General features: G+C 43.3%; 376 protein-coding genes, 5 tRNA genes, 1 pseudogene and 1 riboswitch (2 of these 383 running past the window's edge). Of the genes and pseudogenes, 193 read left to right on the top strand and 189 right to left on the bottom strand.

Annotated elements, in window-relative coordinates:
* The 4 genes from PQ469_RS27250 to PQ469_RS27235 all read right to left on the bottom strand — a co-directional run.
* Positions 1-954, bottom strand: partial view of a TonB-dependent receptor gene (locus tag PQ469_RS27250; RefSeq protein WP_274210496.1) — the start only. The gene continues 2,403 nt to the left of window position 1, outside the view; only the first 954 of its 3,357 coding nucleotides appear in the window; its start codon is at positions 952-954; its stop codon lies off the left edge, out of view.
* A gap of 233 nt (positions 955-1,187) precedes the next feature.
* Positions 1,188-2,333: a FecR family protein gene (locus tag PQ469_RS27245; protein ID WP_274210495.1), complete on the bottom strand. Its 1,146-nt coding sequence runs from the start codon at positions 2,331-2,333 to the stop codon at positions 1,188-1,190.
* A gap of 243 nt (positions 2,334-2,576) precedes the next feature.
* Positions 2,577-3,146, bottom strand: coding sequence for an RNA polymerase sigma factor (locus tag PQ469_RS27240; RefSeq protein WP_090639833.1), 570 nt, complete (start codon positions 3,144-3,146; stop codon positions 2,577-2,579).
* A gap of 485 nt (positions 3,147-3,631) precedes the next feature.
* Positions 3,632-6,364, bottom strand: coding sequence for a DUF8487 domain-containing protein (locus PQ469_RS27235; RefSeq protein ID WP_274210494.1), 2,733 nt, complete (start codon positions 6,362-6,364; stop codon positions 3,632-3,634).
* Between the two features lie 361 nt (positions 6,365-6,725).
* Between PQ469_RS27235 and PQ469_RS27230 the strand changes: the two genes are divergently transcribed.
* From PQ469_RS27230 to PQ469_RS27210, 5 genes are all read left to right on the top strand, one after another.
* Positions 6,726-7,616: an AraC family transcriptional regulator gene (locus PQ469_RS27230; protein WP_274210493.1), complete on the top strand. Its 891-nt coding sequence runs from the start codon at positions 6,726-6,728 to the stop codon at positions 7,614-7,616.
* Positions 7,617-7,852: 236 nt separating this feature from the next.
* Positions 7,853-8,434: a Crp/Fnr family transcriptional regulator gene (locus PQ469_RS27225; protein WP_274210492.1), complete on the top strand. Its 582-nt coding sequence runs from the start codon at positions 7,853-7,855 to the stop codon at positions 8,432-8,434.
* A gap of 117 nt (positions 8,435-8,551) precedes the next feature.
* The gene (locus PQ469_RS27220) at positions 8,552-9,430 is read left to right on the top strand and encodes an NmrA/HSCARG family protein (protein WP_274210491.1); all 879 of its coding nucleotides are present in this window, start codon (positions 8,552-8,554) and stop codon (positions 9,428-9,430) included.
* A gap of 120 nt (positions 9,431-9,550) precedes the next feature.
* Positions 9,551-10,006, top strand: coding sequence for a pirin family protein (locus tag PQ469_RS27215; RefSeq protein WP_274210490.1), 456 nt, complete (start codon positions 9,551-9,553; stop codon positions 10,004-10,006).
* Entirely contained in the window at positions 9,978-10,424 is a 447-nt protein-coding gene (locus PQ469_RS27210; RefSeq protein WP_274210489.1) for a pirin-like C-terminal cupin domain-containing protein, read from the top strand. The genes PQ469_RS27215 and PQ469_RS27210 overlap by 29 nt, the downstream gene beginning before the upstream one ends.
* 105 nt (positions 10,425-10,529) lie before the next feature.
* On the opposite strand, the gene PQ469_RS27205 is transcribed toward PQ469_RS27210, so the two are convergent.
* From PQ469_RS27205 to PQ469_RS27165, 9 genes are all read right to left on the bottom strand, one after another.
* Complete coding sequence (locus tag PQ469_RS27205; protein ID WP_274210488.1) at positions 10,530-11,684, bottom strand: carboxymuconolactone decarboxylase family protein; 1,155 nt, start codon at positions 11,682-11,684, stop codon at positions 10,530-10,532.
* A gap of 1 nt (position 11,685) precedes the next feature.
* Positions 11,686-12,333: a flavodoxin gene (locus PQ469_RS27200; protein WP_255369749.1), complete on the bottom strand. Its 648-nt coding sequence runs from the start codon at positions 12,331-12,333 to the stop codon at positions 11,686-11,688.
* Positions 12,334-12,347: 14 nt separating this feature from the next.
* Positions 12,348-13,490, bottom strand: a complete 1,143-nt coding sequence (locus PQ469_RS27195) for an aldo/keto reductase (RefSeq protein WP_274210487.1) — start codon at positions 13,488-13,490, stop codon at positions 12,348-12,350.
* Positions 13,491-13,507: 17 nt separating this feature from the next.
* Positions 13,508-14,020 (bottom strand): nuclear transport factor 2 family protein, encoded by a 513-nt coding sequence (locus PQ469_RS27190; RefSeq protein ID WP_274210486.1) that lies wholly within the window; start codon positions 14,018-14,020, stop codon positions 13,508-13,510.
* Positions 14,021-14,057: 37 nt separating this feature from the next.
* On the bottom strand, positions 14,058-14,516 hold the full coding sequence (locus PQ469_RS27185) for a cupin domain-containing protein (protein ID WP_274210485.1): 459 nt from the start codon (positions 14,514-14,516) through the stop codon (positions 14,058-14,060).
* A gap of 10 nt (positions 14,517-14,526) precedes the next feature.
* Positions 14,527-15,510, bottom strand: coding sequence for an aldo/keto reductase (locus tag PQ469_RS27180; protein ID WP_274210484.1), 984 nt, complete (start codon positions 15,508-15,510; stop codon positions 14,527-14,529).
* Between the two features lie 10 nt (positions 15,511-15,520).
* Positions 15,521-15,916: a (R)-mandelonitrile lyase gene (locus PQ469_RS27175; protein WP_274210483.1), complete on the bottom strand. Its 396-nt coding sequence runs from the start codon at positions 15,914-15,916 to the stop codon at positions 15,521-15,523.
* A gap of 11 nt (positions 15,917-15,927) precedes the next feature.
* The gene (locus PQ469_RS27170; RefSeq protein WP_274210482.1) at positions 15,928-16,779 is read right to left on the bottom strand and encodes an aldo/keto reductase; all 852 of its coding nucleotides are present in this window, start codon (positions 16,777-16,779) and stop codon (positions 15,928-15,930) included.
* A 107-nt stretch (positions 16,780-16,886) separates the two neighbouring features.
* Positions 16,887-18,500, bottom strand: coding sequence for a carboxylesterase/lipase family protein (locus PQ469_RS27165; RefSeq protein WP_274210481.1), 1,614 nt, complete (start codon positions 18,498-18,500; stop codon positions 16,887-16,889).
* A gap of 218 nt (positions 18,501-18,718) precedes the next feature.
* Here PQ469_RS27165 and PQ469_RS27160 point away from each other — a divergent pair, with 218 nt between their 5' ends.
* The 4 genes from PQ469_RS27160 to PQ469_RS27145 all read left to right on the top strand — a co-directional run bounded on the left by PQ469_RS27160 (position 18,719) and on the right by PQ469_RS27145 (position 23,227).
* Positions 18,719-19,615, top strand: a complete 897-nt coding sequence (locus PQ469_RS27160) for a helix-turn-helix domain-containing protein (protein WP_274210480.1) — start codon at positions 18,719-18,721, stop codon at positions 19,613-19,615.
* A 313-nt stretch (positions 19,616-19,928) separates the two neighbouring features.
* Complete coding sequence (locus tag PQ469_RS27155; RefSeq protein ID WP_274210479.1) at positions 19,929-20,402, top strand: (2Fe-2S)-binding protein; 474 nt, start codon at positions 19,929-19,931, stop codon at positions 20,400-20,402.
* A complete protein-coding gene (locus tag PQ469_RS27150) occupies positions 20,399-21,040 on the top strand; it encodes a hypothetical protein (RefSeq protein WP_274210478.1) in 642 nt (213 codons plus the stop codon). Before PQ469_RS27155 ends, PQ469_RS27150 begins: the two co-directional genes overlap by 4 nt.
* Positions 21,041-21,070: 30 nt before the next feature.
* Complete coding sequence (locus tag PQ469_RS27145; protein ID WP_274210477.1) at positions 21,071-23,227, top strand: molybdopterin cofactor-binding domain-containing protein; 2,157 nt, start codon at positions 21,071-21,073, stop codon at positions 23,225-23,227.
* A gap of 518 nt (positions 23,228-23,745) precedes the next feature.
* Here the strand turns inward: PQ469_RS27145 and PQ469_RS27140 are convergent.
* The gene (locus tag PQ469_RS27140) at positions 23,746-24,384 is read right to left on the bottom strand and encodes an RNA polymerase sigma factor (protein ID WP_274210476.1); all 639 of its coding nucleotides are present in this window, start codon (positions 24,382-24,384) and stop codon (positions 23,746-23,748) included.
* 206 nt (positions 24,385-24,590) lie between these two features.
* Between PQ469_RS27140 and PQ469_RS27135 the strand changes: the two genes are divergently transcribed.
* The 7 genes from PQ469_RS27135 (at position 24,591) to PQ469_RS27105 (ending at position 43,235) form a co-directional block, all read left to right on the top strand.
* The gene (locus tag PQ469_RS27135; RefSeq protein WP_274210475.1) at positions 24,591-25,754 is read left to right on the top strand and encodes a FecR family protein; all 1,164 of its coding nucleotides are present in this window, start codon (positions 24,591-24,593) and stop codon (positions 25,752-25,754) included.
* Positions 25,755-26,116: 362 nt separating this feature from the next.
* Complete coding sequence (locus PQ469_RS27130; protein WP_274210474.1) at positions 26,117-29,530, top strand: SusC/RagA family TonB-linked outer membrane protein; 3,414 nt, start codon at positions 26,117-26,119, stop codon at positions 29,528-29,530.
* 23 nt (positions 29,531-29,553) lie between these two features.
* Positions 29,554-31,206, top strand: coding sequence for a RagB/SusD family nutrient uptake outer membrane protein (locus tag PQ469_RS27125; protein WP_274210473.1), 1,653 nt, complete (start codon positions 29,554-29,556; stop codon positions 31,204-31,206).
* Positions 31,207-31,512: 306 nt separating this feature from the next.
* Positions 31,513-32,976: an alpha-L-fucosidase gene (locus tag PQ469_RS27120; RefSeq protein WP_274210472.1), complete on the top strand. Its 1,464-nt coding sequence runs from the start codon at positions 31,513-31,515 to the stop codon at positions 32,974-32,976.
* A 1,881-nt stretch (positions 32,977-34,857) separates the two neighbouring features.
* Positions 34,858-38,016 (top strand): SusC/RagA family TonB-linked outer membrane protein, encoded by a 3,159-nt coding sequence (locus PQ469_RS27115; RefSeq protein ID WP_274210471.1) that lies wholly within the window; start codon positions 34,858-34,860, stop codon positions 38,014-38,016.
* A 21-nt stretch (positions 38,017-38,037) separates the two neighbouring features.
* Entirely contained in the window at positions 38,038-39,597 is a 1,560-nt protein-coding gene (locus PQ469_RS27110; RefSeq protein ID WP_274210470.1) for a RagB/SusD family nutrient uptake outer membrane protein, read from the top strand.
* 74 nt (positions 39,598-39,671) lie between these two features.
* Positions 39,672-43,235: a VCBS repeat-containing protein gene (locus PQ469_RS27105; RefSeq protein ID WP_274210469.1), complete on the top strand. Its 3,564-nt coding sequence runs from the start codon at positions 39,672-39,674 to the stop codon at positions 43,233-43,235.
* 152 nt (positions 43,236-43,387) lie between these two features.
* Here PQ469_RS27105 and PQ469_RS27100 read toward each other — a convergent pair whose 3' ends face one another.
* From PQ469_RS27100 to PQ469_RS27075, 6 genes are all read right to left on the bottom strand, one after another.
* Positions 43,388-45,613, bottom strand: a complete 2,226-nt coding sequence (locus PQ469_RS27100; RefSeq protein ID WP_274210468.1) for a CRTAC1 family protein — start codon at positions 45,611-45,613, stop codon at positions 43,388-43,390.
* A 289-nt stretch (positions 45,614-45,902) separates the two neighbouring features.
* Positions 45,903-47,108 carry an endo-1,4-beta-xylanase gene (locus PQ469_RS27095; RefSeq protein ID WP_274210467.1) on the bottom strand — a complete coding sequence of 402 codons (1,206 nt, stop codon included), beginning with the start codon at positions 47,106-47,108 and terminating at the stop codon, positions 45,903-45,905.
* Positions 47,109-47,185: 77 nt separating this feature from the next.
* Positions 47,186-48,040 carry a sialate O-acetylesterase gene (locus PQ469_RS27090; RefSeq protein WP_274210466.1) on the bottom strand — a complete coding sequence of 285 codons (855 nt, stop codon included), beginning with the start codon at positions 48,038-48,040 and terminating at the stop codon, positions 47,186-47,188.
* Positions 48,041-48,054: 14 nt separating this feature from the next.
* Positions 48,055-50,028, bottom strand: a complete 1,974-nt coding sequence (locus tag PQ469_RS27085; RefSeq protein ID WP_274210465.1) for an alpha/beta hydrolase-fold protein — start codon at positions 50,026-50,028, stop codon at positions 48,055-48,057.
* 30 nt (positions 50,029-50,058) lie between these two features.
* On the bottom strand, positions 50,059-51,333 hold the full coding sequence (locus tag PQ469_RS27080) for a family 8 glycosyl hydrolase (RefSeq protein ID WP_274210464.1): 1,275 nt from the start codon (positions 51,331-51,333) through the stop codon (positions 50,059-50,061).
* 69 nt (positions 51,334-51,402) lie between these two features.
* Positions 51,403-53,352, bottom strand: coding sequence for a family 43 glycosylhydrolase (locus tag PQ469_RS27075; protein ID WP_274210463.1), 1,950 nt, complete (start codon positions 53,350-53,352; stop codon positions 51,403-51,405).
* A 782-nt stretch (positions 53,353-54,134) separates the two neighbouring features.
* On the opposite strand from PQ469_RS27075, the gene PQ469_RS27070 reads away from it, so the two are divergent.
* Positions 54,135-58,106 carry a hybrid sensor histidine kinase/response regulator transcription factor gene (locus PQ469_RS27070; protein ID WP_274210462.1) on the top strand — a complete coding sequence of 1,324 codons (3,972 nt, stop codon included), beginning with the start codon at positions 54,135-54,137 and terminating at the stop codon, positions 58,104-58,106.
* 207 nt (positions 58,107-58,313) lie between these two features.
* On the opposite strand, the gene PQ469_RS27065 is transcribed toward PQ469_RS27070, so the two are convergent.
* The 6 genes from PQ469_RS27065 to PQ469_RS27040 all read right to left on the bottom strand — a co-directional run bounded on the left by PQ469_RS27065 (position 58,314) and on the right by PQ469_RS27040 (position 65,946).
* Entirely contained in the window at positions 58,314-59,657 is a 1,344-nt protein-coding gene (locus PQ469_RS27065; RefSeq protein WP_274210461.1) for a family 43 glycosylhydrolase, read from the bottom strand.
* Positions 59,658-59,813: 156 nt separating this feature from the next.
* Positions 59,814-61,376 carry a glycoside hydrolase family 43 protein gene (locus PQ469_RS27060; protein WP_274210460.1) on the bottom strand — a complete coding sequence of 521 codons (1,563 nt, stop codon included), beginning with the start codon at positions 61,374-61,376 and terminating at the stop codon, positions 59,814-59,816.
* Positions 61,377-61,475: 99 nt separating this feature from the next.
* Positions 61,476-62,603: an alpha/beta hydrolase-fold protein gene (locus PQ469_RS27055; protein ID WP_274210459.1), complete on the bottom strand. Its 1,128-nt coding sequence runs from the start codon at positions 62,601-62,603 to the stop codon at positions 61,476-61,478.
* 55 nt (positions 62,604-62,658) lie between these two features.
* Positions 62,659-64,107, bottom strand: a complete 1,449-nt coding sequence (locus tag PQ469_RS27050; protein ID WP_274210458.1) for a family 43 glycosylhydrolase — start codon at positions 64,105-64,107, stop codon at positions 62,659-62,661.
* Between the two features lie 51 nt (positions 64,108-64,158).
* Entirely contained in the window at positions 64,159-64,890 is a 732-nt protein-coding gene (locus tag PQ469_RS27045; RefSeq protein ID WP_274210457.1) for a hypothetical protein, read from the bottom strand.
* 735 nt (positions 64,891-65,625) lie between these two features.
* Positions 65,626-65,946, bottom strand: a complete 321-nt coding sequence (locus PQ469_RS27040) for a hypothetical protein (protein WP_274210456.1) — start codon at positions 65,944-65,946, stop codon at positions 65,626-65,628.
* A 189-nt stretch (positions 65,947-66,135) separates the two neighbouring features.
* Here PQ469_RS27040 and PQ469_RS27035 point away from each other — a divergent pair, with 189 nt between their 5' ends.
* From PQ469_RS27035 to PQ469_RS27015, 5 genes are all read left to right on the top strand, one after another.
* Entirely contained in the window at positions 66,136-66,447 is a 312-nt protein-coding gene (locus PQ469_RS27035) for an ArsR/SmtB family transcription factor (RefSeq protein WP_274210455.1), read from the top strand.
* The gene (locus tag PQ469_RS27030) at positions 66,447-66,911 is read left to right on the top strand and encodes an SRPBCC family protein (RefSeq protein ID WP_274210454.1); all 465 of its coding nucleotides are present in this window, start codon (positions 66,447-66,449) and stop codon (positions 66,909-66,911) included. Before PQ469_RS27035 ends, PQ469_RS27030 begins: the two co-directional genes overlap by 1 nt.
* Positions 66,901-67,299, top strand: a complete 399-nt coding sequence (locus PQ469_RS27025; protein WP_274210453.1) for an LIC_13387 family protein — start codon at positions 66,901-66,903, stop codon at positions 67,297-67,299. The genes PQ469_RS27030 and PQ469_RS27025 overlap by 11 nt, the downstream gene beginning before the upstream one ends.
* Complete coding sequence (locus PQ469_RS27020) at positions 67,281-68,147, top strand: SRPBCC domain-containing protein (protein WP_274210452.1); 867 nt, start codon at positions 67,281-67,283, stop codon at positions 68,145-68,147. Before PQ469_RS27025 ends, PQ469_RS27020 begins: the two co-directional genes overlap by 19 nt.
* A 352-nt stretch (positions 68,148-68,499) precedes the next feature.
* A complete protein-coding gene (locus tag PQ469_RS27015; RefSeq protein ID WP_274210451.1) occupies positions 68,500-68,868 on the top strand; it encodes a VOC family protein in 369 nt (122 codons plus the stop codon).
* Between the two features lie 220 nt (positions 68,869-69,088).
* On the opposite strand, the gene PQ469_RS27010 is transcribed toward PQ469_RS27015, so the two are convergent.
* From PQ469_RS27010 to PQ469_RS27000, 3 genes are all read right to left on the bottom strand, one after another.
* A complete protein-coding gene (locus tag PQ469_RS27010) occupies positions 69,089-70,249 on the bottom strand; it encodes an ISAon1 family transposase (RefSeq protein WP_274210450.1) in 1,161 nt (386 codons plus the stop codon).
* Positions 70,242-70,529 carry an ISAon1 family transposase N-terminal region protein gene (locus PQ469_RS27005; RefSeq protein ID WP_274210449.1) on the bottom strand — a complete coding sequence of 96 codons (288 nt, stop codon included), beginning with the start codon at positions 70,527-70,529 and terminating at the stop codon, positions 70,242-70,244. Before PQ469_RS27005 ends, PQ469_RS27010 begins: the two co-directional genes overlap by 8 nt.
* A gap of 223 nt (positions 70,530-70,752) precedes the next feature.
* Positions 70,753-70,824, bottom strand: a tRNA-Glu gene (locus tag PQ469_RS27000).
* 174 nt (positions 70,825-70,998) lie between these two features.
* On the opposite strand from PQ469_RS27000, the gene PQ469_RS26995 reads away from it, so the two are divergent.
* The 7 genes from PQ469_RS26995 to PQ469_RS26965 all read left to right on the top strand — a co-directional run bounded on the left by PQ469_RS26995 (position 70,999) and on the right by PQ469_RS26965 (position 79,371).
* The gene (locus PQ469_RS26995; RefSeq protein ID WP_274210448.1) at positions 70,999-71,301 is read left to right on the top strand and encodes a DUF427 domain-containing protein; all 303 of its coding nucleotides are present in this window, start codon (positions 70,999-71,001) and stop codon (positions 71,299-71,301) included.
* A gap of 2 nt (positions 71,302-71,303) precedes the next feature.
* Positions 71,304-72,689 carry a mercuric reductase gene (locus tag PQ469_RS26990; RefSeq protein ID WP_274210447.1) on the top strand — a complete coding sequence of 462 codons (1,386 nt, stop codon included), beginning with the start codon at positions 71,304-71,306 and terminating at the stop codon, positions 72,687-72,689.
* Between the two features lie 9 nt (positions 72,690-72,698).
* Positions 72,699-73,661 carry an ABC transporter ATP-binding protein gene (locus PQ469_RS26985; RefSeq protein WP_274210446.1) on the top strand — a complete coding sequence of 321 codons (963 nt, stop codon included), beginning with the start codon at positions 72,699-72,701 and terminating at the stop codon, positions 73,659-73,661.
* Positions 73,654-75,225 carry an ABC transporter permease/substrate-binding protein gene (locus tag PQ469_RS26980; RefSeq protein ID WP_274210445.1) on the top strand — a complete coding sequence of 524 codons (1,572 nt, stop codon included), beginning with the start codon at positions 73,654-73,656 and terminating at the stop codon, positions 75,223-75,225. Before PQ469_RS26985 ends, PQ469_RS26980 begins: the two co-directional genes overlap by 8 nt.
* Before the next feature lie 4 nt (positions 75,226-75,229).
* Positions 75,230-76,381, top strand: coding sequence for an ergothioneine biosynthesis protein EgtB (gene egtB / locus PQ469_RS26975; protein ID WP_274210444.1), 1,152 nt, complete (start codon positions 75,230-75,232; stop codon positions 76,379-76,381).
* Between the two features lie 19 nt (positions 76,382-76,400).
* The gene (locus tag PQ469_RS26970) at positions 76,401-77,393 is read left to right on the top strand and encodes an L-histidine N(alpha)-methyltransferase (protein ID WP_274210443.1); all 993 of its coding nucleotides are present in this window, start codon (positions 76,401-76,403) and stop codon (positions 77,391-77,393) included.
* Positions 77,394-77,931: 538 nt separating this feature from the next.
* Complete coding sequence (locus tag PQ469_RS26965; protein ID WP_274210442.1) at positions 77,932-79,371, top strand: family 43 glycosylhydrolase; 1,440 nt, start codon at positions 77,932-77,934, stop codon at positions 79,369-79,371.
* A 112-nt stretch (positions 79,372-79,483) separates the two neighbouring features.
* On the opposite strand, the gene PQ469_RS26960 is transcribed toward PQ469_RS26965, so the two are convergent.
* Positions 79,484-80,305 carry a phytanoyl-CoA dioxygenase family protein gene (locus PQ469_RS26960; RefSeq protein ID WP_274210441.1) on the bottom strand — a complete coding sequence of 274 codons (822 nt, stop codon included), beginning with the start codon at positions 80,303-80,305 and terminating at the stop codon, positions 79,484-79,486.
* 125 nt (positions 80,306-80,430) lie between these two features.
* On the opposite strand from PQ469_RS26960, the gene PQ469_RS26955 reads away from it, so the two are divergent.
* Entirely contained in the window at positions 80,431-81,327 is an 897-nt protein-coding gene (locus tag PQ469_RS26955) for an AraC family transcriptional regulator (RefSeq protein ID WP_274210440.1), read from the top strand.
* Between the two features lie 5 nt (positions 81,328-81,332).
* Here PQ469_RS26955 and PQ469_RS26950 read toward each other — a convergent pair whose 3' ends face one another.
* Genes PQ469_RS26950 through PQ469_RS26935 form a run of 4 tightly spaced genes read right to left on the bottom strand, consistent with a single transcriptional unit; the run spans position 81,333 to position 83,919 of the window.
* Positions 81,333-81,989: a response regulator transcription factor gene (locus PQ469_RS26950; protein ID WP_090640188.1), complete on the bottom strand. Its 657-nt coding sequence runs from the start codon at positions 81,987-81,989 to the stop codon at positions 81,333-81,335.
* Positions 81,990-82,032: 43 nt separating this feature from the next.
* A complete protein-coding gene (locus tag PQ469_RS26945; RefSeq protein WP_090640192.1) occupies positions 82,033-82,815 on the bottom strand; it encodes a sensor histidine kinase in 783 nt (260 codons plus the stop codon).
* A complete protein-coding gene (locus PQ469_RS26940) occupies positions 82,791-83,417 on the bottom strand; it encodes a hypothetical protein (RefSeq protein ID WP_274210439.1) in 627 nt (208 codons plus the stop codon). Before PQ469_RS26940 ends, PQ469_RS26945 begins: the two co-directional genes overlap by 25 nt.
* 10 nt (positions 83,418-83,427) lie before the next feature.
* Positions 83,428-83,919 (bottom strand): hypothetical protein, encoded by a 492-nt coding sequence (locus PQ469_RS26935; RefSeq protein ID WP_274210438.1) that lies wholly within the window; start codon positions 83,917-83,919, stop codon positions 83,428-83,430.
* 391 nt (positions 83,920-84,310) lie between these two features.
* On the opposite strand from PQ469_RS26935, the gene PQ469_RS26930 reads away from it, so the two are divergent.
* Together PQ469_RS26930 and PQ469_RS26925 are read left to right on the top strand one after the other, a co-directional pair.
* Positions 84,311-85,249 carry a hypothetical protein gene (locus tag PQ469_RS26930; RefSeq protein WP_274210437.1) on the top strand — a complete coding sequence of 313 codons (939 nt, stop codon included), beginning with the start codon at positions 84,311-84,313 and terminating at the stop codon, positions 85,247-85,249.
* A gap of 315 nt (positions 85,250-85,564) precedes the next feature.
* Positions 85,565-87,394, top strand: a complete 1,830-nt coding sequence (locus PQ469_RS26925) for a transthyretin-like family protein (protein WP_274210436.1) — start codon at positions 85,565-85,567, stop codon at positions 87,392-87,394.
* 50 nt (positions 87,395-87,444) lie between these two features.
* Here PQ469_RS26925 and PQ469_RS26920 read toward each other — a convergent pair whose 3' ends face one another.
* Entirely contained in the window at positions 87,445-88,002 is a 558-nt protein-coding gene (locus PQ469_RS26920) for a hypothetical protein (protein ID WP_274210435.1), read from the bottom strand.
* A 197-nt stretch (positions 88,003-88,199) separates the two neighbouring features.
* Here PQ469_RS26920 and PQ469_RS26915 point away from each other — a divergent pair, with 197 nt between their 5' ends.
* Positions 88,200-88,946: a DUF6794 domain-containing protein gene (locus PQ469_RS26915; protein WP_274210434.1), complete on the top strand. Its 747-nt coding sequence runs from the start codon at positions 88,200-88,202 to the stop codon at positions 88,944-88,946.
* Positions 88,947-89,004: 58 nt separating this feature from the next.
* Here the strand turns inward: PQ469_RS26915 and metF are convergent, their stop codons facing one another.
* The 7 genes from metF to tsaE all read right to left on the bottom strand — a co-directional run bounded on the left by metF (position 89,005) and on the right by tsaE (position 98,529).
* Positions 89,005-89,961, bottom strand: a complete 957-nt coding sequence (metF, locus tag PQ469_RS26910) for a methylenetetrahydrofolate reductase [NAD(P)H] (protein WP_274210433.1) — start codon at positions 89,959-89,961, stop codon at positions 89,005-89,007.
* A 131-nt stretch (positions 89,962-90,092) separates the two neighbouring features.
* Positions 90,093-93,782: a methionine synthase gene (gene metH / locus PQ469_RS26905; protein ID WP_274210432.1), complete on the bottom strand. Its 3,690-nt coding sequence runs from the start codon at positions 93,780-93,782 to the stop codon at positions 90,093-90,095.
* 150 nt (positions 93,783-93,932) lie between these two features.
* Positions 93,933-94,043: riboswitch (SAM riboswitch) on the bottom strand.
* A 134-nt stretch (positions 94,044-94,177) separates the two neighbouring features.
* Positions 94,178-94,909: a Bax inhibitor-1/YccA family protein gene (locus PQ469_RS26900; RefSeq protein ID WP_274210431.1), complete on the bottom strand. Its 732-nt coding sequence runs from the start codon at positions 94,907-94,909 to the stop codon at positions 94,178-94,180.
* Positions 94,910-95,064: 155 nt separating this feature from the next.
* Positions 95,065-96,057 carry a YihY/virulence factor BrkB family protein gene (locus tag PQ469_RS26895; RefSeq protein ID WP_274210430.1) on the bottom strand — a complete coding sequence of 331 codons (993 nt, stop codon included), beginning with the start codon at positions 96,055-96,057 and terminating at the stop codon, positions 95,065-95,067.
* 93 nt (positions 96,058-96,150) lie between these two features.
* On the bottom strand, positions 96,151-96,828 hold the full coding sequence (locus PQ469_RS26890) for a M15 family metallopeptidase (protein ID WP_274210429.1): 678 nt from the start codon (positions 96,826-96,828) through the stop codon (positions 96,151-96,153).
* A 4-nt stretch (positions 96,829-96,832) separates the two neighbouring features.
* Positions 96,833-98,059 carry an alanine dehydrogenase gene (locus PQ469_RS26885; protein WP_090640234.1) on the bottom strand — a complete coding sequence of 409 codons (1,227 nt, stop codon included), beginning with the start codon at positions 98,057-98,059 and terminating at the stop codon, positions 96,833-96,835.
* Positions 98,060-98,112: 53 nt separating this feature from the next.
* Complete coding sequence (gene tsaE, locus PQ469_RS26880; RefSeq protein ID WP_274210428.1) at positions 98,113-98,529, bottom strand: tRNA (adenosine(37)-N6)-threonylcarbamoyltransferase complex ATPase subunit type 1 TsaE; 417 nt, start codon at positions 98,527-98,529, stop codon at positions 98,113-98,115.
* Between the two features lie 286 nt (positions 98,530-98,815).
* On the opposite strand from tsaE, the gene PQ469_RS26875 reads away from it, so the two are divergent.
* The gene (locus tag PQ469_RS26875) at positions 98,816-99,601 is read left to right on the top strand and encodes a DUF1835 domain-containing protein (RefSeq protein ID WP_274210427.1); all 786 of its coding nucleotides are present in this window, start codon (positions 98,816-98,818) and stop codon (positions 99,599-99,601) included.
* A 162-nt stretch (positions 99,602-99,763) separates the two neighbouring features.
* On the opposite strand, the gene PQ469_RS26870 is transcribed toward PQ469_RS26875, so the two are convergent.
* The gene (locus PQ469_RS26870; protein WP_274210426.1) at positions 99,764-101,317 is read right to left on the bottom strand and encodes a glycoside hydrolase family 10-like protein; all 1,554 of its coding nucleotides are present in this window, start codon (positions 101,315-101,317) and stop codon (positions 99,764-99,766) included.
* A gap of 345 nt (positions 101,318-101,662) precedes the next feature.
* Here PQ469_RS26870 and PQ469_RS26865 point away from each other — a divergent pair, with 345 nt between their 5' ends.
* The 6 genes from PQ469_RS26865 to feoB all read left to right on the top strand — a co-directional run bounded on the left by PQ469_RS26865 (position 101,663) and on the right by feoB (position 107,683).
* Entirely contained in the window at positions 101,663-102,577 is a 915-nt protein-coding gene (locus PQ469_RS26865) for a DUF8428 domain-containing protein (protein ID WP_090640247.1), read from the top strand.
* A gap of 344 nt (positions 102,578-102,921) precedes the next feature.
* Positions 102,922-104,034, top strand: a complete 1,113-nt coding sequence (locus PQ469_RS26860) for a hypothetical protein (RefSeq protein WP_090640251.1) — start codon at positions 102,922-102,924, stop codon at positions 104,032-104,034.
* Positions 104,035-104,246: 212 nt separating this feature from the next.
* Entirely contained in the window at positions 104,247-104,627 is a 381-nt protein-coding gene (gene gcvH / locus PQ469_RS26855) for a glycine cleavage system protein GcvH (RefSeq protein ID WP_274210425.1), read from the top strand.
* Entirely contained in the window at positions 104,627-105,022 is a 396-nt protein-coding gene (locus tag PQ469_RS26850; RefSeq protein ID WP_274210424.1) for a VanZ family protein, read from the top strand. Before gcvH ends, PQ469_RS26850 begins: the two co-directional genes overlap by 1 nt.
* A 318-nt stretch (positions 105,023-105,340) precedes the next feature.
* On the top strand, positions 105,341-105,556 hold the full coding sequence (locus PQ469_RS26845) for a FeoA family protein (protein WP_090640265.1): 216 nt from the start codon (positions 105,341-105,343) through the stop codon (positions 105,554-105,556).
* A 12-nt stretch (positions 105,557-105,568) separates the two neighbouring features.
* Positions 105,569-107,683, top strand: coding sequence for a ferrous iron transport protein B (gene feoB / locus PQ469_RS26840; RefSeq protein WP_274210423.1), 2,115 nt, complete (start codon positions 105,569-105,571; stop codon positions 107,681-107,683).
* Between the two features lie 221 nt (positions 107,684-107,904).
* On the opposite strand, the gene PQ469_RS26835 is transcribed toward feoB, so the two are convergent.
* From PQ469_RS26835 to PQ469_RS26795, 9 genes are all read right to left on the bottom strand, one after another.
* Positions 107,905-108,717, bottom strand: a complete 813-nt coding sequence (locus PQ469_RS26835) for a hypothetical protein (RefSeq protein WP_274210422.1) — start codon at positions 108,715-108,717, stop codon at positions 107,905-107,907.
* A 209-nt stretch (positions 108,718-108,926) separates the two neighbouring features.
* Positions 108,927-110,177 (bottom strand): DUF4998 domain-containing protein, encoded by a 1,251-nt coding sequence (locus PQ469_RS26830; RefSeq protein ID WP_090640275.1) that lies wholly within the window; start codon positions 110,175-110,177, stop codon positions 108,927-108,929.
* A gap of 38 nt (positions 110,178-110,215) precedes the next feature.
* Positions 110,216-111,421 (bottom strand): DUF5000 domain-containing lipoprotein, encoded by a 1,206-nt coding sequence (locus tag PQ469_RS26825; protein WP_090640280.1) that lies wholly within the window; start codon positions 111,419-111,421, stop codon positions 110,216-110,218.
* A gap of 39 nt (positions 111,422-111,460) precedes the next feature.
* Positions 111,461-113,437 carry a RagB/SusD family nutrient uptake outer membrane protein gene (locus PQ469_RS26820; RefSeq protein WP_274210421.1) on the bottom strand — a complete coding sequence of 659 codons (1,977 nt, stop codon included), beginning with the start codon at positions 113,435-113,437 and terminating at the stop codon, positions 111,461-111,463.
* A gap of 19 nt (positions 113,438-113,456) precedes the next feature.
* Positions 113,457-116,948: a TonB-dependent receptor gene (locus PQ469_RS26815; RefSeq protein WP_090640288.1), complete on the bottom strand. Its 3,492-nt coding sequence runs from the start codon at positions 116,946-116,948 to the stop codon at positions 113,457-113,459.
* Between the two features lie 228 nt (positions 116,949-117,176).
* Complete coding sequence (locus tag PQ469_RS26810) at positions 117,177-118,319, bottom strand: FecR family protein (RefSeq protein ID WP_274210420.1); 1,143 nt, start codon at positions 118,317-118,319, stop codon at positions 117,177-117,179.
* Positions 118,320-118,354: 35 nt separating this feature from the next.
* Positions 118,355-118,888: a sigma-70 family RNA polymerase sigma factor gene (locus PQ469_RS26805; protein ID WP_090640295.1), complete on the bottom strand. Its 534-nt coding sequence runs from the start codon at positions 118,886-118,888 to the stop codon at positions 118,355-118,357.
* A gap of 567 nt (positions 118,889-119,455) precedes the next feature.
* Positions 119,456-120,142 (bottom strand): DUF4397 domain-containing protein, encoded by a 687-nt coding sequence (locus PQ469_RS26800; protein ID WP_274210419.1) that lies wholly within the window; start codon positions 120,140-120,142, stop codon positions 119,456-119,458.
* Between the two features lie 82 nt (positions 120,143-120,224).
* Positions 120,225-120,668 carry a DUF2141 domain-containing protein gene (locus PQ469_RS26795; protein ID WP_274210418.1) on the bottom strand — a complete coding sequence of 148 codons (444 nt, stop codon included), beginning with the start codon at positions 120,666-120,668 and terminating at the stop codon, positions 120,225-120,227.
* A gap of 387 nt (positions 120,669-121,055) precedes the next feature.
* Here PQ469_RS26795 and PQ469_RS26790 point away from each other — a divergent pair, with 387 nt between their 5' ends.
* The 3 genes from PQ469_RS26790 (at position 121,056) to PQ469_RS26780 (ending at position 123,383) form a co-directional block, all read left to right on the top strand.
* A complete protein-coding gene (locus tag PQ469_RS26790; RefSeq protein WP_274210417.1) occupies positions 121,056-122,093 on the top strand; it encodes a sensor histidine kinase in 1,038 nt (345 codons plus the stop codon).
* On the top strand, positions 122,074-122,838 hold the full coding sequence (locus tag PQ469_RS26785) for a LytR/AlgR family response regulator transcription factor (protein ID WP_274210416.1): 765 nt from the start codon (positions 122,074-122,076) through the stop codon (positions 122,836-122,838). The genes PQ469_RS26790 and PQ469_RS26785 overlap by 20 nt, the downstream gene beginning before the upstream one ends.
* Before the next feature lie 335 nt (positions 122,839-123,173).
* Entirely contained in the window at positions 123,174-123,383 is a 210-nt protein-coding gene (locus PQ469_RS26780; protein ID WP_274210415.1) for a hypothetical protein, read from the top strand.
* A gap of 57 nt (positions 123,384-123,440) precedes the next feature.
* Here the strand turns inward: PQ469_RS26780 and PQ469_RS26775 are convergent, their stop codons facing one another.
* Positions 123,441-124,424: an ISAon1 family transposase gene (locus PQ469_RS26775; RefSeq protein ID WP_274210414.1), complete on the bottom strand. Its 984-nt coding sequence runs from the start codon at positions 124,422-124,424 to the stop codon at positions 123,441-123,443.
* Complete coding sequence (locus PQ469_RS26770; protein WP_274210413.1) at positions 124,417-124,704, bottom strand: ISAon1 family transposase N-terminal region protein; 288 nt, start codon at positions 124,702-124,704, stop codon at positions 124,417-124,419. The genes PQ469_RS26775 and PQ469_RS26770 overlap by 8 nt, the downstream gene beginning before the upstream one ends.
* Positions 124,705-125,209: 505 nt before the next feature.
* Here PQ469_RS26770 and PQ469_RS26765 point away from each other — a divergent pair.
* The gene (locus PQ469_RS26765; RefSeq protein ID WP_274210412.1) at positions 125,210-125,704 is read left to right on the top strand and encodes a thioredoxin family protein; all 495 of its coding nucleotides are present in this window, start codon (positions 125,210-125,212) and stop codon (positions 125,702-125,704) included.
* 187 nt (positions 125,705-125,891) lie between these two features.
* Complete coding sequence (locus PQ469_RS26760) at positions 125,892-126,083, top strand: hypothetical protein (RefSeq protein WP_090640317.1); 192 nt, start codon at positions 125,892-125,894, stop codon at positions 126,081-126,083.
* 57 nt (positions 126,084-126,140) lie between these two features.
* On the opposite strand, the gene PQ469_RS26755 is transcribed toward PQ469_RS26760, so the two are convergent.
* The 8 genes from PQ469_RS26755 to PQ469_RS26720 all read right to left on the bottom strand — a co-directional run bounded on the left by PQ469_RS26755 (position 126,141) and on the right by PQ469_RS26720 (position 131,754).
* Complete coding sequence (locus PQ469_RS26755; protein ID WP_274210411.1) at positions 126,141-126,803, bottom strand: energy transducer TonB family protein; 663 nt, start codon at positions 126,801-126,803, stop codon at positions 126,141-126,143.
* Positions 126,804-127,212: 409 nt separating this feature from the next.
* Positions 127,213-127,899: a peptidoglycan DD-metalloendopeptidase family protein gene (locus PQ469_RS26750; RefSeq protein WP_274210410.1), complete on the bottom strand. Its 687-nt coding sequence runs from the start codon at positions 127,897-127,899 to the stop codon at positions 127,213-127,215.
* Positions 127,900-127,908: 9 nt separating this feature from the next.
* Entirely contained in the window at positions 127,909-128,280 is a 372-nt protein-coding gene (rbfA, locus tag PQ469_RS26745) for a 30S ribosome-binding factor RbfA (protein ID WP_177183692.1), read from the bottom strand.
* Positions 128,281-128,424: 144 nt separating this feature from the next.
* Entirely contained in the window at positions 128,425-128,799 is a 375-nt protein-coding gene (locus PQ469_RS26740; protein ID WP_255369753.1) for a hypothetical protein, read from the bottom strand.
* Positions 128,800-128,808: 9 nt separating this feature from the next.
* Entirely contained in the window at positions 128,809-130,035 is a 1,227-nt protein-coding gene (locus PQ469_RS26735; RefSeq protein WP_274210409.1) for an ABC transporter permease, read from the bottom strand.
* Positions 130,036-130,101: 66 nt separating this feature from the next.
* Positions 130,102-130,740 (bottom strand): MBL fold metallo-hydrolase, encoded by a 639-nt coding sequence (locus PQ469_RS26730; RefSeq protein ID WP_274210408.1) that lies wholly within the window; start codon positions 130,738-130,740, stop codon positions 130,102-130,104.
* Between the two features lie 165 nt (positions 130,741-130,905).
* A tRNA-Met gene (locus PQ469_RS26725) sits at positions 130,906-130,978 on the bottom strand.
* A gap of 158 nt (positions 130,979-131,136) precedes the next feature.
* Entirely contained in the window at positions 131,137-131,754 is a 618-nt protein-coding gene (locus PQ469_RS26720) for a C40 family peptidase (RefSeq protein ID WP_274210407.1), read from the bottom strand.
* A 134-nt stretch (positions 131,755-131,888) separates the two neighbouring features.
* Here PQ469_RS26720 and PQ469_RS26715 point away from each other — a divergent pair, with 134 nt between their 5' ends.
* The 4 genes from PQ469_RS26715 (at position 131,889) to PQ469_RS26700 (ending at position 138,130) form a co-directional block, all read left to right on the top strand.
* Positions 131,889-132,482, top strand: coding sequence for a DUF6436 domain-containing protein (locus PQ469_RS26715; protein ID WP_274210406.1), 594 nt, complete (start codon positions 131,889-131,891; stop codon positions 132,480-132,482).
* An 85-nt stretch (positions 132,483-132,567) separates the two neighbouring features.
* Positions 132,568-134,046: a PAS domain S-box protein gene (locus PQ469_RS26710; RefSeq protein WP_274210405.1), complete on the top strand. Its 1,479-nt coding sequence runs from the start codon at positions 132,568-132,570 to the stop codon at positions 134,044-134,046.
* Between the two features lie 382 nt (positions 134,047-134,428).
* Positions 134,429-135,253 (top strand): M57 family metalloprotease, encoded by an 825-nt coding sequence (locus tag PQ469_RS26705; protein ID WP_090640354.1) that lies wholly within the window; start codon positions 134,429-134,431, stop codon positions 135,251-135,253.
* An 84-nt stretch (positions 135,254-135,337) separates the two neighbouring features.
* Positions 135,338-138,130, top strand: coding sequence for a S8 family serine peptidase (locus PQ469_RS26700; protein WP_274210404.1), 2,793 nt, complete (start codon positions 135,338-135,340; stop codon positions 138,128-138,130).
* A gap of 62 nt (positions 138,131-138,192) precedes the next feature.
* Here the strand turns inward: PQ469_RS26700 and PQ469_RS26695 are convergent, their stop codons facing one another.
* Positions 138,193-139,437 carry a hypothetical protein gene (locus tag PQ469_RS26695; RefSeq protein ID WP_274210403.1) on the bottom strand — a complete coding sequence of 415 codons (1,245 nt, stop codon included), beginning with the start codon at positions 139,435-139,437 and terminating at the stop codon, positions 138,193-138,195.
* A gap of 606 nt (positions 139,438-140,043) precedes the next feature.
* On the opposite strand from PQ469_RS26695, the gene PQ469_RS26690 reads away from it, so the two are divergent.
* From PQ469_RS26690 to PQ469_RS26650, 9 genes are all read left to right on the top strand, one after another.
* On the top strand, positions 140,044-141,468 hold the full coding sequence (locus PQ469_RS26690) for an inorganic phosphate transporter (RefSeq protein ID WP_274210402.1): 1,425 nt from the start codon (positions 140,044-140,046) through the stop codon (positions 141,466-141,468).
* A 10-nt stretch (positions 141,469-141,478) separates the two neighbouring features.
* On the top strand, positions 141,479-142,300 hold the full coding sequence (locus tag PQ469_RS26685) for a universal stress protein (protein ID WP_274210401.1): 822 nt from the start codon (positions 141,479-141,481) through the stop codon (positions 142,298-142,300).
* 293 nt (positions 142,301-142,593) lie between these two features.
* Positions 142,594-143,712, top strand: coding sequence for a metallophosphoesterase family protein (locus tag PQ469_RS26680; RefSeq protein ID WP_274210400.1), 1,119 nt, complete (start codon positions 142,594-142,596; stop codon positions 143,710-143,712).
* A gap of 93 nt (positions 143,713-143,805) precedes the next feature.
* On the top strand, positions 143,806-146,529 hold the full coding sequence (locus tag PQ469_RS26675; RefSeq protein WP_274210399.1) for a DEAD/DEAH box helicase family protein: 2,724 nt from the start codon (positions 143,806-143,808) through the stop codon (positions 146,527-146,529).
* 299 nt (positions 146,530-146,828) lie between these two features.
* Positions 146,829-149,243 (top strand): Kelch repeat-containing protein, encoded by a 2,415-nt coding sequence (locus PQ469_RS26670; protein ID WP_274210398.1) that lies wholly within the window; start codon positions 146,829-146,831, stop codon positions 149,241-149,243.
* Positions 149,244-149,485: 242 nt separating this feature from the next.
* Positions 149,486-151,663, top strand: coding sequence for a hypothetical protein (locus PQ469_RS26665; protein ID WP_274210397.1), 2,178 nt, complete (start codon positions 149,486-149,488; stop codon positions 151,661-151,663).
* A gap of 574 nt (positions 151,664-152,237) precedes the next feature.
* Positions 152,238-154,520, top strand: coding sequence for a GH92 family glycosyl hydrolase (locus PQ469_RS26660; RefSeq protein WP_274210396.1), 2,283 nt, complete (start codon positions 152,238-152,240; stop codon positions 154,518-154,520).
* Positions 154,521-155,116: 596 nt separating this feature from the next.
* A complete protein-coding gene (locus PQ469_RS26655) occupies positions 155,117-158,392 on the top strand; it encodes a SusC/RagA family TonB-linked outer membrane protein (RefSeq protein WP_090640394.1) in 3,276 nt (1,091 codons plus the stop codon).
* 5 nt (positions 158,393-158,397) lie between these two features.
* On the top strand, positions 158,398-159,798 hold the full coding sequence (locus PQ469_RS26650) for a SusD/RagB family nutrient-binding outer membrane lipoprotein (protein WP_274210395.1): 1,401 nt from the start codon (positions 158,398-158,400) through the stop codon (positions 159,796-159,798).
* Between the two features lie 71 nt (positions 159,799-159,869).
* On the opposite strand, the gene trpC is transcribed toward PQ469_RS26650, so the two are convergent.
* The 10 genes from trpC to PQ469_RS26600 form a co-directional block, all read right to left on the bottom strand.
* Entirely contained in the window at positions 159,870-160,652 is a 783-nt protein-coding gene (trpC, locus tag PQ469_RS26645) for an indole-3-glycerol phosphate synthase TrpC (RefSeq protein ID WP_274210394.1), read from the bottom strand.
* Between the two features lie 224 nt (positions 160,653-160,876).
* A complete protein-coding gene (locus tag PQ469_RS26640) occupies positions 160,877-161,491 on the bottom strand; it encodes an anthranilate synthase component II (protein WP_090640406.1) in 615 nt (204 codons plus the stop codon).
* Between the two features lie 74 nt (positions 161,492-161,565).
* Positions 161,566-162,975: an anthranilate synthase component I family protein gene (locus PQ469_RS26635; protein ID WP_274210393.1), complete on the bottom strand. Its 1,410-nt coding sequence runs from the start codon at positions 162,973-162,975 to the stop codon at positions 161,566-161,568.
* Positions 162,976-163,208: 233 nt separating this feature from the next.
* Positions 163,209-163,637: a cytochrome B gene (locus PQ469_RS26630; RefSeq protein WP_090640414.1), complete on the bottom strand. Its 429-nt coding sequence runs from the start codon at positions 163,635-163,637 to the stop codon at positions 163,209-163,211.
* Positions 163,638-163,707: 70 nt separating this feature from the next.
* Positions 163,708-164,496: a DoxX-related protein gene (locus tag PQ469_RS26625; protein ID WP_274210392.1), complete on the bottom strand. Its 789-nt coding sequence runs from the start codon at positions 164,494-164,496 to the stop codon at positions 163,708-163,710.
* A 233-nt stretch (positions 164,497-164,729) separates the two neighbouring features.
* Positions 164,730-165,353, bottom strand: coding sequence for a thiamine phosphate synthase (locus tag PQ469_RS26620; RefSeq protein ID WP_274210391.1), 624 nt, complete (start codon positions 165,351-165,353; stop codon positions 164,730-164,732).
* Positions 165,354-165,503: 150 nt separating this feature from the next.
* On the bottom strand, positions 165,504-167,222 hold the full coding sequence (gene pafA / locus PQ469_RS26615) for an alkaline phosphatase PafA (RefSeq protein ID WP_274210390.1): 1,719 nt from the start codon (positions 167,220-167,222) through the stop codon (positions 165,504-165,506).
* Between the two features lie 499 nt (positions 167,223-167,721).
* Positions 167,722-168,813 carry an acyl-CoA dehydrogenase family protein gene (locus tag PQ469_RS26610; protein WP_274210389.1) on the bottom strand — a complete coding sequence of 364 codons (1,092 nt, stop codon included), beginning with the start codon at positions 168,811-168,813 and terminating at the stop codon, positions 167,722-167,724.
* 120 nt (positions 168,814-168,933) lie between these two features.
* A complete protein-coding gene (pnuC, locus tag PQ469_RS26605) occupies positions 168,934-169,572 on the bottom strand; it encodes a nicotinamide riboside transporter PnuC (protein ID WP_274210388.1) in 639 nt (212 codons plus the stop codon).
* Positions 169,573-169,692: 120 nt separating this feature from the next.
* Positions 169,693-172,149 carry a TonB-dependent receptor gene (locus PQ469_RS26600; RefSeq protein WP_274210387.1) on the bottom strand — a complete coding sequence of 819 codons (2,457 nt, stop codon included), beginning with the start codon at positions 172,147-172,149 and terminating at the stop codon, positions 169,693-169,695.
* Positions 172,150-172,648: 499 nt separating this feature from the next.
* On the opposite strand from PQ469_RS26600, the gene aspS reads away from it, so the two are divergent.
* The 8 genes from aspS (at position 172,649) to PQ469_RS26560 (ending at position 179,195) form a co-directional block, all read left to right on the top strand.
* A complete protein-coding gene (gene aspS, locus PQ469_RS26595) occupies positions 172,649-174,394 on the top strand; it encodes an aspartate--tRNA ligase (RefSeq protein ID WP_274210386.1) in 1,746 nt (581 codons plus the stop codon).
* 64 nt (positions 174,395-174,458) lie between these two features.
* Positions 174,459-174,935: an FKBP-type peptidyl-prolyl cis-trans isomerase gene (locus PQ469_RS26590; RefSeq protein ID WP_274210385.1), complete on the top strand. Its 477-nt coding sequence runs from the start codon at positions 174,459-174,461 to the stop codon at positions 174,933-174,935.
* Positions 174,936-175,113: 178 nt separating this feature from the next.
* Positions 175,114-175,593 carry an FKBP-type peptidyl-prolyl cis-trans isomerase gene (locus tag PQ469_RS26585; protein ID WP_274210384.1) on the top strand — a complete coding sequence of 160 codons (480 nt, stop codon included), beginning with the start codon at positions 175,114-175,116 and terminating at the stop codon, positions 175,591-175,593.
* A gap of 99 nt (positions 175,594-175,692) precedes the next feature.
* Entirely contained in the window at positions 175,693-176,154 is a 462-nt protein-coding gene (locus PQ469_RS26580) for an FKBP-type peptidyl-prolyl cis-trans isomerase (RefSeq protein WP_274210383.1), read from the top strand.
* Between the two features lie 124 nt (positions 176,155-176,278).
* The gene (locus tag PQ469_RS26575; protein ID WP_274210382.1) at positions 176,279-177,574 is read left to right on the top strand and encodes an amidohydrolase; all 1,296 of its coding nucleotides are present in this window, start codon (positions 176,279-176,281) and stop codon (positions 177,572-177,574) included.
* 103 nt (positions 177,575-177,677) lie between these two features.
* On the top strand, positions 177,678-178,184 hold the full coding sequence (locus PQ469_RS26570; protein ID WP_274210381.1) for a nuclear transport factor 2 family protein: 507 nt from the start codon (positions 177,678-177,680) through the stop codon (positions 178,182-178,184).
* A 24-nt stretch (positions 178,185-178,208) separates the two neighbouring features.
* On the top strand, positions 178,209-178,874 hold the full coding sequence (locus PQ469_RS26565) for a hypothetical protein (RefSeq protein WP_090640467.1): 666 nt from the start codon (positions 178,209-178,211) through the stop codon (positions 178,872-178,874).
* A gap of 6 nt (positions 178,875-178,880) precedes the next feature.
* On the top strand, positions 178,881-179,195 hold the full coding sequence (locus PQ469_RS26560; protein ID WP_090640472.1) for a low molecular weight protein tyrosine phosphatase family protein: 315 nt from the start codon (positions 178,881-178,883) through the stop codon (positions 179,193-179,195).
* Between the two features lie 44 nt (positions 179,196-179,239).
* Here PQ469_RS26560 and PQ469_RS26555 read toward each other — a convergent pair whose 3' ends face one another.
* Both PQ469_RS26555 and PQ469_RS26550 read right to left on the bottom strand, forming a co-directional pair.
* Entirely contained in the window at positions 179,240-180,580 is a 1,341-nt protein-coding gene (locus PQ469_RS26555) for a carboxypeptidase-like regulatory domain-containing protein (RefSeq protein WP_274210380.1), read from the bottom strand.
* Positions 180,570-181,142: an RNA polymerase sigma factor gene (locus PQ469_RS26550; protein WP_274210379.1), complete on the bottom strand. Its 573-nt coding sequence runs from the start codon at positions 181,140-181,142 to the stop codon at positions 180,570-180,572. The genes PQ469_RS26555 and PQ469_RS26550 overlap by 11 nt, the downstream gene beginning before the upstream one ends.
* A gap of 80 nt (positions 181,143-181,222) precedes the next feature.
* On the opposite strand from PQ469_RS26550, the gene PQ469_RS26545 reads away from it, so the two are divergent.
* Positions 181,223-183,187, top strand: a complete 1,965-nt coding sequence (locus PQ469_RS26545; RefSeq protein WP_274210378.1) for a vWA domain-containing protein — start codon at positions 181,223-181,225, stop codon at positions 183,185-183,187.
* A gap of 95 nt (positions 183,188-183,282) precedes the next feature.
* Here the strand turns inward: PQ469_RS26545 and PQ469_RS26540 are convergent, their stop codons facing one another.
* Entirely contained in the window at positions 183,283-184,113 is an 831-nt protein-coding gene (locus tag PQ469_RS26540) for a mechanosensitive ion channel family protein (protein ID WP_274210377.1), read from the bottom strand.
* 459 nt (positions 184,114-184,572) lie between these two features.
* On the opposite strand from PQ469_RS26540, the gene PQ469_RS26535 reads away from it, so the two are divergent.
* Complete coding sequence (locus tag PQ469_RS26535) at positions 184,573-186,474, top strand: beta-N-acetylhexosaminidase (protein ID WP_274210376.1); 1,902 nt, start codon at positions 184,573-184,575, stop codon at positions 186,472-186,474.
* Between the two features lie 94 nt (positions 186,475-186,568).
* On the opposite strand, the gene PQ469_RS26530 is transcribed toward PQ469_RS26535, so the two are convergent.
* On the bottom strand, positions 186,569-187,894 hold the full coding sequence (locus PQ469_RS26530) for a 3-deoxy-D-manno-octulosonic acid transferase (protein ID WP_274210375.1): 1,326 nt from the start codon (positions 187,892-187,894) through the stop codon (positions 186,569-186,571).
* Between the two features lie 146 nt (positions 187,895-188,040).
* Here PQ469_RS26530 and PQ469_RS26525 point away from each other — a divergent pair, with 146 nt between their 5' ends.
* The 8 genes from PQ469_RS26525 (at position 188,041) to PQ469_RS26490 (ending at position 200,217) form a co-directional block, all read left to right on the top strand.
* Positions 188,041-189,354 (top strand): UDP-glucose dehydrogenase family protein, encoded by a 1,314-nt coding sequence (locus PQ469_RS26525; protein WP_274210374.1) that lies wholly within the window; start codon positions 188,041-188,043, stop codon positions 189,352-189,354.
* Positions 189,354-190,337, top strand: coding sequence for a UDP-glucuronic acid decarboxylase family protein (locus PQ469_RS26520; RefSeq protein WP_090640500.1), 984 nt, complete (start codon positions 189,354-189,356; stop codon positions 190,335-190,337). The genes PQ469_RS26525 and PQ469_RS26520 overlap by 1 nt, the downstream gene beginning before the upstream one ends.
* Before the next feature lie 136 nt (positions 190,338-190,473).
* Positions 190,474-191,496, top strand: coding sequence for a UDP-glucose 4-epimerase GalE (gene galE / locus PQ469_RS26515; protein ID WP_274210373.1), 1,023 nt, complete (start codon positions 190,474-190,476; stop codon positions 191,494-191,496).
* A 15-nt stretch (positions 191,497-191,511) separates the two neighbouring features.
* Positions 191,512-192,564, top strand: a complete 1,053-nt coding sequence (gene rfbB, locus PQ469_RS26510; protein WP_274210372.1) for a dTDP-glucose 4,6-dehydratase — start codon at positions 191,512-191,514, stop codon at positions 192,562-192,564.
* 2 nt (positions 192,565-192,566) lie between these two features.
* Complete coding sequence (locus PQ469_RS26505) at positions 192,567-193,307, top strand: tyrosine-protein phosphatase (protein WP_274210371.1); 741 nt, start codon at positions 192,567-192,569, stop codon at positions 193,305-193,307.
* 300 nt (positions 193,308-193,607) lie between these two features.
* Positions 193,608-195,992: a beta-glucosidase gene (locus PQ469_RS26500; RefSeq protein WP_274210370.1), complete on the top strand. Its 2,385-nt coding sequence runs from the start codon at positions 193,608-193,610 to the stop codon at positions 195,990-195,992.
* Between the two features lie 204 nt (positions 195,993-196,196).
* Positions 196,197-198,533, top strand: a complete 2,337-nt coding sequence (locus tag PQ469_RS26495; protein WP_274210369.1) for a glycoside hydrolase family 3 protein — start codon at positions 196,197-196,199, stop codon at positions 198,531-198,533.
* A gap of 139 nt (positions 198,534-198,672) precedes the next feature.
* Complete coding sequence (locus PQ469_RS26490) at positions 198,673-200,217, top strand: carboxylesterase/lipase family protein (RefSeq protein WP_274210368.1); 1,545 nt, start codon at positions 198,673-198,675, stop codon at positions 200,215-200,217.
* Positions 200,218-200,308: 91 nt separating this feature from the next.
* Here PQ469_RS26490 and prfH read toward each other — a convergent pair whose 3' ends face one another.
* From prfH to pdxA, 5 genes are all read right to left on the bottom strand, one after another.
* The gene (prfH, locus tag PQ469_RS26485) at positions 200,309-200,923 is read right to left on the bottom strand and encodes a peptide chain release factor H (protein WP_274210367.1); all 615 of its coding nucleotides are present in this window, start codon (positions 200,921-200,923) and stop codon (positions 200,309-200,311) included.
* A gap of 4 nt (positions 200,924-200,927) precedes the next feature.
* The gene (locus PQ469_RS26480) at positions 200,928-202,328 is read right to left on the bottom strand and encodes an RtcB family protein (RefSeq protein WP_274210365.1); all 1,401 of its coding nucleotides are present in this window, start codon (positions 202,326-202,328) and stop codon (positions 200,928-200,930) included.
* A gap of 11 nt (positions 202,329-202,339) precedes the next feature.
* A complete protein-coding gene (locus PQ469_RS26475) occupies positions 202,340-203,065 on the bottom strand; it encodes a hypothetical protein (protein ID WP_274210364.1) in 726 nt (241 codons plus the stop codon).
* Between the two features lie 460 nt (positions 203,066-203,525).
* Positions 203,526-204,710 carry a DUF5009 domain-containing protein gene (locus PQ469_RS26470; protein ID WP_090640536.1) on the bottom strand — a complete coding sequence of 395 codons (1,185 nt, stop codon included), beginning with the start codon at positions 204,708-204,710 and terminating at the stop codon, positions 203,526-203,528.
* 83 nt (positions 204,711-204,793) lie between these two features.
* Positions 204,794-205,849 (bottom strand): 4-hydroxythreonine-4-phosphate dehydrogenase PdxA, encoded by a 1,056-nt coding sequence (gene pdxA / locus PQ469_RS26465; protein WP_274210363.1) that lies wholly within the window; start codon positions 205,847-205,849, stop codon positions 204,794-204,796.
* 619 nt (positions 205,850-206,468) lie between these two features.
* Here pdxA and rsmA point away from each other — a divergent pair.
* Together rsmA and PQ469_RS26455 are read left to right on the top strand one after the other, a co-directional pair.
* Positions 206,469-207,248 carry a 16S rRNA (adenine(1518)-N(6)/adenine(1519)-N(6))-dimethyltransferase RsmA gene (gene rsmA, locus PQ469_RS26460; RefSeq protein WP_274210362.1) on the top strand — a complete coding sequence of 260 codons (780 nt, stop codon included), beginning with the start codon at positions 206,469-206,471 and terminating at the stop codon, positions 207,246-207,248.
* 160 nt (positions 207,249-207,408) lie between these two features.
* On the top strand, positions 207,409-209,016 hold the full coding sequence (locus PQ469_RS26455; RefSeq protein WP_274210361.1) for a hypothetical protein: 1,608 nt from the start codon (positions 207,409-207,411) through the stop codon (positions 209,014-209,016).
* A 153-nt stretch (positions 209,017-209,169) separates the two neighbouring features.
* Here the strand turns inward: PQ469_RS26455 and PQ469_RS26450 are convergent, their stop codons facing one another.
* The 13 genes from PQ469_RS26450 to PQ469_RS26390 all read right to left on the bottom strand — a co-directional run bounded on the left by PQ469_RS26450 (position 209,170) and on the right by PQ469_RS26390 (position 217,281).
* The gene (locus PQ469_RS26450; protein ID WP_274210360.1) at positions 209,170-209,697 is read right to left on the bottom strand and encodes a DUF2911 domain-containing protein; all 528 of its coding nucleotides are present in this window, start codon (positions 209,695-209,697) and stop codon (positions 209,170-209,172) included.
* Between the two features lie 291 nt (positions 209,698-209,988).
* Positions 209,989-210,372: a hypothetical protein gene (locus tag PQ469_RS26445; RefSeq protein WP_274210359.1), complete on the bottom strand. Its 384-nt coding sequence runs from the start codon at positions 210,370-210,372 to the stop codon at positions 209,989-209,991.
* A gap of 97 nt (positions 210,373-210,469) precedes the next feature.
* Positions 210,470-210,934, bottom strand: a complete 465-nt coding sequence (locus tag PQ469_RS26440; protein WP_274210358.1) for a M15 family metallopeptidase — start codon at positions 210,932-210,934, stop codon at positions 210,470-210,472.
* Between the two features lie 31 nt (positions 210,935-210,965).
* On the bottom strand, positions 210,966-211,757 hold the full coding sequence (locus tag PQ469_RS26435; RefSeq protein ID WP_274210357.1) for a bestrophin-like domain: 792 nt from the start codon (positions 211,755-211,757) through the stop codon (positions 210,966-210,968).
* Positions 211,758-211,787: 30 nt separating this feature from the next.
* A complete protein-coding gene (locus PQ469_RS26430) occupies positions 211,788-212,357 on the bottom strand; it encodes a glycoside hydrolase family 108 protein (RefSeq protein WP_274210356.1) in 570 nt (189 codons plus the stop codon).
* Between the two features lie 155 nt (positions 212,358-212,512).
* Positions 212,513-212,974, bottom strand: a complete 462-nt coding sequence (locus PQ469_RS26425; RefSeq protein WP_274210355.1) for a DUF2589 domain-containing protein — start codon at positions 212,972-212,974, stop codon at positions 212,513-212,515.
* Between the two features lie 37 nt (positions 212,975-213,011).
* Positions 213,012-213,218: a hypothetical protein gene (locus PQ469_RS26420; protein WP_274210354.1), complete on the bottom strand. Its 207-nt coding sequence runs from the start codon at positions 213,216-213,218 to the stop codon at positions 213,012-213,014.
* Between the two features lie 17 nt (positions 213,219-213,235).
* The gene (locus PQ469_RS26415) at positions 213,236-213,823 is read right to left on the bottom strand and encodes a DUF2589 domain-containing protein (protein ID WP_274210353.1); all 588 of its coding nucleotides are present in this window, start codon (positions 213,821-213,823) and stop codon (positions 213,236-213,238) included.
* A 93-nt stretch (positions 213,824-213,916) separates the two neighbouring features.
* Entirely contained in the window at positions 213,917-214,597 is a 681-nt protein-coding gene (locus PQ469_RS26410; protein ID WP_274210352.1) for a DUF2589 domain-containing protein, read from the bottom strand.
* A gap of 125 nt (positions 214,598-214,722) precedes the next feature.
* Positions 214,723-215,388, bottom strand: coding sequence for a response regulator transcription factor (locus PQ469_RS26405; protein ID WP_274210351.1), 666 nt, complete (start codon positions 215,386-215,388; stop codon positions 214,723-214,725).
* A gap of 2 nt (positions 215,389-215,390) precedes the next feature.
* A complete protein-coding gene (locus PQ469_RS26400; RefSeq protein WP_274210350.1) occupies positions 215,391-216,176 on the bottom strand; it encodes a sensor histidine kinase in 786 nt (261 codons plus the stop codon).
* On the bottom strand, positions 216,166-216,708 hold the full coding sequence (locus tag PQ469_RS26395; protein WP_143065349.1) for a hypothetical protein: 543 nt from the start codon (positions 216,706-216,708) through the stop codon (positions 216,166-216,168). Before PQ469_RS26395 ends, PQ469_RS26400 begins: the two co-directional genes overlap by 11 nt.
* Positions 216,709-216,825: 117 nt before the next feature.
* The gene (locus PQ469_RS26390) at positions 216,826-217,281 is read right to left on the bottom strand and encodes a hypothetical protein (protein WP_274210349.1); all 456 of its coding nucleotides are present in this window, start codon (positions 217,279-217,281) and stop codon (positions 216,826-216,828) included.
* 614 nt (positions 217,282-217,895) lie between these two features.
* Here PQ469_RS26390 and PQ469_RS26385 point away from each other — a divergent pair.
* From PQ469_RS26385 to PQ469_RS26355, 7 genes are all read left to right on the top strand, one after another.
* Complete coding sequence (locus PQ469_RS26385; RefSeq protein ID WP_274210348.1) at positions 217,896-218,645, top strand: carboxypeptidase-like regulatory domain-containing protein; 750 nt, start codon at positions 217,896-217,898, stop codon at positions 218,643-218,645.
* Between the two features lie 179 nt (positions 218,646-218,824).
* Entirely contained in the window at positions 218,825-219,724 is a 900-nt protein-coding gene (locus tag PQ469_RS26380; RefSeq protein WP_218152367.1) for a helix-turn-helix domain-containing protein, read from the top strand.
* Between the two features lie 82 nt (positions 219,725-219,806).
* On the top strand, positions 219,807-220,640 hold the full coding sequence (locus tag PQ469_RS26375; protein WP_274210347.1) for an SDR family NAD(P)-dependent oxidoreductase: 834 nt from the start codon (positions 219,807-219,809) through the stop codon (positions 220,638-220,640).
* A gap of 29 nt (positions 220,641-220,669) precedes the next feature.
* Complete coding sequence (locus PQ469_RS26370) at positions 220,670-221,401, top strand: SDR family oxidoreductase (RefSeq protein ID WP_274210346.1); 732 nt, start codon at positions 220,670-220,672, stop codon at positions 221,399-221,401.
* A 69-nt stretch (positions 221,402-221,470) separates the two neighbouring features.
* Positions 221,471-222,310, top strand: coding sequence for an SDR family oxidoreductase (locus PQ469_RS26365; RefSeq protein ID WP_274210345.1), 840 nt, complete (start codon positions 221,471-221,473; stop codon positions 222,308-222,310).
* Positions 222,277-222,555: an Atu4866 domain-containing protein gene (locus PQ469_RS26360; protein ID WP_274210344.1), complete on the top strand. Its 279-nt coding sequence runs from the start codon at positions 222,277-222,279 to the stop codon at positions 222,553-222,555. The genes PQ469_RS26365 and PQ469_RS26360 overlap by 34 nt, the downstream gene beginning before the upstream one ends.
* 96 nt (positions 222,556-222,651) lie before the next feature.
* The gene (locus PQ469_RS26355) at positions 222,652-224,277 is read left to right on the top strand and encodes an NADP-dependent glyceraldehyde-3-phosphate dehydrogenase (RefSeq protein WP_274210343.1); all 1,626 of its coding nucleotides are present in this window, start codon (positions 222,652-222,654) and stop codon (positions 224,275-224,277) included.
* A gap of 86 nt (positions 224,278-224,363) precedes the next feature.
* Here the strand turns inward: PQ469_RS26355 and PQ469_RS26350 are convergent, their stop codons facing one another.
* A complete protein-coding gene (locus tag PQ469_RS26350) occupies positions 224,364-225,017 on the bottom strand; it encodes a DUF2306 domain-containing protein (protein WP_274210342.1) in 654 nt (217 codons plus the stop codon).
* Positions 225,014-226,939, bottom strand: coding sequence for a WG repeat-containing protein (locus PQ469_RS26345; protein WP_274210341.1), 1,926 nt, complete (start codon positions 226,937-226,939; stop codon positions 225,014-225,016). Before PQ469_RS26345 ends, PQ469_RS26350 begins: the two co-directional genes overlap by 4 nt.
* A gap of 186 nt (positions 226,940-227,125) precedes the next feature.
* Between PQ469_RS26345 and PQ469_RS26340 the strand changes: the two genes are divergently transcribed.
* Complete coding sequence (locus PQ469_RS26340; protein ID WP_090470236.1) at positions 227,126-227,671, top strand: peroxiredoxin; 546 nt, start codon at positions 227,126-227,128, stop codon at positions 227,669-227,671.
* Between the two features lie 267 nt (positions 227,672-227,938).
* On the top strand, positions 227,939-228,523 hold the full coding sequence (locus PQ469_RS26335; protein ID WP_274210340.1) for a carboxymuconolactone decarboxylase family protein: 585 nt from the start codon (positions 227,939-227,941) through the stop codon (positions 228,521-228,523).
* 265 nt (positions 228,524-228,788) lie between these two features.
* On the opposite strand, the gene PQ469_RS26330 is transcribed toward PQ469_RS26335, so the two are convergent.
* Genes PQ469_RS26330 through PQ469_RS26315 form a run of 4 tightly spaced genes read right to left on the bottom strand, consistent with a single transcriptional unit; the run spans position 228,789 to position 233,430 of the window.
* Positions 228,789-230,339, bottom strand: coding sequence for a DHA2 family efflux MFS transporter permease subunit (locus tag PQ469_RS26330; protein WP_274210339.1), 1,551 nt, complete (start codon positions 230,337-230,339; stop codon positions 228,789-228,791).
* Position 230,340: 1 nt separating this feature from the next.
* Complete coding sequence (locus tag PQ469_RS26325; protein WP_274210338.1) at positions 230,341-231,405, bottom strand: HlyD family secretion protein; 1,065 nt, start codon at positions 231,403-231,405, stop codon at positions 230,341-230,343.
* Between the two features lie 20 nt (positions 231,406-231,425).
* The gene (locus PQ469_RS26320; protein WP_274210337.1) at positions 231,426-232,799 is read right to left on the bottom strand and encodes a TolC family protein; all 1,374 of its coding nucleotides are present in this window, start codon (positions 232,797-232,799) and stop codon (positions 231,426-231,428) included.
* Positions 232,783-233,430, bottom strand: coding sequence for a TetR/AcrR family transcriptional regulator (locus tag PQ469_RS26315; protein ID WP_090640624.1), 648 nt, complete (start codon positions 233,428-233,430; stop codon positions 232,783-232,785). Before PQ469_RS26315 ends, PQ469_RS26320 begins: the two co-directional genes overlap by 17 nt.
* A gap of 282 nt (positions 233,431-233,712) precedes the next feature.
* Here PQ469_RS26315 and PQ469_RS26310 point away from each other — a divergent pair, with 282 nt between their 5' ends.
* Complete coding sequence (locus tag PQ469_RS26310) at positions 233,713-233,883, top strand: hypothetical protein (protein ID WP_274210336.1); 171 nt, start codon at positions 233,713-233,715, stop codon at positions 233,881-233,883.
* Positions 233,884-233,892: 9 nt separating this feature from the next.
* On the opposite strand, the gene PQ469_RS26305 is transcribed toward PQ469_RS26310, so the two are convergent.
* On the bottom strand, positions 233,893-234,690 hold the full coding sequence (locus tag PQ469_RS26305; protein ID WP_274210335.1) for an NIPSNAP family protein: 798 nt from the start codon (positions 234,688-234,690) through the stop codon (positions 233,893-233,895).
* Between the two features lie 182 nt (positions 234,691-234,872).
* On the opposite strand from PQ469_RS26305, the gene dinB reads away from it, so the two are divergent.
* Entirely contained in the window at positions 234,873-235,994 is a 1,122-nt protein-coding gene (dinB, locus tag PQ469_RS26300; protein ID WP_274210334.1) for a DNA polymerase IV, read from the top strand.
* 46 nt (positions 235,995-236,040) lie between these two features.
* On the opposite strand, the gene PQ469_RS26295 is transcribed toward dinB, so the two are convergent.
* From PQ469_RS26295 to PQ469_RS26285, 3 genes are all read right to left on the bottom strand, one after another.
* Positions 236,041-236,931: a hypothetical protein gene (locus PQ469_RS26295; protein WP_274210333.1), complete on the bottom strand. Its 891-nt coding sequence runs from the start codon at positions 236,929-236,931 to the stop codon at positions 236,041-236,043.
* Between the two features lie 52 nt (positions 236,932-236,983).
* The gene (locus PQ469_RS26290; protein WP_274210332.1) at positions 236,984-238,213 is read right to left on the bottom strand and encodes a family 16 glycosylhydrolase; all 1,230 of its coding nucleotides are present in this window, start codon (positions 238,211-238,213) and stop codon (positions 236,984-236,986) included.
* Positions 238,214-238,504: 291 nt separating this feature from the next.
* Positions 238,505-240,379, bottom strand: a complete 1,875-nt coding sequence (locus PQ469_RS26285) for a glycoside hydrolase family 30 beta sandwich domain-containing protein (RefSeq protein ID WP_274210331.1) — start codon at positions 240,377-240,379, stop codon at positions 238,505-238,507.
* A gap of 557 nt (positions 240,380-240,936) precedes the next feature.
* Here PQ469_RS26285 and PQ469_RS26280 point away from each other — a divergent pair.
* Entirely contained in the window at positions 240,937-241,455 is a 519-nt protein-coding gene (locus PQ469_RS26280) for a GtrA family protein (protein WP_274210330.1), read from the top strand.
* An 8-nt stretch (positions 241,456-241,463) separates the two neighbouring features.
* Here PQ469_RS26280 and PQ469_RS26275 read toward each other — a convergent pair whose 3' ends face one another.
* The 3 genes from PQ469_RS26275 to PQ469_RS26265 are packed head-to-tail and all read right to left on the bottom strand — an operon-like array spanning position 241,464 to position 243,828.
* Positions 241,464-242,138: a carotenoid biosynthesis protein gene (locus PQ469_RS26275; RefSeq protein WP_274210329.1), complete on the bottom strand. Its 675-nt coding sequence runs from the start codon at positions 242,136-242,138 to the stop codon at positions 241,464-241,466.
* Positions 242,117-243,205, bottom strand: a complete 1,089-nt coding sequence (locus PQ469_RS26270; RefSeq protein ID WP_274210328.1) for a glycosyltransferase family 2 protein — start codon at positions 243,203-243,205, stop codon at positions 242,117-242,119. Before PQ469_RS26270 ends, PQ469_RS26275 begins: the two co-directional genes overlap by 22 nt.
* A gap of 2 nt (positions 243,206-243,207) precedes the next feature.
* A complete protein-coding gene (locus PQ469_RS26265) occupies positions 243,208-243,828 on the bottom strand; it encodes a 1-acyl-sn-glycerol-3-phosphate acyltransferase (RefSeq protein WP_274210327.1) in 621 nt (206 codons plus the stop codon).
* Between the two features lie 332 nt (positions 243,829-244,160).
* On the opposite strand from PQ469_RS26265, the gene PQ469_RS26260 reads away from it, so the two are divergent.
* Positions 244,161-244,706, top strand: a complete 546-nt coding sequence (locus PQ469_RS26260) for a YciE/YciF ferroxidase family protein (protein WP_274210326.1) — start codon at positions 244,161-244,163, stop codon at positions 244,704-244,706.
* 78 nt (positions 244,707-244,784) lie between these two features.
* On the opposite strand, the gene PQ469_RS26255 is transcribed toward PQ469_RS26260, so the two are convergent.
* Positions 244,785-245,828, bottom strand: a complete 1,044-nt coding sequence (locus PQ469_RS26255; protein WP_274210325.1) for a hypothetical protein — start codon at positions 245,826-245,828, stop codon at positions 244,785-244,787.
* A 616-nt stretch (positions 245,829-246,444) separates the two neighbouring features.
* Here PQ469_RS26255 and PQ469_RS26250 point away from each other — a divergent pair.
* From PQ469_RS26250 to PQ469_RS26190, 13 genes are all read left to right on the top strand, one after another.
* A complete protein-coding gene (locus tag PQ469_RS26250; RefSeq protein WP_274210324.1) occupies positions 246,445-247,500 on the top strand; it encodes an AAA family ATPase in 1,056 nt (351 codons plus the stop codon).
* A gap of 248 nt (positions 247,501-247,748) precedes the next feature.
* Positions 247,749-249,236 (top strand): IS1182 family transposase, encoded by a 1,488-nt coding sequence (locus PQ469_RS26245; RefSeq protein ID WP_274208593.1) that lies wholly within the window; start codon positions 247,749-247,751, stop codon positions 249,234-249,236.
* 513 nt (positions 249,237-249,749) lie between these two features.
* Positions 249,750-250,625 (top strand): DUF58 domain-containing protein, encoded by an 876-nt coding sequence (locus PQ469_RS26240; protein ID WP_090641767.1) that lies wholly within the window; start codon positions 249,750-249,752, stop codon positions 250,623-250,625.
* Complete coding sequence (locus PQ469_RS26235) at positions 250,622-251,578, top strand: hypothetical protein (protein ID WP_274210323.1); 957 nt, start codon at positions 250,622-250,624, stop codon at positions 251,576-251,578. Before PQ469_RS26240 ends, PQ469_RS26235 begins: the two co-directional genes overlap by 4 nt.
* Entirely contained in the window at positions 251,575-252,576 is a 1,002-nt protein-coding gene (locus PQ469_RS26230) for a vWA domain-containing protein (protein ID WP_274210322.1), read from the top strand. Before PQ469_RS26235 ends, PQ469_RS26230 begins: the two co-directional genes overlap by 4 nt.
* Positions 252,577-252,579: 3 nt before the next feature.
* Positions 252,580-253,626, top strand: coding sequence for a vWA domain-containing protein (locus tag PQ469_RS26225; RefSeq protein WP_274210321.1), 1,047 nt, complete (start codon positions 252,580-252,582; stop codon positions 253,624-253,626).
* On the top strand, positions 253,623-254,396 hold the full coding sequence (locus tag PQ469_RS26220) for a tetratricopeptide repeat protein (RefSeq protein ID WP_274210320.1): 774 nt from the start codon (positions 253,623-253,625) through the stop codon (positions 254,394-254,396). Before PQ469_RS26225 ends, PQ469_RS26220 begins: the two co-directional genes overlap by 4 nt.
* Positions 254,397-254,414: 18 nt before the next feature.
* Positions 254,415-256,253 carry a BatD family protein gene (locus tag PQ469_RS26215; RefSeq protein WP_274210319.1) on the top strand — a complete coding sequence of 613 codons (1,839 nt, stop codon included), beginning with the start codon at positions 254,415-254,417 and terminating at the stop codon, positions 256,251-256,253.
* Position 256,254: 1 nt separating this feature from the next.
* Positions 256,255-257,016 carry a tetratricopeptide repeat protein gene (locus PQ469_RS26210; RefSeq protein WP_274210318.1) on the top strand — a complete coding sequence of 254 codons (762 nt, stop codon included), beginning with the start codon at positions 256,255-256,257 and terminating at the stop codon, positions 257,014-257,016.
* Positions 257,017-257,369: 353 nt separating this feature from the next.
* Positions 257,370-258,008, top strand: a complete 639-nt coding sequence (locus PQ469_RS26205; protein ID WP_274210317.1) for an O-methyltransferase — start codon at positions 257,370-257,372, stop codon at positions 258,006-258,008.
* Positions 258,009-258,011: 3 nt separating this feature from the next.
* Complete coding sequence (locus PQ469_RS26200) at positions 258,012-258,548, top strand: glycoside hydrolase family 73 protein (RefSeq protein WP_274210316.1); 537 nt, start codon at positions 258,012-258,014, stop codon at positions 258,546-258,548.
* Between the two features lie 49 nt (positions 258,549-258,597).
* On the top strand, positions 258,598-259,458 hold the full coding sequence (locus PQ469_RS26195) for a glucosaminidase domain-containing protein (RefSeq protein ID WP_274210315.1): 861 nt from the start codon (positions 258,598-258,600) through the stop codon (positions 259,456-259,458).
* A 156-nt stretch (positions 259,459-259,614) separates the two neighbouring features.
* Positions 259,615-260,388, top strand: coding sequence for a peptidase associated/transthyretin-like domain-containing protein (locus tag PQ469_RS26190; protein WP_274210314.1), 774 nt, complete (start codon positions 259,615-259,617; stop codon positions 260,386-260,388).
* 5 nt (positions 260,389-260,393) lie between these two features.
* Here the strand turns inward: PQ469_RS26190 and PQ469_RS26185 are convergent, their stop codons facing one another.
* Entirely contained in the window at positions 260,394-261,446 is a 1,053-nt protein-coding gene (locus PQ469_RS26185) for a hypothetical protein (RefSeq protein WP_274210313.1), read from the bottom strand.
* A 131-nt stretch (positions 261,447-261,577) separates the two neighbouring features.
* Here PQ469_RS26185 and PQ469_RS26180 point away from each other — a divergent pair, with 131 nt between their 5' ends.
* From PQ469_RS26180 to PQ469_RS26155, 6 genes are all read left to right on the top strand, one after another.
* Complete coding sequence (locus tag PQ469_RS26180; protein ID WP_274210312.1) at positions 261,578-263,098, top strand: M20/M25/M40 family metallo-hydrolase; 1,521 nt, start codon at positions 261,578-261,580, stop codon at positions 263,096-263,098.
* Between the two features lie 140 nt (positions 263,099-263,238).
* Entirely contained in the window at positions 263,239-263,844 is a 606-nt protein-coding gene (locus PQ469_RS26175; protein WP_274210311.1) for a hypothetical protein, read from the top strand.
* Positions 263,841-264,143: a winged helix-turn-helix domain-containing protein gene (locus PQ469_RS26170; RefSeq protein WP_090641804.1), complete on the top strand. Its 303-nt coding sequence runs from the start codon at positions 263,841-263,843 to the stop codon at positions 264,141-264,143. Before PQ469_RS26175 ends, PQ469_RS26170 begins: the two co-directional genes overlap by 4 nt.
* A gap of 50 nt (positions 264,144-264,193) precedes the next feature.
* Positions 264,194-266,692 (top strand): XrtN system VIT domain-containing protein, encoded by a 2,499-nt coding sequence (locus PQ469_RS26165; RefSeq protein WP_274210310.1) that lies wholly within the window; start codon positions 264,194-264,196, stop codon positions 266,690-266,692.
* Positions 266,673-268,022 (top strand): exosortase N, encoded by a 1,350-nt coding sequence (gene xrtN, locus PQ469_RS26160; protein WP_274210309.1) that lies wholly within the window; start codon positions 266,673-266,675, stop codon positions 268,020-268,022. The genes PQ469_RS26165 and xrtN overlap by 20 nt, the downstream gene beginning before the upstream one ends.
* A gap of 262 nt (positions 268,023-268,284) precedes the next feature.
* A complete protein-coding gene (locus PQ469_RS26155; protein ID WP_090641807.1) occupies positions 268,285-268,536 on the top strand; it encodes a hypothetical protein in 252 nt (83 codons plus the stop codon).
* Positions 268,537-268,553: 17 nt separating this feature from the next.
* Here the strand turns inward: PQ469_RS26155 and PQ469_RS26150 are convergent, their stop codons facing one another.
* The 9 genes from PQ469_RS26150 to PQ469_RS26110 form a co-directional block, all read right to left on the bottom strand.
* Entirely contained in the window at positions 268,554-269,972 is a 1,419-nt protein-coding gene (locus PQ469_RS26150; protein WP_274210308.1) for a tetratricopeptide repeat protein, read from the bottom strand.
* 150 nt (positions 269,973-270,122) lie between these two features.
* Positions 270,123-270,314, bottom strand: a complete 192-nt coding sequence (locus PQ469_RS26145; protein ID WP_274210307.1) for a hypothetical protein — start codon at positions 270,312-270,314, stop codon at positions 270,123-270,125.
* A 334-nt stretch (positions 270,315-270,648) separates the two neighbouring features.
* Positions 270,649-270,876, bottom strand: coding sequence for a hypothetical protein (locus PQ469_RS26140; RefSeq protein WP_274210306.1), 228 nt, complete (start codon positions 270,874-270,876; stop codon positions 270,649-270,651).
* A 22-nt stretch (positions 270,877-270,898) separates the two neighbouring features.
* On the bottom strand, positions 270,899-274,531 hold the full coding sequence (locus PQ469_RS26135) for an ABC transporter permease/M1 family aminopeptidase (protein ID WP_274210305.1): 3,633 nt from the start codon (positions 274,529-274,531) through the stop codon (positions 270,899-270,901).
* Between the two features lie 21 nt (positions 274,532-274,552).
* Positions 274,553-275,440 (bottom strand): ABC transporter ATP-binding protein, encoded by an 888-nt coding sequence (locus tag PQ469_RS26130; protein WP_274210304.1) that lies wholly within the window; start codon positions 275,438-275,440, stop codon positions 274,553-274,555.
* Positions 275,441-275,446: 6 nt separating this feature from the next.
* Positions 275,447-276,199 carry a head GIN domain-containing protein gene (locus PQ469_RS26125; protein ID WP_274210303.1) on the bottom strand — a complete coding sequence of 251 codons (753 nt, stop codon included), beginning with the start codon at positions 276,197-276,199 and terminating at the stop codon, positions 275,447-275,449.
* Positions 276,196-276,588, bottom strand: coding sequence for a GntR family transcriptional regulator (locus PQ469_RS26120; RefSeq protein WP_274210302.1), 393 nt, complete (start codon positions 276,586-276,588; stop codon positions 276,196-276,198). Before PQ469_RS26120 ends, PQ469_RS26125 begins: the two co-directional genes overlap by 4 nt.
* 6 nt (positions 276,589-276,594) lie before the next feature.
* A complete protein-coding gene (locus tag PQ469_RS26115) occupies positions 276,595-277,383 on the bottom strand; it encodes a hypothetical protein (protein WP_090641829.1) in 789 nt (262 codons plus the stop codon).
* Complete coding sequence (locus PQ469_RS26110; RefSeq protein WP_274210301.1) at positions 277,367-278,221, bottom strand: ABC transporter ATP-binding protein; 855 nt, start codon at positions 278,219-278,221, stop codon at positions 277,367-277,369. Before PQ469_RS26110 ends, PQ469_RS26115 begins: the two co-directional genes overlap by 17 nt.
* A gap of 181 nt (positions 278,222-278,402) precedes the next feature.
* Here PQ469_RS26110 and PQ469_RS26105 point away from each other — a divergent pair, with 181 nt between their 5' ends.
* A complete protein-coding gene (locus PQ469_RS26105; protein WP_274210300.1) occupies positions 278,403-280,553 on the top strand; it encodes a glycoside hydrolase family 31 protein in 2,151 nt (716 codons plus the stop codon).
* 94 nt (positions 280,554-280,647) lie between these two features.
* Here PQ469_RS26105 and PQ469_RS26100 read toward each other — a convergent pair whose 3' ends face one another.
* Positions 280,648-281,547, bottom strand: coding sequence for a metallophosphoesterase family protein (locus PQ469_RS26100; protein WP_274210299.1), 900 nt, complete (start codon positions 281,545-281,547; stop codon positions 280,648-280,650).
* Positions 281,548-281,664: 117 nt separating this feature from the next.
* Positions 281,665-281,841 carry a hypothetical protein gene (locus tag PQ469_RS26095; protein WP_274210298.1) on the bottom strand — a complete coding sequence of 59 codons (177 nt, stop codon included), beginning with the start codon at positions 281,839-281,841 and terminating at the stop codon, positions 281,665-281,667.
* Between the two features lie 463 nt (positions 281,842-282,304).
* On the opposite strand from PQ469_RS26095, the gene PQ469_RS26090 reads away from it, so the two are divergent.
* Positions 282,305-283,336, top strand: a complete 1,032-nt coding sequence (locus PQ469_RS26090) for a HAMP domain-containing protein (RefSeq protein WP_274210297.1) — start codon at positions 282,305-282,307, stop codon at positions 283,334-283,336.
* Positions 283,337-283,392: 56 nt separating this feature from the next.
* Here the strand turns inward: PQ469_RS26090 and PQ469_RS26085 are convergent, their stop codons facing one another.
* The 3 genes from PQ469_RS26085 to PQ469_RS26075 form a co-directional block, all read right to left on the bottom strand.
* Complete coding sequence (locus PQ469_RS26085; RefSeq protein WP_274210296.1) at positions 283,393-283,632, bottom strand: Txe/YoeB family addiction module toxin; 240 nt, start codon at positions 283,630-283,632, stop codon at positions 283,393-283,395.
* 12 nt (positions 283,633-283,644) lie between these two features.
* Positions 283,645-283,845 carry a DUF2683 family protein gene (locus PQ469_RS26080; protein ID WP_090641841.1) on the bottom strand — a complete coding sequence of 67 codons (201 nt, stop codon included), beginning with the start codon at positions 283,843-283,845 and terminating at the stop codon, positions 283,645-283,647.
* An 85-nt stretch (positions 283,846-283,930) separates the two neighbouring features.
* Positions 283,931-284,875 carry an SDR family NAD(P)-dependent oxidoreductase gene (locus PQ469_RS26075; protein WP_274210295.1) on the bottom strand — a complete coding sequence of 315 codons (945 nt, stop codon included), beginning with the start codon at positions 284,873-284,875 and terminating at the stop codon, positions 283,931-283,933.
* Positions 284,876-284,969: 94 nt separating this feature from the next.
* Between PQ469_RS26075 and PQ469_RS26070 the strand changes: the two genes are divergently transcribed.
* Entirely contained in the window at positions 284,970-285,110 is a 141-nt protein-coding gene (locus PQ469_RS26070; protein ID WP_274210294.1) for a hypothetical protein, read from the top strand.
* Between the two features lie 52 nt (positions 285,111-285,162).
* On the opposite strand, the gene PQ469_RS26065 is transcribed toward PQ469_RS26070, so the two are convergent.
* The gene (locus PQ469_RS26065) at positions 285,163-285,663 is read right to left on the bottom strand and encodes a VOC family protein (RefSeq protein ID WP_274210293.1); all 501 of its coding nucleotides are present in this window, start codon (positions 285,661-285,663) and stop codon (positions 285,163-285,165) included.
* Positions 285,664-285,937: 274 nt separating this feature from the next.
* On the opposite strand from PQ469_RS26065, the gene PQ469_RS26060 reads away from it, so the two are divergent.
* The gene (locus tag PQ469_RS26060) at positions 285,938-286,981 is read left to right on the top strand and encodes a Kelch repeat-containing protein (RefSeq protein ID WP_274210292.1); all 1,044 of its coding nucleotides are present in this window, start codon (positions 285,938-285,940) and stop codon (positions 286,979-286,981) included.
* Positions 286,982-287,486: 505 nt separating this feature from the next.
* Here PQ469_RS26060 and PQ469_RS26055 read toward each other — a convergent pair.
* The 5 genes and pseudogenes from PQ469_RS26055 to PQ469_RS26035 all read right to left on the bottom strand — a co-directional run bounded on the left by PQ469_RS26055 (position 287,487) and on the right by PQ469_RS26035 (position 290,414).
* Positions 287,487-288,005: a hypothetical protein gene (locus PQ469_RS26055; protein ID WP_274210291.1), complete on the bottom strand. Its 519-nt coding sequence runs from the start codon at positions 288,003-288,005 to the stop codon at positions 287,487-287,489.
* 3 nt (positions 288,006-288,008) lie between these two features.
* Complete coding sequence (locus PQ469_RS26050; protein WP_274210290.1) at positions 288,009-288,959, bottom strand: hypothetical protein; 951 nt, start codon at positions 288,957-288,959, stop codon at positions 288,009-288,011.
* Between the two features lie 379 nt (positions 288,960-289,338).
* A pseudogene (locus PQ469_RS26045) lies at positions 289,339-289,500 on the bottom strand (site-specific integrase); the annotation flags it as partial.
* Between the two features lie 257 nt (positions 289,501-289,757).
* Positions 289,758-289,847: transfer RNA gene (locus PQ469_RS26040), tRNA-Ser, on the bottom strand.
* A gap of 183 nt (positions 289,848-290,030) precedes the next feature.
* Positions 290,031-290,414 (bottom strand): hypothetical protein, encoded by a 384-nt coding sequence (locus PQ469_RS26035; RefSeq protein WP_274210289.1) that lies wholly within the window; start codon positions 290,412-290,414, stop codon positions 290,031-290,033.
* 42 nt (positions 290,415-290,456) lie between these two features.
* Between PQ469_RS26035 and PQ469_RS26030 the strand changes: the two genes are divergently transcribed.
* From PQ469_RS26030 to PQ469_RS26015, 4 genes are all read left to right on the top strand, one after another.
* Positions 290,457-290,858, top strand: coding sequence for a DUF5655 domain-containing protein (locus PQ469_RS26030; protein WP_274210288.1), 402 nt, complete (start codon positions 290,457-290,459; stop codon positions 290,856-290,858).
* Between the two features lie 551 nt (positions 290,859-291,409).
* A complete protein-coding gene (locus PQ469_RS26025; RefSeq protein WP_274210287.1) occupies positions 291,410-292,315 on the top strand; it encodes a VOC family protein in 906 nt (301 codons plus the stop codon).
* 266 nt (positions 292,316-292,581) lie between these two features.
* Entirely contained in the window at positions 292,582-293,358 is a 777-nt protein-coding gene (locus PQ469_RS26020; RefSeq protein ID WP_274210286.1) for an XAC2610-related protein, read from the top strand.
* A gap of 284 nt (positions 293,359-293,642) precedes the next feature.
* Complete coding sequence (locus PQ469_RS26015) at positions 293,643-293,978, top strand: hypothetical protein (RefSeq protein WP_274210285.1); 336 nt, start codon at positions 293,643-293,645, stop codon at positions 293,976-293,978.
* A gap of 338 nt (positions 293,979-294,316) precedes the next feature.
* Here PQ469_RS26015 and PQ469_RS26010 read toward each other — a convergent pair whose 3' ends face one another.
* Both PQ469_RS26010 and PQ469_RS26005 read right to left on the bottom strand, forming a co-directional pair.
* Positions 294,317-295,549: an RNA polymerase sigma factor gene (locus PQ469_RS26010; protein ID WP_274210284.1), complete on the bottom strand. Its 1,233-nt coding sequence runs from the start codon at positions 295,547-295,549 to the stop codon at positions 294,317-294,319.
* 42 nt (positions 295,550-295,591) lie between these two features.
* A complete protein-coding gene (locus PQ469_RS26005; protein WP_274210283.1) occupies positions 295,592-295,945 on the bottom strand; it encodes a YciI family protein in 354 nt (117 codons plus the stop codon).
* 290 nt (positions 295,946-296,235) lie between these two features.
* Between PQ469_RS26005 and PQ469_RS26000 the strand changes: the two genes are divergently transcribed.
* The gene (locus PQ469_RS26000; protein WP_274210282.1) at positions 296,236-296,901 is read left to right on the top strand and encodes a Type 1 glutamine amidotransferase-like domain-containing protein; all 666 of its coding nucleotides are present in this window, start codon (positions 296,236-296,238) and stop codon (positions 296,899-296,901) included.
* 218 nt (positions 296,902-297,119) lie between these two features.
* Here PQ469_RS26000 and PQ469_RS25995 read toward each other — a convergent pair whose 3' ends face one another.
* Both PQ469_RS25995 and PQ469_RS25990 read right to left on the bottom strand, forming a co-directional pair.
* Positions 297,120-297,734, bottom strand: coding sequence for a YdeI/OmpD-associated family protein (locus PQ469_RS25995; RefSeq protein ID WP_274210280.1), 615 nt, complete (start codon positions 297,732-297,734; stop codon positions 297,120-297,122).
* A gap of 84 nt (positions 297,735-297,818) precedes the next feature.
* The gene (locus tag PQ469_RS25990) at positions 297,819-298,718 is read right to left on the bottom strand and encodes a helix-turn-helix domain-containing protein (protein ID WP_274210279.1); all 900 of its coding nucleotides are present in this window, start codon (positions 298,716-298,718) and stop codon (positions 297,819-297,821) included.
* A gap of 383 nt (positions 298,719-299,101) precedes the next feature.
* Between PQ469_RS25990 and PQ469_RS25985 the strand changes: the two genes are divergently transcribed.
* Positions 299,102-299,503 carry a hypothetical protein gene (locus tag PQ469_RS25985; RefSeq protein ID WP_274210278.1) on the top strand — a complete coding sequence of 134 codons (402 nt, stop codon included), beginning with the start codon at positions 299,102-299,104 and terminating at the stop codon, positions 299,501-299,503.
* Positions 299,504-299,794: 291 nt separating this feature from the next.
* Here PQ469_RS25985 and PQ469_RS25980 read toward each other — a convergent pair whose 3' ends face one another.
* Positions 299,795-301,285: a ligand-binding sensor domain-containing protein gene (locus tag PQ469_RS25980; protein ID WP_274210277.1), complete on the bottom strand. Its 1,491-nt coding sequence runs from the start codon at positions 301,283-301,285 to the stop codon at positions 299,795-299,797.
* 403 nt (positions 301,286-301,688) lie between these two features.
* On the opposite strand from PQ469_RS25980, the gene PQ469_RS25975 reads away from it, so the two are divergent.
* The 4 genes from PQ469_RS25975 (at position 301,689) to PQ469_RS25960 (ending at position 306,321) form a co-directional block, all read left to right on the top strand.
* A complete protein-coding gene (locus PQ469_RS25975; RefSeq protein WP_274210276.1) occupies positions 301,689-303,437 on the top strand; it encodes a response regulator in 1,749 nt (582 codons plus the stop codon).
* Between the two features lie 650 nt (positions 303,438-304,087).
* Complete coding sequence (locus PQ469_RS25970; RefSeq protein WP_274210275.1) at positions 304,088-304,666, top strand: hypothetical protein; 579 nt, start codon at positions 304,088-304,090, stop codon at positions 304,664-304,666.
* A 21-nt stretch (positions 304,667-304,687) separates the two neighbouring features.
* The gene (locus tag PQ469_RS25965; protein ID WP_274210274.1) at positions 304,688-305,656 is read left to right on the top strand and encodes a thiamine-phosphate kinase; all 969 of its coding nucleotides are present in this window, start codon (positions 304,688-304,690) and stop codon (positions 305,654-305,656) included.
* Entirely contained in the window at positions 305,653-306,321 is a 669-nt protein-coding gene (locus tag PQ469_RS25960; protein ID WP_274210273.1) for an HIT domain-containing protein, read from the top strand. Before PQ469_RS25965 ends, PQ469_RS25960 begins: the two co-directional genes overlap by 4 nt.
* A gap of 13 nt (positions 306,322-306,334) precedes the next feature.
* Here PQ469_RS25960 and PQ469_RS25955 read toward each other — a convergent pair whose 3' ends face one another.
* The 4 genes from PQ469_RS25955 to PQ469_RS25940 all read right to left on the bottom strand — a co-directional run bounded on the left by PQ469_RS25955 (position 306,335) and on the right by PQ469_RS25940 (position 310,561).
* A complete protein-coding gene (locus PQ469_RS25955) occupies positions 306,335-307,213 on the bottom strand; it encodes an ImmA/IrrE family metallo-endopeptidase (protein WP_274210272.1) in 879 nt (292 codons plus the stop codon).
* Positions 307,214-307,242: 29 nt separating this feature from the next.
* A complete protein-coding gene (locus tag PQ469_RS25950; protein WP_274210271.1) occupies positions 307,243-309,639 on the bottom strand; it encodes an HD domain-containing protein in 2,397 nt (798 codons plus the stop codon).
* A 588-nt stretch (positions 309,640-310,227) separates the two neighbouring features.
* Positions 310,228-310,392: a hypothetical protein gene (locus PQ469_RS25945; protein WP_274210270.1), complete on the bottom strand. Its 165-nt coding sequence runs from the start codon at positions 310,390-310,392 to the stop codon at positions 310,228-310,230.
* 40 nt (positions 310,393-310,432) lie between these two features.
* Complete coding sequence (locus PQ469_RS25940) at positions 310,433-310,561, bottom strand: DUF6934 family protein (protein ID WP_274210269.1); 129 nt, start codon at positions 310,559-310,561, stop codon at positions 310,433-310,435.
* 179 nt (positions 310,562-310,740) lie between these two features.
* On the opposite strand from PQ469_RS25940, the gene PQ469_RS25935 reads away from it, so the two are divergent.
* The gene (locus PQ469_RS25935) at positions 310,741-310,956 is read left to right on the top strand and encodes a hypothetical protein (protein WP_274210268.1); all 216 of its coding nucleotides are present in this window, start codon (positions 310,741-310,743) and stop codon (positions 310,954-310,956) included.
* 2,098 nt (positions 310,957-313,054) lie between these two features.
* Complete coding sequence (locus PQ469_RS25930) at positions 313,055-314,008, top strand: ligand-gated ion channel (protein WP_274210267.1); 954 nt, start codon at positions 313,055-313,057, stop codon at positions 314,006-314,008.
* 99 nt (positions 314,009-314,107) lie between these two features.
* On the opposite strand, the gene PQ469_RS25925 is transcribed toward PQ469_RS25930, so the two are convergent.
* Positions 314,108-315,805 (bottom strand): GH39 family glycosyl hydrolase, encoded by a 1,698-nt coding sequence (locus PQ469_RS25925; RefSeq protein ID WP_274210266.1) that lies wholly within the window; start codon positions 315,803-315,805, stop codon positions 314,108-314,110.
* Positions 315,806-315,895: 90 nt separating this feature from the next.
* A complete protein-coding gene (locus tag PQ469_RS25920; protein ID WP_274210265.1) occupies positions 315,896-316,576 on the bottom strand; it encodes a GNAT family N-acetyltransferase in 681 nt (226 codons plus the stop codon).
* Positions 316,577-316,641: 65 nt separating this feature from the next.
* Between PQ469_RS25920 and PQ469_RS25915 the strand changes: the two genes are divergently transcribed.
* The 12 genes from PQ469_RS25915 to PQ469_RS25860 all read left to right on the top strand — a co-directional run bounded on the left by PQ469_RS25915 (position 316,642) and on the right by PQ469_RS25860 (position 338,326).
* The gene (locus tag PQ469_RS25915; protein WP_274210264.1) at positions 316,642-317,271 is read left to right on the top strand and encodes a hypothetical protein; all 630 of its coding nucleotides are present in this window, start codon (positions 316,642-316,644) and stop codon (positions 317,269-317,271) included.
* A 210-nt stretch (positions 317,272-317,481) separates the two neighbouring features.
* Complete coding sequence (locus tag PQ469_RS25910) at positions 317,482-317,766, top strand: hypothetical protein (RefSeq protein ID WP_090641923.1); 285 nt, start codon at positions 317,482-317,484, stop codon at positions 317,764-317,766.
* 278 nt (positions 317,767-318,044) lie between these two features.
* Entirely contained in the window at positions 318,045-318,563 is a 519-nt protein-coding gene (locus tag PQ469_RS25905; protein WP_177183721.1) for an RNA polymerase sigma-70 factor, read from the top strand.
* Positions 318,564-318,759: 196 nt separating this feature from the next.
* Positions 318,760-319,854 carry a S41 family peptidase gene (locus PQ469_RS25900; protein ID WP_274210263.1) on the top strand — a complete coding sequence of 365 codons (1,095 nt, stop codon included), beginning with the start codon at positions 318,760-318,762 and terminating at the stop codon, positions 319,852-319,854.
* Positions 319,855-319,898: 44 nt separating this feature from the next.
* Positions 319,899-321,011 (top strand): helix-turn-helix domain-containing protein, encoded by a 1,113-nt coding sequence (locus PQ469_RS25895; RefSeq protein WP_274210262.1) that lies wholly within the window; start codon positions 319,899-319,901, stop codon positions 321,009-321,011.
* A gap of 225 nt (positions 321,012-321,236) precedes the next feature.
* Entirely contained in the window at positions 321,237-322,319 is a 1,083-nt protein-coding gene (locus PQ469_RS25890) for a FecR family protein (RefSeq protein ID WP_274210261.1), read from the top strand.
* A gap of 189 nt (positions 322,320-322,508) precedes the next feature.
* On the top strand, positions 322,509-325,880 hold the full coding sequence (locus tag PQ469_RS25885) for a TonB-dependent receptor (protein ID WP_274210260.1): 3,372 nt from the start codon (positions 322,509-322,511) through the stop codon (positions 325,878-325,880).
* A 4-nt stretch (positions 325,881-325,884) separates the two neighbouring features.
* On the top strand, positions 325,885-327,360 hold the full coding sequence (locus PQ469_RS25880) for a RagB/SusD family nutrient uptake outer membrane protein (RefSeq protein ID WP_274210259.1): 1,476 nt from the start codon (positions 325,885-325,887) through the stop codon (positions 327,358-327,360).
* 113 nt (positions 327,361-327,473) lie between these two features.
* The gene (locus tag PQ469_RS25875) at positions 327,474-329,672 is read left to right on the top strand and encodes an alpha-N-acetylglucosaminidase (RefSeq protein WP_274210258.1); all 2,199 of its coding nucleotides are present in this window, start codon (positions 327,474-327,476) and stop codon (positions 329,670-329,672) included.
* 609 nt (positions 329,673-330,281) lie between these two features.
* A complete protein-coding gene (locus PQ469_RS25870; protein ID WP_274210257.1) occupies positions 330,282-333,233 on the top strand; it encodes a beta-galactosidase in 2,952 nt (983 codons plus the stop codon).
* Positions 333,234-333,423: 190 nt separating this feature from the next.
* Positions 333,424-334,551: an acyltransferase family protein gene (locus PQ469_RS25865; RefSeq protein ID WP_274210256.1), complete on the top strand. Its 1,128-nt coding sequence runs from the start codon at positions 333,424-333,426 to the stop codon at positions 334,549-334,551.
* Between the two features lie 439 nt (positions 334,552-334,990).
* A complete protein-coding gene (locus tag PQ469_RS25860) occupies positions 334,991-338,326 on the top strand; it encodes a GH92 family glycosyl hydrolase (protein WP_274210255.1) in 3,336 nt (1,111 codons plus the stop codon).
* On the opposite strand, the gene PQ469_RS25855 is transcribed toward PQ469_RS25860, so the two are convergent.
* Positions 338,323-339,327: a LacI family DNA-binding transcriptional regulator gene (locus tag PQ469_RS25855; protein ID WP_274210254.1), complete on the bottom strand. Its 1,005-nt coding sequence runs from the start codon at positions 339,325-339,327 to the stop codon at positions 338,323-338,325. The genes PQ469_RS25860 and PQ469_RS25855 overlap by 4 nt on opposite strands.
* A 201-nt stretch (positions 339,328-339,528) precedes the next feature.
* Between PQ469_RS25855 and PQ469_RS25850 the strand changes: the two genes are divergently transcribed.
* The 3 genes from PQ469_RS25850 (at position 339,529) to PQ469_RS25840 (ending at position 343,068) form a co-directional block, all read left to right on the top strand.
* Positions 339,529-341,058, top strand: coding sequence for a glycoside hydrolase family 28 protein (locus PQ469_RS25850; RefSeq protein WP_274210253.1), 1,530 nt, complete (start codon positions 339,529-339,531; stop codon positions 341,056-341,058).
* Between the two features lie 274 nt (positions 341,059-341,332).
* A complete protein-coding gene (locus PQ469_RS25845) occupies positions 341,333-342,202 on the top strand; it encodes an inositol oxygenase family protein (protein ID WP_090643896.1) in 870 nt (289 codons plus the stop codon).
* A 269-nt stretch (positions 342,203-342,471) separates the two neighbouring features.
* Complete coding sequence (locus PQ469_RS25840) at positions 342,472-343,068, top strand: RNA polymerase sigma factor (RefSeq protein ID WP_274210252.1); 597 nt, start codon at positions 342,472-342,474, stop codon at positions 343,066-343,068.
* Between the two features lie 393 nt (positions 343,069-343,461).
* On the opposite strand, the gene PQ469_RS25835 is transcribed toward PQ469_RS25840, so the two are convergent.
* Positions 343,462-344,751, bottom strand: a complete 1,290-nt coding sequence (locus PQ469_RS25835) for a serine hydrolase domain-containing protein (protein WP_274210251.1) — start codon at positions 344,749-344,751, stop codon at positions 343,462-343,464.
* Positions 344,752-345,008: 257 nt separating this feature from the next.
* Here PQ469_RS25835 and PQ469_RS25830 point away from each other — a divergent pair, with 257 nt between their 5' ends.
* From PQ469_RS25830 to PQ469_RS25800, 7 genes are all read left to right on the top strand, one after another.
* Positions 345,009-346,010 (top strand): FecR family protein, encoded by a 1,002-nt coding sequence (locus PQ469_RS25830; RefSeq protein ID WP_274210250.1) that lies wholly within the window; start codon positions 345,009-345,011, stop codon positions 346,008-346,010.
* 208 nt (positions 346,011-346,218) lie between these two features.
* Positions 346,219-349,533: a SusC/RagA family TonB-linked outer membrane protein gene (locus tag PQ469_RS25825; protein WP_274210249.1), complete on the top strand. Its 3,315-nt coding sequence runs from the start codon at positions 346,219-346,221 to the stop codon at positions 349,531-349,533.
* A gap of 20 nt (positions 349,534-349,553) precedes the next feature.
* Positions 349,554-351,146, top strand: coding sequence for a RagB/SusD family nutrient uptake outer membrane protein (locus PQ469_RS25820; protein WP_090641971.1), 1,593 nt, complete (start codon positions 349,554-349,556; stop codon positions 351,144-351,146).
* Positions 351,147-351,231: 85 nt separating this feature from the next.
* Positions 351,232-353,451, top strand: coding sequence for an alpha-N-acetylglucosaminidase (locus PQ469_RS25815; RefSeq protein WP_274210248.1), 2,220 nt, complete (start codon positions 351,232-351,234; stop codon positions 353,449-353,451).
* An 18-nt stretch (positions 353,452-353,469) separates the two neighbouring features.
* Positions 353,470-354,669, top strand: coding sequence for an acyltransferase family protein (locus PQ469_RS25810; RefSeq protein WP_274210247.1), 1,200 nt, complete (start codon positions 353,470-353,472; stop codon positions 354,667-354,669).
* Between the two features lie 52 nt (positions 354,670-354,721).
* Entirely contained in the window at positions 354,722-357,007 is a 2,286-nt protein-coding gene (locus tag PQ469_RS25805) for a GH92 family glycosyl hydrolase (protein WP_274210246.1), read from the top strand.
* A gap of 1,136 nt (positions 357,008-358,143) precedes the next feature.
* Positions 358,144-360,798: a glycoside hydrolase family 78 protein gene (locus tag PQ469_RS25800; protein WP_274210245.1), complete on the top strand. Its 2,655-nt coding sequence runs from the start codon at positions 358,144-358,146 to the stop codon at positions 360,796-360,798.
* A gap of 66 nt (positions 360,799-360,864) precedes the next feature.
* On the opposite strand, the gene PQ469_RS25795 is transcribed toward PQ469_RS25800, so the two are convergent.
* The 5 genes from PQ469_RS25795 to PQ469_RS25775 all read right to left on the bottom strand — a co-directional run bounded on the left by PQ469_RS25795 (position 360,865) and on the right by PQ469_RS25775 (position 365,434).
* Positions 360,865-362,412: an FAD-dependent monooxygenase gene (locus PQ469_RS25795; RefSeq protein WP_274210244.1), complete on the bottom strand. Its 1,548-nt coding sequence runs from the start codon at positions 362,410-362,412 to the stop codon at positions 360,865-360,867.
* Positions 362,413-362,453: 41 nt separating this feature from the next.
* Complete coding sequence (locus tag PQ469_RS25790) at positions 362,454-363,272, bottom strand: AraC family transcriptional regulator (protein WP_090641990.1); 819 nt, start codon at positions 363,270-363,272, stop codon at positions 362,454-362,456.
* A gap of 142 nt (positions 363,273-363,414) precedes the next feature.
* Positions 363,415-364,149, bottom strand: coding sequence for a pirin family protein (locus tag PQ469_RS25785; RefSeq protein ID WP_274210243.1), 735 nt, complete (start codon positions 364,147-364,149; stop codon positions 363,415-363,417).
* Positions 364,150-364,323: 174 nt separating this feature from the next.
* Positions 364,324-364,824, bottom strand: coding sequence for an isochorismatase family protein (locus PQ469_RS25780; protein WP_274210242.1), 501 nt, complete (start codon positions 364,822-364,824; stop codon positions 364,324-364,326).
* Positions 364,825-364,966: 142 nt separating this feature from the next.
* The gene (locus tag PQ469_RS25775; protein WP_274210241.1) at positions 364,967-365,434 is read right to left on the bottom strand and encodes a Crp/Fnr family transcriptional regulator; all 468 of its coding nucleotides are present in this window, start codon (positions 365,432-365,434) and stop codon (positions 364,967-364,969) included.
* Positions 365,435-365,735: 301 nt separating this feature from the next.
* On the opposite strand from PQ469_RS25775, the gene PQ469_RS25770 reads away from it, so the two are divergent.
* Entirely contained in the window at positions 365,736-365,942 is a 207-nt protein-coding gene (locus PQ469_RS25770; protein ID WP_274210240.1) for a hypothetical protein, read from the top strand.
* A gap of 40 nt (positions 365,943-365,982) precedes the next feature.
* Here the strand turns inward: PQ469_RS25770 and PQ469_RS25765 are convergent, their stop codons facing one another.
* The 3 genes from PQ469_RS25765 to PQ469_RS25755 all read right to left on the bottom strand — a co-directional run bounded on the left by PQ469_RS25765 (position 365,983) and on the right by PQ469_RS25755 (position 373,426).
* Positions 365,983-367,071, bottom strand: coding sequence for a glycoside hydrolase family 43 protein (locus tag PQ469_RS25765; protein WP_274210239.1), 1,089 nt, complete (start codon positions 367,069-367,071; stop codon positions 365,983-365,985).
* Between the two features lie 109 nt (positions 367,072-367,180).
* Positions 367,181-369,004 (bottom strand): glycoside hydrolase family 35 protein, encoded by a 1,824-nt coding sequence (locus PQ469_RS25760; RefSeq protein WP_274210238.1) that lies wholly within the window; start codon positions 369,002-369,004, stop codon positions 367,181-367,183.
* Between the two features lie 315 nt (positions 369,005-369,319).
* Entirely contained in the window at positions 369,320-373,426 is a 4,107-nt protein-coding gene (locus PQ469_RS25755) for a hybrid sensor histidine kinase/response regulator transcription factor (RefSeq protein WP_274210237.1), read from the bottom strand.
* Positions 373,427-374,297: 871 nt separating this feature from the next.
* Here PQ469_RS25755 and PQ469_RS25750 point away from each other — a divergent pair.
* Positions 374,298-375,767 (top strand): RICIN domain-containing protein, encoded by a 1,470-nt coding sequence (locus tag PQ469_RS25750; RefSeq protein WP_274210236.1) that lies wholly within the window; start codon positions 374,298-374,300, stop codon positions 375,765-375,767.
* 356 nt (positions 375,768-376,123) lie between these two features.
* Here the strand turns inward: PQ469_RS25750 and PQ469_RS25745 are convergent, their stop codons facing one another.
* The 5 genes from PQ469_RS25745 to PQ469_RS25725 all read right to left on the bottom strand — a co-directional run bounded on the left by PQ469_RS25745 (position 376,124) and on the right by PQ469_RS25725 (position 382,731).
* Positions 376,124-376,357 carry a hypothetical protein gene (locus PQ469_RS25745; RefSeq protein ID WP_274209700.1) on the bottom strand — a complete coding sequence of 78 codons (234 nt, stop codon included), beginning with the start codon at positions 376,355-376,357 and terminating at the stop codon, positions 376,124-376,126.
* The gene (locus PQ469_RS25740) at positions 376,321-377,235 is read right to left on the bottom strand and encodes an IS3 family transposase (protein WP_274209701.1); all 915 of its coding nucleotides are present in this window, start codon (positions 377,233-377,235) and stop codon (positions 376,321-376,323) included. The genes PQ469_RS25745 and PQ469_RS25740 overlap by 37 nt, the downstream gene beginning before the upstream one ends.
* A 2-nt stretch (positions 377,236-377,237) precedes the next feature.
* Positions 377,238-377,792 carry a hypothetical protein gene (locus PQ469_RS25735; RefSeq protein WP_274209702.1) on the bottom strand — a complete coding sequence of 185 codons (555 nt, stop codon included), beginning with the start codon at positions 377,790-377,792 and terminating at the stop codon, positions 377,238-377,240.
* A gap of 230 nt (positions 377,793-378,022) precedes the next feature.
* Positions 378,023-379,576, bottom strand: a complete 1,554-nt coding sequence (locus PQ469_RS25730; protein WP_274210235.1) for a RagB/SusD family nutrient uptake outer membrane protein — start codon at positions 379,574-379,576, stop codon at positions 378,023-378,025.
* 11 nt (positions 379,577-379,587) lie between these two features.
* Entirely contained in the window at positions 379,588-382,731 is a 3,144-nt protein-coding gene (locus tag PQ469_RS25725) for a SusC/RagA family TonB-linked outer membrane protein (RefSeq protein WP_274210234.1), read from the bottom strand.
* A gap of 524 nt (positions 382,732-383,255) precedes the next feature.
* On the opposite strand from PQ469_RS25725, the gene PQ469_RS25720 reads away from it, so the two are divergent.
* Positions 383,256-383,492, top strand: a complete 237-nt coding sequence (locus tag PQ469_RS25720) for a hypothetical protein (RefSeq protein WP_274210233.1) — start codon at positions 383,256-383,258, stop codon at positions 383,490-383,492.
* Positions 383,493-383,740: 248 nt separating this feature from the next.
* Here the strand turns inward: PQ469_RS25720 and PQ469_RS25715 are convergent, their stop codons facing one another.
* The 3 genes from PQ469_RS25715 to PQ469_RS25705 all read right to left on the bottom strand — a co-directional run bounded on the left by PQ469_RS25715 (position 383,741) and on the right by PQ469_RS25705 (position 385,862).
* Positions 383,741-384,616, bottom strand: coding sequence for an RNA polymerase sigma factor (locus PQ469_RS25715; RefSeq protein WP_274210232.1), 876 nt, complete (start codon positions 384,614-384,616; stop codon positions 383,741-383,743).
* A 48-nt stretch (positions 384,617-384,664) separates the two neighbouring features.
* Positions 384,665-385,438, bottom strand: coding sequence for an SDR family NAD(P)-dependent oxidoreductase (locus PQ469_RS25710; RefSeq protein ID WP_274210231.1), 774 nt, complete (start codon positions 385,436-385,438; stop codon positions 384,665-384,667).
* Between the two features lie 350 nt (positions 385,439-385,788).
* Positions 385,789-385,862 (bottom strand) — tRNA-Met (locus PQ469_RS25705).
* 162 nt (positions 385,863-386,024) lie between these two features.
* Here PQ469_RS25705 and PQ469_RS25700 point away from each other — a divergent pair.
* The 3 genes from PQ469_RS25700 to PQ469_RS25690 all read left to right on the top strand — a co-directional run bounded on the left by PQ469_RS25700 (position 386,025) and on the right by PQ469_RS25690 (position 389,266).
* On the top strand, positions 386,025-386,405 hold the full coding sequence (locus tag PQ469_RS25700; RefSeq protein ID WP_090642033.1) for an START-like domain-containing protein: 381 nt from the start codon (positions 386,025-386,027) through the stop codon (positions 386,403-386,405).
* Between the two features lie 109 nt (positions 386,406-386,514).
* Positions 386,515-387,933 (top strand): LptF/LptG family permease, encoded by a 1,419-nt coding sequence (locus PQ469_RS25695; protein WP_090642036.1) that lies wholly within the window; start codon positions 386,515-386,517, stop codon positions 387,931-387,933.
* A gap of 127 nt (positions 387,934-388,060) precedes the next feature.
* A complete protein-coding gene (locus PQ469_RS25690; RefSeq protein WP_177183726.1) occupies positions 388,061-389,266 on the top strand; it encodes a bifunctional 3,4-dihydroxy-2-butanone-4-phosphate synthase/GTP cyclohydrolase II in 1,206 nt (401 codons plus the stop codon).
* Positions 389,267-389,498: 232 nt separating this feature from the next.
* On the opposite strand, the gene PQ469_RS25685 is transcribed toward PQ469_RS25690, so the two are convergent.
* Positions 389,499-393,884, bottom strand: a complete 4,386-nt coding sequence (locus PQ469_RS25685; protein WP_274210230.1) for a translocation/assembly module TamB domain-containing protein — start codon at positions 393,882-393,884, stop codon at positions 389,499-389,501.
* Positions 393,885-394,143: 259 nt separating this feature from the next.
* Here PQ469_RS25685 and tsaD point away from each other — a divergent pair, with 259 nt between their 5' ends.
* The 3 genes from tsaD to PQ469_RS25670 all read left to right on the top strand — a co-directional run bounded on the left by tsaD (position 394,144) and on the right by PQ469_RS25670 (position 395,864).
* Positions 394,144-395,145 carry a tRNA (adenosine(37)-N6)-threonylcarbamoyltransferase complex transferase subunit TsaD gene (gene tsaD / locus PQ469_RS25680; protein ID WP_090642046.1) on the top strand — a complete coding sequence of 334 codons (1,002 nt, stop codon included), beginning with the start codon at positions 394,144-394,146 and terminating at the stop codon, positions 395,143-395,145.
* A gap of 94 nt (positions 395,146-395,239) precedes the next feature.
* Positions 395,240-395,410, top strand: coding sequence for a hypothetical protein (locus PQ469_RS25675; RefSeq protein ID WP_274210229.1), 171 nt, complete (start codon positions 395,240-395,242; stop codon positions 395,408-395,410).
* Between the two features lie 70 nt (positions 395,411-395,480).
* Positions 395,481-395,864 carry a contact-dependent growth inhibition system immunity protein gene (locus tag PQ469_RS25670; protein WP_274210228.1) on the top strand — a complete coding sequence of 128 codons (384 nt, stop codon included), beginning with the start codon at positions 395,481-395,483 and terminating at the stop codon, positions 395,862-395,864.
* Between the two features lie 14 nt (positions 395,865-395,878).
* On the opposite strand, the gene PQ469_RS25665 is transcribed toward PQ469_RS25670, so the two are convergent.
* From PQ469_RS25665 to PQ469_RS25655, 3 genes are all read right to left on the bottom strand, one after another.
* The gene (locus PQ469_RS25665) at positions 395,879-396,466 is read right to left on the bottom strand and encodes a glycoside hydrolase family 19 protein (protein WP_274210227.1); all 588 of its coding nucleotides are present in this window, start codon (positions 396,464-396,466) and stop codon (positions 395,879-395,881) included.
* A gap of 226 nt (positions 396,467-396,692) precedes the next feature.
* On the bottom strand, positions 396,693-399,629 hold the full coding sequence (uvrA, locus tag PQ469_RS25660; RefSeq protein WP_274210226.1) for an excinuclease ABC subunit UvrA: 2,937 nt from the start codon (positions 399,627-399,629) through the stop codon (positions 396,693-396,695).
* A gap of 617 nt (positions 399,630-400,246) precedes the next feature.
* Positions 400,247-400,498, bottom strand: a complete 252-nt coding sequence (locus PQ469_RS25655; RefSeq protein WP_274210225.1) for a hypothetical protein — start codon at positions 400,496-400,498, stop codon at positions 400,247-400,249.
* Positions 400,499-400,609: 111 nt separating this feature from the next.
* Here PQ469_RS25655 and PQ469_RS25650 point away from each other — a divergent pair, with 111 nt between their 5' ends.
* From PQ469_RS25650 to PQ469_RS25630, 5 genes are all read left to right on the top strand, one after another.
* A complete protein-coding gene (locus tag PQ469_RS25650) occupies positions 400,610-401,470 on the top strand; it encodes a DMT family transporter (RefSeq protein ID WP_274210224.1) in 861 nt (286 codons plus the stop codon).
* Between the two features lie 30 nt (positions 401,471-401,500).
* A complete protein-coding gene (locus tag PQ469_RS25645) occupies positions 401,501-401,986 on the top strand; it encodes a hypothetical protein (RefSeq protein ID WP_274210223.1) in 486 nt (161 codons plus the stop codon).
* 105 nt (positions 401,987-402,091) lie between these two features.
* On the top strand, positions 402,092-404,035 hold the full coding sequence (dnaG, locus tag PQ469_RS25640; RefSeq protein ID WP_274210222.1) for a DNA primase: 1,944 nt from the start codon (positions 402,092-402,094) through the stop codon (positions 404,033-404,035).
* Complete coding sequence (locus tag PQ469_RS25635) at positions 404,035-404,406, top strand: YraN family protein (RefSeq protein ID WP_090641244.1); 372 nt, start codon at positions 404,035-404,037, stop codon at positions 404,404-404,406. Before dnaG ends, PQ469_RS25635 begins: the two co-directional genes overlap by 1 nt.
* 5 nt (positions 404,407-404,411) lie before the next feature.
* The gene (locus PQ469_RS25630) at positions 404,412-405,491 is read left to right on the top strand and encodes a glutaminyl-peptide cyclotransferase (protein WP_274210221.1); all 1,080 of its coding nucleotides are present in this window, start codon (positions 404,412-404,414) and stop codon (positions 405,489-405,491) included.
* A gap of 145 nt (positions 405,492-405,636) precedes the next feature.
* Here PQ469_RS25630 and pgi read toward each other — a convergent pair whose 3' ends face one another.
* Positions 405,637-407,283, bottom strand: coding sequence for a glucose-6-phosphate isomerase (gene pgi / locus PQ469_RS25625; RefSeq protein ID WP_274210220.1), 1,647 nt, complete (start codon positions 407,281-407,283; stop codon positions 405,637-405,639).
* A 253-nt stretch (positions 407,284-407,536) separates the two neighbouring features.
* On the opposite strand from pgi, the gene PQ469_RS25620 reads away from it, so the two are divergent.
* From PQ469_RS25620 to PQ469_RS25585, 8 genes are all read left to right on the top strand, one after another.
* Positions 407,537-407,974 carry a hypothetical protein gene (locus PQ469_RS25620; RefSeq protein WP_143065358.1) on the top strand — a complete coding sequence of 146 codons (438 nt, stop codon included), beginning with the start codon at positions 407,537-407,539 and terminating at the stop codon, positions 407,972-407,974.
* Positions 407,975-408,073: 99 nt separating this feature from the next.
* Positions 408,074-409,166 (top strand): peptide chain release factor 2 gene (prfB, locus tag PQ469_RS25615; protein WP_274210219.1). Its coding sequence is split into 2 segments (ribosomal slippage): positions 408,074-408,133 and positions 408,135-409,166, totalling 1,092 coding nucleotides; the frame shifts between segments, so codons are not numbered across the junction.
* Positions 409,167-409,177: 11 nt separating this feature from the next.
* Positions 409,178-409,456 carry a hypothetical protein gene (locus tag PQ469_RS25610; RefSeq protein ID WP_274210218.1) on the top strand — a complete coding sequence of 93 codons (279 nt, stop codon included), beginning with the start codon at positions 409,178-409,180 and terminating at the stop codon, positions 409,454-409,456.
* Positions 409,457-409,858: 402 nt separating this feature from the next.
* Positions 409,859-411,550, top strand: coding sequence for a sensor histidine kinase (locus PQ469_RS25605; protein WP_274210217.1), 1,692 nt, complete (start codon positions 409,859-409,861; stop codon positions 411,548-411,550).
* A 10-nt stretch (positions 411,551-411,560) separates the two neighbouring features.
* Positions 411,561-412,316, top strand: a complete 756-nt coding sequence (locus PQ469_RS25600; RefSeq protein WP_274210216.1) for a LytR/AlgR family response regulator transcription factor — start codon at positions 411,561-411,563, stop codon at positions 412,314-412,316.
* Positions 412,317-412,351: 35 nt separating this feature from the next.
* On the top strand, positions 412,352-413,263 hold the full coding sequence (locus PQ469_RS25595; protein WP_274210215.1) for an alpha/beta hydrolase: 912 nt from the start codon (positions 412,352-412,354) through the stop codon (positions 413,261-413,263).
* Entirely contained in the window at positions 413,215-413,712 is a 498-nt protein-coding gene (locus PQ469_RS25590; RefSeq protein WP_274213862.1) for a hypothetical protein, read from the top strand. Before PQ469_RS25595 ends, PQ469_RS25590 begins: the two co-directional genes overlap by 49 nt.
* A 90-nt stretch (positions 413,713-413,802) precedes the next feature.
* The gene (locus PQ469_RS25585; protein ID WP_274210214.1) at positions 413,803-415,347 is read left to right on the top strand and encodes a glycoside hydrolase family 10-like protein; all 1,545 of its coding nucleotides are present in this window, start codon (positions 413,803-413,805) and stop codon (positions 415,345-415,347) included.
* 362 nt (positions 415,348-415,709) lie between these two features.
* Here the strand turns inward: PQ469_RS25585 and PQ469_RS25580 are convergent, their stop codons facing one another.
* Entirely contained in the window at positions 415,710-416,567 is an 858-nt protein-coding gene (locus PQ469_RS25580; RefSeq protein ID WP_274210213.1) for a transglutaminase-like domain-containing protein, read from the bottom strand.
* A 43-nt stretch (positions 416,568-416,610) separates the two neighbouring features.
* Between PQ469_RS25580 and PQ469_RS25575 the strand changes: the two genes are divergently transcribed.
* Positions 416,611-417,225 carry a hypothetical protein gene (locus tag PQ469_RS25575; RefSeq protein WP_274210212.1) on the top strand — a complete coding sequence of 205 codons (615 nt, stop codon included), beginning with the start codon at positions 416,611-416,613 and terminating at the stop codon, positions 417,223-417,225.
* Between the two features lie 49 nt (positions 417,226-417,274).
* On the opposite strand, the gene bshC is transcribed toward PQ469_RS25575, so the two are convergent.
* The 7 genes from bshC to PQ469_RS25540 all read right to left on the bottom strand — a co-directional run bounded on the left by bshC (position 417,275) and on the right by PQ469_RS25540 (position 423,313).
* Complete coding sequence (gene bshC / locus PQ469_RS25570) at positions 417,275-418,948, bottom strand: bacillithiol biosynthesis cysteine-adding enzyme BshC (RefSeq protein WP_274210211.1); 1,674 nt, start codon at positions 418,946-418,948, stop codon at positions 417,275-417,277.
* Between the two features lie 141 nt (positions 418,949-419,089).
* Positions 419,090-420,427 carry a 30S ribosomal protein S12 methylthiotransferase RimO gene (gene rimO, locus PQ469_RS25565; protein WP_274210210.1) on the bottom strand — a complete coding sequence of 446 codons (1,338 nt, stop codon included), beginning with the start codon at positions 420,425-420,427 and terminating at the stop codon, positions 419,090-419,092.
* Positions 420,428-420,549: 122 nt separating this feature from the next.
* Positions 420,550-421,515: a signal recognition particle-docking protein FtsY gene (ftsY, locus tag PQ469_RS25560; protein ID WP_274210209.1), complete on the bottom strand. Its 966-nt coding sequence runs from the start codon at positions 421,513-421,515 to the stop codon at positions 420,550-420,552.
* Between the two features lie 188 nt (positions 421,516-421,703).
* The gene (locus PQ469_RS25555; protein WP_090641302.1) at positions 421,704-421,862 is read right to left on the bottom strand and encodes a DUF4295 domain-containing protein; all 159 of its coding nucleotides are present in this window, start codon (positions 421,860-421,862) and stop codon (positions 421,704-421,706) included.
* 94 nt (positions 421,863-421,956) lie between these two features.
* Entirely contained in the window at positions 421,957-422,139 is a 183-nt protein-coding gene (rpmG, locus tag PQ469_RS25550) for a 50S ribosomal protein L33 (protein WP_067063463.1), read from the bottom strand.
* A 106-nt stretch (positions 422,140-422,245) separates the two neighbouring features.
* The gene (gene rpmB / locus PQ469_RS25545; RefSeq protein WP_090641306.1) at positions 422,246-422,479 is read right to left on the bottom strand and encodes a 50S ribosomal protein L28; all 234 of its coding nucleotides are present in this window, start codon (positions 422,477-422,479) and stop codon (positions 422,246-422,248) included.
* A gap of 123 nt (positions 422,480-422,602) precedes the next feature.
* On the bottom strand, positions 422,603-423,313 hold the full coding sequence (locus PQ469_RS25540; RefSeq protein WP_274210208.1) for a hypothetical protein: 711 nt from the start codon (positions 423,311-423,313) through the stop codon (positions 422,603-422,605).
* A gap of 236 nt (positions 423,314-423,549) precedes the next feature.
* Between PQ469_RS25540 and acs the strand changes: the two genes are divergently transcribed.
* The 3 genes from acs (at position 423,550) to PQ469_RS25525 (ending at position 426,486) form a co-directional block, all read left to right on the top strand.
* Complete coding sequence (gene acs, locus PQ469_RS25535) at positions 423,550-425,451, top strand: acetate--CoA ligase (protein WP_274210207.1); 1,902 nt, start codon at positions 423,550-423,552, stop codon at positions 425,449-425,451.
* A gap of 186 nt (positions 425,452-425,637) precedes the next feature.
* The gene (locus PQ469_RS25530) at positions 425,638-426,147 is read left to right on the top strand and encodes a hypothetical protein (protein ID WP_274210206.1); all 510 of its coding nucleotides are present in this window, start codon (positions 425,638-425,640) and stop codon (positions 426,145-426,147) included.
* Between the two features lie 153 nt (positions 426,148-426,300).
* Entirely contained in the window at positions 426,301-426,486 is a 186-nt protein-coding gene (locus tag PQ469_RS25525; RefSeq protein ID WP_274210205.1) for a CsbD family protein, read from the top strand.
* A gap of 30 nt (positions 426,487-426,516) precedes the next feature.
* Here the strand turns inward: PQ469_RS25525 and PQ469_RS25520 are convergent, their stop codons facing one another.
* Positions 426,517-427,017 (bottom strand): Uma2 family endonuclease, encoded by a 501-nt coding sequence (locus PQ469_RS25520; RefSeq protein ID WP_274210204.1) that lies wholly within the window; start codon positions 427,015-427,017, stop codon positions 426,517-426,519.
* A gap of 70 nt (positions 427,018-427,087) precedes the next feature.
* On the opposite strand from PQ469_RS25520, the gene surE reads away from it, so the two are divergent.
* The 3 genes from surE to lpxB are packed head-to-tail and all read left to right on the top strand — an operon-like array spanning position 427,088 to position 429,262.
* Positions 427,088-427,861, top strand: coding sequence for a 5'/3'-nucleotidase SurE (gene surE / locus PQ469_RS25515; protein ID WP_090641345.1), 774 nt, complete (start codon positions 427,088-427,090; stop codon positions 427,859-427,861).
* Between the two features lie 22 nt (positions 427,862-427,883).
* Positions 427,884-428,153, top strand: coding sequence for a hypothetical protein (locus tag PQ469_RS25510; RefSeq protein ID WP_274210203.1), 270 nt, complete (start codon positions 427,884-427,886; stop codon positions 428,151-428,153).
* Positions 428,150-429,262, top strand: coding sequence for a lipid-A-disaccharide synthase (gene lpxB, locus PQ469_RS25505; RefSeq protein WP_274210202.1), 1,113 nt, complete (start codon positions 428,150-428,152; stop codon positions 429,260-429,262). The genes PQ469_RS25510 and lpxB overlap by 4 nt, the downstream gene beginning before the upstream one ends.
* 79 nt (positions 429,263-429,341) lie before the next feature.
* Here the strand turns inward: lpxB and PQ469_RS25500 are convergent, their stop codons facing one another.
* The 4 genes from PQ469_RS25500 to PQ469_RS25485 form a co-directional block, all read right to left on the bottom strand.
* Positions 429,342-429,506: a hypothetical protein gene (locus PQ469_RS25500; protein ID WP_274210201.1), complete on the bottom strand. Its 165-nt coding sequence runs from the start codon at positions 429,504-429,506 to the stop codon at positions 429,342-429,344.
* 43 nt (positions 429,507-429,549) lie between these two features.
* The gene (locus PQ469_RS25495; protein WP_274210200.1) at positions 429,550-429,678 is read right to left on the bottom strand and encodes a hypothetical protein; all 129 of its coding nucleotides are present in this window, start codon (positions 429,676-429,678) and stop codon (positions 429,550-429,552) included.
* Positions 429,679-429,714: 36 nt separating this feature from the next.
* Entirely contained in the window at positions 429,715-429,888 is a 174-nt protein-coding gene (locus PQ469_RS25490; protein ID WP_177183707.1) for a hypothetical protein, read from the bottom strand.
* A 205-nt stretch (positions 429,889-430,093) separates the two neighbouring features.
* A complete protein-coding gene (locus PQ469_RS25485) occupies positions 430,094-431,290 on the bottom strand; it encodes an MFS transporter (protein ID WP_274210199.1) in 1,197 nt (398 codons plus the stop codon).
* A 714-nt stretch (positions 431,291-432,004) separates the two neighbouring features.
* Between PQ469_RS25485 and PQ469_RS25480 the strand changes: the two genes are divergently transcribed.
* Positions 432,005-432,538: a GNAT family N-acetyltransferase gene (locus PQ469_RS25480; protein ID WP_274210198.1), complete on the top strand. Its 534-nt coding sequence runs from the start codon at positions 432,005-432,007 to the stop codon at positions 432,536-432,538.
* A 57-nt stretch (positions 432,539-432,595) separates the two neighbouring features.
* A tRNA-Ala gene (locus tag PQ469_RS25475) sits at positions 432,596-432,669 on the top strand.
* Between the two features lie 188 nt (positions 432,670-432,857).
* Here PQ469_RS25475 and PQ469_RS25470 read toward each other — a convergent pair.
* Positions 432,858-433,727, bottom strand: a complete 870-nt coding sequence (locus PQ469_RS25470; RefSeq protein ID WP_274210197.1) for a hypothetical protein — start codon at positions 433,725-433,727, stop codon at positions 432,858-432,860.
* 252 nt (positions 433,728-433,979) lie between these two features.
* Here PQ469_RS25470 and PQ469_RS25465 point away from each other — a divergent pair, with 252 nt between their 5' ends.
* A complete protein-coding gene (locus PQ469_RS25465; RefSeq protein WP_274210196.1) occupies positions 433,980-435,647 on the top strand; it encodes a hypothetical protein in 1,668 nt (555 codons plus the stop codon).
* Between the two features lie 483 nt (positions 435,648-436,130).
* A complete protein-coding gene (locus PQ469_RS25460; protein WP_274210195.1) occupies positions 436,131-436,286 on the top strand; it encodes a hypothetical protein in 156 nt (51 codons plus the stop codon).
* Positions 436,287-436,376: 90 nt separating this feature from the next.
* On the opposite strand, the gene PQ469_RS25455 is transcribed toward PQ469_RS25460, so the two are convergent.
* From PQ469_RS25455 to PQ469_RS25440, 4 genes are all read right to left on the bottom strand, one after another.
* Positions 436,377-437,060: a hypothetical protein gene (locus tag PQ469_RS25455; protein ID WP_274210194.1), complete on the bottom strand. Its 684-nt coding sequence runs from the start codon at positions 437,058-437,060 to the stop codon at positions 436,377-436,379.
* Positions 437,047-439,959, bottom strand: a complete 2,913-nt coding sequence (locus PQ469_RS25450) for an Eco57I restriction-modification methylase domain-containing protein (RefSeq protein ID WP_274210193.1) — start codon at positions 439,957-439,959, stop codon at positions 437,047-437,049. Before PQ469_RS25450 ends, PQ469_RS25455 begins: the two co-directional genes overlap by 14 nt.
* An 82-nt stretch (positions 439,960-440,041) precedes the next feature.
* On the bottom strand, positions 440,042-440,851 hold the full coding sequence (locus tag PQ469_RS25445) for an XRE family transcriptional regulator (protein ID WP_274210192.1): 810 nt from the start codon (positions 440,849-440,851) through the stop codon (positions 440,042-440,044).
* A gap of 306 nt (positions 440,852-441,157) precedes the next feature.
* Positions 441,158-441,520, bottom strand: coding sequence for a winged helix-turn-helix transcriptional regulator (locus tag PQ469_RS25440; RefSeq protein WP_274210191.1), 363 nt, complete (start codon positions 441,518-441,520; stop codon positions 441,158-441,160).
* A gap of 84 nt (positions 441,521-441,604) precedes the next feature.
* On the opposite strand from PQ469_RS25440, the gene PQ469_RS25435 reads away from it, so the two are divergent.
* The 4 genes from PQ469_RS25435 (at position 441,605) to PQ469_RS25420 (ending at position 444,755) form a co-directional block, all read left to right on the top strand.
* Positions 441,605-442,462 (top strand): SDR family oxidoreductase, encoded by an 858-nt coding sequence (locus PQ469_RS25435; protein WP_274210190.1) that lies wholly within the window; start codon positions 441,605-441,607, stop codon positions 442,460-442,462.
* 341 nt (positions 442,463-442,803) lie between these two features.
* The gene (locus tag PQ469_RS25430; RefSeq protein ID WP_274210189.1) at positions 442,804-443,853 is read left to right on the top strand and encodes a cytochrome-c peroxidase; all 1,050 of its coding nucleotides are present in this window, start codon (positions 442,804-442,806) and stop codon (positions 443,851-443,853) included.
* 255 nt (positions 443,854-444,108) lie between these two features.
* Positions 444,109-444,504 carry a (R)-mandelonitrile lyase gene (locus PQ469_RS25425; RefSeq protein WP_274210188.1) on the top strand — a complete coding sequence of 132 codons (396 nt, stop codon included), beginning with the start codon at positions 444,109-444,111 and terminating at the stop codon, positions 444,502-444,504.
* A 20-nt stretch (positions 444,505-444,524) separates the two neighbouring features.
* Positions 444,525-444,755: a tautomerase family protein gene (locus tag PQ469_RS25420; RefSeq protein WP_274210187.1), complete on the top strand. Its 231-nt coding sequence runs from the start codon at positions 444,525-444,527 to the stop codon at positions 444,753-444,755.
* Between the two features lie 128 nt (positions 444,756-444,883).
* Here the strand turns inward: PQ469_RS25420 and PQ469_RS25415 are convergent, their stop codons facing one another.
* The 4 genes from PQ469_RS25415 to PQ469_RS25400 form a co-directional block, all read right to left on the bottom strand.
* A complete protein-coding gene (locus PQ469_RS25415; protein ID WP_274210186.1) occupies positions 444,884-446,764 on the bottom strand; it encodes a glycoside hydrolase family 127 protein in 1,881 nt (626 codons plus the stop codon).
* 153 nt (positions 446,765-446,917) lie between these two features.
* A complete protein-coding gene (locus tag PQ469_RS25410; RefSeq protein ID WP_274210185.1) occupies positions 446,918-447,358 on the bottom strand; it encodes a hypothetical protein in 441 nt (146 codons plus the stop codon).
* 155 nt (positions 447,359-447,513) lie between these two features.
* Positions 447,514-449,664 (bottom strand): xanthine dehydrogenase family protein molybdopterin-binding subunit, encoded by a 2,151-nt coding sequence (locus PQ469_RS25405; RefSeq protein WP_274210184.1) that lies wholly within the window; start codon positions 449,662-449,664, stop codon positions 447,514-447,516.
* Positions 449,661-450,131, bottom strand: coding sequence for a (2Fe-2S)-binding protein (locus PQ469_RS25400; protein ID WP_274210183.1), 471 nt, complete (start codon positions 450,129-450,131; stop codon positions 449,661-449,663). The genes PQ469_RS25405 and PQ469_RS25400 overlap by 4 nt, the downstream gene beginning before the upstream one ends.
* A 728-nt stretch (positions 450,132-450,859) precedes the next feature.
* Between PQ469_RS25400 and PQ469_RS25395 the strand changes: the two genes are divergently transcribed.
* The 3 genes from PQ469_RS25395 (at position 450,860) to PQ469_RS25385 (ending at position 454,915) form a co-directional block, all read left to right on the top strand.
* The gene (locus PQ469_RS25395) at positions 450,860-452,047 is read left to right on the top strand and encodes an NAD(P)-dependent alcohol dehydrogenase (protein WP_274210182.1); all 1,188 of its coding nucleotides are present in this window, start codon (positions 450,860-450,862) and stop codon (positions 452,045-452,047) included.
* Between the two features lie 135 nt (positions 452,048-452,182).
* Positions 452,183-453,415: an NAD(P)-dependent alcohol dehydrogenase gene (locus PQ469_RS25390; protein ID WP_274210181.1), complete on the top strand. Its 1,233-nt coding sequence runs from the start codon at positions 452,183-452,185 to the stop codon at positions 453,413-453,415.
* Positions 453,416-453,589: 174 nt separating this feature from the next.
* Positions 453,590-454,915 carry an MFS transporter gene (locus PQ469_RS25385; protein ID WP_274210180.1) on the top strand — a complete coding sequence of 442 codons (1,326 nt, stop codon included), beginning with the start codon at positions 453,590-453,592 and terminating at the stop codon, positions 454,913-454,915.
* Between the two features lie 60 nt (positions 454,916-454,975).
* Here PQ469_RS25385 and PQ469_RS25380 read toward each other — a convergent pair whose 3' ends face one another.
* The 3 genes from PQ469_RS25380 to PQ469_RS25370 form a co-directional block, all read right to left on the bottom strand.
* Positions 454,976-455,845 (bottom strand): helix-turn-helix domain-containing protein, encoded by an 870-nt coding sequence (locus tag PQ469_RS25380; RefSeq protein WP_274210179.1) that lies wholly within the window; start codon positions 455,843-455,845, stop codon positions 454,976-454,978.
* Positions 455,846-455,933: 88 nt separating this feature from the next.
* A complete protein-coding gene (locus PQ469_RS25375) occupies positions 455,934-456,644 on the bottom strand; it encodes a RibD family protein (RefSeq protein ID WP_274210178.1) in 711 nt (236 codons plus the stop codon).
* A 54-nt stretch (positions 456,645-456,698) separates the two neighbouring features.
* Positions 456,699-457,331, bottom strand: coding sequence for a hypothetical protein (locus PQ469_RS25370; RefSeq protein WP_274210177.1), 633 nt, complete (start codon positions 457,329-457,331; stop codon positions 456,699-456,701).
* Between the two features lie 480 nt (positions 457,332-457,811).
* Here PQ469_RS25370 and PQ469_RS25365 point away from each other — a divergent pair, with 480 nt between their 5' ends.
* From PQ469_RS25365 to PQ469_RS25345, 5 genes are all read left to right on the top strand, one after another.
* Positions 457,812-458,405 carry a nucleotidyltransferase family protein gene (locus tag PQ469_RS25365; RefSeq protein ID WP_274210176.1) on the top strand — a complete coding sequence of 198 codons (594 nt, stop codon included), beginning with the start codon at positions 457,812-457,814 and terminating at the stop codon, positions 458,403-458,405.
* A 355-nt stretch (positions 458,406-458,760) separates the two neighbouring features.
* Positions 458,761-459,642 carry a helix-turn-helix domain-containing protein gene (locus tag PQ469_RS25360; RefSeq protein WP_274210175.1) on the top strand — a complete coding sequence of 294 codons (882 nt, stop codon included), beginning with the start codon at positions 458,761-458,763 and terminating at the stop codon, positions 459,640-459,642.
* Between the two features lie 130 nt (positions 459,643-459,772).
* Complete coding sequence (locus PQ469_RS25355) at positions 459,773-460,141, top strand: cyclophilin-like fold protein (RefSeq protein WP_274210174.1); 369 nt, start codon at positions 459,773-459,775, stop codon at positions 460,139-460,141.
* Positions 460,142-460,301: 160 nt separating this feature from the next.
* Positions 460,302-461,180 carry a helix-turn-helix domain-containing protein gene (locus PQ469_RS25350; protein WP_274210173.1) on the top strand — a complete coding sequence of 293 codons (879 nt, stop codon included), beginning with the start codon at positions 460,302-460,304 and terminating at the stop codon, positions 461,178-461,180.
* Positions 461,181-461,293: 113 nt separating this feature from the next.
* Positions 461,294-461,373, top strand: the 5' portion of a protein-coding gene (locus PQ469_RS25345; protein ID WP_274210172.1) for an NAD(P)-dependent alcohol dehydrogenase. The gene runs 979 nt beyond the window's last position; the window shows 80 of its 1,059 coding nt (coding positions 1-80); it begins with the start codon at positions 461,294-461,296; the stop codon falls past the right edge of the window.

Raw genomic sequence — 461,373 nt, 5'->3', positions numbered from 1 at the left:
TGACGCATCTTTCAAAACTTCAATATTAGCAATGTCGTCGGGATTCAGGTTGTTAAAATCACCGCCTATAAAACCGTCGATAACGTAAAGCGGATTGTTGTCCCCAAGTATAGAATTGGAACCCCGCACCCTGATCTTAACATCGCCACCGGGCGCACCAGAGTTGTTAACCACCTGCACCCCGGCAACCCTGCCTTGTAAGGCCTGGTCGATACGGGTAACCGGTTGATCTTTAAAATCTTTTGACGATAGGCTGGATAAAGAACCTGTTACATCAGACTTCCTCTGGGTGCCATAGCCAACAACGACTACCTCGTTAAGCTTGCCCAGAATTTCATGCAGGGTAATGCTCACAAATGGTTCTTTAGCCTTTGCAACGAATGTATAAGATTGATATCCGATAAATGCAATCTCTATTTTATCCCCTTCATTCGCCGTTATTGCAAATTCGCCATTTGCATTGGCTCCTGTGTGGGTATTAGCATTTTTATTGGTAACTGTAGCGCCACTCAACGGCCTGCCTAATGAATCTACAACCTTTCCCGAAACATCTATTTTTATTAAAATATCCGTTTTGGGTTGATTATCCTGTAAAATCTCTTTCCTGGTTAATACAATATTGTTTTTAACAAATTTATAGGTTAAAGGCAGGTTCTTTAAGCTCGCCTTCACGGCATCTTCTACCGTTGCCTCCTTTAACTGAACAGTTATTGGTGTATTGGGCAAATCCTTACTGTCATAAAAAAAAGTATAGCCACTTTGTTGTTCAATATCATGTAAAACCTTTTTGACTGAAGTGTTTTTTTCATTCAGGGTAATTTTCTGTCCGAATCCTTTTGCACTTACCTGTGCAAGGGCTATGATGAGGATGAACATTGTTAGTTTCATAATCAATAGCAATTTATGTGGCAGCCATAGGGACGGCACACCACGTTTTAAAGTATTTAATTTCATACTTTTGTAATGTTTGGGTTAATACGTGAAAAATAGACTCTAACTGGTTTTTATCTTTCCGCTATCCGGCGGATAGAAAGGGTTAACTCAAACTTGCCGGACGGTGGACCAACACTTTCCGGCTTATTTTTTTAACCCCTTGATTGATCATTCTTGTAAAATTTCTTTCATGTTTATGGGATAAATTGGTTTATTAATTGGTTTATCAGGTAGTAGCTTCTTACAGGCGGCCTTTATGGGGTAACAATAATTTTCTTACCCTCCAGCCTGAAGTTGATTCTGGTGAATTTTAAAATGTCAAGCGCCTCCGAAACGCTGATGTTCCGATGGATTTTCCCGGTAAAGGTTCGCGTTGGAATTTTTCCTTCATATTCAATTTTTACTTCGTATGCCCTCGCCAGCTGCCTCATAACTTCTCTCAGGTCGGTCTGATCATAACTAAATAATCCATTTTTCCAGGCAATGGCTTGTTCTACGTCTGCACCACTGTTTATTTTAATGGTATTTGATTCAAACCCGATTTGGGCTTGCTGTCCTGGTGTAAGCATAGCAGCCTGATCGGCCTTACTTATTTTGATACTTCCCTCCAATAGTGTGGTTTTCATTTGCGCTTCATCATCGTATGCATTGATATTGAAGTGCGTGCCTAACACCTGGACGGTTTGGCCATGGGTAATCACAGAAAACGGCTTAGCTTTATTATGGGCGACTTCAAAATACACTTCGCCTGTAATTTTTACTTCCCTATTCTTGCCGGTGAATGCAACCGGATAAGTTATGGAAGAAGCGGAATTTAGCCATACCCTGGTGCCATCAGATAACTGGAGCGAATATTGGCCCCCACCGGTGGTCATTGTGTTGTAAACGGGGGAATTGTCGCCCGGGCTATTTTGTTGGTTTGCGGAGTAAGTAATAATTCCGTTAGTGGCCTGGCTAATTACCATGTTTTTTTGTTGGGCCAGCTGACCATTATGCTTCGCGTCAAGTACTATCTGCCGGCCCCCGGAAAGGGTAAGTGTTGCTTTATAACCTATTGGCGCAATGTCATTGTGCTGAATATGTGCCATTTGCTGAGGGGGCGGCTTATGCAACAGTATATAGCTCCCAAAAGATAGTGCTAAAATGATGGATGCAGCTACAGCAATTCGTGGCCAGATATTTATTTTTTTAACCGGTTTTGCTTCTGAATCTATATAATCATCAATGTTCAATTTCATCGATGATTTTAACCGGTCTTTTTGCTTTTCATCCAATAAAGCAATTACATCCACATCGGACATAAAAAAGTTGTAATAGGCGTGCAGGAAGTCCTCTTCTTCTTTGGTGGCAATGCCGTCAAGATAGTTAGTAAGAATTACTAAAAACAGCTCTTTTGTCATTGGTTTATTGATATTGGTATACAGATGAGACATTAAGTGAGAAAAATCCCACACGGAAAAAAAATATTTTTTATCGCAGGGGCGATTTATTCTTGCCGGGCTGGTTATAAGGCTTTTGTAATACTGAAGCAGGGCGTCAATTATTTGCATATGATGCTAAAAATTCGATAAAAGAACTTTTTTAGTGTCATACACGAATAACTCACGTCGCCGTATCAGGTCATCAAAAAAAAGTTTTAGTAATTAACGATGCGAAATAATCAGAATGGCAATAGATGCCAGGGAACTTCTGAGCAGGGTTAAAGCTCTTGTCAGTTGATTTTGTACAGTCTTTCTGGAAATATTGAGTTGCTGGGCAATTTCAAGCGTAGATAAATCTTCGTGAAAGCGCATTTCATATATTAATTTCTGCGCCGGTGCCATAGATTTAATCAGCGATTCGTAGGATTTGACCAATTCTTTTTGTAATATCAGTGCATCAGCTTCGGAACAACATGCCCTTGCCTCCAGGATTAAATCGGAAATGCAAATAAACCGGCTCTCTTTTTTCAGCAACCTGAATATATTATTACGAACACAGCTAAACAAATAAGCTTCAAGATTTTCTATAAGATTCGTTTCCCGATGAGTCCATAGATAGATAAACACTTCCTGGGTAATGTCTTTTGCAACATCAGCATCGTTTAGCTTTCTAAATGCCTGAGAATATACACTATTCCAATGCCTGTCATACAGTTCAGTAAAGGCCGTTCTGTCGCTTTTTCTAACTAAAAAGAGCAATTCTTTATCAGTATATCCATCATATCCGGACATTTGGCTTCTTTAAATTAGGGTTTTAATTGGTTTTTTAAATTAATAGTAAAGCTATGCAATTGTAACGTGAATGTTATACTATTTTGCACATAGTAACTTTTAGTATAATAAATAAGAGGTTAACCTATCTGGTTTCTTCGACAGCAATTTATATTTTGGCCTTTTGTCGACATTTGTAACGCTTACACAAAATAATGTTTATCGCTGTTTTATGCTCTCATTGTAAAGATGTAAGCCCGTGCATAATTCAGGAGAAAGCAGGGGTTGGGCAAAATATATAGGTTATTAACCAAAAACGTTCACAACCGTCAGCTTGAGCAGATTTAAGATCGTCCATTTACAACAACATGAAAAGTAAAAGATCAATAAAATCACCCTGCTCTGGATTTAGTTGGTGGCGTTCCGCGATGGGATACTGAACGCCTGGGGTTGTACAACGGGCATGCAAGTTATGTGGGAGTAACCGCATTAATAGGCTTGGAGCACTATTTAAAGAATTTTATTAGATCCGTACTGCTAAGGTTTTCTTTTGGCGCAAAATTTTTACTACCAGCATATTTCATCAAACTATACCTAAGTTGTCGCGCTACCGGCCTCGCAGTTAAATTATGATGTATATCCATAGAGCATATGATAAGTTTACCACCGTTTACTTTGAATTCCAATAGATCGGCCATATTCCTGTTCTTAAAAAAATTATCTATTACGCGCACAATCGGATGGGTTTGAAAGGGAAGTATATCAGTAATCATCGTTTTTGAACTGGTTACCAAATCCCACCACTGCCAGTCACTATAATAAGCTGTAGGGAAATCGGCAAGGGCGGGGTGGGTTGGGCTAATCAACAGGCCCATACTTCCAGGCTGATCCGGAAAATGGACGGGGCTCCAAAAGACCGGCGCAAAGCGGCCATTAACACCTTTTATTGCTGCAGTATCTGGGTTCAGGACAACATTTGCCCCTGCTTTTAACCAACTTAAAGCACTGTCTGCTGACGTTGTGAAGATGACGTTTTTTGGCGGTTTCGGTAACACAGCAGGATAAACCCATATCTTCCAGTGATTGCTGATAGGGGAATGAGCGAGGCTTAAGGTGATATCCAGCGGCATCGCCTTGGATATCGAATTAAGATTGACGCTGAATGTACCGATCTGCTGTCCGTTACCAACCGGGATTGATTTTTTATTCAATTTTCCATTAAACAGGGCTTTTCTGTCTTCACCGGTTATGCACCAGGTAAGTTGATCTGTTAAAGTTTTATCAGAAAAATTCGCCAGCTCAACCGAAGCTGAAAATGCCTCGTCATTGGTGTAAGTGGCTTTGTCGAACCTAAGCAACGGAACCACAGGCCCGCAAAACCGGCGGAACTCTCGTGGTGTTATAATGCCTTTACTATCCCAGAAAGCATTTAGCAAACCTACAAGCGCAGTTCCCTGCCCTGGAAAATCATGAAGGTCGAGTAACTGAAAACCACCCACGCCCGAGGTTTTTAAGGCTCGCTCAATTTCTTCTTTATAAAGGTTTGCTGCTAAGTTGCCACTGGCCTTTAGATAAGGACCCGCCAGATCAAGCATTCCTTTATTGCGGAGATCATGCCGGATAGCTTTAAAATTCATAGGTTCCAGCACCCCTTTATATTTATGAATCTCATTCAGATCAGGATAAACAGAATATTGGCCAACTTCATGAATTACGAGTGGTACCGGGATATTTTTGATCGCGGTGCTATAATCGGTTTTAAAGTCGGGGATGTTCGTATTGAAAATTCCCTGCCCCCGTACCCAGCCTTTATCCGTATATTGAGTAATAAAATAATCGTCTGCCGGCTCCGGGTATTTACCGTGTCCTTTTTGAAAGCTAAAAGTAGTAGTGGTATAAAGACGCCTGCTATCCTTAGCTTTCAGTTCCCTTACTAAACCCTGAAGCCAGTTAAAATCGCCTTCAAGTTCATTGCCCATGCTCCAGAAACAAAACGAGGGGTGATTTCCATAGTTCTGTATGATCCGGGAGGCTTCGTCCTTAAGGTACAATAACGTTCCGGGATCTTTGCCAACCGTGAGGCTCCATAAGGGTAGTTCAACATGCAGGTAAAATCCAAGAGAATCGGCCACTTTAAAGGCTGCTTCCGGCGGACACCAGGAATGAAACCGGATGTGATTTAATCCGTATTGCTTTGCGGTTTTAAATAGCTTCAACCATCCGGTTTCGTTCATCGGCGGGTGGCCTTCCAGCGGAAATATGTTACACTCCAATGTTCCCCTCAGAAACAGCTGCCTGCCGTTAATGCGGAACTGCCCTTTCGCAGAAGATAGATCACGGAAGCCAAATCGTTCGGTTCTGCTGTCGATAACCTTGCCGGATCTGTCGGTCACATCGATTTTTAGACCATAAAGCCGGGGATTAAATTCATCCCAGCCCCGGGCATTCTTAACTTTGATGATGAGCTTTGAATGCCATAAACTATCAACGGCAACGGTGATATTCTGTGTATCCTCAACAACGTGCGGCCCTTTTAATAATCTTGCTCTGACGTAATACTTTTTATCTCTCGCCCCGGGTACAAAATTGATATTTGCTTCAACAGAGCCGGATTTTAGGTTGGGGAATAACTGCACATTATCGATGGCTAAAGGATGCTGGTCGACGATTTCCATTTTTCCGATTACGCCGTTCCATATGATTTGTGTGCCATCGGTATATGCATGAGCAAAGTTATTAACGCTGATATCATGTTGTTTCCTGTTATCCACACGTAAAGTAATCTGATGGACACCGGCCTTGAGCGTACCTAAATCGAAAACCTGCGGTGCTATCAGGCTTTCCTGGGTGCCTGCCTGATGTCCATCAATCCAGCAATCGGTTTTCCAGATCACACGTTCCAGCGTCAGACGTGCCGACTGCATGTTTTGGGGGATCGAAACTGTACGTTGGTACCACACTGCGCCGGTATACTCATGTTTCCTTGACAAATGCATCATCACCAGCTTGTTAAGTTTCAGCGTATCTGTCTGAACCGGTTTTCCGGCTCCGGCATCATCCAATGTTCCTGGTAGAACGATTTTTCCCGGCAATTTCTCAATATACCATTTTTCAGGTATCCCTTTATCAAGGGAATCCAGTTTAAAGGCCCATGTGCCAGAAACTGAAATCCGCGTGTGTTGTGCAAATGCTACCACACCACAACATAGTACAGCAAATAAGACTAATGTTTTTTTCATCGAAAATCGGCCTGGTTATTATTTATAGGCTCCTGTTAAAGTAGTCACCGAACGCCCCTCTAATGTAAGCTTATTTGTGGTGATGGTTGATTTTTGCAGGTTCTTGGTTGTGCTTGTTGTATAAACATAAATGTTTCTTCGGTTATTAAATTGGTTTGTAATTTTCGGAAATAAAACAGCTTATTAATATGGACGCAATTAGGATTTATATGGACTATATTATTATCAAACTGAAATTAATTCCAAATCAAATTTCTAATTTTTACGTTTACCGATAAGTACATCTGCCTGCGAATCGACACGTTGCACCTGCGTCAAAAAATAGTAGAAGGCAATTGTATTTTGAAATGGATTATTTGAAATGAATTATAAGAAAGACGGGTTCGACGGGCAAAAAGCCATTGGTATTCCCAGGTCGATTTTAAACAGGTTCTGCCTCTCCAATGATATTATTAAAGGCTCTTATATCACCGATATCGGCTATTATCCCAAAGCGAAATTTCATTTTCGAAAAAGAACCCAGGGGGCAGAACAAAATATTCTTATTTATTGTGTGGAGGGAACGGGAATAGCAACAATCAAATCTGTCAGGCATACTATTGTTCCGGGTGACTTTATTATCATTCCACACAGCATTGCTCATTCGTATGAAACGAACGAAAAAACACCCTGGACAATTTATTGGTGCCATTTTAAAGGCGAGCAGGCAGATGCTTTAGTAAAATGGCTTTATTCAAAAGGGCAAAGCTACAAATACAGTGTTGAATTTGTACAGGAGCGTATCACGCTATTTGAACAGCTTTACACCTATCTTGAACAGGGTTACAGCATGGAGAATCTGACTTACATTAATTTGTTGTTGCTGCAATTTTTAAGTTCATTTATTTACAGTGATAAATACAATACGAAGCTATCCGAAAAAAATACCGATATCCTTGAAAAATCTATATTTTTCATGCGGAACAATCTTGAAAAGTCACTGACGCTTTCAGAACTGGCAGCATCGGTTAACTTGTCTAATAGCCATTATTCAGCTATTTTCAGAAAAAAAACGGGGTTCCCGCCTATTGAATACTTTAATCATCTGAAAATTCAGAAAGCCTGTCAGTATTTACAGTTTACCAAACTGAGGATAAATGAAATTGCGTTTAAAGTTGGGATAGATGATCCATTTTATTTTTCGAGACTTTTTACCAAAACAATGGGATATGCTCCTAAAGAATATCGTGAAACAAGATATTCAACTAAATAATTCGATATTCCGGGGAGGCTATATGTAATTACGCGCCCTAAGTTTAAAAAAATGCGCAAGACAATTTGTTAAATATATTTTTAGATATAATTGCAATTATACAACTACACTTGCTGGCTTTGGTATTTAATCAAACTAACCGTGCGCTTCATGAGGTTAATGTATCCTTATACGTGCAAACTAACACATAACATTCTTTATATCTTTGCCTTGGGTTAGTTTAATAATCAAAATCAATGCACAGCAAGCTTTTAGACTACATCAGGCGATACGCTACATTGCCACTTACAAGTGATGAAGAAGCGTTAATTATAGCTGCTTTCCACCCCAAAAAGCTCAGAAAAAAGCAATACTTTTTGGAAGAAGGCAATGTGTGTAAATACGTTGGTTTTATTGTAAAAGGTGCTATGCGACAATATAGCGTAGATGACAAAGGGGTGGAGCATATTGTACAGTTATACATTGAAAATTATTGGGCAAGCGACCGTGAAAGTGCTATGATGCTTACACCATCAAGATATAATATCGATGCCTGGGAAGATACTGAACTACTCATTGCTACAGTAGCAGACATGTTGGATCTGATAGAAAAAGTACCTTCATTTGGACAAATGACAAGGTTAATGGACCAAAGAAGTTTCATTGTTTCTCAGCGAAGATTGAATTCTACCATTAGTAATACAGCAGAAAAACGCTATGAAGAATTTGCCGCTAATCACCCTCAATTTATTCAACGATTCCCCCAGCACCTCATTGCCTCTTTTTTGGGCATAACAAAAGAAACTTTAAGCAGAATCAGAAAACAAGCAAGTAAATAACTTCTGTTTTAATTTTTGATTTTACAAAAGCGTTGATATTTATCAACGCTTTTTTTTATCATTTCTCATCGTTTCGGGGTGTGCTGTTACTGCAATTTTACATCATAAAACAAACAGATGAAAAAGCAAACAATAGTAGTAATTGGAGCAACAGGTGCACAAGGTAAGGGTATTGTAAATGCCCTTGTAAATGAAGGCACATTTAATGTAAAAGCAATAACCCGTAACCCGGAAACATATACAGGCAAGGCAAATGAAGCAGTTTATGCAGATTTAAAAGACTTGCAATCCTTAAAAGACGCTTTTACAAATGCGTATGGCGTATTTGTGGTAACCAACTTTTGGGAAGGTGCCGACGAAATTACCCAGGGTAAAAATGCCATTGAAGCAGCAAAAGCAACGGGTGTGCAACATTTTATTTGGTCAACGCTTCCGGATGTGGAGCTCATTAGTGAGGCAGGATTTGAAGTGCCGCATTTTACTTTAAAGGCAAAGGTGGATGAATTGGTAAAAAGTGCAGGATTCAAATATGCAACATTTGTTCAGCCGCCGTTTTATTTTCAAAATCTTGTAGGGATGTTGGGGCCACAACCCAAACAAGATGGCACAACCGGCTGGACACTACCGATTGACCCTACAAAAAAAGCGATTCACATGTCGGATATTAATGACCTGGGAAAAGTAGTAGCCGGTGCATTTTTGCAGCCCGAAAAAGTTGGAAACGGTAATTATCTTGCCCTGGCAACCGGGTTGTACAGTTTTAATGATATCATAGAAGCCTATAAAGCCAATGGCAAAGCGTATAGCTTTTCACAAGTGCCGGCTGAAATATTTTCAACTTTTTTTAAAGGAGCAAAGGAGTTAGCAGAGATGTTTGGGTATTTTGAAAAACACACGTACATGGGACCAGATTCAGCATCACGAATTGAATTGGCAAAAGAAACTGCCACCCACAAATTTGTGCCGCTCCAGGAATGGTTAAGCCAAAACAGTTAAGCAAATGAAACTATCATGAGCTCCACTCAAAAATAAAATGAGTATAGCTCATGATAGCTTTATCTCCATTTAAAACGGCGAAGCCTTCTTGAGTGCCAATAAAAAACAAATTATATTCTGATGAAAAAGAAAACGAGTTTCTCAACAAAAGGGAATAATGCTACAGTAGGTCCGCTATCAATCCAACGAATGTTGCCTAATCAATACGCTAACAAGGTGGGTCCCTTTGTATTTCTCGATTATGTTCGCCCGGTTGTTAAAGAAACCATAACCCAGAATGGTATGGGAGCCCACCCACACCGGGGCATTGCAACATTAACTTACATTCTTCAGGGCGAAGTAGAGCATTTTGACAGTGCCGGAAATGAGGCGATAATTCGTTCGGGAGGCGCACAGTGGATGAAAGCAGGTAATGGAATAATTCACGATGAAAATTTAAATTACGACTCCCAAACAGAGAGCAAATTTATCCAGGGTTTTCAATTTTGGATAAATTTACCTGCAAAAAATAAAGCCGAAAAGCCTGCTCATATCGCTTTACAAGCCAATGAAGTCCCCCAAAAAAGCATTACCTGATCATGATGGCTGGATAAAAGTAATTGTTGGCAACTATCAGGAATTGAGTTCGAAGATTCCTAATTATTCCAGGCAGTTTTTGTATCATATTCAATTAAAAGCAGGAGCACAGTTTTCACTAACAATGGAAAGTGAAACAGAAGTTGCAGCCTTTTTACCCATGCAAAATGCGATGCTAAACGATACTGAGTTTCAGGCAGGTGAATTTATTGAGTTCGACAAAGCGGCCGGCGAAATTGAAATAAAAAACAATTCTTTAACAACCATCGATGTCCTGTTATTTGGCGGTGAAGAATATACAGAAGCTGTGGTAGCAGAAGGTCCGTTTGTAATGAATTCGCAATCAGAAATAACAACTGCTTACCGGGATTTTCATGCAGGAAAGTATGGGGAAATAAAAGTAGCAGCACAAAAGTAAATTAGCCCGGGATGAATATCATCATCTTATACAAACCATTAGACGTAGGAGGCTAAATAACTTTGTCAAAACTCCCGAAATATCCTATCGCACAGTTTGTTAAGACTACTTGTTCAGCTTATTATATTCCTCATCTGTAACTTTTTCCAACCAAACTACTGCCCCCTTGCCGCTATCTGGACTCAAGGCGATGTGTGACAAGGACCTATCCGGAGAGGCGCCGTGCCAATGAGCGACATTAGCGGGGCATTTAATAATATCCCCTTTATGTATTAAACGAATGGGCTGGCTCTTTTCCTGGTAATAACCAACACCATCTGTAATCAGCAGTATTTGCCCCGAAGGATGAAGATGCCAGTTTGACCTCGCTTTGGGAGCAAAGGTAACGTTACCCACCGAAGTGCTGGTAGAGGTGCCTACGCTGGTGAGCATGTTTACCCAAACATCCCCGGTGAAATTATTACCCGAGACTTTGTCCCCCTTTGAAAATGTGGGCTCAGAAACTATCGCCTGCTCTGAAGCGGGCGTAACGGCGCTTCCTGTGGAACCATACATGCCGTTTAAAATTTCCGATGCAGAACTACCTGCATTCCGGTCAATGTCTGCTGATAATTTAGCGGCAATTCCCCTTAACTGCCTTTCTGTTAAACCCGTGTTCTGTCCTACACTTAAATGGCTGCGAAGCTGTCCTTCGACGCTACCAATGACAGCTAAAATAGAAATGGTAGCGATCTCGCGACTTTGATAATTGAGATTATCTCTGCCAAAAATATCAGCGAACAGGTGTTCCTTTAAAAAGGTATCGATAACCGGAACAAAATCTTGGGTGGAATTGGCGGACCTGCCCGTCAGCTTCGCCTGGACACCTTTTCCGAATTTATACTTTGGATCGCCGTAATCTATTTTTGACGGTTCCCTGCCCTCTATATCAATTTTTCCTTTTAGTTTCCTTTCATTGACCACGGTTTGGAAGGTATTGATCGCATTTAAACTTCTTGGGAAACCTGCATAAGCATATAACTGCACCAAAATCTCTTTGATCTCATTGATTGTCAGGCCTGCCTCCAAACCTTTTCCTAAAGCGCTCCTCAAATTAACCTGGTCTCCTTTAGCGGCATATGCTGAGATAGGGATAATCGCCTCTTGTTTTAACGATAAAGGTTGCCCGCCTGGATCTTTTTGCTGGCCATAAGCAATTGAACTTGCGCTTACGGCCAATGCCAGGCATACATAAACGGTTAGTTTAAAAGTGCTGCTCATATTACTTAATGATGTTTAGCTTTTTTAACCATGTTTGAATTTCTGCCTGGGCTTGTTTCTCTTTTGCACCTTGCATCACGAATAATATACCATCCCGCTCTATTCCTCCCTTAATGGTAAAACCATCCAGCACAGTGCTGTTGGGACAAAGGCCTTTAACGGTTTCAAACGTACTGCCGATACCATAACCGGCATTGGTATTGAAAGGCACGACGGTTTTGCCGCTCAAATCATATTGTTTTAAAAAGCTTTTCATCGGCGGCGGCAGTTGCATGCCCCAGGTTGGGAAGCCAACAAACACCAGGTCATAGGTGGCTATGCTATCTATCCTGGTTTTAAGCGGAGGTAAAAACCCCGATTCGTTTTCCCGAACCACCTGGGCAACGATGGCCTGGTAGTTTTCGGGATAAGGATTAACCAATTCCAAAGCAACAAGTTTTCCGCCGGCTTGCCGCTGAATGATTTGAGCAATGGCCCTGGTATTATTGGTGCGCGACAAATACACGATGAGTATTTTTTTATAACCATCGGTAACGCTGACAGGTGCTTTACCGGTTGGGTTACCAGTAGCTTTTTGAGCCTTTGAACATCCCGCAATGCTACCGAAAGCAATGGTTGCCATTATACAAATGAGCTTCACTTTTTCCATAGGCATAAGTTTTTTTACTGTTTTACCGGTGCTTCAACATTTGAGAGGTTCAAAACAAATTGCGGCAAGCGTAAACCCTTAATAGCAATGGCTGATGCCTCCTGGTTGAACTGTTTTAACTCATCTGCCGTAAATTTCACATCATTTGCGCCAATGTTTTCCAGCATATGCGCCATCTGGGTGGTTCCAGGAATAGGCACTATCCAGGGCTGCTGTTCCAAAAGCCATGCCAGCGATACCTGGCCGGGGGTAGCCTGCTTGCGTACGGCCCAATTTTGCAGCAGTTTAACAAGTGCCATATTGCTGGGCAAGTTCTCACGGGAAAACCTGGTTTCCATTCCCCGAATGTCGCCAGGTGCAAAACCAGTATTTTCATCGATAGCACCGGTCAAAAAACCCACTCCAAGCGGGCTCCAGCAAACAAAGCCGATGCCCAATTCCTGGCAAAGCGGAATAATTAATTCTTCCGGTCCGCGCCATAACAGCGAATATTCGTTTTGAATGGCCGTAACCGGATGTATGGCATGTGCCCGGCGTACGGTTTGTGGCCCAGGTTCGGAAAGGCCGTAATGCAGCACTTTGCCCTGGGTAATCAAATCTTTAATTGCACCAACAACATCTTCGATCGGGATAGCCGGATCTACACGGTGTTGGTATAATAAATCGATGCGATCAGTGCGCAACCGTTTTAGCATTCCTTCAACCACTTCCTTGACATGTTCGGGCCGGCTGTTCAAACCCGGCAGTCGCTGGCCGGTTTTTTGGTCGATGTTCCAGCCAAACTTTGTTTCGATCACAATTTTATTTCTGAACGATGCTGTAGCCTCGCCGAGTATCCGTTCACATTCAAAAGGTCCGTAGGCTTCTGCTGTATCAAATAAAGTGACACCGCTGTCAAACGCTTTCCGGATAATTTTGATCATCTCGGGCCGGGAAGGAATTGTAGTTTGATAGGTCCGGCTCATATTTTGCACCCCCAAACCAATATTCGAAACTTCCAGCTTGCCGCCAAGCTTGCGACGCCCCCCGATAGCGACGTTTGTCAAATCGTTTTGATTGGTATCTGCTTGCGTCAATATCCGGGCACTTGCCTTTGAAGCCAGCAAAGTACCTCCGGCTATTGTTAGGCCGGTTTTTAGGAGATCACGACGGTTCATATATATTGCAGGTTAAGTTAGTGTTGTGGCTGTGCCGGTTGCGCTATGTTAGTTTTCATTTTAACCGGCCTTATCAACGTTGAAAAAGTAAGCGAGCCCATTTTCCATTTTCCGTTTTCTTTAATGTACACCTCGGTTACCATAAACGCATGCACAACCTCGTTACCACCCACTACTGCCAGCAAATCGATATCGTTTAACAGGATGGCTGTATTACCAAAAATATTTACTGATGCCCCGTAAACTTCGGCTTGTTTATACCAGATGAAGCCGCCCTTAATGGTATTCAGTTCCTGGGTTTTACCCCAGCTTCCGCCCATGTGCACAAATACACAATTTTCGGCAAACAGTCCGGTTAATGCATCTACATTTTTATCGGCCATCCACGTCCATTTCGTTTTCGAAAGGTCAAGTAGTTCTTGTTCATCTTTGGTTGTGGTTGTTGATGCCGCACCGGGCAATTTGGCCTGAGCGTGAGAGAGCTGCACACCGGTAATACACAGGAATAGTGCGATAATGGTTGCTTTCATGATTTTGGTTTTAATATTTGATGTGTTTATAAAAAAATTAATGTGCGCTGTTGTACTCGGCTTCGGTTACCCTTTGCAGCCAAACGGTTTTATTTTTGGCGCTGTTTGTACTTACCGCGATATAGGTAAACGAACTATTGGGTGCTGCGCCGTGCCAGTGCGCCACACCCGGAGCGCATTTAATAACATCGCCTTTATGAACAACCTGTATTGACTTGCCTTTTTCCTGGTAATAACCTGTTCCTTCGGTTATCATCAGGATTTGGCCGGCGGGATGGATGTGCCAATCGAGTTTTGCACCCGGCGCAAAAGTTGCATTAGCTACATTAATATCAATAATACTATCGGCCTTGTTAAGTTCGGTAAGCCAAACTGTTCCGGTATGATTATTAACTGTCGCAATTTCGCCCTTTGGAAATATGGGTGATGTTTGCGCTGCTACCCGCGTTATAAGCCCGGCAAATAATGCACAGGTAATGAGCAGTACTTTTTTCATATTAATTATTTTAACGGTTAACCATTTTCTGTCCCTGTGCGGAATAACGATGGCCGTGCACTTCGATTTGCGACAGGCTATTGCTAATCTCAAGGAGATCGTTGGCAGATAGCTGAATATCAGCAGCGCCCAAATTCTCTTCCAAACGGTGTATTTTTGTGGTACCCGGGATGGGAACTATCCAGGGCTTTTGCGAAAGTAACCAAGCCAACGCAATTTGGGCTGACGTTGCGGTTTTATCTTCGGCAATATGGCCAAGCACGTCAACTAACGCCTGGTTCGCCTTTCGGTTTTCTTCCGAAAAACGAGGAACCGTGTTCCTGTAATCGCTTTTATCAAATGTGGTGCTCCCGTTAATTGCACCGGTTAAAAAACCTTTACCCAGCGGGCTAAAAGGCACAAAACCAATACCCAATTCTTCAAGCACAGGTAATATATCCTGCTCAGGTTCGCGCCACCAAAGGGAATATTCACTTTGCAGTGCAGCAACAGGTTGTACTGCATGCGCTTTGCGGATAGAACCAGCGCCGGCTTCCGATAGACCAAAGTGTTTAACCTTACCTTCGGCAATCAAATCTTTAACTGTTCCGGCAACATCTTCTATCGGCACATTTGGGTCAACCCGATGTTGATAAAACAGGTCGATATGGTCTGTTTTCAGGCGTTTTAGCGCGGCTTCTGCAACCTCACGGATACGCTCCGGCCGGCTGTCTAAACCAAGGGGCGGTTTGCCGTCTTTAAAGCCGAATTTGGTGGCAATAACCACCTGGCCGCGAAAAGGCTCCAGGGCCTCACCCAACAGTTCTTCATTAGTAAAAGGTCCGTATGCCTCCGCTGTATCAAAAAAAGTAACACCGCGCTCAAACGCGGCGCGTATTAATTTAATTGCTTCTTGTTTTTCTGTTGCAGGGCCGTAGCCAAAACTCAGTCCCATGCAACCCAATCCAAGGGCTGAAACTTCCAACCCACTATTTCCCAATTGTCGCTTTTTCATGTTCAGTTGTTTAACCATTGTAGTCCTCGTCAATAACCTGCTCCAGCCAATCTACCGGTGAACCATTCTCTTTTTCCTGTACAGCAATATGACTCATCGCCGTGGTGGCAGTCGCGCCGTGCCAATGCTTCTCGTTCGGCTCAAAGTAAACCACATCGCCCGGAAAGATATTTTCTTTGACGCCGCCCTCGCGCTGCGCCCAGCCAGCTCCTGTGGTAACAATAAGTGTTTGGCCGAACGGATGCGTATGCCAGGCAGTACGTGCTCCCGGCTCAAATGTTACCAGCGCCATTGCTACACGGGCAGGTGCAGGTGGTTCGTTCAATGGATCAATTCGTACAGTACCGGTAAAATATTCGGCGGGCCCTTTTGCCGAAGGTTTGGAGCCAATACGTTGAATTTTCATAGGTTTAAATTTTAGTTATTCAATTTTCGCTCGCCCAGCCATTTTACCATTTTAGGATCGCGGTGATCGAAGAAGCTGCTGGCGTTGGTATCCAATGTTTTAATTTTATCCATTTCATCGGTTGTAAGCTCAAAGTCAAGGCTGTTTAAGTTTTCGGCCATGCGCTCTTTGCGCACTGATTTAGGAATGGCAACAACGCCCCTTTGGGTAAGCCAGCGCAGTACTACCTGGGCAATTGATTTATTGTATTTGTTGCCAATGGCCTGCAGTAGCTCATTTTTAAACATATCATTCTTGCCTTCGGCAAAAGGGCCCCATGATTCTATCTGCACGTTGTTATCGATCATGAATTGCTGCGCATCAATTTGCTGGTGAAACGGGTGCGTTTCTACCTGGTTAACAGCCGGCACAATTTCGTTGTTGATAATCAGGTCAATCAACCTGTCGGACTGAAAGTTGCTTACGCCTATGGCCCGTATCTTGCCTTCTTTGTACAAATCTTCCATGGCGCGCCATTCGCCATATACATCGCCGTAGGGCTGGTGAATCAAATAAAGGTCAAGGTAATCCAGCTGCAGCTTTTTTAACGATGCTTCAAAAGCCTTTTTAGCGCCTTCATAACCGTTTGATTGTATCCACAGTTTGGTAGTAATAAACAACTCTTCCCTGGCCACGCCGCTGCGCTTAATGGCTTTGCCCACGGCTTCTTCATTCATATAGGATTGCGCGGTATCAATTAACCGGTAGCCGGTTTCAATGGCATCCACCACACTTCTTTCACATTCTGCCAGGTCGGTCACCTGGAAAACGCCAAATCCTAATATTGGCATTTCAACGCCGTTATTTAATTTTACTTTTTGCATTGTCATATACATTATAATACAAAGGTCGTTCCTTTTATTCGCCGGAATGGGATACAGATTACGGTATCATCTACCATTTTTACAGGTTTGGTAAAACGGATAGCAGGTTAATGAAGATTTCCCGATGTAACGGCTTTTTCAATCACGTCCAATCTCGCTTTCTTGGGATCGGATTTTCCTTCGGCAGATCCATCTGCCTGTATCTCTAACAGTTCATTCTTTTGAGGGTCATATGCCGGCCATTTGGCCAGGCTACCTCCATTTGGATCGCCCGTTTTGGCAAAGTTTGCCCAATAGGTGTTCATCATTTTGGCCACCTCCATATCTTTAGCCGCTATTACGGCCCCGTTCCTGCTTGTTAAATTATTGAATACATACCCAATTTCAGATGCATGCGCGGCCCCGTATTTCATCCACTGCTGTGCTGAAGGTGATATGTAAGAAAACAAATAGATGTAAGCAGGGGCGCCTTTGGCGGCAAAAGCCCTTGCGGTAAAACGGGCGGGCTCGGCCCATACTTTATCAGTATTTACCAAGGTAAGCATTTTTGCTAAATCGGTGTTGCCGTCGGGATCGTATGCCGCTTTTGCATCATCCTTCATACTGCCAAACAAACTCAAGAGTTCATCTTTTGAAGCAGCGTTTACAAAACCTGCGGGTACTTCTGCACTGTTGGATCCTATCATCAACGGCACTTTTGCTCCCCGGCCTGCGTTGTATGCGCTTTGCGCGGTTTCAACAACTAACCTGCCATCCAGTATAGGCCCCGGATAGATAGGTGCTCCGCCTTGTCCGTCAGTTTCCTGGCCGCCATCTACAACATCCTCTATACTAAGCCGACGTAGGCTGGCTAATGCTGTAGCATCTGTACCAGCAATGCCATGCTTTTTTGCAAAGTTTATACCTATTGTTTCGGCCGAAACAGGATAGTATTTGTCAGCATTTTCTTTATCAATCGGCCGCCCGGTAAGCACGCCATCGCGACCGCCGCCTGATTCTACTATCGTCTTTTGAAATAAGCCTTTTGCAGATGGAATGGTTAGCAATGACTGTACAGAAACGCCCCCGGCAGATTCGCCGAAAATAGTAACGTTCTTAGCATCGCCGCCAAATGCCGCAATGTTTTGCTGCACCCATCTCAAAGCTGCTATTTGATCCATAAACGCATAGTTTCCTTTAGGTTCGTTAGGATGTTCGGCACTAAGTGCCGGGAAGGCGAAAAAGCCGAGGCGCCCAACGCGGTAGTTAAAGGTGATTAATATTACTCCTTGTTTTGCAAACTGTACGCCTGAATAATCTGGCTGAGCGCCGCTGCCAAATACAAATGCTCCGCCATAAATCCAAACCATTACAGGTAGTTTAGCGCCTTGCTTAGCGTTTGCAGGCTTCCATATGTTTAAATACAGGCAGTCTTCAGAAGATGTTGTTGAAATTTTACTGCCGTTACGGGGCCAGCCCATTTGCGCCGGGTCTGCCCCAAACTTAGTGGCATCACGTTCACCCTTCCACGCAGATAATGGCTGTGGAGGGCGCCAGCGGAATTCGCCTACGGGCGCGGCCGCATAGGGAATCCCCTTGAAAATAGAAACCCCACCTTCGGTTACACCGCGTAAAACGCCCGAAGCTGTGCGAACCGTTGGCGCCGCTGCTGTACCTGCTGTTTGTTGAGCGCGCGCCGAAAGGGCAATAAGAAGCGTAAGCGCTAACAGGATTTTTTTCATAATTTATTTGGTTTAATTGATGTGTTCCAGTGTACAGTTGTTAAGCACCGAGGCGCTAAAACACAGTTACCGCGTATTGATCGCTATACAAAAGTGTAACCTTTTATTTATGGGGATAGGATACAGATTACGGATGTTTCTACCATTATTACTGATTTGCACGCTGGTATGATTAATGCACTGATTAATAATGTAAATTCGAATTAAAAGAATTGATTATGGACAGCATGCGGCGTTTTAATACGATTAGCGAATACAATGCATTTAATAACAATGAAACCAGGCACCCATTGGTTAGCGTGGTCGACCTGTCAAAGGCTGCCCCGCGGCAAGGCTCACAAATGTATTTTGGCTTTTACATCGTATTTTTAAAAGATGTTAAATGCGGCGACCTGGTTTATGGTCGTAATACCTATGATTACCAGGAGGGTACATTAGTTTTTATGGCGCCGGGACAAGTGGCTGGGGTAAACAGCAATGGCGAGTACTACCAGCCCAAAGGCCATGTACTGGCTTTTGATGCAGATTTAATTCATGGTACATCGTTGGGAAAACATATTCAGGACTATAACTTTTTCAGCTACCAATCAAACGAAGCGCTGCATTTATCTGAAAAGGAACGAAGTATCGTACTGGATTGCTTCTCAAAAATAAACTACGAACTGGAACGGGGTATTGATAAACACAGCAAGAGGTTAATTGTATCTAATATTGAATTGTTTTTGGATTACAGCGTTCGCTTTTACGACAGGCAGTTCATCACCCGCGACCACGTGTATAAGGGTACCATTGAAAAGTTCGAAAAGCTATTAAATAGTTATTTTTCTTCAGAAAAACCTCAAACAGTTGGCCTGCCCTCGGTTGCCTATTGTGCAGAAGAATTAAATTTATCACCAAATTATTTTGGCGATCTTGTGAAGAAAGAAACCGGCAAAACCGCGCAGGAGTATATCCAATTTAAACTTATTGACCTTGCCAAAGAAAAGATTTTCGATGGCGAAAAAACCGTGAACCAGGTTGCTTATGAGTTAGGTTTTAAATACCCGCAGCACTTTACACGATTGTTTAAAAAACAGGTGGGCCAAACACCCCATGAATACCGTTCATTGAATTGAATACTTATTAAAGTTATATATAATAGTGTTAAGTCAATAGCATTAAGTCGTAAGTCTAAAGTTGAATTTTTCCTTTTTCGACTTAGAACTTAAGACTTTGGACTAAAGACAATCCGTCAATTTATCGTTGACACGACATTAATGTGCTTCCGGAAAGCGCCAAAGGCATCACCAGCATGAAATTGGTGATTTAGTTGATTACCTAAAGGTAATGGCGTTCCGGGGGTGAGATACCGGGACGCTTTTTTGATATTTTTGCAATATCTAAAAATAGCAGTCGAAGCTTTAATATTTAATACCAATTATAAATGCTATGATCAACATTAATGTAAACGGAACATCCCATCAGATTGACGCAGACCCTAATATGCCGCTGTTGTGGGTAATACGGGATATTATTGGCCTCACTGGTACAAAATTTGGCTGCGGCGTGGCACAATGTGGTGCCTGCGTTGTTCACCTGAATGGCGAAGCAGTTCGGTCATGTGTAACCAAGGTAAGCCGGGCCGAAGGTCAAAACGTGGTAACCATTGAAGGTCTTTCTAAAAATAATGATCACCCCGCCCAGCTTGCCTGGAATCAGGAGCAGGTGCCGCAATGTGGTTACTGCCATTCGGGGCAAATCATGTCGGCAGCGGTGTTGCTGCGCGAAAATAACAACCCGAGCGATGCCGATATTGATGCGGCCATGGCCGGTAATATTTGCCGATGCGGCACCTATCAGCGTATCCGCAAAGCTATTCATACAGCTGCAGAATTGCAGAGAAAGGAGAGCGCCAGCAAATGAAGAAACAATTAAAAAATAAGCCTCGTTATACAAGCGTCGCAAAAGCCTTTGCTGTAGTTGGCGTATTGTTATCTGCCATAGTTATCATGGCTTTCGGGCTAAACTCCGAACCCCCAAAAAAAGCCGTTGCTCCTATCGTCATCAGGAAAGATAGTGCGGCATCGGTTAAGGCGTTTAAGCAGGTTTATAGCGTTTTGATGAGCGCTCGATGTATGAACTGTCACCCCTCGGGCAATATTCCTTTACAGGGCGACGACAGTCACCTGCATACCATGTCGCCCCAAAGGGGAGTTGATGGCAAAGGTGTTTATGCCATGAAATGCGCCAACTGCCACCAGGCAACAAACACTCTGGGATTGCATACTCCGCCCGGCAACCCCAACTGGCATTTGCCCCCGGCAGATATGAAGATGATATTCCAGGGCAGGAGCCCGCGGCAATTGGCCAAACAGATTGTTGATCCAAAACAAAATGGCCATAAGGATATGCAGAAGCTGATTGCACATGCTGATGACGGTTTAGTTTTAAGTGGCTGGAACCCCGGCGAAGGCCGTACCCTGCCGCCCATGAGCCACGCGGCATTTAAAAAAGCATGGATAACCTGGCTTACCACCGGGGCATATGCACCAAAGAAGTAATTGACAGCCTAACCACTTAACCAGAATGCCATGAGTGTGAGTAACATATCAAGAAGAAACTTTTTAAGGGCGGCAGGCCTTACCGGAACAGCTTTGCTTGTTGGCCTGTATTTTCCGTCGGGCGCCGAAGAAGCTAAGGTTGCTGCCGCAGATTCGGCGGTGGCTTCGGATATAGAGATGAATGCCTGGATACATATCGACACGAATGGCAAGGTTACCATTTTCAGCCACCGGGCCGAGATGGGCCAGGGTGCTTACCAATCCGTTCCGCAGATTGTTGCAGAAGAGCTGGAAGTAAATTTAAATGATGTAAACATACGCTTTGCACAGGGCGATCGTCAAAAATACGGCAACCAGGTAACGGGTGGCAGTTCTACCATTCGTGGTTCGTACAAGAATTTATTGAAATTAGGTGCATCAGCACGCGAGATGCTGATAACGGCAGCAGCCGCTAAATGGAATGTACCGGCAACGGAATGTCATGCCGAAGCCGGGCACGTGATCCACCGCCCAACAGGAAAGAAATTTCATTATGGCGAACTGGTTGAGGCAGCATCTAAGCTGGAAGCCCCTAAAGATGTTGTACTGAAAAAACGTTCCGATTACAAACAGATAGGCAAACCGCTGCACAGGCAGGACACTCCATTAAAAACCAACGGCACAGCCGTTTTCGGGTTAGATTTTAAACTTCCGGGCATGCTATATGCCGTGGTAGAGCGCAACCCACGCTTACGCGGAACACTCCAGTCATTTGATGCCAGTGCGGCATTAAAAGTTCCGGGGGTTAAAAAAGTATTTAAAATACAAACAGGCGTTTTTCAAACTTTCAGGGATGGCGTTGCGGTGGTGGCCGATAGCACCTGGGCCGCCATACAGGGCCGCAAAGCTTTAACCATTGAATGGGACGACAGCGGGTTTGAGCATATGAACACCCCCGATATTTATAAAAAACAAAAGGAGCTCATCAATAATGAGGAAGGATTATCCGCAAGAAAACAGGGCGACCCGGATGCGATATTAAGTACAGCGACCCAAAAGCTGGACCTGGTTTATGAAACGCCATACCAATCGCACAGCGCCATGGAACCACTGAATTGTGTTGCTTTTTACCAGCCGGATAAGCTGGAAATATGGGGGCCGATACAGGCACCCGAATGGGTGCAGGATTACATGTGCGCACAGTTTAAGCTGCCGAAAGAAAAAGTGATTGTTAATATGAGCTTTTTAGGCGGCGGTTTCGGGCGAAAGGCATTCATGGATTATCCTCATGAGGCTTGCCTGATCTCGAAAGAAACGGGGGCACCTGTGCAGGTAGTTTGGACCAGGGAAGACGACATGACACAAGGCCCATACAGGGCCGGAGTATCGTACCGCTGCCAGGGTGCCATAACCAACGGGCAACTAAGCGCTTTAAAGTTCCGGATGGCAGGGCAAAACACAGCGCACTGGCAGGGGGGGGCCAAAGATAAAGCTAACCGTAGCACTACCGAAGGTTTCCTGGCCCCATATTATAAAAGCATAAAAGACATTAGCTTTGCCGATGTGCCGTTTGAAACACCCATTCCAAATATCTGGTGGCGATCAGTATACGCATCAACCAATGGCTTTGCTTATGAAAGTTTTTTGAACGAAATGGCTCACCTTGCAGGTAAAGACCCGCTTGATTTTAGACGAGCCTATTTAAACGAAGAGCGGGAACAAAAACTGATTGACAAAATGGAACAGGTTTCGGACTGGAAGGCGAAAAATAAAGGCGACGGATTTGGGGTTGCCATTACTGAATGCTTTGGAACCACCGTTGGCCAAATTGTTAAGGTATCGAAAAAGAAAGGTGAAAAAGTGAAAATTGACAAGGTATGGGCTGTTGTAGACTGCGGCTGGTATGTAAATCCCGATATTGTTCATGCTCAGGTAGAAGGTGCTATTGTTATGGCGCTTGGCGCTGCTACTACTCATGAAATCACCTTCAAAGATGGATTGGTAGAACAACGAAACTTTTATAACTATTTAATGCCAAGAATTAATGACATGCCTTTGGTAGAGGTACACATTATGGAAAATGATGCCAATGCCGGCGGTGTTGGCGAGCCGGGACTACCGCCTTTTGCACCAGCATTAACAGAAGCTATTTTTGATTTGACAGGCAAGCGCATCCGCAAATTACCGTTTAATATGGCTGAAGTTTAAGTTAAAAAAGAATTAAGCGACATGGTTAAAGCTTTTGACAGGGCCATGCAGGCCGGTAAACAACCTGCCCTGGCAACAATGGTGTACGTAATCGATTTTCTTTATCGCAGAGCCGGTGACCGTATGCTTGTAAGTCGATGATGGTCAGTTAACCGGCGGCATAAGCGACGGTTAACGGGTAGGGGATATCCTGCGTAACGGCCAACTGGTAATGATGCCTCAAAGCCCATGTTCGTTACTTTTGACATGACATTCAAGAATTATTTTTGATTCGTCTTTTCTTGTACCGTTCGCCTTCTCCAATACTGGAGCCGGTGCTCTCGGAAGAAAAGAACAATGACTCTGACGGCAGATCGCATCTTTATCCCAACAAAAAAGCCGCCCTACTTTCGTAAAGCGGCTTAGTAGCCCCAAATGAGAAATTCTTTGAACACTTATTTGAGTTTTTGGAGGCTGTTGAACCAATTTTGAAAACTGAAAATAATGGTTCAACGACTACTGATGTTTCTACCAGTTGATCAGTGTAGTAGATGCAATAAGTTGTCAGGGTCGGGGATTATGCTGGACACGGAGTAGAAGAACAATAAGAAGACAAGAGCGATGTCTTGATTTTTAAGTAGGTATTCTCGCACGAGCTTCATTGATTGGGTCATGTGGCTGTTGACGGTTGGTACGGAGATACCCAATTCCAGGCCGGTTTCTTCGTAGGTTTTGCCTTCGATCTTGCAGCGGGTGAAAACCTCGCGACGCTGTGGCGATAACTGGTCAATGGCTTTTTGCAGAAGTTCGCGGCTTTCTTTGGTTTCCAGCAGGATGTCTGAATGCAGGTAATAATCTGTGGCGTTCAGCAGTAATCTGGCAACCAGTCTCTTGTTTTTGGCGATCCGGCGGAAATGATCATAAACCAGATGCTGTGCAATAGTAAACAGGTAGGCTTCAAAAGATTGTTGGGGATCGATATCTTCCCTATTTTGCCATAATTTAAGAAACAGGTCTTGAACGAGCTCATCAGCTATGGCTTCGTCTTTAACCAGGGAAAAGATGCGGCGATAGATTGGGCGGAAACAGGTACTGTATAGTTTGTTAAAGGCGCGTTCGTCATTGTTGTGGAGTCGTGCCAACAAGTACTGTAGTTCCGTATCCTCAAATAATTTCACGCTGCCAATAGTCTAAAGAATTTACTAATGTAACAATAATCGATTATTTCTCAACTACTAATGGTTTCAGTACAATAAAAATATTTTATTTTTCATGAATTTTTATCTTTGATTATCAGCTTCTTATGATATAGTTGAAAATTATTGGCCTTTTGATTCATTGGTTTTTTTTCCATTGACGTATTACCACAACAAACGCTTGAATTATGGATGGAAGTCAACGGGGTTTATGGGAACGCTTTATTCGAAACGAATGCACGACAGCAGAAATCGAAGCTTTATTGGCACAATTTAACAATGCCGCCAATGAAAACGATTTGCTTATGCTGATCGAAGCAGAACTGCATAAAGAGACAACCCAGATTGATCCTGCCTTACCTGACCTGGAACAGAAGGAGAAAGAAATATATGCAGCCTTATTGCCACATATCCGGATGGAACGCAAACCATCTTTATGGCCGCGCATTGCTGCCGCAGCTTCCATTGTAGTATTATTAGGATTTGGCGGTTATTTTGCGTTGCACAAGAAGCATACATCAGCGCAATTAGTACAAAATCGTATACAAATTATTGCCCCGGGACAAAATCGGGCAACGCTAACGCTGGCCAATGGCCAAAAGATCGTTTTGGCTAAAGGTTTGAAAGGGCAATTGGCAGTACAGGGCGGGACAGTTATTCAGGCCAGCGACAATGATATTACTTACAACATCACTGATAAAGAAGAGACAGTTAGTTATAATATCTTATCCACAGCGAAGGGCGAACAGTCTCCCTATCCATTGATTTTGGCGGACGGTACCAAGGTATGGCTGGACGCCGCTTCTTCAATCACATTTCCAACGGTTTTTACCGGCAAGCAGCGTAAAGTCCGACTCACTGGACAAGGTTATTTTGAAGTAAGTCATAATCCGGCTATGCCATTTATTGTGGAAACGTCCAAATCTGAGGTGCAGGTATTGGGTACACATTTTAATGTATCGGCATATGACGATGATCAGGAAACTAAAACAACGCTGTTGGAAGGTTCAGTGAGAATAAAAGGCAAAACTGCAACCGGCATACTAAAACCTGGAGAACAAGCTGTATTAACGGACAATGACCGACTGTCAATAATTAAAGACGTAGATACTGAAACGGCGGTTGCATGGAAGAATGGATTGTTTGTCTTTAAAAATGCGAGTATCGAGCAGGTTATGATGAATGCTTCACGCTGGTACGATATAAATATTAAATACGAAGGAAACGTTCCTAAAAGAAAGCTTAACGGAAGGATGTCACGCGCAGCGGATATCTCAGAGTTGTTGGGAATATTACAATTTGGAGGCATTAAATACCGGATAGAAGGAAAAAATATCATTGTTGCTAATTAGATAAAGACTGGCTCATGGGAAAGCCAATCTGTTGAATATCTGATATTGTGACGGATTTAATAAACAACCTATTATTCACTTAAAAACTAATTATGGAGAAAGAACTACGAAGAACCACCTAAAAACTGATACCCTTAATGATTATGTATAGCCTAATAGTGCAATATCCTTATTACACGGTTGGCCTGTATAAATAAAAACCGGGAAGTGCTGTAACACTTTCCCGGCTAATATCTGGGTATCCAACCATCAGAAGTAACCAAATTAAATCTAACGTTTAACCCAAACTAACCAAAATTATGAAAATTAATTTAAAGTGCGCGGAAGCGTCATGGCGCACTATGCACCAAATTTTTCTAATTATGAAGCTAACGATTGTCATATTGATTATAGCATTTGCACAAGTAAGTGCAAAAAGCTTTGGTCAGCTAATTACACTTCATGAAAAGAATGTGTCTGTAGACAAGGTTTTATCATTAATAGAAACCCAGACAGGATATCATTTTGTATACTACGATAATCTTGATGTTCTTAAATCAAAAACTTTAAATATTAATGTAGAAAAGCAGACCATTGCCGATGTTCTCGACCAGTGCCTCAATGGTATGCCGGTAAGTTATAAAATATTCAAAAAGACCATCGCTTTAAAGGAGACTGAGCCATTACAAACTGCAAAGTCGGTTATTGCTGTTCAAAAGATCAGTGGAACTGTTATCGACGACAAAGGTGCGCCATTACCCGGAGCATCTGTAATATTAAAGGATACTAAAAAAGGTACTGTGACCAATGCAGAGGGACAATTTTCAATTGATGCCAAACCTGGCGACGTGCTCGTTATTTCTTTCATAGGCTTTCAAACCAGGGAGGTTGTAATTGGTTCACAATCGAATATTGAAGTCAGAATGACCGCTTTTGCCAACTCATTAAATGAATTGGTGGTTGTAGGATACGGCACGCAAAAAAAGGTTAATTTAACCGGGGCAGTTGCCAGCGTGGGTGCCGATAAACTGGAAAGCAGGCCGATTGTAAACCTTGGAGATGGTTTAAACGGCTTAATCCCTAATTTGAATGTTAACCTTAACAACGGACAGCCTGGCACCGGGGCCAGTTATAGCGTAAGAGGGTATACAACCATAAGCGGTAGCCCAAATCCGCTAATATTGGTTGATGGGGTACAGCGCGACCCCAACCTGATAGACCCTAATGATGTGGCGAGTGTATCGGTATTGAAAGACGCCGCTTCAGCGGCTATTTACGGGGGGCGGGCGGCTTTTGGTGTGATCCTGATTACCACCAAAACCGGCAAAAAAGGCGCTACACAAATTACGTACTCGGGCTCCTACACTTCATCTCGGCCAACCAAAATGCCTGATTATATCAATTCCAAGGATTACCTGAATATGTTTAACGCCGCCCAAAGATCGGGCGCGAAAAGTGGCGGTTATACATCCAACGATCCTTTTACCGCCCAGGATTCCACTAATATCATGGCTTATTTTAACGATCCTGCCCATAACCCTTCGGCATACGTGGATCCCGGCAACCCGCAGCGCTACCGTTATGTAGGCAATACCAACTGGATCAAGGTATTATATCCCGGCTGGGCACCTCAGCAACAGCACTATTTGTCGGTATCCGGTGGCGAGGGGAAAACAACCTACTCGGCCAATATGGGTTATTTTACCCAGAACGGATTGGAAAAAGTAGCCAACCAGGTATATAAAAGGTATACGCCAAGCTTAAAGATTGTATCGGATGTTACCAAGTGGCTTACATTTAATTTCAATATGTCTATGACGCATACTGATAATAATCAAAGCGCCTATACTAACCAGTCCAATCAGGGCGGTGCATGGATCCCGAACGACCTGCGCCCTTTAATGCCCGTGTATAACCCTGATGGCAACTTTTCAGGCCAGGGTAATTATACAAATCCTGTAGCGGTTATAAAGCAGAATGGCCGGGATATCAACTCCGAAAACGATTTCTGGACAACTGGCCGTATTATATTAAACCCGGTTAAGCACCTTACCATTACGTCAGATTATACCTGGAACAGCTATACCGCGTTTGACAGGGAACAGGTTATCCCCTTTAACGAATACGGTGTCGACGGCGCTTTTTTAAATATATTCCCACATACCAATCCATCCAGGGTATCTGAATACCGGCATAATGATAATTACAATGCCTTTAACGCTTATGCCACGTATGAAAACACTTTTGGAACTAAAAACTATTTTAAAGCGCTTGCAGGATATAACCAGGAGTATTTTCATTATGTACTAAGCAATGCCACTGCCCACAACCTGATAGACCCTACGCTGCCGGCAATTGGCACTAATAATGATCCAAAACCTAAGGTAGGCGGAGCCGAAACACAATCCGCCTTAATCGGCACTTTTTTCAGGTTGAACTATATATATGATAAAAGGTACCTGTTGGAGGTAAATGGCAGGTACGATGGCACATCACGTTTCCCGGCTAATCACCGCTATGCCTTCTCTCCATCAGTATCGGCTGGCTGGAACATAGCCGAAGAAAGCTTTATGGCGGGGCTTAAAAGTACCCTTGATGAATTAAAGATCAGGGTTTCTTATGGCCAGTTACCCAATCAGCAGGCATCAAACGGTGTATCTTCATCGGCGCAGTATCCTTATATAGCTACGCAAAGCACAGGTACGGTTAACTATTTATTCAATAACCTGCCGGGTGTTACTGTTGGTGCGCCGGGCCTTATCAGCACTACCCTTACCTGGGAAAAAGTGCAGACAAAAAATATAGGTTTAGATTATGCTTTGTTAAACAGCCGGCTAAGCGGCAGTTTTGACTACTTTATTACCGATACTAAAAACATGCTGGTTGCCGGGCAACAATTGCCGGCAGTTTTAGGTACGGGTGCGCCTTTAAGAAATGCCGCCGACCTGGGGACAAAAGGCTGGGAGTTGAGTGTGAGCTGGAAAGACCGCATGTTTGATAAGCAGCTGTTTTACAGCGTTAGCCTTGGCCTGTCTGATTCCAGGAGCACCATAACCAGGTACGACCTTAACCCAACATTAAGCATAGGCGATTATTATCCGGGCCAGAAACTTGGCAGTATCTGGGGCTTTGTAAGCGATGGCTTTTACAAAACCGATGCCGATGCAGCAAAAGTTGATAACAGCGCACTCGCCGGGTACACCTGGCTTGCCGGGGATATTAAATATGCCGACCTGAATAACGATGGAAAGATTAGCTACGGCAGCAATACGGTAACAAACCCGGGCGATCAAAAAATTATAGGTAATACTACCCCACGCTACCGGTTTGGGGTTAATTTAAACCTGGCATACAAAAGTTTTGATTTCGCTGCTTTTTTCCAGGGGATCTTAAAAGGCGATTTTGTACCTAACGACTACGTTTTTTACGGATTTAAAGGTAACGAGTGGAATATCCCCTATGGGTACGCAACAGACTACTGGACGCCACAAAACCCAAATGCCTATTTTTCGCGTCCGAGGTTTAATGGTTCAGGAAACCAGCAAACCCAAACCATGTATTTGCAAAATGCTGCTTACTGTCGCGTAAAACAAATAACCCTGGGTTATTCGCTTCCGGCACAGCTTATTAATAAACTAAGCCTGCATAAGGTGAGGGTATATGTTACCGGCGCCAACCTTTTTACCATAACATCCATGTTTAAAGGTTACGACCCTGAAATTGTGAGTAATGGCGGCAATTTTGGCACATATCCCATCAATAAATCGGTATCGTTTGGCCTGCAGGCCACTTTATAAACTAATTTAAATCGTTAAATAAGATGAAAAATAAGCATATTATATTCATGACATTTTTTGCTGCGCTAATATTGGCATCATGCAAAAAAGATAGTTTTCTTAACCGCTATCCGTTGAGCGACATCAGTCCGCAAAACTTCTTTAAAAATGAAACCGATTTGCAGATCTATTGCAATCAGTATTACTCAACGTTACCTGTTCAAAACTTTGTGAATGCCGATGACGATTCTGATGATAAGGCAAATGCCTCTATCAACTCCTACCTTGCAGGCACATCAACAGTGCCTACAACAGGCGGCGGATGGAATTTTGGCTTTATCCGTACCTGTAATTTTTTCCTGGCCAACTATTCAAAAGCGACTATAAGCGATGATATCAAAAACATTTATGTAGGCGAAACGCTATTTTTCAGGGCCAATGATTTTTGGGGCAAAGTAAAAACATTTGGCGATGTACCTTACGTTAATAAATATATTGTTGACACATCTAAAAGTGTTTTATACGGAACGCGTATGCCGCATAAGCAGGTGATGGATTCGGTACTCAAGGATATTAACTTCGCTGTCGCCCACTTGCCCGTAGATGCCCCCGATGGCCGCCTTAATAAGTATATGGCGCTTGCGCTAAAGGCAAGGATATGTTTGTGGGAAGGAACTTACCGTAAATATTTTGGCGTAGGCGACGAAACGATTTACCTGCAGCAGGCTACCGATGCAGCAGAACAGATCATGGCTTCGGGGCAGTTTGATATTTACAGTACGGGGAACCCCCAAAGCGATTATTACAACCTGTTTATACAGGATGAACTACAAGGTAACCCTGAAGCCATTATGCCTATGCGTTATCTGACAACAGTATTAACCAATAATTTCGACAGGCAGCTTGGCGAGGCCGGTGACGGGTATTCCAAGGATTTTGCCCGGTCGTTTTTATGTACCGATGGCAAACCAACCTCGCTTAGTTCGCTTTATAAGGGTGATAATACGCCCGATGATGAAGCAACCAACCGCGACCCCCGTTATAAACAACAAATTGCGACAAGAGGGTTCGACTTTTTAAACGGGGATATTATCACGTTACCCCGTATCGGTACGTCAGTTACTTCTACCGGTTATCAGCCAATAAAGGGGCGTTCGTCAAGCCTTGCCGCCTGGAATGCAGGACAATCTACATTTGATGTATTTATTTTCAGGTATGCCGAAACGTTGCTGATAGAAGCAGAGGCTAAGGCAGAACTGGGCCTTTGTACGCAAACAGTATTGGATAATACCATTAACAAATTGCGCGACAGGGTAGGCATGCCCCACATGATCATTGCCAGCCTTGTTAAAGATCCAAAATCAGACTTTCCAGCATTACCGGTACTCATTGACGAGATCAGGAGAGAAAGAAGGATTGAACTGGGATCAGAAGGATTTCGCTTTGATGATATGCACCGCTGGCATGCCGGTACGCTCATCAATAACTCCGAAACAGCTCTGGGTATGAAACTTACGCCTGCACTCAGGGCCCAGTATCCCGCGGACCAGGTAAGCAATATTGTTGTTGACGGTAATAATTATATTAAAGTTTACCCGGGTATTACCCGTACGTGGAACGATAAATTATACTTAAATCCTTTACCTATACAGGAGTTAACCCTGAACCCTAACCTGAAGCAAAACTCTGGATGGTAGTAACAGAGCTTAACTTATTAAAGAAACATCAGTTTTTAACCACAACCTTATTTGCTTCGGGTAAGGTTGTGGTTATGAAATAATTTAATTGGAGTTTTTTATTGGTCAATAATAAACAAAGCCCGATTGGATATACAGAATTTGTTGAGGCGAATGATATCAGGATCAAAGTTTATTTTGAAAGGCATTACGAATTTTTGCAAAAGGCAGTGTCCTGATATAAGGAAGATAGCAAAGCTGGCTTTAAACGGGCGATACAATTACATTATTAACATTATTTATTCAAATGGATTTTTAACTAATAACATGAATTTTAAACAATTAGTCACTCAAATAAAAAAGCAGCTCAGCTTAATTGCTATAGTCTGGGTTTTAATGCCATTAGCGGTTAATGCGCAAACGGCACCAACTCCCGTTGGCCCGGTACCCAACGCCAGGCAAATTGAATGGTACCATCGCGAAATTATAGCTTTCTTTCATTTCGGGATGAATACGTTTGCCAACGTTAATGAAGGCGATGGCACAGCAAGCCCCCAACTGTTCAATCCTACAGCATTGGATTGTAACCAGTGGACAAGTGTGCTTAAAAGCGCCGGGATTACAACAGCGATTTTGGTTGCCAAACATGCCGATGGTTTTTGTAACTGGCCAACCGCGCATACCAATTATTCGGTAAAAAACAGTCCCTGGAAAAATGGTAAAGGCGATGTTGTAAGAGAATTTACAGATGCGTGTAAAGCCTCGGGAATAAAAGCAGCAATTTACCTGGGACCGCATGACAGGCATGATTCCAGGTATGGTACACCTGATTACAGCGATTATTATGCGGGCCAGCTATCGGAATTACTAAGAAATTACGGGGCCATTTGGGAAATATGGTGGGATGGTGCCGGTGCCGACCAGATTACCACGTCGTTTTATGATCGCTGGGCAGATACCGTGCGCAAATTACAGCCTAACTGTGTTGTTTTCGGAACAAAGAACTCCTACCGCTATGCCGATTGCCGCTGGATGGGCAATGAATCGGGACTATCCGGCGATCCGTGCTGGTCAACCATTAACCCGGTTTCTATCCGCGAGGAAGCCGCCCACATTACCCAATTAAACCACGGCGAAGTTGATGGCAGCGCTTATGTGCCGGCCGAAGTAGATGTATCCATCCGCCCAAGCTGGTTTTATCACCAGGAAGAAGATGCCCATGTTAAAAGTGTAGCCACGCTATGGGACCTCTACTTCAATTCGGTAGGCCACAATAGTGTGCTGTTGTTAAACTTTCCGCCCGATAAACGGGGCCTGGTTTCTTCTATCGATTCGGTAAGGGCCGATAGCCTGAACTACCTGATCAGGAGCACATTTAAAAAAAACCTGGCAGCCGGTGCTGTTATAAAATCGCAACATCCTCGCGGCGGCATATACAAGCCGGCTAATATGGTTGACAATAACGAAAGCACGTACTATGCAACCAATGATAAGGCCGTTACAGATACTATAACCTTTAACCTGGGCAAAAAGAAAACGTTTGACGTGTTGATGCTTCAGGAGGTTATCGAATTGGGCCATCGCACAACCGGCTGGTCTGTAGATTATTCATCTAATGGAAAAGATTGGATTCCTATTCCCGAAGCAACCAGCAAGCAGTCTATAGGCTATAAATGGTTAATCAAATTTAAACCGGTAACTGCATCGAGAGTTAGGCTGCGTGTTACTTCCGGTAAAGCTTGTTTAGCCATTCATACTTTTGGTATTTATAAGCAGCCGTCGTTACTATGACGGTTTGATCAGAGCGAACATTCAATAGTCATTCGTCCGCTCAGCTGAATTTTATTGTTGGACAAGTAATAGTTCTGTCCATTATATGCGAAAAATCCGATTTTTTCAAAGGGTTCCTCTGCAATCCATGCACAGGCGGAAAGTGCTATTCTCATGGCTTTTAGTGTTGGGTTGGCTATATTTAACCTTGAACTAATATCACTAAAATGAAAAAAAAGACCAGCCAAAAGAATTGCAAAAAAAGGAATATCAAAATTTGATAACAACGAAGCTGAATTAATAGATCTGATTGCCCAACTTATAGTAGAAATAATAATAGACGATGATGAAAATGATAAAGATTTAGTCCCGGAAATTTAAAGAGTATTTGAAACAAATTCCAAAAAGGGATTAGAATACTTGAAAAACAATCCAAATAGCTGATTAACAGAGTGTTGTTTGGTCGCTGAAAAAGCCGGACAGAAAAAACATCTTAGCTAAAAAAACAGGTAAGGGGCTGCATCATAAATCAAAATGACCGTCTGAGAATCGCCTGTACGAAAATTGCCTCCATCAGGTACCCGAATAAATCACACAAAAAAGAGGCTGATCATGATTTATGATACAGCCTCTTAAACTTATTGTAGTAGCCCGTAGGGGAATCGAACACGATTCACTATCAGTTAATTATGACACTTTGGTGAGTAACTCGGTAATGGGCCAAAAAACGCTTTAAAACTCGCCAGAACAGTGAAAAAAGATGCATAAAATGGACATTTTACCAAAATCAAAAGCCTGTAAATATTTGATTTGCAAGATTTTGATTGTTTTTTGAATTGGGCGTATGTGGTGCCGACGAGAATCGTACTTTGTTACCACAATGTGCTTTAGTGGTTATTGCCTGTTTTTACTTCAAAACCTCACCGGCATTTTATGAGGCCTGGCTGTAAACCCTGTAATCAAATTAGGGATTGTTTTTTAAAATACTGCTAAATGTTATTTTTTTGAAGGGATCAAATTTCGTTGAATAATGCTCAACGTTTGATCAGTTCCGGATTTATCCATCAGTATTTTTGATATAAAGAACCCAACAGTAGATTAAGCCAACGCTATCTTTTAATAATATTCTTACATAGCATCCAAAAAAAACAAAACAATTGTGAAGCATTCCGGTGGCAAACATTTCAGCAACTTTTTAACACATATGTATAATAAAAAATTTTATTGCCTTTAAACCGCCAATTTTTTAATCAAAAAAAAATTGGCGGTTTATTCAGAAGAAGATCTCGCTTTAACTTTTGCGACGCCGGTAGTTGATGGTGTATATCGTATAAGTTGACAAATGTTGTGTTTTTATGTTAAAAAATTGGGTACCTAAATTTGCTTCAAACGTAACTTTACTGTTGCAAAGCGGCTATATTCTTATCAACAGCTGCTGAACTATAAACCAATAAAGCCGACCCGGCAAGTTCTGTAAATTTTGAGTTAAGTTATTAATGCTTGATCGACCTGTATACTATTTGTCGTATTCAGGAAAATTACAAACAGGCCCGGCTCTACAATCGATTGCAAACCTTTTCTGAAGTGTACTTATGAGAGATTAAACCCAAAAAACTTGTTTTGCCGGCCACCGCTTGTGGCCCGCAGTAAACTACATCGGTAATCGATATCATGGATTCTATGATTAATAAATCTGATGATGCAGGTTACCGGTTAAGCAACCAATTAAGTAAACAGTCTTTTATTAAACCAAAGGTAGTGTTAGCTAAAATATATGATTTATTTCTGTGAATAACGGTAATCCATACATAAGCTAACCATATGTAATACCATAGTGTGTTTGATAAAAGCGCTAAATCTTACCAATTTCTAAACCAATGTTTTCAATTAACAAACCAAAATATGAAAAAAAAATATTTACTAAGTACTTTCATGAAAATGACGGTCGTAATAGTATTTATAAGCATTACTATTATAAGTTCCGCGTTTGCGGGTAATGGCCCGGCCGGTCTGCCATATACGGATGTCATAAAAGCCAACGTGAGCAAGGTTATAATCGGTAAAGTAACCGATGAAACAGGATTAGCATTACCAGGCGTAACAGTTACCTTAAAAGGCACTACTACTGCAGTCGGATCCGATGTCAATGGCGTATTCCGTATTGAAGTACCTAATGATCAGGCGGTGCTTGTTTTTAGTTTTGTAGGTTATGTCTCGAGGGAAGTTACCGTTTCCGACAAATCGGTAATTAACGTATCATTAAGGAGTGATTCTAAATCATTAAGTGAAGTTGTTGTTGTTGGCTACGGAACACAAAAGCGCGCCAGTGTAACCGGCGCTGTTTCGTCGGTAAGCGGCAAAACAATATCAGCGTTACCTGTTGGGGGTGTCGACCAGGCTTTACAGGGCCGGGTAGCCGGTTTAACGGTTACCAATAATGGCTCGCCAGGTACTGCTCCAATTGTACAAATACGCGGCGTGAGTTCTGTTGGTTATGGATCCGATCCCTTGTATATTATTGACGGCTTTCCGGGTTCTATCGGAGCTCTTGATCCAAGAGATATTCAATCAGTTGATGTACTTAAGGACGCGAGCGCTGCGGCGATTTACGGTTCAAGAGGAACTAACGGCGTTATCATCATTACAACCAGGAAAGGTTCCAGTGGTAAGGTTCAGTTAAATTTTGATTCGTACGCGGGATTTCAGGAAGTTGTTAAACGATATGACCTCCTTAACACTAACCAATATGTACAATACGAAAGAGCTTTAGACGGAGCTGCCAATATTGGAGTACCGCCGCGTTTGCAACCGGCAAACTTTAATCTGCCTATTTATGCGGGTTCTTCGCAAACATTCGCCCAAACCAACACAGACTGGCAGAGCGCTTATTTCCAAAAAGGAGTTTTGCAACAGCATAATGTCTCGTTAACTGGTGGCAATGATAACTCACATTTTTTTACTTCCGCCGGTTATTTTAATCAGGATGGTATTACCGTGGGTACAAGTTTCAGCCGGAAAAACTACCGTATGAATTCTGATCATAATGTGAATAAATTTATTACCATCGGCGAAACATTCAATGTTTCGGTAACCCGTCAGCGTTTTGGGATCCCCCCCGGCAACAGAACGCCTATTACCAATGTGGTAAGGATGCAGCCATACATACCTATTTACAATCCAAACAATCCTGGCGGTTTTTTTGGCCCTCAGAACAGTTTTGACGGCGCCGACCCGGTTAACCCGATTGAACAGGCATTAATTAACGAGAACCGTAATTTTGGTTTCGGAATACGTGGCAACGCTTATTTAACCGTAAAGTTTACTCCATGGTTAAAATTCAATTCTACTTACGGGATTGATTACGGAACAAACAGGCAGGAACAATACACTCCTATATATAACGATGGGGGTACTTCAAGCAGCCCGCTTGCGTCAATAACCGAAAATACCGGCACCAGCACTACTACCCTGTATACACAGCAATTAACTTTCGACAAAACCTTCGCCAAACACCACGTTTCGGCTGTGGCAGTTTACGAAGTGCAAACCAACCGGAGTGACAGCCAAAACTCTTTTGGCAACCAAAATAACAACATTATACGCACACTTAACAACGCCACCAACATCACCACCAATTATACTTATGGCACCAACGTGCTGCATTCATTAGTAGGCCGGGTGGGTTATGATTTTGAAGGGAAATATTTAATTTCCGGTTCAATACGCCGCGATGGCTTGTCAGTTTGGGCCCCCGGTCACAAATATGAAAACTTCCCTGCGGCTTCGGTAGGCTGGAAGGTTGACCAGGAAGATTTCATGAAGAATTCTAAAACAATCAGCGAATTAAAACTACGGGCCGGTTACGGCGTTACCGGGATAAATGGAACTGTGTTGGGGAATTATCCTTACGTATCAAATGTTTCTGCAGGTGGCACAACGTATCCTTTTGGCAATTTGGCAACAGGTGCTAACTCTGGTAACGGATCTTATTATAGTGCATTAAGTAATTATTTTCTTCACTGGGAAATAACCAAATCAACAAACATTGGTCTTGACCTCGGCTTACTTCAAAACACGTTTACGTTATCAGCGGAAGTTTATAAGAGAAGGACCAATAACCTGATCTTAACCGTACCGGTACCGCCAAGCGATGGCGTTGGTGCACCGGTTGCAAATGTTGGCTCTATGCAAAACACAGGTATTGAATTTACCGCAGGTTACCATAAATCAAGCGGAGACTTTAAATTTGATATAACCGGTGTGTTTGGTTTAGACAAAAATAAAGTTACCTCATTGACAGGAACTGCAAACGGTTCGATAGTGGCAGGCGGCGATGCAGATTTCGGTGGCGGCGGTCCGATTACCAACACCGTAGTTGGTCAATCCATCCAGTATTTTTATGGTTATGTTGTAGAAGGCATATTCCAAAATGCAGCTGATGTAAGCGGCCATGCTACTCAAACCAATGCAGCGCCAGGCGATATTAAATTTAAGGATATCAATAACGACGGCAAAATAGATGCCAATGACCGGGTTAACCTGGGCAGTTATCTCCCTAAGTTTACTTATTCGTTAAATTATTCGGCGAATTATAAAAATTTCGACATTGCTTTGTTTTTCCAGGGTGTTTACGGCAATAAAATATTTAATGCCGAAAAAATCATTCTTGAAGGTATGCCAAGGTTATTTAACTCCGGAGTTAACGTGCTTAAGGCCTGGACACCCAACAATACCAATACTACTATCCCGAGGGCTATTTCCGGCGACCCTAACGGCAACGTAAGGCCTTCGTCGCGCTGGGTAGAAAACGGCTCATACCTTCGTTTAAAAAACCTTCAGCTTGGCTACAATTTTCCTACAGCCTGGCTTAAATCGGCTACTGACGGTCATGTAAGCAAAGTGAGGTTTTATTTATCATCCACAAACCTGTTCACGATTACAAAATACACCGGGCTTGATCCTGAGGTTGGCTCCAAAAACGGAACACTTACAAATGGTATAGACTACGGCCAATATCCTTCGCCAAGAGCGTTCCAGGCAGGCTTACAGGCAACATTTTAACAATCATTAAATTGATATATTATGAAACATAGAAAAATTTATTTATTGTCAACCATTATCTTACTAACGATAACGGTGATTGTATTGTCCTGTAAAAAAACAGCGCTAAATACATCCGACCCCAATAATCTTACTACAGGTAACTATTATAAAACTGCAGCGCAACTAAAGGCGGGTGTTAACGCCATCTACGCTGTTATGCATCAAAACAACCTCGTATCGCGCGAGTGGTATTATTTGCATGATACCAGGAGCGATGAAGTGTTCCCTGGCGGCGGCCAACTGGAAATTCCGCGCCGGCAACTGTATGAAAATACCGATGACCCTACCAACTCGGTTATGAACTCGGTTTGGAATGGCTGGTACACAGTAATATTCCGCGCCAACGTGGTAACCGACAATGCGCCCAATGTTACTGACAATGTTGCAGATAAGAATGAATCGGTTGGCGAGGCAAAGTTTCTTCGCGCCTGGGCTTATTTTGACCTGGTTAGTATGTGGGGAGGTGTTCCGTTGGTAACTACAGTGCCAAAAAGTCCAAACGATTATAAGCCACGTGCATCTGTTAGTGAGGTTTATGCGCAAATTGTTCAGGATTTGAAAGATGCTGCCGCAGTATTGCCCGGAAAATCGGCTACCGATAAGGGGCGGGCCACCGCTTCCGCTGCCAATGCCATGCTGGGCAGGGTATTGATGCAACAAGGCGATTATGCCGGAGCCAAAGCAGCGTTTCTTAAAATTCCAACTTCAGGAGCAGATGGATATTCTTTAACCGCACGTTACCTGGATAATTTTGAGTTAGCGACCGAGTTTAATTCAGAGTCAATTTTCGAAGTTGTATTTGTAGACAAAGGCGATAATAACTACAACTGGGGTGGCGAAAGCGCGACTGAACCACAATCTACAGTCAGAAACCAGGAATACTGCCCTGTTGCCTGGAGAAATCTCATTCCTTCAAACAAATATTTGAATGAATTTGAAAACACAGCAACAGGCGCAGCCAAAACAGACCCGCGTTTTTCATACAGCGTTTACCAGAGCGGCGATACTTATAACAATGGCCAAAGCGTATTAACTGATGGAGATCAAAACGGTAATTCTTCAGTGGTTAACGGCGTTACCAAAAAAATCAGCTGGCGTAAATTTATGATTATCTACCAGGAAAGTTCTGCTACGGCCGGCTTTCACCCCGCCGGAAACAATCAGCGTATTATACGTTATTCGGAAATTCTGCTTAATCTTGCCGAATGCAATATTGAGCTGGGTGATATCCCCGGAGCTGTAACCTATCTTAATATGGTGCGCGCAAGACAGGACGTTGCTATGCCTCCTTATCCAACGGCTCAATTTCCGGTTACTACAAAAAGCGACGTGATTAAAGCCCTAATGCACGAAAAAATGGTAGAGCTGGGCGATGAAGAAGTACGCAACATCGACATTTTAAGATGGCGTAAAAAGGGATATTTCACTACCGAGCCGATTGCTAATTTCCATGCCAACAGAGACGAATTATTACCTATACCTCAAGCCGAACTGGATAATAACCCATTAGTTAACGGTCATCAAAACCCAGGCTATTAATTTATTTTACAGTTAATTTGAAAGCGGGCGGCCTAAAAGCCGCCTGCTTTTTTCTTATATTTAAATTACATTTTATGAAGAGGCTCCTCATAGGTTTTACCATTGCTGTATCACTTTGGTCTTGTAAAAAGCATACACTATTTGTGCAAGTGCCATCTTCCGGCTCGGGCATTGTTTTTAATAACCTGATCACCGAAAACGACTCCATTAACCCCATTGATAACGCTACTGTGTATAATGGCGGAGGCGTGGGTATAGGCGATTTTAATAACGATGGATTACAGGATATTTACTTTGTTGGCAATATGGTGCCCAATAAGTTATATATCAACAAGGGGAACTTCAGGTTTGACGATGTTACTGCAATGGCAGGGGTGGATGGCAAGGGCCGATGGGGAAAGGGTGCATCTGTAATTGATATCAATAACGATGGCCTGCCCGATATATACGTATGTAATTCGTTTGCCAATGATCCACAAAAAAGACAAAACCTGCTGTATATAAACAAGGGGCTCAATAAAGATGGCATTCCTGTGTTCAACGAGGAGGCAAAGGAATACGGCCTCGATATCCGTCTTTTCTCGACAATGGCCAGTTTTTTTGACTATGATAATGATGGCGATCTTGACATGTATTTGACCGTTAATGAGCCGAACCCAGCCGAATTCCCCAACCAATTCAGGCCTATTAATATTAGCGGCACGGGGAGAAGCATGGGACGATTGTACCGGAATGATTGGGATCCGAAACTTAAGCATCCCGTATTTACAGATGTGTCGTTAGCGGCAGGCATCAAGATAGAAGGTTACGGGCATGCTGCAACTATAGCTGATATTAACCTTGATGGCTGGAAAGACATATATGTTACCAACGACTTCCTATCTAATAATATCCTGTACATCAATAACCATGATGGCACCTTTACAGATATGTCGAAGGCGTATTTTAAGCATACCTCGTTCAATGCCATGGGCCAGGATATTGAGGACATTAATAATGATGGACTGGCCGATATATTTGAACTGGACATGAGCCCTGCTGATAATTACCGAAAAAAAATGATGTCGGGGCCGAGCAGCTATAATACCATTCAAAATTTCGACCATTATGGTTATCAATATCAGTACGTCCGAAACACATTACAGCTGAACCAAGGTCCATCTATGGGAGAAAATAACCAGGCTGGCCCCCCGGCATTTAGCGAGGTAGGCTTTTTAAGCGGCGTAGCCCAAACAGACTGGAGCTGGACCCCGATGGTAACCGATTTTGATAATGATGGTTTTCGGGATGTTATTGTTACCAACGGTTATCCGCGCGATGTTACAGATCATGATTTTATTGCTTACAGATCCAATGCATTTTTAATAACGCCTAAGAGCGAAGTTCTTAAACAGATACCGTCAGTTAAAATTCACAATTACGCCTTCCGTAACCAGGATGGTTTGCAATTTAAGGATGTGAGCATGGATTGGGGCCTGGGTATCCCCTCATTTTCAAATGGTGCAGCCTATGCCGACCTGAACAATGATGGCGCAGTGGACCTTGTGATCAACAATATTAATGATGAGGCGCTAATTTATAAAAATACCGCCGGCGAGGATAAGGAAAATGTGGAGCACTACCTTAACATAAAGTTTAAGGGATCAAATCAAAATCTCGAAGGAATTGGAACCTTCGTTGATATATATTACCAGCACGGCTTACACCAGGTTTATGAAAACAACCCTTACCGGGGCTATCTTGCCAGTATCCAGCCTATAGCACATTTTGGGTTAGGCAAATGCAAAACCATAGATTCGGTAGTGGTTAGATGGCCGAACAAATACAGGCAAACATTTTTAAATGTGGCTGCCGATCAAACTTTGGCTGCAAACATTAATAATGCCGGCCAAACCGATACATGGGCAAATCCGGGACAACCAAAAGTACCGATATTTACCAATATCACGGGCAAAAGTGCGATTAACTACATACATCGTGACACAGATTATGCCGACTTTAATATTCAAAAGCTTTTGCCGCATAAGCTTTCAGAATATAATCCGGCGCTGTCAGTCGGCGATATCAATAGTGATGGCTTAGATGATATAGTTGTTGGTGGAAATTTGAAAGAGCCGGCACAGATCTTTTTTCAACAAAAGAACGGAACATTTATACAACGGGGCCTTTTAGAAGAAAAGAAATATGATCACGCCTATCTTGATGGCGGAATTCTGATTTTCGATTCAAACGGCGATAGGTTTCCTGATGTACTAATTACCGGCAGTGGTTATAAAGCAGCCGCAAACAATCCGGCATACCAGGACCGCTTATATATTAATGACGGCAAGGGCCATTTTATGCTTGCAAAGGATGCGCTGCCGGTTTGTTTTAAAAGCAAATTGTGTATAAGAGCTTTTGATTATAATAACGACGGCAAATTAGACCTGTTTATTTCCGGACGGGTTGAACCATGGAGATACCCCGAATCGGTGAACAGCTATATTTTAAGAAATGACACAAAGGATGGAAAAGCAAAATTTACCGATGTAACTAATGAAGTTGCCCCAGATTTAAAAAAGATAGGGTTGATATGCGATGGTCTTTTTAGTGACTTTGACAACGATGGTAAAACTGACCTGATATTAGCCGGAGAATGGATGCCGCTAACTTTCTTAAAAAATACAGGCGGCAAATTTGTTAACGTTACAGCCCAAAGTGGCGTTAGCAATAAAACCGGATGGTGGAACTCAATAGTTGCGGGCGATTTCAGGCATACAGGCAGAATGGATTACATAGTGGGTAATACCGGCCTCAATACCCTTTACCAGGCCAGTGACGAATTCCCGGCCTTTATTACAGCAGGCGACTTTGACAAGAGAAACCGGTTTGATGCATTTCCATCGTTGTACCTGCCGGGTAAAGACGACATTAAACGGGAATACCCGGCAAATGTACGGGAAGATGCTGTTAAGCAAATGATAACCCTGCGTGCCAAATTCACCAATTATCATTCATATGCCGAGGCAACGATGCAAGATGTGCTCAGTGCCGATCAAATGAAAAATGCCTTACGGCTTAAAGCCACCGAGTTGAAGTCCTGCTATTTCAGGAACGATGGCGGGGGTAAATTCACCATAACTCCGCTGCCAATTGAGGCGCAGGTTTCTGTTTTGAATGGGATGGTGGCCGACGATTTTGACGCGGACGGCAATCTCGATCTGTTGATCAACGGAAATGATTTTGGCACCGACGTTTCTATTGGCAGGTATGATGCCTTAAATGGCTTACTGCTGAAGGGTAACGGCAAGGGTAATTTTGCGCCCCTATCAATAGCGCGCAGTGGGATATATTTACCTGGAGATGGAAAAGCCCTTGTAAAATTAAAGGGTGCAAACAATAATTATCTGATGGCGGCAAGCGAACATTTAGGGCCGCTCCGGATTTTTCAATTAAATGCTAAAGTATCTATGTTAAAATTAGATGATACAGATCAAAGCGCTGTTATAACATACAAAAATGGCAGCCAGGCTAAACAGGAATTTTACTATGGCAGTTCGTTTCTTTCCCAATCGTCCAGGTTTATTCTCATTAACGATAAAACAGCACAGGTATCAATAAAAAACACCTCAGGGACAAGCAGGCTTTTTAAATTCTAATATCGTTATGTTAATTACTACCTGACCATTTTAACAAAGCAATTCAACCAGGGCACCCCAGCTCATCGTACACAATATGCTGTATGAAGGTCAGGGTTGTCCTTTTTATTTTCAGGCAGGCGTATATCATCTACTTAAAAACACCTTCGCCTTTACATGCCAGCCATTTGCATTTGCATCGCGGGCTCGCCTGTATTAAATTTAAGTGGCTTCAAATTAAGTGGGGTTAACTTTCCATCCTCTGTTATTTCCACGAACTGATTGGGCTTTAGATCGTAAAAATGCTGCACAGTACCGCTGCCTGCCCAGCGTATCTCGATGTCATCAATCATTTTGGCCTGTCCTATTCCTATCTCCTGCCTTAGCGGAGATGAACCGAAGCTGCCGCCGGAATTTACATCCTTGAACACACTTCGCTGTACGCCATTTTCTGTAAAGGTTACCTTTATCCTCGAGCCAATAGCCGACTTATTTGATTGTGTTCCCACCAATTTTAAACCCACCCAACTATTATTATTTTGGCCCGGATTAAGGTATAATGCGCTTTTGTAGGCATCGCCTATATAAGCGCCGCCCATTTCAATGAAAATATCCTGCAGCCCATTATTCCTAAAATCGGCAAATGATACGCCATGCCCTTTTTGCAAATTGCCGGTGCGCGATGAGCTGGTTACATCCGCAAATTTTTTGCCCCCGATATTTCTGAAAAGCTTATTCGGTATCAGTGATCCAAAATCGGGGTTGCCGGTACCAAAATAGATATCTGGATAGCCGTCATTATCAATATCACCAAAATTGCCTCCCATGCTAAATACCGCCTTGTTCAGCCCAACATCATGGGTTACATTGGTAAAAGTGCCATCACGGTTGTTTTTAAAAAGAAAAATATTGCCGTTATCTGCCACTGGGGTACCCAACGCCTCCAATGCGGCGTAGTATCCCAGGGTTGTGCTAAAATTGTAACTGCCTAACAAAATATCGGGCCAGCCATCATTGTTGTAATCATAAAACCAGGTGGTAAATGTATTTTGTTTGATATTGATGCCTGCCTTTTGGGTAACATCATCAAAACCTACGTTGTTCCCTCCTTTACATTTATTCTTCAGCAAATATTTTCTTCCACTCATGGTAGATACAAAAATGTCGGGCCAACCATCGTTATTGTAATCGGCCGATGTTACCCCTTTCACAAAGTCGTTGATCTGGCAATGGGCCTTTTGCGCCATTTCTTTAAAAGTACCATCGTGATTATTCATATAGAGCGCCGATGGATGGTTATTGTTAGGGTCGGTTCCGCCATGGCTTTCCATCCCGATAAAAACATCGAGCCAGCCATCGTTATTAAAATCGGCCCACACGGCAGTTTGTGTAGGATGCATAAATTTAAGCCCCGCTGCAATGGTAACATCGGTAAACCTGCCGTTACCATTGTTTTTAAGCAATGAACCTGGCTGATTGCCAAAACCGTCCCGAAGCCAGCCTCCCCTCATGATAAAAATATCCGGGCGGCCATCATTGTTGTAATCGGTTTGTTGAATATTAAGACCGCCAACTTCATCCTGTAAGCCACTTTGAGCGGTATGGTCGCTAAAAGTACCGTCGCCGTTGTTATGGAAGTAATGCATATGATCTTGCAGGTCCATACCAGATGTAACAATGTCTATATAACCGTCGCCGTCAAAATCGTCGGCTATGGATCCGCCCGCCCTGCTGTTCAGGTTGATGCCAACATTTGCGGCTACATCTGTAAATGGTTTTACTTTGTACGGCCCGTCATTTGCATTTAAGTTAGGGATCAGGTATTGGGCAGGAACTTGCTCCGGATAGCCATTTAAGGTCATATAAGCTATATTTAACAGCCAGCGGGACTGGGCATCCTGGGGATTGCTTTTCAAAATATTCTCCAGTGCTCCAATTGCCTGCCGCGATCCTGTTTGAACCTGGTGTATGCCTGCCCCCTTAATAGGAAATATGCACGATGCCCCATTGTGGCCAAGCATACAATTGGCACGTTCGCCCAAACGCATAAAGGCAACAGCCTCATCGGGCTGTGTATTTACAGGGTTCATGTAACGCGGCAGCTTCGCAATTTTCGAATATATATCAACAGCTTGTTGTTCGTGTCCTTCCTGTAACTCAAACAATGCTTTTTTCGATAATAGCTGCACATCATAATTTGGAGAACCGGCCTTTAACATCGAATCGCAGGCGGCAAGGCGGGCGTCGGAACTAAAAACATTTTGAGCGTTATAATTTCGCTTTTTAAGCTGTTGCAGCAAGTCGGCCATTTTTATTGGGGAGTGCGGCTTGCATGATAGTAGTAAACTACAAATACCCGCAGCAAAAAGCTTGGTTATTTTGGCAAATCGTGATAGCATGATAATTGGTTAAAAAAACGATCCGAATTTCTGTTCACTAATCAGTTAAAGGCTACCAGATAATAGCAAGCTTTAACCGAAAAGCGGACCAAGAGTTAACATAATATTTTAGCCACCTTCCGGTTAATAGGCGGTTAGTAAAGATAAAAAACGACGACGGCTCGAAACACAACGTTTGTTTATATTCATATAACCCCTGTTTAAACTCCCGGCTAGGTTTGCGTTTGCGCCCCACATCGCTTTGCTAATTCTACATGGTATCCTGCAATGAGGCAAAAGCGGCCTCCGTTTAAAAACCCACTACAGACCAGTATGCTTTTTTGCGTTGCCGGTTTTCATCAAACAATAAAGGATAGGCTTTTTTAACCATGCGTGTCGTGTTGCCGCCTGCGGCGGCTCCGCCCATTAGTCCCCCGCCTCTCTGGTCAAGCCAGCTGTACCGGTCAGATACATTCCAGAATGTAACGTTTGTTATAAACTTTTTATACTGCCGGAAAATATCGAAAGCCATTTTGTATTGCGCTATCTGTTTGGCTTCCAATTCTGGCGTATAACCAGGGTCAGGTACGGGCGTCGTTGTAGCCCCCGGCGCAGGGTTTAGTTGTGGCAAACGTATAGTAATATCCAATTCGGTAAATTGTACCTTTAAACCTAAGGAAGTTACTTCATCCAAAGCTTTACGTAATTCGCCGGGCGATGGCTCATTTAACTTCCAATGCGCCTGCATGCCCACCCCATCAATCGGTACATGGTCCTCAACCAATTTTTTTAACAATTTATATATCTTCTCCCTTTTTACCGGGTGCTCGCTATTATAATCATTATAGTAAAGCTTGGCCTGCGGATCGGCTTCATGTGCATACCTGAAGGCCGCCTCTATAAAATCGGGACCATTGCATATGTTGTACCAGTTGCTTTTGCGGTATATCTGCGTTGTATCATTGCTGTCATCAACGGCCTCGTTAACCACATCCCAGGCGTAAATTTTACCCTTGTATCTTCCCGCAACGGCAAAAATATGATCCTTCAGGCGTTTTAACAGCAACTCTTTGGTAACAGGCTCTCCATCGGCCCCTTTAAACATCCACGCTGCCTCCTGGTTATGCCAGCATAAGTTATGCCCGCGTATTTTAATATGATGACTCGTGGCAAAATCAACAATATCATCGGCATTTTTCCAATTATAAACATTTTCTGAGGGGTGTATAGGGCCCATCTTCATATCGTTCTCGGCCGTTACACTGTTAAATTCTTTGACAATTAATGCAGAATCGGGGCCATGCAAGGCTGCCGTGTTAACGGCCACACCAATTGGGAAATAGCTTTTATAATAATCTTTTAAACCCTTATTCGGATCATCGGCGGTAGTACCTGCCTTGAATGATGAAGCCACCTGGTGTTTTGGTGTACATTGAACGAGCGACAAAACAATAATGGCAATTGCCGGGAGCAGGAAGACCCGGTTAGCTTTTTTATTAACAGCAGAAAAGTTCATTGGTTATTAGTGGTTTTAATTGATAGTGTTAACTGTTTATACTTCGCTCAGCATTGTTTATCCTAAACAGATGACGGTTAATGAATGGTAGTATCTGACAATTTATAACCTAATAATGAAAGCATAGCCTCGCCATATCGTTTGCCTAACAACCTGCACCCTGCTGCATTAAAATGCAGGTGATCGGGTGAACTGGCGCAACCCGCTGATGAAATAACGTATGAGTTGGCAACTGTTTGTGGCAGGGTTGCGATAATTTTATTCATCGCGGCGCAGGCTCCCCCCTGGTCGGCGTTGACCAACTCACCTGCAAGTAAAGGCACTTTTTTAGGTTTCAGCTTTAAATCCCTAATTAAATTATCATAAATTCCTTTTACTTTTCCTGTCCATAACGTATCGTTAGTATTTGATTCTCCCTGGTGTAACAAAACACCTTTAATTACGCCATACTTTTGAGCTAACTTAGCCAGTTCTATCAACCTGGCGTATGGATTGCCGCCATATTCGGCGGCTATACCCTTCATCCAGCCGGGGGCGGTTGCAAGGTATGATTGATAGGTGTCCTTTTCAAAAATCTCGATTTTGGCACCGGCGACAGAAACATTTATAATGCCTATCCGTATCTTTTCAGGAAGATTTGCCACCAAAGTCCGTCCGAAATAATCTGCCGGGGTTAAGCCAGTAGTACACCGCGCGAGTGGCGGCACTGCTGTATACCAATTATCTTTTACCCTGCCTCTTTCGCTGCAATCAACAGCCTGCAACACCTGCAACCTGCTATCAACAGCCGAGGTATCCTGGGATTCAACTTTGGCGTTACCCTCCATATTTGATTGGCCAAAGCATATAAATATGTAAAAATTCTTGTCTTGCGAAAAACTTTTAAGGCTCAACAACGTAAGGCATGTTGCAGCTATCAATCTAAGCTTCATTTTTATAAATAATTTCAATTCTTGAATATCAGGCTTGCAAACTGGTTTAAGGAGCGCCTCCAGGATTGCCACTCATGCGCAGTGCCCGGCGATTCGTAAAACACATGTTTAATGCCTGCTTTTTCAAGTGCTTCGTGAAATCCCTTTACTGTGGTTTGCATTCTTTCAGGCTCGGTAGTTCCAATGCTTAAATAAAGCACTTTAAGCTTTTGGTTAAAAGCATTGGCACCAGCAAATACACCGTTATACATTTTGGTTATATCGGTACCTGGCTGCATGAAGGCGGCACCGCTAAAACCTCCCACAAAGGCAAACTTATCGAGGTTGGTAATGGTGGTCTGCAAAGTTTGAAACCCTCCCATTGAAAGCCCTGCCATAGCGCGATGATCGCGGTCGGTAAGCGTCCTGAATTTTGCATCAACCATCGGGATAATTTCCTTTACAAGCACATCCGGAAAAACATTACCTGCCATACTCATTCCACGGGCGTTAGTAGTAACCGGTTGGGTTGGGTCAGTAGCATAACCCCTATCCATAACAACTATCATCGGCGTTGCCTGTTTCCCGGCTATGAGGTTATCCAATATAAAGTTCATTTTACCTTGGGTGGGCCAGCCGGTTTCGTCTTCGCCCGAGCCATGTTGCAAGTAAAGCACCGGGTATCTTTTGTCGGTTTGTGTATCATAACCAGGAGGTGTGTATACATTTGCCCGCCGCCATGCCTTTGTTATGTTTGAGTAGTAGTTTACCGAACGCACCTCGCCATGAGGCACATCCTTAATCGTGTAAAAATCACCATCCGGATCGGGAATATCAATACCGCTTGCCATCCTTCCCATACCGTAAAAAGTTTGACTGGACGGGTCGACAACGGATACGCCATCAATTATTAAAGAATAGTAATGGAACCCTAATACAATTGGATCGGTAGTTACCGTCCAATACCCGCCGGTGTCTTTAGTCATAGGGTATTTTCTCAATAAATCAATCTGAACACTCTTCGCCTCCGGTGCCTTTATGCGAAAGAAAACGGTGTTATCCGGAAATATTTGAGGATATTTTACACCCGGAATATTAGTGGGGGCAGGTATACCAACTTCATTATAAGAATATTGCGGGAACGTTGAGACATTTACCGGCTTAAAAATAAGTTGTGAAAACATATACAAGCCATTTTTCCAAACCTTAAAGTTATGGACACCCGGCTCGATATAATAGACATGCGGCACGCTTTTCTCTGCCAGGTAATCATGGGTACGTTTGCTAAATGCAATTAGCCCGTCGCTTGATCCGCATGATATCCAAAGCAGCTTCAGCTTTCTTTTTGCCTCGTCGGGGTTAGGGACCAGTTCTTCAGGCTTTTTAGTATTGGGGGCCGAGGAAAAGCCACCTACCCATGAAAATACGTCAAGGTTTCCCAACCCGAAATTTAATGATTGCCCGCCTCCCATCGACAGGCCGGCCACTGCCCTATGGTCCTTATCGGTATATACACGGTATTTACTATCAATAAAGGGTATCAGATCGGTCAACAAATCTTTTTCAAAAACGGCAAAACCTTGTACCTTATCGGGTGCCATGATGTTTCCCGTCGCGCGGTCATCCTTTAAAGCCCTTCCGTTCGGTAACACAACTATCATTGGCACAATTTTGCCTTCGGCATATAGATTATCCAATATAACCTGGGGGCTACCACCGTTATACCATTCTTTTTCATCGCCACCTATGCCATGCAAAAGATACAACACGGGGTATTTTTTACTTTTAGAATATCCGGGAGGTGTGTAAATAAGCGCTCGGCGGGTATTGCCCACGGTTTTTGATTGATAAGTAATGGTATCAATTTTGCCATGCGGAATGTCGGCACGAAACACGTCAAAACCCACCCGCGCCTGGTGAATTATATCTTGTGAATAAACCGGTATGTTAAACAACAGAACGGCACATGCCCCAAAAAACAATTGTTTGATATATTGTAATCTCTTCATTGTTAATATTGTTATATGTAAATTAATTTATCAATTGGTTTGCGGTTGTATAAGCTGGTATTTGCCGCTGAGGTGCATCAGGCTGAATAAATACAACAAGCCATCATAATATGGATCGAAATATCCATCTGCATAAGGTTCAAGTTTAGCGTTCCATAGAGGCCGCACAAAATCGTATTTTGTATTATCGGTTACCATGAGCGAGGCCGCGGCGGAGGTAGCTACCAATCCCAAAGAATGCCGTAACTTTTTTACTCCTCCTGCCGGAAGAATAAAAGCAGGTGTAGATCCATCTGTATTAAACTGATCCTCAAAATCATTTATCCCCTTCGATCGTAAAAAGTTTTGAAAGCGTTTTGCATAATCCTGCTGCCACTTTTTGTCTTTCCCGAACCAAACATAATCCATCGCGATATTCATTGGCACGCGCCAGGAGTCGAAACGAAAAGCCGATGGCATCCGCCTCCCACCGAGTGCCTTACCATTAAAATCGGTATTATCGGGGTTAAGTGCTGTAACGGGGTCACAAGCCCTATGTAAAAATGCTCTTGCTGTATCTGCACAATCCCGGTAAAATTGTTCATGATCGTCTTTTGCATAAAGCGCCCATACCTCGTAAAATGCAGGCAGATGATACGATGGATCTGTCCATCCATACCCGGCGCCTTCGGGCACAAAGGAAATTTGCTTAGCCGCCATGTTTATTAAAGGATGAACATTCGCGGCACCTTCTTTTTTCCACATGGCGTCAAGTATCCGCCTGGCCTCCGCATAATAATTAATGCCTGTACTGTTTCCCCACTTATTAGATGCAAAAAGCAGGTCGGTTACATAATATAGCTCCCCGTCAGACGCAGAACCCTCTGAATTATGCTTCATGGTTTGAGGGTTAATGCTCCAGGCAAAATATCCCTCGCTTGGCCCGTCCTGGTGTTGAAGATACTTTTTTGACCATCGCCATATGCGGTCGAAGACATCTTTTTTATTAAGCTGCACAGCGATCATCATACCATACGAAAGGCCCTCTGTCCTGGCATCGTGGTTTTTCACATCAGACACGTAGGCCATTGAATCGCCTACCTCGAAATAAACCTTGTTGGGGCCTTCAAACACATCATGATAGGCCTTGGCTACCTTTATGTTGATATCGCCCTTGCTGTATCCGGCTTCATGAAAAAGATCAGGATAAACGCCGGAAGCAACAGCCCCTTTACCTGGCATTTTTTTTGAAGCTTTGTGATTTTGGCTATTTGCCAAAGCAGGCAGCAAAGCAATCATTACATACAATAACACTAATTTTTGCATACTTAAGTCGTAGTTAAATAAAGATTTTGTTTTACTAATTTTCATATCGGGTCAATACCTAAAGTCATCCTATTTACCAGGAAACCGTATGCTTTTAATAAAGATGCTTTGCGGAACACCTGCAGGATACCGCACAAAAACATCATGTTGCCCGGTAACATTTTTAAGTTGTTTGCTGAATATTTTATAACTACCGTTGCCTGTAGCGCTTAACGGTATTGTGGCTATCAATTTACCGTTCTGAAGATCATCAAGCCATATTTGAAGCGAGCCTTTGCGATTTGAAGAAGCAAGTACCTGTACTGAAGATGGGGACTGATTTCCAAATTCCACACCAGATATCATGAACCATCCACCATACACCGATGTATTGGTTACCGTTTTATTAACAGTTGCTATTCCATAGTAATTACGATAGCCTGCTGCCGGTAAGGACGAGGCGCCGTCTTTGCAAATAAAGCAGTCGAAGTCTGCCGGTTTTCCTTCTGCAAATAACCCTACACTTGTACCTACCCATGAATTAAAATTTGGCTGGGCTTCATCAAGTTTAACCGCATTAATTGGCCTGCCTAAAGAAACCCAGGCTTTTCCGTCGCCGCTATAATATCCGGTTAGTTGGTGGCCATTTCTTTCCAGTTTCAGCCAAACTGCATTTCCAAAGATGTTGGGCGCGCTCCTGCTCGCGGTATCCATTGTAAAAACAATTTTCCTTCCGTTGTTGTAACCGCTGTAAAGTCTCACCACCACCGCCTGATTTCCGTTAGTAAGATAAATACCAGCCCTGGTAGCGTCATTGGTTGCCCGCAGGTCAACCTTGGTAACAGCGGAATAATAGTGGTCTGTTTCTTTTTGAACAAGATGGGTACGGGCAGTATCGGGTGTAAGCCTTATCCATCCCCTCCGGGTGGTAAGCGAGTAAGATGCTGAGGCTTTTTTGGTGAGGAAATGCCAGTTAAGACTCAATTCGCCGCCGTCAAAATAATCTGTCTTTACACTTGTCCATGAAATGCCCGACCGTAGCAGATTCGGTTTCAGGATAGGTGTAGTGGCCGGGGCCATACCCCAGGGCCTGTCGCCCTCCCAGGTTACGGGGTAAAGAGAGGTTTGGCGCCCGGTGCCAGACCAGTCGTCGCCATCGTACTTCTCATAGCTTTGCCCGATAGTCCACCAGGTGCCGTCGGCTAATTGAACGGGAGCCGAAATGTGGTTAGGACGACGGAAACCCACCTTATCATCGGTAGCCGGTTTAAAAAAATCACCAAGCCTTTCCCATTTTGTCGAATCGCCGGTCAACGTTTTTCCTCTTAACACATATTGTCCGCCCGTAACATCACCGGCAGGAAAGTAATAATAATAGCCATTGCGTTTACACATTACCGGGCCTTCTGCCCAGCTATACTGTAGCCTGGCGTTTACCCAGTCGAGATTTATCACATAATCTGTCAATTGCCCATCCTTACCCAAGGCTTGCAAACGATTAACTTTTTGACCGTTTTTTATGACCATGTAAGGTTTTCCGTCATCATCCACAAAAATGGAGTTGTCATAACCAAGATTACCGGTTTCGGGATTAGACTTTACCTGTACAGGAGCAGACCATGGCCCTTTAGGCGAACTTGCCTTACAAAACCACTGCCCGCCGGCCGAAAAGTAGATCCAGTAGGAGCCGTAAAAGTAGGTTATGGCACCCTGCCAGATACCCACTGAAGGCCTATCGGTAACCCAGGCTGCCTTTGATGATGGCAGCACCCTGCTTATTACCTCCCAATGAACAAGGTCTTTTGAGTGATAAATGGGCAGGTAGGGGTTAAAATGAAAGGAAGAGCCGCAATGATAAAAATCATCTCCTACCTTAAGTAAGGTGGGGTCTGGGTGATCGCCAGGTAACACGGGGTTCACATAGGTGTTAACTGTTTGATAAAACCGAGAGGAATCTGGTATTTTTTCCTGGCCGTTTACCAACAAAACTGATTGCGTGAAGATGAAGACAAGGCCCGTAAGCCGGATTAGTTGGTGCATGATATTAGATAATTCAGATTGTGCCCGGGCGTTTTAAATTGAAGTGTTGGTTTACAGATTGGTTGTTTATCTGGCGGTTTAAGTATTAAACGTTGTGAAACCAACATTTTTTAAATCAACTCCGTCCAAAAGTATTTTGAAAACAGAACTCGACGTGCCACAAATGTTGAATAAATCAACACTTTCGTTGAAATAAGTGCCCTTTTACTACACCTGTGTCTTAATCAGGCAACACAACAGCAAAACGCTAAATCATTTGATGGCTTAATATCCCATTTCTGCACGGAAAGCAAGTTGTGATACCGAAGGTTCATCAGCAATAAACGGCCGCCTCAATTTGCGACAAAATGAGAGCCGTTACCTGGATGTTTTACGTTACAAATTCAAATATGCAAGTAAATATTGCACCAGGTATTCAGGCTAAAATTGCTGTTTTTTTTATTTATGCAATCGATTGTTTTTTATTAATTTATAGTTTATATTTACGTTGTGTGATTTTCACCAAACACTTGTTTGAAGTTGCACCGTTATAAACCTCCTATTTTTGAAATGAAATTATTAGTACATCATCTGCGGCTAAAGCGGGATGCTGTACTAATTTTTTAAACAGTACCGGAATGTTAAACTATCTATTACCACCTAAGCGAGTTGCGGTTAAACGATTGTTCTTAATTATATTCACATTATCAACCCAAATCACTATTCAATGCCAGGGGCAGTCTTTACGATTTACTGTACTTACATCTCACGATGGTTTGCTGTCAAACACGATTAATGCAATCATGAAGGATCGTTATGGTTTTTTGTGGTTTGCAACAGCGGATGGGCTGGACAGATTTGACGGATTAGAACATAAGCCGTATCGCTTTGACCCTGCGGACAAATCGGGCTTTCGCTCCAGGGAAGTTACAAGTATGTACGAGGATGAGGCTGGGCAGTTTTGGGTAGGTACCATGGGGGGCGGGCTATATTACCTTGACCGTTCTCAAGATCAGTTCCGAAATTACAAGGAGAGTGCTGACCACGGGCATCTTGCAAACAGCTACATCAAATCGATCTACGGCGATACGCACGGCCGGCTTTGGATTGGACTGTTAGGAGGCCTGTGCGTGCTTGACCCTAAAACAAAAAAAGAGGTATTTTACAAAACCGATGAGCAAAAACCAGGACAGCTACATTCGGGTGTTATATTATCCATTTTCCGGGATAGCCAGCGCCGAATGTGGATAGGGACAGGTAAGGGCCTTTATCTTTATAACGAACGATCAAACAGCTTCATTGCCTTTATGCATAAAAAAGACGATCCCGCAAGTATACCGGGTGACGCGATAAATACCATAGCCGAATTTCAGCATAAATTATGGATAGGAACTGACGATGGCTTAGGCAGTCTATCAGCAGATTTAAAAACCTTTACAAGTTTCAAATACAGCCCTAATGATGATAGTACCCTTAGCGGCAGCCTTATATACAGCATGGCTGCGGATGGCAATAAAATCTGGGTAGGTACCGAAGGTGGTTTGGATATATTAGACCCAATAACCGGAAAGGTAAAACGTTACAATCATGACGATAGGGATAAATACAGCGTAAGCAGTAAATCCATCCGTTGCATTTATAAGGACCCTGATGGGATTTACTGGCTTGGCACTTACCAGGGTGGTGTGGATAAGTATGACAAAAACCTTACTTTATTTAATTCAAAACAAAACAATGCTTATGATCCTGCCGGGTTAAGCGCGCCATTTGTTTCGTCATTTGCCGAGAATAAGGCCGGGGACTTGTTTGTTGGCACAGATGGCGGAGGCTTGAATCTTTTTCATGTCAAGAGCGGATTGTTTAGTCATATTCCTATAAAATCAAAAACAAGCAGCAACTCGGCCGGGCTTCCTATATTAACCATGATGCTTGACCGCAATCAGCAACTTTGGATAGGCACGTTTCAGGATGGGTTGTTCATTTACAATACAAAAACAGGCGGGTACCAACAGTTAAATGCAGGAAATGATAATGCACACATAAACCACAACGAAATTTTTTGTTTAAAGGAAGATAGTAAGGGCCGGGTATGGATAGGGACCAATGGCAGCGGCGTTAATGTATTTGACCCTGGTACAAAAACCTTTTTTAAATATACGTCAACTCCTGCCTCTGCCGGCGAACGTAATTTGCCTGTAAATGGTTATATCAGAGCTATTGAAGAGGACCGCGACGGAAACATTTGGATTGGCACCTATGGCAGTGGAATAGCAGTCTTAAATCCCGCAACTCAAAAGTTCAGGGTGTATAATAACAAGATTACCGGAATGGCTATTGATCGTCCGTTTTCGTTTTTGCAGGACCATAAGGGCAACATGTGGATTGGCACTGCCGGAGATGGGCTATTTTGCTTTGATCTCGACCATAAAAAATTTGTCAATTACTCCGCCCCAAACGAATTGCCAGATGGCGTTGTACATAAACTATTGGAGGATTATAGCGGCAACATATGGTTAAGTACTGATAAAGGAATATGCAGGCTTAACTCGGTATCTAAAAAGTTTACTCATTATTCCACCTACAATGGCTTACAAAACGATGCCTTCATCGACGGATCGGGCCTCCGGACAACCAGGGGCCTGCTTTTCTTTGGCGGGGCCAAAGGCTTTAATTATATTGACCCGCAGCAGGACGTAAAACTTAACAACAATACTCCCCCGGTATTTTTAACCACCCTTAAAATTAATAATAACGTTGTGTTATCCGGCAGTCACTCGCCGCTTAAACAGGATATTTCGGTAGCAAAGCAAATTGACCTGGATTATAAAGAAAACTTTTCAATCAGTTATTCTGCCATTAATTACACGCTTCCCCAGCAGAGCAGGTATGCCTACATACTTAAATCGTTCAATAAAAACTGGAATTATGTAGGTTCGGCTACAACGGCGTATTACACCAATTTAGATCCTGGCGAATACCTGTTTATTGTGCGGGCTTGTAATAACGATGGGATATGGAATAACTCAGGTGCCCAAATCCGTATTATCATTCATCCGCCAATATGGATGACCTGGTACGCCTATTTGTTATACGCCCTGATGGCTTCGGGCTCGTTACTGTTCATCCGCCATAGGGGGATAAAGAAATTAAAAGGTAAACTGGCGCTGGAACAGGAAAGAAGAGAAGCAGAACGATTGCATGAACTTGATGCGCTCAAAATTAAATTTCTTACTAACCTCAGCCATGAGTTCCGCACACCAATCTCGCTTATCATGGCACCCGCAGATAAGCTGTTGGCAGAACATAAGGATGAACAAACCACAGGCCAATTGGCCGTGATACGGCGCAATGCGCGGCGCTTGTTAAATTTGGTTAACCAGCTTTTAGATTTCCGCAAGTTAGAAGAACAAGAATTAAAGCTTAACCTGACCGAAGGCGAAATATTTTCATTTGTAAGCGATGTTGTAGATTCTTTTCATGATCTGTCAGAATCGCGAAGCATCACCTTTAATTTTAAGGCACCCGCCGAAAAATTGTTCGTTCGATTTGATCACGATAAGGTAGAGCGCATTTTATTTAACCTGCTCTCCAACGCATTTAAATTTACACCACCCGGCGGGACGGTTTCTGTTGATGTTATTCAGCACCCTACGCCGCACATCGATAAAACTACTTTGGAATTTAAAATAAATGACACCGGTATCGGCATCAACCCGGACAGAAAACACCTGATATTTAAGCGGTTTTACCAGGCCGGGGAAACTAACACCGCAAACGTAAATCCGGGAAGCGGAATCGGTTTGTCAATTACTAAAGAGTTTGTTGAAATGCACGGTGGCACCATTACTGTTGAAAGCGAATTAGGAAGAGGTTCAGATTTTAGTGTGAGGATCCCTCTTGAAGTTTTTGCTGAGCGGTCAATACAAGTTCAACTTGCTGGTAAAACAGATATTAGGGAAAAGGAGCCTCGTACAAAAAGAAATATTGCCCAGGCAATTACAGACATGCCATTACTGCTTATTGTAGAAGACAACGATGAGTTTCGTTTTTACATTAAAGATCATTTAATGGCACAATATAAAATTGTTGAAGCTTCAAATGGTATAGAAGGTTGGGATAAGGCGCTATCATGCCATCCTGATTTGATCATTAGCGATATTACCATGCCATTTATGAATGGTATTACGCTAAGCAGGAAGATAAAAGCTGATAAACGAACCAGCCACATTCCGTTTATAATGCTTACTGCCTGCACGCGCGAAGACGAGCAGTTAAGAGGGCTTGAATCGGGGGCAAATGATTACCTGACCAAACCCTTTAATTTTGAAATATTAAATATCAAAATTAAAAATCTGTTGCAGCTGAATACCATGCTGAAAAACACATATAAAAAGCAATTGACGGTCATTCATCCCGATATAGCGGTTGAATCTGGCAGGGAGAAGTTTTTAAACAAGGTGATCAATTATATAGATAACAACTTGAACAATCCGAAATTTTCCGTTGTGGACCTTAGCGAACATTTGGCAATGAGCCGGGGAGCACTTTACACGAAAATATTTGAGCTTACCGGTCTTCCGCCCGTTGAATTTATCCGCTCCTATAAGCTTGACCGTGCTGCGATATTGCTTCTAAAGAGCGATCTGACAGTTACTCAAATAGCTTATGAAGCAGGTTTTGCAACACCGCATTATTTCTCCCGGTCATTTAAAGAAAAGTTTAACATGTTACCATCCGATTACAGAAAGGCAGAAAATAACAGCGTGATGGTATAGAACAGAATCCCGTTTATTATTGACAACATCAACCTATACCCGTAAAATTCACGTGGCTCCATTTTGAACGAAAATGCATAAAAAGAGAGCGCAGCTTGTAGATTTTTCGGACATAAGTTGATTTCTAACAACACAGCGTGTAAACATATTTATCTCAATATGTTTACACGCTGGTAGGTTTATCACGAAACTTTCGGTAAGCAGTGTTTAATTGAAGTTTATCCAGTCAACTTCTACATGACCACTGCCTTCTGTTTGCACAATAATATTTTTTACGCCGGCAGGTATCGCTGTTAATGCTTTTTTAACAATGCTCCAGTTGTTGCCCTTTGGTATAATAACTTTTGCTATAACCTTGTCCGGGTTATCTTCTGTACTAATTAATAAAGTTCCGCCGGTTGCCGAACAGGCGTTTACACTAACATATCCCGCTGTTTGTTTACCAAAAAACACATTGTTATATTTTATCCATGAGCTGGCTTTATTGAAAACCGCTTTCCAGCCCTCGAATTTGTTTAGTGTATCTATAAACTCTGTCTCTACTCCATCCGCGCTTTTGGCGCTATACCTATCTACCTGTATTTTTGTTGATGAGGCGGTTATGCCAATGCCACGCAGTGTAGGGATGACCTTGCGGATAGTGCCATTTTTATTAAAAAACAAACTATCGGCCCGTACAGCCCGGTTTTTATCAAAGGCTGGCGATAAGTCGTTGTTATGATAAAATAAGTACCATTGATTTTTAAATTCTATGACAGATTGATGGTTGGTCCAGCAACCCGAAGCTGATTCGTCCATAAGTACCCCGGCATATTTAAAGGGGCCAAGGGGACTATCTGACATGGCATATTCAAGCCGTTCTGTTTTATCGGCCACATGCGGATAAGTCATGTAGTAGATACCTTTTCGTTCAAATAAATAAGGCCCTTCCTTTAATCCCTTATCGGGGAAGCCATCAAGTTTTATCGGCTCTGATGCCAGTTCAAGCATATTAGCTTTGAGTTTAGCGCCGTACAGGTTTCCTTGCGCCCAGTAAATATACGCCTGTCCGTCCTTATTAATTTGCACATTTGGGTCTATACCATGAACCCCGGCGATGGGCAACGGTTGCGGAACAAATGGGCCGTAAGGTTTATCGGCTATTGCAACACCAATTGAAAAGCCCTTGGTGCCGCCGGGTTTTGCAGGTGCCGGGAAATAAAAATAATATTTCCCGCCCCGCTCAATACAGTCAGGAGCCCACATGCTATAAGCTGCCGGGTCGGCCCAGGGCACTTTATTTTGGCTCACAATTACGCCGTGATCCGTCCAATCGGTTAGGTTGGCTGACGAGAACACATGATAATCCTGCATACAGAACCAGCCAGCCCGGCCATGCCCGGGGGTAGCGGGAATATCGTGTGAAGGGTAAAGATATATCTTGCCATTAAAAACACGTACCGAAGGATCGGCAGTAAACTGGTTTTGTATAAGGGGGTTTTGCGCCATTAAGCAATTAAACCATAAGATAGATACAATCAGCGCCGCGCATTTTTTAAAATTCATCATCATTTACAAGATAGTGCCGCAAGGTAAAGGGATTACTCATTTCAGAATAACACTGATTAATACAATTGCAACACTGGTGTTTATAATCAGATAAATGGGGCATTTTGCTTTGCATGAAACACATGCCTGCTTTAAACAACCGGATTAATGCTGGATGGTCTATTTATCGCCCAATCGAAAATAATCGAAATCGGCATATCCGCCGGTAACTTTTGTGGCGTAGTTAAAAAGGCCAAACCGGTAACCCATAAAATGAGGAATAGTATACGCCATTTGAAGCGTGGTGCCAATGGAAATCCAATTATTTCCGTCGGTGCTATAATAAAAATAGGCTTTGTCGGCCTTATCCTTAAAATCACATGCGGCCTTTAAATACACCCGGTTTTGGGCTAACGGAATACTTGCCGACTCTGCCGGCGAACCGCCCTGCGCATTTACCATAACGATAAACTTATTGCCATTTTTAACCTTTACACCCACCCATCCAAATTTTTGCTGTAACAATGCAAGGCCGGCACAATCACCATCTTTAAGCCCGGATACATCAATAGCTGTAATGGCCGAGCATTCAGGGCCAAATGTGCGCTGTGTAAGCATATTTCTCGCCGTAATTAAAGTAGTATCAAGCCTCCCTGTAGTTAACCTCAAGTATCCCTTACGCTGCTTTAGCGACCATAATTGATTAACATTATTGTGGTTCCATTGCCAAACCAGGAGCAAATCGCGTTCGCCGCGCCTGCGGTTAAACTCATCCGATGAGATGATACCCGGCATTAGCGGTTTGTTTGCCGGTAACGCGACAGTATCGGGCACCTGATGATTTATACCCAATACAGGCCAGCCAGCCTCCCATTTTACCGGCACCAGGTAAGGCACCCGGCCTACTGAACCAAAATCGCGGAAAAGATAGGCAAACCACCGGCCGTTTGGTGTATTTACCAAACCACCCTGGGCTACGCCTTTGTCTTGCAATGCCAGGCGGCCTTCATATGGGCCGGTAATTTTATCTGCCCGGTGAATAAGAACACTTCGCATTCCACCACGTGGCCACGAAATATTGAACAGGTAATATTTCCCCTTGATTTTGAACATCTGCGAGCCTTCTGCCGGCAATCCTAAATTCGGTCCGGCAGCCAGGCTGGCGTTCTCTATCAGCACCTGTGGCTTCGTGTCAGGTTTTATTCCCGACAGGTCATCCTTCAATTGCGCCAACATGATGCGCCCGCTTCCATAAATCATATAAGCTTTGCCATCATCGTCAAAAAACAAGGAGTGGTCATGCAGGCTTGGTTTAAAGGATATAGCCTTCCACGGGCCTTTTTCAATATTATGCGTGGTATAAATATAAGTTTTGCCGGTATTGCCCGCAAAAGTAGATACATAGTAAACGCCATTGTGATAACGCAGACTGCTTGCCCACGAACCTCGCCCATAGCTACTCTTACCGTTGCTTAGATTTAGGTCATCAGTATCATCCAAAATATCGTATGCATAGCTAACAAGTTTCCAGTTAACCAAATCTGTAGATTTCATGATTGGCACCCCTGGGCTCATATGCATAGTAGTACTGCTCATGTAATAAGTATTACCTACCCTGATTATTGAAATATCAGGTACGTCCGCGTAGATAATTGGATTATGAGCCGTTTGTGCCAAAGCCGCGGAGGTAGCCAATAAAAAAAAAGCGAATCCCAGAAAGTAGTTATTGAAAATTTTGCTCATGGTTGGTTTATGGTGTAATATGCATAAATAGCAAAAAAACACGCTTAATTGCTTTATTCACAATTAAGCGCACTTAATATATTAACACAACAAGGCAGCTTAGTCTTTAAACAACAGCGGCGCAAGTTCTTTCAGGCTGCGGCGCCAGGTTAGAAACTCATGGGCAGTATTCTCTGAAATAAAAGACACGGCGTTGTAGCCTGCTTCTTTTAATGCAGCCGCAGCGTTATTTACGCCACCAGGATTTTCCTTGCTGCCGCAACTTATAAAAATAAGTTTAGCCTTAGGTTTATCTTTTAACTCAGCGGGCGTATAAATCCCGCCGCTTAAAAGACCGTAATAGGCAAATTCATCGGGCTTGGCAAGTGTTATTAAATGCGTTTCCATGCCGCCCATTGATAACCCTGCCATAGCGCGGTGTGCCCTATCTGTAACCGTGCGAAAATTGGCATCTACATAAGGCACTAATTCATCTGTTAACACAGTTTCAAAAGCATCAATCTTAAAATTCCTCAAACCGCCTGCGCTTATTTTAATATCATTGGTCATGCCGTAGGTCATCACGATGATGAAGGGTTTTATTTTGCCTTCAGCAATCAGGTTATCCATGATCAGATTGGCATGCCCCTGGTTGCTCCATGCGGTCTCGTCTTCGCCCCAGCCATGTTGTAAATACAGCACGGGGTATTTCTTCGATTTTTCCTTGTCATAACCCGGAGGCGTATAAACGAAGGCCCTTCGCTGCGTATTTGTACTTTTTGAAGGAAAAAGTATTTGCTGCACATTACCGTGGGGTACATCCTTTAAGGCATAAAAGTTCTGGTCATGAGCAGGTATTTCTATACCGCTTTCCCAACGGGTGGAACCGTAATAATTTAATGTGCCCGGGTCGTTAAAAATGCCTCCGTCAACTATTAAGTGGTAGTAATGGAAACCCTCATCCATTGGCCCTTCCGTTGTGCCCGAAAAATATCCGTCGGTATCTTTCACCAGTTTAGTCCCGCCTCTTCCGCCCAGGCCTAAGGTAACCCGTATGCTGTCGGACTTTGTTGCTTTTATACGAAAACGTGCATAACCTTGCGAATTAACCTGGGGATATTCCTGGCCAGGCTGGTTAAGGCTTGAAGACCGAAAATCTTCTTTGATCTCGCCTGTGCCGGTTTGTGCTTTACAAAGGCTACCGGCCATGCAGGCTGTTAATAAAATAATTGAACATTTAAAATTCATATCTTTATAATTTAAGTTTCAGGATAGCTGCATTTCCGGAGCGCATTTAAATAAGTTAGTGAGTCCTGAAATTCCACTTGGAATTATCACTATTCATATCAAATTTGGCGAGTGTAGGCGTGCTGTCGCCAGATGAAACTAAAGCCAATTGCTCTTTCGAATTTGGAACCACTTTTGGCATAATCCGATAAGTTCCATCAGTCAGCTGATCAATTCGCCATAATTGTTCCGGCGCACCGGTAAACGTTGGTACTGTCACAAGCTCAGCTTCGGCTGTTGCTGCTAATGCGCGATCTGTTCCGGCAATTACTATTTTATAATATGGTCCGCCCAGGTATCCTCCTGCGCCGGCGATCGGCGAAATTGCCCATTTTTGATGTGGGCGAAACATATAATCACTTATCCGCACACCAATGTTTCCGGCTGGCCAGCCTTTAACTACATCTGCTAACTCCTGTGATGGTACCGGTTTCACCGGTTCATCATTATTCCGGTTAAATCGCATCCCACCAGGCATTCTTGTAAAATCAACGCCCAATTCTAAGGCATAGCCCCTTCGCTCAGACTCAATCTCATAAGTTCCTTCTTTAAAGTTATCACCTGCCACCGGCCATCCATTTTTCCATAGTAGTGGGCGAATGCCTAATACGCTACGGCCACTTTGATCCAGATCTGCCTCGTAATGGCAAGACATTTTTTCAACGCCATCGCCAACTATAATACGTCCAAAATGTCCTGGTCCAATCAGCCTGTCGCCGGCTGCCACTACCATTTTGCCACCTCCTTTTAACATATCCCTTCCCATATTATCAATATATGGCCCTGTTACTTTCCTGGATCGGCCAACAACAATATTATAAGTTGAGTTTGGGCCATCGCAGCATGTGCCGTGTGTTCCAAGCAAATAGTACCACCCTTCCCTGTATAACAAATCTGTGGCCTCGCAATCAATAGCTATATTTAATGCTTTATTACCTTCAACACGCTTACCCGTTTTAGGATCAAGCTCCACAAGGCGTATGTATCCAAAATAGGTGCCGTAGGATAACCATAACCGTCCATCGGTTGGGTCAAGAAGAAGCCCCGGATCAATAGCATCACAATCTTCAATACCATCAGACGAAGCAACTTTTACAGGTTCTGAATATTTAAAATCTGGTGATTTTGGATCAAGCGACTTATTCCACATGGTCAGTATTGTTCCGTTATGACCGCCTGCCAGGCCACCGCCGGTGGCACCATAAACAATAAGGTAGCGGTCACCAATTTTTAATACATCAGGAGCGGCCCCGCCGCCGGGTCTTACTCCGCCTCCATTCCATGTCCAGCCATCTTCGGATATTAACCCGCCTCCAAACGTTCCGAATGTGTAGTACTTTCCATCGCATTCTGCAATGGTGGAAGGGTCATGTATAAATGGTTTGCCAACTTGTGCATTGGCCTGTGGGGCTAATAATAATGAGAACAGGGATATAGTACTTAATACCTTTACTATTAATTTCATAATAACTCAATTGCTTTACAAATCCGGTGTTAAATGCGATGATCAGTTAATTTATTGCAGCGTGATAGATACATCTTTTATCGGCGCTCCCTTTTCATCCAGCAGCCGAACACAAAAATCACTGAGTCCGGGCCCATTGATCACTGCTCCGCGTATGATGTTTTTTCCCTTGTTTAGCGTCAGCCGGGGCGAAACGCAATCATCCATTACCATGCGCCTGTCCCCATCAAGTATTACTGCTTCTTTGCCATTTAGCCACCACATTGATCCTCCGTTTGAGCCCACCGCCAATCTTACATTTTTTATCTCCCTCGGGCTGTTTACTATAGTTACTGCCCAAAATAATACAGCATAGGTCTGTTTCCTTAACCCATAGGCCAGACGGAATAATTTGATGTTGAAATTGGGGCTTTCCAATGCATGCCATAATAATTCCTGTTCGCCAACTTTTACTTTTTCTCCATTCCGGGGAATAACCGTAAACTGGTTTGAGAAATAATCGGTTTCAAATTGCGTTTTCAGATAGTTAACGGTAAAAACAAGATTACTGCGTATTGATTTGTTAATGGGTTCTAATAGTGACCAGCGCTGAATAAATCCTTCGGCATTCGGGTTTTTTTTTGATGCGGTAGCCGGGGTAAAGAATGGCGCGACACTTCGTGCGGTATCATTTTCGGTTATAACATCGATCTTGCCTGAGGTTGCAGACTGGCCTTGTAATCTTAATCCTAACAGAATTACAAAGCCCGCCGCCAACAATAATGCACTGCGTTTAATATTCATGGTAGATACTTTAACTTAAATCAATTTTGGTAAATAATGGATTGTCGAAAATGCATTGATGTTCCGGCCGATGCATTGCATAAAAATCGTTTGCATGGAACATCGACAGGCTGATACCCTCACGTTTCATTGATGATACTTGGGGTTAACATTAAAATGTTTCTTCAATTTTTAAAAATGGCTTATAAATTATTGGCTCAAAACTATACCTTCAGAAAAGGACATCATCACACTATTCGGCAATAAAAGTCAACTTTTGTCAATAATACAGCATGAATTTTAGGTTATGACAGATTTTTCCATTATTTATTCGAACATGTCCTTGATGCCATTTCCTGTCGAAATAAAAAAGTTGTCCCTGCGGCGAAATTCTATGCAAAAAAACTTAGCCCTCATTGCTTATCAAAACCTGGTGACTGAAATGAAATTTCACATCAAACCAGCTCAGACAGATATGTTCTTCAATTTTTCTTAAAACGGTTTGAAAAAATCCTCAGCAGGATTACTTGTATAAGGAGAGTTTTAAAGGATCGAACTGATCAATTAAGTGCATTGATTCCGGTACTCCGCTTCCGAGTTGCCCGGCACAGTCTTGTATAGGGTAAAAGTACCAGCAATGATCATGATCTTCACCAGGCCTGCCGGAATACGGCTTAAACTGAGCACTATGAGGCAAAAACAGCAAAACGCCTGAACCATTTGCCAGATTTTGCCTCATAGTATATTTCTTCAAATCTATTCATGTTTTTTACGCGGGATCATTTTACTGAGGAGAAAATGAAGAACCAATGCGATGACCGTCCAGTATAAAGCACAGGCCAGCACCCTGATCGGAGGTGCCGGATCCGGATCGTTAAATATGGGTGCCAGGGGTCCTACCAAAACAATTTTGAGAGGATAGATGATGGCGGCTACGGTACGCTTCCAGGCTATTGGTGAGCCAGTTCCCGGAAACCACTCTCCGTTTACGGGTCCCAGCAGTAAATTAGTGATGACCTGGAAGGCAAACGCCGACACCAGGAAGATGACAATGAATTTTGTTCTGGAGACCTTCATTTTATGTGTTTTATAATTATTAAAAGTTCTTTGTTATTCAAAGTTAAACAAAATCACTTGATTTTTCCAATTGATTTAAGAAAAAAATTACCGGTTTGGCCGGTCTTGATCAGCAGGAAAAAAATTTGCAAGTATAAAAATAATTAGTAAGTTTGTACTTACGGTAAGCAATGGCTTACATATTTAATTATGAACAGTAACTTAGCTTTTAACGCCTTAGGCGATCCGACCCGGCGGTCCATCTTCGAAAAATTACAACAGGGCCCTTTGTCGGTCGTACATATCGCCGAAGGGATGAGCGTGAGCCGTCCGGCAGTTTCCCAGCACCTGAAGGTGCTGAAGGAAGCCAAGCTGATCAATCTTCGGACCGTGGGCAATAACAATATTTATGAACTGAACCGGGAAGGCATTATCGCCATGAGAAACTATTTAGACCAGTTCTGGGACGAAGCATTGGCTAACTTTAAAGCATTGGCAGAACAAACCGAAAAAGAAAAATAATGGAAGCTGCCAAATTATTATCCATCAAAAAAGAATTCACCGTCGTCGCCTCTCAGAAGACCGCTTTCGATGTGTTTACCCAAAAAATGGACCTGTGGTGGCCACGCAGCCATCATATCGGCAGTGCCGACATGACCGAAATGGTTGTAGAAACGCATGCGGGTGGCCGTTGGTATTCAAAACATGCCGATGGCAGCGAAGCCAATTGCGGACATGTGCTGATTTACCAGCCTTATGACCTGTTCGTGCTGGCCTGGCAGATCAACGCCGACTTTAAGTGCGCCCCTGATCTGGTCACCGAAGTCGCGATCGAGTTCATTCCTGAAAGCACCTCGACCACGCGCATCCGTTTTGAACATAAAGACCTGCACAAGCTGGGCAACGGCAAGGTTGTGGAAAGCATGGACGGCGGCTGGGGTATGATCCTTCAACTTTATAAAAACACAGCAGAACATGAAGCCTAAAATACCACTGCGAGTAGCCAGCGGCCTGATGCTGCTGCACACCGCCGGCCATACCATCGGTGCATTAACCTGGAAACAAGCCCCTAATACACGCGTCGCCACGGTCATCACCGGCATGCAAACCGAGCACTTTGATTTTATGGGCCGCTCCACAAGCCTCGGCAACTTCTTTGACGGCTATGGCTTCATCATGATCGGTGTCCTGTTATTGCTGACGGTCATGCTTTGGCTGGAGCCCAGCCGCAAATTCATTTTGCAGATCGGCTTGTTCCTGTTTTTTATGGGTGTTATTGAACTCATTTATTTCTTTCTTTTAGCCGCGGTGTTCACGCTGCTGGCCGGAATATTAACCCTTTATGTTTACCTGATATGGAAACCATCGAATTAAACACCATTAAAAAAGAGATCACCGTAGCGGCTGCGCAGCAGACCGCCTTCGAAGTATTCGTCAACCAAATAGGCCTCTGGTGGCCCGCCTCTGGCCATACCGAAGACTGTACCATGGTCAAAGTCGGCCTGGAACCCCAAACCGGCGGGCGCTGGTTCGGCTTTAACAGTGACGGCCGCGAAAGCGAATTAGGCAAAGTCCTGATCTATGACCCTTATGCACTTCTCGCGCTGGATTGGCAGACAGATGCCAACCTGCAATTTGACCCGGAATTGCATACCGAAGTACGTGTGGAATTTATTCCCGAAGGCGACAAACAAACCCGTGTTAAACTGACCCACTTTGATGTGCAGCGCCTGGGCGGAGCAGTCGGCGGTATTAATGAGGGCTGGCGCGGGATCATGGATGTTTACCGGAACTTCATCAGCAATAGCTTCAGCACTCAGATCGCCATTTCGATTAGTCCCGAAGCCGCATTGAAAAAGATCAGCGAGGTCGCTAACTGGTGGGGCGTCGGCTTTGAAGGCCGCGCCGAGAAAAGGGGCGATCAGTTCATCATCAAAATGGGCCCCGAAGCCTGGTTCAACTATACCGTTACCGAACTAACCGGCAATAAAGTAATTTGGCATGTCGATGATTGTTATATGCCCTGGTATGAAGATAAACACGAATGGAAAGGTCATGATATGATCTTTGAGATCGACGGCCACACCCTAACCTTTACCCACCTGGGCCTGGTGGCAGGTATTGCCTGTTTCAAAGATTGCGTACCCGGCTGGACTCATTGGATCCCCCGCAGCTTAGCATCTTATTTTGAGACCGGCAAAGGCGACTTTAAACAAAGATGAGCTCGTATCAGACCCATGTATTGATCACCGGCTCAGCGAATGAAGCTTTTTGAAGCTAACCCTGGTGGCTAATTGGAGGACCAAAGATTTTGAAGGCAGTAGTAGCACCTTAAGTGATGAATTTATCATTTGTCACCCTGGTACGAATTATGCCAAACATAAGGTGGTAGAATTTATCCCCGGCCAAAAGCCAGTTTGGCTGGTAACCGGGGGCAAACCGGACTGGCTGAAGAACCAAAAAGAATGGACTAACCCCCGAAAAAGAAGTCTATGAACGCTGTTCTAAGGGCTGGGATTTAGTCATTAAATCCATTTACTTAACTTTATAACACACAACAAAACACTTTAACTTATGGCACACGCGATCAACTGGTTCGAAATACCAGCTAAAAATTTCGAAAGGGCAAAAGCTTTTTATGAACAGGTGTTAGATATCCAAATGATCCTACCTTTCGATGGTATGAAATACGCGATGTTCCCTGCCGACATGCAAAAAGGCGAGATCGGCGGCGGCTTGTTGGAGGAAGAGGGCTACGAACCCTCGCAGCAAGGCGCTCTCATCTATCTGAATGGTGGCGAGGACCTGGCTGTTCCCTTAGCCAGGGTGGAAGCTGCCGGTGGAATTATCACTCTACCTAAAACTTCTATCGGCCCAAATGGCTTTACCGCGCGTTTCACCGATACGGAAGGGAACCGCGTCGCTTTTCATTCAATGAAATAACTGTATTGTTGTGCCAGTCCATGCGGGATCGCTTATCACCCGCCAACCGGCTGGCACAGCAGTATGCACATCGCCTGCCGCTGGTTGCTACAGGCGATGTGCATATCAGTGTGTTATTTGAATTCTTCTTCTCCTAATCTATTCTGAACCTTTTGAAAATATTCTTAGCGGTAACAGCTTAATTTTTCAATTCTTATAAAAACGATTCGAGAATTTCAGTTCATCGGTCTATTGAAGTGGCCGATGGTTCCACATTGTTCACCTTGAGAAGAAATCGAACAGATACAACTAAGATTAACGTTTCGATATTTTTTTCGACTATTACAACAAACAACGACGCTATTTGAAGAAATCCCGAATCATTAAGGATCAATCCGAAAAGTTGGGGGATAAAAAAGTCAGGCATATATTTAGCAAGTCTGAATAAGAAGAAAGAAGTATCTCTTACACCTCTTAAAGATGCTCTAAAAGCTTTGAGCTTAGCATTGAAAGATTCTGCCGAGGCGTTGGTACTTCTGTTATCGAAGAAGTTTAGGATAGATTCATAATGCGATTTGACAGATCTTGCAACGGTTTTAAAAGATTCAATTCCTGCATCTTCTACATCATTATACCAGATTGCCAGTCTTTTAAACGCCTGCTGCTTGTCTTTACAGATAGTGAAAATCTGCCCCAGCCGGACTGACAGGTTGTAGGCTTTGAGCAGCAAGGGATACCTTGGAAACAACAGATCAGCTCTTTCTTTCTGTGATACAGTCCACTTAGATGGGTGTTTAAATAGCAGATACCTGCTTCTGGCCAGTAATTGTTTTAAAGTATCCCCGTTGCTAAATACTTCAGGCTGATAGCTTTGCTTGTTTTTTTTAGCGTCCTCTATTGCTTTGTTCTCTTGCTCTAATGCTTCCCAGCGATATTTGATCCTTGCTTCCTGTGCAGCATCATAGGCCAGCTTTTGTACATGGAACCGGTCAACAACACGCACAGCATTAGAAAAGCACCTGCGGATAGCCTTGATCATGTTAGCAGCCATATCCATCGTCACTTCCTTAACTTTATTCCTTTTACGGACAGGTACTCGCTCCAGTACAGCCATAATCTGTTCGGCCTGTGTGCCTTTTATCATCGCTACGATAGCCTTTTTACCACCTTTGGCTTCTTTATTGGTAACAATGGTATACAGTTCTCCGTTGCTTAAGGCGGTTTCATCTATACTCAGGTAAGGGCCTATATTATCTGCAAACAGCATCCACTCCTCTGCATGCCATTTCTGACCCCAGCTGTGAAAATCACTCAGGTGATCTTTATATTGCTGACCGAGCTGCTTGCCGTCCACCTCATATAACTTGCCTAACAAATGGCTGCTAATAGGATGATTATCCAAATATACCTTTTAAAAAAGTGCCGAATTCTGTAGTCATCCGCGCTCCCTTCCTTACTAAATCCCAGTCTCTTGTAATGATCTCACCACTTGCTTTTACTTCCCATCTGCGTCTTTTGATACAAAGCGCTACTTTATGGCCATGAATAGGAAAATCCTGTATGGCCGTTTCCGGTAAGAAGCCCCTGGATTCCAGTTGTGGCTTCTCATAACCTGATGGAGCAAGGTTCTTTTCTTCCAGGTAAATGTTCAATTGCCCGCTCTCAGATGAGCGAACATCCATAAGTTCAAAATATTCTAAAAGACCTTCAGGTAAGATTAAACGGACAAGGGTTTCGTATGCTGCTGTCAAGGGTATTCGTATTTGTTATTCCTATCCCCAAAACAAATACTTTTTTTACTCCCCCACAATTATTTTGCTTGATCCAAATTATTGTTGATTAATAGCGAATTATCGGGCAAAAAGAAAGGGGAAAAGTTATCTTTTGATAACCTTTCCCCTCAAGTAGCCCGTAGGGGAATCGAACCCCTGTTTCAAGAATGAAAATCTTACGTCCTAACCCCTAGACGAACGGGCCTTTTTTTATTTTTGTTTCCCTTATTTTGGGAATGCAAAGATATAGCTTAATTGATAAATTAAAAATAAATTTTAAACTTTTTTTATTTGGTGCTGATTATGAATGTTATATATTTAATTAACAAACAAAATAAGCCAACCGCATTGTAAATTTGCACAGGTTAAGGCTATCTTTATGGTAAAATCTACTCATATTATGAAAGCCATCTGGAACGGGGAGGTCATTGCCGAAAGCGATGATACTATTGTTGTCGAAAATAATCATTACTTTCCTATTGAAAGTGTAAAAAGCGAATACCTGGAAACTACCGGTACGCATACTACCTGCCCATGGAAAGGGCTGGCATCTTATTATACACTGAACGTTAATGGGCAAAAAAACCAGGATGCCGCATGGTATTATCCACAGCCAAAAGATGCTGCAGCAAACATTACCAACTATGTAGCGTTCTGGAAAGGTGTTAAAGTAACTCCATAAGGATGAAAAAATTTGATGCCATTGTTATAGGTGCTGGCCAGGCGGGGGGGCCGCTTGCCAAAAAGCTGGCACTGGCCGGAATGAAAACTGTGATTATTGAAAAACGTTTTTATGGCGGCACCTGTGTTAATGATGGCTGTACTCCAACCAAAACCTGGGTGGCATCGGCAAAGGCAGCTTATATGGCGGGCAAAAGTGCCGACTTGGGTGTACCGGTAAAGAAATTTGCCGTGAACATGCCTCGTATAAAAAAGCGAAAGGACGATATCGTAATGCAGTCGCGCATAGGAGGGCAGCATGCGGCCGAGAAGATAAAAGGGCTGGATGTTGTATTTGGCGAGGCAACATTTACCGGCGATAAAACCGTTTCGGTAAAACTTAAAAACGGGAAAAAGCAAAATATCCAGGCCGATCAGATTTTTTTAAACGTGGGCGCCAGGCCTTTTATTCCTGAAATTGAGGGATTGGCCGAAATCAAATATCTTACTTCAACAACCATCCTCGACTTGGATTATGTGCCGGAGCATTTATTGGTGCTCGGTGGTAATTATATCGGCCTGGAGTTTGGCCAGATGTTTCGCCGGTTTGGCAGCAAGGTTACTATTTTGGAGAAATCTGAAAGAATAGTTTCGCGCGAGGACGAGGACGTATCTGCCGAAATGCAAAGGATTCTGGAGGCCGAAAAGATTAAGGTACTCACCAATGCGCATGTTACAAAATTTAAGCAGAAAACCGGCGGTAAAATAACCGCTACTATAACCAGCAATGGCCAAGAAAAGAAGATAAGGTGCAGCCACGTATTGGTAGCAGTTGGGCGCACTCCGCAAACTGAAACGTTGGGGTTAGATAAAGCCGGGGTAGAAACAGATGAAAAAGGCAACATCAAAGTAAACAGCAAACTGGAAACAAATGTGAAAGGTATTTACGCCCTTGGCGATGTAAAAGGCGGGCCCGCTTTCACACACATTTCGTATAATGATTACACCATAGTTTATCGCAACCTAATTGAAAAGCAAAACCTGAGTATTACCGACAGGTTGGTGCCTTATTGCATGTTTACTGATCCGCAACTGGGCCGGGTAGGGATTGACGAGGCTGAAGCAAAAAAACAACGGTTGAATTATAAAGTAGCCAAACTGCCCATGGCACATGTGGCCCGTGCCATTGAAACCGGCGATACCCGTGGTTTTATGAAGGTCATAGTTGATGTTAAAACCAGGAAAATATTAGGGGCAACGGTTTTAGGCCCCGAAGGCGGCGAGATCATGACTGTGCTGCAAATGGCTATGGAGGGTGGAATTACCTACGACACAATTCGTTATTTTATTTTTGCTCACCCATTATATGCCGAATCATTAAATAACCTGTTCCTGGCGCTTGAAGATTAGTTTTACCGCATGATTAAAGTTGACGGCATAAGCAAACAATTTGGGAAGGTTAAAGCCGTTGATGTCATCTCCTTTGAGGTACAGCCCCGGGAAAATTTGATTTTGCTGGGCACCAGCGGCTGCGGCAAAACTACAACGCTAAAAATGATTAACCGGTTGATTGAACCTACCGGCGGCAATATCTACATTAACAATCAAAATATATTTGATCAGCAGCCAGAGGTTTTAAGGCGCGGTATTGGCTACGTACTGCAAAACAACGGGTTGTTTCCGCACTATACTGTGGCCGAAAATATTGCCATAGTGCCGCAGCTGCTAAAATGGGATAAAAAGAAAACGGAAAACAGGGTAGCCGAATTGATGGAGAAACTACACCTGGATAAACGTTATCTGCATGTTTACCCAAATGAATTGAGTGGTGGCCAGCAACAGCGCGTAGGTTTGGCCCGGGCCCTGGTGTCTGACCCCCCGGTTTTGCTGATGGATGAGCCCTTTGGCGCGCTGGACAATGTTACCCGGTCGAACATTCATAAGGAGTTTAAGGCCCTTGATGAATTGAAGCGTAAAACCATCATTATGGTTACCCACGATGTGCAGGAGGCTTTTGAACTTGGCGACAGAATTTGCCTGATGGATAAAGGCAAAATAGTTCAATCGGGTACACCTGCCGAACTATTGTTTAACCCGGCCAATGAATTTGTGGAAAATTTTCTGAAAGAACAACGCTTGCAACTGGAGTTCAGGGCTGTGCACTTAAGCAACATTTGGGATTTGCTGCCCAAGTCGCACAAAAAGGTCGGAGCTACGCCATTGGCCGCCGATATTGATGTGTGGTCGGCGCTCGAGGGGTTTAAGTTTAGTGATCACGAAACCATAAGCATAAGTAACGACAGCGGCGAGCACAAACATGTAGGCTTCGAGCAGTTGATGGCAGCCTTTTATCAGTATAAAAACAAGCAGGGGCATGAATGAGCATCAGCAAACCTTATTTGAGTTTATGAGCCAGCAGGCCGATAAGCTTGCTGCGCAAACGCTGCAGCACATTGGCCTAACTTTTATCTCGCTTTTTATTGCTGTGATTATTGGTTTGCCATTGGGTATTTTTATTACCCGTAAAGTAAAGTTATCCGGCCCTGTACTGGGCATAGCAGGGATATTGCAAACCATTCCAAGCATCGCATTATTGGGGTTCATGATTCCTGTGCTGGGCATCGGCGCTAAACCGGCAATCGTAGCCCTGTTGCTTTATGCGCTGCTGCCTATCATCCGCAATACGTATACCGGCATTACCGGGGTAGACGCTTCTGTGAAGGAGGCTGCTGTGGCCATGGGAATGAATAAGTGGCAGATTTTGTTTAAAGTAGAGCTGCCTCTGGCTACGCCCGTTATTTTGGCCGGAATCCGCACGGCTACTGTAATAAATGTGGGCGTGGCAACCCTGGCCTCATATATTGCTGCGGGCGGCTTAGGCGAGTTTATTTTTGGCGGCATTTCGCTCAACAACACCAATATGATATTGGCGGGCGCCATACCTGCAGCCTTACTGGCCATTATATTTGATTTTCTGCTGTCGCAGCTGCAGAAGCTGAATTTTAAAAAGATAAAGAAAAGTACTTATGCATTGCCGGTTTTGCTGGTACTCTTGTCATCGCTATATTTCATACCATCTGCATACGGCGGTAAACTCACTGCCGGTTTTACGCCCGAATTTATGGGCAGGCAGGATGGCAACCTGGGGCTTCAAAGTAAATACGGCTTAAAAATTCACACCGTGGTCATCAGCGATGCGGTGATGTACAAGGCAGCGTTTGAAAAACAATTGGATGTAATTAGCGGCTACTCTACCGATGGCCGGTTAAAGGCTTATGACCTGGTGGTTTTAGATGATGACAAAAATATTTTTCCTCCCTACTATGCTGCCCCCATTGTGCGCGATGAATCACTGAAAAAATATCCTGACCTGGAAAAGACATTAAACTTGCTTTCGGGTAAAATAAATGATTCCATTATGACGGAATTAAACTACCGTACCGACTATCTTCACCAAAGCCCCGAAAGGGTGGCAAAGGATTTCCTTGAGGCTAATAAACTGTATAAATCATCCCGCGAGGGGACTGCCGGGATCATTCGTATTGGCTCAAAAATATTTGGCGAGCAATACATCCTGGCCAACATCTACAGTATGTTAATAAAGGGATATACCAATTATGATGTTGCCACTAAAACGGGCCTTGGGGGCACCAAAATTTGTTTTGATGCTTTAACTAATGACCAGATAGATTTTTATCCAGAATACACGGGTACCGGCTTGCTGGCCATTTTGCAGGCGTCGCCAAAAACGGTTGCCGAAGTATCAAAAAGTAAGGATAACACTTATGATTATGTGCAGCAGGAATTTGAAAAACGGTACCAGGTAAAATGGCTGAAGCCTATTGGGTTTAATAATGCCTACGCTTTGATGATGCGCAAGCAGCAAGCAAAAAAGTTAAGTATTAAAACAATTTCAAATCTTAAACGATATTTGAATAGTAATTAATTAGATGGATTTAGCTGATTGTTATAAAAAAGTTAGGCTGCGAACGGAGCAGATTTGCAGCCCGCTGCAAACCGAAGATTACGTGGTGCAGCCTGTGGTTGATGTTAGTCCGCCCAAGTGGCATATCGGGCATGTTACCTGGTTTTTTGAAACCTTTATCCTGAAGCCGTATTTCATGGGCTACCAGGAATTTAATCTCAACTATAATTACGTTTTCAATAGCTATTATGAAACGGTAGGCAACCGCGTTATCCGTACCGACAGAGGCAATTTAAGCCGCCCTACAGTTGCCGATATTTACCAGTACCGGGCCTATGTGGATGAGGCCATGGCCAAATTTCTGTGCCAGGAACCATCCGCAGAAGTGAGGGAATTGCTCATTCTCGGTTTTAACCACGAGGAACAGCACCAGGAACTTTTATTAACAGATATTAAATACATTTTAGGGCATAACCCATTGTTCCCGGCTTATGACGATAGTTATGTATCGCCAAAAATCTCAACGGCTGAAAGCGCCGATTTCGTTAAAATGAATGAAGGCGTTTATGAGATAGGCTATAGTGGTGAAGGTTTTTGTTTCGATAACGAACTTAACCGGCATAAAGTTTACTTAAATTCATATGAGATAAGCCCCAACCTGGTAACCAATACCGAATACCTGGAGTTTATTGGTAGTGGGGGATATCACGATTTTCGCCACTGGCATGCCGAGGGTTGGGATTGGGTGAATACTCATAAGGTTGAGGCTCCGCTTTATTGGCATTTAATTGATGGCGAATGGCACAATTATACTTACCATGGCTTACAACCGCTTGGTTTAAAGGATCCGGTTTGCCATATCAGCTATTTTGAGGCCTATGCTTACGCCTCGTGGAAAGGACTACGGTTGCCTACTGAATTTGAGTGGGAGGCAGCTGCAACAAAATTCAGCTGGGGTAAAAGCTGGGAGTGGACAGAAAGTTCGTACCTTCCTTATCCCGGGTTTGCAAAAGCACCGGGTGCAATTGGCGAGTATAACGGCAAGTTTATGGTAAACCAAAAAGTATTGCGCGGCGCATCAGAAGCAACATCGCCGGGCCACAGCAGGATAACTTACCGCAATTTTTTTCAAACACATTTACGTTGGCAGTTTACCGGCATCAGGCTTGCAAGGTAACTGCACAAAACAGCACGATATGGACTCAACCTTTGTACAAACAAATTTAACGGCAGTATCAAACGCAAAAACAAACTCGTTTTATAATGATGTTATAGCCGGCTTGCACGGAACCCCGAAGCGTTTAAACTCAAAGTATTTTTACGATGCCAATGGCGATAAACTTTTTCAGGAACTGATGAACTGCGAGGAATATTATCCAACTAATTGCGAACTGGAAATATTTTCGGAAAAAACAGACGAGATTACCAGCGCCCTTATTGCCGATGGTGATGCTTTTGACCTGATAGAACTGGGCGCCGGGGATGCGATGAAATCAACCTACCTGCTGAAAGACTTGCTGGATAAAAAGGCCGAGTTTACTTACCTGCCTATTGATATATCGGATAATGTAATCTCATACCTCAATATTACCTTACCTGTTACGTTGCCCGGCTTAAATATAAAAGGACTTAACGGCGAGTATTTTGATATGCTTAAAAAGGCAGCATCTATATCACCAAGACGAAAAGTAGTGCTTTTTTTAGGGTCGAACATTGGCAATATGCCCGTGCCCGAAGCTATTGAGTTTTGCAGGGAATTACGCAACCACCTTTCTGAAGGCGATATGGTGCTGATTGGGATGGACCTTAAAAAAGATCCTAAAGTTGTACTGGCGGCCTATAACGATAAAGAGGGCATCACCAAAAGATTTAACCTTAACCTGCTGGAGCGTATTAACCGCGAATTAGAGGGCAATTTTGATGTTGCCAAATTTGATCATTATCCAACCTACGATCCGGAAACCGGTGCATGCAAAAGCTACCTTATTAGCCTGGAAGATCAACTGGTAACCATCGGTGGTAAAGAAACAATCTCTTTTCAAAAAGATGAATACATCTATATGGAGATTTCTCAAAAATTCACCATTATGCAAACTGATCAGATTGCCATAAATGCCGGATTTGCGCCGGTAACCCAGTTTTTTGATGGTAAAAAATGGTTTGTTGATGCTGTTTGGGTTGCGGCATAGGCTTTGGTAAATGCCTTGCTTTTAAAGGTATATATTTTATAAACCGTGTTGGTTGTTGGTTTTAAACCGGCAACCTTTTTTTGTATTTAAACCTGTAAAACCGGTTTCGGAGATTGTAATGCGGTACAAAAACAGCTAACTTTTTAGCAATGCATACAGCTATAGATTTGAGTTGGAGCTTGCCGAAGCCCAACGCTTTCACTTAAGCATCTATAGTTGTAATTAATACAATTATTAATCGTCTTGCCTCCCTTAATTTTTCTTGTGTATATCAGGTTTTATTGGTAAAATAGTATTATATTAATGTTGATTTTTGTTTATTGCTGTCTATCAGCAATATATTTTGCTTTTCAAGTGTATTATTTACACTAATTCCGATAGGAAATATTTTTTCAATTTGTTTTATTTTGACGTTTATTTAATTATAATTGTTAAATAAACACTAATAATCTCCTGCAGGGTTTTATTGATACTACCAATTAAAGACGAAGCCGAAAATCTAAAAGAGTAGGCAATTACCATTTATTCTAAATTTTTTATGAAAAGATATTTTTCACTGGCCGCGCTTTGCATAATTCTCGCAGCGGGAATAATAATAAGCTGCAAAAAAACCGAAAAGCTTAATAACACTACGCAAACAGAAGTGCCGCTGGTTAGTAAGGCCAAAACCATTAATGCATTAGCCGGTGCTACCGGCATTCACGATCCATCTACCATAATTAAGCGCAACGGGGTTTATCATATCTGGGGTACGGGAAATCAAATATATCACCTTACCTCAACCGATTTAATAAAATGGACAACGGCTTCAACCGTTTTCGCTTCAGGTACCTGGCCCAGTTGGATAAACACATACGTTTCTAACTTTGGAGGCAATTTTTGGGCGCCGGAATGTATTTACATGGGTGGCAAGTATTATATGTATTACTCTGTTTCGATGGGTGCAAGGCCTTGCGCAATAGGCGTAGCAACCAGTACCGATTTAACTACATGGACAGACCAGGGTATGGTTGTTTATTCAGATAATAATACTGTATACGGTTCTATCGATCCTTCGGTCTTCGCTGATGCCAGCGGTAACTACTGGATGACTTTTGGTTCGCACTTAACGGGGATCTGGATAGCCCAGATAAATCCCTCAACAGGTAAAAGACTTAACAGCACGGTTAAAAACATAGCCGGCAGCAGTAGCAGCGAAAATGAAGCATCATACGTAATCAGGAATGGCAGTTATTATTACCTGTTTTACAATAAGGGTATTTGCTGTAACGGTACCAGTAGCACCTATTATGTCCAAATGGGCCGGTCAACCAGTCCCAATGGTACCTATGTTGATAAAAACGGCGTTAATTTGCTCAGCGGCGGCGGTACTACAGTATTAAGTTCATCAGGTAAATATATCGGCCCCGGTCAGGTGGGCTATTATACCGAAAACGGGTTCAATTTTCTTACCTATCATTATTATGACGGCAATAACAGTGGTACGCCTACATTGGCAGTTGGTAATATGGGTTGGTCGGGTGGCTGGCCTTTTATTACCCAGGATTGGATTGCTGCCGGGCGCTATAAAATTATAAATAGCAACAGTGGTAAAGTTTGGGACGACTGGGGATGTACAGGGGCTTCGCAACAAGCTATAGCACAAAATACAAGCAATGGGCTTTTATGCCAGCAATGGGATTTTACCGCTCTTGGAAATGGTGTTTTTAAAATAACATGCGCGCAAGGCGGTTTAGCTGCAGATGTTGTTAATTGCAATGCGGCAAACGGGGCCCCGCTGGACCTGTATGCTTATCTCAATAATAATTGCCAGAAGTTTGATTTGTCAAGGGCCGGTAATGGCAACTTAGTATTTACTCCTTTGAATGGCAACCGCGTTGTTGAGGTGCCAAATGCATCAACGGCCGATGGAGTTCAGCTTGCGCTATTTGATTATAACGGATCGACGTGCCAGCAGTGGACAGTGGCCACTCCATAACAATAGCAGATTTATTATGTAAGCAAGATCGATAAGCGCTGTTAAAAGTTGCTTCATAATAATACACTATAAACAAAAAGCTGTTTTTGCAAATAAAACAGCTTTTTGCTTATTACAACAGCTTAGGGTTCAGTTCAGAATCTATCAGCCCGCCAATAGGTTTGCCCATCAGCCATTTGTGATGATCATTTTTTTGCCAGTCGTTTTTGTAGGGCGTGATGCGTGCGCCATCGGCTATATATATGACGGTCATTACCTCGCGCATTTTATCGGAGTTGTTGCCCGGCGCATTGTGAATAGTAAAACCCCGGTGCCAGGTGGCATCGCCTGCTTTCATGGTTTGCGCCCTGCTTATCGGGAAGCCTTTCTTTTTTACATAATCGTCAAATGCCGACTCTGACTCGTCGGATATTTCATGATTAAATACCGCGCCATTGGTATAGGAGTTTGAGGCAAAAGTAAGCATGCCCATATCTACGTTAATATCAACCAGAGGCATCCACATGGTTACTGTATTATTGGTATCTATCGGCCAGTAATATTGGTCCTGGTGCCATGGGGTGGGGCCTCCTCCGGCTTCTTTAAACAAGGCCTGGTCATGATATAGACGTACATTTTCAACTCCCATCAGGTCGGCAGCAATTTTGGCCATTCGTTTGGCAAAAACAAAGCGTTTTACATTGGCATCCACCTGCCATAAGTTCATGATCTGTAAAAATGCCTTGCCGTAAGTATCTCTGTCTTGCAGTTTGCGTTTTTCGGTATTGTACCTTTCAACAGCATCTACAATCACCGGGCGGTAAACTATAGTTTCTTCTTTTGAAAGTATATTTTGAATTAAGGTATGCCCCTTTTTGCGGAACTCCAGAATGTTTTCTTCCGGTAATTTGATAAAATCATCCAGCGCTGACAGCTCAGAAACCTTTGCATTCATATTTTTTTTAGTTTATATTCAAAGTAAGTTTAACTTTAGCTGACAAAAAATGAAATGAATGGTGTAATTGTGGATTATTTTATCCATAACCTAACTTTTTAATAAATCATACGTTAAAATATGCAATGATAAAAGCCTCATACGAAGTTCTTCAGCCCTCTGTTAGTCAATCGTTCCTTGTCAAAAAATTTGATAAGCTGGCGTTTGACGCGCCTTACCATTTTCACCCCGAATATGAACTGACATGTATTTTAAAAGGGAGTGGTAAACGGTATGTGGGCAGCCATATGGAAGATTTTGTATCAGACGATCTGGTGTTGCTTGGCCCAAATTTGCCCCACTGCTGGAAACTGGATATTGCCAATGTTTCGCCCGAGGAGGCAAGCGCCATTGTAATTCAGTTTAATGATGCGTTTTTGGGCGACGACTTTTTTAACAAGTTTGAATTATTGCACATTAAAAAGCTGTTTCAAAAAAGCGGTTGCGGTGTATCATTCCATTCAGAAACGCAGCAGGAGGTAAAGCAGATGCTGCAAAGCCTGGTTGAAGAAAAGAGCAATTTTAGGGTATTGATAGGCTTGTTGGAGATATTGCAGCGCCTGGCTTCATCTGACGAATATATTTTGCTTGATCAGCACCGCGTTATAGCCGAGCGTTCGACAGCCGAGCAGGAGCGCATTAACCCCGTATTTGCTTACCTGGTAGAAAATTTCAGGAAACAGGTGTCGTTGGATGCCGCAGCAAGTATTGCCAACATGACCACCAATGCTTTTTGCAAATACTTTAAAAAAGTAACCCGCAAAACATTTATGGAAACTATAATTGAATACCGGCTTAATTACGCTATACAGCAGTTGGTGCAAACCGATAAGCCTATTTCAGAAATATCCTATGAAAGCGGTTTTGGCGATGTATCCCATTTTTATAAAATGTTTAAGGCCAAAATGAATTTAAGCCCACTTAATTACCGCAAAAGATTTATGCGGAACCTTGCAGGCAGCGCCAAAAAGTTATCTGCATAATAAACTCAGGTTACATTAATTATACCGCGTTTTATTGCATATATTACCAGGCCCACAAGGTTTTTTGACCCCGTTTTTTCAAATAAACGTGCCCGGTACCCTTCAACGGTGCGTACGCTCAGGAAAATTTTATCGGCTATTTCCTGATTTGAGTATTCCTGGCAAACCAGCTTCAGTACTTCAATTTCGCGCTCGTTTAAATCGGCTTTGTTAGGCGCGATGCTTTCGGAATGGTCATTACCTACCAGTTGCTTAATAAGGGTGATTGACAGGTGCTCGTTAAAATAAAAACCCTTATTATGCACAGTAGATACTGCTTCAATAATTTCTTCCGGTTCGGCGTTTTTTAGCAGGTAGCCCGATGCGCCTGCTTTCATCATATCAACAATATACTTGTCTTCGTTAAACATCGATAGTGCCAGTATCTTGATAGTTTTATGCTGCTGATGCACCAGGGCTGCCGTTTGGATACCATCCATTTCGGGCATTTTAATGTCCATTAAAAGCACATCAGGCGTTTGGGTTGTTAATAAACCCATCAGTTCTTTACCGTTTGATGCTTCAAGTATCAAGTCGAAATTTTCGCAATCTTCAAGGGTGGCTTTTAAACCATTCCTGAAAATTTTATGATCATCTACTATACCTAATTTAATTGTACCCATTGAATAACAAATAGTTGGCTAAAGATAGATTAAAGATACAAAACTAAACTATTTTTAATTTAATAGTGGTAAGACTACCACTTAATGGCTTGCTATAAATATTTATATCACCGTTTATAAGCTGTACCCGGCTCTCAAGGTTTTTAATACCAAAGCCCCTCTTAACTTCGGCAAGGTTAAAACCAATGCCGTTGTCTTTAAATTCCATCACCATAAAATTGCTTTCTTTGTTGATAGAAAGATGGATAACCGAAGCATCCGAGTGCTTAATGGCGTTTCCAAAAAGCTCTTGCGCTATGCGGTAAAGCGTAAGTTCAATCTCCTGCGGAAATCGCTGATCGGGCATGTTTTTGCTGAACTTTACTTTAATATGGGTAGTTTGCTCAACCTTGTTTGCCAATGCCTCAACAGCAACCAGTAGCCCATAATCGGTAAGTACCGGCGGTAAAACGTTGTGGATAATATTGCGTATTTCCTGGATGCATTCGTCGGTAAGCCTGCGGGTATCGGCCAGGAGCGGCTGGGTGGCATCGGTGGTGCAGTTTTTATCCAGCCGGTGCAGGTTAAGCTTTATAGCCGATAACACCTGGCCTACACTATCGTGTAAATCTTCGGCCAGGCGTTTACGTTCGCTTTCCTGGGTTTCAAAAACGGCAGCCATCAGGTCGCTTTGGCGCGCGTCATGCAAGGCCCGCAATTCAACCTGGTTTTTGATCATCTTACGCTGGTAAATAATCACGAAAAAAAATAAGCAGGTGATTAATACAACCACCACTAATGTGCCGATAATTAATACCGGGATCAGGTTGTTTTCTGGGGCTGGCAAAGTAGTCCTATTGTAAATAATATGTTGGCAATTATGTTGGTTGAACTATGTATCATAAATACGTTAGATTGCATTGCTTTAGGTAGCTGGCCGATAATCATGAAGAAAAAAATGTTTACAGCCGAATAAAAAAGTACTCCGGCATTTATCCAAAAAAGCCCTTGCTTCTCAATGTATATGAACTCCTGTCTGCTAAGCAATTGATAAAAATATATTAATGAACATATGATAAGAAAGATACTGAGTGCAGTGTTTGAAATAGATGGGAAAACCCAAATCTTAAAAGCGTCATAAATTATTAAGCCTGAAGTGATAGCCGATAATGCAATTATTGCTTTCTTTAATGCAATTTTAATAAAAAGCAAATAATAAATACCAGTAAATAAGGCTAAGCTAACAGCTATGTATGCATGAACACCAGGCATGTCGTTCCTGGTGCCATTTTGCTGCGCGAGCCAAAACCCTATGTCAAAACAAAAAGATATAAGCAAGTAAAGGACGAATACTTTTAAAACAACGTCTATTTGTTTATAATTAAATAACGCGGCTAGCGCCGGAATTACACCGGATATCACTGAAAGGATTTGTAATGTGTAATTCACCTTTGTATAGTTATTCGCCTGACAATATATTTTGAGGGCACCCTGCAGAACCGGGGCAAGGCATAGATTGATTTCCAACTATATTGCTGCTTGTAGAAGTAGCTGACAATTTAAATGTCTTTATTTCTGTAGATACAGCCGCTACTTCTTTTTTTACATCACTTGGTAACTGATCTTGTCCATCAGTTTGCACGCCTGTTATCACAAATCGTTTTTCACCTTCGGCATTAGCAACAACTCTGATGAAGAAGTTTCCAACTGAAATCCAAAATTTTTGCCAGCCTGTAAGGTGTTGCTTGTTAGCGTAATAAATGCGAATGCCTAAGCATCCATCTTGTTGTAGTATGGTATTCAATATTTTTTGCCCGAAAAATTGTGATACCACTTCATTGGGATGGCGATGACGGTGATTAGCGGTCCATTTAGCTGCAAGTTCAAGATCGATGGGGGCGCCTTCGTCGCCGGTAATTGGGTTAGAGTCTCTTGTTGGTTTGGTTTCCATGATTGATTTAGTATAGAGGGTTAGGAATTAGTTTGGCTAAAACTAAGATTAATAAGTTGTTATTTCAACAGGGCCACGGGTTTTGGCAGTTGTCTCATTATTTGACGTGTTTTTGTAAATGGTTCATTTACAGCATACAACAAACTTTTTTGTTTTTTACACCGGGAGTATATTACGTATTTCTACGCAGCAAAAACTGTAGTAGTACGCAGGATGATATTTGGGGATTATCATAAAATTGAAATAACAGCCTGGAATTTGGTTTTAACAAATATTAACAATTATTAATCGGTGCGAAATGAGGTATTATAATAATTATATATTACATTGCATTTGTATTAATATACATCCATAAGTAATTAATCAAATTAAAAACCATAAACCAATTAAAATGAAAACAGAAATGTTGAGTACCGTGCTTGACCCTACCACTGTAGGTGAATTTATTACCGAAAGCTTTTACAAAGAACTAACTGAAGATTTTCAAAAAAAATTCCCATCGGAAATTCGCTCGGTAAGCCTTAGCCGCTTAGCTGTAGAAGCGGTTTTAAAAGAAGACAACGTATCCGGCATTAAATTCATGAATGGCCTTGAAGATGCAAATGATCCATCGTCGAGGATACTGGTGTTAATTCCAGCTAATCGCACAGTTACAAACAGCTTACCCAATTCCATTATTAATAAAAATGGTTTCATGACCAATACCGGCGAGCGAATCTCGCTTGAGAGGACATGGCAGGTGTTATTTAACCATGTTATGAATTTCAAGAAATTAGAGCCAACCGCTCATTATACCAAAATAAACCGCGGTTCATTCATGGGGCAAGTGCGTTTAAATGAATTTTTGAACACTACAGATTGCAGCACTTTTATATATCACTTTGGCTACTTAAAGGGTGAAGACCTCCCTTACAAACTTATTATCCAGCCATCGGACGGAATGAATATGTATATTGAAATGTCAGCTCCTTGTCCTGGCTCAACCGGCTGCCCCGCTTCCACCAGCTCAGAGCCCTGCGCCCTTACACGTATTGCAACCAACTTTGCCGGCAAAGAAGCCGATAACCAGTTGAATGTACTCAGAGGTTTCAGGGATAAAATTTTGCAGGAAAAATTCAACGGTGCCGAGATTGAAAAATATTATACAATTTCTGCATCTCTGCTTGAAGCCATTGATAAAGAACAAAACAAGGCCGTTATATTTAAAGAGATTTATGACAAGTATATCCAAACGTCAATTACTTCCATAAACAATAATGATGAGGCAACTGCTTACAGCCTTTTTCAGGAGGCAATGCAGCATTTAACAGATACCTATTTATACCAATAAATATTTGTTACAGATAAAGAGAGCGTCTTTTCCGTAGGAGAAGGCGCTTTTTGCATTTGTTAAACTATCCGGTATTTAAATACTATGAATTCTGCCGCGTATTTCTACGCAGCAAAAACTGTAGTAGTACGTTTTCAATCGCGTACAATCATAGGGCCTAAAACAGTAGTAGCAACGTTGATAGGGGCTTTTTTTAGTGAAACCTTTGACATAACAAAACAGCGGTTCAAACAGCAGGGCTGTAAAAAGTTATGGAGCATGCCGAAAATCCAATCAAAGAGTAGGCGGGAAGAAAAAATCTAAAAACAAAAACCTATGAGCTTTACTATTAAAGGCAACCTACGCGGTTTGCTATGTTCTGATTGCGAGCTGCCGGTATCGGGCAACTCGGTAAAGGTTTACAAGACCTTCGATAGGGCCAACGAAACCCGCCTGGCCGTGGCCGATGCCAAACAAACGTTTCACCAGGTTACCGATGCCGAACTGAAAGAAAAAGAAAAACTATTTATAGCCGAAGGCAAACTCCAGGATAACGGCGATTTTGTGATTGAGATAGGTGACAAAAGCGGCTACGATGGAGGCACGGTAGATGTTGACTGGTATTGCGGCAATACCCCCATAAAAATAGGACCGGGGCCTAAAAAAGATCTTTCGCTGCAGTTTCATATTACTACCCTGCAACCGGCTTTCAAGCAAACCGAAAGCGGGCAGGTTGCTTTTTTTGAATACAGGATAGACCCTAAATGGTTTTGCCGGATCCTTACCTTATTAGATATCTGGGTGGTTTGCGGAATAGTTACCGACTGCGAAACTAAAAAGCCATTATCAGGTGTTAAAGTATTTGCCTACGATGTGGACCTGATACAGGACGATACTTTGGGTAATGCCTATACAGATAGCAATGGCAAATTCACCATCGTATATCCGGGCGCCAATTTCAGGCAAACCCTGCTTTCGCCATTTTTAAATGTAGAGTGGCCCGCCGGCCCGGATTATTATTTCAGAGTGGAATCTTCGTCGGGTGCCGTTTTATTGCAGGAAGACCGTACCCGCGGCCGTCAAACCGACAGGCACAACGCGCATAATTGTTTCTGTGTAAAACTTTGCATAAAAGATGGCGGCATTTATACCAGCGATGTGCCCTGGTTTACATCGGTAGGTAAATTCAATATCACCTCAGATATTGATGCCACCGGCAAAACGCTTACTACAAAATCGGGCGTTGGAGGCGTAGGTTATGGTTTCTTTAACTCGGTAAACCTGGTTGGCTACGCAACCAAAAAAGTACCCACAGCACCAGCAAGTGCGTTACATTACCGCTTTTTATACTCGCTGGATAATGTGAATTACAGCCCCGTTACCAGCGCCCAGATGGACCCAACGCAACTTAAGGTTGCCACCCGCCAAATTACCTGGAACGGAGGGCCTGCGTTTCAAAATGTGGTTATTGATTTGGGGCAACCAGCTTCGGTTGCGGATAGTATCCCGGCAGATAATTTCCCCAGCCCTATTGCCGATCATGTACTTCACCCCGATGCCAATGGCTGGATAAGGGTTGATCAGCCTGCACTTGACAATGGTTTTTACGGTCCGCTGGTTTTACTAAATACCAATACCATTATTGGCGGCGGCGATGCCAGCGCCGGTTTAATCCCCGGCAGCGCGGTTAGCGCGGCCAATCAAAAAAACGGCACCATGCTATATCTTAAGTTTCAAACAACCGACGATCCGGCCAACCCCGCATCTGTCAATTTAAAAACACAATCTATCATCGGTAAAATATACGTAAACAACTGGAACGAGGTAAGCCTGCTTAAACTGGAAGAGCTGTTTGCCGGTGGTGGCAGCGGTTGTACACCGGTACAATCACAAGCCCATGTTGATTACACGGTTGACCATGAACTGATAGGCAGCTGGAACATCGGAATATGGTCGAACGCGATAGGTAGTGTATCGGGCTTACCATCGGGCAATGTACCAAGGGGAGATGCCGCGGTGTACAACCTTGCAACAGGGGCATTGTCGCCGGCATTTAGTACATGGCCGTCATGCGCTTACAGCTTAACCTTAAACACCGTACGTAAGTTGACTACAGGCGACTGGAACGATTATGTGAAAACAAACCAGGTTATTTTTTGCAAGTAAAATAGCCGATGAGCAAAAAGGCATCTTCTGTCGGGGATGCCTTTTTTAATTTAAAAGAGGCGTAAAATATAAGAGAACTCGTAAACGATAAATAATATTACCAGAAAGGCATGAAACCTTTTGTTGTTCACCTTTATGGCCACCATGCATAACACAAAATGGGCGATGTTACGGATAGGGTATTCCAGGGTATAGTGGCTATAATAAGCCTGCCCTTTTATAAAAGTATCCACCATATCTAACAGGTAACTTGCCCCTAATATGCCGAATATCCATTTGCGGCGCGAATAAAAGTAATCGTTATAATCTTTATAGTCGTTCAGGTCTTCGGGGTATAGCAGGGCGCATACGCTGTAATAAATTACGATGTAAAATATCACGAAAAAATACTCCAGGAACAGCCAGTGTTTAATATCGTGCAAATTAAACTCCCACCACCAAAAATGCAGCAGCAACAGGAACATGTAAAAGGCCCAAAGGTTGTGCACCCAATAAGGTTTATTGCGCCCCGGATGCTGAATTTGTTTAGCAGCCCCTTTGAGTAGATGGGTAATGCTAAGGCCCAGTATAATACCAATAACAGATTTGATGTGGCTGAAAAAATCCATAGATAGCAATGTGGATGGTAATAGTTAAATGTAGATATTTGAGAGATGGATTTAAAGCAAAAATTTTAATTGTGATGCGGCATTGCCATGAATTAGGATATTAAAGACAAATTGTTTAGTCAATTGGTGATTGGAATTATTTTTGGAAAATATCATAGATAAGACAGTAAACGCCATTTAATACAAAACGCTATGTTATGACGAAAACCATAATGCTGTGCTTATTATTTTTTGCATGTGCAATAGGGCTTACAAGTTGTAATTCTGAAGTACATAACGCTTCCGCAAGGCTGCCACGAAATTTAAGTGAAGCGTTACTATACCTTAAGCAAGACTGGCCAGCAAGTGACTTGGAACGTTTTAAAAAACAGCCAGAGCGTGATGGAGTAACCGATTCACATTTTGGGAAAGGTTTATGGATCAGGAACCACTGGATTAGAGGAGGACGGGACACAGCATTAGTGAAATACTTCGTCTCAATTGGAGTACATAGCGCCGATGACATGTCGTCTATAATTTTAACCTCGCTGCACAGGAGCCTTAATAACAAGGATATTGACCTGAACGGACAAGTTGAGGAAGATAAAGCGTATTGGAAGCTTGTAATTGATTGCGCTGAAGAAGAAAGAAAAGAAGCAGTTGCATTCTACAGCAAATCAAAGGTCGGTGATTTAGTTAAGATCTATATGCCTGTCGACACCAGCTACAATAATATGAACGCTGTTCAATACCAATGCCCCAATAGTGAATGGACATTTAACGCTCAAAAAGATTTATTCCTAAAAGGAAAGATCACTGAAAAATACTTCATAAATAGTCCGGAAAATGTGTTCGTCAAGGTTCAAATAATAAGTATGAGCCAAAGGGGCATCAAGGTATTTTCGGAAGAGGCAAACGTTGGAAAGATATTGAATTTTGGCCTTGCCGGGTTGAGAATAAAATAGGCCATTGTTCATCCTTTTAAATAAAGCATGAACAACAACCTTTCAATCCTACAGCCCCCTAAAAAATCGCTTCCGCAATCCGCTTAGTTGGCCCGGCGTTGCTCATGGTATAAAAGTGCAGCACTGGCACACCAAAGGCCATCAACTCACGGCATTGGTTTATCATCCATTCCACACCGATATCCCGCACATCTTTTTCTGATTTGCAGCCGTTAACCGCGTCGCATAAATCTTCGGGCATATCAATATGGAAGGTTTTTGCTAAACCGATTAACTGTTTTGAGTTGGTAACAGGTTTTAAGCCCGGTATAATAGGAACATTGATGCCATTGGCCCGGCAATTATTTACAAAATCAAAATATTTCTGATTGTCAAAAAACATTTGTGTAACAATGAAATTCGCGCCCATATCTACCTTTTGTTTCAGGTATTTAAAGTCGGTTTTAAGGTTTGGTGCTTCAAAATGCTTTTCGGGATAGCCGGCAATGCCGATGCAGAAATCGGTTTTCAGGCTATCGTCGTTATGCTCATGCAGGTAAATGCCGTTGTTCATATTTACCACTTGCTGCAGTAAATCAGTAGCATAGTTATGGCCGTTAGGCGTTGGCACAAATGAAGCATCACCCCGGCGTGCATCGCCACGCAAAACCAACACATTCTCGATGCCTAAAAATTGCAGATCGACCAAGCCATTCTCTGTCTCATCCTTGGTAAAACCTCCACACAACAAATGCGGAACGGTATCTACCTTATATTTATTCATGATAGCAGCGCATATAGCAATAGTGCCCGGGCGTTTGCGGTAGCTCAGCTTTTCCAGCAAGCCATTATCATGCTGCTTGTAAATAAAATCCTCGCGCAACGATGTAACATCAATAAACGGCGGCTTAAACTCCATTAAGGGGTCGATTGCATCGTAGATGCCTTTTATGCTTTGTCCTTTTAGTGGTGGAATAAGTTCAAAGGAAAAAAGTGTTTTGCCTTTTGCATTGGCAATGTGTTCCGTTATTTTCATTGTTTGTTCTGGTACGAGTTTCTTATTATATCCGTCATTGCGAGGTACGAAGCAATCCCCGAATTGCAAATCCGCCCTGTATAGTTGGGGATTGCTTCGTACCTCGCAATGACGGTTTGTTGTGTTATTTATCAATAATTAATATTGGGGCCAAGCCAACGCTCAACCTCCTCAAGTGTCATTTGCTTCCTCAAAGCGTAATCCTCCACTTGGTCCTTACTTATCTTACCAAGTCCAAAATATCTTGCTTGCGGATGCGCAAAATAAAAGCCACTGACCGATGCTGCCGGTGTCATCGCTAAACTCTCCGTCAGGTGCATTTTGGCGTTATCTTCTGCTTTTAGCAACTCAAACAAGGTTGTTTTTTCCGTGTGATCCGGGCAGGCGGGATAGCCTGGGGCCGGGCGGATGCCCTGGTATTCTTCTTTGATCAGGTCGTCGGTGCTTAGTTGTTCGCCCTTGCTGTAGCCCCAGTATTCTTTACGTACCAGTTCGTGCATTTTTTCGGCAAAGGCCTCGGCAAGGCGGTCGGCAAGTGCTTTGGCCATGATGCTGTTATAATCGTCATTATCGGCTTCAAATTCGGCAACCAGTTCGTCGCAACCAATGCCGGTGGTTACGGCAAAGCCGCCAAAATAGTCGGGCACTCTGCTTTCTTTTGGTGCGATAAAATCTGATAGTGCATAATACGGGTCGCCTTTAACCTTTTCGGCCTGTTGGCGCAGGGTATGAATGCGGGTTAATAAAGTTGTGCGGCTCTCATCAGTGTACAATTCAATATCGTCCCCAACACTATTGGCCGGCCAAAAACCGATAACACCATTGGCATGCAGCAGTTTTTCTTTTACTATTTTGCTTAACAGTACCTGTGCATCGTCAAAAAGCTTTTTGGCTTCATCGCCTACAAATTTATCGGCAAATATTTTAGGGTAACTGCCCCGCAATTCCCAGGTATGGAAAAACGGTGTCCAGTCGATATAAGGGACTAATTCTTCCAGTGGATATGACTCAAATACTTTGGTGCCGGTAAACGTTGGCTTAGGAGCCACATCGCCATCTAAACTAACCTGGAAACGGGCCTGCCTTGCCTGGTCGATAGTAACAAAACGCTTGTCCGATTTTTTATTCAAATGCGCTTCGCGTGATTTGGCATACTCTTCCTTGATCCCTTGAATATAGGCATCCCGGCCGTCGCGGTTCATCAGGCTGCTGCATACAGTAACACTGCGCGATGCATCCAACACGTGGATTGCGGCGCCCGAGTAATGCGGATCGACCTTAACGGCCGCGTGAATACGCGAGGTAGTAGCCCCGCCAATAATCAGCGGAATGGTAAAACCTTCGCGCTCCATTTCTTTAGCAAAATGGACCATCTCATCCAGCGACGGCGTAATCAAACCACTAAGGCCGATAATATCAACATTTTGTTTTTTAGCTTCTTCAATAATGCGCTGTGCCGGTACCATTACGCCCAGGTCAATAACCTCGAAATTGTTACAGGCCAATACTACACCTACAATGTTTTTACCAATGTCGTGCACATCGCCTTTTACGGTAGCCATCAATATTTTACCGGCATTGGCACGGCTGCCGCTACTATCTTCACCGGCATCAATAACCCGTTGTTTTTCAAGTTCGATAAATGGCAGCAGGTAAGCCACCGCCTTTTTCATAACCCGGGCTGATTTTACTACCTGTGGCAAAAACATTTTGCCTGCGCCAAATAAGTCGCCCACTATGTTCATTCCGTCCATCAGGGGGCCTTCTATAACCTCCAGTGGTTTGCTGTAAGTTTGGCGGGCTTCTTCCACATCGTCATCCAGGTATTCAATAATACCTTTTACCAAGGCATGCGATAGTCTTTCCTGTACAGTTCCTTTGCGCCATTCTTCATCGCGCACTACCTCTTTGCCTTTACTTTTTATAGTATCGGCGTATTCAACAAGGCGTTCGGTAGCGTCATCGCGGCGGTTAAGCAGCACATCTTCTACCAGCTCAAGCAGGGTTTTGTCTATTTCCTGGTAAACCTCCAGCATGCCGGCGTTTACGATACCCATATCCATACCGGCGCCAATGGCGTGGTACAAAAATGCGGAGTGCATGGCTTCACGCACTACATTATTCCCCCTGAACGAGAAGGAGATATTACTTACCCCGCCGCTCACTTTGGCATGCGGCAGGTTTTGTTTTATCCAGCGGGTGGCTTCAATAAAATCAACCGCGTAATTGTTATGCTCCTCCAAACCTGTTGCAACGGTTAGGATGTTGGGGTCGAAGATGATGTCCTGCGGAGGGAACCCCACCACATTAACCAGTATATCATACGATCTTTTACATATCTCAATACGGCGTTGTAACGAATCGGCCTGGCCGGTTTCGTCAAAGGCCATTACAACCGTGGCTGCACCATAGCTAAGGATTTTGCGGGCCTGCTCTATAAATTTTTCTTCGCCCTCTTTAAGCGAGATGGAGTTTACGATACCCTTACCCTGGATGCATTTTAAACCAGCCTCAATAACCGTCCATTTAGATGAATCGATCATGATGGGCAGTTTGGCAATATCAGGTTCGGATGCCACCAGATTAAGGAATTTCACCATTACCGCTTCCGAATCAATCATGCCCTCATCCATGTTAATGTCTATGACCTGCGCACCGCCCTCTACCTGTTGCAAGGCAACAGCTAAAGCAGCCTCGTAATCCTCGGCTAAAATAAGTTTCGAGAATTTTGGCGATCCGGTGATATTGGTACGCTCGCCCACGTTTACAAAAATGCTATCGGGTTTTATGGTAACCGCTTCCAGGCCGCTCAGGCGCAGGTCGGGTTCAATTTCGGGGATAAGTCTTGGCGGGTATTTGGCTGCTTTTTCGGCAATGCATTTGATGTGCTCGGGCGTAGTGCCACAACAACCACCAACGATATTAACCAGCCCGGCTTTAATAAAATCATCAACCTGGTGCGCGGTTTCATGCGCGGTTTCGTCGTACTGGCCAAACTCGTTGGGTAAACCGGCGTTCGGATATGCCGATATAAACACATCAGCCTTTTCAGAAAGTTCGGCCAAATGCGGCCTCATTTCTTTGGCACCCAAAGCGCAGTTTAAACCTACCGATAACAGGTTGGCATGGCGGATAGAATTCCAAAAGGCCTCTACCGTTTGCCCTGAAAGGGTACGGCCAGAGGCATCGGTAATAGTACCCGAGATCATGATAGGCAAATGCTTGCCCGACTCGTGGGCGTATTTATTGATAGCGAACAAGGCCGCCTTGGCGTTCAGGGTATCAAATATAGTTTCAACTAATAATAAATCCGATCCGCCATCAACCAAACCCCGTACCTGGTCATAATAAGCATTGGCCAAATCATCAAAGGTAACGGCGCGATAACCGGGGTCGTTAACATCTGGCGATAAGGACGCTGTACGGTTGGTTGGCCCGATAGCACCTGCTACAAAACGCGGCTTTGATGGATTTTTTTGGTTGTATTCGTCGGCTACTTCGCGGGCAATACGCGCGCCTTCATAACTTAATTCGTAGGCCAGCTCTTCCAGCTTATAATCGGCCAGCGAAATTATCTGTGTGCTGAAGGTATTGGTCTCGATAATATCTGCCCCGGCATCTAAATACTCGGCATGAATAGCTTTGATGATATCCGGGCGCGTAATATTTAAAAGGTCATTATTCCCCTGCAGGTCACTATGGTGATTCTTAAACCTTTCGCCACGAAAATCCTTTTCGGTAAGCTGGTACCGCTGTATCATGGTACCCATTGCCCCGTCAATTACAAGGATGCGTTTTTCTAATTCTTTTCTAATGTCCATTGTTGTATCTGTTGCCAGGTTTCTGTGGCGGGTGGCGGGTGCCTTGCATACTGATATTCGCAAAAGCAAATCACAGGCAACAGGAACCGGACAACACGCAACAGAAATAAAAAAAGCTTACATCGAAAAGTCGGGTGTTCAATTGACTTTCGCTTATCTTTCCCAGGGCTGTTTAGCTGGCTGAGTAGAATGTAGCACCTTGTGAAGCACAGGTTGCTAAGACATCGCAGGGTCTAATCCCTCCGTCTTTCTCCATAAGCACTGCAAAGGTGCATAATAAAGCGGTAAAATGCAATAGTTTATATGGCCGGCTATGTGTACGCTAAGTAAATTTATGTGTACAAAAAAAGCTGCCTTTGCGGGGCAGCTTTTAAATAATAATTTGTTGGTTGTTATTATCGCCTTCTGCCGAATAAACGCAGTATCATCAGGAAAAGGTTGATGAAATCGAGATATAAGGTTAAGCCGCCCAATAGCGCCATTTTTCCTGCAGAAGCATCGCCATATTCAAGGCCGGCACCAATGCGTTTCAGTTTTTGCACATCATAGGCGGTTAAGCCAACAAATACCGCAATGCCTATATAGCTAATAATGTATTCCAATTGTGTGCTGCCTATAAACATGTTAAATAACGAGGCAACGATGATGCCTATCAGGCCCATCATCATTAGCGAGCCGAATTTTGTTAAATCGGTATTGGTAGTATAACCTGCTATCGCCATGATGCCGAAAACAACCGAGGTTGTAACAAATACGCCGATTACCGAGCCTGCGGTGTAAACAATGAGTATATAGCTTAAACTGATACCCATTACCGCCGAGAAAGCTACAAATAGCAAGGCCGCAACAGCATACGACAAACGCTGAAAGCCAAAAGAAATAATTAAAACAAATGCCAGCGGAGCAAACATTACCAATGTGCCTAAACCGGTATTACGACCAGTTTCCGGGTCCCTAAGCATTTGATATAAGGCTTGGTTTTGAGAAAACACATAAGCGCAAATGGCAGATATGCCCAAAGCCACAAACATCCATAAAAATACATTGGCTATAAATTTACGCGATGCGTCTTGTTCTGTTATTTGGATTACATTTTTGTATTCGAATCCAGGATCTTTAATTTCCATTTTTTTATTAATAAATTAATACACGAATATACGAATAATCGGTGAATATATTGTGAAGTTACCGTCAAGTAGTTAGTATCATAAATCAAGTCAGCTCTGCATATTGAATCAGTCGGGAAGTCGTTTGCACGAAAGTCCGAAGATCAAAAATCTTGCTACTTGCTGCTGTCCTTACTTGCGTCTGTTTTTAGATGGCCCTGAAGCTGCGGGTTTTGGGGAGGAAGTTTTTTTACGTCTCTTTCGATCTCGGTTTGTTGTACTGATACGGCATAATCTGCAGGTTCGATGTGGCTACCCGATGCTTCGGCATATACCTGGGTAAACTCGGCACCGATGTATAATATGGCCGATGTGTAATATATCCAAACCAGGATAACTATTATTGAACCGGCAGCGCCATAAGCCGAACCCTGCGCCGTGTATTGAATGTATAAGCTGATTACGTACTGGCCCAGCATAAACAACAGGGCAGTAAAAAATGCACCGGAGCGCACATCGCGCCACTTGATTTTAACATCGGGCAAAAATTTAAAAATGATACCAAATAACGTGGTAATTACGATAAGGGTGATTGCCAGGTTAATTCCTTTTAAAAGAAAACCGGTTACAACCGGTATAAAATTATGTATTTTTTCTTTCAGCGCGTCAAGAATAAGATTAATTGCAAGGGTTGTCAGCAGCAAAAAACCAAGGCTGATGATAAGCGAAAATGAAACAAATCTGTTTTTGAGCAATTGCACCCACCCGCGTTTAGGTTTGGCCTTTACACGCCAGATGATATTTAACGAATCCTGTATCTCGATAAAAATACTGCTGGCACCTAATAATAAGGTAATTACGCCAATTACCACAGCAACACCGGATTTGCCCGAGAGCGCTAAGTGCGTTAAAGCATCCTGAATTTGCTGTGCCGGTCCTGGGCCAACATAATGAGCTATTTGTGGATAAAGCCTGTGGGTTGCAGCATCCTGGCCAAAAACAAGGCCCGCTACAGAAATGATGATGATTAATAAGGGGGCTATGGAAAAAACAGTATAATAAGCCAAAGAGGCACTTAGCTTTAAGCCATTGTCGCTTATGAAGCCGCTAAATGTGGCTAACAATACTTTCCAAAGTTGCTTTAAATATTCTTTGCTTAAAACTTTCATGCTTACTATTTTAATCAATTGTAATCCGGCGATAGCTATGCAATTATGATGCCTTTGTGTAGCCCGTCTTTAAATAACTGCTCATGAATTAATTTATAATGCCGTAAACGGAATATCTGCCAGTTGATAATTGCGCCATCCGTCAAAATCATAATGCCACCACTCGGTGGGTAATACCGTAAAGCCATGTGCGTGCATAATTGTTTTAAGTAACTCGCGATTAGTAGTTTGTAATGGTGTAGCGCCTGCGTAATTAGCCGACGCCTTTTTGCTGAAACTATCAAAGCCTGTGGGCATATCCAGCTCTTTTCCGGTTTTAAGGTCGATCAATGAAAGGTCGATGGCGCAGCCCCGGTTATGTTTGGATCCGAATTTCGGATTGGCCACAAAATTGGTATCGGGCGTGGTTTCGTAAAACGCTACGGTGACCGAATATGGCCGGTAAGCATCAAATATTTTTAAGCCCAGCCCCCGCGTTTTTAAATCGGCCTCAATATCTTTTAAAGCTTTTACAACCGGCAGCCTTGCGTATGCCTTAGCTTGCCGGTACATAACCCTATGCATAAAGTTATTGGTTGTGGCATAGCGGATATCCAGTTTTATAGCCGGGACGTATTTTATAATTTCAACCAGGCGCTTATTTGAATCGGCCCTCACCTGTGCTTTATACCATGCAATGCCGCAAACGCGGGTGCTGTCAATATACTTATAGCGCTGGGCACCGGCATTAAGGCTAAGTAAAACAAAAGCAAGCAGGCAATAACCCATCATACTATTACCTGTGCGATACGATGAGCAGGTCAAGATCTTTACATGGAATTGAAAACCGCTCGCCAATGTACTTATTGGTGAGCTGGCCCTGGTAAATGTATACCGCATTACGCACGCCCGATTTTTGCCATATCACGTTTTTAATACCGCCCTGCTCGCCTATATCCAGCAAAATGGGGGCAAAAATATTGGTGAGGGCATAGGTGGCAGTACGGGCAACCCTCGAAGCTATGTTAGGTACGCAATAATGGATAACATCATATTTACGAAAAACCGGGTGCGTATGGTTGGTAACCTCCGAGGTTTCAAAACACCCGCCCTGGTCAATACTCACATCGATGATAACCGAATCGCGTTTCATGCGGCTTACTGTAGCTTCGGATATGATACACGGGCTGCGGCCATCTTCGGCGCGGATGGCGCCAATAGCCACATCGCAAGTGGTAATAGCCTTTTCTAACACAATAGGCTGTACCACCGATGTAAATACTCTTGCGCCAATGTTATTTTGCAGGCGCCGCAGTTTGTATATTGATGAATCAAAAACCTTTACTTCGGCACCTAATGATATGGCTGTGCGCGCGGCATATTCGCCAACGGTGCCCGCGCCTAATATTACAATTTCGGTAGGCGGTACACCGGTAATGCCTCCCAGCATCAGACCTTTACCTTCAAAAACATTGCTTAAATATTCGGCTGCTATCAGTATAGATGTGGCCCCAACTATTTCGCTCATGGCCCTTACCACGGTTAACGAGCCGCCTTCATCAAGTAAATGCTCAAAACACAGGGCGGTAACATTTTTTTTCATGAGGGCATGCAGACTATCGGCCTTAAGGGTGGCCAACTGCAGGGCCGAGATCAGGATCTGGCCATGTTTCATCATTTCAATTTCCTGCACCATAGGCGGTGCAATTTTAATGATAATATCGGCCTCGTAAACCGCTTTGGTGTCATAAACAATCAGTGCACCCTGCTCGCTGTAATCCTTATCGCTAAAATTGGCTGCCTGCCCGGCATTGCTTTCCAGCATTACCTGGTGCCCGTTATTAACCAACAACGCAACTGAAAGGGGGGTAAGCGGAATCCTGTTTTCCTGGAAGGAAATTTCCTTGGGAATGCCAATAAATAATTGATTCTTTTTGGTTTTAACCTCCAGCATTGATTCCTGGGGCTGCATCATGGCCTGTTTGGCAACATCCGAAAACCCACTGTATTTCCCTGAACTCATGTATATGTTTTTTTCTGGCTGATGAAGATAAGAAAAAAGGGTGTATCCTGAAACTAAATATTTTCTACGCTAACCAGTCTCGCTCCATCGTCCAACACCTTAATGGTTATGTTTGAATAATGTGGGGGCAACAGGTCTGGTATCTTTTCGGGCCATTCAATAAAGCACCAGGCACCGGCGTAAAAATATTCTTCATAACCCATATCCAGCGCTTCGGTTTGATCTTTAAGGCGATAAAAATCAAAATGATAAATTTTATCCTTTGCCGTATGGTATTCGTTAACGATAGAAAACGTAGGGCTGCTGATATTATCAGTGGTATCCAGCGCCTTGCATAATTCTTTGATCAGCGTAGTTTTACCCGCGCCCATATCGCCGTAAAATAAAAAAATACGGTTACTGCCGGCGTGCTCAATAATAGCCCGGGCTGCCTGGGGTAAGTTGGATATAGATGGAATGGTTAGTTGCACATTGTATAATTTAAATCCGGCATTGCGAGGAACGAAGCAATCCCCAACTATGCATTTCGGACTTACAAGTCGCCCGGTATAATCGGGGATTGCTTCGTTCCTCACAATGACGGGTGGGCTGATGTTCTCCGCATAGGCTACGACAGTCCAAAATTAATCAAATATTCCCAACCAAAAATCTCAAAAATCTATTGAACGCTTTAATCAACATGGCCAACAAAAATATTTTCAAAAAAACGCATCAATCCATAACAAAACCTGTTGTTTTGTATATAACCAAGCTACTATGAGTAACATTCTTCATATCCTTAACGGCGATTCAACATGGCATAGCTTTAACCAAACCGGCCTTGATGGCGATGTAATGGTTTGGCGCGAGGTTTTATCCGAAGGTCCATTACAGGAAAACATCTCGTCGGGTACCTTCTGGAGCAATCGATCCGGGTGGATCAGAGAAACTTTTAATGAGCCGGAAGAAGAATATCAGCATAAGGTGATCGACGAACTGGGTAAACTAAACGGCCAGTATGATGAGGTTAACCTTTGGTTTGAGTTCGACCTGCATTGCCAGGTAAACCTGTTGGGAGTAATGTGCATGCTTAACCAGCAAACCAATATGTCGGCGCCTGCTGTATTCCTGATTTGCCCCGGCGATTTTCCCGGCATCGACGATTTTAGAGGCATTGGCCAGTTAAGCGGCGATCAACTGGAAGACCTGTATGACAGCCGCGAACAATTGAGCGACTGGGAATTCGAGCTGGCGGCCGAAGCCTGGCCTTTATACGTTAACGGCAATGCTGATGAATTGGAACAATGGCTTAATGAAAATTCCTTCTGGGGCGCGTTACACCTGTTGAAGCCGGCGCTACTTGCGCATTTAAAACGCTTACGGCTAAATGCAAACGGCCTAAATCACATTGTACAAAAGCTGCTTGACATTTATAACAGCGGTATAAAAACCAAAGCCGAAATTTACCATGCATTTTGGTCGACAGAAAAAATATATGGTATGGGCGATAGCGAGATTGATGTTTATCTTAATCACCTTAGTCAAAAGCAGCTCATCAATTAATCCGCTGGTGTGCCCGCAATGTTATCAAATTAACAACGATTTTTATATCGAATAATGAATGTCCAATATCGAATAATGAAGGAAAACTTCGATGTTGGACATTCGAAATTCGTTATTCGATATTATTTGATTATTTGTGCTTACTTTTTTTAGGCCTCCCACTTACGGTACCGTGACCGCTATGGTTGGCGACCGCTCACTCTCGTTCTTCATCCTGTCAAGCGCCGTTACTACATAAAAATAGGTTTTCCCTTTTTGTACGGCAGTGTCATCATAGGCGGGATTAGCATTGTATTGAATTTTGAGAATGTTTTTCGGATCGTCGATATTTATTTTCTCGTTATCAAAACGGTATATCACGTAGCCGTAAACAGGCTCTTCGTCTTTAGCCAGTGCCGGGGCTTGCCACCTTACAGCTACGCCACCTTTTAAGCCCGGGCGGGCCGTAACGTTTTGAGGCGGATTGGGCGCTATCGAATCGCGCCAGAGCATTACCGGTGGGAGGGCTGGGTACCGGTAATAATTATCACGCAATGAATCGGTTATGCCCAAGGGGTTATTTGTAAGCGAACTGGAACTAAAATAAACACTGCCCTGCACCCTGGGGTTATTCCTGATGAGGGTTATCTGGTTGGGCAACTGGTCTGGGTTTTTAAAGGCCAGGGTTTTACGTTCGTTAATACGGTAGGCGGCCTGGCCTATATAAAGATGCCTGCCATAGGTATTATCGCTCCACCAGCTTAATAATTTATCAAAAGCGGCAGCCCGGTTGCCAATTGGCCAGTATAGCTGCGGGTTTATATAATCAATCCAACCTTCTTCCATCCATTTGCGCGAGTCGGCGTAGTTTTCGTAATAGGATGAGCCGCCATTGGTTTCAGATCCCTCGTCATTTTGTGACTTATTGGCCCAGATGCCAAAGGGGCTGATGCCGAATTTAATGTTAGGATCATGCGCGTGTACACTGTCGGCAATCATCTTTATCAGGAGGTCAACATTGTGGCGGCGCCAGTCTTTTATATTATCAAAGCCCTGCCCGTATTTGGCGTAGGTGTCCTCATCGTTTATTTTTTGGCCGGCAATGGGGTATGGATAAAAATAATCGTCCATGTGTACACCGTCTATGTCATAATTATCTACCACATCTAATATTACTTGCACAATATAGTCGCGCACTTCGGGCAGGCCGGGGTTAAAAGTTTTGATGCCCCCATAAGTAAAAAACCAGTCTGGTTTTATACGGGTAATATGCTGCGGACTTAGCAAAGCAAAATTGCCATCAAAAGTAGCCCTGTACGGATTAAACCAGGCATGCAGTTCCATGCCGCGTTTGTGGGCTTCGGTAATGGCAAATTCCAGCGGATCGTAACCCGGATTTTGGCCTTGTCTGCCGGTTAAATATTTTGACCATGGTTCGCGGCCTTTGGCATAAAGGGCATCGGCGGCGGGCCTTACCTGTAGCATAATGGCATTAATCCCGGTTTCCTGGTGCGAATTCAGGATATCCAGCAATTGTTGCTTTTGCTTTTCCATGGTAAGTTTGGTACTTGTTGGCCAGTCGATATTGACAACAGTAGCTATCCAAACGCCCCTGAATTCGCGCTTGGGCTGGGTTTTAACAGCGGCCGGGGCATTAGCCGGTTCGGCCGGCTGCGCCTTGACACTTGTTATAAACAGGGTAAATATCAATAGTAAAATATAGCGGGATATATGCATTAAAGCCGATTTATTAAAGCTGCAAAGATATAAAACTCACATTGCAGGTGTTTTATTATAACTTATAAAATTTGCTTGCATGTTGTGTTTTTGGCATTTTGTGCTTAATTTTAGCCGTCACCAATACATTTTTCAACCTGCATTTTTTTGAAAATCATATTTTTAACCTTTTTACGTTTAATATCGCTAAAGAGTTAACCACAAAAAAAACAGTTAACATTGCAATAAAAGCATGTAATATCAATTAATATGAATATGCTTGTACATTAACATCCGGGTTAAACGGTAAATTTTTAAAACACCAGCCGTTTTAAACTGTATTTAAACTTTAAATAATTAATTGCTATGGAAAATCAATATGGGCAACCACCTAAGAAAAATTCAAACGTAATTTATTTTCTGATTGTGGTGGTTTTGGCTTTGTTAGGTACTGATGTGTATTTGTACTTGCAAAAAAATAAGTCGGACGTGCGGATAGTTACCCAACAGGACGAACAAACCAAATTAAAAGCAGACCTGGATAGCCTTGAACACCAGGTTGAGTTGGTAAATGCTGGAAAGGCCAAAATGTCGGCCGAAATGATAGCCAAAAATGACTCATTAAAAGAAAAAATTAAAGTTTTAAGAGTGCAATTGGCCAAGGGTAAGCTTACTAAGGCCGAGTTGGTAAAAGCCGAAGAAGATGTTAAACAACTGCGTTATTTTGTAACCAAATACACTGCCGATATTGAAGAGCTGCATAAACAGAATGCCACGCTCACAACAGAGCGGGATACGCTGAAGAACAACCTGGCCACGGTATCAAAAAAAGCAGATACCCTTACCAAGCAAAACCAGGATCTGGATGCCAAGGTAAAAGTGGCCCAGGCCTTAAAGCTGGCCACATCAAATATTGTAGCCTATAAAATAAAGGGCAGCGGTAAAGAGGTTGACGTAACCCGCGCCGGGCCTGCCAAAAAGATAAAGATTAATTTTACAGTTGCCAGCAATACATTGGCCAATAAAACCATGCACGATATTTACGTGCGCATTATTGACCCTACCGGCAACCTGATAACCGCGCCCGATGGCGGTACTTTTAGCGCCGATAACGCCGACCTGCAATACACTTACAAAACATCCATCGATTTTAAAGATGATGGTACCGAGTATACCATTGATTGGGTTAACCCAACGCCTCCGTTTGTAAAAGGCACATACACCGTTTTGCTTTATGCTGATGGCAGTACTATGGGAAAAACAGGTTTTACACTGAAATAAAATTATTTTATTTAATTAATGAAAGCCCTGTTCCGGATGATGGAACAGGGCTTTTTTGATTTAACAGGGGTGGATGCCTGTTATAAAATATGGTTTTGACTATGCAGTTTAAATCATGAGTATTCAAAGCAAAATCGTTCTGTTTTGATTAAACAACGGTTATTGCCGGTGCGGTATCGGCATCAGGGATTTAATCACATTTGGTCTGATTTTCAATGAGATAGTGTAGTGTTTTGAGCGTATAATCCGTAAAAATACCTTTGTGATAACGTAGTTTTACGTGGCAATATTCACCCGGGAGCGACTAAATTTACTTAGTCAATTAAATCTAAAGCCCTGCAATTATGGATCGCGCCATCATCGAAAGAGACCAAAGACAACGTGAAAAAATATTACCGGTACTTTATTTTTGTTCAACATTTTTTGGGCTTGGGTTTATAAGTGCGCTTATTTGGGCGCATAATGTGCAGGCGGCCATGACGGCGGTTGAGTGGATTATCGCCTGTACTATTAGCGGCGGTTTCGTTGGGTTCCTTTTCGGCGTCCCCAAGGTAGTGCAAAATGCCGGCACGCCCGCTGGTACCGAAAATTACCGCCAGCAAGTTAATACCAATCTTTCTGATATATCAGATTGGCTTACCAAAATAATAGTTGGTTTGGGGCTGGTAAAGCTCACCAAAATTCCACCCTATTTAAAAGGCATAGCGCAGGCCTTTGCCACGGGCCTTAATGAAGCAGGTAAAACCGAAGCGCCCACTGCTATGGCTTTTGCATACGGGCTTGTTATAGGCTACTTTGTGGTTGGCTTTTTGTTTGGTTACCTGGTTACCCGCCTTTACCTGGCTGCCGAATTCAGGGAGGTAGATAAGGCTGCTACTCTAACCGAACTAAAAAATCAAATTGATACAGCACAGGCAAAAATTGAAAACGTAGAAGCCGGGCAGTCTATGCTCACCCAGTCGCTCATTCAGAACGCGCCGGCCACGGTTGCAGGCGATAAACAAGCCAACCTTGACAACCTTAAGGCGCAGGCAGATGCCTATATGAATATCCAGTCTGGTGATTATGGTACCCGCGTGCGCCTCAAAAATGCCAGCGCAGGTAACATGGCTGCTTATGCATTAACCAATAAGATTACCAAGGATGAGATCCTGGAGCTCAACGCTACATCCTTTAACCAGGGGCTTATTGTGGCGCTTGCAACGCTGATCATCGCCAAACCCGAACCCGGCGACCTTGATCGTTTGCTGCAGTACGCAGACCAGGTAACCTGGAAACACGTAGAATACCGTGTGCTAAATGCTATTAGCCAGTTAATGGCTCAAAAACTTATTAAAAACGCGGATAAGAGCCGGGTTAATAAACTCCTTGACCTATACCGCAAAAATGCCGATACTTCTATACTCGACCGAATAAAAATCCTAAGTGCCCAGGTGACGGATTACAGCGAGAAATAGTAACCGGGTATACGGTTGACCCTTTAACGATACTGCCGGAATTATTAGGTAGTATTTAGTCGGAAGTCTTAAGCCCAAAGTCGAAAGCAGGAAAATCATACCCGAGACTTACGACTAAGAACTTTCGACTTAACACTTCTGCCTCCCAATAAATCTTTAATTATTGCTATAGCCTAATTTTTATTATTTTTGGGCACATAAAATTTAACAACATGAATTTTCCCGCTGAATTAAAGTACACTAAAGACCACGAGTGGATAAAAGTTGAAGGCAATGAAGCTACAATTGGCATTACCGAATTTGCGCAAAGCGAACTTGGCGATATTGTTTATGTTGACATTGCATCCTTAGGGAAAGAAGTTGCTAAAGATGCTGTTTTTGGCACCGTTGAGGCTGTAAAAACAGTATCAGACCTGTTTATGCCTGTTACCGGTACGGTTACCGAAATTAACCCCGCCCTTAACAACCAGCCCGACCTTGTAAACTCTGATCCTTACGGCGAAGGCTGGATGGTAAAAATTACCGTAGCTGATGTATCGGAAATTGAAAGCCTTTTATCTGCCGGCGACTATAAATCTGTTGTTGGCGCTTAATGAAAGCAACACTAAAATATCACGGGCCCGCAATTTTGTGGGCCTTATTTGTTTTGATAATTTGCTCTGTTAACCTAGGCCCGGCAGGCGACTCGCCCATGTTTTTTAAGGGGTTTGACAAGCTTACGCACACCGGTTTGTTTTTTACACTGGTTGTATTGTATTGCAATGGCGTGATAAGGCAACAAAAACCAAGGAAATTATCGTATACACGAGCGTTAATAATAATTATAGTCGCGATTGCCTTTGGTGGCTTAATTGAAATATTGCAATGGAAGTTTTTTACATGGCGCAGCGCCGAATGGAGCGATTTCTTTTGCGACGGGCTGGGTATATGTATGGGTATTTTTGGTGTTATGCTGACAGTAAGTGCAATGGGTAATGAAAAAAAGTAAACTAATCATTATAGGAGCGGCAGTCCTGCTCGTTGGTTTTTCATCATGCGGTATCTTCAAAAAAGGATGCGGTTGCCCAACGTTTGGAGTTATCAACGTTCATTACAATTTGAAAATTTGTTAATTAACTCTGTTGAGGGCTGCGCCGTTTAAAGATTTGAAAATGTCGTGCCTTGGCATCTTTTTAGACTTTACATCATCCCAAAATCATTTTCAAATTTTCAAATCCTCAAATTTAAAAATAATCTACGACGACAAGGTTTCTTTATTTGGATTTAATATAAATAAGCTTACATTTGCTCAGGTTAATTTTATACGATGACACTTTCACAACTTGAAGTAGGCGAAACAGGAATTGTTAAAGAATTTACCGACCTTGAAATGTCGGTTAAATTGATGGAAATGGGATGTTTACCGGGTGAAGAAATTAAAATTTCGCGCATAGCGCCCCTTGGCGACCCGATAGCTATTCACGTTTCGGGCTACCAGTTAAGCCTTCGTAAATTTGAGGCCTCCACTATTATTTTGCAGTAGTTTTTGTAAGCATTGAAAGCCGATATAAGAGTTGCGCTTGTAGGAAACCCAAACACCGGTAAATCAACTCTGTTTAATATTTTAACCGGTCTTAATCAAAAAATAGGAAATTTTCCAGGGATTACGGTCGACAAAAAAACAGGTTTTTGCCTGCTGCCCGATGGCCGTACCGCCGAAATCATCGATTTGCCCGGCACCTACAGCATCTACCCCAAAAGTAAAGACGAATCTATTGTATTTTCTGTTTTGGCCGATAAAGCCAAAGACATGGTGCCAGATTTAATTGTGGTGATCCTGGATGCATCCAACCTTAAACGCAACCTGCTGCTGTATACCCAGATAGCCGATCTGAAAATTCCGGTTGTAGTTGCCCTCAACATGATTGATGTATCCGAAAAAGCGGGTATTAAAATTGATGTAGACCTGTTTGCACAGAAGTTGGGCGTACCTGTGGTGCCTATATCGGCCCGTAAAATAAAGGGGATTGATCAGCTTAAAACAACTGTCGCTTACGCCAATAAAGTTGCCCTGCAGCAAGATACCATTGATGTACAAGCTATTGCTCCCGGGCTTATAGCGCAAATACAAAACGAGTACAAAATAGATAATCCATATTTTGCCCTGCAGCTGGCCCACCAGCACGAAACGCTTGGTTTTTTAACTACCCGGGAAAGTGAGCGTGTTGAACAGCTGGAAAAAGAGCATTCTTTCCATTCGCAAAAAGCTCAGGCTACTGAAACCATTGCCAGGTATAATTTTATAAATGATTTGCTATACGATACGGTTAAAAAGCCGGAAACAGCCCATGACGAAACCGTAAGCAATAAAATAGATAAAGTATTAACGCACAAAATATTCGGCTTTATAATATTTTTTGCCATACTGTTGTTCATCTTCCAGGCTATATTTTCCTGGTCGGCTTATCCGCAGGAACTCATCGGCGATTTGTTTTTGTGGATGCAAAACGCCATAAGCAAGGTGTTGCCGGCTGGTCCGCTGGTTAGTTTATTGGTTGATGGCGTATTGGCCGGCCTAAGCGGCGTGTTGGTTTTTGTACCCCAGATAGCCATTTTGTTTGCGCTGATATCGATATTGGAAGATACGGGCTACATGTCGCGTGTTACGTTTATGATGGATAAAGTGATGCGTAAAGTTGGGCTTAACGGAAAATCGGTAGTGCCACTTATTGGTGGCTTTGCCTGCGCCGTGCCATCAATTATGAGCACCCGTAATATCGAAAACTGGAAAGACAGGATGATTACCATCATGGTTACGCCATTGGTAGCCTGCTCGGCCCGCTTACCGGTTTATACGTTATTGATTGCCCTTGTGGTACCCAACCGTAACGTTTGGTGGCTTTTTAACCTGCAAGGCCTGGCGTTAACAGCTATGTACCTGCTCAGTATCGTCTCGGCTATTACTGTTGCCTTTGTAATGAAATTTATACTGAAGGCCCGCGAACGCGGCTATTTTATTATGGAGCTGCCCGTTTACCGCATGCCCAGGTGGAAGAATGTGGCGTTTACGATGTATGACAGGTCTAAAACGTTTGTGCTGCAGGCCGGTAAAGTGATTATAGCGGTATCTATTATATTATGGGTATTAAAATCATACGGCCCCGGCGATAAATTTGCGCAAATAGATAAAACCTACAGCCAGCCCCGGTATACCAAAGCCATGACACCCGATAGCCTGAGTAAAGTTATCGCATCCGAGAAACTGGAAAGCTCCTATGCCGGCGTTTTTGGCCACGTAATTGAACCCGTTATTAAGCCCTTAGGGTTTGATTGGAAAATAGGGATAGCCCTCATCAGCTCCTTTGCCGCCCGCGAGGTTTTTGTGGGCACCATGGCCACTATTTACAGCGTAGAAGGCGACGCAGATAAGATGGAATCTGTTCAGCAAAAAATGCATAGCGCCACCAACCCCGATACAGGCAAACCTGTATTTACTTTGGCCGTGGCTTTTTCACTGATGATGTTTTATGCCTTTGCCATGCAATGCGCCAGTACAGTGGCCGTGGTATACCGCGAAACCAAAAACTGGCGCTGGCCCGCGGCGCAATTTGCTTATATGACGGTGCTGGCATACTCGGCCAGTTTTATTGTTTATCACTTGCTGAAATAGTTTTGGCTTATAGTTGACAGATCATATGGCTCATGATCGCTTTCGTCCGCCCGTGGGCTTCTACAATACTGTTGAGTTAAGAGATTTCCGCACAAAGATGGCAGTGGCGCAAAAGTGATTTGCTTATTTTTTCTGGCGTTGTGGCCTGGAATGGTCTTTTAAATTTATTACCCCAAAAGATGGCCCCTCACTGGCAAGAAAATGCTTGAATACAAAGCAGCCTAATTCAAGTTTACCCAAAGTTCAATAAGGCCGTTTCGCGTTTTGTAATTATTTACCTTTTGTATTTTAATGTTTAGTTTCAAAATGCTTTGCACATAGGCCTGAACTTGTTTTGCGGCGTTTTCATCCGAAGCATAAAAATACCGGATGGAGTTTTGAAACGGGAATTTTGTAATGGCCTCAATCCCGGGAGCATTAAAACCCTTGTCATTTAATTCTTTTTGTAAATTCCCAGCCAACGCAAGGGTGTTGTCATTGCGGTTGTTCACCTGGATAAAAACGGTAGCTTTTGCGGGTATAAGCGTTAGTTTGGCCCATGATTTATCGGTAATGTTTTGTACAATGCTCTGCGTGTCCTTAACCGCCATTTCGTTTTTTATTGGCGTTACAACGGCTGCCCTGCTGTTATAGTCGTCAATCAAAACTTTAACGGCATTGTAGGTAGCGGTATCGCGTTCTTTAACAATGGCAACTATGGTGCGCATGGTACTCCGGTCGCTTTGTACTTTATCTTCCAAAAAATTTTCAATTATCCTTGCGCCTAAATCTGCAATTAATTTGGGATCGCGCTCCCCGATGGTACGGTTTAAGGTAATAAGGGCGACATCGCTTTTTAAATGAGATGAATCCTGTGTAAGCAAATCCTGCATTAACGATTTGGTAAACTCGCCATATTTTAATGAATTATCTATCTCCTGCTGTTTAAGTTTATTTGTGCTGTCTAAAACAGATAGCACACCAACAAGAATGGTCCCTCCCAGTATTTTAACAATGATATCTACATAATCCAGCCAGTCGCGTTTAGTTTCCATGGTAAGGTGGTTAAGGTGTAAATAAAAGATAAACAGTTATTTAAGGGGTATATAAATATACGTGTAAAATTCAATAAGCAAGGTGTTGATTAAATTTGCCGCTGGGGTTTTACAGAGACCCGGTTTTCCCTTCATCTTAAATTTAAATAAACAAAAAGCCGCCCCATAATTACTTATGAGACGGCTTCACTTTGAATAAAAACCAGGGGTTAGTTTTTATATAATTTGATACTAAATACCTGGAAATAGTTGCCGGGGTTGCCGTTGCCTACAATGTTTCCTAAAAATCCGATTGATACAACCTGGGGGCTGGTAAGTGTAAACGTAAAACTTCTTGTTTCCCTTGAACTTGGGCTTGTTGCGCCTACGTTGGCGCTGTTATACATACCCACATAACCTAATGCTGTAGATAGGTTTGCAAGTACCGGGAGGCCGTTGCCGCCTGCTGCCGCTACACAATAAACCGTTGAATTAGATTGAACTTCTGAATATGCATCAAATGAAACAATATAATTTCCGGCAGGTAAGGCCGAAGAGGTAGGCTGATAAAGGATACCATTTACAACAGGTGTATTGTTCCAGGTTTCCCAGTTAATAACGCCACCGGCATCTGAACTATAGCCACCGTTAACGCCATTATCTTTGTTTTTGGCGGCTGCATTTGTAATCCATGGCGCGGCAAGGGTACCCCACCTTCCGTCAAAGGTAGCCCTTTGAAAGGGGCTGCTTACGTTTGATAAATAAATGCTGGTTACCTCGGCCTTTACACTGTGGGTTTGATAATCTACATAAAAAGTATCAATAGCCGTTTTGTTTGGCTTAAAGGCTGTGCGGTAGCTAATAGAGCTCCCTGCTTTAAATTTAGGCAGGGATGTGCTTAAGCCTGTTGGCACTGATGTTATTAAGGTATCATGCTGTTTGCTGGCAGCATCGGTGTACTTAATCTCCATCGAAATCAAGCCGTCGTCGGCATTAACATCGGCCCAGTTAATCAGGGCCGATCCATCATTTTGTAACTCAGCCTTGGCTATGCCGCGGTTAATGAGCGAGCTTTGGTACAGGCTGCCATATACGTTTCCGGCTAAGGTAACCGGTATAGATATATGCCCGGCGTTATCATACGTGCGAATCTCGAAGGTCATTACACCCTCTGGTAAGCCGGGGATATATAGCCTTGCGGTGTCAACGCCCGATGTACGGGTTACGGGTGTAACTATCGAATCCTGCTTGCTGTTCCAATACACCGTGTACTTAACAATTTTAGGATCGGATGTAAAAAGCCCGGTTAATAGCACCCGGTTTTTGCCCGAAAAAACCTGTACCGAGTCGAGCTTGCCCGGGTATATGATCGGGCCGTTGGGCTCGTATTTCTTTTTGTAATCATCCATTTTAGTGCAGGCGCTCATAATAAATGCCGTTAACACTAAAAGGAGGTATGATGCTTTTTTATAATGTTTCATGATCAAAATTTAATTGAAAAAATGTTTGCAAACATTTACTACTTTCCAAATAGGGTAAATTCACTGATACTCATAAAGTATGATCCTGTCCAGTTGTGCAGGCTCCTGATCCTGATATACCGGTATGCGCTTATCCCCGCCGGAAAATCAAAGCCCCAGCCATCATGTGCATATTTGTAATCGGCAGCTGTTTCGGTACCTGATGGCGACCCGGATGGTTTTACAATATTGCAGGTTAACAGTTTGGTCCATGAACCATCTAAGGCACCGTTTACATTAGGTGTGTTTGATCCCCATATTTCAAAATCTTTTAAGTTACCTCTTACGTAGTATACATTACCAATCTCCAGGAACGGGTTCATTATAAAACGGCTCAATATTCGTTGCTTGCCTAAATCAAACGTTACCATTTGCGGGCTGCTGGCGCTTTCAACGGTAAACAAGCAATTTGGCCAGCCGCCGGTAAAATTACCATCCCAAATTTTAGTAAGATCGGTATATGAATACAGGTTGGTAGCGTCGCCAGGCAATACATAAGGCGACCAATCGGATTTTGAAAACTGCTCTTCGTAAAATGGTGTGAGGGTTAAAAACAAAGTGTCGGAGCGGTTTAAAAACCTGTCTCTTACAAAAAACGCGTATTTCCTTTCAACAGCAGGCTGCCCTCTTACAGCTGCTTTAATTAAAACGCTGTTGCTGTAAATGTTGTCCATTCCTTTTGGCTGCACAAATAAACCATTATTAGCTGTATCAACCATTGGTACAATAGCCAGATTGTCTTTGGTAGAGTTATCGCAGGTTACATTAAAGCCTCCAAAAGTAGCCGTTACTTTAAGCGACCGGAAGGCCAGGATGAAGGGTGGTGTTAGCGGGTTAACGGTAACAGTAACCGGGGCTGATGCCTTTTCGCTCGAGTTTACAGCATATAGTTTTACTACGTGGGCCAGCGTATCGCCAAAGCCGTCAACAGTTAATGTGTTGGTATAGTGCGATGCCACTACTTCGCGTGTTTTACCAGGAGCTATTTCATAAACAGCTCTTACATAAAAAAGGTCGGGATCGCCGGGCAGCGTGTATGTTAAGCTGGCTGCGCCGTTTTGGTTTTGTACCTGTACGTTGCTAACAACGCCGGGGGCATTATTATTGGTTATGGTAGCTTTATTGAGTGTTTCCTGCTTGCAGCCGGTTACCATTATTGCTAATAGCCCAATATAGAAAGCCACCCGTAATTTCATTGTTTCCATTTTAATGTTTTTATTGTTAAACATATTATTGCTATATATTTACCAGTTAGGGTTTTGCACCAGGTTTTGATTAACCAACAGGTCGCTTTCCTGTATTGGCCATAAATAATCGCGCGGGATTACAAAATGCCTCGAAAAGATTGATCGTTCACGATAATACAATTCGGGCGAATTTTCATTTATAGTCCATCCTGTTACGTTTCCATTTAGCTCGGCACCAGCAGTTTTCCAGCGCAACAAATCCCAAAAACGATGGCCTTCAAAGCAAAGCTCCAATGAGCGTTCGCGCTGAATGATTGATCGCATTCCTTCTTTTGTAGTGTACTTGGTTGGGTTGATGCTATAGTTTGTCCATGATTCCTGTACGGTAGGTAAGCCAGCCCTTGCCCGTATACGGTTTACATATGTGTATACATCGGCTACCGGCCCCTGGGCTTCGTTTAATGCTTCGGCATAAAGTAAATACAGATCAGAAAGGCGCATTTCGGGCCAAGGGTAATTCAGATAGGTAACTGTTGCCCACTCATAATGCCAGTTAAGCGCTTTTTTCATATAAAAGCCGGCAATGGGGATAGGCGAGGATTGGCCTACTTCGGCACCGCGGGCCTTCATCCACCAGGTATTTTCGTCGGTTTTGGTAGGGCTATTAGCCATATACCATACACCACGGTCAAACCCCAGGTCGGCATAGTAACGTGGCTCACGGTCAAAATTCAACCGGGCAGTAGTTTCGCCTTCTTTAATGTTAAAGCGCTCGTCGTGAGTACCAACACGCAATTGCGATATATTGCTGAAATCAAGTGTTTTATCTTCATTAATAGGCACCCCGTTTTTAGTATAAAACATTTTGGCCATTTTTATAGTGGGCCCCATTAACGGGCGGTTTGCCGATTTTGCAGCATCCGCATTATTAAAATCATACTGGCCTGCACACATCGACTGGAAGAATGAATTATAGTTGATATTATTGTCGGCAGTTAAACCCCATATCAGTTCGTCGTTCCATTTTTCGCTCATCGCGTTCCTGATGCTCATTTGCGTCATGGTAGTTTGGCTAAGCGGCAGGGTTGGTGCAGGGAAAGTGTACAACTGTATGTTTTGCGCCTCGCAAAAATCAATGGCTGCTTTACAGGCATCAGCCGCAAGCTGCCATTTTTGAGCACTGTAGGTAGAATTAAATAGCTGCTCGCCATCTTTATTCTTGAACGAATTGTAATCGGGGTTACCATTAAACAGTGGGCTTGCAGCAGTAACCAGCAACTTTGCTTTCATGCTTAAAGCTGCAGCTTTGGTAACGCGGCCCAGTTCGCTGCCTTCGTTCCTGATGGTTAGGGGCAGTTTTGCTGCGGCCAGGTCATATAAACCGGCAATATAATTTACTACTTCATCAACCGGGCGACGTTTTACCCTTACCTCATCTATCGATGCATCAATTGGCAGGTTTTTATCGATAATAGGAATTGGCCCGTAAGCCCTAAACAGCTGGAAATGATAAAAAGCCTTCAAAAACTGTGCTTCGGCTATCCAGCGTTCGCGGGTGTCAATGTCAAGGTCGCGCACCTTATTAAGGTCACTTACGTTCTCAATAAAAACGTTACAATCGCGTATGGCTTTGTAGTTTGCCGCCGCGTCGCGGGTGCCGTTCATATAATTGGCAATGGGGTCTGATGAGTTTTGATAACCCCTTGGCAACTGCAATACGTTTGTTGGCCGAATGTGCCCAGCAGGGTCTTCTACCCAAACTTCATCGCCGGCTGTAAGACCTACGTTATAGGTAGGGTCGGTTTCTGTAGGCAGGTACGAGTAACAGGTAAACAGATACTTTTCTGCCTCGGTTTTTGAAACAAAAGCGTTGGCTATTGTTGATACGTTATCAGGAACAACATCCAGGAATGATTTTTTGCATGACGATGCCGGCAAAATTATCATTAAAGCCACCGATAGCAGGGCGATATACCCTTTAGGTGCGGGACTTAATACTGTATGCTTAATTTTTTGTATAAAATTACTTTTCATATAATTGATTTGAAAGCTTTTAAAATTCTACCCTTAAGCCTAAGTTAAACACCTTTTGAATTGGGTATCCCAGACCTGAAGTTCCCATTTCGGGATCCCACAGTTTAAAGCCGGTTACTGTTAACAGGTTTAAACCATTGGCATAAAGGCGTGCGCTTTTCATACGGATGCCCTTAAGCTGATTTTTTGTGAAATTGTATCCAATTTCTGCCGATTTTAACCTCAGGAAAGAGCCATTTCGCAACCACCATGTTGACGTTTGGGTGTTGTTTTCCTGGATAGTGCTGCTTAGGCGAGGCCAAAAAGCATATGGGTTCCGGTTATCTTCTGACCAGTGATCATTGGCTATTGAGCTCAGCAAACCGCTTTGATTGCCAGAGTTGAGGCCGGTACTTGACTGGTACCCATTAACCAGGTAAAAGGGCGAAATATTGGCAGAGTTGATGATAAACGATGAGCGGGCCGACCCCTGGAAGAACGCGCTTACATCGAAGTTTTTATATCCGACAGAAAAACCAAAGCCATAAATAATCTCGGGCACAAGCGGATGACCAATCGGCACCACATCTGAACTGGATATTTTACCATCGCCATTCATATCGCGGTATTTAATATCGCCGGCTTTGTAATTGCCAAAACTTTGAACCGGTGAGTTGGCTACATCTACGTCGTCAATAAATAAACGCTCGGCAACAAGGCCATAAATCTGGCTTAGTGAGTTACCCACCCTGCTAAGATATTTTAAGTTATCGCTATATACCGGCTCTTCGTTTTTTAACAGTTTGCTTTTAGCGTAGGTAAGCGTTCCGCGCGATTGGATCCAGAAAGAGTTGGTGAAATTTTTCTTGTAATCCATGGCAACATCAACGCCTTTGCTTGATGATTTACCCGCGTTTGACGATATGTTGGCCTGTAAGCCCATAGAAGTAGGGATAGTGCTTCTTACCATTAAAATGTTATCCCGTTTGTTTTGGTATGCATCTAAGGTTAAACTAAAGTCTTTTGCAATAGTTAAATCCATACCTATATTGGTTTGCCTTGATTGCTCCCAGGTAATGTTTTGGTTTTCATAACGGTAGGTAACCACACCAGGCCTGCTATAGGTATAATTGGTACCAAACTGACCGTTGCTCCCGCTGTTTAAGTTAACATCCGACAGGTAGAAAAACCTGTCGTTTGCCGATCCGATCTGGTCGTTACCCACCAAACCATAAGTAAACCTGAATTTAAGATTATCGATGGTTGAAAGCATTGGTTCAAAAAACTTCTCGTTTGATACAACCCAGCCGGCGCCCACTGATGGGAAAAACCCAAAACGGTGGTTACTGGCAAAACGCTCGGAACCATTATAGCCAAAGTTAAACTCCAACAGGTAACGGTTATCGTAGCCATAAGTAAACCTGCCCGATACACCCTGGTTACGCGATGGCAACGATAACTGTAACGTTGGCGCATTAGCAGTAAGATAATTACGCATGGTACCAATTAGCAAACCGCTGATGGCGTGCTTCTCGGCAAATGTGCGGTTGTAGTTTATGGCTGTTTCGATATAAGTAGTAGCGTTGGATACGCTGCCCCCCGGGCTATAGGTTAAATACTCGGTTGGTGTGGCGCCTATGCTTCCCGACGACCCGTCGTTAAGTAAGGTTAAGCCGTTAAATTGTCCGTTCAGTACATTTGATTGATAATAATAAGGGCTATACTGGCGTGCCACGGTGAAGTACGAATAGCGGGTTGTATAGGCCATAACCCTTGCAGATAAGCCTTGGGTAATAAAATCAAACTTTTGGTTTAAATTTAATTGTGCGGTTAAAGTACTGGTGTTTGAGCTTTGAAAGCCTGAAAGCGACTGTGCATAAGGATTGACATACAGGCCACCACTTGGAATAATAGCATTACCAAACAGGGGGTGGTTTACATAGGGTAATAAACTGCCTGGGTAAATAGCCGGAAAGGCTACCGGGTTGCTCCATAAAGCATTTAAAAATGTAAACCCGCCGCCACTTATAGGGCCATGATAGCTATCAAACTGTCCTTTTAAACTAACTACAACTTCGGTAGTTTTGGTTAGGTTTAAGGTGGTATTTGATAAAATGGAGTATGATTGCAGCTTAATATTATTGCTGAAATTATTGAGGCTATTTTCGGCCAGGTTACCATTGTCAATATTATAGGTCATGGCCAGGTAGTACTTAGCCTTTTCGGACCCGCCATTGGCATTCATGTTGAACCTTTGGTTGCTTGTTTTGGTTTTTATCAACTGTTTTATCCAGTTATTGCTGGGGTATAACAGCGGATCGTCGCCATTAGCTGTATGGTCGATTTTGTTTTGCGAGTAAGGCAGGGCGCCCAGCGGATTGCGGGTAAGCACCGCCTCGTTGGCCAAAGTCATATAAGCAATATTATCGGCCAGGTCGATATTCTTGATGTTTGACGAAGTTGAGTTTTCACCGCGCACATTGAATTTCACTGCGCCTACATCGCCTCGTTTAGTGGTTACCAATATTACACCGTTTGCACCCCTTGCACCATATAATGATGAAGCAGTAGCATCTTTTAATACCGAAAAACCGGCAATATCATCGGGCTGTAACCGGGCCAGATCTGTAGTTGACGATTCTATACCGTCAATTAAAATCAGCGGGTCAACTTTACCGGCACCAAAGGTACCAACACCGCGTATAAAAAATTGGGCATTATCAGCGCCCGGTTCGCCGCTGCGCTGGTAGGATATCATCCCCGGCACAACACCGGCAAGCATAGTGGTAAGGTTACTTGAAGGGCCTTTAAGCTGCTTGGGGCTTATAGTGGTAATAGAGCTCACTAAGCTCGCCTTTTTCTGAGTACCATACGCTACGATGGCAACCTCCTCCAATGCGGTTTTATCGGTACCAATGGTTACATCTAACACATAAGTACCATTTGATGGCTGGTAGTTGTTTAAATCAAATTCCTGAGTTTTAGATCCTACAAATGAAAACGTGATAACAGTTTTATCAGTTCCTTTTAAATTGAGAGAATACTTACCGTTAACATCTGACTGGGTACCTATGCCGGTACCTTTTACTTTAACACTTACGCCTGGCAAGGTAAGGCCTTTTTCGTCGGTAACAGTTCCTTGCACCGTTTTGGGCAATGGCGCCTGCGCCGGCTCTTTTTTGGGTGTTGCAGGGACTGGTTTTTCGGCCGCAACTTTTTCAATTACGACAAGCTGATCGCGTAATACATAACGCAGGTTTTTGCCTTTTAAAAGAAAAGTGAAAACATCCTGCACACTGGCATTTTGAAAATCAACGGTAACCAGTTCCCGGTCGTTTAATAAATTGTTGCTGTAAAAAACTGTTAGCCCTGTTTGTTTTTTAACGGATTGAAACACATCGGCCAAGGTGATATTTGCCTTTTTGAGTGTTATAGGCCCCGGATTTTGCGTTTGTGCGTGACAAAATTGGGTGCCCCATAAAAAAATAAAAACAGGCAGTAGCAGCCGCCGGTAAAATAAAATTTTCTCCATAGTTATTGGGTTTATAATTGGGTTTGTACTAAAGACCGCTTCTGAGAAAAATGGGTGAACAGAAATTAAAAAAAAAGTTTTTTGCTAAATGCCTGTGGGTAAAAAGTAATTTACGGCGCCTTTTAACCTACAAAACCGCGCTTATCTGGAAGCCGGTTTTGTATAAATTGGTATGTGCCCGCGCCGATTTTGTCAACCGGGAATTTTATGTTGCTTTTGGGGCAAGTTTTATTTTACATGTAAAACATCATCTTTAATGGTAGCATCCACACCTGCAGATGATTTTAGGTTTTGAATAAAAACCTGCACCGGTTTATTTTTTTCAATAGCGCCGCTAAATGATTCTTCGGCTTTGGCGGCATCGTCAAAAACAACCTTTAAATTAAACCAGCGCAGTAGTACCTCACTTATATCGCGCAGTTTTTGGTTATGAAAATAATATTGGCCATGCATCCAGGCCAGTTCTGTGCCTGCATCAAATGGCTGCTTTAAAAAGCCTGTTACAGGGGTATAAACAGCCTGGTATCCGGGCTTGAGCAAAAGTCTTTCGTTATGCTGGCCGCTTGTAGATACACTGCCCTCAACAAGAGATGTAGTGGTTACATTGGAGTTGTAACTATTTACATTAAACTGGGTGCCAAGCACCTGCACATTTGTTTGGCCGGTATGAACTATAAAAGGGTGTGCCGCGTTTTTAGCTACCTTAAAAAATGCTTCGCCCGTTAAATAAACCTCCCTGGTGGTGCCGGTAAATGAAAACGGAAAGCGCAAACTTGAAGCCGAATTAAGCCAAACCTGGGTACCATCTGACAGGGCTATCTGGTAGTCCAGTTCTGCAGGTACGGTAAGAGTACTCCAATTTTGAGCCTTATCATCGCCAAGTGTATAACTTAGGCCATTGGCCCCTTTTTTTAGATTGGCGAACGGGGTATTGATAACGCTTTTAGCGGTGTCGGATAAATCAATTTGTTGTCCGTTGGCCATGTGCAACTCTATAGCCGGCTTTTTTCTTTGTTTTACGGCTACTGAATTGGCAACCGGTTTTAACTGCCAATAATAAACGGCCGAAAGCGTAATGCACAGCAATGCAGCAACCGACATCCATTTTATAAATTTATTTTGGTTGGATTGAATTGACTTTACCTGTTCAATTTGAGGCTCAATTTTATCCCAGGCTGCATTTTCGTCTATATTGTCAAAAAAGAGTTTAGCTTTATCAGAGGTTAAAGCATCCTGCATCTCAATCCAAAGTTTTGCAACTTTAGGGTCTGCGCGTATTGCCTGTTGAAGTATATGGTCGTCCTCTTCACTTATCGCTCCTGCAATTTTGTCAATTATTAGCTCCTGAATATATGTTTTATTATATGTCATTATGTATAAGACCAGATTTTGAATAAAAGGGTGAACTACCTTGCATTTTTTACCCCATCGCGCATGGTTTTAAAGGCCAGCTTTAAGTGCGTTTTTAACGAATTGACGCTGATGCCCATTTCATAGGCAGCTTCTTTATACTTTTTATTTTGACAATGAACCAAAGTTACCGCCTGGAACCGCTGAACAGACAGGTCGGCCAATATTTTGTCCACATTAATTTCACCGCATATAACTTCCTGCTCTTCTTCTAATTCCGAAATGGTATATTGATAATCGGCTAATCGTTTTTGCCTCAGCGCTTCTTTCTCAATTTCTTTTAAGCAACGGTTGCGGATAGCTGTTGTTAAATAAGCTTTTAGCGATGAGTTGATATTGTTAAACAGTTGTCGTTCCCAAAAGTCGACAAAAAAAGCCTGAACCATATCCTCTGCTTCCATTTCATTTTTTAAAATATAAAAGGCCGATATAGTAAGGAGTTTGTAATATTTTTTAAATAGCAGTTCCAAGGCTTCCTTGTTGCCCATTACTAATAGCTCCATAAGTTGAGCATCATTCAGGATTTTCATGAAATGGTTTTAACTGGTTAAAAATCAACAGACAGGCGTCTATTGAAAGCTAAGATATAATATTTATTGTCAAAAACACAATTAAAAGAAAAATTTTGAAAATAATTTATGATCGCCTGCCAATTAGGTGAACAGTCGCGTGGCAATGTTAAGAAATGCCTTAATCAGCGGCGCGGAATATTATTAATAAAGTAACCAAGTGACATTCTTGGAAAATTTAAGGTAATTATGGGTTCGAAAGCGGTTTTTTAAAATCAGTTTCGCTAATCAAATTTATTTGACAGCCCCACAGAATTATTGTGCTATTGTAGTGAAAATAACACCAGATTATTTTAAAAATTACAAAAATTAAGTGTTATTTAAACAATAATGGAGTAAGAAAATATTATTTAGAGGCTTTTTTACCTGTTGCAACAGGATTTAAAGAATCGGTTTAACCTGCTAAATCGATATTAATTATGGCTTAAATAGCAAGGGGGAGTGGTATGAATTGAGCTTGGATAACCCGATTAAAACAAAAAGCCGGATGTTATCACAATCCGGCTTTTACTCAGGTAATTGAATGGGTTAATTGTGCAGCACCTTATTTATACTAAGGCTGCCATCGCTTGCATCGCTGAAGTACAGGGAATATATTTTACCCGCCTGGAGGTCGGCAATATTAAAATTGCCGATATTTTTCCTGGAGGCCGTGCCATATAGCTGAACCGTTAGCGTTCCCGGATCAACATATTTGTAACCGCTTGCAATATTCCTGCTTATATTGGTTACAAGGTCATCGCCTGATGCATCTTTGATATTGATATCCGACGGCGCGTTATCGCTTAAATGAATAAACTTAATTTTTACCTTTCCATTATTAGGCGTAGCCAGGTCATCTTCAAAAGATTTAACCCGGGCCGATGATCCCTTGCCTGCCATATACACCGTAAAACTTACACCATTTGTAGTATAAAGCTCACCGGATGCATAAACATTGCTTGATCCTTCATCTTTAAATTCCATAACCAGTCTTTTGCCCGAAGCGGTAGTAATGTAAGGGGAGGCATAGGTATATTTAAGTCCGCCGCTTACCAGTACCGAATTAGCAATTGTAAAACTCTGAGGTCCCGAAGTTGATGCCGCATTAACTACTTTTATATTGAATTGCCCCGAAGGGTCGATGGTGTTTTTTTCGCAGGATGAAAAAGATACGGCTGCGGTGAGCATTGCTATACCCGTTAATAGTTTTCTATAAATTGCTGATGTTTTCATGTTGTTTTTATTGAGGTTAATTTTAAATGCGTTTTTCATATAGGATAATAGTTTCGTTTTATTGAGGCTTCCCCGGGCGGGTTTACATATATTTTACCCTGATGTCGATTTTAGCAGGGGATTTCAAATCGACCTTAAAATCATCGAATGCCGGCTTTTTGAGCTTTTCCATAAAAAAGTTGGAAAAACCGAAACCTTCTTTGGGCATTCGTATGAAATTTTTGTCAATTTTTCCGTTTTCATTTTCGTCGTCGATAAGGGTTATGCCATACATGCCCGGCTCCAGTTTAACCATCACTGTCAGTGTACCGTTGTTAATTGCTTTCTTATCAAATGTGACCTTTTTGTAAGGCTGCTCTTTGTTGTAGCTTTCATCATCTTTAAAAACATTAAGAATGATTTTGCCCCCGGCAGATCTGATCCCGGTAATTTTAACTTGTGTTTCCGGGGCCTGTATATAAGAAGCAAGGGAGATAAACAGCAGGCCAATAAGCATGTTGATACCGAATACGGTTGTTTTTTTCATAGTTGTAAAATTTAATTTTAACATTAATTGAAAGCGAAGGTACCGGCCGCATTAATCGGGTGTTATCAAAAACATAGTGAAACGGGCATAATTGCGCCCGAAGGTTGTGTGTGTTAGTTTGAATAAAATGCCATTTTATTAAGTCGGCAGTATCATAGGTGGTAAACAGGAATGCAAATTGAATATGAGGTCCGCATTTAAGCAGGCCTTGTAATGTTGCCGGTTTTTGAAGCAGAGTGATAAGGCAGCTTAAATTAAATACCGGCCGGCTGCTAATAATGTGTCCTTTGCCTTTTCGGAGCGGTTTTCAGGCGGTTAAGCCCTGCTTTTGCCCGCTTTGGTTTAACATGCTTACTTACATCCAATCTATTAGGTACATTTGCTTATATGCATGAAAAATTACCCGTAAAACGTTTAAATCGCTTAAGCTGGTTACTATCGGTAATTATCGGCGTTATCTTTTACCTCATCATTTCCCGCAGCGGTTCTGCAGAGCCTGTATTACCTTATACGCTATTAACCATGTCGGGTATTTTGTTGGTTGGTTATGCCGATGTTGGCCTTATGGTTATTCTGTTGGTGCGCTATCCGTTACGGTCAAAAAAATTTACTTTGTACCGCCGCTTGCTAACCTACCCGGTAAGCGTATTTATTTACCTGGCATTATGGCCCGTTTTTGCTTATGTGGCCCATAAAAAATGGTCGTTTTGGGATGTTGGTTTGTTTTTTGCCTTTGTTGGGTCGGGTATTGTGATTAATACAATGATTATGCTTTTGCACGATTCGGTTTTGCTATACGAGCATAAACTATATAGCGAGCTGGAACTTTCAAGGCTGAAGGCGGCCAATGCCGAGGCTACCAACCTGCTGTTAAAACAGCAGATACAGCCTCATTTTCTGTTCAACGCGTTAAATACCCTTAAGGCCTTGTATCATAAGGATGTGCAAACTGCTGATAATTATATTGTGCACATGGCTAATTTTTTAAGGGCATCCATATTTCATCATACATCAAACGTATCCAAATTGGAGGATGAAGTGAGCCTGTTATTTGATTACCTGGAAATGCAGCGGATAAGGTTTGGAGCCGCGCTAAATTGTACCATTACGCTGCCCGAAGAAACCTTAAAAGGGTACTACCTGCCATCGTTTTCGTTACAACCACTGTTGGAGAACGCCATTAAACACAATAATTTTACCCGGGAAGATCCGCTTTGCGTAACTATTAGTCAGCAGGACGACTGGTTGGTTATCAGCAATAACCGGCAGGTAAAAAACATTAAAGTTGCATCAACCAATTACGGCCTGGCCAACCTGGCCGAAAGATACCACATATGGTCGGGAGATGATATTATTATTAAAGAAGAACCGAACTCGTTTTCGGTAACTATAAAATTGTTAAAGAATGAACATCGTAATCATTGAAGATGAAGGCCTGGTTGCCGACGACCTGGAGCTGAACATCAGGAAACTGATGGATGAACCCGTGAATATTGTACAAATAAAGTCGGTTAAAGAGGGCCTGGCATATTTCAAGACCGCCGAAGCACCGGACTTGATTTTTAGCGACATTCAATTGGGCGACGGGCTTAGTTTTGAAATTTTTGTTGCCGGGCTTCTTTTAGTACCTGTTATTTTTTGCACCGCCTATGACGCGTATGCCTTGGATGCTTTCAAAGCCAATGGAATAGATTATATTCTAAAACCTTTTACCAGCAAAACGCTGAACGACGCCCTTCAAAAGTACGGGCGGTTAAAGCAATTGTTTTCTACAGATCAAACGCCACAATACGAGGCCCTGATTCAGATGCTGGCCGGCAAGGATACACAAAGGGCAGCCTCGGTATTGGTTTATCATCAAGACAAGATAATTCCGGTTAATTTGGATGATATAGCCATGTTTTACCTGGCCAATGAAATTACTCACTTACTTACATTCTCAGGGAAAACGTTTTATCCAAATAAAAACCTCGACGAACTGGAACGAATTTCGGGGAATTACTTTTTTAGGGCAAACAGGCAATACCTGGTTTGCCGAAAAGCAATTACAGATGTATCCAATTTTTTTTCGCGAAAGCTTTCTATAAACCTTAATGTGCCTTTTGGCGAAAAGGTAATTGTAAGCAAAGGTAAAGCCCCTCAGTTTCTTAGCTGGCTTGCAAAAGGCTGATGGTTATAACGCCTTGCTATGGTTCCCAATTGTTAATATTGATCAGTGCCGGATTATCCCGGTAAACTTAATCCGCATTTTTTATCTTTCTTATTCCGCTTCCGGCGCCACTTTGTCCGCTTCGGGCATCTTTTGCTATTAAAACAGCCTGGTATCATGCAAATTTGATACTGTAAACTTGCGGTTGGCAGCAGCTTACCCACATACAAGGAATTTAATATGCAAGCCAGCCTATTGTATGTTTTTAAATAATGGGCGAAGCTGTTATTTGAACCGCGTGTTTACCCCGGCCGTTTTTTTGGGGCGGGATTTTTTTGCAGAAACCACAATCAGCTATGTTTGAAATTTTTAAAACCAATGTAAAAAAAGCGCCGCACGCAACTGCCCTGATTGTAGTGCTGCAGCACTATTTGCCTTTTGCCGAAATAAGTTTCGACCTGGATGATTGTGATAGCGTGCTGAGAATTAAGGGCGGCAAATTTTGCCCGTTAACGATTATTCAAATACTTGCCGACCTGGGTTTTGAGTGCCATGTATTAGCGTAACAAAAATGTTTTCGGGGCAGTTCAAGGATCAATCCGAAAAGTTGGGGGATAAAAAAGTCAGGCATATATTTTAGCAAGTCTGAATAAGAAGAAAGAAGTATCTCTTACACCTCTTAAAGATGCTCTAAAAGCTTTGAGCTTAGCATTGAAAGATTCTGCCGAGGCGTTGGTACTTCTGTTATCGAAGAAGTTTAGGATAGATTCATAATGCGATTTGACAGATCTTGCAACGGTTTTAAAAGATTCAATTCCTGCATCTTCTACATCATTATACCAGATTGCCAGTCTTTTAAACGCCTGCTGCTTGTCTTTACAGATAGTGAAAATCTGCCCCAGCCGGACTGACAGGTTGTAGGCTTTGAGCAGCAAGGGATACCTTGGAAACAACAGATCAGCTCTTTCTTTCTGTGATACAGTCCACTTAGATGGGTGTTTAAATAGCAGATACCTGCTTCTGGCCAGTAATTGTTTTAAAGTATCCCCGTTGCTAAATACTTCAGGCTGATAGCTTTGCTTGTTTTTTTTAGCGTCCTCTATTGCTTTGTTCTCTTGCTCTAATGCTTCCCAGCGATATTTGATCCTTGCTTCCTGTGCAGCATCATAGGCCAGCTTTTGTACATGGAACCGGTCAACAACACGCACAGCATTAGAAAAGCACCTGCGGATAGCCTTGATCATGTTAGCAGCCATATCCATCGTCACTTCCTTAACTTTATTCCTTTTACGGACAGGTACTCGCTCCAGTACAGCCATAATCTGTTCGGCCTGTGTGCCTTTTATCATCGCTACGATAGCCTTTTTACCACCTTTGGCTTCTTTATTGGTAACAATGGTATACAGTTCTCCGTTGCTTAAGGCGGTTTCATCTATACTCAGGTAAGGGCCTATATTATCTGCAAACAGCATCCACTCCTCTGCATGCCATTTCTGACCCCAGCTGTGAAAATCACTCAGGTGATCTTTATATTGCTGACCGAGCTGCTTGCCGTCCACCTCATATAACTTGCCTAACAAATGGCTGCTAATAGGATGATTATCCAAATATACCTTTTAAAAAAGTGCCGAATTCTGTAGTCATCCGCGCTCCCTTCCTTACTAAATCCCAGTCTCTTGTAATGATCTCACCACTTGCTTTTACTTCCCATCTGCGTCTTTTGATACAAAGCGCTACTTTATGGCCACGAATAGGAAAATCCTGTATGGCCGTTTCCGGTAAGAAGCCCCTGGATTCCAGTTGTGGCTTCTCATAACCTGATGGAGCAAGGTTCTTTTCTTCCAGGTAAATGTTCAATTGCCCGCTCTCAGATGAGCGAACATCCATAAGTTCAAAATATTCTAAAAGACCTTCAGGTAAGATTAAACGGACAAGGGTTTCGTATGCTGCTGTCAAGGGTATTCGTATTTGTTATTCCTATCCCCAAAACAAATACTTTTTTTACTCCCCCACAATTATTTTGCTTGATCCCAGTTCAATATATCAATTCTAAACAGCCTTATAGTGCAAAAAAAGCCCCGCTTTACGCAGGGGCTTCACACATATTAACTATTTATAACTGAAAAAACTCAAGTTTAAATAAGCGCCTGCACGTATCAGCCCCTAACGGGTAAATGGAATAAAGAGATATAATTTGGGTATGTTATATCAAATTTATTATTCTTAAATTATCATTCAATTCAGGAGTTTTCCACAATGTGTTTACAAGTACCCTTTTTTATGCTTTTTGTGTAATAATTTTAAAACAACATGCGTAAGCAACTGGTTTTTCTGTAAATTGTGTTGCTTATAAAAAACTATACGCCTTGTTATCTGAGCATTTATGCCCGCTATGAAAAAAATGTTTTTAATTGCACTTGTGTTTGCATTTGGTTTAGGTGCCAAGGCGCAGGACAAACCCCATATATACAACCCAAACGCCGATGCAGGGGCCGAAATTACTGCCGCAGTTAAACAGGCGGCTAAGCAGCACAAAAATGTACTGCTGCAAATTGGGGGCAATTGGTGTAGTTGGTGCATAAAATTTAATAACCAGGTAACAGCCGATAGTGCCCTTAATACCTATATGAACCAAAGCTACGTTGTTTTGCACGTGAACTACAGCCAGGAAAACACCAACGATGCCGTAATGACAAACCTGGGATACCCCCAGCGCTTTGGTTTCCCGGTATTTATAGTATTGGATGATAAAGGCAACCGCCTGCATACCCAAAACTCCGAGTACCTGGAGGAGGGTAAAGGTTATAGTAAAGACAAAATATTGGGATTTTTTAAAGCCTGGTCGCCCGGGGCGCTTGATCCTAAAAATTACAATAAAATCAAATAAAATATTTTAATGATAAGTAGCTGATCATTAATTGCTTATCATAATGTAAATATTTAGCAATAGCAGAACCGACGTTATGTTGTTGTAATAAATCCGATACAAAAGAAATTTTTTTTTTCTAAAGGTTAAGAATTTTCTCGATTGTTAATTAACTTAGTTTATTGTTTCACCCTTAAAAATCAAACTTATGGCAAAGCACACCACTCTAAAACGAGGTCAATTACTTAAGTACATTGGTAAAAGGTGGAAAAACCTGAACATTAGCAGCCCCATCATGAAATTTTTAGGTTATGATGGTAATGGCTTTGCCGATGTATGGGTTGAATACCAGGGTCGCCTTATGCTGCTGGCCATTGGGGAGGTTGAGCTGGCAATTTAGCCAGCTACATCTGTTTCACAAACAAGCTCAAAAAGCCCTGGTCGGTACGTACGCCGGTCAGGGCTTTTTGCTGCAATATTTTTGGATAAAGCTATCGGCCTTATCGCTGCCTATGTTACGGATAAAATTCCAGTCGGTACAGGCGCCTTCCATGTCATTTTGCTTTACCTTCTCGTTGGCCTTGCTGAGTATATCGGCTATCAACTCGTCATCAAAGCCCAGTTGCTTTTTAAGGGCTATGATGGTAGCATCTTTGGATAGATCGGCCTTGCCCTGGTATTTGTTGATGTAATAATTGGTAACAGCATTTTCAAGTTCCTGCCGGTTTTTATAATCAGTAATTGCGGCCTGCATGTCTTTTATGGTTGATTGCCCGCAAAGCGTTTGATCAGGGTCAAACCTGATGGGCTGCACCAGGTTGGTTGTGGGGTTATAGCCTGCAGGCAGCGTCCATAGGCCGGAAGTAAGTTTAATAACCCGCAGGGCTTCGTCATCCAGGTCAATACCAGGGCCTTGCTGTACTTTGGCATCGGTTACCCGGCCTTGTTTATCCAGCCTGAAAGACACGTTTACCGTACCCGAAATACAATTACGGCTCGAATATTCCGGATAAACTATTTTCGATTTCAAAAAATCGTTCAATGCCCCTTGCCCTCCTTTAAAAGCAGGCTGGGCGCCGGCGGTAAATACTGCCACTATTGCTGTTACAGTGATGAGCATGTGCTTTATCATAATATAAATATCGACAATAAAACGGGAATAATGTTTGGGGCGATAAAGAATGTTAGGTGATATGCAAGTAAACTTACTTGAAGAAACCTAAACCATACTGAGTTGTAAAACCTGCAGGTTTCTTAGTATGACATTCAAATAAAATTCTGTCATCCTGAGGAACGAAGGATCTATCAGCTTGGTATGGTCGACGGAAAAGTTCGCGAATAGATACTTAGTTCCTACCCATGAGATGTTGTACTTTCGAGGTGCGTAGGCCTGTCGAAGGGGCGCGTGGAGAGGCCTTTGCCCGCTATGTTTCGACGGGGCTCAGCATGACAGCCCATTTTATGATGTCATTTCCCCTTCAGAACCTGCTGGTTTTACAACTCGGGTTGACTTTTTATTAAAAATAGCGTTAAAACCCCAACACCAATCCCGGATCAGGCACATTGGCCCTGTACTTTTCCATCTCGGAATATTTACATACCCCGGGATAGTCGCCAAACTTACCTTCGATATCAAACATGAGCTGAAAATGCAGGTGTGGCGGCCATTGGCCGTTTTCAGCATTGTCGCCAAGTGTGCCTATTTGCTGATCTTTTTTAACAGCCATACCAATAGTTAACCCCTCCAAACTTTTACGGCTCAGGTGACCATAAAGGCTATACAGTATTAAACCATCAAGGTTATGTTGCAGGATGATGCATGGCCCATAATCGCCCAGGTTGTTGTTATCCTGGAAACTATGTACTTTGCCATTGAGCGGTGTATAAATGGGCGTACCTGCCGGCCCCCAGATATCAACACCCAAATGCAGGCGCCGCGGTTCATCTTCCGTATCAAAATGAGCGCTTACCGCATAAATAGTGCGGTGCTCCATGTAGCCGCCAATGCCGTAGCGGCAGTTATTGGCTTTTAGTTTATCGCTTACCCAATTGGTAAACCGTTGGGTATCGGCAATAATTTCCGTACTCAATTCGGTATTGTTGGCGGTAAAATCCAACGGAAAAAGCCGGTCGGTGCCGGCATCGTAATCAACCACTTTGCCAATGGCACCGGGGTTGTTTTGTAAATAGGTCTTCAGCTGTTGGTGCCGGTCCATCTATATCAGCTATTCGGTATCGGGCTGGCGCTCTTCCTTGCTTATTTTGTCGAAAATTTTGTCCATCCGTTCTACATATTCGCTGGTATCATCCACAAAAAACTCCAGTTGGGGGATAATCCTTACCTGGTCTTTAATACGGGCGCCCAGTTTGTAACGAATTTCGGAGGCGTGCAGCTTAATGGTTTGCAGGGCCAGCTGCAAATTGGTATTGCCAAAAAAGCTTAAAAATATACGCGCTATGGCTAAATCGGGGGTAACACGTACTTTGGTTATAGTTACCAGGGTATTAGGCAAATAGTTCATGCCTTCGCGCTGAAAAATGGCGGCCAGGTCTTCCTGTATCACCCCTGCAAATTTTTGCTGACGTTTTGATTCCATAATGATAAGTTAACGCCAATTGAGGCAGATGTTTGTTTATTTGGTTCCCTTTAGGAAGTAGGAAGCCTTCAGTTGGAAGTCTTAAGTTAAAAGTAGAGGAAAATTCAACTTTTCGACTTTTAACTTAAGGCTTTGGACTTAAAGCTAATTACACATATCCTGCGGGATCTCTTTTGTTATTTTTACTACTTTTTTTACTACAAGGGTGCTGTCATATTCTGAGCCCATGCCTTCTTTACCCGATTTTAATTTTACACCCTCTACCTCAACATATACAGGCTCATAAGGTTTTTCGAAATTCATTTGAGAATATTGCAATTCAAGATGTGCCGAACTATCGGTAACCCAAAACTCCTGCCCGCTATCGCAATCCTTAAATGATTTTATCTCGGGGCCAAAACTGTATAAACCTTTATAAACAACAGGCTTATCTGCCTTATCCGGTTTCCTGTTACACGAGGACGCCACTATAAAAAAAATAAATAAAAGGGCCAAATACCTAAAATAGCTTATCCTCATATAACAAATTTACAAATCCTGTTTGATTTCGTCCAATCCTTTGATGCTTAATCGTGCACTTATTCCTGATGCGATTACAGAAATGGCGCCAACTGTTAAAAAAACCAACCCAAAATCGGCTATTTCCAGGTCGATCGGGTAGGCATCCAGTACGGTTAACGTAGCCCCCATTTTTATTAAACCATAGTGCTGTTGCACCAGGCAAACGCCCAGGCCCAGGGCAATACCAACAATACAGCCAAATATCGATATCATCATCCCTTCAAAAAAGAAAATGCCCTGTATCAGCATTTTATTGGCCCCCAGGCTACTTAAAATGGCAATATCTGCGCGCTTATCAATAACCAGCATGGTTAACGAGCCAATGATATTGAATATTGCAATAATAAGCACAAAAGTCAATATCATAAAAATGCTCCATCGCTCATAGTTCAGGGTTTTATAAAGCTCGGTATTTTGCTGCTTTCGGTTTTTTACCGTGAAGTTTTTCCCTATGGCATCAATTATTTTGTTTTGTACCGATGTTACATCGGTCCCTTTTTTGTAAGTAAGTTCTAATGAGCTCACTTCTTTAGGCTGATCCAGCAAATCGCGGGCAAACTCAATAGGGGTTACCACAATGTCATCAAAATCCTGTTGGATACCGAATACACCCGAGACATTTATGGAGCGCACCCTGAACTCATCAAGCGGGTTTGCCGAATTTACAGCAGTACGACTTGGCGAAAATATTTGTATCGGCAATAATTCGTCATGTACATTAATGCCAAGGCTGCCCTGAATGGACGACCCGATAACCGCGAAATTTCGCCCCCCGCTTTTAAGGGTAAAGGAGCCATTTTGCACTGTGCTATCCAATTGTTTATTTTTTAAAAAATCGTCGCTTACACCTTTAACCGTACCTAAAAATGGTTTATCTCCATATTTTATTAATGCTTTTTCCTGTAACACCTGGGTGAACGAAAACAATTGAGGATCATTATGCAGTGAAGTAAAATACGGCGTATTAGGATCAAAGGTTTTGCCCAGGCGGGTCTCAATCTTAATCTCGGGCGTAAAATTGCTATAAAGCGACAGGATCACTTTCTCGAACCCGTTAAACACCGATAAAATAATAATCAAAGCAGCGCTGCCAACCAACACTCCCAGCATAGATATGCCCGAAATGATATTGATGGCGTGCATCTTCTTGCCCGAAAATAAGTATCTTTTTGCTATGTAAACCGAGGTGTTCAATAAAGTTTTAAGTTAAGAGTTTTGAGTGATGAGTTCGGAAGTTTTTTGAATTTTTAATTTTGACTTTTAACTTAAGAAAGGGTTGTTTTGTTTTTCGTAACCAATAGTTGTTTCGGGGCCGTGGCCCGGGTAAACGGTACAATCATCAGGTAGGGCAAATAGTTTGTTTTCGATGTTGTCTATCAGTTGGTTAAAATTACCGCCGGGTAAATCGGTACGGCCAATACTTCGCCTGAACAATACATCGCCGCCAATTAACATATTGGCTGCTTTATCATAAAAGCACAGCGATGCCGGCGAATGGCCGGGGGCGAAGATGAGCCCTAAAACAGTATTGCCAAACTTTATGTTGCCTGTTTCGGGCAGGTATTCATCCGGCAGTGGCGATACCTCGTACCTGATACCCATTTGCGGGGCATATGATACTACAGCGGTCAGCACCGGCAACTCGCCCTGGTGAAATTTGGGTTTAAGCCCGTATTTATCAAATACAAATTTATTACCCAATACATGGTCAATGTGGCAATGGGTATTCAGCAGTAAAACCGGTTTTAAATTATTATCCTTTATAAAATTCGCTACCGCATTTTGCTCGGTAGCCGTATACATTCCCGGATCAATAATTGCGCATTCGCCGGTTTCGTCATATAAAACATAAGTGTTTTCCTGGTAAGGGTTGTTCTCAAATGATATAACTTTTGCCATGGGGTAAAAGTACTGATTTAATTTGTTGAGAGGCCGCCATTTTTGATTCCGGTGCCAACAGGGGAGGGTTTTTATTATCAATTTATTCAACCGGCTCTTGTTTAGCAGTTGACAGGGGATTAAAAAAGCCTCAAATCTTCCGACTTGAGGCTTTCGATTTAAATGTAGCGGGAGCAGGACTCGAACCTACGACCTTCGGGTTATGAGCCCGACGAGCTACCAACTGCTCCATCCCGCACTGTTTTGATGGACTGCAAAGGTATGATAACTTTTGGTATTGGGCGCGGATTACAAGGGTAATAAATCCGGGTACTTGTAGTTGCCTCGTTTTAAGGTTATTAAATATTCTGAAAATACGAGTGATGGCAATTGCGTGTGGCAAAAGCAACAAGCCAATTAACGCGAGGCTGTTTCAGGGTACGTATTAACCTGGTTGTTATCCGTAAATACCCGTATGGTACGCATATAGCGCCCCATATAATAATCATTCATACTGGTAAGGGTTACTCCATTTGCTTCACCGGAAGTAGAGTGGATAAACTGAATTGGTTCGCCTGGCATAGATACAATGATGCCTATGTGGCCGGCCCTGCGGGTATGTTTTTTAGTACCGGTAAATAATATCAGGTCGCCAAATTTAGCATCCTTTAAATCAACCCCGCCCTGAACGTCGGTAAAGTCGACCGAACTTCTGGGGATAGCAATGCCAAAATGATTAAATACGTAGTTAACAAACCCCGAGCAGTCAAAACCTTTTTCGGGATTGGTTGAGCCAAACCTGTACCGGATGCCTTGCAGCGATTTTGCAAAAGTTATCAATTCTTCGGGGCTGGCACATCCGGTTGAAATGGCTGTATCTATTACGGGCCTGGTATATGTATGAAAATGTTTATGTCTTTTTGCAGATTTAACCTCCTTATGATTTTTGCGAACCGCCCGGCGTTTTGCATGCGCAGGGCTATTGGCCGAAATAAAAAAAAATAAGAGGGTAAGGGTTCCCAGATAAAATCGCATCCGTAATGATAGGAAAAAAAACTGTTTTTATCTTTTTTTTTGTAAAAACTTTTTGGGTAAAGGCAATTAATTGTTTTTCTATATAATAAGATTATAATAAGTAACTTTTGAACTATCATTACGTAAAAAAAAGGATGAAGAAGCTCGTAGTGAGTATTTGGTTGATTTTTTTACTTGGCGCGATCGGGGCTTTATTTTGGTATAACGAATTGGTTTATCAATTACCAACCCCCGTTCCCAAAAACTATAAACCAGTTTACCAGGGGCAGCTTATCAGTTTAAACGGGGTGTTGAAAAATGAAACCAAGCCCATTTTCTTCCACTTTTTTAACCCGGATTGCCCATGTTCCCGGTTCAACGTAGCTAATTTTAAATCGCTGGTAAACCAATATGGCCGGCAGGTACATTTTGTAGTGGTAGTATTAAATAACCATTATTATACAGCCAAACAAATTCAGGATAAATTTGATTTAACTATTCCGGTGATATTCGATCCATCCATTGCAAAGAGCTGCGGCGTATATTCAACACCCCAGGTAGCGCTGCTGAACCCGCAACACCAATTATATTACCGTGGCAACTACAACCGAAGCAGGTATTGTACCGATGAAAAAACAAATTATGCAAAAATTGCTATAAATGGTTTATTAGCTGCACAACCTAAGCTGGCATTTAACCAACTTGCGCTTAGGGCATATGGCTGCCAGCTACCCAATTGCAATAAATGATCATTTAAGTATGTATAACCCAAATTCATTGTCACATCAGCCCAATGCTCTCCTTTTTGGTGTAAAAGAGCGGTCAGATAAAATAATGAATTATTTTTTGGTTGCTTATTTCCTGGTGGGCCTTTTTTTGGCAACGTTTTATAGTACCTGGTTTATTGCGCTTGGGGTAGGGGGAATTTGCTTAACCGCTTATTATTCTGCAAAATTACTTTTGCCAGGTTCGATATTATACCAATATGTTTTAAGCGTTGTGTTTGGACTATTTATGGCACAATTCATTTACCAGATGCATGGCATGTTTGAAATGCACTTTTTTGCTTTCATTGGCTGCACAGCAATGATTACCTATCAAAATTGGAAACTGCAAATCCCAATACTGCTATTTGTTGTTATACATCATGCACTATTTAGTTACCTTCAGGACGCTACCGTGTTGGGCATCTACTTTACCCAGCTGAGCTATTTTGACCTGCGCACATTTGGAATACACATATTTCTGACAGCCGTTATCTCATTTATTTGCGCATTATGGGCATTTCAGCTAAAAAAATATAGTGAATTGCAGGTGGCCCAGAGCATAAAAATGACCGAAATGCAAAAGGAGGTGCAGTTTGCACTTGAGCGAAGGCAGTTGTCTGAAGAAAAGAACAGGATTTTGGAAAGCATAGGGGATGCATTTTTTGCCGTGAACGGTGATTGGACTGTCACCTACTGGAACAATACGGCCGAAAAAGTACTGAAAACGCCGAGGGATATTATTTTAGGGAAAAATTTATGGGACGTATTTGCGGGGTCAGTAAATTCCGAATCATATAAAATGTATCATGAGGCAATGGCCCTGAAACAGTACGTACACTTTGAAGATTATTTTACGCCATTAGAAAAATGGTACGACATTAGCGCCTACCCGACAGATAACGGCCTTTCGGTTTTTTTTAAAGACATTACCGAACGCAAAATAGCAAACCTGTTATTACTTGAATCTGAAAAAAGGTATAGCGATTTATTTGATTTAAGCCCCTTACCCAAATGGGTTGTTGATACGGAAACACTATGCTTTTTAGATGTAAATGCCGCTGCAATAAAAAAATATGGCTACAGCCGCGATGAATTTTTGTCGATGACGATAAAGGATATCAGGCCGCCGGAGGATATTGGAAAAGTTGAGGAACTCATAAAAGAGATTAATAACACCGATGGGTTAACAAAAAGGGGAACCTTTACCCATAAAAAAAAGGATGGCGAGCTTATTCAGGTTGATATTCAAAGCAATAATATGGATTATAGGGGTAAAAAAGCCAAGCTGATTATTGCGCATGATATTACCGACCAATTGAAACATATCATTGAAATTGAAAAGCAAAACAAAAAGCTAAAAGAAATATCATGGATTCAATCGCACATTATAAGGGCGCCGCTTGTGCGGATAATGGGCTTAATTCCAATTATTAAAAACCTTGCCTCAGATGATCCGGAAAGAGAAAAGGTATTGGAGTACCTGGCCTCGTCGGCAAATGAATTGGACGACGTGATTAAAAATATAACCCAAAAAATAAGTAGTTAGCCAGGATGAGGCCAAAACCTTGTGATTGGTCAAAGCTTCGGTAAAACAACGAAGCAGCAAAGTTAACAAGAGGCCGTCCCGAAAAGACAGGCCTCTTGCTATTTAATAAGGTATTCGGGAAGCTGTATTTTATTACCGGGAGCATAATAAGAACCGCAGGTAACTATTGAGTTATCTATTTAACTCCTGGAAAAATAATTGCCAATTTTTGCTTTTTAGAAAAATATAAATTAATTTACGCTTAACTAAAAATTAAGATTGTAATTGTATACAATTAAACGAATAATATAATTACCCGATAAATTATATTATTTGAAATGCTGGCCAGCCAATTGTAGTTTTTAGAAAAACCTTACAAACAAACTTAACACGAAAAACACACATGAAAAACAAAGTATTACTAACAATTGGCTTTGGCGCCGCCGTTGCCGCGTCTGTTCTATTTTCTTGTACTAAAAATAACAGCCAGCCGGCAAAGCAAACAACAGCTGTTTCGGCGGATGTATTAAAAAAGATAAGTGACCTGGGCTTCAGCACCGACGAAGTGAGAAAACAGGGAGATAATTACCTGGTAGAAGGCGACATCCTTTTAACTGCAGCTAATTTATCAGAGGCAAGCACAAGCCCCAATTTAAGAATTGCCGAAAACGAGCAGTACCGGACTACCAACCTGGTTAAAAACCTGCCCCGCACAATTACCGTTTCGGTATCAAACCTGCCAACTGTTTATGCTACAGCAACAAGCAACGCGGTTGCACGTTATAATGCGTTAGGCCTTACTATCCAATTCCAAATAGTAAGCAGCGGCGGTAATATCCAGGTAATTGGCTTTAACGAAGGGCCAAGCGGTGGATACATTACCCTGGGCTCATCGGGCTTCCCAACATCGGCTGGCGATCCGTATAACCAAATTCAAATGAATACCAACGAGCAAGCTTACGGCACCAACCCTGATGTAAATTATTTAACATCGGTTTTGCAGCATGAGATAGGCCATTGCATCGGTTTCCGCCATACCGATTATATGAACCGTGCATTTAGCTGCGGCGGCAGGCACGTTAATGAAGGCAGCGCAGGTATTGGAGCAATTAATATTCCCGGTACACCAACAAAAGCCGATGCCGGATCATGGATGCTGGCTTGCTCATCTGGTACCGATCGTACTTTTAATCCGAATGATGTAATAGCTTTAAATTATTTATACTAAACATTTGTAACACTATCGGGTATTATATTATTTACTATTATAAGGGAGGGCGGTGCTCTCCCTTATTTTTATTAAACTTAAAGCATGGTTAAAAAATTACTGCCTTTTGTTTTTTTGCTTTGTTTTAAGTACTCCTGGTCGCAGCAAACAGCGGGCGACAAAATGATCAAAAACCTTTATTCGGCAGCAAATAAACCCGCATTAGCCGATTCTGTTAATTATTATGTTGTTAAGGCCAATAAACGGCCATTTGCGCCCTCCGCAAACGCGCATGTTATAAAAAGGCTTTCATACAATTATTACATTATAGCTTCAAACAAACCCATCCCGCAAGGTGCGGATTTTGAAATAATAGCCCCTGCAAATTCCTTGTGGAAAGCGTCAGATAACCTTGCCCTGGCCACTCAAAAGCATGCTAATAGCAGTAAAATAATTGCCGTTGATATTACCCTGAACAATGCCACCGCACAAAGTGAAGTAAAAAAATATGCCGAAATAACCGTCGCAAACGGTAACAGGGTAACAGCCAATATCCGTGTTAACAGGCTAAATGAATTATTACAGCAGCACTACGTTGTTTTTGCGGATAATACCCGCAAGGCACACGCCGAACTGGCAATCAGCGATATCGATCTGGGGGCAAATACCATTAGCGGGATACGTAGCATTTACCCCGGGATTAACGGACAGGGCATCAATGTAAGTATTAAGGAGAGCAGGTACGATAACGATTTGGATCTGCTTGGCCGTACATTTGAATCATTTCCGGCATCAGCTACAACGTCCGGGCATGCTACTACCATGGCCACGCTGATTGGCGGCAATGCAAATTCGTTCATAAAAGGGCTTGGCGCCGCACCTAAGGTGCGCTTTACATCTGCCGATTTTATCAATCTGTTTCCAGATAGCACCGTTGTTTTTAAAACGTTTGATATCGGCCTGCAAAACCATTCCTACGGTACAGGTATCGAAAACTACTACGGCGCCGAAACCGTGGCCTATGATGAGCAGGTAGCCGCAAATGACAGCATTGTACATGTGTTTTCGTCGGGCAATGTTGGGCTTACGGCGCCGGCAACCGGGGTTTACAACGGTTTAATGGGTGTAGCCAATTTGTCGGGCGATTTTAAGCAGGCAAAAAACGTGCTGGTAATAGGCGGTACAGGCCGTACAAACCTCCCCGAAGATTTAAGCTCTGGCGGTCCGGCCTATGATGGACGCATAAAGCCCGAGCTGGTAGCCGATGGCGAGGATGGAACATCGGGTGCCGCCGCCCTGGCTTCGGGCGCTATTGCTTTATTGCAGCAGGCGTATAAACAAGCGCATGGAAATTTACCTCCCGCTGCTTTAATTAAAGTATTGCTTATCAACTCGGCCGATGATATAGGCAACCCCTACGTCGATTTTAAAACCGGCTATGGCAGGTTAAATGGCCTGGAAGCGATGCGCACCTTACAGGAAAACAGGGTTAATAACGGAGCGGTAGGCAATGGCGGGCAAAGCGATTTTACGGTAGAGGTACCTGCCGGCTCAAAAGAGTTGAAGGTATCAATAGCCTGGACAGATCCTGCGGCGGCGCTAAATGCACCCACTGCGTTGGTTAATGACCTTGACCTGTCAGTTTCCGGCCCCGATGGAAAAACCATTTTACCCTGGACGCTAAGCAGCTACCCATCGCTTGACTCGTTGCGCAAACCGGCCCAAAGGCTGATGGATACCATAAATAATACCGAGCAGGTAGCTATTGCAAACCCGGCCGCCGGGATTTACACCATACACATAAAAGGCAGGAAAGTGCCACTGGGGCCGCAAAAGTTTTATGTGGCTTATCAAGTTATCCAGGCAAATAAGTTCGAATGGGTTTACCCTGTTGCTGCAAGTCAGCTTTTTGCCGCCGACGATAATTACCTGCGCTGGCAAAGTTCCTTTGATACGGCAACAGGCAAGCTAAGCATCAGCTATGATCATGGAGTTACATGGAAAGCCATTAATAATGTAACGCTGAAAAATAATTATTATAACTGGCAGGCCCCGGATGCATTCAGTACGGCCATGTTGAAAATGGATATTGGCAATAACTCGTTTTTAAGTGCCGAATTTAACATCTCTGCCCCGGTAGGGTTGCGCGTTGGTTATAACTGTACACAGGGTACGTTGTTGCATTGGTCGCCACAACAAGGCAGTACAGGCTATGTTGTTTACACTATAAAAGATGATGTTTTGCAAAAACTAAGTGCGGTAACAGATACATCGGTTATCATCCCAGCAGGGCAGCAAACCTCCAAATATTTTGCGGTAAGCGCTACTGGTAATGGTTTTGAAGGCTTAAAAAGCTATACCATTGATGTTACCACGCAGGGCGTGGGCTGTTATGTGAAAACATTACTGGCGAATGTAACAGGCAATAAAGTTTTATTAAATCTTTACCTGGGCAGTACTGTGAACCTAAAATCCATTACCTGGGAAAAAATGACTGGCCCGGCTTCCTTTACATCAATTGGCACATCGGCGGTAATAGCAAAGCAGCTTAGTTACCAGTTTACAGATACCGCCCCCAAACAGGTACAATATTACCGGGCCAAACTAACCACTGCCGATAACCAGGTTATTTATACCGATACCGTAAAAGCCGCTGTGTTGCAAAACAAGCAGTTTGCCGTGTACCCAAATCCTGTTGATAAACAATTTACCGTTTTAAGCGGCGATATCAATAATTACGATTTTAAATTGTATGACGCCAGCGGTAAGCTCAGCATAACCCAAACGCTTAATAACCTGCAAAATACCGTGCCGGTGAACCTTAATCCCGGCATTTATGTTTATGTAATTTCTTTAGCGGGGCATGTGGTGTATAATGGTAAGCTGATAAAACTGTAGGTGCTGTAAACCTGATATACAAGCGCTATTGGTTTGTTCATCCGCATTGCTGATTGGTCTCTTTATTTAAATCCAAATATCAGCGGGAATATAAAGGTTACTATGATTGTCCATATAAAGTAAATAGGGAGGTAAAAGGCAATAGTTTTGCCTACGCCGGTTATGTCGGCTTTTTTTGAAAGCACCCTGAAAAGTTGCGTAGTTACCAGGAGCAGATTGATTAAAATTAAAACGTTGCCACCCAAAATCGCAGCCCTGTTTGGCGTTAAGCCCCATTCCGAAATCCGGAACAAGATAGCAGAAAGTGCAACGCCATTAACTACTATGGTTAAAACCGACAGCAGAAAAAGAATCCAGGTTTCTGTATAACTTTTAGTTGCCTTAGATGCCTCGGCAACCGAAAAGAAAATAAGGGCCATAACACCGATTAACAGGGCGTTAAAAACCAGTAGGAACTCCCTGTTGTTATAGGGGTTTTTACCGGAATAAACTATTGCTATAAGATAGATCACCAGCATAACTATTACGAGCGGGCTAAATATTTTGGCAATTACAGGGGAAACCTTACCCACTAATTGCGGATTAACTTCGGTAAGACAGGTACCCACAATCGGCGCAGCCGCAAGCCCCACAATTACAACATTTTTAAAATAGAACTCTTTAATATCAAAACCGATAAGCGAAAAAAGTCCGAGGGTTATACCTGTCATTATTGCGCCTGCTATCAATATAAGGGTCGTCATTACTACCAGGTCGCCGTTATATTTTAAAAAGCGCAGCCGTTTCTCCCCGTCATTTCTCATCTCACCAACAAAAGCAAAACCTAATACCGACCATAGAAATAAGAGTAAGTGGATGTACGATAAAATCAGGGTGTCGCTTTTCTTGGCAATGGGAAACAAATTGATAAAAAGTGCACCCGCAAGTGTGGCACCAACAATAAAAGCAATTTTAGCGGCTGATAATTTGTTCTTCCAGGCAAAGTAAACCGTTAACAGGGGGAAAACGATAAACCCGATGTTCCTGGGATAAAAAAACTCTTCGTCGATATGGAAAACTGCAGGCAACTTTGCTATAAAGCCTGCTGTCAGCGAAGCAACTATCACAAATAACAATTCCCTGCCTGTGCCCCAGTTAATCTCGTCACTTTCGTAATTCAGCCTTTCATTCCAGCAATCAGCAAGTGTATTGCCTTTAAGCTCGGGGTATAGGGTACTGAACGCTCGTTTAAAAGTCGTCTTGTTGGCCCGGTAAAGTTTTTCGAGTTGACCGGGATCGTTTAAATGGCCGAGTATTTCGTCTTTCATGAGTTTGTATTTTAAAACGTTTTGGTTAAAATCTTCAATTCTGAATTTTTAAAGCCGTTTAATTCTACTAAGCGCCATTCATACCTAAAACAACATCAAGCCACTGCGCACTATGATATTCAATTATGAATTTATGCCGTTTAAAAGCACTTTGTTTTTCAAAGTTAATATTCATTTTCATTAAAACAAATACAATCAATAGATTTTTTAGCTGACAGCGGATACAGCGTGGAAATGGCCGAACAGGTAACTAAAAATTTCGGCTATCACATTCACTTTATACGGGTTGTTGTGCGCTCTGATGGCAGGAATGCCAGTTTTAAGCCAGTCCATAAAAGATAAGTTGCTGAAAAAACATTTGCCTGGTTTGACATAATATTATGCGGAAATTATGAACTCCACCCTGAACCATCTAAAAATATGGTCAAACTATTGGCAATAAAATTGTTATTGAACAAATTTAAACAGGCCCTTAATAAAAAGGGTAAACAATTAAATAACAAACAATTAACCTGAAATTGGTATTAAAGCAATGTTTGAAGCGGTTATTTGAGAGCAGGTTAAAAAGGCTAAAATAAGCCTGCCGGGGTACAAACATAATTTGATATGCATATTTCAATACTCGCAGCCACACTTCCTTTTATTGGCCAGGTTAATTTAAGCGGTTATTTACTGGTTGTCTTTATCGTTTGCATCCTGGCTGTTATCGGGTTCGAGTTTGTGAATGGCTTTCATGATACAGCCAATGCGGTAGCTACCGTAATATACACCCAGGCGTTGAAACCAGTGTATGCTATTCCCTGGTCGGGCTTATGGAATTTTTTAGGCGTGTTTCTGGGTGGTGTAACGGTAGCCATGGGTATTTTAAAGCTGGTGCCGCTTGATGCCTTGATGACTTTGCCTGTGAGCGTAGGTGCCTGCCTGGTATTATCGGTGTTGCTCGCGTCCATTATCTGGAACCTGGGCACCTGGTATCTGGGCATTCCCTGTTCCAGCTCACATACCATGATTGGCGCCATGATTGGCGCCGGCCTGGCCTTTACCTGGTACTACCATGGCCCCGGGGTAAATTGGGGTAAAGCCGAAGAGATAGGCCTGTCGCTTGTTCTATCGCCCATTATTGGTTTTGGTGCCGCAGCCCTGCTCATGTTGTTTTTAAAGCATGTAACCAAATCACATGCCTTGTTTCATATCCCAACCGGCGAAGATGACCGTCCGCCAATTTTAATCAGGCTTTTACTCATCACCACCTGTACCCTGGTTAGCTTTTTTCATGGTAGTAATGATGGGCAAAAGGGTGTAGGCTTATTTATGCTGATCCTGATTGCTTTTTTACCAGCCCGCTTTGCAGTAAATCACCATATAAGTAACGATAAAGTTTTGGCGGCTTTTAACCAGGCCGGCCTCGTGATAACTAAAAACATCGACGGAAGCAACGCCTGGAACAGTGAATTTATAAACCTGGCAGATTTAATAGACCGGGCAAAAGCCTCGCTGGCCGAAAAAAATGAAACCGATGTTGCCAAAACTTACCGTTACCGTAAACAGGTAGAAGCGGCTGTAAAAGCAATCAGAACGGTGCTTAAAGATAACGCGATAAAATTACCGGCAAATGATCGGGCCTCGCTTACATCTGCCTCAGACGAGCTGGAGCATGTAACAGATTTTGCGCCGGTATGGGTAATTGCTATAATTTCTGTATCGCTTGGGCTGGGCACCATGATTGGCTGGAAAAGGATTGTAGTTACCATTGGCGAAAAAATTGGTAACGAACATTTAAGCTATGCGCAGGGTGCCACATCCGAAATTGTTGCCGCATCAACCATTGGCCTAAGTACGGCATTTGGTTTGCCGGTAAGTACTACACACGTGCTTTCAAGCGGCATTGCCGGCGCTATGGTTGCTTCGGGCGGTAAGGGCAATCTTAATAATAAAACCATAAAAAATATTGCGATGGCCTGGGTGCTTACTTTACCGGTAGCAATAATTTTAGCATCTTTATTATTCATGTTTTTCCATTTGTTTATTTAAAAGGCCAAAAATGAAACAGATTCTTGTTGCTTCCGATTTTTCAAAAAGCGCAGCCAATGCAATGGCTTACGCTATGGAGCTGGCCGCGGTATTAAACCGTGATATTTGCGTAATACATGCCATACACCCTACCGAAGGCATTAACAACAGCACTTACAACGCTATTTTTATTGAAGATTACTATAACAACAAAAGGGAGGCCTTGAAGGAGTGGGCGGCCGAATTTACCCGGCAGGAAGCTTATGCTTCGGTTAAGGTTGGTACACTTTGCGATGTGGGTTTTTTGAAAAATGTAATAGCCCGTTATGTTGATGAAAACCCGGTAGAACTTTTGGTAATGGGGATAACAGGCTCAACAGGTATTGCGGGTATTGTGGGTAGTAATGCAAGCATGATAGTAAGCAAGTTGAAAACGCCCACCTTAATCATCCCACTGGAAAGCAAGTTCTCCAGGGTGCCCGTAATTACGCTGGCCACAGATTTTGAAACCCGCCTGTCTGCCGAAGATGTAAACGCTTTGAACGAAATGGTGCAGGCATTTGCATCCGCTAAAATGCAGGTGTTGTATGTAGCCGATAAGCCCGACGATAAACATATCAAAACGGGGGAGGCCAAATTAAGCAGCCTAATAAAAAATGCCGAACTTGATTTTAACTATATTAACAACAGCAGCGCCATAAACGGCATTGTTGATTTTGTACAAACGCACAAAACCGACATCCTTTGCCTGGTTAAACATCATCATAACATCGTTTACCGGCTATTTACCCGAAGTACGGTAAACCAGGTAATGAACAAATCAGTGAAAGCTATCCTGGTACTGCATGAATAACATAGTTCTATAAACCGTTAATACCCGCTGCTTAAATCAGGGAAATCGCTTTTGAAATTGATAAGATTTATTTCGCGCAAAGACGCTAAGATACAAAGCGATTTGCTTATTTTCTCTTAGCGTCTTGGCGCGAAAAACCTGTAAACGCGATTATATAAACAATTGCTCTAACAGCAATAGCTCAACGTAATTAATCATAAAATCTTAAACGCGATTTCCCTGCTACTTAAACTTTTGTTCACCCTCAATTTATATTTGTTTGGTATGTTTGGTCTTTCGATGATTAACACTAAATGATAATATCCCCTAAATATACCACCCCCGTTTTTAAAAAAGATCAGCCCGACGATACCTATAAGTTTTTGCCGCCTCCCCCGCCGTCGGGAAAGTACCCCTACCATTTAAATGTTAACGACATATTGCCCGGTATAAACGATAACCGCATGTTATTTCATGTAGTGGGCGATACCGGTGGCTTTCGCGATCCGGATTTTCAGAAAAGGGTGCCCGATGCCATGGCCGCCCAGTATCAAACTTCGGCGGCGGCAAACAAACCTTCGTTCCTGTATCACCTGGGCGATGTAGTGTATAGCCATGGCGAAGAAAAATATTACAAAAGCCAGTTTTTTGATCCCTATAACAATTACCCCGGCCCTGTATTTGCCATAGCCGGCAATCACGACAGCGACATAAACCCCAATGCCGATAAGCCATACCAAAGTTTGAATGCCTTTGCTGCTGTTTTTTGCGATACCCAACAACGGGCAATACCATTTGCCGGCGACAGCCCGCGCAAAAGCATGGTGCAGCCCAATATTTACTGGACGTTGGATACACCGCTTGCCACCATCATTGGCTTGCACAGTAATGTGCCCAAATATGGCGTAATTACGCCAGAGCAGCGGGAGTGGTTCCTGCAGGAATTAAAGTCATCTGTACAAAACCACCCGGAAAAGGCATTGCTGGTTTGTATCCATCATGCACCATACTCTGCAGATGTTAATCATGGCTCCAGCTTACCCATGATCGAATTCCTGGAGGGCGCATTTACCGAAACCAACGTTTGGCCCGATATGGTTTTTAGCGGGCACGTACATAATTACCAGCGTATCAGCAAGCGTTATCGTAATGGCATTACCGTGCCGTACATCGTAGCCGGCGCAGGTGGTTTTGATGAGCTGCACCCGGTAGCGACTACCGATGACGAGCGTTTTAGCGCCGAAAGCGAAGTTCTGAATGGAGCCAAACTTGAGTTTTCATGCGACACCCGGCATGGTTTTGTCAACGTAGCATTGGAGCGCACCGACAATGGGTTAATCCTGGTTATGGAATATTGGGCTGTAAAGGATAAAGAGGCAATTCTTATAGATGCCTATAATAAACTTGTGCCGTTGCAGCAGCCTGCAAAGTAAAGGCTGTTTGCCCGAATTTTAAATCAGAAATCATCTGTAAAATTGCCGCTCAATTTTTAAATTATAAATTAGCAAATTAAGTATCTGTAATAATTGAAAGAGTTTCCTGCTGATATCAAATTTTCATACGGTTGGAGGGCATATCAGCAACGCGTGCTTGATGGACTGGACGAGTATTTAAAAGACGGTCATTTACACGTTATAGCACCACCGGGTTCGGGCAAAACAGTTTTAGGGCTGGAAGTTGCCATCAGGATTAACCAGCCTACGCTGATTTTAACACCAACCATCGCCATCAGGAACCAATGGATACAGCGGTTTTGCGAAATGTTTTTACAACAGGAGCAAACGCCTGGCTGGGTTTCGCACGATATCCGGAAGCCGGGTTTCCTTACCGTGATAACCTACCAGGGGCTGCATGCGGCCTGCAACGATCTGAAAACTGCCGAACCGGAAAGCGAGAGCGAAGAAGAAGTTGACGAACACGAACCCGTAACATCGGCCAACCATAACCTCGACAATATTGTAAACGGTTTAAAGGAGCAACAGGTAAAAACCATTGTGGTTGACGAAGCGCACCATTTAAAAAATGAATGGTGGCATACGCTTGATAAGGTTAAAAAAGCGATAGATCCCATGATTATAGGATTAACCGCTACGCCGCCCTATGATGTATCGGCAACAGAATGGCAGCGTTACCTGGAATTAAACGGGCCGATCAATATTGAAATTTCGGTGCCGGAGTTAATTATTGAAGGCGATTTGTGCCCGCACCAGGACTATGTGTACCTATCATTACCCGCCGATGATGAAATTAAAGGGATAGCCGCGTTCAGGCAGGGCATTGAAGAGCTTTTTGCAGAGATTAAAGTCGACGAAACCTTAATCAATGCCATTGAAAATCATCCGGCCTGGCAAAACCCGCAGGGGAGTTTAGATTGGATTTACACCAATCTGTCTTACTATTCCGCTTCGCTCATTTTTTTAAATGCCAACGGAAGGGTCATATCAAAAGATCATCTTGACATTATAGATAACAAAAAACTGAAAATCCCGGTTTTTGATAACAGTTGGATGGAGGTTTTGCTGGATTTTTACCTGTACCGGGATAAGGAAATTTTTAAAATTTTTGCCGCCCATCAAAAAATTATTGAGGGTAAATTGCACCGGTATGGGGCAATAGAAAAACGGCAGATCAGCTTTTCGCAAAACAAAAAAGTGACCGGGGCTTTAACGTCCAGTATCAGCAAATTAGATAGCATACAACATATTGTCAATTTTGAATACCAGCAACTGGGCCACAACCTGCGGATGGTAGTATTGACAGATTATATCCGCAAAGATTTCTACATCAATGCTGATATTAACGAACTTGAGCTGAACAAAATTGGCGTGATGACCATTTTTGAAAAACTAAGGCGCCAAAATGCTGCCGGTATCAAAATTGGCGTGTTAACGGGCTCGCTGGTTATCGTCCCGTATTCGGCCTACCAGGTGTTCCGGGAAAAAGTGAGGCATTATGGATTAGGCGAAATTAATTGCGAAAGGGTGCCATTTGCAAGTGATTATGTTTTAGTTGAACAGAGCGAGCAGTTAAAAAACGATATTGTTAATCTTATTACTCAGATTTTTCAATCGGGCGAAATAGAGGTGCTGATCGGTACAAAATCGCTTTTGGGCGAAGGATGGGATGCACCGGCAATTAACTCGCTGGTGCTGGCCAGTTTTGTTGGCTCGTTTGTGCTGTCTAACCAAATGCGTGGCCGTGCCATTCGTACGCAAAAAGGTAACCTGGGCAAAACGGGCAACATCTGGCACTTATGCTGTATCGATCCAACCACCGCTACCGCCGGCGAAGATTTTGATATGCTTAAGCGCAGGTTTAAAAGCTTTGTTGGCATCTCTTTTAAAGATGGCGGCGGTATCGAAAACGGTGTAGGCCGGTTAAATATCCCGCCTGGTATAAAACAGCCGGATGATGTTGAACAGCAGAACAAAAGAGCATTTACTTACGCGGCCGACAGGGAATCCCTTCAAGCTAAATGGCATGCAGCACTGGAAAATGGCGTCACGTTAATTGAAGAGATCAAGATCCCTTTTGAAAGCGACCGTGAATACAGCGCGATTAAAACCATGTACCTTAATAAAACCATTGCCAACCTGCTTGCCGCACTTGGTTTTGGTATGCTCGATTATTTATCTGCCATATTGCAAAGCCTGGGCAGGGCTGGAAGGTTACTATCGTCGCGTGAGGGAATTTCTATCTACCTTGTTATCATTGCAATAACCGGCTTTCTTTTTTTTGGCCGCCTGGCATTTAAAGCTTTGCGGCTTTTTATTAAATACCGCGATATATCAAAGGATGTTGAGCAAATAGCCAATGCATTATTAAGCGCTATGGTACACATGGAGGTTGTTAAAACAGACCGCGCCAAACTTAGGGTAGATTCATCGGTTGACCGGTTTGGCAACGTTTATTGCTTTTTGGACGGCGGCACAACATATGAGCACTCTGCTTTTATTAATATGTTGCATGAAATAGTCGGGCTTATAGATAACCCTCGGTACGTTATCGTGAGAAGGAATATGTTTTTATTTTTTGTAAAGCAAAAAGATTACCACGCCGTACCCGAATTAATTGGTAGAACGAAAGCATCTGCCAATTATTTTATGGAACAATGGCAAAAAAATGTTGGCTATTGCGATCTTGTCTTTACACGTAGCCTGGAGGGGCATCAGTTACTGTTAGCATCGCGGATGAATTCTTTATCGGCTCAGTTTGATGATAGTACAGAGCGGGTTAGTAAATGGAGGTAATAGTAACACAAAAAGCCAGCGGCGAATTAGATATACTTTAGCATTCAACTAACCATTTCCACAGCATCACAAATTCTCCGTTTGCCATACTTAAAAAAAACATATTTTAGCACTTGCGTTCAACAGCGGGCCATTCCCCTGGTCCCGGGGATTTTAGACAAGTGTATTCAATGACAAAAGCGAGCCGGATTTTATTACGTCATCCCTGGGTATATAGGATTTTGGTTTTTGCTGCCGTCCTTGGCTCGTGCGTAAAATTACAGGCGCAGGGTTTGCAATTCAACTCGAACGATAGTTTAATGGAAAAACGGACGTCCTATTCCGTTTTTAAACAGGAAAGGCCCACATTTAATGATGAATTAACCATCGCCTTTCAACTGGCTTTATGGGATAATTCGCACCTGGGCTATGTTTTAAACCTTGCCGATAGTAAAAACAATTCCTATAGCCTCAGTTATATTTATTTGAACGGCACCCCTTACTTAAATTTCAATATCGACAGTAAGAGCAATAAGATCACCATTCCGCTGAGCGCTGCCCAGCTATCAAAAAGGACATGGACAGCCATCAAAATCAAGCTGGACCTGCGTGGGGATAAAGCAACAGTGTGGGTTAACGGTAAACCGTATGGCGCTTCGGGCTTTAGTTTCACCGGCAGCATCAGCCCGGTAATTACCTTTGGCAAAAACCCGCGTTACTCCGATGTGCCCAATATGGCCATTCGCAACCTGGAAGTTGGCGATGCTTCTCAAACTTATTCGTTCCCGTTAGATGAATGGGAAGGCCAAAACGTGCACAGCAGCAATGGTGATGGGATTGGTTTTGTGGAAAACCCGGTTTGGCTTATTAATGAATCGTACTTCTGGAAGCCGCGGTTGTCAAAAAGCGTTAACGAGGTTGTGGGGCTAAACTTTAATCAGCAAAAACAAAGCATGGTGCTGTTTGGCAGCAAATCGGTAACGCAATATAATGTAAGGAATGATGAGGAATCATCCAGCCCTTATCAAAACCCCCTGCCTATGCCCTTGTTATTGGGCAAAAGTATTGTTAGCCCCAGGCAAAATAAACTGTATGTATACGAGGTCAATAACGGTCTCGGCCGCCCCTCCGGCCTGGTATCGCTTGATCTTTCGGGTTTAAAATGGGAGGTTAAGGGGAACGCTGCCCTGCCATCGCAACGGCATCACCACAATGTGTTTTATGATAAAGATTACCATGATCTTTATTTATTTGGCGGCTACGGCTCGTTCCGGTACTATAATGATTTTTTTAAGTTTGATACCCTGAAACAGGTTTGGCAGCCTGTGGTTTTTACCGGCGACCATATCGATCCGCGGTTTTTTTCGGCCTGCAGTACTGCCGACGCGAATAACGACGTGTATATATTTGGCGGCATCGGTAATCAATCGGGTAGCCAGGTTGTAGGTGGTATGCACTTTTATGATTTGTACCGGGTTAACCTAAGCAACCGCACCATCAAAAAACTATGGGAAATTAAGCCTGATGAAGAGGCTTTTGTACCGGCCAATAACCTTGTACCATCAAAGGATGGAAAATATTTTTATGTGTTATGTTACCCGCACGAGCGGCCTAAAACCAGCCTGAAGCTTTATAAGTATTCGATACAAGATGGATCATACGAGGTTGTAAGCGGCGAGATTGCGGTAACATCCGAACGGATTGAAACCGATGTTAACCTGTTTTTTAACAGCGACGCTAACGAATTTTATTGTACTACGCAGGAGTTTACTTCGCCTGTAAAATCGGGTATCAAAATTTACTCGCTGGCATTTCCCCCGGTAAGTTATGCCGCTTATTTAAAATCAAAACAGGCTAAAAGCGCAACAACCAGTTTGTATAGCTACGTTGCAGGGCTGGCGGCGATACTACTTGTAGCTGGTGCTGCATTCATCTACCTGAAAAGAAAAAAAGCCAAACCGGTGCAGGATACTGCTGATTTAACCCAGGATGAAAGCGCCTTGGAAATTATCGGCAACAAGGTTAATGCGGTTTATTTGCTGGGCGCATTTACGGTTTATGATAAAAACGGCAAGGATATTACCTACCTGTTTAGCCCTAAAATTAAACAACTATTTATTCTGATTTTACTGAACAGCCGCGATAAAAATGGTGTAACCTCCAGGCGTATTTCCACCACCCTTTGGGCCGATAAAGATGTAGCCAAAACAAAAAACATCCGGGGCGTTACCTTAAATCACCTGAGAAGCATTCTTGCCGACCTGGACGGAATTGAGCTGGCCTATATCAACGACACCTATAGCTTCACTGTTTCGGACGACTTTTTTTGTGATTATTTTGAGGTGCAGGCCAGCCTTAAAAGTAGCCGGGGGCCAGCTGCATTGGAGGTCCCTCATTTTGATTTGATTGCGCGCGGCGGCCTGCTGCCGGCTATGCCCGATGTTTGGCTGGATGATTTTAAAGAGGAATATGAAGAGACTTTAATGCCGGCTTTGCAGCCTGTAATAAAAAAAACCTATGATGAGGGACAGTTTAAAAAGGCGCTGGAGATAAGCCGGCTGATTTTAAATATCGACCCGTTTAGCGATGCCGGCATTAAATATAAACTGAAAGCCATCAGGCGCACCAGGGGTATTGAACACGCCCGCCGCACCTATGATGATTTTGTAGCCGAATATAAAAGATCACTGGGAATTGATTACCCTATCCCATTTGATAAAATTTGCGGGAAATAGGGGATGTTAATAGAACGATTAGTGTTAAGTCAGAAGTACTCGTAAATCTGACTTGTCCTTTTTGACTTAAAACTTAAGACTTTCGACTCAAGACTTTCCATCATTCCCGGTTAATAAAACGATTAATTTTAATGGGTTAATGAAATTTAAACCGGGTTAACCCATTTATTAACCCTTGTTTTAATACCACTTATCCTATTATTGTATGGTATTAAGCGGCATCTACCGCCCTGCACCTATCTATGAAAAACATTTTTGTTTCCTGTTGTTTAACAATGCTGGCGTCTGCTGTTTTTGCGCAGCAGGCACCGGCACCGTTAAAAGAGAAGACTGCTTTCCAAACCGCCAGCCCCTGGATGCCCGAGATTGACGTACGCAGCGACATTGCCATTGTTTACGGTACCAACGACCACTCCGGCATGACCTTTGAACAGCGCGTACAAACCTGGCGCGATCATGGTTACCAAACCAACTTCATGACCGGCATAGCCTGGGGCGATTACAAAGATTACTTCCTGGGTAAATGGGACGGTAAAAACCACCTGGGTGTTGGGCAGGTTACCCAAAAGGGCGATACCATTTTTCATGGCAGGGATATGCCGTATGTAGTGCCCGATGCCTCGTTCATCGAGTACATGAAAACAGCGGTTATTAAAAGAGTAATTGATGTTGGCATCACCAATATATTTTTAGAAGAACCTGAATTTTGGGCACGTGCAGGCTATAGCGCGGGTTTTAAAGCCCAATGGCAAAGCTATTACGGTTTCCCCTGGAAGCCACAGGATGCATCGGCCGAGAATACTTACCTATCCAGCAAATTAAAGTATCACCTGTATTATGATGCTATTGAAAAAGTATCATCGTACGCCAAAGCCTATGGCAAAAGCAAGGGCTTAAATATAAAAGTGTTTATCGCCACGCATTCGCTGGTTAATTATTCGTCGTGGCAAATTGTTAGTCCCGAGGCCAGCTTGGCTTCGTTGCCCGGTATTGATGGTTACATAGCCCAGGTGTGGACAGGCACCTCGCGCGAGCCAACTTATTTTAACGGCCTGCAAAAAGAACGCGTATTTGAAAACGCCTACCTGGAATATGGGTCGATGGTATCTATGACCGCGCCAACGGGCCGCAAAATGTTTTTTTTAACCGACCCAATTGAAGACAGGCAGAAAGACTGGGGCGATTATAAGCGAAATTACCAGGCTACCTTTACGGCCAAGTTGTTGTACCCAACCGTATCTGATTACGAGGTGATGCCCTGGCCCGAGCGCATTTATACGCATCCCTACAAAGTTGCCAATAGTAACGAAAAAATCCTGATCCCTCAATACTACTCAACCCAAATGCAGGTGATGGTTAACGCCCTCAACAGCATGCCACCATCAACCAATAAGGTAACCGGTGTAAATGGCATTGGCGTGCTGATGAGTAATACACTGATGTTTCAACGCTTCCCTACACATAATGGGTTCGAGGATCCGCAGTTCTCAAACTTTTACGGCCAAACGTTGCCATTGCTAAAACATGGCGTGCCGGTACAAACCGTGCATATGGAAAACCTGGGCTACGCGGCATCGCTTAAAAATATCAAAGTACTGGTGATGAGCTATGCTAATATGAAGCCCGTATCGGCACAAATTCATCAGCAATTAGCAGCCTGGGTAAAGCAAGGCGGCGTGCTCATTTATTGCGGGCGCGATGATGATCCTTACCAATCTGTAATGGAATGGTGGGATACTAAGGGCAATAACTTTACAGCGCCGTCGCAGCACTTATTTAAACTACTTGGTGTAAACCCAACTGCCGACGGGCAAAAGTTTAAAGTTGGTAAAGGCGCGGTATATGTATTGAGGCAAAACCCTAAAGAATATGTGCTGCAGGCAGCTAACGATGGTAACTATATCGGCACCGTTAAACAAGCCTATGAAAAAGATGCCCATGCCGGCGCTTTAACCTTTAAAAATAGCCTGTACCTGGCCCGTGGGCCTTACGATATTGTAGCCGTAATGGATGAAAATGCCGACAGCAAACCTTATACCGTAAAAGGCCCGGTAATTGATCTGTTCGATCCGCAGTTGCCCATCCTGGCCGAAAAGGTAATCAATCCCGGCGAGCAGGCGTTGTTATACAATATTACACGGGTAGCCAATAAAAACATACCCCAGGTATTAGCTTCGGCTTCAAGGATCTATGACGAAAAAGTTGCAGCCGGCAGCTATTCTTTTATAGCCAAAAGCCCTGTAAAAACGCTTAACAGCGCGCGGGTTTTATTGCCGGGCCAGCCAAAGCAAATTGTTATAACCGATAGTAAAGGACAAAATATTACTGATGTTAAAACATCGTGGGATACCTCATCAAAAACCTTATACCTGGGCTTCGCCAATAGCCCCGATGGTATAAAGGTTGAGTTGAAATGGTGAAAAAATACTTTTTGAGAGAAAGTTGATTAATACTTCCGTGCGTGAATTTTCATGCGCGGGAGTTTTTTTACTTATGGCAGATTGCCATATTCGCACCGGGAAAGAAATTATTAGAAGCTGTCTAAAAACAATAGACGATTATTGAGTGGCACAAGGTCAGGTGAAACGCAGAGGCGGGGAGATGTGGTATGTCGCATGGCGGCTACGACTCACCCGGTCGAGGCTACGCCCGACCACCCTCTCTCCGGCTAAAGCCGCAAAGAGGGTTTTAGAAATTTATATTTTTTAATTTATTGATTATAAGGATACTGTAATGCTAAATCCACTTTCTGCCGCAGGTGAAGAGAGGGTGGCCCAGCGCAGCGTCGGCCGGGTGAGTCGTAGCCAGCGTTCAATCTTATGTTTATATATTCAAATAAGTGATGGTGGGTATAAGGCAATGACATTTTTATTTAATGATTTTTAGAAAGACTTTTAGAACAAATAACAAAACAAATACATCCGACGATATCAACAGCAGCTTTTATAATAGCCACCGTTGCTGTCATCACCCTTAAAAAACAAACTCCGATTAATGAAAAAACTACTTTTACTGGCACTGGCCTGTTTACCGGCAGCTGCAATTGCCCAGCAAAGCGCCAGGGTAACAGACCCTGTTGAATTGATTAACCCGCTGATGGGTACAGCATCCAAACCATCCTTGTCAAACGGAAATACATACCCGGCCATCGCCCTGCCATGGGGCATGAACTTCTGGACACCGCAAACCGGTAAAATGGGCGATGGGTGGCAGTACACCTATGATGCCGATAAAATTCTTGGCTTTAAGCAAACCCATCAACCATCACCATGGATGAACGATTATGGTATGTTTTCCATATTCCCGGAAACCGGCAAATTAAAACTGAACGAAAAGGAACGCGCAAGCTGGTTTTCGCACAAGGCCGAAATTGTTAAACCCTACTACTATAGCGTTTACCTGGCCGATTATGATGTAACCACCGAAATTACCCCAACCGAGCGTGCTGCAAGCTTCCGCTTTACCTTCCCCAAAAGCGATAGCTCGCATATTGTAATTGATGCTTTTGACAAAGGATCATACGTAAAGATTATTCCGGGTGAGCAAAAGATTGTAGGATACAGCACCAAAAACAGCGGCGCTGTTCCGGCAAACTTCAAAAACTACTTTGTTATTTATGTAGATAAACCTTTCGCGCTGGCATCGGCATGGCACGATTGGAAAAAAGACGACGGCCAGCTGGAATACACAGGCGATCACGCGGGTGCGGTTATCACCCTAAAAACCACCAACGGCGAGCAGGTGCATTTAAAAGTAGCTTCGTCATTTGTAAGTATTGAACAGGCCGAGCTTAATTTAAAGCGCGAACTGGCTGATGATAAATTTGAAGTTACCTGCCAGAAAGCCAAAGACACCTGGAACAAAACCTTGAGCAGGCTGAACGTAGAAGGCGGCACTGTAGAGCAAACCAAGACATTTTACAGCAGCTTGTACAGGATGCTTTTCTTCCCTAATAAAATGTATGAGATAGATGCCAAAGGCGAAAAAATTCACTACAGCCCTTTCAATGGTAAGGTGATGCCCGGTTATTTATTTGCCGGTACAGGCTTTTGGGATACATTCAGGGCCTTGTACCCGTTCCTGAACCTGGTTTATCCCTCTATCAATAAAGAGATGCAGGAAGGCCTGATAAATGATTATAAAGAAGGCGGCTGGTTGCCCGAATGGTCGAGCCCTGGTTATGCTGATTGTATGATAGGCAATAACTCGGCTTCGGTAGTTGCCGAAGCTTACCTGAAGGGTATGCGTGGTTACGATATTGAAACATTGTACCAGGCGCTTAAACACGGTGCTAACAACGAAGGGCCAAACGCAACCGGCCGCAGGGGAGTGCAATATTATAACACCCTTGGCTATGTGCCCTACAATGTTAAAATTAACGAGAATGCCGCACGTACCTTAGAGTATGCTTATGATGATTTTGCCATATATCAATTAGGGAAAGCTTTGGGCAAACCCAAATCAGAGATTGAAATTTATAAAAAACGCAGCCAGAATTACCGTAACATTTTTGATCCGCAAACCAAGCTGATGCGCGGTAAAAACCAGGACGGTACTTTTGAAACACCATTTAATCCGTTTAAATGGGGCGATGCCTTTACCGAAGGCAATAGCTGGCACTACAGCTGGGGTGTTTTTCATGACATACAGGGCCTGATAAACCTGATGGGCGGCAAACAGCAATTTGCAGCCAAACTGGATTCGGTATTCAGTATGCCGCCAACATTTGACGATAGCTACTATGGCGGCGTTATTCACGAAATCCGCGAGATGCAGATAGCCAACATGGGGCAGTACGCGCATGGCAACCAGCCCATACAGCACATGATTTACCTGTACAACCACGCCGGCCAGCCATGGAAAACCCAGTACTGGGCCCGCGAAACCATGAATAAACTGTACAAAGCTACCCCCGATGGTTATTGCGGCGATGAAGACAATGGGCAAACATCGGCCTGGTACATCTTCTCGGCCATGGGCTTTTACCCGGTAACGCCTGCCAGCGATCAGTACGTGTTAGGAGCGCCTTTATTTAAAAAGGTAACCATTAATTTAGAGAATGGTAAAACGGTTACCATTACCGCGCCCAACAACAGTGCCGCCAACAAATATGTAAACAGCCTGACTATTGATGGCAAGCCCTACACCAATAACTGGGTGAGCCACAAAGGCCTGTTAAACGGCGCCGAATTGAATTTTGATATGATTGCTACCCCCAATAAAGAACGTGGCACAAAAGACGCCGACGTACCTTTTTCGATGAGCAACGAAAAATAATTCCCAATATTGTATAGGTTTAAAAAGGGCTTGTGTTTTCACAAGCCCTTTTTAATTAATCATTTATTTTTCAGCGAGTTAATAAATTGTAACATTTTGTTTACTTTAAAGAAAATGATATTTAATATGAATTATTTGTAATAATAGATATTGGTTAATAACTCCATCTGCTAGGCTTTTTCTGGCTTTTTCTGGCTCCGCTGACATTGTTGCAAAACTATCTTTTGGTATTTTAAAATGTTTGTCTGTTAGTAGCACTTTGGTTGACTATGGTGTGCCTTGTCTTTTTTGCAGGCTGAGTCCTGTTTTTTAATGTATTTTGTGGAATAGGCAATAAAAGCAAACAGGGAAAATGCCTCGCGCATTTTCCCTGTTCTAATTAACTTTATTAACTGTCTTATTATTAACTAAATGATTTAGTAATAGCGTAAGAACATGCAAAGGAAATAAATGTTTATGAATTTTTTATGAAAAATATGTATTTTGCGCAATAATATTTATGTAAACGAAATGTTACAATTATTTATTTGATTTTTTATAAATCCCATATACATTTAACCTCTTAAAGTTTTTAACTATTAACTAACACATTATTCATGAAAAAAAGTCTACTTACGACTTTGTGCATCTTTTTACTTGCTGCAACACAGCTATATGCGCAAAACCATACCGTAACCGGAAAGGTTACGGCCAGGGAAGATGGCTTACCGGTGCCGGGGGTATCAGTAAGCATTAAGGGTACTACAACCGGTACCCAGACCGATGCAAACGGAAGATTCTCCTTATCCGTGCCCAACAATGCTTTATTGTCATTTAGTTTTCTTGGTTACATTACCCAAACCTTGCCTGCCGATGGACCAACAGTTAATGTTGTTTTAGTTGCCTCGAGCCAGCAACTTGGCGAGGTAGTGGTAACTGGAGCGCTGGGCTTAAACAGAACGCGTAACCAGCAAGCCTATGCTGCACAGAAAGTAACCGGCGACGAGGTTAGCAAACAACGTAGCGGTAACTTTGTAAGCGGTTTATCAGGTAAGGTAGCCGGGTTAGAAATCAGGCAGAACAACGCCCTCGGCGGTTCAACAAATGTTGTTTTACGTGGTACTAAATCAATCCTCGGCAACAACCAGGCCTTATTTGTTGTTGATGGCGTGCCTTACAACAACGGTGGTTCTGGCGGTGGCAACCAGGGTAACAGCAATTCGAGCTCAGTAGCTGCCGGTACAGGTGGTTATGATTATGGTTCGCCCGCTTCAGATATCAACCCGGATGATATTGAGTCAGTTACCGTTCTTAAAGGCGCTGCTGCTACTGCATTATACGGTTCTATCGGTGCCAACGGTGTAATTTTAATTACAACCAAAAAAGTTAATAAAGGACTTGGTATTACTTTTAACACAAGTTACGGTTACGGTGCTGTTGATAAATCAACCTTGCCAACATACCAAAAACAATATGGCGGTGGTTACGGAACCTATTATGAAGATCCAAGCGGTTATTTCCTTTATAGGGACATCAATGGCGACGGTGTTAAAGATTTGGTTGATCCTTTGACCGAAGACGCTTCATATGGCCATGCCTTCGATCCAAACCTGAAGGTTTATCAATGGGATGCGTTTAGCAAATACTCTCCTAATTTTGGTAAGGCTACGCCTTGGGTTGCTGCTGCTAATGATCCCAATACATTTTTCACTCACCCAATCAGTAATAACCAAAGTTTGTTCATTACTAATGGTGGCGATAATGGTACTTTTAAATTAGGTTATACCCGCAATAACCAAACCGGTTTTATGCCTAATAGTAACGAGTTGAAAAACAACCTTGACTTTGGCGGAACATATAACATCAACAGTAAACTAACTGCAGCTGCCAATATCAGCTACACTCGTACAGATGGTAAAGGACGTTACGGAAGCGGTTATCAATCAGATAACATCCTGAACTCTTTCAGGCAATGGTATCAGGTAAATAACGACATCAAAGAACTTAAAGATCAATACTTTGCTTCCGGTGGTCAAAATATTACCTGGAACTGGGCAAGCCCAACCAATCTGGTTCCAATTTATTGGGATAATCCTTACTTCATCCGGTATCAAAACTTTGAAACAGATACCCGCAACCGTTACTTCGGTAACGTTAGCTTAAATTATAAAGCTACAAATTGGCTAAATTTATTAGGCCGTGTAACTGTTGATAACTGGAGCCAGATTCAGGAAGAACGCAGGCAAGTTGGTTCTGTTGGTTTATCATCATACACCAGGAGAAACCTGAGCTTTAATGAAACCAACTTTGATTTCCTTGCTACAACTGACAATAATATAACTCAGGATCTTAATTTTAAAGGTCTGTTAGGGGTTAACGTACGTAAAAATCTTTACCAGTCAATTGCGGCAACCACAAACGGGGGCTTAATTGTACCAAGTATTTATAGCTTATCAAATTCTAAGAATACGCCAAACGCTCCAACTGAAACGTATGTCCCATTTGAAACAGATGGTATTTTTGCCGGTGCTACGTTCACCTGGAAAAAAATGGTGGTTTTAGATGGTACTTTAAGGCGTGATGCTTCTTCGGCTTTGCCTTCATATAGCAATAAATATTACTATCCGTCAGTTAATTTAGGTTTTACTTTCTCTGAATTGCTTAAACAATATTCATGGCTATCGTATGGAAAAGTAAGAATCAATTATGCTGAAGTTGGTAATAGCGGCACGCCACAAAGCACAAGTAATTACTATTCGCTTACTACAGCATTTGGCTCAAGCCCTCAGGCATTTATCGGTACAACTCAAAACAATGCAAAATTAAAGCCCGAACGCACAAAAGCCTCTGAGGGTGGTTTGGAAATGGCATTTTTCAACAACCGTTTAGGTTTTGATTTCACTTATTACAACAACAAAACCGTTGATCAGCTGATTCCGGTGACATTATCTACAGCTACCGGCTATAATGCTGCTTATATTAACTCCGGTACTATTCAAAATAAAGGTATCGAAGTTGCATTAAATGGTACACCGGTACAAACAAAAGACTTTACGTGGAAAGTGAATGTTAACTTTACCCGTAACAGAAACAAAGTATTAAAACTTTATACTGATGGCTCTGGTCAACAGGCTACCAATCTTCAGCTTGGTTCGTTCCAGGGCGGGGTTTCGCTTAATGCAAGCCTGGATCGTCCTTATGGCGATATTCGCGGTAATGGTTATGTTGATAAAGATGGAAATGCACTTGCTACTAAAAACGGGCAGCAAGTTGTTGGAGACGACGGGTATTATGTGCTTTCTTCAAGCAATAACGTAGTGTTGGGTAACGTTAACCCAAACTGGACGGGCGGCATCAATAGTTCGTTTAGGTATAAATCATTTACTTTAAGCTTCCTGGTTGACGTTAAAAAAGGTGGTAGCGTATTCTCGTTAGATACTTATTATGGTATGGATACAGGTTTGTATCCTGAAACTGTAGGTAACAACGATTTAGGTAAGCCATCAAGAAATGCATTGTCAGATGGTGGCGGTGTGATTTTACCTGGTGTTACCTCTACAGGAGCTCAAAATACCGTTAGAGCAGATAACACAGGTTCTGGTTTATATGGCTATGAGCATAATCCTGCAGCTGGTTTCGTTTATGACGCGGGTTATGTGAAATTACGTGAGGCGGCGATTGCATACTCTTTGCCTCAATCTGTTCTTTCACGGCTTGGCAGTGTTAAAGGCATCGACGTTGGTTTAAGTGGTCGTAACTTATGGATCATCCATAAAAATACCCCTTATACCGATCCTGAAGAAGGTTTAAGCTCAGGTAACCTGCAAGGTTATCAAAGTGGTGCTTTCCCAACCGCCAGAATGTTTAACCTTAACTTAAAAGTAAGATTCTAACGATTATGAAAAAATATTTTATCGCGGCATTGCTTCCGATCCTTTCGCTTGGAGCATGCCATAAAGACCTGGCTTCGTTAAATTCGAATCCAAAGCTTTTCCCAACGGTTCCGGCCGCCTCATTATTTACACAGGCTGAGCGGGTTTTAACCAATACTGTTACCACGTCAAGCGTAAACACTAATATTTATAGGTTAATTGAACAGCAATGGCAAGAAACCACGTACACTGATGAAAGTAATTACCTCATCAATGCCCGTAATATAAATGGTGCGGAATGGAACGCCCTTTATCGTGATGTATTAAATAACTTGCGCTTGGCTAAAACCATTGTACCTACTGACGCTTCTATCGCCAGCGCTGATATTCAGAAAAACGATATAGCAATACTGGATATCCTGCAGGTTTATTCTTTTTATTACCTGGTAACAACTTTTGGTAATGTTCCTTATACACAGGCATTTGATGCTAATAATAACTTTCCTAAGTACGATGACGCAGCTACTATTTACAAAGATCTGCTAACCCGTTTAAATGCAGACATAGCCGCGTTAAATACAAACGCAGGAAGTTTTGGAAGTGCTGATGTAATTTACGGAGGCAATACAACAAAGTGGAAAAAGTTTGCCAATTCATTTAAATTAAAAATGGCTTTGACCATAGCCGACTCTGATCCAACTACTGCGGCTGCAGCGGCGGCATCTGCGGTTTCTGGCGGTGTGTTTACCTCTAATGCGGATAACGCAACCTTTGCTTATTTAGGAGCTACTCCAAATACAAACCCGGTTTATGTTGATATCGTTCAAAGTGGCAGATTTGACTATGTAGCCTGTAATACACTTGTTAGTTACTTAAACGGTCATGCAGACGCCCGCGTGGGCAAGTATTTTACTGCCTTAGCTGATGGTACATATAAAGGCAGCGCCCCTGGTGCTAAATCAAACTATGACAGTTTCTCGCACGTTAGTCCTACGTTAACTGCGCCAACTTTTCCTGGTTTATTACTTGATTTTGCTGAAGTATCGTTTTATCAGGCAGAAGCTGTTGCGAAAGGGTATATTACCGGCACTGCTGCACTCTACTATGCTGCCGGTGTTCAGGCATCGTATTCATATTGGGGTGCAGGTGATGCAACCGCCTATTTGTTGGTTAATCCCTATACCCCAACTAATCTTGCTTACCAAAAATGGATTGCAGATTATAACAGGGGCTGGGATGCATGGATAGAAACCCGCAGGCTGGATGTACCCGCATTGGTTGCGCCATCAACGGCTTCAAGTGCATTCCCGGTACGTTTCCCTTACCCAATTGCAGAGAGCAATGTAAACGGGGCTAACTATAAAGCCGCTTCAGCTGCCATTGGCGGCGACTTGGTAACCACCAAATTGTTTTTCGACAAGCACTAATTTATAGTGACGCTAATAAAAAAGCGGGGCTGCCAATTGGCGGTCCCGCTTTTTTATTAAGGTTTTCCCCTTTAAAGCTGCGCTACAAAACCCCTCATCGCCAGCCCCGGATCGGGCTGTTTCATAAAGGTTTCGCCAATTAAAAAGCCGTTAAAGCCGGCCAGCTTCAGGTGCCTGATGGTTTCCGGATCGCTTATGGCGCTTTCAGATATCTTCATGAATTCGGCAGGGATATGTTTGGCCAGCTGGTAGGATGTTTCTACAGATACCGTAAAATCGGCCAGGTTGCGGTTATTTACGCCAATTGCATCCAGTTTTGGGTGAATGCTGCGCTCCAACTCTTCCAGGTTATGTACTTCAAGCAGCACATTAAGGTTTAAACTTTTGGCAAGCGTGGCAAGCTTATCAATTTCTGCCGGGGTTAAAATAGCCGCTATTAGCAGGATAATATCGGCACCCAATGCTTTGGCTTCAATTACCTGGTATTCGTCTATCATAAAATCCTTGCGCAAAACAGGGATGTTGTTTACAGAACGCGCCCGTTTTAAATCGGCTTTGCGGCCCATAAAAAAATCGCGGTCGGTTAATACGGATAGCGCGGATGCCCCTGCAGCCGCGTAATCGGTTGTCACCTTGCTAACCCTTACCTTATCGTTAATAATGCCTTTTGAGGGTGATTTACGCTTAAATTCGGCAATTATACCGGTACGGGCAGGATCAAGCAGAAAATCCTTAAATGAATACGTTTCCCTGTGGAAATATTCAGATTCTTCCAGCTCAACGTATGAGATACGCCTTTTTGCGTATGCTACTTCCCTTTTTTTGTTGGCAACTATTTTATCAAGTATCGTCATAAAGCCTTAGCCCCCTAACCCCCTGAAGGGGGAATTTTTTGATTGAAAACTCTAACACTTACTGTCATCCTGAGGAACGAAGGATCTATCAGCTATGCATGACGACAGAAAAGTTCGTGAATAGATCCTTCGTGCCTCAGGATGACAGCCTTTTATTTTTGGATGTCATTCCCCCTTCAGAATCCGCAGATTTTACTACTCTGGATTGACAAATTTAATTATAATTATTTCAGCCAGTTACCCATCATTTCTTTACCATACTCAGTCAATATCGATTCCGGGTGAAACTGCACACCACGCACATCATATTCGCGGTGAGACAGGGCCATGATGGAATTATCCTCCTCGTCGATAGCCGTTACTTTCAATACCTCGGGTAAATCATTTGCGCTTACAACCCACGAATGGTAACGCCCAACTTTAAAGCTATCGGGCAAATCGCGGAACAATTGCTCGTCGGTATCGGTCACTTTTATGGGGGTAGCAATCCCGTGCATAGGCTGGCTCAGGTTATAAAGGCTGCCGCCAAATACTTCGGCAATGGCCTGCTGCCCCAGGCAAACGCCAAATATGCTTTTGGTTGGCGCATATTTTTTGATCACATCCAGCAACAAACCTGCTTCAGACGGTATGCCAGGCCCCGGGGATAGGATGATCTTATCATATGCATCCACATCTTCCAAAGCAAATTTATCATTCCTCCAAACATCGCATTGCAGGCCAAGCTCATTAACCAAATGCACCAGGTTATAGGTGAAGGAATCGTAATTGTCTATTATCAGGATATTGCCGCCGGGGCCCCCCGGCCCCCTGAAGGGGGAGTTTGTATGTTCGTTCATTTGTTATGTCGTAAAAAAATCTATCAATTATTTAATTTACCCACTATTGTTCCCCCTTCAGGGGGTTAGGGGGCCTACAATTCTTCCGCCAATTCCACTGCACGTCTTAACGCCGCAATTTTATTATCCACTTCTTTCAGTTCGCTTTCGGCAACAGAGCCCGCTACAATGCCGGCCCCGGCCTGGTAGTGCAGGGTGTTGTTTTTGCTCAGGAACGAGCGGATCATGATGGCGTGGTTAAATTCGCCGTTAAAACCCATGAAACCTATGGCGCCGCTATAAAAGCTGCGTTTGGCTTTTTCATTTTCGTCAATAATTTCCATCGCCCTGTATTTTGGCGCACCGCTCAGGGTACCCGCTGGGTAAGTATCTGCAACTATTTTGAAGGATGACACGCCGGGCAATAACTTACCGCTTACGTGCGATACCAGGTGGATAAGGTGCGAATAGTATTGTACTTCTTTAAATGCTTTAACCTGTACCTGCTCGCAATGACGACTCAGGTCGTTACGGGCCAGGTCAACAAGCATTACGTGTTCGGCCGATTCTTTGGGATCATTTTCCAGGTTGCGGGCTATCTCGGCATCTTTCACGTCATCTCCGCTGCGTTTAAAGGTGCCGGCGATAGGGAAGATGCTGGCCACGTTATTTTTGATGGTGATTTGCGCTTCGGGCGATGAGCCGAAGATGCGGAAATCGCCATAATCAAAATAGAATAAATAGGGTGATGGGTTGATGGAGCGCAATGCCCGGTACACGTTAAACTCATCGCCCTGGAAGGTACGGGAGAATGCCCTTGATGGCACTATCTGGAAAACATCGCCCCGGTAAATATGCTGCTTCATTTTTTCAACAATGGCGATAAACTCCTCGTTGGTAAGGTTTGATTTTTCTACATCGCTGCTTTTAAAGCTGTACTCGGGGAAGTTTTTGTTTTTGATGAGGTATTCCAGTTTTTCGATACCGCCGTTGGTTGGGCCGCCTTCGGCCTGGTTGTGGAAAATGTAAAGCTCGTTTTTAAAGTGATCTACAGCGATGATATAACGGTAAATGTGGTATTGCATTACCGGGATTTGCCGGGGATTATCGTCGGTTTGTTTTAGTTTGATAGTTTCAAAATGTTCAACCGCCTCATGAGTAAAATAGCCAAACAAACCGTTTGATATGATTTTCAACGGGTTGGCGTCGGTTTCAAAACTGCCCACAAATTGGTTAAGCTGGTCAATCAGTTCAAAGCTGCCGGCTTCAAGGCTTTCATGACTGCCATCGGGATAGTGCTTTTTTAGTATGCCGTTGTTGAGTACAAAGCCGGCAATAGGTTCACAGCAAATGTAGCTTAAGCTATTTTCGCGGCTGTGATAGTCCGAACTTTCCAGCAGCAGCGAGTTGGGGAATACATCGCGCAGGCGCAGGTAAATGCTCACCGGCGTGGTGGTATCGGCCAGTAGTTTTTTATAGGTGGTTGTTATTTTAAAAGTGCTCATGTTATGTTTTCAAAAATATATAAATAAAAAAACCCGGCGAATTGGGGTCGCCGGGTTTTCCACTTAGGTTTACAATTGATTAGATCATCGCTGACTAAAAACGTATCCGGCTGCCAAATTTAATTGGTGCCACCAGCTATTTTTATTTGTGTTTTTAATCATCGTGGCCACAAATTTATAAAGAAAAATGAATTATCAAATTTTTTTGAAAGTTTATTTGTTGCTAAATCCTATTAGCTACGTGGGATAAGTATAATACCGGCTAAAATTATCACTAAACCTATCAAATAGAAGGTAACAATGGCTTTATGCCTGGCTTCGCCGGTAGCTGCTTTTTTTGATTTGCTATGCCCAATGGTAATTAAAGCCAGGGCAATCAGCATGATAACCCAATGCTCTACAGTAAAATACCGGGTCACTTTATTTTTCATGGTTTCGCTGTTAAACTGTACCAGCGGGCTTACAAAATAAAGTATTATGCCAATAAGCAACTGCGTATGTGCCGATATCATGGCAAACAAATTGAGTTTGCGGTTGCCGTTGGTATAAGGCTTTTTTCCTATCAGGCCAATAAGCGCACCTATAATGGCCGCCAAAATTAAGGCCAGTACTATATACCTGAAACCCGAATGGAGATGTTGTAAAAAGCTATAAGCTGTCATGAGTTTAAAATTTGGCGTGAATATACAACAAAACCATTTTAGCTAAAACCCATGCAGATGATTTGACTAATTATTGACTGGCCGGCGTTTGCGTTGGTTTATAAGTGCCGGCTATTAAAAATGCTATGCCGCTAAAAGCCAAAGCCTCAAAGACGCTTGTCCATTCATTAGCCCTATCCACTATGGAGGTATCGAGCCCGCGTGGGATGTGCACCATGATAAGCCATAAAAACAGCATTAAGCCTAACAAAGAGGCCGCAAGTTTTACTTTAAATTTAAGCATAATGGCTGCGCCGGCAGCAATAAGCGCTATACCCGCGAAATACACCCAGAATAAATGAAATGGAATCCACGATGGTACCAGCAGCGCTACAAATTTTGGATATATAAAATGCTCGATGCCAAAAACAATCATGGTTGTAGCAAAAAAGTATGGGCCGGCGGGCCGTAACTTTTCTGTAACCGCATCAATGCCGCTTACTGTATCGGCAGGGAAGGAGGTAGCCACTATAAAGGCCCCGCCACACAAGGCCAGTAGTTTAAAGGCATCGTTCCATCCTGCCAAAAAAAACGGGTTCATTTTAATATTGTATGGTATGTGTGAGAGGATAATCATCAATAGCATGAATGCCCCCAGGTAATCGGCAACTATATGCGAGTTGATACCCGAAATAATAGCGGCCGATATCAGTATCATCAAAATGCCTGCTACACACATGCAAAAAGTGCTTTGCCCTATAAACGCCGGCTCGGGAGGCATAATAACCGGCCTGAAACCAGAGCAGATAAATTGTTGAACCGCGATTGAAACTAACGCAATAGCAAAAAACAACCGCCACAGTCTATTATAGGTTTCCATAAAGAAATATAGGTTATATATTGGATTTCACATGCAATTTACAAAATCAATAACTCATTTTGTTCAATGAACTAAAATATTCTTTGTTATAGTTAAATGTGCATCGTCGAAACAAAAACCTGCCTTTTTTGACCGGATATTTTGCTGCTGTTTTTGGCATGCAGGCAACAGTGCCTTTGTTATTAAGCCATATTAATATTAAAAATGAAGCTCACTTCAGGGCAATAGTGAGTTTAGTACATTTTGCGGTAAAACTCCTTAACCATTCCGGCCGGATCAATAGAACGGTTAATGGCCGAGGATATCGCTATGCCATAAATACCTGTTTTAAGTAATAATTCAACATCCTGTAATTGGATTCCACCGGTTGCAATAACCGGAATTTCGATGGGGGCTTTTTCCAATTGACGGTAGCCATCGTAACCCAGCAAGGGGAAATTATTCGGCCTGGTTTCAGTATGGGCAAACGGCCCCAATACACAGTAATCAACCACGCCTGAATGCTGGGTTTTTAGCAGGCCGGCCAGGTTAGTAGCCGATGCTCCTAAGGTTTTATCTTCGCCAATTGCTTCGCGGATAGTGCTAAAATCGGCAGGCTGGTCTTCAATGTGCACACCCTGGGCATCAACTTTATCAAGCAGGTGGTAATGATTGGTAATAATAAGGGTAGCTCCCCAGTCATCACAAATAGCTGCTATCTGGTCAATTTCGGCAACCAGTTCGTTGTCTGATTTAGTCATACATCGATATTGTATCCAGTTGGCGCCTGCACTACAGGCAATTTCAACCTGTTGTGTATGGCTGCGCTGCGGCATGTCCTGTGTGATGTAATGAAACCTGGATATGTATTTTTTCATTTCGGTGGTGTATTGCCTGGTTCGAGGTTCGGGGTTTGGGGTTCGTGGTTCGTGGTTCGTGTTGCGAGGGGCGGGTTGCCGGTAAAATGTCGAACCCCAGCCTCGAGCCCCGCAACCCCTACCCTCGAACCCCGCAACCCGAACCCCGGATTACCTGATTACCTCGCTAATGGTTTTGCCAATGCAGCCATCGGGGGCTTGTATGTGTAATAGTGATGCCACGGTAGGGGCAATATCCGTCATGTGGGTTTGGCGTGTGGTATTGCCATGGTTAATGCCCCAGCCCATAAACACAAGCGGTATGTGGGTGTCATATGGCGCCCAGGTGCCGTGGGTTGTTCCGGTTGCTCCGTGCCCCGAGTAATAGCCTGGTTTTAATACGATTTGTATCACGCCACTATGTTCGGTATTGTAGCCGTTTATAATACGGCTGCGCAGATCAACCGGGATAGTCGCGGCGTTTGCGTTTTGCATATCAACGGCAAATTGTACAGCCGGTTGTTTTTGCAGATAGTTTATACAGTCAAGTTTTATGGCCTCTTCGCTGATGCCTGCTTTTTTGATGGCGGCATTGTTAAGGTTAACCTGGTAATTATCCATGCTGATAACCAGGTTTTGAACCTTGTACTTGTCGTTCAGCATGGTGTTCATTTCTTTCTGCGCAGCGGCATCGTCCCAGGTTCCGGCAGGTACGTTGTGATCTTTCAGGAAGTTGGCGTTATGCGCAGCGCCATGGTCGGCGGTTAAAAATACCGAGTAGCTGCCTTTGCCCAGGGTGCCATCTAAATAAGTAAAAAAGGCGGCCAGGTCATGATCAAGCCTTAGGTAAGTGTCCTCTATCTCTACAGAGTTGGGGCCAAACTGGTGCCCTATGTAATCTGTAGATGACAGGCTTACGGCCAAAAAGTCGGTAACTGTATTGCTGCCTAATTGTTCATTTGCTATAGCCGCTTTAGCCATATCAAGCGTCATCGAATTGCCGTAAGGTGTAGACCGGATCATGCCTAAGTGGCCATTATACAATGCCGATGTATTAACCGGCATGGTTGGTGCACTGGTACCGGCAAATTTGCCCTCGTATTTACCACTGTTATCAGGGGCGCTTTGCAGGTAAGTGGCTATAGGGTAAAGGGTATTCCAATCCTGTTTAAGGTATTTTTCGGCAATTTTTTGGCTGTTAAAGTTTTTAACCCAGGCAGGCAAATCGGTCATGTAGTAAGTGCTGCTTATCCAATTGCCGCTGGCGTCATCAAACCAATAAGCGGCATTGGCGGTATGCCCGGCAGGCAGAATGCCACCGCGGTCTTTTAACGCGATGCCAATAACTTTTGAGCGGAAATTGGTTGCCAATCTAAGCTCGTCAGTAACGGTAGTTACCAGCAAATTGCGTGGCGACATTTGGCCGGCCTTTGAGGTGCTGCCAACGGCGGTTACCGTGCTATCATCTGTGCAATACATCGATTTTCCGGTGGCTTGTACAATAAAATCATTGCCCGCAATACCATGAATGGCCGGCACCGATCCGGTGTAGATGCAGGTATGGCCTGCGGCAGTTACTGTAGGGATGTAATCAATATTGGTATTCTCGCAGGTAAAGCCCTCGCCAAGCATTCGTTTAAAACCGCCATCTTCGTAACGATCAAAATAGCGGTACAGGTAATCCCACCGCATTTGATCAACCACCAAGCCAATAACCAGTTTGGGGCGGGGCAGGCCGGTAGGCATGGGCATAGCGCGTTCGCGGTGGTAGGTAATTTCGCTATCGCTGTTCCTCCTGGTGGTATGTTTGTGTTTTTTTTTATGAGATTGTGCCGATGCCGAAAGAGAGGCAGTGGCTAAAATTAAAAGCAACAGATATTTAAGCTTCATTTTTTTGTTTTTGGATCGCCAAATATCAACAATGAAATTAAAAAGCCATATGAAGTTTATGTTAAGTATGGGTTTTGTTACAAATAAGAATCAAGAATTAAGAGTCAAGAATCAAGACAGAGAATTTGCGTTGAATAGTTAAGGGCCGTAAGTTGTTATTTAATAAGAACTAACGGATAGCTTATAGCGTTGCGAAGTTATAGGCATCAAACATAACTTATTTTATTTGCAGATACGGGAGCCAGGGGAGACTTGTGTTGGTCGGCAAGAGGTACAAATATTTGGATTCGCCCAAATTGTGCGGTCAGTTTTAGTGTTAACCATGTTAAAACATCAAAATATTGATAATGAGGTATTTACAAATATTTTATCTGAAATATGTTAAGTTATGTTAACCCAATTTAGCTGCGACCTGTTATTTAATTTCACATATGTTTTTGTCGGATAGAAAATATATGAGTTAGCTTTAAGCTTTGGGCATTCTGCTTTCAGCTTCTGTTTACCCGCCGATGCTATTTAACAAACTATGCTGGCTTGCGGTATGCAAATCGCGCCACGTTTGGCTTATTTCGGTATCGGGATTGGCAGCCTGCAGGCCGCAGTAGGGGTACAGTTTATCGACACTCTCGCGCGCCGTTTTGGCCAGCTTGCGGCTGGTAGTGCTTACCTCATTCAAATACCCGGCGGGGCCTGTTAAGCCACTTTGCCAGGAAGCATCAACGGCCTGGTAAAATTCGGCCCGGGTTTTATTAAGGTTGGTAGTTAATTCATCCAGCAGTTGTTTTGTTGTATCGCGGTGAGTATCGCGTTGCCGTTTGCCTAACTGTTTTTCATCAAACAATGGCCCGCACAGGTCGAGAAAGTGTACAGCCATGCCCGATATATTTGCTGCCAGGGTAGCCTCGGCCAATTGTAAAAAGGGGTATTTGTACAAGGGGGCGTTAACTACAGCATATTCCGGGTCGATCTTAAAACACCTGTCGGCTTTAACAAACAGGTTGCTTACCTGGTAGGCATCGCTGCCGGTGGCCATCATGCCGATGTATTTCCAGGCGGGGAAAACCTCCACGTCTTTCTTGTCGAAAATAAAAGGTAGTACCAGTTCGTTCCCGTCGGCATCTAAAACAGATCCGTCGCCATTTTTGATGATACAGTTGGCGGTTATATGGGTGGCATGGTGCGCGCCGCTGGCATATTTCCAGGTGCCGTTAATGATGTAGCCGCCATTGGTAATGGTAGCCGTACCTGTTGAAGCTCCGCTTCCTGCCAGGCATAATGCAGGGTTGTTAAATAATTCCGGGGCGATATCCGCCGATAAAAAACCGCCAAACCAGCCCGCACCACTGCAAAGGGTAACCACCCAGCCCAAACTGCCGTTGGCCCAGGCCAGGCTTTCTTCCAACCGCACCATTTCCGGCAAAGGCAGTTGCAGGCCCGAATAGGCTTTCGGAACCAGGAATCTAAACCAGCCCTGCTCGTAAACCAGTTTCAATTGATCAGGGTGCAGCATGGCCAGTTTTTCGGCCTCCGCGGCAGTATCCCGGATTGTTTTTATCCATTCGGGTTTTAGTAAGTATGATGGATGGGGCATAGATGTGCAGATTTCAAATTTCAGATGTGCAGATGATAGATTTTCGGCCTTGATACAATAGGTTGATATGAACCCGTTTAAAGAACAGATGGAATCCAACTAACAACCTCATCCCACGTTTCAATTTCCTGTCTTAATTCTTGATTCTTGATTCTTGACTCTCGCCGCCCAGTCAAAGTACCCTAAAATAGCTACAACAAATAAAAAGATGGTGAGCAGCGCAAACATGGGGAGGTGCTTGTAAAACAGGATGGGTACGGCAAACAGGTTGGATATGTTTAAAAAAATCCAGTTCTCTATTTTTCGGCGGGCCAGCAGCCACATGCCTGCCCAGGCGGTTGACGATATCAGCGCGTCCCAAACAGGTACGTTTGATGGCGTAAAATATTTAGCCGGCAGGTTTTTGAGCAGCACATAAAAAAATACCCAGCCAATAACGGATATGGCAATGCTTATCGCCCATTCGTTTTTGGTGCTCCACGAAATTTCTACAGGGGGCTCGTTGCGCCGTTTTATCCAGTACCACCAGCCGTAAACGCTCATGACCACATAATAGCCATTCAGTATCGATTCGGCGTACAAACCTACATCAAGCAACAAATAAATAGCAATTGCGGTCCCCAAAATACCCGCAGGATAAAGCAAAATATTATTTTTTCGCGCCAGCAAAACTTCGGCAACACCCAGGGCAACGGCAAGCCATTGCACCCAGGTGGTTTCCTTTATCTGATCAAAGAAAAGCTTTATTAAATCATGCATAAACGCGTTTCTTAATTAATTTGTCATCTGTATAGCTAATCCATCCCAAGCATAACATCTGCCCGGATTCGTGAAATTCGCCCCAATTCGAGACGATTCGTGTGCATCCATTCGTGTGTATTAAAAATTTAGGCTAAGCATCGCCATAAAATTGCGCGGCGCCTGCGGAAAATAGTAGTTATAGTTTACCATGTTGCCGCCTTCAATATCCGGGTATGTAGCACCGTTAGCCTCGTACTTTTTGCTGAAAACATTATTAACCTGCAGGCCCAAACCAATGTTTTTTACCGAGCTGATGCTGAAGTTATAACGCAGCCTTACATCGCTGGTGAAATAGCTTTTTAAATACCTGTTGGCGGCATACGGATTAGCGGCGTTATCGGGCGCTATGTTAAAACCGGCAGGGTTTTGGTTCATGGTATTATCTAAATACTGTTTGCTCACGTACTTGCTTATAAAAGCGATTTCGCCGCCTTTAACCGGGCTGTAGCTAATGATGCTGGCCCCGGTAAGCGATGGCGAATAAGCAATGGTGGTTTTTTTAAATGTTTCTTCAACCAAAGTGCCGTCATCGTAATTAGAGAAAAACTGGTGGTAGTTTTTAATCTTGTTGGCGCTCCAGGTAGCAGTAAGGCCCCAGTTAAGCTGGCTGGTTATACGTACTTTGCCATCAAGCTCAACACCTGCGCGATAGCTATCCGGAACGTTGGTGCGTATAGCGCTGCCCACATCATTAAGCGCCCCGGTTAGTATCAGCTGGTTTTTATACAGCATATAAAAGCCATTAATACCGCCGCTAAAAATTTTGCCAACAGTACGGTAACCTGCTTCAAAATCCTTCAGGTTTTCGGCCTTAGGCCTGGCTTGCGGGGTGGAGTTAACATAATCATCGCGGTTTGGCTCATGGTTACCTACCGCAAATGATGCATATACATTGTTTTGCTCATTAAGCTGGTAAGTAATACCTACTTTGGGGTTAAAAAAGTTAAGCTCGATGCTTTGCTGCGCGTTCTGCTGGTTTTTGTCTATACCGTAAAAATTGTAGTAAAGGTGACGGTACTGCGCATCGGCATAAAGCAGTAACTTGTTTAAATGCCATTCGGCGCGGTAAAAAATATTAAAGTCGTTCTTTTTGGCATTATCACGATAGTACTCATAGTTGGGGCCAATACCGGCACTTTCTTTAGTATAAAGAATATTGCCGTAGTGCGCGCCTTTGTATTCATTATAAGCGCCGCCCAGGGTCATGTTCAGGTTACTTTGCGGCTGATATTTTAAAGCGTACGTAACACCATAAAATTCATTATCAAGCCAAAGCCTGCGTACCAGGTCGGTAGTTTTAATGGTATCTGTACCCATAATAACCGGGGTGAGTCCATAATTGACTACAGCATCCTGTTGATGGTACTCTTCATAGTAACCCTTGCCCTTGGTGTAGTGCAATGCGCCGCTAAAAGATAGCTTACTGCTTATCTTCTGATCGTACAGCAACTGGTAGTGGTTTTGTAGGTAATCATCAACCTGGTCTTTATAAAAATTACCGGCGTCGTCCATCAGGCCAAGCTCGTTATAAGTGCGGTTATCCTTTCGGGTATTATCACCAATAACATAATCGGCAATGCCATTCCAGGCCTGGTAAGTGCGCTCGTGGCCCGATATTACGTTGGCCCTGATGGTGCTGTTTTTGCCATACCAGGCAGCGCTTAAGTAAAGAGATTTTAAATCGGACGTTGCCCTGTCAATATAACCATTGGAGTGGATGCGTGATAAACGGCCATCTAAACTGAAATGCCCGCCCAGTAAGCCGGTACCGACATTAACCGTGTTTTTGATAGAACCGTAAGAACCGGCCGAAGTATTGATCTCGGCATAAGCAGTATCGCGGCGCGCGGTAGTCTGGATATTGATGCTGCCGCCAAAAGCGCCAGCGCCATTGGTTGATGTACCCACGCCGCGCTGCACCTGGATATTATCAACCGACGAGGCCAGGTCGGGCAGGTCGATAAAGTATGATCCCTGGCTTTCGGCATCATTCAGCGGAATGCCGTTGATGGTAACGTTAACCCGGGTATTATCAGAGCCACGGATGCGGATGCCGGTGTAGCCGATGCCCGCGCCCGCATCTGATGTTGTCACAACCGATGGGGTAAGGCTCAACAGGTAAGGCAGATCCTGCCCGAAGTTATTTTTTGCTAAATCGTTTTTGCTGAGATTGGTAAATGCCGTTGGCGAGTTTTTAACCGCACGGGTGGCGCTGATGGTCACTTCCTCGGCCGCAAACGTGCCATTATTGAGCGTTAGGTTGATAACCTGGCTGGCCGCTAAAACGATATTTTTGCTGATGGCTTGGTAACCAATAAAACTGGCATTTAGTGTGTAGTTGCCGGGTTTAAGATTAGTAAAGCCATACTTGCCGGTAGCATCGGCAACAACGCTGGTAGTTGGGTTTGTAAGGGTAATAGTTGCACCGGGCAGTGCTTCGCCCGATTGATTGGTTACTTTTCCGGATATGGAAAGCTGGGCCGATGCCAAAACAGGCAGCAGCAGGGCTATGATAGCCGCGAATACATTTTTCAAAATTTTTAAACTAAAAATTAGTTAAACCATCTGCTCACCAGGGTACAATGGCAGTACACTTAACTTGTCACCTCTCCCTACGCCGGCATTATCCGGATCAGGTGCGGGTTTCCAAAGTCTTGAGTTCTGAGTTTTAAGTTCTGAGTTGACAGGCAACTTTTGAATTTTAACTTTTGAATTTTGACTTTTAAAACCCTGGGTTTGATCTCAGCCTGTCTTTCAGTTTGGTTAAAAACGCGTTATAGTTCGTTTTTAGATACACCAAAGCAAGGCACCCCTTGAGAATTATGGGCAAAGATAGTTTTTTAGTCGGAAAGTCAAAAAAGTCGGGAAGACGGAAAGTCCGAAAGAAAAGATTAGCAATTAGCGATTTGGTCAGAAGGTGGAAAAAAAAGCAGAGTAAAATTTCAGCAATATTCAATCTTTCGGACTTTCCGTCTTCCCGACTTTCGGACTTCGAACTAAAAACTTACTTTTGCAAACTTTTATAAATATTGTTATGCTAAGAACTCATACCTGCGGCGAATTAAATATCAGCAACTTAGGTCAAACAGTTACATTGTGTGGCTGGGTACAAAAATCGCGCGATTTGGGCGGCACCACATTTATTGATGTGCGCGACCGTTATGGTTTAACCCAACTTGTTTTTAATACGGATACTGATGCCTTGCTGCGCGAAAAAAGCCGCGAGCTTGGCCGTGAGTTTGTGATACAGGTTACCGGCAAGGTGCTGGAGCGATCAAACAAAAACACAAAAATACCAACCGGCGAAATTGAAATTGCTGTAGTCGGTTTAGAGATATTGAACTCGGCTAAAATTCCGCCGTTCCTGATAGAAGACGAAACTGATGGCGGCGAAGAGCTGCGTGCCAAATACCGCTACCTTGATTTACGCCGTGCGCCTGTTCGTAATAATCTTATCCTGCGCCACAAAATGGCACAGGAAATACGCCGCTATTTAAGCGACATTGATTTTTTGGAGGTAGAAACCCCGGTACTGATCAAATCGACCCCGGAAGGAGCCCGCGATTTTGTGGTGCCAAGCCGCATGAACCCGGGCGAATTTTACGCGTTGCCGCAATCGCCGCAAACATTTAAACAATTGCTGATGGTAAGCGGGTTCGACCGTTATTTCCAGATTGTGAAATGTTTCAGGGATGAGGATTTGCGTGCCGACCGCCAGCCAGAATTTACCCAGATTGACTGCGAGCTATCGTTCATTACCCAGGAGGATATCCTGAATATTTTTGAAGGCCTTACCCGCCACCTGTTCACCACGGTAAAAGGTATCGACCTTGGCGATTTCCCACGGATGCAATATGCCGACGCGATGCGCCTTTACGGTTCTGATAAACCGGATGTAAGGTTCGGGATGGAGTTTGTAGAACTGAATGATGTTGTAAAAGGCAAAGGTTTTGGCGTATTTGACAACGCCGAACTGGTTGTGGGTATCAACGCCAAAGGCTGTGCCAGCTACACCCGTAAGCAATTGGATGAAATTACCGAATGGTTAAAACGCCCACAAATTGGCGTAACCGGCATGATATATTGCCGTTATAACGAAGATGGTACTTTAAAATCATCGGTTGATAAATTTTACAGCGAAGATGAGCTGACCAACTGGGCTGCAGCGTTTGAGGCAGAACGGGGCGATTTAATGCTGGTATTGGCCGGCAATGCCGATAAAGTACGCAAGCAACTGAACGAATTGCGCCTGGAAATGGGTAGCCGTTTAGGCCTGCGCGATAAAAATAAATTCGCGCCGCTTTGGGTGCTTGATTTTCCGCTGCTGGAGTGGGACGAAGAAACCGAACGTTATCATGCCATGCACCACCCCTTCACTTCGCCAAAACCGGAAGATATTGCCTTGCTGGATACCGATCCGGGGGCTGTACGCGCCAACGCGTATGACCTGGTTATTAACGGCACTGAAGTTGGTGGCGGATCCATAAGGATCCATGACCGTGCCATGCAGTCATTGATGTTTAAGCACCTGGGCTTTTCGCCCGAAGAGGCGCAAAAGCAATTTGGCTTTTTGATGGATGCCTTTGAGTATGGCGCACCTCCGCATGGTGGTTTAGCCCTTGGGTTTGATAGGCTGGTATCTATTTTTGCCGGGTTAGATTCTATCCGCGATGTTATCGCTTTCCCTAAGAACAATTCGGGTCGCGATGTGATGATCGATTCGCCATCAAGCATCGCCGATACACAGCTTAACGAGCTTAAGATTAAAACAACAGTATAAGATTTTTAAATTGTAGCGTTTATATTAGTTAAACCGTATAGGTGCTAAACTGATCTGAATAAAAATGAAAAAACTTCTGCTATTGTTGCTGCTACCCGTTGCACTGTTTTCATCGTGCCTGAAATCGAATAATAACGTGGTGCCTTTTGATGCCGCCAAACAGGCCGCCGCAGATGAGACAACCATCCAGGCCTACCTTGCAGCACATACCGAAATTCATGCGGTAAAAGATACAACCGGTGTTTACTACCAGATAATTACCCAGGGTACTGGTGCTAACCCTGCTTTAACAACTACAATTACAGCGGCTTATACCGGCAAGTTAACCAACGGGACTATATTTGACTCGAGCACCAACCTGGTGTACCGCTTAAATGGCCTGATACCAGCATGGCAAATTGCATTACCCTACCTTAAAACAGGTGGGCAAATGCTGATAATAACCCCATCGCGCTACGCCTATGGAAATGCGCAGGCCGGCATTATCCCTGCAAATTCAGTACTGATATTTTCTGTTAATTTAACCGCGGTAGCCAATTAGCCACAGTATTGGTACAACGCGAATAAAAAACAGTGCTCTGTTTGCTATTATAATACGGTTTCGATTGTATATTTACAACGGTGTTTTTGCCAGAATTAAATACCTGCCTAAATAAGTTTTCACAATTTGCAACGTTTAGTGTTTTTAACCCTATTAATGTTAACTGATCTGTATGAAAATGAAAAAACTTTTATTTTTAATTCTATTTCCCTTAGCCATCTATTCGCTGTCATCGTGTACAAAAGTAAGTGACCCGACAATTAGTGCCGCAATACAACAGGCTTCGGATGACGATGCTGCAATTAAGGCATATCTTACTGCCCACCCCGAGATTACCAATGTGAAAGATACCTTAGGGTGTTACTACCAGGTTATTAGCGAAGGAGGAGGGGCTTATCCAACGCTTAATACAAAAATCACCGGAAGCTATATTGGTACGTTACTTAACGGTACCGTATTTGACTCGAGCACCAGCCTTAACGCCACCTTAGGAAGCTTGATTTATGGTTGGCGAATAGTAATACCGCATGTGCGCATAGGATCGAAACTCATCATGCTGATACCATCGCAATACGGATATGGTACTACTACAACAGATAAAATCCCGGCAAACTCGGTGTTGATATTTAATGTGGACCTTACGCCCACAGGCGCTTAAATAAATTTAAATGAAAATAATAGCCTGGTATGATAAATCGCCGGGCTTTTTTTATGGCGATAATTGAGTAGTTTTAAACGCCCGGATTTTAAAAATGATATGAAGAACCTATTGTTAGTACTATTTATTTCTGTTATCGCCTTTGCATCCTGTAAAACAGCTCCCAATGTTGATGCAGTGAAGCAGGCCAGGATCGACGATTCGCTTATCAGGGTTTACCTTTCCAACAATCCGGTTGTGAAGGCTGTGAAAGATTCGTCGGGCCTGTATTACCAGGTTGTTAAGCCAGGTACAGGGGCTACAGCTACTATTAATTCAACCATTACAGTAAACTACCAGGGCAAACTGCTTAACGGCCCGCCGTTTGATTCGGCAAATGGCTATTCGTCGCCCTTAAACAAGTTGGTAAAGGGATGGCAAACAGGCATTCCGCACATCAAAGAAGGCGGCAATATCATATTGTTCGTGCCATCGGCTTTGGGCTATGGCGGCGCATCGTTAGGCCCCATTCCGGCAAATTCGGTGTTGGTTTTTGATATTGATTTAACCGCAATAAAGTAACCTGTTGGCAGCCCCGGGGTTACCATCATTTTGAGTTGAATAGGCATCAGCTTCAAATTAAACTCAGCACATTAAAATATCCGGTGTTTTGTTACTATATTAACGGTTCAAAAACTTGCCGCCTATGAAATTATGCATCGTCCCTGTTTTTTTACTATTTACAACACCAATATTTGCCCAGCAAACGCAAGTAAATATTAAAGCCGATGCCCTTAAAGACCAGGTAATTGCCTGGCGCCGCGATTTTCATGAACACCCCGAATTGGGCAACCACGAGGTGCGCACTTCGGCAATTATTGCCAAACACCTGCAGTCGTTGGGTATCCAGGTGCAAACTGGCGTAGCTACAACAGGGGTTGTTGGTATTTTAAAAGGCGGTAAGCCGGGCCCTGTAGTTGCTTTGCGGGCAGACATGGATGGCTTGCCGGTTATTGAACGTACAGATGTGCCTTTTGCCTCAAAGGTAAAAACCACTTATAACGGCCAGGAGGTTGGCGTAATGCACGCCTGCGGGCACGATTCGCACATGGCTATTTTAATGGGTGTGGCCCAGGTGCTCTCGGGCATGAAAAGCGAGTTGCACGGAACTGTTAAATTTATTTTTCAGCCAGCCGAAGAAGGGGTAGAGCCGGGCCAGAAAGGCGGCGCCGAAGAAATGGTGAAGCAAGGCGTGCTGGAAAACCCCAAAGTTGATGTAGTATTTGGCCTGCACATCAATTCGCAAACCGAGGTTGGCAAAATAGCGTATCGCCCGGGCGGCACAATGGCCGGTGTTAATGATTTGCAGATCATCGTAAAAGGGCGGTCGGCACATGGGGCCTACCCATGGTCGAGCGTCGATCCGATTGTGGTTTCGGCCGAGATCATCAATAATCTGCAAACTATTGTGAGCCGCAATATAAACATAACCGAAAACCCGGCGGTGGTAACCATTGGCGCCATAAAAGGCGGTAACCGGTCGAACATTATCCCCGAGAGTGTTGAAATGCTGGGTACATTGCGTTCATTAACTCCGGCAGACGAAAAGATGCTGGTTGAGCGCGTTAAACAAATAGCAACAAAAACGGCCGAAGCACAGGGCGCTACTGCCGAGGTGAAGATTCCGTACAGCAGCCATTACCCGGTTACTTTTAACGATCCGGCGCTTACCCAGCAAATGCTGCCCAGCCTGAAAAAGACGGCAGGTGCCGAAAATGTACTACTTCGCCCACCCGTTACCGGGGCCGAAGATTTTAGCTTTTACCAGGAAAAAGTGCCCGGCATGTTCATTTTTTTAGGAGGAATGCCTAAAGGCGCCGACCCACTTAAAGCGCCATCGCACCATACCCCCGATTTTTATATCGACGAAAGTGGCTTTACCCTGGGTGTAAAAGCGCTATGTAATTTAACGTTGGATTATATGAATGCTAAAGGAAAATAGATATGATAATGCTTTTTAATCAGATATTTATCTTTTAAATAGACGATTGATGCTTAACTTTATAAGCCCAAAAGCGTATGGCCAGGAATTTTAACAGCATAAGATGAGGAAAAGCATATTAACAATGGTGTACACAAGCTTGTTATTGATTTTAATAACAAGTCAAAAAACCATTGCTGCGGATATGGCCGCCGAAGATACCGTAAAGAAAGTTAACCCCGAGGTGTTGCAAACCATCAATACTGTACTAAAAGCATCTTACACATTTGATATTGATAAGGTTACGGACATGTACGCCCCCAATGCTGTGGTTACCGACGAGCAAAACCCTTATTCGTGGAACGGGCAACTGGCCGGTGTACAGTGGGTAAACTCGGTGCAAAAGGCGGTTAAAGATTTTAAAATTCACGACTTTACCGTAAACATAAAAAAGATCAAGATTTTTCAGCAGACCGAAGAAGTTGCCTACCTGATAGTTCCTGTTGAATACACCGGCACCGTTAACGGCGATCCGTTTAACGAAGAAGGGGCATTTTCCTTTGTGTTTCGTTACGTGAGCGGAAAATGGCTCATTAAAAGCCAGGCCTGGGTGCCCAAAAACGGATTGTAATTTAAACCTGAACACTCATACTTTATGGAATCTGAACTAATACAGTATAAGCATTTTAACGATGCCGCCCTGGCCAGCGCTCTTGTAGATGTGCTTGAAGAAGGCGGTATTGAATACGACGTGAAGGAAAGCAGCGCGGTATTTGACCCGGCTTTCAGGAGCAGCGATTTAACTGTTGAATACTCTGTAAAAATAAAACCCGAAGATTTTGAGCGTGCAAACCAGCTGTTGAACGATAAAGAGAAGGAAAACATAGGCCATGCAGATAAAGATCATTATTTATTTGGCTTTACCGATGCTGAACTGACAGACGTGCTGGCAAAAGCCGATGAGTGGAGCCCTTTTGATTACCAGCTGGCCCGTAAAATATTGCTTGACCGCGGTGTTACCATTAATGAAAAAATACTCACCGACCTTAGAACCGAACGCATGGAAGAACTAAGGGCAACTGACCCGCCGCAAAACGTGTGGATAATTGTGGGCTATATATTTGCATTGGCAGGTGGTGTGTTAGGGATTTTTATAGGCTGGCACCTGTCTACATACAAAAAGACACTCCCGGATGGCGAACAGGTTTATGGATACAATGAAAACGACCGCAAGCAGGGGAGCCGGATTTTTTACCTATCGATAGCCGTTTTCGTGCTGGCCATCATTTACCGCATTTCGCCCGCATTTAAAGGAGAATAATTACCATTGGCCAACCTCCTTTTCATCTGCAGTAAAAACCAATGGCGCAGTCCAACAGCCGAGTTATTGTTCAAAAATCACCCCGAACATACAGCTTGCTCGGCCGGTACCAGCGACAAGGCCCGTATTCGCATAACCCAAAAAATGATTGACCGGGCCGATGTTGTATTTGTGATGGAGCGCAGACATAAACAGTTGCTTAACCAGCGTTTCAATTTAAACAATAAACAGGTAACCGTCCTTGATATTGAAGATAACTATCAATTTAACGACCCCGAACTGATAGAAATATTAAGGAATGTTTTAAGCGGATACCTATAAAATCAAATAGGTATTTTTTTCGTCTTGATTCTTGACTCCTGATTCTATTTCGTAGCGAATTTAACCTTAACGGTAACCTGCTCTGGTTTGCCGTTGCTGTTGCCTACCCAGGTTGGGCCGGCTTTTATCAGGTCGATAGCCTTTTGGTCGGCAACGGCCGAAAGGCTTTTTTTGATCTTGAAATCGCTTAAAGTACCATCGGTGTTTACAGTAAATAGTACCGATACGGTTCCGGTAGCATCACCTTCGGGCACGGTAGCATTTGCCTGCAGGTATTTTTTTAAGCCTGCCATTTCGCCTTGCGGATGCGCTGCAACTGTTTTTGATACTTTATCGTTGCCTGCAACTGTAACTTCGGCAAGGGCGTCATTATCCGGGTTGAGTACCACTTTAAGGCTATCGCCACGTTTTACGCTCACCTGCCTTGGCTGGTAGCCTATGGATGCAATATCAAGCGTTTCGTTGTTTTTGGTAACAGGCATGCTAAAGTAACCATTTACATCGGTCACTGTACTCTTGTTGGTGCCCTGGATACGTATAGCTGCGCCAACAACCGGCATGTTATCGCCCTTGCCTATTATAAGGCCATTAATACTGCTATATCCAAACTGGGTTTTGGCATCTTTAGAGGTAATAACCTCCAAACCGGCAACTTTTCCGGTTAATTTAGATTCAACGGGGTTGGATGCTTTTTCGCGGGCTTTTTTGGCAAGCAGCGCAAGGCTATCCGCTTTCGCTTTGCTGTCGGTGTAGTTCATCACCACCATTTCGCTTATGGAGCTGTTTTCCTGCTTAGGCTCGGTTGCTGGTTCGGCAACCTGGGGGACTTTTTTAAATACATCCCCGGCAGGGGCGGCACTTTTATTATCGTCGGCGGATATCTCCTGTTGATAAACCGATTTACCAGCAGCGTATTTTCGGGTAGCAGTCGGCCTGTCGGCACTGGTTAAAACAGGTTGTTTTGCTGCATTATTTGCCATTAGGGTTTCCTGCGTGGAATGGTGTGGCGGCGTTGCCACGGTATCTTTATCGACAACTTGTGTTTTATCTTTTTGTAACTCGGCCAGTTGCTTTGCTTGTTCCGGCGAGTTCCTCTTTATCCACAAGCCACCAATGGTAAGCACAATAAGAACCGATGCCGCTATTGACCATACCTGCCATGATATTACGCGGCCTTTCTTTTGTTCGGTACGTTGCTGTAGTCTTGCGGTAAGGTCGGCAAGATTGGCCTGCTGGTCTTTGGGGGCCGATTCAAAACCTTCCAGCGCATCCATTAAAAAGGGGTCATCAAGCGCGTCATGCTCCAGCCGGTGCATAGCTTTGGCATCAAGTTCCCCGTTCAGGTACTTTCTAACTTGCAATATGTCGGCCTTTTTAGTGTTCACTGCTCTTCTCCAGGCAAATTTTAAGATTACGTTTGCCGTTTTGTATATAACTTTTTACCTCGTTCAGGCTAAAACCTGTTACCTCGGCAATTTCTTTATAACACTTTTCTTGTAAATAAAATAAATCGATGCTTTGTTTTTGGGCACCGGCCAGTTTATCAATACATACTTCTAAAGCTTTGTAGGCTTCTTCGCGATTATTATCATCAGGATGCAGTAATGGGGTAAATTCCATAACATCATCTAAATTAATTACATCCAGCTTTTTGCCGGCCCTTAACTGCATTAAGCAATAGTTGCGCCCCAATACATAAAGCCAGTTCCTGAATATGCTGATGTCGTGTTTCTTAACCTTTTCTACCAACTCTTCAAAAATACCCATTACAGCATCTTTGGCGCCATCTTCATCTTTCAGGTATTTTAAGCATACGCCGTAAACCAGGCCCATATATCGTTCATATAGTTGTCCTAAAACCGCAACATCGCCGTTTTTACGGTAAATGTTAAGCAGTTCGTCATCCGTTGATGTGCCTGTTTTGCCTGGTTTAATAAAATTGGTCATTAAAAAGGTGCAAAATAAATTTTTTTAACGGTTTATGGAAATTATCCTCCGCCTGCATCTTCATAAAAAAGCAACGAAGCATGAGAAAGTTAGTTTTAATTATTTTATTGTTTACCGGTTTAACTGGGTTTAAGCCGAACAGCAGTCACCGCATTAGCGGAACCGTATATGATAGTGCAGATAGTTCGGCCATACCCGGGGTATCGGTTGTGCTTAAGGGCACTGGTTTTGGCACACAAACCGACGCCAAAGGCAACTATTCCATCATTGTACCGGATGACAACGCCGTGCTTACATTCAGCTTTATTGGGTATACTACGCAGGATGTAAAAGCAGGTAAAGGCAAAGTGTTGAAAATTTACCTTCATGCAACGTCGAACCAGTTGAACGAGGTTGTGGTAACAAGTTATGGGATACAAAAACGGAAGGACCTTACAGGAAGTGTGAGCAGTATATCTGCAAAATCATACAAGGCCAAAGGCCTAAGCGGTAAAGCATCCGGCCTTGTAGCAGCAGATAAAGTATCTGCCATTTATGGGTATTCGGCTAATGCCGATTTCAAAATGCAGGCGCCGGCCCCTGTGATTACCGATGAAAGCTACAAAGGCATCGAAGAAAATGGTTTTAAAGCGGTATCGGCCGAGCCCCTCTCTACATTTTCTGTTGATGTGGATGCGGCTTCGTACAGCAACGTAAGGCGCTTTATCAATAACGGCCAGTTGCCACCGGCAGATGCAGTGCGGATTGAAGAAATGATAAACTATTTTACCTACAACCTTCCGGGTCCAACAGATGGTGGCCCGGTGGCCATCCATACCGAATTATCTGCAGCCCCATGGAACAGCAAACACCGCCTGCTGCGCATAGGCCTTAAAGCCAGAACAATAGCTACCGAAAAACTGCCGGCATCAAACCTGGTGTTTTTAATAGATGTATCGGGATCAATGAACGAGGCTAATAAATTACCCTTGGTACAATCGTCATTAAAAATGCTGGTTAACCAATTGCGGCCACAGGATAAAGTTTCCCTGGTTGTTTACGCAGGCGCGGCGGGTGTAGTACTGCCTGCAACCGGCGGCGATAAAAAGGAAACCATTAACAATGCCATTGATAATTTAAGCGCGGGCGGATCAACGGCCGGCGGACAAGGCATTAAGCTGGCTTACCAGATTGCCAAACAAAACATTATGAAAAATGGCAATAACCGGGTGGTTTTGGCTACCGATGGCGATTTTAACGTAGGCGCATCAAGCGATGATGATATGCAAAAACTGATTGAGCGCGAACGGGAAAGCGGTATCTCGTTATCGGTTTTAGGCTTCGGCATGGGTAATTACAAGGATAGCAAGATGGAAACCCTGGCCGACAAAGGCAATGGCAACTACGCCTATATTGATAACATTACCGAAGCCCGCAAAACCCTGGTAAGCGAATTTGGCGGTACCTTATTTACTATTGCCAAAGATGTAAAACTACAGGTGGAGTTTAACCCCGCCAAGGTACAGGCCTACCGCCTGGTTGGTTACGAAAACCGGGTACTGGCCAAAGAGGATTTTAATGACGATAAAAAAGATGCCGGTGATATGGGCTCGGGCCATACGGTTACCGCTTTTTATGAAATAGTGCCCGCGGGCATAAAAGATGATTATTCGGCCAGCGTCGATCCGTTAAAATATCAGAAACCTAAACCGGTTGCCTATTCAAATGCTTCCGATGAAATGATGACCATCAAATTCAGGTACAAAGAACCAGCATCATTAAAAAGCAAATTGAGCCAGGTTACGGTTAAAGATGAGCCAATCAACCTGAAATCAACATCAACCGATTTTAGATTTGCCGCCGCTGTTGCCGAAATTGGCATGCTGCTGCGCGATTCGAAGTTTAAACAAAATTCCGGGTATGAACAGGCTATTAAAATGGCCCGTTCCGCCAAAGGCGAGGACACCGAGGGGTATCGCGCCGAATTTATTAAACTGGCAGAAAGCGCCAGGCTGCTAAGCAAAACGGAACTTGCAGCACAAGAAGACAACAATGTAGACGAATAATTAAAAATCAACACCTATACCATATCAAATCAAAAGCCCGGCAGTTTTTTGCCGGGCTTTGTTATGTATATAGTCGTTTTAAAGTTTAATTAAAATCAGGCTTTTGTTGTAGCGCCAGCCACCTGGGTAATAAACAAATGTGGAGAGTGTATGCCTATTTTATGCTCATCAAAAGCCTTTTTGATAAGCTCCTGGGCGCCAAAAAGCACTGTCCAATAATCCTGTGCCTTGGTAAAGGGGCAAACGCCAAGTCCAATTTTGCCTTCGTTTATTTTAGACAGGTTTACAACCGGAGAGGGGGCGGCTAAAACAAGCGGATGGCTAAGGCACGCGTCTATGGCAATTTTACGTACGGCGTCCATATCATTTTGTGGATCAATTTCCAATGATATATCTACCCGGATGCTGCCATGCCTGCTATAATTAACAATGGTATTGTTTGATACGGCCCCGTTTGCCAGTATAACGGTTTTGTTATCGGGCGTAAGCAATATGGTATTAAAAATCTGGATTTCGATAACTGCGCCGTTTTGGCCCTGCGAATCAATAATGTCGCCTACCTTAAATGGTTTAAAAATCAGGATAAGCACACCGCCGGCAAAGTTGGCCAGTGAGCCTTGTAACGCCAGGCCTACTGCCAGGCCCAGGGCGCCAATAATGGCTACAAATGATGTAGTTTGAATGCCCAGCATACCGGCAACGGTTATCAGGAGCAAAACCCTTAGACCGGCCGTCATTACACTACCCAAAAATGTTTGAAGCGATACATCAATTTTTCCTTTGGCCATTGATGCGGTAAGTAACCGGCCTATCCATTTGATAATATAAAGGCCAATAGCCAATACAAGCGCGGCGCTTAATAAATTAACGCCAAAGGTGGTTAGCCATGCAATAATGGCTGTAGAGTAAAAAGAAACATTTTGCATAATAAGGATTGTTTGGGTTGATTAATTTGTTTTAGTGATTTTATAATGCTGCGCGTAAGGTTAATTTACCTCGTTAAGGTACATAATAAAAATAAAAAACACCGGGCAAACTAAAGATTAACAGCCCCTTAATATTAATATAAAACGCAATTGAATTTGTCCCGGCGGTTTTTTTAATTAGTTATAAAATAGTTTTTTTATGATTTAAATTGGGCATATAATTGCCGCATTAACGCACTTGTAGCATTGGCATAAAACTACCGCGCTATGGCGTACATTTTTAATTTTTATTGCCGATAAGTTAAACGTTCAGGGCTATACAGTCCACCATTTTTTTGATGTTAGCGGTATAATGGTGTGAAACACAATTTTTACCTGGAATACTTTTTAATATTATTTAAAAAGTATAATTTGCGTAACGTTTTCAATTATAAACGCTTTCAAAACCAAACTTTCTTTATGAAAAAATTATTCCTGTTACTCGGTTGCTGTGGGCTGCATTTTTTATCGTTTGGCCAGGCGCCTAATAATGCCTTGTCTATCATCCCCGAACCTGTTAAGGTTACTCAAAAAACGGGCAAATTTGTATTGCCTAAGATTGTTGTGTTGGAAACTGGCAACCAGGCCCAGCTGGCCCCTGTTATAGCGTACCTGAAAAAGAAGCTTGGCACTGCCGCAGGCACTGCTATCGCGGTAAAAAATATTGCACCAACAGCATCCATAAAATTTGTTATCAATAAAAAAAATGACCCGCTGATTGGTGCCGAAGGTTATAACCTATCGGTGACGGCAAAAAAAGTAGTGATAAAAGCAAATGCGCCCGCCGGTTTATTTTATGGCGTGCAAACTTTTATGCAGTTACTGCCAAAGGAAATAGAAAGTAAAGAATTTGTGAAAGGTATTAAATGGACAGCCCCCGCGGTTGATATAACCGATTACCCAAGGTTTGAATGGCGGGGCCTGATGTTTGATGTTGCCCGCCACTTTTTTACCAAAGCCGAGGTGGAGCAGTATATTGATAACATGGTAAAATACAAGCTTAACCTGCTGCACCTGCACCTAACCGACGATGAAGGCTGGCGGGTTGAAATTAAAAGCCTGCCCAGGCTAACTACAGTTGGCGCTTATAATGTGAAGAAGGTTGGTCAGTTTGGTACATTTACCCCGCCGGCTGCTGATGAGCCACGCACCTATGGGGGCTTTTATACCCAGGAAGATATAAAGGAACTTGTACAGTACGCCAAGGACCGCTTTGTGAATATTTTGCCCGAGGTTGATGTGCCCGGCCATAGCCTTGCCGCGGTTGTAGCTTATCCTGAACTGTCATGCACGCCCGGAGCCGATAAATATGTAGTAAACTCCGGCGAGCCGTTTATGAACTGGAACGGGCCGCATAATACCGCCATTGTAGACAATACCCTTTGCCCGGCCAATGAAAACGTATACGTTTTTTTGGATAAGGTGATGACCGAAATTGCCCAGCTTTTTCCCTTTGGTTATATCCATGTAGGTGGCGACGAATGCGCTAAAAACTTTTGGGAGCAAAGCGAGGCTATTAAGGCGCTGATGGTGAAAGAAAACCTGAAAACCCAGCAGGAGGTACAAAGCTATTTTGAAAAACGGCTTGAAAAAATAGTAGAATCAAAAGGGAAAAAATTCATGGGATGGGACGAGATATTGGAGGGCGGCCTTGGGCCTAATGCAGCTGTAATGAGCTGGCGGGGTGTTAAAGGCGGTATTGAAGCAGCCAAAATGGGTCACGATGTAGTGATGAGCCCAACAACATTTGCCTACCTGGATTATATGCAAAGCGATGTAAACGAAACCAAAGTTTATGCCAAACTACGCCTGAACAAAACTTATGAATATGAGCCGGTGCCGGATAGCGTAGATGCCAAACTGATAAAAGGCGCACAAGCCAACCTGTGGACAGAGCAGGTATATAACATACGCCAGGCCGAATATATGACCTGGCCGCGTGGTATGGCCATTGCCGAACTGGTATGGTCGCCTAAAGAGAAAAAAAGCTGGCCTTACTTTTTTGGCAAAGTTGAAAAACATTTTGAACGCTTTGACGAGGCCGAAACCAAATATGCGCCAAGTGTGTATGATCCTTCATTCAGCGCTACTAAAAATCCGGATAATACACTTAAAATAACCCTTACCAGCGAGGCACCCGGGTTGGATATCTATTATAGTTTTGATAACTCGTTCCCCGATAATTTTTATCCTAAGTACACGGCCCCTATTGATGCGCCTAAGGATGCCACGCAATTGAGGGTGATAACGTATCGTGGTAAAAAAGTAATTGGCCGCATGACAACCATGCCGTTGGCAGACCTGGCTAAAAAGGCAAAGTAGTTTCCTGGGCGCTCGAAATAAAAAAAGGAGACTTGGCTTTAAAAAAGTCAGGTCTCTTTTTTATGCGATGCCGTCGATTAAATGGCCTATGTTATCAGGTGGATGGCAGCGTTATGATATGGTCCAATATTATCTGGGTTGCGCCGGTATGCTCTCTTACATAATTGCCTGCTTTTTTGCTTGTAATATTGTAAAAAGCGTCATCATTAACCAGTGTATCAACAATGCCTTTAAGCTGGTTAAAATCACTGATGCTAAACCCGGCCTTTAAAGCGATAAGTTCCTTTGCTTCATTAAATTTTTGATAATTGGGGCCGAAGATGACGGGCAAGCCAAACGCTGCTGCTTCCAGCGTGTTATGTATCCCCACGCCAAACCCTCCCCCAATATAAGCGATGCTGCCATATGCGTACAAGGACGAAAGCATGCCGATATTATCAATAACCAGGGTGGTGGCTGAGTTGTGAGTTGTGAGTGGCGAATGCTGAGTGGTAAGCTCCTGATTTTGAATTTTGAATTTTTCACCAGTTGTTGTTTCTTCGTGGTGTCCAAGAGTGCTTCGCAGTTTTGAATTTTGAATTAATTCGGAGTATCTGATTGCCGATCCTGCCGGTAACAAATTAACCAGGTCCTTTACCTTTTCCTCATCAATTTCATGGGGGGCAAAAATAAATTTCCAGTCGGGGTATAGCTCGGGAAGGGCGGCAAGCAAGGCTTCGTCCTGCGGCCAGGTGCTGCCGGCAATAAAAACTTTTTGGCCGTTTATAAATTCGGCAACATCGGGAATTTCTTTAGGATGTTGGGCATTGGCCCATACCCTGTCAAAGCGGGTATCGCCGCTAACGGTGGCGTTAGTTATACCAATGGATTGCAATAGCTGTTTCGATGCCTCATCCTGCAAAAAAAAGTGGCTTACAAAGCTTAATATTTTGCGGTGCAGGCCGCCGTACCATTTGAAGAACACCTGTTTAGGCCTGAATATTCCCGATACAATGTACAAGGGGACTTGTCTTTTATGCGTTTCCTTAAAAAAATGGTACCAATACTCGTACTTGGTAAAAACGGCCATTTCGGGCTGTATGGCATCAATAAATTGTTTGGCATTTTTTGCAGTATCCAATGGTAAATAGTACACAAAATCGGCAAGGGGGGTGTTTTTCCTGATCTCGTAGCCCGATGGCGAAAAAAAAGAAATCACTATCTTTTTGCCCGGATAGGTGGCCTTTATCGCTTCTAATATAGGCCTGCCCTGCTCAAATTCGCCTAACGATGCAAAATGAAACCAAATACTGCTGTCAATCCGTATAAGCTTTTGTTTTTTCCGGCCATTTATCCATTGGCTTGCTTTTTGATTAAATAGTGAAGCTATGTAAATGGCTATAAAATAGAACCGTAACCCAATAGTATATAATAATATCATTTTAGCGTATGAATCGTATATTAGCAAGGCTTAAAATTAGTAACAAAAACCAATACTGTAATAATTAATCGCCCGGCGCGGATGAAACCTGTGTTTTGCATTATCGCGGGAACAAAATACTAAACACTTAAAAAAACAAATAAACTATGAAAATTGCTGTAATCGGTACTGGCTATGTTGGATTGGTAACCGGAACCTGCCTGGCCGAAACCGGAAACGAAGTTATATGTGTTGACATTGTAGAAGAAAAAGTAAACAAGATGCGTGCCGGCGAAATGCCGATTTATGAGCCAGGTCTCGATTTGCTGTTTACCAGGAACATAAAACAGGAAAGGCTAACGTTTACTACCAATCTTGCCGAAGCTATTGAGCCGGCAAAGGTTATATTTTTGGCCTTGCCTACGCCTCCGGGTGCCGATGGCTCTGCCGACCTGAGTTACGTGCTTGGTGCTGCAAAGGATATTGCAAAGCTTATTACCGAGTACAAGGTTATTGTAACTAAATCAACCGTACCCGTAGGTACCGCTGATAAAGTAACCGCGGTGCTAAAAGCCAATACCAATGTGCCTTTCGCGGTGGTATCAAACCCCGAGTTTTTACGCGAGGGTGTAGCTGTTGAAGATTTTATGAAACCGGATAGGGTAGTTATTGGTACCATGGACGAAAAAGCCCGCCAGATTATGGGCGATTTATATGCCCCGTATGTACGCCAGGGTAACCCTATCCTTTATATGGATGAACGCTCTTCCGAGCTTACAAAATACGCGGCAAATTCATTCCTGGCCACCAAAATAACGTTCATGAACGAGATTGCCAACATGTGCGAGCTGGTAGGCGCCGATGTGGATATGGTACGTAAAGGCGTAGGCGCCGATGCCCGTATAGGCAAGCGCTTCCTGTTCCCTGGTGTTGGCTATGGTGGCAGCTGTTTCCCTAAGGATGTGCAGGCCCTTTCAAAAGCAGCCGAGGAAAATAAATATGAGTTCAAGATCCTGAACTCGGTAATGGAAGTTAACGAAACACAAAAAAGACGCCTGGTAGTTAAGCTGCGCGAGTATTATGGCACCGATGGCCTTAAAGGCAAACACTTTGCCCTTTGGGGGTTGGCTTTTAAACCCGAGACCGATGATATCCGCGAAGCGCCGGCTTTATATATCATTGAGGACCTTATTGCTGCAGGAGCAACTGTAACCGCCTATGACCCGGAAGGCATGCCAAACGTTAAAAAATTGCTTGGCGATAAAATTGAATATTCAAAAGATAGGTATTCGGCCCTTGAAAATGCAGATGCGCTGCTGATTGTTACCGAATGGCCGGTTTTTCGTACCCCGGATTTTGATTTTATGAAAGAAAAGTTAAAAGCACCTGTTATATTTGACGGACGTAATCTTTACGATCTGGACAGGATGAAAGATTATGGTTTTTATTACAGCAGCATCGGACGTAAAGTAGTTAGTTAATGACAGAACGTAAAAGAATATTAATTACCGGGGCTGCGGGCTTTTTAGGCTCGCACCTTTGCGACAGGTTTATTAAAGAAGGTTATCATGTAATAGGCATGGATAACCTGATCACGGGCGACTTGCGCAATATCCAGCACCTGTTCAAACTTGAAAATTTTGAGTTTTACAATCATGATGTTTCCAAGTTTGTATTTGTTCCGGGCCAGCTGCATTATATCCTGCACTTCGCCTCGCCGGCAAGCCCGATAGACTACCTGAAAATCCCTATCCAAACCTTAAAGGTTGGCTCATTAGGAACACATAACCTGCTGGGTTTGGCAAGGTCAAAAGGCGCCAGGATGCTCATTGCATCTACCTCTGAGGTTTATGGCGACCCGAACGTGAACCCTCAGCCCGAAGAATACTGGGGCAATGTAAACCCGGTTGGCCCAAGGGGTGTTTATGACGAAGCCAAACGTTTCCAGGAAGCTATTACCATGGCTTACCATACCTTCCACGGTTTGGAAACCCGTATCGTGCGTATTTTTAATACCTATGGGCCAAGGATGCGGCTGAACGATGGCCGGGTATTGCCTGCCTTTATAGGCCAGGCATTACGGGGCGAATCATTAACCATGTTTGGCGACGGATCGCAAACCCGCTCATTTTGCTATGTTGACGACCTGGTTGAGGGTATCTACCGCCTGTTGCACAGCGATTACGCGCAGCCGATGAACATTGGTAATCCCGACGAGATCACCATAAAACAATTTGGCGAGGAGATTATCAAGTTAACTGGTACCGATCAGCAGTTGATCAGTCTGCCATTGCCTACGGATGATCCTAAACAGCGCCGCCCTGATATTACCAAGGCCAGGGCCATTTTAGGCTGGGAGCCAAAAGTATCCCGGAGCGAAGGTTTAAAGATCACGTTGGATTACTTTAAATCGCTGCCCGAAACCGAAATAAATCATAAAGATTTTACTTACTATAATAAATAGTAAAAAATGGTCTTTCTGTAAACAATACCTAAACAACCACCTTTTAATAAAGTAAAAGGTGGTTGTTTAGTAAAAGAAGGTATGTAAATTCATCCATTTGCTTACCTTTATGGCTTACTATATACCCTACTTAAAAATGAAGATATTAGTGACCGGTGGCCTCGGTTTTATTGGCTCCCATACCGTTGTCGAACTGGTAAATGCAGGTTATGAACCCATTATTGTTGACGACCTATCAAACTCAGATCCTAAAATTTTAGATCAGCTGGCCAAAATTATCGGCTACAAACCGGTTTTTCATAAGCTCGACCTGTGCGACGAAGCGGGCGTAAAAGCGCTGGCTGTTGCCGAGCCTGACGTTGCCGGTATCATTCACTTTGCTGCATTCAAGGCAGTAGGAGAGTCAGTTGAGAAGCCATTGAAATACTATCGCAATAATTTTTACTCGCTTATCAATTTACTTGACGCCTATTATGGTAAGCCGCTAAATTTCGTGTTCTCGTCAAGCTGTACCGTTTATGGCCAGCCGGCGCAATTGCCGGTAACAGAAGAAGCCCCTGTGCAGCCGGCTCAGTCGCCTTATGGCAATACCAAACAAATTGCCGAGGAGATTTTGAAGGATATGATAGCTTCTGGTACCAGTAGTTACAAAGTAGTATCATTAAGATATTTTAACCCGGTTGGCGCGCATGAAACCGCGCTTATTGGCGAGTTGCCAATTGGCATACCACAAAACCTGGTGCCTTTTATTACCCAAACCGCCATTGGCAAACGCGAAAAAATAACAGTATTCGGCAATGATTATGACACCCCGGATGGCAGCTGCGTGCGCGATTATATTCATGTGGTTGATTTGGCTAAAGCACACGTTGCTGCGTTAAAATTGGCCGAAAGTGAAAACTACCAGGGCTACGATGTGTTTAACCTTGGTACGGGACAGGGCAGTACGGTATTGGAAGTAATTCACGCTTTTGAAAAGGCTACCGGTGTAAAAGTAAATTACCAGATTGGCCCGCGCCGTGCCGGTGACGTGGAAAAGGTTTGGGGCGATGTAACCAAATCAACCAATAAACTGGGCTGGAAAACGGAGTTAGGCTTGGAAACCATGATGTCATCGGCCTGGGAATGGGAGAAGTATATAGCTCAAAATCCGTTATAAACTAAAATTCAGCAAATGCGAAAAATCATTATTACGGGTGGTGCAGGTTTTATAGGGTCGCACGTGGTGCGCCGTTTTGTGAAAACGTACCCCAATTATAATATTATCAATTTAGATAAGCTAACCTACGCCGGTAACCTCGAAAACTTAAGAGATATCGAAAACGAACCTAATTACAGATTTGTTAAAGGGGATATTGTTGATCTTGCGTTTATAAATAATCTTTTTGATACCGAAAAACCGGATGCTGTAATTCACCTTGCAGCCGAATCGCACGTTGACCGCTCCATTACCAACCCGCTGGAATTTGTGATGACCAACGTGGTAGGTACGGTTAATTTATTGAATGCCGCGCGCGAAAGCTGGAAAAACCGTTATGATCAAACCCGTTTTTACCACGTATCAACCGACGAGGTGTATGGTACTTTGGGCGAAGACGGGATGTTTACCGAAGAAACCGCTTATGATCCGCATTCGCCATACTCGGCATCCAAAGCCAGCTCAGATCATTTTGTGCGGGCTTACCAGGATACTTATGGTCTAAATGCCGTAATATCCAATTGCTCAAACAACTATGGGTCATATCATTTTCCCGAGAAGCTGATACCACTTGCTATCAACAATATTAAACAAAGCAAGCCTGTGCCTGTATACGGCAAAGGCGAAAATATTCGCGACTGGCTTTGGGTAGAAGACCATGCAAGGGCCATTGATGTAATATTCCACAATGCCAAAGCCGGCCAAACCTACAACATTGGCGGCCATAACGAATGGAAAAACATCGACCTGATTAATTTGTTGTGTACCATTTTGGATAAAAAACTGGGCCGTGCCGAAGGTGAATCGGCAAAGCTGATCACTTATGTTACTGATAGGGCAGGCCATGACCTGCGTTATGCTATAGATGCCACCAAACTAAAAACCGAGCTTGGCTGGGTACCAAGTATTACTTTTGAAGAAGGGTTGGAAAAAACCGTAGATTGGTACCTTGCAAATGAAGAGTGGCTTAGCCATGTAACTTCGGGTAGCTACCAGCAATATTACAAGGGGCAGTACAATAACCGTTAACTATGTTTGGTTTTTTTAAAAGCAAAAAGGAAAAAAAGGAGATAACTTTCAACTATGAGTCGATCATGGTTGATATGCACTCGCATGTTTTGCCGGGGATTGATGATGGGGCACAAACACCGGAAGATTCCATAATCCTGATTAGGAAAATGATGGACCTGGGAATAAAAAAGATCATTGCTACCCCACACGTAATGATCGATTTTTATCGCAACACGCCCGAAACCATCGCCGCATCGCTTGAATTACTGAAAGCCGAACTGGTAAAAGAAAATATAGATATCCCGATTGAAACTGCTGCCGAACATTATTTTGATGAAACCTTTGAGGCTCGTGTAAATGAAGGCAAGCTTATGACCATGGGCGATAATTATGTGCTGTTTGAATTTTCATTTATCAACAAACCGCCCAATGTTATACCGGTTTTACAAAAAATGAACGATTTAGGATATAAACCCATTTTGGCCCATCCCGAAAGATATCCATATATGGACCTGGAGCAATTCAAAAATATTAAGGGCTGGGGCTGCAGTATGCAACTAAACACAATATCGTTAACAGGTTATTACGGTCGCGAAGTAAAAAAACAGGCAGAATTGTTGGTTGACAATGAGATGATAGATTTTATATCAAGCGACATGCACCATGAAAGACATGCACAGGCCCTCAAAGACGCCCTGCGCACTACTTACCTGGAGAAACTTATGTTTGATACCCCGTTGAAAAATAAGCTTCTTTTTTGACGGTAAAAATCTAAAAAATAATGCCTGGGTTTTCGATGATCCAAATTTCAAAAAACAAATAGCAACTAATGAAAAGACGCTCTAACGGGCGTCTTTTTTGCTTTCCGGGCCCGTTTTTTTATTAGAAGCTGCAAGCTCAACTAAATTATGCTAACGGCCTGCCGTGCAAAAATCTTTACGTATCCCTTGCTATTTCAAAACATAATATATACTATTGTGTATTATTGACACAATGCTATTGTTTGCTGTTAATAAACCAGTTGTAACCAATTATTAAGCACTCTTTTTTAATCCTTAATCATGAAAATAAGCTCCAGATCTGGTATTGCTATTGTAATTATGTGGGCAGCCGGCAGTTTTAATTCAACTGTACAGGCCCAGACCAAAAAACAACCGCTGCAGTTGCGGGCAAACAATGTAAAGCAGATAGTAGCTGCGATGACGTTGGAAGAAAAATCAAAGCTGGTTGTAGGCATGGGTTTTAAAATGCCAGGTATGCCCCCTCCTGTAAAGGGCAAAAAGCCCGAAGCAATAGATATTGGCGGATTTAAACTGCCTCCATCAGATCCTGATGCTTATAACATTCCCGAAAAGGTTCCGGGTGCCGCGGGCCGTACCCATGCTATTCCACGTTTGGGAATTCCATCCATGACGGTTTCTGACGGCCCGGCAGGTTTACGTATCGAACCTATCCGCGATGGCGATAAATCAAAAACGTATTACGCCACTGCTTTCCCGGTGGCAACCTTATTGGCCAGCAGCTGGGATACCCAATTGGTAAATAAAGTAGGCGTTGCCTTTGGTAACGAAGTGCGCGAATATGGTGTGGATATTTTATTGGCGCCAGGCATGAACATCCATCGCAATCCCCTTGGTGGCCGTAATTTTGAATACTACTCCGAAGATCCGCTTGTTGCTGGTAACATGACTGCGGCCATTGTAAACGGCGTTCAGTCAAACGGCGTAGGTACCTCTATAAAACATTATGCGGCCAATAACCAGGAAACCAATCGTAATTCTATCAACACCATTGTGAGCGAAAGGGCTATGCGCGAGATTTATCTAAAAGGCTTTGGCATCGCTGTGAAAAAATCACAACCGTGGACGGTAATGTCATCCTACAATAAATTGAACGGAACTTATACTTCTGAAAGACGCGACCTGTTAACCACCGTTTTAAAAGACGAGTGGGGGCTGAAAGGCTTTGTGATGACAGATTGGTTTGGCGGCAAAGATCCCGTGGCGCAAATGAAAGCCGGTAACGACCTCATTATGCCGGGTAGTCCAAGCCAGTCGGAGGCTATTGTGGCTGCGGTTAAGGATGGGTCATTGAGTATCAAGCAGCTGAATGCCAATGTAGAACGGATGCTGAACGTAATTGTTAAGTCGCCATCCTTCACCAAATACAAATATTCAGATGCGCCTGATCTGCCGGCTCATGCTAAAGTAGCACGCGAGGCAGCTGCCCAGGGCATGGTACTGCTTAAGAACGGCGATCATGCTTTACCATTTTATCCTGCAAAAAGGATAGCTGTATTTGGCAATACCAGCTATGATATTATTGCAGGCGGCACAGGTAGCGGCGATGTTAACAAGGCGTACACCATATCGTTGATGCAGGGTTTAACAAACGCCGGTTTTAAAGTGCAGGAAAAGCTATCAGGCAGCTACGCTGCTTACCTGGCCGATATGAAGCTAAAACAACCCAAGCCTAAAAATTTCTTTGATCATCCTGCTCCAATTCCCGAAATGGATGTAAATGGCATGGTGGCCGATGAAGCTGCCGGTGCCGACGAAGCACTCATCACCATCGGCAGAAATGCCGGCGAAGGGGCCGATAGGAAACTGGAAGGCGACTACTATTTAAATGATGCCGAAAAAGGCCTGATTAGAGGTGTAGCCGATGCTTTCCATGCCAAGGGAAAAAAGGTTGTTGTAGTGTTAAATATTGGCGGTGTTATTGATGTTGCCAGCTGGCGCGATGAGGTAGATGGTATTTTGCTGGCATGGCAGCCAGGCCTTGAGGCAGGTAACGCCATTGCCGATGTTTTAGGCGGCATGGTTAACCCATCGGGTAAGTTGGCCACCACTTTCCCAATGGATTATAAAGATGTGCCATCGGCAAATAATTTCCCGGGTACGCCCGCAGCTAAACCCGAATCTGTTACTTATGAGGAAGGAATTTATGTTGGCTATCGTTATTATGATGCCGCCAAAGTAAAACCGGCCTATGAGTTTGGTTACGGTTTATCTTACACCAAATTTAAATTTAGTGACCTGAAGCTGAGCTCCCCAAACTTTATGCGCAGCATTACGGCTACTGTAACGGTTAAAAACACAGGCGATATTGCAGGTAAAGAAGTAGTGCAGTTATACCTGAGCGCACCTAAAAAAGATATTGATAAACCAGAGCAGGAATTAAAGGCATTTGCTAAAACCCGACTACTGGCAGCCGGCGAATCGCAAACCTTAAGCTTTACCATTAAAGCAGCCGACCTGGCATCTTTTTACACCAGCCGCGAAGCCTGGATAGCCGATGCCGGTAAATATGAAGTTAGGGTTGGTTCATCATCAAGACAGATAGAAGAAAAAGCCTCGTTTAAGCTGGCCAAGGATATTACCGTTGAAAAAGTGGTTAAAGCGTTGACCCCGGAGGTCGCTATCAATGAGTTGAAGCTGAAATAACTGTTCACTCCCGTCATTGCGAGGCACGAAGCAATCCCAAACTATGTGGGACTTAGCATGTCGGGGATTGCTTCGTGCCTCGCAATGACGTTTTTTCGCACATATATTAACTAAACTAAACTATCAAGCCTTTGCGACTACGGTTGCAAAGGCTTTTACAGGTACAAGGCAATTATAAATACAAACCAAACAATTACAATCTTCATGGCAAATCAATTCAAATTTATCGCGTTGCTCTGGCTGCTGCCTGCAACCGCCGCTATGGCTCAAACTAAATGGACCGAGAAAAAATCGGGTGATATTGTTTTTGTAAACAATAGCGGCGGGCAGCAACTGGGTTATGCCACCACATCGGGCGTAAAGATATTAACGGTTGATGGCCTGGCTTTTAAAGACCTGAACAAAAACGGCAAGCTGGATAAATATGAAGATTGGCGCTTGCCTGTTGACGTGCGGGCCAGGGACCTCGCATCGCAAATGAGTGTAGAACAAATTGCCGGGCTGATGTTATATAGCAGGCACCAGCCCATACCGGCAGCACCCGCTGGCCCATTTAAAGGTACTTATGGCGGTAAAGTATTTGCCGAGAGCGGTGCCAACCCCTATGACCTGTCCGATCAGCAGAAACAGTTTTTAGAAAAAGATAATGTACGCCATGTGCTCATAACATCGGTACAAAGCCCCGAAATTGCAGCGCAATGGAATAATAACGCACAGGCGTTTGTAGAAGGTTTAGGATTGGGTATACCCAACAATAACAGTTCCGATCCGCGCCACGGCACCGTTGCCACGGCCGAGTATAATGCAGGGGCTGGCGGCGCCATTTCTATGTGGCCCGGCTCGTTAGGTTTCGCGGCAACATTTGATCCAAAGGTGGTTGAAAACTTTGGTCATATAGCAGCTCTGGAATACAGGGCTCTGGGTATTGCCACGGCGCTATCACCACAGGTAGATATCGCAACCGAGCCACGCTGGGCCCGTGTAAGCGGTACTTTTGGCGAAGACCCGCAGTTATCCGCCGATATGGCGCGGGGTTACATTGATGGCTTTCAGACATCCACAGGCGATAAAGAAATTAACGGCGGCTGGGGCTATGGCAGCGTTAATGCCATGGTAAAACATTGGCCTGGTGGCGGCGCGGGTGAAGGTGGCCGCGACGCGCATTATGGCTATGGCAAATACGCGGTTTATCCCGGTAATAATTTTAAGCAGCATTTAATCCCTTTTACCGAAGGGGCTTTTAAGCTGAATGGAAAAACAGGTATGGCTGCCTCAGTTATGCCCTACTATACCATATCTTTTAACCAGGATACCAAAAATAAAGAGAACGTTGCCAACAATTATAACTCTTATATCATTAACGACCTGCTGCGCAAAAAATACAAATTTGACGGGGTGGTTTGTACCGATTGGCTGGTTACCGGCGACGAAACCGCTGTAAATGTTTTCCTGTCGGGAAAGTCATGGGGAGTAGAGGGCTTGTCGGTGGCGCAACGCCATTACAAAATATTGATGGCCGGTGTTGACCAGTTTGGCGGTAACAACGAGGTTGCACCTGTGATTGCAGCTTACCAGATGGGCGTGAAGGACCACGGAGAAGCATTTATGCGGGCAAGGTTTGAACAATCGGCTGTACGCTTGCTGCGCAATATATTCAGGACAGGCTTGTTTGAAAACCCGTATTTAGATCCCGAAGCTACTAAAGCTGTTGTCGGCAATCCCGAATTTATGAATGCGGGTTATGCAGCTCAGCTTAAATCAATAGTTATGCTTAAAAATAAAGGCAACGTTTTACCATTACAAACCGGCAAAACCGTTTACGTGCCTAAAAAGTTCACCCCCGCCGGGCGCAATTTCCTGGGAATGGAAACTCCCGAGAAATTAGAATACCCGGTTAATATGGAAACTGTGAAAAAATATTTCAAGGTAACCGAAAATCCCGAGGAGGCCGATTATGCCCTGGTATTCATCAATAGCCCTAATAGCGGTGGTGGTTACAATAGCCAGGATGCCAAAAACGGCGGTACGGGTTACGTACCTATCAGCCTGCAGTACGGCGAATACAAAGCGGTTGATGCCCGCGCCACAAGCATAGCCGGCGGCGACCCGTTAGAAAAATTTACCAACCGGACCTACAAGGATAAATCAGCAACAGCCATTAACGTTACCGACATGGCAATGGTGAATGATACCTATGCGAAAATGAAAGGCAAGCCTGTTATTGTATCGGTAAATATGGCCAACCCAATGGTGTTTTCTGAATTTGAAAAAAACGCGAATGCCATTGTGGTGGATTTTGGTGTGCAGGGCCAGGCTACATTAGATATCCTCACCGGCAAAACCGAACCATCGGCATTATTACCGCTGCAAATGCCTGCAGATATGAAAACCGTAGAGCAGCAGTTTGAAGATGTACCCCATGATATGAAATGCTATACCGACGATCAGGGCCATGTTTATGATTTTGGTTACGGTTTAAACTGGAAAGGCGTTATCAGCGATGCCCGTACGGCAAAATATAAGGTTAGTGCAAAGCCGTAAATGGGGCGTTCTATCTTCCATCCGTCATTGCGAGGTACGAAGCAATCCCGAACTATGTGGGACTTAGCATATAGGGATTGCTTCGTACCTCGCAATGACGGATTTTTGACATTTAAAATATGGTATAAATAAAATCTATATGAAAAATTACTTTACATTGTTTTTATTGATATTGACAAGTGGTGCCATATGCTATGCACAAAGGAGTAGCCTTAACACGGTAAAAACCAACAGCGGGATGGTATCCGGCAATGCTAACAGCGATGGCACCGTTCACATATTCAAAGGTATCCCCTTTGCCGCCCCACCGGTTGGCAGTTTGCGCTGGAAAGAACCTCAGCCCGTAACACCATGGGCGGGTGTTAAACATTGCACAGCGTTTTCGGCCAGCCCTATGCAGGCCAGGCCCGATGAGTTTGGTGTTTATACCCGCGAGTTTTTGATCCCTTGCCAACCCATCAGCGAGGATTGCCTGTACCTGAACGTGTGGACCAACGCCACATCATCCGCTGATAAAAAGCCGGTACTGGTATATATTTATGGAGGTGGTTTTGGATCAGGCGGAGCGGCTTGCCCTATTTACGATGGCGAAGCAACAGCCAAAAAAGGCGTTGTTTTTGTTGTGATTAATTATAGGGTCGGGATTTTTGGTTTTTTCGCTCATCCCGAACTTAGTAAAGAATCGGGCCACAATGCCTCTGGCAATTATGGTTTGATGGATCAGTTGGCTGCGCTTAAGTGGGTAAAACAAAATATCAAAAATTTTGGCGGCGATCCTGGCAATGTCACCATAGCCGGCCAGTCGGCCGGCGCCATGAGTGTGAATTGTTTAGTAGCCTCTCCTTTAGCAAAGGGACTGTTTCAAAAGGCTATCGCCGAAAGTGGGGCCATGTTTATTAGCGGCCCATTCGGATCGCCAACATTACAGGAGGCCGAACAAAGCGGATTAAAATTAGCACGGCAATTAAAAGCAAACACAATTGCCGATATGCGGAATATTCCCGCCGCCGATTTGCTCAATAAATGGCAGGCACGCCCCATTATTGATGGCTATGTATTGCCTGAAACCATTGCGGGGACTTTTGCCGCGAACAAAGAGAACCCAGTAGCCTTACTTACCGGCTGGAATGAAGACGATGCCTTTGTAGGCAAATTGAAAACCGCCGAAGAATATAAAAAGCAGATAGCCGAACAATACGGCGATAAAGCGGCCGCCTTTTTACAACATTACCCCGGAAATACTGATGCTGAGGCCGCGCGGTCGCAAATAAATATCAGCCGCGATCAAATCTTCGGTATTCAAAACTACACCTGGGCAAATGTGCAGAGCAATAAAAAGCAGGCTAAAGTATATGTTTACCGCTTTACCCGCCGCCTGCCTGCCACGCCCGATTTTGTAAAATACGGCGCGTTCCATACCGGCGAGGTGGCTTATGCCTATGACAACCTGAAATTTTTAAACCGGCCATGGGAGCCTATCGACCAGCAATTGGCCACAACTATATCTACCTACTGGACAAATTTTGCCAAAACCGGTAATCCAAATGGCGATGGTTTGCCGCTATGGCCCAGCTATAATGCCACCGATCATCAAATAATGATATTGGGCGAAACGCCTGCGGCTAAGGCGTTACCTGATAAAGCGGCCTTAGATTTTATGGTTGGTTTGATGGGAGGGAAGTAATTCGCGAAAAGTAGATTTACGAAGTTTTTGAAACTTCGTAAATCTGTGCGAGGCTATTTGGCGTTTAACACCTTACTGCCGGTTGCAAAAATTACAATGCGGCCCTGATTACTTTCACCGGGTTGCCGCGCTCCAAAGAGTGGTGTGCCATCCATTGGCTTTCCAGCTGTACTATTTGCTTTTCGGCCTGCATAGCCATAAGCTTAGCCTCCAGGCGCTCGGCACAAAGTTTTTTATTTTGTAATTGCGAACGGCTATCCATAACTAATACTTGCAGCCCTGTGGGTATATGCGTCCCTCGTACTGCTGTTTCTACCTTGTTTACATTTTGCCCTCCGGGGCCCGATGCACGCAAGGTTTCAAACTTTATATCGTTAGGATTAAACTTTACCTGCTCATCAACACTAAAAATGCCCACCCCAACAAACCAGTTTTTGCGTTTGTGGAATTTGCGGTACGGGCTTTGCGCTATCCACTGTACAGTGCCGTTCCACTCGTTTATAAAACCATCTGTATTATCGCCCTGCAACAGGAGGGTTGATGATAATAACGTGTTATTTAATTCAGCCTTTTTGTTTTCTATCACCGATAAGTCCAGCCCGCTGCCGGAGGCTTGTTTCAACATCAAATCCTGTACTTTGGCTACCACCAGGCAGCATTCCAACGGGCCTTTGCCTGCTGTTATTTGTATGATTAATTTTTTCATTTTATTATTCTTTATTCATGCGTACAATGCGCGGCCAAAATTTGCCCTGTATGGCCACCAGTTCGGTTTGCGCCTGCATTACCAATTCAATATCCTTATAGGCTGCTGGGTTCTCCTCGATACTGCCGTCAATCAACGTTACATCAGCCCCGGCCAGCATTTTTTTCATTGCCGATTTGGTGGTGCTACCCCTGGCATCATGCCTGCTCATGGCCCGGCCGGCACCATGCGATGCCGAGTATAAGGCATCAGCATTGCCCTTACCCATTACCAAATAAGCAGGAGTGGCCATACTGCCGGGGATGATGCCCAACTCGCCCACATGTGCAGGCGTTGCCCCTTTGCGGTGAATGATGGCTTCGGTGCCATCTGTAAGTTTGTCTTTCCAGGCAAAATTGTGATGGTTTTCTATCTTACAAAGAGCTTTTAACCCAAGCGCTTTTAACAGGTTGCTATGTATCCGGTCGTGACAGGCTTTGGCATAATTGCCGGCCAGGGTCATGCTTAACCAGTACTCCTGCCCGGCTTCGGTATCCAGATCAAGCCAGGCCAGGGGCTGCGCTTCGCGCGGGAGCTTGCAGGTATTCATGGCCACCTGTGTATAATGGCGGGCAATATTTGCGCCCAGCCCGCGGCTGCCCGAATGAGTAAGCAAAGCCATATAGGTTTTAGCCGGTAAGCCCGTCGTGTTATTCTCGGCCAGTTCTATCACACCAAACTCCACAAAATGGTTGCCGCCGCCCGATGTGCCTAATTGCTGCACAACTTTACCATGCAGTTTTTTAAGCAGCGGTGTTTCATTAAATAGGGAGTTATCCAATACTTCATCATACTGGGGTACAGCCAGACTGCCTTCCATGCCAAAATGTGTCCATTTGCCTATCGCCTGTTTAATTTGATGATCATACCGTTTGATGAATTTTTCTTCAGCATCAATAATAGTTAAGGCCATGCGGCAGCCAATATCGATACCTACCCCGTAGGGGATCACCGCGTTGCGGGTGGCCAATACGCCCCCGATAGGCAAGCCATAACCACTGTGCGCATCGGGCATTAAGGCGCCACGGATACTGATGGGTAATGACAGCGCCAGGGCCATTTGTTTTTTGGCTATCTCCTCAATTTCATCGGTCCCATAAATTTTAATAGGGGCGGGCTCGTCCATCAGCTTAAATGTTTTTGATGCCGGTTCTGCCTCACCCTGAATAAATGCTTCAGCTATTTTTTGCAACCGGTCATCGCCGGTATAGGCAGCCGGGTTATCCCGCACAGCGGTTAATAATGCCAATACATCGGCTTTGTTGCTGTGCTTGTAGTACCGGGCTACTGTATTGATGGCGAGGCTTTTTAATGCATCGCCTGTGAAGCCTATTTTATCTAATTCTTTTGTTTTTAAATTGCCCATAAGGGTGCTGTTTAATAGCCCGTATATTCCTCTTGTAACGAATACAGGGGTTTGTTTTTTAATTCGTTCTTGTATTTTTTTTGTTCCTCGCGCCACTTCCAATATTTGTGCCGGCTACCGCCAACCAACTTCGACATCCGTGGTTGCAGGTTTTCGCGGTCAATCCTGTTTTTGATTTGCTTGATCTGCCTTTCCAGCAATTCATCGTGCTGTTTTTTCTCATATATTATATGGGGTTTTACAACCAATACAAATCGCCAGGTTTCCATACAGTGATACTCGGTTATCATCGCTTTTTTCCTGACCGACCATACTTCTTTAGGACTAAAAAGAATTTTTTCCCTATCCGTTAGCTTAAGGGTGTTGCGCAGCCAGTCGTATTCGTCAATTACCCGCAAAAGCTGCTGCTTTTCAGAATACACATATTTCCCTCGCTTTCTTTTCCTCTTTTTAAAAGCGCGGTCATGATGATATTGAACAGTATTGATCTTTTTGAGCAGGTTTTGATAAAATTCTCCCTTAGTACTGCGTAAGATATCGCCACGCAAAACAAACAGCCGTTTCCAGCCACTTTGGTAGGGGATTTCCAATGGCACCATAGGCAACTTATACTTTGTTGCCCACAATATGTCAAGCTGTTTATCCAACCTGATCAATTGTTTATCGAAATCTTTTTTTACGAGCCGTTTCTTTCTCCGGGCCGACTTTTTAATGTACGGCCAATCATGCATGTCCATCGGACTTGTTCGTTTAATGTTTTGTCAATCTGTTTATGATTTTCAAAAGTTCATCCGCCGTGGCGGATATACCCATTTTGAAATTGCAGCAAACCACGAAACTTAAAAATCCGGCGACATGCAAAACCTTAAGGCGTTAAAAAAAACGACAATTACAAAATGCTATTTCGGTAAAAAAGGGTTGCTGTCCACCTGTTTCAGGTAGTGCACTAATGGGATATGGATGAGATACTCTGCGTCATGATTCCTGATTATTATGGGTTAACAATTAAGGAATTGCTGCAAATGTGCAATTATTTTTTGAAAAGGCGAAGGAATTAAAATTAATGCTGATGAGCGGGCAAAGCAAGATAGTCTTCATTTAACGATAAATTGACGGATTGTATTTAGCCCAAAGTCTTAAGCTCTAAGTCAAAAAAAATCGACTTTAGACTTACGACTTAGTACTATTGACTTAACACTAAATCTTCAGCCTAACATTTATTTTATCCAGCAGCCCGGTAAGCCAAACCATTACAAAAGCAAAAACAATGCATTTGATCAGTCCGCCGGTGCCCTGGCTAAGGTATTCGGGGTAGCCAATGTTGCTCATTTCATACAAGGGATAAAATATAAAAGGAACAATATAGCAGGTGAATGTATTGGTGCCTGCCGGCTCAATAATTTTAAACCATTTGTATTTGTGCTTAAAATCAACCACAAAAATAAATATGGCATAAGCTATCAGGCTGATGCCGGTACATATTAAAACCCACGAAGGGGTATCCCTTGTTTTATTAATGCCGCCGCTAAAGTAGCGCACAATAAAGCCCAGGTTAAACAATATGATGGCAATGAGTATTAGTGCCGCCCATAACATTTTAAGCTCGTTATTGGCCTTAAGGCGCATGTACAGCACCGATACAAACACCCCTGCCATGGTAAAAGCCTGCATGGCGCCATTGCCCGCTATCCAAACGTATTGCTGTACCGGTTCTAAAAAATTAAAGAAACCAAAATGAACATCCAGGTTAAACATCATGAAAAATATCCAGGCCGTGGCCTGTATCCATAAATGCCCGCCCGAGTAATAGTAAATAAGCGCGCATACCAGGTAGCTCCAGCCTATCAGCCCCAAAATGCCCCACCAGCTAAAATGCAGCCAGGTATGTCCCGGATCGCTGGTGCGGTACAGGGCCGACATGGCTATCAGCAACGCTACTCCAAAACCCTGCAGCAGGTAACGTTTCAGGTTGCTGGTATCTTTGCTGTAATCTAAAAATATAAAAAAAAAGCTGAAGGTAACCAGGCTTTCCCATACGGGTTTGGGCAGGGCGGTGGCAGCCTCATTATAGGTTTCCATATTGGCGTGAAAAAAACCAATGAACACCAGCGCCAGCGACCTGCTGGCTATGCGCGACAATAATTTATAATTACCGCTTTTTAACCTGTTTTGAAATGCGAAGGGGATAGATAAGCCAACGATAAATAAAAAAGCCGGGAAAATAGTATCTGCCAAACCCAGTCCATCAGCGTTTTCGGCAACGTGCTTGAGCCATTGGGGCGTACCCGGAATACCGTCAAGATCATTCACAAAAATCATGAGCAGCATCGTAAAGGCACGAAAAGCATCGATGGATCGTATCCGGTCCGAAAAAGTATTCATCAAGGGAGTAAATGCATTAGTAAAGCAAATGTTTTAACTAAACGGTAATTAAATTGAAACATTATGGTTACTAAATGGTTTTTTTAGTCCCTGTCGCGGCTCAGTTTGCTAAATGCCAAGGGGTTTTCGTTCAGTTCCAGCGTTTCGCGGCGATGCTTAACTATGTGAATAGCAGTAAATAAGGCCTCGCGGAAAGATACCTCCGATGCCAGGTTTTTACCGGCAATGTCATAAGCGGTACCATGATCTGGCGACGTGCGTACAAATTTTAATCCCGCGGTAAAATTCACCCCCGATTCAAAAGCAATTTGTTTAAAAGGGATCAGCCCCTGGTCGTGGTACATGGCCAGCACCGCATCAAACTGCAGGTAAGTGCCATTGGCAAAAAAGCCATCGGCAGGGTAGGGGCCAAAAGCCAGTACATCGTTATCGCGGGCAAGTTCAATAGCGGGTATAATGGTATCCTTTTCTTCGTGGCCAATTAAACCGTTATCGCTGGCATGCGGATTTAGCCCCAGTACGGCAATTTTGGGTTTGCGTATCCAGAAATCATTTTGCAAACTGTGGTTCATCAGCTTAAGCTTGGCCACAATTTTATCAATAGTAATACTTTCAGATATTTTTGATACCGGGATATGGCCGGTAACCACGCCAACACGTAAGGTATCGCTCACCAAAAACATCAGCGATTCGGCCGCGCCGTCGCGCTCCTGCAAATACTCGGTATGGCCGGGAAAGTTAAATTTATCGTTCTGGATGTTATCTTTATTAATAGGCGCTGTAACCAGGGCATCAATGTAACCCTCCTTTAAATCGTAAGTGGCACGCTCCAACGAAATAAATGCGTATTTACCACCGGCTTCGGTAACCATGCCCGGTTCAATTTTTACGTCCTCTTCCCAGCAATTAATCATGTTGGGTTTTTTATGCTGGGTTTGCGATGGGTCGTTAATTACCTGGAAATTCAGTTCGGCAATATTAGTAGCCCTGCGGTGGAACGACGCCACCTTGGTATGGCCATAAACAATAGGCGTACAATAATCATAAATTTTACTATCGGCCAGGGTTTTAATAATTATCTCTAAACCTATTCCGTTAACGTCGCCTATGCTGATGCCTACTTTTATTTTATCGCTCATTTTATCTTTTATGATCTCACCGATTTTTATATGGTTTCACCAATTATTTTTGGTGTCTTCACTCGTCAATCCGTGATTGAATTTATATTGGTTATCCTGAAACTATCTCCAGGCCTATTTCTATTCTATTTCTTAATCTGTTAATCTAAAACGCTCCCGTCTTGATTCTTGATTCTAACCTCTTGATTCTCTTCCCCCGCTTATCAACCAAACCAGCATCCAGGCGCTTTTTGAATTTTGCCTTTTGAATTTTTACTTTAATACCGGCGTTCCCTTCGGGCCGGGCTTTACGTTCATACTGCACAGGCCTTAGCCACAGGCCGGTATCCACTTCAATCCCTAACGCAACTTGTCTGAATCAGAATTTACAGGATTTTAGAATTTTCAGAATTACAGTTTGTTATCCGGTTCCAATTCCTGCCTTTCACCCTTTACCTTTCACCCTTTATCTGTTCCCAACCCGGGCCTTTTGCCCTTTACCTTTCGCCTTTAACCTGTTCCCAACCCGGGCCTTTTGCCTTTTACCTTTCGCCTTTAACCTCTTTCCCCCCGCAAATAAAACATTTGTTCCCAATCAATGCGCAAATATCACGTAATTTGCTCAAATATTTGACAGATAATGACATTGGTAAGGGCAAAAAAACATTTAGGGCAACACTTTTTAACCGATAAAAATATTGCAGCCAAAATTGTAGACAGCCTGAAACCCGAAGGCCGGTTTACCAATGTGCTGGAAGTTGGCCCCGGAATGGGCGTACTCACCGATTTTTTATTGCTCAAGACCGAGTATGAAACCTCGGTAATTGATATCGACGATGAATCGGTACAACACCTTAAAAAGAAATATCCTCAGCTGGGCACCCGCCTCATGAATGCCGACTTTTTGGAAATGGATTTTAAAACCGTTACCGATAAGCCCTTCGCCATCATCGGTAATTTCCCTTACAATATTTCGTCGCAAATTTTGTTTAAAGTGTTGGATAACCGCAGCCAGGTTATCGAGGTAGTGGGCATGTTCCAGAAAGAAGTTGCCGAACGCTGCGCCGCCAAACCGGGTAGCAAAGAGTACGGCATCCTGAGTGTATTTTTGCAGGCCTATTATAAAGTAGAGTATTTATTTACCGTTAAAGCCGGCGTATTTAACCCGCCGCCCAAGGTACTCTCGGCCGTTATCCGCCTTACCCGCAACCAGGCCGAAAACCTTGAGTGCGACGAAAAACTATTCTGGCAAATTGTAAAAGCCGGCTTCAACCAGCGCCGCAAAACCCTGCGCAATGCCATATCATCCCTCATCAACAAAGAAAAAATGACTGGAAACCCAACGCTCGACCTACGCGCCGAACGCCTGAGCGTGGAGGATTTTGTGAAGCTAACGAACGAGGTAATGGCGGCGAGGTAGAGCAAGTGCACTATATTATACCTTTTAACACCACACCGGGAACGCTTTTTTGATGAATTAATGCTTAGTTTAACAGCTGAGCTAATTTTTTTAAACGTCTGTTCAATCCGTGGCTAATCCGGCTCAATTATGTATTTTAGAGGCCTAATTATTTAAACAAATGAAAAAACCTTTATCACTATCACTATTTCTAATTATTTTATTGTTCTCGACAGTAAAAGCTCAATTTAAACCAATTGCAGAAGGCCCGGCTTTTAAAGAACCGGAAGAAGGCTTTGCCAAAGTTTTACAATTAAAAAATGGCAACACGATGTTCCTCGATATCTCCCTTAAAGAGGGTATTGCGGTGCACATGTATAACCCCGCCCATCATGAAACAGCAATAACCCAGGTTGATCCGTCATATGGCAAAATAAGCCGGGGCGGTAACATTAAAGGCGCGTTTGAAATTAACGGCGATGTTGTATTGATGGTTAGCTCCCTTGATTCAAGGGTACCTACCCTTTATAGGATTATCATCGACGGCAAAACCGGAATGTTAAAAGACGATACTAAAATTGCCGAATTAGGCAAGGTTAACTTATTTCAAGGATATTCGATGGCTTTCGGAGGCGTGCCTATGCCTGATTTTTTTGTACGTAAAGACCCAAACAGCGATAATTACGCGATAGTTTTATTTAATACTTTTGAAAGCGACAGAAGTAAACGAATTGAAATTGTTAGCTACGGTGCCAGCAATAAAGAAGTGAGCAGGGCTTATTATGCGTCTCCGGATGAAAAATATAAATACCTGCAATATATCGACATGGCGGTAATAGGTAGCGAAAAAGTTTGTGTACTGGCTTACGGCTATAACAAGCGTAATGATGGCGACAGTGAACTGATTTTGGCTAACCTGGATAAAGGTGCTAAAGCAGTAAGCTATACCGAACTCGGGTTTTCGCAGGATCTTTCTGTTTACCAGGGAGTCGCTCGTTATAGTCCCGCAACAAAATCAGTAATATTATCTGTAGTTGTTAAGCAAAAGGGAAGTAAAAACGAATATAGTTCTGTTATAACTTTTATTAACCCTTTTGAAAAAAAGATCAACAAATTCGGCGGAATATCACCATCAGACAGAATCAACGCTTTTGCCAGTTCGAAAAAAGGATTCAGGGGGTTGCCTCAAAATATTTTCGTAAACCAGGATGGTACTTTTACGGTTATATATGAAGAGATGGAAATAATTACCCGTACCAGGTACGGTGTAAATGTTTCTTCGTCGAGCAATTCATCCACTACATTGGGAGACCTGGCAGTTGTTAATTACAGTAAAACCGGCGAGCCGATAAACGACTTTATAATCCGCAAAAGCCATGTTTTAAACAATACTTTACTGGATCCTTTTTATCATTCGGTAAGAGAGGGCTCGGCACAGGAACTTCAGGGAGGAAACCAATTTAAATCATTCGCGTATCTCGACGGAATATCTAAAAGCTTTATCCTGTTCAACGATACCGAGCGTAATAACGAAAAACAAGAGCAAGGCAGCGTGGTATCTATACAAGGGGTAAGTGATTGCGATGGTTTTTATTATGGCCTTACCGGCGCAAATGCCGTACCTAAAAGAGATTATGTTTTTGGGAATGCTGCCGGCAAACGTGATCATAACCTTGGCTTGTTTTCGATATCAGATTATGACCGGAAAAATAACGTTTATGTAACGCTTGAACTTTCAAAAGAGAGTGGTAAAAAAGAAGTAAAGGTTGTGTGGCTGCAACCGCAATAACAGCCAACCTGCCCCCGATGATTGCACTTCCCCGGGCAAGTTTGTAAAAGATAAGTAAGCAATTTTTAATAACTGAATTAAAAAGCCGCCCAATCAATAACGATGAGGCGGCTTTTTTATAACCTGCTCTATGAAGCTTTTGGGTTTTTGCCTTTAATTAAAAACTACAGGTACCGTTAAATTTTCCCAATTTAACTCAAATCCTTTTCCCGAAATGGTGTAGGTTAGTCTTTCACTCATACCTGCTGATTTTCCGGGGGTAGCGGTTACTACGGCAACATCTTTTGCAGGGTCCTGGGTGGTGGTGCCATCGCGGTTAATGCCCCACTGCCCGGTTTGCGAATTGAAGATAATTTTCCATTCTTTTTCGCCCGGTACAGCGTATAGGCTGTATTTGCCGGCCGGGATGGTTTTACCCTGTATGGTTAAAGCCTTATCGGTAGTAAAAATGGTTGCCTGGTTGGCGCCTGCCCGCCATACTTTATCATAAGGTACCAACCCGCCCCATATGGTACGACCTTTAACCGCAGGGCTGCTGTAAGCAATAGTTACCGCCGCGCCGTTTATAGTGCCGGTGGCGGTAGCCGCAGGACTTGCTTTTTCCTGTGCCATAACAGTAAACGACATCATGATGCCGAACAAAACGAGCATAAATGATTTTTTGAATGTGATACTTTTCATAATGGGTAATGTTTTATTGGTTAATATGAAGCAAGTTACAAAGTATTTAGGGAATAAAAATCATTAAACAAAGCTTGTATTAAATAAGTAAACAGCGGGAAGATTTGTTTGATTTTTTTTAGAGGAGTTTTTCTTGTTCAGAGGCATTTGAACATCGGCTAACAACAAACAGCATGGTATTGCAAGGTTGCGATAGGTGCAGAAAACTGCAATAAGGAGGTTGTTTTGGGATTAAGCACTGCGTCCCGCATTATGCAGGGCGCCGTACTGAAATGATAAGAATGCCGATGATCAGGAATACTGCCCGTTTGCTGCAACCACCACGTTTTGTAAAGCATTAATAAAATTGGTAATCAAGGCCCTGTGGTTGGGATAATCGGCAGATAAGCCTCTCAATAGGGCATTCATGGTGCTGGATGGGCTGGTTCCGGTCAGTATATTGGTACCCTGGCCGTTGGCCACTCCAGGCGCAAAATACCTGATACACGACACCTGCTGCGTTCCCGCAAGAAAATGGACATGATAGTGCCCGTGTCCTGCTTCTGTTACCCCGAAATTTGTGTTATAGCCACCCAGTCCGTCGTTGGCCTGAATAACCCCGGCGTAGGTAAGGCCGCCGTTTAGCCCAGCCGTAACGGCCGCAGCATTGTCTTGTAATAACCATGTAAAAGGCATAAAAATTTGTTTATTTGTTGTTGCCTACTCTGTGCAGTTTTCGGCTTCCCTGTGTTTTGTTGGTTTGGTATAGTATAGTCGTCAGGATCATAGCCGACTAAATAATTACATATTCGGTGCCCGGAATAAATTTTTGTGCGTTATGCAGGGCCAGCAAATCTTGCCAGGTATGCCCGAACCGGTTTTCGAAGTGCGGGTTATCCACAATGGATTTAAAACGCCCTCCCCAAAACATTCCATGCGCTTCCATCACGGCCACCACCTTCATCCAATGCGGGCCTACTACCCAGTCTTCTTTTCCGTTGGTCAGCATAGCAAAATCCCAGGCCAGGCCGTAGTTATGGTAACTCTGGCCTGCGACGGCTTTAGTTACTATGGGGCCTGGCGCTGTCCGTCCCTGGGCATAAAGGGCATTTGATTCGGCGAAGGTGCGCAGGCCCTGGGTTACAATGATCTGTACATTGGCAGGCATGGCGGCCTGCGCCTCTGTCCAGGCGGTGATGGCTGCATCGCGGAGTTTCGGGTGAAGGGTGTTCAGGTTGTTGAGTGATCTGTTATCCATGATATTAAAAGTTATTGTTGGCTATTAATGATTATTTGTCTTGTGGAGTTTCTTCGTGTTCCATTTTTAAAATGGTGAGGTAGGCGTCCGGCTTTATCCTGATGGAGCCTGTGAATGGCTGGTCTATCATCAGGATGATATAGAATACCAGGCCGATAAAGGCGCCCAGCAGGCCATTGACCAGCATATGGATACCGGCGCTTTCCACATCAACGAGGATGGCGAAAAACAGAATGATACCGGCGCCGGCAACCAGGGGTGCCCAGATGTCGGGCCATATTTTAAAAGACGCATTTAGCTGACGAAGGCTGCGGTAGGTCTCAAGCTCTGCCAATTGGCTGAACATTTGCACTGCTAAGGCATCATGGTTCATATCCATCTGTTCCAGTGCCGAAAAAACGGCGCTGAAAACGGCCCGGTCATTGCTGGTGGCTTCAACCATCTGTTCCATTTCCGGATATTCTTTATCAACCACATTATGGAGATAATGCTCGTATGCCACCCGCAGCTTTGCTACTTTTTGGGCTTGCGGGTATAACAGGATAGCGCGGTATAGCCCCCTGGCCAAACTACCCTCTCTTTCGGCATTATTTTGCGCCACGTTGTAGGATTCCCAAACCAGCAGGACAACGAAACCGAGGATGAGCCCGTAAAACCCACCAAGGACAACAAATATATAGCCCACAATCTCATTATGGCTGCGCAGGTACCTGATCCGGATCCGCTTCCTGAAAAAATAGGTTGCTGCAACGGCGGGCAGGGCAAAGGCCAGCACCGCGATCACGATGACAAGGCAGGAGGGAAGGGCGAGTAAATGGTACATGATAGTTTGGGTTTAATTGCATTTAGAAGCTTAGCTATTGGCCTGATCATAGGGCGGCATCCGGCTGAACCAGGATTTCCTGAACTCGGCCTGAGGCGGGTTAGCAGCAATCAGGTGCTCGTACCGTTGTTTACGGATGGTGCAGATGGCATTGTACAATTGTTCGCCATTTAGAGCGTTTGCCGAGGCGATGCTTAATTTGCCAATCTTGCCGTCTACCGCCAGCGTGCCGGGGCTCAGCAAATTCACCCCTGCCTGCAGGAATTTGGCGCCGGTGCCCGCGCCCATATTTACCGCGGCATCAAATAATTGGTTGGCCACTGCCTGGTCATTAATCAAATCAAGCGATCCTGTATCCCAAAAGTTTACCCGGTAAAATGCAAGTACATGGGCCTCCAGGGAGGTGTCGGCGGCAAGCGCTGCATTCAGGCTGGCCGGGTTCCCGCTCTTGATCTCATCAACAATCTTCCATCCCGGCCATTCCGGCCAAAAATGGCGGGCTACACCTCTCCAGGTCTCTCCGCCGTGGTCATTAGGGTGGTTGCTGTAACCGCCTTCGTTTTTCATTGTTATTTTAAATGCCTGTTCAAATGCTGCCATGATATTTGCGATGTTTAAAGCGTGAGGTTTATTTAGCACTACGTTAATTGTATAATGACGGATAGTCTTTAGCGGAAAGTGTTAAGTTCTAAGTCAAAAAACAATAAATCTAACCTTCAACTCCAGGCTTAGTACTATTAACTTAACATTAGTTGTTATCCGATCTGTTTTTTCAGGATGGCCTCGTAGCCTTCAACCAATACTTGCAGGCCTTCAGAGGTTTCCTGGGGCGAAAATGTGATCTCGATTTTGCCCCAGGCTGTTTTGTGTTTCTTTGAAAAAAGGCCCGAGCCGCTTTCGTCCTTCCCCGAAAAGTGCAGTTGCAGATCGCCCCCTATAACCTCCATTTCGAAATTTGCGCTCAATGTGGCCTTTTCGAGCTTTGACATCGAAAGCGGCGCCAAAGTGATGAGCGGAACTGATACATTGACCGGTTCGCTGTTCAAATGAGGGTAGCGGAGCGTTACCGTTCTGGGGATCATCGCTCCGTTACTTTCAGGCGCGGTATCGGCAACAAAATATTTATCTATCATGGCCGTGTTCTTGTCCATGAGCACCTCACTGGCATGCACAATGGCATCCTGGATGGCGTATACGAATGATTTGAAACTGATCATAGTAATTTAATTAAGGTGTTGTAAAAGGCTGCTGAAGTTAGGCCTGTCCTATTTTTTTCTTGACATCATTAAATTTTTCGATGGTTTGGCGTACCGCGTCCTTACTTTCAGATGCAAGGCCGATAGTAGCATCGCATGCCGGATTGGGGCAGCAGAATTGCCGACCGAGCAACAACTGGTCGGTGTTAAAGGGAATGCTTTCCTGGCAAACGGGGCAGGGTAAGCTTTGGGTAATGTTGGTCATTGGGTTATGAGGTTAATTTATTGGTTGTTGTCTGGGGAAGCGTGGATAGACCGGTTGTACATATCGATTATGGTGAGTACGCCGGAAGGAAGCGGCAAGGCCGAAGCATTGATGTTGACTGCTATTTTGCTTTTATTTTGCCTGCTCATTCCATTTTTCGCCCCGGAAGGATCGCCGCTGATCTTGCCGTATAGCTGCGCTTTTTTGTCGGTGATCTGATTGCCGGCCCCGGGGGTCCTATCGCCGTCCTTGCCGCCGGTTCCTGATATTTCCAGGTGAAAATCTATGGTAACCTTGTCAACGGCCAGGGAATTCAGCGGAATGATGGTGAGCAGGGGCAAATTGAAATAAGTGGTAACCGCCTGAACGGTGTTGTCTTGCTTATCGGGCGCCAGCAGGTGCCTGGTGAGCGCCATTTTGATCATGACCGGTTCATAGCCATCATCGGTCTGTTTAAAGCAATAATCTAATAAGAACCGGGTTTGACCCTGGGCCATGGTGACGTTGGCTTTTGAAACAGCCACCAAAGGAGCACTGATCAAAGACTCTATATCCAGCGCCCTGCTATAATCAGGATCGAATGTTTGGTTGGTGATATCGGGCATGATGATTTTTATATAATGGTAAAAGTTAAGTTAGCTTCCGCAGAAGCTAACTTATTTGACCATCCTTGAGGATGGCGTTGTGAATTGACCCTACTATTTGCCTCCTTTATCTTTATCCGCATCGGCGGGTGGAGTCGCGGCCGGCATTTGGATAGGTTCGATGGTTTTGGTAAAGGCGTTAATAATGGTGCTTACGCCTTGTGGCAGCGGCAACTGGCCGGCATGTACGGCAACCGTGTACTTTGCCGAATTGCTTTTTTGGTAGTGCGTGTCATGTGTCGACGAATCTTTTGAATCGTAACTTGCACTCCCCCGGATGGTAACGGATACGGGACCCCAGCCAATCTTGGCTTCAAAACTACCCTCACCTTTGCTCTCGGTAGATTTGGCTTCCGATGTCTCTTCGGCAAAACTGGATTTTACTTCCATTTCGAAGGTGATATCCACAGATTGCACGGCCAATGAGTTCAAAGGCACAATCGTCAGCATCGGCAGCGTAAACCGGGTGTCAACGCTTTGAATGGTGGTTGGGTCGGTCGCTGTGGCGCCGGGGGTAATAACACCCCTTGACAGCACCATCTCGATCAGAACGGGTTTGTAAGACGCTTTGTCCCCGTCGCCCTGTTTAGCAAAACAGGTGTCAAGCATGAATTTGGTTTGGGTGAGCGCCATCGCCGAGTTGGCATTTGCCGCAGCATTCAATGGACCGCCAATCAGCGCGTCCATAGGCAGGCCCGAGAACTCCTGGGCCATTGATAATAAATTTGATTCCATATGTTTGTTATTTGTTGTAAGCAAAATAACAGGATAACAATGAGGGGTTTCAGCGCATAAATACCCCTTTAAAAAACAGGTAGAAATACGGGGTATTTAAGTAATTGTACGTATGGCAGGCGGGGTTACATCACCTCTATCAATTGGTGCTTAACGGCATATAGCACCAGGCCGGCGGTATTGCGGCTTTGGGTTTTAAGGAGCAGGTTGTTGCGGTGACCCTCTACAGTGCGAATGCTTAAGAATAACTTTTGGGCAATTTCGGAGCTGGCATATTCTTTACAAATAAGCTCAAGCACCTCTCTTTCGCGGTTGGTGAGCTCAAAAGGAGAGGTACTGAAAACGTTTGTGGTTTTACTACGGCGGGCGGCGGTATTTTGGATAGCCACCAGTGTTTGCCGGTTAATATAAAAACCGGTATGATGAACGGTTTGTATCGCCGTAATCAATTCTTCCTTATCGCAATTTTTAAAAAGATAGGCGGAAGCGCCTGCCGAAACCATTTTGGCTATAAGCCTTTCCTGCGAATGTACAGACAGCACCATCACTTTTATTTGCGGGTACTGTTCCTGTAAAATCTGGTTAAGCTCGATGCCGTTCATGCCGGGCATATTCATATCCAGCAGCAGCACCTGGGGGAGTGAGGGGATGGTTTTTAAGATGGCGAGCAGGTCTGCTGCGCTTCCGGCATCGGCAACCAACTCAAAATTGGGTACGCTGTTGATAAGTACTGCCAGGCTTTGTCTGAAAATATTCTGATCGTCGACAATGGCTACCCTTATTTGTTCCATTTTTAAATATTATCTGTTTTAAGCCGGATGTTTATGTTAAATCCTGTGCGGCCTGGAAAATCATCCTCATAAGCTGCTCCGATAATGCCCAGCCTGCTTTCGATGTTTTGCCTGCCCATTCCTTTTTTTGTTTTGTCGGCAACTGCAATACCCCGCCCGTTGTCGTGGTAACTAATCAGCAGGTAATCGTCAGCTATATCAAACTTAATATTTACCAGGCTGGCATTGGCGTGTTTAAGGGTATTATTTAATAATTCTTCAAAAACCCGGTATAAGGACAGGGATACCTCCGCACCAAGCTGATCGGTTACCGGGTTGGCGTTATCGGTAATGTTTACCTGCAGTTTGCCGGTGGCGGTGATAAACTCGGTCAGGTCTTCTAAAGACCCCATAAAGCCATACAGTTCAAGGCCAGGCGGCGACAGGTTATGCGAGATATGCCTTACATCCTGTACAATTTTATCTATCTGATATTTACAGGTGCTTGAAAATTCGCCGCTGCCGGTTGTAGTCACATTATTAAACATTTCGATAGTGATGCGCAGGTTTGACAGGGCGGTACCAACGTCGTCATGCAAATCCTGGCCAATGCGCTTGCGCTCCGCTTCCTGCGATACGATGATGGTTTTTAACAGTTCCTGCTGGTGCGCAAGTTCTGCCTGTTGTAATTGGTGTTGCTTTTTTAACAGGTTGTTTTGGTTGCGGATAAAAATAAGCACAAAAGATACTACCAGCATGAACAGGCCGCCCATGCTAATCAGTAATAAAACGTAAATATTATCCTTCATTTTTTACCTGTAAAAAGCCAGCTGCCACCATAAGGTACATCAGTAGTACGAGGGTAGCATGGATACCTCCGAAAATGAAATAGAGATTGTCACTCGCTTTTTGAGTAATGAGATTTAAAAAAGCAAAATAAGCGAATGAGCTGGAAAAGTATATTAATAAACCGGTTACAATCCAGTTTACGGGGATAGTTACCCAAGGTGTTTTATTTTCCTGATTACTGTAATTTAAAAAATAATACATACACAAGCCAATTATAATTAGAGCAGAAATAGGCCTGGGATAAGAATTGTATTCATATATGTTTTGTATAAAAAGAAAATCAAGCACACTCAACAGAGGGAATAAAATAAATAAGGCCCAAATTATCCAGGAGACTCCGGATTTGTTTATGGACAATTGAAAGAATCTGAGTATAAATAAATATTCTGCAATGGTATAAAAGTGCAGTAACGGCAAATTATTGATGTTATGCAACCCCATTATTCGCTCAATAACATCTGTTACACCTGCAAATAGCAGGTATAACAGCATTGTTTTTGAGGGTTGGTTTTTGTAAACAGTTTTTATTAAACCGGTACCTATGGGTATCAAAACAGTTGCCGGCACTATAACCGTAACGTATATATGATTCATTTACAAATGATGTAACTAAGAAACAGGTACATACAATTCACTTTGTTGATCGCAATATTTAGGGCAGGGTGATGTAAAATCATAAACATTGGTATCGTTCGGATCGGGATTGCTGGCATCCTTATGCACTGCATCAGTATACGGTGCCGAATGGTTAACCTTTAAAACAGGTACAATAAGGCCGCGCATATCGTCGGGTGTTGCCGAGGTAGGCATTGTTTCGCCGGCTATCCCGAAATACACCCTGATGCCAACCAGCGTGTCTTCATTATAGTAGTTTTTACATTCCTCTTGTATTGCTGTAATATCTGCAAAGGAGATATAAAGAGCCCGCGGAATGGATTCCGGATTTTTTTTAAAGCCAGGTATTTGCAGCATGGCATTTAGCCACCTGTCGATACGGATTTTGGCAAGCTCAAGGCTGATGGTTGTTTTTGAGGGATCTTTTTTGGGTTCAGTTTTATGTGTCATGGTACTTAGGTTGAAATTGTTATAATTATTTAATAAGCAATAATTTTAGGTAATAAATGAAACGCTTTCATATGCCAGCCGGTTGAGTTATAACATTCGGGAGCTATGCTAAATTAATATATATATTCAATAATTATAAGGCGAGTGAATATTAAAATACCGTGCTTCCCGGTTGTTGGTATTCCTCGGCGTCTGCCTCCCTTCGGTCGAGTTGTTTTCAACAAACTGTAGCCGCAATAATCAAAGTCCTCTTTGCCCGTAATAAAAGACCGGTACCCTTTCGGTATGGTTACTAACAGGTAATTATTTCGCAAAATATCTGCATTAGCGCAAAACCAGGCAACGTAGGTAAATATATTGTGCGCAGCTTTTCTTTTGGCAGGCACGGCGCTTTGTTTGATTGTTTTTTACAACCTGTGTGATGCAGGGCGCGTTTGGTTAAAATATGTTAAACACAATCCACGAAAGCTGCCGCCCGGTTATATTTGTAAGGAGCTCATTAATAAAGTTCTAAGTCTTGAGTCGGAAGCCCTAAGTACAAAGTTCAAAAGGATGCCTTTCAACTCAGAACTTTCAACTCAAGACTTATGACTTAGAACTTACTACCACCACCTATGCGACACCTGCTTATCATATTTTTTATTTGCACCGGTCTTGCGGGCTACGGGCAAAAAATAAACGGTATAATAACCGATAAGGCAACCGGCCTGCGTATTAGCGGCGCGCTGGTAAGCACCGGAAGTTCGGCCGCTATAAGTGATATGGCAGGCATTTTTAGCATTAAAGTAGCCAGGGCAGGGGATACCTTGAGGGTAAAGATGCAAGGTTACAAGCTGTATGCGTTACCAGTTGACCCATCAAAAAACACAGACATTATTGTACAGTTGGAGCAAGCCACTATCCAGCTGCAGCAGGTAAACATCAGTGCCCGGCGCGATAGGGTTAAAGATTCCATCAGTAACCGCATTCAGTTTGCCCGGGATTTTAACAGCCATCCGCCAAAGTTTTCGGATATCATCAGGCCGGGCGCATCTGTCGGGCCCATACCCATGGCTGGCGTTTCCATTGTGCCCAGCCAGTTTATTGCCCTGCTTACCTACAAACACAGCAATGCCTACAGGTTTAAACAGGCGCTCATCCGCGACGAGGAGGGCAAATATGTTGATAGCCGCTTTAGCGACGAGCGGGTGGCCCAGCTCACCGGCCTGCAATCCGATTCGTTATACCATTTCATCAACCAGTACCGGCCTGCAGCTGCACAGGTACGCAACATGAGCGACTATGATATTTTTACCTACATCAAAAAAAGCGCTGCAAAATTCAGGAAACCACACCGGGATGATGTAAAGGAGGCGGAGTTTTAGCACGAAATACAATAAAGGGCTCGGTGGTATCCGAAAGGTGCGTAGCAGGTACCCGAAAGGTGTGTAGCAAGTACCCGAAAGGTGTCACGAGGGGATGGCAAGGGGGCAGAAACGGCGTAATCTGAATGTAAAACTCAAAACGCCACTTGACATGTGGTTTGAATTTTGTAATTTTGATTATGACTACCGAAACACTTGAAGATTTTTACAAAAACAAATTCGACTGGCTGCCCAATAACCTGCAGCAAAACATCGGTCATTTTAATGTTTTTAAAATTGAGGATTGTATTGGCCCCAATGCCAAACCGGTTACCTACAGCCGCCGAAGCTTTTACAAAATAAGCCTAATGCGGGGCGAAAACATTATCCATTATGCTGATAAAAGCATTACGCTGTCGGGTACTTCGCTCATGTTTTTTAGCCCACTTGTGCCCTATACGTTTGAGCACATGAGCGACGACCGCACGGGCTTTTTCTGCATTTTTACCGAGGAATTTTTTGTGGAGCGGTTTCGCAATGGTTTGAGCGAACTGCCCATGTTCGGGCTTAACGCCAAGCCGGTATATCAGCTTGATCGTACACAGGATGAATACGTTACAGGCCTGTTCCGTAAAATGACGGATGAGATTGCTTCTGATTACGCTTTCAAGTATGAGCTCATCCGCAATTATGTTACCGAATTGTGCTACTATGCATTAAAAACCCAACCATCCGAAAATGTTTATAAACACGCCGATGCCAAATCGCGCATAACATCGGTGTTTACCGAGCTGCTGGAAAGGCAGTTCCCGATAGAAACGCCTTCGCAGCGCTTTGCCCTGCGGTCGGCCAATGATTTCGCGCAACGATTATCGGTACACGTAAACCACCTCAACCGCGCCATCCGCGAAACCACCGGCAAAACCACCACCGACCACATCGCCGACCGCCTCCTGAGCGAAGCCAAGTCCCTCCTGCGCCATACGGATTGGAATATCTCTGAAATAGGCTACTGTCTGGGTTTTGAGGAACCAACGCATTTCAATAACTTTTTCAAAAAACAAACCCAGGTTACGCCATCACGGTTCAGAAATGTTTGAATTTCGTAATAATTGGTTTGAATAGCGTAATCACTCCCTTTTGCTGTCATATTACCTTTGTTTTATCAAAAACAAACACACTATGGACAACAAAAAAGTATGGTTTATCACTGGCGCCTCCAAAGGTTTCGGGCTCAGTTTAGTAAAACAATTACTGGATGCTGGCCAGCTTGTTGCTGCCACTTCCAGGAACCGGCAGGAGCTTGTAGCTGCCGTTGGTTCAAACAGTGCTGATTTTTTACCCTTACAGGTTGATCTGGTTAACGGGAGCAGCGTATCCCTGGCACTGCAGCATGCCTATGAAACATTTGGCCGGATAGATGTGGTTATCAACAATGCCGGCTATGGCATTGGCGGTGCTATTGAGGAACTTACCGACGCCGAAACCCGCTCGGCCTTTGATGTAAATGTATTTGCTACCCTTAACGTAATCAGGTTTGTGATGCCTTACCTGCGTAAACAGCGCTCGGGGCATATTATAAATATCGCTTCTATAGCAGGTATTACAGGAGGCACAGGGTGGGCGGTATACGCAGCGGCCAAATCGGCAGTAATTGGCCTGTCGGAAGTATTGGCTCTGGATGTTAAGTCGTTGGGTATCAAGGTTACGGTAGTAGCTCCGGGGGCGTTCCGCACCAGCTTCCTTACCGCCGATTCGTTAACAGTTACCCAAAATCCTATTGCCGAATATGAAGATGTAAGGCACTCGCACTGCAAATACCTGAGCATGAATGGCCAGCAGGCAGGCGATCCTGAAAAAGCGGCTGCAAGCATCATCAACGTGGTTTATGAAGAAAATCCGCCGCTCCGTTTGCTGTTGGGTGGCGACGCATATAACCGCGCTCTCACTAAACTGGACGGCTTGTATAAGGAAATTCACGAATGGGAAAACACTACCTGCGCCACTGATTTTTAAGTGTTTACACGTGCCTAAAAACAATAACGATGGAAAATATTAAAAACAAAGTTATAGTGATAACCGGCGCCAGCAGCGGGATTGGTGCCGTTGCTGCCCAAAAGTTGGCCGCGCTTGGTGCCAAAGTTGTATTGGCCGCCCGCCGGGAAGACCAGCTAAAGACCATAGTTGCCGAAATAGGCGACAATGCCATCTATATACCAACTGATGTAAGCAAACGCACCGATCTGGATAACCTTATCCAACAGGCTATCGACAAGTTTGGCCACGTAGATGTTTTATGGAACAATGCCGGCATTATGCCCATATCCTTTTTTGAGGAAGGCCTGGTTGATGAGTGGGACCGGATGATCGACATCAATATTAAAGGGGTGCTATATGGCATTAATGCTGTGTTGCCACACATGCTGCAACGCGGGCAGGGCCATATCCTGGCAACCTCGTCCGTTGGCGGTATCAAAACATCTCCTGGTATTGGTGTGTACTCCGCAACTAAATTCGCGGTAAAGGCCATTATGGAAACCCTACGCGAAGAAGTGGCACAAACCATTAAGGTAACCACTATTTTCCCGGGCGCAACGCAATCCGAACTGGGGCATGATATTACCAGCCCAAAGATAAAAGCCCTGTACGGCAACCTTAAAAACATGCCTAAAATGGACGAAGACGCTATAGCAGATGCAGTAATTTACGCCATCAGCCAACCCGGCAATGTATCTGTCAACGAACTGGTGATTAGGCCCCTTGGACAAACAAGATAATTAACACAAATAATTAACCGGTGAAATCATTTAACACTCAGTGAAATCACCCAATAAATCAAAACAATCATGAGCAATCAAAATATATGGTTTGTAACCGGCGCCTCAAAAGGGCTGGGACTTACCCTTGTAAAAAAGCTATTAAGCCAAGGCTATAAAGTGGCCGCCACATCAAGAAACATCAGCGACCTTGAAAACGCCGTAGGCGTAACCAGCGATGCGTTTTTACCCCTTGCGGTTAACATCAAAAGCGAAGAAAGCGTACAGCAGGCTATCGAAAAAACCATCAGCACTTTTGGCAAAATAGATGTGGTAGTTAACAATGCAGGCTACGGCATGCTGGGCGGCCTGGAAGAAACAACCGACCAGGAGGCCCGCGACAACTTTGATGTAAACGTGTTCGGGTCATTAAACATCATCCGCAAAGTATTGCCTTACCTGCGCGAGCAAAGGTCAGGTCACATTATCAATATTTCTTCGATAGGCGGCTTTGTTGGCGGTTATCCGGGTTTTGGAATTTACTGCGCTACTAAATTCGCAGTCAATGGTTTTTCTGAAGCATTGGATGCCGAGGTAAAACCATTTGGCATCAAAGTAACCATTGTGGAGCCGGGATACTTCCGTACCAACTTCCTTTCAGAAGGATCGCTGATTGTCCCTAAAAACCCGATTGATGCTTACCAAAATGTACGCGACTCGCAAAACCTGCACCAAAATCAGATGGACCAGCAACAAGCCGGTGATCCTGAAAAAGCAGCGGCTGCGATGATAAAAATTGCAAACCAACCCGATGCCCCATTGAATTTATTTTTAGGTGAGGACGCCTACCAGCTGGCTCACCAAAAAATAGCATCGGTACAAAAAGATTTGGAAACATGGAAAGAATTAACAACCTCAACTGGTTTTTAACAATGAAAAATAATGAGCATATAGGCGTTTGGGTAACCAAAGACGGTTATATACGCCATGAATTTTTACCAAACGGCCGTTACGATGAAGCGCGCGGCGATATAAAAAGCGCTTATACCGGTTACTATAACAGGTTAGGCAACCACGTTGAATACCTGGATGATACCGGCTTTGTAGCCGAAGGTGATTTTAAAGACGGCGTCTTTTATCACGCAGGTATGGTGTTATATAAAGAGAGCGCCTGAATTACAAATTTCGTAATTCTGCTTATTGGCCATAAAAAAGCTTGCTTATAAAAGCAGGCTTTTTTTACCTTTATAAAAATCTAATACCTATAGAATATGAGTTTTAAAGACCAGATAACTTCGATATTTGTGCCCGAAAGCCAGATTGGCTTTGGGTTTCAGACAGAAGAAGTACACCAGCGCGAATACCTCAGCGATGGCGAAATGAAACCATGGGATGGCGAAGTAAACGAAGTATACTCGCCAATTGGTTTTTTTGATGCCGACGGAAATTTTACCCGCAAGCTAATTGGAACCTACCCTGTTTGTACCGAAAAGGAAGCATTTGAATCGTTGGATGCCGCGATTGCAGCCTATGACAATGGCCGTGGCGAGTGGCCTACCATGAGCATTGCCGACCGTATTAAATGCATGGAGCGCTTTATTTATAAGATGAGCGAGCAGCGTAGCCTGGTTGTAAAACTGCTGATGTGGGAGATAGGTAAATCCTACGGCGATTCGGCCAAAGAGTTTGACCGCACCATCGAGTACATTAATGCAACCATCGATGCGCTTAAAGATATCGACCGCCAATCGTCGCGGTTTGAAATGGCCGAGGGGTTGATTGCCCAGATCCGCCGCTCTCCGTTGGGTGTGGTGCTATGTATGGGGCCGTTTAATTATCCTTTGAATGAAACTTTCACCACATTAATACCCGCTCTTATTATGGGCAATACCATACTTTTTAAACCACCAAAGCATGGTACACTTTTACATTACCCACTGTTACGGGCTTTCCAGGAGTCGTTCCCTAAGGGCGTAGTGAATACCATTTATGGCCGTGGTTCCGTGGTAACACCCGGGTTGATGGCTTCGGGCAAAGTAAATGTGCTGGCCTTTATCGGATCAAGCAAGGTAGCCAATGACCTTAAAAAACGGCACCCCAAAATAAATCGTTTGCGTGCGGTATTAAGTTTGGATGCTAAAAACGCCGCTATCGTAACCAAAAATGCCGACTTGCAATTAGCTGTTAACGAGTGTATTTTGGGTGCGCTATCGTTCAACGGACAGCGGTGTACGGCCATAAAAATGATTTTTGTTCAAAAAGATGTAGCCGACGAGTTTTTGAAACTATTGAGCGAAGCCGTTGCTAAATTGCCGTTTGGCTTGCCCTGGGATAAAGACGTAAAACTTACGCCTTTGCCCGAGCCGCATAAGCCAGCTTACCTTACCGATATTGTTGAAGATGCTATCGCCAATGGTGCAAAAGTAATTAACGAAAACGGCGGCGAAACGGTGGCCTCATTCTTTTACCCTGCCATCGTATACCCGGTTAATGAAAAAATGAAACTGTACCGCGAAGAGCAGTTTGGCCCGGTAATTCCGGTTGTTCCGTTTGAATCAATAGAAGAGCCTATTGAGTACCAGATTGATTCGCCGCATGGCATGCAGGTGAGTATATTTAGTAACGATGCCAAAGAGATCTCCTCGCTGATAGATCCGTTTGTGAACCTGGTAAGCCGGGTAAATATCAATAGCCAGTGCCAGCGCGGGCCGGATGTATTCCCTTTCACCGGTCGTAAAGATAGTGCCGAGGGCACCCTTTCGGTACATGACGCGTTAAGGGCTTTCTCCATCCGTTCGTTAGTGGCTACCAAAATGAACGATGTGAACAAACAGATCATTAATGACATTGTAAACGACAACGAATCTAATTTCCTGAGCACGAAGTTTATATTGTAAGCGAAGCCCCCTAACCCCCTGAAGGGGGAACAACAGCGGACAAGCAAAAAACAGAAAGGCCTGGTGCGAAACGCCAGGCCTTTCTGCTAATCAAAAAGCTCCCCCTTCATGGGGTTAGGGGGCTGGGGCTTCGCTTCTTTTAGATTAATCATTTCCACCAACACTAAATTTGGCACCCAGCTTAAAAAAGCGATAATGATATAATTATTATCGAAGTTTACGCCGTTGCCAAAAACGTGGAAAAGCAGGATATAAAAGCGCAAGGTTACTGCCCCCAAAGCAAGGCCGTAGCTGCGTCGCATCATTTTAACGTGCTCGTTTACATTGCCTTTTTTTATCAGCGTGAAAGCCAATATGGTTGATAATACCCAAAGCGTATTTTGTACCAGGAACGATATAAAAACGCCTGTGCCCCGGCCAACAAACAGGGTCATCACGTAGGCCCCGGGCGCGGCTATAAACAATACGCCAATGATATATATTTTCCCTAATACCTTATGTAGCCGCCGGTTGGTATATACTGTTTTTGAAAACTGGAAAAAGCCAACCAGTAACATAATGCTGCTGGCAAAAATATGGCAATAAAATGCCGGCATGTACCAGCCTGTTTTAATAGCTGCCTGTTTAAAACCCAAAAAGAAAGCATGATTATGCGCAAAACTCTCATAAAAGGTACCCAGGCTTAAAATGGCTATCCATATAAAAGCAAAGTATCTTAATAGCCTTGCGGTAATACTCATCTGGCAGTTAAAGCATTAATCTTTTTTATGTTTAATGGCTTTTCGTTTAGCTTGTTGTTAATAAATGCGATGTTGTATTTATCGATAACAGTAAGCGAATCATCAACATTTGCATTCTTTGTTGTATCGGCCGACTGGAAGCGGTACTCGAAAACATCGTTCCATTTTGGATTTTTGAACCTGTATTTATAAGAAGCGAAAATCTCATTTTTCATGTATTGCAGCATGGATTTATTTACATGATCAATGGTCGTCTCCTTTGATGATTCTCCGTACGGCCCTACTCTTATCGTGTAACAGCCATGAAGGTACGAATCATCCAGCTTAATAAATTGCGTAGGGAACAGCCTGCTCGATTTTAAGGCGACCAGTTTGCCGCTTTTAAGTTGCAAGTAGTAATAATACGGCCCTTCCACTATGGCCTCATTTCCGCCCAACAGAGATTGTTCGAGGTTAGACGTCGTCTTAAACTCGAAGAGTGAATCGTTGATTGCTTTAGTTGAACTTTCATTGCAAGTTTTAGAAAGCGAAGCATATCCCTCTCCCTCGCCTAAGTCGATACCTGCGCTAAAGCCTGATATCCGGTTGTGTTTTTTATCAACTACCAAAACATTTTTACTGGTGTAAAGGCCGCCCCGTCCGCCCAAATAGTCATTTACAATGGTATAATAAGCACTTTGAAGCCAGTTGTCGTCATCGCCTTTTTTATCGGTATCAAATGCAATATCTATTGACCGGCTGCCTCCTTCCTCTTCATCGCTATTTGCAGGCCCCTTCCTTAACGGATTCGGAAAATCGATAACCTTTGGCAGTATCTGAAGGTCGGCAAGGTACGATGGTGAAATTACCAGCGATGTGTTATAATCGCGTGAATTATATTCCATTACATTTTTTGAGCTTTTGTCAGATAGTGTGTACGAATCGCCGAAGGTTTTTATTTGCGGCACAATATCGGCTATTTTAAAATCGGCTATTTTATCTGATAGCGTGGTATCCGCCTTCAGGTAAAAATAATCCTCTCCATTTTTTAAAACTGCTAAATTCTCTCCTGTTTTCAGGGGATATACTTCATCATAAATTGCAGGCACAGTTAGTTTACCATATAAGTTATAAAAACCCTTTTTATCGTCCTTTTCAACCTCGATCAGGCCGTCGATGGTACCACTAATGTTATGTATCAGATCATATTCGGCAGGAATTATCTCTTTTAGTCCCGGGTCAACAAGACCCATTTTGTAGTCGGCATCTTCGGATTTTCTGTCACTATCATATAAAAGGCCATTAGGCAATTTGCCCTTTATCACATAGTAAAAGGTTTTGCTATTAACATGATCAAACCATATTACACTATCGTACTTCGTTTTTAACTTTTCGGCCGTTTTGAAGGCGGCAAGTGTAATAGCACTATAAATATCTTTTTCGGGCGTAATTTTGTTATATACTTTTGCCTGGTAGGTCACATAATCCTTCACAAAGCCAAGCGCATTTACCTGGGTTATTTTGTAGTTTTTGTCATCCATTTTATGGATGGTAAACGTTAAGGTCGATTTTTCTTCCGGCAGATTAGCATTCTTAAAAGTGGCAGCTATCGTTGCAGTAGCAAACTCGGGATTTGTCAATTTTATCAGGGCATCTTCGGTATTTAAACTCACCGTAAAAATGGGCTTCTCCTTACCGCCGGTATTGGTTTTATTGGTAAGTACGCTTAACAATACCCTTACCAGTTTACTTTTTTGATTGTCTTCAAAATAAGCGCTGGCCGAATCAATGTTGCCGGCTTTTATTTGCGCGTTAAAAGCATTCAAAAACTGCGTTATTTCGCCCTTCTCGGGTTTGCTCAGGTATTTGCCCCGGATAAATAAAAAGCTGCAAATCAGCAGCACAACAATCGCAATTATGATCAGAATAGGTTTGGTTTTCATGATACCAATATAGATATTTTAATCTGATGCTAAAATATTTGTTAATCGGGCAGATTTAACTACGGAACGCCCTTTTAGATAATGTTAAACTAAACTATCAATAAAATCTATAGAGTATAGATTTTTAGAATGGAAGGCTGACTTTTAAATCAGTATATTTGCATAAATAATAATAAAAAGACACTTATGTTAACGATAGGACAAAAATTCCCCCAGTTTTCTAAAACGGCCGTAGTTAGCCTTGAAAAAGGTAAAGAGTTTGAAACACTTACTTCTGAGTATTTGGTGAATGACGATAACGTTTGGACAGTAATGTTCTGGTGGCCAAAAGATTTCACTTTTGTATGCCCAACTGAAATTGCTGAGTTCAATAAAAACTATGGCGAGTTCCGCGACCGCGAAACCCGTTTAATTGGTGCTTCTACCGATTCGGAATTTGTACACGCTGCCTGGAGACGCGATCATGACGACCTGCGCGATTTAAAATTCCCGATGCTTGCCGATACTTCAAAATCATTGGCCGAAGACTTGGGCATATTAGAGCCAACCGAAAAAATCGCTTACCGTGCTACCTTCATCATCGATCCTACCGGCATTATCCGTTGGGTATCTGTTAACGATTTAAGCGTAGGCCGTAACGTTAAAGAAGTTTTACGTGTACTGGATGGTTTACAAACCGACGAACTTTGCCCATGTAACTGGGAAAAAGGCCAGGAAACACTTACTGTTTAATTCCCCCTACAACATATGTTCCCCGTACAGTTAATTATTGTGCGGGGATTTTTTATAGGCTGAAAGAAGCTGAAAGCTTAAGCGTAAAGCCTAAAGCTAAAATTGACCGTCAAAAAACAGACCGTCATTGCGAGGTACGAAGCAATCCTGAACTATGTGGGACTTAGCATGTTGGGGATTGCTTCGTACCTCGCAATGACGACACGGATTAAATTCGCTTTAAAGCTTTAAGCCCCGGCTTTTTACTTTAAGCATAAAACAAACACCATGAACGAAAGTACCGAAGTGATCCAGGAAATACTGGAAAGTATAGGATTAGATAAAGATTACCGGACCACCAGCCTTACCCTGTTAGAAAAAGGAGAATCGCGCTATTTACGTGATTTGAAGCTGAATTTTACCAGCACACTTACATCGGCCCATTTAACGGCTAAAGAATGCGCCTTATTGGGCTTAAGCATTGCGGTTAATAACAACAACACGCCGCTTACCAGCTACTTTACCAAATACGCCGAAATACAGGAAGCTACCGCTGCCGAAATTGGCGAGGCTGTGGGCTGCGCCTCATTGTTGGCCTCAAACAATGTATTTTACAGGTTTAGGCATTTTACGCAAAAGGAAAAATACACCCAGATTCCGGCCCGCATCCGCATGCAGCTGATGATGAAGCCGGTTACCGGGAAAGAGTTTTTTGAGCTGATGAGCCTGGCGGTTTCGGCTGTAAATGGTTGCGAAATGTGCGTAAATGCTCATGAAGATTCGCTGATAAAATTAGCAACTACCGAGGAGCGCATTTTTGATGCTGTACGTATAGCATCGTTGGTTACCGCTACCGGCAAGGTTATTTTTTAGCCATCAACAATATATGAGCATAAAAAAAGCATGAGATTTAAAAATTTCATGCTTTTTTCATAAATAACAGTTTATTACTTAATAAAATTTGCGTTTGTTAATTAAAAACTTCTAAATTTATGCCTAAGATTAAACAAACCTCGATTACACTTATTTTTTATTGAAAATCAATTGTATCTCGGGGAGAGTTATTAAATTTTAATTGTTAATTTTTTTTGGGGAAAGCCGTTCCAGGTAATAGTGGAACGGCTTTTATCGTATCAGATTAATGCGCGTCTACCGGCATTTTGGCGTTTGATTTCTTGAATGGCTGCAGATATAGCAACGGGATTGAAAATAACATTACCAGGCCCGATATCCAGTAAGCATCATCATAGGTTAATAACAATACCTGCTTGGTCAAAGCCCCTTCAATAGCGCCATAAGCCATACGTGTAGCATCAATTAACGAGTGCCCTTTGGACATAAAGTTGTGTAACGAGGCATTAAACCGCTCAATAAATGCCGGGTTGGTTGCCGTAATATTTGTTAACAGGTTGTTACGGTGTACGCCCTGGCGCACGTGTATAATGGTAGTTAGTGTAGCGATACCAAAAGAACCGCCCAGTTGACGCATCATGTTGTTTAAGCCTGTGCCCTGTCCTACCTCGGGCCCTTTCAGGTCGGCAATAGCCAGGGTAGTTAAGGGTACAAATAACAAGGCCATACCTACGCCCCTGATCATTAATGGCAAAAAGAAATTAGATGGGCCCATTGCCATTGTGGAGTTGCTGAGCATTGTGGTAAATACAAAGAACAGGAACATACCGGCGGTAGCCATAAACTGTGCCGGAATACCCTTATTGAGCATTTTACCAATAAAGGGCATCATTACAATGGTACACAACCCACCGGGGAAAAGAATTTCGCCTGTTTGCTGCGCTGTAAAACCTAACAAATTCTGACAAAATACCGGGAACACGAACACAGAGCCATATAACCCAAACCCAAGCACAAAAGATGTAAACATCCCAACCGCAAAGCTTCGGTGCCTTAATATTGCAAAATTTACTATCGGGTAGTTGATACTCATCTCGCGCCATATAAACAGGATCAACCCTAATATTGCAGTGATTGTTAATACCGTAATGTAGGGTGTTGCAAACCAGTCTTCCGATTCACCTTTCTCCAAAATCGTTTGCAAGCTACCTACGGCTATGGCCAGTAAGCCAATACCCCACCAGTCAACGGGTTTCCCTTTTTCGTCTTTAGGCGTTTCGCGTACAAAGGTGTAGGCAAAAAACGCTGCCAGGGCACCAACCGGGATATTTACGTAAAATATCCACCTCCACGAAGAGTGGTCGGTAATATAACCACCAATGGTAGGCCCTACAGTTGGCCCAACTACCGCACCTAAACCAAACAGCGCCGTAGCTGTACCTATTTGCTCACGTGGCCATGTTTCAATTAATATGGCCTGTGATGTTGATATTAACCCGCCACCCGCAATACCTTGCAATATCCGGAACATAACCAGCTCATTAAGGTTTGTAGCATTACCGCATAAAAACGAGGCAACAGTAAACACTATGATAGAGGTTATGAAATAGTTCTTTCGCCCGAACCTGCTTCCCAGCCATCCCGACATAGGGAGCACAATTACGTTTGCTACAGCGTAACCCGTAACTACCCAGGCAATATCTTCAAGGGTAGCACCAAGGTTACCCTGTATATCGGGCAGGGATACGTTCACAATCGTGGTATCAATAAGCTCCAGCAATGAAGCTATGATAACCGTGATGGTGATGATCCATTTTTTAAAGCCTGTTTCAGCCATTTTATTCTCCTTTAATTACAGAAACTTTTACGCTCATACCTGGGCGCAATTTGTCAAGTACGTCTTTTGAGGCGTTTAATTTAATTTTAACAGGTACACGTTGTACTACTTTTACAAAGTTACCGGTAGCATTATCTGGCGGCAGTAATGAAAATTTGGCGCCGGTTGCCGGGCTAAAGTTGTAAACTGTACCTTCTACTTTCATATCAGGGTAGGCATCAACCTCAACATCAACCTTCTGGCCGTTTTTCATATCATTCAGCTGTGTTTCTTTAAAGTTGGCAGTTATAAATAAACTGTTATCATTTACAATGCTAAACAAGGTTTGCCCTGCCTGTACCAACTGGCCTAGCTGTACGCTTTTTTTGGCGGCTAATCCGCTCGATGGCGCCTTTATGGTGGTATAGCTTAACTGCAGTTTGGCATAGTCAATATCAACTTGTTTTTGGGTTACGCCGGTGTTGGTAACTTTTAACTGGCTGCGGGTGGTGCCAATTTGCTCAACCGCTGCTTTGTATTGGTCTTGAGATGCCCTAAGGTTAGCTTTTGCCACATCCAGATCGGCCTTGGCCTGGTCAAATTGTTGCTGTGTTACCGATCCATCCTTTATCAGGTTGGCATAACGTGCATAATCTTTCTGCACTTTATCTAAACGGGCCGCATTTGATTCAACCTGCGCCCTTGCACTTGATGAATTTGCCTGCGTAGCATAAATCTGCGATTGGTTAACATTGATGCCCGCACTTGCGCCAACCTGTGCTGCCTGTGCCTGCTCTAATTTTATTTTGTAATCGTGGTCGTCTATTTTTACCAAAGTTTGGCCAGCAGTAACGTGGCTGTTTTCTTCAAAATAAATAGAATCAACGTATCCGCCTACGCGGGCTACTACCGGGCTTATATCGCCATCAATCTGGGCGTCATCTGTATCGATGTGTTTGCCGTAGTATATGTATTCTTTGATACCGAAAATGATACCACCAACAAGCAATACACCTAATATGATAGGGATAACTTTATTTGGTTTCTTTTTTGGTTCCTGTTCCTGAGTTTCTTGTGCCTGTGCCATCTTATTATCTGGTTTAAGTATTATTTGTTGTTAATTTTTCCTGTTGATTTTAGTAAAGTATAGTAAGCCAGGCCTGCATCGGCTTTAGCCAGTTCAAGGTTTATCTGCGCCTGGTAAAGCAATGTTTCGGCATCGGCCCTATCGGTAGCTGATGCTATATTACTTTTGTATTTTGATTCGAGGATCTTATTATTTTCGCCCGCTTGCTCAATCGAAGTTTGTAAAAGCTTAATTTTATCCAAAGCCATTGTCCAGTTTTGGTAATTCTGGTTCACTTCGTTTTTAATGCGGTCAACCGTAATGCTTTTGTTTATGGTTACCTGCTCGCGCTGAATTTTAGCCTCGGTAACCTTGTTTTTGTTTGTCCACAGGTTGCCAAAGTTCCAGGAAAGGGTTAAGCCAACTGATATTGGAGTAATAAACTGCCCGCTTTTAGGAATCGGGTTCGAGTTTACATCAACATAATAGGCGCTTCCTGATGCCGCTAAAGTTGGCAATGTGTTGGCCTTTATGTTTTTGATGCTGGTTTCGGCAACTTTGCCATGCAAGTCTGCCTGCTGCAATTCAACACGGCTTACATAAGCCGAATCAAGGTAGTTGCTTAAAGGAGCAACAGGCCTGTCAGCCTCGGTTATCTGATCTATATTAAGCTGGGTACCTTCGGGCAAGCCTAACAAAACATTCAGGCTATAGTTGATGATACGGCGATTGGTTTCCAGGTCGATGCCATTCAGCTCGACATTTGAGCGTTGCAGCTGAAACCGTAACACATCATTTTTGGTAACCAAGCCCTGCTCAAAAAACCTTTGCGATTGTTTGATCTGCGCATCAATAGTAGTTAAATTTTGCGCTACTACTTTTTTGCTTTGCAATACTTTATATAGGTTATAGTATGAGTTGATGATATCGTAGGTGATCTGGTCTTTATCATTAACCACGTCCAAACGGGCAACCTGTGTAAGTAAATCTGTCGATTCGCGGGCATATTTGTATTTGCCACCGGCATAAAGCACTTCGCTTAACGATAGTATGCCTAAGTAAGCATCGGCCCTGTTGGGTAAATTAAAGCTGCTTTCGCCAAGCGAAAGCTTATTGGCAGGTATTTCGGCATGGTTGTAACCGTAGCTCACTTTACCGGTTGGCAAAGCCTGGTCTTTAGCCTGGTTGTATTGCGATACCGCCTGGTCAATTTTGGCCTGCGATAATTTTAATACCTTGCTGTTATCAAGGCCCAGCTTAATGGCCTCGTCTAAAGTGATAGTGCGGTCCTGGGCAGCAGCTGTTCCTGCAAACAGCAAACCTGATACCGCCAGGGCGGTACCATACCTCCAAAACGCGCTAACTGTATGTTTCAACAGTTTAAGGTGGTTGGTTTTATTATTTTGAGTTGTCATGTTCATTTACTAAATAAGCTTTTAAAAGTCTTTTCATATATGCTTTAATCCTGGGCTTCAGCTCTTCTTCCATAAATTTTTCATCGCGAACATCATGGCCTAATATCAGGGATGATAACTGCGGCATATTGATGACGTAATTTTTGGTGCCGAATATGGTTGCTATCACCATCGGAACATCAATGTCTTTATAAAAGCTGCCATTATTAACGCCCTCTTCAATTATCTTCCTGATCTCGACAACATTTACCATCAATATTTCGATGATCTTATCGGTAAGCCCCCAGCGTTTGTTCATCGATATTTCGCGGCTGATGAGCTTTTGAAAGCAGTTGTTCACAATAATGCGCTCTACATAATTGTCAATACATTTATCAAGCTTGCACCACGCGGTCATGCTGTCGTCATTACCTATATTTTGAAGCAGTGTGCGGAACGACGAGATCTTACGCTCAAAGATTGCCAGGAAAAGACCTTCCTTTGAACCGAAATAGTAATTGAGCATAGCCATATTCACACCGGCCTCGCCCGAAATTGTCCGGGTAGAAGCCCCATCAAATCCATAGTCGGCAAACACGCGTTCGGCGACGTCAAGAATGTGGTCTTTTTTGTCTATTTTATCTTTGTCCATTGTTTTAACGGCACAAAATTAATCAAACGATTGATTAGTCAAAGAAGGTTAGGGCTAAATTGTTAATCGATTGATTAATGATTACTATCGAATGACAAAATTGTTTTTAAAGTAGTTAAAAATTTTGAAAGTGGCAATTATATGTTTAAACTGTTATGTGTTTAGCAATCGCCTAAGTAAGGGATTGACTAATTGGGGGTATTTATAAAAACAAATTCTAAATTAGAGAATATTAATCTTCGGTCAACAAATAAAACCGTCAAATATCAAAGATGCCCAATCATGAATTGCATTAATAAAATAAATCCCGAGTGGGTGCCGTCAGCTTATAAAGCGACAGCATTAAGCAATTCCCCAACAATTAAGGGCTATACCACGCCAAAGCAGTCATCAATAAAGCCCCTGGTAAGACGCACACCTGAACATTTAAAAAAGAAAACCAGCAGCAAATAACTTATTGCCTTATATCTGCGAATAAGTTGTTGGCGTTAGCAGCGTTGATGTTATTTTGCTTACCAGCAGGGCATCTGCATATTCGGGTACGCTGCTTATTTTTTTCCATTGAGCGTCGCTGCCAAAGGCTTTCCAATGGGCATCTTTAGCGGCCAGGTCATCAAAGGTGATCATGTACGTTAGGTTGGGCCTCAGGGGACCAATCACAGTTTCGCCCCAGAAAACCGGGTTAAAGCCAAGGCGTCTAAAAATATCTATTTCGCCCTGGCCGGTAAACATTTCTATCTTTTTTTTACCGGCAGCTTCGCTTGCGCTTTGGTATTGGCGTAATTCAAAAATACGCGGCTTCTTTTCGGAGGCAGTAGTGAGGGCAGTATCGGGAAATGCTTTTAAAAGGGAGCTTTCTATACGGTCATAAGCAGGCGCAGTGACAGGCGCATTAAGGTAAGCAGCGGCTTTGGCAATATAGTCTTTATCGCCGCTGATCAGCTTTTGAACCCTATCAATTTGGGAGGGAGAAACATAAGGGATAAGTACAAATACTTTAGTTTGCCCTTCGGGCTTTAGCTCGGTAAATACACCGGCCCGTTTGATGGTATGACGATTTAACGCTGGTATTAATGCATTTTGCAAATAATCTTCCACCAAATTTTGCTGGCTTGCGTCTTTTAAATTATAAACCCGGAGTTCATAATATTCTTCTATCGGTACTTCGGTATGCATGGCATTGGCGTTGCTTACAGCGGGTAAAACGGTTGCAGTTACAGCACCCATTAGGGTTGATTTTACAAAAGAGCGTCTTTTCATGAAGGTATAATTGAATGTTTAAAGATAGTATTAATCCTCGTTCTTAACTTAAAAACTATCTGAGTTATAAAATTGAGTCCGTCGGCCTGCCGCCAACTCAGGCAGCAACAAGACCAGTAAAAATTACTATTTGCTATATTTACATTTGGAATACCTCTGTATAACCGCCCACAAAAGTATCCATGCAAAACCAACCCACACAAATCATCCGCAAAATTATCCATATTGATATGGATGCATTTTACGCATCGGTTGAGCAGCGGGATTTTCCGGAGTACAGGGGCAAGCCGCTCGTCGTAGGCGGTTTACCTCAAGGGCGTGGTGGGGTAGTTGCTACGGCAAGTTACGAGGCGCGTAAGTTTGGGGTGCGCTCGGCAATGTCGTCCAAAAGGGCATTACAGCTATGCCCCGATGCCCTGTTTGTTCGGCCGCGGTTTGCCGCATATAAAGAGGTTTCGCAACATATCAGGGAGATCTTCAGCCGTTATACCGACCTGATTGAACCCTTATCTTTAGATGAAGCCTACCTCGACGTTACCAACGATAAGCTCAACATCGGCTCGGCAATTGACATAGCCAAACAAATAAAACAAGCAATAAAGGATGAACTTAACCTTACGGCATCCGCCGGTGTATCCATCAATAAATTTGTAGCCAAAATTGCTTCGGACATTAACAAGCCCGATGGGTTGAAGTTTATTGGCCCATCAAGCATAGAAAGCTTTATGGAGCAATTGCCGGTAGAAAAGTTTTTTGGTGTAGGCAAAGTTACGGCTCAGAAAATGAAGCAGATGGGCCTCCATACCGGCGCCGACCTTAAAAAACTAACCGAGGACGAAATGGTACGGCATTTTGGCAAGCCCGGCCGCTTTTACTACCAGATAGTACGGGGCATTGATAATCGGGAAGTACAACCCCACCGCGAAACCAAATCGTTAGGTGCAGAGGACACTTTCGCTTATGACCTTACCACCCTGCCCGAAATGGAAGCCGAATTGGATAAAATTGCACAGGTGGTTCACAATCGTTTGCTTAAATATGAACTAAAAGGCCGCACGCTCACCCTCAAAGTAAAATACAGCGATTTTAAACAAATCACCCGAAACCAATCATTTACCACGGCTTTTAATGATTTGGAGACGATATGCAATACGGCAAAACAATTGATGGCAGCCACCAATCCAAACGACAATACCCGCATCCGGTTGCTGGGGATTTCGCTATCGAATTTTGGTGATATTGTGCCGAAACAACGGGAAGAAAAGGAAGCCGGGCCAGGCGATCAGCTTGCACTGCAGCTGTAAGTTTTACATTATCTGCGCCATACTCCGGCATACCGTTGATGCACTTTTACCAGCCCAAACTCACACCTCCGGATACCCCGAAGCCAACCCGAGACACACCATTCAATTGAGTTTTGTCAATTTGGCCGTTATTGAGGTAAAGCTGGTCGGTTCCGTTGCCGGTTTGCCAGGTAAAATAGCTGCCGCCAATTTGGATAGCGACGTGATTGGTGACGTCATAACTCAACTTTCCACCCGCTTCTACCCCGTAACCATTTGCATGGTGGCGATAACTCACCGGGTGCTGAAAACTGGTGATCAAATTCCAGTTGCCGTTGCTGTTGTAACTTACCTGGTGATAGGTAACATCGGCCTTGAACTTTAATTTTGGAACGATGATTACAGATGAAATTACTTTTAAAAAACCGCCCTTCCATTGAGGTGAATAGGAACTGTTCAAATCCGGGAACATGCCGTCCCGGTCGAGCAGGCGGAGAGCTTCTTTACTTTCGCCGTAACCAATATAAGGTGTTATGCTAAAACGATATTTATTAAAAATAATATACCCCGCACCCAGGTTCCATAAACTGGCGCTGCCTTTATTGGCGTTGAAGGTTTGGTTGTAGGTATTGTTGCTGCGGTTATCGGCCCCATAATCGCTATCGTTTACCGTGCCGGAGGATATGAACTGCCGGGAGTAATCGCCATAAACGACGAATTTTTTCCAAAAGTTATAGCTTACAGATGCGGCTACATTTTGCCCGCCAACGTTCATCCATTTAAGTTCTGAAAGTACATTGGGGTTTTGGCCGCTGATATTGCCGGATATTGACCACCGAAAATTTTCCTGCAAGTAACCCGTACCAACATCAACCTGCAGTTTGTTTGCTACCTGTTGCGCATGAACCAGGCAGGCGCTTATCATCAGCATAAAATAAAAGCTTGTAAACTTTTTCATCAGGTAAAAAATGGCCTGCCCCACGCAAAGGAACAGGCCAATATAAATTTAACTATTGATTTACGCCAAAAGCTTCCCAGCCCGCTGCTGTTGTACGGGTACAGGTCATGGCTTGTGTGCCATTTTCGCTCGAAATAAATTTGCCATTATTGCCTCTCAGGGTAACCTTCCCATCAGAGGTGGTTATCCAGTCGAATTTTTCCCAATCGCCAATGGTGGTGCGGTTGCAGGTAATGGCCTGGGTGCCGTTTTCGCTCGATACATATTTACCCATGCTTTGCAGGGCAACTTTGCCGCCGCCTGCATCCACAACGGTAAAAGTTTCCCAGGCCTGGGCGGTTGCACGGTTACACCACATGGCCTGCGTACCATTCTCGCCGCTTACGTATTGGTTGTTAAACCCTTTCAGGGTGATGTTTGAACCAATTGGGGGCGATGTACTGCTGCCCGATAGGTTGTATACCCGTACATAATCAACCACCATATTGCAGGGCAAAGCGCCATCATTAATAGTATTGCCCGGCAAATCGCCGCCTATGGCCAGGTTAAGAATGATGAAGAAGGGGTTATGGAAAGCACCGGTATTGTTGATGTTGCCGGCAATATTCCCGGTAACATACAGCGTATTATCTACATACCATTTGATAGAATTGGTATCCCACTCTACCGCGTAGGTATGGAAACCTGTTGGCGTAGTGGTGGTACTGCCGCCATACTGAACGTGCCCGTTATTATACCAGTGCATGGTGCCCAATATGGTATTGGAGGTGTTAACCTGTTCCATAATGTCAATTTCGCCGCATTGAGGCCATCCAACTCCGGGGGTATTTATATTGGCGCCCAGCATCCAGAAAGCGGGCCAGGTACCTTGCACTGCAGGCAGTTTAATACTGGCTTCAATACGACCGTATGTTGGCTGAAACTTACCGGCAGTAGTCAGCTTAGCCGAGGTATAGGGCTGGCCGCCCACGGTTTCTTTACGGGCGGTAATAGTTAAAAAACCGCCGGATACAGTAGCGTTTGCCGACTGATAATATTCCTTCTCGTTATTAACATTGGGGTTCCCATTGTCGATATTCCAGTTGGCGGTGTTAACGCTGGTACCGTTAAATTCATCGCTCCATACAAGGGTTGCCGCCCTGGGGGTGGTGGTTTGGTTGGTTTGGGAAGCCGCTACGGTAGCAGGTGTTTGCCTGTTGGCATCCTTTTTACAGGAGATGGCTAAAGCAGCCAGGGCAACTATTGCTAAAGCGCCCTTTTTTAAGTTTTGAATTGATTTCATAAGATTGGTATTTGTGTTATAATTGATTGCGTAATTAAAATATTCGCTTGAACGCTGGCTACTACTCACCCCGGCTACGCTACGCTGGCCGACCCTCTCTCCGGCTTACGCCGCAAAGAGGGTAAAACTCAGTTTTATTTTTTTCGCCCCTCTATGCGACGCAGTCGGAGAGAGGGGCAGACGGGCGTAGCCTCGTCGGGGTGAGTCGAATCGCCGACATGCGATATATCTCATTGTTCCTTGGAATCCCCTGGTTTACAACCCAGAATGACAGAAGCTCTTAAATAGCACCTACTGGTTCACCCCAAAAGCTTCCCAGCCCGATATGGCTGCACGGTTACAGGTCATGGGCTGGGTGCCGTTTTCGCTGGATACGTACTTGCTGTTATTGCCCTTGAGCGATATTTTGCCATCGGCGTTAACCACCCAGTCAAATTTTTCCCAATCGCCAATAGAGGTTCGGTTACAGGTGATGGCTTGCGTACCGTTTTCGCTGGATACGTACTTGCCCATGCCTTGCAGGGCTATTTTACCGGCGCCGGCATCAACCACGGTAAATTGTTCCCATGCCGATGCCGTTGGGCGGTTGCAGTTCATGGCAGCGGTGCCATTCTCGCTGCTTACATACTGGTTGTTAATGCCCTTCAGGGTAATAACAGAGCCAATTGGCGCACCCGATGAACCGTTTGATTGTGTGCCGCTCCATTTAAAAGTGGCCACTGCGCCTGCAGCTAATGAGTAAGTAAATGATTCGGCACCCCATTTTACTTTGAAGCTAACCGCAGATGAGCCGGTATTTAGCGCGATAAGCACTTTGCTGCCATCCGAATTTTTAAAGGCCACATCTTGTATACTGCCGGATACATTTGATGAAATACGAACAGCCCCCGGCCGTACAAAACGTGCCGCGTGGCCAATAATGTAATAGCCTACGTTGCGGGTTATTGATGTTCCGCTTACGGTAATGGCGCCCAGGCAGGTACTGCAGCCACCTGCTGTATGCGGGTTATAGTTAACATCGGCCGCCAGGTTCCATTCCAAAACATTGCGGCTCCAATTGCGGGTAGCGCCAATAATCAGGTTATTGACGTGCCATGACAAGTCGCCGCCAAAATTGCTTGGCGCGCCAACCCACTGCTCGGTGAAGTACACGTTTTTGTTAGGGTAGGCATTGTGTACATCGGTTAAAGAAGCAATTGAACCGGCGTATAAATGAAATGCCGATCCATCAACATAGGGGTTGGCACCGCCGTCGGCTAAAACGGCCTCCGGATAGTCAATCCTATCGGTATTATGGTCATAAGCGATGATCTTGGTAGCAAAACCGGCCGCCCTTATTTGCGGACCAAGGTTGTTTTTTATAAAAGTAGCTTCCTCGCTGGCCTGCATTACCATACTTGGGTTGTTGTATGGGTTAAGCGGCTCGTTTTGCGGCGTAATGGCGTCAATAGTAATACCCTGCGCCTGCATGGCCTGCAGGTATTTTACAAAATAGCGGGCATAGGCGTCGTAGTACGCCGTGTTTAAGCTGCCGCCGGTATAGCCGTTGTTGCCGGTTGTGTTAACCTTCATCCAGGTGGGCGCGGTCCAGGGCGTAGCAATAATTTTGATGGATGGATTGATGGCGATGATCTTCTTTAGTATCGGCAGCATATCGGTGTTTTCCTGGCTGATGCTGAAACTGTTCATGTTTACATCGCCGGCCACCTGGTCGTAAGTAAAATCGCTCGAGCTTAAGTCAGATGCGCCGATGCTGATGCGTAGATAACTGATGCCTATCTGCCCGGTTGCCGTACCAAAAAGCTCGCTTAAAACGGCAGCCTGGTTGCCGCCCAGGCCGTTTAATAAACTGGCGCTGCCGCCGGTTAGGGTAAACCCGAAGCCATCAATGCCCTGGTAAGTGGTGTTTTCGTCAACAGTTACGGTGGTGGCGTTGGTGCCTGCATCGGCAGCAAAATTGAAGCTGGCCTGTGCCTGCAACAGTTTTGACTGATCGGACGTGGTTACCCAGGCATTTACCACCTCATTTGCGGCGCGGGCCACTGTTTCTGCGCTTTGTTGTGCTTTGGCTTCGCCGGTATTGGCATCCTTTTTACAGGAAAACAGCAAGGCCGCGGGTAGCAGGGTGAGGGCTGCAAGCCGCTTTAAATTGTAGTTGATGTTCATAAAAATTTATTATTTGGTTTAATTGATTGCACAAAAAATCCATGGCAAAAAGCCGGTAACGCATTGCTAAATCGCTTTACTTGTTTAACTAATGTTTAAAATAGCATTGGTTAAATGTTGGCAAAACAGCATTGTTCAAAATAGTTTTCCAGGAATTACAGGCTTATGTATGGTTTATAATTACAAATCAAATTTAGGCGATTTAAAATGTAATAAGCAAATAAAATTTACATAAATAGCTGATATATAGTATATTATATCGATTTTGATACGCTTGTATCACATGGGGGATAAATTAAAAATGCAGGTTTAAGCCTTGCTTTGAGGGATTTTGAAAACGTTAAAAATAATTATGATACGCTTGCGTCGCAGTTAATTTTAACGAAAAAAAGCGGCGGCAATGCCTTGGTTTGATGGATGGACTATGAGTGGGAGAGGGGTTTAAAGCAAATAGGCTGAAAACGCGGACATATTTAACCTGCCTGCCAGTTGTTAACGCAGGCCGGCTGCATAGTTAACCCTACTTTATTTTAATTATTTTACCTTTGCCATTATCTATGAGAAAGGTACACGATTTTATAAGGCGGACTATTTTTAACATTATCGATCTGTTTTATAAACCCTTTAAAAAATGGATGCCCTTACATACCTTCCGTTACGCGGCATGTGGCGGGGGCAACGTGGTGTTTGATATTACGCTGTTTTCATTTTGTTATAATTTCATTTTTAAAAAGCAAAACCTGCACATCGGGGCGTATACTTTAAGTCCGCACATTGCGTCGCTGGCTTTATCTTTCAGCATATCTTTTTGTACGGGGTTTTACCTGAACAGGTATATCGTTTTTAAAGAATCGGGCCTGAGCAAAAGAGGGCAGCTTTCGCGGTTTATTATAGTGAATGCCATTTGTATCCTGCTGAATGTAATTTTTCTTAAGGTACTTGTTGACTGGCTGGGCATTTATCCAACTCCATCAAAAATTATAGCTACTGTATTTATAGCCTGTTTCAGCTATTTTAGCCAGACACATTTTTTCTTCAAGGCTAAAAAAACGTTGCCTGATGGCGGTAAATTTTAACTACCCTATCAATTCACCAGGCCCAAGATCATAAAAAACACAAATTCCATTAACAGTAAAACAGGGGCCGCTTTACTTTGAGGAGGGAATTTGAACTTCTCGAACATAAAAAGCATCAGCCCGCTTACAGCAAACCAGCAGAAGTAATTTTTTATGGGGATAGCGCCGTCCGTCCAATGCCAGTAATCAAAATGGATGGCCACGGGTTCAATTAATATATCAAGCAAAACAAGCAACAATGCGCCAACCAAAATGCGGGCATAAACATCTTTTACCCGGCTGCGCTGCATGAGCACGCCGGTGGCATAAATAAGCAAAAACCAGTTTACACCAATCATCAGCGGAACGTTGAATAACTTAATACCAAGTGTTTTGCCATACGTGTAGCTGCCAAACAGCCAGCTGGTGTGTACCCCTATCAACTCGGCGCTAAAGCCCAGCATAAACAGCAGTAATGCAAACAACCCGAATTTGGCATCGGGGCGGTTATGGCTCCAGATGATAACAGCCGCCATGAGCAATAAATGCCAGGGCACGATATCCAGAAATACGGTGTCGATACCCGGCAGGTTAAACCCGATGATGCCAACTGTGTGAAAAAGTATTATAATTATAATGGCAATGCGCTCTGTTTTTAGGCTGCCGGTTGATAATTGCGTGTTCAAATCCTCCGACCCTTCCATACGGTAGTTTTGGTGAGGTGTTTTTGGATGGATATGAAAGCGATGAACATCATGTTTGTCATTTGCAGCGGGTGCAATAATACATTATATAAAGCATTTTGCCCCGACTCCAGCGAGATCATAATGCGGGTAAGGATAATAAGGCCGCACATGAACATGATAAGCGGCAGGTTCAGCGTCATGAACAACAACAACGGGAAAATAATAACCAGCAGCAGGTACATTAAAAAGCCCGGGATGCTATAATTGAATGCGGCTAAAAAATTTTTGCTGAAACCGGCTATAGCCTCGTTATAACTTTTGTACATGCGGCAGCTAATCATGCCGTTGGCCAGCAGGGCCTCGCCATTATAAGCTTTGGTTTTTATAAGCCGCATAATTTCTACATCCTCTACCACTTTACCCTTTACTGCTTTATGCCATTGCTGCTGATGATAAATAGCGGCGTCGAACAGCATAAACTGCCCGCTGGCTGCAGCAACAGAAGGGTTTTTTACCAACGATATCAAGCGTATAGGTAACAGGTTCAGTAAAATAAAATGCATCAGCGGCACTACCAGTTTCTCGCCGGTGGTTTGCATTTCCTGGTTGGCAAACAAGCTTAGCAGGCCCAGTTTGCCCGTATGCATGCGGTGTACGGCGCTATTAATTAAACCGGGCTGCACCTGCTCATCAGCATCCAGGAAAAGCAGGTAATCGCCATCGGCCTGCAAGGCAAGCTGGTGGCATGCAAAATTTTTACCTATCCAGCCAGCGGGGAGTTCCTCACCTTTAATAACCTTAAATTGGGGGTGCGCCTTTGTGAATTTTTCACACACTGCGTAAGTATCATCGGTTGAGCCATCATCAAGTACCAGTACCTCGTAATGCTGATAATCCTGCCGGCTGATGGATTGCAGCAGCGTAAGTATATTGCCGCCCTCGTTACGGGCGGGTACCAGGATGGATACCTTATTGGTGTAATGTTTCCCTACCCGCCGCAATTTAGGGTCGGATATAAAGTTGAACAGCGTAACCGTAAAGCGCAGGACGATGAAAAAAAGGGTGATTAATATAATTACTGTCACTGTTATATATCAAATTCGGTTTGAAGCAGCTTTGAGCTACTGTAATGTTGCTGATAAGCTTCTTTTAACGCTGTTATACCCGTATAGTTGTTGTTATCGCTTTTTAAGTAAACGGTAGCGGTGCTCTTTTTGTGTTTAAAGTACTGAATAAATGTTGAAGCAAAAACCAGCTGGTATTTGCCATATGCTTTTTTCATGATCCGGAAAACGCCTTTGTCAAAACGAACATCTTCTACATAATTTGAAAACAGCTTTCCCTGTGGAAAGATGAGCACCAGGTTTTGCGGATCGTCCAAAAGGCGGGCAGCATAATCAAGCGACTCGATGATATCCCTTGATTTTTTGTTGATCGAAAAAGCACCCGCAAATTTAAGATAATGCAGCATATGCACCGTTTTTTCTTCTACCATTACATGGTATTGCTTTTTTAATAGCTTTTGGGTTACGCAATACAATATCAGCCCATCCCAAAAACTAAAATGATTGGCTATCAGCAGCACCGATTTGTTTTTATCAACTTCAATATTGTTAAACAGTACTTCATGAAACTGCCGCGCCACAATCCACTTTACATAATAATGGATAATGCGGTTTATCAAAATATTCTTTTTATTGTAAATCATGAAGCGGTAAGATAATCAACATATACAACAAATTGAACGAGTTTTGAGCCAAAAGTCATGGGGGTGAGCTAATCTTGCGCCGGGGCTTACAATAATCAGGCTTAGGCGCAACATTAAAAGCCTTGAAAAAGCATTACGTAATTCCCGGGGCTTTGTATCGGGCATGTGGTACTATTTTGGATACACCAATAAGTTTCAAAACAATACAACACATGATACCAAACAAGCGATTATTCATCAAATATTTCATAATAATTAATATTATTGATAAATAAATAAACTTGGCATTGCCTTTGTATTTAAGTTTTTACATAACTTAAAAAACATTTACCATGGCAACTACCAAAACAAAGGCTCCTGAACAAACATTGGATGTACAGGACTCGGCATTGAACGAACTGTTTATTGATGAATTGAAAGACATTTATTGGGCCGAAAAACATTTAACCAAAGCTTTACCCAAAATGGCAAAAGCGGCAACATCTGATAAATTGCGCGCCGCGATTGAAAATCACTTAAGCGAAACCGAAAGGCAAATTATCCGCCTGGAAGATGCTTTTGCATCGATAGACGAAAAAGCCGTAGCTGTAAAATGCGAGGCGATGGCCGGTTTAATTAAAGAGGGCGAAGAAATTATTGCCGAAACAGAAAAAGGCAGCATGACCCGCGATGCCGGAATTATTTCGGCTGCTCAAAAAATTGAGCATTACGAAATTGCATCTTACGGTACGCTCAAAACTTTGGCTACTGTGCTGGGCTACAGCGAAGCTGCCGAGCTTTTAGATTCTACCTTACAGGAAGAAAAAAACTGCGACAGCCTGCTTACCCAAATAGCCGAAGCGGGTATTAACCAACAATCAAAAACCGAGAAAGCATAAAAAGCTTTTTGCCCGATAAACCCAAACGCCATTGCCTTACATAGCAATGGCGTTTGGGTTTTTTAATGAAGTGTGCGCTTAATTAAAAGGCAGGTAAGCCAAAATGGCAACCTGTTTTTTGCTGTTATTAGCATCGGTAACAATTAAAGCGCCTTTGCGGTAAAGCGTTAGCCCTTCCCAGTTGTTCCTGTAACCGTCAAACGTGGCCACTTCTTCCCATTGTGTGCTTTGCGGGCTTTTTAGTGTTACAATACGGGCAAATGTGTGCCTGGTTAAATAGGCGGCGTCTTTATCAAGGCTATCCTTCAGGCTGGGGATGGCTTTTTTGATATTGCTTTCCTGGTGGTTTAGCTTATCGTTGTCCAGGTAGTATTTATAGTCGCCATTATAAAAGTAATTTACGCCGAATAGCTGATCTGTGCCGGTGGCCGTTACATCGGTTATCCTGAAATAAAGTTGCGGCGTTTTCACAACCCCGGCAGGTTTGGTAAATGAGGTATCTATCAAATATCCCTGCCCGCCGTTGGGCATGCCATTGTATTCATAATAAGCCAGCAGCTTTTTTTCTTTGGGCAACCAGGTAACCGCTTCAAAGCCGGCGTTGTAAATCGGTTCGGGCCTTTTAAGGCTGATGATGTGTTCCGGATCAACCACCACCTGGTTATTTGCAAGGTCGAGCTTAGCCTTAAGCAGATAGCAGTTTTGTGCTTTATCATCAGTTTCTATCGATAAAAACACGGTATTGTTTACAATGCTGATAGCTTCAAAACCCTCGTAATCATCGCCTATGCTATCGGGCAGTTTATCCAGGTTAACCACCTTAAGGCTTTTATAGGCCGATAGCGCAGTATCCTTGCCATCCACCACCCGGCCAATACTATCGGCAAGCAGGCTGTAAATTAAAAACTCGCCTTTCAGGTTAGCTTTTTTAATGAGCGTTTTATGATCGCCATATTGCGGCAGCAGGTAAACCCTGCCGGCATAAGTACACATGCCCGAATATTCTTCGCCAACACCACTGATGGCTACAGGCAGCGGGATGTTTTTATATTGGGTTTGACTGTAAGATGCCGTGCATAAAAACAAAGCCGCGGCGAACAGTAAAAAGATCTTTCTATACATATCGGTACAAAGCTACAAATAGTTGCGGGGTTCGGGGTTCGGGGAATCTTGTTATGCGAAACCGGGGTGTCTGTCTAAAAATAAAAAAACAGATCGTCACTGCCTGGTACCTAACCATGGCGTATAGGTATTTACATAAACATTCGCTTGAACGCCGGCTACGACTCACCCGGCCGACGCTGCGCTGGGCCACCCTCTCTTCACCTGCGGTGGAAAGAGGGTTTTTGTTATTAATTAATGGATAATTAGTTATTTATTAAATTGTAGTTTCCAAAACCCTCTTTCCGGCGAAGCCGAAGAGAGGGTGGTCGGGCGTAGCCTCGACCGGGTGAGTCTTCGCCGCTATGCGATATACGTCATTACCCGCTCAGAAAGTTTCGCGCGAATCCCTAACCCTGCACCCTCTTCCCCGCAACCCAACCTCCGACCCCAACCCCCGACCCCAACCTCCGACCACAGGCATCCGACCTCCGACCTCAGCCCCCCCAACCCAATAAAAAACCTATATTTACAGCTAACACTTAAAGATTTAACAAATTTTAACAATTAAACATGGAATTTTTTTAGCAGAAAAAAGTTTGTGTGTTTAAGTTTGCTCTCGAAATAAAAAAGGTTCATGGAAGAATTTAAAAGTAGTACAGAAAATGTTTCATCGGGCGCTGTTACCGGCAGCACATCGTATTCAACAGATATCAGGGCGCTTAATGAAATGATACAACGCGAAAGCGCTTTTATCGATCTGCTTAAAATGGAGATGGATAAAGTGATCGTGGGTCAAAAATATATGGTTGAACGTTTGCTGATCGGTTTATTGGCCGATGGGCATATTTTGCTGGAAGGTGTTCCGGGGCTGGCAAAAACTTTGGCTATCAATACACTGGCCAAATGTATCCAGGCCGATTACAGCCGCATCCAGTTTACGCCCGATTTATTACCTGCCGATTTGGTGGGTACCATGATTTACAATCAAAAGAAAGAAGAATTCATTGTTCGTAAAGGGCCGTTGTTTTCCAACTTTATTTTGGCCGATGAAATTAACCGCGCACCGGCCAAAGTACAAAGCGCGCTTTTAGAAGCCATGCAGGAGCGCCAGGTAACCATTGGCGATAACACTTTCCCGCTGCCCAATCCGTTTTTGGTACTGGCTACCCAAAACCCTATTGAGCAGGAAGGTACCTATCCGCTGCCCGAAGCACAGGTTGACCGTTTTATGCTGAAGGTGGTAATTACTTACCCCGAGCGCGAAGAAGAAAGAAGAATTATCCGTTCAAGCATATTACCGGGCGGCATGCCAAAGCCATCGCCGGTTATTAAACCCGAAGAGATTGTACGCGCCCGCAAAATAGTTCGTGAAGTTTACATGGACGAAAAAATTGAGCAGTACATCATCGATATTGTTTTCGCTACCCGTTTCCCCGAGCAGTACAAACTGGCGCACTACAAAAACCTCATCACTTTTGGCGCATCGCCAAGGGCAAGTATCAGCCTGGCGCTGGCAGCAAAGGCTTATGCCTTTATTAAACGCCGCGGTTACGTAATACCCGAGGATGTGCGTGCTATTTGCCACGATGTAATGCGCCACCGTATTGGCTTAAGCTACGAGGCCGAAGCAGAAAATATCACCAGCGAAAATATTATTACCGGGATACTGAACGCGATAGAGGTGCCGTAGGCCCACCCCGGCCCTCTCCAAAGGAGAGGGAGGAAAACCGCTTGTATGTCATTGCGAGGCATAATCCGGGGCCTCTTTGAGTGCATGACGTTTATGGCATGGTGGCGAAGACTCACCCGGTCGAGGCTACGCCCGACCACCCTCTCTCCGCTTTCGTGACTGTTGCACAACTAAACAAGCCAACAGTGGCTTTAGAATTAAGTTCTTTGAAATATTGATTAAAATATTGATTATTAGTATATTAGCACATGCAAGGAAAGAAAATACACCAAGAAAGCTTGTTCATACAGTTTCAGCTTTCCGACTACGTACCAGCTGATAATTTTTACCGTCGGTTAAAAAGTTTGCTTGATTTAGACTTCTTGTATCCGACAACTTTGAAGTATTATGGCAAGGAAGGTCAAAAAAGCATCGACCCGGTTGTATTTATGAAATTGATGCTCGTTGGTTATCTCGAAAATATTAATAGCGACCGCCGGATTGTTATTTCATCGGGAATGCGGATGGACATTCTTTATTTTCTCGGTTATGACCTTGGCCAGGAATTACCGTGGCATTCTACGTTAAGCCGCACCCGCAAGCTTTTTGGAGAGGAAACATTCCTTGAATTGTTTAAGCAAGTACTGAAGCTTTGCATTAATAACGGGATGATTAGCGGCAAACGGCAAGCTGTGGACAGTGCTTTAATACCTGCCAATGCGGCTAAACAAAGTATGGTTGAGCGGATAGTGATGGAAGATGCATCTGTGTTCAGCCGGGAATTGAATGATAATATCGAGGATGATCCTGCAAAGCCGAAGGAGCCAAAAAGCGACAATGATGAAGGGCCGAAGAATAAAGACGTTGCGCCGACCAATCAAACACACTTCAGCCCTTCAGACCCGGATGCCCGTTTAACCACCAAGCCAGGTAAACCGATGAGATTGTATTACCGGTCGCAAATGAGTGTGGATACAGCCAGTCATTGCATAACCTATATACAGGCATTTAAGGGAAACGAGGCTGACAACAGTTCTTTGCCGGTAATACTACCGCAGATTGCCGGTAACATGGCTGACCATGGCATTCAGGTTGAAGAAATTCTGGCAGATACAGGCTACAGTAGCGGTAAAGCTATACGGGCATTAACTGCCAATGGTATGAAAGGATATATTCCTGCTCCCGGAACTTATAAGTCTTCAAGGGAAGGCGAAGGGTTCATATACGATGATAACTATGACCGGTATACTTGTATAATGGGTGTCCATCTGCCCTTCAAACGCATCGAATCTGCTTATAATGAACCGACTGTTTTCAAGAAGATTTATGAGTCCAGCATTAGTGATTGCAAAAACTGTCCATTTAAGGACATTTGCGCCAATAAAAAAGGCTTCAAGAAGCTGGTTGACTCTGCGGACAAACCGCTTTATGAATATATGCAACGGCGGGTAGAGAGCCCCAGAGGTAAACAGATGATGTCGCTGCGCTCCAGTACAGTCGAACCGGTATTCGGCTCCTTAATTAATTACACGAGCTTAGACCGAATAAACACTAAAGGACTTAAACAAGCAAATAAATGTATGCTTATGGCTGCCGCCGCTTATAATATCAAAAAACTGCTCAAATGTAAGTTCGGGCCACTGATAGCAGCGCCAATCCCGGCCATAGGTGGCCTGAAAGGTCTGTTTAATCAGTTGTTCATGCAATTTATAGGATACAAACAGCAACATGCTGTGAACTTCCTAACTTCGTTTTAATCAATAGTTCAAAGAACGGACGAACAGGCTCACGTCTGTATAACAGTCTCAATAGTTGCGCAACGGCCACTTTCGCGCAAAGAGGGTGAAAAAATAAAAAAATGAGGTTTACCCTCTATGCGGCGCAGCCGGAGAGAGGGTCGGCCAGCGAAGCGTTGCCGGGGTGAGTCGTAGCCAGCGTTCAGGAATTACGCTGATGAAACGCCTCACGGTAGTGAGCATAGCGGGGCGAAGACTCACCCGGTCGAGGCTACGCCCGACCACCCTCTCTCCGCTTCGCGCAAAGAGGGTGAAAAAAATAAAAAAAACGGGGTTTACCCTCTATGCGGCGCAGCCGGAGAGAGGGTCGGCCAGCGAAGCGCTGCCGGGGTGAGTCGTAGTCAGCGTTTAGGAATTACGCTGATGAAACGACTTTTGTGCACCGAAAAATATTACTATAATTTATAACAGAGTTTAAAAAACATACTTTTCAAAAGTCTCCCCCTTCAGGGGGAGATTTAGAGGGGGCCTCTTATGGAAACCAAGGATCTTTTAAAAAAAGTAAGGAAGATTGAGATAAAAACCAGGGGTTTAAGTAACCACTTATTCTCGGGCGAATATCATTCGGCTTTCAAGGGGCGGGGTATGGCCTTTAGCGAGGTACGCGAATACCAGCTTGGCGACGAGATACGTACCATCGACTGGAACGTTACCGCGCGTTTTAATCACCCTTACGTAAAAGTGTTCGACGAAGAGCGCGAGCTTACCGTAATGCTGCTGATGGACGTAAGCGGATCGGAAAACTTTGGTACCCAGGGTCAGCAAAAGCAGGACCTGGCAACCGAGCTTTGCGCTGTGCTTGCCTTTTCGGCCATCCAGAACAACGATAAAGTTGGGGTGATATTTTTTAGCGATAAGATAGAAAAATTCATCCCGCCAAAAAAAGGGCGCTCGCACATATTGATGATCATCAGGGAACTGATTGATTTTAAGCCCGAAAACAAAGGCACCAATGTGGGTGTGGCGTTAAAGTACTTTACCAGCGTTATTAAAAAGAAATGCACCGCCTTTATCCTGTCGGATTTTATAAGCCCGGCGTTTGAAAACGAGCTGAAAATAGCCAACAAAAAGCACGATATTATTGCTGTAAGGCTGTTTGACAAGCACGAAGAGGTGTTCCCTAACCTGGGCCTCATCCCGATGAAGGACGAAGAAACCGGCGAGGTGGTGTGGATAAACACTGCTGATGAGGAGGTGCGCTACGCATTCAGCCTCGAGGCCCGCAACCGCACCATCGCCATGGGCGATACCTTTAAAAAATGCGGTGTTGATTTTACCAGCATCGGCACACACGAATCATACGTAAAACCATTAATGACACTATTTAAAAAACGGGAAGGCAGGAGATGATCAAGTGTTTTAAATATTTCCTGGTATTGCTGCTTACAGGTACTTTTTATTCCGCTTTTGCACAGGCCCCGCAGGCCGAAGCAAAATTGGATAGGGCCACCATTTTAATTGGCCAGCAAACCAAGCTTAACCTAAGCATCAGGCATAGCATAAAAGATAAAATAGAGTTCCCGGCGCTGGTTGATTCAATTGCGGGCAAAATTCAAATTGTGAGCAGTAAAGCCGATACTGTTTTTGATAAGCAGGATCAAAGTATCGAGACCGTTCACCGCGCTTACAACATTACCGCGTTTGATAGCGGGGCTTATGTAATACCATCCTACGCGTTTAAAACAACAATAGGCCCGGTTTACACGCAACCATTAACATTAACCGTGCAAACCGTTGCGGTTGATACCACCAAGGGTTTTTATGACATTAAACAACCGCTTGTGGTCAGTTATTCGTTTTTCGACTGGCTTCACGATAACTGGCAATGGGTAGCCATTGGCTTTTTGGTGCTGCTGATTATTGCCGGTATTATTTATTATTTTGTCTCCAGGCCTAAAAAAGTGGTAGTAATTGAACCGCCGAAACCCAAAGTGCCACCGCATATCATCGCCCTGCAAAAACTGCAGGAGCTGCGCGGCAAGAAAGCTTACGAGCAGGATGTTAAAGTATACCATATTGAACTGAGCGAAATACTGCGCGAATATTTAGAGAAGCGCTATGGCATTAAAACCCATGAGCAAACATCCGACGAGATTTTTGCAAGCCTGCGCACGCTGGATATTACAGAAGATAACAAAAACCTGCTGCGCCAGGTATTGATACTTGCCGATTTGGTGAAATTTGCCAAAGAAAAACCGCTGCATTTTGAAAACGAACAAAGTATGGATAATGCCATTGGCTTTGTAAACAAAACCCAGCAGGCATACCAGCCACTGGCCGATAAACAAGAGGAGGGTAAATGAGCTGGTTTAAAGGAATAGAATTTGCCCACCCGGGATTTTTTTGGCTGTTCATCAGCATACCACTCATGGTTGGCTGGTATATATGGAAACAACGGCAGCTGCAGGGCAACCTGAATGTGCCTACCCTGCGGGGCTTTACGCTTAAAAAAAGCATGCTGCCAAAGTTCAGGCATAGCGGTATTGTGTTACGGTCGTTAGCCTTATCGGCTATGATTGTTGCGCTGGCCAGGCCGCAATCGTCATTAAGCTGGCAAAACAGTACTACCGAAGGTATCGATATCATCATCGCTTCAGATATTTCGGGCAGTATGCTGGCCGAAGATTTTAAGCCCAACCGCCTGGAAGCCGGTAAACAAATAGCCATCGACTTTATAAAAGGACGCCCGGACGACCGCATAGGCCTGGTAATTTTTAGCGGCGAAAGCTTTACGCAATGCCCGCTAACTATTGACCATAGCGTACTTGTGAACCTGTTTGCCGATGTGAAGAACGGGATGATAACCGATGGTACCGCCATAGGCATGGGCCTGGCAACCGCGGTTAACCGCCTGCGTACCAGCCAGGTTAAAAGCAAGGTGGTGATATTACTTACAGATGGCTCAAACAATGCCGGTTCGATACCGCCCATAACCGCGGCCGAAATTGCCCGCCAGTTTGGCGTAAGGGTATATACGGTAGGTTTGGGTACCAATGGTTTTGCACCTTACCCGGTACAGACACCATTGGGCATCCAATACCAAAAAATGCCGGTGGTAATTGACGAGGGCACACTGTCAAAAATTGCAAACCTTACAGGTGGTAAGTATTTCAGGGCCACCAATAACCAAACGCTTAAAGATATTTACGAGCAGATTGATAAGCTGGAAAAAGCTAAAATTGATGTTACCCAGTATCATAAAAAAACAGAACTGTTTTTACCCTGGGCAATTATAGCGCTGGCTTTCCTGTCGTTGGAATTTATATTAAAAAACACCCTGTTTAAAGGGGCTTTAACCTAACAGATGCTACGTTTTGCACATATAGAATATTTGTGGGGGCTGGTAATTATCCCGGTGTTCATTATCGCGTTTTTGGCGGTAAGCGTTTGGAAAAAGAAAGCCATATCCTCATTAGGAGATAAAAAAGTGGTGATGATGATGATGCCGCAGGTATCGTTATCAAGGCCGTGGATTAAGTTTATTTTCTTTTTGCTGGCTTACGCCATGCTGGTCATCGGCATAGCCGACCCGCAGATTGGTTCAAGAACCGAAGAAGTAAAACGCAAAGGCGCCGATTTAATGATACTGCTTGATGTATCAAACAGTATGCTGGCCCAGGATTTGGCCCCAAGCCGCCTGGAGAATGCCAAACGCGCCATTGCCCAGCTGATTGACCGGATGCATGACGACCGTATTGGTATCATTGTATTTGCAGGCCAGGCCTATGTACAGCTGCCTATTACTACCGATTACTCGGCGGCCAAGCTATTCCTAAGTACCATTAATACCGAGATGGTACCAACACAGGGAACCGCCATTGGCGCGGCCATTGAACTGGGCATGCAATCGTTCGATTTTAAAAACGGCACCGGCAAAGCCATGATAGTTATTACCGATGGTGAAAACCACGAGGATAATGCCGTTGAAGCTGCTGCTGCCGCCAAATCAAAAGATGTATCAGTAAATGTGGTTGGTGTAGGATCGGAAAGCGGCGCGCCCATACCGGTGTATGATGAGCAGGGGCACCAAACAGGTTTCCATATGGACCGTGAAACCGGTCAGCAGGTGGTAAGTAAACTGAGCGAGGATATGTGTAAAGAGATTTCGGCCGCAGGCGGCGGAGTTTACGTGCGCGCCAATAACTCCAACAGCGGCCTGGGCATTGTAATGGACCAGATTAATAAACTACAGCGCAAAACGGTTGATAGCCGGTCGTTTAAGGATTTTGAAGATCGTTTCCAGTTCTTTTTGGCCATCGCGTTTGTATTGCTGCTGGTTGAGTTCTTTATATCAAACCGTAAAAACATGCGTTTAAGCGGCATTAAATTATTTGAAGTAAAAAAGCCATGAAGCAATTAATTATAGTTGTATTATTAGTACTGCAGGCTTCATTCCTTTTTGCCCAGCAGGAAAAAAGGGACATCAGGAAAGGCAACCAGCTTTACCAGGCTAAAAACTATAAACAAGCCGAGGATAACTATCGTAAAGCGCTGGCAAAATCAAACAACAAAACAGTAGAGGGCAATTTTAACCTGGGCGATGCTTTGTACAAGCAAAAAAAGTTTGAAGAGGCGCAGCAGCAGTTTGATAAAATAGCAGCAACATCAAAAGATAAACAGGTATTGGCCAATGCTTACCACAACATAGGTAACTCCCTTTTGGAAAATAAAAAACTGGAAGAGAGCATTGCTGCCTACAAAAAATCGTTGCTTAATAACCCGGATGATGAGCAAACCCGCTACAACCTGTCGTACGCCCAAAAAATGCTAAAGAAGCAGCAGGACGATAAAAAGAACCAGAACAAAAACGACAAGAATAAAGATAAAGACAAGAACAAGGATAAAAATAAGGACGATAAGAATAAAGACAAGGATAAGAAGGATAAAGACAAAAAAGACCAGGATAAGAAAGATCAGGATAAAAAAGATAAAGACGACAAGGACAAGAATAAACCTGATAATAAAGATCAGCAGCAACAACAGCCGCAGCCCAACAACGTATCAAAAGATGATGCCGAGCGGATGCTGGAAGCCCTGAAAAACGATGAAAAAGCAACGCAGGACAAACTAAAAAATAAAAAGTTAAAAGGCGCCAAAGCCAATATTTCAAAAGACTGGTAAGCCTTATATTTATAGCACATGAAGTTAAAGTACTACATATTGTTGTTCCTGCTGTTTTGTACCACCGCTATTTTTGCCCAGGGTATAAAGTTTACCTCGTCTGTTAGTAAAACAGAGGTAGGCACTACCGAGCAATTCGAGGTTAGTTTTACCATAAACAGTAATGGCGAAAAATTTGTGCCCCCAAACTTTAACGGTTTTTTGGTGGTTTCGGGGCCAAATGTATCCCAAAGCATGACGGTGATTAACGGTGCTTCATCGTCAAGTATGGCTTATAGTTATGATTTGGTAGCCGTAAAAGAAGGTACTTATACTATAGGCCCGGCAACCATTGTGGTAAACGGCAAGCAGCTGAGCACCAGTCCCATTAAAATTAAAGTGGTAAAGGGCGCTTCGGCAGCGCAGGCTAATGCGGCCAGGCAGCAACAACAGCAGCAGCAACAACAGGTGCAGGGAAAAGGCATTGTGGCCGGCCATTCAAAGGATATCAATAGGGACCTTTTTATAAGGGCCGATGTAAATAAAACCAGTGCCTACATAGGCGAGCAGCTTACCTTAAGCTACCGCCTTTACACACGGGTGGCGCTGGTGGGCAGCGAACTGGAAAAAATGTCGGACCAGAATGGTTTTTACAGCCAGGAAATTAAAAGCCTTAATAATCCCAATGCTGTTCAATGGCGTATCGAAACCATAAAAGGGATAAAATATAATGTTACCGAAATAAAGCAAAATATCCTTTTCCCCGAACGAGCGGGCAACATTACTATCGACCCGATGATTATGGATTTTATTGTGCGCGAAACCGTACCATCGGCCGATCCTTTTGATAACTTTTTTGGTGGCGGCAGCTATAATGATGTTAAATACAAAATTAAAAGTAGCCCCGTGGTTATCCACGTAAAACCACTGCCCGAAAGCGGCAAGCCTGCAAGCTTTAGCGGCGCGGTTGGCCGCTTTTCAATCTCAGCATCGGTTGATAAAACCAGCCTGAAAGCCAACGAACCCCTCAATTACAAAATTACCCTGAAGGGCAAAGGCAACCTGAAGCTGCTGAAACCAATGGCCCCCGAGTTTCCGCTTGATTTTGACAAGTACGACCCTAAGGTAACCGATACGATAACTGATGATGCAAATGGCGAGTCGGGTACCCGTGTGTATACTTACCTGCTGATACCACGCCACGGCGGCAAATTCAACATCGACCCCATTAAATTTTCTTACTACGATTTAGCAGCCGGCAAATATGTAAGCCAGCAAACCAAAGGGTTTACAATTAACGTAGCCAAAGGCGCTACCGAAAATAACGTTACCTCCATTGGCGCCGATAAGCAGGACGTTAAATTGTTGAATAAAGATATCCGCTATATAAAAACCGACGGAAGCGATATCCGGAAAGACGACGAAGGTTTTTACGGATCCGGTCTGTATTATTTCCTGCTGTTGCTGGGGCCGCTGGCATTTGCCGGAGCCTTGGTATTTGGTAAGGTGTACGAGATGAACAACAGCGATGTGGTGAAAGTAAAAAGCCGCAAGGCCGGTAAAATTGCCGCCAAACACCTGGCCAGCGCAAAAGCGCAGCTAACGGCAAATAATAAACCGGTATTTTACGAAAATGTGTTTAAAGGGTTGTATGGCTACTTAAGCGATAAACTGAACATTGCTGCTGCCGACCTTAACCGCGAAAAAATTGCCACTGAACTAAAGGCCCGCCAGCTGGATGAGCCGACTATAAACGAACTGCTGGAAACCTTAGACCTTTGCGACATGGCCCGCTTTGCCCCGGTTTCGGGTATATCGGAGCAGGAGGTGTTTGAGAAGGCAAAAAACATGATCAATAACATTGAAGATAAAATATAACATGCTAAAGCGCCTGATATACCTGTTGCTGTTGATTGTTGCGCCATTGCTGGCCTTTAGCGATGACGCAGGCCCGACCCTGTTTAAAAAAGGCAACAACCTGTACCAAAAGGCAAATTATAAAGAAGCCGCGGCTGCCTATCAAAAAATGGTGGATGACGGCTACCAATCGGCCAGCCTTTACTTTAACCTGGGTAATGCTTATTACAAAAATGGGGATATAGCACCGGCTTTGTTATACTATGAAAAAGCCCACAGGCTATCGCCGGGCGATGAAGATATCCGGGTAAACATCCAGTTTGCCAATTCAAAAACTACCGATAAAATTGAGGCCGCCCCCGAATTTTTCATCACCAAATGGTGGACCGGCTTTATCCTCGCTTTTTCGGCCAATGCGCTTGCCGTGGTCAGTGTGCTGCTTTTCCTGGCGGCATCGGGCCTGCTTATCCTTTACAGGTTTTCGGGCTCTGTAGGTATAAAAAAGGCATCGTTTTATTCGGCCTTAATTTTACTGCTGTTAGGTGTGGGTACCATATTTATATCCGGCAGGCAGGCGGCCTATTTTGAAGCACATCATGATGGCATTATTTTCAACTCATCGGTAAACGTTAAAAACGCACCCGCCGCTACCGCCAAAAACGGTTTTGTGCTGCACGAGGGAACCAAGGTTAATATCCTTGATAAAAAATCCGACTGGGTAAAAATCAAACTCGCCAACGGCAACGAAGGCTGGGTGAGCACTGCGGACGTGCGGGAAATATAGGCATCAACGATATCGGCGATGGATTTTTCCACTGTGCCGAAAAGCAGAGTACCCGTTGCCAAAATTATGATGTTTGAAGGGGGTATAGCCAGGCTCCAACGGATATTAATGGGTACTTAACCGCGTCTGGCAAGGGCATAACAGGGTACTAATCACCGCTTTTGTTTTATCCCTGCCAAACCCAAAAGTGATGGATTTTACTATTACAGGGTAAAATAAACTGCAGGTCTTTTAATTCTTCCGAACACTTAATTGTCTGTAATTCAATAGTATACCTGTTCGCCCCCGAACACCCGAACACGTCTGCACAAAACCGAACACCACATAAGTATTAAATTCCGTATCTTTGTGACATGGATATTCTCCCTATCGCCCTCCAGGCGTACTTAGATGACCATTGCGATCCGGAGCCGGAAGCTTTGCAGCAACTGAACCGCGAAACGCATTTAAAGGTGCTGCGCCCGCACATGCTGTCGGGCCATTACCAGGGCCGGTTGCTGAGCTTTCTGAGCAAAATGGTGGCACCCAAATGCATCCTGGAAATTGGTACGTTCACCGGCTACTCGGCTATTTGCCTGGCCGAAGGATTGGCTGAGGGAGGCATCCTCCACACCATCGAAGTGAATCGCGAAATGGAGGATATCATCAATTCACACTTTAAACTAACAAATGTTGAAAATAAAATAAAGCTGCATTTTGGGCAGGCAGAGGCCATTATTGCTGATTTACAGGCTGATATTTTCGATATGGTGTTTATTGATGCGGATAAAAAAAATAATTTTACTTACTTTCAATTGGTTTTTGACAAAGTCAGATCCGGAGGATTAATAATAATTGATAACGTTTTGTGGAAAGGAAAGGTGTACGGCACCGAAAAAGATGCCGATACCGAGAATATCCGCAAACTAAATGACCACATAGCTGTTGATAGCAGGATAGAAAAACTGATCCTGCCTGTACGCGACGGCTTACTGGTTATCAGAAAAAAATAAATTATGAAGAAAACCCTACTGATTACCGCCCTGTTGATTTCAACAATTGCTGCTTCAGCACAAAAAAACACTTCACAATCTTATATCGAGAAGTTCAAAGATGATGCCATTCGTATTATGCACGAAACCGGTATCCCGGCAAGCATCGTTTTAGGTGTAGCCATGCATGAATCCGGCTGTGGCAACAGCACCATAGCCCAAAGCCTTAACAATCAGTTTGGAGTAAAAGGCGGCGGCAGTGTAGTTTTTATTAAACACAATAAAAAAGTACGCTCATCCTATAAAAAATATGATTCGGTTTTAGATTCATTCCAGGATTTTGCCCGCATCATGACCGAGCGCAAGCAATTCAGCCACCTGGCCGATGCCCTTACCCATTATGACTACACCGGCTGGGCAAAAGGCATCCAGCGCAGCGGTTATGCCAGCAGCCGCAAATGGGCAGCACAGGTTTTAGGTATCATTAAAAAATACGACCTGAACGATTTGGACGAAAACCCTGCAACACAACCTAAAGAATTAGCAGAAGCTAAACAATAAAATCTTATTTTGGCATTTTAATAAATACCTTGTATTAAGGTTTATCTGTATGCGAAAAATAAGTGCTGTATTTTTAATATCGGTTGTTTTTTTTAGTTCATGCTCGGCGCGCAAAACAACATCATCAAGAAACAAATCCAGGAATTCTATTTCCAATCGCGATGTTCGCCGCAATAACAGCAGCATCCAAAAGGCCAACGGCGCATCTGCGGCGGGTTATAAATCCCTGTCGAGTTTAGATTATATTGATCGTTTTAAGGCCATTGCCATACAGGAAATGAACCAGTATGGCATCCCCGCCAGCATTACCCTGGCACAGGGTCTGTTTGAATCGGGCGCCGGCAATAGCGAGCTGGCCCGTTTTGCCAACAACCACTTTGGTATAAAATGCACTGCCGACTGGATGGGCAAAAGCTATTATAAAGATGATGACCAGGTTAACGATTGTTTCAGGGTTTATGATAATCCCGAAGACTCGTTTCGCGACCACTCCACATTTTTAAAGCGAAAAAATTACGCCAAACTATTTGAGCTGGATAAAAACGACTATGAAGGATGGGCCCGGGGCCTGAAGGCAGCCGGTTACGCTACCAACCCCAAATACCCCGAATTACTAATTAACCTTATTGTAAAATATAACCTTGACCAGTACGACCGTGCCGAAGGCGAGGCAGCCAAAATAAAGCGCGAAGATCGTGTACTATCGCAAATTAATGACAGCATTGGCAAACCCAACACCGATACCCTGACCAAAACCAAGCCCGACGATAAGATATACACCGTAAAACAGGGCGATACACTATACAACATATCCAAACGTTTTGGTATAACTGTTGATGAACTAAAAGCGTTAAACAGTATACCAGATAATAATATACACATTGGGCAAAAACTGGTAGTTGTTAAGTAGGGGAGCCCCCTCCAAATCTCCCCCGGAAAGGGAGACTTTTACCTACTTCATATTTTTTTAAGTCCTCCCTTCCGGGGAGGATTTAGGAGGGGCTAAAAGTTAATTGTTGTTAAAAACATGGCTAATTAAAGCCTAAGTTTTATTTTTGGCGCCACAATGAAATTATGGTTGTTCCTGTTTTTCTGCACGTTATCTGTACGGCTTTTTGCGCAGCAAAAGCAGGTAGAGGGTATTGTGTTTGATAAAGACAGTAAAGACCGCATTGCCAAGGTAAACATTGTTAATACCACCACGGGCAAATCTTTTTACAACAACCTTAAGGGCGAATTTACAATAGATGCACAACCCGGCGATTTGTTGATATTTATGAAGCCCGATCATTACAGCGATACCCTTAAGGTTCAAAATAATAACGCGATGGCCGTTTATATGAAGCGGTCGGCAATTATGCTTAGGGAAGTATATATACGTGATACCGCGCTTACGCCCGAGAAGCAATTTGCGGCCACTAAGCGCGATTTTACTAAAATTTACGGATCGGAATATAGTCAAAGCCTTTTGTCCGTTGCGCCGGGCCTGGGGGCAGGCATAGGTATTGATGCTTTGTACAATGCCTTTAGCCGCAGCGGCCGCAACGCCGCCAAGCTGCGCGCAACCATCGAAGAAGATTATCACCAGCGCGAGATTGACTTCCGCTTTAATCGCGCGTTTGTGGCCAGTGTAACCCGCCTTAAAGACCAACAGCTTACCGATTTTATGCAGCGTTACCGCCCCGGCTACTTCCTGGTAAAAACCGCTACCGATTATGAGTTTATAACCACCATAAAAACCAACTTACGCCGCTTTTTGCGCTCATCGCGCAAATCGTACGGTTTGGCGCCATTGGTTACGCCCGAAGTAACTAATAAAGAAACCGGTAAAGGCGAGTGAAATAGTTAAACTTTTTTAAATTTAATCACATTGTCCTGCTCCCATACGCAAAGCATGGTATTGTTATTCAACAGGATAGTTTTCAGAAAGCTGCCTTTTCCTACCATAGTTACTTCTTTACGATTGGGCGATGCAACTTTCAGCGTATCGTTGTTTTGAAATGATATCATGGTTTTAGCCCCGGCGGCAGCAATGCTGCAGTTTCGCCCTTTGCCAATGAGCGTTTCTGAGGCACCCGGCTGAGCATAAAAAATATCGCCCTTGCGTTGCCAGGCGGTTTGGACGTTATTGCTGCTGTTGATAACAATGCCGCCGCCATCCATGGGGCAGCCGTTTAGCGGCCAGGTACCGGTACCCATTTTCTGCGCGGGTTGAAACACGTTGCCACCATCTGCCGACCGGGTAACATAAAGGTCTCTTGATCCGCCGAGCCAGTTTCTGAACATGATGGCTACTTCCCGGCCCTGCACGGCTATGTTGGGTTTACAGCATTCGCACACATGGCCATCGGGCGATTGGTAGGCCAATATATTTTTTGACCACGCAGTAGTTTTGGCCATTAGTTTTGAAAAATAAACCTGGTTGTGCTGCCCTAAGCGGATATCCAGCCAAACCGCATAAAAATTATTGTTCTTATCCGCCGTTAGGCCCATCAGCCCTTCGGGTGCCGATTGGTTAATATCATTTATTACACCCATCGTTTCCCATTTTGAAGAGGAGTGTTTTAACCGGAACCAATGAATATTACCCGATTTATCCATTGCAGTTATTACCGAGTAATTATCCGAACTGGCCAGCTGCGGGCCTCTCGACATGCCCAAATGCATGTTAGCCACACGGCCTACCAGTACCGGTTTTGAAAACGATACGCCCTGGTTGGCGGATGTTGCACAAAAAATATTATCCTTATCCCCATATACCACCCGGATAGTGCCTTTATTGTCGGCGCTAACCTGTGGCTGGCTTCCCGTTGATATAGTTCCTTCTGCCGCAAGGGCTTTAATGGCAGGTACTAATAATATAATCCCGAGGAGGATAGATAGCAATGCTTTTTTCATAGTTAGCGTTTAAATGCGTACGGTTTAAATTCGCGGTTTACAACTGTTTTTTACAACGTGATAACATGTCAAATATATCCAAATGATTGGACATATATAATTTGCTTATATTGTGGTCATTTACCATCACCATGAAAACAAATACCTGTTTTATCGCCCTGATGTTTTTGGGTGCCCGGCTGCTATCAGCCCAAACAAACCAGCAAAAAATAAATGCGGCTATTAAAGGCAATCAGCAGGAAATTTTTGGCGAATACCTGGACTTTGTAGCTATCCCCAACGAAACAGTTGATTCGGCTAATATCCGCCTCAACGCGGCATTTGTTAAAAATATGCTGGAGAACCGTGGCGTTAAAGCCGAACTGCTTACCATTGCCAACGGTAACCCAGCCGTTTTTGGCGAAGTAAAAGTGCCGGGTGCAACCAAAACCATCGCTTATTACGCCCATTACGACGGTCAGCCGATAAACCCTAAACAGTGGGCGCCCGGTTTAAAACCATTTGACCCCGTTTTTATTACCGCTCCAATTGAGCAGGGCGGCCATATTGTTAACTATAAACGCGGCGATGCCGTCGATACCAGCTGGCGCCTGAGTGGCCGTGGCAGCGCCGATGATAAGGCTGGTGTAATGTGTATTATCAACGCTTATGACGCACTGGTGAAAAGCAAAATAAAACCGGGATGCAATATCAAATTCTTTTTTGAGGGCGAAGAAGAAAAAGGCTCGCCACAACTTGCGGCGATCTTTAAAAAGTATAAAGCTAAGCTTACATCCGATCTTTGGATTATTTGCGATGGGTCAAGGCACCCATCGGGCAAAAATATAGTAGTGTTTGGTGTAAGGGGCGATGTTAATATGTGGCTTACCATTTATGGCCCCAAACGGCCATTGCATAGCGGCAATTTTGGTAACTGGGCACCAAACCCAGGCCTGGCCATGGCCAAATTACTGGCAGGGATGAAAGATGATGACGACCGGGTAACCATTAAAGGCTTTTATGACGATGTAACCCCGCTGAGCCAGGACGAAAAAGACGCATTGGCCAAAGTACCGCCGGTTGAGCCGGGTTTAAAAAAAGAGCTTGGTATTGCCCGCCCCGAAGGCGGAACACGCCCGCTGGTGAATGCATTTATGCTGCCCACGCTTAATATCAACGGCATGGCAAGTGGCAATGTTGGCAAACAGGCATCAAATGTAATCCCGGTGAAAGCCGAAGCCGTGCTCGACCTGCGCCTGGTGCCCGGCAATGATATGGACAGGCAAATTCAAAAAGTAACAGACCATATACGCGCCCAGGGCTATTATGTTGTAGACAAAGAACCGACAGACCAGGAAAGGATTACCTACCCTAAGATCATTAAAATAACCCACGATGCCGGTTATAATGCGCAACGTACTCCGCTTGATTTGCCCATAGCGCAAGCTGTTGTAAAGGCCGTTCAGGGTACAGTTGATTACCCGGTGGTGCTTTCGCCGAGTTCGGGCGGCAGCCTGCCCCTGTTTGTTTTTGAACAGGAATTAGGAGCAAAGGTTATCACGGTGCCATTAGTTAATTACGATAACAACCAGCACGCCGAAAATGAAAACGTAAGGGTGAGCTACCTTTGGCAAGGCATAGCAACTATGGCCGCGGTAATGCAGATGAAATAGCAGGTATGACGAAGATACTTCATTGCTGATTGCAACCATGCTCCAATTAAACGACATACCTATTTTTCCTCTCAAAAAATATTTTAATTCCTTGCCAATTTAAATTTTAATGCATAACTTTGAAAAACAAAGTGCTTTTAATGAAAGATCAAGATATTCATGCAGAATTAAGCTCTATCCGGGACCTGATGGAGCGGTCGGCCAAATTTATTTCGCTGAGCGGCCTGTCGGGCGTAATGGCCGGTATTTATGCTATTATAGGTGCATTTTTAGGCTGGGAAATATTAACACATGAAAGTGCCGGGCTTTTGCGTAACGATTTTGCAGTAATTATCCAGTTATGCATAGTGGCATTTGGGGTTCTCGTCCTTTCTATTGGTACCGGCGTTTGGCTTTCTATACGTAAGGCAAAAAAACTTGGGCAGCCATTTTGGAATACAGGCAGCCAGCGCCTGCTTATTCATATGGCTATACCTTTGGTAAGCGGTGGCTTGTTCACGTTTATTTTAATTTATCGTGGTTATTATGGCATTGTTGCGCCGGCTACACTTGTTTTTTATGGGTTGGCGCTGGTGGCGGGCAGTCATTACACCTATTCTGGTGTAAAAGGCTTGGGGATATTGGAGATTTTATTAGGTTTGCTGTGTGCATTGATGCCTGGCTACGGTTTAATTTTCTGGACGGTAGGTTTTGGTTTACTCCACATTATTTACGGTACAGTAATGCATTTTAAATACGATAAGTGAAGATCTCGTTAGAACAATTTGATAAAGCTTTTGAAAACCGGATACGTCTGCAAATTATGAGCGTACTGGTTGCCAATGAAAGTTATGATTTTAATGCGCTTAAGGAGCTGCTCAACCTTACCGACGGCAACCTGGCATCGCACCTGAAAGCGCTGGAAAAGGAAGAATACATCCAGGTGCAAAAAAGTTTCATAGGTCGCAAGCCCAATACCAAATACCTGGCATCCGAGAAAGGCCGTGCAGCATTCAGGCTGCACCTGCTTGCCCTCGAAAATTTAATAAAGCAGCAAAAGCTGTAATTTTTTTATCAACTCACTTTGTATTTCAAAGTTCTTTTAAATTAACAAAAATGAAAATCCTTAAAGCAATTTTATCCGAAGATAGGGTGATTAAAACCGGGCTGATGCTGATACTGGCCTCGGCAGCCTTGTTTGGTATTACCGAAACCAGCTTGTTTGAACTGAATGATGGTACTGCCTTTGGCGCCTTTTTTATCAACTATGTATTTTCTGTAACCTATTTTTTTGTTGTAGTGTTTAAACGGCCAAAGCGGCTGGCCTACTGGGTGCTGCTTTTTATGCTTTGGTTTATTAGCGCGTTTGCTTTAAACCGCAGCATGAATGTGTTTGATATTTCGGTGCCCTGGCTTTGTGTGGTTATTTGCCTATCGTGCATAGCTTTAATAATGGCCTTGTTTATGGAACAGCTGACTAACGATGTTAAGCACCTGGTAATGTTTTTGCTGGGAGCGGCCTTTTTACTGTTTGTTTATTACAGCCTTTACCTTACCTCCATGTATATTATTGGCCTTATAGCCTCTATAGCCATCGGCATCTCGTTGCATGTTTTTGCGCCGGTAGCATTGGCTGTGGTTACTTTTATCGTCATTAAACGGAATGTGGCGGGCAGCCAGTCGTTAAAAATGGCGCTTGCTGCGGGGGGGGGTGTTCCGGTTTTAGTTATTGCCCTGTTTATATGGCAATGGCACAGCATCAACAAACAGGTTAACCTGGCCGTTAATCACAACACTTTGGCCGAAGGTAAATTGCCGTCGTGGGTGGTTATCAGTCAAAATATTCCTAAAAACAGCATTGCTGAGCGCATTATTAAAGCCAACCTGGTTTACAAAACCGTAAGCCTGCAGGAAAACTGGTTATGGAATACCAATTTTCATAATGCATCTTTCGACGAGCCTTTAAAGCACGATCCTCTTGTGGTATTGGCCAGTCTGTTTTGCGGCCAAACCAATTTAGAGGAACACGAACGCATCAAAATACTGGAGGCCATGTATGATGCCCGGCACAAGGCGCAGGACAGGTTATGGAGCGGCGGTAAACTGAAAACCGCATCGGTAGTAACCAACGTTAAAATATTGCCCGAATACCGGCTGGCTTATACCGAAAAAACTTTGTTTATAAAAAGCAGTGAGGCCAGCCCCTGGTGGCCCAGCAAAGAGGCCATTTATACATTTCACCTGCCCGCGGGTTCGGTTGTGAGTTCGTTATCATTATGGATAGATGGCAAGGAGGCAAAGTCGCGGTTAACTACCAAGGCCAGGGCCGATTCGACTTATAAAACGGTGGTTGGGGTGGAGCGGCGCGATCCATCGGTAATTCACTGGCAGGAAGGCAACACCGTGAGTGTACGGGTTTTTCCGGTTACCCCAACCGAGGCCCGGAAGTTCAGGATAGGCGTTACCAGTCCGCTCAGGCAGCAAGGTACTCAACTGGTTTACGAAAGTATTTATTTTGACGGGCCGCCAACTACCGGTGCCGATGAGACCATACAGCTTGCCTTTTCAAAAAAGCCACCGCTGCTCAGCCTGCCCGGATTTGAGGAATTGACAGAAGGTGTTTTTACTGCCGACAGAAAATACCGGGCCGATGACGAGATTGTTTTTGCAGCACCACCGCTGGCCAATGCGCAATTTACCTTCGCGGGGGCAGGGTACAAGCTGGAAAATTATAAGCCACAATACGCCGCTTTCGACCCGGCAGCGGTGTACCTTGATTTGAACAGATCCTGGAATATAACCGACTTTGATAGCGTATGGCAGGCCATCAAAACAAAAAAGGTTTATTACTATGATGGGGAACTAAAAGAATTGACGGAAGAAAACAAGGCCGAAGTATTTGCCAGGGCGCAGAAACTGAATTTTAGCCTGTTCCCCGTTAACGAGGTTAAAGATGCCGAAAAGGCCTTGATAATTACCAAATGCCCGGATATAGCACCTAACCTGGGTGATCTGGACGATTCGGAATTTCAGCGGCGGCTTACCGCTTACCTGGCAACCGCAAAACCTGTACGGATGTTCAATATCGGCACCAAAATAACCCCTTACCTGAAAGCTTTAAAAGAGATGCGGGTGTTTGTTTATGATAGTGGTGAGTTACCAGCCATGTTAGATAAACTTAACCAGCACCGGTTTATTCAATCGCAGGAAGATGCCGGGCATGTGGTGCTGGATCAATCGGGCCTTATCATCAGTCAAACTACCGATACCCTGAAAAGTAATGCCCCCGATCATTTGTTGCGTCTGTTCGCCTATAACGATATTATGAAAAAGGTTGGTCCGCATTATTTTGATAAAACTTACGTGCAGCCGGATATCATCAGGGAGGCCGAACAGGCCTACATTGCCTCGCCGGTATCCAGCCTCATCGTGCTGGAAACACAGGCAGATTATGAGCGCTTCGGGATCGATGAAAATAAGGATAGCCTTAAAAATGCCTCCATGAAATCATCAGGCGCGGTACCCGAACCGGGCGAGTGGCTGTTGGTGCTGATAGCACTTGCGGTAATTAACTTTTTAGTATACCGTGCCAAATATGCTAAGCAGGATATTTAAGGCGCCCTTTACGGGTTGTGCTTGGGGTAGCAGCCGCTTGCTGATAAACGGCTGCTGCCTGGTGTATCTCGTTATCGCTATTAAATTGCTTTCCATTTATTTTTTGTGGAATGCCGACCTGTTAATGGGGATAGCGCTTGCCCCTTATATATGCCGCGTAAAGCATGGAGAACACTCTATGCGGTACTTTTTGCCCTCGGTGATATTTGGTGTTATCGCGCTTATTTTCCCGGTTAAAACCACGCTGTTTGTAGCCCTGTTATTTGCCGTATTATTGTTTTTTGAGAATTTTAAAGGAAAGGTGAGCTTGGTCTTGTTTTTCCTGCTCTTGCTGGTTTCGCCGCTGTTTATATATATCAGCAATGCTATCAGCTTCCCCATCAGGATTTGGCTGAGCGAGGTGGTGGCGGGCATTTTAAGCATGGGGGGAATTGCCGCGCATGCATCGGGCAACATTATTGAGTTAAATGGCGCCGAGTTTTCTGTAGACCAGGCCTGCGCGGGTTTGCACATGCTGAGTATGTCGTTTATTATATGCCTGTTTATAATAGCCCATTGCCAGCGGCAAACAATTAAACGGCTTGGTTTTATTGAAATTGCGCTGCTGCTGGCGTTAACCTTTTTGCTGAATATTGTGGCCAACCTGTGCCGTATTATGCTGCTGGTATTGTTTAAAATACCAGCAGCAAGTGTTTTGCATGATGTAACCGGGGTTATTTGCCTGTTGGTGTATGTGATACTCCCCTTGTTGTGGCTGAGTAATTTTTACCTGAAAAGATCGGCAAAAATAGAGAAGCACCCGCGGCAGAAACAACTTGTACGGCTGGTGCCCGATGAGGTAAGATATCCCTTTATTCATTTACTATTTGCCGGGGTACTCATTGTTATCGCATGCAATTTAAAAAGCATGGATGAACTGAGCAATAAAGGGGCTGATGCGGTAACCCTGAGCGGCTACAAAAAGCAACTGCTGGAAAGCGGGGTTATCAAGTTTGATAAGCCCGGCCAACTGGTGTACCTAAAGCCCACACCCTTTTACGGCCCCGAACATAACCCCATGATTTGCTGGCAGGGCAGTGGCTACAATTTTACCCGCATCCGCAAGCAAGCCATAGCCGGGCGCGAGGTATATTCGGGTATCCTTGCCAAAGGGGCGGATAAGATCTACTCGGCCTGGTGGTTTGATAATGGCAGCCTTAAAACCGTTAGCCAGCTTGAATGGCGATGGACAGCAGCCCAGGGTAGCAAGCCATTTTACCTGGTGAATGTGAACGCCTCAAGCGAAGCCGGATTATTGAAGGCGGTTGCTGATTTGCCGGGTGTTAGATGATAGGCGGCCCAATAATTGCGGGTACCTACAGAGCCTGCATAAGGTATCAACAATTAAACCTGTCTTTTTGATCTTTGTTGTTCAAAACTAATTGTAAATAGAGGCTTTTTAACCGGTGTACAGGCAAGCGGATGAAGCCGGAGTTTTATTATCCCGTGGATGGGCTATATACCGCCAGAAACGGGCACGATGGTTAATTATTTATATAAAAACGTGACATTAATTAAAGCATTTGAGGCGCGGGAATTGCGATATTTATTCCATGGAATCAAAAATATTCTCGTATAAGGCCGATGGCATTGTATTGGAGCCTGTAAACGATCAACTGAAGTTGAGCCCAGTGTTTGATCGCAAGGAACTTGTTGAGAAGATAAAAGATATTTTAAAAGCAGATGGTTTTAAGCTTGATGAACGCAGCCTTCAGTTTAAAATTGAGGATGGGCAGCTTTTTATACAGGGCCTTGCCGGCAAGGAGCAGGAAGCCAGGTCTATCGGTTTCTTTGCAGGAAGTTAATGCCAGGGTACATGTTACTAGGAGCGGTGGTTTCTGGATACCGGTCTTTTTGCCGGCTCGTTGGGCTTTCCTTGTGCCAGGTGCACGTGCGCTTCGGCGTGTACTAATTTTAAACGAAGCCAGTTGGTAAGCCGGTGATGTAAGGGCACCAGCACCGCAGCAAGCGCTACAAGTATCGCTAACTCAAGCACAGGCAAATGGCTACTGATGCGTTGAACAAAGGGATGGATAAAAAGGGTGATAAACTCAAAAACAAGCAGCAGAGATAATACGCTCATAAATTCAATGACCCTACGGTGTGTACGGCCCTTACTAAGGAAAAGGAGCACCAAAAAGAAAACCGGGATAAATATGGCAATGCCTATTAATTGAAGATTGATGATCCTTTCTTCGGCTTCATGCCTTTTTTGTTCAGAAATCTCCTGCTGCCGCAATGCCTCGTTAAAGCTTAGTGTTTGTACCTGCTTAATTTTCTCGATGCTAAACATGCTATCCTTCGCGGCCATTGCCGTTTTTAAATAAAGCAATTCCAGGTGCTCGTTTGATGCCTGGTATATTTTTGTGAGTAAACTGCTTGCTGTAAATATTGCGATAGGATAATGGGCTTTTTGCGCCGCTTCTAACCCTTTTTTTGCATAAAACGCGCTTGAATCTGGCTGGTTTATATCATTATATAGGGCCGCCAGGCTGTTGTAAGTATCTGCCAGACTACCCTGATCATTGTTTTTCTCGGCATTGTTTAAGCTTAGCCGGTAGTATTCAATTGCAAGCGACCGGTGGTTCATTTTATAGTGAATATCGCCCAATATTGATAAGGTATTTGATAAAGAACCCTGATCGCCCAGGTTTTGCTGCAGCGCATAGGCCTGCATCTCGTACCCCAGGGCAAGGTTCACTTTATTCAATTTAATATAGCTGTTGCCTATATTAGATAATATGGTGCTTAAAAATTTGTTGTTATGTGTTGATTCGGCAATGGCTTTTGCCTTAAAGTGATAGGTAAGGGCTTTCTCATCATCATTTTGATCGGAATAGATAATGCCGATGTTATTGAGGCAGGCCAGCTCGCCCGGCTGATCTTTTTTTTCTTCCCTTATTTTTAAAGCGCCCAATAACAGTTCAAGTGCACGGTCATACCTGCCATTTTTCCATAACACAACGCCCATCCGGTTTAAGCTATTTGCTTCGCCCGTTTTATAATTGATGTTTTTTGCAATAGCAAGGGCCTGGCCGGCATATATTAAAGCACTATCAGCATTAGTTGCCTGCACCAATAAACTTTTTTTAACTAACCGCGCAATTTGGCTGGTGTCGTTTTTGCCGTTTTCTGCAGACAGCGTAAACGCTTTATTACTTTGATGTTGCCCGCAGGAAAAGGACATACCGGCTGTCAGTAAGCCTATCAGCGCAATTTTAACAACGGACTGTATTTGCATCACCTGGGGCTAACAAAAGCTCAATATTATTGTCGGTTCCTTGTTGAAACTTTAATCTTTCTGAAAACTTACTAAGCGGGCACAAAAGTACATTGCCTATCATATTATATGACGGGTATTGAATTTGCAGCCCGCAGGGAAAATTTCAACCTAACCTATCGGGGTGTTTTTGCCACCAAACAACGAAGTAAAGCCAAGCTGCTCTCCCTCGCTTTCTTCATCCTTTTTTAGGCCGTCGGGCAAATCGTTATCAAACGAGTTGCCTGTAAATTCGCTTTCAGGCAAGGCGCTGTCAGCATCGTCGTTCAGCTCATCAGGATCATTTTGATTAAATAAATTCATGGCTGTTTTTTTTATGATTTAAACGTTGTCTTATACTTTTAATGAAGCACGCATACGCCATTGCGAGTTACGAAGCAATCCCGAACTATTTGGAACTTAGCATATCGGGGATTGTTTAATACTTCGCAATGGCGGTCTGTTTTTATTTTTTTAGACAACTTTTAAAAATCGGTTAACCTGTTTTTATTTAAAAATACCCCTAAAGTGTCTGATGTGCAAGTTTTTACTGTTTTTGCACACATAATGTAAAGCACTTTACACTATGTGTGCAATTTGGGTTCTCTGCGTTGAAAATAACGACTGTGGTTCTTTGTTTTTTAGTCAGGCATTCATTTTATTTTAACGGTTCATCGGTTATTTTATCCTTGACGCGTTTAAATAACAGCTCACTCTGCCTATCGTCTGTCTCGTTATCAGTGTTAAACCAGTCGGTTATGGTATTTACAAAAAATGCATCTTCGGGATGGCTTTTTACCAGGCTATCAAGTGCTAAAAGCTCATCGGCGGTTGCTTCGCCGATGAGCTTTTTGATGGTAAGGTTTAGGAGGTGTTTTTGGTGCACTGGGTAAATCGTTGGCCGGTTATTAAAAATCCTTCGAATTATCGCCCATTAAACGGTCTATCAGTTTGTTGTAGGGGTCGATGCCTGCGTTTACGGGTTTGCCTTTTACAATCATGGTTATGGTGTGCTTACCGGCGGTAAGCTTGTGCCGTTTTAGGTAGAGCGGGTTCACTATCAACCTGCCTTCTTTGTTGGTAGTATTGGCCCCAAACACGCCGATATCTATATAATCGTTCATGTTTTTGGCCTCGATATCATTGCCTTTGCTATCAATCCAAACTTTACCTGCGTTTACGGTTAGGGTAACCTTATATTCGTTTTTGTTGCCGGTTGGCGCCGATTTTAAATCGATCAGTTTATTATCGTAAAGCGTGATTTTTTGCCAGGTATCGGTTAAGTAATATTGTAACGAATCGGGCACATGCTTTTGCAGGTAGCGGTACAAATCGGTACTGCCGGCGTAAGGTGGCTTGCTTTTAAAAGCATAGGCGTTTTTAAATTCGCGCAGTGCATTGTTCAGGCTGTCTTCGCCCATCAAATCTTTTAGGGTGTACAATACCAGGCCGGCCTTGCCGCCCCATAAAAACCACTTGTCGGCCTTTATCAGGGGATGTTCCTTATCTTCCATCCGGTGCCTGATAAAGGTGTAAAAGTTCACCTGGTCATACAATATCCATTTCATATTGTCTTTACCATACTTTTGCTCGGCCATAAGCAAGGCGCTATAACTGGCAAGGCCTTCGGGTATTACCAATGAGCCTACAGTTGCGTTTGGCGCAACCTGGTAGCGCCACCATTGTTGTGCCAGCTGGCGGCTGGTGTTAAAATATACAAAATCAAACTGGTTGGGGTTTTCAAAATTGGCGTTCCAGGCATATCGCTCGGCATAAGTATCAAGCGTACTTAATGAGGCATCATGCGGGCCAAAATCACTTGTTTCGGCCAGGCGGATATCATTGAAAGGGTAGGGGCCAAATGCCTTTGAAAAATAATGCAATCCATCTTTATAAGCCGCCATTATGCGGTTGATATTGGTATTATGCGCCGGGTGGTAGTAAATATCAACATTAACCTTATGGTTAAGCTGTACGCTATCATGCCGGTTTGCATACCTTGCCGACAGGATAGCCAGCGGGGCATAAAAATTATTACCGGTGTAGTGGTAATAGTTGCGGCCATTTTGCTGCCAGTGTTTTTGCAGGTTGCCGGGGGCTATGGCGGTTTGATTGGCCGATGTGCTTACCGTAATATCAAGGTTTAGCAAACCGGAAGCTTTGCCCGATTTAAGGGTACTGATGCCTACCGGGTCGTTTTGCGCTATTTCTTCCTCTTGCTTCTCGGGCAGCCCATTTTTTTTGCGCACGTAGTTGCTGTTTTCCTCGTCGTCATCATCATAGCCCATGCCGGGCAGGCCGCCGTTAAAAAATGTACCGTTATGCAGCAGGTTTTTGGCATACAAACCATTTTCGAAGCCTTTATGTGCGATGCATGAATTAACCTCGAACACCACCGAATCGCCCGGGGCCAAAGGCTTTTCAAACTGGTATAACCTAAAGTCGGCCGTATCCTGTTTTGGCCTGAACCAATTGAACATACCCCGTTTGTATAGCAGCGGATAGGTAAAGGGCACCGGCTTGCCGCCAATTTTTATACTATAACCGGTAACGTCATCACCATCTAACAATAGTCTTTCAATTGGTTTATCAGTAGGGTTAAAAACAGTTACAAAGGCTTTTACAATTTCCTGCTGCTTATCAGGATAAATATCTGCAAATAGCTTTATCCCTGTAACCTTTGGTAGTGGCAGGTCGGCGTATTTTTTTAAAGATTTTTCGTAAATAATAGTCCTGTCTTCGTTTTCGCCCTGGGTTAAAAAGTTGTTCAGGTAGCTAATGTTGTAGTAATTGTAAGCGCCTACAGCCAAAAAAGCTATGCCAACAGCCACGGTAAAAAGTTTTGTTTTGGTATCAAACCGTTGGCCCACCAGTTGCAGCCGCTCTTTAAATGAGCTGGTAACGCCACGGAAATAAAACAAAGCGGCTATAATAATAAGCAGCCCGCCACATAACAGCCAGTACAGGTTAAACCAGTAAACAGGCGCCTGCATGTGGCCTATGCCATCCATATCTGATATGCCATACCACGGGGTATAGGAGTAAATGAGCAGGTTGTAATTGAATATCCCGGTTGTATTTAAAAAGAAAACCAGCACCCAAATAGCTACCCCAACACCATGCGCCACAAACTTATTATTGATAACAACGTGTACCACATAAGCAAAAATCACCATCTCCAGGAAACGCGGCATAATTACCGTAAACACATACATTAAAAAGAACGACAGGTTATATTGATGGAAGCCTTTTATGGTTTGTACAACTAAGCCCGTTACCAGCGGTACCAACGATAAGCCGAAACCCAGTACCAGCAAAGCCAGGAGTTTTGAACCATTAAGCACCCAGTTTGGCGGCGGTAAGGAATCGTTAATGAATGCATAACGCGTAATTTTGTCGCGGTGCAGGGTTTCGCCGGTGTAAAATATGATGATGAAGAAGATGAAAAAGGGGAAGACATCGTTAAATATGGCCATTAAAATTACGGTGCGCGGGAAATAGGCAACCCCATAATCATTCATGCCCAGCCAGAATACAAAACCCAGGAAGCCCATTCCGGCCAGTAAAATTATCCAGAAATAATTATCGCGGATGATGTTGGTGAGTTCTACCCGCGCAAGGTTAAATAAGGTTTTACGGTTGTAGGAGCCGGTAAAACTGATATCGGCCTTTAATACTAATGCCCGTTTTGTCTTTGAAACCACATCATCAATTGCCGCCTTATCGCGCTTGCCGCTAAAAAACCTTTCGAAGCTGAATTGTATGTAGGTAAATATCAAAATAGCAAGGCCAACGCCTGTCCATATCAACCTGTTGGCCAAAAAAGCGCCGGTAACCGGGAACAGCATTGTGTTTTTATCAGCCGATGTGGTAATGGCCGACATAAAGCGCACGGCGCTAATACCAAAGGGATCGGCATTGATAATTACTGTGGCATTACTGGTATTTTGCAGAAAGAAAACAGAAATAAAATAACCCAAAAACAGCAGGATGCCACCGGTGTAAATCACCTTTACATTCCGCGTAAGCGCCACCAGGCCAAAAAATAACGACGAGGTAAAAAACAGGTTGGGCAGGGCCATCACCAAAAAAGGATGCAGGTAATAGATCAGCTTATTAGGGCCGTATTCTTTAGGGTCTTTCCAGCCCATGGCCGGGCCAAGTTTTGTACCAATGTAAGCCCCGATAATTATGGCGCTGGCTATAAAAAGCATAAACACAAAGCTGCCCAGGTATCTGCCCCAAAAATAACCTGCTTTGGTAATGGGGTAGGTGAGATAATAATCTTTAGTGTTGTTTTCAATATCCCGGTAAAGCGGCTCGCCCATGATTGATGAGCTTACCAGCATCATAAACATGGTAATACCCGCGCACCATAATGCCAAAACAAAAGGCGCGTTGATGTGCTCCTTATCGCCCATGGGTAACGATCCGGTAGCAAATGTCGTGATGGTAAATGCAAGAATGGCGGCAAAATAAAGATAAACCGCGGGCCTTCTGAGGCGGTTTTGCACCTCGAAAATGAATATTTTCCGAAACATAATATTTTGTTTTTAAGCGGGTTAAATGGTATTTACATCTACGCGGGTGGCAATATTGCTAAAGTACACATCCTCCAGATTTGGGATTGCGGCGATAAAGCCGTTGCCCGGTTCAGTATCCTGTATAATGCGAATGTGCAGCTGCCCCGTTTTCAATTGGGTAGAGATGACCGAAAAATCATCTTTGTAAAAATCAAGATCGGCCTTGTCGATCGCTTTGCTGTAAATTTTGCCTTCCAGTTCGGTTACGGCCGCATCGGGCTGGCCGGCGTATAATACTTCGCCCTGGCAAATAATAGCAAAGTTGGCGCAAAGGGTACTCACGTCCTCTACAATATGGGTGCTTAAAATTACAATAGTATTCTCGCCCAGCTGGCTCAGCAGGTTGTAAAAGCGGTTGCGCTCGGCAGGGTCGAGCCCGGCGGTAGGTTCATCAACAATAATGAGTTTGGGGTTGCCTATTAGGGCCTGGGCAATACCAAAGCGCTGTTTCATCCCGCCCGAGAAGGTGCCCAGGTGTTTTTTGCGGTCTTTAGATAGGTTCACATTTTCGAGCAGGCTGCCCACCAGTTTTTTGCGCTCGGCGGCATTACCTATGCCTTTAAGCTGGGCAATGTGGTCAAGCATGCGCTCGGCAGATATTTTAGGGTATACGCCAAACTCCTGTGGCAGGTAACCAAGCAGCTGCCTTACCTGGGTTTTGTTTTTAAGTACATCCAGGTCATCTAAAAAAACGCTGCCTTTATCGGCTTCCTGCAAGGTTGCAATGGTGCGCATCAGCGATGATTTACCGGCGCCGTTTGGGCCCAATAAACCAAACATACCGTTATTCAAAGTGAGGGATACATCCTTTAATGCATGTACCCCGTTGGCGTAAGTTTTTGAAAGGGAATTGATTTGTAATTTCATAAGTTACTATTGTTTAAGGTGGATATAGGGTAGCAGGCTGTTTTTGGCAGCCCCGTTTATAATGAGGCGGGTACTATCGCCGGGGCGATAATCCAACTGGTTTATTTTAGCTTCGTTAAGGTTTAGGGTGCTTTTGTTGAGTAGCTGTAGTTTGGCTACATTAAAGCGGTTGTTTTTTAAAATAGTAATGTGCGAACCGCTGAAAGGGCTTAGCCCAACGGTAGCGTTTAACAAGCCGATGTTATTATTGGCCAGTACAACCTGGCTGCCATAGTCCTGGCTTATGATTAAGCTATCCTGTTTAAAGCCATCAATCATTATTTTACCATAATTCCAGTTGTCGTTTGTAGTAGTATCAATAACGCGCTGTTTATTGATAACAATGAAGGCATTAGCGGTTAAGCTTGAAAGGCTGGGGCACGATATGATGATGCGGTAATTTTCATCATTATAAAACCGGTTGGTGTTGTATTTGATGTTCATTTGCAACAGCCTGCCCTTTTGGGTAAATTGTACGTAATCAAGTATGTTGGGATCGGCTTTTACACCAAAGGAACCTTGTACTACCTCGACACTGGCTTTATGCGCGGCATTTATTTCCAGGGCATCAAAATCCTTGTATGGCAGCGGGGTAAAGTGCGAATAATAGTTTTTGTACCGGCCGGTTAAAAATTCTTTTTTCAGCAACAGGTCGTATCCCCCGATGCATAGCACCAGGAATACTAAAGCGGCTATAAATATTTTTGTACTCGTTTTCATTTGTTTTCGTCTGCTTTAGGCTGGGTTAAGCCGGCCGTGTATTCCTTGTACATGTTCTCCAGGTCTTTGATGTCGATGTCTAACAGGTATATATTCCTGAAAAAATCGGGCAATTGTTGCTGAATAAAACGCTGTTTGCGATAGGCCTTCACCTTTTGCGGCCCATCCGGTGCCACGAACAAGCCCAGCCCGCGTTTATTGATCACTACCTCCTGCGATTGCAAAAACTCGTACGCCCGGATAACTGTGTTTGGGTTTACTTCGAGCTCAACTGCCATATCGCGCGTGGAAGGGATCTTTTCTTCAGGCAGCCATTTGCCTAATAATATATTTTCGCTCACATAAGCTGCTATCTGCAGGTATATGGCATCCTTATCTTTAAATTCCATAATGCATTACGCCTGTTTTTCCTTAAGACGAAAGTAGGCAGCCGTCCATAAAATAAATGCCACAATGATATATACCAATTGGCCCGTCCAAACAAAATCTTCGGGGTTTACGGCAAAGTACTTCCCTTTTTCCATAAAACCTACCGATGTAAATGGCACTACCTGGATAATATCGCGATGTATCATATAATGCATAGCTACGTTGTTAAGGGTGATGAGTATGGCTATCACGATAAAAAAAATCAGCGCGGTTTTAACAAAATGAAGTTTTTTGAAGCAGATAGCCCCCAAAAAGGCGATAGAATGAAACAGCGAATACAAAATAAGGATGATGAACAACACGTTACCACCAAAACCAAGTATGCGGTAAAAAAGGCTGAATATTTCAAGCGGCGGCCCTGGAAAATGTTTAGCATGTAATAAAAATAGCATTACCAGGTAAAAACAGCCTATTGATACCACCAAAAATACTACGAACGAGTATAGCCAGGCCACCAGGTATTTTTCAAAATGGGTACTTGGCAGGGTTAATGCGCCCAGCGCTTTTTTATCGTCGCCTAGGTCAGTAAATATGGTGCTGGTAAATATGGTGCCGGTGAACAGTATAACCCAGCCCAATAGCAAAAGCTGCAGCGGTAGCTCCATGCGCACATCCATCAAAAATACCAGGAAGCTGCCACCCAGCAACAGCACGCAGGTAAGCACCGTTATTGACATCAGGTAGCTTTTATAATGCTCGGTTGTATGTTTATAAAACAGCCGGCCAAAGCGTTTCAGGTTAAATATCTCGTTCATCTGCTGTAGCTTTTAGTGTTTGTAAAACAAGATGGTTGCCGGTTGTAATGGCGTTAAACAGCAGTTCAAGATCAACTTTACTATACTCGCCGGTGCTGTTTTGAATAATAACGTTTTTGCCGCGCTGGCCTTTTTCTTCATACAGCACCGGCAAGCCTTCGGTATCGGCATAGCTGCCAAAGGTTATTTTTTCGGCTACTTCATCCATTGATTGATTAACCACTATTTCGCCTTTATGTAAAATGAGCAGAGTATCAATCAGGCTGTCAAGGTCGCGTACCTGGTGGGTAGATATTACAATGCACCTGTCTTCGGTTAATACCGACGCTATCAGCTTGCGGAACTGCACTTTGGACGGAATATCTAATCCGTTGGTAGGCTCATCCATGATCATCAAACCTGTATTGGTGGCAAGCCCGAAAGCGATCATGGCCTTTTTTTGCTGGCCGTAGCTTTGCTTATCCATTACGGCATCCATATCAACATCCAAAGCGGCCAGGTACCGGTAAAAATCGGCTTTGCTGAATTTGGGATAAAACACAGCGGTGCTTTTAACATACTGTGCGGGTGTAATATCGGGCACAAAAAGTTCTTCGGCCAAAAAGTAAACATCTTCCAAAACAGAAACCGGCCTGCCGAAAACATTTTTGTTGTTATAGTAACAGGCGCCCTTTGCCGGGTAGGTAAGGCCTACCATGTTTTTGAGCAGGGTTGATTTGCCTGCCCCGTTTTTGCCAAGCAGGCCGTAAATATGGCCTTTGCTCAAGGAAAGGTTTAGTCCGCTAAAAAGCGGCTTGTTTTTTTGGTACCCGAAATGCAGTTCTTTAATCTCTATCATAATAGGTGCTATAGTTAGATAGTGCACTACAAATGTACACAACTATATTTGAGAAATACAAGCCCTTAAAACAATTTTCGATAATATTTCCGGTAGAATATTTTCAATGTACAGCATTTGCCGAACTTTAATGCATCATTGTATTATTGAGAGATACGAAAGCTTGATTGTATATTTGTTTATGAAACTTACCACCCGATTCGCGCTTTTGTTTGTACTTCTTCACAACATTTCCTTTTTTGCTATCGCACAACAACCTCCACAGGTTGCAACGGTGGCACCTGGTGTAAAAAAACTCACATCGGGCCTGCCGGAAAAGTTTTCGCCTTACAGCTTTTGTAGTGAAAAACCCGTGGTAGCAGAGATGAGCAGATTGCCTGAAGCCAAACTGCCCTTCAATGTTAACGACATTAAGATCAATGTTTCTGATCGCGGGGCGGTTATAGAGATACCTTTAGACAATGAAGAACAGCTTTATGGATTCGGCCTGCAAATGGGGTCTTTCAATCAAAAAGGCCTTCGGAAAAAACCTATAGTAAATGATAACCCTTCACATGACCTGGGATATAGCCACGCCCCTATGCCATTTTATGTATCGAACAAAGGTTATGGCATCCTGGTGAATACTTCGCATTACACTACATTTTACTGCGGCAGCACCGCCAAAAATACGGGTGCGGTTCATGTAAATGATGGTAAAAGCGGTAACTCTGTTGAAGAGTTGTATAAAAATGATCGTCCAGCGTCGGGCTATGTGGCGGTAGATGTTCCGGGTGTGCAGGGCGTTGAGGTTTATATATTTGAAGGCCCAGACTTAATTAATGTTTTACAGCGTTATAATTTATTTTCGGGCGGCGGGGCCTTGCCGGCTATGTGGGGCCTTGGCGTTAAATACCGCGTAAAGGCCGACTTTAACCAGCAACAGGTAGGCAAGATGGCTTCTTATTTTAGGGATAACCAAATTCCGTGTGATGTACTTGGCCTGGAACCGAAATGGCAAACAACCGCCTATTCCTGCTCATACGTGTGGAATAAAGATTTTTTTCCTGATCATGACAAGTTCATAGATACTATGAAGACTAAAGGGTTTCACATCAACTTGTGGGAACATGCGTTCGTAAATCCTAAATCGCCGCTTTATGTACCCCTTAAAATTAAATCGGGAGATTACCTGGTTTGGAACGGCCTTGTACCGGATTTTGTTGACCCTTCGGCCGGTAAATTATTTGCCGACTATCATAAAGATACCTTTGTGCTCAAAGGTATCTCCGGTTTTAAAATGGATGAATGCGATAACTCCAACCTCACCACGGGGAATGCTACCTGGAGTTTTCCGGAACATAGTCGTTTTCCTTCAGGAATTAACGGCGAGCAAATGCACCAGGTTTTTGGTGTTGTTTACCAAAAAACAGTTTATAATATTTATAAAGAACTTAACATCCGAACTTTCCTGGATGTGCGGGCCTCTAATGCATTTGCTTCCTCTTATCCTGCGTCGCTTTACAGCGATACGTATGATCACCATGAATATATCCAGATGATCAGTAATTCCGGATTTTCAGGATTGATCTGGTCGCCCGAGGTCAGGGAATCCAAATCTGTTGCCGACCTGATGCGCCGCAGTCAAACAGCGGTACTATCGGCTCAAACACTATACAATTCCTGGTATCTGCAAAATCCGCCCTGGCTGCAAATCAACAGAGATAAAAACAATAAAAACGAGTTTATGGAGAACGCGAAAGCTGTAGAGGCCGATGTGCGTAAACTTCTTAATTTCAGGATGAGCCTGGTTCCTTATTTGTATAGCGCATTTGCCGATTACCATTCAAAGGGCATTCCGCCCTTCAGGGCCCTGGTTGTTGATTATCCAACTGACCCGAAAGTTTTCAATATCGATGATGAATATATGATAGGCCAGGGAATTTTGGCTGCTCCGCTTACCGAAAATAGCGATGAACGCAAAGTTTACCTTCCTGCAGGCAACTGGTACGATTTCAATACCCGTAAAAAATATCCGGGAGGACAAGAATATATCATAAAAACCAGTTATACCGAGCTGCCGATATTTGTGAAAGAGGGTACTATTTTGCCTCTGGCTAAGCCGGTAGAATACATAAACCCGGAAACCCGTTTCGAACTTACCTGCTATGTGTATGGCGATGAACCGAAACCTTTCTCCTTATTCGAAGATGATGGGGTAACCTTCGACTTTGAAAAAGGAAAATATAATAACCTTAGTTTGAGCTATCAGCATGGTAAGGGTGGGGTAAAAAAAACCGGTGCTTTCAAAGGCAGCAGGTATTATGTCAAAAACTGGGAAGTGATCAGGTAGAGTTCTGCCTGTTTTAAACGTTTGGGAGTATACCACCTGAAAATAATTGTGAGCTGCAATATGTTTCCCCTTTCCCCTTGCGCAAGTACAACTATCAAAGGTAATTCACATATTGCTCCTCAAAAGTGCCGTCGCTGTACAGGTCGATAAGGCCGTAGCCGGGGGCGGTTTGGCGCAGGTTGCCTTCCCACCAGGCGCCGCTTACGGCACCGTTGCAAATATAGGTAACGTTGTTGTACACCACCTTGTCGCGCAGGTGGATGTGCCCGGCCAGGCACAGCTTTACGTTGGGATATTGAGCAAACAGGTTAATAATTCGCGTGCTGTCGGTATGCATATCGCCGCCCAGTATTTCCCACTTGTTAATAATGTTATCGGCTATCAGCACCGTAGCACTCAGGATGGGTATGTGCGACATGATGAGTACCGGCATGGCCGCATCTGTAGTTTTCAGTTCGTTTTCAAGCCAGGCAAACTGCTCGTCGCCCAGTTTGCCAATGTACCAGGTACCATCAACATCAAGGTGAACACTATCAAGCAAAATAAACTTCCATCCGCTCTGTATAAAACTGTTATATGGCCTGGCCAGCTGTAGCTGGTCCATGCTGTATTGTTTGCCGTAAACCGCCTGGCTTTTATTATCCTCGTTCCACCAAATATCATGGTTGCCCAGGCAAAAATGGGTGGGTATGCTGGTTTCGGCTTTTAGGATGTCTTTCATCAGCTGCCATTGGGTGTTAATAGTGGCCAGGTTTTCCTTGTTCATGTCAAAAACAATATCGCCGCCGTTCAGTACAAGGTCGGGTTTTTGCTGCTGTACATGGTGCAGGCATTTCACAAATTTGGCCGGAGCGCCAAACTTGTCTTTCAGGTGTATATCGGTAACATGTGCTACCCTTAACGCGCGCCTTTTAGGGTCGATACCCTGGCTTAGCCCAATAGACGGTACCAGCAACAGGCCGCCAATGTTTTTTAATGCTGCTCTTCTCTGCATACCTAAATGTAAAATTTAATCTGATGCTACTGTTAGTCTTTAGTCGAAAGTCTTAAGCTCTAAGTCAAAAAAGCAAATCCGACTTAGAGCTCAAGACTTAGTACTTTCAACTTAATATTAAACCAACGGATCGCCCCGCTCATCCTGCTCTTCGGTGTCGGGTTTCATTTCCGATCGGATCATGTCTTTTTCAAACTTCTTCTCGTCCCTGATGTTGCGGCGCACCAGCCAAACCACCAACACAACCACTGCAAGCACCGCTAAACTTACTTCAAGATAATTTATATTGTTCATAAAAAAGGTTTTACAGGCTAATGTGGCCGGCGGGTATTCATCTCATCAATGTCTGCTGTAAACAGCTCAAACACCCGCTCCGCAAAAATAACGCTTAATTTCCGGCACTTAATTCTTTGTGAGATGTAGGGAAAGGGCTCGAACCTTTCATATGCCGCCGTCCGGCGCCCTACGCAGCGGTATACCTTTTTCACCTGGTAACCGCCGCAAAGTTAAACCACCAAAACGGGAATTTTACCCGTTGAGCATTATTTAACAGAAAGGTAATATAATATGGAAAAAGGTAATACAACACGGAAAAGGTAGTGATGGGATTTTTCATTGTTCCGATAGAAGCGCTCAGTAAAATCAAATTATATTTCTTGCTCCAAAAACCTTATAATCCAGATAGATTTTTAATTATCTTTACGCACAGTCTTCCTCCTGTTCAAGGTACTATTACATTTTAACGTATTGTATAGTTATGAAAATCAAAAAAAAGCTCTTGTTAGGATTTGGCCTCTTGTTTGTTGTTGTGGTTGTTTTTGGCATTGTGTCTATCTACTACATTAAAGTAATATCCGAAACCGCCAGCATTACTTTAAAAAACAACTACGCTACCTTAACGTATACCCGTCAAATGCGATCGGTTTTGGATGAAAACGACTTGCCGCTGAAATCTGGCGTAGCCGAAACATTTAACCAGGCGCTAAAAAAACAAGAAAACAATATTACCGAACCCGGCGAAAGCGCGGCGACAGCCCAGTTGCGCAAAGCCTTTGTTTTGTTAAGCACCCCCTCGCTGCCTTTGAATCAGCAACAACTTGCCGAGCGGGATGCGCGCCTGCAACTGAAAGATATAGAGGGTTTAAACATGCATGCTATCGAGCTTAAAAATAATTACACGCATTCCACCGTCAATAAGTCTACGCTATACCTCGGTGGTATGGTGTTTATTACCTTTTTGATCCTTTTTATTTTAATTGTCAATTTCCCGGGGTTTATACTCAACCCGTTAGAGGAACTGGCAGATGGTTTGGAGCAAATTAGTATAAAAAATTATAATACCCGGCTGCATTTTAAAACCAGCGATGAATTTGCCCGCCTGGCCGAAGCTTTTAATGCCATGGCAGCCAAATTGGGCGAACAGGAGAATGCAAGCCTTAGCAAACTTATAGCGACCGAATTGCGACTAAAAACACTGGCAGAAGAAATGCCCGGCGCCGTGATTGGTATCAGCGAAAATCAGGAAATTCTGTTTGTTAACCAGGAAGCGAAAAAGATGTTAAACCTGGGCGAAAAGCTGGTTGTCGGCCAGTCTGTTGTAGCATTATCCGAAACTAATGAATTGCTGAAAATACTTGTAGATGATACTGAAAACTCTTTAAAAGCGGCTCATTTTCAACAAAAAACGCTTAGAGTTACGGTGCCCAATTTAAAGCCCGACCTTGACGCGCTTACCGTTGCAAGCTATCCGGCAGGTACAATCCACGTATTTAAAGCCGTAGGCGTTTAGGTTTGGGATTGGAAATTTAACGAGGTTATAGGTAAAATGTACCATTGGGCCTTGGGTTATAAATAGTGGCCTCTTAATGAATAAACCTTTATTACCTCGTCCTGAACATCGTAAATCATGCGATGTTCTTCATTAATTCTTCTCGACCACTTTCCGGAAAGATCATATTTCAATGCCTCTGGTTTGCCAATTCCTTCAAATGGATTTGCTATTGTTGCAGCAAAGAGTTGCTGAATTTTTTTTTGTACAGCTATATTTCCCGACTTCTTCCAAAAATATAAAATCCTTAACAGCATCCCCGTAAAGTTCTATTTCCATAGATTCTCAACATCAACCTTCACTCCTTTGCCAGCTTTAGACGCTTTCTCGCCTCTTTTAATTTTTGCGACAAAATCAGGATTATAAGGGCTTGCGGGCTCTTTTTTGAAAGAGACATCCAATGCCCTCAAAAACGCTTTAATCGCTATTAACTGCTTCTGATCTTTAGGATGTACAATTAAAGTTTCCATAAATCAAAAATAATAATAATTCAACATACCTGTATCGGGATCATCAACCTTTTTTCCATTACCCATACGGGCAGTGAGGGGATCATCAACCGTAAATGACGCCGGTAACCTTCTCGCTGAACCGCCATAAGGCAACCGCCTGGTCCGGATTGATGGCGAAGGAACGCACGCCGTAACCTGCCTGTAAATCGTCGGACACCAGTTCTGCGATATCGCAATCCTCGCAATAAACGCCTCCTATGCCATCAAGCTGATGACTTAGAGCACACCAGATGGAAGTAGCAGCACCCTGCTGCGTGGTTTTAATACCTTTTACCCGCTGAGCCCAGGCTTGTATTTCTTCGTCCGTCATATAGCGGAAGGCATCGGTAAGTATGGCGCCGGGGTGTACTGCAAATGCCCTTATATTATGTTGCTGCCCAAGCCTGTCAAGTTCAACGGCAAAAAGTGAGGTGGCAGTTTTTGACTGCCCGTAAGCTTTCGATTTATCAAAAGGACTTTTTTTAAAGTTTGGGTCATCCAGTTGCAGGCCCATATACCGGTGGCCTATGGAAGATAGTGCAACAACCCGCGCGCCGCCGGCATTTTTTAAGGCCGGCCATAGCCGCCCGGTAAGTTGAAAGTGGCCCAGGTAGTTTACACCAAACTGGAGTTCGTAGCCCCGCCTGTCTGTGAGGAATTGTGGCGGCCGGTACAACCCCGCATTGTTAATGAGTAAATGCAGGCTGTTATATTCAGCCAGGAAGCGTTCGGCAAAGGCGTCTACAGAAGCTGGATCGGCCAGGTCAAGGGGGATGAAGGATACATTTTTAAGCCCGGCAAGGCGTTCTTTTGATTTTTCCGCATCCCTGGCGCCAACAACAACATGCGCCCCTATATCAGCCAATGTTTTTACCGTTTCATAACCTATCCCGGAATTTCCGCCGGTTACTAAAGCTATTTTGCCGGTTAAATTATGACCTGCGGCAACTTCGGCCGCTGTGCTGTTGGCATTAAATCCTGAATGAATTGGTTTTTGTGCTGTTTTCATATGGAACGATAAAATTAACAGAACAAAATTAAATGGGTGATTTTTTCTCAAAAGGTATCCGGCTCAAGTAACCACCAGCGGGCAAAAACGGCGGGTGCTGCGCACAACATCGCCTTATGGTATGGTAAGGCGGGTTGAGGAGTGGGTTGCGCCCAGGGATGTTGAGTTGTTTAATGGCAGTGTGGTACTTTATGAAGGTAAGCGCTGGGATAAACAAAAAACGCAGGACCCGTAAATAATCAAATCTTCAACCGACTCTAATTTCTTGTTTTTAACGACACGAATAGCTATTTGGTAGTAATTGTACCCATCCTGGCATATTCCACGTCATTGGGTTCCCAAAGTTCAATCTTATTACCTTCCGGGTCCATTAGATGAACAAAATTGCCATAACTGACCCTTTCTACCGAATCTGTAGGTAAGATGCCGGAGGCTTTCAGCTTGATAAGCAACGCATCCAGCTGTTCTACCCGGTAATTGATCATGAATTGCTTTTCCGAGGGTTGAAAATATTTGGTGGTTTCCTTAAACGGCGCCCATAAGGTAAAGCCTTTTTTGGTACTGTCTATACCCTGGTGCCATTCAAAGTTGGTGCCACTCCCTACCATACGCATACCCAGGTTTTTTTCGTACCAGGCCTTTAATGCCCCCGGGTTTTTGGCCTTAAAGAATATTCCGCCGAGCGCTGTTACTCTTGGGCCGGGGATAGGTTTGCGGGTTAATTGACTAAAGCCGTAGCCCATTAAAAAAGCAACCAACAATAAGGCAATGAGCGTGATTTTTTTCATCAGCAATAATTTTATTGTTAAAGATAGCTAAATAATGTGCCGGATTAAACAGGCTATTTTGCCAAATTAAACCGGCAGCAGACTATGGCGTGTGCGTTTTGATATGAAGCTCGTATAGGGGGATATTATATCTTTTTAGTATAAAAAGGTAAGTATACAGTGATTGCCAAATACATAATTGTCCGAAGTTGAGCGGCGTCAAACAGCGTGAATTTTTCGTTTGGTTTTGTGATTTTTAGTTATAACTTTATATAGTAAACCTATTTGAATTGCCATGCCTAAATTAAGTCTGACGATAATTGCAATCTCATTGCTTTTCGTTACCATCTCATGTAAAAAACTTCATGTTAAGCCGGATATGGGTAATAATACCGATACTACAAAAGTCGATACTACAAAAACTGATACTACAAAAGTAGAGGCGAAGGGCTGGGTTCAATTGGGAAATTATCCGGGTACCGCACTTCGCTGGACGTTTGGATTTTCCGGGGGGAATAAAGGATATGTAATTGGTGGACAATATGAGGAGCCTTCCGGCCATAGCACCGCCAATGTATTTCAGTATGATCCTTCGGTTGATAAATGGCATCAGCTAAATGACTATCCCGGGAAGGGAATGGGGCTGATGGCCGGATTTTCAATAAACAACAAAACGTACATGGGCACCGGGTTTAACTACAGTACAAATCTTTTATACAGCGATTTTTGGGAATACGATCCTTCCAAAGACACATGGATACAAAAGGCGGATTTTCCAGGCGGTAAAAGACAAGGCGCAATATCTTTTTCAATAGGTGGTTATGGATACTTACTTGGCAGCCTCTTGCGAACAAAACAGGATCTGTGGAAATATACACCAGCTACCGATCAATGGATCCAAATGACAGATTATCCCGGAACGGGCATTGCCGAAATGATCAGTGCTTCTGTTAATGGCAAGGCCTATATTGGCGGAGGTACCAGCATGGAAGAAGTTGTGAGTGATTTTTGGGCATACGACCCAGCTTTAGATAAATGGACAAAAAAGGCCGACGTTATTGAGCCGCTTTATAACCCGGTTACCTTTGCTATGGGCACCAGGATTTATGTTGTTGGCGGAATTGGCCAAAATCTGAAATTCCGTAAAGCTGTACTGATATATGATACGGCTACAGATCAATGGACTAAAGCTGAAGATTTTAAAGGGCAGGAAAGGTCGGCAGCTGTTGGATTTGTAATCGGCAACACCGCCTATTTCGGCCTTGGAGCCGGTAGTAAAATAGCGGGCGGAGCCACCTATCCGGTGTACTTCAACGATTTCTGGAAATTTAACCCATAGGTTAGGATGCCCGAATAGTATAAATAATGCGCCGGATTAAGCAGGTATTGTTGCAGGTACATATCCTTTTTGTGCCGGGAGTATCTTTCTTTGAGGTTTATTGTGCAGAAAATTAGCGAATTGCAATAGCTTTTATCGTTGAAAATGGCCCGTCATTAAGCCTGAAACGCCTGTAAAGACCTTATAGCATTTTTAAATTGCCCTTTTTAAACAGCCTCTGAGATTACTAATTGCATTAACGCCTCTTATAATAGATTTTCTGTCTTGCTACGGCATTATTTGCGAAAACCATGTGGCCAACCAATAACAACAAAGTAATTCTTAAGGCTCTATACGTACGCTAAAACGAAAAAAACGCACAGAAAACCGCACTTGGTGTTTGTTTTCTATGCGTCATCAACGGACTAATAAGGCCACGCGTACCATAATCCAATTACAGCTTTACATGATGTCTAATCGTTAAAAAACCATTAATTTTTTTATATAGCATTAATAAGAAAGAATATCATAGCGAGGGTTCAACGACAATTCCCTGATCTTTCAAAATGTTAACACTGTCTTTATGAAATAGTATCGCGTCAAATAACATTCCAGGGTTAGTATAGAGTGCCTGCAATATATAACGTCTATCTTTTGAAAAATAATAACTTACATATGCTCCTGGAAGGTGTTCTGCTGTAAAGTTGCCAACAAAATGTAACTTGCCGTAGCTGGGTTCGGCTTTCCAGGACTCTGCCCGGATATCTGTTTTTCTGAACATCTTTGGTGACGAACTTGGCACTCGGAAACGGATACTATCAAAATTACCATACACGTAAAATGAATCCGTTGGCGACCCTGAAATATGATGATATTTATCCCAAAATGCTTTTCCTATAAGCTCACCTGTTTTCCCTCTGGGAATTTTTTCCATCGATATATTACGATATCCACCACTGTCGACATTGTTCCTCGATGCACATGCTGAAAGCATAATTTGCATGGCAAATAGCAAAATTAAGAGATGCTTGTTTAAACTTTCCATTTGTTAACTTTTCAAAATGCCGGTTTGTGTAATCTTTAGATTGCTAACATAGGTAAAGGTAGGTAATCCACTGGCGTCATTTATCCCTCCTCCGTTATAGGTGATCCTCAATGAGCCCGACAGAGTATAATTGTTATAAACAATTTCGGATGTTGAAATTACCCAACCTGTGCTTAGTTCTGCCCCGGCCTTATATACGCCAGCATTAACTTCTCCGGTGAATTTTACTTCCCCTGTGTTAGAAACAATTCTCGATCGTGTTTCTTTTCCAAGAATGGCGACATTTGCAATAGATGTATTTCCCTGTCTAACCGTTTCTTGTATCCAGGATACTCCACTTGGCTCGTAAGTACCCCAGCCACTTCCATGAGGCTCCAAAATTGGTAGATTTTGTGCCATCTGAGAAATCCCCAGTAAAGATCCTTGGCTGCCGGGTGTATTAGGTAATCTAATTACGGCAACAAACGGAACCACCGATCTTACAGTATTACCCCTAATTGCAAAAGTTGAAAGTTCCTCATTAAAAATTCTAAAACCTTTTTTTTGAGTAATACTTACATTTGATCCCGTCGTTACAATAGTAGAATAATCCACGTCACCTTGATAAATTTCTAAAGAACCCAAAGTATTAAAGTCAAACGCGTTTAGTTCATCAGAGCCAACGGTATTGGCATCCCCCAATGCTAATGTCTTAATTTGAGACGCAGATTTTCCTTTTTGAATAGTTTCATACTTAAGTGCATTAATTTTGTTTACCCAATCAGCAGAATCGATTTTTTCTGTGCTCGTAAGATATTCCATCATCTTAGAATATTCTTCATTAGTCAGTGTTGCATGAATTCCTTTGCCATTTACCGGCTTTTTAATCGTGAGATCTTGACTTTGTTTTTTGCAGCCAGCTATTATTGCTGAAATGCAAATTAAGAGCAGTGTGAGTTTAGATGTTTTTTTCATAGTTCATTTCTTATAGATTAATAGTTACTGACACTTAATTGTGCCGGTTTATAATAATAACTCCTGAGAAATGATTTAGGGGGTATTGGAAAAGAAAAAAGCTCAAAAAAATAAAAATCACTGAAATGGCTGTTACATCCGTATACTTTTTGAGATGTTCTCGCAGAAAACTTAGTGCAAGTTTCATGTAACCCCTTACCGCTCCACATTTAAATTCATTTTTTGTGAGTAATTTTCAGAAGCTGATAGGCAAGGAACTCACGTATACGATCTTTGTTAGGATTTGTATAACACTTCGTCCTAAAATGATAAAACCCTTGCAAGTAAAATAACTGCAAGGGTTTTTAATTGGTTTATTTCACCTTTTAGTAAAGTTGTATTAGCCTGAATATTTCTGCCTTAACAAAGCCATATCGGCACCAACTTTAATATCCAGTATTTTGGCATAGTGCTGCGTAGTCTGAATGTTGGTATGGCCTAACATCTTTGACACGCTTTCAATTGGTACGCCATTTAAGAGTGTTACAGTAGTAGCAAAGGTGCAAGGGCGCATTTTCAACAGCGGGCGAGCGTCCGAACGCTGATGCGTTTGGAGCAAGCGGAAGATGTTTATATGTTGAACACACTCAATAACAGCGACTTATAAGTGTTCCGGTGACCGTTGAAATTTCCTCTAAAAAGGTCACCTACAGGTCACCGGAACAAAGCAATTTATTGGTTTATTTTGGCGCGGGCTAAAAACAAAAAACGCCGTAAATGATTTATTTACAGCGCTTTTGATCTTAATTGAATGATACTTGGCGGAGAGGGAGGGATTCAAACCCCCGGTACCTGTAACAGTACACCTGATTTCGAATCAGGCACATTCGATCACTCTGACACCTCTCCGTATAGCTGCATTAGCTATTTGAGGGCGCAAATATAATATTATGTACTAACGTGGGGGTAACATTTTATAAAATAAATGCAGCGCCTTCGTAAAACGGGCTTAGGTTAGCCGAACTTCGCGGGTAGCAACATCGCCTCGAAAAAACGCCCCGCCGGGGAAGGAAATAACGGGCCGGTTTTATTTTAAAAGCCGGTAAATAAAGCTTTGCTTTTAGGTGTTACCTTACCAATCCTTTCATCCTTGTTTGATACCAGGTCACAAAGCTGTATGGCGGCACTTTCAAAATCATCGTGGCGGTCGCTCAACAGCAACCAGGCGGTATCAAAAGCCTCGTCTTCATCAAACTGAAAATCGGTAATCGCTGGGATCTCTGCCTTCAAACCGGCATGATGTTCGCGCCTGGTACATATCCAAATGCCGTTGTGTTGCGCATTTTTGCCAGTTTTCCGGAAGATCAGCACTATCTTTCGGTCGAAATAAATATAAAACATGCCTACCGCTGGCTTTACGATGGTACTGGCCGGCAGGTAATCCAGCAGGAAATCAAAAGGCACAGTTTTTTTCATGACGTGGAGTGCATTTTGGTAAATTTAGGCAAAAAATGAATAATGAGCTGGACCTGCCCCAAATGTGAACGCGAACTGCCGAAACCCGAACAGCGGCATTATTGCGCGCGGGTTAGCCTCGACAGTTTGTTTCGTGACCGCCCGCCTGAACTTGTGCTGGTGTTTGATAAGATACTGGCCGAGGTGGCCGATTGGGAGGGAGTTTTGGTTGGCACTACCCCGAATTGTATCGTTTTTACGCGGCGGCTTACCTTCCTGGTAATCCGACCGATGAAAAAGGAGCTGGATATTAAATTTTATTCGAAAGTACCCCATCCGGAAAGGCCTGTGCTTAAAAGTGTGGCTTCGGGTAATAAGTTTGAAAACCATATCCGTATTGCTTTGCTGGATGACCTGCGGCCAAAATTGTTTCTTTATCTGCGGGAATCGTATGAGCTTTTATAGTAGTGTTATGTGGTTTTTAGCCGAAAGTCTTAAGTTTTTAGAGGCTGTCTAAAAATAAAAAACAGATCGTTATTGCTTTGTGTTCGCGCATCAACTATTGGAATTTACATAAAAATTCGCTTGAACGTTGGCTAAGACTCACCCGGTCGAGGCTACGCCCGACCACTCTCTCTTCACCTTCGGTGGAAAGAGGGTTTTTGTTTTAATTAATTGATAATTAGATATTTAAATAAATGAATTTTCAAAACCCTCTTTGCGGCGTAGCCGGAGAGAGGGTCGGCCAGCGCAGCGTAGCCGGGGTGAGTTGTAGCCGACATGCGAAATACGTTGTTGTTCTTCATTAGAAGCATAAAAACATTAGCAAATCAGGTTTAGACAGATTTTAAGTCAAAAAAAAAGAAAAATTCAACTTTAGACTTACGACTTAATACTGTTGACTCAGCGAGAGTTAATTGTCGCAATTACGCCCTTAAAATGTCAGAGATATGCCTTGCACCTCCCTGCGTTTTGGCGTTATTTTTGATTCATCTTTACACTAAAACCAATTACCTATGTTACCCATCAAACCGCACATCTGGTTCGGCCAGGATAAAGCCAAAGAGGCGGCCGAATTCTACGCATCGTTATTGCCCGGTTCGGCCTTAACCTATGTGAATCATTTTACCATGCCCGGCGGCGGCGAATGCGAGACAGTTGAATTTACCATGGCCGGACAGCCCTTCCTGGGCATCAGCGCAGGCCCCGGGTTAAATACCACCCCCGCTATATCTTTTATGATCAATTTTGACCCATCACGCAACCCGGATGCCGCCAAACATATAGATGAGGTTTGGAACAAGCTGTTACCAAACGGAAAGGTGATGATGCCGCTTGACCGCTATCCCTTTAGCGAACGCTACGGCTGGATAAGCGACAAATACGGCGTATCATGGCAGTTGATCCTGACCAACCCAGCCGGCGAAGAAAGACCGGTGATCGTTCCATCGCTGATGTATACGGGCGATGTGGCCGGTAAAGCCAATGAGGCCATCGAGTTTTACTGTTCGGTATTTAAAGATGGTAAACGGGGTACCACGGCCCCGCGCCCTGAAGATATAGGGCCCGACAAGGCCGGTACGCTCATGTTTGCTGATTTTTACATAAACCATACCTGGCTGGCAGCTATGGATAGCGCACACCCGCACGGGTTCGGTTTTAACGACGCAGTATCATTGCTGATTACCTGCGAAACACAGGAAGAGATTGATTACTACTGGAGTACCCTTACGGCCGACGGCCAGCCAGGGCAATGCGGCTGGCTGAAGGATAAATACGGCGTATCCTGGCAGGTGACTTCAACCGTAATGTTTGAGGCACTTAAGCATGGCAGCCCTGAACAGATTGCCCGTGTTACGCAAACTTTTATGACCATGAAAAAAGTTGATGTTGCGGCTTTGCAACAGGCCTACAACGGGTAGATCAATAGAATTTAAAGAGAATAGGAAAGCCTGTAAATTATTATTTGCAGGCTTTTTCAATTTGATGATGTTGGTTGGGGAATGGGAGCCGATTAGAACACTTTCTGCAACTTGGGCAATAATTAAAGGAATCTATATTTGAAGTGAAAAATGGGGTAATCATGATATATTTACATTAAGTTCACTTAAGCCTGAATGTTTAAAAATTTGCCTTGTTGATGTTGCCGGCATAGCCGCCTTTATGCTATTTACATTATTTTCAAAGTATGAATTCTCTCGCTATCGCCTGTATCATTTTAAACTTTTGTATACGGCCATACAATAGTTTTTTTAGCGCCAAACCGGCAAAGTCTGTTGCTGAATTTCAGGGGAAGACATTTAAGGTACAAAGTCTGCCTTTTGATATTAATGGCTTGCATCTTCAATATCAATATATAGTTAAAGAAGATATTTATGCCGAAAAGCCAAAGGAAATGGTTATCGTTCTTGATAAGAAAATTGTTGATCTGAAGCGAAAGGCTGTGGTAATAGATCTTTCAATGCAGGAAGATATTAGCCCGACCGTGGAGTTAACTCATATTGATAAGGCGAAATACTGCCCGGAAGATTTTGATGATGTGAATTTTGACGGCTACAAAGATATAAGGGAGGAATGCCAACCATGCAGCGGATCATTGGGCAATATCGAAACGATTTATCTGTTTAATCCCCGTACAAAAAAATTTACAGCGTGGTCTGAAATGGATATAAACATTGAGATTGACAAAGAAAACAAAACAGTTCATTCTTATAATGGGCCAAGGTACGATGGCGGAGAGTTTCATTACAAGGAAATTAAGTTTATTGGCCGGGGTATCGAGCTTTACAAAAAAAACATCGATTGTACTTTTCTCGACAAAAAAAAGCGAACGTTTAAAGTTGTATATAATAAATATATGGGCAAAAAGTTAGTGGTTCATAAAACACGAATTATCTTCATTGACGAAGACACTGAACCCTGGTCAATTATTGACGATATTAAAAAGTGTTCTTCATGCAACTGATAAACTCAATAAATAAGCTATTGCTGTTCTTAAATATACTGGCAGTGCAGCCATCTTCTTCCGTTAATTTCAATTTCAGACTTTTCGATAAATACGGCAAAGCCATTGAGCCAAATGACATTTGCAGTAAATACATGTTCACAAAAGCTAACCTACCCGAACAATATAATTTTTGCAATACTTCATATTCAGCTCAATACAGTCAACATTCTAAGAAAATTAGCCTCAATACCGTTACTGTATATAGTGATGTAGAATTTTATTTTATTCATAAAACTGATACAATGGCGGTGTACATAATCAATTCAGGCTATGGCGCAATAATTGGTATTGATTCCCTTGTTTTTAAACCCGGCAAATATGCTATTCAATGTAATTCGCGAATTGTTGATGGTAAAACTTTACCTAATTTACCTGTTTTGAACCTTAAGGAAATTGATTACGAACAAGCGATGACCAAATATTACAATTTTTGGCTCAGCGAGTATAAAAAGGTAATGAAAGCAGGATCGTCCGAAGAGTATGCAAGCACGAAAAGGTTTCGTAAACTGCAACAGATTTATCATATACCCAAAGATGATATGAGTTACAAAACAGCACAGCAATTACACACTAAATAAGATATGAAGGGGTTGCTTTATCAATCTAAAAAAAGAAAAAACCCGGCCACCACACCGCCTCCTATTGTTCGTAGTCTACCGCTGTTCGAATATCTCCGACTTCGAACCACTATGTCTGTAGTCTCCAGACTACAGGGGAGTTAATATGATATCTTTAGCATAAAACATGAAGTGGTTATTGTAGTTGCAAACTACAGGCATAATCATCCGAAGTCGGAAATAAGACTGCAAGGTTTTGTGCGCCGCAAATGCGGGCAGCTGATGTGTGATTTTCAAAAAGGTACAAAGCTGTATCATCCTAAAAAGTTTACATAGGAGAATAAAAAACAGTATGCCAATCACTGCTCAAGTTCGTCTATTTTTTTCTGGATGATTTTTTTGTCTGCCGGGGTACTGGCGATAGCCAGGGCTTTTTGAAAGTTTATTTTTGCTTTCTGATTATCAATGCCGGTATAAAGCTGCCCCAGCAGCGCAAAATAAAATTGATTGCCGGTCAGGTTCAATTTTTCGGCTTCAACAATCGCTTCCTCCTTACTGTTTGCTTTGGCCAGGGCATAGGTGCGGTTAAGTGCCGCTATAGGCGAATAAGCCACCTGTAAATAACGATTATAAAGCTGTAATATATTTTCCCATTTCTCTTTAGTATCCGCCCTCTGCGTACTCCAATAGGCTATAGAGGCCTCCAGGTGGTATTTTGAAAGCGTACTGCCCATGGCCGATCTGTTTAAATAATATCCGCCTTTGAGAATCATATCTGCATTCCACAGGTTGGTGTCCTGGTCATCATATAAAATGATTTCGCCGGTTTCATTTACCCGCGCATCAAAACGCGAGGCATGAAAATACATCAGCGCAAGCACGGCATTAACCGGGGGTTTATTGGTATGCTCATTATCGGCAAGCATTTGGCATAGCCTGATGGCCTCAAAACACAAATCCTGGCGAAGCACTTGATTTTGGCTGATGGAATAGTACCCCTCGTTAAATAGCAGGTAAATGGTTGTCAGTACAGCGTCCAGCCGCTTATCTATTTCTGTCGGGCCAGGAAGTTCTATTTTAATTTTCTCCTCGCGTAACTTTTCGCGGGCCCGGTATAAACGCTTGTTGATAGTTTCCTTGTTACTCAAAAAAGCCTGGGCTATCTCGTCAATACCAAACCCGCAAAGGATGCGGAGCGATAAGCCTACCTGCGCCTCGGGAGGGATGGAGGGGTGGCAAATGGCGAACATCATTTGCAACTGGCTATCGCTGATGTTTTGCGGCGACAAATCTATGTCGGTTGCATCGTGTTCTGAAAAATCGCTTTTGACTTGGGGCGCGACTTTAGTTTGAAAGGTTAAATGGCGCTGCAGGTAATTTTTTGCTTTGTTTTGAGCAACGCGATACAACCAGGCGACAGGGTTTTGGGGCAGGCCGTTAAACCCCCAGGTTTGCGCGGCGGCAAGGAAGGTTTCGCTGGCAATATCCTCGGCTATCTCCATCTCATCAAACCCAAAGCGTCTGCACAATACCGAGACTATCTTGCGGTATTCCGACCTGAATAAATGTGGTATCAACTCCTGTTGTTCCATAAACGGAAAGCCCCTGTAAATGTACAGAGGCTTTTTTAGCTTTTAGTGTGCCCCATCATTTTTGGCAATGCGGCGCACTTCCATCGTATTGCCTTCGCCTTGCAAAACCGGGCAGCCTTTTGCAAATTCAGCCGCCTCGTCTGCAGATTCGGCCCTCACCACAATAAAACCACCTATAGTTTCCTTAATCTCGCCAAAGGGGCCATTGGTAACCATTTTGTTGGCGTGTACCACACGGGCATCATCAAAAGGCAGGCCCGTACCGCTAACAAATTTGTTTTGGGCGGCAATACTGCCAATCCAGTCCATGGTTTGTTTCATCCATATTTGCATTTGCTCCGGCGAGGCTATCTTTGTGCCATCCTCGTGTCTCATAATTAACGCGTACTCGTTCATTTTTTTAAGCTTTAATTGTTACTGAATTTATGAATTATAACCCGATAACAATTGAGGTTTTTGAAATTGGACAAGCGCTGAGAAAATGTGTTCTTTCATTTGATCGCAAGGTTTGAACTCAGGTGTCACCAGCCATTCTTTACGGATTCCTAAAAAAGTACATTAAACAGCTCTATACCAATGTGCATATCGCCGCAAAACACCTCCATATTGGCGCGATTGCCCCACATGCTTTTGCTTCCTGTATTTTAATTTTATATAATTATTTTAACCCGTTAATTTGAAACATTATGAAGCTGCTTCTCACTTCTGCAGGCATAAGCAATGCGAGTATTCATAACGCGCTCGTTGAATTACTAAGGAAACCTGTTGCCGAAGCCAGCGCCCTTTTTATCCCTACCGCAATATACGCCATAGCCGGCGGGGCCGATATATCACGCAAGGTAATTTGCGGGCAGTTAGGCGACCCTTTCTGCGATCTGGGTTGGAAATCCTTAGGAATACTGGAACTTACTGCACTACCAAGCATCAAACAAGAGCTTTGGCTGCCCATGTTGCAGGAGACTGACGCTTTGCTGGTTGGCGGGGGCGATTGCCAGTACTTGTGTTACTGGATGCAGCAATCGGGCCTGGCAAAACTTTTGCCCTCGTTGTTGCAAAGGATAGTGTATGTGGGCTTAAGCGCCGGAAGCATGATCATGACCCGCTTTGGAACCACCTATGGCAACCATAATTTACCGGCCGAAAGCGATAAGTCGCTGAAACTGGTTGATTTTGCATTACACCCTCATTTAGATCATGAATGGTTTCCGACGAATTCTATGGACAATATTCAAAAACTGGCCGCTACGATAGCAGTACCTTCATACGCGATTGATGATCAGACAGCCATAAAAGTGACTGACGACAGCATTGAGGTTATTAGCGAAGGACACTGGAAGCTGTTTAATCCCTGAAACCGGGTGGCGCGGTAAATTCGCCCGTTGTCATCTTTGTTTTGTCGGTTGTTGGCGTTATTTCCGTACACTGATAGGTAAACGCCATGCAAAGTAATAAACATGCAACTCCCGGATGTTTATAAGTTCCAAACTTTCCGGCTTCGGATAACGGGCTGCTCTTCAAGTTTCTATTTTCCAATATTTTTAGGGCAGGATGGTATGATATTTTAAGATATCTATTTTTGGTGTTTCCAAAATCTGCCTTTTCCTTCGGCTATCCATTCTAAAGCTTCATTTATTCTTTTTTGTCGTGTTTCGTCGGTTTTGGCATCGGTAATCCAAACTATATATTCCTTGCGGAATGAGTTGGATTTGCTTTCAAAAACTTCCTTTGCTTTGGGGTTAGCTACTAATGCGGCCAGCAAATAATCGGGCGTTACCAGTACCCTGGGTTTATCAGATTCGGGCTTGTCTCTTTTTATCCTGATGCCTTTTTCGTTTAACTGCATGGCTTCTTTAAGCATGGCTATAAATTCATCGTCGGGCGGCAGGTCGCTTATTTGGCTGATCTTTCCTAAAAATCGTTGAATTGGTTTAAGGGCCTTACTTGCCTTCAAACGTGGGTCGGTCATCAATTCGGCCTTCAGGAACGTAAAAGAGCAATGATTTTTATAGGATGCCACTACACACATGTTATCGTTGTTGTATTCAAAATGGGGCAGGCTCCATTTTATAGCCTCTTCGGCATTAGGGCAATGTTCATGAATAAGGCGGCGCCAGTGCTCAAGAATAGGTTTTGCAAAATCTTCCGAGTTATTTATGTAAGCATCCACAGCAGGGTTGTAGTTCATAACGTTAGTTAATTTATTGTCACAAAAAAACTTAAACTTATGCGGAAGATTTGGTCGAAAACTTGGATAAACAGGTCAATTTAATTACCTGCGTTGGTTCCGGAACTCCGAAGGCGATAAACCTACATGCTTTTTAAAGAATTTGCCAAAATTAGCCGGGTCCGAAAAGTTGAGTTGATAGGCAATCTCGGCTACCGTAAAATCGGTGTACTGTATGAGCGATCTGGCTTCGCGGGCCAGGCGTTCGGCAATAAAAGCAAGCGCATTTTTGCCCGAAACATGCTTGATAGATTGGGATAGGTAATTAGCGGTAACCGAAAGCAGATCTGCATATTCCTGTACGGTGCGCTTATTGATATAGTGATTATCAATTAATTGCATAAATTTACGCAACAGGATTTGCTGCGCTGTGGCCACTGGGATATCCTCTTTCTTTTCTAATGCAAAATCTTCCAGGTAATATAACAAGCCAAGCAATTTTATTCTTGCTTCGATATGCTGTGCCTTGGCCGACCTTTCATAGCTGGTAAATACAGTTTCAAAATGTGGCGCCAACTGTTTAAATGTGTCATGGCCAAACCTAAACAGGTTGGTATGTAACACATTAAAAAGGGGGAATTGCTGGTGAAAGTCTGGTTTAAAGAAGGAGAAGCATTTGGGCTTAAAATAAATTACATAACCCTCCAGGGCATTGTTATGTGCAAAGCTATATACAAGATTGGGCGAATGAAAAACAAGATAAGAGTCAGGATCGTGAATGGTTTGATCGCCGTAGTTAACCTCGATTTTGCCGGAATTGAACAGCAACGCAAAAAAATAAAATGAACGTTTAAAAGGTGGGCGGTATATCTGCAGGTCCTGATCAAGTGGCTTTAGCCTCAGGCAGTAAAAATCCGGATCGGTTGTGCGTCCTGGCCATGGGATAGAGGCCAGAAAATCGTTGATTTCTGTGTAATAAGAAAGCGTGTTTTTTATTTTCGCCATAAAATACACCCCATAAGGGCCGATCCTAAAATAGAAAAAGAAAACCTGTTCGCCTACCCGATAACAAAAAATCACCGGGGGGAGCAAATCTAACATCTTCGCCCCAACCTCAGCGTTAGGGACTGTACCGGATACCGGCCGCGCGGGGCATAAGTGTTGGCCGTGGCTAAGGCCATGTGCACGTATGAGGGGAAAGCCCGGCCCGCTTCTACCAGCGGGAAACGCCCTGTTTTAGATATGAGATGTTAGATATGAGATTTGAGACTTTTGAATTATTTGTGTAGTGGCTGCTTTTGACTTTCCGGACTTTCCGGACTTTCCGACTTCCGGACTTTCCGACTCAACCCCTCAAACAATTTACTCCAACTACCTATTACTAACGTATGATTACAGTAGTAGGTATTTTTGAAGATATTACCCTTGCCGACGATGTGTGCGAGTACTTGTTGGGCAACGAGTTTGACGCCGATAGTTTAGACCAGCACACCCACAAAGCCCTGCCCGGCCATGAGGTGCACGAGCCCGGTACCATTGACCGTATAGCCGCGTTTTTTAACCACCTGTTTGATAACCAACACGAGGCCGAAGCCCATGCCACGGCAGGCCGTAACGGCACCATTGTAACGGTGCACGCCCCATCGGCCAGGCTGGCGCAGGAGGCTGTTGACGCACTTAACAATTACGGCGCTATAGATGTAAATGCTTTTGACGAAAATACCACCGGCACACGCAGTATAATGATAGAGCGGATTGTGGCGGATGATGTGAGGTTGAGGGGGATGTAAGTAGTAAGTAGTAAGTAGTAAGTAGTAAGTAGTAAGTAGTAAGTAGTAAGTAGTAAGTAGTAAGTAGGGTTTGGCGGCGAAGACTCACCCGGCGAGGCTGCGCCCGCCACCCTCTCTTCGGCTTTGCCGGAAAGAGGGGCCTGGAAGCGTTTTATTTAATTTTTTAGATCAAGTACCAGTCGTTCAAGCCCCTCTTTCCAACGAAGTTGAAGAGAGGGTGCCCCAGCGCAGCGTCGGGCGGGTGAGTCTTAGCCAGCGTTCTTCCCGGCTAATTCTATCTCAACCCGAACCTCAAAACGTTCCTCTTTTCCTGATCCGCATCAAACCATTGGCCGTGGTAACATAAATAACCCCTTTGGAATCCTGCACTACCTGGTAAATTTTAAAGCCGGGAGCGGGCGAGTTGGCGTTGTTATAGTTTTCCCAGCTGTTTTTTAAATCGTACCGCACCAGGCCCGATTGATCGGTACCCAGCCATAGTACGTGTTCAAACTTATCGTACATAATGCTGGTTACGTGGTTTGATGGCATGCCCGAGTTTTTGTCGGTTAAATGCAGCCAGGTGCCATCGGGGCGTAGTACCGCGATGCCTTCGTTATCATCGTCGGCCGAGGCTTTGGCGGTGCTTATCAGCGAGAAATAGAGGTTGCCCTGCTCATCTTCGGCGGCGCCGGATATGCTGGCGTTTTTCAGTGGCGAATCGGATGTGGTAAAAGTAGTTGGCAGCAGGTCTTTCTCGATGAGGATAGTGCCCTTTGATGTGCCAATCCACAGGCGTTTGCGATTATCCACATAGGCAAAAGTTACGTTACTTGAGGGCAGCAGCGGGATGGTTTTCTTGTTCAGCACCACCACTTTATCTTTACGCACTACTACCATACCATCTTTGGTGGTAAACAGCAGTTCGCCGTTGCGGCTTTTTATAATACTGGTGACCGGGCTTTTTATAAACTTTTTAAAATCGTACACCTGCCAGCCTGCATCGGTGCATTTGTATATGCCGTTATCAATATAGGCCCATTTGGCGTTCTCCTTATCAACAGTAATTTCCTGCACAGCCGTTTCGGACGTAAAGGGCGAGTTGTATTCATTAACCGGGTTAAAGGTGCTGCCATCAAAACGGGTAAGGCCGTGGGCGGTGGCGTACCAAAGTACGTCGGTGGCATCAACCGCGCTTGATTGGCTTACGTTATCGGGCAGCGGCGAATCGTATTTGGTCCACTTGGTAAACTCATAGCTATTGAGCGATGGGTTGGTATATTGGGTACTGGTATTATAAATTGTTGGCGGGCCGGCCGGTTTCATCTGCTCCAGGTCCATCCGCAGCATCTGGGCCGAAATTCGGCCAAAAGCAATCTTAAACTGCACATTTACCGATGATGCCACCCGTTTGCCATGGTCAACAGCGGCTTTCCACAGGCTGCCGTTTAGCAGGCGAATGATATCGGCGGTAAGGGGGCTGTTGGTAACATCGGTATGGCTTAGCACGCAGCTAAAGCCCGAAGGCTCAACCAGTACCTGGAAAGTGAGCGAGCCATTGGCATCTTTAAACGAATATTTGCGGTTAATACGGTCGCACAGCTGGTCGAGCGTAAACTGGCTGCAGGTAGCTTTGGGGCTGCCGCAGTCGATACAATAATTTTCGGCGCTGCACAGTTCAATCTTTTGCAAAAAAAGATTTTGCGCGCAAACTACCGCGGGAAACACGAAAACTAAAAAGCAGGTAAGCAGCAATAGCTTACCGGTTTTGGGTGGGTATAACAATGTCAGCATTAATTTCATAAAATAAAGAAAGCAAACGCAAACCACCAAACTTATAATAGTTAAATTAGGTTAAAGTTTTGTTACAAAGGGGAACGCCGGCTACGACTCACCCGGCCGACGCTACGCTGGGCCACCCTCTCTCCGGCTGAAGCCGCAAAGAGGGTTGATGAAAGGAAGAAATAATTTTTTCGCCCCTCTATGCGACGCAGTCGGAGAGAGGGGCAGACGGGCGCAGCCTCGTCGGGGTGAGTCGTCGCAGCCATGCCCATTCCCATTACAATTTTTCAAGAATATATAAGTACTTTTACAAAGTCAAATACTTGTTACACGCGGTTGTAAGTGCTTCACTTACAACAGGTAAAATTCTTTTGGCAAAATACAAACATCACATTTAATCAAAGCAGCGGGCCTGCTTACCCCTATGGATAAAATTACCGATAAATACCATCAGCCGGTTAATGCGGACGCTAAGCGCCAGGATCTTTTGTTTGATTTAAAGGAAGTATCCAAACGCACTTACCAGCTGGGGCTTTCGGCCCTGTCGCTGGGGGTGTTTTTGTCGGTTTATGACGCCTTTATCGGCATGTATGTGTCGTCGTTTTTGCTGGCTTGCTTTTGTCTGGCTATTTTAATGTTTGTGGTATTAAAATGGCAGGATGCCATTAAAGACCTTACCATATCCATATTTTCGGTCATCTGCGGGCTGCTGGTGTGCCTGGTGCTGCTTGAAGGCTTGCAAACCGACCAATACCTCTTCTTTTTCCCTGCCCTGATAGCCGTACCGCTGGTTGTCGACCTGAAGCATAAGCACGCCAAAAAGCCTGGCATTTTTGTGGGCATCATGATATTTGCCTTTGTTGCCTGTATTGTTATTGGTAACTACGTACCTCCGCTGGCCAGTTTTACGTCCGGGCAGGCAGCACGGCTGGCCCTGGTTAACCGCTTTACGGCGCTGGGTTCAACCATTGTGCTGGCGGCGTTGTACACGTTTTTCGAAAAAAAGTATATCGAAGAGATAGTTACCCAAAGCAACCGGGTTATTAATACCAAAACCCAGTTCCTGGCCACTATGGGGCACGAGCTGCGCACCCCCTTAAACGGCATCATCGGTATTGTAAACCTGCTGAAACAGGAAAACTCGGCCACGCGCCAGGCCGAGTACATCAGCATCCTCCAAAACTCGGCCGACCATATGCTGCAGCAGGTAAATGATATCCTCGATTTTAACAAGATAGAAGCCGGCAAACTGGAACTGCACCCCGTCACCATCAATTTAAGCAACTTTTTGCTCAATGTATGCCTGCCCTTTAAAGTGCTATCGGCAAACAGCAATGTGGAGGTACTGGCCGAGATTGACCGGCAACTGGATACCCTGGTACTGGCCGACGATATGCGCCTTACGCAGGTGCTCAACAATATTTTTGCCAACGCCCTTAAATTTACCGGCAACGGCTACGTAAAGCTAAAAGCCACCTGCCTTAAAAAAAACGACAAGCTGATAACCGTCGACTTTGTGATTGAAGATACCGGCATCGGCATTGATAAGGCCGACCAGGAAAAGATTTTTGAGGGCTTTTGGCAGGTGTACCACGAAGGCACCCGCGAACTTACCGGCACCGGCCTGGGCCTTACCATTTGCAACCGCATATTGCAGATGATGGGGTCCAAACTATCGCTCGAGAGCGAAAAAGGCATGGGCAGCAAGTTTTCGTTCGGTTTAACGTTTAGCATTGCCGATGCGGCGCCGCTTCCTATACCGCTAAAGCCCGCAGCGGGCAACGGCGACCTTAAATTACTAAGGGTACTACTGGCCGAAGACAACAAAATAAACATGATGGTAGCCAAAAAGGCCCTCACCAGCTTTGGCGCCACGGTTGATGCCGCCTACGACGGCGTGGAAGCCCTGGCCCGGCTGGAAGATTTCCCCCACTATGATGTGGTACTGCTCGACCTGGAAATGCCGGTAATGAACGGTTACGAAGCGGTGTTCGAAATCAAAAAGAAATACCCACAGGTACCCGTCATCGCCTTCACCGCCTCCCTCGTAGACCAAAAAATGCTTGCCGACCTGCTGGCCAGCGGCTTTAACGATTGCATCCTGAAACCCTTCAACCCGCAGCAGCTATCAACCGTTATTAAAAAACATACGGGGATTAAGGAAGGAGTGTAGTTTGATTTCGGATTTCGGATGTTCGATTTTTAACTGTTGTTTGTTATCAATGGTGTTAAAGAGGGCTACGCCGTTTCGGATTTTTTTATTTTAGAATTAAAAGGCCCAGGCCCGTGCGATTCCTTCCCCTGGGAGGGTAGGGAGGGGTTTCTCCACCCTGCAAATCCCTGCGTTAAGGAAGTGAACCCTGATTTTTTTTTAGAATTTGAAAGCATCCCGGCCCCGTAAGGAAGCCAAAAAAAGTCTTGCTACTTGATACTTACTACTTGACACTAAAATACTACTTGATACTAAAATGGGCATGTCCCCCGCCGGTAGAAACGGGGGCCGGGCTTTCCGTTCATACTGCACAAGGCATTAGCCACAGGCCGGTACCCACTTCAATCCCTCATGCGGAAGTTGGGGGAAGCGTTGGGCTTTGTGGGTTATTAAAACAGTGTGATTTGCATGGGGACATACCCGGGATTACAGGGGCGGCAGCGGGAATACTTGCGGTAGTGGGAGCCTTTTTTAAAGATATACTGAGGGGACAAAATTAAAATTCTTAGTAAATGAGTCTATGGCATAATTGATTTACTAAAATATTGTAACGTTTTCCTCACTTTTTCTTCGCAACTTTATATTAATTCAATTACTAATCCGATCACTAAATGTTTACTAACACAAATAGTCCTGATAATCAAGGTCTGAATACCAAATGGGCTCCGTGGATAATAATCTCGATTTATCACACCATTTTATTAGTGGCTGCATCTTGGATTACGTTGGCAGTAATGTACCCACAAAGTTTTGCTCCTTTATTTTTAAGTGCTCCATTTAAAGATCTGAAGAATCCGCTATTATGTTTTTCATTTGGTATGATAGGAGGAACCTTAAATGCATCTCGTCAGGTTATAAAAGCGGTTAAGGAAGATGATTATCAAAGAAATCGAATGTTATGGCAAATATTAACCCCCCTTCATTCGGGAATTTTTGCAGTTGTTTCGATTATATTTATTAAGTCAGGCCTGAACGCGGCAGCAGGAAATACAACAAATGCATCAAATAATGCAAGCTCTTTATATTTTATAATGATAACTTCATTTTTGGTAGGCTTTTCAACTGAAATCTTCATTAAGAGACTTATCGGTGCTACAGAGGCTTTATTTGGGGAAAAAAACAACATTTCGGAAATTGGGCGTGAATCAGAATCATCACAACGAGGTAGAGGCAGAACGCCACAAGAATAGTATTGGATATAAATTATTATAATGAAACTTTCAGAACTGGGTGAACGTCAAATAATACAGAGTATAATTAAAGAGAAGTTTTTTAAGAATCTTGCACTTGACGACTGTGCAATATTTGGATCACAAGAAGAACAATTCGTAATCTCGGTCGACCAGGCATTTAATAATCCTTTTGTTTTAAAAATTGGAGGATCACTTAAGGAATTGGGGCAATTGTTTGTTACTCAAAATGCTAGTGATATTGCGGCTATGGGATGTGATCCTATAGGCTTTTTATTTGCTGTGTCGTTACCAAAAGATTTAGAGGTAGAGAAATTTGAAGAGCTGTTATCTGGTATAAAGGAAGAACTAGAATATTATCATATTTCTTTGTTAGGAGGAGATACAAAAGAAGCTGAGAAAATCTATTTAAGCGGTACAATACTGGGAAAAAGTAAAGGCAGAATTTTGACAAGAAATGGTGCTCAAATTGGAGATATAATTTGCTTGTCCAAACCCGTCGGTAATGCGTTTGCTAAATACATTGATTATGCTAATGGGAAATCGTCATCTATTTTTACCCCCAAAGCTGATATTGAATTAGGTAGAGGATTATCTTATTCAAATCTTTGTTCAAGTTGTATTGATACATCAGATGGTGTTTTTGCAAGTTTGCAATTGTTATCAGAAGTAAATAAGTTAACGTTTAATGTTGACCTTAACAAAATAGAATATGTTTTTCCGATAGGGTTTGATGAAGACCTTGATTGGGTAAATTATATATTAAATATTGGTGGTGATTTTGGCCTTTTATTCACTTTAATGGATTGCGAGGAAAGTGAACAACTTATTGATAGATTTAATATCCTAAAGATAGGGCATGTGTCAGGACTCGATCAAAAAATTGTCATGACTGGAAATTATGCAAAATCTTCATCAATTTTACCTTGGGAACATTTTTCCAATATTGATTTTTTTAAAAGTAACTTCGATAAATTTATAAAGAAATGACTTGTAGTATTTGTAATGAACTTTTAGGTTTAACTCAATATAATAGATTTCAGCAATCCAATAAATTTGGCTTGAAAAATGCGTTTCTATATAAAGATGATCATTTTTGCGTCATACCAAGTATTGGGGCATTAGAGAATGGACACTGTTTAATTGTGCCAACAGTACACTGTAATAGTTTATTAAACTATGTAGAAAATCTTGGTAAGCAACAGGAATTACATAAATTGCTGATAAAGATGGCTGATAGGTTAGTTGTTGATAGTAATATGACGTTATTATGTTTTGAGCATGGTTCGTTTTCTAATGAAGTTAATCATTCGTTGTGTTCTACAACTCATGCACATTTACATATTTTACCTATTAATAACCGTCATATAAATAACATCTTACAAAATATACCAGGTGCGGATTTCGATGAAATAGTGGGAATTAATGATATTGTAAACGAAGCAAAACGGTTCAATGATTATATTATAATTTTTAGTTTTAGAGATGGAAAATTCAAACAACATAAAGTATTGAATTCAGAACTGTTACCTACTCAATACATTCGAAAGATCATTGGCAATGAGTTGAAAAACAACAACTGGGATTGGAAGGTAAATAATGATAATAGTCATACTGACGAAACCATTGAAAACTTTGTCTTGAGCGTCTCCTAACAATGTTAAGCGGTTAGTTCGAATATTTTTCAACATTTAATTCAGACCAAATTAATGAATTATCCGTGAACTTAGTATGAGTACCACTTATTGTAGCTTTCATCCCCGTTTTGTCATTATATATTATTTCGTTTTGAATAGTTATTTGATTTAATTCATGGCGTTCAAAGAAATTTAACAATGACCATTTTTTGTCATCATCATTAAGGCGGACGTGCTGTAAGCCTTGTTGGCTTGCTAAAAAAGGCTGTTTATTTCCATTCTCGTCAAGGTAAATACTGACGAGACAACGCGGTTTTACTATGTCTTTTCTTTGATATCCACTGCCCCTTTGAGATAAAATATAAATAGTATTGGGAGTTGGTTTTATTAAGTTTACGTTAAATAACTCCATTGTGACCATCGGAACACTACATTCTGATACAGAAGCAATTTCCTTTATTGTTTCCATGTACGAAGTGCCGGTTGAAACTATATTTTGAAAATATCGTTGAAGTACTTTTGTAGGAAGTAACAGTTTGATGGCCCCGTAATTGCATAAATGCTCTTCCTCAAGTTTATTAGGTAGAGGGGCTATCCTTTTGTTAGGTATACTAGAAAGATCATATGACAGGCAATGTATAAGTTCATGGGCGTAAGAGAATCTTTCCCAACTTGTTAAAGATCGTTTATTATCAACCCCGATTTTTAAAGCAATTCGAACTTTATCATCATGTAAAATGAGGCTTGCGTCATAAGGTTGATTTATATAAATAGGGTTAGGATTAATCCCGATTTTTTTTGCGACTGCCGATAGTTTAATAGGAAAATTAAGTTGCTTAACTTCATTTAATAGATAATTTAAGTGATTTTCTAACGCCAGTTTTGGTTCGGGATTATTAAACCTATTCATTATCCATTTTTGATAATTTGAATAGGGCCTCATAGTTTTTGCGAAAAAATGTCTCCATTGCTGTCCGTGGCCATTACTATTTTAAAGCCGTCTACTATACTTCGTATATTTCCATTTTTATTTGTTTGCAAAAGCGGTGTTGACATTTCGTTTATCAATTTCTCTTTTTTGCCTGGGAGGGATATATATTGAATTAAGGATTTGTCCTTTGAAATTAGGTCTTTAAAGAGAACAAAATCCTTGTCCTTTAATGGTTGAATATTATTTGAATCATTTGGTGCCTTTGCAAAAATTTCCTTCAATAAATCTCTTAATTCAGCATCAGAAACCAACTCGTCTACTTCTTGTGTATTCGCACTCTTGATTACACTAATTTTTATAAATTCAACATAATCAATGGGCAATGTTGGTAACAATTGCGAAAAGTCGATGGAGTTTCGCCACTTAATTAATGTTTCATTATTTGTAAAATCCAAAAAAAGTTTCTCTATCCGACTATGCATATCAAAATAGATTTTTGATTCTGCGTCTTTTCTGTTCCAATGAAAGGCCGGGTGAATGAATAAAAATACACGCCACAAACTATTATAGGCGACTCTCATTGCATCTAATTGTGTTTTTATATGAGGAGGGTCTTGACATGCGAATAAGGGTGATACATCTAATTGTTGAATTTCTTTATCTGAATTAAAAAATGGTTTCGCTACTAAAACTCGAGGCACTTTATATTTCTTTCCATAAATTCGCGCTCCAATAGTTGCAAGCGGTTCATTATCAAAGTCAAGAGCGTCATCCTTAATATAGGTATTTTTTAATTCATCTGAAATTGCATTCATCATTATTACTCTTCGTTGTGTTACATCTTGAGCATTAGATAATAAGGCATTATCGAGTGCAATACAATTGCTATCTGACCCAGTCATCGAGCCAGTTTCGTAACCATGGATACCATCTATTATAACGGCCTCGCGATAAATTCTACGGTTTTTGAGTAGCTCTGCAATTTTCGCAGCTTTTATAATAGCTTCTTTGGCATTTGGATGTTTTTCCATTCGTTTATCGACATCCATAACCCATTCCAAAAAACTTTCATCGCTAATGGGCATATTAGGATAATTAGAGTTACATGTGTGGAGGTCCTGAATAGTTAAAACATTGGAGCTACATAATAATCGTGCGATTTCCTGTAACATTGCCCTTGCACCTTCTACAACTCTATGATGATAAACTCGTTCAGTCAACTGATACCTTGCCTGTAAGCATGATAATATTTCCGTTATTACAGACTCGCGGATAAATCCTCTTTTATGGTCATAAATATCAAAAACAACATGCTCGCAAAACGCCGGTATCTTTTCCCACTTTGTTTTTAAAACTGGCTGGTCATCGTACTGAGGAATTGCTCGGGAAATTGTCATTCTGTCCAAAAATTTAAGATCAATTGAAGAAATTATTCCGGTATGTTTTCCATCTCGTTCTACATAATCAATCAAATCAGCACAAATTGTATTACTAACGATATCTTTTCTATAAGGTCTGAACCAACCAGGAATAGGTTTCCATAAAAGTTGTTCTGAATTGTCTGACCAACTTGTTATAACCGATCTGGCATCAACATTTGAAAAAATATTTTCTACGTTTATCCAATGTTTTGGCTTCTCAAAAAGGTGCAATTCAAAAATCATCACAGCCAGGAGCGGTAGTTTTTGCATGCTGTGATTATTTTCTGAAGAAATAAGTGAAGATGCAGTAACTTTTATAAAACCATCATCAGTTATACTGAAATTATCATTAAAATTTTTTGATATTATACTAAACCATTTTTTGTCAGCTTTTAATATTTCCCAAAACTTTGTATTGTAAATCTTTATGACATTTGCTAGGGTTGAATGTTCAGTGTCAAACAGATATTTGAACAGTACGGGATTTGAATCAAATTTATCGTGACTGAGAATCCCATATAAAGGATCAGAATTAGGGGACTCAATTTCATGAGAAAAGGGGGAGTGTGGCAAATCATGTAAAAGTGCAGCTGCAGAAATAACAATTTTTTCTACAGTAGTTATTTCTACGTCTGTTAATGGAATTTCAGGTAAAGTTGAGCCGTATTTCCCAGATTTTCTCCAACTTCTATATCGTTTTTCGCGTTTAAAATTCTCATTTATCTGCCAAATTAATTTTTTAGCTTGATAGCATACGCCGATGCTATGTACAAAACGACTGTGTTCTGCCGCAGGATAAACGAGACTCACAAACCCTAATTGTTTAATTCCGCGCAGTCTTTGAAACTCAGGTGTGTTTATTAATCGTTTTTCAAATGAACTTATTTGAACAGAACCATATAGTGGATCGACTATGGCTTCTGTTTCATTGAACTCTATATCTTCTAAAACGGGTTTAAATAACATGGCTTTATTGATTATCATAAAGTTATGAAATAAAAACGTATAAACCCAGCTTAGCGCAAGTGTTGCGTGGCTGCCTGCAGGTTTAGGTCACTTGTGATTTTTATAACCGAAACCTATCCTGAAGCACAGGGTGGCCACCGTAAACCTCGATACAACTTCCTTGCTAAAACATTTTAGCGCAATAGCCATCTTTTTGAAAGTCAGATACGCCGCCTTAATAACCTGTGCGGAGATAAGTGTTATTTTGTATGTCGTTTAAGCCCACACGCACAGTTCGGCAGCTGATATGTCACCCTTTCAGGTTTTTTGGGTTGATGCATTTTTAATCGATGGGCGATGCCCATCGCAGTTGGATGCCGCCCTTTCGGGGCTGTGTAACCGGGATAGTTTTGGTACAGCGCTTGTTTAGTACAAGACATCGTTTAAAAGAAATCCGTCTATTACTGCCGAACGGGAATTTTCAGAATATAATTAATGGTAATGATTAGATTAGAATATTTTTATCCGTCAGACAGGTCAATAGGCTTGCTATAACTACAAATACCATTAAAAAGAGAAAAGGCCGGATTAAATATCCAGCCTTTAATTTATAAACCGTCAAATACGCTATTGCTTTTTTTTGCCCGGCAAGCCAACCCTTTGAATGGTTTTGGTGGCTTCCTCGACCTTTTTTACCACGAAAGGATCATTAGCATGACTTTTAACCTGGTCGCTGACAGTACCGGCACCAAATCCTTTTTTTACAGATAAGCTATTTGTTATCGTTGCCATTTTATTTCCCTTTCTTCTTTAGTTATCCAAATTTAATCAATTACATACGCTTTACCCAAAAAGCATCATAATTATAACTGTTGGGTTCAAAATCCCACCAGTCGTTATCTTTAAGTCCGTACACCTCAAAATCTATACTGATTTCTTGCCATAAGCTTGTTATACCCATTTGATAAAGCCTTGTACGGGACGGCAACCCACAAAACATGGAGCATATCGATGATGCTGGCGTAGTGACATGTTTTGCTAAATCGTTCCACTAAAAGCAAATAGTTCATTAACCCCTCCCTGCCTTTGCCCGCATTCTATCGCGCCCCTCCCGTGGGGAGGGAATTGGGGAAAGCGCCTTTGGAATTCGAAAAAGTTCTCGTGTTCCCCGAAGTGTCAGCAGAACAGCTTCAGGCGAAAACGGGCAAAACAATGCGGGGCGGTGGGGTGGCAGGGCATAGGAAGTTTTTGCATGCGCGTGGGAAAAGAGCCTCGGGGCAAAATAATTCCAGCCCAGGTTTTGCCCGTTTTGCAGGGCAAAGGCCCGTGCGCAAAGAAGCATTTCTGCTGACTTGAATTTTTTGGTCCTTTTTGTTTCAAGACAAAAAGGACTAGGCCCTCCCGCGGCCATGAGCGGGCCAATGTTGTAGCTTCTACAAAGTAGTTTCGTGATCCTTAATAATTCGGATCACATGACTACGAGGTTGCCGCGCTGCGCTCGCAATGACATAGATTTAAATAATTGATTATCAACTTAAAAAAATCGCGTTCGAAAGCCGAAAATCCCTCGTTTCCGTAAGTCGTCAGCAGAACAGCTTCGGGCGAAAACGGGCAAAACAATGCGGGGCGGTGGGGTGGCAGGGCATAGGAAGTTTTTGCATGCGTGTGGGAAAAGAGCCTCGGGGCAAAATAATTCCAGCCCAGGTTTTGCCCGTTTTGCAGGGCAAAGGCCAGGAGCGCAAAGAAGCATTTCTGCTGACAGCGGTTTTGGTTCCTTTTGCCAAGACAAAAGGAACTAGGCCCTCCCGCGGCCATGAGCGGGCCGGTGTTGTAATTTCTACAAAGTAATTTGGTAACCTACAAAACATGAAGTATAATGATGGCGTAATGACATTGTTTGCTAAATCGTTCCCCGGAAAGCAAATAGTTCATTAACCCCTCCCTGCCTTTGCCCGCATTTCTATCGCGCCCCTCCCAAGGGAGGGAACTGGGGAAAGTGGCTTTGGAATTCGAAAAGTTCTCGTGTTCCCCAAAGTGTCAGCAGAACAGCTTCGGGCGAAAACGGGCAAAACAATGCGGGGTGGTGCGGCTGCAGGGCATAGGAAGTTTTTGCATGCGCGGAGGGACAAAGTGTGCCGGGGCAAAATAATTCCAGCCCAGGTTTTGCCCGTTTTGCAGGGCAAAGGCCCCGAGCGCAGAGAAGCATTTCTGCTGACAGCGGTTTTGGTTCCTTTTGCCAAGACAAAAGGAACTAGGCCCTCCCGCGGCCATGAGCGGACCGGTGTTGTAGTTTCTACAAAGTAATTGGTAACCTACAAAACATGAAGTATAATGATGGCGTAATGACATTGTTTGCTAAATCGTTCCCCGGAAAGCAAATAGTTCATTGACCCCTCCCTGCCTTTGCCCGCATTGCTATCGCGCCCCTCCCGTGGGGAGGGAATTGGGGAAAATGCCTTCGGAATTCGAAAAGTTCTCGTGTTCCCCAAAATCGTCAGCAGAACAGCTTCGGGCGAAAACGGGCAAAACAATGTGGGGCTGTGCGGCTGCAGGGCATAGGAAGTTTTTGCATGTGCGCGGGAAAAGGAGCCTCGGGGCAAAATAATTCCAGCCCAGGTTTTGCCCGTTTTGCAGGGCAAAGGCCCGTGCGCGAAGCATTTCTGCTGACAGCGGTTTTGGTTCCTTTTGCCAAGACAAAAGGAACTAGGCTCTCCCGCGGCCATGAGCGGGCCAAAGTTGTAGTCTCTACAAAGTGATTTTGTAATCCACAAAACATGAAGCATAGCGATGATGCTGGCGTAGTGACATGTTTTGCTAAATCGTTCCCCCGAAAGCCAATAGTTCATTAACCCCTCCCTGCCTTTGCCCGCATTGCTATCGCGCCCCTCCCGTGGGGAGGGAATTGGGGAAAGTGGCTTTGGAATCCCTGGATTTGACAACTTATAATCACTTGAGATTATATACCCCGCAGCCTGCGTTAGGGATGGCAGCGGATACCGGCCCGGCGCCTAAGGCCGGTGTAGTATGAGCGTACAGCCCGAGCCCCGTTTCTGCCAACGGGGCAACGCCCATTTGATTTTTTTATGGTGTAAGTTTGGTGCCATAACGGTGCCGGTTTGGTGCTGCGGCGGGGTGGTTTGGGGGTGTTTCGGGGGTGCCGGAGGTGGGGCAGAAGTGTTGCTATTTTGGTCTCTTTACTGGTTTAAGTGTGAAAATAACAATTAATAACCTGCCAAAAACAGGCCGTTTTTTAAGGAAATTGCCGGTTTGAATTTATATGCTATTTGTGTGCTTTTTTGGGAACTTTTTGAAACTTTTTTGGATATTTCCGGATCATTTTAAAGCTTTTTGTATAGTACATAAAAATTGGGGCGATGGAGGGTTTTTAAAACCAACGCCGGTATTGCCCGGCTATTTTGTTATATTAGCGTCGCAACTATTTTAACCATTGCCATTGAAAAACAAGCTGATTTTTGCATTGGTACTCCTGCTGGCATGCACGGCCGCCCATGCCAGTAAGCCACACGCCGATACGGTGAAAACCGGGGTGTACATTACCAGTATTCATGACATTAACTTTAAGGATAAAGAGTACACCATTGACCTTTGGCTGTGGCTCAAATACAAAAACCGCGATTTTGATTTTGTGCAAAACCTGGAGGTACCGCAGGCCAAAACGGTTACTAAATCGTTTTCAACCATCGATTCGTCGGGTAGCAAGGTGTACCTGCTCATGAAACTGCAATGTGTAATGAAGGATTCCTGGGCCATTAATAATTTCCCCTTTGATAAGCAGAAACTGCGCTTCTCGATAGAGAATTCGCAGTTTGATTCGCACTCGCTGATATTTGTGCCCGATACGCTGGGCAAACATTTCGACCCCCGCTTTACCCTGCGCGGCTGGCGTGTTGACAGCCTGGGGATAGCCGCCGGCATCAAGAAATACGAAACCGGCTTTGGCGATACCACATTGGCCAAACCCCATACCGAATACAGCAACTTTAAGGTTACCCTGAAGATAGCCCGCGACGCGATGGGCCTGTTTTGGAAGATGTTCCTGGGTATGTATGTGGCCTTCCTGATAGCGTATATGTGTTTTTATATCCACACCGATAGCATCGACTCGCGGTTTGGGCTGAGTGTGGGCGCACTGTTTGCGGTAATTGGTAACAAATACATCATCGATTCGTCGCTGCCCGAGTCGACTACCTTTACGCTGGTGGATACGCTGCATGGCACAACGCTGTTTTTTATACTCTGCATTATTATATGCACGGCTTACTCGTTAAGGCTGATTAAAAAAGGCCAGGAAACCAAAGCCAAACGCTTTGATTTTATATGTGCACAGGTGTTGCTGGCGGTTTACCTGCTATTGAATGGCTGGTTTATATATGGGGCTATTGATTGAAGCTCTAAGTCTGAAGTCCAAAGTCTTAAGTCAGGAAAGTTTTTTTTGACTTAGGACTTCAGACTCAAGACTCAGAACTCAAGACTTCAGACTCAAAACTTACTCCCAGTTTAACTTCAACAGAGCTACACCTTGCCGGGGCAGGGTAATGGTGGTATTTAAAAGCCCGGCTTTAACCTGCAATTTTTGGGGTTTGCCAACGGTTTGCAGTTGCCCGGCTTGCTCCAGCTGTTTCACCTGGCCGGGCGTGGGGTTTTGCGGCGATCCCATTTTTTTCCATGCCTCGTAGGAGTTACTGTGCTGGTTATCAATTTGGTATTGTACAATGGTTGCGGTGCGCGCGGGCAGGTTGCTGAGCGTTATTGCTACGGGTTGCCCTGCAGCCTGGATATCATCGTCGTGGTAATTCCATACCATTACGGTTGCCTGCTTTTTGTCTTTGGCGGCCAGCGCGCCAATATCGGTGTTGGCCCCCCTCAGGCCCGAGTCGATAACGGCTGTAAGCGGGTGCATCTGGCTGGCATTAACCTTAAGCCGTTTGCCCTGCATCATCCCAAACATCCGGAATACGTTAAGTACCGGCTTATCAACCCCGTTGGTAGCCAAATCCCTGAACCCATAAAACCAGGGCTGGTTTTCAAACTCAAACGACCAGGATACCGCCCCCATAAAGTTAACGCCCAACGAGTCGGCCAGTAAATACTTGCGCGCAAACGAGGCCGCCGTATAGCTGGAATACATGGTGCCGTTGCGGTATGCGTTGGATGGGTTGGTGGCCATACCACAGGCCGCGCAGCCTTCCGGGTCAGATTCGCCGATAACAATGGGGATGTTTTTGGTTTGCGGGTACGATGCCACTATTTTAAAGCCTTCACGGATATCGCGCATTTGGGGGGCCATATTCATGCGTACGTGGCCATTAACCAATGTAGGCTGCCCCTTGGCATGAAAGGAAATAACATCCAACGGCGAGCCTGTTTTGCCGGTGGCATAGTTGGTGCCGGTGAGGCAATGTTCAATAAATGCCCTCAAAAACTTCATCCCGCTCTGGCTCGATCCGCCTGCTATTTCGGGGCCGCCAATTTTGGCGGTAGGTAAGGCCCTGCGCAGGCCCTGGGCAGCGTAATCATACATCTTAAAAAACTCGGGCATAGTGCCTTTCCAGTAGCTAATGTTAGGCTCGTTCCATACTTCCCAGTACCAGCTTTCTACTTCTTTTTTGCCATAGCGGGCAACCGAGTGTTTTACCCACTGGTATATCAGTTCTTCCCATTTGTTGTAATCTTTAGGCGGATAGGCCCAGCCGGTGTAAATGTCATTATAGTCGTCGCCCGGTTTCCAGTGATGGCGGTAAGGTTCGGGATGGGTGGATAGGGCCTGGGGCATAAAGCCTATCTGGGCGTAGGGTTTCATGCCCAGTTTAATGTAAGTATCAAATATGCTATCAACCAGGTGCCAGTTGTAAACCGGTTTCCCCTCAGGATCTTCAGTATACGCATTAGTCGATCCCCACTTGAGGGCGGCTTCGCCATTGCCGGTGGTAAGCAGGTTATGTACCCGCATGTGCACCGGTGTGGGGCTTAAAGCGGCCAGGTGGGAAAGCAGTTTGCGGCCGTCTTTCATGTAGGTGTAGTTGGGCTCATCGTGCCCAAACCATGCCCAAACGGGGCTCATGTTGCCGGTTTCGGCATTTAAATCTATGTTGATAGTGGCGGTTTGCTGCTGTGCGCAAATGCACTGGCTTTTTAGCAGCAATGTAAGTAAGCTTAAAAGCGCAAATCCTGTTTTGATATTCATATCCGGAATGTATAGGTTTATTATCGGGAATAACAAACATAGCACATTACTTGTAATTTACACACTTAATTAACAAAAGTTTTATGTTGATTAATTCTTGACTATTGCGCAGATATTCATTGCAGTACGGGTCACAAAGCCCAGTTTTTCATATACTTTAATGGCATTTGTGTTGCTTTGCAGCACATGTAAAAACGGGATTCCGCCTGCTTCTTTAATCAACCGTACCTGGTGCATAATAAGGCGGCTGGCGTAACCCTTCCCTAGGTGATCGGGGTGATTGCAGACGGCGCTTACTTCCATATAGGGTAAAGGCTGTAACCTGCGCCCGGCCATGGCCACCAGCTCACTGCCAATAAAAATGCCAAAATAGTTGCCAAAATCGATAGTCCGGTCAAAAAAGGGACCCGGATTTGTTAGTTTGGTGAGCGCCAGCATAGCAGGGATATGCCCGTCATTTAACGGGGTAAAGGCAATGTCGGTAATTGCCGGCGGCGCAGCGTTTTGATACACCATTTGCAGGCATTTCATGGGGTTTACTACTTTCCACGGATGGGGTATTTCGTAGTCTCCGGGGCTGAAAACAGCAACCGTGCGTTTGGGTTGAACAATATCGTAAAGGGCAGCAAAGTTTTCGGGGGTGTTTTGTATCATCCCGGCAAAAGGCGATACGTCAGGCAAAAAACATTTAACCGTATCCGTACCTTCGGCAAGGTTTTGATTGCCGGTGATTGAGGCGTTCCAGGCAGGATTATCAAGCGGGTGTTCCATTGATGTAAATGTAGTTATTGGTAATAAACATATATTTATCGAAAATTAAAAGGCACGCCATTTAAGTGAATCAGTTTAGTGTAAAATTTCAGGACAGGATAAATAACTTTTTTGATTCAGCAACATCTGCCGGGGAAAATACCGGGCTTTTAATCGATGTGCTTGAATATGCAAATGCCGATCCCCATCGCTTTAAAAAAGAGATAAAAGAATTGCAGTTTGAATCCATGCTATCATCGCCATTGCCTGTTGTTTTGGAGGCCCTTGCCGTTGATACTGCGAATTGGGGCGAATTTTACGTAGACGTTTTAAGGGATATATTTGAAAAGGCCCGTGAAGTTAAAAAGCCGAAGGAGGTATTGGGTTATTTAATGGAGTTTCATTATATCGAAAATGATCTACTGCCTTTTAATCAAAAGATTGTAGATATATTGATGCGGGAGATGGAAACTGAAATAGTGGAAATAAAAATTGCTGTTATCAACACCCTGGCAAACTATATTTTAAACCCATCTATTAAAAATAAAGAGTTAATTAATACGGTTCTGTTCCAAAGCCTGAATGATCGGAATTGGAAGGTCAGATGTTTTACTTATGAACTTTTAAGCCTGGAAAACATCCTGCCCCAAGGGCAACGTTTATCTGTTAAAGACCAGTTGCTGAAATTGGTTTTCGGCTCACCACCTGCCGTCTGAGTATTTTTGTCATTCTGTGTAGAAAAGATGCAGCTTTTTTACAACTGTACTGAAAGCCAAACAATGTTACCTATCTATCCATATTTCAAATTAAAAAATATAACTAATTGATTAATAATGTATTTTTCATGAATTTGGTTTAATTTTTGTTGCATACAACGTAACAAAACATTCTAAGTTTACGTCTATTACCTGTAAAAATGATCGATCATGAAAAACAATAAAATAAAACTTAATAATCAACTCACCAGCAGGGTGATAGACCTGCATAACCAGGGTTACACCGACGATTTTTTGCCCGTAAAAGATGAATTCTTTTGCCTTCAAAACAGCGAGAACTTTTCGCCTGCCGATTTAAACATCCAGGTAATTGACCAGTGTTTTGATCAATTCAGCAATACATATAAGTATATCCATACTATCGAAACCACCACCGGCAATAAGGGTTTGTTAATGGCCGATTTGATGTTTGCCGATATGGAAGCGGTAAGTTAATATGCATGCCTGTTAATGACGGGCTTCATTCCGGTTACTCGGTTTTGCCTTAAAAGAACACCCGCAAGTTTAATTTGCGACAGGTGACTAATGGGCGTTTATACCACTACAATAACGGCCCCGCGCTGCTCTAATTTCTACATTGATAAATTACTTAAAACGATTTTTTCTGATCCGGCTTAAATTGTTAAAATTGCAGTACTGAAAGCGTTACATTTATACTGCTAAACAGGCAATTTCATATACTGAGAAAATTAACCGGTTTGAGTATACAGGATTTGATCAGACGTATCCAGATTAATCAAGATGAATCTGCATTTAATGAACTTTACAGGCAACTGTTTGGTAGGTTGTTTCAGTTTGCCTATTCGTTTTTAGGAGACAAGGAACCTGCGGAGGAAATTGTTAATGATATATTTGTTAATGTTTGGTTAAGCCGTAAAGATGTGGGCAAGGTGCTCAATATCCAGGTATACCTTTACGTTACTGTAAAAAATGCCTGTTTAAATTATTTAAGGGGCACTTCATCAAAACAACTTAAAGAAGTAAACATAGCCGAAGCTTATTATTTTCACCTATCGGTTGATCCGGCTCAACTGCTCATTAGTAAAGAATTGCAGGCAGTGCTTTTAACGGCTGTTGATAGCTTGCCCCCGCGTTGCAAACTCATTTTTAAAATGGTTAAGCAGGATGGCCTGTCCTGCAAAGAAGTGGCCGCCATCCTCGGCCTATCCGATAAAACCGTATTTGCACAACTGGCTATCGCGCTAAAAAAGCTCGAAAGTATCCTGTTATAGGCCTCTTCACCCGGTATTTTTTGTAAATGGCATAAGCCGAGTTTACACCTTTTACATTGTAAGACTTTACACATCAGGACATTTGTTCTCAGGCAATCGTTCACCACTCAAATCGGGATTTGAGCGTTATACTAATTGGAATTCGTCAGGAACTCTTGCAATTTTGGTCCCTTAGAAAGATCCCAGGATAAACCTTATGAAAAAAATTGTATTCACCTCGTTATTGCTGATCGCGTATGGTTTGCCCGTACAGGCGCAGGATAAAGCAACTCAAAAAATGGGCGCTGCTGAACGTAAAGCAGTGATCGACACGCTCGTCGTCAAAGTCAATGCTCTTTATGTCTATGAGGACGTCGCTAAAAAAATGGCTACAGCGATCCGGCAACATCAGCAGCACCATGACTACGATACGATAACCAGCCGCGAGGTGCTTGCTAAAAGATTAACCGCAGACCTGCATGCCATCGCTGGTGACGGGCATTTAGGTGTAGAAGCTTCGGCGACGCCGATCATCGAGGAAAAACCTGAAGCGCCGTCGCAGGAAGCTGCCGATGCCTTCCGTAAAACCTGGGCACGCAGTAATTTTAATTTCAAAAAGGTGGAGCTGCTGGACGGCAATATCGGCTTGTTGCAGGTGGACTCCTTTTTTCCCTCGGACTGGATCAAGGACCTGGCCCTGTCTTCCATGACATTCCTCGCTAACTCAGACGCCATTATCATCGATATCCGTAAAAATCACGGTTTTGCCGACGGCGGTTTTTTGATTGCGAGTTATTTCTTCAATAATCCGGTACACTGGAACGATAATTATGACCGCGATGCCAGGACGCTGCGGCAGTCGTGGACCTTACCGGTGGTTCCCGGTGTAAAGCTGGCCGACAAGGAGGTTTATATACTGGTCAGCAAGGACTGCTTTTCTGCATCGGAAGATTTCGCGTATAATATGCAGGCCCTCGGCCGCGCAAAAGTCGTCGGGGAGGTCACTGGCGGCGGGGCGCACCCTACCAAACCCTACAAGATAGGCACTTATTTCCTGGCCGATATTCCATTTGCTTACAGCGTAAACCCTGTTACACACACCGATTGGGAAGGCAAAGGTGTACAGCCGGATGTACAGGTACCCGCGGACGAGGCGCTGCTCACCGCGCAGCTCATGGCGATCAAAGCCCTGGTCAAAAAAATACCTGCCGGAACTGACCGTACCGCCGGGCTCCAAAAAGTGATCGCGCAAAAAGAGCAGGAACTGGGTCAACTCAAAGCAAAAAAGCAGAGAGCCGTGGAAACTTTTTGAGTGTGCTGCCCATTGCTTAGCTTTACGCTAAGATTCAGCCAGCCATGGGTATTCACTTTAATCTTTTTAATATTGTCCTGCTTTTTGGCATCGTACAAGGGGTGATTATCAGTTTCACCCTATTGTTTCCCGGAAAAGATCACCGGCAGGCTAAATATTTCCTCGCGGCTTTCCTGCTGGCGCTGGCCTATAATAGCTTTGGTACCTTTTGCTGGAGTTCCGGGCTCAGCCTTCCCTGGTTTTATCTTTTTGACCGGAGTTTCCCTTATACGTTTATTTTTACGACCGGGCCCAGCTTATACCTTTATGTCAAGACGATCACAGGCGCCGAAAAAATACCGGCAAAAGTTATATTGAAAAGCTATTTGCCCGCTATCGCAGACCTGGGCCTTCGGTTGGCTTTAATGAGCTACGGCCTAAAAAAGACCAATCATCTTTACCACCCGGCGGCCCTCATCCTGATGGTCGTTATTTTCTGGGCTTACCTGCTATCGGCAATTCGCCTGTTCAGGCACTCGTCATTGCAGATGCCAACGGCAGAACAATTTCAGTTAGCCTCCTGGACCAAAATATTCCTGGCCGTTTTGATGGGTGTCGCATCGCTTTGGGCAGTGACGATCTTCGGCACAGTGCTGTTCCAATTGCGCACACTGGCGTATTTTGAACCCATTGAAGTCCTTTTGGTCATCTTTGTTTACTGGATAGGGTTGAGAAGTTATCATTGCGCAAGGGTTGTATATATCCAGGCTCAACATGCCGTCAAAGCGACTGTAGATAAACTGACCATGGAAGATGCGGAGGTTTATATCAACTTGTTAAAAAATGCCATGGAGACCGACCGCTTATATCTTGACCCTGCACTGTCGGTCAGCAAACTTGCCGATATATTGAAACTCAATGTCAAATTGCTGTCGGCTGTTTTGAATGGGCATCTGAACAAAGGATTCAACACCTTTGTCAACGAATATCGCGTGAATGACGTCAAACAACAACTGCTTCAACCAGCCTATGACCACCTGACCAATCTGGGTATTGCTTTGAATTGCGGATTTAAGTCGGAGGCAACCTTTCATCGTGTCTTTAAAGAGATTACCGGCATGTCTCCGTCCGCATTCCGGAAAAACAACCATCAACATGCCGCTGACAGTTTAACTTAATCAATCCAGATTTAGCAATAATAAGCTAAACCTAACCAGATGTACGCGGAACACTTGGTCCCGTCTGGTTATGATGTCCAAAATGTTAGCAGTGTAAAGTCTTCTGATGTAGAAAGTGTAAACTCACCTTATGTTATTTACATTTTTGGCGCGGTTAAAATTTATTTCAAATTCTTTTAGGAAAATCGCGGTTGCCAGGTGTCCTTACACCAGATCGACTAAATTATGGGAAAATCAAGATTTATTGAGCTGATGGCTAAAAGTATGGACGGATCGGCCAATAAGGAAGAGTTGGATGAACTCGAACTATTCTTAAAACAACACCCCGGATATAAAAAAATTCAGCAAGTAACAGATGCCTTAACAGGTACACTTAATAACAACGACGAAATTTTGCCCACAACCATAAACAGTAAGCTGGATGAGTTATGGGTTAAAATAAAAGATTCTGAAGAAACAGAAACCGAAATTTTTGCAGGCAACGTACGGCCATTTAACTGGAGGTGGCTTGGCGCGGCTGCGGCTGTCGCCGTGCTCGGTTTGTTTGGCTTTTTGTTTTATAGCCAGCGGGCCAACCAACAGCTTAACGCCGCTGTAACAAAAAAAATTGACGTGCCTTTTGGCAAAATGATGCAGGTTACTTTATCAGATGGTACCAAAGTGAAGCTGAATGCGGGCAGTCATTTTTCGTACCCTTCGGTTTTCGAGGCCGGGCAAAGGGAGGTTAATTTAGAAGGGGAGGGCTTTTTTGAAGTGACCAAAAATCCGAAGAAACCATTTTTGGTGCACACCGCCGGCTTCACGGTAAAAGTTTTAGGTACAGTATTTAACGTAAAAGCTTACCGCGATGATAAAACTACCGAAACTACTTTATTAAAAGGAAAGGTGCAGGTTGAGCTGGCCGATGACCCGGAAAAGAAGATCATTTTATCGCCGCATGAAAAACTGACCATTAATAACCCGGCACAAATTGTACCTAATCAGTTTGCTAAGGCTACTGTTGCCAAGATAAAATATGAAGTAGCCACATTACCGGTTGTAAGCAATGATGCCTATGTGGAAAATGCCTGGATAGACCACAAAATTATGTTTGCCAATAATGATTTTGAAGATGTTGCCCGGCAAATGGAACGCAAATACAACGTAAAAATAGTTTTTGCAGACGAAGCCCTTAAAAAAGAGCAGATAAGCGGCGTGCTTGAAAATGAAAGCCTGGATACTGCCCTGAATTTCCTGAGACAAATTGTGCCGTTGCAATCAAAAATTGATGGCAGTACGGTGTACTTATCCTATAAGAACAAAAAATAAAACAACATAACTAATATTAACTTAACAGCAGCACATGAAGAGAAACAATTACTTATCAGATTCCTGAAAACCCATAAATAAACAAGGGAAGAGGTGCAACTCTTCCCCGCAAAAATCTGGGATTTATCATTGTGAGTAAGCGAGTTGGAACCGAGCTTACTCTATCCATTAATTTTCAAAACAAATGTAATGAAAAAAACAAGAAGGGCATTTGCCATTCCGGGTGCCCCCGTATGCCTTAAAGTTATTTTGCTAATGAAAGCAGTTTTCTTGCTAATCCTGGTTACCTGCATGCAGGTTTCGGCCAGTGTTTATTCACAACAGAAATTTACACTCAGCATTAAGCAAACCGAGGTAAGTACTATACTTGCCAAAATTCAAAAACAAAGCGATTACCGTTTCTTTTACAACTACGCCGCCATAAAAAAACTGGGCAAGGTTGATATTGACGTTAAAAACGCTTCTATCGAACAAGTGTTGAACTCGCTTATGGACAATAAGCTGCCCTACAAAATGGCCGATGACCACGTAGTGATCATATCAACAGCCGAAACCGCCAATGCCCTTTTGCTTGTAAAAGGAAAAGTGGTTGATGGCAAAGGCGAACCGCTCATTGGCGTAAACATCAGGCTGCAGGGTACCAACCTTGGGGTAACAACCGATGTTAACGGTAACTTCGTAATAAATGCCCCGGTTAACGGTGTATTGGAGTTTAGTTATATAGGCTTCGAGAAAAAGATAGTGACCGTAACCGGTGACCAGCCTTTGTCGATCTCCCTTGTTGCTTTACCATCAGCTTTAACAGAAGTTGTTGTAGTAGGCTATGGCACCAGTAAGAAAGTAGATGTAACCGGTTCTGTAGCCAGCATTAAAGGTACTGATATTCAAAACTTGCCGGTAGCATCAGCTGCACAGGCTTTGGATGGCCGCGCCAGTGGTGTAAACATTGTGCGTAACGATGGTTCGCCGGGTGCTGCGCCAAGTATCAGGATCCGTGGTACGGGTACTATTAATGATGCCAACCCCCTTATTGTTATTGACGGCGTACCAACCAGCAACGCCGATGCGTTAAGTGATATTAACCCTAATGATATTGCATCTGTCGAAATATTAAAGGATGCATCCTCAAGTGCTATTTATGGTACAAGGGCTGCAAATGGTGTGGTGCTGGTTACTACCAAGAAGGGTACTTACAATCAAAAGCTATCAACATCGGTTAATTTTTACAACGGTTTTCAAAATACAACCAAATACATTAAGCTGCTTACCGCTCCTGATTTGTACAAATTGAAAAGAGAGCGGTATACCAATGATGGTGCTACTATAGATGCGCCATGGACCGATACCTATTATGCAACTCAGCGTACTGATTGGCAGCATGCCATTATGGGTACAGGGCATGTAACCAATGGCGATGTAAGTTTACAAGGTGGTAACGATGTATCTAATTATTATCTTTCGCAATCAATTTATAACGAAGACGGTATCATCGACAAAACCAACTTTAAACGCTACGTTACCCGTATCAATTCTGAACATAAAATAACCCCATGGTTTAAGCTGGGCGAGAATGTGCAGTTATCTTACGGCAATCAAAATGGATTTGATAATAACAACTCGCAAACAGGTTTAATTTTCTCGGCTTTACGGTTTAACCCCGCTATACCCCTGGTTAATCCCGATGGTACATACGGAACATCAAAAGCTTATGCCAACCAGTTAGGTGATATTAACAGCCCTTATGCCACCATTCAGGAGGCCGATAAGTACACAAAAAAATATCGTGTACTGGCTAACGCGTTTGCTGAAATTTCATTTTTAAAGGAATTGAAACTGCGTGTTAACTATGCGTTTGACGGCTCGCTAATACGCAATTACAACTTTAATGTTGCCGATGTTAACCAGACAAGGCCAAACCAAACATCTACCCTTACACAAAGCGAGGAGGAAGTATCGTCTCAGCTGCTCGAATCATTCTTAACCTACGATAAGCTTTTCGGTAAAAGCCACGTAACCTTTACTGGTGGCTATTCTTATCAAAACTTTAAAGACTACGGCTTTACAGCGCAAAGAGTTGGCTATGATGATACCGACCCCGATCAAAGAGTACTTAACCAGGGTGCCCTTCAGCTTAACTCAAATATAATACCACAGCCAACATCTCTTCAGTCGGGTTTTGCAAGGCTGTTTTATGATTACGACAGCAGGTTTCTGGCAACGGTAACTTTCCGCGCGGATGGATCTTCAAAATTTGCCCCCGGTAACCAGTGGGGTTATTTTCCGGCCTTTTCATTGGGATGGAGGCTGTCTAACGAGCAATTTATTAAAAACATAACCTGGATAAGCAATCTTAAATTAACCGGTGGTTATGGCGAACTCGGAAATCAGAATGTTAGCCCCTACCAATACTTAAGTTTATTAAAAATAGGAAGCACCTACGAAAACAATGGCTACGCATTTGGCGGCTCGGGAGTAAGTGGTGCCGCAGTTACCAGCATTGCCAACCCCGATATTACCTGGGAAAGGGCTGCCATGACCAACATTGCACTTGATGCCGGTTTTTTAAATAACCAGTTAAATACTACTGTAACGTGGTTTAATAAAAACACCAAAGATATGCTGATATCGCCTCCGGTAGTAGGCACATCAGGTTCGGTAGCAATCCCTAACCAAAATATTGGCACCATGAATAACAAAGGTGTTGAGGTTGAGGTTAATTACCAGGGCGGCGATGATAAATTAAAATACTCGTTTGGCGCAAATGCATCTTTCATTAAAAACAAGGTAACCCAGTTAAATGGCGAAGGCACGTTTATAGGTTCTACTGTTTACGGCCGCTCAAGCCAGGAAATTTCACGTACTTACCAGGGCCAATCGATAGCGTCGTTCTATGGCTGGAAAACAGATGGATTATATCAAACCCAGGCCGAGATAGACAATGATCCCGCGCTTAAAAATGATTCGCGCAAAAGCTCGATTAGGCCTGGCGACGTTAAATTTCTGGATTTAAACAGAGATGGTTTAATTGATGGTAACGACCGCACCAACCTGGGCAATCCTAACCCGAATGTTACAGCAGGTGTCCAGGGCAGTATATCGTACAAAGGGTTTGATTTATCGGCCAATTTTACCGGTGTATTTGGCGTAAGCTTATACAATGCCGATAGGATGCAGGGCATCGATCCAACTTATCCGTTTAACCTGTATGCCGAAGATTTAGGCCGCTGGACAGGCGCCGGTACAAGCAATACCATTCCCCGTTTATCGCTTGACCGTGCTAATGATAACTACCGCACATCCGATTTGTTTGTAGAAAGCGGTAACTATTTCAGCCTTAAAAACGTCACGTTGGGCTATACTTTACCTTTCACATGGTCTAAAAAAGCCGCCCTTAAAAGTGTAAAATTGTACGCTTCCGGGCAAAATGTCTTTATGATAACCAAATACAAAGGCTATACACCCGAGTTAGGTTATACCAACGGCAACCTGCAGCGCGGCGTTGATGTGGCTCAGTACCCATCGGTACGTACAATTACATTCGGTGTAACAGTTAAATTATAAAATCATGAAATCGAACAAAATATTATATATAGCAATAGCACTGGCTTTATTTAACAGCAGCTGTAAAAAAGCACTCGATTTAAAGCAGCAGGGGGTTTATACCTCTGATAATTATTTCAGAAATGAAACAGATGCCGTTACCGCCGTTAATGGGATATACAGCATTTTACCTGAAGAAGATTATATTGGCCATGCCGAATGTACATTTGATGTACCATCTGACGATTACTGGCGCTCGGGCGACCACGGCGAAGATGAAGGTATTGAAAATTTAACTTACGATGCTTCAAACGCGGCTATCAGGTACCCCTGGAAATGGCGCTACGAAGAAATAAACCGCGCTACCAATTGCATTATCAATATCCCTAAAATCACCGCTATATCTGCCGATATTAAAAATCGCAGCATGGGCGAGGCTTATTTTTTAAGAGCGTTTGGCTACTGGCGCGGAATGTTAATTCATGGCGATGTACCAATTATCACAGAGGATGATTACTCGAAACAATTATTTAACGTTCCCAAATCGCCGATTGAAGAAGTTCGTAAACAAATAGAAAGCGATTTGCTGAAGGCTGTTGACCTGCTGCCGGAAAGTTACGATGCTTCAAATCTCGGCCGGGTAAGTAAAGGCACAGCATTGGGGCTTTTAACCAAGCTTTACATGAACTGGGAAAAACTTCCCGAGGCTATTGCAACCGGACAAAAGGTAATATCCAATTCGCATTACGCATTGGCTCCCAATTACACCGATAACTTCACCCGTGCAAATGAAACCAGCACCGAAATGCTTTTTTCTATCCAGGCGGTACAAAACGTGTTACCAAATGATTTTACGGTTTACTATATCCCAAGGCCATGGGGCGGTTACGGCTTTAGCCAGCCTTTACAGGGATTGGTAAATGAGTTTGAAGCTAATGATCCACGTAAAGCTGCAACTGTATTAAGTGTTGGCGACAAAGTTGATCTTGGTGATGGCAAAGGCTTAACTACCTTTACCGCTGATCTGTCGGCAACCGGGTTCGCATTTAAAAAATACGCAGTATTTAACACGTTCGCCGATGGTGGCGGTGTTGATCATAGTTTTGCTGTACCTTTAATGCGGTCGGCCGATATTTACCTGCTGGTAGCCGAAGCTCTTATACGTACACAAGGTGCCGGCGCGGGCGATGTGCTGATAAACCAGATAAGGCACCGGGCTTCGCCATTGTTGCCACCCGTTGTAGGTGCAGGTATGACACAGTTAATACATGAGCGCCGTGTTGAACTTGCCGGTGAAGGCGAGCGCCACCAGGATTTAATGCGCTGGGACAAGAAAAATATTGTTGATATTGCAGCCATATACAACAAGGCGGTTTCAAAAGCACCGCTTGATCAGTCGAAAACAGTGACTTTTGTTCGCCCTAAAAATTATTATTTCCCGCTGCCGCAGGTAGAAATTGATAAGAGTAAAGGCGTTTTAGTACAAAATCCAAACTTTTAAGTAAAATGATCTATTAAATGCCGGTAGCCAGCAATAATTTGTTAAGTCAATTTGTGTTGGTCACCGGCATTTTTATTCTATAAAAACCCAAACAAACAGAACCAGCTTAAATAATGAAAAAAGGTTTATTGATACTTATTGTTACTGTTTTTAGCTTAAACACCTATGCCCAGGTTGATCAGAAAGCATCGTATGAGTTCATTGAACGTATCATCCCCGGTAAATCAAGCGCGTTCCTGGTTGAGCCAATAACGGCAGATAACAATAAAGACGCGTTTGAACTGGATAGCCGCGATGGTAAAATAGTTTTACGTGGTAACAACGGGTTATCTGTAGCTGCAGCTTTAAATTATTACCTTAAAACCTACTGCTTTTGCGATATAGGCTGGAATGGTACTAATTTAAACCTGCCTGCAAACCTGCCCGGGGTAACCGCCAAAATTCATAAAACCACGCCTTATCAATACCGCTATTACCTTAACTACTGCACATTTAATTATACCATGGCCTGGTGGGACTGGGCCCGCTGGCAAAAGGAAATTGACTGGATGGCGCTCAACGGTATCAACATGCCGCTGGCTATTACCGGCGAAGAAGCTATTTGGCAGGATGTATACAAAAGCATGGGCTTTACCGATAAAGAACTGGATGCATTTTTTTGCGGGCCGGCCTATTTTTCCTGGTTTTGGATGGGCAACATTGATGCCTGGGGCGGCCCGCTGCCACAGCATTGGATGGATAGCCACAGGGCACTGCAAAAAAAGATCCTGGAGCGCGAACGTTCATTCGGCATGAAACCTGTATTGTCGTCATTTACCGGCCACGTACCACCGTCGTTTAAAGACAGGTTCCCGAAAGCCAAAGTAAAAAGAACAAACTGGGATGCAGGCTTTCCTGATGTATTCATTCTTGATCCTGATGATGAACTTTTTGAAACCATCGGCAAAAAATATATCGAAGCTCAAAACAAGGAGTTTGGTACCGACCATTTATACTCGGCCGATACTTTTAACGAGAATGTACCACCCACAAATGATTCAACCTACCTGGATGGCATGAGCAAAAAAGTATTCCGCTCCATGACCGCTGCCGACCCAAAAGCGGTTTGGGTAATGCAGGGCTGGATGTTTCATTACAACAATAAATTCTGGCAGCCGCAACAAATAAAAGCCCTGCTGAACGCGGTACCTAACGACCAAATGATTGTACTTGATTTGTACAGCGATTCGCACCCGGTATGGAACCGTACCGAAGCCTACTATGGCAAGCCCTGGATCTGGAGTATGCTGCAAAACTTTGGCGGCAACATCAGCCTGTTTGGCCGCATGCGCCACGTGGCTGCTGATCCGGCCGTCGCCCTGCATGATCCCGAATCAAAAAACCTGGTTGGTATAGGCATAACGCCCGAAGGTATTGAACAAAACCCGGCCCTGTTTGCCCTGATGCTGGAGAATGTTTGGCGCGATACACCGATTGATGCCGATGCCTGGGTAAATAATTATGCCCACAGGCGCTACGGGCAAACCAATGCCAACGCCTCCGAAGCCTGGCATATATTACTGAACACTGTTTACAGCAGTGGCCTGAGCGAGGGTGGCCCCGAATCGATCATTGTGGCCAGGCCAACCATGCAGAAAACTATCGACAGGGTTTTAACCAAATTGAGCTATGATCCCCTAAAGCTGGCCAAAGCCTGGCAGCTATTGGTAAACGCCGCCGATAGCCTGAAACAAAGCGACGGTTATCAATATGATGTAATTGACGTAACCCGGCAGGTGCTGGCTAATTATGCATCGCCATTGCAGCAAAAAATGGCATCGGCCTACAAAAGCGGCGATAAGGAAGCCTTTAAACAATACAGCACAGCCTTTTTACAGCTGATGGATGACATGGACGATTTGCTAAGCACCCGCAAAGATTTTTTATTGGGCAAATGGATTAACGAGGCCAGGGCCAACGGCATTACCGACAAAGAAAAGAACCTGTATGAACTAAACTCCCGCGACCTGGTAACCCTTTGGGGCGATAAAGAAAGCGGATTGAGCGAATACTCCAACAGGCAGTGGGCCGGCCTGATAAAAGGGTATTACAAACAACGCTGGGAGCTATACTTTAGCCAGCTAAACAAAGCCATGACCACAGGCGCCGCCTTTGATGCCAAAGCGTTTGATACCCAGGTAAAAAACTGGGAATGGCAATGGGTAAACAAACACGATAATGCTTATACCGATGTTGCCAAAGGCGACGGGGTACAAAAGGCGAAGGCGCTGTTTGCAAAGTATAATAGTTTGGTGTTGCAGGCGGCGTATTGATAAAGTAGGTTATTTTCCATCTGTCATAATGAGTGGTAAAATCCATTGATTAGGAAGGAAAAGTGACGACTATCGCATGGCGGCCAAGACTCACCCGGCGAGGCTGCGCCCGCCACCCTCTCTTCACCTGCGGTGGAAAGAGGGGCTTGAGTGTTGAAAATCAACATGTTATAAAGGGAAAAAAATAATAAATTTTCAAGCCCCTCTTTCCGGCGAAGCCGAAGAGAGGGTGGCGGGCGGAGCCTCGCCGGGTGAGTCTTAGCCAGCGTTTAAAGCCGACCGTATCGGTGAAGATGCCTATAGAGACACAGGCATCGGGAAAAGAATGACGTATGTTGCAGGCGGCGACGACTCACCCCGAACATCGCTACGCTCGTTCTGCCCCTCCGACTGCGTCGTATAGAGGGGCTAAAAAAGAAAAAGGTAAGAAAATAAAAATGAGCTTCACCCTCTTTGCGGCTTTAGCCGGAGAGAGATTCGGCCAGCGCAGCGAAGCCGGGGTGAGTCGTCGCCAACGTTCAAACGCCGTGAAAGTCGGCGGAGTAATCAACAGAACAAGGAAGAAACCGGCATCCTCCGCAACAACAAAATACATTGAATCATAAACACATGATCAAAAGCACATACCTCCTTCTAACAATCCTGATTTGCCTGGCGTTTAGCATAACCATAAAAGCCCAGGATAGTAACGACCACATTTTCCCGCCATCTGCAGCGGCTAAATCCTACATCAATTTTGATAGCAAGGGCTTTTTGATAAATGGCAGTCGCACGTTTATTGTATCGGCAGGGTTGGAGTATGCCCGCATCCCGCACCAGCTTTGGCACGACAGGTTGCTGCGCATAAAGCGTGCGGGATTTAATTGTATCGAGATATACACCATCTGGAACTTTCATGAAGCCCAGGAAGGCAAATTTGATTTTACCGGCGACCGCGATCTGAACCTGTTTTTAAAGCAAGTTAACGACTTAGGTATGTACGCCATTGTACGCGTTGGCCCGTATTATTGTGCCGAGTGGGATAACGGCGGCTACCCCATCTGGCTTAAATTTAAGAAAGGCCTGAGTGTTCGGGAAGATAATCCCTTGTTTGAAAAATATGTCGACAGGTTTTTTGATCACCTTTTACCTATCGTGATGAATAACCAGGTAAACAAAGGGGGGCCGGTAATACTGGTGCAGTTGGAGAATGAGCATCCCAAAGGCTGGGGTACCATGATGCCCGATGGCTATTTTAAACATTTGCAAACCAAGGCGCTGAGTATGGGCCTGCAGGTGCCTTACTTTTTTAGCGGCCTGCACCACGCCAGCGATCCGGCAGGGGATGGCAAACTGGACGACGCTGCACGGCCAAACCCATGGTTTTCTACCGAGTTTTGGAGTGTTTGGTATTCGCAATACGGTGCCAAACCTGGTGACGACCAGCTTTACGACAGGCGCACCTGGAAAATCATCGCCAACGGCGGCAATGGTTATAATTATTACATGGTGCACGGAGGATCGAACTTTGGGTACACCAATAACGATGAAGACGCGGCATCATATGATTATGGCGCGGCCATTGGCCAGGCAGGTGATTTACGGCCAATATATTATGCCTTTAAACGGGCGGCCTGGTTTAGCCGTAGTTTCGAAGAGGTGCTGGAAAATAGCGTAAACAACAGTGACGCTTACAGCAATATAGTTTCGGAGCCTGCCTTAAAAGTGAGCGCACGTAGAAGCCCAGCCGGTGCGATTATATTTTTGGATAACACGGGACAGCAACCCATAACCACATCATTGGATATTGCTGATAAAAACCTGACTGATAAAAAGGTAAGCGTTTTGCCCGGCGAGATATATCCCTTAGTCCATAACTATAAACTGACAGATGAGGCTACCCTCAATTGGGCGCTGACAAGGGTGTTTGCCATTGTAAGACAGGGTAATACCACTACGGTTATTACGGATGCCGAAGCCGGATCGCCCTTGTCTTTATATTTTAAAACCCAGGGCAAGGCATCAACAGAAAACCCCAACGTAAAAATTGACGGCGAAAATGTAAGCATTAACCTAACTATGCCCTCCATTATCCAGCCATTGGAATATAACTTTAAAGCAGGTACGCAAACCATCCGTGTGCTGGCTATGAACAGGCAGCTAACAGATAAAACCTATATCGATAAACCGCACAATACCCCCTACATTATATGTGGTGCGGATTATGTAGGAAAAATTGAGATTAATGATCAGCCTTTTACCGCTGATATAGAGCAGCCCTTACTAAAAGATAAAAAAGACCCGGTTTGGATTTACACGGCTCAAAAAACGGTGCTTTTAAAACAGATTCCATCAACAACGGTCAATCAGCCCAAAACAGTAGCACTCAGCAATTGGGAATTTAAAAATGCATCGGGTGCGTCTGCCGTAAATTATAACGCGGATAAATGGCTATCCTCAAAGAACCCTGTACCGATGGGTGCCGACGGCGATGTAACGGCCGATGCCTGGTACCGTACTACAATTACCACCCCGGTTGCAGTTAAATACACCTTGCAGGTAAAAGGCGGCGGCAGGGGGCAGGCTTTTGTTGACGGTAAGCCTGCTGCTAAATGGAAACTGAACGATGGAGAGCTAACGCTCGACCTGAAAAAAGGTAAACATACCCTTGCTATTTTTGCGGCGCATGATGGTAGGGACAAACTGGCAGCTTATCTTGGGCCGATTGATGAGGTGGACAGTAAAGGTGTGTTTGGTGTGGCGCTCATCAAAAAAGGAGGTCCGTTTATCAGCGAGTTAAGCAACTGGTATTTTGCCAGGGCCAATAAAATAAGCGATGTTAAACAAGGGCCACCGGCGTTTGATACCACCATATTTAAACCGTATAAAATAAACACCGATGTTTTTAATTTAAAGGAAGGATATGGTTGGTTTACCACAATTATACCACAACAGCCCGCAGGTACATCAAAAATCACCTTGCAGTTTAAAAGTGTGGACGAAAATGCTACGGTATTTATCAATGGCGAACAGGTATTTAAACACGATGGCTGGAACCAGCCTTTTGAAGTTGATATTGCAGATGCATCTGCTTTAAAAGCTCCTATCCGGCTTGCTGTGTTTATAGAAAACTACTCTAACGAGGGCGGCATTGATCAGCCTGTAAAAATTAATGCCATTGGCGACGCGCCTGCCGTAACCGGCTGGAAAATGAAAGGCGGTCCCGGCGATGCGCTGGCTGTAAAAGGCTGGCAAAAATTTACCGGCAAGGTTAAAACCAATGCCCCTGCGTTTTACCGGTCAACCTTTACCGTACCACGGGCAAAAGGAAAGACCTTTATCTGGCGGTTTGAGCCAAAAGGGCTGGGGCATGGCTCGGTATGGGTTAACGGGCATAACATTGGGCGGTACCCGGAGAAGATATCCATTACCAGTTTATACATCCCCGAATGCTGGCTAAAAACAGGCCCGAATCAATTGGTGATTTATGATGAAGATGGAAAACAACCCGGTGATACAATGATTGTGGCCGAACAGGAAGCAGGCCGCACTATAATACAAATAAATACAGATATTAAATAATCAATGAGTATTCGTTATTTGGTTTTAAATTCCCCTCTTGAGAGGGGGCGGGCAGGAATGGTGTAATGGCAGGGGTGTGTTTGAACGCGCGATAACACACCCCTGCCCCTCTCGAGAGGGGAACCCACTGCACCGGGCCGTTTGAACCAAATAGCAAAATAGCATATAGTCAATAAATAATCAATACAACATGGCAATAAGTACTGAAAGGTTTACCGCATTAGATATTTTTAGGGGGATGACCATCTGTTTCATGATCATTGTAAACGCGCCCGGCTCGGGCGCGGATGTGTGGACGCCGCTCGACCACGCCCCATGGATAGGTTTTACACCAACCGACCTGGTTTTCCCGTCGTTCCTGTTCGCAGTAGGCAACGCCTTAAGTTTCTCTAAAAAGAAATTTGAATCGGATGCCGCCTTTATCGGTAAAATATTTAAACGTACGGTTATCATCTTTTTATTGGGCTACCTCATGTACTGGTTCCCATTCTTCCACCGTGTTGCCGACGGCTGGGCTTTTAATCCGCTAAGCCATACCCGCATAATGGGCGTGTTGCAGCGCATAGCCTTGTGTTACTTTTTTGGTGCTTTGATTGTTCATTATTGCTCTCAAAAAACGGCGGTTATCATCTCGGGGTTACTGCTGGTTGGCTACTGGCTTTTTTTAATGCTATTTGGCGAGGCAGGCAAGGAATATACCATGCTGGGCAATGCCGGTACCAAACTGGACATTGTGTTGTTGGGCAACGATCATTTATACCACGACAAAGGCGGGCCCATAGCTTTTGATCCCGAAGGTTTACTAAGCACACTAACCGGGATAGTAAACGTGATAGGCGGTTTTTTAGCGGGCGCGTTCATCCAACGCAAAGGTAAAACTTACGAAACCGTGGCCAAGCTCATGATGTTTGGCGGGTTGCTTATCGTATCTGCCTTGTTCCTTGGCCAGTTTTTCCCTATAGCCAAAAAACTGTGGACAAGCACATTTTCGCTCCTCACCATCGGTATCGACCTTACCATATTAGGCCTGCTGATATTTGTTATTGAAATAGAAAAAGTAAAACGCGGCACCAACTTTTTCCTTATCCTGGGCCGTAATTCCTTAGCCATTTACCTGCTGTCCGAGTTACTGCTTACCGTTTTACAAACCGTATGGGTAGCCCCCAAACTCAGTTTTTATGATTGGATAAACCAGGTTTTTTACCAGCGGGTGTTCCCCGGCGCGCTGGGCACATTGGTATTTGCCATTTGCTATATGATGCTGTGCTGGCTGGTGGCTTATGTATTGGATAAGAGGAAGATATATATTAAAATATAACGGGGTGAAAAAGTTGAAGTATTGTTTAAGAATGTTGTTAGACGCTGGAAAAACAACTGCACAATTGGCATCCGGAATCTTTGAAGGACGTAACGACAAATCGGCGAAAGACTTACGGAGTTTTCAAAACTTCGTAAGTCTGGATAAACCACGTTTTTGTCATCCTGAGGAACGAAGGATCTGTCCGCCACTTATAGCCCACGGAAAAGTTAGCAGATACTTCGTCCCTACCCTTGGAATGTCCAAATTCCCTGTCCTGTCGAAGCATAGTGGGCAAAGGCCTCTCCGCGCGACCCTTCGACAGGCTCAGGGTGACAGGCCTGCGCAATCGAAATTACAACCTGTCATCCTGAGGTACGAAGGATCTATCAGCTGTGCATGTCCGATAGAAAAGTTCGCGAATAGATCCTTCGTACCTCAGGATGACAGTCGTTTATTTTTGAATACCAATTCCCCTTCAGAATCCGCTACATCGGGGATTGCTTCGTACCTCGCAATGACGGGTGGCTTGTTTAACACTAAACAGCTTTGTAAATCTTTCTTTTCTTTAACAGTTATTTTAATCCTGCTAAAGTTTTCCGCCTCAGCCCAACACACCAACCACCTGCCCTATGTAAACCCCTTCATCGGCACAGCCCAAAGTAATGTACTTACCAAATGGGGGAGTGAAGGCGGCACCTATCCCGGTGCTGTAGCGCCATCGGGTTTTATACAGTTAAGTCCTGAAACCAGGTTTGGAAAGGGGTACAATTATGGTGATAGCGCTATTTGTTATTTCAGCTGCTTCGGTCATATGAGCGGCTTTCCAGAGGGCTCAGCCGGCAGGTTTTATGTGATGCCGGTTAATACAGATTTATTTGAACCCGGTAAATACAGCCGGAAATTTTCGCATACCAATGAAACTGCAAGCCCTGGTTACTATAAAGTGAGCTTTGATGACCACAGTACCGTCGAGGTCACAGCAACAACCCGTACGGGCATGTTCCGGTTTACATTTACCGCTGGTTTATCACCACAATTATTTATCGGCGACGCCGGGGAGATTAGCATCATATCCCCTAATATAATCCGGGCCTCAAACGGTAATATGGTCATCAACTTTACCGAAGCGTTTACCTCAAAAAAGCAGGTTAAAGGCGGTTGGGTATTCAGTTTTGCAGCTGCGGTAGACGGCACTAAAACTATTGGGCTTAAACTAAGCGCTTCGGCCGTTGGTTACGCAAGTGCCCAAAAAAATATCGATACGGAAATTGGCACATCGTCTTTTGATCAACTGCGTAAACTTACCGCTAACGAATGGCAGAAAAAACTGGACGTTGTTGATGTAACCGACAGTAACGATGCAAATAAAACCGTTTTTTATACCGCCCTGTATCATTCGCTTTTAATCCCCTGGGTTATCGATGATGTGGATGGCCGTTACCGGGGGGCAGATGATAAAATTCACCAAAAAACAGGCAATCACCAATATGGGGCCTTCTCTCCCTGGGATACTTTCCGCTCCCTGCACCCCTTGCTTACCCTGCTTTACCCGGATAAGCAGCAGGATGTAATTTTATCTATGCTGGATATTTACAAACAAACCGGTCACCTGCCAACCGAATCGATGACGGGTAACCATGCTATACCCATTATTGTGGATAGCTACCTGAAAGGGATTACCGGTTTTGATAAACAGTTGGCTTATACCGCCATGAAAAAAAGTGTACTGGAGCCGCCGTTTATCCAGCCCGACATGGAGATCTTTAATCAAAAAGGTTATATCCCCTTTACCCGGTCCGAGTCGGTTACCCGCACGGTTGAGTATGCTTATGACGATTGGGCTTTATCGCAATTTGCCAAAAATGTTGTTCATAGTGACGAAGACTACCGGCTTTTGGCAAACCGCGGCTACAACTACCGCAATCTTTTAAATAACGATCAGCTATTGCTATTGCCCCGAAACGATGATGAGTTTAAACTACAGCCGGGCATGTCGGGTTATAAGGAGGGGGATAAGTGGGTGTATTCCTACTTCGTGCCCCAAAACATTAACGATCTTATTAACCTCACGGGCGGCACCGACCAATTTGCCACTCGGCTTGATTCGGCGCTTAGCAACAATGTGATCCTGTTTGATAACGAGACTGTGTTCCATTTGCCCTACCTGTTTAACCAGGCAGGTAAACCGGCTTTAACCCAAAAATGGTTAAGGCAAATTATGCTGCATCGTTTTAGCAACAACCCCGGCGGCTTACCCGGTAATGACGACCTGGGCTCAACATCCAGCTGGTATGTTTTTAGCGCCATGGGTATTTACCCGGTTTGCCCTGGCAGGCCTTATTACGCAATAGGAACACCATTATTCAAATCGGTAACACTGCATCTGCCAAACGGAAAACGGTTTAGCATAAATAATAAAGCGGCATCAGCTAAGGATGGCTATATAAGGGCCTTAACCGTTAACGGTAAACCCTGGCAACAGCTAACCCTGCCGCATTCGGTATTAACTGCCGGTGGTTCAATGGTTTTTGATTTGACGGATAAGGCAGGCAATTGGCCAAAGGATAACAACCCTGTTGAATTATCCGAAACAAAACAAAGCCCTGGTTTTAAAATGTTGAATTGGTCCGTTTCAAAAAACAATGTTGTCCCTGATGAACCTTTTACCGTTCATTTTTCAATCAGCAACAAAGGAACTACCGGCGTTAAAATTGTTTCGCTACTGGTAAATGGCAAACCGTATGCTCACAAAAACTGTATGGTAGTTTTGGACGGTATCCAAAAAGATTCGCTGGTATGCCGGCTTTACCCTATCGGGAAAACGGAACTTAAATTGGAGGGGCTGCCTCCGGTTATGGTTGATGTAAAACTGCCGCCAAATTCGCCGGTGCATCCCTTTAAAATTACAGGCCTTGCCGCTACCGCAATGCTTAAAATAAATGAGCCGCAGCACCTCGCTTATGTCATCCAAAATATTGGCGGCGTTAAGCAAACTTTTAATGTCCCGGTAACAAAAAACGACTCCCTAATTTTTACCGATACCGTTGTTTTGGAACCCGGCGAAAAAAAGGTGATCGGGCATGTACTGGCGGGTGCTTCAAAAGGGTTCCAAAGGATATTCGCAGGTGATCAAAACGTGGTTTACAAGGTGTACCAGGACAACACAGAATCACTTTTGCTTGATCTTTCTCTAATAGATTATTCGGCCAATAGTTCAGTAAAAGACAACTCCGGATTTCAAAATAACGGGCAAATAGTTACTGCCGAAAAATCAAAAACCGTCGGCAGGCTCGGGTTTAATGAGCACACTTTTGTTGAGGTTCCCAGCACTCCCGCCCTTGATAATATGGGCGAAACCATCACCATGATGGGCTGGGTATACCCCACCGGGAACGAAAAAGGATTGGTGGATATGATAACCAAAGGCGATAGCCACGTTTTACAGGTGTCTGATCACCAAACGCTTACTTTTTTTGCCGGCGGCTGGGGCCGTGGCGATTGCACCGTTAACCTGCCCGCCAACTGGAATAACCATTGGCACCACATTGCCGGGGTGTGTACAGGTAAAACACTCTACCTGTACATCGATGGTGTATTGGCGGGTACCACCGTGATGGAAACCACCGCAAACCTATCGGTAACCAACAAATGGACTTTAGGCAGGAATGAGGAATTTCCGTCTGAAAGAATTTTTCATGGATATATGGATAAGGTAAAGGTGTTTAAAGCGGCTTTAACAGCTGGTGAAGTGTCGGAGATAGTAAAGAAAGAAAAACCTGATCAGAATCGTTAAAATCCCGTCGATTCCCTTTTTATTATAGTTGATTTAAGCACCAGCGTTTCGTTCGGTTCAAAATATTTTTTATTCAATATCTTAAAAAGGATGCCGGCTGCTTCTTTGCCCATCTCAAAAGCTGGCTGTGTAATTGTGCTGAGTGAGGGGTTTAAAAGCGGCGCGGTTTTGAGGTTCGAAAAGCTTATTATTTTAATGTCCCGCGGGATATTCAGGTTAAGATCCTTACAGGCGTAATAACATGGCAGGGCCAGATTTTCAATGGAGGTAATAATGCCGTCGGGTTTTTCGTTAGCGAGCAGTTTTTTTATCAGCTGATAGTTTTCATCTTCATTGTTGGTGTCATGTACAATTAATGCATCGTTTTTGGCAATATGGTTGTCGTTTAACGCTGCGCAATATCCGGCAAACCGTTTTTTTCCTGTCGATAGGTTATTTAAGGCCATCAGGTAGGCAATTTTCCTGCACCCGCACTCAATTAAATGGCAGGTAGCGCTATAAGTGCTTTCGTAATCATCTGTAGTTACCTTTACGGCGTCTATATCTTCATTTACCCTGTCAAAAAAAACAACCGGCAGCTGGTTAATAATATCCTTAAAATTTTGATCGTTATTGGTTTCACTCGCTACCGAAATCAGGATGCCGTCAACGCGTCCACTCAGCAAACGGCGCATAAAGGCCAATTCCAAATCGCTGTTTTCGTGCGTTTGGTATATTAAAACATGGTAATCATGCTGGCGTGCTATTTCTTCGATGCCATTAATGGCCTGCGAAAAAAAATTATTGGTTACTTCAGGAATAATTACGGCAATGGTTTTTGTTTTGTGGCTCCTTAAATTACTGGCGGCCGGGTTGGGCTCATAGTTTAATTGTTTAGCCAGTTCCAAAACCTTCTTTTTGGTTTCGGGGCTTATTTCATGACTGTCCCGCAGCGCCCTTGATACTGTGGCGGTTGATAAATTTAGCGCTAAAGCGAGTTCTTTTAAATTAATGTTACCCATTGCGGATACCTTTTTATAACGGTATAATTTTACTAATATAAAGGGGTTTATGCAAACGTTTACGTAAATAAATGGATGCCGTTGCCGCAAACTAAAGTAAAAGTTTAACAACTTAGATGCCTGATGTAAAAATAAACCCCTGGTGTGTGGCATACACAGGGATAATAAACCTGCTTAATTTTTCTTTATCGATAGTTTATCATGAAAATATTTTCTTTTTTGGCTTTACTTGCAATGCCTTTTACCGGTTATGCGCAGCAAAAAATCTTTAACATAACCGATTATGGCGCTAAAGCCGATGGTATTACCAATAACACTATCAGCATTCAAAAGGCTATTGACAATGCAAACGCACAGGGCGGCGGTATAGTGCATGTTCCTGCAGGGAAGTTTTTAACGGGGGTTATCAACTTAAAGTCAAATGTTACACTAAACCTGGCAGCCAACGCCGTACTGCTGGGGAGCGCAAAACGGATTGATTATGGCGAAGGGCATGCATCGCCCTTAATATTTGCCAAAGATCAGCAGCACATTGGTATCACCGGTAAAGGAACAATTGACGGCAACGGCGACGAATTGCTGAAAGACCTTTTTGCAATGCTGAAGGCGGGAAAGCTAAGGGATTCATTATGGCAAAAAACTAATCCCTGGGGACAAATTCAACCCGAAGAACCAAACCGCCCTAAGTTAATTGGCTTTTTTAACTGTACCGGCATCCAGGTAAAAGGCATAACTATTCAGAATGGACTGGTGTGGATACAAGATTACAATAAGTGCAGGGATATGGTTATCGATAGCATTAAAGTAGTAAGCAATACCTACTGGAATAATGACGGTATCGACCTGGTAGATTGTAAAAATGTAAAGCTTACAAACAGCTTTTTTAATGCCGACGACGATGGCATCTGCCTGAAATCGAGCGACAGGAATAGCTGCTGCGAAAATATATACATAGCAAAATGTACCACACGCTCAAGTGCCAGCGGTATTAAATTTGGCACTGCTTCATGGGGCGGCTTTAAGAAGATAACCATAAAGGACATTAAAATTTATGATACCTACCGCTCGGCAATTGCCCTGGAGTGTGTTGATGGCGGCGTGATGGAAGATATTAACATCAGTAACATTCATGCCATTAACACGGGCAATGCTATATTTATACGTCTTGGCCATCGCAATAAAGACACTGTAGTGAGCAGGATTAATGGCATCCGTATAAGCAACGTAACTGTTGATGTGCCCAAAGGAAAACCCGATAAAGGATACCCAATGGAAGGGCCCGAAGTTAAAGGCAGGCACAACCCCTTCCCATCATCAATTGCCGGTTTACCGGGGCATCCTGTTCAAAATGTAACCCTGCAGAATATCAAAATAGTATATCATGGCGATGCCAGTAAAACTGTTGCCCGTGTAAGTTTAGATTCATTGACCAGGATACCCGAAAATCCGCGTGATTACCCTGAGTTTTCAATGTTTGGCGAATTGCCCGCCTGGGGTTTTTATGCCCGCCATGCGGCAGGGGTAAGCTTTAAAAATGTAACACTTAGCTGCGCCGGGCGCGATTTTAGGGCTGCCTGCGTGTTTGAAGATATTGATGGGCTTACCCTTAACTCGCTCAAAATACCGCAGGTTAAATCATTACCCGTAATAGCGCTTTTTGGCGTTACTAAATCGGTAATGCAAAATATTTTGATGCCCCGAAGCGCTAAAAATAAGGTACTTACAAAATAGATAACAGCGTGAGTACGTAATCGTTTACGTAAATAAATACCCCCAATTATGTAAAACCGATGTTTTTTTTAGTGAATTTTAAAACATTATAAAGCTAAACTGTGCCTTTAAGCGCAGCTCATTTTAAAACTTATTTATCGGATAGCCAGTTCATGAATAGCCTGCTGGAGTTTTTACTCCAGGGTTTCCGGGGGTAGCGATAAGTATAATTTAGAGTTCAATAGATGAGGGCTTTACCAATGTTTAATAATTAATTGTTTGAATGGTTTACGATATGGAAAAGTTAACTGAAAAAGAAATTTCGCCACTGCCAAGTTTGGATGTTTGGGAAGATGATGTATTAAGCAGATACCCCGAGCCCGGCACCGCTAAAGCCAAAGAGGAGTTTAGGGTTTATAATGATGCCGAAGACAACCCGGTAAGGGAATTTTACAGGCTTAACCATACCTATCAAACTTATGGTAACGTTTTAGCAAAAAAGGCTAATTTTTTACAGTTTGATAAAATGGAAATGCCATGGTGGTCGGCAATGGAGTATTTGAATACGCTGGTTGATGAATCCGACCCGGATATTTCGCTCGATCAGTTACAACACTTACTGCAAACATCTGAGGCTATTCGTGCCGATGGTCATCCCGATTGGTTTGTACTAACCGGCTTTATTCACGATTTGGGCAAGGTGCTTTGCCTTTTTGGCGAACCGCAATGGAACGTAGTAGGCGACTCGTTCCCCGTGGGGTGCAAGTTTTCGGATAAGATAGTTTACCCTGAATTTTTTGCGGCCAACCCTGATAGCACTGATGAGCGCTATAATACCAAATATGGTGTTTATACCCACCAATGCGGGTTAGATAATGTGCACATGTCGTGGGGGCACGATGAATACCTGTACCACATTACCAAAGATTATTTGCCCGAAGAAGCGTTGTATATGATCCGTTATCATTCCTTTTACTCGCAACACCGCGAAAAGGCTTACGATCATTTGCTGAACGCGCATGACCAGGAGATGTTTAAATGGGTTGATAAATTTAACCCGTATGACCTGTACTCAAAAAGCCCAAAACCACCGGTAGTATCGGAGTTAAAGCCTTATTACGAGGATTTGATTGCCAAATATTTGCCGGCTACAGTTAAATTGTAATTAATGTACCCCTATAACAACGAGTTTTTTTGATTTATTTGATTTTAGCCTGTTTGCTTAACCTGTAAAAAGCAATGCCTTTTTACAGGTTAAGCTTAAAACAGGCCATCTTAAAAAAAGCAGCAATCGTGCTTTTGAAGTTATTGCTGAAAAATTAAATAGATTATCAAAAAAGCCGGTGTGGGGCACATTTGTTGGTAAATAAATATTTGTACTTTTCACAATAATTTTTGCTTGTTGATTAATGATTAAATAGTTACCCGTTTGTTATGAATATGGATGCAGATAAAGATTTAGTGCTTCGCCTACACGATGATGATATAGGGGCATTTGATCTGCTTTATCAAAAGTATCACCAGGCCATTTATCGTAATATTTACAAACTCACTAAGGACGATGATACCTCCTGCGATATTTTACAGGATATTTTCATTGCACTATGGGAAAAACGCGCCGAAATTAGTGCCGATCAATCTGTAAGTGGCTGGCTTTTTGTGCTGAGTTTTAACAAGTCGATATCATATTTACGTAAAAAGCTGCGGGAAGCTACGGTTGTTAATACGATGCCTTTTGCCGAATTTGAGCAGGAGGATAACAACGTGCATTTAATTGACGATCAATATTATTTATTGCACCAGGCTATTAACCAGTTATCGCCCCAGCGTAAAAAAGTTTTTACACTTTGCAAGTTAGAAGGGAAAACATACGAGGAGGCTGCCGAAAAACTGAACATATCTAAACATACCGTTAAAGAATATCTCGGGCATGCGGTTGCTGCCGTCAAAAACCATATCCATGAACACCAGGCCGAATGGAAAACCGCAGGCGTGTTACTGGCCTGTTATTGGGTCGGCATCGACCATTAATTTCGATCTATGAAATATAGTTTGGCAGGTAAAATTAACAGAGCCTGCCTCTCACAAATTAAAGCAGAATCCACAAAGTGAATGTTGTACAAAACAGCATCAAAACTCTTTTTCTTCGTGGGCAAACAGTACAAATTTACACGCTTCTTTTTAAATATCAAAACAGCCCTTTATTTATGCATAAACAGGTAAAAATAAGGTAATTAGTATGTAGTTTTCAGCAATAAATGCGCAATTTATTGACACAAAAATAAAATGAAGATTTTTCACTTAAAAGTTCAAAAAAAACAGCCTGAAAAACCGGGTATTTTACACTTTAAAATACCTATTTGTCAGTTATGCCGTATAATGGTACTGTTTTAATAGACCTTTATGAGACATTCCAGCCACCCGCTACGGGCGGTGCAATTCATACACATCACCCACGTCCTGCAGCAATAACCGCTTGCCGCCATCATCAAAATAAAAGAAAAAGCCGAAAGGTTTGTTCCAGAACTCGTTTGGTGAGATCGCGGTCAATTCAAAATCCTTGCCTTTGACCGAAATCAGCAGTTTGCCTTTATCTAAACGGTTAACAACCTGCATGCCGGAAGGCGCACTATAGGTGCCAGTAAAAGCACTTAACCGGGTGCTATCGAGTTGGACGCTTTGGAAGGTTTCCAGCGTATCGGAGATATGGAAGCAGGCTTTAAAAATGTGATCGAGGATGCGAGCTTTCGGGAATACTTCGCCGTTTGTGCAATATGCAATGGCCAAACCTTCCTTTGGATAATATTGCATCGAGCTGCCAAAACCTTCGGTCTTGCCGTTATGGCCAAAACCGGGATTTAACGCATCACCGTAAGGAAAAAGGCCTTTACCATATCCGTCCCGCATGGTTTTCATGATCGCCAGGCTGCCGGCACTAATCAGTTTGCCGCTGAAAAGTGCGGTGATAAAGCTGCAGAGGTCCCGCGGCGTGGAAATGAGTGCGCCCGCTCCGCCAAAGTTATCGAGGCAAACGGCGCGGTCGGGCTTCCAGTTACTGTCAAAATATTTATAAGAGGTCGCTTCGCCAGGCATAAATCCAACTTTTTCACCATAATAGGTATGCTTTAATCCCAGTGGCCGGATGATCTGGTTGGTCACTACGTTTTGATAGGGCTGGCCGTATAATTTCTCAGCGATGTAACCCAGCAGCAAGTAATTGGAATTATTATAATCTGCTTTAGCATCCGGTTCAAAATCCGGCTTTTGCCTGCTGATCATTTCCAGCAGTTCAGCATGCGTTTTAGGCTGGTCTTTCCAAGTATCAAAATCGGTGTTATTCGTGAAGTTCGCTAATCCGCTTCGGTGCCCCAGCAGTTGGGCGACGGTGACCTTATCCGCATTAGGCAGACCCGGAAAGAAAAGGCTTAAACGATCGGAAAGCGTTAAACGACGGCCATCGATCAACTGGTAAGTGAGGATTGCCGTGAATACCTTGGTGATCGAGCCGATACGATATTCAGTGGATGGGTTCTGATCCTTGCCAAAGGAACGCTGGTAAATCATTTTACCGTTTTGAGTGATCGTCAGGCTTCCTATCGCCAGGTCACCTGTGCTGAGATAGTGAAACAGGCTGTCCAGGCGCGCACGATCTATTTGGGCCTTTGTTAAAATCGGAATAAGTAAAATAATAGCAAATAAAGACAGGCGTTTCATGCTGTATGGTTTAACGGTGAGACAATCTATGCCTCGTACAAGTTACAGATAATTGGCTAACTGTAACCGAATAAGAGTTTGCTGTCGTAATCACCAGAATGTTTTTTCGCCAACAAAAGTACCGTCAAGATTTATGAAAACAGCATCTGCAAACTACATAATTGACACTATTTGTAGTTTTTTGATTTTTTTTTAAATTATTTTCAAAACCATCCCCCCGTTTTAAACCTCCCGGCGTATTTATATAAAAATTGCTCGTGGAAACCATTGTTCAACGTTTAGAAAGGCTTTATAAAACTGATATCCTGACCCAGGACGACAAGCGCTGGCTTGCCGAATACCTGAAGGGAGATATCTCGGAGTTATACCTTATAGCCCTTGATGGTTTCAGTAAAGACGTGCTGGAACAAAAACTCACTCTTAGCGATCAGGCATCCAGCCAAATATTAAAAAACATCCACCAACGTATAACTAAACCGCCTGAACAGGCGTTTCCCATAAGGCGTTTATTAGTAAAAATGGCCATTGCGGCATCTGTTGCCACTGTTTTTTGTACCGGCTACTTATTCAGAAAACAATTGGATAATTGGATAGACCCGGTTAAGTACCAGGAGACGGTAGCCCTAAACGGCGAAATAAAACTGATTAGTTTATCTGATGGCACCACCATATGCCTTAACTCGGGCAGCCGGCTGAACTACCCCGATAAGTTCAAACAAAATATAAGGGAAGTGACCCTTACAGGCGAAGCTTTTTTTAAAGTAGCGCATAATAGCGCTAAGCCATTTATCATCCATTCGGGCAAAATTACAACCACAGTTTTAGGTACCAGCTTTAATGTTAAAGCTTATAAAGAAGATAAAGCAATTAAAGTAACCGTGGTAAGTGGTAAGGTGGGGATATTAAACACAAAAGCAAAACAGCCTGCCGTTTTGCTTACACCTAATATGCAGTTGGTATATTCCAAGACTGATGAAACACTGGTTGCAAAAAAAATTGACGATGCCCTGTCGGTAGTTAGCTGGCAGCAGGGTAAGTTGCAATACCATAATACACCATTGTCTGATGTGCTGGCCGATGTTCAGCGCAAATATAACGTGGTGATCAAGGCCGATAAAAATCTGCTCAACTGCACCTTGTATGCCGATTTTAACAATATGCCATTACAAAAAGTATTAAAGCTGATAGAAGCCCTTGTAAACGCCCACTTTAAAAAGGAGGGCAGTGCATATACCTTAAAAGGTAAGGGCTGTAATTAATATACCAATTATATAAAAACAAATAATGTTTGACACCTAAATAAAAGCTATGAGTTAAAACCCAGGGAAAGAGAAAATGATCCTCCAAAATGGCCGGGCCAGTTTTGGAGGAATAAAATGCCAAAGATTTATTAATGGAGCATGCAGGAGGCCTCAAGAACCATAGCACGTTCCAGCTTGACCTATAACACTTTAATATAGCAAAAATATGAAAAAAACCATACCCGAAAGATTCTTTCGAGCCATAACACTCGTTATGAAAATTAATGCGATTATTTTATTAGTTGTCTGTTCGCTATCGTCCATTGCTATGGCCGATAACTCATACGGACAAAGCGTACTGGAAAAGCCAGTTACCCTTAAATTGAAAAAAATGCCGCTTTCTGATGCGCTTGAGCGCATTTCGGCAAATACAGGTGTACGGATTATGTATACCGGTAATAATATTGAAAGCGATGTTAAAGTGACCCTGACGGCGCGAAACGAGAAACTGGAAGCCGTTTTGAAAAAGGTTTTATTGGACAACCAATTTACTTACACCGAAATTGAAGGTAGCTTATTGGTTAAGCCAGCGCCAAAACCCCCTGTGGAGAAAAAAGAGGAATTGCCGCCGCCTACTATTATTACCGGTACCGTCGTTGATGACAAGGGGCTGCCATTAATAGGTGTTTCGGTTAAAATAGCAGGCCTTGCAACAGGAGCTGTAACCGATGTAGATGGTAAATTTAAAGTACAGGTTGCCAGCGAGAGCACTGTACTGGTATTCTCTTATATTGGTTTTGATACGCAAAGAATAACCGTTGGTACGCAAACTGTTATAAAGGTTACTTTGGTGCCTTCGGCCAATTCATTATCTACAGTAGTTGTAGTAGGGTATGGTACCACAACCAAAAAGGAACTAACCAGCGCTATTGCCACGGTTAAGGCCGAGCAATTTAATGCCGGTGTTGTATCAAGCCCTGCCGATTTATTGGAAGGTAAAGTGGCCGGTTTAAATATTACCAGCGATGGCAACCCCAATAGCAAAGCTTCTGTTACGCTTCGCGGGCCATCGTCTATACGGGCAGGTGAGGCCTCTGTACCATTTTATGTAATAGACGGCGTACCCGGAGCCGATTTTAATTTGATTGCTCCTTCGGATATTGCTTCGATTGATGTATTGAAAGATGCCTCTGCTGCCGCAATCTACGGAACCAGGGCTACCAATGGCGTAATCATCGTAACTACTAAAAAGGCTAAAGCGGGCCAGATGAGGATGACTTACAATGGTTACGGCGCATTTGAAAAAATATCTAACCAGTTTGACGTAGCCAGTGCCGATCAGTTGAGGGCTTATGTGAAAGCTAACGGACAAAGTTTTACACCTGCAAACGATAACGGTGGAAATACTGACTGGCAAAAGGCGGTTGAACGTAATACCGGTTTTTCGCAAAACCATAACCTTTCTTTTGGCGGCGGTACCGATAAAACTACCTATAACGGAAGCTTAAATTACCTGGATAACCAGGGGATTGTTAAAACCAGCGGTTTAAAACGTGTTACAGGCAGGCTTAATATTACCCAAAAAGCGCTGAACGATAAATTGAAACTGGATTTTTCATTGAGCAATGCGGTGACCAACTCAAACCTGCTGGTTAATGATATTCCGTTGTCAAGTGCAAATGGCCAAAGTCCCGGATTGTTTAAATCAATAGTTCAGTATTTGCCTACACGTACCATTTATAATGCCGATGGTACATTTTATAACGACCCTACTTTAAAACTGGGTTATAACCCTGTTGGCCTTATTTCCAATGATACTTATAAGCAAAAAATTAATTTGTTACTGGGCAACGTGCGTGGTGAGTTGATATTACCTGCCGGTTTGCTTTACAATTTCAACTTAGCTTACCAGGAGACAAATACCGATAACAATACCTATTACAATTCGGTATCAGAACTTGCGCCCGGCCTTGGCGGCAAAGCCATCCGGTCGACTTATACAGACACAAAAAAGTTATTTGAAAACTATTTAACTTATGCTCATAACTGGAATGAAAAGCACAATTTTAAAGCCTTGTTTGGGTACTCAATAGATCAAACTACAAAGGGGGATGGTTTTCAAACGGCAGCACAGAATTTTCCCTCCGACGTTACCGGATCAAACAATCTTGCCTTGGGTTATCAAACAGGCCTTCGCAGTGATTTCGGATCGGTTCCGTTTGAAACTTTACGTTTGATATCATTTTATTCGCGGTTAAACTACAGTTACCTGGGCAAATACCTTTTACAGGCCTCGTTACGTCGGGACGGTTCAAACGCTTTTGGCACCAATAACCGCTGGGGGTATTTCCCTGCTGCATCGGCTGCATGGCGCGTTATCGATGAGGGTTTCATGAAATCGCAATCGCTGTTTGATGATTTAAAACTGAGGGTAGGATATGGAAAAACAGGTAATTCATTAGGCTTCTCGCCTTATACGCCTTTAACGCTTTATGGCACAACCGGTAGTTTTTATTACCAGAATGCTTATATCGGTGCTATTGGTGTAACCCAAAACCCAAATCCGGATTTGAAATGGGAAAGCACTGCCACACTTAACGGCGGTATCGATTTTTCTTTATTTAAGGGAAGACTGGGCGGCTCGGTTGATGTCTACAATAAAAAAACAACCGATATGATCACTTCGGTTCCGGTATCATTGATCAATAACTTCGTAAATTATAAGGTTGTAAACGTAGGCAGCATGACCAATAAGGGTGTCGAGATTGCCCTGAATGGAACACCAATTAAATTAAATGACTTTACCTGGAGCAGTTACGGCAACATTTCATTCAACAAAAATAAGATCACAGCCCTTGCCCCAAATTTATCGAAAATATATAGAGGTGATCCTGAAGGGCCGGGCCAAAGCGGGATAAACGTATCCATCATTGAAGCCGGGTATCCGTTGGGCGAGTTTTATACGCTCAAATATCTTGGCCGTACAAACGGCGTATCCACATTTTTAGGTGCCAACGGTCAGTCAACCACAACACCTACAAGTGCCGATCAAACTTATGCGGGTAATGCACAGCCAACCTATACATTTGGTTTGGGTAACGATTTTACGTATAAAAACTTCAGCCTTAATTTCTTTTTCAGAGGTCAGGGTGGTAACAAAATCATGAACGCATCTTTGGCCAGCTTTAACCAGCCAACCCAGGCTTCGGCACATGGCGTGCCTACTTTAACATTGAGTGAGCCGGGTACCGATGTTAACGCCAACTTGTATTCAACACGTTATCTTGAAAGTGGCGCGTTTATCAGGTTAAGTAATGCAACACTTGCTTACAAATTTAATGTTGCAGGTAATTATGTACATGGCATCCGTTTGTATGTTACTGGTACCAACTTATTTATTATCACCAAATACAAAGGGGTTGATCCCGAGTTGAATTTGAACATCGATAACCAGGCAAGCGGCCAGTTTATCGGCGTTGATAGTAATAATTTCTATCCAAAAACAAGGAGCTTCCTTGCAGGTATACAAGTTGATTTATAATAACCATTAACCTAACTGACATGAATAATTTAAAAAGATATATAAAACCTGGCCTTATTGCCATGGTTGTGGGCGCTATTTACCTTTCGGGTTGTACAAAATTAGATATTACGCCTAAATCAGCACTTACCCCATCTATTTTCCCAACTACCCCGGCGCAGTATGTAGCAGCCACCGGGCCTATTTATACCTCGTTCCGCGGGGCGCCGGGCAGGCAGTACTGGTTATTGCAAAATTTAAGTACCGATGAAAATGTGCTGGTAGCGCGTGGAGGCAACTGGCTTGACGGAGGTACCTATTCAACCGTGAACCTGCATACGGTAACGCCTGATAACGGTATGACAGAAACATGCTGGCAGTGGGGTTACGGAACCATAAGTTTATGTAACCAGGTATTGTCGTTATTTGACGCTACACCGGCAAGTGATGCTAAAAAGCAAACCGTTGCCGAAATTAAAACTATGCGGGCATTATCTTACTTTTATTTGATGGACCTTTTTGGAAATGTGCCTATCAGCAAAAAGTTTGGGGATACCACCAACCTGGGCACTCAGCCAAGGGCAGCTGTGTTTGCATTTATCGAAAGCGAATTACTCGCGCAGATTCCGGATCTGAGCGCTACATCCGGCGTAACAACCTACGGCAGACCAACCAAAGGTTTAGCTTATGCCATACTTGCAAAAATGTACCTTAATGCCCAATATTACATTGGCACAGCAAGGTACCAGGATGCGGTTACCATGTGCGATAACGTCATAAAACTGGGCCAGTATTCTTTAGATGCCGATTATTTGGGCATGTTTAAACCAAATAACGGTCCGCAAATCAAAGATTTTATTTTTGCAGTGCCTTATGATGGCGTGCAGGCGCAAGGCCAATATTATGCCCGCTGGACAATTAACCCTAATTTGAAAAATAAATATAAAATGCCGTACACGCCCGATGGGCCGGTATATACATACAAAGAGTACTATGCTTTGTTTAACGATGATAATGACATCCGTAAAAAACAATACCTGGTTGGCAAGCAGTACAACAATGATGGCACGCCTATAAATATTACGACAACCAACATTGGGCTTGACGCCAGTTATAGCGGTCCTAACCCCAACGCTACGGTTGTACACCAACTGGAGTTTACGCCCGATATTGTTTGGAAAAACCCTGCCACTTTTGATATCGGTAACGACGAACTTGCTAACGAAGAAGGCTACAGGAACAACAAATTTTATCCGGACAGCTTAAATACAGATCGTAACCAAGGTAACGATGTGCCTATGTTTAGGTATGCCGACGTGTTGCTGGAGAAAGCCGAAGCCATTTTAAGAGGGGCAACTGCAACCAACGGCGATTCGCCTTTATCATTGGTTAACCAGGTTAGGGCACGTGCAAAGGCTTCGCCAATGGCGGCTGTTACCTTGCAGGATATTTTAGATGAGCGCGGCCGTGAGCTGGCGATGGAAATGTGGCGCCGGAACGATATGATCCGTTTTGGACAGTTCGAGAAATCATGGGGTATCAAAACCGATGCAAATCCCGCAAAACGCATTTTTCCGATACCAAGACCCGAAATGCAGTTAAATCCAAAACTGGTTCAAAACCCAGGTTATTGAGCAGTATGTTTAGTAATAAATACAGGCCGTACACCGGCCTGTATTTGTTTTTTACCGTCTTTTGTTTTTAATATAATTACTTAATATGTTGTTGAACAAATTGCCTGCAAAGCTTTTTTTTGCCCTGCTTGTTATTTTAATTTTTACCGGAAGGGTAGCAAATGCCCAGGTTAACAAGAATGCATCATATGCGTTAATTGGCCGCGTTATACCCAAAGCAGCAGCACATTTTAAGGTAGAAGAAATCCCGGCGATAAATGGCAAAGATGCGTTTGAAATAGAAAGCATTAACAACAAAATTGTATTAAGGGGTAATAACGGTGTCGCGATAGCATCCGCCTTATATTATTATTTAACCGAATATGGCCACTGCCAGGTAACCTGGAATGGCACCAATTTAAACCTGCCCGCAAAATTACCCGCGGTAACCACTAAAATTCGTAAAAACACACCCTACCAATACCGGTACTACTTAAACTATTGCACGTACAACTATAGTATGAGCTGGTGGGATTGGAAACGATGGGAGAAAGAAATTGACTGGATGGCTTTGCATGGCATTGATATGCCGCTTGCATTAACCGGCCAGGAGTATACCTGGTACCAGGTTTATAAGGATATGGGTTTTATCGATGACGATTTGAAATCTTTTTTTTGCGGCCCCGCTTATTTTTCATGGTTTTGGATGGGCAACCTGGATGGTTGGGGCGGCCCGCTGCCGGTAAGCTGGATGACAAACCACCGCGATTTGCAGCAAAAAATATTAAAGCGCGAAAGAGCGCTTGGCATGAAGCCCGTTTTACAATCATTTACCGGCCATGTACCCGCCGCGTTTATGACACGCTTCCCCAAATCAAAACTGAAAAAGACTAACTGGAACAATGGTTTTGGCGATACCTATATATTGGACACCCACGACCCAATGTTTGACTTAATTGGGCGTAAGTTTTTAGAGACCCAAACGCGCTTATATGGCACCGACCATTTATACTCGGCAGATACCTTTAATGAAAATGAACCGCCAACGGATGATCCCGCCTATTTATCGGCCCTAAGTTCAAGGGTTTACCAGGCCATGAGCAGCGCCGACCCGAAAGCCGTATGGGTAATGCAGGGCTGGCTTTTTTACAGCGACCGCAAATTCTGGAAAACTCCGCAGATAAAAGCTTTGCTTCAAGCCGTGCCCAACGATCACATGATTATGCTTGATTTGGCAACCGAGATTGAACCCGTTTGGAAACGCACCGAAGCCTATTATGGCAAACCCTGGATATGGAACATGTTGCACAATTTTGGCGGCAATATCGGGATGTTTGGCCGGATTGAAGGCGTAGCCACCGGCCCCGCACTGGCACTTAAAGATACCGCATCGGGCAAACTGGCAGGCATTGGCCTTACCATGGAAGGCATTGAACAAAACCCCGTGTTGTATGAATTAATGACCAGTAACACCTGGCAAAGCGAGCCGATAAACCTGGATAACTGGCTTCGGTCGTACATTTTAAACCGCTACGGAAGTGTAAACGAACATACAATCAAAGCATGGCAGGTATTAAAAGAAACCGTTTATAACGGTAAAGATATCCGCGATGCCTCGGAGTCGATCATAACAGGCAGGCCAACGTTTGATTCGGCAGCGGTATGGACAAGGACTAAGCTAAATTATCAGCGGAAAGACCTGTTGCCCGCCTGGGACGAACTGATGAAGGCAGTACCCTCATGCAGCAAGAGCGATGGCTTTCGATATGACCTGGTTGATTTATCGAGACAGATACTGGCAAACTACGCCCGGCCATTGCAGCAAAAATGGGTGAAGGCTTACGAGGATAAAAATATAGCCGACTTTGATAATTACAGCGCCCAGTATCTTCAATTGATTGGCGATATGGATGCGCTTTTGGCAACACGTAAAGATTTTTTATTAGGCCCATGGCTTGCCGATGCCCGTAAATGCGGAACTACCCTGGCCGAAAAGGCAATTTATGAACGGAATGCCCGCAACCTGGTTACGCTTTGGGGCGATGAAAAAAGCCCGCTTCATGAATACTCCTGCCGCCAGTGGAGCGGTTTGCTCAATGATTTTTATAAAGTACGGTGGCAAAAGTTTTTTACAGAAGCCCAGGCCGCGTTGAAAGCCGGAAAGCCGATGGATGCCGCCGCATTTGATAAAAATATAAGCGGCTGGGAGTGGAGCTGGGTAAATACGCAAAAGCCCTACCCGACAACCACAAAGGGCAGCAGCATATTGCTGTCCCAGCAACTATATAAAAAGTACCGCACTAAAATAGGGGCAGACTTAAAATAACATTAATATTTAAGGCATATGGCCAATGCACCAATTGTATCTGATCCTTTAATGAATGCCGGCAACGGTAAAAACGCGCCTGTAAAGTTACCCCGCTTACTATCGTTAGATGCGCTGCGTGGCTTTGATATGTTTTGGATAATGAGTGGCGAAGGTGTGATACACGCTCTGGCAAAGGCAACTAACTGGCCGGTTTTACTGTGGATGTCGGGCCAGTTGCACCACACTGATTGGAATGGGATTACATTTTATGATATGATCTTCCCGCTGTTTTTGTTCATAGCCGGTGTGTCTATGCCGTACTCTATGCACAATAAAATGATGAAGGCCGGTGTGAGTGATGCGCAGTTTTTGCCTAAAGCCGATAAACGGAGCATCTATTTATCCATGCTCCGCCGTACCGTGATACTGCTTTTTTTAGGGCTGATTGTTAACGGCCTTTTCAAGTGGAACGGTTACGAGCAAACGCGCTTTGCAAGCGTGTTGGGGCGCATTGGCCTGGCCTGGTTTTTTGCAGGCCTCATTTATTTGAATTTTAATATCAGGCAGCAGTTTGCCTGGTTTGCTGTATTATTGTTAGGGTACTGGGCTGCTATGATGCTTATCCCGGTGCCGGGTTATGGGGCAGGAGTTTTAACCATGAATGGCAGCCTGGAATCATATGTAGATCGTTTACTACTTCCCGGCCGGTTACATGATAAAGTACATGATCCCGAAGGGGTGTTATCAACCATCCCGGCAATTGGTACAGCAATGCTGGGTATCTTTACCGGCCAGTTTTTAAAATACCAGTCGGTAAAATGGCCCATGTGGAAAAAGGGCGTGGCTTTGTTTGTGGCCGGACTGATACTAATTGCCATCGGCTCCGTATGGAATTTAACCTTCCCTATCAACAAACGCCTTTGGACAAGCTCTTTTGTTTTGTTTGTAGGTGGCTGGAGCCTGGTTTTCCTGTCGGTATTTTATCTGATTATCGATGTGGCGGGCTATCGCAAATGGGCTTTCCCTTTTGTGCTTATCGGGGTAAATTCAATTCTTATTTACCTGGCATCCGAAGGCATGATCGATTTTCAGCATACCGCCCATTATCTTTTAGGAGGATTGATCCAGTACGCATCACCTTTATGGCAAACAGTATGGCAGGCCATAAGTATAGTAATTGTGCAACTCGCCCTACTATACTTTTTATATCGCAATAAAATATTTTTAAAAATATAACAATTCATTTCAAAAAAGTCTCCCCTGCCGGGGGAGATTTAGAGGGGGCTATATGATACTATTTAAAGCGCGACGTTTATTTTTTACTTTTTTGCTGCTGGCTATTTCGGCATCCGCATTTGCGCAGGATGTTGTTAAATATGTACAGTCACTGGCCGGTACCGCTGTTGCCACAACGGCATCGGCAATAAAGCACGGTTCGGGCTACGGGGCCTCGCAGGCTAACACTATCCCTGCCGTAACCACACCCTTTGCCATGACGCAGTGGACGCCCGAAACCCAGGCAACGGAAAATAAGTGCGTTCCGCCATATCTTTATAAAGACAGCCTGTTTTATGGCCTGCGCGGCTCGCATTGGTTAAGTGGTTCATGTACGCAGGATTACGGCAGCTTTACCATTATGCCCATAACCGGGAAATTAAAAACCAACAATTACCAAACCTTATTTAAACACACCGACGAGCTGTTAACCCCCTATTTATACCAGGTTAATTTAGCTGAATATGGCTTGCGTGCCGCCGTAACCGCCACCCCACGCTGTGGTATAATGCAGTTTACGATGGAAAAGGCCGATAGCCTTTATTTACTGATTACGCCCAACAGCGACAGGCACGAAGGCTACATAAAGGTGGATACCCAACGCGGAGAAATATGCGGTTATAACCCGGCGCATCGCATTTACCAGGGATGGGGCAAAAGCGCGGGTTTTAATGGCTTTTTTGTAATCCGGTTTGAAAAACAGGCCGATCGCGAGGGGACTTTTACCGGGGAGAAGATTTTATCGGCCACAAGCCTGAAAGACATGCCGGGCTTAGGCGCTTTTGTTGGCTTTAAAATGAACAAGGGCGAAAAGCTGGTAATCCGTATAGGTACATCATTTACAAGCCTGGATGGCGCCCGTAGAAATTTACAGGCCGAAATGCCCGGGTTTGATTTTGACAAAGCAGTTGTAACCTGTAAGGAGGTTTGGCAAAAAACCTTAAGTCAAATTAGTGTAGCTACCGATAACCTGAAGGATAAAAATATTTTTTACACGGCCTATTATCACACCATGCAGCAGCCCCGCCTGTTTAGCGATGTAGATGGGAGCTACCCTATGTTTGCTACCGGCTATAAAAACGCAAAGCTGGCAAAGGGCAATTACTACGATGATTTTTCGATGTGGGATATTTACCGGGCCGAAATTCCTTTGTATGAAATATTGAAACCTGCCTTTGTAAATGACCTGGTACGGTCTCTGATTATTAAAGGCAGGCAAGGAGGCTGGATGCCTATATTCCCCTGCTGGAACAATTATACATCAGAAATGATAGGCGATCACACGGCGTCGGTAATTAGCTCGGCCTATCTTAAGGGCATCCGCGACTATGATGTAAACGAAGCATATGGTTTATTGCGGCACAACGCATTTGACATACCGGCCAATAAAGCCGATTATGTAGAAGGCAAAGGCCGCCGTGCACTGGACAGCTATTTAAAATATCACTACATACCGCTGGAAGATAGCGTACCCGATGCCTTCCATAAAAAAGAGCAGGTTAGCCGTACTATGGAGTATGCTTATGATGATTATGCCTTATCGCAATTCGCCCGGAAATTAGGTAAAACAGCAGATTATAAATCATTGACCAGGCGGGCAGGCTACTATAAAAACGTATTTGACCCGGCAACAGGCATGGTACGGGGCCGCTACGCCAATGGCAATTGGATAACGGATTACAACCCCGACAAAAAAGAAAGCTATATTACCGAGGGTACGCCCCGCCAATATACTTTTTATGTACCCCAGGATATTCCGGGTCTTGCAAAACTAATGGGCGGCCCAGCCAAACTGGAATCGGCATTGGATAATTTATTTTTGAAAAAAGAATACTGGCATGGTAATGAACCGGGTCATCAAATCCCTTTTATGTACAATTATACCCCAGCGCCCTGGAAGACCCAGCAGCAGGTTCGCGAAGTACTTGCAACGGAATATAGTGATGGTCCGGGTGGTTTGGGAGGTAATGACGACGCGGGGCAGATGTCGGCCTGGTATATGTTTGCATCTATGGGTTTTTATCCGGTAAACCCGGTATCAGGCCAATTTGTATTATGTTCGCCAATTTTTGATAAAGTAATATTGAAGCTGCCCAACGGGAAGAGCACAACCATAACCTGCCACAAGAAAAGTAAAACTTCAGCATACATTTACCAGGTTAAGTGGAACGGGAAGCTAAGCCTGAGTAATTATATCAGCTATAAAGAGATCATGAAAGGCGGCAGCCTGGAATTTTTTATGCAGGATACGCCGGATGCTAAATGGGCGACACAACCTCAATATCAGCCTGGCCGGTAAAACTTGAATAAGGGTAAGTCAAATAAAAATAGACAACGACCTTATCCATTCAATAAAAAGGGCAAATTGCGTTTAAGATTTCATGATCAACTATATTGTGCTATATAGGCATCAATGGTATCAAGTTATTAGATTTTTCGCGCAAAGTCGCAAAAGAAAAATAAGCAAATCACTTTGCGTCTCTGCATCGTTGCGCGAATTAAATCTTATAAATTTAAAACGCGATTTCCTACACAGCTAATAAGTTTTGGCTTAATGCCGCCAAGCTAAATTATGCAACAACTTTATTCTTCAATAAAAAGGGCTCTATGATGGTTTGTATGGTTGTTCGATTTCAATTAGCTTTTACATAATTATTTCTAAGGGCCATCGGCCCGACACATATTGTAGCCACGGGTTTCAACCCGTGGATGATTGGCCAAAGCATAACAAGAGTGCCATCGGCACGGACCATATTTTGGGGTAAATCCACGTATTTCAATTTTGCTCAAACGATATATACGCATTGCTCATATGGGTCGAACCTACGGCTCTCAATCGTTTTCTTCGTTTCTGTCCCCGGGTTAAAACCCGGGGCTACGAGATTGGCCGAGGCTATGCCTCTGATTCGTGTAGAACAAGCCCGGACGTGTCAACAAAGAATATCTTTAGAAACTAATCAGTAACCGCATCTGTGTTACCTATACAATCCGACTTAAAATAATAAAAGGGATACCCGATTTTTGAATTGCTCTAAAATTTACTCCCTGTCGTACCGCCTCAAAAGGAGCATCATTATTGAACAGCGAATAGCTATACAAAAGCTCTCTGTCTTGCAGGACAGAAAGGGACGGTTATCATATCTGCTTAATTTAATTTTGATTAACCATTTATAATCTATCGAATTGCCAGGTTGGCAACCAATGATAAAATATTGTTGAATACGTATTGTTTCGAGTGATTGTAATTGAATTGTTTTGGCTTTTAACAACCGGTTATGCCCTTTGTGGCGAGTGAACCAATAAAGCCTGTGATAACCCATTTGCTTCTGAAGGATAAAGATGAAGTTGGAAAACAAACTATGCCAGCATGGCCGCTAACCGGGCTATCCCGGTTTTTGATGGTCGACATTAGACAATAAAAACATTAACCTATATATGAGAATAACCCTTGCCACGACCTGTTTTTTATTAGTATGCAAAATTGGTACAGCACAGGTAACCGTCACCAATCTGTTAACCGAAGATCAGAAAAACCCCATCAGCATTGATGCCCGCAGCCCACGGTTTAGCTGGCAGCTGGCCGCAAATGGCAGCAAGGCCAATAGCCAGGCTGCTTACGAGGTGCAGGTAGATGCTATTGATGCGGAAGGTGGCAAATCCGTTAGTTTATGGTCAAGCGGTAAGGTTTTATCAAGCCAAACGTTGTATGTGCCATACGGGGGCAAAACTTTGCAATCGGGGCATAGTTATTCATGGAAGGTAAGGACCTGGGACGTCAGCGGCAAACAATCTTCCTGGAGTGAACCTGCCTTATGGACGATGGGGCTATTATCCCAGGCCGATTGGCAGGCAAAATGGATAGGCCCTTCAACTCCCGATGCAGTGAATGGCCCGGTTCCGTTACTAAGGACCGGTTTTTCGTTAAACAAACAGATTAGAAAGGCAACGGCCTACATCACATCTCATGGCTTTTATGAGGCTCAAATCAATGGCAAAAAGGTGGGTGATGCCTACCTGACACCCGGGTGGACAAGCTACAACAAAAGGCTGCAATATCAGGCTTATGATGTCAAGGATCTTTTAAAATCGGGCGATAACGCTATTGGAGTGGCGCTTGGCAGTGGCTGGTACCGCAGCCCGCTGGGTCCGTACAATCCACGGTCGGATTTTTATGGGAAAACCCTTGCGCTTTTGCTGCAAATTAAAATAGTTTACACCGATGGCACCGAAAAGCTGATTGTATCCGACGAAAGCTGGAAGTCATCAACCGGCGCCCTGCGCTTTGCCGAAATTTACGATGGATGTATCCTGGATACCCGGCTTGCCCGGCAGGGTTGGTCGGAGGCCGGTTTTAACGACCGGGATTGGCAGGGTGTAAATGTACAGACCCTGGATAAAAACAACCTGGTTGCCACCATCAATGAACCGGTTAGGCAGCATGAAATATTTAAGCCTGTTAAAATCATCACCACCCCCCGCGGCGAAAAAGTGATCGATTTTGGTCAAAACCTGGTAGGTTGGGTAAAAGTTACCGTTCAGGGCCATGCCGGCGATTCCGTTATGATATCACACGCCGAGGTGTTAGATAAGGCCGGTAATTTTTATACCGAAAACCTGCGTGCCGCCAAAGCCCAGAATATTTACATTTTAAAAGATAACAGCAAGCAAACTTTCGAGCCGCAGTTTACCTGGCAGGGTTTCAGGTATATTAAGATAGCAGGCATTAAAGGCGAATTAAACCCCGCCGATTTTACCGGGATAGCCTTATATTCAGACATGAAGGTTACGGGGAATTTTGCATGCTCAAACCCATCGCTTAACCAATTACAGCACAATATTCAATGGGGGCAAAGGGGGAATTTTTTAGATGTGCCTACTGATTGCCCGCAACGCGATGAACGGCTGGGCTGGACAGGGGATGCGCAGGTTTTTTCGCGCACGGCATCGTACAACATGAATGTGCACAACTTTTTTACCAAGTGGCTTAAAGATGTGGCGGCCGACCAGTACCCCAGCGGAAGTATCCCTTACATCATCCCCGATGTTTTTACTAACGGCAATAATGAAGTTGGCGGCAGTACCGGCTGGGGCGATGTATCAACCATTGTACCGTGGACGGTGTACTCGGCTTATGGTGATAAACAGGTTTTGGAAAATCAGTACGCGAGTATGAAAGCCTGGGTTAAGTACATTGAAAAGCAAACCAAAAACGACCTTTGGGTTACCGGAAATCATTTCGGCGACTGGCTGTTTTACAGCGTTAACAACGACAGGGACGGTACATCTGCCATAACCAATAAATATTTAATAGCCCAGTGTTTCTATGCCCACTCAACACAGCTTTTACTTAACAGCGCCAAAATTCTGAACAAAAAGGCCGACGAGCAGTATTATACGCAATTATTGCAAAGGATAAAAAATGCCTTTATAAACGAATACGTTACGCCAAATGGGTTGATATCATCTGATACACAAACAGCCTACGTGCTGGCGCTTGAGTTTGACATGCTACCTGTAGCCCTAAGGCAACAAGCAGCCGAACGGCTGGTTAAAAATATAAAGCAGTATGATTACCACCTTACAACTGGCTTTTTAGGTACCCCATACCTTTGCGATGCCCTCAGCAAGTTTGGTCATGCCGATGTGGCTTACAGGTTGTTGTTACAGGATACCTATCCGTCGTGGTTATACCCCATAAAGGCTGGGGCCACAACCATTTGGGAAAGATGGGATGGCATCAGGACCGATGGCAGCTTCGAGGAATCGTCTATGAACTCCTACAACCATTACGCTTATGGCGCCATTGGCGATTGGATGTATCAAAACATAGCCGGCATACAGGCAGGAGAGGCGGGTTATAAAAAAATAATCATTAAGCCGGCAATAGGCGGCGGCCTAACCTGGGCCGAGGGCGGTTACGATTGCCCGTACGGACACATCAGCAGTAAGTGGAAAATAGAAGGTGGCAAGCTTGATATGTCGGTTACCATCCCACAAAACACAACTGCTGATATTTTTGTGCCCGATGTGTTGGGGAAAACCTATCAAAAAGTTTCGGTTAAGGGCGGCGATTATCATTTTCAGAGGTAAGTGAATATTTTTTTTATCAAAAAGGATATATAAAAGGATGGTAATGGAGGTGATTACTTGCCTCCTTTAACTACCAACAAACCAGCGAGCCACAACCATTTGCAGTTCACTATAATCCGGGGCGCCCGAAGCAGCCCACGCGATAATCCCATCCGGGCGTATCAGCGCGGCGCTTACACCTAATCGCTCTTTTGTGGTACCCGAGATGTATTTCATCCGGTCGCTATATTCCCCCGCTAAAGTTTTAAGCGAAGTGTTGGCATCAAAATCCAGCAGTATTCCCATGCCATCGTGCATAAGCTCGCCAATTTTTGTACCATCCCCCAGCTCAAAGTTGGGGACACTGTAGCCTGCCAGGGGGTGATGACCGCCAAGATCATAGTGGGTGGAAACACCCCAAACACGTCCTGCAAAATAGGTGGCGCCATCGCGCGTATTCATTAGGTCGCGCATAATTGCTTGTAGCGCGCGGGCTCCCGGGCTTGGTTTCATGATGGCAACCTGCGCGCGCGACCAATCCAAAACCTGTGCGCCAATTGGGTGCCGTTCGGTATTATAACTGTTCAGCAGGCCTTCCGGCGCTTTATTCTGGATAGTTGCAGCAAGTTTCCAGCCCAGGTTCATGGCATCGCCAAGCCCAAGGTTAAGCCCCTGGCCTCCCAACGGCGAATGAATGTGAGCTGCATCGCCGGCTAAAAGTATCCGTCGGTTGCGGTAGGTTGTGGCCTGTCGTGCCCTGTCGGTCCACGTGGTTGCAATATGCAGGATATTGATGGTAACATCGGTATCCGAAATACGGCGTAACACCTCCTGCACGTGTTCACGGGTTATTGGTTTTTCTGAGCCATGAAATGCCCCGCCATCAAAATCCTGTATCATTAGGTAACCTGGCTGAGATTGGAGGTACATGCCCCTGGGCGTCACGTTCCGGCCCGGTTTTAGCTTCTCAGGATCGGCAATGTCAATACGGGTGGTGTAGCCGGTAAATTCAGGCTCGGTGCCCGCAAATTCAAAACCGCCCAACTTGCGAACAACGCTACGGCTTCCATCGCAACCTACCAGCCATTTACCTTGAAAAGATTGTTCGCCAGACTGAACAGTTACTCGGTCTTCGGTTTGATGAATGTCAGTAACGGCAAGGCCACGCTTGAGTTCTACGCCAAGAGTCTCGGCGCGACGGGCCAGTACAGTTTCAAGCTCCGCCATTTCAGAAATTAAGCTGGTATCTGTTGAGCCGGGCAGACGATTCGTCCATTGATTAGTGTCAATATCGCCTTCATGAAACGGAATGCCGGCAAAATGCCCCACCTGCCGCCGCAACCCTTGCCCGGCATTTTGATGAGGATTTTTAAGGCGCTTGTGTACCTCAAGTTGTTGTAGCAATCCACGCCGGTACAGCGCCTCGATAGTAGGTGCCGAGAGCCCCCGGATCCCGAATGGTAATTGTTTTAGTGGTGAGTGCGGGTTCTCGGCTTTTTCCAGTATCAATACCGAACGTTTGGCCAGGGCCAGTTCGCAGGCCAGGAACAGGCCTACAGGCCCGGCGCCGGAAACTATCACATCGTAGATAGAATTATTTTGTGCTGATTTATCGCCTTCAAGTGTAACTTTCATATGGAATGATTTGATACACAAAATTCAGCAATGCCGCTGTTTCAGGCTTGTACAAACGCGACAAAATCGTTGCCTACAGGAGGCTTTCCTTGCTTTGCTTTCCGAGCGAAGGCGGCTGGCGTACTGCCGCTGTACCGCTTAAACTCGCGGCTTAGGTGAGATTGATCTGTATAACCGAGTTCATGGGCTAAACCGGCGAGGTTGATATCCGGGTAAAGCCATAATTGGTTACGTACCTGCTCAAAACGCATTAAACCGGACACATCTTTAACCGTGTGGCCAGACGATTGCTTAAAGTTCCGTTCCAGCGTACGAACGGTGGCATGGGCCGCTGCCGCTACCTGGCTTACCGGCATGGTACCCTTTGCTTTGCTCATCGCAACTCCTGCTTTAAATAGCATACTGTTGGCTGCAACCGCCGACCGGGCATTAAGGAAATATTGTTTTATCACGGACAGTGCTTCATCTATCCTGCCGGCTTCAATGCAGTTTTTTAACGTTGGGTGAAGCTGCGCAATAGGATGCTCAAACATGTGCACACCGCCTTTAACCGCCTGCAGCCCAAGTAAATCGAACACTGTCCAGGGAAAGCACCTGATGGCAATAATTTCCAGGCGGTTTTTGGCGTAAAAAACAACAGGCTGGTTGAGCAGCCCCATCATGAACGGCGATGGCAATGGCTGCAAGCTGCCATCCCGGGCAATGCTGCAACCGTTCCCGAAATGAAAAATAATTTCGGCATAGCCATCGGGTTGTACTTCAAAATCAGATAGCTGTTCCCCGAAGTCTCTGCTGTTGTACCAAAAACATTTTATGGAATCTTGTAACTCTTCGGGAGGCGCAAATTCTTGGTGCTGCATATGGAAAGATAGTGTATTTTATTTTGCATAAAATACAGGAATTTAAACTGAAAATAAGACACCTGTCATTGTTCAGCCCGTCATTGTGTTTTTTTCTAAAGAGCACCCTGCGTATACCTGATGATCTTTAGGTTAGACTTCATTATCTTTGATTCCCGCTATACATACCGCCTTTGAAAATTTCTCCTTCTTCGTCTGTTACAAACAATACCAATTCAGCATCTCCAGACGCAGTAATAACAACTTGTTCGTCTTTGAACACAATGGCCTCCTTTTTTTTCAGATCGATACTGTCATTCACCCGGATTGCTCCCTGAAATACATACAGTAATGCCGTAAGTCCATTTTTAGATAATTCGGGTATTTCTGAGCTATTGCCGCCCAGCAGCTTCATATCATACAGCCAGGTTTGGCTGCTGAACTGAAAAGTTGTTGCTGTAGTAGGAGAGGCAAGTAACCTCCATTTATTTTCGCTGTGGATAGTTTCCAGATCAAGAAAGACCACTTCTGGCTGCAAATCCTTTTTGCCGGGACGGATAAATATCTGTAGCCCTTCCAATGGCTCGCCTTCACCAATTATTTTTTCTTCATGGTAAAATGACTTACCGGCTTTCATCAGCATCAGTGTTTTTTTGCCAATCATTTTTACAAAGCCTTCAGAGTCGCTGTGCTCTGCTTTTCCGGTCCTGAAATAGGAAAGTATTTCGTCATTGATATGCGGATGCATTTTAATAACCGTATTTCCGTGGATTTCCGGATGGTCAATCCTGCCGATACTACCTATCCCTGAATCTGTTTTGGAAACGGCTAAACCGGGGTACCGTATTTTGATGGGGCCGTTGCCGACAAACAGGGAATTGCTTATTTTTTGTAACATAAATCATTTTTTAAGGGATCAGGATAATGGGATAGCATTGTCCTGATCCTGATAATTATAATTTAATTTCAGGCAAACTGCCCAACCTTTGACATTACCTCTTCAAAAAGAATTGGCAATACATTCTGCCCTTCTTCTGTAGCCCAGTTATGTACCAGTTCTGATATTAATTGATTAATTAATGGTTGTGGTCCGTACGCCTTTGCTTTCCCAGGTTTGCTGAGCTATATCATCGGCAATTTGAGAAGGGGAGCCACCGGCGTCGATGACTACCTGAACGTTAAATCCTTCTTCCTGCATGGAGATAGAAGGCCAAACGATACAAACATCATTAGTAAGCCCTGCCATAATAACATTTTTCCTGCCGTTGGCGGCCTTCAATACCGCTGTTTTGTAAGCCTCGTCATCCCAGGCATTGGTAATTCCTGAGCGTTTTACACGATTAGCATACTCTTCGGGAAGCAGGTCTTGTAAATCCTGTAGTAAAGGGCCTTGGGCATGGTCTTCCTGGCTGCTTGTAAGTACAACGGGGATATTAAGTGCCTTAGCCAATCTCGCCAATGCCCTTGTTCTGCTTATTATCATTTCGTGTGGTCTGTTTGCACAAAAATTAAGTGTACCTACCTGATGATCCACCAATAACATTACTGTATCATCCTTTTTGAATTGTTTCATTTTCTGAAGTTTTAATTGTTTACAAAATCTTTTTTACTGATTTATAAAACAAAGTTAGCGGGCCGGAAAAAGAAGAACGATGACATTTGTCATTAAAGAAAATTGGATCAGTGGAAGGACGAATATTAGCAGGAGATAGCTGTTATTTTTTTACTAATTTACTGCGAACCCGGCTAAGCGTTTCTTTATTTATACCTAAATAGGAGGCAATAGTATGTTGCGGAAAACGCTGCACAAATTCCGGGTAGTTTTTTAACAGTTCTTCATACCGCTCTTTAGCAGGTAAAGTAATGGAGTAATTTAATCTTTTTTGTGAAGCGATGAAATTGCTTTGATTCATTTGCCAAAACATTTCTTTGATGGCTGGAATGTTCAAAATTTGCAATAAACCGTCATGTTTTAAAGTCAGTAACTCAGTATCCTCCCAGGCGTCAATATTATAAACAGATGGGGTTTTCATCAAAAAACTTTCACGGTCAACCATCCACCAGTTTTCAATAGCTAATTGTATAATGTGCTCGGTGCCGTTTGAATCGATGCTATATAGCCTCATGGCACCTTTTAGGATAAATCCGGTATACTGGCAGACGTGCCCCTGCTCTAAGAACATTTGTTTCCTTTTTAAAGCTTTTGGAAAAAAAGAATTTTTGATCAATTCTTCCTCCGCACTTGTAAGTGGGGATTCGCTATAGCGACGTATATAGTTAAATAGCGACTCATACATAATGGCCAAACGTTTGATTAAAAGTAAAAAAATGTTTTAAGAAGCCGAACAACAAACAGGTGGCTTCAATCCGCACATCATAAGAATACCTTCTCCTATATGTTCCACATAACAAATTGTTAAAAATGTTAAAGCAATTTGATTTTTTTTCGCTGCTTTTTTTCTTTGCATCGTCAGCTTTTAAACATTGAACCAATTATCGAAAAAGCATTTTAGCATTGACGGTACACTTAATTATCTCCCTAACGTTCCGAAGATTTTGGGAATGCGCTTTCTGTTGTCGACAGCGTGTAAAATACAGGTTTATGCCCCCATAATTGTAATGCGATATGGCACAGCACATTTAGAAAAATCAACCTTTTCAGTCGGCACTGCCGATATCCCGGGCAAATGAGCAAATTCGGGTTTAAAAAGCTTTGCGTTTGAACCTGGCACTAAGGGTATATAACCTTTTTTTTAACCGTATCAACTACCAGTTCGTTTCGGATTCTCCCGCTCTCATTAACGGTTCGGAGAACAACATCCGCAGTCGTGTAGCTACTAATAAGCTTTTTAATTTCCTTTAAGGTCACCGGCATAACAGTACCGTGCCGTGGTTTAAAATTCATGGTCACCTCTTTATCTATAACCTTAAAGTTTTTTAAATCGGTTGATTTTGTAAACTGGTAACGGCCGCTGGTATACATGTCATACATCAAAATAAATCCACTGCCATCATTTAATTTAAAAGTACCGGCCCCTTCAACCGGTAGTGTAGTTTGCTGAACGTATTGATCGCTTTGAAGCGCATATCCACCGGTTAAGCTTTTGGAAACTGCAATTTTAATTCCAGGTACCCTATCTTCTGTTTTAAAGAACAAATAGTATTTGTCGTCTTTTTTCTCGATATCCCCGTCTATACAAGCTGCATTATCCGGACTAAAGAATAGCTGCTTAGGCTCCCCTTCAAAATCAGTAAAATCTTTATTAGCATATATATAGTATATCTTATCCGGGTTGCCGCCGTGCTTTAAAGAAAAGTAAACCATATACTTTTTAGCAACATTGTCATATATGGTTTGAGGCGCCCATACACGCAAAAGACTATCCTGGTCCGGAAAACGTTTTTGAAAATTAATATGAGCAGAAGACCAATGGATCAAATCGTTTGACTTAAGTAACACCAATCCCCGGTTAGAGTTCCATCCGTTGGCGGAAACCATATCTGTTGCAACCATAAAAAATGTTTTCCCATCGGCACATCTCAGGATGTGAGGGTCCCGAACACCACCGGTTTCGCTGATAACCGAGCTATTTATAACCGGTTCATTGTGGTTTAAGGCAAGATAGTGATATCCATCCATGCTGATTGCGAACCGGATGGCCTCTTCACTTTTCTGATTTCCGGTAAAGTAGGCAAACAAGTAACCTTTATACCTCTGGTTAAAATTATGATTGCTTTTTTGCCCGAACGCTGCTAACTGACAATTGAGCGAGAAAAAAACAATTACAGCAATACTGATTGCAATTCTTATATGGTTCATGTTAAAATAAAAGATATCCTTTGCAAAAGCATTACTGCCAGCAGTTAAAATATAATATAATCAGGCTCCCCAACGATATTGCTAAGGAGTATTGCGAATAAAATCCCGCTTATTGTAAGCGGTCTAAAACCGGTTTGTTCACTGCCGACAGTTTTTGGTTTTCGGGTTTTAGCAGTTCAAAAACTAATACCTCATTTTTGCCGGTATGCAACCATTCGCGTGGTACATACAAAGTTTGTTGAGGGCCGGTTCGCCAGTATCTCCCTAAGTTATGTCCGTTAATCCACACCATGCCCTTACCCCAATCGGTCATATCGAGATAGGTATCTCCCAAAGAAGATAATGAAAAAGTCCCCTTTTTCATGACAGGTGTATTTAAGTTAACCAAACCAGGGTTAGGGTTGTAGCTACCCACCGTTTTTAATGGCAAAGGAAAGTTTTGCCAACCTGTTATTTCATTATTTTGGAAAAACGCTTTGCCAACAATTCCCTTTTTGTTCTGTAACAGGTATTTACCAAAATTGATGCGGCCCAGGTTTTCTACTAAAATATCCAGTGTTACATTTCCAGCAGGTAAACTGACGTTAATACTGTCTAATCCGGTACGACGATCGAGGATTCCTACCGTTTTTCCGTTGATCATCACTACCGCGAAATCTCTGAGCTCTTTAATCTTCACTATTCCGGATTTCCCTCCCGTAATGGTTGTTCGGTACAACATAAAACCATAATCGAGTTTCATATCCTCAAAGGTTAATGGATTTTGACTGCTTTTGCTTTCCCGTTTTAAGTCGTCAAGGTTTGCCACATTATTGAGCTCAATTTGAGGTATTATGATGGTGGGTTTAACAGGGGGAACAACAGGCAAATTAATGCCGGCGGGTAAATGTTTTTGAATTACGTTTCTAAAAGCCCAAAATTTGGGTGTCGCGTTTCCGGCTTCATCAAGTGGTGCATCATAATCGTAACTGCTTATCTGTGGCTCAAACGGCGACTGGTCGTTATAGTTGGCCCCGTTCATAAATCCCCTTGTAGTTCCGCCATGAAACATGTACATATTTATCGAAATGCCTGCTGCAAGTACAGAGTCTAACCGGCCGGTATACTGATTTGCCGGAACCGTATGGTGTTTTGTACCCCACCAGTCGAACCACGCCGGATACCATTCGGCAATATAATAGGGGCCTTTACTATCGTGGTTTTGGTTGATGAGCTCCTTTACCTTGGCCGGATTATCTAACCCATTTACTGCCGGCAGTAAACCTGGCAAATGTCCTTTTACCAGGTCGGCAGCCGGATCGCAGGTATATAACAAACCGTCAAATCCGGCGTCTTTAAACATTTTTTGATTAACGGCCAGGTAATCCTTGTCAGAGCCGTATGATCCATACTCATTTTCAATTTGTACCATCAGGATGTTACCGCCATGATTTACCTGGTAGGGGGACAAACGCTTTCCTAATTCTTTAATGTAGTTTTCGTATTCGTTTAAATATTGCGGATTCTTGCTTCTTACAACCAGTCCTTCTTCATTTTCCAGCCAATACGGATAGCCGCCAAATTCCCATTCGGCACATACATAAGGGCTGGGGCGCAAAATAACCCACAAGCCTTCCTGCTGAGCTATTTTAATAAATTCAACAATATCATTATTGCCGGCGAAGTCAAATTGTCCCTTTTGCGGTTCGTGCAAGTTCCAAAAAACATACGTACCTATGGTGTTAAGCCCCATTGCCTTTGCCATTTTCATTCTGTCGCGCCAGGCCTCCCGTGGTATGCGGGGATAGTGTAATTCGCCCGAGATCATCTGGAAAGGCTTACCATCTAACAGAAAGTCCTTATCTCCTAATGTGAATTGATGTTTAGGTTGGGCTTTGACCAGGCCGCCCGCTAACAAAATGGCCCCAATTAAAAAAAGAATAAATGATCTCATTAAAAAAATATATAAAGTGTTATTGGTTACATAATAGGCAGGCTCTCAAAATTGTATTGCGGATGCGGTTAAGCTCCACTAATACTTCTGGCTATTAGCTGATGCTGCTAAAATGGATGTAAAATCAATTAATAAAAAGGGGGCTAACCCGTAAAATTGAAGGGGTAAACCACTAAAAAGGCCCCAAAAGGTTGTTTTCGTAGGATTTCGGGTAGTTTAAAAACAGACATTAGAGCACAACACTCAATAGATTGCCGGCTGAAGAATGGTTTTTACATTTTCGGGGAGAGGTAAACCAGGCGGCTGCTTACCGGTTTATTTTCTTTCGGCCACCTGGTTTACCATAGCATTTTTGAAGCTCTTTCTGAATTTTTTAATGTATTCGGAAGGTTTTAAGTCGAACACTTTTTTAAACTGCTCACGAAAATATTTGATGTCTTTTATTCCAACAGCATAAGCGGTTTCCAATATATTTAAATCGCTGTGTACAAATAACTGTGCCGCTTTTCGCAACCTGATTGACCGTATGAAGCTATTTGCGGGTTGCCCGGAAATCATTTTGATTTTTTTATAGATCCCGGAATAGGACATATTTAATTCGTAGGCTAAGGATTGAAGGTTAAAATCGGGGTCTGTTATATGATCCTCAACAATCCGGATGCAGGAATCCAGAAACCGTTTGTACTCTATCGAGATGCTATGGGGGTTATTGTTAAGTGTGATTTCATTATAAAAATATTGCTGAAGGGTATTCCTGCTCCTCAGCAACCCATTGACCTTTGCTTTCAGGATATCTTTGTCAAAAGGTTTCCCGATATAATCATCAGCGCCACCTTCAATACCTTTTAGCTTTATCTCATTTGATGCGCTGGCTGTTAAAAGAATCACCGGAAGGTGCGAGGTTGTCATATTTCCCTTAATGGCTGCACAAACTTCTATACCTGTAATGCCCTGCATCATCACATCACATATAACAATATCCGGCCATTGTTCGTTTATTATTTTTATTCCCTCTTCGCCGCTTGACGCAACAAGAACATTATATTCGAGTTTGAAAATCTGGCGCAGATATTCTCTCATATCCTCATGGTCATCGATGATCAATAGCGTTTTGAAGTCAGACAATGATTGTTCTTCAACCGGGTCTGCTGCCAACACGATGTCATTAGCTGTAGTTTCAGCATCAATCAGCTCCTTTAAAAACCCGGAAGTAGCTGCTGATTGTTCTAAAATAACAGGGTCTTTAAGGTGCAATTTGCCTTTTTTAAAAGTGATGGTGAACGATGTGCCTTTTCCAATCTGACTTTGATATTCAACTGTTCCGTTCTGGCGTTCTACAAAATTTTTGACGAGGTATAGTCCAAGACCAAATCCTCCGGTTGGTGTGCCCGCCAAATCAGGTACCTGGTAAAAACGACTAAAAAGTTTTTCACCAACTTCGGAAGGGATTCCGCATCCATCGTCCTCGACCATTATTGATACCACCTGGTCTGCTTCTTCTACACAGATGCGAATCTTTCCATGTTTATGAGTGAACTTTATCGCATTCGAGAGCAGATTAAATAACACTATTTCTGTTTTTTCTCTATCTACATAAATATTAAGGCAATCGGCTGATGATACAAACTCCAAATGGATTTGTTTTCTTTTCGCTTCATGTACAAAACATAAATAAACCTCCTTACATAAATCAACAATATTAACATTGCTTATTTTAAGCTGATCGGATTCTGATTCTGCCTTTTTGAAAAGGAGCAGCTGATCTACCAGGCCTAATAGCCGGCGCGCGTTTCTGTAAACAATGTTTAAATTGGAGGCATCCATAGCCTTCTTTTCGTTAAATAATAGTTCCTTAACAGGGTTAATGATCAATGTCAATGGCGTCCGGAACTCATGAGAAATATTGGTAAAAAAAGCAAGCTTTCGTTCGCTTAACTCCTTTTCCTTTTCACTTTCATAGTGAGCAATCTGAATTTCGTATTTTAGTTTAGCCTGATGGTCCCTGTATAACAGATACAGATAAACCAACCCGCCAACAATTATAATATAGATAGTATATGCCCACCAGGTTTGGTACCACGGTGGAGAAATAATTATGATTAACGATTTCGGCGTTCTGTTCCACACGCCGTCATTATTGCTTGCAATTACCTTAAAGGTATAAGTTCCCGGGTTAAGGTTGGTGTAAGTAACCCTTCGCTGGCTACTGTTAAAATTCCATTTTTCGTCAAAGCCTTCTAATTTATACCGATAACCATTTTTCTCTGAATGGGTATAATTGAGCGAAACGAATTCGATTGAAAATACATTTTGGTCGTAATTAAGAAATGCAGTATCGGCTGTACTAACCGGCTTTTTCAATGGCGAATTTTTACCCGGCCTTACCGATTTATTAAACACCTGGAAATCGGAAAGATAAACCTGGGGGATTTTATTATTCAATTTAATTTTTGACGGATCGAAAACAACTACGCCAGTATTTCCGCCTAAATAAATCTGACCATCTGCCGACTTGTAAATAAGCGAGTGGGAAAACACGCCGTCGCCTTCATCAAAATTGGTGACAGCTAATGTTCGGGGAGTAAACTTTGATATTCCCGTTGCGGAGTTAATCCAAAGATTCCCAAAACCATCTTCAACAAGGTTGTTGAAAACATTACTTGCAAATCCATCTTTGCTTGAGTAAACGATAAAAGAATCATTTTTCGGAACATATTTATTTAGCCCGTCGGCCGTGCAGATCCAGATATTCCTTTTACTATCCTCAAATAAACAGTGAACGATATTACTACTAAGGCTACCGGCATTTTTGTCATTATAAGCGTAATGATGAAAAATGCCGTTTTTTTGGTCAAAACGATCAACCCCGTTTCCATTTGTTCCAATCCACACATTGCCTTTTTTGTCTTTTAAAAGCGTATAAATATGGTTGCTGGCAATTGAATTAGGGTTTTTATCGTCGTTATAATAATGTTTGAATTGCTGTTTTTCTTCGTTGTATATTTTAAGGCCGGCGTCTGTAGCGAGCCAGTATTCATGAGGCCTTACTTCAAGAATATCTCTGAAAACATCTTCATTAAAGAAATTGCTCAGGGCCGAATGATGAAAGTGGTGTATAAACCGGTTATTCTTAACGTCAAACTTATCAAAACCATTTTCGGTAGCCGCCCATAATACACCATCATTGTCTAAATATATTTTGCCAACCTGATTGCTGCTGATGCTTGACGGATTATTTGTGTGATTAAATAGCTTTGTGTTTTTTTTTATTAAATCAAACTGATAAAGCCCGTTGTTTGTTGCCAACCACAACATGTTCCCTTGCAACAACATACTTTTTACTTCGCGCGGTTTGATTGATAATGGAATGAAATGGAATTTATACTGTGTAAAATCTACTTTTGTTAAAGCGTCTTTACCACATAGCCACATAATTCCGGCATTATCATTGTAAACATAGCTATCGGCTGTGCTATTAACATCGCCAATTTTTCGCCATTGGCCATTCCCCTTATTTATAAAATAGAACCCGGCGTTACTTCCAACAACTAAGGTGGAGTCATTAGCGTTGTCGATACAAAAAGCGCCTATATTAACATTGTCACGACTCGGAAATGCGGTATATCGCTGTTTTTTAGGATAAAACTGATAAAGCCCGCTCCAATAGGTGCCCACCCAAATACAACCACTCCTTTGATCGTAAAAAAGGCTCCAGATATCATTAGGGCTTTTTTTATGCAGAGATTCGGTTTGCAGATAATTGGTAAAACGCTTACCAACCTTATCGAATTTATTCAACCCGCCGTTCCAGTTCCCCAGCCAAAGGTTTTTATCGTTATCTTCAACAATTGCATTTACCGACTTTCCTTTTATTGAAAACTCGTTTTGCGGGTTAGGTTTATAGGTAATAAATGACCTGCGATTTGCCACATATTGATTAAAACCATCGTCTGTTCCTATCCAGATAGTTCCTTCTCTATCGCATAAGATCGAAAAAATCTTGTTGTTACTTATCGACTGTTTGATTTTATCACTATGATAAAACCGTTCAAATTTTTCAGTGTTGGGATCTAAAACATTTAAGCCGTCTATCGTCCCAACCCATATTTTTCCGTTTTTATCTTCAGCAAGCGCGTTAATATAATTTGAACTTATGCTTGCCGTGTTACCTGGAATGTTTACTAAGTTTTCAAAGGAGTAGCCATCAAACTTACAAAGCCCATTGTCTGTCCCTATCCACATGTATCCGCGCCTGTCTTTAAGGGCTACTGTTACATTTTCGGATGGCAGGCCGTCATGAGTAGTATATGATTTTAGGGCAAAATTCTTGGTGTCATTGGTTGGAGAGGTCGTTAAGATTTGTCCATTTAGGCCGGTTGTGCACAAAAAATTGATCAGGAAGAATAAGACAGCTTTATACATAAATCCGTTATCACTTTTAATTAGATAAATACTATACCGTGTTATCACTGATAACTTGTACCAGTATAAAATAAGCTTCACAATTATCTTTGGTCGGTCAACAATCAAAAATATTGTACTTAATACACTAATTTTCAGGATAACACAATTCCAACAAAGCGGGGGACACGGAACGTTGGCCATATTAAAAGTGCCGACAAATGATCCTTTTATTGGGGTATAAATTGAGGTTTGATACGCATTTTTCCTTAAGAATATATAGATCAAACTTTATTTAAACCCTAATTGGAGGATTCATCATCGCTCTTAAATATTAATCAAACCCCTACTGTGACGTTGAAACATTAAGTTTATAAGGCACTCAAATTTATATAATATTAATTGTATTAATAACAAGAATTCCAAATGTTTAGGAATTGAAAACAACACCGATACTTGACGTTCAGGCGATAACGGGTTAAAAAAAGAAGAGGAATTGCGTTAAAATTCGTTAAAATGACACTTTATCCCCGCAATATTGAGGCTTTACCCCCTTTTTAATTTCTGCTTTTTAAAAGAGATTTAGGTTAAACCATATAAACACGGATTTCCCTTTTCCATTATTGCTTACAGTCATTTTTCAATGGCTAATCAAATTGCCGACCGTAACGTCCGGCAGTGATTAACGGTAATTGCTGGGCTGGAAATCTGGATTTTAATACCTCTGCCATGAGAATATTCAAGTTATTACTGCATATGCATTCAGTTGTTTTGCAGTTAATCGATGTCATTACCTGCTTTGTGCCAACGCCGGGAAGATCACCGCCTTGTTTAAAAGTTAAAACCAATTGATTATAAAGAACCAATTATTTGACATTTTAATATAAAACTTATGAGAAAAAATTTAACCGCCCAGGCACTATGCTGCCTGTTAGCCTTTATGATGGGCTGTTCAAAAAACACTATTCAAAAGAACCCTGATATCTCCGGCTTGTCGACAAAACAAAACCTTGCGCTTTCAACTACCAACACCAATGGCTTTCGTGGTATAAACTGGGCCGACCCTAATGGCAACGAAGGCGACGGAAGGGTTGTATTGCCAAGCGGTATGACTACATCGCTCACCGCAACCCAGGCTGCTGCTTTGGCCACCAGTATTTCAAGCGCTGTTAAAACAAGCGGCGGTACTACTATCAGGATGCCCATAAACCCATGGACGGCCTCAAGCTCTACTTATTGGCCTGTATACCAGGCTGCAATTAATGCCATTGTATCAAACGGCTGTAAAGTAATACTTTGCTACTGGCCGGTAGGTGTGCACCATGTACCGGATGTTACGCAATGGACTACCATGTGGACAACTGTGAATAATGTTTATAAAAACAACACGTCTATTTTGTATGAGCCTATAAATGAACCTGTGGATTATTCAGGTACCGATTTGAATAATTTATATGCCAGTTTTTTAACCACATTTAGTACGGCCGATGGTAAATGCATCCTGGACGGCACTGGTTATGCTGCTGACGTAACTGCAGTTGGCGCCGATTCAAGGTTAGTTAATCAATACCTGGGCCTGCACTGCTACTGGTGGTTCTGGGGATCGCATGATGTTTGGTCGGGCTATTACAGCGACATGTCAAGCAGGACCGGATCTTACGCGGCCCGTACGGTGGTTACCGAAGTTGGTATCGAAACATTCAGGAACATGAGTTTCTGGTGGCAATGGGATACTGGTGTATATGTTGATCAGGCATTTTTAACCGGGGCGCTTTCGTATGCCAGGGACAACTCTATGGGTACTATAGCATGGTCGGGCGTTAATGATATTGATACCTACCGCTGGTATAAGGCAAATAATAACCTGGTAGAGGTTAGCCCGGGCACCGCGAACATGTTCAGGTGGTCATGGAAACTTACCGCATCTCCTGTATGGCTGGGGCCAATTGCCGACGGGCGGTACAAGCTTCAAAATCGTGCATCGGGCCTTATGCTTGATAATTTGGGCAGCACGACCGATGGCGCTACCGTGGCTCAATGGGCATCGGGAACAAGTGCCAACCAAAAATGGAATGTAAGTTATACCGATGGCTATTATACGCTAAGCTGTGTAACCGGGAAAGAGTGCCTGGACACCGGGGGTAATACTACTGATGGCTCATCGGTTAAACAATATACAGTAGGCACCAGTACTAACCAGCGCTGGTCAATAGTTTCGGCCGGAAGCGGTTACTACAAAATAGTTAACCTTGCTACAGGGAAATGCCTGGATACTGGAGGCTTGACAACCAATGGATCTGTTATGCAACAGTGGACAAGCGGTTCGAGCTACAACCAGCAATGGACGCTTATTGCGCAATAAAAAAGTTAACAGTACCAAGTCGTAAGTCTGAAGTTGGATTTTTTCGTTTTTGACTTAGAACTTTAGGATAACATTATCCGTCAATTTATCGATGACATTATACTACATCGCGAGGCTGCCTTAAAAGGGCAGCCTTTTCTGTTTTACGACTTATTTACGTTGCGATTGATAACTGAAAATTTGCAAAACAGTGTATTCATCGATATAAAAGAGGATACACCTAAATTGCGCGATCATTTTAGTGTTAACCATGATGAAATTCAATGTATTGATTATCAAATATTTATAAATATTTTATCTGAAATGTGTTAAGTTATGTTAACCCAATTAGATGCGTTTGACCCGTCCTGAAATAACTATACAGATTTGTGAGTTAATCCTGTAAACACTATACAGGTTCTTTTTTTAAAGATAAAGTTAAATAACTTGTTGTTTGTTTGTTGTGTTGGAATGTGGGAAACTCCTTCAGTTTTCCATATTTCAACACGTTTTTCTTTTTTTGCTTCTTTTTTTCTTTTTGCTGAACCTCCTCTTTTTGTTGATAACTCATCTGTCAGGCGGGTATGGCCAGCGGCTTTTCCTTCTCCCATTTGCCCGGGTATTCCTTCCAGCGTTTTTTCAGTACATCACCTTGTTCATGCGCCTGGCAAGGCGTCAGGTAGTCACAGCTTCCATGGGGCCTCAATTCGTTGTATGCCTTAATACTGCTATCGATCTTTTTATAAGTCTGCTCAAAGTTAACCGGGCTGATGTACAGGTCGAACTCCCCCTTGATGATGCCATTCATTCGTTCGGCCAGTGCATTCTCATACGGGTCACCCCGTTCAGTCATACTGATGGAAATAGTTTCGTTCCCAAGCAATTCCACATAATCCTTAGAGCAGTATTGGGACCCTCTGTCAGAGTGATGGGTAAGGGTTTGCCCGCTGTAACTGCGGACATCCAGGGCCATCTGTAAGGCCGCTATAGGCCCCAGCGCCAGCATATCCAGGCGGAAACAATAACCCATGATCTTACGTGAAAATGCATCTGTTATCAGTGACAGGTAGCCCCATTGGTTTTGCACCCGAATGTAAGTTATATCGCTTACCCAAAGTTCCTCCGGCCGTATAATATGCATTTCCTTTACCAGGTTGGCGTACTTATGCATCCAGTGCCGGGAATCGGTGGTGATTGCTTTTCGTTTACGCTGCCTGATCAGCAGCTTATGAGCGTCAAGCAAGTCAAACAGGTAGTCCCTGCCGATTTCTATATGATGAGAAGCCAGTTGCGGCTTAAGCAGATAAAGCATCTTTCTTGTCCCTAACCGGGGTAAAGGCTTCCTTATTTCATGAACAAGCTGCAGGATAATTTCCTCTTTGATAGAGTCATCCTGGTTTCTCCATAAGTGATCATAGTGCGCATGGCGGGTTTTGCCAAACAGTCCGCATAGAAACGCCCAGCTTAAATGCGCGTAATCCTGCTTCATTATCATGACTGCCTGGCCCCAGCTTTTTTTCTGATCTTGATCTTAAACTGATCCTCTGCTACATCAATAAGGGTATTTAAGGCACTGATCTTTAGCTGTGCATATTCCAAAGCCTTTTTTAAAGCTTCCGTTTCCGGGTCCGGCACACCAGACTGCCCTTCAGCTTTATCCTTCATCTCAAACTTTTCATGAACCGCAAGTTCGGCATTTTCTTTCAACGAGGCCTTAAGCCATTTATTTAACGTTTCTCCACTTAGTCCGTATGACTTCCTCGCTGCATAAGGTTTCAGAATGCCTTGCTCAACCTGGCGGACGACGGATCTTTTTTCTATGTCGCTTAAATGATATCCCCGCTGTTTTTCCTGGTACTCTTTCGAGCCGCGGTCGCGCATCCATTTACTCAGAGATGCCCGCGACATGCCATACTGATAGGCTATCACGCTCCGCGGAGTCCCTGATTCTATCAATTTTATGATCTCATTCCGTAGGCTGCTTTCAAAGTGACATCGCTTAGTAAGGCGAATCTGACTCGCTTTTTGTTCCGATTCTTCTTTCATACACTTTCTTTTAGTGTATAGTTATTTCAGGACGAGTCAGTTTGCCCAGGGCGTTATAGGACTAAGTACCTTGCTGCAATACTTCAGATATGATGGGAGCTGCCAATTTCAAAACATGTACAAAGCAGATATATCGTATTTAAAACGAAACCCCCGATAAACCGCTATTGCAGTATTATCGGGGGCTATATCGCTAAAACGAAAGGAAATTTGTGCGATGACAGGACGCCTTAATATCCCGGGTTGTTTGGTAGCAATTTTTTGTTGATGTCAATATCGGCTTGCGGAACTGGCCATAACCATCCTTTACCTGCATCAAATGTCCGGGTATCTAACTTAACCTGTTTAAACTGCCAGGTAGCGGCACTTGCCGGATTACTCAGCAACGATTTGTCATATCCATAAACATCATGAACCAGGGATTGATCTTTCCAGCGTAACATATCTGCATACCTGGTGCCTTCCATAAAGAATTCAACCCTGCGCTCATGGCGTAATATCGCCCTTAATTGCGTTTGGTTTAAGCCGGTACCTTCTACATCTTCAACCCTGGGCATGCTTACCCTGGCACGCACCTTGTCTATAAGTGTATAGATTTCCGTTGCGGTGCTTCCCGATTCAATCAGGGCTTCGGCACGTATCAGCAACACGTCGGCATAACGCATCAAAATAGTATTGAGTGAACAATTATTGGGGTCGGCAATACCTATCGCCGCGTATTTACGCGGGCGTGCACCAGACGGAACCACATCATTGGCAGGTATGTAGGTGGTTGTACCCCACAAAGAGCCAGGTAATACTACTGAAGCAGCCAATCTTGGATCGCGATTGACATACGGGTTTTGAGCATTGTAGCCCGAAGCGGAGTTGGTAACCGGTAATCCATTGGTCATGTAATATGAATCGATCAAATCAGCAGTGACGTTTGGAGTTGGCCAAACACTCAAAGATAAGGCAGATGATGGCCAGGGTTGTGACTGGGTAGTGGGTATATATTGGATGTCAAAAATCACTTCACTATTGTTTTCGTGTGCCTCATCAAACAGCGAACCATAGTTAGTATATAAACTGTAGGTGTTAAGATTGATCACATCCTGCGCGGCCTGTGCAGCATCGGCCCACTTTCCATTGTACAAAAGAGCTTTTGCCTTGTAAGCTAATGCAGCTCCTTTGGTTGCCCGGCCAACATCAGAACCCGAGTAGGAGGTTGGTAGTGCGGCTGCTGCCTCTGTAAAATCAGTTAAGATCTGCGTCAGCACCGTAGCTTTCGCAGTCCTTGAAACATATGCATCCGAGAGCGACAGTACACTGGTAATTAAGGGCACATCGCCAAAATAAGTAGTCAAATCCGTATAGGCATACCCTCGTAAAAACTTAGCTTCGGCCGACATTTGGGTTTTTACAGTAGCATCAATGCTTGCATTGGCAACATCCTGCAAAAACTCGTTGGCCCTTGAAATAATGGTGTAATCCTGGGTCCACTTCGCATATGGCGCCCAACTGTTGGTTGTGGTTTGCCATGCCCCTACTTCCTTTGAGCCCTGCCAGGCATCCTGGCAATAGGCATTATCCGATTCAAATTCAAACTGGAAAAAATGCGCCGGGGTGGCATTAGGTTGTAGTGCATTGTAAATGCCCACCAACGCCATTTTTACCTGGGTTTCGTTCTGGTAAAATGTCGAGGGCGACAAGCGGTCTTTTGGCGTTTTATCCAGAAGGTTTTTCTTGCAGCCGGCAAGATTAATAACAGATGCTAAGATTATGATTTTATATATAGTCTTCATGATTTTATCCTTTAGAAATTAACATTTATACCTGCAGTCATCACCCGCACCTGTGGATATGCCTCGGCTCTTGTTTGATCAGAGGTTTGTTCCGGATCAAAGCCTTTGAATTTGGTGAATGTGAAAGCGTTTTGTATGTTGGCATATATCCTAAGCGAGCTTAAACCTATCTTCTTAATGGCAGCCGGACTTAAAGTATATCCCAATTCAATATTCTTAACCCGTAGATACGAGGCATTTTCCACGTAGAAGGAAGAGTGAATATTGTTTCTTACGCCATCCAATGTAACTCGGGGATAGGTATTAGATGGATTTTGTGGTGTCCACCTGTTTAACCACCAGGTACCAACGTTTGCAAAGCCGCTAAAAGGCGAAGCTATTTCATAGTAGGTATAACCCTGCATGCCTTGTACGCCTTGTAAAAACACCCCAAGGTCCAGACCTTTCCAGGCTACATTGAAGTTAAAAGCATAGGTTATGTCAGGAAATTGCTTACCTATGATTTTGCGGTCGTGGTTTTGGTCAACTACGCCGTCACTATTGAGGTCGGCATATTTAATATCGCCAGGTTGCGCGTTGTAATCGCTTACTTTAACTACACCCGGTTTAAGCGTATAACTACGGCTTGCGTACGGAATGGATGCATCGCTGTTGTTTTGCCATGTAAAATCAGAAATCTGGTAAATGCCCGTCATCTGGTAACCGTAGAATGAATTTATAGCCGAGCCCACAACAATCGCCTTTGGAGAGCTGTACTGCTGAGGCACGTTCATGCTGATGATTTTGTTGACGATGTGAGAAACATTGAAGGAAGTTCTTAATTTAACACCATTGCCAAACGTTGTTTTATAGGATATGCCAAGTTCAAAACCTTTGTTTTGCACTTCACCGGCATTAGCCATTGGGGCCGACTGCGCAATTGTTAGTGGTATCGGTTGGGTCAATAAGAGGTTTTTAGTCCTTTTATCAAAATAATCTGCAGTAATTTCAATGTTATTGTGGAAAGAGATGTCAAGCCCCAAATCTAATTGCTGAGCTGTTTCCCAGGTCAAATCTTTGTTGGTCATTGCCGTAACGGCAACACCCGAATAAAGCGTTCCGCCGAACGAATAATTCTGACCCGAACTCAGGATATCACTTCCATTATAGTAATTACTTATATTTTGATTACCTAAACGCCCCCAGGAGGCACGAATTTTTGCAAAATCAAGCCAGCTCACACTTTTCATAAAATCTTCTTTTGATAGTACCCAGGCTGCTGAGAATGACGGAAATGTTCCCCATTGTTTACCTTGTGCAAACCTGGAAGAGCCATCCCTTCGGATATTAGCTTCAAATAAATATTTTTCGTCAAACGCATAGTTTAAACGGCCAAAAAACGAACGGAGGCCGAGATCGTAACTGCCAGAGTTATTGGTTTGTGTGGCCGCATCGCCAAGGTTCAATACACGTTGCGTGTTGTTAACAAAATGTGAGCGAAAGCCGCTTTGCCAATCATAGGTAAACTCCTCTTCGTTGTAACCGCCTAATAAATTGAATGAATGACGGTTAATTGTCTTATTATATTTCAGTAACCCGGTAAGCAATGAGTGGCCGTCAGTCTCGTTGGTTACATTAAGGTCTGATGGCAATTGTGTAGTTGTTCCATTTTGGTTTTTCAGCGTTACATTGGCATGAAAAGCATTTGCGTTAGTGGAGATAACATTATAACCATAAGTAAGCTGCGCACTTAAACCGGGCAGAATTTTATATTCTGCTTCTGCCTGTCCACTAAAATTGTACCGTTTTGTCAGATTGGTGCTACCTTCTTTAATTTCCCCGTAGTAGTTACGTTCGCCGTTAACAGAAACCCAGTTTCCGCTTGCATCCTTAAGCGGATGTATAGGCGCCAGAGTGGAATACCATTCGGCATTCCAAAGATCGGTCGGTTCGCTTTTTACACCCAAATTCCCGGATACATTCCCGGAAACACGAAGCCTTTTATCTTTTAGATGGTAGGTATCGAGGTTGAGACGGAAGTCTGTTTTTTTGTAATTGGTTGCCACCAGGATTCCATCCTGATCCAGATGCCCCAGCATAAATGCATAATTGACGTTGTCGCTCCCTCCTGTTGCGCTTACACGATGGTTTTGCATATAGGCGTTTCCATAATAAACCTTGAAATAATTAATATCGGGGTATAATGGGTTGTTGTGCGCCGCGTATTTTTGAATTATCGAATCCGGATACGCCGGTGCCGATCCGGTATTTACAGCCGCCTCGTTGTAAAGCGTGGTATATTGAACAGAGTTTAATACATTGGGCAGCCTTGTCGGACTTTGAATACCGGCATATCCACTATAGTTAACACGAAGTTTGCCTGCTGATCCCCGTTTAGTGGTAATTAAAATAACGCCGTTTGCAGCACGATTACCATAAATAGCAGATGATGCGGCGTCTTTCAACACTGAAATTGATTGAACATCGTTAGGATTTACGTCGCCTATGCTGCCGGGAAAACCATCAACTAACACCAACGGGGAATTATCTCCAAAAGTACCTACCCCACGAATATCTATAACCGTGTTGTCATCTCCGGGTTTACCCGAACTTTGCAGTGCAAAAACACCGGAAACAGTGCCTTGTAAAGCCTGCCCGGTATTTGTCAGGGGCCTGCTTTCCAAATCCTTTGTATTTACAACGCCTACAGATCCTGTCAGGTTTTCCTTCTTCTGCGTTCCATAACCTACTACAACCACATCGTTCAGGGTTTTCATTGAAGGTTGAAGTTTTATTGCGATATCAGTCTTTCCGCTTACTGCAATTTCAACTTTCTCGTATGAGATATAGGTTACAACGAGTACGGCATTTTCCGGCACATTCGAAAGTTGAAAGTTACCCTTTAAATCACTCAGGGCACCTTTGTTAGTTCCCTTTATACTAATAGAAACGCCTACCAGCGGCTGGCCATCAATAGCGTCTACTACAGAGCCTTTTACAGTTATAGCAGCCTTAACAGGTGCTATTTGGGTAGTTATCGCCCTATTGTTGTGAGTTATTAAATTGGGGGTTAACGCGTTTGCGCCAATTGGCAATATAAATAATGCCAAAGTTTTAAACGTAGTGCGAACCCCTCTGGAATACAAATAATTTGGAAAAAGTAATTTTCGTTTCATAATTGGGTTATTAAAATTTAAACTGGTTAGTTCTGTGGGCAAGGGCAGTTATATGTTAATGCAGTTGGCTATTCCGCGGCGACAAACGTAATATTGGCATACAATGCAGCCCCCGGAGTTAACTATAACAAGCAATTGCCAGGGCCGGGAATTTATCCCGGCATTTTCGTCGATGTGTTTTAATAAGACGCTGGTGGCTTCTCTTTTTTCAAAGCATGCGCTGTTCTTGGAATTTTCCTCATGATGGTGTTTAATTAATAGAGTAATTGGTTAATATGAATCGTCATTTTGAGACGACCATTCAAGAGGGCAAAGTCTTTGAAAAACGCTAAAAACAAAAGGGGCTAACCTGCAAAAAAGAAGGGGCAAAAAGGGAGTTTTAGATTGAAAAAATACTTTTAGGCGGTTTCGCAGTGAAAATTTGTCTGGAAAAATGTAATGTATTCCATTCCACGTTATCTGTGATCTTTTGAGTTTCGCTATGCTGAAGTAAATGCCTTAAGTCTTCTCTATGAGCAAATTTCATGCGAACACTGCTGCCCCAAAAACAGTCGCTTTGTAAACCGGTGATTAATTTAAGGGAGATAATTTTGATGGAAAATATCAAACTGTTAAAAGACGAAAAAAGAGCAAGTCAATTGATTGAAAAACAGTCTGCTATAACATATTTGTTAGTTGTTTTAGAACCCCTTGCTTTAAAGGACTGGAATAGGATTGAATTATATCTGGTGCTGATTTTTAGTACTATATATAGTGGTTGAAAAAAAGAAGCCTTGAAATATGCATTTCAAGGCCGTTGTCTGCTTTAGTAGGCCTGACTGGGCAAATTTCGAACTTTTTCTTCGAGGATTTGCGTAAAACGGCGTTTTAGCTGGCAAAGCTCCAATGTATAAAGATCTGTTTGCCGATATATTTGGTCGGGGTGTATTAACCGGCCAGCGGCGTGAACGGACAACCCTATCGGCATTAACGAGCCTTTGCGCTTGCTAATCAGGACTGTAAAGCTTTCTCAGTTAAGGTTGAACATAGTTTTAATCTCACTATTAAATAATAAAGACTGAACAATCTCATTTGCAACTTCATGTTTTTCATAATTTTGTGCTTTAAAAAAGCTCATGTAGTTGTCCTCCATCAATTGGTCAAGTTCATCATTTATTTGAGGCGAGACCGACCGGATTGTTTCTATAGCTTCAGGCATAAATTTTCTCTGAGTCGGTTCCACTTTGCCTTCTTTAATAAACCCCATTGTTTTTTTATGACAACGGCAAGGATTGGTGGGATTCACCAATCCACACTTATTTTCCATAAATTGAAAAAGGTCAGCACGGGCTCTTGACAATTGTTTCCGGAAATTTTCCGGAGAAATTTGCAACAGTGGTGCAGCTACAGTAGATTTCATGTTAAAGATAGCTCCCAGTATAAAAATAATTCGTTGCTGTCTGTCCAAACAAAGCAACATGCCACTCATGCATTTATTCCTCGTATCATCAATCAAATCGCTATAAATGACCTGCTCTTCAACACTCATTTCTTCAGATGCATGCGCATTTTCGAGAAAATCACCAAGTTCTTCAAAGGAGGCCGTTTCCAGCCTCCTCTTATTGCCCTGGCTTTGGATGAAATGGTTGAAGACTATACGGTACAACCATGTTCTGAAACTGCTTTTGCCCTGGAATTGGCTTAATTTGGTCACCATTTTTATCAAACCTTCCTGGGTTAGATCAGCAGCATCTTCAGCATTTCGTACTAATCTCAGCGCGACATTATAAACAAATCGCTGATGCAGCTTAATCAAGCCTTCCAAAGCTGATTTTGATCCTTCCTGCGCCTCTTTTATAAAACGCATTTCCTCATTGGTATCATAAGTGACTAAAAAAGGATTCATCGTATTTCTATTGGAAGAAGACATGTTCAGAACATCTAAATTTAAGAATTAATTTCGTCCTGCCATAACGCCCCCGTCGACATCCCAAATGGCACCGGTCACCCACGATGCTTTTTCCGAAAGGAGGTATACAATTGTATTGGCCACATCTTCTGGTTTTCCATTCCGGCCGATCGGCTGAAATCCATTAAAACCTTTTAAAGCTTCAACAGCAGCTTCCTGCCCTCCAAAAACCTTATCATATACTGGTGTTTCAACGACTGCCGGAGACACTGCGTTAACCCTGATATTATATTGTGCAAGTTCCATTGCCAAATGCTGGGTTAAAGAGTGCAGCCCCGCTTTCTGCATTGAATAAGCAGATGAAGGTGTGGCCCTGACAGATTGCTTTGCCCACATTGAACCGATATTAACTATGGAGCCGTTTTTATTATTAGCCATTAGTTTGGCTACAGCCTGTGTTATAAAAAACAATCCTCTATTTAAATCAAGATAGGAATCATAGTCAATAGAAGTATGATCCAAGAATGGCTTTGGGCTAAAAATACCGGAAGCATTAACCAGATAGTCAACCCGGCTTATAGTATTGCCGAGCTGATTTATGAAATCAGCAGTTTGCAGACGATCTGTCAAGTCAACTTTGTAACCTTTAATATTTCCACTGCCAGACAATTCGTTAATAGTTTGATCTATTTTAACCTGATTTTTGCCAACAATAACTACTGTAGCTTCATTTTGTAGTAACAATGCCGTTGTGGCTTTACCAATTCCGCTTGATCCTCCAAGTACCAAGGCGGTTTTACCTTTAAATTCGTTTTCCATGTTTTCGTTTTATCATTAGACACCTTTATTAAAAAGTGTGACAACCGCCTGAAACAGTAAAGAAATTCGGAGTGATTAATAATACAACATTGTTCTACCCAATAAATGACACTAGTTCTATCCGGACGACTTTATAAAAATTAACCTAATGAGTATTCCTGCGCGGTAAGCGAAGTAAGCTATGTATAACATGAGCGTAAGGCTTTTTTAAAGTTTAAGTTGTAATAAGATATTTATTATCAATGAGTTGTGATTGAAATATTGATAATTAAATATTGTTAACGATTTTTCAGTGCCCGCTAAAAATGAAAAAGCCCGCTACGATTTATCGTAACAGGCTGATTTTCACGTAGCGGGGAGCAGGATCGAACTGCCGACCTTAGGGTTATGAATCCTACGCTCTAACCATCTGAGCTACCCCGCCGTTTTTAATTTAATCCTCTTTTTACATGGTTGTTAAAAAGAGCAGCCCTGTTTATAAAACAATGGGCTTCCTTAAAAAGGTTTGCAAATATAGCAGAAATTCGTTTTCTTTAGAAAAAATGTTAACATTTACTGCATAACCTGTTTTCAAGTATAAACCCCGATGTCCGAAAAAAAGAAATTTACTATTGAGTATGAGATAAAATCATCTCCAAGAATACTGTTCACTTTCCTAAATGAGCCTAACGGGTTAGCACAATGGTTTGCCGATGATGTAAATGTTCGTGACCAGGTTTTCACTTTTACCTGGGACGATGAACCGCAAAAAGCAAAGCTTATTTTAGTTAAAGAAAATAAGCTGGTTAGGTTTAAATGGCTTGAGGACGAGCCGCAATGCTATTTTGAAATGGAAATTTTGCAAGACGAACTAACCAATGATGTAGCCCTGAGCATCACCGATTTTGCAACGGAAGACCAGATCCCCGAACGAAAACTGATTTGGGATAACCAGATTGATTACCTCATTAGCGTACTGGGCGCGTAAGGCCAATTTAATTTTAGCTAATTTTGTATTACCAAACGCTAATTTTGCGTTAATGAAAATTAACCTGCACCGTTGCGCGTTTTTTATCCTGTAAATACAAATTGCCCCGATGAAAAAGATCCACCTTTTACTGCTTAAATCATTTATAAGGCCTTTTGTAAGCACGCTGTTCATCGTAATGTTTGTGTTGCTGATGTTGTTTTTGTTTAAATACATCGACGACCTTATAGGTAAAGGCTTTGCCTGGTATATCATCCTGGAGCTGATGATGTATAACTCGGCAACCAACGTGGCAATGGCGCTGCCGCTATCGGTATTACTATCAACCATTATGACTTATGGCGCACTGGGCGAAAATTATGAGTTGGTGGCTATTAAAGCTGCCGGCATTTCGTTACGCCGGGCAATGTATCCCATGATAATCGTTGTATCAGTATTAAGTATCGCTGCATTCTTCTTTTCAGATTATATGCTGCCGATAGCTAACCTGAAATATTACTCCTTATTGTATGATGCCCGGAAGCAGAAATCGGCCGATTTACTGCCCGAGATGATATTCAGTTCCAGCTTTCCGGGCTACACCATTCGCGTAACCAAAAAAGATCCAGATGGGCAAAGGCTGTATGGTATTATTATTTACAAAAAAAACGAGGAAACCAATAATACCGAAGTGACAATGGCCCATGAAGGTACCATGTTTCGTACTATGGGTGATAAGTTTTTGGTGCTAAAACTAAAGGATGGTGTAAATTATGTGGAATCAAAAAGCGACGGTGCCAACTATGATTTGCGGCAACGCTTCACCCGTTTCCGTTTTAAAGAAATGGAGCAAAAATTTCCGCTGGATGCCTTTAAAATTAGCCGCACCGATGAAAATGAGTTTAAGTCGGCATCGCAGATGATGAATTTGAGGCAGCTTAAATTTTTTGTTGATTCGAGTCAAAAGGCCACGGATGCCGCTGTAATGCTCAATTATAAGCTTATTACACCCTACATCAAGTATTTTAATTTACCGGCCAAATCAAAAGTGAAATATATTGCTGCCGATAAAGATGTACTAAAAAGTATGAAAATTGCAGATCAGCAGATGGCCTTATCAAGCGCTGCATCTGAAGTTCGGTCAGTAAAGGATTTTTTAAAAAACCGTGCCGATAAATATAATAACGATGCATCTACCATCCGCCGATATGATTCGGAAGTGCAAAAGAAATATACCTTATCCGCAGCATGTATCGCTTTATTTTTAATAGGTGCTCCCCTGGGCGCTATTATCCGCAAAGGTGGGCTGGGGCTTCCGGTGGTGATTTCGGTGATATTTTTCCTTATCTATTACATTATATCAACCATAGGCGAAAAATCAGTAAAGGCAGGTAATGTTAATACTGTATTTGGCATGTGGGTAGCTATTATTGTGCTAACGCCCATCGGGCTCTTCCTTTCCTATAAAGCCGCTACCGATTCGGTGATATTTGATATGGAGGCCTATAAAAGATATTTTAATAAAATCTTTAAACGCAAGGACGCCTGACACGCGCCCCGCCTCCAAAATCATTTTACATAGTACCGACCAGAATCATTTTAATATAGTTTAAATTTGTTTAAACTTTAATACATCATGGCACCCTTTTAGGCTTGCCATACGTAATATACACATAATGTTAAATACAATACAAGAAGCTATAGAAGATATACGGTCAGGGAAAATGATCATTGTGGTTGATGATGAGGACAGGGAAAATGAAGGTGATTTTTTAACCGCTGCCCGCAATGCAACCCCCGAAGCAATAAATTTTATGGTACGCCATGGCCGCGGCCTGGTTTGCGCACCTATTACGGTAGATAGAGCCCGCGAACTTGAACTGGAGCCAATGGTGAGTCACAATACTACGTCGCACGAAACTAATTTTACGGTCTCTGTTGATTTATTAGGGCACGGTTGTACAACCGGCATATCGGCTACCGACCGTTCAAAAACAACACTGGCATTAATTGACCCTGCCACTAAGCCCGAGGATTTAGGGAGGCCAGGCCACATATTCCCGCTTATTGCCAAAGATGGGGGCGTTTTGCGCCGGTCGGGCCACACCGAAGCCGCTATCGATTTGGCTGTTTTGGCTGGTTTTGAACCCGCCGGAGTTATATGCGAGATCATGAAAGAAGATGGTGACATGGCCCGCCTGCCCGATCTGCTGGTTATGGCAAAAGAATTTAACCTGAAAATTGTATCTATAAAAGACCTGATAGCATACCGTTTAAATGCCGAAACGCTGGTTAAAAAAGAGGTTTCGGTGAAAATGCCTACCGAGTGGGGCGATTTTGAAATGATTGCCTATACCCAACTGGATACCGGCGAAAATCACCTTGCCCTGGTAAAAGGTACCTGGGAGCCCGGTGAGCCTATTTTAACCCGGGTACACAGCTCATGTGTTACCGGCGATATCTTTGGATCATGCCGCTGCGATTGTGGGCCACAGTTGCACAAAGCAATGGAGATGATAAGCAAAGAAGGCAAGGGGGTTGTTGTTTACATGAACCAGGAGGGCCGTGGGATAGGCCTTATCAATAAGTTAAAAGCGTATCATCTGCAGGAAAACGGTTATGATACCGTTGAAGCAAATGTTAAACTGGGCTTTAAGATGGATCAGCGCGATTATGGCGTTGGGGCGCAGATATTACGCAGCCTTGGAATTTCAAAAATGAGGCTGATGACCAATAATCCCAAAAAACGCGCAGGCCTTATTGGCTACGGGCTGGAGGTTGTTGAAAATGTACCTATCGAAATAGCATCAAACCCACATAACGAATTATACCTGCGTACCAAACGCGACAAAATGGATCACGCCATTATGCGCGATCATTAAGATTATAGATGTGCAGATTACAGATGTGCAGATTTTAGATTACAGATGTGCAGATGCGGGGAAATTAGATAATAAAAAAGCAGGTTGATTAATGTCAGCCTGCTTTTTTTTGCATTAAAATCTGTCTTTTTTCATTTGCAAATCTTCAAATTACCAAATTTTCAAATTTTCTTCATCTGCACATCTGTAATCTGAAATTTGCACATCAATATTTCATCTGCACATCAATCTACTAATCATCGTCATCCGGTTTGGTAACAATAGGATTGGGGTTTGTTACCGGTAATGGTGTTACCGGGGCCTGGGTGCGTTTGCCGCTTCTGAAAAGGTTGCGGATAAACTCGCGGAAGGTGTCAAAATCCCGTTGATAAACTAAGCCCAACCCGTTTACATACTGTGGTAGTAACTGGTTATTTAAATTGTTTAAGGTGGTACTGTTTAATATCCGGTACGAGTACCTGGCAGTTAAGTTACCATCTTTCCTGATGCGATACAAGGCTTCAAAATCCTTATTAATATTGTTAAAGCTTTGATTGAAAAGTGTAGTGTTATTGTTGTTAAATAAATCGTTTGAGGCCGTGTTGGTAAACAAACTTCCGTTGAATGAAAGCCTGTCATTAAAGAAGCGAAGCGAAGCGCTGGCTTCATTAAACGAGCGGATGTTTAAATCAAAGTTTTTAATGTTTGATTGCGCTATCAGGTTATTTAGTTTATTAAAAGCGAATTCGGTAACGGCATCGCCGGCTGTACTTATTACCTGGTTGGTTAAACTGTTATTACTGCCCGACGAAAACTGCCTGCGCACAATAATGCTTAACGCCTGCTGGCTGCGGTTGTTATTATCAGACAGGTAAGTAGCCACATCATCCTTTACCGAAGGGTCGGTAGGGAAGTTAAAGTCAAAGTCGATAACAGGTAATAATAACGATTTGGTTAATATCAGCTCGGCCTGTACCAATACCTGCTTGTTGCCCTGCGGCGATTGCAAGCCCGCGGCCGTATATAACGGCGAACGATCTGTACGTACCTCATATAACGCTTTCAGGTTTATTTCGGCGTTTGCCGGGTTGCCTGTCCACCTGATTGTACCGCCCTGGCTTACTGTAAAATTTTTACTGATAAAGTTTTTGGCCGTAAATTCAAATTTGCCGGTGGTTATCAAAAAGTCGCCATACATTTCAAAATCGCCCAGGCTGTTAATGTTCAGCTTTAGGTTATTGGCCACGCCGCTGCCTTCCAGCAAACCATAATCGGTGGCTATTCTTACAACGGTTTTTTCATCGGCGGTTAAATCAAAATTAAGGGTTACACCATTAAATGCACGCTCTTTGGCAACAACCTTCGCGGTATCGCTATGACTTACAAATTTTATAAAATCATATTCGCTTGCTGTTGATGAGGTGTTAAGCGGGATATTGAAAATTGTGCCGGCCTCGGTACGCGCGGTTATATCAATCTTCATGTTATCAACCGGGCCTTTGAAACTAAAATTCCCGGTTCCGTATGCTGTGCCATAGTATACGTGGTTATTCTTAAATGTGGTATTCAATGCCAGCAGGTTTTTGGCAACAAGGTCAACCTCGATATCCGGGTTAGATGGGTTGTTCAAATCTATAGTGCCATTGGCAGTTCCTGTGCCGCCTCGCTTATCTTTAAGCACCATGTTATCTATCTTAATAATGCTGTTAGCCACGTTTACCCTGGTATTAACCGTATACGCTGTTTTTAAATAATTAACCGTTACTCCTGTATTTACCAAAGTCACATCACCGTTTAATTTTGGTTTCGACGGGCTGCCCGAGAGCTTCAAATTGGTAGAAATATTTCCTTTAACATCCGACACCAGGTCTTTAATGAATGGCTCAAAGATGATGGCCTCGGTTTGATTCATTTTTACATCAAAGTCCAGGTTATCTTCAGTGTCTTTACCAAAGGCGTATATCCCCGATAGGTTCATGGTTTCCAGGCCGCGGTTAACAATGTTTAATTTCATGTCGGCCTGTTTGCGGTCGTTATCCAGTGTTGATACCAATTTTACATTACCAATAAGCGTTTTGTTCATGGTAAGCGAATCGATAGTCAGCTTGGCATCAACACCTGGATCTGCGGTAATGGCGGTCATATTTACATCGCCATTGAGGTAGCCCTTTAAAAATATGCCCGATGTTTTGGTGAGCTGGTTAAGCGTACGCATGTTAAATTTCTCAAACGTGAGTTTTAATACATCAGTAGGGTTATCAGATATAAAGCCATTTATTCTGACCTTTTGATTTCCGTTTGATAACTCAAACCCCGTTACCTGTGTTTTGCCATTAAGTAGCCGGATGCGTACTTGCTCCTGTATTTTCCACTTTTCGTGCTCCAGGATCACGTCTGAGGGTAGTAGTTTTAATTTGGCTGTAGTGTCTTTGCCAAATTCAACCAGGCCGTAAAGATCCAGCTGGTTTACTGCGTTTTTATCGGATAGCTTAACGTTAAAGTTTAAACTATCGTTTTTAAGAAAGTTGGTTATGTTAATGTCCTTTATAAAAAGGCTGTCGGTCAGGTCAACCCTTTTTAGCGAAACGTTAAGTCCCAGCAAATTATCGGATGTGCTCTCGTCAATAATGAAATCATGAAAAACCGTTTTGCCAATTTTAAACGTTTTTATATAGCCCGATAGCGTAGCTGTTTTGTTATTGGAGTCAAAATGGCCCGTAAAATTCCCCTGATCAGGTATTTTTAATTGAGGTAAAAATATCGATGTCAGCGGATCGAGTTTTTTTAGGGTGAGGTTAAAATCAAACTCTTCTGGTTTAGGCGGTACAATAGTAGTTTGCAACGATGGAATGTACTTTTTAACAATGGTTTTAAAATACGATGGGAGGGTAGCAAGGTCAAAACTGCCTTTAATATTGGCATCGGCAAAGTCAGATTTGAGGGCTATTTCCCTGGCATTACCGCTGCCGCTGGCCGAAAGGTACAGTGAATCGGCCTGGTAATTATTACGTGGATCCACAATCTTTATCGGCGATAGCAAAATATTGCCCTGTAAATTTTTAAGGTCGTTGCCGCTAAACGTGGTTTTTAGCTGTGTACTAAGGGTGATGGTATCTTTTATCAGTTTTAAGGCGTTTAGTTTGGCATCCTTAATGGTGGCTGCTAAATCATACGCGGGCAGTTGGCCGTTTAGGTTTACCTTTCCTTTCAGGTCGAGCTTTATGTTTTTATCGTTAATGGTGATATGCCCGTTAGCAAGTTTTTTTATAAACGAGCCATTGATGGTAAGGTTATTATAGGTGTAATTATTAAAATCGATGTATTTAATTTTAGCATCGCCTTTTTCGCTCAAGGTTTTAAGGTCGTCGCCGCTGCCCTTTATGTTTGATGTAAACGTGGTGCGGCCCAGGCTGCTTTCATCAAGCAAGGTGCCCAGGTCAAAGTTAAAGGCATCCAGTTTGCCGCTGTAACTGGGGTTTCCTTTTTTGTCGATTTTTAAATTAATGTCCGAATCAAAACGGCCAAGCTTAGTTTTGAAAATACCGTAGGCCACAAAATCGTTTTGCAAACCGCTAAATCTGCCTGTGAAATTGACGTTACCAAACTTGTTGATAATATCAGGCACTTTTAGGTTGGGCTGGCCCGAAAAATGACTGATAAGATAATCGATATCCTTTTTGTTAGATGCTATCTGGTCAAAGCGCAGCTCCAGGAAGGTATTATCCCAATCGGGCAAACCTCTTAAATTAAAGTCGCCTTTTATAAAGGTAGCCTGGCCTCCGGTTATTGTAACTCCTTTTGATTTTATGTTACTAACCGTCCCGTGGGCACGACCGTCTAAACCAAGGTCGAAAGTTACTTTTTCAAGCCCGCTGGTAAAGTAGGCGATATCTGCCGATGATACCCGCGACGATTTAAAATCGCCATCCATATAAACCTTAGTGTTAAACTCGTCAAAATCGCTAAACGATTTAAATTTCATCCTGAAATAATCTTTCAAATCAGAATGCCCGGTTTTTAAATGAAGATTTTGTGCCAGTATCTGGTTAGTATCTATGGTAATATTTGATGTTAAATTCTTAACGTAAAACCCGCTTTTTTCTGCAAGGGTTAGCTTTTGAACATTGCCTTTAAACAGGTGGTTTTTGATATCCATATTTAAAACCACCGTGCTAAAATGTTTTACGTCAATATCGTCAAAATTAACCTGGGCCATTGCGGTATCAATCAGCTGGTTTTTGTACCGGAAGTGGAAGTTGTTAATGGTGATCTTATCAAAATTCAGCGTCCAGGGTTTGCTGGCGGTTGTTGCGGTATCGCCAGAGTTAAAATAGTTGATAATAAAATCGAGGTTGGTAGTACTATCCTTTTGTTTTTTCAGGTAAAAAGACCCGTTATCAAGCTCAATGGCCGAAAAAGTAATAAGCCGTTGTTTGATGCTGTTAAAAATAGAGAACCCATTAATATCTACTGCCAGCTTTGGGGTATTCAGCAGCGTATCCTTCTTTTTATCCAGTACATATAAGCCTTCAATAACTACGGTGCTAAAAGGCCTTATGTAAAGACTTTTTATACTTACTGTAGTACGCAATTCATCCGACAGATATTTGGTCGCTTTTTTAGCGGCCCATGTTTGCACGGGTTTATATTGAAAAGCCAATAAAAGTATGCTAAGTGTCAATAATATCAACAACACCAGCCCGAATACTATTTTGAGTGCTTTTTTAATAACTTTGCTTTTTATTTAGTGATTTAGCGAATTATTGAATTAGTGATTTAAAACTCATCAATTACAATTAAGGCATTGATTAGTTTGATGATCTTTTATTAAGATCGGAAAATTCAGCTAAACAGGAATTCACTAACTCACTAATTCATTAATTCAATAATTAAAACAAGTGCCTGTAATATTAGGAATTGAATCTTCTTGCGATGACACATCTGCCTCTGTTTGCGTTGATGGGGTTATCCTGAGCAATGTTATTGCTAACCAAAGCATTCACGAGGCATATGGTGGCGTTGTCCCCGAGCTTGCCTCAAGGGTACATCAGCAAAATATTGTTCCTGCCGTTCAACAAGCACTATTGAACGCAAAAGTAAACAAAAATGATATTGATGCGGTAGCTTTTACCCGCGGGCCGGGCCTTTTAGGCTCATTATTAGTTGGCGTGTCATTCGCCAAGGCATTTGCGCTTGCCCAAAACGCGCCATTGGTCGAAATTAATCACATGCAGGCCCATATCCTGGCCCACTTTATTGGCGATCATAAGCCCGTGTTTCCATTTTTATGCCTTACCGTATCGGGCGGGCACACGCAAATAGTTTTGGTAAAAGATTATTTTGAAATGGAAATTATTGGCCAAACACTGGATGATGCTGCGGGCGAAGCAATGGATAAAACCAGCAAGATACTGGGCTTACCTTATCCGGGAGGCCCGCTTATAGATAAATACGCGCGGCAGGGTAATGCGGATGCTTACAAGTTTCCCGAGCCACAGATCCCGGGCTTTGATTTTAGTTTTAGCGGGTTAAAAACGTCGATATTGTATTTTATTCGCGATAACGTGGCTAAGAACCCCGATTTTATCAGCGAAAACATGGCCGATATTTGTGCCTCGGTTGAAAAACGGATAGCAACCATACTGCTTAATAAATTTGAAAAAGCCGCAAAACAGTACGGCATTAAACAATTGGCTTTGGCCGGCGGTGTATCGGCCAATACAGGTTTAAGGTTGGGACTACAGGCGCTTTGCGAAAAAAACGGCTGGGAAAGCTTTATTCCGGCTATGCAATATTGTACAGATAACGCCGCAATGATTGCAATTGCCGGCTACTATAAATATTTAAAAGGTGAATTTTCGGGGCAGGAAATTGCACCCATGGCAAGGATGATATTTTAATTTTGAATTACTGAATTATTGAATTGAAGGGAATGTCTAATAATTACTTTGCAATTCAAATCAGTAATTCACTAATTCAATAAATCAATAATTTATGACTATTCCATCATTAATATTCTGGGCGGTATTTGTGCTGCCGCTGGTTGCATTTTTAGTATGGCTAATGCGCCAGGATAAAAAGAAAGGTGTTACCGGGCTTATTGTATTGGCCATTACCGTTATTGGCGGTATTATTTACATGTACGTTAAAACGGGTGGCAAATAATGGGTTGAGTGGTTGATTGGGTGATGAGTAGTTGATTAGGTTAATGGCTTACACATGTTGATTATATTTTATGAAACTGGAAAATAATTGGCGCTACAAATCACTACAAAACCTGGAAAAGATAGGCGTTGAAGATCCGGCAGCGGCGCCAACACCACTTGTACGGCGCTGCCTGGAGCTATTGAAGCTCCCGCTAAATGAATTTACTACCGGGGATTTGCGTTTAATGATAGGGCAGGAGTTTAGCTTGCCATATCTTGTACCGCTTGCCATCGAAGAACTTGCAGAAGATCTTTTTGCCGAGGGCGATTACTACCCCGGCGACTTATTAGCGATTGTGTTAAAAATTAAAACTGCCTTTTGGGAGGAAAACCAACAATTATTTAACGCTATAACAAGCTTAATAATCAACCGGCATGGCCAAATTAAGGAAGCCGGAATTTCCCTGGGCTAAATTCCTTTGGTTATTTACACCGGGGCAGTTAACCCTTTATAAAACGTTTGAGCATATCCTGCAATAGTTGCTGCCTGGTCAAGGCCGTTAATTATTTTGCGGGCGTTTACCCAGTCGGTTAAGTCGGCTGTGAAATATTTGCCAAGGCTCTTGCCCGTAAACAGGCCACCAACCATCCCTTTAACCATAATGTTTGTAGCTATAGTTGGATCTAAGGCCAGTTCTGGATTTCCGAGCAGGTCAACATGCAGTAAGTGGCCCATGCTCTCGTAATTCTCATACCAGGTTAGTTGTACATAGCCCCTGCCGTAATATAATTTATCGGGAGTGGTATAGGGTATCCGGTGACCGGGGCCGGTCCCCATTTTTAATTTTTTACCATAGTCATGGCCCGCGCCCTTGCCAAATTCGGCTATTGGCTGCATTTTTTTGGCGCATTCATGAAACACAGTAGCCAGCATGTACGCTGTTTTGCGGTTATCGGTTATACCAGCTGCAGCAATAGCCGTTAAAATAGTTTCGATGCCATCAATCTGGCTTTGAGAGAAGTGTCCGCCAAACATAGTACGAATGGTGTCATAGAGGTGTTTTGTACCCAACATAAATTGAAGATTTAGAAGTTAATAGCCTGTGGCCGTTATCGTATCTTTTACAGATAGATATTGTTGGAAGAGGAAAAAATAAGATGTTAGGCCGTGTTATGTAAATATAAGCATTAGCATAACAAATATCAACAGCAAATTAACCTGGATTGATAATAAGGACAAAAAAGGCCCTTACAGTGTTTATGCTGCAAGCGCCTTATGGTATAATTTTTATGCGGCAATATTACTTCCCAAACCGTTCTTTTAAATAGTGCCCGGTATGCGATTTTTTTTCTTTGATGAGGTTTTCAGGCACGCCTTCAAATACTACTTTCCCGCCACGGTCGCCGCCTTCGGGGCCAATGTCAATCACCCAGTCGGCGCATTTAATAACGTCCATGTTATGTTCAATAACAATAATGGTATTACCATGCTCCAGCAAGGCATCAAATGATTTCAGCAGCTTTTTAATGTCGGCAAAATGCAGCCCGGTAGTGGGTTCATCGAAAATGAACAGCGTTTTGTGCGTGTTGTTACCTTTTACCAGGAACGATGCCAGCTTAATACGCTGCGCTTCGCCGCCCGATAACGTATTTGATGATTGGCCCAGTTGTACATAACCTAAACCAACATCAACCAGGGGTTTTATTTTTGAAATGATCTTGGGCTCTTTAGCAAAAAACTGCAAAGCCTCATCAATGGTCATGTGCAGTACTTCGGCTACGTTTTTATCATTATAGGTAATATCCAGTATATGCTGTTTAAAACGGTTGCCGCCGCAAGTTTCGCAGGTAAGGAAAATGTCGGCCATAAACTGCATCTCTATCTTTACTTCGCCTTCGCCCTGGCAAACATCACAACGGCCACCCTCTACGTTAAACGAGAATGCGGATGGTTTTAAGCCGGCCGCTTTGGCTGCCGGTTGTGCAGCGTACAGATTGCGGATCTCGTCCCAGGCTTTTACATAGGTAACCGGGTTTGAGCGCGATGAACGGCCGATGGGGTTTTGGTCAACCATTTCTACCTGTTCTATCTTGGCATAATCACCGTCAATGCTATCGTATGATCCTGTTTGCTCGCCCGAGTAATTGCCCAGTGTTTTTTGCAGGGCAGGGGCCAGTATGCGTTTTACCAAACTGGTTTTACCAGATCCGGATACGCCTGTAACAACGGTAAGCACACCCAACGGGAACTTAGCATTTACGTGCTGCAGGTTGTTTTCGCGGCCGCCCTTTATCTCAATAAAATCGTGCCATTTACGGCGGGTGGCTGGTATAGCAATTTCGTCCTTACCGCTCAGATAGCGGCCGGTTAAGCTGTTATCGTCTTTTATTATCTCGTCATAAGTCCCGGTAAAAATCAATTCTCCGCCATGGGTGCCGGCTTCGGGGCCAATATCAATGATATGGTCGGCCGCCTTCATAATCTCTTCCTCGTGCTCAACCACCAAAACGGTGTTGCCTACATCGCGCAGGGATTTTAATACGCCAATTAAGCGCTGGGTGTCGCGCGGGTGCAGGCCTATGCTTGGTTCATCCAACACATATATCGAGCCCACCAGGCTGCTTCCCAATGAGGTAGCCAGGTTAATCCGTTGCGATTCGCCACCCGATAGTGTGTTTGATAAACGATTTAGCGTTAAGTAGCTCAAGCCAACATCATTCAGGAAAACCAAACGATTGGTTATTTCCATTAATAAACGTTTACCAATTTTGGCGTCGGTTTCGTTCAGTTCCAGGCCTTGGAAAAACTCCTGCGCTTTATCAAGCGGCATCAAAACCACATCGGTAATGGAGCGCTCATTAATTTTTACATACGATGCATCCTGGCGCAAACGGCTGCCCTTACACTCGGGACAGGTGGTTTTGCCCCTGTATCGCGATAGCAAAACACGGTACTGGATTTTATAGGTTTGCTCTTCCATCTCCTTGAAAAACTCATCAAGGCCACGGAAAAACTTATTGCCAGTCCACAGTAATTTTTGCTCTTTCGCAGTAAGCTGATTGTATTGGCGATGTATCGGGAAATCAAATTTCAGGGCATGCCTCACCAGGTTGTCATTCCACTCGCGCATCTTTTCGCCACGCCACGGGGCAATGGCTCCTTCATATATCGATTTACTTTTATCAGGAATAACCAAATCTTCATCAATGCCAATTACCTTACCGTAACCTTCGCATTTTTTGCAGGCGCCGTAAGGATTATTAAAGCTGAAAAAGTTCGGTGTAGGCTCTTCAAATTTAATGCCGTCCAATTCAAAACGGTCGCAAAAAAAACGTTCGGTTTCCTGCTCGGCGTCGGCCTCCTGGTAACGCACGTAGCAATCGCCTTTACCCTCAAAAAAGGCTGTCTGGATAGAGTCGCCCAGGCGACTTACCGTTTCATCCTCTTCGTTTTTGCTTATACGGTCGATAACGATGCGTACAGCGTTATAAGTGGTGAGTGGTGAGTAGTGAGTGGTGAGTTGATCTGTTTCATTTTGCTTTTCGCTTTCAACCTTTTGCTTTTTGCCTTTCGCCTTTAAGCTTTCACCTTTTACCTCTTCTATCAGCCATGACCCATCATCAACAATACTGGCGTCCTCTAACAATGCCTCTATTTTCGATAGCTTTCTCTGGTATTCCACGCGTACAAAACCTTTTTGCATCAGCACGGCCAACTCTTCTTTCAGGCTGCGGTTATTGTGCGGATATAAGGGAGCCAATATGGTTACCTGGCTTTCGTTGGGCAGGCCGAGTACAAAGTTTACCACATCGGTAACCGAATCTTTTTTCACCGGCAGGCCGGATATAGGTGAAATGGTTTTGCCAATGCGCGAGAAAAGCAGTTTCAGGTAATCATAAATTTCTGTCGAGGTGCCCACAGTTGAGCGTGGGTTTGATGTGATTACTTTTTGCTCAATGGCTATTGCCGGGGCTATACCTTTTATATAATCAACATCGGGCTTGTTCATGCGGCCCAGGAACTGGCGGGCGTATGACGAAAGGCTTTCTACATAGCGGCGTTGCCCTTCGGCATATAACGTATCAAAAGCAAGCGACGATTTGCCCGAACCCGACATACCCGTTACAACAACCAGCTTGTTTTTGGGGATGGCCACATCCATATTTTTAAGGTTATGTACGCGCGCCCCTTTTATAATAATATGTTTTGATGGATCTTTTTCTGCTTCTTTGCTCATGCGTTGAATTAGTTCATGGTTCATAGTTCATGGATCATAGCTGTTAGGAAGCTAAATAGGTTGATGGCAAAATTTATACCATGAACCATGATCTATCAACTATGAACTTTTTGCGAGTGCAAAAATCCTAAAATATTTAGCATAATCCAAATCGCTTTCACTTTGTTTAGATGATTATTGCAATTAAATACCCGAGTTTACAGTTTGTTGACTTTTAATTGTTTAGGAAGGATTTTTGGGTTTTAGCCCCCAAAGCCCATTACGACAATTTGATTTGCACCTTCCGGTGATAGCCATGTTGATCTTATAAAAATTCTGCCCCTTTGTTTGTCCCGATGTTTAAATAATAATTTGCCCGAAAAACTGTATTTGCTTAAGCAGTTATAAATTTAATCAGTGTAGCGCCACTTTAAATTTCCCATTTAAAAACTGGAGCGAGGCGGGTTTATCAGCGGGATATGTGTGTTTGAATTTTAAGTTGAAAGTTCCTGTTGCCACTTTGCCTGCCTTGTCATATGCTGTTATATTAACCGTATTTGCATAAGTATCGTCTAACCCATATTCGCTGGATATCACATCGCGCCCTATGGTGTTATAGTATAGTGCCTGGCTGCCTTTCAGGCTATAAATTCCTGTTGCCGATGCCTTAAATTGCAGGGTAGGGCTTCTTCCAGCTGCGTACTAAAATTGCTGCCAAATAAAGCGATGGTGTCCTGGCTTATATTACTGCCGGATGCGTCGGCGCTCCACTGGGTATTGTTTTTATCGGCTACCATATACGTAGTTTGTGGTAAAACGCAGCAGTTTTTTTTGCCGCAGGCAGTTAAAAGCGTTGTTAACATAACAAAGGGCAGGATGTATTTTTTCATGATGCAGGAGGTTTAAATAGCATTACGCTCAAAAGTTGCCATATGATACATTCTGTGCCGAAAACAGTTATCTGCTGTTTATTCATAGCCTAATTGCTTAAGTTTGCCGTCATGAACCCTAAAGTGAGCCTGGTTATTGGCATTTTATGCATCTCGTTTTCGCCGATATTTGTAAAGCTTGCAGGGGTATCGCCAATTGGCTGCGCGTTTTACCGGGTTTTTTTTGCCTGGCTTTGTTTGCTGCCCTATTGCATCGTCAAGGGCAAGCTCCGGGTTAAAAAAAAGCAATTGGTAATTGCCGTTATAGCGGGCGTAATTTTCGCTGCCGATGTAGCCGTTTGGAATTTATCACTGTTAAAAATAAGCGCCACCGTATCAACGCTGATTGCCAATTTGGCGCCTGTTTGGGTTGGGCTGTTCAGTTTTCTATTATTCAAAAAAAGTTCGGGCAAGTTGTTCTGGATGGGTACCGTAGTGGCCATAGCAGGCATGGTGGTGCTGGTAGGCTATCAGCATATTTTGCACATGGAGCTTAACGCGGGTATTTTGCTTGCTGTGTTGGCCAGCCTGTTTTACGCTACGTACATCATGACATCAAAAAACATCATGAGCGGTATTGATGTATTTACCTTTATGTTTTACAGCATGATGGGGGCGAGTGTGTTTTTATTGGTAGTTAACAACTTTATGGGCACCAGTATTTTGCATTTCCCTGTAAAAGTTTGGCTGTGCTTTTTAGGGATGGGGGTAATTTGCCAGCTTGTTGGCTGGCTTACCATTAATTATTCTTTACGTTACCTCGAATCGACTAAAGTATCTATCGCCCTGCTGAGCCAAACCGTTTTTGCCGCCATACTGGCCGCTATTTTACTGAACGAGAAGCTGGAGCTGAACGAGATCATCGGCAGCGTAATTGTGCTGGCCGGTATTGCGGTAACATTTTTAAAGCGCAGGCAAGCAAACATGGTTTAGGTTAAGGAGAAAATTTATTATCTTCAATTAATGAATTTTCTTCCCTTCGAAAACCTTATCATTTTAACGCCGCATCAGCCGGCCGAGGTTGAAACTATATTGCAAAAGGCTGTAATGCCCTCCCACTTTAATTATGAAAACTGGGCGTTTTACAACAAAAAGGAACCATTATTTATAGGTGATGTATTTAACCTTCAATTCAGGTTTAAGCCGCTACATAGTCCACGCGCGGCCATGGTGCCCATAGCCAAAGGCGGTATTGCGCCGGATTTGCAGGGAAGTAAAATAAGTTTGAAGATTTTTCCATCAATGATCATCTTCGTGGTGATTGGTATTTTTTTTTGCTGGGAAGTGGCTTTTATATTTATTTCAAGGACAGTTAAAGATAATTTTAGTTATTGGTTGCCTTTCGTAGCCCCAATTTTTGCTTACCTGCTACTTATCGTTTTCTATAAATATGAAGCAAGCGGTGTTAAATCATCACTGCTTAAATTGTTAGATGGTAAGTTTGCTTAGCGTTGGCGTTTGAATTTTAAACCCCTCGCCATCAAATAAAAGTGTAATTTAACGTTTGCGGATTTAGGGCAACGCTCATCTTTGCCTACATTTGCATTTTAGCGCATGATCATAAAATCCACCATCGACCGTATTATGGAAGCCACCGACATTGTGGAGGTGATAGGGGAATTTGTGCAGTTAAAAAAGCGAGGGGCCAATTACGTGGGCCTTTCGCCATTTGCCAATGAGCGTACACCGTCGTTCACGGTATCGCCCGCAAAAGGCATTTTTAAAGATTTTTCTACAGGTAAAGGTGGCTCGGCAGTTACTTTTTTAATGGAGCTGGAAAAATTCAGCTATCCCGAAGCCTTAAAATGGCTGGCAAAAAAGTACGGCATCGAGGTTGAGGAAACCGTGGAAGCCCCCGAAAACCGCGAAGAAGACCTGCGCCGCGAAAGCCTGATGATTGTATCGGGTTATGCCGCCAAATTTTTTCACGAAAGTTTGCTTGAAACCGATGAAGGTAAAAGTATCGGCCTAAGCTATTTTAAAGAGCGCGGTTTTAGTAACGATATCATCAAAAAGTTTGAGCTGGGCTACTCACCCGATCAATGGGAGGCGTTTACCGGCAGCGCCCTAAAGGAGGGTTATAAAGAACAATTCCTGGTTGATAGCGGCCTGTCTGTTAAACGGGATAACGGTACGTTGTATGACCGTTACCGCGGCCGGGTAATGTTCCCGATACATAATTTTACCGGCAGGGTTATAGCGTTTGGCGGGCGTACCTTAAAAAAAGATAAAAACGTACCCAAGTATGTAAACTCGCCCGAGAGCGAGATCTACCATAAATCGAATGTGCTTTACGGCTTGTACTTTGCTAAAAAGGCCATCCGCGAGGAAGATAACTGCTACCTGGTTGAAGGCTATGCCGATGTGCTTTCGGTAGTGCAGGCCGGTATCGAAAACGTGGTGGCATCATCGGGTACATCCTTAACCGTTGAACAGATCAAACTCATCAGCCGGTTTACAAAAAACATTACCATTTTATATGATGGCGATGCCGCGGGTATAAAAGCGGCCATCCGCGGGCTGGATATGATCCTGGAGGAAGGTCTTAACGTAAAGGTAGTAACCTTCCTGGACGGGCACGATCCCGACTCATATGTACAAGCCAATGGCTCAAGTGCGTTTAAAAAATATATCGAGGAGAACAAAAAGGACTTTATCCTTTTTAAGGCTAATACACTGCTAAAAGATGCAGGTAACGACCCGATAAAAAAGGCTGGTGTTATCCGCGAGATTGTAGAAAGTATTGCCAAAATTCCCGATTCCATCAAGGCATCGGTGTTCATTAAAGAGTGCAGCTATATTTTGCAGATTGATGAACGCGCGTTGCTATCCGAGCTTAATAAAATGCGGCAGGCCAAATCCAAAAAGGATGGCCAGCAACAGCAAAATCATAACCGCTACCAGCCGGAGATGCCGCCTGATGAGCCTCATTTTTTTGACGAGGTTGATCTTGCACCAAGCGCCCCTAAAAAAGAATATTTCCAGGAGAAGGAGGTCATCCGCCTGCTGTTATTATACGGCAGTAAAATGATTGATTGGGATGGCATTGCCAATACCTACATTGGCCCCTTTATGATAGCAGAGCTGGGCGATGTTACCTTTGAGCATGAAACCTGCAAGCTATTTGTTGAACTATACCGGCAGGAGGTAGAGAATGGGGTACTGCCCGAGGATAGTTATTTTATCCACCACAAGGATAAAGGCATTGTTGATATCAGCATTGATTTACTGAGCTCCAAATATACCCTGAGCGAAAACTGGTACGATATGCACAAGATCATGATACATGATGAGCAGCATAATATGAAGGCCACCATCCTGGGGGCTATTTTTCACCTTAAAAAGCATAAGGTTGAGGGAATGCTGGATAACCTGCGGATTGAACTTAAAAATGCACAAACCGAAGCCGACCAAGAAATACTGCTTAACCAGTATATGCGTATGAAAAAAGTTGAAAAAAGTATCTCCGACTTTTTAGGGTCAGTAATTATCAAATAATGGCCCAACACCTTGATCTTGGTCGCGCGGGCGAAGCTTTAGCCAAAACACACCTGGAAAATGCCGGTTATGAGATCCTGGACGAGAACTGGACACACGGCAAAGCCGAAATTGACCTGATTGCATATAAAGACAAGGTTATTATATTTACCGAAGTGAAAACGCGCACCGGCACCGGCTTTGGCATGCCCGAAGATTTTGTTGATGCGCGCAAGCAAAAGCTACTGGCCGATGCCGCCGATGAATATATTTACATCATGAACCACCAGGGAGAGGTGCGGTTTGATATCATCGCTATTTTGTTTGACAAGGATAAAAATTATATACTAAACCATATCGAAGACGCGTTTTGGCCGTCGGGCACATTATGAAAAACATGAATAACACATTAAAGATATTTTTTGCAGCAGGTTTACTTTTGGCTTTGGGCTGTAACAGTTGCAAACAAAAACCGGCCGATAACGGTGCCGATTATACCATCAGCCCGGAAGCCGGCACTACTTACAAAGCGGGCGATGTAGTAAAAGTAAAAGTGGGCCTGCCTGCCGATACCAAACCCGATTCGGTAGTGTACCTAATGGAAGAAACCCGTTTAGGCGTAGCTAAAGATTCATCGGCCATCAGCGTGAAAACAGATACCATCCCCCTGGGTATAAAATTGATAACCGCCAAAGTTTACCAGGCAGGTAAAAGCCAGGATGTAAGCACCAATATATTGCTGCTGGCTGCAAAAGCACCTGAGGCTTATACTTATAAAGTAGAGAAAACTTATCCGCATGATACCAGTTCATACACCGAAGGACTGGAGTATTTAGATGGGATTATGTATGAAAGTACCGGTGAGGCTGGTCATTCTACTATTCGTAAAAACAATCTCGAAACCGGAAAAGCCATACAACTCACTAAATTAAGGGATCAGTATTTTGGCGAAGGGCTGTCAGTTGTTGGGAATAAGGTGATTCAGCTTACCTACCGCGAAAAAGTTGGTTTTGTGTACGATAAAAGTTCCTTGAAGCTGCTTAATACTTTTCCCAATAATGTTGGAGCCGAAGGCTGGGGCATGTGTTTTGACGGCAAGAAGCTTTACATGGACGATAGTACTAACAAAATCTGGTTTCTGAACAAGGATACTTACCAGGAAATGGGATCAATCAATGTATGCGATGATAAAAAACAAATAGATTCGGTAAACGAATTGGAATACATAGACGGAAAGCTATATGCCAATGTTTACCAAACAGACGATATCCTGGTTATAAATCCGAAAACAGGTGCTGTTGAGCAAAAAATTGACATGAAAAACCTGTACCCCGAATCGGAACGCCCCGCTGGCCGCGATTGGGGTAACAATGTACTTAACGGCATAGCTTATGATGCTGCAACCAAACGCATTTTTGTTACCGGAAAAAAGTGGCCCAAAATGTACCAGGTAAAGTTTAGCCCTAAAGCCCAATAAGCCCCCTAACCCCCTGAAGGGGGAACGAATGTGCGGATATGCAGATTTTTAAACAACAAAGGCCGGTTTCGAAGAAACCGGCCTTTGTTATATATGCTAATCAAAAAGCTCCCCCTTCAGGGGGCTGGGGGGCTTGGCTACGTTCTTACCGCCACGCCTTATACAAATTAATCAACCCATTGGTTGACGAATCGTGGCTACTTATTTCACTATCATCCTTCAATTCAGGAAGGATTTTGCCGGCTAATTGCTTGCCCAGCTCAACACCCCATTGGTCAAAGCTGTAAATGTTCCAGATAATGCCCTGAACGAAAATCTTGTGCTCGTACATGGCAATCAGTGAACCCAGGCTGTGCGGGGTGATTTTTTTAAGCAGGAATGAATTTGTTGGGCGGTTGCCTTCAAATACTTTGAATGGCGCTATAGCTGCAATTTCTGCTTCGGTTTTGCCGGCGGCTTTTAATTCTTCAATAACCACTTCTTCGGTTTTGCCGTTCATCAATGCCTCTGTTTGGGCGAAGAAGTTTGATAGCAACATGTTATGGTGCTCGCCAAGCGGGTTGTGCGATTGCGCCGGAGCTATAAAATCGCAAGGGATTAGTTTGGTACCCTGGTGAATCAATTGGTAAAAAGCGTGCTGGCCGTTGGTGCCGGGCTCGCCCCAGATGATTGGGCCGGTTGAGTATTCCACATGTTTGCCGTTACGGTCAACATGTTTGCCATTGCTTTCCATATCGCCCTGTTGAAAATAGGCGGCAAAACGATGCATATATTGATCGTACGGTAAAATGGCATTGGTTTCGGCTTCGAAGAAGTTATTGTACCAGATGCCCAAAAGCGCAAGCGTTATCGGGATGTTTTCTTCAAACGGAGCGCTCTTGAAATGGTTATCTGTAGCGTGCGCGCCATCCAGCAACCGGGCAAAGTTATCAAAGCCGATGCTTAAGGCAATTGACAAACCAATGGCGCTCCATAACGAGTAACGACCACCAACCCAATCCCAAAACTCAAACATATTTTTTGTATCGATACCAAATTTTTCCACAGCGGCAGCATTGGTTGATAAGGCAGCGAAGTGTTTGGCTACATCAGCCTCGGTAGCACCGGCAGCTAAAAACCAGTTGCGGGCGCTGTGGGCATTACCCATAGTTTCCTGGGTGGTGAAAGTTTTGGATGCTATCAGGAATAAAGTAGTTTCGGGGTTAACCGCTTTTAATGTTTCGGCTATGTGCGTACCATCAACGTTACTTACAAAATGCAGGTTAAGGTGGTTTTTGTAAGCTTTTAATGCTTCGGTAACCATTACCGGGCCTAAATCAGAGCCACCTATACCAATGTTTACCACATCGGTAATAGGTTTGCCGGTATAGCCTTTCCAGGTGCCGGATATAATGGCTTCGCTGAATTCCTTCATATGATCAAGCACCTTGTTAACATCGGGCATTACATCCTTGCCATCTACATATATAGGTGTATTGCTACGGTTACGCAGCGCAATGTGCAGTACCGGACGTCCTTCGGTTACGTTGATGGTTTCGCCGGCAAACATGGCTTCTATTGCCTTATTTACAGAACATTCTTTGGCCAATTGTATTAATAAAGCTATAGTTTCATCGTCGATGCGGTTTTTAGAATAATCCAGCAGGATCTCCTCAAACTGGATAGAAAATTTATTAAATCGCTGATCATCAGCATCGAATAATTCTTTCAGGCTTTTTGATACGATATCAATGTAATGGTCGGCTAAATATTTATAGCTCTGGGTGGTTGTGAAATCGATATTTGGCAACATAGTTGAAGTGTTTTTGACAAAAGTAACAAGTTAATTGTTAGATGGATATTATTTATCAAACTTACTATTCTCAGTGTTATTTTAACACTACGCACATAGTGTTTAGTTTACACCTTTAAATTGCGAATTTTTAAAAAATATTTGCAAATTGTTTGGAGATTTAAAATTATTATTTAATATCTTTGTATTGTTGGTAATCAAATGAGTGATTTATCATCAATTTGTAAATTTCGGTATAAAATTGTTGCTGCTTATGTTTGGAAAACTTTTTTTGCTTGTAAAAAATAACGCCGGGACGGCTGTTATTAACAACCCCTCAATCCCTGTAAAACACCACGAAAGCGTGCTGATTGAAGCATCGAGCGCTATCATCGAGGTATTAAAAGGACAAATGGAAAACGGTAAATTGAAAGATTTAGTGAAGTATTTTCGCTCGTCGGGTATTTACAATCAATCATTGGTATCCAGTATGGTTAGCAGGTTTGCCAACCGGCTCAATACTTTTTATCATATCGACCCCGAGCAGGCGATGATCGCGTCAAAAGCATTGATTCCGGCTGTGATGACCGAGCTGGTAAAAGCTTCAAAAAGCGAGCAGGTTAAAGAATTTGGCCTTAAAAATATGCTTACCAAGCTAAATGGTAACCGAGCCGACTTAAGTTTGCTGGTTGACCGTGCTATGGTTGCTTAATATATTCGTCTACCTTTTAAAAACGGGTCTGCAGGTTGCTAAACAATTTGCAGGCCTTTTTTTATTTATGCCGATAATCTAATTACCTATATTTGCCACATGACTAAAGAACAGATTCAGGATTTAAGGGATAGAGCAGCTTCCCTGAGGAGGCATCTTTGACATCGACAAGAAATTAGAGCTACTAAAAGCCGAACAGGAAATAACCATTGGCCCGCATTTTTGGGATCACCCTAAAGAGGCCGAAAAGGTACTGGCATCCATCAAAGTAAAAAAAGTTTGGACAGATGAATTTCAAAAAGTATTGGCGGTAGTTGAAGATACCGGCGTGCTGTTTGAATTTTACCAGGGCGGTGATGCTACCGAAGCCGAAATGCTTGAGCAGTATAATATGGCTATAAAGGCCGTAGAAGAGCTTGAATTTAAAAACATGCTCTCGGCCGAGGAAGATCAGTTTAACGCCGTACTGCAGATAACAGCAGGCGCAGGCGGTACCGAAAGCTGCGACTGGGCCGGCATGCTCATGCGTATGTACATTATGTGGGGCGAAAAGAACGGCTACAAAGTTACCGAGCAGGATTACCAGCCCGGCGATGTGGCCGGAGTAAAGACCGTAACCCTGCAATTGGAGGGCGATTTTGCCTACGGATACCTTAAAGGCGAAAACGGCGTACACCGCTTGGTCCGCGTATCGCCATTTGATGCCAATGCCAAGCGCCATACTTCGTTTGCTTCAGTTTATGTTTATCCGCTGGTTGATGATACCATCGAGATTGATATTAACCCTGCCGATATCGAGTTTGAAACCTTCCGCTCGGGTGGCGCCGGCGGACAGAACGTGAACAAGGTAGAAACAGCCGTGCGTTTGTATCACAAGCCATCGGGCATTATTATCAAAAACCAGGAGTCGCGCTCACAGTTGCAAAATAAGGATAATGCTATCCGCTTGCTGAAATCGCAGCTATACGAAATTGAAATGCGCAAGCGCATGGAAATAAGTAACGCTATTGAGGGCAACAAAAAGAAAATAGAATGGGGGTCGCAGATCCGCAATTATGTTTTGCACCCTTACAAGCTGGTTAAAGATTTGCGTACCGATCATGAAACCTCGAATGCCGCCGCCGTATTGGATGGTGAACTTAACGAGTTTTTAAAGGCCTATTTGATGGAGTTTGGCGGGCCGAAGAGTTAAGCACTTTAGCTATGGATAAAAGAAAGAAAAGAGATGGCATCCTGATTGTTTACCACGTGTTTACGATGATACTTCTTATTTATCTTTATTGGTCTGACGACTTTAAGTCAGGGCCATGTACGCCAGGTGCTGGTGTCATGATGACTTTGTTTTCGTTGTTAGTATTGGCCGTTTTATTGATGTTAAGTATTGTTAAAGTTATTCTTAACAGGGAAAATAAATATTTCTTGTTCATTAATCTTGGTGTTGTGATTATTTGGGCGGCTATATTTTTCGCCGGTAGTTTGTAAACATATTTCATTATCTGCATTAGCGATAGATTCACGCCAGGGAAGCTTTTAAAAGTTGATCCTGAAGAGTAGCAACTACGTAGCAAAAAAAGGTAATCTATTCGTTTTCTACAGGCTAAAGATATTTGCGTACCGGCCATGAAACCTCGAATGCCGCCGTACTTGATGGCGAGCTTAACGAATTTTTAAAGGTTTACCTGATGGAGTTTGGTGGGCCGAAGAGTTAAAAATTATATTTATAAATAAAAAAAATAGCGATGGTCTTTACTCATCGCTATTTTTTTGCCTCAATATTGCCAAATACTAAACCCTTCCTGCCACATACTCATTGCGCGTTGTTAAGCCGCGTAGGTAAATACATTTTTGTGATGTAAATAATAATTGTAAACTTAAACACACATCATGAAAAAGAGAATTTTTGTATTATTAACTGGGCTAATCCTAAGTTTCATATCCCCTTTACCTTCATTTGCGCAAAAACTGAATCGGGACCTATTCTTCGGTAATGATTTTGTTTTCGAGTACAGAGGGGCGTACTATGGCGTTAAAGACACCGATTTGTCGCAGGTGAGGGCCTTTAAAATGATAAATACAAAACATCCCATTTGGCTGGGCGTGAAGCTTAATCCCAACCTTCTCGATTTTTTTGCATCAAGCGTAAAATCAATGTCTAAAGAGTATCCAAGTTATATCATTTCAGATACTTCAGAGGCAATTTTAATTGCGTATGGCATTACAAAAGCTAACGTTAACGACTATCGCTATCATGTAGTTGAAAATGATAGTATTGAATTAGTTCCATGGTCAAAAATACCAACGCTCCAACAAAAATATGGAGCAAAAGAGCCTTATGGCTTTTTGGGCAAGTTTAAAGATCCCGGTAAGCAACTATTGGTAGAGGTGCTTAATACCAAAAATTACGATATAAGGCAAGGTGTGGTGTTTGATTGGAAACCTAACTTTAAACCTTTTGTAACACAGATAGAAATTAACAGGTTAAAAGATTATTTTAACCTGGATAATATAAAGCTTAATCATGGGTATGCCACAAAGTTTAAAGAGCACACTGGCGTGCCGTTGGATTTTAGCTTTCCGGCCGATAGTGTTGTTAGTATACGCCTATACTATAAGCACCATGAAACTATACCCTATGTGGTGTACCTGGTTAAAAATGTGAACGGGAAAAAAGACACTACCGAAATGGGATATTATAACCGGGAAAACTACTATGATATAGATGGCAAGTTTTACAATAAACCCGGCAAATATGAAATAATTATTCAGCGTGCAAATGAACTTGGCAAGTGGCCCGAAGAACAAATGTTGCGCATTCCGTTTAACGTTGAGCCTCCCCCGGTATCGGATAAAAAAGTCTCCATAAAACAAGCCTTACCTTACATTATAGCAACACTCACGGGTGTTGTTTTGCTGTTTGGGGGCTATTACAGGCGCAACCAGGTAAAGTTGTTACGGGCCGCACAGGAAAAGCAAACGGCAGGCTTAAAGCTGCAATCCATCCGTGCACAGCTTAACCCGCACTTTATGTTTAACGCTTTAACATCTATCCAGAACCTGGTAAATAAAAATGATATTGCAGGCGCAAATCATTACTTAGCTAAATTTGCAGGCTTAACACGGCAGGTGCTGGATACCGGTAACGAGGAGTTACTAAGCCTGGAGCAGGAACTTAGTATATTAGATGATTACCTGCAAATGGAACAGTTGCGTTTTGGCTTTAAATATGAGATAACAGCAGATCCGGATTTGAACAAAACCAATATCGATATCCCGGCCATGCTGCTGCAGCCCTTTGTAGAAAACGCCGTTAAGCACGGCGTAGCTATTTTAAAGGAGCAAGGCCGGATTGAAGTATCAGTGAGCAGGCAAGAGCAGGACATTGTTTTTACCATAAAAGACAACGGCAAGTGGAAAGCGACCGATAATCCTGCTGAAATGAGCGGTTACGGGCTAAAATTAAGCCAGGAACGTGTAGTTTTATTAAATCAGTTATATAAAGATCAGGCGGTGAGTTTACATATTGATAAACAAGGGCCGGGGACTGTTGTAAGTATCCGTTTATCAAACTGGATATAAATTTATGCCTATGAGTATCAAAAGTATTATTGTTGATGATGAACCCAACAATATTGAAAATTTACAGAAGATCATTAAAACCTGGTGCCCCCAAATTGATGTTGTGGCAACTGCTTCAAATGCCGGCGACGCGATAGCCGCCATTAAAGCTAATCAGCCCCACTTGCTGTTTCTTGATATCCAGATGCCTGGGCAATCGGGCTTTGATGTGTTGAGGGCTTTTGATAAAATAGATTTTGAAGTGATATTCATCACTGCCTATGATAAATATGGCATCCAGGCCATTAAATTTTCGGCACTGGATTACCTGCTGAAACCGATAGATATTACCGAATTTAAACTGGCCATTGAAAAGGCAACACAAAAAATAAACAGCAGGCAACAAAATCATAGCATCGAAAACCTGTTGGAGTACATTAAGGCTGGCCAAAAAGAAACACCCAAAATAACCCTGCCCACGCTAACCGAGATCAGGTACGTGAAAATTACCGACATCACCAGGTGCGAGGCATCAAACAATTATACCACATTTTACCTGCAAAGCGGCGAGCAGGTATTGGTATGTAAAACCTTGAAAGAGTTTGCCGATATTTTAAAGCCTCACCAGTTTGTACGTACCCATCAATCACATTTAGTGAACGTTCAATTTGTAAAAAGTTACCTAAAAGAAGATGGCGGAACCTTGCTGCTGAATGATCAAACCAAAATTCCTATCTCGCGTCAAAACCGCGAGATAGTAAAAGATGCTTTAGCTAAAAGTTTGTAATAAAAAACCTATAATTGCATATACCCTAACAAATTATGAAAACCATTTTATCAGCCTTTGTTTTGACCATTGCAGCAACTATAGCCTACGGCCAGGAAAAACCGATGCCTTTATATCCAAAGGGCATACCCAACTCAAAACCAACCCCGGCAACATATGTAGAGAAAGTCAATGGCGACTGGATTACCGGTGTAAGTGTCCCAACTTTAACCGCTTATTTTCCCGAAAAGGGTAAAGCTAATGGCGCGGCTATCGTGGTTTGCCCCGGCGGAGCTTACGCTGGTTTGGCTAATGCGCACGAGGGTATGGCCATATGCAGGGAATTTAATAAGATAGGAGTAACCGCCTTTTTATTGAAATATCGCTTGCCAAGTGATGAGATAATGGTTGATAGGTCGATTGGCCCCCTGCAGGATGCGCAGATGGCCATATATACCGTTCGCAAAAATGCAAAGGAATGGGGCGTTAACCCTGCAAAAATAGGTATCATCGGCTTTTCGGCCGGCGGACATCTGGCATCAACTGAGGGAACGCATTTTGATAAGCCGGTTATTGACGATAAAGACAACATCAGCCTGCGCCCTGATTTTATGATGCTGATTTATCCCGTAATCAGCTTTGGGGAGCAGGCACATGTGGGCTCGCGCGAAAACCTTATTGGCAAAACACCATCGCAGGCGCAGTTGGACCTATACTCAAACGAAAAGCAAATTACTGCCAATACGCCGCCTACATTTTTGGTACATGCCGGGGATGATGGTGCAGTACCCGTACAAAACAGCTTGATGTTTTACGATGCCTTATTGAAAAACAAGGTTAAGGCCGAAATGCATATTTTCCAAGAAGGCGGGCATGGTTTTGGGATGAATAACTCAAAAAATAAAGGCAAATGGTTTGAATGGGCTACAAACTGGCTGGAAGAAAATGGCTTTGTGAGCGGGAAGTAAATATAAGCCGAATGAAGAATCTTTTATTAACAATGCTGCTTAGTACCTTGGTTTTACCTGTGCTGGCGCAGAAAATAAGTTATAAAAGTGTTGCGAATGATGACCTTGTGGAAGTTTTGAATAGCATAGAGGATTATCACACAATTCAAACTCCGGATAATAGTATTGTTGTTAATGTTTTTCTGGTAGCCAGGCCCTATGAAAGTGCCGGAAACCCCGAAACAGATGAAACTAAGGAAGCCATATACGTAGCTACTTCCGAGTGTGATTTGGCACCGGAACAACATTTGTTCAAGCTTACATCGGTTTATAACGCTAAAATTATCAGTTGGTCTAAGTCAAAAAAAAATCCACAATTTGTATTTACGTATGGGCCTGTGAATAAGCTCAAGAGTGTGATCGTTTCGGTATCTTTAAGGGGTTTGAAGATAGAAGAAGAAGCAATGTGAAAGGTATAAGGTAGTGTAGCATTTGGATGTATTTCAATTTATAAATCTTAGTTTTTAAAACTTCACGGCCATGGATTGGTTTAAATTAGGATGCAACACAAACTGCCTTTTATAACTCTCCTTCTACTCGCTTTTCTTAAATCAAATGCCCAACAGCCTGTAGATAGTAATGTTACCAACCACCCCAAGCGCGAATTTCGCGGTGTTTGGGTAGCCACTGTCGAAAATATCGACTGGCCGGCTACGCCCAATGAAACTACAGCCCAACAGCGACAGGAGTTAATAACCATTTTAGATGCCCATCAAAAAACGGGTATCAATGCTATTATGCTCCAGATTCGGCCTGCTGCTGACGCTTTTTATGCTAAAAGTCGTGAGCCCTGGTCCAAATGGCTTACCGGGAAGCAGGGCCTGGCACCTAACCCAGTTTACGATCCATTGGAATTTGCCGCTACCGAAGCGCATAAACGCGGGATGGAGCTGCACGCCTGGATAAACCCATACAGGGCAACTAAGGATAGTGCCTATTCGCAGCTTAGCCCACAGCATATTACCCGTATAAAACCCGAATGGTTTTTTACTTACGGCGGCATGAAGCTGTTTAACCCCGGCCTGCCCGAGGTAAGGGAATACATAGTGCAGGTGGTGCTGGATATGATAACCAATTACGATATCGATGGTATTCACATGGACGATTACTTTTACCCTTACCATGTAGCGGGCCAGCAGATAAACGATCAGCAAGCCTATCAGCAATACGGCAAAGGTTTTACCAATATTGACGATTGGCGGCGCGATAATGTAAACACCCTGATAAAAATGCTGAACGATAGTATCCATCAGCATAACCCACGGATGAAGTTTGGCATTAGCCCATTCAGTATTTGGGCCAACAAAACCCAGCTGGCCGATGGTTCTGATACGCATGGCAGCGACTCTTATTACGCTCTGTATGCCGATTCGCGCAAGTGGGTGCAGGAGGGTTGGGTAGATTATATTAACCCGCAGCTTTACCGCCCCATTGATGATAAACTGGTGCCGTTTAAAACGATGATTGACTGGTGGGGCAACAATGCCTATGGCCGGCATTTGTACATTGGGCAGGCACCATACCGTATTATCGAAAATAAACTGCCCGGTTTCAGGTTGCCGGGCGAACTGCCAGGCCAAATAAAATACCTGCGTAAAAACGCGAGGGTGCAGGGGAGCGTATACTTTAGTTCCAACTCGCTAATGAATAATCCGCTGGGTTTTACAGATTCGTTGCGGGCAAATTATTACCATTATCCGGCCCTGCCGCCGGTGATGCTCTGGCGCGATTCAATAGCGCCAAATGCGCCGGTAGGGCTTATCGCGAAGCCAGAGGCTAACGGCGTTAAACTGATGTGGCAAACACCATTGACAGCAAAGGATAATGAGCCGGTTTATGGCTATGTAGTTTATCGTTTTAGCACAGTTGCTAAACTAAACTTAGATAATGCCGAAAACATATTAAGCATTCAATATAACAGCAATACCTTCTATTTAGATACTACCGCAGAGAAAGGGAAAGCGTATATTTATGTGGTTACTGCTATTGACCGGCTGAAAAATGAAAGTGAGCCAGCATTGGCTGTTGATGGGGCGAGGTTATGAATTTAGACTTTGGCTATACTTGAATTTTTAAAAAACAATGGAAGTATTAGGAACTATTTTTGTTATTGTATTTTGCCTGGTACCTTATTCCTGGTTTTTTTATAAAGGAGTAAATATCCGTATCCGATTGCTATTTGCTTCCATGGCATCCTTGTTAATTTTATGTATAATGGTCACTTTGGTTTCTTTTGGAATCGAAAATTTAATCGGGATAACCAGCTTATATGGCATGTTTGTTTCAATAAGTGTATTGCTTAATATCGCCGTGATTATTGTGAGCTGGGTAGCTTCAAGATTGGCCAGGTGGTTGTAATATAGATTTCATAAATACTATAACCGGATTTACTACCCTACGATATTTGCTACCCCAATATCCCCAACAATTCATTCAACTCCACCACCTTCTCTGCCGCCCCTAAGTTTTCGTAGGCGCTTATCAGGTTGCGAATTACGCGTTTAATGATGTCAGTGTTGGAGCAGGGCTCATAAAACTGCTTGTCGAACTTGAGGTTAAGCTGCTTTAAAAACATATCTACATCGCGGCGGCCAAAAATAAAGCCTTTGTTAAAGGCATTGATATAAAACAGGATGCCGCCTTCAAAATTAGTTTCCATGCTTTCGTCAACATAGGCCAATATAAAGTGTTGCGGCAGGTTTACGCCGTATACCGGGATATCCAGTTTTTGGGCTATGATGGAGTAGATGATGGCCAGCGAGATCTGGTTGCCTTTTTTTGTTTCCAGAACCTGGCTCAGGTAGCTGTTTTGCGGGTCGAGGTGGTTGGAGGTATTGCCGCTGAAACCATAGATATTGTAAAATACATGGTTGATGAGCTTGATCTGCTCCTTGGGGCTGGCCTCGTTCATCATCTGGATCCAGATATCGCGTTTAATGGATTCTACCTGGTTAATAACCCTTTGTTCGTCCAGGTCGGGGTATTGATAGCGGTTAATGATCAGGATGCCTTGCAGCAGGTCAAACGCACCGCTTTGATGCCACAGCTGCAGGTCGGTTTTTAAAGATCCAAATTGAATTTCGTGCACCAGGTTAGCAATCCGCTCCTGCTGTACAGCGTCAAATGCCTGCTCAAAAGCGGTTTCCAGGTAGGCTATCACTTCGCTGCCGTAACCAAGCAATTTTTCGTGCACGTGATCATAGATCTCGTTATCGGGATCGTCCAGCAATCGGATCAAAGAGTTTACTTCTGTCGGATTTATCATATGCTATAATGCTAAAATACTAAACTTTTTTACTTTTGCGGGGATGTGGAATCTCAGATTTGTGCAAGATTATTTACAACACCGGTTTACGGCCAATAACCGGCATGGCATTCACTCGCCATTTGTTTACAAACTGATTGACCACGTAATTTATGATTACACCGACCAAAAGGTATACTACGAGCCCGGATTTGTACAGAAAACAGGAAAGGGAAGTGTAGGTTTAAAGCCCAAAGTAGTCCGGCTAATTTACCGGCTGGTAAAATATTTTAATCCGGCCAATATTATCGAACTGAGAGCAAAAGGGAGTGAAGTAAGTGTTTATTTGCAACAAGCAGCTCCCAACGCCAATTTTTTTCTGCCAAAAAACGATGCTGAATTTGCGCGCCTTGATAAAACACAACCGGCTCTTGTGATTATTCATGGCGATAATTTACGGCAGGAAACAATAAGATACTTCGGTCAATATCTGCCCGAAATACATCCGGATACCATTATGCTTTTTACCGGCATGTACCGGGATAGCCAACTGAAGCAAACCTGGAACCAAATTAAGCTAAACCCCAAAGTTACCCTCACCATCAACCTGTTTTGGATAGGCCTGGTGTTTTTTAAGCAAGACAGGAAAGAAAAGGAACATTTTAAAGTGAGGTATTAAAAATACGCTCATCGGGAAGGTTATCGCCCGGCATCACTCTGTTGCAGGGTTATTCTTCTGTTAAAACTGTAAACTCAAAATTAAGCGGTTCAAAATGGCGGATGAGTTCATCAATGAACATTTGTCCCCATCTTACATACATCAAACCAAAGTTTTCGGTGCGTTCCTGCAAACTGTCTTTAGGGAAAAGCTCGGCTTTAACTATAGCCAATTGTTCAAGTCTGGTAGCATAGTTGCGTTTTTCTGCTTTGATCAGTTTTTTCTCCAGGTTATCTATGGCGTGTTTTAACCTTGCCTGTACTGCAGCTGCGGAAGGCGATAGGGTAGGGTCAATTTTATAGGAACGGAGTTTTATCTTTTCGAACAAGGCGCTCATTTCGCGCCATTCGCCTTCAAGGCTCAAGGTATGGTTGCTGTGTTTTTTTATCCAGTCGGTTTTAAGGGTATCGTTTGGTTTAAACAAATCGGCGGCCGTAAGGTCCATGTGTTTAACTTTGGCTGCCTGGTCTTTCTTTACAACCAGTGCCGAGTTACGCAGGATGAGTATGGGAAAATCAACCTTGTAAAAATCGAAGTTAACTTTCAGTTCCAGCCAGTAAACCACCTCGGCACCGCCGCCAATGTAGGCTATGTTTGGCAAAATGCATTCCTGATACAGGGGGCGCATTACTACGTTAGGGCTGAAACGTTCCGGGTAAGTGGCTATTTCTTCTTTCAATTCCGCTTCGGTAAAACGGATTTCGGTATTCATCACCTGGTAACTGTCGTGCTCAAATATTACGCGTTCGCGAAGGCTATCCTTCAGGTAAAAAAAGTTAATCTCGCGCGGGTTTACCTGGATGTGCACACCCAGTTTGTGCAATTGCTCATTAGTAGCCGTGATGTTTTTAAAGCTGTTTTGATTGATGATATCCTGCTCCATAATTGGGGCAAACTGCTTTTTAAACTCATGGTCGTCGGCATCGATGATTACTAAACCATATTGGCCAAACAGCGCGTTCACCAGGTAGCGGGTAGCATCGGCCAGTTTATCAAATTTGGTATAGGCGGTTTCTACAATTTCGGCAACCTCAACGGCGTGGCCTTCCATGCCCAAAACACCTTTGTACTGGTTAAGCGCCTGCCGCATAGTATCCGGATTGATACGGCCGGTTGCGCCCGAAGCATCGTACCACCAATGTACTTTTTTGCCGCCGATGTTGGTATAATTAATCTCGGCAAAATCATGATCCTCACTGGCCATCCAGTAAACGGGTACAAAGTTTTTGTCGGGATGAGCAGCTTTTAATTGTTGGGATAATTTAATTGCGGTTGCAATTTTATAAAGAAAATAAAGCGGACCGGCAAAAATATTGAGCTGATGCCCGGTTGTAATGGTGTAGGTGCTGTCGAGTTTTAGGAGTTCTAAGTTTTGGGCGGTAAGTGGTTGTACGTTATACGTTATACGTTTCACGTTACCCTCACCTTCAGACTTCCCGACTTCCGGACTTCCCGACTTCCGGACTTCCTGACCTTCGGACTTCTCCGCGTATTGCTTTGATAAAACTCGGTATAGAATTTCACGATCGGCAACAACTTTTTTATTTTTAAGCAGTTCGGCAAATCCGTCCATATCAGGGCGGAAGCCGTAAAAAGGTTGCAGGTCGGCCCGGTTTTCGATGTAGTCAATAACAGTGGGCGAAAAAAATCCGGTTTCTTTATAACTTATACAGGAGGCTTCCATCTTGATTTTGGATTTCGGATGTTCGATTTCGGATTTAAAAAATCAGATAAGAAACATCGGCTAAGCATCAAAATATTAAATGCTGGTGTCGAAATTAGATTTTTAATCTCAATTCACTCAACAGCAAGCCGCAAATTAATATTATTTTACAATTTGTCCATAAAGATCAAAGTCTTCGGCACTGTCTATCTTCACGTTAACAAAGCTGCCAACGGTTGCATAATCAATGCTGGCATCAATTAAAACCTCGTTGTCAACTTCCGGAGAATCAAATTCTGTACGGCCAACAAAGTAGTTGCCGTCTTTTTTATCAACCAAAACCTTAAATGTGTGGCCAATTTTTTCCTGGTTTTTGTCAAAAGAAATTCCCTGCTGAATTTCCATAATGGCGTCGGCACGTTCCTGTTTTAGTTCGTCGGGGACATCATCTATCAGCGAATGGGCATGTGTTTTTTCCTCATGCGAATAAGTGAAGCAGCCAAGGCGATCGAATTTAGTATCCTCAACCCATTGGGCCATTTCTTCAAAATCCTGCTGGGTTTCGCCAGGGTAGCCGGTGATGAGGGTAGTACGCATGGCAATGCCGGGCACTTTATCACGAATCTGGTTTACCAAGTCGATGGTTTTTTGTTTGGTGATACCACGGCGCATAGATTTAAGCATATCATCGCTGATGTGCTGTAATGGCATATCCATGTATTTGCAAATGTTATCGCGCTCGTTCATTACATCTAAAACCTCCATCGGGAAGCCGGATGGGTAAGCGTATTGCAGCCTGATCCACTCTACACCGTTAACGTCGCTCAGGCGGCGTAATAACTCATCCAGATTACGTTTACCGTACAGGTCGAGGCCGTAGTAGGTTAAGTCCTGGGCAATGAGTATTAGTTCTTTGGTGCCGTTTTTTACCAGGTTTTGGGCATCTTTAACCAATTGGTCAATAGGTGTGCTCAAATGCTTGCCGCGCATCAGCGGAATAGCGCAGAACGAACATGGTCGGTTACAACCTTCGGCAATTTTAAAATAAGCAAAATGGGATGGCGTGGTTAATAGACGTTCGCCAATCAGTTCGTGTTTGTAGTTGGCACCTACAGAAGCCAGCAGGTTTTGCAGGTCATTGGTACCAAAGTAAGCGTCAACATTTGTTATTTCGGCTTCCAACTCGGGTTTGTAACGTTCGCTTAAGCAACCGGTAACTATTACCTTACCAACTTTGCCTTGTTCTTTAAGTTCGCTATATTGGAGGATGGTATCAATAGATTCCTGTTTAGCGTTATCGATAAAGCCGCAGGTATTGATAACTATGATATCGTTTTTACCCACTTTTTCGGCCTCGTGTACCACGTCAAACTGGTTGCCTTTCAGCTGGCCCATCAATATCTCAGAATCGTATATGTTTTTTGAACAACCTAAAGTAACCACGTTAACACGTTGTTTAACAGGTTTAGCTATCGGCCGGGAAATTTCTTTTGTCTTCATAACACACTAATCATTGCAATGAAAAAATTGTCATTGCGAGGAACGAAGCAATCGCGAACTATACAGAGTTGAATTGCAAGGGAAGAGATTGCTTCGTCGTTCCTCCTCGCAATGACATGATTTTATTGCTTGAATAAAGAATCGACGAAAGCCTGCCTGTCAAACAACTGCAGATGCTCCATGCCTTCGCCTACACCTATATATTTTACCGGGATTTTAAACTGATCTGATATCCCTATTACCACACCACCTTTAGCCGTGCCATCAAGCTTGGTTAAGGCCAGGGCGTTTACATTGGTGGCCTCGGTAAACTGCTTGCATTGCTCAATTGCATTTTGACCGGTTGATGCATCCAATACCAATAGTATTTCGTGTGGCGCGCCGGGAATTACCTTTTGCATCACATTTTTAATTTTGGTAAGCTCGTTCATCAGGCCTACTTTATTGTGTAATCTGCCGGCAGTATCAATTATCGCTACATCATCACCGTTGGCAACAGCTGAGCGAAGGGTATCATATGCTACAGAAGCAGGATCGGAACCCATTGGCTGTGCCACTACTTTTACATCAACCCGTTTGCCCCAAAGTTGCAATTGATCGACGGCTGCCGCACGAAAAGTATCGGCAGCGCCAAGCACTACTTTATTGCCGGCTTGCTTTAGCTTATGTGCCAGTTTGCCAATAGTAGTAGTTTTACCTACGCCGTTAACGCCAACCACCATGATTACATAGGGCTTATGATCGCCATATTCAAAATTGCGGAAATCGTTACTGTTATTTTCGGCCAGGAGTTTTTGGATCTCATCTTTCAGCAACACATTCAGTTCGCCGGTGCCAATGTATTTATCGCGGGCTACACGTTCCTGAATGCGTTCGATGATCTTGAGCGTGGTTTTTACACCCACGTCTGATGTTACCAGGATCTCTTCCAAATCATCCAGCACATCATCATCAACGGTTGATTTACCTGCGACGGCCTTGGTTATCTTTGAAAAAAAATTATCCTTGGTTTTTTCTAAACCGCTATCAAGGGCTTGCTGCTCCTGCTGTGTATTTTCCTTTTTCTTAAAAAAATCAAATAATCCCATTTTAGATGTGCAGATTTTAGATTACAGATGTGCAGATTGTTTTTCTGAACCCGAATTAAGCGAATTTAGGAATTAATAGAATTCTGGTAATTTTTTAATTCGTTTAGTTCCGGTTCAGACCTCAACAAAAAAGCCCTCTCGTAAAAACAAGACGGCTTCGATATTTTGATCAAAAGTTTAAGCAAATATTATTTGCCTGCAATGATGTCCTTAACAGCGTCGTTAGGAACAATTTGCTCTTTGAATGAATAAGCACCGGTTTTTGGTGATTTGTTCATTGTGATAACTTTTGAATATTCTTTGCCTTTACCTGCTACTTTCAGTGTTGCAACTACTTTCTTTGCCATTTCTTTTAATTATTGAATTAGTGAATCATTGAATTAGTGAGTTAACTGATGCCAGGGATCTAAACCTAATCAACCAATCAACTTAATCAACCAATTACTTAATCTCTTTATGAACAGTTACTTTCCTTAAAACCGGGTTGAATTTTTTCATTTCCAGTCTTTCAGTGGTATTTTTTTTGTTCTTGGTGGTAATATAGCGAGACATGCCTGGCATACCGCTTGTTTTGTGTTCAGTACACTCTAATATAACCTGAACCCTGTTGCCTTTTTTTGCCATTTTCTTTTTATGTTGTACGCATCACCGTCACGGCTTACGTAATTTTTCAAATTATACCTTGTACGCTTTTAATTTTACAATTTGTAAAACCGTTAACGTACAACTACTAAATGTATCCTTTTTTTACAAATTTATTGATACATGCAGTAATACCATTTTTAGTGATGGTTTTTACAGCCGAAGTAGATACCTTTAAGGTAATCCATTTATCCTCTTCAGGGATATAAAACTTTTTAAGTTTTAAGTTAGGATGAAATCTGCGTTTAGTTTTAACGTTTGAGTTAGAAACGTTGTTACCAACTATAGATGCTTTTCCTGTTAGATCACAAATTCTTGACATGACAAATATTTTTAATTATCAACCCTTTATTCAAAAAGAGTTTGCAAATATCAGACTTTTTAATCAAATATTCAATAGCGGTATTAAAAATAATTCAAAAAGATTTTATATAGCTTAAACACCTCAATAATAGCTGATTTTACGGCTTATGGTATCTGTTCTCGGATCAAAATGTAGTGGAGGATAGGCTTTATATCGAACTATAGCCTTTATCCAGTTTTTTTTCGAATCTACGACAGTATATTCATAGGTCTTCTTGGATAAAAGTAGATCAACTGGTTCATATTCTGTTTCTTCAATAACGCGGTTTTGTTTATCGTATTTATATCTGGTTGCCGTAGGTTCAAGTTTTGTTTCCCATTCCGCGTATATAAATTCAATTAGATTACCATGCTTGTCGTATTTATAACGGTTAACGTTATGAGTTATAATTGTGTCTCCTTTGTCATCTATAGGACGGCCTAATGTGTCAAAGTTTAGTTTGGATGATTCTTTACTCCCATTTGTTATTGTTTCCCCAATCATTGATTTAACCTTGCCGTTTTTGTCATTGTAAGTATAAGTTGTATTTTCTTTCGTTATCGTAGTGTCAGTTCTATTTTCCAGTATTGCTATACTCAACGTATTTACACTTGAAGTTAGCGTACGCCCTTCCTGGTCAATTGTAAGCCTTGTAAAATCGTATTTTGAAGAATAAGAATATATTTCTTTCACGTGTCCATTTAATGTTTCTGTTTTGCCATTGATATTAACCTTGGTTTTTGTTGAGTCTGTTTTTTTACAGGTGAAAACTAACAAACTAATAATAAGCAATATTGATGTCTGGTACCTCATAATTAAGTTAACTCATGGTGAATGAAACAATTGTAGATTTGAAAAAAAAAGGATATTTTAAAAAACATAAAAATAAATCAAAAAACGGCTATTAGTACCCAAATGATGGTATTCTGCTTGTTTGCCATACACTTGCCTTTTAAATTTATACACTTTTTAAATAATTTTAAAAAGTTGCAGAATTAATATTTACATCATATATAAATTATTAAATTAGGCCCTCCATTATAAACACTATGAAGATTACATCATTTGACGAATACAAGCAGGTATACCAACAAAGTATTGAGCAACCCGAAGAATTTTGGGCCGGTATAGCCGAAAACTTTTTATGGCAAAAAAAGTGGGATAAGGTATTGGACTGGAATTTTAAAGAGCCTAAAATAAAATGGTTCCAGGGCGCCAAACTAAATATAACCGAAAATTGTCTCGACCGTCACCTTGAAACTATTGGCGATAAACCGGCCATCATCTGGGAGCCTAATGATCCGCAGGAAGATCACCGGATATTAACCTATCGCCAGCTGCACGATAAAGTTTGCCAGTTTGCCAATGTTTTAAAAAATAATGGCGCAAAAAAAGGCGACCGTATTTGTATTTACATGCCAATGATTCCCGAATTGGCTATAGCCGTTTTGGCTTGTGCCCGTATTGGCGCTATCCATTCTGTAGTATTTGGCGGTTTTTCGGCACAATCCATTGCCGATAGGATAAACGATGCCGAGTGTAATATAGTTATTACTGCCGATGGCGGCTTCCGTGGCAATAAGGCCATACCGTTAAAAGGTGTTATTGATGATGCGTTGGTGCAATGCCGGTCTGTTAAAAGAGTAATAGTATTAACCCGCAGCCGTACGCCGGTATCCATGATAAAAGGCCGTGACGTTTGGTGGGAAGATGAAGTTAAAAAGGTAGAAACCCAGGGTAATCCCGATTGCCCCGCCGAAGTAATGGATGCCGAGGATATGCTGTTCATTTTATATACCTCCGGCTCAACAGGTAAACCCAAAGGTGTGGTGCATACCACAGGCGGCTACATGGTTTACACAGGTTATACTTTTGCCAATGTATTTCAGTACAACAAAGGCGAGGTTTATTTTTGTACTGCCGATATAGGCTGGATAACCGGGCACTCATACATTGTTTATGGCCCGTTATCGCAGGGGGCAACAACTTTGATGTTTGAAGGTGTGCCAACCTACCCGGATGCCGGCCGTTTTTGGGATATAGTAGATAAGTTTAAAGTTAATATATTATATACCGCGCCAACTGCTATCCGTTCATTAATGAGCTTCGGCGAGGAGCCTTTGAAAGGTAAAGACCTAAGTTCGTTAACCAAACTGGGTTCGGTAGGCGAGCCGATAAACGAAGAAGCATGGCACTGGTACGATGAAAAGATAGGCCACGGCAAATGCCCTATTGCCGATACCTGGTGGCAAACAGAAAATGGCGGGTTGATGATATCTCCAATTTGCAATGTTACCCCAACTAAGCCGGGGTATGCAACTTTACCATTGCCAGGTGTACAGCCGGTACTGGTTGATGAAAATGGTAAAGTGATTGAAGGTAACGGCGTAAGCGGCAACCTTTGTATCAAGTTTCCATGGCCGGGAATGCTGCGTACTACCTATGGCGATCATGAACGCTGCCGCACCACCTACTTTGCCACTTACGAAAATATGTACTTTACCGGCGACGGCTGTTTAAGGGACGAAGATGGCTACTACCGCATCACCGGCCGGGTTGACGACGTGCTGAACGTATCCGGTCACCGCATTGGCACCGCCGAAGTAGAGAATGCTATTAATATGCACAGCAGCGTTGTTGAATCGGCCGTTGTGGGTTATCCGCATGATATTAAGGGACAGGGCGTTTATGCCTTTGTGGTATGCCCTAACCAGCATGGCGATTCGGAACTTGCGCGCAAGGATATCACCATGACCGTTGCCCGTATTATAGGTGCCATAGCCAAGCCGGATAAAATCCAGTTTGTGACCGGGCTGCCAAAAACCAGGTCGGGGAAAATTATGCGCCGTATTTTGCGCAAAATAGCCGAAGGTGAAACATCCAACTTAGGCGATACCTCTACCTTGCTTGACCCGGCCGTGGTTGAAGAAATTAAGGCAGGAGCGTTGTAAGGAAGAGAGTCAAGAATTAAGAGTCAAGAATCAAGATAGTTAAATCTTCGGTTCTTGGCTTTTTGTTTTTATTCGATGATGCTTCAGGCCTTAACTCTTTTTTTAAATAACTTGCGCATCCTAACTTATTGTATGAATAAACGACAGTTGTATCGTACACTTCTATTCCTTTTCATAGGAGCATCAATGTTTTTTTTTTCTTTTAAAAGCCGCCCTTCTGCACGATACCGGCTCGATTTTTTTACCAAAGAGAACCAGTTTTACCTTTGTGATTCGGCGTTTACCGGCGAAACAGGCGACCCTGGTTTTTGGACATCCTCGGCATATAACGATAGGATGGCGACAGCAAAAGACAGGGATATAGTTGGCCTCAGCATTGGAAGCTTTGGTCATGTAAAAGCACAGCTTGATATACTGGATGCCCCGAGCAGGGAAAAAGATTTTAAGAAATACGATCACGTGGTTGAGGCGGGTGTAAGGATAAGCTCGGGAATACTGGAAGTGCTTGATTATCCGGATAGCAAAATTCAACTAAAAGCCATCGTAACGCCGGGCTACTACCGCATCAGGGTTTATTCGTACGATTTGGCCAACAACGATCCCGAAGCAGATGAGGGTACAGACCATTACAAAATAGAGCTATGGTCATCTCATGATTTTGAACGAAGGGTGCTGAAACAGTTTGTGGAAGAATAGGGGGAGAGTCAAGAGATTAAGAAGCTGCCATGACATGCATTAATTTGGCTCTTTATGCTTTCGTCTTAACTCTTGATTCTAATATCTTGCCTCTTCCTCAAAAACCATATCATTCCCCGGGTGTTATACAAATACATCTAAATAAAAAACATCATGGATAAATTACAAATTAAGGGTGGTTGGAATGAATTGAAGGGTAAAATAAAACAAGCCTACGGCGATCTTACCGACGATGATTTAACTTACGAACAAGGTAAAGACGACGAAACGTTAGGAAGACTCCAGCAAAAAACCGGTAAAACGCGCGATGAACTGGTGAAATGGATAAACAGTTTATAACATTGAAAAGGCTCCGGGAACGGGGCCTTTTTATTTGAAAACCTTTGCAAGTTCAATTGCAAAGCCAGGCAAGATTAAAGAATGGACTATCTCATTTTTCTGCGTTTTTTGATGAAGGTAATAAACGCCATCCCTTAATACATAAAGATCGGCGTTCTGCGCTATAGGGTCAATAATGACGTATTCTTTTACACCGTATTTTTCGTAGGTGTCTTTTTTAGGGCGAAGGTCATAATAGGCGTTCTTTTCCCATAGAACCTCGACAACCAAATCGGGCGGACCATAAATATAATCCCTAATGATATCGCGCCTTTCTTCGGCAACGTAAACAAAGTCTGGCTGAAAGGAGTTTTGATTGCCGAGTATTACTTCAATTGGTCGCATTAAATAAGTGCCTTCGTTTTTAACCCTGTCTTCATAAGTTATAAAGGCTGTAGCTACCGCTGCAAGGGTAAGTTGATGATTTACTGTTCGGGATGGCCAATCAATCAAGCACCCGTTGATGTATTGGTAAGGTGCACCAATGGGCATCTGCAGATATTCATCAAGAGTTATTTCTTTTCAGTCGTCAGCATAAATCAAATATAATTAATTTCGCGTGATGAAATCAATCAAACCCACCATACTTGTTGTTAACGATGATGGCATAACCGCCCCCGGCATCAAAGTATTAATTGAAGCCATGAGCGAGATAGGCAGGGTAGTGGTTGTTGCACCCGATAGCCCGCAATCGGGCATGGGGCACGCCATTACTATAGGTAAACCTTTACGTTTAGATAAGGTAGATATTTATGAGGGCATCGAAATGTACCGCTGCTCTGGTACGCCGGTTGATTGTGTGAAGCTTGCCGTAAATAAAGTATTTAAAGGGCTTAAGCCCGATTTATGCGTATCGGGCATTAACCATGGCTTAAATAATTCCATTAACGTATTGTACTCCGGCACCATGTCGGCAGCTGTTGAAGGCGCTATTGAAAGTATTCCATCTATTGGTTTTTCTTTAGATGATTATAACCTGGATGCTAACTTTAGCCATTGCGTTAAATATATTAAGGAGCTTGCCCTGCAGGTTTTAGCCAACGGTTTACCTGCAAATACGTTACTTAACGTGAATTTTCCGAACACCCACGATATTAAAGGAATCAAGATTTGCCGGCAGGCTAACGCTAAATGGGCCGAAGAATTTGATGAAAGGGTTGATCCGCATAAACGGCCCTATTACTGGCTAACCGGTGTTTTTCAGTTAAACGATGGTGGCGAGGATACCGATGTTTGGGCTTTAGAACACAATTACGCATCGGTGGTACCTGTTCAGTTTGATATGACGGCGCACCACGCCATCCCGTTTTTAAACACCTGGGCATTTAATGTGTAAATTGCTGTGCTAAATAAAATACATGCTTAAAAATAACAGTATAGTGGTTGGTTTGGTAGGCGGCTCGATATTGCCGGGTATCAGCCTGTTTATTTTTTTATACCTGCTTAAAGGCAGCTTTTTGATATTAAATAAACCGGGTATTCCGTATTTGGTTGCCATAGCGCTGAATCTTTTTATCATCCGATATTGTTTTAAGCAGGGGAAAGACAATACAGGCACGGGGATGATATTGATCACCTTTGTATTTACGGCAGCGGTGTTTTTACTCAAATTACAACCCATCCGATGAAGTATTACCTGGTAGCCGGCGAAGCCTCGGGCGATTTGCACGGGGCCAACCTGATGAAAGCACTTAAGGAGCTTGATCTGGCCGCCGAATTTCGTTTTTTTGGCGGCGACCTGATGAAGGCCGAAGGTGGAACCCTGGTGAAGCACTATGCCGATATGGCCTTTATGGGTTTTGTGGAGGTTGTTGTTAACCTGCGTGCCATCCTCAAAAACATGAAAGCCTGTAAAGATGATATTGCGGCATACCAACCCGACGTTTTGGTGTTGATTGATTTTCCGGGCTTTAATTTAAAAATAGCAGAATACGCTAAATCCATCGGCCTGCGGGTTAACTACTACATTTCGCCCAAAGTATGGGCATGGAACCAAAAGCGGGTATTAAAAATCAAGCGGATAGTTGATCATCTGTTTTGCATATTGCCTTTTGAAGTTGATTTTTATAAAAGCTGGGGAATGGATGTTGATTATGTAGGCAATCCGTTGCTGGATGCAATAACTGCATTTGAGCCTAATCCCGAATTTTTAAAGCAAAATAATGTATCTGGTAAAAAGATCATAGCGCTGTTGCCGGGCAGCCGCAAACAGGAAATAAATTATTTATTGCCGGATATGATTGCCGTAGCCAGGCAGTTTAAAGACTATCAGTTTGTTATAGCAGGAGCGCCATCATTTAAGCCCGGGTTTTACAGCCAGTTTGTGAAGGATACCAATATTCCCGTAATATTTAATGCCACATACGATTTGTTAACCAACGCGCATGCCGCCATTGTTGCCTCGGGAACTGCAACTTTAGAGACTGCCTTGTTTAACATACCACAAGTAGTAGTATATAAAGGCAACGCGTTAACCATCGCGATAGCCCGTATGTTGGTAAAAGTTAAATTTATATCATTGGTTAACCTGATTGTAAGCAGGGCGATAGTAAAGGAGCTTATCCAGGAAGACTGTAATGAGCTGAAAATAGCTGCCGAACTTGGTGCACTGATTAATGAAGGCAGTTACCGTGAAACGATGTTGAAAGATTATGATGCCCTTGACCAAAGGATGGGCCAACCCGGTGCATCGGCCAAAACCGCACGACTGATTGTTAAATACGCCACAAAAAAATAAAGCCCTGTTTTAGCAGGGCTCTATCCGTTTTCATAGGTGCGATGTTGTACTTTAATAGGTAGATGTAGATATATGATGGTCAGGCAGCTTTACGTGTTGATTGTACTGCTACCTTCTTGTTGTTGTGCACAAATTGATTTCTTTCTTTGAAGTTCCTAAGATCTTCCAATAAAATGTTCAGTAACTCGTCGTCAAAGCGGGCAATTAATTCGCTGATGGTTGGGTTTGTTTTAGAAGCTTTCATAGGTAGATGTTTTATATATAGGTAAGTGTGTTGTAAGTTTTAATTAGGCTGCGGTTGCTAAACGGGTTGCTTTAGCTTTTATAGATTTCAAATCATTCATCAGTAACAATTTTAATTCTTTATCAAAACGCGCTACTAATTTGTTGGTAGATAATTTTTTGGTGCTTTTCATAGTTTTAGTTTTTTTGTATGTTTTAAATGTCTTTGTTTAATCGTTTTTTTCAGTCTCCTGGTTTTCGGTAAGGTTATTTTTGCGGCGTTTTGCTTCATTGTATTGCCTTAAAATTTGCTCCTCATCGCGTGCATCTGTTGTTTTTGTTGGCTCCACCGGGTTTTCCCATTCCTTTTCGCTTTCCTTAACCGTTGTCTTTTTAGTTTCCATAACAGCTACATTTGATGAGTAGTATTCCAACAGCGTGCCAAAAAAACATAAAAGTCATCTTTGGCTCAAAATATTTTTACAATAACATGTAAATATCTGTTTTTGAGTAACTTTTATTTTTAATAAAAATTAAAATTTTTGAAAGCGTGGATTTCAAAACGCAAAAATCACTGTTCGCTTAGTACTCAATAACCGAACACTTGCTTTAGTTCCGAACGTTTTTTTTGTAGTTAATAAAGTGCGCAGCCAGCGCGATGGCTGCCAATGTAACGCCAATGGCACACACGCCGGTCCACTGGTAAGTTTTCCAAACCAGGCTGGCCAAAAATGTGCCCGAAGCGCCGCCTATAAAATAACACACCATGTATACCGTGTTTAGCCTGTTACGCGCCTCGGGGATCAAGCCGAATATGATAGATTGGTTAGAAATATGTGTAGCCTGCACACCCATATCCAATACAATTACCCCTATAATTAAACCAACGATGCTGCTGTTGGAGAAATAGAAGATGATAAAAGAAACGAGTACTAATAATAGTGTATATCCTGACAATTTGTATGAATCCATTTTGTCGCTTAACCTGCCCATTAAGCCGGCTGCCAACGCGCCAAACGCGCCGACTAATCCAAAGAGGCCGGCAACAGAACTACCTTCGTTGAATTGGGGCTGTTTTAGTAAAAATACCAGCGTTGTCCAAAACGCGCTAAAACCGGCAAAGCATAGGGCCCCCCGGAAGGCAGCCATCCTGAGTTTTGGCTGAGTTTTAACCAGGTGGATGAGCGATTTCATCAGGTTTTTATAATTGCCTTTATAATCGGGTTCAACTTCGGGCAAAAAGAAAAATATCATTAGCCACATGGCCAGCATTAACCCCGTAGCTATATAGTACATTGTACGCCAGCCAAAATGTTGGCCAATAAAACCACTTAGCGTACGTGATAATAGTATACCTATCAACAGGCCGCTCATTACAAAGCCAATTTTTTTACCGCGTTCGGCCGGTTTGGCCAGGTGCGCGGCCATAGGTATCAGTAATTGTGGTATTACCGAAGATACCCCCACTAAAAATCCGGCTATTGTTAACACCAGCACCGATGGTGCTACCGCGCTTATTAATAACGAGATAATGACAAGGGCAAAATCTATCAATATTAATCGCTTACGTTTAAGCATATCGGCCAGTGGTATAATAAACAATAAACCGGTTGCATATCCAATTTGAGTAAATAGCGAAACCTGCTGGGCTTTTTTATCAGAGATTTTAAAAGTGTGTGCAATATCGGCCAGCAAAGGTTGGTTGTAGTAAATATTGGCCACCACCAGACAAGTGGCAATGGTCATAATCCATAAAGTGAACGATGTTAAATGCGGGTGTGCTTTTGTAGGCGGGTTAGTTGTCATAAATTTAAAACTGTAAAACGCGCTGCAAAAATGAAGATGCAGTTTTTAAATTGTGCTTATTTAAAGTAAATTTTATCCCGGTGTTCACAATATCTTCAGATGTAGGAAGTTTAAATTGTCAATAAAAATTCGGATTTTTTTGATGGATGGGATTAAAAAAAATGGATTTTATGTATTTTTTTATTTAAAAATGATTTTTTGGAATAAAATTTGACATAAATTCAATTGAAAATCATTTTGAAATATTTTTTAAGTGATTTTTTGATTTTTATTCTGTTTATTTTGGCTTATTTTAATTTTTAATGGAAAAAAATGAAGAAAAGTATAATATTCTTTTTGTCTTTTTGGTTTTATAAAACTTAATAATTAATTTTTTAAAAAATTATCACATTAATAATGAATTATTTGTATTTTTGAAAATCAAACAGCGGTATTGAGGTGTTTTGATAAAAGTTACAATAAAATTACAAAATAATTTTTAATAATATAAAAACTTAGTGTTACTTTTACACCGTAATACAAACACAAAAAAAGTCTTCTCATAATTTAGGTTTATAATTGGTTAGTAAAGGCCCCTGCCCATCAGGGGCTTTACTTGTTTTAAGGACTTGGGTTTAAAACCATCATTTGAGTAATTTTGACGAAAATCTTCAGGGGTTAAAACTATTGAAGAATGCTTTCAGGGTTTATGTTTATATAATGGATTAAAATACTATGGAAAACAGAAATGCTGATTTGACCATTCGGCTGGCATCAATCAAAGATGCCCAAGGTATACTTGATATTTACAATGATGCCATATTGAATACAACGGCCGTGTATAGTTATGAACCTCATACTATTGATATGCGCCTGCATTGGCTGGAGGACAAGCGCCACCACAATATTCCTGTTTTAGTGGCCGAGCTTGATGGCATGGTAACCGGATTTGCAACTTATGGTCCCTTCAGGGCATGGGCTGCCTACCAGTATACTATTGAACATTCTGTATATGTTCACAAAGCTTACAGGCAGCAAGGTATAGCCGAAAAACTTTTATGGCAACTCATCGAAGCAGTAAAACAGCAGCCAATACATACTATTGTTGCGGGCATTGATGCCGGGAATGTCGCGAGTATTAAACTGCACCAGAAGCTTGGTTTTACAGAGATAGGTACTTTTAAGCAGGTTGGTTATAAGTTTGACCGTTGGCTGGATTTGAAATTTATGCAATTGATATTGGATAGCGATTTTAAGCCCGGCAGCTAATTTTTTAAAATCAAATTCTTTTTTAATACTTAAAATTATATATTTGCCACCCGCAACGGGGGATTAGCTCAGCTGGCTAGAGCGCTTGCATGGCATGCAAGAGGTCATCGGTTCGACTCCGATATTCTCCACATTGATAATCAGGCATTTACGAAAATCGTAAATGCCTTTTTTATTTCTGATAAAACCGTGATAAAACATAAATTAGTTTAAAAGGGTATAAAACATCAGTCAAATTTTAATTCTAAGCTTTTCAAAATAATTGAAATAGAAAAAAAAAGAAAACTAAGAGTCAAAATTATATAATAGGCTGAATTTTTTATCCTTTTATTCGCTTGGTTTCAATCCAACCATAAACTTGTTTAGCAATACAATTCGATATTTCGATCATGCCAATAGTGGCTTCAATTTTAGACTCATAGGAAACCTGATTGTCTACCTTGCCAATGAATGTCGTTAAAGTATCCTCTTCGCCTGTAATTAAAGTAGTTGCGTTTCTGATATGCTTTTCGCCAAAATGTATAAAACCTGAAGTGGCTTGGTAAACATTAGTTATCCAAGGATAATCTTCAGCGGCTTTATCTTTCAAATAGGAATCCGTCATGAATTTACCGGATTTGTCTTTCATCTTCCTAATTACTTCTCCTTTCCAAACGTTAGTTGCAAATGCATGGGGCTCGCTAACCATCCACGCGGCAGAAAGCCTTAAATAATTATCTAAGTGTGGACGAACCAAATGAGCTGCAGATAAAAAATTTGATGTCCCGATTAATGTTTCAAATCCGTATATAAGGGATAGACTTCTGTTTAAAATGCCTGAGATATAGTAATCCAATGAATAAGTGCCTTTACCACTGGTGATCATGCAGGCCGCGAGCTTCTGGAATTTTTTTTCATAGAGCCGTAGCTCTCCCATATATCCTTCAAAAAAAACTTTAAGAATTTCCAGATTATCTGTCTTTGGAATACCGATTGGTGTTTCAATTAGTTTAGCCCAATATCTCCTGGAGGCAACTGTTATAGTGGCTTCATCATTATCGACAAACCAGCCCTTTTCATTTGTGCCATCCATATAAACCAATCTTCCCAGTCGACATTCTTTTATAAAATCCGTTGTCGGATCTTTGGCCAGTAAGACCGGCTCCTCAAGATCAGGATAATCCCCATCATCAATGTTATACCATTTCATCTTTTTTTTCCAAAATTGATATATAGCTGCGCAGTGTATTTGCGTAGCACACAAATTTTAAAACATCGGCTTTATTCATATCCTTGAATTTTTAAAAATGCTTAATAAAGGCGCAGAATAATAAGCAATATAAGTATTAGCATATTATCACGATAAACTAAACACGTTTATTGAGATTATGGCTTTTCAGAATTAAAAAGAACTAATTTAAGTGCTAATTTTATTCAAAGACATTCATGCAATTTATAGCATATGAGTAATTCTAGACCTACAACCTTCGGTATCCTCGGCTACCATACAATTTTTAAAAAAGACCCGCCAAAAGATCGAACTTCATTAATTCGGCATTTATCCAAGGATATTCTTTTACTTGAAATTGCTGGATTAAATTACCGATTATCAGGTGGGGTGAAACGAAAAGTAGATACAACCTGGGCAACCCAGGAACGTGAATTGCTATGGTTTTGTGGTCAACGCCCAGATTTATTTAAGAAATACGCAATCATAATTCGCGAGGCGACTCGTTCACCGGCTCCATATATTTTTTCCAGGCAGGCCTGTCTTTTTGCTATGGAAGAAATAATACAATCTGATATTCCGGTAATCGAAGGGTTTCAAATGTCTTCACCCAACACCTGGGAACCTTTTCTACTATATATGTTTTCCGTCAATTCTGAAATAACTAAAATTACAGAAGGTAAGGAAAACGAGCCCATCAACTTCGAAACGCTATCACCGAAGTTGCTACCGTTAAACGAATCAATGCTGATCAATGATCCACTATTTATTGTATTTAGAGGGTTTAAGCTGATGGAATATTTATCAGAGCATCCCGAAACTGCAGTTTATTTAAAAGTATATTTTGAACAAACTTATCAATTCACTTATGACAGGTTCATTTTCGAGGTCTATAGCCTACTTATGGCGAATAAGGCAGAACATGAACACTTACAGTTTCATTACCAGGTTCCCGAAAATCATCCAACCAAATATGTGTTTGATATTCTTTCAGAAAGGTTCGAGAGTAATGAATCTTTCAAATTGCTGAGTATTAGAAAGTACCCATTCTATAAAAGAGACGATTTTAGGTTTATTCTTACTGATCAAAATCATCTTTTAGAAAAAAGCTACTATCAATTTATTAATGACTTTTGGTTTGACTTTTTAAAAGGAAAAAACAAAAATGATGGTAGTTTATTTTCAATGCAGGATTTCAAATCGATTATTGGCTATTTTTTTGAAAGTTATGTAAACACTCAAATAAGATATGCAATGCAAATGCTACCTGAAGGTATAATTAGAACATTCGATCAGTTAAAAATCATTAAAAATAAACAGGAGGTTGAACTTGGTGATATCTATATCAGATCTCGAAATAGAATATTTATTGCTGAAGTGAAATCCACCTCGATTTATGACAATGAGAAATATGGTGGAAACATTGACGCACTATACAAAAATGATAGAAATAAATTTTTTAAAACTTTTGGTGTAGACAAGGTTTGTGAAGCAATCGATAGCTTATCAGAAGAGATGTTAAAAATCGACACAAGTTTAGAAAATTGCAAAAAACTTATGGTTTGGCCGGCGATAATAGTGAATGAAAAGGCCTTTCAAACACCATTCATGACTATGATTTTTAATAACCGTTTTAAGGAATTATTAAAAGACCAAGGGAAAATGATCCATGTGTACCCATTAACTTTAATCCACATCAGCGAACTGGAGCAAATGGAGCATGACTTACATAAAAATCCGAATAAATTATGGGATTTGTTAAGCGCAAATTTCAATCAAAAAGGCGATGTAATTCCGCCGTTTTATATAACATTAAATAGAAAATACATTCGGTACAACTATAGTCGTATTAGTGAGACTATTTATAAGCTATTAGGAAAATATCAACAAAAATTGGATTAATAGTTCGTTGTCGATTAAGATGCCCTATATCAATTTTTAATAAATTATTAGTCTCAAAACTTGAAAACACTTATAGAATACGGTATATCAGATGGAGCTCACCCCAAATTCTTTCCATATTCGTTTACAAAGCGACGCTGTCATTTATGCCAATTATAAAGCGGGCAATTCCTACGCGTTTTTGTTGGTAAAGGTCGCGCTGTTAATATCAAAGATAATATACGCAGCTACTCGGTTTGGCAGATCGATCAGGCAAGCGGCTGCATTGATATTGCCGCCTGCACCTTTCAAATGGCCCAGGCAGATACTGGGTAGAAAATTGAAAAACGGGCGATGAGGTTTATTATTCCTGGGATGAAAACAATTTATCAGTAAATGACTGGAGATTATGATGAATAAGACCACACCGTTTCGGCGCAAACATAGGAAACCTTATCGTCTACCTTTCCGATGATTGTCTTTAAGCTCTCCTTTCAGTCATATATGAAATTATTCTGTCCGGCGATGAGTGCAGCCAATAGTGCCGACGACTACATCAATTCGCCGGAGCTTTTTAATAGTAACGAAAAAATGATTGCACAGGCTTTTGGAAAAAGGAAGCCGGGACGGATTGGATTATCAGGTGGGCATTGCTGTTAGTAGCTAAAGAAGCTATGTGAATTATTGGACCAGTGACTAAACTTGGTGAATGGTTTGTCAGTCCGTTTTCTAACTAGAAAAGTAGATTAGTTAATTGAGATCGATAAAATAGTGCCAAAGGAAAATGGTGTCGCTAAATTGCTTCCGGATGTGTTTGGATGATAGCTTTTCAACTTTTGAGTACGTTTTAATTTTCATTAGCTTCTCATCTTTACCAGTCCAATCAATTGTATTATCTGTATTTGTAATAGCCAAGTTATCAATCCATCCATTTACCTTTTTTATCCAATCGTCACTGGTTGGTTTTTGAACATATGCTAACATGCCACAAATTGTTAAGTGAGATGAGTGTTCGCCCCGTTTGAATCTTTCGATGCCACCCCGCCCCGCTCCCGAAACATATTGTTCATTGTTAGAGGTAGCAGAAAATCGTTTTGCTTCAAGTTCAAGAATTGGCAATGGCCTTATTCCACGCGTTAGCACAAATACACCGATATCTGTTTCTTTTCCTGATATGGCTTGCGTTGGATTCTTTCGAAAATCAAATGGAAAGAATCCATCACTTTGTTCAGTTTTACAAAGTTGTAAGTGATGAACCAAAAGATCACTAATACGGTTCTCTCGATCAGAGTCCTTTATTTCTTTAAAATAAGGGGGAAAGCCAGGGATATTAATGTCCAAAAATGCAAGAATCTGGTTTACTTCTAAGCTAGCTGAAATATCCAAATCATTGGCAAGAGGTGGTTGATTAATTTGCAGACTATCCTTCAGCATAATACCTCGCTTTTACATAATCGGCAAATGTTTCGTCTGCATCTCTTAACGCAATTGATCGAAGCCAGTAGCGCTGATGTTTCGGTTTAACGAGGATCAGGCGATCCTTTCCATAGATCTTTAAAATACGTTGAATTGATGTACTTTGGCCCTTTTCCTTTGAAGAAGGAATTATCTCATGAATATATCGCTCCAGGTTATTCGTCTCTTCAAATTCTGGCATCGTTTCATCTGCTGTATATTCAAAGTGTATAGCATAATATTTCCCAGCATCGATTATTTTAAATAATTGAAAGGATTTTCCATTGTTTTGATAAACGCTATTGAGTGTTTTACAAAAGACCTCAGCAAAAGCAACCAAAGCAGGTTTAGCAGTGTCTTCAAATTGATTTTGTGAACGGCTCAACTGGCAGGAAAGCACATCTTCGATTAGTATTTTTTCTGCAAGGCTCGTCGAAAGTAACCGATGATCCAGCGAAAAAGGCAAACTGTCAATATCCTTTTTGAGAATTGCCGTTGCCCGGCCAACAAGAACTCTGTTACTTGTCACTAATATAAAAAAACGGTATAGTGAATTATTGGTAACGAATAGTTGATAAACTTCCTTCAATAGTTCGACTTCACTTTCTGGAGCATGGATGCCGATAATTTCATGACTAAATACGGCATCTTGGGTCAGAAAATCTATCGGAATCTTATGCTTACCAATATTCTCTTTTATTAAGATATGCGGCTTTAAGTAAATCTCTTTTGACTTTTCTCGCGGTGCCTCAAAATAGCCTTCAGTTTCTATCGAAGTTTTGCTCACACCAGACTCTTGAAAGTGTTCAGGTTTAACGGAAACCATGTGCTGAATAAAATCGGCATGGTGCTTTTTGTTACCGATAGTATAACCCTCTCCATATTTCCAATTCCCGGATTTTACCTTTTCTTTCAAAAACTGCCCAAGCGTAGGCATTGCGGCCAAGCGATCAATTAACTGCCCCAAACGCCCGCCCCCTAATAAATTGGCTTTCCAGATGTAGGGATTAGATAAAACTGCCTCCTTACTGATAAAATTAAAATCATAACGATCAAATTCTAAAAAGAGTCTGTTAGAATTAGAAAATGTTCGATTGCCAATAAGATGTAATACCGCCTCAGCATCAGGTGCGGCATTTTGCAGGAAAACAGCCGCAGTAGCCACATTTTTCCTTCCCCAGAGCTTATCTGCGAGTTTGGTAAAATCGATGACCTGTAACAAATTATACTTAGAGAAAAGGTGATTTTTAAACAAGGGAGCATCCTTATACAATAATGGCCCGGACGGCTGTATAAGGCACAACAGACCATCCTGTTTAAGTAACTTCATTGATTGCACCAAGAAATGAAGCGCAGGATTTTCGTCTGGTATGCTGATTTCAGTCTTATAACCTGTTTTATTTTTCAGGTTCTTAAAAAACTTGGTACGATCGGGTTCCTTGCCGTTGATCGATTGTAGATTAAAGGGAGGATTCCCAATTACCAGCGCGAAATCATTTCCTGGTTCGGAAATGATAAAACGGAAGAAATCCTGAGTGACAATATTTTCGCTTAAATCCGGGAATTTCAATTTCCCCCAAGTAGGTGGGTCAAGGTTAACCTCATCTAAAATGGCAAGGGCCAAGCTGAATATCGAAAGACGGATAGCATCAGGCTCTATATCAATTCCATGAATGCTTTTTAAAAGTAACTCCCTTAAAACAGATAAGGGCGGCTTTACCAATTCTCCATGTTTTAACCACTGTTCATATCGCCACCACTGCACTATCCTTTTATAACTTTTGACCAGGAATATGCCAGAACCGCAACTCACGTCGATTAGCTTAAAGTCTTGCTTTGGGCTCTTCAAAGGCATACATTCATCCACCAGCGTACTGACAATCATTTCCGGAGTATACACAATATCTTTGCTGTCGGTCAGCAATTCCTCATACACGGAACTGATGACCTCCACAGGCAAGTGCGAAAAGGAATATAGTCGCCATAAAACATATTGACTGTTCTGAATGTTTCCGTCCAGGTAATCGGCCAGATGTATAACCTCCGTTTTCTGTATGGCCAGGCGTTCCTCAGTTTCAGTCGTTTTGTCCCACTCAAATATTTTACCGTTAAAATCTTTAGACAGTTGATCCAACAGGTTTAATAATTTTCCTTTACGAATGGTATCGCAGAAATTATCACACTGGAAATTTCGTTTAAAATAGGTACCTGCGAAATAGCCGCTTGCACTGTCTTCATCCCGCTCCTCCAGGTACTTGATCAGCAAGCATTGGACAAGCAACTTTAGCGCGACATGCCTGTTTAGCCCAGATTCCTCCTGGAAGCTCTTATAAACCTGCTTTAATCCACGGATCAAATCTTTAGTAGCAGATTGTTCAAATTTAAAATGTTTCTTTTCGTCCTGTTCTTCCCAAAAAAGGCCATCGTCAAAACTTTGCGCCTTAAAGTCTTTAATCGCCGTCCCGGTCAGCCGGATGATCTCACTCGCGTAACTTGTTAAATTTTCTTTGGGTTTTTCACGGGAATCAAAAATGGAAACTGAAAATTTTTCTATAATGAGATAGGCCGGTACCTGGTAGCCATTCCACATCTGGACATGAATACGGTTCTTTTCGGCTTCGGTTAAACTTCGTTGTGTAAAATCGAAAATGTATAATTGAGGAACTGATGCACGGCCATCCTGAAAAAAACGAAAATAAACAGCATCTGCATTAAATTTACTTTTAGCTGTTTCCAAGGCAAATAACACATCAGGTGATGCTAGTGCCTTTTCGAGATTTTGGTAATTATTTGTCAAAAGCACTCCACTGTTCCCACTTTCTTCAATAAAAGTAAAATTCAGATCTTGGATGCCTTGCTCAAATAAAGTAGTACTCATATATTCTCTAAACGTACAAAAATAGAATTTCAATGTTGCCCAATGGCATTTATTTACGGCCTATTTAAGTTTTTACTTATTTTTAATTTTGTTGTTCCGCTTTTAATTGTTTTACGTCCGACCGTATTTCATTAACCGCTTTTAGCAACTCAATCATTTCCAATTCCTGTGTCGGCAATACATCTGTAATATGGCTATGATACCTCCAAACCTCCAGCACATCCCCGGCAAATACCGGCTGATCCTCATAAAGGGTATTTAGGGACCGTAGGAGCAATTGATCTTGTTGGGTAGTCACCATTTTAAAAAGAAAACGTTGCTCAGCACGCATAATTACTATGCATGGCGTATCGTTCAACATCTTCCAATCCTGCACATACTCTGTTATCACCATACAGTTTTCAGGAATTGGTAACATACTGTCACCTTCCGTTGGAAATATACGGTACGTTTTTTTTTCAGCCAGGTGAGGGAAACTAAACTTAGGAAGCTGACCAATAAAATCAGGATCATTATAGCCAGCGAGGTAACCGGCTTTTGCTTTTATCGGTACAAATTCTATATTCTCTTTATTACCGGGTGTTACCGTAATTGAAAGCACCCGAATTTTGCCCCCCGATATGTAAATGTCATTTCCAGTTTCCAGTTCACGTAATTTCAACTCCCCTAATTTTGACAGGTCAACTTTTAACAAGCTATCAATGCTGATCTTAAAATATTGCGAAAATTTTAACAGATCTTCTAAAGGAGGGTTGGTGTGGTTGTCACTTTCATGGTGCGCGACCTTAGAACGGGATATATCAAGGGCTCTCGCAAGGTCTTCCTGGCTGATTTTCTTTCTGTTACGTAGCAATTTCAGATTGCTCGTCCAAAAAACATTTTGAAGTGCCATATGTAATTGTTCGTACTGTGAACGAAATGCTGTTCATGATACGAACAAATGTAAAAATAGTTATTTGAAAAACCAACATATGGATATGAAAATATTGCACCTTACATAATTCTCCTTACTAAAATAATCGAAGCAACAAGTTTTAAAAATGAAGCACAACTAAAGATTATCCTCAGTAAGAATTAAACGGCAGATTTGTAGGTGTGAAGGATTTTTGGCGGGGATTAATTCTTTTGCCTGTCATTCGGGTAATTATCAAGCGGAAGCGGCATAGAACAAGATAATTAAGCTTACGTGAACTTCCAGTTAATTGTCTCTTTGAATTTGTCCCCATTTTTCAATGGCCTCTAAAACCGGAAATACCGTTTCCCCGTTTTTTGAAATGCTGTATTCCACCTTCGGCGGCACTTCGGCATAAACTTTTCTAATAATCAGGCCGGCCGTCTCCAGTTCCCTCAATTGTGTGGTAAGCATTTGTTTACTGATGGCCGGCATGGCCCTTTGCAGCATACCAAACCGGTTTGCTCCCCGCTTGATACAATATAGAACAACAGGCTTCCATTTACCGCCAATTAACTGCATGGCATAATTGAAAGGACATTTTTCAAAAATATTTACGTCTTCCAAGTCCGCCACATAGCCCGGAATTCCATTAGTCTTATTTTCCATACTATATCATATTTATATGACTACTATCAAAAATAGAACAATTGATCTACTTTTAGACAAATTATTTAAAAAAACTAAAAGAAAATGAAGAATATTACTGTATTCGGTGCAACAGGATTGCTGGGAAAACCGGTAACTGAAGAACTGGTGAAATCCGGATTTGTCGTTAAGGCGCTTGTAAGAGACATTGAAAAAGCGAAAAAGATTTTCCCGTCAGGTGTCAGTTTTGTAAAAGGTGATTTAGAGGATAAATTCTCTCTGAAAGATGCCATGCAGCATGCAGATGGCATATACATCAGTATCGCTAATACTTACAAAGATAAAGAAAACGGATTCAATGCTGAACAGCATGGATTAGACAACATCCTTGAAGTGGCTAAAGAACTTAAAATTAAACAGGTCGTGTTTTTATCTTCATTTTTAGCCAGAAATTACCAGGGTGACTGGTGGGTCTTTCGGGGAAAGAAGAGCAGCATAAGCCGCGTTAAAAACGCAGGTCTCCCCTATACCATTTTTTACCCGTCAACTTTTATGGAGAACTTTCACAACGGAATGATCCGGGGTCACAAGGTGGCTGCTTTAAAACAACCGGTAAATAACAAAGCCTATTGGATTGCCGGAAGTGATTATGGAAAAATGGTAGCGAAGGCGTTCGATCTCAGCAGCACATTGAACAAAGAATATTCTGTACAAGGCCCGCAGGCATTTACGATGAAAGAGGCAGCAGAAGAATTTGCCGCAAACTACAGCAAAGACCGCCTGTCTGTAGCACTTACCCCGTATAAACTGGTAAAGTTTCTGGGGAATTTTGTTCCGCAGATAAAATATCTGATGAAGATGAGTGAGGTGAGTATGAATAACCGGGAGACATTCGAATCACAAAATACCTGGGATGAGTTAGGTGCGCCGGAAACAACGATTGCCACGTTTGCTAAGCTGTAGATCCATAAAAATTACTTTTCGGCGATTATTCGAAATCCCACCATGGGGTAGGTAAGGCGACACGCTTACCTACCCCATGTGTCCCATAATATTCCTCCCGGTTATGGAATATCAATATTCATGATTCATCAGGTATCCGGCAGTCAGTCTCGTTTGCTTTTCTCAAAATCTTCACGTAACGGGGTTTCAAAGGTCAGGCTGTTTGATTTAATTAATCAATTGTTTGAATACTCTTAAAAGCGCAAATCTGAGCCGGATAACTTCGCTAAATAACTTGTTTCGGCCTTGTTACGAATGACAATACCATAGCTGATCAAAATAATTATTAAAAATGAGCGAAGATGAAAAAAGCATTACTTATCGTTTCCATGTTGACTGTGATTATATTATTTGTTGTTTCCTGCAGTAAAGACTCCGCGGACGGGTCATCGCCGGAGGCGGATAATGAGCTGATATACCAGGCAAACCAAAATTTAAGCGCCATTACCGCCAACCCCGTTACAAGTGCGAACAATCAACTTTCAGACGCTAAAATAAGACTGGGGAAAATACTGTTTTTTGATAAAAGGTTATCCCTCACTAACAGTATCAGCTGTTCATCCTGTCATAACCTTTCAACTTATGGCGTGGACAATCTTCCTGTTTCGCCCGGACACACAGGCCAATTGGGAACCCGTAATGCCCCTACTGTCTTTAACGCTGCCTACCATTTCAGGCAGTTCTGGGATGGCCGGGTTAACACACCCGAAGAACAGGCCAGGGTGCCCATTCTCAATCCAATTGAAATGGCGCTGCCTGATGCTGTCACCGTTGAAAATAAATTAGGCTCTCTCTCATTATACCAGGGGCTTTTTGCGGCGGCCTACCCGGGCGAAGGCAACCCTGTCACTTTCAATAATACGACCCAGGCTATCGGTGCTTTCGTCAGAACGCTGGTTACCCCATCCAGGTTCGACAGTTTTTTAAACGGAAATACTTCGGCGTTAACAACACAGGAAAAAAATGGGTTGAGAACCTTTATACAAATAGGCTGTGTATCCTGCCATTCGGGTGCTGCAGTTGGCGGATCAAGTTTCCAAAAATTCGGAGTTTACGCTGATTACTTTGAGTTTACTAATAGTGCTGTCATTGATAATGGCAGATTTACCCAAACCGGGCTGGAATCTGAACGCTACGTTTTTAAAGTACCTTCTTTAAGAAATGCGGCCCAAACCTATCCTTACTTTCACGATGGAAGCGTCAGGAATTTGGAAGACGCGGTTTCCATTATGGGCCGAGTAAACCTTAACGTAAACTTGTCGGGACAGGAAGTGAACGATATTGTCGCTTTTATAAACAGCCTGACCGCACGTGTGCCCGAATCTGTGGCCGCAATACCCGAAGAATTATAACCGAATTACAAGAACACACATCCGGCTCCTTACTGTCTTTTTATTTCAGCCTGATTAGCCCAGTTGTTTAACAAATTCAATGCAATTGTTTGATTTGTTTAATGTATTGTTTGATAGCTTTTAACAGTTTTCCTTCTTTACAGGATAACTTTGCATCAATATTAGAATACCTCTATATTATTGATGCTGCAATAAATCAGTTTTGAACGAAACTTTAAACAGTAAATATTTTAGCATCTGTCAAAAGAAAATATTATGGAAATTAAACGCAGCGGCTCACAGCCTTCAGGTAAAGGCCCCGCAGAATACTTTAAAGGAACAGTACGGATTGATCCGCTTATCAACCCACCGGAACCCTCACGGGTTACCATGGCATTGGTAACCTTCGAGCCGGGCTCACGTACGGCCTGGCATACGCATCCATTCGGACAGACATTAATTATAACTGCCGGTGCCGGCTGGGTTCAGCGTGAAGGCAGTGCAAGGGAAGAAATCCACCAGGGTGATGTCATATACTTTACACCAGGTGAAAAACATTGGCATGGGGCAACTGCTGCCACCGCGGTGAGCCATATAGCTATTCAGGAAAAAGAAAACGGTTCACCGGTAGATTGGATGGAACAGGTGACAGACCAGCAGTATGACGGGTAATCAAAAACAACGGAGGAAGAATGCCGCATGTTCATGTTAAAATAGCCGGCAAGTCAAAAGAAGACAAAGCAAGACTTGCCGAAGAAATTACGAAGGCTGTAATGAATACTGTTCACAGCGAAGAGCCCAATATATCGGTAAGTATTGAAGATATTGAAAAGGATGAATGGATAGAAAAGGTATATAAACCGGACATCCTTGGCCATTGGGATCAGCTGTATAAAAAACCGGGATATGATCCCCTGAAGTAACGACAATCCGAACTGAAATCAATGAATTTATCAGCTCTGAAAATTTGCTTTTATCTTCCTGCAGCGTTCTGTAAAACATGAACGCTGCCGGGACTTTAGTACATGACCGATTTTCTCAGATTATGACATTAATTCGATGCTGTTTTTTTCCAGTAGATCATATATCGGGCGTCATGTAGTTTATAAAATGGAATCAATTCAAGATTCTTGAATGTTGCAGGACTGATCAATTCCGGCGCAATAAAGGTCTGAACCTTTCCCGCAACCGGTTTAAGATATCTGGTAATATCCGGTTCATTACTCGCCAGCACAGGGGCAGCATCTAACGGATACATTTTTCCCCTGGCACGATACCCACCAAACTGATCGCCATCTGCAATCAGATTATCCAGGTCCGTTGTGTCGGTCTTTGCCGCCAATACAATAGGCCCGTGCAGGAATGCAGTATAATGCGAGCTGTCCGGTAAGTTTTCCGTAGTAATTTCCATAGGCAGGCGTACGTCAATTTTGTCCCCCTTCTTCCAAATCCGGTTGAGCTTTACATATGAGCCTGGCTGAGCATCAACTGCTGCTTTGGCACCGTTTATTTTTATTTCCAGCTTGCCGGCCTTTACCCAGTTAGGGTAACGAACATTAATGCTGAAAGTGCCTGGCTTCACCGCTTCAACAATCAGCTGTGTGGTTTCTTCATCAGGAAATTTGGTTTGCTGCGAAAGAACGAGTCCCTGTGCTGCCCAGTTCAGGCGTGAGGGTATAAACAGGTTTACAAAAAGATCTTTTTGCTGATGGCTGTAGATCAGTTCACCATATTTGCCATGGTTTTCCATTCCCGATCCCACGCAGCACCACATGGTCACCTGCGGCTGCGAATACACCCGGTAATGCCTTGGCCGCATGGATGTATAGTAGACAAAACCGCCATGTGCCGGATGCTGGCTCGATAAAATGTGATTATACAAAACCCGCTCATAGAAATCCATGTACTTAACGTTTGCCCCTTTTTCAAAAAGATGCCGGGTCAGTTTCAGCATGTTATACGAGTTGCATGTTTCCGGTCCCGCGATATCAGTGATCATTTTGCTGAAATCATGCATGGGATTGAAGTGTTCATTTACGCTGTTACCGCCTATTACCACTGAACGGTTATTGACCACTGTTTCCCAAAAGAATTCTGCCGCCTTGCCGTAGTCCGCATCCCCGCCGACCTCTGAGATCCGCTGAAAGCCTACAGCTTTAGGGATTTGCATATTGGCATGCAGCCGGTCAAGCCGGTCCTGGTGCTGTATCAATGGATTTAAAATCTCTTTATGAGAGAACCTGCGGGCCAGTATCAGGTACTTATCCTGCCCGGTAATAACGGCCACATCGGCGAACACTTCGTTTAATCCCCCATGCTCTGAAATAAGCATCCTCTGGATCTGTTCGTCGGTTAATTTCCGGGAAACTCCGTCGATATAGTCTGTCAACCGAATGAGGATGTCCTTTGCCTGTGTTTTTCCGGCGACCATATAGGCATCCCGGAGTCCGGCAAAAAGCTTGTGAATATTATAAAGCGGAACCCATTTTTTATTCAGCGCAAATGTGTCGGCTACAATTTTTCCTGCAGCGATATCCTTCCACATGGCCGTGCCGCCCGGCGTACCCCCGAGGTAACCGCTTCCTGTTTTATCCTGGGCGCGTTTTAATTCACGCAGCATATAATCCAGTCGCCTGCCCATTTCGGCGTTGCCGGTTGAAGCATACATATTTGATAAAGCGGACAGGTAGTGCCCGCCGATATGTCCATCCAAGCCTGTGTTTTCCCAGTTCCCGTAGTTTTTTTTCTTCGGTGTTAACCCGGCCTCTGTAAGATACGGAGCTAATAACCGGTCAGGGTCCAACGCCAGCATATAAGTCATATCCGTTTGTTGTGCATCATTAAACACGCCGGGGAGTAACTTTACCTGCTGAAGCCGAAATGATTGCAGCGAAGACTGGGCCTGTATTTGAAGTGGTGTGATAAAACACACAGTGATTAAAAACAGTAATAAGAAAGGATTAGTTATTCTCCTGGTTATCATATAATGGTATATGTTACAGAAGAATTACATGCTCTTCTGTAAGTCGTAAATTAGGTAAAATACCGGTAAATTTATTATTTATCGCAGTTCGGAATCTGACAATTACTTAGCGGGGGCATAGGCCCCTGTTCTGAGCCAGGTCAGCCAGGCCTTCTTGAATGCTGCATGGCTCATTGGCGGTCCCTTACGGCCTTCACCAGGGTTCCAGGCACCGACCACCAAACCGTCATCCGCATGCGCGATCAGCTTCTGCATATCCTTGTGTCCGTTTTGCTTGGGATCAATTAATTGTTTGGCCAATTGACGTGGCGTTCTTCCCTGGAAAACCATTTTCATATCTGCCGGCGGCAGATGCCAGTTTGGATTGCCGGGAGGCGTGTGTAGTCCCGGGGTATTGGTGGGCTGGTGACAGTTGGCGCACTTCATGGCATAAACACCTTTGCCGTCAATACCTCTTTTAGGGAACATAGCGTGCAGGTGGCTATCGTCCCCCTGCAGCGGTATATCCCCGGCCGGATGGCAGTTCATACAGCGTGTGCTCATTAATACGGTATATACCTGTGCAAAGGCTTTAACAGAAGCGACGCTGTCTTTGCGCAATACTACTTCATGATCTGGGTGCGGTGCAGCCGTCTCCTTAAACGACAGTAATACCATGCAGGATATAAATAAAATGATCGTGATAATGATTAGCTTTTTCATACCTTTTGTTCGAGTCTGGTGTTAATAATAGGTAAATTGTAAATCCGTTTTCCGGTGGCCGCAAAAATGGCATTGACAATGGCCGGTGCTGTTGGCGGTACGGCGCATTCTCCTGCACCGCCCATTTTTTCCTTGCTGTCCACAATGTAAACATTGATCTGCGGGGCCTCGTACATCCTTGTAATGCGGTAGTCGTAAAAATTATTCTGTTGCAGCTGCCCGTTCACAATCGTCAGATTACCGTATGTAGCCATCGACATGCCGAAAATGATACCGCTTTCCATTTGTGCCTTTACACCTTCCGGGTTTACCGCCAGGCCGCATTCAATAGCGCAATCCACTTTATGTACATGCGCCAGGCCATTGTCAACACTTACTTCAGCGATAATGGCTACAACGCTGCCAAAAGCTTCATGTACGGCCACTCCTTTAAATCGCCCTGCAGGTACAGGCTGGCTCCAGCCCCCCTTTTCAGCCACGAGGTTAAGCGCGGCCAGGTGTCTGGTATGGTTTTTCAGCAGCTTGCGGCGATACTCCACCGGGTCCTGCCCCGCATTGTGCGCAAGCTCATCGATCAGTGTTTCCATCACATAGCCGGTATGGGTGCCGCCCACAGAACGGTACCATAAAACCGGAACAACTTCCTTAGTAGTGTGCAGGCCGACAAAATGATCGGCTATCCCGTCAAGATAAGGCGAGCCTTTAACTCCTTCTACGGTAGTGTCGTCTATCGCAGGTGGCGGGCCAAAGAGCACCGCTGCATCCGCCATGATTGACTGTCCGGCGATATTATGGTTCCAGGCTATAGGAAGACCTTCGTTATCTACGCCGATCCTGACATTATGCACATAGAAAGGTCTGTAGAAACCACCCTTCATATCATCTTCGCGTGTCCATACCATTTTTACCGGTTTACCGCTTGCCTTGGCGACATGAACAGCCTCCGAAACAAAATCGGAAGCCGGAGTAGCACGGCGGCCAAAGCCTCCGCCAAGAAAGGGTACATTTACTTTGACCTGTTCGGGTTTAAATCCAAGGATTTTTGCTGCAGCAGCCCGATCTCCGCCCGGCAGCTGCGTTCCGCACCATATTTCGCAACTGTCCTTTTCAATTTTAACAGTGCAGTTCAGCGGCTCCATAGGTGCATGGGCCAGGTAAGGAAAAACGTATTCTGCTGAAATTGTTTTCACTGCCTTGGCAAACGTTGTTTTTACATCTCCTTTTTGCTGCACCTGGAGGCCATCCGTTGCGGCCAGTTTACGGTAAGCTTCGGTTTGTGCCGTTGTATTAAGATTGATACCGGAGCCATGATCCCAGGTGACCTTCAAAGCTTTCCTGCCCTGCTGGGCTGCCCAGAAGTGATCGGCGATTACCGCTACTCCGGTAGGGATCTGAACTACCTGTCTGACGCCGGGAACAGTTTTCGCCTTAGCGGCATCAAATGATACGACTTTGCCGCCAAAAACAGGTGCATGAGCCACCACCGCGGTCAGCAATCCGGGAAACTGCACATCCATGCCGAATTGGGCAGATCCGTTGGTTTTTACACGGGCATCCAGACGGCGTTGTCCCTTACCAATGTATTTCCAGGTATCGGGCGAACGCAGGGTCACTTTTGCAGGTACGGGTAACTTTGCGGCATCCGCCGCCAAATCGCCGTAAGCATACTGTTTGCCGCCTGCAATAACGAACCCCGCTTCGGTTTTGCAATTTTCCAGCGCAACGCCTGAACGCGCAGAAGCTGTCTGCATCAGTAATGTACGTGCGGTTGCGCCGGCGTTGCGGTACCGGTCAAATTCTGACCAGGTGGAGCTTGAGCCCCCGGTAATTTGTACACCGTAAATAACATGGTTAAAAGCCTTGTTAACCTGGCCGTGTTTAACGGTGATCCGCTGCAAATCAACATCCAGTTCGTCCGCTATCAGCATGGGCAGCGTTGTCCAGATTCCCTGCCCCATTTCTACGTGGCTGAGATAGACCGTAATACTGTTGTCTGTTGCGATATTCAAAAATGCGTTAGGCGCGAAAGCTGTCTCATCAGCTTTTCCCGCCAAAGCAGCCAGCTTATTGGCTTTTGGTATTGTAAAGGAGATCAATAGGCCGCCGCCCAAAACGGCGCCGGACTGTATAAAGTTACGTCTGTTCATGATTTAGCTCCTTCCCGCTGCAGCTGGGCAGCCTTATGTATAGCGGCTCTGATCCGGGGATAGGTTCCGCAACGGCAGATATTGCCCGACATCCCATCATCTATGTCCTGATCTGTCGGATTTGGGTTTTCGCGCAGCAAAACGGCGGCTGACATGAGTTGCCCCGATTGGCAGTAGCCGCACTGCGGAACATCAAATTCTGCCCAGGCCAGCTGCAAAGGATGATCATTGTTTTGAGACAAGCCTTCTATTGTAGTAACCTTTTGTCCGGCAGCCCGGCTGACTTTGGTTACGCAGGAACGGACAGCCTCTCCGTTCAGGTGAACTGTACATGCACCGCACTGGGCCACACCGCAACCGAATTTTGTCCCGGTAAGGCCCAGCAGATCACGAATGACCCACAACAAAGGCATATCAGGATCAGCAGCAACCTGCTGCTCTTTTCCATTAATATTTAAGGTTAACATATCAGTTAAGTTAAGTATGAAATCGCTTGTCCTTTTGAGTAAAAAAGAATTTAAAGGTCGTAAATACTATCGTAGGAAAGATTATATGAATCAAACATAAAGTTAACGATATCAAACAATTACTTACAAATCTAATTATGGGCTTCAGCCTGAAGGGGATAATCGTGAACGGGCAATCCAACAAGAAGATTTTCACACCCGGAGCACAGACATCTTCAAGTCTGGCGGGGGGGGGCGCTTTAACTGTTTTCATGAAGATTGAAATCTTTAATTTTCTGTTTGATTACCATTATTTACAGAAAATATATCTGATGAATATTGTCAGATGCAAAATTACCGGGAACAAGCTGCAGAATACATAGAAGCTATCCGGCCTTGTTATTATTGTACTGAGCATTATATTAGTCAGCGTAAAATCAGACCATATTCTCAATCCTCCTGAAATCGGCTGAACGGCATTTTAGTTTAAAAGGAACCACTGAAGAAAAGTACCAGCCTTGGTCCTCAAATTTCCCGCTCTTTCCAAATAGTTTGAAATCGTTAATAATCTATTTGATTCCTATTATTTAGCCCCCTGGATTCTCGCGAACTTTGTATATGTAAGGTCCCTGTTGAAAACTCCTGAAAATCAGGAGCCGGCTGTCCCGGAGCTCCTGATGGGAAGTAAACCGTAAAACTACGGGTCCTTTAAACGAATCATAAAAACTTAAAGCAAATAAACATCAGATATGAAAGAAGATAACAACAATCAATCCCGCAGAAAATTCATACAGCATACCGCAGTCGCGGGTGCGGGCCTGATGCTCGCAGATACATTAAACGTTCTTGCAGCTCCGGGTGCAGCAGCAGTCTCCGCCGCTAAAAATATCAAATCAAAAGGCTATGCCGCCCGGGACAAATCCGGGAAATTAAGTCTTTGGGAGTTTGAACGCCGGCCCGTCGGAGATAACGATATTTTAATCGATATTAAATTCGCCAGCATTTGTCATTCCGATATCCACCAGATGCGTGGTGATTGGGGAACACAGCAATATCCTCAGGTTCCGGGTCACGAAATCGCGGGTGTTGTTTCCGCAGTCGGTAAAAACGTCACCAAATTCAAAATAGGTGACAAAGCCGGTGTAGGTTGTATGGTTGACAGCTGTATGACTTGTGAAAGCTGTACTCATGGCGAAGAGCAATATTGCGATAACAATGCCACATTGTTTACTTACGGTAACCCGGATAAAACCTCGCCTTCAGGCATTACACAGGGCGGGTATTCCAATAATATTGTGGTAAAAGAACATTTTGCCGTCCATATACCGGATCATATCAGTCTGCAGGAAGCTGCCCCGTTGCTTTGTGCAGGCATCACAACCTATTCACCACTGATGAATGCTGATTTCAAAAGAGGTGACAAAGTCGGTGTTGCCGGCATAGGAGGATTAGGACATTTAGCCATAAAACTGGCGGTGTCTAAAGGTGCTGATGTTTATGCGTTCACGACCTCACCGGATAAAGTAAAGGATATCCTGGCATTTGGCGCCAAAGAAGCTATTGTCGTTGACGACCTCGTTAAGTTAAAACCTTACAAAGGAAAAATGGATTATGTGATTGCCACGATTCCGGCAAAATACGATATAGCGGCATATTCAGCCGTTGTAAAACGAGGAGGTTCTTATACACAGGTAGGGATGCCCGTTGGTTTTGAAGTAACCATTAACAATTTAGCATTAAGTGTGAGCAGGGTAAATTATAACAGTTCACTTATCGGGGGTATCCCTGAAACCCAGGAGGTAATTGACTATTGCGCCGATAACAAAATTCATCCTCAGATACAGCTTATCAAAGCCGACCAGATCAATGATGCCTGGGATAAGATTTTAAGTAAACAGGCTCGCTACCGCTATGTCATTGATGCAGCAACCATTTAATTTCTGAGACATTGAAATAACAAAAGCAGGGGCTGTTTGAAATAAACAGGGCATATCAGAATATGACGGAAGACAAAGTGAAATTCCGGTACGTCATTGATATAAAACAATGAAATAACTCCTAAAACATATATTATGGAAAATGATAAAAGCAATCAGGAAAATAACAAAAAAAGAGAAATGGGCCGCAGAGATTTTCTCACTGCGTCAGCAATATCTACTGCAGGTTTGGTTGCCGGCGGCCTGTTTTTCCCTCCATCCGCCGATGCGCAGACAACTAAGAAAAACAGTACAGGTGTGAGCAGCAGGAATGGTTCAGGCCCTTTCGCAACACAAGGGATGGCAGCCTATTCTCCTGATGGCCCGCTCAAACTGATGACTTTTGAACGCAGGGCCCTGGGGCCAAAAGATATAGCGATTAAACTTCACTATTGCGGTGTCTGCCACTCTGATATTCATACTGTACATGAAGATTGGGGAAAAATTCAATTTCCGCAGATCGTTGGTCATGAACTTGCCGGAGAAGTAGTAGCTGTCGGATCAAGTGCCAGCAAATTTACTGTCGGCGCGCGCGTTGGTGTGGGCTCAATGGTCAATTCCTGCAGACATTGTTCGGAGTGCCAGGCAGGCCATGAGAATTATTGCCTGAACGGAAATACGCAGACCTATGGGTCAAAAGACAGGGACGGCTCCATTACACAGGGAGGCTATTCCACTTTTGTGGTCGTTGACGAGGATTTCGTGATCGATATTCCTGATGCTATGGATCTTGCGGAGGCTGGTCCGCTTCTGTGTGCCGGTATTACGGTTTATTCCCCGCTCCTCAGATGGGGAGTGACCACCGGTATGAAAGTGGCTATTCTTGGTATGGGCGGATTAGGACATATAGCTGTAAAACTTGCCAAAGCATTAGGTGCGGAAGTAACTGTTTTTACAACTTCTCCTGATAAGGTGGAGGATGCCAAAAGGTTCGGAGCGGCAAACGTGGTCATCAACAAAGAAGGAGCCGATTATGCTGCTTATAAAAATTCATTTGACTTTGCGCTGGATACGATTCCGTATAAACACAATATCAAACCTTTTATTCCTTTGCTTAAACGGGATGCGGTCTTTTGTCGTGTCGGTGTAGGCAAGGTTACTGACGACATAGAGACCGGTCAAATGAGTCTTGTTCTGTTCCGGAACGCTATTGCAGGGTCAAATACAGGCGGGATCCGGGAAACACAGGACATGGTTAATTTCTGCGCCCTTAACAATATCAAACCCGAAATTATCAAGATCCCGATGCACGGAATCAATGACGCATGGCAAAAGGTCTTCGATAAAAAAGCCCGCTACCGTTACGTCATCGATGTACAATCTGTGTAAACAGTATAAGGAATTTGTTTTAAGAACAGACAGAATGCCGGCGGTCCTGATCGCCGGTTCATATGACTCCTGTTTATAACCTCCCTGCTGTTGCAGGGAGGTTCATTGGTTCGCTGATAAAAATATTTAATCAGAAAGATATCAGGCTTTTAAGAACAGCATAAATCACTATCCATGATTTTCGGGGACCGGATGAAATTCCAGGCAAAAAGTGACCGAATGTCAGGTTACAATTTTTATTTCCCTATTACAGCCCCTTATGAGGCTCGCAACATAATTAATAAAATGAAAGAAAACGATTCAACAGAAGCAAGCAAAGAGCCAAAATGGCCGGCGGTTTACGCTGTATCACTGGCTGTCGCGGGTCTGATAACTTCGGAATTCCTGCCTGTAAGCATACTTACGCCGATTGCCAAAGACCTTCATATAACTGAGGGAACTGCAGGGCAGGCCATTTCAATAACGGCGCTCATTGCCATGTTTTCCAGTTTGTTTATAGCGATGATCACCCGAAAGATCGATAGAAGATGGGTCCTTTTATTCTTTTCCGTTTTACAGATCTTTTCTAATATACTGGTAGCATTTGCCCCCTCCTTCCTCGTTTTAACCACCGGAAGGATTTTGCTGGGTATAGCGGTCGGAGGATTTTGGGCAATGTCCACGGCAACCGCGATGCGTTTAGTGCCGCCCCGTTTGATTTCGAAAGCCCTGTCCATTGTTTATGCGTCTGTTTCCATCGCTACGGTACTGGCGGCTCCGCTGGGAAGTTTCCTTGGCAGTATGATCGGATGGCGAAATGTATTTCTGCTGGTAGCCGGTCTGGGAGGGCTCTCTCTGATCTGGCAGGCCGTCACCCTCCCGTCCATGCCACCTGCCAGCCCTCCGAAATTCAGGACACTGTTAGACGTGCTGAACCATGACCTGGTTAAAAAAGGCATGCTGGGCGTATTGTTCGCTTTTGCGGGTTACGCGATATTCTTTACCTATTTACGCCCGTTTTTAGAAAACATAACCAATGTTCATGTTAACACACTGACGATCATTTTGCTCTGCTACGGGCTGGCTAATTTCATCGGGGCGTTAATCGCCAGATTTATGCTTGACAGAAAGTTTTCAGCGACAATGGCTCTGGCACCGTTTTCCATGTGCTTTTTTACAGCCCTGCTTATTTTTTCAGGGGCCAATATGATTGCTGCCTCACTATGTATAGCCTTCTGGGGGCTTGCTTTCGGCAGCGTTCAGGTTGGCTGGCCGACATGGTTAACGCTGGCCATCCCCGACGAAGCGGAAAGCGGCGGAAGCATCCTGGTTGCAACCACACAATTAGCGATAACCCTGGGTGCCGGACTTGGCGGGCTTATCTTTGACAAGACGGGAATTAAAGGAACCTTCGGCCTGGGAAGCCTGGTTTTATTCCTTGCGGCGTTAATGGCGGCCCGCGCCCTGAAAGGGAAAATATGGAAGGTTCCGTCCGGTAAAGACAGTATTGTTCATATATAACAAACGGTTGACCGGGAAATATTAAAAACGAGTCATATCTCAAAAGGGATATGGCTCGTTTTATAATTGCGGAACAACCTTTCCGCGAAAGAATTTTGGTATTGTTCCTGTGTATCGTTTAAAATAGCTGTTGAAATAAGAGGTGTATTCAAACCCCAAAGCAAACCCGATATCAGACATACTCCAGTCGGTTCGCCTCAAAAGCTCCTTTCCTTCGGAAACTATACGCTCAGCGATATTTCTGGAAGTCGATTTTCCGGTGATCTCTTTAACAGAACGATTCAAATGGTTCACATGGACCGACAACGCATCGGCGTAATCATGCGGTGTTTTAAGCACTAAAGGAGAGCGGGGACTTTCTATGGGAAATTGTCTTTCCAGCAGATCCAGAAATAAACCTGTTATACGTGAAGACGCATCTTTTACCTGAAAATAAGTATCAGGCGGATTCATCTTCAGCGCTTCATGAATGATCAGGTTGATATAGTTGCGCATCAGGTCGTCTTTGAATACATATTCATTGCGGTACTCCCCGATCATTTGATGGAACATTTCGGAAAGAAACTTCCTCGCTTCCTTTTCTATGAAAAAAATAGGGGAACCGCCAACCTTAAACAGCGGTGACTGCTGGAGACTTTCGGAGCGGTTGTTGAGTTTCAGAAAACTTTCAGTGAACAGACAACAAAAACCCGTCTGATTCTCACTGATGGTCTCCCATGAGTACGGGATATGGGGTGTACCAAAAAAAAGTGTGGTACCCTTTGTCAGAATACCGCGGTCTGCGTATTCGATCTTGTTCTGTCCCGTCATCATACAGATTTTGTAAAAAGCTTTCCGGCTGTAAGCCCTGACAGTATCCGTTTCTTCGCCTACTTCATAAACGATAAAGCCGTCCTGTTCGAAATCTCTGACATTTACTTCTTTACTCATTATTTTTCCTTGTAACATTTCAAATTTAAAGAAACCCTATTACCTGTTATCTACAAGTTCCGGCAGGAACTGATTTTATTTCACTGTACTACAGGTCCTTTTTATCAAATACGTAGCTTAAATGGATAAGATCACCGTCGAGCCTCCGCAGCTCTTTCAGGTACATCCGGACAGCCTGGTCTTTCCCGAAGCCCGGTGCAACTTCAAACGTTGTAGCGGTATCTTTTGCCCCGTCGGCCAGCGGCATCAGGAGCAGACTAAGCTCATCGATAAGACCGGAGGCGAGAAAGGCTCCGTTGATACTGCCGCCGCCTTCCAGCATCAGTTTCTTAATGCCGAAATGCACTGACAATTGCAGGAGCGCCGCGGCCAGGTCAATTTCATCCTTACCGCCAAAAAGATAAGATATGCCCTTACGCTGCAGGTAAAATAAGTATTCATCGGAAACTTTCTCGGTTAATATGCTGATGATATGATCTCCGCCCAACTCATTGCCGGGCCAGCCGAGCTTTCCGTTTGCGTCTATGGCAATAGCAAATGAAGTAGCCTCCCGGTCAGCTATAAAAGGTTCTCGTACGAGATCATGAGGGGCTTTTAAAAGCTCCGGGACCGCACCTTCGGAAAAGTCATTTTCCATGGTCACACGTCCGCATATCCAGCCCTGGGTATTGTAGGATTCATGAATCCGGTTGTAGACCTCTGAATAATCCTGCCACTCGTTTTTACTGCCCCAGTTGGCAGATATAATCCTGCCGTCCACCGTGGACATCATATGGCATATGATATAGATTTCCTTCATATAAAATTCCTCTGAAAATTAACTGCTCAGCCTGCTTAATAATAAGATCCCGGTTTAAAAGCCGGAATTAACACAGATATCCGAGGCGATAAAATTTTTGATTGTAAAATGAATTATCTGCATGATCAAAACAGCTAAATATTCACTCTTAAACGCGTAAACACAATTCAGTTCTGCCCAGATCTTTTCAAAAATCAGGTTTAATTCGTTTTCCTGCTTCTTATCAAGCATAAATGTGCCGTAGCAATGCTCAGTGAACACTGGAAGCTTTATTAATGTTTCGCCGGTTTTTTCCACCAGAAATCTGTGTTTAACCAGGATTAAAAAACCCGCTTGTTTATGCTGTGAATAATCGGCAAACCAATCAAGCTCAGGATGCAGTAAAACCATGAATGGTTCAGCCTCACCGTAAGGCCCTACAACATCCGCACATACATGGGTCTCCTGCCTGAAATACATCCCGTACCAGTCCCGGTGATCAAATTCCTTCGGAAGACAGGCCGTAACATTTGTGACACCTGGTTTCAAAGCAACCAGATCAACACTCCTGGTCTTATCCTCAGCGAACGACCGGGAAATAAACCGTTTTTTTTTCGCCGCGCTTCGGGCTTTGTAATGAACATAAGTTGCCGCAACCCATCTGTTCGTAAGGAGACCTGACAGAAAACGCCGGACTGAAGAACTCATAAGACAACATCTCTAAAGGATCCAAGCAAATCAATGGTCGTATCCAAAGGATACATTGTTATCATTGCTGCTATCCGGTAAGCTGTTTGGATAAGCTCCTGATTGATGTCCATTTTGTTGATTCTCCAATTAATTCTACAGAACGATTTCTTACCATTCCTCCTCTGTAAAGGTAGGTAAGGAATAAGGACCGGTTATAACAGACATCAAACAGAAAAGTAAACATATCAAACAATTTTCTGCCGAAAATCCTGATGATCTGAAACTGTTTGATTTCATTAACAATCTGTTTGATTCATATAATTAATTTTTCGGCACAATGACGTTCTTAGCATGAATATATTGCAGCGTTGCCCGGCACATCAGGCCCCAACAGTTAAAAAAACTGGCAAGTAAAGTCAGTTATGCTGTCGAGCAGTTTTGAAGAACTGAGTGCGGATAAACAGGGAAAGCCTGAGCATAATACAATTGATGAAATTTATGGAACAAACAACAGGTATCATCATTTTAGCAGCGGGGAACTCTGCAAGACTGGGACATCCCAAGCAGTTATTAAAATACAAGAACAGCACGTTGCTTAATAACATCATCGGGGAGGCGCTGTTATTGCCGGAATCCAGTCTGACGGTTGTAACCGGAGCTTATAATGAATTTATAAAGGCAAACCTTAATATTGCCGGCCTGAAACTGTGCTTTAATCCGGATTGGCAGTCGGGCATGGGGTCTTCTATAGTCTGCGGACTTAAAGACTTGCTGCTGCGTTATCCCAAAATGAAGAAATGCATTTTTTTAGTGTGCGATCAGCCTTATGTAACGAATACCCTTTTGAAAAATTTACTCAAAGAATATGGCAAAACAAGAAAAAGAATTGTCGCGTCTGCGTATTCCGATACTTTAGGGACACCAGTGCTATTCCATCGTAAATACTTCGGCGAGCTGCTTAAGCTGAGGGGCCAAGAGGGAGCCAAAAAACTAATCAATGCACATTCGGATGATATAGCCACCGTGCACTTTGAAAAAGGAGTTGTTGATATTGATACAGCTGAAGACTATCATAAGCTGATCAATCCATGAGAACTGCCAAGCCAAATACGAAGAAAAAAAATGAGTAAGATGATCAAAATATTTTTACGCAGGGAGCAATCAGCTCTTCGTTTATGCAGACAGCATTGCCGGTCATGCCTCCAAAAAAGATATCGGGGCTCACAGCATATTTCTTGAGCAGATCCGGGCGGATATTGTCAACGACGCATTTAAATTGCTTATTCCAATACTCTTCCGTTTGAATACTGTAATAATATGCCGCTTTCGGCTGCTGTTTGCCGGATTTAAATAAACGCTGTTACCGAAATATGCCGGCTTTTCTGTTCTGAATGGGGTAAAACCCTCAGTCTTTTTAATTCTTATTTGATTTGTTTAATATTGTACTATGGATAACCCAAAAATGTCTCTGCTTGATGGCGCTCATAACGATGATTTAAAACTTAAAGGAATCAAGGTTTATGAGATAGAGACAGCTGTCCATCCCATTCCGACTTATAATCGGAGGGAATTTTATAAAATATGCCTGCTCACCGGTAAAAGCGACATTAATTACGCAGACCGGGGGATTGTTGTAGATGGCCATTACCTGTTTTTTGGCACTCCCCATATTCCGTATTCTTCTGATTTGCTTTCTCCTACCATCAAAGGGTATGGCTGCCTTTTTACGGAAGATTTCTTAAAATCCGGTGACCGGTCCGAAAGTCTGCAGGAGTCTCCACTTTTTAAGATCGGCGGCACACCCGTGTTCCTGCTGAATGAGGAACAGCAGGTTTTCTTAGCCGGAATTTACCAGCGAATGCTTGCCGAACAAAACACCGGCTATGCCTTTAAAGATGAATTGATCCGCAATTACATTAATCTGATCATACATGAGGCGCTAAAAATGCAGCCGCCGGATACCTTCATTAAGCACAAAAACGCGTCGTCGAGAATCACCGCCCTGTTTCTGGATCTGCTGGAAAGACAATTTCCGATTGAAGACCAGGCTCATCCCCTTAAAATAAAGACGGCTCAGGAGTATGCTGCTAACTTATCTGTGCATGTGAACCATCTAAACCGGGCGGTCCGCGATACCACTTCTAAATCCACATCTGCCCATATAGCTGAACGGATAATCGGTGAAGCCAAGGCGATGCTGCTGCACACAGACTGGAATATTGCAGAAATTGCTTTTGCCCTGGGATTTGAATATCCTACACATTTTAATAATTTCTTCAAAAGGCTCAGCGGAACCACACCGCGGGCGTTCCGGAATGTAACTGCTTGATATAATTACTTTTTTGTTTGATTGGCGTTAACATTCGCCTGTTTTACCGACGTAATTTTGTTCCATGTTCAACAGATTAATTCTTTGTGCTGTAATGAGTTTTTTCGTTACGAGCAATAAATATAACGACATGCATACATCAGCGAATCAAAAGATAAGCATCACCATAGGCGGAAAGGTAATCACTGGTACGCTCTATGATAATGCTGCCACCCGGGATTTTATATCCCTTCTTCCGCTCACGCTTACACTGAAAGACTATGCTGGAAAGGAAAAGATATCCTACCTGCCCAAAAAACTCTCTACTCAGAACGTCCCGGAAGGTAGTGACCCATCCATAGGTGCCATCACCTATTATGCCCCCTGGGGAAATCTGGCAATATTCTATAAAGATTTCACCTATTCTTCGGACCTCGTGAAACTGGGCAAAATAGATTCCGGTATGGAAATCCTGAAGGCATCCGATGGCCTGCAGGCCAGATTTGAACTTGTCCGTTAGCGATTTTCCTAAACCTGAACTTCGAACCTTAATACATTAAATCGATTCGAATAAAGGTAGTTATTGGTTCCGGAATAACCGTTATTACGCCGGTGCTGAAATCATTAATTTCATCTATTAACCGCGTCAGTATCCAGATATACTTTCGAATTTTAACAGCATGAGTGATCCCAATATATCTCCTTCTTCCGAATTTAATTCCGGCCTGAAACAAAACGGATTTCAGGTCTATCGTATAGTTACCCAGCGCAGCGTCATAAAATCATACAGCCGTAAAGGTATCTACAAGATTTGCTTTACCATCGGTAAAAGCATTATTCACTATGCAGATAAAGGAATTGAAGTTGACGGTGCCACCTTATTTTTCGGCAACCCGCATATTCCTTATTCCTGGAAATTCTTATCGGAACAGCAAACCGGTTATGCCTGTCTGTTTTCCGAAGATTTCTTTAAAGGTCATGAACACACAAAGACACTCCAGGAATCTCCGCTTTTTAAAATTGGCGGAACGCCTGTTTTTGCCCTTACCAAGACTCAGCGAGATCTCTTTGCTTCGCTCTTTGAAAAAATGGTATCAGAGCAGAATTCTGAATACGTCTTTAAACATGATCTTATCCGGAGCTATATCAATCTGATCATTTATGAGGCTTTAAAGATAGAACCTTCGGTCAATTTTTTTAAAACTACGAACGCGTCTTCGAGAATAACCACTTTATTCTTTGAGCTTTTGGAAAGGCAGTTTCCGATTGAATCGACGGACAGCCCGCTGCAGATCAGAAGGGCACAGGACTTCGCAAAGACCCTATCCCTGCATATCAACCACCTTAACCGTGCCGTAAAGGAGACCACCGGCAAACCGATCTCCTTACATATTGCCGAACGGATCGTAACTGAAGCAAAAGCGCTCCTGCAACATAAAGATTGGAATATTGCTGAAGTTGCCTTTTCCCTCGGCTTTGAATACCCCACGCATTTCAACAACTACTTCAAGAGAGTCACCGGTATAGTTCCCTCTGCTCTGCGGTCACAAATTACTTGATATCATTAATGATTTGTTTGATTGGTGTTAACTGCACGGCTCCTGTACAGGATAATTTTGTGCCTATACAATGTCGGTCAATCACAGGCAACTAAATTAATAAAGCAGAAAAAATGAACACAACAACAGTTAAGGCATTTGGCGCATCGGCCGCCGATGCAGATTTAGCCCAAATGAATATAGCGCGTCGGGA

It is taken from the genome of Mucilaginibacter sp. KACC 22773 (genome assembly GCF_028736215.1).
Classification (GTDB): domain Bacteria; phylum Bacteroidota; class Bacteroidia; order Sphingobacteriales; family Sphingobacteriaceae; genus Mucilaginibacter.
The sequence above is the reverse complement of the archived record's forward strand: the minus strand, read 5'-3'. Positions and strand labels throughout refer to the sequence as shown.

Coding starts and splice junctions, on each gene's coding strand:
- PQ469_RS26175 (WP_274210311.1), top strand. CDS start 263,239: ATGAAAGATCAAGATATTCATGCAGAATTAAGCTCTATCCGGGACCTG.
- PQ469_RS26155 (WP_090641807.1), top strand. CDS start 268,285: ATGGAATCAAAAATATTCTCGTATAAGGCCGATGGCATTGTATTGGAG.
- PQ469_RS26590 (WP_274210385.1), top strand. CDS start 174,459: ATGAAAAAACTTCTGCTATTGTTGCTGCTACCCGTTGCACTGTTTTCA.
- PQ469_RS26060 (WP_274210292.1), top strand. CDS start 285,938: ATGCCTAAATTAAGTCTGACGATAATTGCAATCTCATTGCTTTTCGTT.
- PQ469_RS26530 (WP_274210375.1), bottom strand. CDS start 187,894: ATGATATTATTATATACTATTGGGTTACGGTTCTATTTTATAGCCATT.
- PQ469_RS25425 (WP_274210188.1), top strand. CDS start 444,109: ATGGAAATTAAACGCAGCGGCTCACAGCCTTCAGGTAAAGGCCCCGCA.
- PQ469_RS25975 (WP_274210276.1), top strand. CDS start 301,689: ATGGATAAAATTACCGATAAATACCATCAGCCGGTTAATGCGGACGCT.
- PQ469_RS25445 (WP_274210192.1), bottom strand. CDS start 440,851: ATGGCACTTCAAAATGTTTTTTGGACGAGCAATCTGAAATTGCTACGT.
- PQ469_RS26970 (WP_274210443.1), top strand. CDS start 76,401: ATGGACTCAACCTTTGTACAAACAAATTTAACGGCAGTATCAAACGCA.
- PQ469_RS27155 (WP_274210479.1), top strand. CDS start 19,929: ATGATCAACATTAATGTAAACGGAACATCCCATCAGATTGACGCAGAC.
- PQ469_RS26850 (WP_274210424.1), top strand. CDS start 104,627: ATGAAAGCAACACTAAAATATCACGGGCCCGCAATTTTGTGGGCCTTA.
- PQ469_RS26655 (WP_090640394.1), top strand. CDS start 155,117: ATGAAAAAAAGTCTACTTACGACTTTGTGCATCTTTTTACTTGCTGCA.
- PQ469_RS25805 (WP_274210246.1), top strand. CDS start 354,722: ATGATACTATTTAAAGCGCGACGTTTATTTTTTACTTTTTTGCTGCTG.
- PQ469_RS25875 (WP_274210258.1), top strand. CDS start 327,474: ATGAAAAAAGGTTTATTGATACTTATTGTTACTGTTTTTAGCTTAAAC.
- PQ469_RS26800 (WP_274210419.1), bottom strand. CDS start 120,142: ATGAAAACATCAGCAATTTATAGAAAACTATTAACGGGTATAGCAATG.
- pnuC (WP_274210388.1), bottom strand. CDS start 169,572: ATGCATGATTTAATAAAGCTTTTCTTTGATCAGATAAAGGAAACCACC.
- PQ469_RS26340 (WP_090470236.1), top strand. CDS start 227,126: ATGTTAACGATAGGACAAAAATTCCCCCAGTTTTCTAAAACGGCCGTA.
- PQ469_RS26500 (WP_274210370.1), top strand. CDS start 193,608: ATGAAAATAAGCTCCAGATCTGGTATTGCTATTGTAATTATGTGGGCA.
- PQ469_RS26860 (WP_090640251.1), top strand. CDS start 102,922: ATGGATCGCGCCATCATCGAAAGAGACCAAAGACAACGTGAAAAAATA.
- PQ469_RS27110 (WP_274210470.1), top strand. CDS start 38,038: ATGAAACATAGAAAAATTTATTTATTGTCAACCATTATCTTACTAACG.
- PQ469_RS26110 (WP_274210301.1), bottom strand. CDS start 278,221: ATGATAGAGATTAAAGAACTGCATTTCGGGTACCAAAAAAACAAGCCG.
- PQ469_RS26025 (WP_274210287.1), top strand. CDS start 291,410: ATGTTACCCATCAAACCGCACATCTGGTTCGGCCAGGATAAAGCCAAA.
- PQ469_RS26285 (WP_274210331.1), bottom strand. CDS start 240,379: ATGAACATCAACTACAATTTAAAGCGGCTTGCAGCCCTCACCCTGCTA.
- PQ469_RS27125 (WP_274210473.1), top strand. CDS start 29,554: ATGAAAAATAAGCATATTATATTCATGACATTTTTTGCTGCGCTAATA.
- PQ469_RS26685 (WP_274210401.1), top strand. CDS start 141,479: ATGAAACAGATTCTTGTTGCTTCCGATTTTTCAAAAAGCGCAGCCAAT.
- PQ469_RS26525 (WP_274210374.1), top strand. CDS start 188,041: ATGAAAATTGCTGTAATCGGTACTGGCTATGTTGGATTGGTAACCGGA.
- PQ469_RS25730 (WP_274210235.1), bottom strand. CDS start 379,576: ATGAAGACTATATATAAAATCATAATCTTAGCATCTGTTATTAATCTT.
- PQ469_RS25810 (WP_274210247.1), top strand. CDS start 353,470: ATGGCCAATGCACCAATTGTATCTGATCCTTTAATGAATGCCGGCAAC.
- bshC (WP_274210211.1), bottom strand. CDS start 418,948: ATGGAAGCCTCCTGTATAAGTTATAAAGAAACCGGATTTTTTTCGCCC.
- PQ469_RS27035 (WP_274210455.1), top strand. CDS start 66,136: ATGAACAGTAACTTAGCTTTTAACGCCTTAGGCGATCCGACCCGGCGG.
- PQ469_RS27015 (WP_274210451.1), top strand. CDS start 68,500: ATGGCACACGCGATCAACTGGTTCGAAATACCAGCTAAAAATTTCGAA.
- PQ469_RS26960 (WP_274210441.1), bottom strand. CDS start 80,305: ATGAATGCAAAGGTTTCTGAGCTGTCAGCGCTGGATGATTTTATCAAA.
- PQ469_RS26250 (WP_274210324.1), top strand. CDS start 246,445: ATGGAAGAATTTAAAAGTAGTACAGAAAATGTTTCATCGGGCGCTGTT.
- PQ469_RS25850 (WP_274210253.1), top strand. CDS start 339,529: ATGAAAATATTTTCTTTTTTGGCTTTACTTGCAATGCCTTTTACCGGT.
- PQ469_RS26890 (WP_274210429.1), bottom strand. CDS start 96,828: ATGATGGGTTATTGCCTGCTTGCTTTTGTTTTACTTAGCCTTAATGCC.
- PQ469_RS26345 (WP_274210341.1), bottom strand. CDS start 226,939: ATGAAAACCAAACCTATTCTGATCATAATTGCGATTGTTGTGCTGCTG.
- PQ469_RS25575 (WP_274210212.1), top strand. CDS start 416,611: ATGTGGAATCTCAGATTTGTGCAAGATTATTTACAACACCGGTTTACG.
- PQ469_RS25735 (WP_274209702.1), bottom strand. CDS start 377,792: ATGAAAGAAGAATCGGAACAAAAAGCGAGTCAGATTCGCCTTACTAAG.
- PQ469_RS26335 (WP_274210340.1), top strand. CDS start 227,939: ATGAACGAAAGTACCGAAGTGATCCAGGAAATACTGGAAAGTATAGGA.
- PQ469_RS26425 (WP_274210355.1), bottom strand. CDS start 212,974: ATGATCAGTTTCAAATCATTCGTATACGCCATCCAGGATGCCATTGTG.
- PQ469_RS26395 (WP_143065349.1), bottom strand. CDS start 216,708: ATGCTGTTATACCTGCTATTTGCAGGTGTAACAGATGTTATTGAGCGA.
- PQ469_RS25885 (WP_274210260.1), top strand. CDS start 322,509: ATGAAAAAAACAAGAAGGGCATTTGCCATTCCGGGTGCCCCCGTATGC.
- PQ469_RS26405 (WP_274210351.1), bottom strand. CDS start 215,388: ATGGAACAAATAAGGGTAGCCATTGTCGACGATCAGAATATTTTCAGA.
- PQ469_RS26490 (WP_274210368.1), top strand. CDS start 198,673: ATGAAAAATTACTTTACATTGTTTTTATTGATATTGACAAGTGGTGCC.
- PQ469_RS26780 (WP_274210415.1), top strand. CDS start 123,174: ATGTTTGAAATTTTTAAAACCAATGTAAAAAAAGCGCCGCACGCAACT.
- PQ469_RS25455 (WP_274210194.1), bottom strand. CDS start 437,060: ATGCTGAAGGATAGTCTGCAAATTAATCAACCACCTCTTGCCAATGAT.
- PQ469_RS26150 (WP_274210308.1), bottom strand. CDS start 269,972: ATGCAAATACAGTCCGTTGTTAAAATTGCGCTGATAGGCTTACTGACA.
- PQ469_RS26320 (WP_274210337.1), bottom strand. CDS start 232,799: ATGACAACTCAAAATAATAAAACCAACCACCTTAAACTGTTGAAACAT.
- PQ469_RS26360 (WP_274210344.1), top strand. CDS start 222,277: ATGGAAAGAATTAACAACCTCAACTGGTTTTTAACAATGAAAAATAAT.
- PQ469_RS25840 (WP_274210252.1), top strand. CDS start 342,472: ATGAATATGGATGCAGATAAAGATTTAGTGCTTCGCCTACACGATGAT.
- PQ469_RS27070 (WP_274210462.1), top strand. CDS start 54,135: ATGAAGGATCGTTATGGTTTTTTGTGGTTTGCAACAGCGGATGGGCTG.
- rimO (WP_274210210.1), bottom strand. CDS start 420,427: ATGAAGACAAAAGAAATTTCCCGGCCGATAGCTAAACCTGTTAAACAA.
- PQ469_RS25670 (WP_274210228.1), top strand. CDS start 395,481: ATGAAACTGGAAAATAATTGGCGCTACAAATCACTACAAAACCTGGAA.
- PQ469_RS25350 (WP_274210173.1), top strand. CDS start 460,302: ATGAGTGATCCCAATATATCTCCTTCTTCCGAATTTAATTCCGGCCTG.
- PQ469_RS27165 (WP_274210481.1), bottom strand. CDS start 18,500: ATGAAAAAAATCCTGTTAGCGCTTACGCTTCTTATTGCCCTTTCGGCG.
- PQ469_RS26875 (WP_274210427.1), top strand. CDS start 98,816: ATGAGTAACATTCTTCATATCCTTAACGGCGATTCAACATGGCATAGC.
- PQ469_RS25890 (WP_274210261.1), top strand. CDS start 321,237: ATGGGAAAATCAAGATTTATTGAGCTGATGGCTAAAAGTATGGACGGA.
- PQ469_RS26845 (WP_090640265.1), top strand. CDS start 105,341: ATGACACTTTCACAACTTGAAGTAGGCGAAACAGGAATTGTTAAAGAA.
- PQ469_RS26205 (WP_274210317.1), top strand. CDS start 257,370: ATGGATATTCTCCCTATCGCCCTCCAGGCGTACTTAGATGACCATTGC.
- PQ469_RS26765 (WP_274210412.1), top strand. CDS start 125,210: ATGAAAAAAATGTTTTTAATTGCACTTGTGTTTGCATTTGGTTTAGGT.
- PQ469_RS27200 (WP_255369749.1), bottom strand. CDS start 12,333: ATGGAAAAAGTGAAGCTCATTTGTATAATGGCAACCATTGCTTTCGGT.
- PQ469_RS26805 (WP_090640295.1), bottom strand. CDS start 118,888: ATGAAAATCCTGAATGATGCTCAACTTATGGAGCTATTAGTAATGGGC.
- PQ469_RS26255 (WP_274210325.1), bottom strand. CDS start 245,828: ATGTATAGAAAGATCTTTTTACTGTTCGCCGCGGCTTTGTTTTTATGC.
- PQ469_RS26295 (WP_274210333.1), bottom strand. CDS start 236,931: ATGAAAAAGTTTACAAGCTTTTATTTTATGCTGATGATAAGCGCCTGC.
- PQ469_RS25590 (WP_274213862.1), top strand. CDS start 413,215: ATGGGCTACAAACTGGCTGGAAGAAAATGGCTTTGTGAGCGGGAAGTA.
- rsmA (WP_274210362.1), top strand. CDS start 206,469: ATGACATTGGTAAGGGCAAAAAAACATTTAGGGCAACACTTTTTAACC.
- PQ469_RS27060 (WP_274210460.1), bottom strand. CDS start 61,376: ATGAGCAAAATTTTCAATAACTACTTTCTGGGATTCGCTTTTTTTTTA.
- PQ469_RS26265 (WP_274210327.1), bottom strand. CDS start 243,828: ATGATTTACAATAAAAAGAATATTTTGATAAACCGCATTATCCATTAT.
- PQ469_RS27095 (WP_274210467.1), bottom strand. CDS start 47,108: ATGAACTTTTCTGCTGTTAATAAAAAAGCTAACCGGGTCTTCCTGCTC.
- PQ469_RS25450 (WP_274210193.1), bottom strand. CDS start 439,959: ATGAGTACTACTTTATTTGAGCAAGGCATCCAAGATCTGAATTTTACT.
- PQ469_RS26010 (WP_274210284.1), bottom strand. CDS start 295,549: ATGGAACAACAGGAGTTGATACCACATTTATTCAGGTCGGAATACCGC.
- PQ469_RS26665 (WP_274210397.1), top strand. CDS start 149,486: ATGAAAAACATTTTTGTTTCCTGTTGTTTAACAATGCTGGCGTCTGCT.
- PQ469_RS25465 (WP_274210196.1), top strand. CDS start 433,980: ATGAGTAATTCTAGACCTACAACCTTCGGTATCCTCGGCTACCATACA.
- PQ469_RS25630 (WP_274210221.1), top strand. CDS start 404,412: ATGAATAACACATTAAAGATATTTTTTGCAGCAGGTTTACTTTTGGCT.
- PQ469_RS25460 (WP_274210195.1), top strand. CDS start 436,131: ATGAAATTATTCTGTCCGGCGATGAGTGCAGCCAATAGTGCCGACGAC.
- PQ469_RS26670 (WP_274210398.1), top strand. CDS start 146,829: ATGGAAAAACGGACGTCCTATTCCGTTTTTAAACAGGAAAGGCCCACA.
- PQ469_RS25555 (WP_090641302.1), bottom strand. CDS start 421,862: ATGGCAAAGAAAGTAGTTGCAACACTGAAAGTAGCAGGTAAAGGCAAA.
- PQ469_RS26455 (WP_274210361.1), top strand. CDS start 207,409: ATGAAAAAACCTTTATCACTATCACTATTTCTAATTATTTTATTGTTC.
- PQ469_RS25785 (WP_274210243.1), bottom strand. CDS start 364,149: ATGTTACAAAAAATAAGCAATTCCCTGTTTGTCGGCAACGGCCCCATC.
- PQ469_RS25825 (WP_274210249.1), top strand. CDS start 346,219: ATGAAAAAAACCATACCCGAAAGATTCTTTCGAGCCATAACACTCGTT.
- PQ469_RS26570 (WP_274210381.1), top strand. CDS start 177,678: ATGAGGAAAAGCATATTAACAATGGTGTACACAAGCTTGTTATTGATT.
- PQ469_RS26660 (WP_274210396.1), top strand. CDS start 152,238: ATGAAAAAACTACTTTTACTGGCACTGGCCTGTTTACCGGCAGCTGCA.
- PQ469_RS25910 (WP_090641923.1), top strand. CDS start 317,482: ATGAAAAACAATAAAATAAAACTTAATAATCAACTCACCAGCAGGGTG.
- PQ469_RS26280 (WP_274210330.1), top strand. CDS start 240,937: ATGAGAAAGGTACACGATTTTATAAGGCGGACTATTTTTAACATTATC.
- PQ469_RS25580 (WP_274210213.1), bottom strand. CDS start 416,567: ATGATAAATCCGACAGAAGTAAACTCTTTGATCCGATTGCTGGACGAT.
- PQ469_RS26790 (WP_274210417.1), top strand. CDS start 121,056: ATGCATGAAAAATTACCCGTAAAACGTTTAAATCGCTTAAGCTGGTTA.
- ftsY (WP_274210209.1), bottom strand. CDS start 421,515: ATGGGATTATTTGATTTTTTTAAGAAAAAGGAAAATACACAGCAGGAG.
- PQ469_RS25965 (WP_274210274.1), top strand. CDS start 304,688: ATGAAACTTTCAGAACTGGGTGAACGTCAAATAATACAGAGTATAATT.
- lpxB (WP_274210202.1), top strand. CDS start 428,150: ATGAAGTATTACCTGGTAGCCGGCGAAGCCTCGGGCGATTTGCACGGG.
- PQ469_RS26585 (WP_274210384.1), top strand. CDS start 175,114: ATGAAAAAACTTTTATTTTTAATTCTATTTCCCTTAGCCATCTATTCG.
- PQ469_RS27195 (WP_274210487.1), bottom strand. CDS start 13,490: ATGAACCGTCGTGATCTCCTAAAAACCGGCCTAACAATAGCCGGAGGT.
- PQ469_RS26385 (WP_274210348.1), top strand. CDS start 217,896: ATGCGACACCTGCTTATCATATTTTTTATTTGCACCGGTCTTGCGGGC.
- PQ469_RS27190 (WP_274210486.1), bottom strand. CDS start 14,020: ATGAAAGCAACCATTATCGCACTATTCCTGTGTATTACCGGTGTGCAG.
- pafA (WP_274210390.1), bottom strand. CDS start 167,222: ATGAAGCTTAAATATCTGTTGCTTTTAATTTTAGCCACTGCCTCTCTT.
- PQ469_RS25655 (WP_274210225.1), bottom strand. CDS start 400,498: ATGAAAAAATACATCCTGCCCTTTGTTATGTTAACAACGCTTTTAACT.
- PQ469_RS25795 (WP_274210244.1), bottom strand. CDS start 362,412: ATGAAAGTTACACTTGAAGGCGATAAATCAGCACAAAATAATTCTATC.
- PQ469_RS26475 (WP_274210364.1), bottom strand. CDS start 203,065: ATGGACATGCATGATTGGCCGTACATTAAAAAGTCGGCCCGGAGAAAG.
- PQ469_RS26785 (WP_274210416.1), top strand. CDS start 122,074: ATGAACATCGTAATCATTGAAGATGAAGGCCTGGTTGCCGACGACCTG.
- PQ469_RS26540 (WP_274210377.1), bottom strand. CDS start 184,113: ATGCAAAATGTTTCTTTTTACTCTACAGCCATTATTGCATGGCTAACC.
- PQ469_RS26145 (WP_274210307.1), bottom strand. CDS start 270,314: ATGAATTTATTTAATCAAAATGATCCTGATGAGCTGAACGACGATGCT.
- PQ469_RS26055 (WP_274210291.1), bottom strand. CDS start 288,005: ATGGAAAGTTTAAACAAGCATCTCTTAATTTTGCTATTTGCCATGCAA.
- PQ469_RS27045 (WP_274210457.1), bottom strand. CDS start 64,890: ATGAATATTAAACGCAGTGCATTATTGTTGGCGGCGGGCTTTGTAATT.
- uvrA (WP_274210226.1), bottom strand. CDS start 399,629: ATGAGCAAAGAAGCAGAAAAAGATCCATCAAAACATATTATTATAAAA.
- PQ469_RS26635 (WP_274210393.1), bottom strand. CDS start 162,975: ATGAGCACTTTTAAAATAACAACCACCTATAAAAAACTACTGGCCGAT.
- PQ469_RS25665 (WP_274210227.1), bottom strand. CDS start 396,466: ATGTTGGGTACAAAACACCTCTATGACACCATTCGTACTATGTTTGGC.
- PQ469_RS25520 (WP_274210204.1), bottom strand. CDS start 427,017: ATGCCCATTGGTGCACCTTACCAATACATCAACGGGTGCTTGATTGAT.
- PQ469_RS25360 (WP_274210175.1), top strand. CDS start 458,761: ATGGATAACCCAAAAATGTCTCTGCTTGATGGCGCTCATAACGATGAT.
- PQ469_RS27050 (WP_274210458.1), bottom strand. CDS start 64,107: ATGAAATTAATAGTAAAGGTATTAAGTACTATATCCCTGTTCTCATTA.
- PQ469_RS25865 (WP_274210256.1), top strand. CDS start 333,424: ATGGCAATAAGTACTGAAAGGTTTACCGCATTAGATATTTTTAGGGGG.
- PQ469_RS26065 (WP_274210293.1), bottom strand. CDS start 285,663: ATGAAAAAAATCACGCTCATTGCCTTATTGTTGGTTGCTTTTTTAATG.
- trpC (WP_274210394.1), bottom strand. CDS start 160,652: ATGACGATACTTGATAAAATAGTTGCCAACAAAAAAAGGGAAGTAGCA.
- rpmG (WP_067063463.1), bottom strand. CDS start 422,139: ATGGCAAAAAAAGGCAACAGGGTTCAGGTTATATTAGAGTGTACTGAA.
- PQ469_RS25950 (WP_274210271.1), bottom strand. CDS start 309,639: ATGATAATCAATAAAGCCATGTTATTTAAACCCGTTTTAGAAGATATA.
- PQ469_RS27085 (WP_274210465.1), bottom strand. CDS start 50,028: ATGAAGAGATTACAATATATCAAACAATTGTTTTTTGGGGCATGTGCC.
- PQ469_RS25690 (WP_177183726.1), top strand. CDS start 388,061: ATGTTAAATACAATACAAGAAGCTATAGAAGATATACGGTCAGGGAAA.
- rpmB (WP_090641306.1), bottom strand. CDS start 422,479: ATGTCAAGAATTTGTGATCTAACAGGAAAAGCATCTATAGTTGGTAAC.
- PQ469_RS26080 (WP_090641841.1), bottom strand. CDS start 283,845: ATGGAAACTTTAATTGTACATCCTAAAGATCAGAAGCAGTTAATAGCG.
- PQ469_RS25400 (WP_274210183.1), bottom strand. CDS start 450,131: ATGTTAACCTTAAATATTAATGGAAAAGAGCAGCAGGTTGCTGCTGAT.
- PQ469_RS25970 (WP_274210275.1), top strand. CDS start 304,088: ATGTTTACTAACACAAATAGTCCTGATAATCAAGGTCTGAATACCAAA.
- PQ469_RS26035 (WP_274210289.1), bottom strand. CDS start 290,414: ATGAAAAAAACTGTGCCTTTTGATTTCCTGCTGGATTACCTGCCGGCC.
- PQ469_RS26950 (WP_090640188.1), bottom strand. CDS start 81,989: ATGGGTACAATTAAATTAGGTATAGTAGATGATCATAAAATTTTCAGG.
- PQ469_RS25960 (WP_274210273.1), top strand. CDS start 305,653: ATGACTTGTAGTATTTGTAATGAACTTTTAGGTTTAACTCAATATAAT.
- PQ469_RS27180 (WP_274210484.1), bottom strand. CDS start 15,510: ATGAAAAAGCGACAATTGGGAAATAGTGGGTTGGAAGTTTCAGCCCTT.
- PQ469_RS25870 (WP_274210257.1), top strand. CDS start 330,282: ATGATCAAAAGCACATACCTCCTTCTAACAATCCTGATTTGCCTGGCG.
- PQ469_RS27065 (WP_274210461.1), bottom strand. CDS start 59,657: ATGATGATGAATTTTAAAAAATGCGCGGCGCTGATTGTATCTATCTTA.
- metF (WP_274210433.1), bottom strand. CDS start 89,961: ATGAAAATAACGGAACACATTGCCAATGCAAAAGGCAAAACACTTTTT.
- PQ469_RS27230 (WP_274210493.1), top strand. CDS start 6,726: ATGAATTATAAGAAAGACGGGTTCGACGGGCAAAAAGCCATTGGTATT.
- PQ469_RS25605 (WP_274210217.1), top strand. CDS start 409,859: ATGAAAAAGAGAATTTTTGTATTATTAACTGGGCTAATCCTAAGTTTC.
- PQ469_RS25370 (WP_274210177.1), bottom strand. CDS start 457,331: ATGAGTTCTTCAGTCCGGCGTTTTCTGTCAGGTCTCCTTACGAACAGA.
- aspS (WP_274210386.1), top strand. CDS start 172,649: ATGCTAAGAACTCATACCTGCGGCGAATTAAATATCAGCAACTTAGGT.
- PQ469_RS26075 (WP_274210295.1), bottom strand. CDS start 284,875: ATGAAAACAGCACAAAAACCAATTCATTCAGGATTTAATGCCAACAGC.
- PQ469_RS26230 (WP_274210322.1), top strand. CDS start 251,575: ATGAGCTGGTTTAAAGGAATAGAATTTGCCCACCCGGGATTTTTTTGG.
- PQ469_RS26310 (WP_274210336.1), top strand. CDS start 233,713: ATGAATTGCATTAATAAAATAAATCCCGAGTGGGTGCCGTCAGCTTAT.
- PQ469_RS26480 (WP_274210365.1), bottom strand. CDS start 202,328: ATGGGCAATTTAAAAACAAAAGAATTAGATAAAATAGGCTTCACAGGC.
- acs (WP_274210207.1), top strand. CDS start 423,550: ATGAAGATTACATCATTTGACGAATACAAGCAGGTATACCAACAAAGT.
- PQ469_RS26680 (WP_274210400.1), top strand. CDS start 142,594: ATGATAATATCCCCTAAATATACCACCCCCGTTTTTAAAAAAGATCAG.
- PQ469_RS25920 (WP_274210265.1), bottom strand. CDS start 316,576: ATGGAACACCCGCTTGATAATCCTGCCTGGAACGCCTCAATCACCGGC.
- PQ469_RS26410 (WP_274210352.1), bottom strand. CDS start 214,597: ATGGAATCAAATTTATTATCAATGGCCCAGGAGTTCTCGGGCCTGCCT.
- PQ469_RS26650 (WP_274210395.1), top strand. CDS start 158,398: ATGAAAAAATATTTTATCGCGGCATTGCTTCCGATCCTTTCGCTTGGA.
- PQ469_RS25470 (WP_274210197.1), bottom strand. CDS start 433,727: ATGAAATGGTATAACATTGATGATGGGGATTATCCTGATCTTGAGGAG.
- PQ469_RS25790 (WP_090641990.1), bottom strand. CDS start 363,272: ATGCAGCACCAAGAATTTGCGCCTCCCGAAGAGTTACAAGATTCCATA.
- PQ469_RS25540 (WP_274210208.1), bottom strand. CDS start 423,313: ATGAGGTACCAGACATCAATATTGCTTATTATTAGTTTGTTAGTTTTC.
- PQ469_RS25815 (WP_274210248.1), top strand. CDS start 351,232: ATGTTGTTGAACAAATTGCCTGCAAAGCTTTTTTTTGCCCTGCTTGTT.
- PQ469_RS26315 (WP_090640624.1), bottom strand. CDS start 233,430: ATGGACAAAGATAAAATAGACAAAAAAGACCACATTCTTGACGTCGCC.
- PQ469_RS26710 (WP_274210405.1), top strand. CDS start 132,568: ATGAATTATTTTTTGGTTGCTTATTTCCTGGTGGGCCTTTTTTTGGCA.
- PQ469_RS27055 (WP_274210459.1), bottom strand. CDS start 62,603: ATGAATTTTAAATGTTCAATTATTTTATTAACAGCCTGCATGGCCGGT.
- PQ469_RS26900 (WP_274210431.1), bottom strand. CDS start 94,909: ATGGAAATTAAAGATCCTGGATTCGAATACAAAAATGTAATCCAAATA.
- PQ469_RS26135 (WP_274210305.1), bottom strand. CDS start 274,531: ATGTTTCGGAAAATATTCATTTTCGAGGTGCAAAACCGCCTCAGAAGG.
- PQ469_RS25835 (WP_274210251.1), bottom strand. CDS start 344,751: ATGAAACGCCTGTCTTTATTTGCTATTATTTTACTTATTCCGATTTTA.
- PQ469_RS27090 (WP_274210466.1), bottom strand. CDS start 48,040: ATGAAGCTTAGATTGATAGCTGCAACATGCCTTACGTTGTTGAGCCTT.
- dinB (WP_274210334.1), top strand. CDS start 234,873: ATGCAAAACCAACCCACACAAATCATCCGCAAAATTATCCATATTGAT.
- PQ469_RS27235 (WP_274210494.1), bottom strand. CDS start 6,364: ATGAAAAAAACATTAGTCTTATTTGCTGTACTATGTTGTGGTGTGGTA.
- PQ469_RS26625 (WP_274210392.1), bottom strand. CDS start 164,496: ATGGAAACCTATAATAGACTGTGGCGGTTGTTTTTTGCTATTGCGTTA.
- PQ469_RS26795 (WP_274210418.1), bottom strand. CDS start 120,668: ATGAAAAAAACAACCGTATTCGGTATCAACATGCTTATTGGCCTGCTG.
- PQ469_RS25600 (WP_274210216.1), top strand. CDS start 411,561: ATGAGTATCAAAAGTATTATTGTTGATGATGAACCCAACAATATTGAA.
- PQ469_RS26815 (WP_090640288.1), bottom strand. CDS start 116,948: ATGGAGAAAATTTTATTTTACCGGCGGCTGCTACTGCCTGTTTTTATT.
- PQ469_RS25480 (WP_274210198.1), top strand. CDS start 432,005: ATGGAAAACAGAAATGCTGATTTGACCATTCGGCTGGCATCAATCAAA.
- PQ469_RS27025 (WP_274210453.1), top strand. CDS start 66,901: ATGAAGCCTAAAATACCACTGCGAGTAGCCAGCGGCCTGATGCTGCTG.
- PQ469_RS26260 (WP_274210326.1), top strand. CDS start 244,161: ATGGCAACTACCAAAACAAAGGCTCCTGAACAAACATTGGATGTACAG.
- PQ469_RS26820 (WP_274210421.1), bottom strand. CDS start 113,437: ATGAAAAGTAATTTTATACAAAAAATTAAGCATACAGTATTAAGTCCC.
- PQ469_RS27005 (WP_274210449.1), bottom strand. CDS start 70,529: ATGGATGTTCGCTCATCTGAGAGCGGGCAATTGAACATTTACCTGGAA.
- PQ469_RS26235 (WP_274210323.1), top strand. CDS start 250,622: ATGATCAAGTGTTTTAAATATTTCCTGGTATTGCTGCTTACAGGTACT.
- PQ469_RS26575 (WP_274210382.1), top strand. CDS start 176,279: ATGAAATTATGCATCGTCCCTGTTTTTTTACTATTTACAACACCAATA.
- PQ469_RS27120 (WP_274210472.1), top strand. CDS start 31,513: ATGAATTTTAAACAATTAGTCACTCAAATAAAAAAGCAGCTCAGCTTA.
- PQ469_RS26210 (WP_274210318.1), top strand. CDS start 256,255: ATGCTAAAGCGCCTGATATACCTGTTGCTGTTGATTGTTGCGCCATTG.
- PQ469_RS25845 (WP_090643896.1), top strand. CDS start 341,333: ATGGAAAAGTTAACTGAAAAAGAAATTTCGCCACTGCCAAGTTTGGAT.
- PQ469_RS27215 (WP_274210490.1), top strand. CDS start 9,551: ATGAAAAAGAAAACGAGTTTCTCAACAAAAGGGAATAATGCTACAGTA.
- PQ469_RS25440 (WP_274210191.1), bottom strand. CDS start 441,520: ATGGAAAATAAGACTAATGGAATTCCGGGCTATGTGGCGGACTTGGAA.
- PQ469_RS25620 (WP_143065358.1), top strand. CDS start 407,537: ATGTTTGGAAAACTTTTTTTGCTTGTAAAAAATAACGCCGGGACGGCT.
- PQ469_RS27160 (WP_274210480.1), top strand. CDS start 18,719: ATGGACAGCATGCGGCGTTTTAATACGATTAGCGAATACAATGCATTT.
- PQ469_RS26125 (WP_274210303.1), bottom strand. CDS start 276,199: ATGAAAACGAGTACAAAAATATTTATAGCCGCTTTAGTATTCCTGGTG.
- PQ469_RS25500 (WP_274210201.1), bottom strand. CDS start 429,506: ATGAAAGCTTCTAAAACAAACCCAACCATCAGCGAATTAATTGCCCGC.
- PQ469_RS25725 (WP_274210234.1), bottom strand. CDS start 382,731: ATGAAACGAAAATTACTTTTTCCAAATTATTTGTATTCCAGAGGGGTT.
- PQ469_RS26760 (WP_090640317.1), top strand. CDS start 125,892: ATGGCAAAGCACACCACTCTAAAACGAGGTCAATTACTTAAGTACATT.
- PQ469_RS26695 (WP_274210403.1), bottom strand. CDS start 139,437: ATGAAAGACGAAATACTCGGCCATTTAAACGATCCCGGTCAACTCGAA.
- PQ469_RS26030 (WP_274210288.1), top strand. CDS start 290,457: ATGAGCTGGACCTGCCCCAAATGTGAACGCGAACTGCCGAAACCCGAA.
- PQ469_RS26090 (WP_274210297.1), top strand. CDS start 282,305: ATGAAAATCAAAAAAAAGCTCTTGTTAGGATTTGGCCTCTTGTTTGTT.
- PQ469_RS26610 (WP_274210389.1), bottom strand. CDS start 168,813: ATGCCCCATCCATCATACTTACTAAAACCCGAATGGATAAAAACAATC.
- metH (WP_274210432.1), bottom strand. CDS start 93,782: ATGGACATTAGAAAAGAATTAGAAAAACGCATCCTTGTAATTGACGGG.
- PQ469_RS25695 (WP_090642036.1), top strand. CDS start 386,515: ATGAAAAAGATCCACCTTTTACTGCTTAAATCATTTATAAGGCCTTTT.
- PQ469_RS26245 (WP_274208593.1), top strand. CDS start 247,749: ATGCAAGGAAAGAAAATACACCAAGAAAGCTTGTTCATACAGTTTCAG.
- PQ469_RS25675 (WP_274210229.1), top strand. CDS start 395,240: ATGACTATTCCATCATTAATATTCTGGGCGGTATTTGTGCTGCCGCTG.
- PQ469_RS26105 (WP_274210300.1), top strand. CDS start 278,403: ATGAAACTTACCACCCGATTCGCGCTTTTGTTTGTACTTCTTCACAAC.
- PQ469_RS26690 (WP_274210402.1), top strand. CDS start 140,044: ATGCATATTTCAATACTCGCAGCCACACTTCCTTTTATTGGCCAGGTT.
- PQ469_RS26995 (WP_274210448.1), top strand. CDS start 70,999: ATGGTAAAATCTACTCATATTATGAAAGCCATCTGGAACGGGGAGGTC.
- PQ469_RS25945 (WP_274210270.1), bottom strand. CDS start 310,392: ATGGCAACGATAACAAATAGCTTATCTGTAAAAAAAGGATTTGGTGCC.
- PQ469_RS26325 (WP_274210338.1), bottom strand. CDS start 231,405: ATGGCACAGGCACAAGAAACTCAGGAACAGGAACCAAAAAAGAAACCA.
- PQ469_RS27245 (WP_274210495.1), bottom strand. CDS start 2,333: ATGACAAAAGAGCTGTTTTTAGTAATTCTTACTAACTATCTTGACGGC.
- PQ469_RS25765 (WP_274210239.1), bottom strand. CDS start 367,071: ATGAACCATATAAGAATTGCAATCAGTATTGCTGTAATTGTTTTTTTC.
- galE (WP_274210373.1), top strand. CDS start 190,474: ATGAAGATATTAGTGACCGGTGGCCTCGGTTTTATTGGCTCCCATACC.
- PQ469_RS27075 (WP_274210463.1), bottom strand. CDS start 53,352: ATGCACCAACTAATCCGGCTTACGGGCCTTGTCTTCATCTTCACGCAA.
- PQ469_RS26520 (WP_090640500.1), top strand. CDS start 189,354: ATGACAGAACGTAAAAGAATATTAATTACCGGGGCTGCGGGCTTTTTA.
- PQ469_RS25745 (WP_274209700.1), bottom strand. CDS start 376,357: ATGGGAGAAGGAAAAGCCGCTGGCCATACCCGCCTGACAGATGAGTTA.
- PQ469_RS26580 (WP_274210383.1), top strand. CDS start 175,693: ATGAAGAACCTATTGTTAGTACTATTTATTTCTGTTATCGCCTTTGCA.
- PQ469_RS26240 (WP_090641767.1), top strand. CDS start 249,750: ATGGAAACCAAGGATCTTTTAAAAAAAGTAAGGAAGATTGAGATAAAA.
- PQ469_RS26505 (WP_274210371.1), top strand. CDS start 192,567: ATGTTTGGTTTTTTTAAAAGCAAAAAGGAAAAAAAGGAGATAACTTTC.
- PQ469_RS25390 (WP_274210181.1), top strand. CDS start 452,183: ATGGAAAATGATAAAAGCAATCAGGAAAATAACAAAAAAAGAGAAATG.
- PQ469_RS26100 (WP_274210299.1), bottom strand. CDS start 281,547: ATGCAGAGAAGAGCAGCATTAAAAAACATTGGCGGCCTGTTGCTGGTA.
- PQ469_RS26430 (WP_274210356.1), bottom strand. CDS start 212,357: ATGGCAGCATTTGAACAGGCATTTAAAATAACAATGAAAAACGAAGGC.
- PQ469_RS25755 (WP_274210237.1), bottom strand. CDS start 373,426: ATGTATAAAGCTGTCTTATTCTTCCTGATCAATTTTTTGTGCACAACC.
- PQ469_RS26225 (WP_274210321.1), top strand. CDS start 252,580: ATGCTACGTTTTGCACATATAGAATATTTGTGGGGGCTGGTAATTATC.
- PQ469_RS25955 (WP_274210272.1), bottom strand. CDS start 307,213: ATGAATAGGTTTAATAATCCCGAACCAAAACTGGCGTTAGAAAATCAC.
- PQ469_RS26115 (WP_090641829.1), bottom strand. CDS start 277,383: ATGAACGAGATATTTAACCTGAAACGCTTTGGCCGGCTGTTTTATAAA.
- PQ469_RS25610 (WP_274210218.1), top strand. CDS start 409,178: ATGGATAAAAGAAAGAAAAGAGATGGCATCCTGATTGTTTACCACGTG.
- PQ469_RS26750 (WP_274210410.1), bottom strand. CDS start 127,899: ATGGACCGGCACCAACAGCTGAAGACCTATTTACAAAACAACCCCGGT.
- PQ469_RS25710 (WP_274210231.1), bottom strand. CDS start 385,438: ATGGAAAACGAATTTAAAGGTAAAACCGCCTTGGTACTTGGAGGATCA.
- PQ469_RS26000 (WP_274210282.1), top strand. CDS start 296,236: ATGAAGCTGCTTCTCACTTCTGCAGGCATAAGCAATGCGAGTATTCAT.
- PQ469_RS26275 (WP_274210329.1), bottom strand. CDS start 242,138: ATGGAAGGGTCGGAGGATTTGAACACGCAATTATCAACCGGCAGCCTA.
- PQ469_RS26375 (WP_274210347.1), top strand. CDS start 219,807: ATGGACAACAAAAAAGTATGGTTTATCACTGGCGCCTCCAAAGGTTTC.
- PQ469_RS25855 (WP_274210254.1), bottom strand. CDS start 339,327: ATGGGTAACATTAATTTAAAAGAACTCGCTTTAGCGCTAAATTTATCA.
- PQ469_RS25510 (WP_274210203.1), top strand. CDS start 427,884: ATGCTTAAAAATAACAGTATAGTGGTTGGTTTGGTAGGCGGCTCGATA.
- pgi (WP_274210220.1), bottom strand. CDS start 407,283: ATGTTGCCAAATATCGATTTCACAACCACCCAGAGCTATAAATATTTA.
- PQ469_RS27020 (WP_274210452.1), top strand. CDS start 67,281: ATGGAAACCATCGAATTAAACACCATTAAAAAAGAGATCACCGTAGCG.
- PQ469_RS26920 (WP_274210435.1), bottom strand. CDS start 88,002: ATGGATTTTTTCAGCCACATCAAATCTGTTATTGGTATTATACTGGGC.
- PQ469_RS25715 (WP_274210232.1), bottom strand. CDS start 384,616: ATGAATCCTTTTTTAGTCACTTATGATACCAATGAGGAAATGCGTTTT.
- PQ469_RS25720 (WP_274210233.1), top strand. CDS start 383,256: ATGCGAACACTGCTGCCCCAAAAACAGTCGCTTTGTAAACCGGTGATT.
- PQ469_RS26015 (WP_274210285.1), top strand. CDS start 293,643: ATGGCGGTGTACATAATCAATTCAGGCTATGGCGCAATAATTGGTATT.
- prfH (WP_274210367.1), bottom strand. CDS start 200,923: ATGAAAAAATTAATCATACAAATAACAGCAGGCAAAGGCCCGTTGGAA.
- PQ469_RS26830 (WP_090640275.1), bottom strand. CDS start 110,177: ATGAAACATTATAAAAAAGCATCATACCTCCTTTTAGTGTTAACGGCA.
- PQ469_RS25940 (WP_274210269.1), bottom strand. CDS start 310,561: ATGGGTATAACAAGCTTATGGCAAGAAATCAGTATAGATTTTGAGGTG.
- PQ469_RS26365 (WP_274210345.1), top strand. CDS start 221,471: ATGAGCAATCAAAATATATGGTTTGTAACCGGCGCCTCAAAAGGGCTG.
- PQ469_RS26495 (WP_274210369.1), top strand. CDS start 196,197: ATGGCAAATCAATTCAAATTTATCGCGTTGCTCTGGCTGCTGCCTGCA.
- PQ469_RS26470 (WP_090640536.1), bottom strand. CDS start 204,710: ATGAATACTTTTTCGGACCGGATACGATCCATCGATGCTTTTCGTGCC.
- PQ469_RS26390 (WP_274210349.1), bottom strand. CDS start 217,281: ATGACACATAAAACTGAACCCAAAAAAGATCCCTCAAAAACAACCATC.
- PQ469_RS27185 (WP_274210485.1), bottom strand. CDS start 14,516: ATGAAAAAAGTACTGCTCATTACCTGTGCATTATTTGCCGGGCTTATA.
- PQ469_RS26215 (WP_274210319.1), top strand. CDS start 254,415: ATGAAGTTAAAGTACTACATATTGTTGTTCCTGCTGTTTTGTACCACC.
- PQ469_RS26545 (WP_274210378.1), top strand. CDS start 181,223: ATGAGAAAGTTAGTTTTAATTATTTTATTGTTTACCGGTTTAACTGGG.
- PQ469_RS25420 (WP_274210187.1), top strand. CDS start 444,525: ATGCCGCATGTTCATGTTAAAATAGCCGGCAAGTCAAAAGAAGACAAA.
- PQ469_RS26630 (WP_090640414.1), bottom strand. CDS start 163,637: ATGACAGCTTATAGCTTTTTACAACATCTCCATTCGGGTTTCAGGTAT.
- PQ469_RS27170 (WP_274210482.1), bottom strand. CDS start 16,779: ATGCAAAAAGTAAAATTAAATAACGGCGTTGAAATGCCAATATTAGGA.
- PQ469_RS27240 (WP_090639833.1), bottom strand. CDS start 3,146: ATGTCCGGATATGATGGATATACTGATAAAGAATTGCTCTTTTTAGTT.
- PQ469_RS26930 (WP_274210437.1), top strand. CDS start 84,311: ATGAAAACAGAAATGTTGAGTACCGTGCTTGACCCTACCACTGTAGGT.
- PQ469_RS26955 (WP_274210440.1), top strand. CDS start 80,431: ATGATAAAAGCCTCATACGAAGTTCTTCAGCCCTCTGTTAGTCAATCG.
- PQ469_RS25895 (WP_274210262.1), top strand. CDS start 319,899: ATGGGTATTCACTTTAATCTTTTTAATATTGTCCTGCTTTTTGGCATC.
- PQ469_RS26005 (WP_274210283.1), bottom strand. CDS start 295,945: ATGAACGAGTACGCGTTAATTATGAGACACGAGGATGGCACAAAGATA.
- PQ469_RS26730 (WP_274210408.1), bottom strand. CDS start 130,740: ATGGCAAAAGTTATATCATTTGAGAACAACCCTTACCAGGAAAACACT.
- PQ469_RS25485 (WP_274210199.1), bottom strand. CDS start 431,290: ATGACAACTAACCCGCCTACAAAAGCACACCCGCATTTAACATCGTTC.
- PQ469_RS25650 (WP_274210224.1), top strand. CDS start 400,610: ATGAACCCTAAAGTGAGCCTGGTTATTGGCATTTTATGCATCTCGTTT.
- PQ469_RS26980 (WP_274210445.1), top strand. CDS start 73,654: ATGAATGAGCATCAGCAAACCTTATTTGAGTTTATGAGCCAGCAGGCC.
- PQ469_RS26350 (WP_274210342.1), bottom strand. CDS start 225,017: ATGAGTATTACCGCAAGGCTATTAAGATACTTTGCTTTTATATGGATA.
- PQ469_RS25405 (WP_274210184.1), bottom strand. CDS start 449,664: ATGAACAGACGTAACTTTATACAGTCCGGCGCCGTTTTGGGCGGCGGC.
- PQ469_RS26620 (WP_274210391.1), bottom strand. CDS start 165,353: ATGAAAAAATACATATCCAGGTTTCATTACATCACACAGGACATGCCG.
- PQ469_RS25760 (WP_274210238.1), bottom strand. CDS start 369,004: ATGAGATCATTTATTCTTTTTTTAATTGGGGCCATTTTGTTAGCGGGC.
- PQ469_RS26130 (WP_274210304.1), bottom strand. CDS start 275,440: ATGAAATTACAAATCAATTCCCTTTCAAAAACTTACGCCAACGGGGTA.
- PQ469_RS26370 (WP_274210346.1), top strand. CDS start 220,670: ATGGAAAATATTAAAAACAAAGTTATAGTGATAACCGGCGCCAGCAGC.
- PQ469_RS26050 (WP_274210290.1), bottom strand. CDS start 288,959: ATGAAAAAAACATCTAAACTCACACTGCTCTTAATTTGCATTTCAGCA.
- PQ469_RS26985 (WP_274210446.1), top strand. CDS start 72,699: ATGATTAAAGTTGACGGCATAAGCAAACAATTTGGGAAGGTTAAAGCC.
- PQ469_RS26720 (WP_274210407.1), bottom strand. CDS start 131,754: ATGCGATTTTATCTGGGAACCCTTACCCTCTTATTTTTTTTTATTTCG.
- PQ469_RS26740 (WP_255369753.1), bottom strand. CDS start 128,799: ATGAGGATAAGCTATTTTAGGTATTTGGCCCTTTTATTTATTTTTTTT.
- egtB (WP_274210444.1), top strand. CDS start 75,230: ATGGATTTAGCTGATTGTTATAAAAAAGTTAGGCTGCGAACGGAGCAG.
- PQ469_RS25780 (WP_274210242.1), bottom strand. CDS start 364,824: ATGAAACAATTCAAAAAGGATGATACAGTAATGTTATTGGTGGATCAT.
- PQ469_RS26290 (WP_274210332.1), bottom strand. CDS start 238,213: ATGAAATCAATTCAAAACTTAAAAAAGGGCGCTTTAGCAATAGTTGCC.
- PQ469_RS25430 (WP_274210189.1), top strand. CDS start 442,804: ATGAAAAAAGCATTACTTATCGTTTCCATGTTGACTGTGATTATATTA.
- PQ469_RS25385 (WP_274210180.1), top strand. CDS start 453,590: ATGATTTTCGGGGACCGGATGAAATTCCAGGCAAAAAGTGACCGAATG.
- PQ469_RS26990 (WP_274210447.1), top strand. CDS start 71,304: ATGAAAAAATTTGATGCCATTGTTATAGGTGCTGGCCAGGCGGGGGGG.
- PQ469_RS25435 (WP_274210190.1), top strand. CDS start 441,605: ATGAAGAATATTACTGTATTCGGTGCAACAGGATTGCTGGGAAAACCG.
- PQ469_RS26705 (WP_090640354.1), top strand. CDS start 134,429: ATGAAAAACAAAGTATTACTAACAATTGGCTTTGGCGCCGCCGTTGCC.
- PQ469_RS25635 (WP_090641244.1), top strand. CDS start 404,035: ATGGCCCAACACCTTGATCTTGGTCGCGCGGGCGAAGCTTTAGCCAAA.
- PQ469_RS27105 (WP_274210469.1), top strand. CDS start 39,672: ATGAAGAGGCTCCTCATAGGTTTTACCATTGCTGTATCACTTTGGTCT.
- PQ469_RS27210 (WP_274210489.1), top strand. CDS start 9,978: ATGAAGTCCCCCAAAAAAGCATTACCTGATCATGATGGCTGGATAAAA.
- PQ469_RS25525 (WP_274210205.1), top strand. CDS start 426,301: ATGGATAAATTACAAATTAAGGGTGGTTGGAATGAATTGAAGGGTAAA.
- PQ469_RS25380 (WP_274210179.1), bottom strand. CDS start 455,845: ATGAGTAAAGAAGTAAATGTCAGAGATTTCGAACAGGACGGCTTTATC.
- PQ469_RS26190 (WP_274210314.1), top strand. CDS start 259,615: ATGAAATTATGGTTGTTCCTGTTTTTCTGCACGTTATCTGTACGGCTT.
- PQ469_RS27115 (WP_274210471.1), top strand. CDS start 34,858: ATGAAAAAAAAATATTTACTAAGTACTTTCATGAAAATGACGGTCGTA.
- PQ469_RS27040 (WP_274210456.1), bottom strand. CDS start 65,946: ATGAAGGTCTCCAGAACAAAATTCATTGTCATCTTCCTGGTGTCGGCG.
- PQ469_RS26420 (WP_274210354.1), bottom strand. CDS start 213,218: ATGACCAACATTACCCAAAGCTTACCCTGCCCCGTTTGCCAGGAAAGC.
- PQ469_RS25900 (WP_274210263.1), top strand. CDS start 318,760: ATGAAAAAAATTGTATTCACCTCGTTATTGCTGATCGCGTATGGTTTG.
- rfbB (WP_274210372.1), top strand. CDS start 191,512: ATGCGAAAAATCATTATTACGGGTGGTGCAGGTTTTATAGGGTCGCAC.
- PQ469_RS26915 (WP_274210434.1), top strand. CDS start 88,200: ATGACGAAAACCATAATGCTGTGCTTATTATTTTTTGCATGTGCAATA.
- PQ469_RS26935 (WP_274210438.1), bottom strand. CDS start 83,919: ATGGAAACCAAACCAACAAGAGACTCTAACCCAATTACCGGCGACGAA.
- PQ469_RS26120 (WP_274210302.1), bottom strand. CDS start 276,588: ATGGAATTTAAAGATAAGGATGCCATATACCTGCAGATAGCAGCTTAT.
- PQ469_RS27205 (WP_274210488.1), bottom strand. CDS start 11,684: ATGAGCAGCACTTTTAAACTAACCGTTTATGTATGCCTGGCATTGGCC.
- PQ469_RS26330 (WP_274210339.1), bottom strand. CDS start 230,339: ATGGCTGAAACAGGCTTTAAAAAATGGATCATCACCATCACGGTTATC.
- gcvH (WP_274210425.1), top strand. CDS start 104,247: ATGAATTTTCCCGCTGAATTAAAGTACACTAAAGACCACGAGTGGATA.
- PQ469_RS27220 (WP_274210491.1), top strand. CDS start 8,552: ATGAAAAAGCAAACAATAGTAGTAATTGGAGCAACAGGTGCACAAGGT.
- PQ469_RS26400 (WP_274210350.1), bottom strand. CDS start 216,176: ATGAAGGATAATATTTACGTTTTATTACTGATTAGCATGGGCGGCCTG.
- PQ469_RS26165 (WP_274210310.1), top strand. CDS start 264,194: ATGAAAATCCTTAAAGCAATTTTATCCGAAGATAGGGTGATTAAAACC.
- PQ469_RS25990 (WP_274210279.1), bottom strand. CDS start 298,718: ATGGCGAAAATAAAAAACACGCTTTCTTATTACACAGAAATCAACGAT.
- PQ469_RS25995 (WP_274210280.1), bottom strand. CDS start 297,734: ATGAACTACAACCCTGCTGTGGATGCTTACATAAATAACTCGGAAGAT.
- PQ469_RS26200 (WP_274210316.1), top strand. CDS start 258,012: ATGAAGAAAACCCTACTGATTACCGCCCTGTTGATTTCAACAATTGCT.
- PQ469_RS26440 (WP_274210358.1), bottom strand. CDS start 210,934: ATGGATAACAGATCACTCAACAACCTGAACACCCTTCACCCGAAACTC.
- PQ469_RS26700 (WP_274210404.1), top strand. CDS start 135,338: ATGGTTAAAAAATTACTGCCTTTTGTTTTTTTGCTTTGTTTTAAGTAC.
- PQ469_RS25775 (WP_274210241.1), bottom strand. CDS start 365,434: ATGTTCTTAGAGCAGGGGCACGTCTGCCAGTATACCGGATTTATCCTA.
- PQ469_RS27175 (WP_274210483.1), bottom strand. CDS start 15,916: ATGAAAATTCAACGTATTGGCTCCAAACCTTCGGCAAAAGGGCCCGCC.
- PQ469_RS25355 (WP_274210174.1), top strand. CDS start 459,773: ATGCATACATCAGCGAATCAAAAGATAAGCATCACCATAGGCGGAAAG.
- PQ469_RS26770 (WP_274210413.1), bottom strand. CDS start 124,704: ATGGATGTTCGCTCATCTGAGAGCGGGCAATTGAACATTTACCTGGAA.
- PQ469_RS26380 (WP_218152367.1), top strand. CDS start 218,825: ATGACTACCGAAACACTTGAAGATTTTTACAAAAACAAATTCGACTGG.
- PQ469_RS26895 (WP_274210430.1), bottom strand. CDS start 96,057: ATGAAAGTTTTAAGCAAAGAATATTTAAAGCAACTTTGGAAAGTATTG.
- PQ469_RS26965 (WP_274210442.1), top strand. CDS start 77,932: ATGAAAAGATATTTTTCACTGGCCGCGCTTTGCATAATTCTCGCAGCG.
- PQ469_RS26195 (WP_274210315.1), top strand. CDS start 258,598: ATGCGAAAAATAAGTGCTGTATTTTTAATATCGGTTGTTTTTTTTAGT.
- PQ469_RS26825 (WP_090640280.1), bottom strand. CDS start 111,421: ATGGAAACAATGAAATTACGGGTGGCTTTCTATATTGGGCTATTAGCA.
- PQ469_RS26865 (WP_090640247.1), top strand. CDS start 101,663: ATGGAAAATCAATATGGGCAACCACCTAAGAAAAATTCAAACGTAATT.
- PQ469_RS25585 (WP_274210214.1), top strand. CDS start 413,803: ATGCAACACAAACTGCCTTTTATAACTCTCCTTCTACTCGCTTTTCTT.
- PQ469_RS26755 (WP_274210411.1), bottom strand. CDS start 126,803: ATGCTCATCACTGTAACAGCAATAGTGGCAGTATTTACCGCCGGCGCC.
- PQ469_RS27130 (WP_274210474.1), top strand. CDS start 26,117: ATGAAGCTAACGATTGTCATATTGATTATAGCATTTGCACAAGTAAGT.
- PQ469_RS26870 (WP_274210426.1), bottom strand. CDS start 101,317: ATGCATATATCCCGCTATATTTTACTATTGATATTTACCCTGTTTATA.
- PQ469_RS25800 (WP_274210245.1), top strand. CDS start 358,144: ATGAGAATAACCCTTGCCACGACCTGTTTTTTATTAGTATGCAAAATT.
- PQ469_RS26220 (WP_274210320.1), top strand. CDS start 253,623: ATGAAGCAATTAATTATAGTTGTATTATTAGTACTGCAGGCTTCATTC.
- PQ469_RS26835 (WP_274210422.1), bottom strand. CDS start 108,717: ATGGAAACTAAACGCGACTGGCTGGATTATGTAGATATCATTGTTAAA.
- PQ469_RS27100 (WP_274210468.1), bottom strand. CDS start 45,613: ATGCTATCACGATTTGCCAAAATAACCAAGCTTTTTGCTGCGGGTATT.
- PQ469_RS25740 (WP_274209701.1), bottom strand. CDS start 377,235: ATGAAGCAGGATTACGCGCATTTAAGCTGGGCGTTTCTATGCGGACTG.
- PQ469_RS26180 (WP_274210312.1), top strand. CDS start 261,578: ATGAAAACAAATACCTGTTTTATCGCCCTGATGTTTTTGGGTGCCCGG.
- PQ469_RS25365 (WP_274210176.1), top strand. CDS start 457,812: ATGGAACAAACAACAGGTATCATCATTTTAGCAGCGGGGAACTCTGCA.
- PQ469_RS25410 (WP_274210185.1), bottom strand. CDS start 447,358: ATGAGCACACGCTGTATGAACTGCCATCCGGCCGGGGATATACCGCTG.
- PQ469_RS25985 (WP_274210278.1), top strand. CDS start 299,102: ATGATTACAGTAGTAGGTATTTTTGAAGATATTACCCTTGCCGACGAT.
- pdxA (WP_274210363.1), bottom strand. CDS start 205,849: ATGAGCGATAAAATAAAAGTAGGCATCAGCATAGGCGACGTTAACGGA.
- PQ469_RS26550 (WP_274210379.1), bottom strand. CDS start 181,142: ATGACCAATTTTATTAAACCAGGCAAAACAGGCACATCAACGGATGAC.
- PQ469_RS27225 (WP_274210492.1), top strand. CDS start 7,853: ATGCACAGCAAGCTTTTAGACTACATCAGGCGATACGCTACATTGCCA.
- PQ469_RS25820 (WP_090641971.1), top strand. CDS start 349,554: ATGAATAATTTAAAAAGATATATAAAACCTGGCCTTATTGCCATGGTT.
- PQ469_RS27150 (WP_274210478.1), top strand. CDS start 20,399: ATGAAGAAACAATTAAAAAATAAGCCTCGTTATACAAGCGTCGCAAAA.
- PQ469_RS25880 (WP_274210259.1), top strand. CDS start 325,885: ATGAAATCGAACAAAATATTATATATAGCAATAGCACTGGCTTTATTT.
- PQ469_RS26565 (WP_090640467.1), top strand. CDS start 178,209: ATGGAATCTGAACTAATACAGTATAAGCATTTTAACGATGCCGCCCTG.
- PQ469_RS26435 (WP_274210357.1), bottom strand. CDS start 211,757: ATGTACCATTTACTCGCCCTTCCCTCCTGCCTTGTCATCGTGATCGCG.
- PQ469_RS25395 (WP_274210182.1), top strand. CDS start 450,860: ATGAAAGAAGATAACAACAATCAATCCCGCAGAAAATTCATACAGCAT.
- PQ469_RS26445 (WP_274210359.1), bottom strand. CDS start 210,372: ATGCCTTTTACATGGTTATTACAAGACAATGCTGCGGCCGTTACGGCT.
- PQ469_RS27080 (WP_274210464.1), bottom strand. CDS start 51,333: ATGCAAAAATTAGTGTTATTGTATGTAATGATTGCTTTGCTGCCTGCT.
- PQ469_RS26020 (WP_274210286.1), top strand. CDS start 292,582: ATGAATTCTCTCGCTATCGCCTGTATCATTTTAAACTTTTGTATACGG.
- PQ469_RS26095 (WP_274210298.1), bottom strand. CDS start 281,841: ATGAACAATATAAATTATCTTGAAGTAAGTTTAGCGGTGCTTGCAGTG.
- PQ469_RS26885 (WP_090640234.1), bottom strand. CDS start 98,059: ATGAGTTCAGGGAAATACAGTGGGTTTTCGGATGTTGCCAAACAGGCC.
- PQ469_RS25645 (WP_274210223.1), top strand. CDS start 401,501: ATGAATTTTCTTCCCTTCGAAAACCTTATCATTTTAACGCCGCATCAG.
- PQ469_RS26535 (WP_274210376.1), top strand. CDS start 184,573: ATGAAAAAATTATTCCTGTTACTCGGTTGCTGTGGGCTGCATTTTTTA.
- PQ469_RS26085 (WP_274210296.1), bottom strand. CDS start 283,632: ATGCTGTTAAGGATTTTATATTTTTGGAAGAAGTCGGGAAATATAGCT.
- xrtN (WP_274210309.1), top strand. CDS start 266,673: ATGCTAAGCAGGATATTTAAGGCGCCCTTTACGGGTTGTGCTTGGGGT.
- rbfA (WP_177183692.1), bottom strand. CDS start 128,280: ATGGAATCAAAACGTCAGCAAAAATTTGCAGGGGTGATACAGGAAGAC.
- PQ469_RS26415 (WP_274210353.1), bottom strand. CDS start 213,823: ATGCCCGATATCACCAACCAAACATTCGATCCTGATTATAGCAGGGCG.
- PQ469_RS25925 (WP_274210266.1), bottom strand. CDS start 315,805: ATGAATATCAAAACAGGATTTGCGCTTTTAAGCTTACTTACATTGCTG.
- PQ469_RS25495 (WP_274210200.1), bottom strand. CDS start 429,678: ATGAAAAGCACCAAAAAATTATCTACCAACAAATTAGTAGCGCGTTTT.
- surE (WP_090641345.1), top strand. CDS start 427,088: ATGAAATCAATCAAACCCACCATACTTGTTGTTAACGATGATGGCATA.
- PQ469_RS27030 (WP_274210454.1), top strand. CDS start 66,447: ATGGAAGCTGCCAAATTATTATCCATCAAAAAAGAATTCACCGTCGTC.
- PQ469_RS25490 (WP_177183707.1), bottom strand. CDS start 429,888: ATGGAAACTAAAAAGACAACGGTTAAGGAAAGCGAAAAGGAATGGGAA.
- PQ469_RS27135 (WP_274210475.1), top strand. CDS start 24,591: ATGGATGGAAGTCAACGGGGTTTATGGGAACGCTTTATTCGAAACGAA.
- PQ469_RS26450 (WP_274210360.1), bottom strand. CDS start 209,697: ATGAAAAGTATCACATTCAAAAAATCATTTATGCTCGTTTTGTTCGGC.
- PQ469_RS26810 (WP_274210420.1), bottom strand. CDS start 118,319: ATGACATATAATAAAACATATATTCAGGAGCTAATAATTGACAAAATT.
- PQ469_RS25530 (WP_274210206.1), top strand. CDS start 425,638: ATGTTTTTTTTTTCTTTTAAAAGCCGCCCTTCTGCACGATACCGGCTC.
- dnaG (WP_274210222.1), top strand. CDS start 402,092: ATGATCATAAAATCCACCATCGACCGTATTATGGAAGCCACCGACATT.
- PQ469_RS26715 (WP_274210406.1), top strand. CDS start 131,889: ATGAAGAAGCTCGTAGTGAGTATTTGGTTGATTTTTTTACTTGGCGCG.
- PQ469_RS26925 (WP_274210436.1), top strand. CDS start 85,565: ATGAGCTTTACTATTAAAGGCAACCTACGCGGTTTGCTATGTTCTGAT.
- PQ469_RS25700 (WP_090642033.1), top strand. CDS start 386,025: ATGTCCGAAAAAAAGAAATTTACTATTGAGTATGAGATAAAATCATCT.
- PQ469_RS25375 (WP_274210178.1), bottom strand. CDS start 456,644: ATGAAGGAAATCTATATCATATGCCATATGATGTCCACGGTGGACGGC.
- PQ469_RS26305 (WP_274210335.1), bottom strand. CDS start 234,690: ATGAAAAGACGCTCTTTTGTAAAATCAACCCTAATGGGTGCTGTAACT.
- PQ469_RS26185 (WP_274210313.1), bottom strand. CDS start 261,446: ATGAAAAAAGCATTGCTATCTATCCTCCTCGGGATTATATTATTAGTA.
- PQ469_RS25595 (WP_274210215.1), top strand. CDS start 412,352: ATGAAAACCATTTTATCAGCCTTTGTTTTGACCATTGCAGCAACTATA.
- PQ469_RS25980 (WP_274210277.1), bottom strand. CDS start 301,285: ATGAAATTAATGCTGACATTGTTATACCCACCCAAAACCGGTAAGCTA.
- PQ469_RS26355 (WP_274210343.1), top strand. CDS start 222,652: ATGAGTTTTAAAGACCAGATAACTTCGATATTTGTGCCCGAAAGCCAG.
- PQ469_RS27145 (WP_274210477.1), top strand. CDS start 21,071: ATGAGTGTGAGTAACATATCAAGAAGAAACTTTTTAAGGGCGGCAGGC.
- PQ469_RS25750 (WP_274210236.1), top strand. CDS start 374,298: ATGAGAAAAAATTTAACCGCCCAGGCACTATGCTGCCTGTTAGCCTTT.
- PQ469_RS26640 (WP_090640406.1), bottom strand. CDS start 161,491: ATGAACGAACATACAAACTCCCCCTTCAGGGGGCCGGGGGGCCCCGGC.